Below are 461373 nucleotides of genomic sequence, written 5' to 3'. Positions count from 1 at the left end.
TCAACGACAGCGATCTCAAGCGCCTGGACAAGGCCGGGTTGAGCGAGAACTATGCCGCCGATCGCAACATCGGCAAACAGGGCATCGAGGCCTATTACGAGTCCGAGCTGCACGGCACCACCGGCTATCAGGAGGTGGAGGTGGATAACCACGGGCGGGTGATCCGCTTGCTGAAGGAGCAGCCGCCGCAGGCCGGCAAAAACATCTACCTGACGCTGGATCTGCCGCTGCAGCAGTACATCGAATCGGTGCTGAAGGGGCAACGCGCCGCGGTGGTGGTGGAAGATCCGCGCGACGGCGGCATTCTGGCGATGGTCTCCAGCCCCAGTTACGATCCCAATCCCTTCGTCAAAGGCATCGGCTATCAGGCCTATAAGGCGCTGCTCCGCAACCCGGATTTGCCGCTCATCAACCGCGTCACCCAGGGGCTGTACCCGCCGGCGTCGACGGTGAAGCCCTACATGGCGGTTTCGGCGCTGTTTGCCGGGGTGATCACGCCCACCACCACCTTTTTCGGCGCGCCGACCTGGACGCTGCCCGGCACCGAGCGGCGCTATCGCGACTGGCTGAAGACCGGTCACGGCATGCTCAACGTCACCAAAGCGATAGAAGAGTCCGCCGATACCTTCTTTTATCAGGTGGCGTATGAGATGGGCATCGATCGCATTCACCATTGGCTGAGCCAGTTTGGTTACGGCCAGTCGACCGGCATCGATCTTAACGAAGAGTACCGCGGCGTGCTGCCAAGCCGCGACTGGAAGCTGAGGGTGCACAAAAAAGTCTGGTATCAGGGGGATACGGTATCGGTCGGCATCGGTCAGGGATATTGGGTGGCGACGCCTATTCAGATGGTGAAAGCGCTGACTACGTTGATCAACAACGGTAAGGTGAAAACGCCGCACCTGCTGTATTCGCTGCAGCAGGGCAACCGGGTCACGCGTTATCAGCCGCCGACGCAGGCGCTGCAGATTGGCGATCCCCGTTCGCCTTACTGGGGCATTGTGCGCAACGGCATGTATGGCATGGCCAACCTGCCGAACGGCACCGGATACAAGCTGTTCCATACCGCGCCGTACCAGATTGCCGCTAAATCCGGCACCTCGCAGGTGTTCAGCCTGAAGCAAAACCAGACTTACAACGCCAAAATGATTCCGGTGCGGCTGCGCGATCATATCTTTTATACGCTGTTCGCCCCCTACAAAAACCCCCGGGTGGCGATGGCGCTGATTCTGGAAAACGGCGGCGGCGACGGCGTGGTGGCGGGGCCGACCGCGCGCGCGATCCTCGACCACATTTTCGATCCGGCCAACGCGCCCCAGCCCGGCGACGCGGCGCAAACTAAACCTCAGTTAAACGACAGTGCGGATGTGCAACGGTGATGCGGTTTGTTTTTACTTTCTTACAAACTGCAATCTCCTGACCATTTCCGGCAAGGTAGACTGAAATAACACGATAAACCGAATAAAAACGCAGGGTTAACACAACAGTGGCGCCATCGACCAAAAAGAGCGGTAAAACCTATTCCACAGTTCGCTTCGGCTGGATTTGCGCCGGCATGCTGGTCTGTTTTTTTCTGTTGGCGTTCAGGGTCGGTTACCTGCAACTGCTGGAACACCAGCAGTTGGCGAACCAGGCAGATCAGCGCTCGATTCGCACCCAGGTAGTGCCGACCAACCGCGCCATGATCACCGATCGCAACAATGAGGCGCTGGCGGTCAGCGTGTCGTCGAAAGACATCGTGCTGGATCCGAAGCATATTCTCGATACCCAGACCGATACCGGCAACGAACGCTGGCAGAGCATGGCCAACGTGCTGAAGATCCCGCTGGCGGACGTGCAGCATCTGATCCAGAGCAACGCGCACAAACGCTTTGTCTACCTGGCGCGCAAGGTGGAGGACGACAACGCCGCTTATATCAGCAAGCTGCACCTGACCGGCGTCAGCACCGAGCAGGATTTCAGCCGCTTCTATCCGATGGGCCAGGATGCGGCCGGCCTGATCGGCATCGTCGGCCAGGACAATCAGGGGCTGGAGGGCATCGAGCTGGGCTTCAACCCGTTGCTGCAGGGTAAAAACGGCCTGCGGGTCTACCAGAAGGACGGCAGCGGTGCGGTGATCGGCGTGATTAAAAGCGTGGATCCGGTTCCACCGCCGAATGTGACGCTCAGCATCGACAAATTTATCCAGTACGTGCTCTATGCGCAGATCCGCGACGGCGTGGTGGCTAACCAGGCCGACTCCGGCTGCGCGGTGCTGGTGAAAATCGACACCGGCGAAATCCTCGGCATGGCCAGCTATCCGTCGTTCAACCCGAACAACTATGGCAGCACGCCGGCGAAAGATATCCGCAACGTGTGCAGCAGCGACAGCTTCGAACCGGGTTCGACGGTGAAGCCGGTCGTGGTGATGGTGGGGCTGGAACATAAGCTGATCCGGCCGGATACCGTGTTGGACACCACGCCGTATCGGGTGAACGGTCACCTGATCAAGGACGTCGGCCACTGGTCGAAGCTGACCATCACCGGCGTGCTGCAAAAATCGAGCGACATCGCGGTATCGCACATTGCGCTGGCGCTGCCGGCCACGGTGCTGCCGGCGGTCTACCGCAGCTTTGGCCTGGGGCGGCCGACCGAGCTTGGCATCGGCAATGAGAGCAGCGGCTACCTGCCGCAGCATCGCGAGCGCTGGGCCGATATCGAACGCGCCACGTTCTCCTTCGGCTATGGGCTGCGCGTGACGCCGCTGCAAATGGCGCGCGAGTATGCCGCGATCGGTTCCTTCGGCATTTATCGGCCGCTGTCGATCACTAAGGTGACGCCGCCGGTGATGGGGCAACGCATTTTGCCGGCCGATACGGTCAGGTCCGTGGTGCATATGATGGAAAGCGACGCCTTGCCGGGCGGCAGCGGGGTGAGCGCTGCGGTGCCCGGCTACCGTTTGGCGATCAAAACCGGTACCGCCGAGAAAATGGGCCCCAGCGGCAAATACGACGGCGGCTATATCAACTATACCGCCGGCGTGGCGCCGGCCAGCGATCCGCAGGTGGCGCTGGTGGTGATGGTCAACAACCCGAAAGCCGGCAAGCACTTCGGCGGCTCGGTAGCCGGGCCGGTGTTCGGCAAGATCATGGCCCAGGTGCTGGAGCACATGAATATCTTGCCGGATGCCCAGCCGCTCAATGTGGTGTCGTCGGTTAAAGGGTGAGGATTTAAGCGGGAAGTGAGTGGGTCGGAAAATGTCTGGCCCACGCTTCAATACAACGAGTTTGACCTACGGCAGTATTTATTATGGATATGCCTTGAGGTATTGATTGATATTCGACTTGAATGAATTTCTCTGTTTCTAAAATAATATTTCTTATTTGGCGATTCGCAGAGAAGCTTATTTTCTCACCAAGACAATTCCCTCTTTCGTTCACGCCTTGACATGATTTCAACGAATTCCGAACCCGGCAACACCCGCCTATGGGCGGCTGTAATCGTCGTGTCATCAATGCTCGTTAGACTCGCGGCATCCTGGTATTACCGACTAAAAATCATGAACATAAAACTGACACTTGGCCGCGGGGCAAAACCTGCGCCCGCGCTGCCGCGCGCGTTTGGCTTCGGCAAAAGCATGGGGTTATTAAGCGGCGTAATTTGCGTTATCGCGCTATTTTCTCTGCTGCAATTGTTTTCCACCGTATTTATTTCCAATATTCTGCGCGACGCCAAGATTAACCTGGTGACGGGCGACGCCTTGCATCGCCAGCAGGTGGCGATGGATCGCGCCAGGCTGTCGCTGCTGACGGCCAGCGATACCCTGAACCGTGCGGGCATTTACTATCTGCAGGATAAAGCCACCGGTTCCGACGGCAGCTGGCATAGCCTGCTGGATGAATCGCTGGCGGCGCTGCAGGCTTCAGAGCAGGCCTTCGCCCGGTTTGAGCGCCTGAGCGCGACGGCGCCCGAGGCCGCTGACGCCCTGAAAGGCAGTTATCGCCTGTTCTATGACGGTCTGAAGGAGCAGGCGCAAGGGCTGCAACGCAGCGACAGCATCGATGCGTTTTTCGCCGTGCCGATCCAGGCTTTTCAGGCGGATTTCAACGAGAAGTATCTCGCTTATCAGGCGCTGAACGAACGACGCGGCGATGACGTCAACGTGCGGCAATTGGCGGCGCTGGAGCAGGCCAAAACCTATGCGCTCGGCGCGCTCGCGGCGTTGGCGCTGATCGCCTTGGGCGTGTGGTTCGGCGTTGCTCGTTGGGTGATTGCACCGTTGCAAAGGGCGATCGCCCATCTCAACGTGCTGGCCGCCGGCGATCTTTCGCGGCCGTTGCCGCCTGAACGGGCGGTTAACCGCGAAATGCGTCAGTTGCAAACCAGCATTGGCCACATGCAAAACGGCCTGCAGCGGCTGGTGAGTGAGGTGCGCGATGCGGCGAGCGGGATCCTGAACGGCGTCGGGCGGCTGGCGGACGGCAATCGACAGTTGACGGCGCAGTCGGCGAAGCAGGACGGCGAATTGCAGTTGGCGACCGAGCACGTGCAGCAGTTGGCAGCGCGGGTGGAAGAAAACGGCCAATACGCGCAGCTGGCCAATCAACGCACCGAACAGGCCAGGCAGTGCGCCGGCGCCGGTGAAAAGATGATGCAAACCGTCAACGTCTCGATGCAAGGGATCGTCAACCAATCGGCCGAGATGCGCGGCATTGTGGCGCTGATCGACAGCGTGGCGTTTCAGACCAATATTCTGGCGCTGAATGCGGCGATCGAGGCCGCGCACGCCGGCGTTCACGGCCGGGGTTTCGCCATTGTCGCTAAAGAAGTGGGCCTGCTGGCGCAGAAGAGCAGCCATTCTACGCGCGATATTCATCAGCTGATCAACCGTTCGTTGCAGCAAATCGATCAGGGATCGCAAGCGGTAGAGCTGCTGGCGGGCAACTTGCGTCAAATTATCGATCTGGTGAACACGTTTAGCGCACTGATGGGGGAGATCTCGCTGGCGTCGCTCAATCAGGGGGAGAGCATTCAGGACGTGACGGCGCGCATCGCCGGGCTGAATCAGGTGGCGCGGCAAACCGGCGCCGTGGTGAACGCGGTGACCGAGGCCTCGCAGTTGCTGCAGGGCGAATCGGAACGATTGGAAAAAGCGATGGCGCGTTTCAGGCTGCCGGCACAATAAATAACCCTGGCGCAGGTTAATGAATAATAAAGCCGCGCTTAACGTTATTTATTTAGGTTCGCTCCCTGAGGAGTTTCAGCGGAGTAAATAAAAGCAGGCCGGCGCGTGTGGATTAAAAAAGCGTCGGCCTGCGGAGGTTATTTTTGGCGGGAGAATTAACGGCTGGTCTGGTGGCCGATGATGCCGCCCAGCGCTGCGCCACCGAGGGTGCCCAGCGTGCTGCCGTCGGTCAATACCGCGCCGCCCACGGCGCCGACGCCCGCACCGATCGCCGTGTTGCGATCGCGATTGGACATATGCCCACATGCGGTAACGGAAAGCGTCGCCATTACCACCACCAACACACCCGCGGCACGTTTAATATTCATAATGAGTTCCTGGTAAATTGGCTAATTAATGGATTAAAAATAATCCGATTAACTCGCCGGTAGAAGTTGGGATGAATGTATTCCTCCGAAAGAAAATCGAACAGGTAAAAATTCTTAATTTTGGCGCGGTGAAAAGCGATCGCTCGCCGAATGTGCGGCCGTCGGCAAAACCGTTCGGCTATACTGGGAAGACGCCTCATGAGGGGCGGGCGCACACGCTGGAGGCCGCCATGTCCGAGCTCGTTTCCGCATCCGGCAAACCGGTGAAAATTCCCGGCCCGGACCATCCGATTACGCTGACCCGCCATCCGACGCGGGTCGTGGTGCGCGGCGCCGGCCAAATCCTGGCCGACAGCCGTCATGTACTCATCTTGCAGGAAGCCAACTATCCGCCGGTGTTTTACTTTCCGCGTGAGGATGTGAATATGGCGCTGCTGCATAAAAGCACGCACGTGAGCTACTGCCCTTATAAGGGCGACTGCAGTTATTTCTCCCTCACGCTGAACGGCCCGCAGGGGGACAATGCGGCCTGGAGCTATGAAATGCCTTACAACGCCGTGGTGACGATCAAGGATCATCTGGCATTTTATCCCGACAAAGTCACGGCGATCCGTACCGAAGCCTGAGCCGCCGCCGCCTTCGGGCGGGGGCAGGTTGACATTCCACTTATCCCTACTCATTATGTGTATTACCGGAAATTGATACGCTTTCCTTATGTTTTAATCCGACATAAGCGAAACTCTGAGCAGGTGCCAAGGTGTCTACCTCTACGCGATTTGCCGTTGCCATCCATATTCTGACCAACATCACGCTGTGTCGCGGCCAGACGGTGCGTTCCGAAGATATCGCCCGCAGCGTCAACACCAATCCGACGGTGGTGCGGCGCATTCTCGGGGCGTTGGCGGAGGCGGGGCTGACCTATTCGCAGATGGGGCAAGGCGGCGGGGCGCTGTTGGCGCGGCCGGCGGAAGCGATTTCTTTGCTGGACGTGTATCGCGCGGTGGAGGATCAACCTTATTTCACGCTGCATCGCACCCGGCCTAACGAGGCGTGCTATATCGGCCACGCCATTACCCCGGTGCTGGAGCAAGAGTTTGCGCGCGTCGGCCACGCGCTGGAAGCCAGCCTGGCACAGACCAGCATCGCCGAAATGGCCGGGCAGGTTGAGCTGCGCGCCGGCTATCCCTTCGTCCCTTGTTCACCGCAATATCAAGCAGATACGCAATAAAAAATCACGCCAAACCCCGTTCCGCGCAGAGCATTTTTTGCATTGCGTTAATGTAATTGTGTAAGTTACATTAGCTCGCATCAAGTGTGATGTAGCTCACGTTTTAGACTGCCTCCCCACGATAATCGACCGTTTGGCCGGAAACCTTTTCTTCCGGCGCAGATTCGCTGTGCTTATAAACCAGGAGAGAACGATGTTAGAAATGATTGAAAGCTTGGCCACCGTGGTGGTCCTGGTGCCGGTAATGGTGGCCGTCTTGCTCGGCGCGATTTACGGCCTGGGTGAAGTGTTCAACGTCTTTTCCGCTATCGGCCGCAAAAACGGCTGAGTCTGTATGCTTGGGGGCTATCGGCCCCCGGCTATAACTCCCTTATTTCCCCCTTTCTCTCTATGAACGCGCCGTTGCGTCGATCATCGCCATCACCTGCCGAAACATCGCGCTTTCCGCATCCGCCAGCTCGTTGACCAGCGTAAAGTGATTGCAGTGGCGGTCGGCCAACAGCTGGACGTCGAGACCGCGCGCCAGGCAGGCGTCATAATAGGCCTGCGTCTGGTTTTTGAAGCCTTGCGTTTCGCGGTGGCCGACGTCGAGCAGGATCTGCGGCGCATGCGCTTTCGCCGGCAGCAAAAACAGCGGGCTGAGAGTTTGCGCCTGTTCGGGCGTCAGGTGCAGCCAGTCGTTGATGTAGATATCGCACAGCGGGCGCAGATCGTAGAGGCCGCTCAGCGCCAGCGCGCCTTTGATCGCATCGGGCGGCAGGCGATAGCGTTGCTGCCAGCCGTCGGCGATCAGCATGCCGCACAGGTGGCCGCCGGCCGAACTGCCGCTGACGAAAATGCGCGCCGGATCGATGCCGAACGGCGCCCCGTGATGATAAAGCCAGGCGACGGCGCTGCGCACCTCATGCACGATCTCCGCCAGCGTCGCTTCCGGCGCCAGCGTATATTCCAGCGTGGCGACCGCCGCACCGCGGCGGGCGAACGCGGCGGCCATCGAGCAGGCTTCCTCTTTGCGCTGCGAATGCCAGTAGCCGCCATGGATAAAGATCAGCAGCGGGGCGGGCTGTGCGCTGGCCGGGAACAGATCGAGACGCTCGGCGGCGCTCATGCCGTAGCGCAGATCGTAAATGCCCGGCGTCTGCGCTTTGGCGCGCTGCGCCAGCGCGGCATAGTCCGCCATGCAGGCGTCAAAATCCTCCACCGAAGCGCGGGCGTTGTATTGCGCGGCGCGGGCGCTCAGGTCTTCAAACGTCAGATCGATGTTCATGCGTTTCTCCGGATTGTTATGCGTTATGTCTTCATCATCGTCCCGCAGGGGAAAAGATGTTTGATCTCCGGTGCGCACAATTGCGGCTTCTCCAATGCTGTTATCTGCTGTATATTGCCGTTTTATGCTTTTTTAATGCGGAATAATCCCATGCACAAAGCGGCACGACAGCGCCATTTACTGGATTTGCTCAGCGAACGCGGGCAGGCGGCGGTGGCGGAATTGGCCAGCGCCATCGGTGTTTCGGTCGATACCGTGCGCCGCGACTTGGCCGATCTTGAGCGGCAGGGGTTGGCGCAGAAACATCACGGCGGCGCGATAGCGCTCGAACCGTCCGGCATGCCGCGCCAGGCGCGTGCGGCGCTGTTGCCGCAGGTCAAGCAGCGGCTCGGCCGCGCGGTGGCCGCACAGATCCCCCCCGGCAGCACCCTGATGCTGGATGCGGGCAGTACGCTGTTGGCGGTGGCGCAAGCGTTGCGCGGCCCGGCGACGGTGATCACCGCTTCGCTGGATATCGCGCAGTGCCTGAGCGATAAGCCAGAGATCCAACTGATCCTGCTCGGCGGCCAGTGGGACGCGCGCCAACGGCTGTTCGCCGGCAGCGCGACGCTGGCGTTGCTGGAACGCTACCGCGCGGACATCGCTTTGCTGGGCGCCTGTGCGGTGCATTCTCAGCTGGGGCTGAGCGCCGGCGAAGAGGCCGATGCAGAGGTCAAACGCGCCATGCTGGCCAACAGCGGCGAGCGCTGGCTGGTGGCCGACCATATGAAGCTGGATCGCTGCGAGCCGCATCACGTGGCGGATCTGGCGCAGATCCAACGCCTGTTTACCGATCGCCCGTGGGATAACCTGGACGAGCAATCAATGATTGAACTTTGTGTCGTCGCCGACGACCGCTAGAGGAGAACCCTGATGAACGATAACGCTCAACCGTTGCAGGTGGCGCTGATTGGTTACGGCTTTGTCGGCAAGGCGTTTCATGCGCCGCTGATTAACGCGGTGCCGGGTCTGGCGCTGAGCGTGGTGGCTTCGCGCGATGCCGCCAAAGTCCATGCCGATCTGCCGCACGTGCGCGTGATCGCCGATCCGCTGGAGGCGATCCGCTTGCCGGAAGTGGACCTGGTGGTGATTGCTTCGCCGAACGCCACCCATGCGCCGCTGGCGCTGGCTGCGCTGGAAGCGGGCAAGCACGTGGTGGTGGATAAGCCGTTTACGCTGGATTTGGCGCAGGCGCGCACGCTGATTGCCGCGGCGGAGAAGCACGGCCGTCTGCTGTCGGTATTCCAGAATCGCCGCTGGGACAGCGATTTCCTGGGCGTGAAGCAGGTGATCGAGCAGGGACTGATCGGCAAGGTGACGCACTTTGAGTCGCACATCGATCGTTACCGCCCCGAAGTGCGGGTGCGCTGGCGCGAGCAGAATCTGCCGGGCAGCGGGCTGTGGTTCGATCTGGGGCCGCACATGGTCGATCAGGCGCTGCAGCTGTTCGGTTTGCCGCACAGCGTGCAGGCCAACATCGCCACGCTGCGCGCCAATGCGCAGATCAATGACTGGGCGCATGTGGTGCTGAACTACCCGACGCACCGCGTGATTTTGCATGGCAGCATGCTGGTGGCGGGCGGCGTCGCGCGCTTTACCGTGCACGGCGATAAAGGCAGCGTGGTCAAAGCGCGCGCCGACGGGCAGGAGAGCCAACTGCTGACCGGCGTAACGCCGGGTTCGGCTGAGTGGGGTAAAGACGACGACGCGATGAGCTTGTTTATCGGCACGGAACCGGTGCGCACGCTGCCGACGCCGGATGGCGATCAGCGCCAATATTACGTCCAGGTGCGTGACGCGCTGCGCGGCGCCGGCGCCAATCCGGTCACCGCTTCGCAGGCGCTGGCGGTGATGGCGGTGCTGGAAGCGGCCACGCTGGCGGCGGAAACCGGCGTAACCCAAACGCTGCCGCTCACCGAGGCGGAGATCGCCGCCTGGTAACGCATCGCGCCAGATAAGGCGTCAGATGCATTGATACAGTGCATCGCATGCGTCTTCCGCCATCCCAGCCCCTGACATAGGCTAAGCCTCAGTCTATGTCAGGAGTGCTTATCATGTTATCCCATCCTTCGCCGCAGGGCGTCCGCGGCATACTGGCCGCACTTTCTCTGTGTATGCTGCTGTCATCGCTCGGCATCAGCATCGCCAACGTCGGGCTGCCGGCGCTCGCCACCGCATTCCATGCCTCGTTCCAGGCAGTGCAGTGGGTGCTGCTCTGCTATTTGCTGGCCGTCACCACCTGCATCATCGGCATCGGCCGCTTGGGTGACAGCCTCAATCGCCGCCGCCTGCTGCTGGCGGGCATCGCGCTGTTTACCGCCGCTTCGCTGGCTTGTGCGTTGGCTCCGCAGCTGTGGCTGCTGCTGGCGGCGCGCCTGGCGCAGGGGCTGGGGGGCGCAGTCATGATGTCAATCACCATGGCGCTGGCGGGCGAGGCGCTGGGCACGGAAAAGATCGGCCGCGCGATGGGGCTGCTCGGCACTATGTCGGCCGTGGGCACCGCGCTGGGGCCGTCGTTGGGCGGCGCGCTGATCGCCGGCTTCGGCTGGCGAACGATATTCCTGATCAACCTGCCGCTGGGGCTGCTGGCGCTGTGGCTCGCCTGGCGATACTTGCCGGATGGGGCGCGGGCGGCGACGCGCCCTGAACCGTTCGACCGCGCTGGCACGCTGCTGCTGGGCGGCGCATTGCTTTGCTACTCGCTGGCGATGACTCTGGGACGCGGTGATTTCGGCGCGCTTAACCTGGCGTTGATGTTGGGCGCTCTGTTGGCGGCAGGGTTGTTTATCCGCGTGGAACGCCGCGCCGTGTCGCCGCTGTTGGCGCCGACGATGTTTCGCCATCCGGCCCTGACGGCGGGGCTGGCGGCCAGCGCGTTGGTCATGACGGTGATGACCGCCACGCTGGTGGTCGGGCCGTTTTATCTGTCGCGCGCGCTGGGGTTAAGCGCCGCGCAGGTGGGGCTGGTGATGTCGGCAGGGCCGGCGGTGGCGATCCTGACCGGTATTCCGGCGGGTTATCTGGTGGATCGCTTTGGATCGCAACGCATCGCCCAGCTTGGGCTGGCGGCAGTGGCCGCCGGGGCGGGATTGCTGTCGCTGCTGGGCCGCTGGGGCGTACTCGGCTATGTCGCGCCGATCGCGCTGTTGACCGCCGGTTATGCGCTGTTTCAGGTGGCCAACAACACGGTGCTGATGAAGGATCTGTTTCCCGAACGACGCGGGTTGATCGCCGGCATGGTCAATCTGGCGCGCAATCTGGGGGCGATCACCGGCGCGTCGGCGATGGGGGCGCTGTTTTATCTGGCCTCGCAGCGGGTGGCGGGTGCCGCGGCGGCCGCGGCTTACGGCATGCGCGTCACCTACGGCGCGGCGGCGTTGCTGGCGTTGGCGGCATTGCTTATCGCCTTCGGCGGCCGCCGACTGGCGCTGCGTTATGACGCGCGCTGAACGGCGTAGCGTTCTTGCACGAAACCGTTGTCCGACTGGGTGACGGCGAGCAGACGCAGGCGCTGCTCAGGGGCATCGGCGCCGAACAAGGGAATGCCGCCGCCCAGCAGCAGCGGCACGCGCGTAATCGTCAATTCGTCGATCAATCCGGCCTGCAGGAAACGCTGCACGGTCTGGCCGCCGTCGATATACAGGTGACGGCAGCCGGCCTCGGCCAACCGCGCCACGACGCTGGCCGGTTCGCCGCTCATCCAGCGGACAGGCTCTGCGCTCTGCGGTGCGGATTGCGTCGACAGTACCACCACCGGCAGTTCTCCATAGGGCCATTCGGGAAAGGCGCGGACTTTTTCATAGGTATGGCGGCCCATCACCAGCGCGTCGATGTCGGCGATAAACGCTTCAAAACTCAGGCCATTGAGCAACGACACCGCGTACTCGGGCCGCAGCAGCCAATCGATGTCGCCGTCCGGGCCGGCAATGAATCCGTCTACGCTGGTGGCGATGTAAACCGAGCATTTCATCAGGCGAGATCTCCGCGGTAAACCACATGGACCTTGTTGCCGTCGGGATCGCGCAGGTAAGCACCGAAATAGCCTTTGCCATAGTGCGCGCGCTCGCCGGGTTCGCCTTCACTGCTGCCACCCGCCAGCAGGCCGGCGGCGTAGGCGCGTTTAACCGCCAGCTCGTCGGCGGCGAGAAAGGCCAGCATGCTGCCGTTGCCGGCGCTGGCGGGCTGTCTGTCGAAGGGTTGGTAGGCATAAAACCGCGGCAGCGTTTGGCCCGGCATCACCCAGCAGCGGGCGGCGGGGCCGCCGTCCGGCGTCACTTCCCGCCGTTGTAAACCCAATGGCAACAAAATGGCGTCGTAGAACGCGGCGGCGGCGTCCAGATCGCTGACGCCGACGGTAATATGGCTGAACATGGCGCGTTTCCTTTCCCAAGAGAGAATAATGAACGGATAAAACAGTAGCAGCGATAGCGCAGGATGGACAGACCGCCGTGGAGGATTCGGATTAGGGACGCGCGCAGGGGGGCAAAGCGCGCTTCACGGTTTGTGGGGCGGGCCGCCTCAATTGCTCTCGACGCGAGGATTGGCGTGGGTCGGCTGGCTGGGATAATCCACCTGATGCTTGTGCAGATAATCGCGAATCAGCTGGCGCACCACCTGGGAAGGGGTGACGTCCTGCTGCAGGCACAGCTCTTCCAGGGCTTTCTTCTTGTCCGGGTCAATCAGCACCGTTAGCCGCGCCGTTTTCTTTTCCATCAGGATCCTCCAGAGAATGATGACTGAATGATAATACCATGTGAGCGAAGCGGCCAGCCAGACAGCGCCGCCGCTCGTCTTTAGCGGAAATGCAGCCGCTCTATCTTGCGTGACAGGTAGCCGAGTTCGCAGTTGAACAGCTCGCCGCTGCCGGCGGCCAGCGTGCGCAGCGTGCTGAGCGGCAGCGACACCTGGGCCGGCGTAGCATAAATGATCACGTTGCCGCTGGGGGCGATGCAAAACAGCACGGTGGCGAATATCCGGTGCAGGCTGTGGTACAGCAGGCTGTTTTCGTCGGGCAGATCGTGGTAATTCAGCACCAGCCAGCCCCCGTCATTCAGCCGCGCGGCGCAGTTCTCCAGGAATGTCTGGGTGCCTTGCTGCGGATCCATGGCGAACGCCGAATAAAGATCGGAGAAAATCAGATCGTAACGCGTTTCGGCGGGCGGGCGCACGAAGTCCATGGCGTCGGCGGTGCGCAGGCTGATGGTGTCGGTGGCCGGCAGCGTAAAATAGCGGCGCGCGACGGCGATTACCGCGGCGCGCAGCTCGACGACCTCCAGGCGCATAGCCGGATCGAGCGCGTGCAGCGCACGCAGCAGGCTGCCGCCGCCTAACCCCAGGATCAACGCCGACGTCGGCGGCTGCCAGGCCACCGCCATCAGCATCGCTTTGATGTAGTTGTGGATCGGCTGCGCGGGGTTGCTGAGGCTCATCTTGCTTTGCTCGCAGATGCCGTCAAACCGCAGCGTGCGGTAGTCCTTGTGATCGGAAACGATGATTTCGCCCCAGGCGTCGGCTTCGCGAGCGATCACCTGGCCACGCGGGGAGAAATCGAGGGTTCTGAGTAAGCTGTCAACCAGAGACATGGTATTCGCAGGGCTCCTTTGGCAAGCGGCCTGTTTACTTACGGGCGCACATGAAATCGGCGGTGCAAATGCGCCGGCCATCGATGCTGGCACGGCCGGTGAAGCGGGCGATCGCGCCGCGCCGGCGTACAAAGGCGACCTCCATCAACACCTGGTCGCCGGGACGGGCGGCGCGATAAAACCGCGCCCGCTGAATGGAAGCGAAGTAGTAATGTTCCCCTTCGTTCAGCGCCCCGAGATAGTAATGCGCCAGCAGACCGGTGCTTTGCGCCAGCGCTTCCACCAACAGCACGCCAGGAAAACCGGCGAAGCGCGCATGGCCGCTCCAGAACGTCGGCTCATTGGCGGTGATGTTCTTGATGGCGCTCAGCCGCCCTTCGGCGATGCAGGTGCCGGCGGGCAGCACGCGATCGACCAACAGACAGGGATAGCGATGAGGCAGAATCGCCTGAATATCGTGGAATTGCAGGGGGTGACCATGTAATGGCATGGGGGAGCGTGATCCTGTCTGCGGCGAATCCGGCGCGATGGCCGGCGTTCGGTCCATAATGAGTGTAATGACATTATAATAAAATTATCATCAGATGTGCCAGATGAAAGACATGACGGCGGCGACGGTTGGGAAACAGCGAAGGAGGGGAAGACACCCGATCCTGACGATCGGGCGTGGCGGCGCGTTTAGTGCTTGGAGCGGGTCACCTTGTCCAAATAACCCATCACGAAGGCGGAGAGCACGAAGGTGAGGTGGATGATCACATACCACATCAGCTTGTTGTCTGGCACGTTCTTGGCGTCCATAAACACCCGCAGCAGATGGATGGACGAGATGGCGACGATAGACGCGGCGACTTTGTTTTTCAGCGAGGTGGCGTCCATTTTGCCCAGCCAGCTCAGCTTTTCTTTTCCTTCGGTGATATCCAACTGCGAGACGAAATTTTCGTACCCGGAGAACATCACCATCACCAGCAGCCCGCCGACCAGCGCCATGTCGACCAACGACAGCAGGGTCAGGATCAGATCGGCTTCAGCGACGGAGAAAATGTTGGGCAGGACGTGCAGGATCTCCTGAAAAAATTTGATAGACAGGGCGACCAGGGCCAGTGAAAGGCCGAAATAAACCGGCGCGAGCAGCCAGCGGGAGGCGTACATCGCGTTTTCTAGCAAGCGTTCCATCATAAAATTGTTTTGAATGCGTAGCAAAAAGGGCGCTCAGTATAGCGCAAGAGGCCTGGGTGAAATCAACCGCTTGCGCCAGTAGAGGGCGATATCAGGCCGCTACGCGTGCCGTTTTGCGCCCGCAGCGGATCCACAGCGCCACGGCCCCCGCCGCGGTTGCCAGCGCCACGACGCCCGGCCAGCCCGCGCTTGCCAGAATGCGGCTGCCGAGGGCGGCGCCGGTCGCCATGCCGATGAATACGCCGGTGAACAAGAGGGCGTTCAAGCGGCTGCGGGCCGCCGGATCAAGACCGTAGACGATGGTCTGGTGTGCGATCAGCGTCGCCTGGATGCCCAGATCGAATCCGACGGTGCTCAGCGCAATGAGCGCCAGCTGCGCCGGGAGCGGCAACAGCGGAAGCAGAAACATCAGGGCGAAGGCGGCCAGGACCAGTGCCGCGCCGATGCGGGTCACGGCGTCAGGGCCGTGCCGATCGGCCAGGCTTCCCGCCAACGGCGCCGCCAGCGCACCCGCCGCCCCCGCCAGACCAAACGCGCCGGCCGCCGCGCTGCCGATCTGGTAGCGCTCCGCCAGCATCAACGCCAGCGTTGACCAGAAAGCGCTGAAGCCCAATGACAGAAAGCCTTGCGCCAGCGTTGCACGCCGCAGCTCGGGATACGCGGCCCACAGATGCCCCAGCGAGCGCAGTAGCGCGGGGTAACTCAGCGCGTTATGGGGGCGAAGACGCGGCAACATGCGCCAGATAGCCAGCGTGATCGGCAAAACGCCCAGCGCCGCCAGCGCGTAAACGCTGCGCCAGCCGGCGAACTCGGCGAGCGCGCCGCTGAACACGCGCGACAGCAGAATACCGGCCAATAGCCCGGTCATCACCGCGCCGACGGTTTTGCCGCGGCTGGCCTCCGGCGCCAGCGTGGCGGCGGCGGGGATAATGTCCTGGGCGACGGTGGCGGTCAGGCCTATCGCCAGGCTGCTGAGCAACAACAGCGGGAATGAGGCGGCAAACGCGCAAAGCAGCAGCGTCAGCGTCAGCAGCGCGCCTTTGATCAGAATGATCCGCCGGCGATCGTACCGGTCGCCCAGCGGCGCCAACAGTAAAATGCCCAGCGCATAACCCAACTGGGTCAGCGTCGGCACCATGCCGGCATCGGCGACGCCGGCGTGGAAATCGGCGCCCATCATGCCGAGCATGGGCTGGCTGTAATAGATTGAAGCGACGCTGAGGCCGGCGCCGGCGGCCAGCAGAAACACGACGTTGGCGGACGGGGCGCCGTTGGTGGCGGTGGTGCTCATGGCAAAGATCCCTGCAAAGTGAATGTGCGGCCATTTTTACCGCTTGCTTCATTCCGCTGTAGCCCCCTCGCAGGTAAAACTGTTATACACTTAACGTATGAATAAAATTAATTTACCCAACGGCGACCGCATAACTTTGCTGCATACGCTGGTGCGCATCGTCGAAAGCGGCAGCCTGTCGGCGGCGGCGCAGCAGCTGGGCACCTCACAACCGACGATCAGTCGGCGTCTGCAGGCGTTGGAGCAGCTGCTGGGCGCCAAACTGATCCAGCGGACGACTCACGCCCTCAAACTGACCGACGACGGCGAGCGCTGTTACCGCCAGGCGCGGGGGCTGATCGAGCAATGGCAAAGCCTGGAAGAAGGGCTGGGCGGCGCGCGCGACGAACCGGTCGGGGTGTTGCGCGTGCGGGCGCCGCACGCTTTCGGCCAGGATCAGCTGATCGGTCCGTTGGGCGAGTACTTGCGGCGCTACCCGCAAACTTACGTTGAGTGGACGCTGAACGATCATTCTCCGGACTTTATTCCCGAAGGCGTGGATTGCGCCATTCACGTCGGTGCGGTAACCGATCCGTCGGTCGTGGCGGTATTGCTGGCGGAGGTGCCGCGCAGCACGGTAGCGTCGCCGGCGCTGCTGACGAGCCGAGAACCGGTTCGCTGTCTTGACGATTTGGCGCGGTTGCCGTGGTTGGCGTTGAACAGTTTTTATCGCAATGAAGTGGTGCTGACCCATGTTGAGCGCGGCGAGCAGGGGCGGTTCGATATCGCGCCGAGGTTGAGCACCGACAGCCTGTACGCGGTGCGCAAGGCGGCGCTGGAGGGGCTGGGCGTCGCGATTGTCTCCTCCTGGCTGGTGCGGGACGATGTGGCCGACGGGGCGCTGCAAACCGTGTTGCCGGCCTGGCGTGCCGCGCCGCTGCCTATCTACCTGCTGTATCCCTACGCCAGCTATTACCCGGCTCGCCTGCGCAAGTTCATGGAAATGATGAAAGAAGTGATGCCGCGCATTCTCGGCGCGCGGCCGCCGGCGGCGGGCTGACGCCGTTCAGTGCCGGGCTTTTTTGCCGTCGTTGTGGCCGAGGGAACGCTCGGGAAAGCTGTGATCGCGCAGCCGCTGCTTTAACTGCGCCGCATCGGGGAAGCCGCCGTCAATTTTGCGATCCCAAATCATCACGCCATCGACGCTGATTTGATACACCCCGCCGGTGCCCGGCATCAGGGTGACGGAGGCGAGATCGTCGCCGAAGGTATTGAGCAGCTCTTGCGCCATCCAGCCGGCGCGCAGCAACCAATTGCATTGTGAACAGTAGTGAATCGTAACGGCGGGGGCATTTTTCATCGTTGATCGACCGGTTAGTGGTGACGGCTTGCAATCAGCCTGATGGCTCGCAAGCGATGGTGGCTGTGTATCGCCAAATAGTCAAGCGCCTGCGGAAGCCGCGAGGCGCGGATAACGATGACGGTCGCTATGGCTTGCTTTTGGCAAACCATTCGACCCCGCGCAACATGCCCGCCCAGTAAAATTTGGGTAAAAACCAGGCCTTCAGCCACCATGCCATACGGCTGGGATGCGTGTTGTCGAACAGAGGAAAGGTGGGGAGCAATTTACTGTCGTAACCAAACTCCGCCAGAACAACCTTGCCTTTCTCTACCGTCAATGGGCAGGAGCCATAACCATCATACCGTGCCGCATCAGGAGCGCCGTTAAGCTGCGCCGCGATGTTCTCTGCCACCACCACCACCTGTTTGCGAGCCGCCGCCAGGGTTTTGGCATTTGGCGTGGCGCAACAGTCGCCAACCGCAAAAATCGTCTGCCACTGCTTATGCCGTAGGGTGAATTTATCCACGTCGCACCAACCTGACTCGTCAGACAACCCACTTTGCGAAATGAACGCCGGCGCAGATTGCGGCGGCACTACGTGCAGCATATCGAAGGGCAGTGTCACTTCGCGTTTGCCTTCTTCATCACCGTCCAGAGAAAAGGTCGCTTGCCGACGCTGCCCATCAACGCGAACTAAATTATGCCGGAAGTTGACCTGTGCGCGGTATTTTTTCAAGTAATGGGTCAGCGGAGGAACAAATTGCGGCACGCCGAATACCGCCGCGCCCGCCAGGCAAAAATTGACGTTAATATTATTAAGGACACCTTGTCGCCGCCAGTGATCGCATGAAAGGTATAAGGCTTTTTGCGGCGCGCCGGCGCATTTTATCGGAATTGGTGGTTGAGAAAATATCGCCTCGCCGCCTTGCATTTCACGAACCAGTTTCCAGGTGTATTCCGCAAGATCAAAACGATAATTAGAGGTGACGCCATTCATTCCCAACGTTTCTTCAAGACCCTCTATTTTATCCCAACGTAAAACGAGTCCGCAGGCAACAATAAGGAAGTCGTAGTTTATTTTCTGCCCTTGGCGAGTCTCGACATATTTTTGGCCGGGCTCCACTCTGACCACGCTATCCTGAATCCATGCGGTTCCTGGGGGGATGACGGCGCGCATGGAACGCCGCGTTTTATTGATATCAAAGAGCCCGCCGCCCGCCAGGGTCCATGCCGGTTGATAATAATGACAGTCGCCAGGTTCAATTACCGTTATATCAATGCCTTTAACTCGCTTCCTTATGCTTGCCACGACGCTTATTCCAGATGAACCACCGCCAATAACAACAACTTTTTTCTGGGTGTTTATTTTTTCCGGTTTCATGCAGGCCTCCTTTCATAAGAAAGTAGGGGGTTAATGCCCAGATTAAAAGGGAATTCATAGAACTTATGGTTATATTGAAAATCACATATTCGATTTAGCTATATGTAATAGCTAAATGTAATAAGTTATTTGACAATCAATGCGAACTGATCGTTAATAAATGCCACAAACACCGTTCAGGAATTAACGCATTGGATTTTTTCCATTTTACTTTTTATACCCTGATGTTATTGGTGATAACCGGAGGAATAGTCGGATTTCTCTTGGCCCTGACAGGCGGAGGCGGCTCCATCGTTTGTGTGCCGCTGCTGCTGTATATGGTGCAAATCCCGGATACGCATTTGGTGATAGGCACCAGCGCCATGGCCGTCGCCGTCAGCGCGCTGCTCAACCTTTTTGCGCACGCCGCCAAAGGAAACGTCCGGTGGCGAACCGGCATTGTCGTGTCACTGGTCGCGGTGGTCGGGGCGCTGGCAGGTTCACAGATGGGAAAAATCACGGACGGGCGCTATCTAACCCTGCCTTTCGCTTTGCTGATGCTGATTGTCGCCGGATTAACGCTGAAAAAAAATCACCGGGCCGGCAACGGGTTGGCTTCCCCGGATGCAACCTTTCATCCCGCCATCGTGTGGCCCAGCGTGTTGGCGCTCGGCGCGGTGGCCGGCTTTCTGGGTATCGGCGGCGGATTTTTAGTGGTGCCGGCGCTGCTCTGGTTTTTCCGCTTTTCGCTGCTTGAAGCGGTGGCCACCTCGCTGGTGGTGGTTTCTGCCATGGGTTTATCGACGAGCGCAAGCTATGCCTTGTCCGGCAAGGTGTCGCTCGTCATCACGTGCTGGCTGATCGTCGGCGGTGTTCTGGGGGGCGTCGTGGGGGTTGCGCTCACCGAGCGCCTGAAGAAACGCGAGGACATTATCCGTGTGCTCTACGCCGCCATGCTCTTGGCGCTGGCCCTTTATATGCTTTTTAAAAGCTTATAAGACAGAAGGAAAAAATATGCGCATCCGTACATACCATCATCAGCTCTCCTTTTCGGGGGCGCCCGCAGCGAGTGATTTCGCTACCCTGCATCAACAAGGCTACCGGCTTATTGTCAACAACCGGCCAGATGAAGAACCGGGGGAGCATCTATCCCATCAGCAAGAGAAAACGCTGGCTGAAGGCATGGGCATAGACTACGTCTATCTTCCTTACACGTTCGACACGCTGACCTGGGAGACCGTTTATACCTTCCATTACCTGTTGCGGCGGGGCAAGAAGACCCTGGCGCACTGCCGGAGCGGGGCGCGCTCAGCCTGCCTTGCTCTGCTGCATGCGCTGCGCGAAGGGCGGATCGATGAAGCGCGATTCCGCAGCCAATGCGAAGAATATGGCGCGGATGCCGATAAGGCGCTCAGCTGGTATCGCCGGCATCAGTCCGTTCAGTCTCATGCGCAAGTGCACGCATTTTATGAGCCGGAAAGCGGCAGCCTGCAGTATGTCGTCGCCGATCCCGAGGCGCGTCGCTGCGCCATCATCGACCCGGTACTGGATTTTGACCGCCGATCGGGCACGGTATCGCATCAGCAGGCGCACACCATTTTGAGCTTTATCCGGCAGCAAGGATGGGGCGTGGCCTGGGTGCTGGATACGCACCCGCATGCCGACCATTTTTCTGCCGCAACCTGGCTGGCGCAGAAAACCGGCGCCCTCAGCGGCATAGGCGAAAAAATCACCGCCGTGCAGGGGCTGTGGCAAGACATCTATAATTTGAAGGAACTGCCTCCCGCCGAGACCGTGTGGGATGCGCTGTTTGCGGATGGGGACGTCTTTTTTATCGGCAACCTGCGCGCTGAAGTCTTGCTGTCTCCTGGCCACACCCTGGCTTCCGTCACGTATCACATTGCCGATGCGGCGTTTATTCACGATACGTTTTTCATGCCTGACAGCGGCACCGCAAGGGCCGATTTCCCCGGCGGAAATGCGGAAGCCCTGTGGGATTCGTTGCAGCGGATCTTGAGCCTGCCAGCGGATACCCGCCTGTTTACCGGCCACGATTATCGCCCGGCGGGGCGTGAGGCCCGCTGGGAAAGCACCGTGCGAGAGCAGCGCGAGAACAACCCCTGGGTGGCCAACATGGATAAAGCCCAATTTATCGCGCAAAGAAAGCAGCGAGACGCCACGTTGCCGCATCCGGAATTGATGCTGATGGCGCTGCAGGTCAACATTCGCGGCGGCGTTCTGCCTGATTGCGAAGATGATGGGCGGCACTACCTCAAAATCCCTGTTAACCGCTTCAAGGGGTAAATCAAGCCAGAGAGGCGCGATTGTTCACGGCTGCCAATCTCAAGGCGATCGCGCCGTCTGTTAATGGTTTTTTATGAAATAATCAGACTGATTCATATTTAATTATTTGTTTTTACACAAAACACGCGGCGCTTGCCCTCGCCGAATACAGTCACTACATTAACAACTGTACTTCCCACACTGCTAAGGAAAACACCATGAAAGCTGCCGTAGTGACGAAAAACCATACCGTAGACATTCAGGATAAAGTGCTGCGCCCGCTGAAGCACGGCGAAGCGGCGTTGAAAATGGAGTGTTGCGGGGTGTGCCACACCGATTTGCACGTGAAAAACGGCGATTTCGGCGAGGTGCCGGGCATTACGTTGGGGCATGAGGGCATCGGCGTGGTCTCCGCCGTCGGTGAGGGCGTCACCTCGTTAAAAGTGGGTGACCGCGCCAGCGTCGCCTGGTTTTACCAGGGTTGCGGCCACTGCGAATACTGCGTCAGCGGCAACGAGACCCTGTGCCGCTCGGTGAAAAACGCCGGCTACAGCGTTGACGGCGGCATGGCGGAAGAGTGCATCGTGGTGGCGGACTACGCGGTGAAAGTGCCGGACGGGCTCGATTCTTTCGCCGCCAGCAGCATCACCTGCGCCGGCGTCACCACCTACAAGGCGGTGAAGATTTCCGATATCAAGCCGGGGCAGTGGATCGCCATCTATGGCCTGGGCGGGCTGGGCAACCTGGCGTTGCAGTACGCCAAGAACGTGTTTAACGCCAAAGTGATCGCCATCGACGTCAATGATGGCCAGCTGGAGTTCGCCAAACAGATCGGCGCCGATCTGACTATCAACTCCAAAACGCAAAACGCGGAGGAGATCATTCAGCAGCAAACCGGCGGCGCTCACGCGGCGGTGGTGACGGCGGTGGCGAAAGCCGCCTTCAACTCGGCGGTCAATGCGGTGCGCGCCGGCGGTAAAGTGGTGGCCGTGGGGCTGCCGCCGGAGAGTATGGATCTGAGCATTCCGCGCCTGGTGCTGGACGGCATTCAGGTGGTGGGTTCGCTGGTGGGCACGCGCGAAGATCTGAAAGAGGCGTTCCAGTTCGCCGCCGAAGGCAAAGTGACGCCGAAAGTGACCAAACGGCCATTGGGCGATATCAACGCCATCTTCGAGGAGATGAAGGCGGGCACCATTCGCGGTCGCATGGTGATCGATCTCGGCATGGCGAAGTAGGCCACGCGAAAAAAGAAGGCCACCTGCGGGTGGCCTTCTTGTTATCTCATTACGCCGGCTTCAGAACAGGCCCAGCGGTTTGGCGTCGTAGCTGACCAGCAGGTTTTTCACCTGCTGATAGTGCGACAGCGCCGCCTTGTGGGTCTCGCGCCCGATGCCGGAGTTTTTGTAGCCGCCGAACGCGGCGTGCGCCGGGTACAGGTGGTAGCAGTTGGTCCATACGCGGCCGGCCTTGATCGCGCGTCCCATGCGGTAGGCGCGGTTGATGTCGCGGGTCCACAGCCCGGCGCCCAGCCCGAACTCGGTGTCGTTGGCCAGCGCCAGGGCTTCGGCCTCATCCTTGAAGGTGGTGACGCCAATCACCGGCCCGAAGATCTCCTCGCGGAAGAAACGCATGCTGTTGTCGCCGGTGATCAGCGTCGGCTGCAGGTAGAAACCGTTTTGCACTTCGTCGCCGCGCTGAGCGGGCTCGCCGCCCGCAACGATTTTGCCGCCCTCGTTTTTAGCGATGTCGATGTAGGACAGGATCTTGTCGTACTGCTGTTTTGACGCCTGGGCGCCGATCATGGTCTCGGTGTCGAAGGGATCGCCCTGGCGGATGGTGGCGATACGCGCCAGCACTTTCTCCATGAACTGCGGGTAGATGGACTCCTGGATCAGCGCGCGTGAAGGGCAGGTGCAAACCTCTCCCTGGTTGAAAAAGCCCAGCACCAACCCCTCAACCGCCTTGTCGATAAACGCCGGCTCCGCCTGCATGATGTCTTCAAAATAAATGTTCGGCGATTTGCCGCCCAGCTCGACGGTGCTGGGGATGATGTTCTCCGCCGCACAGGCGAGAATGTGGCGGCCGACCGGCGTGGAGCCGGTGAAGGCGATTTTTTCGATGCGTTTGCTGCGCGCCAGCGCTTCGCCGGCCTCGGCGCCGAACCCTTGCACCACGTTGAGCACCCCCGGCGGCAGCAGATCGCCGATCTCTTCCATCAGCACGCTGATGCCGAGCGGCGTCTGTTCCGCCGGTTTCAGCACCACGCAGTTACCGCCGGCCAGCGCCGGCGCCAGTTTCCAGGCGGCCATCAGCAGCGGGAAGTTCCACGGGATAATCTGGCCGACCACGCCCAGCGGTTCATAGATATGGTAGGCCACGGTATTTTGGTCGATCTCCGCCGCGGTGCCTTCCTGCGCGCGCAGGCAGCCGGCGAAGTAGCGGAAATGGTCGACCGCCAGCGGCAGATCGGCATTCAGGGTTTCGCGGATCGGTTTGCCGTTGTCCCAGGTTTCGGTCAGCGCCAGCATCTCCAGCCGCGACTCGATGCGATCGGCGATGGCCAACAGCACATTGGCGCGTTCCTGCACGCTGGTTTTACCCCAGGCGTCCGCCGCCGCATGCGCCGCGTCAAGCGCCAGCTCGATGTCTTTGGCGTCGGAACGCGGGAATTCGGCGATCGGCTGGCCGGTCACCGGCGAGGTGTTGGTGAAGTAGTTGCCGGATACCGGTTCGACAAATTTGCCGCCAATGTAGTTGCCATAGCGTTGACGGAACGAAACCAGCGAGCCAGGCAAACCGGGGTGAACATATTTCATGTGAAGCACCTCTCTGCAGATGATAACCGGCGCTATTGCGCTGCGCCTGTGAGTGCGGCCTGTCGCCGCAGCACAGAGAAGCACGCCCCGTGCCAGATTAGCGACGGACGTAGCGTTCGTAAAAAAATGGCTATTTATTAAAACGTTAAGCATTGATGAGGGTAGGCCAATCGAGCGGTTCCGCTGCCGCCGATGATTTTTTGTGTTCCGTGTCGCAACGCCTGAGACACATCCGTGATACATATTTGCAACACTTGCAGCCGGGGGAGAAACGCATGTTGCCTGACGATCGCTTGCTCACTGAGAGCGCCAGTTTGCTGACCCACCCGCTGGCGGAATCCTGGCAGCGCAGCCGCAGTTACGGCCTGACGCGCGCCGATCAACATATCCCGTTTATCAAAGCCGGTCTGCTCGAAGAACTACGCAGCCGCAACGACTGGGTGCCGCAACGGGTACAGCCGCTGATCGAACAGTTGGGCGCGCAAATTACGCGTCAACCGGCCATCGTGGTGATCGCCGACGCCGACGGGCTGGTGTTGGAAACCCGTGGCAATCACGATTTTCTGCACAAGGCGTCGCGCTTTGCGCTGGCGCCGGGCAACCAGTGGGGAGAAGCGGAGCGGGGCACTAACGCCATCGGCACTGCGCTGGCGCTGGGCGCTTTCTGCGAAGTGCGCGGCGATCAGCATTTTCTCAACCAAAACGCCGGATTGAACTGCACCGCCGCGCCGATCTACCGGCCGGATGGCCATATTGCCGGCATACTGGATCTCTCTGCCCCGGCCCAGCGCCCGTATCCTGATGCGCAGCGTCTGATCATGCAGGCGGTGCGCCATATCGAACACCGCTGGGTCAGAAGTGCGATCGCCGATCGTCACTGGACGCTGCGCCTGCACGCCGACGCTGGCCGCCTGGGCAGCGCGCAGGAACTGCTGCTGGTGTTTCACGACGAAGTGCTGATCGCCGCCAATCGGCTGGCGATGGTCGAGTTCCAACTCTCGCCGGCCGCATTCGGCTCGCTTGAATTCGCTCAGCTGTTCCCCGATTTGTTGCGGCAACCCTCCGGCGCGCCGCGCCAGACGCTGGCCGGCAATCAACGGCACTATTATTCGCTGCTCGAGGCGCCCCAACGCCGCGTTAGCGCTCTGCGTTCGACGCCGCCGGCGGAACGGCACGACGAGCAGCATCAGAAAGCGTTGCGTATTCTCAACGCCGGCCTTTCTCTGTGCGTGACCGGCGAAACCGGCTGCGGCAAGGAGCACTTCAGCCGCCGCCTGTTTCAGGAAAGTCGCTGGCGCAACGGCAACTTTGTGGCGATCAACTGCGCGGCGCTGCCGGAACCGCTGATCGAGTCCGAACTGTTCGGCTATGCACCGGGGGCGTTTACTGGTGCCAACCCCAAAGGCTATATCGGCAAGATCCGCGAGGCGGACGGCGGCGTGCTGTTCCTCGATGAAATCGGCGACATGCCGGCGGGCCTGCAAACGCGCCTGCTGCGGGTGTTGCAGGAGAAAACGGTCACGCCGCTCGGCAGCCGCAGCGCCTATGCGGTCGATTTCGCGCTGGTTTGCGCGACGCACCACGATCTGCATCGGCAGGTGCAAACGGGGGCGTTTCGCGAAGATTTATTGTATCGCATACAGGAATACAGCCTGCGCATCCCGCCGCTCAGAGAGCGGGCGCAATTGGAGGCGTTCATTCTGCAGCTGTGGCGGGAGCTGGGCGGCGAACGGCGCGACATTCGCCTGTTGCCGGAGGCGCTGGCGATGCTGGCGCGCTATCCGTGGCCCGGCAACGTGCGGCAATTGTTAAGTACGCTCAAGGTGCTGCTGGCGCTGGCGGACGATCGCGCGGTGATCACCCTGGACGATCTGCCGCAGTCGATCGCGGTACTATCGCCGCGCCAGGCATGCGCCGACGCCGGCGGCGAGGATCTGCAGGCGGCGATCGACAGGGCGGGCGGCAATCTCAGTCGGGCGGCGAAGGCGCTCGGCGTTTCGCGCAGCACGCTGTACCGCAAGCTGGGGAGGCAGAAAACGGCGGCGGAATGAGGCGGCATGATTGCTCATCAATAACCGGCCCCTCGATGCGGGGCCGGTTCATGCTCTAGTCCCCCAGCCCCGGCGGGTTAATCTCGGAATGGGCAATCTTCTCGTCGCTCTCCGCCCAGCGATCCAGCACCTGCAGATAGCTGCCGTTGGCGATGGCGCTGTTGAGCGAAGCCTGCACCGCGTCCACCAGGCCGTTGCCTTTTTTCAGCGTGACGGCGATGTTGGCGGTCTTCGGCCAGCCGCCGGGCACGATGCCCACCAGCCGGGTTTTGCCGGTCAGCCGCGCCTGATAGGCGCCGGAAACGTTGGGCCCGAAGGTGGCGTCGGCGCGGCCGGACTGAATGGCCAGCGTGGAGGCGGCCTTGTCGGTGACATACACCGGTTGCAGCGGCGCTAATCCCTTGGCGCGGTTCTCTTTGTCCCAGGCCAGCAGCACCGCTTCCTGATTGGTGCCGGAATCGACGATGATCTTTTTACCGGCGATATCCGGCGCGGTTTTGATCTGGGTGATTTTACTGTCGGATTTGACGTAGAAACCCAGCGTATCCTGCCGATAGGTGGCGAAATCGAATTTGGTCTTGCGTTCGTTGGTCACGGTGATGTTGTAAACCGCGGCGTCATATTTGCCGGAGGCCACCCCCAGCGGCCAGTCTTCCCACGAGGTGGGCACCAGCTTGAGTTTCAACCCCAAACCGTCGGCCACCAGGCGCGCGATGTCCGCCTCGCTGCCAATCACCGTTTTATTGTCGCGGGCGTACAGGCCGAACGGCGGGCCGCTGCCCAGCAGAGAAATGGCGACCGTCAGCGTGCCGGGTTCCACGAACCGGAAGCCGGCGGGGATTTTGGCCACGGCTTCGGCGCTCTTCACCGTGTGGATCGGCGTTTCGTTGGCGACGAGATCCACGCCCGGTGCGGCGGCGGCGGAAAAACTCAGCAGCGCCGCAATCACTATCATCTTTTTGCTATATATCATTATGTTAATTACCTTCATTATTATGGGTGTCACACGGTCGTTGCACTATCTCTAAAGGCTGCAGATCTGTGAACGAACAAAATCAACTAACCAATCTTGGAAAAATCATGAGGCGCCTCTGGCGGCGCTGAATCGATCGAGGATGAACCATGTCGTCGCGTTTCGCTACGTTGGGCCGCATACCGCGCGGCGTGTGGGTATTGGGTGGCGTGAGCCTGCTGATGGACGTTTCTTCGGAAATGATACATAGCCTGTTGCCGCTGTTTATGGCGACGACGCTCGGCGCCAGCGTGATTGTCATCGGTCTGATCGAAGGGCTGGCGGAGGCGACGGCGTTGATCGTCAAGGTGTTCTCCGGCGTGCTCAGCGATTACCTCGGCAAACGCAAAGGGCTGGCGCTGCTGGGCTACGGGTTGGGCGCCATCAGCAAACCGTTTTTCGCCATCGCGTCGTCGTCCGGCATGGTGATGAGCGCGCGCCTGCTGGATCGCGTGGGCAAAGGCATTCGCGGGGCGCCGCGTGATGCCCTGGTGGCCGACGTGACGCCGCCGGAAATTCGCGGCGCGGCTTTCGGGCTGCGCCAGTCGCTGGATACCGTCGGCGCCTTTTTAGGGCCGCTGCTGGCCGTCGGTCTGATGCTGCTGTGGCACAACGATTTTCGCGCCATCTTCTGGGTGGCGGCGATCCCGGCGGCGCTGGCGATTGCGCTGCTGTTTTTCGGCCTGAAAGAGCCGGCCGCCGCGATAACCCACAAGCGCACCAACCCGATCACTCGCGCCAACCTGCGGCTGCTGGGGCGCAACTATTGGTGGGTGGTGAGCATCGGCGCGATCTTCACGCTGGCGCGCTTCAGTGAAGCGTTCCTGGTGTTGAAGGCGCAGCAGGGCGGCACGCCGCTGGCGCTGATCCCGCTGGTGATGGTCGCCATGAATCTGGTCTACGCCTGCTCGGCCTATCCGTTCGGAAAACTGTCCGACCGCATGAGCCATGAAGGATTGCTGAAAGCCGGGTTGCTGGTACTGATCGCCGCCGACCTGGTATTGGCGCTGAGCGATCATTGGGGCGGGGTGCTTTTTGGCGTCGCGCTGTGGGGCGTGCACATGGGCATGACCCAGGGGCTATTGGCGGCGATGGTGGCGCATACCGCGCCGGCGCATCTGCGCGGCACCGCGTTCGGCATGTTCAATCTGATCAGCGGCGTGGCGCTGCTGCTGGCGAGTCTCGGGGCCGGAACCCTGTGGGAGCTGTTCGGTTCCGCCTCCACCTTCTACGCCGGGGCGCTCATCTGCGTGGTGACGCTTATCGGCATGAAGCTGGCGCCGTTCGGCGAACGGCGGCCGTGAAAGCGGCGGCGCTCAACGCCGCCGCGCGGTTTACGCCGGATGGGCGTCATTCTCGTTGCCGCCAATCGCCAGGTAATCCGTGTAGATTTGCGGCGCGCCGGAGAACGACGCCAGTGTTTTCCACTCGTCGTACATGCGTTCGGTGTCCTGATGCTCGGCCACGAACCTGAGCGCTTGCTCGGTTGAGACATCGAGCTCCGGATGGAACGCGTTGAGCGACGCCAGACTTTCAATGATCAGCATCACCGCGTATTGGTCCAGCCGGTTGCCGCTCTGGCCCTTCAGCAGGTGAAACTTCCAGCCCGGGTAGTCTTCCACGCGGTGGATGTTGTCGGTAATGAACCGTTCAAACTGCTCGGGCGAGACGCCCGCTTTAAGCGCCAGGTTATGAATGCCGATGACACGCTGAATGCTTTCCTTCCCCGGTTCGCTGCGGTAATTGGGGCCGGGCGGCAATGAACTGCGGCTATTCTCGGCCACCAGACGGTAACAGGTGTAAAGGGTCGGCAGTTCGGCGAAGGTCGCGAAGGTTTTCCACTCCTCAATCAGCGCGGCGGCCTCCGGACGCTGCCGCCAAAAGGCGTGCGCCTCGTCGGTCAGCTCGCCGTTGCCGTCGATATAGCGCGCGTAGGTGGCGGCGTCTTTAGCCTGATAAACCATCAGGTACTGATTTTCACGCTCGCCGCGCAGGCCGCGCAGCAGCGTCCATCGCCAGCCGGGATAGGCCGGGATGGCGACGCCTTTACGGCGAACGAACGCTTCGAAACGATCCGAGGCGACGCCCCGTTTCAGGTTGATTCCCACGTAGTGCAGGGAGAAAACCGGCGTGGTTGATGCATGCATTAAACGATCCTCGCAAGTTAAGTTAGTGAGATGTGTTCGTCACGGCTTTGGCGCTGATGCTGACCAGCAACAGGCACAGCAACGTGCAGCCGAAAGCCAGGGCCAGGCTGGTGTAATTGGCGATAAAACCGATCAGCGCCGGGCCGGTTAATAAGCCGAGATAGCCGACCAGCGTCACGGCCGGAAACGCCTGGCCGGGCGGCACCTGTTTTTGATTGCCGACGGCGTTGAACAGAATGGGAACGATGTTGGCGATGCCCAGGCCGGCGAGCATCAACCCGCCAAAGGCGGCCGATGCCAGAGGGACGGTGACGGTCAACAGCACGCCTGCCGCGGCGCACAGGCTGCCGAGCAGCAGAGTGCGGTAGCGCCCGATTGCGCCGATCAGCCTGTCGCCATACAGCCGCCCGCAGGCCACGGCGACGGCGTACAGCGTGAACCCGATCCCCGCCTGCGATTTGGCCACGCCGCGCTCGGCATGCAGGAATAATGCCGACCAGTCGAGCATCGCCCCCTCGGTCAGGAACACGAAGAAACAGAGCAGGGCGATAAACAGGATCTTGCCGTGGGCCAGCGCCCACCGCGCGCCGCCCCGTCGCCGCTCGCCGATGCCGCCGTGCGCCAGTAAATCGCCGGCGACGATCAGCAGCAGGATCGCGATGAGGAGGGCGATCAGGCCGATGGCCTGGGTCGGGGCGAGGCCCGCCAGCAGCAACAGACTGACGCCGCCGGCGCCGGCAATGCCGCCAAGGCTGTAGAAGCCATGAAAACCGGACATTTTCGCCTGGCCGCTCTCCCGCTCGACGATTATCGCCTGTGAGTTCATCGCCACATCCATGATGCCGTTGACGGCGCCAAATACCCCCAATGCCGCCCCCATCAACAGCGGAGCATCGAGTAACGCCAACAGCGGCAAGTCGATGCACAGCAAGGCGCCAGCGCCCAGCAACACGGCGCGGCACCCCAGTTTGGCGATCAGATACCCGGCGAAGGGCATGATCGCCATGGAGCCGGCGGCGAGGCAAAACAGCAGCAAACCGAGCGCGCCGTCATCGATGCCCAATCGCGCTTTCACGAAAGGGATCAACGGCGCCCAGGCGGCCATGCCCAACCCGGCGAGGAAGAAGATCGCTCGGGTGGCGATTTGCCGGCGCTGATTCTCTGCGGCCTCGCCGGTTAGCCAAGGCAGCATCATGACGATCGGCTCTGCGCGACGGACAGATAATCGGTATAAATCTGCGGTGAACCGGAAAATGACGCCAGTTGCTTCCACTCTTCATACATTTGCTTGGTGTCGCGATGCGCTTTGGCGAAGGTTGCCGCTTCGGCGGTGGCGATATCGGGCTCCGGATAGAACACGTCCAGCGCCGCCAGGCTGACGATTTCCATCATCACCGCGTACTGATCGAGCCGATTGCCGCGCTCTCCCTTCAGCAAGTGAAACTTCCAGCCCGGATAATCCTCAATGCGATGGTGATTTTCGGCGATAAAGCGTTCGAATTGCGCCGGGGTCACGCCTTCGCGCAGCGCCAGATTGTGGATGCCGATAATGCGCGCCGCGGGCGGTTCGCCCGGCCGTTCCCGGTAGCGCGGGCCGGGCGGCACGTCGCTTTTTCTGTTCTCAGCCAGCAGGCGATAATCGCTGAACAGCGTCGGCAGCAGGCTGTAGGTGCCCAGTTTTCGCCACTCGACGAGGATTTCCTGCGCGGCGGCATGCCGCCGCCAGAATTCGTGCGCGTGCGCCGTTCGCTGCCCGGTGGCGGTGACGTAACGATCGCGCTGCTCGGCGCTGTCAATCTCGTACAGCATCAGGTATTGCCCGACGCGTTCGCCGCGCAGGCCGCGCAGCAACGTCCAGCGCCAGCCGGGATAACAGGGGATATGCACGCCTTGTTCGCGCACGAAGGTTTCAAACTGTTGTGGCGTGACGCCGGCTTCGGTATCGATGCCGATGTAATAAAAGCTGAATACCGGTTTGGGATCGGAGACTGTCGTCGTCATCTTTCACTCCTGATTGGCGAATGCGGCGGAAAATTGGGTATTGATAATGGCTTCGACCAGCGTGACGCCGATGGGCGTGAGCGTCACGCACGGGCCATCGACGGTGACCAGCGCTTTATCCACCAGGGTTTTCAACGTGCGACGGATGACCGGGTTAGCAAACAGGCTGTTGCCGTCAAAGCGCCGTTTAAACACCCGATCGTCCACCGGCAGCAAGGTGGAGAGCGCCATTTTGAAGGCGTTCACTTCACGCTGGATCGGGGAGAAACCGCGGCTTTCCTCGATGGGCAGGCGGTCTTGGTTGAGCGCCTCCTTGTACTTCTTGTAACCGGTGATGTTGATGGCTTCGGATCGCGTCGATTTGGAGCTGCCGCCCAAACCGATCGCCACTTCCGGATACTGCTTGTCGAGATCGGTGATGAGCGCTTTCCACTTTTCCGGCTGTTGATCATTGCGGTGAAAGTACATGGTGGGGTGTTCGGTATAGCCGCCATTCAGGTAGTTCTCGACCAGCTCGCGCATTTGGTACTGTTTGCCCAGGCCAGGGAAGCGCAGGTTGTTGATGCTGATCAGCCCCTTTTTCTGCCACAGGCTTTCGCGCTCGCCCGAGACGCCGGTGCGATTTTTAATAAACTCATCCATGTGCAGCTTGGTGCAGACGACGTGCGACAGATTCAGCTCGAGGGTTTTTTCCATGTCGTATTTCACGTCGTCCACGCTTTGGCCCAGCATGCCGTAAATGAGATCCACGCTGACCCAATCAATGCCGAGCGCGCGCGCATGATGAATGGTCTCCACGCACTCTTCGGCCGAGTGCATGCGCCCGCAGGCGGTGATGATGTCGTCATTGAAGGATTGGGTGCCGAAACTGATTTTGCTGAAGCCGAGCTCTTTCAGCAGCGCCAGATAGGCTTTGTTCAGGGTGCCGGGCTCCCCTTCGAAGCGCAGGGTGGCGTTGGCGAAGTTAAAGTGGCTGAAGTAGAAGGCCATCATGCGGCGCAGTTCCGGCTCCGGCAGCAAGGACGGCGTGCCGCCAAAGACGTTGAATTCACCGATTTCCACTTCGGCCAGGCTGGGCACGCGCGCCAGCCACATTTGCGCCTCCTTGATGTTGAAATCGACCAAATCGCGGAATACCGCCTGAGAGGCGGGCGCCTTGGGATTGAGGATCACCGTGGGGTACTGACAAAAATGGCAGCGATAGCGGCAGGTCGGGATATAGGCCCAGAGGTGGATTTTGCCCGCCTGGCGAATGTCGGCCTCCATATCGGCAAAAAACGCGGCCAGCGGGTAATCGACGAGATCGCCGGGGAACACGTGACAGCCGAACGGATCCTTATGGACGTACTCCAGAAAGGCCCGGTTTTCCGGTTGCGCCAGGAACGCGTTCACCCGCGGCGTGGGATAGTTTTCATCGATATCCAGCAATGAGTGCAAGGCTTCGTCGTTCATCAGAAGACCCCCCCGTTGCCGAAATAGTTGTGGGCTTCGCCGGACTCGCGGTCTTCACAGAAGTAATAAACAAAGCGGGTGAAATCCTCGTCTTTGACCGTATCGAAGCAGGCCGGCAATGCGGGCGGGAAGCCGATATCGTCACCGACGGCGCGCCGCATGGCGGCAAACAGCGCATCGCGAAATTCGAGGTAGAGCCGATAGGCGGGGGTTTTATAGGCATGGATCGGTTTGAAATCGATGAGGCGCATCTCGTGTTTCAGCTCGTGAATGCGGCGGTAGAGGCTGTCGGCCAGCGGGCCGGAGAAGAAATCGCGCACTTCGCTGTTTTCCAACAGCAGATACGGATTGAGCAGCACCGGCAGTAAGATATTCTTTGGCGTGTAGTCCTTGACCGAGTAGTCCCAGGCCAGTTTCGCCTCCGCCGGCGTGGCGTCCGCCAGCGCGGTTTTCTGTCGCTCAACGTCCGGCCGGACGTCCTTCATGATAATGATGCCGTCCTTGCCGTAGGCGATGCCGTTGATCACCTCATCGAGAATGGTGTCCACCCGGCGGCTGTTGATCTCAACGTAAGCATGGCGAGCGTAAACCGGCTTGCCGCCGTAGGCGATGACCTTAATGCCGAAGTCCCAGTCGTCGGACAGGTGTTCGACAAAGCGGCCATGGTTGAGCTGGTAGAAGATTTCGATGCCGCCTACCGCGTCATACAGGCTGCGCTCCACCCCGAACCCTTTGCCGTCGGGGAAGCCGCCGAACAGGGAGAACGAAAATTCGCGCAGACGCAGCGTTTTTTGGATCTCGCGGAACAGGTTGGGGCGGTGCTCAAACTCTGCGGGAGGGTAGTAATAGTTGCAGGTGCCCAGGTCGCCTTGTTGCTCGATCATGGTATTCACCAGCTCGTAAAGCCAAAATGCATCCACGGTGCAATCGGCATCGGCGGAAACGATATAGTGCTTGCGTTTATTTCCCAGCCGGCTGTCGCGGGCTTTAGAACGCAGCGATGCATAGTCCATGCCGCGTTTTCTGGCCGAGGAGACACCCTGCACCGTTTCGGCGATAACATGAATGGCCATAGCCGGATGCCTTTCACTAAACGCGTTTATTTTAGCGACGGAATCATCGGTGGAGTTGTTATCAACGACAATCAGTTCGTAAGTGTCGTGGGTGATTAATTCATTCTTGGTGTGCTGATTGAACAGCGAAAGTAAAACCGCCTCAATACGGTCGCTTTCATTATAAACGGGCAGTACGACAGACACAAAAACAGTATCACGCATAGATCCTCCAAGGGCTAATGAAAGTCCACAGTTAGAAATGGCTTGTCTGAAAATGAAATGTCACGTCATTCGATGATTAGCTGATATTTAAGAACTCCATGACGTTGTTGGATAAAATCCTCTTGCCCAGCGCGTAATTCTTTTCCGCCACGCGCTTCATCTTCTCCTTGTTATTAATGAACCGGTAGACTTCCTGGATGAATTCGTCGTTCGGCGGCCCATCCTGTAACTCGGAGATCGGCATGACGGGCGCTTCAAACCCATGCCGGCCGTAGACCTCGTGATAATATTCGTAGCGAGTGGTGATATAGCAACGGCGGCAACTGATCGCTTCGCCGATAGGATTGCCATAGCTATCATAATCATACGAGGTGAGAAAAGAGACCAGGTCGCAAGAGTGATAGAGGTCCTCTATGCAAAACGCGTCGTTTTCCGAGCGCATATCGACATGGGGAAGCATGCCGACGAATTTGACATAGGGGAGAACATTCAGTTCCTGCGCCAATTTGGCGAGTTGCAGATAACATGACGGATTTTCATATTCATTGCCGGCGATCGCCAAATAGGCGCGTCGCGTGTTGTGGTCGCGGATAAATAAATCGTTAAGCCGGCTGATAAGCACAATATCGCGATCCAATCTTTTCTGAGGGATGATGCGGGTGGTTCTGGCAATGAGAAGATCATTGTCGCGAATATTCATCTGCTTTCTGACATTCGTTCTTTCATGACTGTCTGAGAAGTCATAGGTATTTTTCTTTACCTCGACATGGACATCATGATTGCACCAGGCCTCCAGCTTTTGCTTCAGATCGTGATTGAGCGTGACATAGGTAATGTATTTTGAAGGGATAGGTTTGATGGCGTGAGAATAAGGCGGCGGGCCGTATTTGAGCACCTTTTTTTCGCTGTTCCACATCAGGTCATGATCGCGCCAGATGACGAAACGCGTCAGTCGATAACGTCGGCCATAATCTTCGATCGCCAGATACAGCGCTTTGGTATAGATGATGTTTTCCGGCAGCGTGCCGTTTTCCACCACCACATGGCTGATTGCGAGCGCTTCCCATTGGGCGATGAGGCGATCCGCCAGCTGCCGCGCCGTCAACGCGATGGTATGCAACAAAGCGGTTTTTTCTTGCTCGTCAATGGGCGTTTTCTGGCCGATCAACGCCGCGTGCGCGTACTCGAGAAAGGCGGGGTGGTAATCTGGAATCGACGTGATGTCGTCCAGGCGGACCAGCGTAAAGACATCGCGGTAGATGTCATGCTCATGCTGATAGGGTTTATTAAAGTTTCCCTTATCAATCTTGATGTCGTATCCCAAATCAAGATAAGAGCGAAATCCACAGGCTTGCAGTCGTTTGGCAATCTTCATTGCTTCCACCGTGATCCCCGAGACCGAGACGGCATCGAACGAAATGAACATTGCATTCTTCTCTTGCCTTTCGTGCATCGCAGTACCTCCTGCTATTATTTGTAGTGCATTGATTTAAATTAACTATTTCTTAACAAGTCTCCGGTAACGTTCCCAATTGAGTGGAAAAAGAATCGTTTTGACGCTCTGGAATACACTCAAATCTGACAGAACGGAAGCTTAACCGTTCAAAAATGTAAAGATACGTTTATGCTTTGTGAGGGCTCTCACAAATATTCCGGTGCGGGAGGCGTGAAACAAGCAGAGGAAAAGAGGGGGGATCAAGCCCCCCGAATGTGGGGCATGCGATGCCGATTTAACGATTCGCCGTGCCGCCTTCGGCAGGCTGAAGTATCGCCTGCAGCAGCGTCGGCACCTGCTGGGATCCCACCGCCGGGCTGAACAAAAACCCTTGGCCGATATGGAAACCGGCTTCGCACAGCGTTTGGCGCTGCTGCTCGGTTTCCACGCCTTCGGCGATGATATCGATCGACAGCTTTTGACCGAGAATGCCGATGCTTTCCACGATCGCCAGGATCGCCGGTTCGGTGTTCATGCGTTGAATGAAGTCGCAGTCCAGCTTAATGCAGTCCAGCGGGTAGTCCATGATATGGCTGAACGAGGAGTGGCCAGTGCCGAAGTCGTCCAGTGCGATACGGATACCCATCTCTTTGAGCATGTGCAGCGCGCGCAGTACGTATTTCGAACCGTGCTTGTTGAACGCGTGTTCGGTCACTTCCAGTTCGATCAGGTGGTGGGGAATGTGGAACTTCAGCAGGCGTTGCAGGAAGGTTTCGGCGTAGTTGTCGCGTAAAAACTCGATCGGCGACACGTTCAGCGAAACGGGCCGCACTGCCACGCCGGCTGCGCGCCAGCGGGCGATATCGGCGAAGACTTTCAGCTGCATGGCTTCGCTGATTTTGGTCGCCAGTTCGTAGTCGTTGAAGGCCTCGCTGACCGTCGCCGGCAGCTGTATGCCGTTTTGCGGGCAATGCCAGCGCAGCAGCGCTTCGAAGCCGACGATGCTGCCGTCGGCGAGGCTGACCTTCGGCTGGTAGTTGGGGCGAATGCAATTATCGCGCACGATCTGGCGCGCGTAGTTGAGCTGACTGGCGCGGGCGCGGGCTTTGTCCATCATCTTGCTGTCGAACATGTAGACGCCGCCGCGGCCGCCTTCTTTCAGTTCATACAGCGCGGTATCGGCGCACTTCATCAGCTCTGACGCATCGCGGGCATCTTTGGGATAGATGGCGCCACCGATGCTCATGCCGCAATGCAACGTCTTGCCGCCGTGGGTGATCGGCGTCTCCAGCTGCAGCAGAAACTTGTTGGCGATGCGGAAAATATCCTGCTCGTTTTCGACGTCGCTGATCACGACGGCGAACTCGTCGCCGCCGAGGCGAGAGACGAACGAATGGGTATTCATGCAGGCGCTCAGCCTTTTGCCCAGCACCCGCAGCAGATGATCGCCCGCCGCGTGGCCCAGCGTATCGTTCACCAGTTTGAAATGGTCAAGATCCAGCAGCATCAGCCCGAGCGACTTGTTGCCGTGCAGGGCGCGCTTCATCTCTTGCTTCAGCTTTTTCTTGAAGAGGCGTCGGTTGGGCAGGCCGGTCAGTTCGTCATACTCGCTGGCAAGCAGCAGGCGTTGCTCCATCACGCGCTGCGACGTCACATCCCGTGAGACGCACAAGATCTCGGCCACGGCCCCGTGCTCATCGCTGACGGGAGAGAGGATGTTGTCCCAATGCTGTTTTTTGCCCTGCGGCGTCACGCTCAATCCCGCGAAACGCGCATTCTTACCGGCTTTGACGCTGCGCAACGCTTTGCTGCCGCGGCGGCGAACTTCGGGCGACAACAGCCCCAGCCAGGGCATGCCAAATTCTTTTTGCGCCGGATCGAGGCCGAGCGCCAGGCTGCCGGAGCGGTTCATGTGGCGCAGCGTGCCGTCGCGATTGATCACTTTGATGCAGTCGACGCTGGCGTCCAGCATGTCTTGCTGGATAGAGAGCGCCTGAACGTTTTGCTGGCGTTGCAGCATTTGCGGATGGATGTCGGTAGCGGTGAGGTACCAGCTTGGCTCCAGCGCCTTGCCGTCCTGGCGGGCGTTAAACGCCAGCATAAACCACCGGTAGGCGCCGCTGCGCTCGCGCAGACGGGCTTCGCCGGCGAACGAGGAGAGGGCAACGATGGCCTGGCGCCATTGCGCGGCCAGGCGTTCACGATCGTCAGGGTGCAGGGCCTCGAGCCAGTCTGCGGCGCCGTGCTCACCGGCGATTGCGCCGGTATAGTCGCGCCACTGCTTGTTGAAGTAACCGCCAAGGCGGTTGCCGAAGCAGATCAGACCCGGCAAGTCGTCTACGATTTCGCTGTAGAGGTCGATCGGATTTTTGTTATTGGTCTGCTCGGGCAACAGGCTCATGCGGTATTTCCTCGGAAAATTACCCATATTCTTGCTCTATAGCAGAGCCTCTTTCAATATAGTCTTGCCAATGAAAATGGGAATAGCCAGCGGGCGCGGCTAAAAATCGGCTTGGTAGCATGAAATAGATTACGCAAGAACGCATTAGGAATACTCCTGTTATTTATAAGCCCCTCTTATATTGCATCGAAAAATAAGTGCTCCGACCAGGCGGTTTAATAACCGCAAAAAAGTAATCAAACCTGATGTTTCTTTTTGAGGAAATGTTCAGTCTTTCTGCTGCTCTTTCACTCGTCATACCGCCTCTCTTATGCATCATGACTGACAAAATCCGCATGTCGGGCGGTAAAAAGCGCCATGTTATGCCCGGTTCAGCGGTGGCCGACGCACTTGTCGCCGACGTTTGCGGTGAAAGTTATGATGCAAATCAAGAAATGTTTTGTTTCATCTGTTGACACTTTGCTTACGTATAAGATAGCCTCGCGAATGAAAATCATTAACAAAACTGGATGATTGAGCGGGATGCACTCACAGCCTGATTCTCGCGCTTCGGCCGGATGGCCGAGCCGTGCCGGTATAACGGCGCCGGGTTTATCGCCGGCAAACGTACATTCGCCACCTGTCTGCACTTCTGCGCCCTAAGCGTATGGGGTGGTGACATCTTCATGTCCGCACGCCCGAATTTTTATCACTCAGCCTGTTTTATGCGGCCCGCGTCGGGCAGGCATGCGTTATCTGTCGTTTCACGATCATAGGAGGTTTCAGCGCGGTTAAAACGTCAGTTTTCTTCTGGGTATAAATAAACATGGAGCGTAAAATGATACTTAATAAAAAATTGAAGTTAGCGTATTGCGTGTTTCTGGGTTGTTATGGCTTGTCTCTTCATTCATCTCTTGCCGCTTATCGGGAACCAGGACAATTAGGTTCACCCGACAGTTGGAAAACCGCAGAATTTAATCGCCAATGGGGGCTTGAGGCTATTTCCGCCGAGTTCGCCTATGCCAGAGGCTATACCGGAAAAGGCGTGACGATTGGCGTTATTGATGATGCCATTCTCTCTCATCCGGAATTCGCCGGTAAACTGACGCGGCTGGATAACGGCAGCTATAATTTCTCGTATGATAAACAAGATAATATGTCATTCGGCACGCATGGCACGCATGTCGCCGGTATTGCAGCCGCCAAAAGAGACGGCTCCGGTATGCATGGCGTCGCCTACGACGCGGACATTATCGGCGCCAAGTTGAACGACTTCGGCAACCGCAACGGCCGCGAAGAACTGATCCAGAGCCCAGCCCGGGTTATCAATAACAGCTGGGGGATCCCACCGGCGGTCAGAAAGGATGCCAATGGCAACACCATTTGGCTGCCGAACGGGAGGCCTGACTATGTGGCGTGGGTGAAAACCGACGTCATCAATGAAGTGATGCGCAATAAGTCCAACCTGGAATGGGGCAGCGAGCAACCCGTGCCCACCGGCGGGCACAGCGCCATGGCGACGCTGCTGCGCGCCGCCAAGCATGGCAAACTGATCGTTTTCTCGGCAGGCAATTACAATAACTACAATATTCCTGAGGCGCAAAAGTCACTTCCCTATGCTTTCCCTGAGGTATTAAACAATTATCTGATCGTGACCAATCTGAGTAATAACGATAAGTTAAGCGTTTCCTCAACCAGCTGCGGACATACGGCCAGTTTTTGCGTGTCAGCGCCGGGCAGCAGTATTTACAGCAGCGTAGGGGAGCTGGTTTCCAATACCGGCGGGGCGGTGAACCGCGAAGCCTATAATAAGGGCGAGCTGACGGTTAAACCCGATTACGGAAATATGTCGGGCACCTCAATGGCGGCGCCGCACGTCACCGGATTTGCCGCCGTATTGATGCAGCGCTTCCCTTATATGAGCGCCGCTCAAATATCCGCGGTCATCAAAACCACCGCCACCGATTTAGGCGAGGCCGGCATTGATCATTTATTCGGCTGGGGCCGCGTCAATTTACGCGATGCGATCAACGGGCCGAAGATGTTTATCACCCAAGAGGATATTCCGCAGGAATTCTATGTGCCGGGTTCCTACAGTGAAAAACAGTTCGTGGTGAATATCCCCGGTCTTGGGAATATCGTCGAAGCCGGAACCCCGGTTGAGCGGCGTTGCACGTCGGGCGAATGCGACTTCGATTCGTGGAGCAATGACATCCGCGGCCACGGCGGGTTGACCAAAACGGGCGCCGGTACGCTGGCGCTGTTGGGCAATAATACTTACAGCGGTGACACCTGGGTGAAACAGGGCGTACTGGCGATCAACGGTTCGGTGGCGTCCAATGTCTATATCGAAAATAGCGGCACGCTGGCCGGCGACGGCACGGTGGGGGCGTTCAGAGCGGTTCGGGGCGGCAGCGTGACGCCGGGAAATGGCATCGGTACGCTGCACGTGTTGCATGACGCCGTGTTTGATCGCGGCTCGCAGTATAACGTCGAGGTCGCAGACAATGGCCGCAGCGATAAAATCGAAGCGCGCCGCGCTTTCCTCTACGGCGGCAGTGTGAACGTCAGCCTGGAGCACAGCAAAAACCTGCTGTCGCAAAATGAGGCGCAAAGCCTGCTGGGCAACAAATACACCATCCTGACGACGACGGATGGCGTGACCGGCCGCTTCGAAAACGCCAATCCTTCGTATCCGTTTGTCAATGTGACGCTGGACTATCAGGGCAATGACGTCGGCCTTGGGATCACGCGCACCGCCGCCCGTTTTGACAGCCTGGCCAGCACCGAAAACGAGAAAGCGGTCGCCCGCGCGGTGGAAACGCTCAACGCCACGGAACCGGTCACGGAAACGGCCAAACGCAGCGTCGCGGCGCCTACCGCTGAAGCGCTAACCGCACTGCAGGGCGTTGAAGGCGAGGCGACAGCCGTTACCGAAGCGACGAGCCCCGTGGCCGGCCATCCGGTTTATGAAAGCTTCCTCGGCTTCACTTCGGCCAGAGAATTGCAGCAGGCGACACGTCAACTGTCCGGCCAGATCCACGCGGATATGGCTTCCGCCCAGATCAACGAAAGCCGTAATCTGCGCGATACCGCCACCGAACGCTTGCGCCAGGCTGAAGGCCGCCGCACCGCTTCCGATATCAAAGCGGATGATAATGGCGCCTGGGCGAAACTGCTGGGCAATTGGGGGCATGCTTCCGGCAACGACAACGCCACCGGTTACCAGACATCCACCTATGGCGTGCTGTTGGGTCTGGACAGCGAACTGTTTGACGACGGCCGGCTGGGCGTGATGACCGGGTATACCCGCACGTCGCTGGATGGCGGCTATCAGTCAGATGCTCACAGCGACAACTACCATCTGGGGCTGTACGGCGACAAACGTTTCGGCGCGTTGGCGCTGCGAGCGGGCGGCACCTATACCTGGCATCGCATCGACACGTCGCGCTCGGTAAACTACGGCGCGCAGGCGGATCGCGAAAAGGCCCGCTATAACGCGCGCACCGGTCAGCTGTTTATCGAAAGCGGTTACGATTGGAGCAACGACGTGGTCAATCTTGAGCCGTTCGCCAACCTGGCGTACACCCACTATCGCAACGAGGGGATCAACGAGCAAGGCGGGGCGGCGGCGCTGCGCGGCGATAAGCAAAGTCAGTCCGCCACCGCTTCGACGCTGGGCTTGCGCGCCGATACGCAATGGCAGACCGACAGCGTGGCGATCGCGCTGCGCGGCGAGCTGGGTTGGCAACATCAGTACGGCAAGCTGGAGCGTAAAACACAGCTGATGTTCAAACGCAGCGATGCGGCGTTCGACGTGAACAGCGTCCCCGTTTCCCGTGACGGGGCGGTTCTGAAGGCGGGCGTCGATGTTTGGGTTAACAAAAACGCCGTGTTGTCCCTCGGTTACGGCGGGCAATTGTCGTCCAACCATCAGGACAACAGCGTCAATGCCGGTCTGACCTGGCGCTTCTGATAGCCGTTGATCCGTTTCACGCTACTCAGCCCCCATCGCAACGATGGGGGTTTTTTATGGGGCGCGCGGAAGCGACAGGCCGGGCGGCGGTGTCTTCACAGGATAAAGGCGCGTTAGAACAGGATGTTTCTAATTCTTTTGGTTAGAAAAATTGATGATAATCATCTGAAATGACTAAAAGGATTTAGGCCGAAACATGGAATTTCTCTTCATTTTATTATTTTTTACCTTATACATATCAATTGCCTGTGAGTATCACCGGCGCCGGTGGCGCGCGCTGTATCGCCGTAAGAGAAATAAAAGAAAAGGCATGAAAATGAAACGGATGGTTAATATTCTGCTGTTCAGGCAATAAACCCAAAAAAAGGAGACGTCATGCAACGTCTCCCTCTAAATGCCCATTGAGCGCGGTGCGCCGCTTTATTTAACCGGCGTTCCGGCGATTATTTATCCAGCGCGTAGGCGATGACGTAATCTCCGCGATCCGGCGACTGACGTGCGCCGCCGGCGGAAATGACGACATACTGCTTACCGGTGGTCGGCGAGACGTAACTCATCGGCGTGCCGCCGCTGCCGACCGGCAAGCGCGCTTTCCACAGCTCTTGCCCGGTGGACGAATCAAAGGCGCGCAGATAATAATCCTGCGTACCGGCGATAAACACCAGTCCGCCTTGAGTCGCCAGCGTGCCGCCCAGCGTCGGCATGCCGATCGGCATCTGCGCGCGCATTTTGATGCCGAACGGCCCGGTATCCTGCACCGTTCCTACCGGAACCTGCCACACCACTTTGCGCGTCTGCAAATCGATGGCGGAGAGGGTGCCGAACGGCGGTTTTTGGCAAGGAATGCCCAGCGGCGACATGAAGCGATTCTTATTGACGGCATATGGCGTGCCTTTGAGCGGGACCGCGCCCATGCCGGTATTCACGGCTTCACCGCCGTTGCCGGCCGGCGCGCCTGCGTCGGCTTTCTGCGGGATCATCTGCACCCACAGGCCCAGACGCATATCGTTGGCGAAAATATAACGGTTGTTCGGATCGGTAGAGAGACCGCCCCAGTTCATGCCGCCCAGCGAGCCGGGGAAGCTGAGGGAAACGTCGGTGTCCGGCGCGGTGAACAGGCCGTCATAACGCATCGATTTAAAGCTGATGCGGCACATCAATTGATCGAATGGCGTAGCGCCCCACATGTCGGACTCGCTGAGCTTCTGCGCGCCAATCTGCGGCATGCCGACGGAGAACGGCTGCGTGGCGGAATATTGCTCGCCCGGAATGGTGCGGGTCTTCACCGGCAGTTCCTTCACTTCGGTCAGCGGTTTGCCGGTATGGCGATCCAGCACGAAGATCTGCCCGCTTTTGGTGCCGATAACCAGCGCAGGGCGGGTGGTGCCGTCCTGCATCGGGAAGTCGAGCAGGCTGGGCTGCATCGGCAGATCGAAGTCCCACAGATCGTTATGCACGGTCTGATAGACCCATTTCTCTTTGCCGGTGGTCGCGTCGAGCGCCAGCACCGAGGCGCCGTATCGGTGATCCAGCGCGTTGCGGTTGGCGCCCCACAGATCGACGGAGGAGCTGCCCATCGGCAGGAAGACCGTGTTCATCGCCGGATCGTACGACATCGGCGCCCAGGAGTTCGGGGTGCTGCGCACGAAGTGTTGATCCGGTTTCAGGGCAGCGTTCGGCTGCGGATTGCCCGGGTCAAACGCCCAGCGCATTTCGCCGGTGATCACGTTGAAGCCGCGCAGCACGCCGCCGGGCATATCGGTTTGCACGTTATCGGCAACGCGCCCGCCGACCACCACGGTGGTGCCGGCCAGCGTCGGCGCCGACGTCAGTTGATATTTCGGATCGGCGGCGTCGCCGAGACCGTCCTTCAGGTCTACCACGCCCTGGTTGCCGAAGTGTTGGCAGAATTCGCCGTTGTCGGCGTTAATCGCCATCAGGCGCGCGTCGATGGTGTTCATCAATATGCGCCGTTGGCAGCTGTCGCCGGCCGCCAGCGCGACGGGCGCGGCGGGGGTTGAACCCGGCACGCTCGGCGCGGGCAACGGCTTGTTGATATCGAAGTAGGCCAGGCCGCGACAGCGGTTCCATACCTGCGACTTGGCGTTGACTTCTCGCCGCCAAATTTCTTTGCCGCTGTCGGCGTCGACGGCGATCACATTGTTATGCGGCGTGCACAGGAAAATGCGGTTGCCGATTTGCAGCGGCGTTTGCTGATCTTCCGCGCCGTTGCCATCAGGGCTGATAGGGATGTCACCCGTATGGAAAGTCCAGGCGACTTTCAGCTCCCGCACGTTATCGCGGGTGATCTGATCCAGCGCGACGAAACGGCTGCCGCCCGGCGTATTGCCGTAGTTATCCCAATCTTTCTGCTGTTGCGCTTTATCAACCGGGATCAGCGGCAGCGGCTGGCCGCTGAAGGCAACGGTGGGATGCGGCTGGAACATTTGGACAAAGGCGCCGACCATGCCGACCGCCAGCAAGGCGGAGAGCAGGTAAGCCGGCTTGGCCAACGGCGCTTTGCCTTCGCGCTTGCGCAGCGCCGGCCAGGTGAGGAAGGCCAGCAGCATCAGGCCGGTCGGCACCATCAGACGGGAAATCAACGGCCAAAAATCAAAACCGGCGTCCAACGGCGCCCAAATGACGGTGCCGATGAACACCGCCAGGAACAGCCAAACCGCTGAGGACTTGCGGCGGAAAAACTGAATGGCCGACAGCAGGATGACGAGGCCGGCAATCAGGAAGTAGGCGCTGCCGCCCAGCGAGAGCAGTTTGCCGCCGGCGACGGTGAAGAACAGGCCGGTGGCGGCCAGGATGATGCCCAACAGGCAACACCACAGCGTAAGTTTTATGCCCGAACGTGCATTGGCATCTGACATTGAATAATCTCCAATAACATACTGATTCTTAAAGGTGAAAAGGTCGTTATTGGCGACTATTGTAACATTGATGGAGGTGCGCTTGTTAAGGATATGTAACTGTTTTTATGAGGGAAAAGCCGACGTTATCGGTACAACCTCGGTTTGGCTTAGAGGAATATCCGTTTCTGCCAGTGTACGAGCTGCGCGGCAGGCAGAGAGGCAACCTGCGCCACCCGGTGGCGATTTTCCAAGGCGATTTCCCGGGCGCGTTGCAACGGCTCGGCGCTGAGGCGCTGCACGCTTTGCCGCAGCGCCTGTTGCGCCAGCTCCAGTTCGCCGGCGCCGAGGTGCGCCAGTTCATGGCGCATCTGCAGCAAGAATTCGTCGGTTAACTGCCGCAGCTGCTCAACGGCGAACGTCGGGGATTGCAGCGCAAACAGCAGGCCTTCGGCATCGCCGCTGCGATGAAAGGCGCATTGCACCACGTAACCCACGTTGCGCTCGACGCGCAACTGCTGGAAGTAACGCGGCGCGTAAAGCCGGGCCAGCACGCGCAGCGCCCAACGGCCTTCGGCTTCGTCGTTCGGCAGCGGGTAAAATTGCAGCAAGGCGTGTTCTGCGCCGTTTTCCGTCAGGGTGACGGGGTGGTGATGCAGAGGCGCCGGCCGCTGAGCCTCGTCGGTTATGGGAAAAGGAAAGTCATACAGTAAATGCGACAGCCGCCGCTTCAACTCGCCGTCGCCGCCAACCAGGGTGGCATGCCAGAGTGGGGCCGTTGCCGTTGATACGCTCAACGCCGCCGGCAATTGGGCTAACAGGCGGCGAATGGCGATATCGTTTTGCGCTTTGAGCTGCGCGTGGCGCAGGTTTCTCGCAGCCTCGTTGATGACGGCCGGCGGCAGCGCCGCCAGGGCCCGATTCACGACGTTCAGACCGTGGCAGATCAGCGCTGCGCTGCCCGCCAGCTGTAATAACCACACGCCCTGGTGGCGCTCGAAGCTTAAATGTCCCTCCCGATGCGCTAACTCGGCCGCTCCAGGGCGCAATGCCGCCTGCAAACCACAGGCCTGTTCTTCGCTGAGAGCGCCATGCGGCGATGGGCGCAGCAGCAGCACCGGCTGCGCTTCGTCGGGGTGCAGATGCCGCAGCGGCGCCTGGCCGGCCGGCAGGGGCGGGATCGGCAGCGCCGCCGAGGTGGAGAAAAAGCGGAAAGGATCTATCGTGGGCGTCGGCACGGTGCGGACGAAGGGCGCGAGCGCCAACGGCAGCCCTTGAATTTCACGCGTTTCACCGCCTCCCTCGGGCAGCACGGCCAGACGGCGATGCGGCGCGCTAATCAGCGCCGAAATATGCCGTGGCCAATCGTCGTTCGGCTCCACCGGCGGCAGCCCAAATGCTCTGGCGCGCAACTGATCGAGCGGCGCCAAACGGTGGAAATCGCGGTTTGCCAGTTGCCCGAAATGCGCAAGCTGAGCCGGTGTCAGCGCGATCAGCGCCTGCAACCAGGCCAGCAAGGCGCTTTCGATGTGGGCGGCTTCAGACGCCGCGCCGTGATTGACGGTAAAAATAAAACTCAGCAGTGCGCTGTTTTCAGCGCAGCGGGCGTAATCCAGCCTAACGGCGTCGGCCCACGCGTGAGCGCGCAGCCGTGCCAGCAGCCCGCCAGGGGCTTCGTCCAGCAATAAACGCTCCAGCCGCCGCAGCCAGCCGCGTGAACGGGAGTGCGGCAGGGCAAACACCAACCGCAGCAGCGGCGCGCCGGGCAGAGACAGCGTGTAATCTTGCCCGGCGGCCAGCGGCGGCAATGCCTCGGGCGGCGCGACGCTGCCCGGCGGCAAGGCGCCGCCGTAGCGCTGCGCCAGCGCATGCAACTGCTCGAGCGATTGCGGGCCTTGCAGCCACAGCGTGATGTTCGGCGCGCGGTAATAGTGGTGGTGAAACTGCCGCAGCGCCCGCTGCAACGCGGGAATATCGCTGCCGAAAGCGGCGCGGCTGCCGATATGAAAGCGGTGCAACGCGTCAATGCCGCTGAACATCTGCCGCTGCGCCGCTTCGCAGCGGGTTTCACCGTCGGCGCGCAGCAGGCGATATTCGGCGTCGATGACCTCGATCTCCTGGGCGATTGCCTCAGCCGCCAGCTGTGGGACGGCGAGCATATCGATCAGCCTGGCCAACCCCTCCGCCAGCTGTTCGGCGCCCACCTCAAAGAAAAACGCGGTTTGCGTGGCCTGGGTCGTGGCGTTTAACCGGCCGCCGACCGCCGGCGTCCAGCCCATCAGCCCATCCTGCGCGCTAAAGTTCACGCTGCCGCGAAACAGCATATGCTCCAGCAGATGCGCCAGGCCCGGCCAGGCGGCAGGCGCCTGAAAGCTGCCCGCCTCGATGCGCACCAGCGCGGCGGCGGCCTCGGCGTCAGGGGTGCTTATCGCCCTGACGGCCAAACCGTTATCGAGCTGCCACGAGGCGGCGAGTGTCATCGTCAGCCCTTGAAGATCAATCGGGAGTTGGTCTGATTGCGAAAACGCAGCTGATCGATGCCGATCTGCGAGCGATTCGCCGCTTCACGCGCCGCCAGAATGGTGCCGTGGTGCGGCGACTTGCCGCATACCGGATCGGCGTTGTCTGCGTCGCCGGTCAGCATGAACGCCTGGCAGCGGCAGCCGCCGTAGTCTTTCTCTTTCTCCGAACAGGAACGGCAGGGCTCAGGCATCCAGTCATAGCCGCGATAGCGGTTAAAGCCGAAGGAGTGATACCAGATATGCTGCAGATCGTGCTCCAGCACCGACGGAAAGGCGATCGGTAACTGACGGGCGCTGTGACAGGGTAACGCCATGCCTTCCGGCGTCACGCTCATGAAAATAGCCCCCCAACCGCCCATGCAGCCTTTGGGGCGTTCCTCATAGTAATCCGGCGTGACGAACAGCAGGTTGGCCAGCTTGCCGTCGGCAGCCATGCGTTCGCGATAGCGTTTCACCACGGCTTCCGCATCGGCGATCTGTTCGCGGGTCGGCAGCAGGCCTTCACGGTTCAGGTGCGCCCAGCCGTAGAACTGGCAGGTCGCCAGCTCGACGTCGTCGGCATCCAGCTGGATCGCCAGTTCGATGATGCGGTCGATCTGGCCGATATTATGGCGATGCAAGACGAAGTTGAGCACCATCGGATAGCCGAGCGCCTTGACCGCCTTGGCCATCGCCAGCTTCTGCTGAAACGCCTTGGCGGAGCCCGCCAGTGCGGCGTTCAGCGTTTCATCGCTGGCCTGAAAACTGATCTGAATATGATCCAGCCCGGCGTCGGCGAAGGTCTGCAGCTTTTTCTCGGTCAGGCCGATGCCGGAGGTGATCAGGTTGGTGTAAAACCCGAGATCGCGCGCGGCGGCGATCAGCTCGGGCAGGTCTTTACGCACCAACGGCTCGCCGCCGGAGAAACCGAGCTGTACGCTGCCCATCGCCCGCGCCTGGCGAAACACCGCGATCCATTGCTCGGTCGTCAGCTCTTTTTCCTGCGCGGCAAAGTCGAGCGGGTTGGAGCAATAGGGACACTGCAGCGGGCAGCGATAGGTCAGCTCCGCCAGCAGCCAGAGCGGCGGATTTACCGCCGGCGCACGTGGCTCAGTCACGGAAGGTCACCCATTTTTGTTCGTAGGCGCGCTGGAAAAACGCCAGCACGTCGTCCGCCAGCCCCTCGGCGCCGGGGAAGCGGGCGTTCAGCTGCGCGATGATGCCGTTCAGCGTGGTGTTGCCGTCAACCAGCTGCAGGATGGCGGCGGCGCTGTCGTTCAGTTTGGCCATGCCTTCCGGGTAGAGGATCACGTGGCTGTTTTGCACCTGCTCCCATTGCAGGCGGTAGCCGCGGCGGAAGACGGGGGTGTGTTCAGGATTCAGCGTCATTACACCAGCCTCTGATTGTGCCAGACCCGCGCGGCGGTCACGCTGTGGTAAGGCGGGCGGTTCAGGGTATAGGCCATGCTCATGGCGTCCAGCATGCTCCACAAAATATCCAGCTTGAACTGCAGGATTTCCAGCATGCGCTGCTGTTTTTCAACGGTATCGCAATAGTCCAGCGCCAGCGCCAGCCCGTGCTCCACGTCGCGGTTGGCCTGGCCGAGGCGACTGCGGAAATAGTCGTAGCCGGCGGCGTCGATCCACGGGTAGTGCTGCGGCCAGCTGTCGAGGCGCGACTGGTGGATCTGCGGCGCGAACAATTCGGTCAGCGAGCTGCAGGCCGCTTCCTGCCAACAGGCGCGGCGCGCGAAGTTGACGTAGGCATCCACCGCGAAACGCACGCCGGGCAGCACCAACTGCTCGGACAGCAGGGCGTCGCGCTGCAGCCCAACCGCCTCGCCGAGGCGCAGCCAGGCCTCGATGCCGCCTTCGCTGCCGCCGTAACCGTCGTGATCCAGAATGCGCTGCACCCATTTGCGACGGGTTTCCGGCTGCGGGCAGTTGGCCATGATCGCCGCATCCTTGATCGGAATGCTGGTCTGATAGTAGAAACGGTTGGCCACCCAGCCCTGGATCTGCTCACGGGTCGCTTCGCCGTTGTGCATCGCGATGTGATACGGGTGGTGGATATGATAATAAGCGCCTTTGGCGCGCAGCGCCGCTTCAAATGCCTGCGGAGTCAGGGGGAGTGGTTGCGTCATGGCGATTCCCTACAGTTCGATATTCATGCCGTCCCAGCTCACTTCGATGCCGGCGGCGCTCAGGCTCTGCCGTTCCGCGGAGTCTTCATTGAGGATCGGGTTGGTATTGTTAATGTGGATCAAGATCTTGCGTTTGGCGGGCAAGGTGCTGAGCAGGGCAGCCAGCCCGTGCTCTTCCGCCAGCGCCAGGTGCCCCATGTCTTTGCCGGTATTGCGCCCCACGCCGGCGTTGGCCAGCTCGTTGTCGCGCCAGAGCGTGCCGTCGATCAGCAGGCAATCCGCCCGGCGCAGCCAGGGCATCAAAGCCTCGTCCGGCTCACCCAGGCCCGGCGCGTACAGCAGACCGACCCCGCGCGCGGTATCTTCGATAAACAGCGCCACGTTGTGGCCCGGCAGCGGGCGATCGCGGTACGGCGAATAGGGCGGCGCGTTGCTGAGCAGCGGAATGGCGGTGAAGCGCACGTTTGGGCAGACTGCCGTGTGGAACGGTTCGCCGGGCGTCACCGGGTGATGGATCAACCCGCCGTTCCAGTGGGAAAGCATGGGAAACACCGGGAAACCGGTGCTGAGATCGTCGTGTACTTCGGGGGTGCACCAGACCTGATGCGGGCAGCCCTCACGCAAATTGAGCAAGCCCGCGCTGTGATCGATCTGGCTGTCGGTCAGCACGATCGCGCCGATGCCGGTGCCGCGCAGCACGTCGGGATTGTTCAATTCGGGCGAGGCCAGCAGCTGATGGCAAATGTCCGGGGAAACGTTGCACAGCACCCAGTTTTTACCGTCGTCGCTGACGGCGATGGAAGATTGCGTGCGGCGCGTGGCGTTGATGCTGTGGCTGCGAACGCCCCGGCAGTTGTCGCAGTTGCAATTCCACTGGGGAAAGCCGCCGCCCGCTGCCGAGCCGAGAACTTTTATCTGCATGTCTGAACCAGAAAAAGAAGGAAAGAAATGCCCGCGCGAAAGGCGGGCAGACAGGCGATTAACGGTTGGAAATGTACAGCGTCACTTCCAGCCCCAGACGCAGGTCAACAAACTCAGGTTTGGTCCAGGTAGTCATAGCGGTGCTCCTTTGCATGCATCGTGATAGTTCGAAGCCAATGAGAAAAATTCGCATTCGGCTGGCTCAATGTTGACGAAATGTGACGGAGATCGCAACCGTTAAAGCGTAACCGGGTTATTCACCCCAGGTGGCGGAGAGCACGTTCAGCCAGTTGCGCCAGGTCAGCTTCTCCAGCAGCCGGTCGTCAAACCCCGCCTGCTTGAGCGCTTGCGTCAGGCGCGGCAGGCCTGCGGCGTCCTCCAACGGTTGCGGTACGTTAACCCCGTCAAAATCAGAGCCAAATCCCACGCGATCTTCACCAAGTTTAGCGATCAAATACTCAACGTGTTTAACAATTTCTGTTAAGCCTGTCGTTGCACTGTCACGTTTTCCGTCAGCCCGCAGGAAGGCGGTGCCGAAATTGACGCCGACCATACCGTCGCTCTGGGCGATAGCGTCCAGCTGCGCGTCGGTCAGGTTGCGCGGCTGCGGGCAGAGGGCGTGGGCATTGGAATGGGTGGCGACCAGCGGTGCGGTGCTCAACGCGGCGGTTTGCCAGAAGGTTTTCTCGTTCATGTGCGAGACGTCAATCATGATGCGGCGCTGGTTGCAGGCGCGGATCAGCGCTTCACCGGCCGGCGTCAGGCCGGGGCCGGTATCGGGTGATCCGGGGAACGGCCCGCTGACGCCGGTGCCGAAGGCGTTCGGCAGATTCCAGAACGGCCCGATGCTGCGCACGCCCAGCCGATAGAAGGCCGCCAGCTGCGTCAGCGCCGCGTCGATCATGCCGGCGCCTTCGATATGCAGCACCGCGGCGATTTGCCCGTCGAGGCGGCACTGTTCTATCTCGGTAGCCGTGCGGCAGAGGCGCAACTGCCCCTGAGAGGCGCCCTCCAACTGGTGCAGGATGGCTATCTGCCGTTCGGCTATCGCCAGCGGATCGAACGCGGCCTGCGCGTCCTCCAGCGTTTGATTACGCATCTGGGCGATATAGCTGACCGGAGGAATAAACACCGCGAACAGCCCGCCGCAGAATCCGCCGCGCCGCATGCGTGGAAAGTCGAGGTGGCCCGGCGTGACGTGCGAATAAAAGGCGGTGACCGGATCGTCATCGTGCTGCAGCCACAGGTTGAGCAGCAGGTCGTTATGGCCGTCGAACACCGGCCAAAGGGGGGGAAGCGTCATGGGCGTTTCACTGTGTCAGGCATCATGCCCGCTATGTTGTACGATCGCGCGAGGGGGAACAACCCCCGCGCGATGAGGGATTTAAAGGCGTATCGACAGCTCGACGTCATCCGCGAACGGCGTGGAGAGATAACCCGACGCCGGAGAACGCACGCGCGCCAGATAATCCGGGCTGTAATCGGCGTTGTCGGCGACGATCAGCGCGCCGGGGCGCAGACGATTCTCCAGCAGCGCGAGGATATCGGGGTAAAGCCCCTTGGCGCCGTCCAGCAACAGCAGGTCGATGGTGGCCGGCAGATCGTCGCGCAGCGTTTCCAGGGCATCGCCCACGCGGACCTCCACCAGATCGACGACGCCGCCTTCGGTCAGGTTGCGGCGCGCCTGCGCCGCTTTGCTCGGTTCAAATTCGCAGGTGATCAACCGCCCGCCGCCGTTGTCGCGCAGCGCGGCGGCCAGGTGCAGCGTTGAAATACCGAACGACGTGCCGAATTCGACGATGTTTTGCGCCCGACAACCGCGCGCCAGCATGTACAGCAATGCGCCGGTTTCCGGCGACACCGCCAGGGGGAAATCCTTCAGGCGATGGTAGAGTTCACGATAGTCGGTTTTACTCTGCATCAGTCGATTTTGCTCTTCGTCAGGCACGTCGCGGAACAGGGCGGCGAGCGCCGGTGAACGGCCGGCGGCCTGCTGGAACAGGGTGCTTAGCAGCGGCGCCAACGGCGCGGTGGTCAGGGTACTCATGGCAAAACTCCCGTAGAAAAAGTGAGCGCGAAAGCGCGTGCCGCTATAATATGACGAACTATTCGCATTTCACTATTCGCATTGGCCGCCCGCTATGACTGAACGCCGCAGTAAGCAAATTTCCTCGAGAAAACAACCGCAACAGGCGCGATCCGCCGAATTGGTCTCCGCCATTTTGACCGCCGCTATTCAGGTTTTGGCGCAGGAGGGCGCCGCGCGTTTCACTACCGCCAGAGTGGCTGAACGCGCCGGCGTCAGTATCGGTTCGCTTTATCAGTATTTTCCCAACAAAGCGGCGATCCTGTTCCGTTTGCAAAGCGACGAATGGCGGCAGACCACCGCCATGCTGAGCGGCATTCTGGCCGATCGAGAGACTGCGCCGTTCGAGCGTTTGCGGTTGCTGGTGCAGACATTTATCCGTTCGGAATGTGAAGAGGCGCAGATGCGCGTGGCGCTGAACGATGCGGCGCCGTTGTACCGCGATGCGCCGGAGGCGCAGGCGGCGAAGACCACCGGCAAAGACATCGTGCAGGTGTTTATGGGCGAAGCGTTGCCCGATGCGGCGGAAGGCGTCCGTACGTTGGCAGGCGAGCTGATCGTCGGCACGCTGGGGGCGGCGGGCAAGCAATTCTCCGAAACGCCGCGCAGCGATGCGGAAATTGTGGCTTATGCCGATGCGATGGCGGACATGTTTTGCGCCTATCTGGTCGATTTAAACGGGCGAGCGGAGCCGTAAGGGAATGTTTGGTGACATTGTCACTTGATGGGCGCGGTGCCTACGCCCGTTGACGGCAGACGGCCAACACCAACTGCCGCAGCCAGCGGTGCTCCGCTTCAGCGTCCAGGCGCGGGTGCCACATTTGCGAGACGGTAATGGGCGGCGTTTTCACCGGCAGCTCGAACATGCGCAGCGGGCCGTCGTCCGGATGAGCATGCAGAAAGGAGGCGGGCAACAGCGCCAGCAGGTCTGAGGCTTGCGCCACCGCCAGCGCGGCCGGAAAGCTCGGCACCACGGCGGCAATCTGGCGCGTCAGCCCCAGCTCCGCCAACGCGGCGTCTACCGGCCCGAGAATGCGCCCGCTGCGCGAAGCCACCACGTGGCCGCAGGCGGCGTACTCGGCGGCGCCTATCTTGGGCCGCTGCGCCAGCGGGTGCGTGCTTCTCATCACGCCGACGAAGCGGTCGCGAAACAGCGCCTGCAGGCGGATTTCCGGTCCCATTTCGCCCAGCACGCCAATCTCCAGATCGACCAGGCCTTCACGCAGGGGGCGGTCGCTTTTCTCCGGCTTGGGCGCAAAGCGCAGCCGCGCCCGTGGCGCCTGTTGCGCAGCGGCGGCGATCAGCGCCGGGCCGAAGGCCTCGACGAAGCCGTCGTTGGCGCGCAGCGTAAAGGTCCGGTCGAGCGTGGCGGGATCCAGCGCGTTCGGCGTCGGACGCAGCAGCGCCCGAGCTTCGAATGCCGCGTTTCGCGCCCGTTCGCGCAGCGTTTCGGCATAAGGCGTCAGCACCATATGACGCCCGGCGCGCACCAACAGCGGATCGCCGGTGGCCGTGCGCAGTCGGCTGAGTGTGCGGCTCATCGCCGAGGCGCTTAAACCGAGACGTCGCGCCGCGCCGGCAACGCTGCCCGTCGACAGCAGCGCGTCGAGCGCGGTCAGCAGGTTGAAATCAGGGTCGGTCATGCGTTTATCCTGTGGCGCCGGAAATAAGAGAAGGCGTTTACTGCAGTATATCAGCGTAAGCGCTGTGTCACTTGCTCTCTGATGGGCAATAAAAAAGCCGATAACCAGGGGGTTATCGGCTTTTAATGCGCAGTGGCGGAGGGTTACGCCGGCAGCTGCTGCGCGGTTTTCTCGACCAGCGCCAGCAGCAGCTTGATGTCTTCCAGCGTCACGATCGGGTTCAGCAGCGTCATCTTCAGGCAGGTCACGCCATCGAACTCGGTCACGCCGACGTTGGCGCGGCCCGACTCCAGCAAGGCGTCACCGATGCGCTGGTTGAACAGCGCGACGGCCGCGTCGCCTTTCGCCGCCAGCTGCGCCGGACGGTAGCGGAACAGCACGCTGGCCAGCTGCGGCTGCATCACCAGTTCCAGCGATTCCTGATCGGCGATGTAACGCGCCACCTGTTGCGCCAGCGAGACGCCATGATCGATGATCTCGGCATACTGCTTCTGCCCCAGCGCTTCCAGCCCCATCCACAGCTTCAACGCATCGAAGCGGCGGGTGGTCTGCAGCGATTTGGAGACCAGGTTCGGCACGCCTTGCGCTTCGTCGAATTCGGAGTTCAGGTAGGCAGCCTGATAGCGCATCAGCTCGTAGTGGCGCTCGTCTTTCAGCAGGAAGGCGCCGCAGCTGATGGTCTGGAAGAACTGCTTATGGAAGTCCAGGGTGATGGAGTCCACCAGCTCCAGGCCGTCCAGGTAGTCGCGGTACTGCTCGGAGAGCAGCAGCGCGCCGCCCCAGGCCGCATCCACGTGCACCCAAATTTTCTGCTCCGCCGCCAGCCGCGCGATATCGCGCAGCGGGTCGATCGCGCCGGCATCGGTGGTGCCGGCGGTGGCGACGATCGCCATCACCTGCTCGCCGTTAGCCTTGGCCTGCGCCAGTTTTTCCGCCAGATCGTTCACGTCCATGCGGGCGAAGCGATCGGTTTTCACCAGCGTGACGGACTGGTAGCCGAGGCCCATCAGCGCCATGTTCTTCTGCACCGAGAAGTGGGCGTTTTCAGAACAGAACACTTTCAGCTTGCGCAGATCGCCCACCAGACCGTCCTGCTGCACGGAGTGGCCCTGACGCGCGAAGAATGCATCGCGCGCCAGCATCAGCCCCATCAGGTTGCTCTGGGTGCCGCCGCTGGTGAACACCCCGGCGTCGCCGGGCTGGTAACCGACCTGGGCGCGCAGCCACTCGATCAGCTTCATTTCGATCAGCGTGGCCGACGGGCTCTGATCCCAGGAGTCCATGCTCTGGTTGGTGGCGTTGATCAGCACTTCAGCGGCCTGGCTAATCACCAGGCTCGGGCAGTGCAGGTGCGCCACGCACTGCGGGTGGTGCACCGACAGGCTGTCTTTCAAAAAGTACTCGATGGCGCGCTCGATCGCCGCCTGGTTGCCCAGGCCTTGCGGGGTAAAGTCGAGCTGGATGCGCTCGCGCAGTTCGGCAACGCTTTTGCCCTGATACATCTCAGGCTGTTGCAGCCACTGCACGACGGCTTCACTGCTCTGTGCGATCGCCTGGCGGTAAGCCTCGGCGCTGTGCGCCGAGGAAGCCAGAATCGGGTTTAACTTGGACATCGCGGTCATTCGCTCCAATCAGACTGGCTTGACGCCGGCGGCCAACAGCGCCTGCTCAAATTTATCCAGGAAAATACCCAGCTCATCATTGGTGATCAGCAGGGAAGGCAGCAGACGCAGCACGCAGCCGTTGCGCCCGCCGCGCTCCAGGATCAAGCCGGATTCGAAGCATTTTTTCTGCAGCAGCGCGGACAGCTCGCCATCGGCCGGGTAGCAGCCCATGTGATCCTGCGCTTCGTTCGGCTTGACGATCTCGATGCCGATCATCAGGCCCAGACCGCGGACGTGCCCAATCACCGGATAACGTTTCTGCAGCTCGGCCAGCTTGCCTTTGAGCCATTCGCCCTGAGCGGCCACTTTGTCGGCGACCTTATGCTCCTTCAGGTACTGCAGGGTGGTCAGGCCGGTGGCCATCGCCAGCTGGTTGCCGCGGAAGGTGCCGGTGTGGTGGCCCGGTTCCCAGGCATCGAACTCTTTTTTGATGCCCAGCACCGCGAGCGGCAAGCCGCCGCCGACCGCTTTCGACATCACGATGATGTCCGGCTCGATGCCGGCGTGTTCGAAGGCGAACAGCTTGCCCGTACGGGCGAAACCGGCCTGAACTTCGTCGATGATCAGCAGAATGCCGTGTTCCTGCGTCACTTTGCGAATGCGCTGCAGCCACTCGGCCGGGGCCGGGTTAACCCCGCCTTCGCCCTGAACGGCTTCCAGGATCACTGCCGCCGGTTTACGCACGCCGCTTTCCACGTCGTTAATCAGATTATCGAAGTAGTAGGTCAGCGCCTTGACGCCGGCTTCGCCGCCGATGCCCAGCGGGCAGCGGTATTCATGCGGATAAGGCATGAATTGCACTTCCGGCATCATGCCGTTGATGGCCGCTTTCGGCGACAGGTTGCCGGTGACCGACAGCGCGCCGTGGGTCATGCCGTGGTAGCCGCCGGAGAAGCTGATCACGCCGGAACGGCCGGTGTGTTTTTTCGCCAGCTTCAGCGCGGCTTCCACCGCATCGGCGCCGGACGGGCCGCAGAACTGCAGGCAGTACCCTTTGCCTTCGCCCGGCAACAGAGAGAGCAGGTAGTCGGAGAAACGATCTTTCAACGGGGTCGTGAGATCGAGAGTATGTAACGGCAAGCCGCTGGTAATGACATTTTGGATGCTTTGCAGGACGTCGGGGTGATTATGTCCAAGAGCCAACGTTCCCGCCCCGGCCAGGCAATCAAGATATTGATTATTCTCAACATCAGTGATCCAAACGCCCTGGGCTTTCGCAATTGCCAACGGCAATTTGCGCGGATAACTCCTAACATTCGACTCAAATTCGGCTTGACGCGCCAAATAGGTTTCATTGTTTCCGTTTAATGAGTTTGCAACTAAAGTATCAATACGGACTTTATCCGTCATCATATCTCTCCTACAACCGAAGGTCTCAAGACGCAACGATTGAATTAATGAATTAGAAAAGTAACTGCCTTGTGAAAAGCGCGACCAATATATGGCTTTTTCGCCTGGGACTCAATAGCCGATTTTGTTTTGAATTGTTTAGTTTTTTCTTAGGCTCATCAATATGTTGTTGATTTGTTGACCGTTGGTTTTGCCGGCAAAAAACAACATTTCTTTAACATTGCGTAAAAATCCTTTTCTGCTTTCCTTTGGCTGCTTCTTTAATGCATTTATTATTAAGGTGAATTTCCGATTAATAACATAAATAGAAAATAGCGGCTTATTTTCATCTATTCACCACCTTAAGTCCTATAGCGGTTATATACACAAAATTTGTGATGAATATAAGCAGTCGAGCGTTAAAAGCGCAGTATCCAGGGTGGTGATTTCTTGCAGATTTTACGTAGCGCGATCAAAACAGCGGGATTTTTGTGCGGCGCCGGCGTGTCTGCCGGCGCCGCGGTCATTAACGTTGCCGTAACCAGGCATGATAGCGCCGCAGAGTGCGGCGGGTGCGCCACCGATCGATGAGCAGCGACCACAGCGGTGAGTAACGCACGTTGCGCGTCCGATCGCGGCTCAGAGCGTGCATGCGGCGCTTGATCAGCGACATGCGGGCGAGCAGCGTCAGCGTTTTGTCGCGCCATTTTACCGGTGCGGGCAGCGCATGAGGGGCTTCACCGGTTTGCCAGCGGCGCGGCAGATCGGGAATTTCCGCCATGGCGGTGGCGATGCCGACCACCGCGACGCCGCTGTTCAGCACCCGTTGCGCCACCGACGGGCGGGCGATGCCGCCGGTGGTCATCACCGGCATGCGCGCTACTGCGGCGAGATCGCGGGCGAAGGTCAGAAAATAGGCTTCGCGCGCCAGGGTGCTGTCGTCTGCGGCTTCCCCCTGCATCGCCGGGCTTTCATAACTCCCGCCCGACAACTCCACCAGATCGACCGGCAGTTCGTTGAGCATCAACAACACCTGTCGGGCCTCGTCCGGCGAAAAGCCGCCGCGCTGAAAATCGGCTGAATTGAGCTTCACCGCCACGCAAAAGTCTGGCGAGACACGCTGGCGCACCGCGCGCACCACCTCCAGCAGCAGACGGGCGCGATTCGCCAGTTCGCCCCCCCAACGATCGCTGCGCCGGTTGGCCAACGGCGACAAGAACTGGGAGATCAGGTAGCCGTGCGCCGCGTGGATCTGCACGCCGGTAAACCCGGCCTTTTCGGCGGCGTGCGCGCTGGCGGCGAAGCGGACGATCACCTCGGCAATCTGCGCTTCGCTCATGGCTTCCGGCTGCGCGAACGCCTTGCTGTACTTGCCCATCGCCATCGGAATGGCGGAGGGCGCCCAGGCGTTGCCGCCCATGTTGGCCATCACCTGACGGCCCGGGTGGCTGAGCTGCATCCATACCTGCGCGCCTTCCTGGCGCGAGGCCGCCGCCCAGGTTTTGAACGCCTCGAGCGGCGTATCCTGTTCCAGCACCACGCCGCCGGGGCCGGTCATGGCGCGTCCGTCGATCATCACGTTGCCGGTGATGATGAGGCCGGCGCCGCCGATACCCCAGTGGCGATACAGACGCCATAGCGCGGGGCCGGGCAGTTGGCCTTCATCGGCCAGATTTTCTTCCAACGCGGCTTTGGCCAAACGGTTGGGTAAGCGGCTGCCGTTGGGCAGAATCAGCGGGGTAAACATCGGGTACGTTCCTGTCGCAGGGGGAATGGCGCTATACTAGGTTTAAAGTTAACTTTAAGGTCAATAGGGCATGAAAATCGGAGAGTTGGCGGAGCGCGCCGGCATGGCCGCCTCGGCGATACGTTACTACGAACAGCAGGGTCTGCTGCCCAAAGCGGTGCGCGGCGTTAACGGATATCGGGTGTATAGCGAAAGCGCGCTGGAGCGGCTGCACCTGATCCAAATCGGCCAGAATCTGGGGTTCTCGCTGCAGGCGATCCGCGGGGTATTGGCGCTGCAGGGCAGCGCCTATCAGGATGGTTTGATACAAGGCGTCGACAGCCGGCTGGCGGAAATCGAGCGGATGATGGCGACGCTGAACGAGCAGCGTGAGACGTTGATGGCGACGCGGCGCATTCTGTTGGAATCCGGCGTGGCGGGGTTGTGCCAGGTCAAAAATGAAAAGCTGGCCGGCGGGCTGCCGCCCTGCAAGGCTTAGCGGGGGGCGCCCGGCCTGTGCCGCCGCGACGACGCCGGCCGACAGGCCTTGTTCCAGCTGGCGAGAATGCATAATCGGATTGATACTGAGTGAGTCTATGATGGACAAGGATATTTGCCGCTAACCGACGGATAGGCTGAACGGAATCACGCCGGCCGGCTGCACCGGATCCGTGGGTGTCACAATGGGAGTCAACATGCTCGAGCCATGCTTCCCCGAAAACGAAGCCGAACGCCTGTCGGTATTGGATTCGCTGAACGTGCTGGATTCGAACTCAGTAGAAAAGCTGGATCGCATCACGCGGCTGGCTGCGAAATATTTCGGCGTCACCATTGCGCTGGTGTCACTGATCGACCGCGATCGTCAATGGTTTTTATCACGCTATGGCCTGGATGTCCGGGAAACGCCGCGCAACATCTCGTTCTGCGGCCATGCCATTCTGCAACGCGAAGCGCTGGTGGTGCCCGATACCGCGCAGGATCCGCGCTTTTTCGATAACCCACTGGTGGTCGGTGGCCCGCGCATCGGCTTCTACGTCGGGCAACAGCTGCTGTCCCTCGACGGGTTGCCGCTCGGCACGCTATGCATTATCGACAGTCACCCGCAGCCGTTTCCTCAAGATAAACTGGCCGACCTGCGTGACTTCGCCGCGGTGGTGGAAGAGTATCTGCAGAGCATCGAACGCAACGTCTATACCGAAAACCTGAAATCCGATCTGCAGCGCACGGAGGCGTTATTCGAACAGACTTTCTCTCAGGCGGCGGTGGGCATGGCGCTGGTTTCGCTGCAGGGGTATTGGCTGCGGGTCAATCCGCGCATCTGTGAAATGCTGCAATACTCCGAGCGCGAGCTGATGGATCGCACCTTTCAGGACATTACCTATCCGCTCGATCTCAACACCGATCTGGAAAAACTGCAGCAGTTGCTGAGAAACGAGATCGACACCTACTCGCTGGAGAAACGCTATTTCCGCGCCGATGGCACGATCGTATGGGTGGAACTGACGGTGGCGCTCAATCGGCTGCCGAACGGCAAGCCGGATCATTTCATCTCGGTCATCGTCGACATCAGCGAGCGCAAGGCGGCGGAGGCCGACCTGTATGCCTTGCAGCATGAGCTGGAAGAACGCGTCGAAATTCGTACGCATGAGCTTAACGTGGTGGTCAAACAGCTTAACGAAGAGATAGAAACGCGGGTGCTCGCCGAATCTCAGCTCAGTGCGGAAAAAGAACGCCTGCGCGCCATTACCGACAATATGCCGGCGTTAATCAGCCAAATCGACGCCAATGAACGCTACCTGTTCGCCAATAGCGCCTATAAGACCTGGTTTGGTCTGGAAGAGGCCAGCCTGCAGGGCATGACGGTGCGCGAGTTCATGGGGGAAAGCGTGTATCAGATGGTTCGGCCGATGATCGCGCGGGCTTTGGCGGGCGAAATGGTCAGCTTCGAAAACGAATTGCAGACCCAGCAGGGGCTGCTGATGATCCATACCACGCTGGTGCCGTGCGAGGCTCAGGGCTTTTACATTCTCTCCATGGATATCACCGAGTTGAAGCGGCTGCAGCAACGATTGGAATATGACGCCACGCACGACATGCTGACCGGGTTGACCAACCGACGCGCATTTCTGCGCCGGTTGTCGGGCACGTTGCAAGCCTGCTGTCATCAGCGGCAGATGGCCCTGTTGTTCATCGATCTCGATGGTTTTAAGGGCATGAACGACAGTTACGGCCATGACTTCGGTGATCTGATCCTGAAGACGTTCGCCAAATTGCTCAGCGCTTGCGCCGACGAACGGTACAGCGTCTCGCGCCTGGCCGGCGACGAGTTCACGGTGATCCTGTGGCCGCTGACAGCGCCGCGGCCTGAGGTCAGCGCGTTTTGCGAAAAGGTGTTGGCGGAGCTGGCCGGTATTTCGCAGATCGGTCAGCAGAAGGTCTGCCTGTCCGCCAGCATTGGCGCCGCTATCTCTGCGAGTGGGGACGTGACGCCGGAAATGCTGCTGGCCAGCGCCGACGGCGCGATGTATCAGGCGAAATCCGCCGGCAAAGGCACTTACGCCATCTGTGAGCTATGAGCCAATGTTACGACATCTCAGTAAGAACGAAGACGAGCGCCTGGCGGCCATCGATGCGCTGGCGGGGTTGGGCGCCGGCCATGACGACGCGATCCATCAGGTGCTGACGATCACCCGCAAGCTGTTACAGGCCGAGGGCTGCCTCATTTACCTGCACGGAACGCGCAAGATTTGGATCCGCGAGCACATTGACGTCGGGTTCGAGGAGATCGATTTCGTCAGCCCCTTGTTCAATTTCGTTCGTCTGAGCGGCGAGGCGTTGATTTGTCCGGACACCCATGCGGATGAACGCTTTGCCTCGGATCCCATGGTCAACGGCGCCGCGGCGATCCGCCACTGCGCCGCCATCCCGCTGTGCACCCGCGAAGGCTATACGATCGGCGCGTTCTGCCTCGTGGGTTCGCAGCCAAAGCATCTGACTCGCCGTCAGGTCGAACTGCTGCGCAGCATGGCCACCATCGTCGGCGAGCTGATTGAAGCGCAGAGTGAGATCGGCCTGGTCGATGCCATCACTCGCTTGCCCAATCGACAGCGGCTGATGGGGGAACTCGGCAATTTACCGGACACGGGCAAATACGCGTTATTGCTGTTCGATACGATAGATATCCAATACGCCTACGAGATGGCGCGTTCTTTCGGCCTGTCTACGGTAGAGTTACTGCTGGGGGATATCAGCCATTTCCTGAAAGAGACGTTTCTCAGTGAGCGCATGCTGTACAGCATCGCGCCCGGACGTTTCGCCGTCATTATCGAGGCGCAGCACATGCCGCAGGCGAAGCGCGATCTGTTGCGTTGCGCCGACCGTTTGCATCACGAAGTGAGAGGCGCCGTGCCGCTGCGCCTGGAGCTTAATGCCGGTTATGCGTTGTTTTCCGCGCCGCATGCCGATCCTCCCGAGATTTTGCGCCAGGCGACCAGCGCGCTGCATGATTCGATCGACGAGGGGCGAGCCGTCTCCCTCTATAGCGAGCCGAAGGATGCGGCGCGCAAGCATAATTTCAATATTTTTAATGAGTTGGCGCAGAGCCTGAAGGAAAATAATCGCGGGCTATTTTTGGAATACCAACCGCAGATTGATTTGGCGAGCGGCAGGATCGTCGGCGCGGAAGCATTGCTGCGTTGGCGGCATGAACGTTGGGGGGCGATCCCGACGGGGGAGTTCATTCCGCTGGTGGAAAATACCTCGCTGATCAAACCGTTGACCGAGTTTGTCATCGCGCAGTCGATTGAACAGTTGTTGTTGATGCGTGAAGCGGGGATCGCGTTTCCCATCTCGATCAACGTGACGGCCGGCAATCTGGCCGAGCGGCACTTTGCGGCACGGTTGAATGAAGCCATCACCCGGCGCGGGCTGCAGGCGGGGGACATTGAGATAGAGTGCCTGGAGTCGCAACGCATTCAGGAAAGCAGCGCGGCGTTGGCCTGTCTGCATGCGCTCAAGGCCAACGGGCATCGCATCGCACTGGATGATTTCGGCGCCGGCTACAGCAATTTAAACTATCTGCGCCATATCCCCGCCGACGTCGTCAAACTGGACGCCTCCCTGATAAGACTGCTGAAGAGCGATGCGGAAAGCCGCATCATCGTGCAAAGCATCATCGATATGCTGCATAAACTCAACTATGAAGTCTTGGCGGAAGGGGTGGAAGACCTGGAGTCGCTCCACTACCTGACCGAGTATCGGTGCGATGTCGTACAGGGCTTCTATTTTTCACCGGCGGTGACGTTGGAAAAGCTGTGCGCGCTCGTCAACATTCACGGACAGCAGCGGCGAAATGCCTGAGGCAACGCCGCTCATGGCGCGCCAACCGGAAATCGCCGGCGATTCTCACCCAGGCGCAGGCCATGACTGTCCGTAATGCGCTCAACGTTGCAGTGGTTTTTTGCGCCGTTGGCGAGGCTCTTATATATTTATTAGCATGCCTGAGGCAGGTTAGGCATGAAGCGGAGGCCGTACAGGCCGCTGCAAGCACGACAGTTAATCCGTTCGCCAAGAGGCTGCGAGACGGTGCTTTCGGTAGGGACAGCCGCCAAACGTTTTTACGGCGACCGAAGGCGGAGCAGCTACTCACAGGTCACGAGGACACTTACCATGCATAAGAGAACACTGGCGTCACTGCATTACGAAAACATGCCTTACGATGGGGTGCGCTTTCATATTTTGAAACGGGAGACGCCGGGCCATACGGCGTTGCTGAAGCTGGATGCGGGCAGCCGACAACCGGCGCGTTTTCATCCGGGATGGGTGAAACTGATGGTGCTGAGCGGTGAACTGAAGGTTGACGATCAGACGCTGCAACCTCATGAGATGTTAATCATTCCTGCCAATACCGCCTATACGGTAGAGGCCATAACGGAAGTGATTTGTCTGGCGATTTCCGAGCTGGACGGCGCCGAACTGGCCCGTTGACGTATTGACAAGAAGGGATAGCGGAGAGCCTAGGCGCTCTCCCTATCCCTTCAGCATTGAGCCGCCCCCCAGGCTAAGCTACCTGCTGACTAGGCATAAACCTCCTGATTCAATCCACCGCGCTTTCCCTTTCCATCACTTTCGGCCTCCGTCGCCCCCGCAACGTTGCCGCCATTGTGCAGCGCATGCACAATGTCATCGCCCCGTTACCACGCAGAACGATGAAATGTGGGTGTCATAGTGAGTTTATTCGCATAAGGCCCCTGGTGTGGCTTGCGAGAACGTCACTATATGGAGGATCATGCGGCCTCTCTATCAAATAAAAGACATTCGCGTTATCAAAAGGGACAAACGACCATGGGATTCGAAGTCGACAACGCCGAAACGAAACGCATCAACCTGAGCAGCCACGAGAATTCCTCGTTCGAGGTGACAGGGCTGGTGAAACACTATCCGGCAGGCTTTGTCGTTCCTTTCCACTCGCATAAACGTTGCCATTTGCTCTATTCGCAACAGGGAGTGATGGCGGTCGAGGCGGGCAGCGGGCGTTGGATCGTGCCGCCAACCACCGCGGTCTGGCTGCGGCCGGGGGTGGAGCATCAGCTGGTCATGCAGAGCAATATCTGCGTTTACGGGATTTTTGTCGATGAATTCACCGCCGCGCGGTTGCCGTTGCGCGACGGCGTTTTGCAGGTGTCACCGCTGCTGCGGGAGTTGATCGCCCAACTGGCGACGCTGGCACCCGAGGGCGAGGAAACCAAACGCCACGCGCTGCTCAGAGCGCTGTTCCTCGAGGAACTGAGCCTGCAGCCGCAGCTGGCGCTGCATCTCCCCTGGCCGATGGAAGCGAGAATGGCCGACATTTGCCGGCAGTTGGTCATCACGCCGGCCGACGATCGCGGCATTGAGATCTGGGCGGATTCACTGTCGATCAGCGCGAAAACCTTCCAGCGTCACTTTACTCAACAAACCGGCATCACCTTTGGCCAGTGGAAACAGCGTCTGCGGCTGCTGTCGTCCATTCCGCTGCTGTTGGCCGGCCACTCCATCATACACGCCGCTTCGAAAGCGGTTATGAGAGCCACAGCGCCTATTCGGTGGCGTTTAAAAAACTGTTTGGCGTTTCGCCTTCGCGATTTACGCTATAGCCGAATTGCAGAGCGCGCTTCTCCTATAGATTGAAGCAACCTAATGACGTATAAAGCAAAGCAGTCAACCTCCGAGGCCGCTTCCCGTGATAAAAATTGTCGTGTACCTGATTATCGCCGTGACGATCGCCATTATTGCGGCAAGAGTCATCTTTCGTTTGCCGGATATTTCGCAGCGTCTGCCGCAGGCGGCATTGCCGGCGGATCCTGCCGCGCTATTGCCGGCGCGGGCCGCCGAACAGATGGCGGCGCATCCCGGCCTGAGCGGCGTGGTGCCGCTGGTCAGCGGCCACGATGCGTTCGCCAGCCGCCTGGCGTTGGCGCGGATGGCGGAAAGGTCGATCGATGCCCAGTACTATATCTGGCATAACGACACCTCCGGGCAGATCTTGCTGAAAACCCTGTATGACGCCGCCCAACGCGGCGTGCGTGTGCGGCTGCTGCTGGACGATAACGGCGTTGCCATGGATGAGACGCTGGCGGCGCTGAACGCGCAGAAAAACGTCGAGATCCGTCTGTTCAACCCGTCTACCGTACGTACGCCGAAGCTGGCCGGTTACGCCTTCGACTTTATGCGCATGAACCGGCGTATGCATAACAAGTCCTACATCGTCGATGGCGCCGTGGCGATCATCGGCGGCCGCAACATTGGCGATGAGTATTTCCAGGTCGGCGACGAGAACTATTTCCTCGATCTCGACGTGTTGAGCGTCGGCAGGGTGGTGGCGGAGACCGCCGATGTCTTCGATCACTACTGGAACAGCGCCTCGGTATTCGGCGTTGAGCAAATTATCCGGGGCCAGGGCAACCTCTCGGCATTCCTGTCGCAGGCCGCCGCAACCGAAACCAGCGAGCGCGCCCGTAAATTGGCGGTGCAGCTGGAAACCAGTGCGGTGCGCTTTCGCGATGGCGCCGTGCAGCCGGAATTCACCCAGGTAGAGCTGGTGGCCGACGATCCGGCGAAGGGATTGGGCAAAGCGTCGCGCGATCGCTTGATGGTGACGCAGCTGGGCAAGATCATCGGCGGCGTCAGCCGGCAATTGGATCTGGTCTCCGCCTATTTCGTGCCGGGGCGGGAAGGGGCAACCTTCTTTGAATCGCTCGCCAAGCAGGGAAAATCCATCCGCGTGCTGACCAACGCGATGAACACCACCGACGTGCTGGTGGTCCACGCCGGCTACGCCAAATACCGGCGTGAGCTGCTGCAGGCGGGCGTCGAGCTGTTCGAGCTGAAGCTGCGCGCCGGGCAACCGACGGGGCGCAAGGAACTCAAGCCGCTGGGGCTGTCCGGTGCGGCGCTGCATGCCAAAACCTTCGCCATCGATGACAAACGGGTGTTTATCGGCTCGTTCAATTTCGATCCGCGCTCGGCGCACCTGAACTGCGAAATGGGATTCTTGATCGACAGCCCGTCGCTGGCGGCCGACACCCGCCAACTGTTTGATGGCCCGCTCGAATACGCCGCCTATCGGCCGGTATTGACGCCCGAAGGCAAAATGGTGTGGAAAGAAGCCTTCGAAGACGGCCACACCGAGGTGCACCAGCAAGAACCCGGCGCCGGCTGGGTAAAACGCATCGTTCTTACCGTGGCCGGCTGGCTGCCTATCGAGTGGATGCTGTAACGCCGGCGAAGGCCGTCGCCACCCGGTGTGACAGCCGTTGCAAGGGAACCTCGCCCGCGATGATTGCGATGAGGCGCGCATCCTCAAACAGGGCGAGGGAGGGCACGGATTTGATGCCGAACGCAGGGGCGACTGTCGGCGCCTGCGCGACGTCAATGCGGCCGAAGGCGATCTCGTTGGCGTGACGGTGCAGCTGTTCAACGATCCCCTGCATATTCTGACAAGGGCGGCACCAGGAGGCGGAAAAGTAGAGGATGGCCCGCTGCCCCTCGGGTTTGTCTGCGTCATAGAGGAAACGGGTCACCTCATGGGGCTCTGCCAGGTTCGTGATCGTCATGGCAGGCTCCTGACGATCTCTATCCCCATCCAAATCATCGTGACGATTTGCGTGAAAAAGAAAGCGAAGCGCCAGGTGGCGACTTTCTCCGTCTGCTCGAAACCGATGTGAACCAGGCTCTGCGCAATGCGCGCGCCGAGCAGGGCCAGAGACAAGATATTCAGCGTCGTGCTTTCCACCTGAAATACGGCTGTCGCTACAACGAGGGCGGCATAAACCGGCAAATTTTCAATGCAGTTGCGATGCGCCGCAATGGCGCGCTGGTAGCCATCGCTGCCCTGCGGTTTGTTCGCTTGCCATTCGCTGACCGTGGCGCGGCCGGTTAAAATTCGGGACCAGCGATAAACGCCGACGGTGCCGAATAGAATCAATAATGTCCAGCCGGCAAACGCCAGCAACACCAGGGTTGGCATATTCATAACGCATTCTCACTTGTGTTGGGAAAGAGCCTGCGGCCTCACGGAGAGCCGCTCGGCTTGAATACAAGGTTATATTAGAATTATATAAATTAGCAATATCTAATTTAATGGATGCTAATGTAATGCTGTGCCGGCGCCTGAAAGCCGCTATAATGCGGCTGAATGATGACGGGGCCGTGATTGACCATGAATGCAAAAGCTAAGCAGGATCCCTTTTTGAATGAAGGGGCGATTGAGGCCGCCAGGCTGTTGAAAGCGATAGGCAACGAACACCGTTTGCTGGTGCTTTGCCTGCTATTGAAACACGATGAGATTGCCGTGGGGGAGCTTCAACAGTTGGTGCCGCTCAGCCAATCGGCGCTGTCGCAGCACCTGGCGAAAATGCGCAATGAAGGTCTGGTAACGTACCGACGCGAAGCGCAAACCCTGTTTTACCGCATCGATGACCCAAACGTGGCGAAAGTGATCGCCACGCTCAGAGAGATTTACGCGCCGAAGTGAACAGGGTGTTGATCGCCGGCCGAGATTCGCTTATCGGTTGGTTTCTGCATCACCAGAGAGTTTAAAAGTAAACAATGCCGTTTCATGAATGCGGCCCGGTATCCAGCAGCTGCGTGCAATGGCGCTTTTGGTGTCGCGATAGAACTCTGGAGTGCCCGTCAGCACGATATTTCTGGCTTTACCCTTATCATCAACATCAAACGTTGCGCTCACTTCGCCTTCGCGTTTTTCTGCCTTCGCAGAGGCGGAATAGTGCGGCCGCTCATAAAAAACTTGTCCGTCGCATCCCAGGTTAGGCGGTTGCTTTGCCGTTGGAACATCGCTGCCTGCACGCCAGGCATAAATGCAATCATTCACCGCACTGGCTTTTTCACAGCCATCGGGTTGCATTGGCGCGCAGCCGGCGAGTGCCAGACCAAGCGCGAGAAGGGTGAATCGTGGCATTGCGTTCCCTGCATGATTTATCACTCAGATAACGCATATTTTCCCTCAGCCTGGGGTATTTAGAAAGAGAAATTATGCAACGTCTGTCAATGTAAAGCGGCCGTGTTTTTCATCAGGGTGATAAAGCGGATTTCACTGGACGTCATATTATTTAATTATATTTTTAATATTATTCACGGGCAGCTATTACTGGTGATTTTAATTATATCGGAAGGTATTAAAATCGGAAAAAACGGTCTATTGGATTATTCTTTTCTGTAACCACTTCGACAGAAACCAAAGGATCTTCCGCTATGCGCATGATGAAAGCCGCTGCCTTTATCGAAAAGGGCCGGATAGAACTTGTTGAAAAACCTATTCCTTCTCCTGGCCCCAATGATGCTTTGCTCAAAATAACCACGACGACGATCTGCGGCACGGATATTCATATCCTCAAAGGGGAATATGCGGTACCTCGTCTGCTGACCATTGGCCATGAGCCGGTCGGCATTATAGAAAAATTAGGAAGTGATGTTAAAGGCTTTCAAGAGGGACAGCGGGCATTGGCTGGGGCTATTTGTCCCTCATTCACCTCCTATTCTTGTCAGGACGATTTTCCCGCGCAGGACGGTTCTTATTTGCCCGAATGTCGTTGCCATGGATATAAAGCCACGGCGGGATGGCGCTTCGGCAACGTTATCGACGGCACCCAGGCTGAATATGTATTGGTGCCTGATGCTGAAGCCAATCTGGCGCCCATACCTGATAATCTGACGGATGAACAGGTGCTGATGTGTCCGGATGTGATGTCTACCGGATTCAAAGGGGCGGAAAACGCCAACATTAAAATTGGCGATACGGTGGCCATTTTCGCCCAAGGCCCGATCGGTTTATGCGCCACAGCGGGCGCTCGCCTGCAGGGCGCGAGCCTGATTATTGCCATCAGCAGCTCTCCTGAGAAGCTGATGATGGCGGGAAAGATGGGGGCAAACGTGTTGCTGAATTACAAGGAAACCGATGTGATTGATGAAATATTCAAGATTACGGCAGGGCGCGGTGTTGACGCCAGCATCGAGTGTTTGGGGACGCAAACCACCTTTAATCAGGCGCTGCGTGTCTTAAAACCCGGTGGGACCCTGTCGAGCCTTGGCGTCTATAGTGACGATATTCAATTGCCCGTAGAGGCGTTTGCCTATGGGTTGGGCGATCATACGATTCGGTCGGCTCTGTGCCCCGGCGGCAAGGAGCGAATGCGCAGAATGATGAACGTGATTCAGCATGGCAGTTTGGATCTCACGCCGTTTGTGACGCATCGTTTTCGGCTGGAGAATATTGCCGAGGCTTACCGCCTGTTCTCTGAAAAGCGCGATGGCGTGATTAAGTTGGCGATAACCCCGTAACATTTTGGGGAAATAGGCGTGAGGCTTCTCATTTTAGTGACAATGTCACTATCGAAGTTTGATGAGAGCGCATCGAGATAAAAAGAAAAAACTCTATAAAAGAGAAAGTGTTACCTCCAGAGGCCCCATGGAAAACAGGCGGACGATGAGCCGTTGCCGATGCGTGAAAGTATGCATGGGCGGATACAACATGGCATGGATTACACGCCGCTATTTCAATTTTTGCTCGGTAAAGTAGGCCAACCCTGGAATGAAGTACAAAGTGAAGCGATTAGTCGGTTGGATAAAGAAGCGCCTATTTGAGAAGGAATCCTGGGAATAGTCAGGTTTCACAAGAGTCATTCTGGTGTAGATTGACTGCCGAAGTTTGCCAGATTTCACGTAGCGCGATCAAAAAGGAGGGCATTTTGACGCATTCTGCAAAGTTGTTTAGCCAAATCCAGACGCTTGAGGTTGAACTGCATCAGCCATCGGTGCGCCGCGATCCGCAGCGCGTCGCGGCATTGCTGCATGAAGACTTTGAAGAGATTGCTCGCTCAGGTCTGCGTTATGACAAACGCCAGACCGTTGCGGCGCTGGAAATGGAAACTGAGCATCCGCAGATTGTTGCCGAAGGTTTTACGCTGGCGAAAATCAGTGAAGGCGCCGTGTTGCTGACGTATAAGAGTTTTCAACGCAACGCGCAAGGCAACGCCATTCGTTGCACAGAACGGTCGTCGATTTGGATGCTGACGGAAAAGGCCGGTTGGCAAATGCGGTTTCATCAGGGCACACCGACCGAGGATTAAACTGAGGTGCTGAAACTGAACGAGCTGATGATGGGCTTAAACATAAAAAAGGTTAGCAGCCTGATAAGGCTTGAAGGTGAGGTGAGAAAGGACGGCCAGGCTAACGGCGGTGCGTACCCAATGATGTAATTTAACATAATATACATTATGCGCACCAATGTGGTTATACGTGGATTCTGGCGTCCTGGCTTGATCATGGGTTTTCTCCTGTGGCCAACCATTTCAACGCCCGTTGCTCATACCGTTGAACGAATTCGTTTTTCAGCTGGTCTTAAGCCGTCGAGTTTTCGCTGCAGGCTTCATTGCCATTGCCGCTTATTGCTGAGCGACACCATGATGTTTGCGCAAAAATCTCTGAACACCCAATGCCTGTCGCCTGTTCACTTCCTGCAGTAAATGCATGCATGTGAGGCATGCGCTTGCCGCTTCCCAGGATTTCGGTACCTGGCGTTCCAACGCCGCTTAACCTCCCAGCAAAATTATCAATCGTTGGTTTGGCCGCCAGCCAACTCTGCCGATGTGATGGACAGCCGTTAACACGCCAGCCAATATCTCGCGAAGTTTCAGCTTTATCACGTTCCACCCACTGAGGATCATAGATAAATGCGTTCTGCCATTAATGATGACCGGGCACGCTTATGTCGATGCATCTCTGCGGATATTGAGGCGAAATCCCCCCGCTTTTTTGATCGCGCTACGTGAAATCTGATAAAACATGGCTACTGCGATACTGCAGATTTCACCAAAACGCGCCATAAAAATGAACAACTTCTGCCTGCCAAATGCGTACTGGCGTTCGTCTTCACCGTTTCCGGTGGCCTTCATGGCGTTGGCTATACTGAATGGGAACATTCTTCCACACTCCAGGACATCCCCATGTTTGACCATGTGAAATTTGGCGTCAGCGACTTTGCTCTGAGCAAAGCGTTTTTCCTTAATGCGCTGGCGCCACTGGGCGTAAAGATCGTTGCCGAAGGTGAACCCGATTATGGCGTTGAGCTGTGTCCCGATCGGGGTAACGTGTCATTATGCCTGTTTCAGACCGATGAAAAACCGGCGCATCTGCACCTGGCATTTACCGCAAGCAGCCGTGAACAGGTCGATGCGTTCTATCACGCCGCGTTAAGCGCCGGCGGCAAAGACAATGGCGCGCCCGGTTTACGCCCCAATTATCATGCCCACTACTATGCGGCGTTTGTCATTGGTCCGGATGGCCATAATATCGAGGCGGTTTGCCACAACGCGAACGACTAGTTTTTCCCTTTTAAAACAGAAAATTACACAGAGGTAAAGATTCTAAATTTAACATAATGCATAGTGACGGTGTCACTATTAGTTACCCCGTCACGTCAATCCACTCCGCTCCCGTGATGCCGGCCAGCCGCTGTGGCGCAATTCTCACGCCAGAGTTATCGCTGCCGCCTGCCGGAAGCACTTCATCGAAAGCGCGCAGGCTATGATCGCAGTAGATCCTCACCGCCTCCGGTGCGGCAAAGGGACAAACGCCGCCGGGCGGATAGCCGGTTAATGCTTCAACCTCTTCCGCCGGCAGCATACGCGCCTTCACGCCGAAGAATTGCTTGTACTTCTTGTTGTCGATTCTGGCAGTTCCCGCCATCACCAGCAGCACCACATCGCCGTTAACGCGAAACGAAAGCGTCTTGGCGATCTGCCCGCTCTCCACGCCAAAGGCTTCTGCCGCCAGCGCCACCGTTGCGGTGTTCTTTGCCAGCACCGTCACCGTCGTCTCCGGTGCGTGCTCGGCCAGAAAACGCTGAACGCGTTCTATGCTCATGCCCTGCCTCCTGATATTGCTAAACCATTGATAATGCCGAAGTGATGGTTTCGGTTTTAACATCGCATGCTAAAAATGAGAATCAAAATTGTTCAAATCGCTGGATCTGAACAAAGCTTTAAGGGGCCAATGGCCTTTTTACCCATCATTTTTCATGGAGATGCCTGCATGACCACGCAAACGACAGCAAGGCCCTCAGCGGCCGCAGTGGCCGTCTATGAATGGCTCAACCCAATACCTTACGGATTTTTCACCGCGGCGCTGATTTTCGACATCATTTATGCCTGTACCGCTAATATTCAGTGGGTCAATGGCGCAAGTTGGCTAATTGCCATCGGCCTGATTTTTGCCATCATTCCCCGCCTGATTAACCTGGTACAGGTATGGTTCGGCAGCACTCGGCTGCGGGGATCGTCGGTCAAACTCCATTTCTGGCTGAATTTGCTGGCCATCGTTCTCGCCATTATCAACGCTTTCGTGCATAGCCGGGATGCGTATGCCGTGGTGCCCCAAGGCCTGGTGCTGTCTGCGATCGTGGTCGCGCTGCTCAGCCTGGCGAATATTCTGCTGGCCCTTGGCGCCCGCGCAAAATAAGGAGGTTTTCATGAAGCTCTCATCTCTGGCGCTCACCCTTTCCGCCGTTTTGGCCTTGGCCGGCTGCGATAACAGCGCCGTCATTTCGCCAGAGCAACAAATGGGCCCGGACCCGACGTTGCCGGCGGCGCAAGACTTTCTGATGCCGCCGATGCAGGTGCCTAAGGGCGTTGGCTGGCAACAAGATCAGACGCCGAAAGTGGCGGAAGGCTTGAAAATCGATAAGGTGGCAGACGATTTGCTTCATCCGCGTCAGTTGCTCACGCTGCCCAATGGCGATGTGTTGGTCGTGGAGGCCAACGGGCCGGGCACGGAAGCGGTGAGCACGCCCAAGCAGCTGATCGCCGGCCTGGTGAAAGGCCAATCCGGTAAAGGCGGCAAAGGGGGCAATCGCATCACCCTGCTGCGCCCGACCGCCGGCGGCAACTGGGAAAAGCACGTCTTCCTCGAGGGGCTCGATTCCCCGTTCGGCGTCCAGCTGATTGGCAATACGCTGTACGTGGCCAATACCGGCAATATCATGCAGTACGCCTATCAGCCAGGCGAAACGCGCATCAGCGATCCGGGCAAAGAACTGGCCGACCTGCCGGACACCATCAACCATCACTGGACCAAGGCCCTGCTGGCCAGCCCTGACGGGAAAAAGCTGTATGTCGGCGTCGGTTCCAACAGCAACATCACCGAAAACGGCCTGGCCGTAGAGTACCGGCGCGCCGCCGTGCTGGAAGTGGACACCGCCTCCGGCGCCAGCCGCATCTTCGCCAGCGGCCTGCGCAACCCGACCGGGCTGCAGTGGGAGCCGCAAAGCGGCAAGCTGTGGGCGATTGTCAACGAGCGTGACGAAATCGGCGCCGATCTGGTGCCGGATTACCTGACCTCGGTGCAAGACGGCGGTTTCTACGGCTGGCCTTACAGCTATTTCGGCCAGCACGTCGATCGACGGGTACAGCCGCCGCGGCCGGACCTGGTGGCGAAAGCCATCAAGCCGGATTACGCGCTCAGCTCGCACGTCGCGCCGCTGGGGCTGCTGTTCTACACCGCGAGCGCTCTGCCGGCCGACTATCGCGGCGGCGCTTTTATCAGCGAGCACGGCAGTTGGGATCGCTCGCCGCTGAACGGCTATCGGGTCAGCTATGTGGCGTTTGAGCAAGGCAAACCGGTCGGCAAGCTCAAGGCCGTGGTGACAGGTTTTGTCTCCGATAATGAGAAGGAACTCTATGGCGCCCCTGTGGGGCTGGCGATCGACAAGACCGGCGCTTTGCTGGTTGCGGATGACGTCGGCAACACTGTCTGGCGCGTCAGCGCGAAGTAAGGTTACGGGCGGGTTCCGGTGAACTCGCCCGTGACATTGTCACTCACTCCTCAGCGCCAGCCAGATCGTCATAAAGCGGAATAATCGTGCTCGCCAGTTTTTCCGTCATTAATATTGTCCCCGTCACGTTATTGGCGCAAAAAAATAGCCGTTGGTCAGAATTAAAGCGCTCATTCGATAATATATTCATCAACAGACCGTTGACCAGAAATAAAAGGTTTTAACATTTCGACATAAACCAGTACAATTCCCTCCCCTGTGTTAACCCTTTTTTAGGTTGATTGTGTCGTTAATTCAGCCCCCTGCATCACGTAACCGGGCCGCCGCCTGGTTAGGGATGTTCGCCATTCTGATGTTGTTCATTGCGCCGGTGGTCTCGCGATCCCTGGAGCATGCGCGCGCCGGAAGTGCTGAAACGACCGTCATGGCGGACTGCGGCATGGCGATGCCGAAGCCGATGCATCATGAGATGCATTCGCCGCCGGCCGCGCCGGAAAAGGCCGCATCGCCGATGATGCAGCACGGCGGCGGCCACCACAACATGGCGATGATGATGGACGACAGCGCCTGCGGCTACTGCGTGCTGTTGCTGCACGCGCCGCTGCTGGACGTGAGCCACGCCCCGCTGTTCTGGTCTCAATCTCTGGCCTCGCGCCCGCCGCCGACTCATTATCTCGTTCCCCTGTTTGCCCACGTCGTTCATACCGAATTACAGCCGCGCGCGCCGCCCGTCTCTTTCCTCTGATTTAACAATACCCCATTGCCGTTTCTGTATTGCCGTTGATCGTTTCAACATGGCGGAATTAATACGCCCAATGGTTATGCATTGAGACGACATTATTAGCCCGGTTATTTCCACGTTGAGGGAATTAACCCCCGTATTTTCCGATGGTGATTTTCGCCAGGCATCCCCACGCCTGAATAAATCGCCGGAGAATAATGGAAAAAAGTTAGCTTAAGGAAAGATGATGTTTAAACCCGCTTATAAAAAGAACGCCGTCACCCGCGCCATCACCACCGCCATGCCGCTGTTCCTGCTGGCCGGCCACGCGGCGCAGGCGCATCAGCACCCTACCGACGCACAGGTTAATGATGGCGACGTGATCACCGTCACCGCACCGCTCTACTCTCCGCTGACCATCGTGACGTCACCAAAAACCCCGCGTCAGCCGGTGCCCGCCAGCGACGGTTCGGACTATCTGAAAACCATCCCCGGTTTTTCGCAGATCCGCAACGGCGGCACCAACGGCGATCCGGTATTTCGCGGCATGTTCGGTTCGCGGCTGAAAATTCTCACTGACGGTTCGGAGATGCTCGGCGCCTGCCCATCGAGAATGGATGCGCCCACCTCTTACATCTCGCCGGAAAGCTTCGATCTGCTGACCATCACCAAAGGGCCGCAGACGGTGCTGTGGGGGCCGGGTTCGTCGGCGGGCACGGTGCGTTTCGAACGTGAACGTCCGCGCTTCGACAAACCGGGCATCAAGGGCAACGCCAGCGTGCTGACCGGCTCCAATGGCCGCTGGGACGAGAATATCGACGCCAGTCTCGGCGCCGAACAAGGTTACCTGCGGGTGATGGCCAACAAGTCGCGCGCCAACGATTACCAGGACGGAACGAATACGCGCGTGCCATCGCGCTGGGACAAGTGGAACGGCGATCTGGCGCTCGGCTGGACGCCGGATGCCGACACGCTGCTGGAAGTGACCATGGGGCGCGGCAACGGCGAAGCGCGCTATGCCGGCCGCAGCATGGACGGTTCGCAGTTCAAACGCGAAAGCCTGGGCATGCGGGTGGAGAAATCCAACATCGGCGAGGTGCTGGATAAGTTGGAAGCGCAGGTCTACTACAACTACGCCAACCACGTGATGGACAACGTGACCCTGCGTTCGCCGGGCAGCGGCGGCATGGGCGGCCACGGTGGGCATGGCGGCATGAGCATGGGGGGCCACGGCGGGCACATGATGTCTTCCGGCATGACGATGCAGCTCGATCGCCGCACCGTCGGCGGCCGCGTGATGGGCACCTGGCAGTGGCAGGACGTGAAGCTTGAAAGCGGCCTGGACACGCAGACCAATACCCACCGCAGCATGAGCCGCGGCAGCTGGGAAAAAGACGCCCAGTTCAACAGCTACGGCGCCTTCGGCGAGCTGACATGGTCCACCAGCGAGCAGGATAAGCTGATCGGCGGCGCGCGTCTCGACCGCACCCTGGTGGAGAACTTCCGCAGCGGCAGCGATGTGGAACGTTCAGACACCCTGCCGAGCGGCTTTATGCGCCTGGAGCATACGCTGGCCGAGCTGCCGCTGATGCTGTATGCCGGCGTCGGCTATACCGAGCGCTTCCCGGATTACTGGGAGCTGTTCTCGCCGAAGCTGGGTCCGAACGGCAGCAAGGATCCGTTCTCCAGCGTCAAGAGCGAGAAAACCACGCAGCTCGACATCGGCGCGCAGTACAACGGCAAGCGCTTCAACGGCTGGGTCTCCGCGTATGTGGGCCGCGTCGATGATTTCATCCTGTTCAAATACGATCCGCACAATGCGCGTCTCAGCCAGGCCGATAACGTCAACGCCAACATTATGGGCGGCGAAATGGGCATGGGTTATCAACTGAGCGAGCACTGGAAAACCGACGCCAGCCTGGCCTACTCCTGGGGGAAAAACACCAGCGACGGTCGCCCGCTGCCGCAGATCCCGCCGCTGGAGGCACGCTTGGGGCTGACCTACGAGTACGGCGACTGGAGCGGCACCGGCCTGTGGCGTCTGGTCAGCAGCCAGCACCGCGTGGCGATCAACGAAGGCAACGTAGTAGGCAAAGACTTTGCCGAAAGCGCCGGCTTCGGCGTGCTCTCCGCCAACGCCGCCTACAAGGTGAATAAAAACGTCAAGCTGAGCGCCGGTCTGGATAACATCCTGAACAAGACCTACAGCGAGCACCTCAACCTGGCGGGCAACAGCGCCTTCGGCTATTCGGCCAACAGCGCGGTGAATGAACCGGGCCGCACCCTGTGGGCTAAGGTTAACGTCACCTTCTAAGCCGTTCACCGGGCGATGGGCAACCGTCGCCCGGTTACGCGATATGCGATCCGGTTCTTAGGATATGAGTTTTAAGTTTTTCCCATTCGGTTTAGCGGCGATTACTATCACTCTCAACGTAATCAACGATCCGGAGGGAATATGCAAAAGCTCACTCGTTTTCTGGCCCTGCTCGGCGAGCTGATGATTGAAAAAGCCGAAGACGCCGCGCCGCAGGCTGCTCAGCCTGACGATCGCGACGACGCGCTGCCACCGCGCCTCGAGCGTGGCGTTGCGCTGGCCGACCGCTTCCTGTTCATGTAATTTCCCGCGCTGTTTTTTGTCCCGCACGTTCCGGTATTTCATTACCGGACGCCTGCGTCTATCTTCTTTCGATGGTTCCAGCAGATTCCTTACGCCTGAAACCCCTGTGGAGGAGATAGCAACGCAATGAAGATCAGAACGATAACCCCGCAAGACGCTGAAGCGCTGACGCAGTTATTGAATGAGGTGATCAGAGCCGGCGGCACGACCGCGATAGAAACGCCCCTCACCTCAGCCGAGTTCAGCGAATGGTTCATCAGCGGCGACAATGCGCTGAGTTGCCAGGTCGCGGAGGTGGATGGCGTGTTGGTGGGCTTTCAGTCGCTGAGCGTTGACGATGCCCTGCCGCCCGATACCGCAGATATTGCCACCTTTTCCCGCCTGTCGCCGAAGGTACGTGGCGTTGGCAGCGCGCTGTTTCCCGTCACGTTAGCGGCAGCGAAGTCGCACGGTTTCAAGCACATCAACGCCACCATCCGGGCGGATAACGTGGGCGGCCTCGCCTATTATCAAAAAATGGGCTTTCGCGATTACGATCGTCTGCTGCAGGTGCCGCTCAGCGATGGCACGCCGGTCGACAGAATCAAAAAGCGCTTTTCCGTTTAATCAGCTGCCCCTGAAAGCGCATCTCGCGCCGGGGCAAGACGGTTTCGGCGTTCACATCGAGTGACCGGATGCGCACTCCCTGGCGCATCCGGGGAGTCTCGTTAATTCAGAGCGGCGAGAAATGCCCGATAGCCCTGCGCGCTGCTGTCCAACTCGTGCTGCTGAACCTGCTCTGCCGTCCCGTCCGAAGCGGCTTCCTTGCCGTAAAAGGCAAAGAACGAAGCATAGTCGGCCCGCACGTAATCGGCGGTCACTTCAAACGGCCGGAAGATCTCCTCCAGCGAGTAGCGATAACGCCCTTCACGCGCGTAATCTTCTGCGCGTACGCCCGCCGTGACCGCCAGCGCCAGTTTCTTGTTCTGCATCTTATAGCCACTGCGAGAACCGTAGGCCCAGCCGTAGGTGAGCACGTCGTCCAGCCATTTTTTCAGCAGCGGCGGGCTGCTGAACCAGTAAATCGGGAACTGCAGCACGATGTTGTCATGCGCTTCAATCAACTGCTGTTCTTTGGCGACGTCGATCCGCCAGTCCGGATAGGCCTGATGCAGTTCGTGCACGGTATACAGCGCCGGATAGCGCCGCAGTTCCTCCAGCCAACGTTTGTTGACCACCGAGTTCGCCATATCGGGATGTGTCACTACCACCAACGTTTTCATACTGATCTCTCCAGTCAGGTGTTTCGACGCATCTTAGGGTATGCTGACAGAATGTAAAATACGCACACTCACGACACATACTTACCCTGGAGAAAGTGTAAATGACCGCCGAATCCCACTGCAGCCCTACGGGCATCAGCCTTGAAGACACCGGTTATGGCTACACCCTGTCGGTGATCAACGGTAAATACAAAATGATTATTCTCTACTGGTTGGCGTTGTATAAGCCGGTATTGCGCTTCAACGAACTGCAGCGCTGCATCGGCACCATTTCGTACAAGACGCTCAGTTCGACGTTGAAAGAGCTGGAAAAAGATCGGTTGGTGGTGAGGAAGGAGTATCCGCAGATCCCGCCCAAGGTGGAGTACAGCCTGTCCGAGCGCGGGCGTTCGCTGATCCCGGTGATCGACATGATGTGCGACTGGGGGGAGCGGCACCGGCCGGAACAGCCGGCGCCGTGAGGGGTTAGTTGTCCGCCGCCGCTGAGGTTGCCGGAGCCGGCTCATCGTGCTCGACCAACGCGTCCGCCGGCCGGCACTGGCGCAGCGTGCGCACGCTGAAGGCCACCAGCACGCCGAGCACTGCGGCGAATGCGCCAAACGACAGCACGCTCATCAACGGGGTAAATACCCTGCCCAGTACGCCGAGCCCCAGCGCGCCGATCGAATCGCCGGTCACGTCCTGCGCGGTGCCGAGGCTATTCACCCGCCCCAGCAGATGATCCGGCGTATTGCTCTGGATCAGCATGAACTGCAAGAGCGAGGCGATGGCATTGGCGTAGCCGTAACACACCAGCGCCAGCAGCGCCGGCGCCAGATGGCTGAACAGCCCCAGTGACGCGATGGCGGTAAACGCGACGATAGCGGCGATCAGGATCAGCACCCCAGGGCGAGGGAAACGCCCCACCCAGCCGCTGGTCAGCGCGCCCAGCATCGCACCGAGCGGCACTGCGGAGTACATCAGGCCGATAGAGGACGCGCCGACGTGGTAAGCGTCCTGCGCCAGCGCCGGAAACAGCACCCTGACGGCGCCGACGATGCTCATCAACATCCCCAGCAGCACCACCGAGCCGACCACCTTATTGCGCCAGACAAACTGGAAGCCGCTGGCGAGCGCGCGCAGCGGGTGTTCCGGCTCCTGCTGCTGCGGCAGCAGCGTCGGCAGGCGCACCAGCGGGACCAGGGTGCCCAGCGTCCCTGCCGCCGCGACGGCGAAGGCGAGACCGACGCCGCCGAACACGATGATGATCCCCCCCAGCGCCGGCGCCAGGATCGCGCCGATGCGCACCGTCACCATGCTCAAGGCCCCCGCCGCCGCCAGGTTTTCGCGCCCGACCAGCAGCGGGATCACCGCCATCAGCGCCGTCATGCCGAGCGCGCCGAAGAACCCGTCCCAGGCCGCCAGCAAGTAGAGCGCCCACAGCGACGGGGCCGGCGCGAAGGCGTTTAGACTCAGGGCGACAAAGCCCAGCCCGCAGGTGCCGCGCGCGAACAGGATCAGCTTGCGGCGATCGTAGCGATCGGCGAGCACCCCGCCCAACATCAGGCCGATAAACATGCCTACGCCGTCCAGCGCCACCGCCACGCCCACCTGCAACGTGGAGCCGGTCATCGCCTGGATCTGAATCGGCACCCCCACCGCCAGCATGCCGAGTGAAAACACCGACAGCATGCGGGCGCAGAAAATCGCACGAAAATGCGCATTGCTTCTCAGCAAACTGAAATCAAGAAAAAAAGAAGGTCTGGCCATAGTGTCCTGCATATCATGTTTTAGTACGGGCCGTGGCGCACGCCCCGGCCCGGTTGCGTTATACCAATCCGTATTGCCGCGTCAGCAGCGAATGCAATAGCGGCCCGAGCGTCTCCAGCGAGGCCGGCGACAGAATGTCCGCGTGCTCGCAGCCTTGGTGATGACAGATCAGCCGATCCAGATACGGCGCCCACACGGCGTTGATGTCCATCAATGGCGGCAGCGTCCGGTCGGCGACAAACAGCGTCGCCGTGCCGTGGAAACGCTGACTGCGCGCCTGAGAAAGAAGGCGCACCGCGTCACGATAGTTGGCGACGATGCTGTCGAACATCGCCGCCTTCTCCGCCATCAGCGCCGGATCGCCATGATCTTCCGCCATAAACTCGGCCTGTTCCTGCGCCACCTCCTTCTGTGCCTCTTCCTCGGTGGGGCCGGTCCAATCCTGGCCTTCCGGCGGATAGGTATCCAGCATGCCGAGGAACGCCACCTCTTCACCCTGCTGCTGCAGACGCGCGGCCATCGAATGCGCCAGCGTGCCGCCGAGCGAATAGCCCAGCAGGTAGTAAGGCCCCTGCGGCTGCAGGCGGCGCAGAGTGGCGAGATGACGATCGACCATCTGCTCAATGTCCTCACAGGTGGCGATGACGCCATCCGGTCTTGGCGACTGCAGACCGATGATCGGGTAACTCCCCGGCAGATACCGGCTCAGCCCCGAGTACTGCCAGGCGAAACCGGAAGCCGGATGCAGGCAGAACAGCGCCGGCCCTTGGCCCGCCCGCAGCTGCAGGCACTCGCCGACGCCGCGGCTCTCGGCCGAGCCGGCGGCCTGCGCATCATCGAGCAGGTGCGCCATTTTCTCCAGACTGCGGGCGAACATGATCTGCCCGACGCTCAACGGCCGGGTGACGCGCCGACGCAGCTCCGCCGCCAGGCGCATCGCCAGCAGCGAGTGGCCGCCCAACGCGAAGAAGTCGTCGTCGGCATACACCGTCTCGCGCCCCAGCAGTTCGCTGAACAGCGCCGCCAGCAGGCGCTCGCTGTCGCTGTGCGGCACGCGGCCGCTCTGCGGGCTCAGCTGCGGCCGAGGCAACGCTTTGCGATCCAGCTTGCCGCTAGCGCTGAGCGGGAAGCTGTCGGTCATGACATAGCTGACCGGCATCATGTGCGCCGGCAAACGCGCCTCCAGCGCCTGATGCAGGACGGCGGTATCCAGCGTCACGCCCGGCTGGGCGATCAGCCAGGCGACCAACTGCCGCATATCGGCGCCGCCCAGCCCCGTCGCGCCCTCACCCAGTTCGATGGCGTGCACCGCCGCCTGCGCTACTCCCGGCTGCGCCAGCAGCGCCTGTTCGATTTCGCCCAGTTCGATGCGCTGGCCGCGGATCTTCAGCTGATCGTCGCTGCGCCCCAAATACTCGACGCTGCCGTCTTCCAGCCAGCGGGCGATATCGCCGGTGCGATACATGCGCGCCCCGTTGCCGGCGGGATCGGCGACAAACCGCTGCGCCGTCAATCCCGGCCGATGCAGATAGCCGTCGGCCAGCTGAATGCCGCGCAGGTAGAGATCGCCGGCGCAGCCGACGGGCACCGGCCGCAGCATGGCGTCGAGAATGCTCAGTTGGGTGTTCCAGACCGGTTTGCCGATCGGCACGCCGGCGCCGCTCACCGCCGCCAATGCCTCGCCGGACGCCGGTTGATAGGTGACATCAACCGCCGCCTCCGTCGGGCCATACAGGTTATGCAGCGGCGCGGCGACCAACGCCTGGTAGCGGGATGCCAGTTCACACGACAACGCCTCACCGCTGCAGAACACGCGTTTCAGGCTGGCGGCGGCGCGCTGCGGCGCACGTTCGTTCAGCGCCTCAACCCAGATAGCCAACATGGACGGAACGAAATGCAGCGTGGTTACGCCATAGTCGTCGATCAACGTCGTCAGCGCCTGCGGATCGCGGTGCGCCTCCGGCGGCGCCATCACCAGGCGCGCGCCGACCATCAGCGGCCAGAAGAACTCCCAGACGGAAACGTCGAAGCTGCACGGCGTTTTCTGCAATACCACGTCCTGCGCATCGAGCGAATACTCATGCTGCATCCAGAACAGACGGTTGACGATCGCCCGGTGGTTCACCACCACCCCTTTCGGCCGCCCGGTAGAGCCCGAGGTATACAGGACGTAGGCGGGATAATCGCCGTTCCCCGCCGGTGCGCGCTGCATCGGTTCGCGCCCGCTGTCGTCCAGCGCATCGAACCGCAACGTCGGCGCCAGCGCGGCAAAACGGGCATCCAAGGCGCTCTCGGTGATAATCAGCCGTGGCTTGGCGTCTGCCACCATGTAGGCCAGACGCTCATCCGGGTAACCGGTATCCAGCGGCAGCCAGGCGGCGCCGGTTTGCACAATCGCCGTCAGCGCCAGGCTGAGGCGCACGGAACGCGGCAACGCCACCGCGACGATATCGCCCGGCTGAATGCCCGCCGCCGTCAGCCGTTCGGCCAACAGCGCGGCCTGGCGCTGCATGTCACGGTAGCTGAGGGTGTGCCCGGCATCCTGCAACGCGATGCGTTCCGGCGTGCGCCGAGCTTGATCGGCGATCGCCTGATGCAAGGTGGTGTCCGCTACCGCCTGTGCGGTGCGGTTGACCGCCGCGATCAACGCCTGTTCCTGCGGGGTTTGCAATTGCCAGCGCGGCAACGGCAGATCCGGTTGCGCAATCCATTGTTGCAGCAGCGCCATCAGCCGCGCGGCGAAGCGTTCAGGCTGCGGCACCGAGTCACGGTACTCCATCAGCAGACGCAGACGCTCGCCCGGCAGCACCAGCAACGTCAGCGGATAGTGGGTATAGCCTTTGTTGCGGATGGCGTCGCAGCGCAGGGAACCTGTGCCGCCGAGCAAGGCATCGTTGTCCGGGTAGTTCTCCACCACCAACAGCGTATCGAACAGCGTGCCCGCGCCGGCCAGGTGCTGGATCTCACCCAATCCCAAATCGTCGTGCTCCAGCAGTTCAATCTGCCGGTGTTGCAGAGCGGTCAGCTGTTCCGTCAACGGCCGGCCGTTTTCCAGCCGTACGCGTACCGGCAGCGTGTTGCTGAACAGGCCAACGTGCTCTTCCACGCCGTCGATATGGCCAAACCGCCCGGAAACCGGCGAGCCGAACACCACGTCCTGATGGCCGCAACAGCCGGCCAGCTGCAGCGCCCAGATGCCCTGCATCACGGTATTGAGCGTCAGCCCGCGTTCGCGGCACAGGGTCAGCAAACGCTGTTCCTCCGCCGGCGGCAGCGTCATTTCCAGCTCAAACACGCGGTCGTCCTGAGCCTCGCCAAACAGCAGCGTTGGCCGCACGTCCTGCAGCGTCTCGCGCCAGATGCGGCGCGAGGCGTCGGCATCCCGCGCGGCCAGGCGGCGCACGATATCGGCATAGTTCGAACGCAGCGGCGGCAACGCCGTTATCCCTTCACGCAATGCGAGCATCAGATCGTTGAGCACCACCGGCGTCGACCAGCCATCGACGATCAGGTGGTGGGCATTGAGGAACAGCGTGCAGCGTTCGCTCTCGCCGTGTTTGACCCACAGCGCATGCAGCATCGCGCCCGGCTGGTTAAACAGATCGCGCTGCAGCTCTTTCTGCTCCAGCTCATTCAGCGCCTGCATTTCTTGTTCGGCGGACAGCGGCGGCAGCCTGAGGCTGTCCAGCGGCCAATGGCTTTCCTGCGGTATCAGCTGCAGCGGTTCGCCCTCACGGTTGAACCGGGCGGCCAGCTGCGGATGGCGGCGGATCACCGCATCCAGCGCCTGCTGGAGCCGTGGCGCGTCCAGTTCGCCGCAGAGGCTCAGGCGCGTCAGCGAGTTATAACTGCCGCCCTGCTGCGCCGTCTGGGCATGGAACAGCAAGCCGTGCTGCAAGGGCAACAGCGGTAGCGCATCGGCCAACGGCCCATACTCCCGCTCCCAGGCGCGCAGCGTTTCATCGTCGACGTTCGGTTGGACGATCTCGGCCGCCGTCAACGTTGCCGTTGCGCGTTCGGGATGCCGTTCGGCAAACTCGCACAGCGCACGCACGGCCTGCTCGATACCCCTATGCAACGCCTCGATGTCGCTCGCGCTGAAAATCCCCTCCAGCCAGCTCCAGTTGATCGCCAGACACGCGCCGTCACGCCGCTCTTCGACAAAGATGTTCACTTCCAGCCCGTAACACAGCGCCTGCTGCGTATCCTGCGCTACGGCGAAGGCGTCTCGGAAACGGGTCCGGCTGCGCTGCGGCGTCCAGTGTCCCTCATCCTGGCCGAAGCGCCCGAGGTAGTTGAACAAAATCTCCGGCGCATTGCGCTGCGCCAGCGCGGCCAGTTCGTCACGCTGCGGATGCAAATAGCGCAGTTGACCATAGCCGATGCCGCGATCGGCCACCGCACGTGTCACCCGTTTCACCGCGCGCACGGCCTCGTGGTGTTCGGCGTCATGCAGTTCGATGCACAGCGGGTACTCCGCCGTCAGCCACCCGACGGTGCGCGCCAGATCGAGGCTATCGTCCAGTTCGGCGCGGCCGTGCGACTCCAGCGAAAAACGCAGCGAAGCGGCCTGGAAATGACGCCGGCAGGCCAGCGCCAGCGCGCACAGCATGATCTCTTCGACCTGAGCGCGGTATCCCTGCGGCAAGGCGCCCAGCAGCGCGGCGGTCAGCCGGCTGTCGAGCAGCGTGCGCCGTTCGCTCACCGAAGCGAGACGATCGGTCTGCGGATCCAGCGCGCGTCGCCCCAAGCGCGGCACGCCGTCCGCCAGCATCTGCCGCCAGAACGGCAGCTCGGTTTCCCGGCGTTCGGCGTCGGCCCGTAAACGCGCGGACCACTCATAGAGCGAGGTTTCCTCCGGCGGCAGCGCGATCGGCTGCCCCTGCATGGCGCTGTCGGCCGCTTGCCGCAGTTCGTCGAGCAGGATGCGCCAGGAAACGCCGTCAACCACCAGGTGGTGGATCGCCAGCACCAGCCCGAGGCTCTGCCCGTCACGCTGCAACAAGATGGCCTGCATCATGCTGCCCTCGGCCGGATTGAGGCGCGCCAGCGCGGCATCAAACGCCTGTTCCGCCGCGGTTTCCAGATCGCCGGATACGGGATGACGCTGCATCAATTCACCGGCGGCGGCGGTTTCAACCACCAACTGGCCGTCGCGGATCCGCGCGCCCAGCGCCGGGTGTGCCGTACGCAGCTGTTCCAACGCATAACGCAGCTGTGCCGGTTGCAATTCGGCAGGCACGCGCAGGAAAACGCCGTGCGCGAAGAGACGATGCATGTCGCCCGTCTCGGCAAACCAGTGCAGGATCGGCAGCCCGTCGATCGGCCCTTGCTGCACGCTGCGCGCGGCCTGAGATCCAACGGCCAGCGGCTGCATCGCCTGCGCCATGCGCGCGGGGGTGTGCAGCGCGAAGATCTCACGCGGCCGCAGCAGATACCCGTTGCGCCGCAGGGCGGTGCCCAGCCCCATCGCCGAGATGCTGTCGCCGCCGAGCGCGAAGAAATCGTCGTCGGCACCAACGCGATCCATCCCCAACAGCTGGGCCATGGCGCGGCAAATCAGCCTTTCCTGCTCGGTGGCCGGCTCGCGCAGGCTTTGCGCCAGCGTCTCCTGCGGTTTGGGCAGCGCCTGACGGTCAATCTTGCCGTTAACGTTAAGCGGCAGCTCCGGCATCACCACCAGGATCGCCGGCACCATGTAATCCGGCAGACGCTGCGCCAACTGCCCCAGCAGCTCGCTCTGCAGCGCGGGTGAGGCGCGCCGCGCGTCATCCTGCACCGAGCAGTAACCGATCAGGCGATAGGTGGCGCCGATCGGCTCGGCGATCACCACCGCTCGCCCCACGTCCGGCAAGGCAGCCAGCGCGCTCTCCACTTCACCCAGCTCGACGCGGAAGCCGCGCACTTTGATTTGGTGATCGGTACGGCCAATGAACACCAGCTGGCCGTCCGCGCTCCAACGCATCAGATCGCCGCTGCGGTACATCACCTCACCGTCGACGAACGGATTGGCGACAAAGCGCGCTGCCGTCAGATCCGGGCGGCGCAGGTAACCGCGCGCGATGCCCTTGCCTGAAATGTACAGTTCCCCCGCCGCGCCGATCGGCACCGGCTGCAGGCGACTGTCGAGCAGCCAGACTTCGGTATTGGCCAGGGGGCGCCCGATCACCGGCTGGTCTGCGGCCGTGACCGGCGCGCCGAGGGTATCGACGGTGTATTCGGACGGGCCGTAATAGTTATGGATCTCGACTTCCGGATGCTGCCGCATCAGGTTCCACAGCGTCGGCGTCGCCGCCTCGCCGCCGATCATCACAAACGCCGGCAGTGGGAACTGTCCCTTCAGCAGGCCGCAATCCACCAACTGCGAGAGGAACGACGGCGTGATGTCCAGCAGATCGATCGGGGTCTGTTGGGTCTGTTCGAGCAGCGCCCAGGGGTCGCGGCGCAGCTCTTCATCGAAGATAACCAGTTCGCTGCCCATCATCATGCAGAACAGCGGCTCCCAGGAGGAGTCGAAAGAGAACGAAGCGGTATGCCCGGCGCGCAGACGCCGCCCGCGGCGAGCCTGGAATTTTTCGATCGCCGGGCCGAACAGCGAGGCCTGATGCGACAAGAACAGGTTCAGCAGCCCGCGGTGCGTGGACATCACGCCTTTGGGTTTGCCGGTCGAACCGGAGGTGTAAATCATGTAGGCCAGATGCGCCTCGTTCAGCGGCGCGCGCCGCTCTTCGTCCGATATCGGCGCGGCCTCGGCGGCCGCGCAGCGCGCCCGGCATTGCGCCTCATCGAGGCACATGATCTGCGGCAGATCCGGCATGTTGGCCCGCGTGTCGCTGTGGGTCAGCAGCATCACCGGCCGCGCGTCGTCGCACATCAGCGCCAGACGTTCACGCGGATAATCCAGATCGAGCGGCATATAGGCCGCGCCGCTGGCCAACACGCCAAACAGCGCGACCAGCGTGTCCACCGATCGCGGAATGCCGATGGCGACCACGTCTTCGGCGCCGATGCCGCTTTCGATCAGCACGCGCCCCAGTTGCATCACCCGTTCACTGAGTTGACGGTAGCTGAGGCGCACATCGCCACAGGTCACCGCCAACGCCTCGGGCTGTCGCTCAACCTGACGCTGGAAAGCGTCCATGATCGACACCATGCCCGCCGGCGGCGTCAGCTCAGCGCCGCGCCCCCAGGCCGCGAGTTGGCGCAGCTCCCCTTCGCTGACCAGCGCCAGTTGACCGTTCGGCTGATGCGGCCGCCGCGCCAGTTGCTGCAGCCAATGGCCAATGCGCTCCGCATGGCCTTGCAAGGTGCGCGGCGCGTATTTGGCCGGGTTGGCCACCAACGACAGCGTCAGCACGCCGCTTCGAAAACCGATCTCAAACTCGAGGTCGTCGACCGGCCCCATCGCCAGCGTATGGGTAACGGCCGCTTGACCGTCGAAGGACAAGGCGCTGTGGTAAACCTTGACGTTGACCACCGGGCCGTACAGCTCCTGGTGGCCGCCGACCAGGCCGAGATCGCGTTTGATCTGCTCCGCCTCATAGCGTTGATGGCGTCGCACCTGTTTGATTTGCGCCGCGGTGGCCTGGCAGACGTCCGCCAGCGACATCTCAGGCGTCACGTTCAGCAGCAGCGGCAGCACGTTAACCACCGGGCCGATCGCCGCCAGCGCCTGCGAGCCCATACGGCGCATGAAAGGAAAACCGATGGAGAGCCGGGTTTCGCCGCTCATGCGCGCCAGATACATCGCCAGCGCCGCCGTGACGATATCGGCCGGTTGCAACGACTGCAGCGCCGCATCGCGCAGCGCTTCGTCAAACAGCGACTCCGGCAGCACCAGCGCCTGTTTGAGCGGCCGAGCGCCCGGTTCGACCTCGCGGTTTTCCGTCGCCAATGACAGCGGCGACGGCAGATCGCGCAGATGCTGCCGCCAGAATTCGGCCGCCCGCTGGCGTGCGGGCGACGTTTGCCATTGCTGAAACTCTTCCACCACCTTGCCGAACGGGGTAAACGGCGAGGCCGCCGGCGACAGCCCGTGGCGCAGCGCGCGGTAGATATCGGCGATCCGGCGGGTGATGGCCTCGAAGCTGAAGCCGTCCAGGGTCAGATGATGAAAGCGCTGGTACCAGAACCAGCGATCGGCGCTGATGCGGATCACCGCATGGCGATAGAGCGGGCGCTCGCCGTCCGCGGGCAGATCCTGCGCCAGATCGTCGTGCATCAGCGCCAGCGCCGCCTGCTCGGCGTCTGGCCGCGCGCTGAAGTCAAACCACTCCGGCGCCAGCACCCGCGCGGGATCCGCGTTCAGCGGTAAACGTTGCACCGGCTGGCCGTCCTGCGCCTCAAAGAAGCGCGCCTGAACCGTATCCGCCTCCGCCAGCCCCTGGCGAATCGCGCGCTCCAGCGCCGAACGATCGATATCGCCGTGCAGTTCGGTGTAGTGCGCCACGGCGAAGCTGTTGCGCCGCAGCGCGATTTGGTCGGCAATCCAGATCCCCGGTTGCGCCGCAACCAGCGGATAATCCCGATACTCGACCTGAGTATCCGGCAAAGAAAGCGTTTCTGACATGGTGTCTGTCCTTTTCCTCAAACGGAATGTAGCGATGTGGCTGTGCGGCGATTAACGCGGCGCATCCGCCGCTTTCAACGACGTCGGCCGCATGTCCTGCCAGTGCGCTTCGATATAGTCGATACATTCACCGCGCGACGCCGGCCCCATCAACACGCGCCATCCCGGCGGCGTATCGGCAAACTGCGGCCACAGCGAGTACTGCTGTTGCGCGTTGACCAACACGGAGAAACGGAGACTTTCGTCATCGAACGGGTTTTGTTGTTCCTGAGTCATTTGCCTTACCTGTCTGTCAAAATGTGGAATTACTTCATTGCGGAAAGCAGCCGGCGCACGCCGTCCACCAGACCGCCGCGCCAGCAGAGCGCGTCATGTCCGCCGGAATACACGCGGTAGTCGGCACGATGCCCGGCCGCCGTCAGCGCCTGGTGCATCTGGCGATTGACGAATTCGATGTCCGCCTCCCGATCGCCGGCTTGCTGAATCACGGTGAGCGTCGGCGCGGTCGCGCCGCGCTGCCGAACCTGGCGTATCAACCAGCCTTCCTCCAACTCGTGGCGTTTTTCAAACTGGGTAACGAATTGCACCGTGGGCCACCAGAAGGAGCCGGACTGGCTCAGCACATGGCCGAAGCGCTCGGGCCAGTGCAGGCCGGCGTATAACGCCGCCAGCCCGCCGTAGCTCTGGCCGGCGACCACGGTGCGCGCCCCCTCTTCGCTGAACGGTTCGCGCCGCTGCGCCTGCGGCAGCAGTTCGTCGATCACCGCCTGCCAAAAGGCGGCGTTGCAAGGCAGCTCGTTTTCCCTGTGTTCGCCATCGATCGCATCGATCAGCAGCCAGCACGCGGGCGGCAGATGCCCTTTTGCGGTCTCGTTCTCAATCACCGGCAGCAATGCGTGCCTTTCGATCCAGTTCTGGCCGTCGAGCAGCAGCACCAGCGGGCGGTTGGCGTTGTCCGCCGCCTCGCCGCCGGCATACAGCCACACGCGCCGCCGGGTGCCCAGCCGTTCGCTGTGCCAGTGAAAAAGTTGTAGCCGCGCTTCATCCAACGGCCGATCGGCGGCCTGCCAGGCGCTTTGGTCGTCCGCGTCCGGCCCCTGAGCCAGGGAAACGGCGCGCGGGCGATAAGCCGGCCCCAGCGAGGTGCGATTCAGCGGATCGGCGATCGCCAACGGGAACAGCGATACCCACCAGGCGCGCTGCTGGCGATCGCGCAACGTTTCGTCGTCGCTGAAGACGGGAGGAAGATCCCGCGCCCTAATCGGGATCAGGCTGTAACTGCCGCGCCAGCGGCGATCGACAACGGCCGCGCCGTACCAAACGTCGGTGCCGGGGAGCCTTTTCAGGCTGCTGGGGGACGTGCTGTGATGGTCGGTAATGCCGTTGATATCGGCATAGACCCGGCATATCGGCGAGAGCCGCTCGTCGCCGGCAGGATCGCGCCATAGCCAGGTCATTCTGACGTGCTGTTCATCGTGCGCGTCGACGACAGGCGTGCCATGAGCGGCAACCTTCTGCCACCATGCGGGTTGCCCCGCCGCCGCCTCACGCAGCCAGTGCGCCGCCAATCCCTCATGGCCCTGTTCTGGCCTCTTTTCCGGCAAAAACTCCATAGCGCCCCTTACATAACGTGCGTGACTTTTACAAAACCTGACAATCGTATTGATACTCATTATCATTTTCAATACTATTTGTCGGATTTTTGCCGTCGTGCAAACGCGACGTCTCCGCGTCGACGAGGGAAAGCGTATTCATCGGCATTGCGGGGTTTATCAGGGTGGCATTACACACAAAAGTAGGCATGCAGGAGAGATAATGAATATTAGAAACAAAGGGATAGAAAACGATAGCGCAGAGGCGATGTCCGCCAACCGGCTGTTGCTGGGGGCGACGCTGGCGCTACTGCCCTTCGCGCAAAACGCTTTTGCCGCGGCGGACGAGACGATGGTGGTGACCGCCGACGCGCAGAGCAGCGTGACCGCGCCCGTCAAAGGGATCGTCGCCAAAGAGAGCGCCGCCGGCACCAAAACCGCCGCCCCGCTGAGCAAAACCCCGCAGTCCATCTCGGTGGTGACGCGCGAGCAAATGAACGACCAGGAACCGGCGTCGGTCGCCGACGCCTTGAACTACACCAGCGGGGTGATCACCACCTATCGCGGCAATTCCAACCGCAATGACGAAGTGATCAGCCGCGGCTTCCGTTACGCGCCCAAGCTGCTCGACGGCCTGCACTTTGGCCTCTCGAGCCAAAACGGCGGCGCCGGGCAGATCGATCCCTGGTTGCTGGAGCGCGTGGAAATGGTGCACGGCCCGGCCGGCGTGCTTTACGGCCAGGTCAGCCCCGGCGGCGTGGTGGTGATGACCAGCAAACGCCCTACCGCCCAGAGCATTCACGAAGTTAAATTCAGCACCGGCAACCGTCATCTGGCGGAAACGGCGTTCGACTTCGGCGGCAAACTCAACGACGACAACACCCTGTTCTATCGCCTGAACGGTATCGCCAGAACCGAACATGAGTTTGTCAAAGACAGCAAGCAGCAACGGGTGGCCATCGCCCCGGCCTTCACCTGGCTGCCGAACGAAGACACCAGTTTTACGCTGCTGACCAGCTACCAGAACGATCCGAAAGCCGGATCGCGCAACTTCCTGCCGCGCGCCGGCACGCTGTTCCCGACCAGCGCGGGCTATGTGCCCTATGACTTCAACATCAGCGAACCCAGCTTCAACAAGTCGCGGCGCGAGCAGGCGTCGATCGGCTACAGCCTCGAGCACAACTTCAGCGATGCGCTGTCGTTTACCCAGAACCTGCGTTTCACCCACCGTGATGAGGACTATAAATATCTGGTTTATAACGTAAACTCGAAGGTCAACGACCACACCGTCACCCGCATGGCGCAGCATGAAACGCAGATGACCAACGAGTTTGGCGTGGATAACCAGCTGAAGGGCCTGTTCGACACCGGCGAGGTGAAGCACACGGTGCTGGGCGGATTGGATTACCGCTACAGCCATATCGATTCGAAGATGTATCGCGATCGCGGCAACGATTACCCGATCGACTGGGCCAACCCGGTTCGCCCCAGCATCGATGGCAGCACGCTGGCGCTGGCTTCCAGCGATTTGAAGACGCTGAATCAGGTCGGGGTGTATCTGCAGGACCAGCTGGCGTGGAATAACTGGAACCTGCTGCTGTCCGGCCGTCAGGACTGGTCGCAGGTCAACACCCGCGATCGCACCAGCGGCGGCAAAGAGCAGACCTACAATGATGCCCAGTTCACCGGCCGTGCGGGCCTGCTCTACGCCTTCGACAACGGCATTTCGCCGTACGTCAGCTACAGCACCTCGTTCGATCCTAACCTGTACCCGAGCGCGCCGGGCGCCGACCCGCTCAAGCCGACCACCGGCAAACAAACCGAGGTGGGCGTGAAGTACCAGATCCCGGGCGGCAACACCCTGCTGACCCTCTCCTGGTTCGACATCACCCAGCGCAATGTGGCGTCTTACAACCGTCTCACCTCCGCCTACGAGCAGATCGGTGAGGTGAAATCCAAAGGGATTGAGGCGGAAGTGCACGCTCAGCCGACGCCGGAGATCAAGCTGATCGCCGCCTACACCTACACCGACGTGGTGACCAAAGACTCCAACTCGGCGGACGAAATCGGCCACAGCCCGGCGGGCATTCCGCGCCACGCGGCGTCCGCCTGGGGCAGCTACAGCTTCCTGAGCGGTGCGCTCAACGGCCTGACCGTCGGCAGCGGCGTGCGTTACATCGGCGATGCGCCGGCCGACGCCACCGGCCAGTACGACGTGCCGCACTACACGCTGTACGACGCCATGGTGAAATATGATCTCGGCCAGGCCTCGCCGGCGCTGCGCGGTGCGGCGCTGCAGCTCAACGTGCAGAACCTGACGGACAAGAAATACGTTTCATCCTGCAGCGGCGAGTACGCCTGCTTCTACGGCAGCGGCCGCAGCGTCATCGCTTCGGTGAACTACCGCTGGTAACGAAAAGGGGCGGCCAGCGCCGCCCTTTCTTCCACCTTTCCCGCCGCGTTTACTCTTGCTTCAATTCCCGCAGATGCTTGTACACCGTGGCGCGCCCCATCGACAGCACGTTGGCGATATAGTCCGCCGCGCTTTTGGCCTTGAACGCCCCCTGATGATAGAGATCGCTGACCAGCCGCCGTTTCTGTTCGCGGCTCAGCGCGCCGAGCGCAGCGTTCTCGCGCCGCAGCCAGTCATGCAGGAAGGTATTGATCTTCTCTTGCCAGTCGTCTTTGAACAGCTGTTGCGGCTGCGGCTGCAATCGCGTGACCGACAGGAACATATCCAGCGCGTTGCGGGCGTCCTCGAACATCGCGGTGCTCAGGTTGATGCACAGCAGATAGCTGGGGTTACCCTGCTCGTCGCGCGCGGCGATGCTCACCGAGCGCATCTTTTTGCCGTCCCAGTTCAGCTTTTCGTAGGGGCCGGTCACGTTGGCGCCGCCATCAAACGTGAAATCTTCCAGCCCCGCGTCGTCGCCCGGTTTGCGCTTCGACAGGTTGTTCGCCAGGTAGGCTATCTTGTTGGCGGCCAAATCGTGGATCACCACTTCCGCATTCGGGAAAAACAGGGCCGCGATGCCGTCGGCGACCGACCGCAACAGTTCAAGTTGAGAAGAAGAATTCGCCACGCTGGGGTGTCTCCGTATAGCCCGGTTTGGTTTGTTGTTCAGCCGCTTAGCATACCGCAGTTGCCGCCGCTTGCCGAGCGGATGGCGTTGGTTCCCCTCTCACTACCGGCTGCGCCGCAAGTGACCTTTTATCCCGACGGGGGGGCATGATTGGCCATTGCCGGTCACCGGCGAAATAACGCCCGCCCCTTCAAAGAGAAAACGGAAATAGGTTAACCACGCCGTTCACCTACCGTTTTTTATTTAAAAACCGCCCCCTTGCCAATGACATTAATAACTGCACCACCGTTATTGAATTATTGCTTCAGGCCGTTAGTGAGTTGATTAGCAAACTCCCTTATGCAAGAAAAATCTCATACAAATCATCATGTTTTGCATAAAGCAAAGCGCCAATTCGGATTATTCCTAATTATTTATTTCAGACATCAGGAATAAATTTAACCTGCAGTACTGCAATAAGGATGCAGCTTAATTTGAGTTGTATAAGCAATTTAATTTAAAGGACTTTTATTATGAATTATGAATCCAAGGCGGACTGTTCCGCCAACAGCTACATTATTGAAATTTCAAGTTTTAAACTGCCGGCCTCACTCAGCCCTGAAGCGTTTGCCGTATTGGACAAGCGCGTAGAAGAGGAATTTATCTCGAACCAGAACGGGTTTATTTCGCGTGACTCGGGCATCAGCGTAGACAATGAGCCTCGCTGGGTGAACATTGTAAAATGGGAGACGCTGTTGGATGCGGATGAAAACATCTACCAATTTACGCAAGCTTCCGCGCCGGCGTCCGTCAAAGAATATCTGGCGAGTATCGGCGCTGAACCGGTGGAATTACAACGCTATCAGCATACTGGCGCCTAATACGTATCGGATGACCACGCCACCGCGGCGCGGTCTTCTTTAAACGAAACGCTGATTCGCCAAACCAGAACGGGTGGCCGGCCGCTCGCGGTCACCCGTCCGTTTCAGGTGAACACGCTTTTCAGCCCACTCTCTGCCGCAATACAGTAAAACAACCCCGAATCACGCTTCTCGCTGCCCAGGCAAAACGCGGCGGCAGACGGCGTTTTAACAGGATTTTAACGCTGCCGAGGGGAAACGCCATTGTCAACATAGCAGTTAAATAAAATGAAACTTTTTGATCACATTCAAGCTTCTGAAAAATAGATATAAAGGGTTTTTATGCGTTTTATATGCATAAAGTATGCATGTGCCCGCTAACGCCCGGCCAAAAGTAATTAACTATTCATTTACCGCCCTGCAGGCGGCGAAAAACCGTCCGCTGGCCCGATGAGCGGGGGGCTAACAACCGGCATAATTAGTGGTAAATTTAGCGGCGCAAAGTGTTATGCGCTTGCTAATCCACGGTTAAACGAAATAAATACCTCTAAAATATAAAGGTTGGTTATGGAAAAGCTATCCTACGCTTCAGACAGCAGCACCACCGCTTGGGCTACATATCTGCAACAAATCGATCGCGTCGCCCCTTACCTCGGCGACCTCTCACGCTGGGTTGATACGCTGCGTCACCCTAAACGCGCTTTGATTGTCGATATCCCGCTGCAGATGGACGATGGCACCATCCGTCACTTCGAAGGCTTCCGCGTACAGCACAACCTGTCGCGCGGGCCGGGTAAAGGCGGTATCCGCTTCCACCCTGACGTCGATCTGAACGAAGTGATGGCCCTGTCCGCCTGGATGACCATCAAGTGTGCCGCGGTCAACCTGCCGTACGGCGGCGCCAAGGGCGGCATCCGCGTCGATCCGTTCAAACTGTCTGAAGGTGAACTGGAGCGACTGACCCGCCGCTACACCAGCGAAATCGGCTTCATCATCGGGCCACAGAAAGACATTCCTGCGCCGGACGTCGGCACCAACGCCAAAGTGATGGCCTGGATGATGGATACCTACTCCATGAACCACGGCACCACCATCACCGGCGTGGTAACCGGTAAGCCAATCCACCTCGGCGGCTCCCTGGGCCGTGAGAAAGCGACCGGCCGCGGCGTGTTCGTGACCGGCAGCGAAGTGGCCAAGCGTCTGGGCGTGCAGATCGAAGGCGCCAAAGTGGCGGTGCAAGGCTTCGGTAACGTGGGCAGCGAAGCGGCTCGCCTGTTCGTCGGCGTCGGCGCTCGCGTCGTCACCATCCAGGACCACTCCGCTACCCTGTTCAACGCCAACGGCATCGATCTGGCCGCGCTGACCGAATACCAGGCCAAGCACAAGCAGATCGCCGGTTTCCCAGGCGCCAGCGAGATCGAAAGCGAAGCGTTCTGGTCGGTTGACATGGACATCCTGATCCCTGCGGCGCTGGAAGGCCAGATCACCCGTCAGCGCGCCGAAATCCTCAGCGCCAAGCTGGTGCTGGAAGGGGCTAACGGCCCAACCTTCCCAGAAGCGGACGACATTCTGCGTTCCCGTAACATCACCGTGGTTCCGGACGTTATCTGTAACGCCGGCGGCGTAACGGTCAGTTACTTCGAGTGGGTGCAGGACATGGCGAGCTACTTCTGGAGCGAGTCCGAGATCAACGAGCGTATGGACAAGATCATGACCGACGCGATGGTCCACGTCTGGAACAAGGCCGCAGAGAAAGAGTGCAGCCTGCGCACCGCCGCTTATATCGTGGCTTGCGAGCGCATCCTGACCGCACGTAAAGAGCGTGGCATCTACCCAGGTTGATGCCCGTTTCCCGGCCTGCCCCGGCAGGCCGGATTTTCCTCAGCGCAAACAGCGTTTCAACACCTTACCGGTACTGGTCATCGGCAAGCGTTCGACAAACTCGACGATACGCGGATACTTGAACGCCGCCAGCCTCTCCCGGCTCCAGGCGATCAGCGCCTCTTCCTCGATCGGCTCCTCCGTCTCTTTCAACACCACCACCGCTTTGATCTCTTCACCCAGCGAAGGATGCTCGACACCGATCACCGCCACCAACGACACCGCCGGATGGCGAATCAGCGCCTCTTCAATCTCGCGCGGATAGACGTTGAACCCGCCGCGAATGATCATGTCCTTGGCCCGATCGACGATGAAATAGAAGCCGTCGGCATCGCGGCGCGCCAGATCGCCGGTGCGGAACCAGCCGTTTTCCAGCACTTCCGCCGTCGCCTCGGGACGGTTCAGATAGCCTTTCATGATGTTGTAGCCGCGCACCGCGATCTCTCCCACCTGATCGACACCGTCGATCGGTTGTCCGGTGACGTCGAGCAAGCGAACCTCCACGCCCCAGATCGGTTGGCCGATAGAGCCGGGTTTGGTCACGCGGTGCGGATGGTTAAAGGTGGCGACCGGGCTGGTTTCCGACAGCCCATACCCTTCGAGAATGTTGACGCCGAAGCGGCGCGAGAAATCCTCCAGGATCTGCACCGGCAGGCTGGCCCCGCCGGACACCGCCATACGCAGCGTGCTGCGCAGGCGCTCGATATCCGTATGCTCATCCAGCGCATTCAACAACGCCCAATACATGGTCGGCACGCCGGCAAAAAAGGTAATGCCGTGCCGCTGCATCAGCGCGATGGCCTGCGCGGCGTCGAAGCGTTCGACCAGCACCAGGGTGGCGGCGGCGGAAAATCCGGCATTCATCTGCACCGTCGAACCAAACGTGTGGAACAGCGGCAACGTCACCAGATGGCGATCGGGATCCGTTTCCGAGCCGTCGAACAGCCGCACCGATCCCAGCGCGTTAAGCACCAGGTTGGCGTGGGTCAACTCAGCCCCTTTGGCCCGGCCGGTGGTGCCGCTGGTATATAGCACCACCGCCGTGTCGCTTTCGAGCGTCGCGGCCGAAGCGAACTCGGTGGCCTGTGCGGCTATCGCCGTGCTGAAACGTTCGCCTTCGAGCGGCAGCCGATCGCCGATGATAAACACCTCACGGCATTGCTCCGCCTTCGCCGCCGCCCGCAGCGCCTCTTCCCCCAACGGCAGGCCGCTGCTACCTTCGAAGCAAAACAACGCCACCGCCGCCGAGTCCGCCAGGTAATAGTCGAACTCTGCGCTCTTAAGCAGAATATTGAGCGGCACCACCACCGCGCCGCTTTTGAGAATGCCGTAATAGATAGCCGGAAACTCCGGCCGATTGGGGCAGGCCAGCGCCACTCGCTCACCGGGCTGCACGCCGCGCGCGACCAGTAAATTCGCCACCCGGTTGGCCATTTCATTCAGCGCCCGATAGCTGAGCGGTATATCGTCCTGTATCACCGCCGGCCGTTCCGGCCAGGTGCGCGCACTTTCTTCAAGCAAGGTAGCCAGATTCAGCATCGGGGATCCTCCCTGGGTTGAGCGGCGAGAAAGCGCCGCAGTATCACGAGTATAGATAGGCGCTTTGCGGTTCGCATTCCCAGGGGCGCTGGGCTATACCTTAGGCATTCCCCCTCCTGCAGGAGTTGTGATCATGAGCAAGAAAAAAATCCTGATGCTGGTCGGCGACTACGCCGAAGATTACGAAACCATGGTGCCGTTTCAGGCATTGCAAATGCTTGGCCATTGGGTGGATGCCGTGTGCCCCGACAAAGCCGTCGGCGACTACATCCAGACCGCGATCCACGACTTTGACGGCGCGCAGACCTACAGCGAGAAACCCGGTCATCGTTTTACCCTGAACGCCGACTTTGCCGCCGCCAAAGAAGAACACTATGACGCGCTGTTGATCCCCGGCGGTCGGGCGCCCGAATACCTGCGCCTGAATCCCGACGTGATCGCGCTGGTGCAGGCGTTCGACGCCGCCAAAAAACCGATCGCTGCCGTTTGCCACGGCCCGCAGCTGCTGGCGGCGGCCGGGGTGTTGAAGGGCCGCACCTGCAGCGCCTACCCGGCTTGCGCCCCGGAGGTGCGGCTCGGCGGCGGCCATTATGCGGAGATCGGCATCGATCAGGCGCACGTCGACGGCAACCTGGTCACCGCCCCGGCCTGGCCGGCGCATCCGCAGTGGCTGGCGAAGTTCGCCGAGCTGCTGGAGCAGTAACCTGGCGCTAGCGCAATTGCTCGATAAGAAAATGGATGTCGTACAGCCAGCGTTTGGCGCGCGCCGAGCGCACCAGCATCGATACGCACAGCGGCCGGGTGTGTTCTTTACAGGCGGAGGGGGAAAACCAGCGCCCGGTATTGCTCGGCGGCTGGAAATACAGCTCGTGGTTGTAATTGCTGCTGTCGACGCCGAAGGTATCGAAGTAGCGGCGCATCAGCGTGTTGGAGTCGCTGAACGACAGGTTGAGCGCGGTGTTAATCTCGGTTTCCGGGGTGATGACCGCCCCCTTCTTCTGCCGCCTCGGTGCGTTGAATGCGGCGATAAGCGCGATGACCTGTTGCTGAATGTCTTCTGCCATGACGACCTCGAGCCGATATGAAGAAAAGGTGAATGCAATTATCTGTCTGACTCTGCCCGCCGCGGCGAGTTCGGGCCGCCGCGCGGGTTTTCCGTTTCTTTACACTTTCCATAAGTAAACCGCGCGCCGCCCAATTCGCGGCGCGCGCGGTCGACGGTTAGCGGCTGAGCGCCGCCTTATCGGCGATGACGCCGTCCCCCTGCCGCTCGGCGGCAACCCCGCCGCCCAACACTTTATACAGGGTCGCCTGATTGTCGTACGCGGTCTGCTGTGCGGCGATCAGCGACTGCTGCGCCGTATACAGCGTGCGGTGCGCGTCCAGCAGCGTCAGGTAGCTGTCCACGCCCTGGCGGTAACGCAGTTCGGCCAGGCGATAATATTGCTGCGCCGCCGCCACATAGCCGGTTTGCGCCGCCAACTGTTCCTGCAGCGTGGCTTTGCGCGCCAGCGCGTCGGCGGTTTCCTGAAATGCCGTCTGCACCGCTTTCTCATAGGTGGCGACATACAGGTCTTTCTGCGCCTGGGTGTAGTGGAGCTGAGCCGTGTTATAGCCGCCGCTGAAGATCGGCAGGCTGATGCTCGGGGCGAACGACCAGACGCCGGCGCCGTGGCTGAACAGCGCCGAGAGTTCACCGCTGCCCACGCCGCCGCTGGCGGTCAGGCTGATCGACGGGAAGAACGCCGCACGCGCCGAGCCGATGTTGGCGTTGGCGGATTTCAGATTATGCTCGGCCTGCAGCACATCCGGCCGCGTCAGCAGCACCTGCGAAGACACCCCGGCCGGCAGATTGCGCATGATTTCGCCGAGCGCATCGATACCGTCGGGCAGCAGGTTTTCCGGCACGCTTTGCCCCACCGCCAAATCCAGCGCGTTTTTCGCCTGCGCGGCGAGGGTGGCGTAGCTGGCGGCGTCCGATCGCGCCTGTTGATAAACGGTTTCCGCCGACGCCACGTCGACCAGCGACGAAATGCCGTGCTGTTGATTGTTGCGCGTCACGTCCAGCGAACGTTTGGCGCTTTCCATCGTCTGCTGCGCCACCGCCAGATTGCTGCGCTCGGCCGCCACCGCCACCCAGTCGGTGACGATATCGGCGATCAGCGTCAGACGGGTGCTTTTCGCCGCTTCCGAGTTGGCCAGATAGGTTTCGAACGCCGCCCGCGACAGGCTGGCGTTCTTGCCGAACAGATCCAGCTCGAACGCGCTGACGCCGCCCTGCGCTTCGTAACTCTGGCTGATGGCGGTGGCATTGCCGTTGCCGGTCAGCGAACGCCCGCGGCTGCCGTCGGCGGTGGCGTTGATCGTCGGGAACAGCGCCGAGCGCTGCTCACCGTACAGGGCGCGCGCCGAAGCGATATTGGCGATCGCCTCACGCAGATCGCGGCTGCTGTTCAGCCCCATCGCCACCACCTGCCGCAGCCTGGCGTCCTGCACATAGTCGCGCCAGGCGACGTCCGGGTAGCTCAACGCCTGTTTGCCGGCGGCCTCGCCCTGCGGCAGGTTGGCGGGCACCGGCGCCGCCGGGCGCTGGTAGTGCGGATCCAGCGACAGACACCCGCTCAGCAGCAGCGGTAAAGTTAACATCATGACTCGTTGCAACACGTTATTCTCCTGCCTGCGACGGCGAGTTGGTGGGCCGACGGGTAAACATGCGGCGCACCAACACATAAAACAGCGGTACGAAAAAGATCGCCAAGGCGGTGGCGGTGATCGTGCCGCCGATAATGCCGGTGCCGATGGCGATTCGGCTGTTGGCGCCGGCGCCGCTGGATACCGCCAGCGGCAGCACCCCGGCGGTGAACGCCAGCGAGGTCATCAGGATCGGCCGCAGGCGCATGCGCGCCGCGTGGACCGCCGCGCCAATCAGCGTTTCCCCCCGCTGGTGCATCTCCTCGGCGAACTCGACGATCAAAATGGCGTTCTTCGCCGACAGCCCGATGATGGTGAGCAGCGCCACCTGGAAGTAGATGTCGTTTTCCAGCCCGCGCAGCGTGATCGCCAGCAGTGAGCCCACCACGCCCATCGGCACCACCAACATCACCGCGAACGGAATCGACCAGCTCTCATACAGCGCCGCCAGGCACAGGAACACCACGATGAGCGAAATCGCGTACAGCGACGACGCCTGGCCGCTGGTCAGCCGTTCCTGATAGGACAGCCCGCTCCAGGAGTAGCTGCTGCCGGCGGAGTATTTCGCCGCCAGTTTCTCCATCTCGCTCATTGCCGTACCGGAACTGACACCGGCGGCGCCCTGCCCGGTGATCTCGAACGACGACAGCCCGTTATAGCGCGCCAGGTTCTCCGGCCCGTAGATCCAGTGCGAAGACGCAAAGGCGGAGAACGGCGTCATGCTGCTGGCGCCCGATGCATTGGTGCCGCGCACAAACCAGCGGTCGAGGTCTTCCGGCTTGGCGCGGTACTGCACGTCGCCCTGCATATAGACTTTTTTCACCCGGTTGCGGTCGATAAAGTCGTTGATGTAGGTGCTGCCGAACGCGCTGCTGAGGGTGCTGTTGACGTCCGCGGCGCTCAGGCCGAGTGCCTGCAGTTTGCCGTTGTCGATCGCTACCTGCAGCTGCGGGGTGTCCGGCAAGGTGTTGGCGCGCACCGCCAGCAGCGCCGGGTTGTTGCCGGCGGCGGCGACGATCTGATCGCGCATCGCCTGCAGCTCGGCGCGGGTGGTCGCCCCCTTGGCCTGCAGCTCGAAGGTAAAGCCGTCGGATTGGCCAAAGCCGTCGATCGCCGGCGGGCTCATGGAGAACACCTGGGCGTCGCGCAGCGAGGCAAAGTGCGCCATGGCGCGTTTGGCGATGGCGTCGGCGGTGTTTTCGCTGCCGCCGCGTTGGCTCCAGTCTTTGAGGCTGACGAACGCCATGCCGGCGTTTTGCCCGCTGCCGCTGAAACCGAAGCCGTTGATGGTGAAAATGGTGCTGACGTTGGCCTTTTCCTGGTCGAGAAAATAGGCGGTCACCGCCTCGCTCACCGCCGAGGTGCGCGCGTTGGTGGCGCCGGCCGGCAAGGTGTACTGCACCATCACCGAGCCCTGATCCTCGTTGGGCAGGAAGCCGGTCGGCAAACGCAGATACATTACGGCGGCGGCGATCAACAGCAGGCCGTACAGCAGCAGATAGCGCGTTGGCCGGTGGATCACTGCGCCGACCTTGTCGGCGTACTTCGCCTGCAGCCGGTCATAGCCGCGGTTGAATTTGCCCAGCAAGCCTTTGTCGGTCTGCGCGTCGTGCGCGGGTTTCAGCAACGTGGCGCACAAGGCCGGCGCCAGCGTCAACGCCAGCACCACCGACAACACCATCGAGGAGACGACGGTGATCGAAAACTGGCGGTAGATCACCCCGGTGGAGCCGCCGAAGAACGCCATCGGCAGAAACACCGCCGACAGCACCAGCGCGATGCCGACCAGCGCGCCGGTGATTTCGCGCATCGATTTCTCCGTCGCCTCGCGCGGCGGCAGCTTATCCTCGTGCATCACCCGTTCGACGTTTTCCACCACCACAATGGCGTCATCCACCAATAGCCCGATCGCCAACACCATGCCGAACAGCGTCAGGGTATTGATCGAATAGCCGAACGCCGCCAGCACGCCGAAGGTGCCCAGCAACACCACCGGCACGGTAATGGTCGGGATCAGCGTGGTGCGCAGGTTTTGCAGGAACACGAACATCACTACCACCACTAACGCCACCGCTTCAAACAGCGTTTTCACCACCTCTTCGATCGAGATGTTGATGAAGTCGGTGCTGTCTTTCGGGTAGGCCACCTTGTAGCCCTGCGGCATGGCGCTTTGGTATTCCGCCACCTTGGCCTTTACCAGCTTGGCGGTGCTCAGGGCGTTGGCGCCCGCCGCCAGCTTGACCGCGATCCCCGCCGCCGGGTGGCCGTTGAGGTGCGCGCTGGCGGAGTAGTCTTCGTTGCCCAGCTCAACCCGCGCCACGTCGCCCAGCCGCACCAGCGCCCCGTTGCTGTCGCTTTTCAGGATGATATTGCGGAACTGTTCCGGCGTTTGCAGCCGCGACTGCGCCTTCACCGTGGCGGTCAGCTGCTGGTCGGCGGCGGCCGGCAGATCGCCTATCTTGCCGGCGGACACCTGGGTGTTTTGCGCCTCGATCGCCGTCTGCACGTCGGAAGGCATCAGCGAAAAGCTCGCCAGTTTGGTCGGATCCAGCCAGATGCGCATCGCGTATTCCGAGCCGAACACCTGTACGTCCCCGACGCCCTCGATGCGCGACAGCGGATCCTGCAGGTTGCTGACCAGATAGTCGGAGATATCGGCCATCGTCGCCTTGTCGCTTTCGTCATACAGCCCGACGATCAGCAGAAAGCTGCTCTGGGATTTTTTGACCGTCACGCCCTGCGCGGTAACGGCGCTCGGCAGACGACTTTCCGCCTGCTGCACCTTGTTTTGCACCTGCACCTGAGCGATATCCGGATCGGTGCCCTGCTCAAAGGTAACGTTGATGCTGACCGAGCCGCTGGCGCTGCTGGTCGACGAGAAATACAGCAGGCCGTCCAGGCCGGTGAGCTGCTGCTCAATCACCTGGGTGACGCTGTTTTCCAGCGTTTCCGCGTCCGCGCCCGGGTAGGTGGCGGAGATGGCGATCTGCGGCGGTGAGACGTCCGGGTACTGCGAGACGGGCAATGAATTGATCGACATCAGACCGCACAGCATGATGATGATGGCGATCACCCAGGCGAATACCGGACGCCGGATAAAGAACTGCGCCATATCACTGCTCCCCGCGTTGGGTTTTGTCGACCGAGACGTCTACCGGCTTCACCGCAGCGCCGATCGTCACCTTGCTGGTGCCTTCGACGATCAGGCGATCGCCGTCGTTCAGCCCGCTGTCGATCAGCCAGTTACTGCCCACCACCCGTTCGGCGCTGACGGTGCGTTGCGCCACTTTGTTTTGCTCGTTTACCACCAACGCGGTGGCTTCCCCTTTGGCGTTGCGGGTGATGCCCTGCTGCGGCGCCAGGATGGCTTTGGGATCGACGCCGTTATCCACCGTGGCATGGACGTACATGCCGGGCAACAGCTCATGTTCGGGGTTGGGGAACACCGCGCGCAGCGTGACCGAACCGGTGGCCTCATCCACCGCCACCTCGCTCAACTCCAGCTTGCCGGCGTGGGCATAAGACGTGCCGTCCTCCAGCTTGATGGCGACCGGCGTGACCGCACCGCGCTGCAAAGCGGCCTGCTGACGGCGCAGTTTAAGCAACTGGGCGCTGGACTGGGTCAGATCGACATAGATGGGATCCAACGCGCGGATGGTGGCCAACGCATCAGTCTGGCCGGCGGTGACCAGCGCGCCCGGCGTCACCGACGAAATGCCGATGCGGCCGGCGATCGGCGCCCGCACCTGGGTATAGGCGAGATTGATGCGCGCCGTTTCCAGCGCCGCCTGATACTGCGCCACCGACGCCACGGCCTGCAGATACGCGGCTTTGGCGTCGTCTGCGTCCTGTTTGGAAACGCCGTTCTCTTTCACCAGCGCCGCATAGCGCTGCGATTTGAGCCGGGTGGATTGCACCGTGGCCTGAGCGTTTTTCAGCTGGGCGGCGGCCTGATCGTAGCTGGCCTGATAGCTGGCGGGGTCAATTTGATACAAGACCTGCCCGGCTTTCACCTCGGCCCCTTCGGTAAACAGCCGCTGCTTGATGATGCCGTCGACCTGCGGCCGCACGTCGGAGGTCATGGTGGCGTTAACCCGGCCGGTCAACTCGCTGCTCAGGGTTACAGACTGGCCTCGCAACGTGACGACGCCGACCTCCCGTTCACCGCCTGCGCCCGTCGGCGCGCCGGCGTTTTGCCCATCGCAGGCGGCCAGCGACAGCGAAAGCCCCAGCGCCAAAAGCGTTTTCCTCTGCATTGCAATACGATCCTATTGAGAATGACTATTCTCAATATATCGAATGCCGGAATGCGCTTCTGAAAGGGTTGCGTAAGGATTGCGTAAAATCTTTTCGAAGCGGAAAACGGTGGCGCAATCTCGTTCAGCGTGGTTTCAGCACATTGGCGCAGCGGTTTTTAGCCCATGCAATAAAGCGTTCCACTTCAGCCGGGGGCGGCGCCGCTTCAGTTGTATCAGGCTCTTGCTCCCGATGAGCATCGCTCGCCGGCTGCTTGCAGCGATAAACCAGGCCATACAGGGGATGGCGCCCATCGTCGGTTTGATAATAATTGGCCACGCGGGCGAACGAATAGTAATAATAAGGCGTTGAATGTTCTTCGCCCCGATAAACGTTTTGCGTGCCGCCATCGTAGAACGTCACGTTGGCGGTCTTTTCCATCAACCGATCCAGGTCGTCGATCACCTGCTCAGTGCAGCGGTTTAATTCACGCCGATCTTGTTCATTCAATTTATCGGCATAGTCGTCGGCGCAGCGGGTGATATAACCTTCATACTGGAGATTGTCGGCGAGCTTAAGTTCGAAATAACGGTATGAGCGCTCGGCGATCTTCACCCCCTCACGCTCCTGAATCAGCTTCGCATCCTGAATAAGGTACACCGCCGCCGGATCCTGATTCTCGAGCGTAAGCATGGCCGCAGTGGCCCCTCCAACGGGCGTCAAGAGCGCCCCCATAAGCAGGGACAACCGTGTGATTAAACGAAAGTCCATTGTTTTAGCGTCTTGGTCCATCATAAATTTCGTCATCTTATCTCGTCAGCGGCGGCGTACCGAGCGCCGCGTGGGATTTTTAGGGTTTAACCAGTCTAAACACCGTTTTGGTGTGCCAATAGTAGTCGATCGCTGCCGAAACAGTCGGCATCCAGCCGTCCGGCTCATAGGGAACGAAGCCGGAAAAACCCAGCCTGCGGGCAGAGACCTGGAACCCCGCGGCGGAGAAAATACGCGCATAATCGTCCAGAGAACGATCCTGCACCACGGTATGCGTCTGTTCAGCCACCCTTTCGCGCCATTGCGGCCACAGCGGGTTGTCGGTGTGGCAACCGGTCACCGCATAATAAACGCCGCCCGGCTTCAGCACCCGCAGCATATCGGCGGCATGCTGCGCGATATCTTCAATCAGGTAGATGACTTCATGACTGAAGGCGATATCGCAGTGGTTCTCATAACCCGTCAACCGCGTGTCGGTCTGATAAACGATCGGCAGGTTTCCTTTCAGGCGGTTGGCTTGTTCGACGGATTGGCGGGCGATATCAACGCCAATCCCCTCACTAAATGGCCGAATTTGATGCAACAGGCGCAGAAAACCGCCCTGATTGCAGCCGAAGTCCAGCACCCTGACGCCGGACAGTTCGCGTTCCGGCACCAGGCTCAGCAGATGCCGCCAGATGGGCGCATGGCCTGCAGCCATAGCCTGTTCTGCGTGCGGATCGCGATACCAGGTGGGAATGCTCAAGGGTGAGTCGTTCATTATGGCCTCCTTAGGTGACTCTGATCAGCCAACCACACCCGATGATGACAAACAACCGCACGCGCATTTTTTGAACATTCACGGGTCTGGTTTGCCAGGCGCCGGCAGTTGGCTGGTCACGCAGTGAATGCCGCCGCCGCCGGCGGCGATCGCGTCGATCTCCAGTTGCACCACCTTGCGCTGAGGATAGAGCGCCGACAGCAGCGCAAACGCCGCCTTGTCCGCCTGCGGGTCGCCAAACTCCGGGGCGATCACCGCGCCGTTGATAACGAAATAGTTGATGTAGCCCGCCGCGAAATCGGGATTGTGTCGGCTGAAACGGCTGTCGCGCGGTGCCTGCGGCGGCGAGAGCGTATGCACCTGCAGCGTGCGGCCATCGGCGTCGGTCGCCGTCTTGAGGATCGCCAGATGCGTCTGGGTGACCGCATGATCGTAAGAGGTCGGGTCGGTGTCCAGATTGGCCACCACCACGCCCGGCCGCACGAAACGGGCGTAAAAATCGACGTGGGCATCGGTGATGTCTCGGCCTTTAATGCCCGGCAGCCAGATAATTTTACGCAGGCCGAGCATCGCCTTCAGCTCCTGCTCAACCCGATCCCTGCTCCAGCCCGGGTTGCGGTTCGCATTCACCCAACTGCTCTCGGTCATGATGCCGGTGCCGCGCCCATCCACTTCAATGCCGCCGCCTTCGCCTACCAGTGCGCTGCGGCGCGGTTGAGCGACGCCGTATCGCCTGGCGGCAAACCCTGCCAGACGCGCATCCCTGGCATGCTGCTGCTTATCGCCCCAGCCGTTGAAGTTGAAATCCACCGCGCCCAGTTCGCCGGCATCATTGACGACGAAATTGGCGCCGATGTCGCGCATCCAGATATCATCCAGCTCGGTGACGACATAGCTGACGTTGTGACTACCGCAGATGGCCTCGGCTAATTGCCGTTCACGCTCGCGGCAAAAAACCGTCAACGGCTGAAATTCGGCGATGGCGCGGGCGATACGCCCCTGTGCCGCCCGCACGTCCGCCGTGAAGTCGCCCCAAATCGCGCGCTGCGCGCCGAACGCGATAAACGCCCGCTGTTGCGGTTCCCCTTCATCCGGCAAGCGCCAGGCCGGATTAAGCGCAGCTTTTGCGTGACCGCGTAACGAAATACCCAATGATGCCGTCAAGCCAACGCCGGCCACCGCCGAAAGCTGCTTGATAAAGGTGCGACGCGTTGACATAAACGCCCCCTTTTAATTAATTTAAATTCAATTGGTTAACCGGTTTTTTCGCTCTCCGGGAATTGAATCTCATGCTAGTCTTCCCCTGCCGCTGCGACAAACGATATATTTAGTGGATATCTGATTAGACAGGCTTATTGATAATGTTAAAACACTGGCCCCCGTTAAGCGCATTGCGCGGTTTTGAAGCGGCGGCGCGTCTGGGCAGTTTTCATCAGGCCGCCGAAGAGCTGCACCTTACCCAGTCGGCGATCAGCCAGCAGATCCGCAGCCTCGAGGCGTTTCTGGAACAGCCGCTGTTTTTCCGCACCGGCCGCAGCGTAACGCTGACCGACGCCGGCCACGATCTGTTCAGCACCGCGCAGGTGATGCTGCAACAATTGGCCGTCGGCATTCGTCGTCTGGACCAGTACCGCAAACCCAATCAGTTGATCGTCAACACTACGCCGGCCTTTGCCCGCCACTGGCTGACGCCGCGGCTGGGCGAGTTCAACCAGCGGCATCCGCAGATAGATCTGTGGCTCTTCACCAGCTTCGAGCCGCCGGATATGGCGACGGACAGCATCGACTTGGCGATCCGCGACGATCTCAGCGCGCAGGCGGACTGCACCTTTAAGGTTCTCTGCACCGACCGGCTTTATCCCGCCTGCCACCCCAGCCTATTGGCGCTGGCGGCGGAGCAGCGCGTCACGCTGCACGGCGAACGCGAAATGGACTGGAGTCACTGGACGGTGGCGGGCGGCGCGCACGTCGGCCAGCGCGACAGCGGGCTGAATTTCTCCGATCCCGGCCTGCTGCTGGACGCCGCCTGCCAGGGGCTGGGCATCGCGTTGGTCAGTCAGTTGCTGGCGCAGCAAGCGCGTGACGCCGGGTTGCTGCATCCGTTAACCGAGCAACGCGTGCGCGGCGCCAACTGGGCGTGGCTGCTGCATCGCGACAGCGAACACAATCCGCTCGCCCGGCACTTCTGCCAATGGCTGCAATCGACGCTGCCGGCCGACGCATAACGCGCCACATCACGATTTGCTACTCTGGTCAGGCGGCCCCGCCTGACCGCTGCTACCTTCAATAAAGCGCCGCAACAGCCCGAATAAAACGCGCTAACCCGCTGTTTCAAAAATAATTAGTTGAATTCACCTGATAACTGAACATCGCTAAAAGGATCTTCTATGTCTGCCGGTTTATTGAAAACGATAGCTCTGAGCGTGACCCTGGCCTGCGCCGTTCCCGCCGCCTTTGCCGCCGATCTGACCGCCGGCGCGGCCGCCGCTCCGGATCAGTATGGCGCAAAAGTCGCCGCGCACATTCTGCAGGCCGGCGGCAACGCGGTTGATGCGGCGGTCGCCACCGCCTTTACCCTGGCGGTCACCTACCCTGAAGCCGGCAATATCGGCGGCGGCGGCTTTATGACGCTGTACGTCGACGGCAAACCCTATTTCCTCGACTACCGCGAAGTGGCGCCCAAGGCCGCCGGCAAAACTATGTACCTGAACGAGAAAGGCGAAGTGATCGAAAATCTCAGCCTGGTGGGCAGTCGCGCCGCCGGCGTGCCGGGCACCGTGCTGGGGCTGTGGGAAGCCCATAAACGCTTCGGCAAGCTGCCCTGGGCCGAGCTGCTGACGCCGGCGATCGGCTACGCCCGGCAAGGTTTCACCGTGGCGGATCAGCAGTATCAGTACCGCGAAGACGCCAACAAGCTGTTTGCCGGTAAAACCAACTTCGGCGACTATTTCGGCGCCATGAAGCCCGGCACGGTGTTCAAACAGCCGGAGCTGGCCGCCACCCTTGAGCGCATCGCCAAATCGGGCGCCGACGATTTTTATCACGGCGAAACCGCCCGCCTGCTGGTGGCGCAAATGCAGCGCGACAACGGGCTGATCGGCGCGGCGGATTTGGCCGACTACCGGGTGAAATGGCGTGAACCGATGCGCATCAGCTGGCGCGGCAACACCGTGTATACCGCCCCGCTGCCCAGCTCCGGCGGCATCGCGCTGGCGCAGCTGCTGGGGATCAAAGAAGATCGCGCCGCCGACTTCAAGGGCGTGCCGCTCAACTCGGCGCGCTATATCCACCTGCTGGCGGAAATCGAAAAACGCGTGTTCGCCGATCGCGCCGACTACCTCGGCGACCCGGATTTCACTAACGTGCCGGAAGCGCAGCTGATCGCCCCCGACTACCTGCAAAAACGCGCCGCCGAGATCAACCCGACGGCGATCTCGCCGACCGAGCAGGTGCGGCCGGGGCTGGAAAGCCACCAAACCACCCACTTCTCGATCGTCGATGCGGCCGGCAACGCGGTCAGCAACACCTATACGCTTAACTGGGACTTCGGCAGCGGCGTGGTGGTCAAAGGCGCCGGTTTCCTGCTCAACGACGAGATGGACGACTTCAGCGCCAAACCCGGCGTCGCCAACGCCTTTGGCGTGGTGGGCAGCGACGCCAACGCCATCGAGCCGGGCAAACGCATGCTCTCCTCGATGAGCCCGACCATCATCACCCGCGACGGCGACGTCACCCTGGTGATCGGCACGCCGGGCGGATCGCGCATCTTCACCTCGATCTTTCAGGTGATCAACAATCTCTACGATTACCATCTGCCGCTGGCGCAGGCGGTGGCCGCCCAGCGCGTGCATCACCAACTGTTGCCGAAGGACACCGTTTATTACGACAGCTTCGCGCCGCTGACCGGCAAACCGGCGGACGAGCTGAAAGCCATGGGCTACACCCTCGAAGATCAGGGCTGGAACATGGGGGATATTCAGGCTATCCGCATCGATGGCCGCACGCCGGAAACCGCGTCCGATCCGCGCGGCCGCGGCGTGGGGCTGGTGGTGAAAAAGTAACCCTCCGGCGGCCCGCCTCCGATTAGACGGGCCGCCGCTCTCCCCGCACAGATGGCCGCTGTCTCCTTTTTCACTCATCTATACTGAATCGACAGGCCTGCGTTCAACGACGGCGGCGCCTGCGGTCCGCCTTGGACGATAAGGATAATATTCATAGTAAATCAATCACCTGCATTTATCGTAAGCGGTGTCGGAGGCAATCAATAATGGCGAAAAGACGAGCAGTGCCCGGGGTTCATCCCTACGATGGGCCCGCCGGCGGTTGGGGCGCGCTGAAAGCGACGGCCATCGCCGTGCGCACACAGATGGATACCCTGGAGGCGCCGGTAACGCTGATGCGCACCAATCAGCCCGACGGGTTTGATTGCCCGGGATGCGCATGGCCGGATAAAGAACATCGATCCACCTTCCAGTTTTGCGAAAACGGCGCCAAAGCCGTGACCTGGGAAGCGACCAGCAAACGCGTGACGGCCGAATTCCTGGCGCAAAATACCGTGACCTCACTGCTGCGGAAAACCGACTATGAACTGGAGGACTATGGTCGCCTGACCACGCCCCTGTTCTATGACGCCGGGACCGACACGCTGCGCCCGCTGGCCTGGGATGAGGCGTTTCAACGCATCGCCGCCGTTTTGCAGACGCTGCCGCCGGAGCAGGTGGAGTTTTATACCTCCGGCCGGGCGTCCAATGAGGCGGCCTATCTGTTCCAGCTGTTTGCGCGGGAATTTGGCAGCAATAACTTCCCCGACTGTTCCAATATGTGCCATGAGCCGACCAGCGTTGGCCTGCCCCAGTCGATCGGCATCGGCAAAGGCACCGTGTCCCTGGACGACTTTGACAGCGCGGAGCTGATTATCTCCATCGGGCACAATCCGGGCACCAATCACCCGCGCATGATGGGCACGCTGCATGAACTGGCGCGCAAAAAAGTGCCGATTATCGTGTTCAATCCGCTGCGCGAGCGGGCGCTCGAGCGTTTCACCGATCCGCAAAACGTCATCGAAATGGCGACCTACAGTTCGACCCCTATCGCCTCCACCTACTATCAGGTCAAAGCCGGCGGCGACGCCGCGGCGCTCAAAGGCATCGCCAAAGCGCTGCTGCAGTTGGATGACGAACATGGCAATGCGCTGGACCACGCCTTTATTGCCGAGCACACGGAAGGTTTTGCGGATTTTGCCGCCGATCTGAAGACCACCGGTTGGGATGCGATTGAGGCGGAGAGCGGCCTGGCGCGCCGGGATCTGGAACAGGTCGCCGCCGCTTACGCGAAATCCAACGCCACCATCGTGACCTACGGCATGGGCATTACGCAGCACAATAAAGGCACCGCCAACGTACGCCTGATTGCCGATCTGCTGTTGCTGCGCGGCAACATCGGCAAACCGGGCGCCGGCATCTGCCCGCTGCGAGGGCACTCCAACGTGCAGGGCAACCGCACCGTCGGCATCACCGAAAAACCCTCGGCCGATTTTTTGGCGAAGCTGGAAACGGTGTTTGGCTTCACGCCGCCCAAAGCCCACGGTCACGATGCCGTGAAATGCATGCAGGCGATGATCGACGGCGCCTCAAAGGCGTTGATCTGCCTGGGCGGCAACTTCGCCGTGGCGCTGCCGGACCCCGAGCAGAGTTTCCCGGCGATGAAAGCGCTGGAATTAAGCGTGCATATCGGCACCAAACTCAACCGAAGCCATTTGTTGGTGGCGAAAGAAACCCTCATTCTGCCCTGTCTGGGACGTACCGAACTGGACATGCAGGCCGGCGGGCGACAATCGGTGACGGTGGAGGATTCGATGTCGATGGTTCACGCCTCGTCCGGCAAATTAAAACCGGCGTCGGAGCTGTTGCGTTCGGAACCCGCCATTGTGGCCGGCATGGCCAAAGCGGTGATGCCCGCCAGCAAGGTGCCCTGGGATGAACTGATCGAAGATTACGACGTGATCCGCGATTTGATCGAAAAAACCATCCCCGGCTTCGACGATTACAACGCGCGCATTCGCCAACCCGGCGGTTTCCGCATGCCGCTGCCGCCGACTGAGCGCCAGTGGCCGACGGCGACGGGCAAGGCGATGTTTTCCGTATTCAGCGGGCTGCATGAGGACGAGACAACAGCAGACAAAGACACGCTGCGGCTGATCACGCTGCGCAGCCACGATCAGTACAACACCACCATCTATGCTCTGGACGATCGCTACCGCGGGGTCTTCGGCCGGCGCGACGTGCTGTTCATGAATGACAGCGATCTGCAACGTTTGGGGCTGGAACATGGCGACGTGGTCGATCTGGAAACGGCGCTGCCCGGCAGCACCCAGCGCCTGGAAGGCATCACGGTGATCGCCTACAACATCTCAGCCGGTTCGGTCGGCGCCTACTACCCGGAGGCCAACGTGCTGGTGCCGCTGCATTACATCGATGAGGAGAGCGGCACGCCTTCGTATAAATCGGTGCCGATCCGCGTGAAGTTGAGATCCAAAGAGGTGCGCGCGGTCGATATCGCCTGACGGAAGCGGTTTGAGCCTTTCTCCGCATGGAGAAAGGCTTCTCCCCCTTTAGACCTGCGCCACCAACACATTAACGTTGGCGGGGAAAACCAAGCCTTCTAATGCGTTACCGCTGTCGGAGGTCACCAGATAATCGACCTCGGGCCATTTGGCCACCAGCGTCATCGCATGCCCGCGCAGCTTATTTTCGTCGGCCAGCACGATGCACTTGCGGCTCTGGGCAATCATTTTGCGCGCGATGGCCGCTTCATTGACGTTCTGATCCATCACGCCGGTCTGCAGATTGACCGCGCCGGCGCCGATGATGGCGTAGTCGGCGAAAAACGCCTCGATATTATTCAATGCGATCGCGCCCAGGCACGCCATTTTGGAGTCGATGAACTGCCCGCCGATCAGCACCACGTCAATGGAGTCATTTTCCAGACAGACGTTGGCGATAAGCGGCGAGTTGGTGATGACCGTCAGTTGATCGATCGTCGCCAACTGCCGGGCAAACTCCAGCGTGGTGGAGCCGAAATCCACGAACACCGTATCGCCCGGTTGGAGCAGCGTCGCCGCTTTCTCCGCGATGGCGCGCTTCTCGGCCTCGGCGATTTTGGCCCGCTCGTTGAATTCATGCTCGAATTTAAACTGGCTGCTCACCGCGCCGCCGTGGATCTTCTTGATCAGCCGATAGTCTTCCAGCTTGTTCAGGTCGCGCCGAATGGTTTCCTGCGAAACCTGGAATTTATCCGCCAGCTCATTCACGTAAACCCGGCCGTTGGCCTGGATCAGCGCCAGTATTTCATTGCGCCTTTCCACGGAATTAGAGATATCCATTCACATTACACTCGCTGCCTTTAGTAAGAGTGACTGCCTACGCCGAGACTTGCGGCGTTAACTGACGGAATACTACGGGTTTCAGGGCGTTAGACGCAAGCCGTTGCCGTCGTTCACCCGGCGGATTCGATGCTGATGTGCAGCGCATCACGCTCAGCCTCGGCCGGCAAGACGATATTGCGCAGCAGGATCCGCCGTTCAGGCAGGCAACGATGCGTTTTGCGGTACAGCACTTTCTCCCCCAGCCGCACCACCACCGAACCGGACACCGCCTGTTCCACGCGCATATTGATCGTGACCGTGGCGGGATTGCCGATCAGCGCCACACGGGCGGGCGCAGTCAGACGTATCCGTTCGTCGTGCCGCACCGGCAGGATTTGCCGCGCCGGCGGCAGCGTGCGCTGCAGCGAATGGGCAACGGCCTCGCCGACGCGCAGCCCTTCCTGATAACACTGGTCGCCCATGTCCGCCGGGTGCAACATGTTGCCGACGGCGAAATAGGCGGCGTCGGAACAGCGGCCGAACTGATCGGTCAACGGACAGCCGCTGTCCGGCCGCTGCGCCAGGTGGCTCTGGCGGATCAGCGTATACTCCCCGGTGAAGCGGCCGGTGAAGATCAGGCTGTCGCAGGCGATGCGCCGTTTCTCCCCCTGGTGATTTTCCACTTCTATAGATTCAACCCGATCGCGGCCGGCAATATCGGTCACACGCGAATAGTAGTGGATCGGCACTCCCATCAGACGCGCATAGAGCGCGCTCAGACGCCAGGCGACGGGTCTGCCGCCGCTTTCAATCATGGCGACGGCGCGCACGCCGGCGTTACGCAGCGTCCACAGCGCGGAGAAACTGACCAGCTCGGTGCCGATCACCACCGGCGCCTTGCCCGGCTGCAGCCCGCGCAGATAGACGAACTGCTGCAGCGCACCGGCGGTGAGTACGCCCTGCGGCCGCAGCCCGCTCACCAGACGCGGATGGCGCGGCGTCTCGCGCACGCCGGTCGCCAGGATCACCCGCTGCGCTTTCAAGGTGCTGACGCCGCGGCAGTCCGTGATGGTCAGCTCGCCGTCCGGCTTGATGGCGAGCACCGTCACGCCGGTACGGATCTCCACCTGCCCGGCGCGCGCCAGTATTTTATCGACATAGGTGGATCCCAGCATCGGCCTATAAAACGTTTGCAGCCCAAAGGTGGGGTGCCGACAGTGTCTGGGCACACCGCCCGCCTGCCGTTCCCGTTCCAGGAGCACCACATCCTCGATCCCCGCCTGCCGCAACGCGGTCGCCGCCGCGATCCCCGCCGGCCCGGCACCGACAATCGCCACCTGATACTCAGTTTTCATCAATGCTCCCTACGGCCAGCGTCTGGCCAAAACGATCGCCTACCATTTCCGCCACCCGGCTGCTGCAATAAAACCCGTTGCAGCGCCCCATCATCACGCGCGTGCGGCGCCGCAGCCCGCCGATGCACTCTGGCGGCACGGCGGAATCGAACGCCGCCTCGATCTCCCGCTGGGTCACCAGCTCGCAGTGGCAAACGATGCCGCCGTTGTCCGGGCGCGCGTAATCGCGCAGCGCGTAGTCGGCAAGCATCGGCATTTGCGGCCAATACAAGGTCTCCGGCGTTTTTGGCGTGAAGCACGGCGTAAAGTGGTCGCGATAGAGCTGTTCCACATATTGCGCGATGCCCAGCGCCGCCGTCAGGCCGGTGGAGCGAATGCCCGCCACGCAGATCCACTGCCGATCGGGATAGTGCTGAATGCGGTAGTGTTTCTGTTCAGTCGCCGGGCGTAATCCGGCATAGCTGGCGGTGACGCTGTAATTCGCCAGCGTGGGCAGCAATCGCGTCCCCTGTTCGATCAGCTCGCGCATTTTGGTTTCGTCCACCGTCGCCGTCTCGCGATCCTGCTGTTCTTCGGCGGTCGGCCCGAGCAGCAAATTGCCGAAGATGGTTTTCGACAGCAGCACCCCTTTGGTGATCGTCGTCGGTACCGGCAAGATAATGGCGTTGACCTGCCCGGCGGCGGCCTTGTCGAACACCAGGAACTGCCCTTTGCGCGGGCGAATTTCAAACTCGGGCTGATGGCAGAAACTTTCTACCCGGTCGCCCTGATTGCCGGCGCAGTTGATGACGATTTTGCCGTGAAACTCGCCCCGGTTGCTGGTTAGCCGCCAGCCGGTCGGCAAGCGTTCGGCGCCTGTCACCTCGGTATTGAAGCGATAGTCGCCGCCGTGTTTAACGCCCTGCGTCAGGTAAGCCAGCGGCGTGCTCCAGGGATCGATCACGCTCTCGCCCGGCACCTCTACCGCCGCCAACGCGCCGGGCGCCAGCTGCGGCTCACGGCGATACAGCTCGGCGGCGTCGATCTGCGCCACGTCCAGCACGCCGTTGTCGTGCGCCTGTTGCACAATCGCGGGCAGCGCCGCCAACTGCTGCTCGTCCCAGGCCACGACCAGCGCGCCGGTGGGCAACAGCGGCAGATTCATTCGTTCACGGATGGCGATAAATTCCCGGTACCCGGCCTGCATGCAATGCAGTTCCAGGCTGCCGCTGGGCGCATCGAAGCCGGTATGCAGCAGCGCGCTGTTGGCTTTGCTGGCGCCGGACAGGATATCGCCCCCTTTTTCCAACAGCAGCGTACGGGCGCCCATCAGGCAGAATTTGCGGAATACCGCACACCCGACCACACCGCCGCCAATCACGACAATGTCCCAACCCGTTTGTTCTTCCATCATGCTGATGTCCCGTTTTGATGTAATAACCGCAATAAAACCACACAATAACCGCATTTGAAATGACAAAAACAACATAACTCCCAAAAAAAAGCCGCAAAAGGCGGTGATAAGCAAAAAGTATGAGGTCGATCACGCGGGGTTATTTTATCTTGTGATTTATGTTGCTTTTGTGTGTGAAATTGAAGATAGATTATTAAAACAGTCACACAACCAACACCAGGCACAATAAAAAAACAAAACCTATAAGAGAGCGAAGCAATGATGAATCAACGTTATGCCGCGATTGATCAGGGGACCACCGGCACCCGGGTCGTGGTGTTCGGCGAAGACGGCAGGCACCATTCACCGGCCAGCATGCCGCACAAGCAGATCACCCCCAATCCGGGCTGGGTGGAACACGACGCCCTGGAGATTTTGGCGAATATCCGCCGCTGTCTCAGCCAGTGCGACATGGTGGACGCCATCGGTTTAGGCCATCAGGGCGAAAGCCTGCTGGCCTGGGACGCCGACAGCGGCCTGCCGCTGTACAACGCCATCGTTTGGCAAGATCAGCGCACCGAGCCGGAGATCCAGCGGCTGAAACGCGAAGGCGTTGAGCCGCTGGTGACGGCGAAAACCGGTCTGCCGCTCGATACCTACTTCTCAGCCAGCAAGATGGGCTGGCTGATGAACAACGCCCCGGGCGCCAGGCAATTGGCGCAACGCGGCCGCCTGCGGCTCGGCACCATGGACGCCTTTTTCCTGTTCCACCTGTGCGGCCGGCATCTTACCGACTATAACTCGGCCTCGCGCACCTCGTTGTTCAACATTCATACCCTGCAGTGGGATGAAGAGCTGTGCCGTTTGTTCGGCGTGCCGATCGACAGCCTGCCCGAGGTCAGAGACAACATCGGTCATTTCGGCGACGTCGCGCTCAACGGCAAACCGGTGCCGCTGACAGCCTGCATCGTCGACCAGTTTGCCGGCACATACGGCCACGGCTGCCATCAACCGGGGCAGATGAAGATCACCTTCGGTACCGGCGCCTTTTTACAGGCGATCACCGGGCCGCGCCCGATCGATGCCGGCGAGTCCGGCCTGTTGCCCACGCTGTGCTGGAAGCTGCCCGACAGCGAGCCGGTGTATGGCCTGGACGGCGGCGTTTATAACGCCGCCTCCGCCATTAACTGGGCGAGAAAGATCGGCCTGTTCAACGATTTCGATGAATTCGGCGACTTCCCCTCTCAGCCGGCCATCGCGCGCGGCCTGGCCTTTGTGCCCGCGCTCTCCGGACTGGCTTGCCCGTACTGGGACCGCTCCGCCGCCGGGATGTGGGCCGGGCTGTCGCTGGAGACCGAGCGCAAGGATCTGCTGCAGTCGATCCTCGAAGGCATCGCCATGCGTTCCGCCGAGGTGATCAACGCCATGGATAAACTGAAACCGATCGGCGACAGCATTTCGGTGGACGGCGGCCTGTCCGCCAACCGCTATTTCACGCAGTTTCTCGCCAACCTGATCCAAAAGCGCATCGTCTCTCCCGCCAATAAGGAGATCACCGCCCAAGGCGTTGCGCTGTTGGCGCGTAAAGGACTGGGGGTGGAACATCCGCTCAAGGTGCTCAACCGCTATGAAGTGACGGAACCCGCCGAGGTCGATATGGCGGGCTGGTTTGCCCGCTATCAGGAAATCATCGCGCGCTCGCGCGGCTTACGTTCATCGCAGGAGGAACACCATGGCTGAGTTCGGTAATTTCATCATCTATATCATCATGGCCGGCACTCTGATCGGTGCGCTGGCGTCGATCGTCAAACCGGAAGGCGAGCTGGGACGCGAATTCGTCAACGGCATTCACGCCATCGGCCCGGTGTTTCTCGCCCAGGCTGGCATCATGGCCGCAATCCCGATCATCTCTTACCTGATCATGTACAGCATCGGCCCCTTCTTCTCGGCGCTCGGCTCCGACGCCTCGATCGCGGCGCTGGCGGTGATCGCCGTGGACATGGGCGGCTATCAGCTGGCCGACGCCATTGCCGCCAACCGCGACATGTGGATCGTCGCCATGTTGGTGGGCTACACCTCGGGTGCCAGCATCGTGTACCTGATCCCGGTAGGGCTTATCATGCTGAACCGCGACGACCATAAATATCTGGCGCTGGGTGCCATGGCAGGCCTGATCAGCATTCCGTTCGCCGTGCTGATCGCCCTGGTGACCATCACCTTCAATAACCTGCCGGTCAGGGAGATTATCTCCACCACGTCACCTGCCGCGCACTATCTGCAGCTGGACTTGCTGCAGGCGCTGCGGCTGCTGTCCCCGCTGTTCGCCCTGTGCTTCCTGCTGGCGTTGGGGCTGAAGCTGCGGCCGGCGGCGATGGTGAAAGGATTCCTGATCTTCGGCAAGGCGGCGGATGCCTTTATCAAGCTGGTGTTGGCGCTGTGCATCATCGAGCATTTCACCGGTGTGTTTAAAAAGGTGTTCGGCGGCTGGGTATTCGATCCGTTATTTGCCGACAAAGACGAATTATTCCGCGCTATCGAGATCGCCGGTTATATCGGCATTATGTTGGCGGGCACATTCCCCATTTGTTATTTATTCCAGCGCTATTGCCGCAAGCCGATGCATTTCATCGGTAAAAAGCTCGGTTTATCGGATACTGGCGCGCTGGGCTTTATTATGGTATTGGCCAATATCATCGCCGTTTATCACCTGTTCAAAGGCATGCGCGCCCGCGATAAGGTGCTGTGCGTGGCCTTCGGCATCTGCGCACAGGCCACGTTGGGCGATCACCTGGCGTTTACCGCCAACTTCCAACCTTCGCTGGTGTTGCCGATCATGATGGGCAAATTCCTCGGTGGCATGATCGCCGTGCTGATCGCCATAAAAATTTCGGTGCCGGAGGCTGAATTGCTGGAAAAAGAACAGACGCAAAGGCAATCGACGGCCATCGCCGCCGCCACTCGTTAAATTTACCCCTAAGCCATAAAAATAAACGGGGCGCCGCCTCACGGTGAAGCTGCGCCCTTTTTTCGTCCCTGACAACAATTATTGAGAGAACAAACGCTAATGAGAAAAATATTTTTAGCCTGCCCCTACAGCCACACCGACGCCAACGTCGTGCAGCAACGCTTTATCGCCTGCAACGACGTCGCCGCCGCTATCGTGCGAGCCGGCAACGCCGTTTTTAGTCAGGTCAGCATGTCGCATCCGATCAACCAGTGTTTGCAAGAGCTAGACAAAACCGCCATCGGCAAGCTGTGGGCGCCGATCGACGCCCTGTTCATGGCGGCGATGGATGAGTTGATCGTGCTCGACTTGCCGGGTTGGCAAGAGAGCGGCGGCATCAAACGCGAGATGGACGCTTTCGCGGCGCGCGGCTGCCGCGTCAGCCTGTGGTCCGAGGTCGCAGGCGAGTTCAACTGAGGCGTGCGCCCCGCCGCTTGGCGCGGCGGGGCATCGGCTTATTTGCCGTTGGCCAATTCACCGTACACCACCTGGCCGCGGAAACCGCGCCGCACCTGCTGGAACAGCTCGCGGAACGCCGGGTAATCCTGCGCCTGGCACAGCGCTTCCTTGCCGCGAATGGCGTTCACCTGCAGGCGGTGATTGACGGTCACCTGCTGCCCGTCGCGCCGCCACTCGACGCGATAGTCGCCCGCCGCATTGCGGAATTGCCGATCTTTCGGAATGGCGATGATCGGCACGTTGGCCGGCAGCTGCAGGCGGTAGGTTTCGTCGTAGCGCTGCGCGGTGCAGTAGAACGGCGTTTCGTTGCCCGGCGCCGCCGTGGTGGTATACAGCGTGCGGAACGATTTGCCGCCGGGCGGGTTGGGCAACGTCATGCCGCCCACCACGCCGAAATCGACGTAGTCGTCCGCCTTGAAGCGGAAGCGATAGCCGAACTGCTTTTTGAGATCCAGCGGATCGCTGTTCATCGCCACTTCGCCGTTGCCGTCGATGCCGGAAGCGGACATGATCGTCGCTTCGGCCTGCGCCCGATTCTGTCGGTTGATCTGCGAGAAGTAGCCCCGCAGGTCAATTTCTTCCACTTCGCTCAGCCGGCGCTCGGTCTGTCCGCGCAGATTGCCCGCCTTGTCGAACACGAAATCGACGTCCAGCGCGCTCTTGACCGGCTGCTCATCGCTGCCCGGCGTGCGCGCCAGCCTGGCGTCGCGCGTCAGCAGCACCGGTGCGCCCAAATCGCCCTCCGGCAGTTGCCCGAAACGCGCCCAGGGATTGGTGGAATCGAGGTACAGTTTGAATTCCGGCACGTAGGTGATGGCGTGATTGAAGCGGCCAAGCAGCGGCACTTTAGGCAGGATCGGGCCTTCATCCATGCCGATCAGCACCGGCGAGCTTTCAATGCCTTTGGCGGCGAGCAGCGCCTCCAGGATCACCACGTGATCCTTACAGTCGCCGTAATGGTTATCGAGAATGCTCTGCGCCGAATTCGGCTCCAGCCCACCGTTGCCCAGGTACACCGCCACGTAGCGAATGTTTTGCGCCACCCAGCGATAGAGGGCCTCCGCCTGCTCGCGCCGATCGCTGATACCGGCGGTGATATTGTCCGCCAGCGCCTGAATGCCCGGCGTCACCTTCGCCGCCGCGCCGGCCTTCAGCTGGTAGGCCTTGGCCAACTGCGGCCACTCGCGGTAGGTGCTGGCCATGATGGTCGGGCTGAAGGTCCAGCTGTCCGCCGCCCAGTTTTGCGCCTTCATCGGGGCGCTGCGCGAATAATGCCAGCGCCAGTGCGCCTGGCCGTTGCGGATTTGCGGTTGGTCCCCGCCCTCGACGCCGCGCGTGAAGATATGCATCGGCAGCTGGGTCGGCGCCTGCAGGGTCACTTCGGCGTCGTCGAACTGATCGAAAACGCTGAACGTCTCCCACAGGCCGAAATAGTCAGGGAAATACGGGGTGTTCTGCGTGCGGCGCAGTTCGTACACCACGCGCGAGCCCGGCGCCAGGTTGGAGAACACGATGACGCGCACCTTGCGATCGGCATACAGCGGCGCCGTGGCGCTGGAATAGCTTTCCTGGGTATAAATGCGATCGGGCGCCACATCGTGGCGCTGGCCGTCGGCGGTCAGCGTATAGGCGGCGACCACCCCCAGCGTTTCCATTTTCTCGCTGTAGCTCAGGCGGATCTGGCTGAATTTTTCGACCGCCGCCTTGGTTTTCAGCAGCACTTCGTAGCTTTCCGTCTTCACGTTAGTGGCGTTGGCGTTAACGCGGTAATCCGCGCGATAGCGCACGAAGCTGAAATCGTTGTTGGCCGTGTCGTTCTGGCCCTGATCCGCCGCAGCGGGCGGTGCAGCGGCCAACACGGTGGCCGGGTGCGTCGCCGACAAACCGGCGAGTAACAGTATGGAAGGAATAGCGATTTTCATCTTCGGTCCTTGAAGGGCAATAAACGGCGACGCCGGGCTACGCACCCGTCCCGGCGTCAAAACAGGCGGGCACACTAATATAATTGAGAATCATTTTCAATAAACGGACCTTCAACGCCCGGGCTAGCCCTGCTCGATCAACATGACGGCGGTGGTCTCCGGCTCCAGCGCTTCGAAAATATGCTCGCGATCGGCGGAGTAGCTGATGTAATCCCCGGCGCTCAGCACCTGAGTCTGATCCGCAGGCCCGAGGCGCGCTCGTCCGCTGCTGATAATCACATGCTCGACGGTGCCGGGGGGATGCGGCCGGGAAAGTTTCGCTTCTCCGGGTTGCACCCGCAGCCGGTAAATGTCGCGCTGCGCGCCCGGCGGGCAGGTGGCCAGCAGCGTGGCAGCGTAGTTGCCCTGCTCCGATACCGCCGCGGTCCCCTCATGAGCGCGGATCACTTGCACCTGCCTGCTGGGTTGCGAAATCAGTCGGCTGACCGGCACATCCAGCGCCATCGCCAGCGCCCACAGCGTTTCCAGGCTGGGATTGCCGCTGCCGGCTTCCAGTTGCGACAGCGTGGATTTGGCGATGCCCGCACGCTTCGCCAGCTCGGTCACCGACAGGTTCAACCGCTCCCGCTCGCGGCGGATTGCCGCCGACAAGAGGCCGATCGGCGTAATGTTCTGCATTAGGCTATCGCTCATTGTTCATTATACCATTCATTTGTTCGGCTTGACGAACAGGACCAGCCGTGTTCATCATAATGTTCGATTGTTCATTTTAATGATTAAGCGACTTCACCACAAGCACGGTCAGGCCGCGAGGGAAACGACATGAAAACGAAAACGCGCGGCGCAGTGCAAATGATCCTCGCCATGACGATCTCCGGCACCGTCGGTTGGCCGGTGATCGTGTTAGGGCAGCCGCCCGCCACGGTGGTGTTTTGGCGCTGCGCGTTCGGCGCGCTGGCGATGCTGGCCACCTGCGCCGCGCTTGGGCAACTGAAATCAGGCGCCATCAACCGGCGGCAGCTGGCTTTCGCCGTCCTGGGGGGCCTCGCGCTGGTGCTCAACTGGACGCTATTGTTTGCCGCCTATGCGCATGCCTCGATCGCTGTCGCCACCGTGACCTACCATGTTCAACCGTTTATGTTGGTGGCGCTGGGAGCGCTGCTGTTCGGCGAAAAACTGACGGCTAATCGGCTGGGCTGGCTTCTGCTGGCGTTCGCCGGGATGGTGTTGATCGTCACCGGCCGGCAGAGCGGTGGCGGCGATGGCGACTATCTGCTGGGCGTGGCGCTGGCGCTCGGTGCGGCCCTGATGTACGCCCTGGCGGCAGCGATCGTCAAACAGCTGGCCGCGTTGCCGCCGCAGCTCATCGTGTTGATTCAACTGACCGTTGGCGCGGTGGCGATGGCGCCGTTCGCCGGTCTGGCCCACCTTCCCGCAGAACCGTTCGACTGGCTGCTGCTGGCGACCCTCGGCCTGGTGCATACCGGGGTGATGTCCACGTTGCTCTATGGCGCTATCCAGAAAATCCCCACCGCTCTGGTTGGCGCGCTGTCGTTTATCTACCCGGCAGTGGCGATCGTGGTGGACTGGGCGGCGTTCGGGCACCGTCTCAGCCTGTTGCAGCTGCTGGGCACGCTGGCCATTCTCGGCGCGGCCGCGGGCATGAACTTCGGCTGGCGATGGGCGCCCGCCGCGCACCGGGCCGGTAAAATCGGTTAATCCCGTCCGACGGGCAAGCTATGCACAATAAGGCATTCGCCTTGTGTCCGGCGCGGTGTTATTTATTTAAACCGTGTAGGGTAGAAGGAGTGTTCTATGTGGCATCACCGCCTGCAACGGCGCATCCGTTTCAGTTACTGGAACGAACTGTGCGTCATAAAAAAATAAGGGAAGGCGCAAGCCTTCCCTTTTGTCATTCACCGTTCAGCTCAGAAGCGATCGGTTTTCACCACCTCGTCGAACGGCAGCTTGCCGATGCGCGGGTAAGGTTGCCCCGCCGCCTTGCCGATAGCGACCATCAGCGCGATCTGATAATGCGCCGGCTTATTGATAATCTCTCCCACCGCGTCGAAATCAAAACCGTCCATCGGGCAAGAGTCGTAGCCCTGCGCCTTGGCCGCCAGCATCAACGTCTGGGCGAAGATGCCGCTGCTGCGCATCACTTCGTCGCGCTGCACCTGCGGTTTACCGCGATAATACTGATCGACGGCCGGGATCATGAACTGCTGCACCGGCTCCGCCGCGTCGGCCCAAACGGTTTTTACCTTCGATTCCCAACTCGACAGATCGCCGCACAGCACGACCAGCATCGACGCGTCGGTCACCTGCGCCTGCCCCCACGCCGCCTCGCGAATTTTCTCGCGCTGCGCGCGATCTTCGATCAGCAGCGGGCGCCAGTGCTGCAGGTTAAACGCGCTGGGAGCGCCCTGCAGCGCAATGTTCAACAGCGCTTTTTTCTCTTCGAGCGTCATCACGTGCTGCGTATCGAACTGCTTGGTGGCGCGGCGTTGGCGGATCGCGTCTAACGTATTCATTTTACTGCCTCTGTCCATGTGAAAAGGTCTATTGTCGTCAACGCGGCGCGGCTGTCCAGCCCCAGGCGGCTATTTCTGCGCGGTTTCGGCGCGCAAACGGCTGACCTGCGCCGCCAAGTCCGGCCACGGCGCCTGACCGGCGTAATGCTGCCGCAGGTAGTTGAGCAGGATGGCGATCTGCGCGTCATTCAGGTTATGGCGAAAGCCCGGCATATAGCCCAGCTCGGCGTTCGCCGGCCGCTGTATGCCGTCCAGCACCACGCGAATGGCGTTGTCCGGCGCGTCGGCGAACAGGTTGGTGTTCAGCGCCAGAGACGGCCGCACCCCCGCCATCTGCGCGCCTTTTTCCTGCGCATGGCAAGCCATGCAGGCGCCGGAAAACAGCCGCGCCCCTGCCGAACTCAGAGGCTCCACCTGGCGCTCCGCCTGAGCGTTTAACGTTGTCGCCGTAGCGCCCGCCGCCGTTTCAGGATGATAGCTGCGCAGATAGACGGCGATCGCCTGCAGATCGGCCTGCGGCAAGCGCGACAGCCCTTCTTCGATCACCGGCGCCATCGGGCCGGCGGCGACGCCGTGGTTGGCCGAGTAGCCGGTGCGCATGAAATCGACCAGATCCTGCTGCGTCCACGCGAGCGGCGCGGGCGAGCGGCCGGTCAACGCCGGCGCCGTCCATCCCTCCGCCACGCCGCCGGCCAGGTGCTCGCCGCCGGTTTTCTCGCCGAACAACACGTTGCGCGGCGAGTGGCAGGCGCTGCAGTGCCCCAGCCCTTCGACCAGGTACGCGCCGCGGTTCCAGTCGGCGCTTTGGGTCGCCTGTTCCGGCATCGCGCCCGGCGTCAGGAACAGCAGGTTCCAGGCAAAGATGCCCTGGCGAATGTTGAACGGAAAGTGCAGAGCGGTGGTCGGCGGCCGGTACTTGACCGGCGGCTGCGACATCAGATAGGCATACAGCGCCTGCAGATCGTCGTCGCGGGTGCGGGTAAAGGCGGTATAGGGAAACGCCGGATAGAGATAGCGGCCCTGGCGATCGACGCCGTGGCGCATGGCGCGTTCGAACGCCGCGTAGCTCCAGCTGCCGATGCCGGTTTCCACGTCCGGCGTGATGTTGGTGGTGTAAATGGTGCCGAAGGGGATCTCCATCGCCAACCCGCCGGTGTTGCGCTCGCCGCCCGCACGGGTGTGGCACACGGCGCAGTCGCCGAGATCGGCCAACGTTTTGCCGCGCGCGATCTGCGTCTCGCTGAAACTGTGGGTCGCATCGGCGGCGAGCGGCGCAATCTCCGGCTGCCAACTGGCGACCACGCCGGCGACCGCAACGGCGATCACCGTGACGCCGCCCCACCCGACGATTTTTTTCATCTTACTCATCTTTGCTGTCCTTGTTCGTTACGGGGGGTTAATGGCCGGCCTGAGCGCGCAGCGCGGTGAGCACCCGCGCCGGTGTGAACGGCACCTCGCGCAGGCGCACGCCGAGGGCGTCAAACAGCGCGTTGCCGATCGCCGCCGCACTCGGCACCGAGGCGGACTCTCCTGCGCCCATCGGCGCTTCGTCCGGGCGGTCGATCAGTTGGATATCGATCTGCGGCAATTCGTCAAAGCGCAGGATCGGATAGCCGCCCCAGTCCAATGACGTCACGCCCGACGCGTTGAAGGTCACAAACTCTTTCAGCACCCGGCTGGCGGATTGGATAATGTTGCCGTGCACCTGATGGCGCACCCCGGCCGGATTGATCATCCGGCCGCAATCATGCGCCACGAAGACTTTATTGAGCGTGATCTGCCCGGAAAGGCGATTGACGCTGAGATCGCACACCCAGGCCGCCCAGGCGGCGCCGAAGCCGGGGAATTTGCTGTGGAAATAGCGCGCATAGGCGAAGCCGCGGCCACTCACCACTTCGGCCCCGGCGGCGCGCGAGCGGTGCGCCGGGCCGTCTTGCCAGTTAGCCTGGCGCTTCAGGGCCTCAATCAAGGCCACCGCGCGCGGATCGTTCAGGTAACGCAGGCGAAACGCGATCGGATCCTCGCCGGCGCGCCAGGCCAGCTCGTCGATCCAGGATTCATGGGCGAACACGTTGGGCAGCGCCGAAACGCCGCGCATCCACGACGCCCGCACGATCGGCGCGGCGTCCTGACAGATCACCCGCATGTGCGGATACGCGTATTGCGGAATGGCGGTGCGATCGCCCATCTGTTGCACGTCGGCCCGGTTGGCCACCTTGCCGGTCAACACCAGCGGCAAGGTCACCGCATTGTTGGAGGGATAGCTGGTTTTCAACTCGTAAGCCGCCACCCGATTTTGCGCGTCGAGGCCGCCGCGCACCCGGATCAGTTGGCCGGTGCCCTTAGGCTCCCAGCCGGATTCCTGTTCACGCATCAGCTGCACCCGCACCGGGCGGCCGGTGGCCCGCGCCAACAGTGCCGCGTCCGCCGAGACGTCGTCGGCGCAGTTGCGGCCATAGCAGCCGGAGGCTTCCATGCGGGTGATGTGCACCTGCTCAGACGGCAACTCGAGCAGCCTGGCGATATCTTTGCGCAGATCGTGCGGGTTTTGCGTGCCGGACCACACCTGCGCCCGCCCGTCTTTGACCTCCGCTACCGCGCAGGAGGGGCCGATTGAGGCGTGCTGATGGTAAGGCCAGACATAGTCCGCCTGCACTTCGTTATGCAGCAATGCCAACGCCTCGTCCGTGCCCGCATCATCGCGCAGCACGCGGTCGGTTTTCGGGTTGGCTTCCAGCGCGGCGGGCAGCGCCTCCGGCGACAGGTCCGGCAGGCCGGCCCAGGGTTTCCATTCGGTTTTCAGCCGGCGCATGGCGGCGATCGCCTGCTCTTCGCGCTCGGCCACAATGCCGATGAAATCGTTGATCACCACCAGTTTCACGATGCCCGGCAGGTGCGCGATCGAACTTTCATCCACCGACAACAGGCCGCCGCCCAGCGGCGCGCTGCTGTCGGCGCCTGCGTAAGGCGGGCGCACCACCCGGCCATGCAGCATGCCGGGCAAGCGCAGGTCGTGCACGTAGGTCAGCCCCCCGCTGACCTTGGCCGGAATATCGACCCGGGCGACGGCGCGGCCGACATAGTGGCCCTGCTGTTCACCGTTCAGCGGCACGTTTTTATCCAGCGCCACGTGCAGATTCTGCCCGCTCGCCAGCTGCGCATAGCTCAAGGAACGCCCCGGATGCTTGGTCACAAACACCTGTCCCGCCGCCACCGTCAGCTGGTCGGCCGGCAGTTCGAAGGCTTTGGCCGCCAGTGCCGTCAGCATATGACGCACCTGCGCCGCCGCCTGCCGCAGCGGCACCGACGTGACCTGGATGGTGGCGCTGGCGATGGTCGGCCCCTGATCCGGCGTGCGTTGCGTATCGCCAAGGATCATCGTGACATGCTCAAACGGCACGCAAATTTCGTCGGCGACGATCTGCGCCAGCGCGGTGCGAATGCCGGTGCCGAGATCGACGTGGCCATTGAAGGCCGTCACCCGGCCGTCGGCGGTGAGGCTGATAAAGCTGTCTACCCTGTCCAGCGGCAGATCGGCAGGCGCTACAACCGCCTCGGCGGCGAAGGCGTTAAACGGCGCGGGCAGCAGACTGCTGACCATCACCACACCGCCGGCCTGCAACAACTGTCGGCGGGTCAGTTCGAGGCGGCTCATGCTTGCCTCCGCGCAGCCAGCAGATCGCGGGCGCGCTCGGCGGCGCGCAAGATCTCAAGGTGGGTGCCGCAGCGGCACAGGTTGTAGGCCAGCTCTTTCTTGATTGTCTGTTCATCTGCATCCGGCTCGCGTTCGAACAACGCGACCAGCGTCATGATCATGCCGTTGGCGCAGTAACCGCACTGCGCCGCCTGCTCATCGATAAACCCCTGTTGAACCGGATGCAGCGCCTCCGGCGTGCCCAGGCCTTCCAGCGTGGTGACGGACTTGCTTCCTACGGCGGCCAGCGGCATTGAGCAAGAACGCGCGGCGACGCCGTCGATCAGCACCGTGCAGGCGCCGCACTCCCCCAGGCCGCAGCCATATTTGGGGCCATTCAAGTGCAGATCGTTGCGTAAAACGTACAGCAGCGGCGTGTCGGGCGCGAGATTGCCGAGTGGAACCACCCGGCCATTAACGTTGATTTCCATGGTGAAACTATCCCTTAAATAAACGGATTTAATCCGTAACATCACTGCGGTGAATAATTGTGCAGCGTGCTAATAATTATCATCAAAAGACTTGACGATGTTAAGGGAATGTAGCCGCCATGGCTTTAACGAAAAGTGGGTATTTTCTATAAATTTCCGATAGATAAGCGCGCTTTTATGATTGCCGCCCGTGATTATTGTCGATCGCCAGTCCGGCCACAGCGCCGTCGACCAACAGCCGCACCCCGGCTTCGAACAGCGCATCCGCGTCCTTCTCCTGCAATGTTTCCCAGCCTTGGCACAGCAGCGGATAACGGCGGCGGTCGGCGTCATTGAGCGGATCGTCAGGCTGCATTTGTTGCTCTTCCAGCACCCAGCCCACCACGAAGCGCCCGACGGCGAACAGCAGGTTTACCGCGCGCTCCGGCGTCAACCCCGCCCGGCACAGCAGCGCCACCTTGGCCTCAATGACGGAGAATTGCGGCTCCTGCGGCCGGGTGCCGGCATGCAGACGCGCGCCGTCGCGGTAAGCCAACAGCGCCCGACGGAAGTTGCCGGCATTGGTGACAACCCAATCCTGCCAGGGCATGTCGGCGGGCACCTCTTCACGGTGATCCAGCATGATGGTTTCCGCCATCGCCTTCAGCAGCTCGGCCTTGTTCTTGAAATGCCAATAGAGCGTGGGAGATTGCACGCCCAAATGTTGCGCCAGGCGGCGGGTGCTCAGGGCATCGATGCCGATGTCGTTCAGCAACGCCAGCGCCCCGCGCAGGACGGTTTCTCGCGTTAAACGTGTCGCAGTATTTTTTTCGCTCATCTCTCTATCACTGATAGGGTAACTGTGGAATACTCAATACTCTATCACTGTTAGAGTCACAATTTTGAAAAAACCCATGCTGGTTATTTTGTTGACGGTGTTGCTGGATGCGGTGGGCATCGGTCTGATCATGCCGATTCTGCCGGCGTTGTTGCGTTCGCTGGGCGGTCTTGACGCCGGCAGCCTGCACTACGGCGCCCTGCTGGCGGCCTATGCGTTAATGCAATTTCTGTTCTCGCCGATCCTCGGCGCGCTGAGCGATCGTTTCGGCCGGCGGCCGGTGCTGCTCATCTCGCTCGCCGGCGCGGCGGCCGACTATTTGCTGATGGCGTTCGCGCCGACGCTGGCCTGGCTCTATCTGGGCCGGTTGCTGGCGGGCATCACCGGCGCCAACATGGCGGTCGCCACCGCTTACGTCACCGACATTACGCCGGCCGGTCAACGCGCGCGGCGTTTCGGCCTGGTGGGCGCGGTATTCGGCGTCGGTTTTATCGTCGGCCCGCTGCTCGGCGGTTCGCTGGGCGAGTGGCATCTGCATGCGCCCTTCCTGGCGGCGGCGGCGATGAACGCCGTCAACCTGGCGATGGCGTTTTTCCTGCTGCCGGAATCGCGTAAACCTCGCGCCCGCGCCGCCGAGAAAATCCGCCTCAATCCCTTTTCGTCATTGCGACGGCTGCACGGCAAGCCTGGCCTGCTGCCGCTGGCCGGCATTTACCTGATCATGGCGCTGGTTTCGCAGGCGCCGGCCACATTGTGGATTTTATACGGTCAGGATCGTTTCGGCTGGAGCATGATGGTGGCGGGCCTGTCGCTGGCCGGTTACGGCGCCTGCCATGCGCTGTCGCAGGCCTTCGCCATCGGCCCGCTGGTCGCGCGGCTCGGCGAACGCAAGGCGCTGCTGATCGGCCTGGCCGCCGACGCAATGGGCCTGGCGCTGCTGTCGATCGCCACGCGTGGCTGGGCACCTTTCGCCTTGCTGCCGTTCTTCGCGGCGGGCGGTATGGCGCTGCCCGCGCTGCAGGCGTTAATGGCGCAAAAGGTGGACGACGATCATCAGGGCGAGCTGCAAGGGACGCTGGCCAGCATGGGCAGCCTGATCGGCGTCGCGGGGCCGCTGGTGGCGACGGCGCTGTACGCCGCCACGCGCGATGTCTGGCCGGGCCTGGTCTGGGCGTTGGCCGCCGCCCTCTATCTGTTGGTTCCGCTGTTGCTGGCGCGTTCGCGCGAGCGTGACGCGGCATAACGTCGAGCTCACCCTCTCCCGCTTAAGCTGATTTATGGCTAAGCAAGGCATTATTCAGCATAAGCGGGCGCTTTACACGCCACTGCGCCGCTCATTATCATCGCCCTTATCCCGCCGCAGGAAAATTTAAATGCCGTTTCATGGCGTTACGCCCAGCGCGTCATCGCTACCGTTCACTTCGCCTATCGGAAAATCAGGATGAGAAAACTCACAACGCCGCTGATCGCCGCCCTGCTGCTCGGCCTGTTTAGCCTGCCGGCCGGCGCGCAGGAGAAACCGCAACAAATCACCATCGGTTACCAGAAAGCCAACATTTTTGCGCTGCTGAAATACCGCGGCACGCTGGAGAAAACCCTGGAGCCGCAGGGCGTCAAGGTTCGCTGGATAGAATTCCCCGCCGGCCCGCAGATGTTGGAAGGGTTGAACGTCGGCAGCATCGATCTGGCGGCGACCGGCGACGCCCCGCCGGCCTTCGCGCAAGCCGCCAAGGCCGATCTGGTTTATTTGGCGCATTCGCCGCCCAGCCCGAAAACCGAAGCCATCGTGGTGCCGCAGGATTCGGCGATCCGCTCCGTGGCCGATCTGAAAGGCAAACGCGTGGCGTTGAACAAAGGGTCGGACGTCAATTACCTGCTGGTGAGCGCGCTGGAACAGGCCGGCTTGAGCTACAAGGACATCACGCCGGTCTATCTGCCGCCGAGCGATGCCCGCGCCGCCTTCCAGCGCGGCAGCGTCGACGCCTGGGTGATTTGGGATCCCTACTACGCCGAGGTGGAAACCCATGCCAACGCCCGCCGGCTGAAAGACGCGGAAGGCCTGGTGCCGCACTACACCTTCTATCTCGCCAGCCGCCGCTTTGCCGAAACCTACCCGGACGGCGCCAAGCAGGTGATTCAACAGCTCGGCGCGCTGAGCGACTGGGCCAACGGCCATCCGCAGGAAGCGGCGGCGATCCTCGCTCAGAGCACCGGCCTGGATCAGGCGATTTGGGCCAGAGCCATCGCCCGCATGCCGTTCGGCAGCCAGCGCATGTCGCCGGAGGTGTTCAGACAGCAGCAGCAGTTGGCGGATAAATTCACCGCCATCGGACTGCTGCCGGGTAAGGTGGACGTCAACGCCGCCCGCTGGTCCGAAGATAAGCCCGAGGCGCCGTAGCCTTTGCCGCGCTTTGGCTTTAGAAAGCAGAAACCGGCATTTTGCCGCCGGAGTAAGCTGACCTATGCTAACCCTGTGTGATGAAACGCGTTTTCATGGCATGTCTTCCGGAACGTTTTGCTTTATTTGTTCGTCGTGAACCCTGGGCCGCCCCTGACTGGTGCGGCTTTTCTTTTTTGTTCGGCAGTGCCAGCAGCGGGGAATTTTGCTATGTTAACCCGCAGATACGCTTCCCGTTTTCAGCCGCCGGATCGACTCATGTTTACCCACAAAGCAATCGCCGCGCTCAACGCCCTGGAGCTGATGGTTTATAACTACGTCAGCAAACACAAGAATCAAGTGATGTACATGACCATCCGCGAACTGGCCGAGGCCGCCGGCGTGTCCACCACCACCGTGCTGCGATTTTGCAAAAAAATGGGGTGTGACGGCTATTCGGAATTTCGCATCCGTTTCAAACTGTACCTGGAGCAAACCGATGCGCCGCCGGTCGATTCCGGCATCGGCGAAATTCTCAGTTTTTTTAAAAGCGTCAGCAACGATGAATTTAATCAGCTGCTCGATGAAGCGGTGCGGCATATCGCCGCCGCCGAGCGAATTATTTTCGTCGGCATCAGCACCTCCGGCGCCCTGGGGAAATATGGCGCGCGTTTCTTTTCCAACGTCGGAAAATTCAGCACCCATATCGACGATCCTTATTATCCCGTCAACAGCGATATGTATAAAAGCGCAGTGGCGATCATGCTGTCGGTTTCCGGCGAAACCGAAGAAATCCTGCGGCTGGCCAGCCAGTTCAGCCTGCACCACTGTAAAATCATCAGCATCACCAACAACGAAACCTCTTCGCTGGCGCGGCTGGCTGACTTCAATCTGTCTTATCACGTCCCGCAACACTTGATCGGCGATCATCATAATATTACTACGCAAATCCCCGTGCTTTATATTATTGAAACCATCGGCAAGCGCCTGGGAAGAATGAACGCGATAAAATAAAACAGGCTGTTTTTTTATTGTGACAAATCACGTTTTACGGCGATTTGTTATATCGTGACATTTCTTTCGGTCTTGTTACTCTATTGGCAACGCGAACGTTATTACCCTTCATTAAATAAGATGAGACATTGACGATGAAACAGTTGCCGAAAGATTTTCTGTGGGGAGGCGCGGTCGCCGCGCACCAGGTTGAAGGCGGTTGGGATCAGGGCGGCAAAGGGCCAAGCATCGCCGACGTGCTGTCCGGCGGTTCGCACGGCGTGGATCGCGTGATGACCGACGGCGTGCTCGACGGCTATCGCTATCCCAACCACGAAGCGGTGGACTTCTACGGCCGCTACAAGCAGGACGTGGCGCTGTTCGCCGAGATGGGCTTCAAGTGTTTTCGTACCTCGATCGCCTGGACGCGCATTTTCCCGAACGGCGACGAAGCAACGCCGAACGAAGCCGGCCTGCAGTTTTACGACGACCTGTTCGACGAATTGCTGAAATACGGCATCCAGCCGGTGATCACCCTGTCCCACTTCGAAATGCCTTACCATTTGGTAAAAGCCTACGGCGGCTGGAAAAATCGCCGGGTGGTGGAGTTCTTCGTGCGCTTTAGCGAAGTGGTGATGCGTCGCTACCGCGAAAAAGTGAAGTACTGGATGACCTTCAACGAAATCAACAACCAGAGCAACTACCGCTACCCGCTGTTCGGCTACTGCTGTTCCGGCGTGGACTACACCCAGGAAGACAACCCCGAGCAGACGCTGTACCAGGTGTTGCACCACCAGTTCGTCGCCAGCGCGCAGGTGGTCAAACTCGGCCATCAGATCAACCCGGAATTCAAGATCGGCTGCATGCTGGCCTGCGTGCCGTTCTATCCTTATTCCTGCAAGCCGGACGACGTGATGTACGCCGTGGAAGCGATGCACCAGCGCTATCTGTATACCGACGTGCAAATGCGCGGCTACTACCCCAGCTACCTGCTGCGTGACTGGGAACGCAAAGGGCTGAAGATCGAGATGCAGCCGCAGGACGCGCAGATCCTGCGCGAGGGCTGCACCGATTACATCGGCTTCAGCTATTACATGAGCAATGCGCTGCAGGCCAACGCGGTGGACGGCAGCGACGGCATGTTCGGCTTCCCGGGCAACGTGCCGAACCCGCACGTCAAAGCCTCCGACTGGGGCTGGCAGATCGATCCGGTCGGGCTGCGCTATTCGCTGAACGTGCTGTATGAACGTTACCAGAAGCCGCTGTTTATCGTGGAAAACGGCTTCGGCGCCTTCGACAAGGTGGAAGCGGATGGCCAGATCAACGATGACTATCGCATCGAGTATCTGCGCGCCCATATCGAAGAGATGAAAAAAGCGGTGATTGAAGACGGCGTAGACCTGATCGGCTATACGCCGTGGGGCTGCATCGACTGCGTGTCGTTCACTACCGGCGAGTACAGCAAGCGTTACGGCTTCATCTACGTCGATAAACACGACGACGGCACCGGCACGCTGGAACGGTCGCGCAAGAAAAGCTTCGACTGGTATCGTCGGGTGATCGCCAGCAACGGCGAACAGCTGTAACCGCCGCAGCTCAGGGGCGGTGACGCCCCTTCTCGCCCATGCCGAACGGCATGGGCGTTTTCGCTTATATCGCCGGGAATGGCGCCCCGACATAATTTTCCGCCAGCATCGTCATGGCGCTGCGCGATTTCACCGTGTACTGCAGCTCTGAGAGTTGCAGCCGGTGTTCGAAAGGCGTGTCTTCCCGCCGGGTGTGCAGCATGTGGGTCATCCACCAGGAAAAATGCTCGGCGCGCCAGACCCGCTGCAAGGCGGTGTCGCTGTAATCGTCCAGCCGTTGCCAGTCGCCTCGCCGGTAAAACGTCTCCAGCGCCTGGGACAACAGGCAAACATCGGCCATGGCCAGATTCAACCCTTTGGCGCCGGTCGGCGGCACGATATGCGCCGCGTCGCCCGCCAACAGCAGGCGCCGGTAGCGCATCGGTTCGGTAACGAAGCTGCGCATGCCCACCACGTTTTTCTGAAATATGCGGCCCTTTTTCAGCGTCCAGCCTTCATGGTTTTCCAGCCGCTGCTCCAACTCGCGCCAGATACGATCGTCCGACCATTGATCGACCTGTTCCGCAGGATCGCACTGAAAATACATGCGCTGCACGCCGGGCGAACGGGTGCTGATCAACGCAAAACCGCGCGGATGGCAGGCGTAGATCAGCTCTTCGCTGGACGGCGGCGCTTCGACCAGAATGCCGAACCAGCCGAACGGATAGGTGCGGGTGTAATCCTGCCGCAGCCCGCCGGGCATCGCCGCGCGGCTGATGCCGTGGAATCCGTCGCATCCGATGACAAAGTCGCAGCGCAGCCGGCGCGGCTGGTCGCCATGACGGTAGTGAACCTCGGGCTGCGCGCTGTCCAGCGCCTTCAATTCAACCTGCTCCACCTCGAAAAACAGATGGCCCTGCGCCGCCAGACGCGCGGCGATCAGGTCTTTCAAGACTTCATGCTGGGCATAAACGGTGACGGCGCGCTCGGTCAATCCGGCCAGATCGATGCGGTGCTGCCGGCCGCCGAACGCCAAGCGGATCCCCTGATGCCGCGCCCCTTCCCGCCGCATCCGCTCCCCCAATCCGGTCTGCTCGAGCAGATCGACGGTCCCCTGTTCGAGCACCCCGGCGCGAATGGTCGATTCCACCGCCTCCCGGCTGCGCGTTTCCAACACCACCGATTCCACACCTTGCAGGTGCAGCAGATGGGACAACATCAAACCGGCCGGACCGCGCCGATGATCACAACCTGTGTGCGCATAGCATGACTCCCTCATAGCATTTTGTTGAGCGGCGCCGGCAGCGCCGGGTAGCCGCCGGAAAGGTGTTTGGCGATCAGCGCCAGCGCCGCGATCAGCGCCGGGATGGCCAACAGCGTGAAAATGGTGCTGAACGACAGCTGCATCTGCATCAGCACGCCACCGCTCATCGCCCCCAGAATGCCGCCAAAACGCCCGAGACCGAGCATCCAGGCCACGCCGGTCGCCCGGCTCTGGGTGGGATAGAACCCGGCCGCCAGGGCCGGCATGGATGACTGGGCGCCGTTCATGCAGGTGCCGGCGATGAACACCGTGAGCGCCATCAGCAGCGGAGAGGTATAGACATAGCCGATGATGCCGACGAACAAACCGGTCAGCAAATAGCCGACGGCCACCACCTTGTGCGGGTTCATGCGATCCATCAACCAACCGATAATCAATACGCCGAGTCCCCCGCCGAGCGGAAACAGCGCGGTGATCAGCGACGCCTGCGTAACGGAGGCGCCGGTTTCACGGATCAGCAGCGGCAGCCAACTGGTCAGCAGATAGAAGATCATCAATCCCATGAAGTAAGTCAGACACAGCATCAACGTGCCCAGCAGATAGCGACGCGAAAAGATCATGCCCAGCGGCGACGCTGCCTTTACCAGCCCCTCTTCCTGCAACATGAAGTGCGGCGGCGGCGTCATTCGGATCGGCGCAATGCGTTTCAGCACCTTGGCGATGCGCTCTGCGGCATAGCCACGCGCGACCATGAAGCGCACGGATTCAGGCAAGGCGGCGATCAGGACCAGCGCCAGCAGCAACGGCATGACGCCGCCCAGCACCATCACGCTCTGCCAGCCGAAATGCGGGATCAGCCAGGCGGAAGAAAAACCGCCCAGCGACGAACCGAGAGGGAAACCGCAAAACATCAGATTCACCATCAGGGCTCGGCAGCGCTGAGGGGCATATTCCGACATCAGCGTGGCGGCGTTCGGCATGGCCGCCCCCAGTCCCAGCCCGGTCAAAAAACGCAGCAGCGTCAGCGTCGAAAGCGAGCCGGCGAAGGCGGTCAGCAGGCTGAAGCCGCCGAACAGCAGCAGCGAAATCACCAGCACTTTCTTGCGGCCGATGCGATCCGCCAACGGGCCGGCGGCCAACGCGCCTACCGCCAGACCGACCAGCGCGGCGCTCATTACCGGCCCCAGCGCGGTTTTGTCTATTCCCCACTCCTGCACCAGCGACGTGGCGATGAAGCCGATAATGGCGGTATCGAAACCGTCCAGCGCGACCGCCAAAAAACACAAAGCCAGTATCAACCACTGGTAGCGAGAAAATGGCTGGTTATCGATAAACCCTCGAATTTCTACGTTGTTATCATGCGGCATGGCTTGCTCCTCAGAGAGTGCGGCAAACCTCGCCGCACGGAACAGCCGGCTGCGAGCCGGCGAGAGGGTTAATTTGTGCGATTATCGGAATATAGTTCGTTAATCGACAATCAAATCAAACCACCCCACGGCGAATGCTTCAATATTGTTAAAAAAATAAGCGTGCGATAAACGAACATCAGAAAGCGGTAAATAAAATAATTTTATTTACTATTAATTGGATATGGAGATTTAAGCCGTGACTGCGGCGTGGGGAGTTGTGATTTTGTTAACATTTTAAAAACATCATGAGCGCCCGGTCTGACGTTGCCCTGGGCCGGAGGGAACCGGCGCTTGTCAAACCGCGCTCGCCGCCTAAAAACAGGAAGCGAGCGCAAGCCTCGGCGCTATTGGCTCACGGCGCCGTTTGCGCGGCCGCGAGGTATTTCGCCATTTCCGCCGTCGGCACCATGCCGCCGCCGGTCGCCCATACCAGATGCGTCGCCTGGGCCAGGTGCTCGGCGCTCACGCCCTGCTCGCTGAGCTCCCCCGCATGGGCCGCAACGCGCCACGGCCCGGCCATGCCGGCCAGGGCGGAGGGTTCCAGCTGGATATGCTCGTGCCTGTCCAACAATCCGAGCAACGCGAACATCTCTTCGTCGCTCAGGGTGTAAAACGCGCTCAGCAGGCGCTCCATCGCCCGGCCGACAAAGCCGGAGGCGCGCCCCACCGCCAGTCCGTCCGCCGCCGTGCGGTTGTCGATGCCGAGATCTTGCACCGCAATGCCGTCATGCAACCCGCTGTAGACGCCGAGCAGCATGCAAGGGGAATGGGTCGGTTCGGCGAAAATGCAGTGAACATGATCGCCGAACGCCAGCTTGAGGCCAAAGGCGACTCCGCCCGGCCCGCCGCCGACGCCGCACGGCAGATAAACGAACAGCGGATGCTGCGCGTCCACCACGATGCCCTGTTCGGCAAACTGCCGCTTCAGGCGGCCGCCGGCCACCGCGTAGCCGAGGAACAGGGTTTGCGAGTTTTCATCATCGATAAAGAAGCAACTCGGATCGTCCGCCGCCTGTTTGCGCCCTTGTTCGACCGCCACGCCGTAATCGTCGGCGTACTCCACCACCGTCACGCCATTGTCGCGCAGCTTCTGTTTTTTCCACGCCCGCGCGTCCGCCGACATGTGCACGCTGACGTCAAACCCCAGCCGGGCGCTGATGATGCCGATGGATAATCCCAGATTGCCGGTCGATCCGACGGCGATGCGGTACTGGCTGAAGAATTGACGGAACTCGTCGGAAAACAGCCGGGCGTAGTCGTCGCCGGTGTGCAGCAGCCCCGCCTCCAGCGCCAGTTTCTCCGCGTGCGTCAGCACCTCATAGATGCCGCCGCGCGCCTTGATTGAGCCGGAAATCGGCAGATGGCTGTCCTTTTTCAACAGCAGGCGCCCGCCCAACGTCTGCCCATAGCGCCGATCCAACGCGAGCTGCATGGCCGGGATCGCCACCAGCTCGGATTCGATGATCCCCTTTGTCGGTTGGGTTTCCGGGAAGGCCGCGGCAAGATAAGGCGCGAAACGCGCCAGGCGCTGCTCCGCGTCGGCGACGTCGGCGGCGGTCAACCCGACGTGGGGCAACCCTGCGGCCAGCGTTGTCGCGCGCGGATTGAACCAGGTGATCGGCTCTAGCGCGACCATGCGTTGCAACAGCGGATGCTGGGCGACCCACGATAGGATCTGTGATTTCTGCATAAGTGTCCCTGACTGATGTTGGCGTTGCCGTCACCTTGCCGCGAACGCCGGCGGCTGACAAATGATAAATTCTGAGCTTGAGGTGCACTAGATTGATGCAAGCGCGACGTTAGCCGGCCGTCACGCCAAACAGCAGGCCGACGCCGGAAGAAACCGCCATCGCCAGTGCGCTCCAGATGAGGATGCGCGCCACGCCCGGCAAGATCGGCGCCCCGCCGGTTTTCGCGGCGATGCCGCCGAGAACGCCGAGGGAAATCAGCGCCGACGCCACCAGCGCCGGCCGCGTCCAGGCGACCGGTACCCACATCGCCACCAGCAGCGGCAACAGCGCGCCGAGGGAGAAACTCAGGGCCGACGCCAACGCAGCCTGCAGCGGCCGGGCGCGGGTGGCGGAGGAAATACCCAGTTCGTCGCGCGCGTGCGCCTCCAGCGCATCATGCGCCATCAGCTTTTCCGCCACCTGCCGGGCCAGAGCCGGATCCAGACCGCGATGCACGTAGATTGACGTCAGTTCGCGGAACTCCCCCGGGTAGTCTTCAAGCAGCTCCGCCTGCTCTTCCGCCAGCGCGGCCTTTTCGGTATCCGCCTGCGACGAGACCGACACATACTCGCCGGTGGCCATCGACATCGCGCCGGCCACCCACCCGGCGACGCCGGCGATCATCAGCGCGGAATGCGAGGCGTTGGCCGCCGCGACGCCCAGCAGCAGGCTGGCCGTTGAAACGATGCCGTCGTTGGCGCCGAGCACCGCCGCCCGCAGCCAGCCGATACGTTCAATACTGTGCCGTTCTCGGTGCATCCGTTCTCTCCCTCTGTGACTGTTGCGCTACTCGCGCGCCGCCGCTTCCAGCCCGGCGATGTCGATTTTGCCCATCAGCAGCATCGCTTCCGTTACCCGCCGCACGCGGGCGGCGTCGGGATCGTTCATCAACTCCGTCAGGCGCCGCGGCACAATTTGCCAGCACAGCCCCCAGCGATCGCGCAGCCAGCCGCACTGCTCCGCCTCGCCGCCCTCGCTCAACGCATCCCACAGCCTGTCGACTTCCGCCTGATCGTCACATTCCACCATCACGGAGAAACTGTGATTGAACGGATCCAGCGGCCCGGCTTCGATCGCCGCGTAGCGCTGGTCCCCCAGCGTGAAGGCGGCCAGCTTCACGCTGCCGGCCGGGCCGCTCGGCGTCTCCGCCGGCAGGTCGGAAAACCAGTTCACGGATGATCCGGGGATCAGCGCGACATAGCAATTCAGCGCCGCTTCCATGTCTTTTTCAAACCACAGATGTTGCGTAATTCTGGCCATCTGCGCCTCCTTTACGCATCGAGGATCGGCGCGAAACCGCCGAAGATCATGCGTTTGCCGTCGAACGGCATCTCGCCCAGCGCTTTCATGCGCGGATCGTTCATCATTTTCTCATTGGCGGCGTCGCGCACCGCTTTGGAGGAGTACTCTATCCAGCTGAACACCACCACTTCGTCTTCCTGGGCTTTCACCGCGCCGCGAAAGTCGGTGAGCTTGCCATCGGGCACGTCATCGCCCCAGCACTCCACGATGCGCGTGGCGCCAAACTCTTTGAACAGCGGCGCTGCCGCCGCCGCCAACCGGTGATAAGCCTCCTTATTGGCGGCGGGCACCGCCACCACAAACCCGTCTACGTATTTCATTCTGGCATCCTCTTGTCTGATTAAGGACAGTCGGTTTGGCGCAGGCGGAAATGCCCGCGTCCCTTACCAGTTTAGACCGCAGGCACGCAGCGCGGATCGGAAGTTCAGCGGCCGTGACAGGCCGGCGGAGACGATTCCGGTGTGGCGACCCGGTTGCGGCCGGCGTTTTTCGCTTTGTACACCGCCAGATCCGCCAGCTTCAGCAGATCCGCCAGGCTTTGGCCGGAACCGCCCGGGCAGGTCACCATGCCGATGCTGACGGTGATCTGCAGCGGATGCCCGGCCGGCATGAGGATAGACTCCGTTTCGATGCGTTGCCGCAGGCGTTCGGCCAATTGCCATCCCTGCTGCGGCTGGCCGAGCGTCGAAACGATGGCGAACTCTTCGCCCCCCATGCGGCCGAACAGATCACCGACGCTCAGATCGGCGGCGATCGCGCGGGTAAAGGCCATCAGCGCCTGATCGCCGCCGGCATGGCCGAAACGGTCATTAATCGATTTGAAATAGTCGATATCGAGCATCATCACGCACACCAGCTCGCCCTTTTGGTCTATCAACCGTTCGCCGCGCTGCATAAACGCATTGCGCGTCAGCACGTGCGTCAACGCATCGTGATTCGCCACGTGCTCCAGCGTGCGTAGCAACGCATTACGCGCATAGTTCATGCTGGCCACGGCGATGGGCCCCAGCGCCAGCAGCGCGATGCCCAAACGCATCGATACCGCGTTTTGCAACACCTTCATGTCGAGCGTCGAGCTCAACAGCCCGAAATCGATAGCCAGATGGCACCACAGCACATAGATCAGCACCGCAATCATGGTGCAGAACAGTGAGAAGGACATCGCCAGCCACAACAGCACCGGCATGGGAAAGATCACCGCCCCGGGGCCGCCGATCAGCACGCTGCACACCGCCGCCAGCAACAGCAGCGCCAACACCGTGAGTTTTCGCCCCGCCCGTGGCCATTGGCTGCGCTGGGTGAACATGGCGCCGGCCGCCGCAAGGCGACGTCGCCAATCGCCGGGAAACGCCAGAATAAACGGCATCAGCGTGACGTAATTGGTGAATTCGGACGAGAACCACAGCGCCAGCGAGGTCAGATAGGGTCTGCCGAACAGCCACTGCGAAGTTACGGCGCCCACCGCGCCGGTCGCGGCGGCGGCGGCCAGGCAGATGCCGAACAGGTACATGCTGGACGTGCCGCGTTGCAACATGCGCGCCGGCGGCGACAGCCGCATGAACAACAGATACCCCACCACGACGCCGGTCAGATTGGCGACGTTCAGCAGCAGCGTCTTTTGCAGCGAACTACCGGTCAACAGATCCGCCGCCAGATAGCCCAGCACCGCCATACCCCAGCCGGCTCGCGTAGCCCACTGTGGCCGACGCACCAAAACGGCCAGCAGTACGGCGTTCACCGGCCAGAATATCGCCAGAAAGCTGCCGGGGCGACTCACGATGCCCAGCAGACACAGGGTGAACACCAACAAAAAAATGATGAGCGCGGGCCAGATTTTCCGGGTATCGGACAACGAGGTGGTTTGCATCTTGGATCCAGAGACTTCCGCTAGCGTAAAGTGACAGTATTTTCGCGTCACAACCGTCGGCGATGAGGCGAAGATGAACGGCCGACCCGCCTATTATTGCCAGTTTTCCCTGCCCGGACACCTGTTTATTCATCAAGGGAAAATATATTTGTGTATCAATATATTGACAGAGATCCCCCACCTAGCGAACAAACTGCCGCGACTCTCGCTCCATCTCGATCGTTATTGCCACCCTGCCGACTTTTTACCGGCAAAATCGCCGTATTTTTCCCTAATGACAAAATTAAATCGTGCAATGAAGGGATAGCTGCATTCCCCTCTATTCAAAACCTATAAATGATAATTATAATGATAATCGTTACTATTTATTATTTTTTCATGGAATTATATGCACCAGTCAGTTCTTCGCCACCCCACTAAAAGAAATAAAAATCACGTTCTTCGCACGCTGCCCCTGATTGCCGGTTTGTTCCCCGCGCTGGCGATCGCCGCCGCGCCCGGCGCAAAAACGGAGGAATCCATTACGGTGACCGCCGCGACCCAGCCTTCCGGCAGCTATAGCGCCGACACTGCCTCGACCGCCGGCAAAACCGCCGCGCCGATCGCCGAGGTGCCGCAATCGGTCAGCGTCGTCACCTCTCAGGTCATTGACGACTTCCAGGTCAAAAGCGTCAATGATGCGATGAAGTTCGTCAGCGGCGTCACCCAGGGCAACACGCTCGGCGGCACGGAGGATGGCTTCGTCAAACGCGGGTTCGGGGTTAACTCCGACGGCTCGGTCTTCATCGACGGCGTGCGCAGCAACCAAGGGCTGAGCATGGACGCCACCACCGATCGCGTCGAGGTCCTGAAAGGTTCCGCTTCGCTGCTGTATGGCATCCTCAGCCCCGGCGGCGTCATCAATCTGATCAGCAAAAAACCGCAGTATGACTGGAACACCCGCATCAGCGGCGCCACCAACAGTTTTGGCGGCGGCAGCGGCAGCGTCGATGTGACCGGCCCGCTGGGCGGCGGCTTCGCCTTTCGCCTGATCGCCGAACGCCAGCACGCAGATTACTGGCGCAATTTCGGCAGCGACGAACACACGCTGATTGCCCCCTCGCTCAGTTGGTTCGGCGACCAGGCTTCCTTTAACATCGCCTACAGCGAATACAAGTACGACATTCCTTACGATCGCGGCACCGCATTTATCGACGGCAAACCGGTCGATGTGCCCTATGACCGCCGCTTGGATGACTACGCGAACCATGCCTGGGGCAAGAACAAACGTCTGAACGCCCATTATGAGTACGCGCTCGATCCGATCTGGACGACCCGCTTCAACTACGCCTGGCTGCAACGCCGTTACGACAGCAACGAAGTGCGCGCTACCGCGGTCGACACCACGACCGGCATCGTCTCGCGCCGCGCCGACGCCAACCGCGGTTTCAATCATCAAACCCACTATTACTCCTGGGATCTGACCGGTTCGCCGCAGCTGTTCGGCATGCAGCACGATCTGCTGCTGGGCGTGGACTACGAGAAGAATCAGACCTACAAGGCCTATTCCTACCGCGGCAAGGTCTCGAAGACCTTCAACATGTACGATCCGGTGTATGGCGAAACGCCGATCACCGACAGCACCACCTACAGCGACGCCTCAAGCAACCTGCGCGCCACGCTGTTCAGCCGTTCGCTGTACGCCAAGGACAGCATTCATCTCACCGATCAATGGATCGCGGTGCTGGGCGCGCGCTATCAGTCGTATTACCAGAACAACAGCAACGGTTTCCAGAAACCGAAAAATACGCTCAATGACAAAGACGACCAGTTTTTGCCGCAGGCGGGGTTGGTGTATAAACTGACGCCGAGCCTGTCGCTGTACGGCAATTACAGCCGTTCGTTCACGCCGTCCACCGCCATCGACGACAATGGCAACGTCGCCACGCCGGAAACCGGCACCACCTATGAGGTGGGCGGAAAATGGCAGATCACCCCGGCGTTTGACGCCACGCTGGCGCTCTATCGCATTGATGAAAGCAACATGTCGATCTTTATCAACGGCGTGACCCGCAGCATCCCCAAAGCGCGCTCCACCGGCGTCGAACTGGAGTTGAACGGGGAAGTGGCGCGCAACTGGGATCTCACCGCCAACTACAGCTACGACAAGACCGAAATTGTCGAAGACAACCTCAACCCGGACAACGTCGGCAATCGGCTGGTCAACGCCCCAACCAACATGGGCGGCCTGTACCTCAGCCGCCGCATGACATTGCCGGTGGTGCCCGGCGAGGTGCGCATTGGCGGCGGCGCGCGCTACGTCGGTCGCCGCGCCGGCGATCCGGAGAACAGTTTCACCATGCCGGCCTATACCGTGGCGGATGCCTTTGTCGCCTGGGACAGCAAGCTGCTTGGGAAACATACCCAGCTGAAACTGAATGTGAAAAACCTGTTCAACCGCGAGTACTATGCCTCCAGCGCCGGTAATTTACGCGTGATTGAGGGTGAACCGCGCAGCCTGAGCCTGCAAGCGACGGTCGATTTCTAACCTGTCATGCCTTGGGCGCCGTTTGGCGCCCGTTTTCTTTGCGCCGGCCGCGGCACATCACATCGGCGAGAAAATCCAGCAACGCGCGGTTGAACAGCGCGGGCCGCTGCAGCGGCGCGAAATGGCTGACGCCCGGCAGCATCGTCAAACGGGCGCCGGGAATGCTGCGGCTAAGATAGGCGGCATGTTCGGCGCGGATAAATTCATCGTGTTCGCTGTGAACGATCGTCACCGGCACGCGAATGGCAGCCAATTCCTGTGCGCGGTAGTCCGGCTGGCTGCTCATCATCAGGCTCACGGCGGCGACGAACGCCTCGAAATCGTCCGGCGTTGGCGACAAGGCGGCATAGTCCTGCGCATGGCGCGCAAAACAGCGCTCGACGATCGGGCTGGGCACCAACGGTTTAACGCCGCTGGCGTCCATATTGCAGCCGAAGAAAAAAACGCCGTCCACCTGCCCGGGCGCCTGATGGGCGGCGATGAGCGCGACGCAAGCGCCGTCGCTCCAGCCCGCCAGCGCGGCGTGGGGTATTTGCAGCGCCGCCATCACCGCCAACAGATCATCGGCCATCCGATCGTAACGATACGGCCGGGCGTCGCGCGTGCTGCGCCCGTGCCCGCGGCTATCGATGAGCAACACCCCGTACCCGGCGGCCAGCAATGCCGGCAGCTGATACCCCCAGTTGCCGCTGTGGCCCAGGCCGCCGTGCAACAGGATCACCGCCGGTCCGTCGCCATAGGCGGCATACCAAATACGCGCGCCGTCGTGGTCAATATAACCCTGCCGGGCTCCCGGCGGTAAGGGCGGCGCCCCTAACGCGGCAAAGCGCGTCAAATCGTCGTCGATGTGCATCTTTCCCCCCTCGTTCGCCGGCGCGGTGCGGCGAAACGGCATCCAAGGAGTATAGATCGCACTGGCGGGCGGTAGCGTTCGCTTTCCCGACATATACTTAAAGGAGGAATCGCAATGGAGGACGGAGAGATGAAAAAGATAACGCTGGTGCTTTTGACGTTGTTGCTGAGCGGCTGTATCGGCGGCGGCGGCCCGTCGAATGCGCCGCCGGCGTCGCCGAATGAGCCCTACACCTGCAGCAACTCCGGCGCCAACAGCGACTGTTCGCAGTCCGTGGAGCCGTCGATGTACTAGCCGCGTTCGGCGGGCCGTTGATGAACGACCCGCCGCCTCATGGCAGAACTAGGAAGAGTGTTCCTCTTCGTTAGCCTGATATCGCGTCGCCTGCTGCTTCATGAACACCACCTCCTGCGGGCTGGACAGGCTCACTTCCTGAGCGCGCAACAGCTTGAGGATGTTAAACAGCAGTTCACTCTTGGTGGCGCCGACCATGCGCGGGCTCGGCACATAGCCAGTCACGCTCAGGATAATGCCGTCCGGCCCCAACTGGCTGAAGCGCACGTAAGGTGCCGGCGTCTCCAGAATGGTTTCGTACTCGTTGTAAGCGCTCAGCAGGATATTGCGCACCTGCTCCGGATCGATCGAGGTCGGGAACGTCAGCGCAATGGTCACCACGCCTTGCGCGTTGCCCATGGTGGCGTTACGCACGTTCTGTGAGATCAGCTGCGAGTTCGGTACGATCATGGTGGAGCGGTCGCTGAGCTGAATTTCGGTGGCGCGTACGTTGATGCGCCGCACGTCGCCTTCCACGCCGCCGATGCCGATCATATCCCCGACCTTCACCGGGCGTTCGGTCAGCAGGATCAGGCCGGAAATAAAGTTCTTCACAATCTCCTGCAAACCGAAACCGATACCGACCGACAGGGCGCTGACGATCCACGCCAGGTTGCTCCACTGGATGCCCAGCGCCGCCAGGGTGATCAGAATGACCAGCACATAGCCGATATTGCTGAACAGCGTCACCAGCGAGGCGCGAATGCCGACGTCCGAAATGGTCTTCGGCAGCAGCTCAGAGCCCAGCCAGCGCCGCACCGCGCGCAGGATGTAGATGCCGATCGCCAGGCAGATCACGGCGTTGAGCAGGTTGCCGGGCACGATGTTGAAACGCTGCAACCCTTCGCCGGTCAGGATCGAGACGATTTTCTCCATCAGCGAGCCCGGCGTGGTGCTGCCAAACGAACCGTTGAACAACGCGACGATCATCAACAGCAACAGTGAACATTTGGCCAGCGCGGTGGTGATGATCGCCACCTGCTCCAGATGGCGATCCTTGAAGCTGAGCGTTTTCTTCAGCATCTTGCCGCTGACGGTCTGCGGCGAAAACAGCGCGGCGCACAGGTCAGTGGCGAACAGCACCATGAAGTAGAACGCCATCAGCACCAGCACCACCCAGATGAGCTGGTAGGTCAGGAAGCGGGCGAAAGCGATATAGCCCACGAGCAGTGAAAGCAGGATCACCACCGAACACACCAGGGTGACGATATGCACCAGCCCGCCGACCAGCGTGCGTTTTTCCAGGTGCGCGCCCTGCTGCTCCAGACGGCGACGAATGCGCTGGCCGCGCAGCGGCGCCGCCAGCAGCACCATGCCGATCAGCCCCGCCACCAGGCCGTTGCCGAAGATGGTGGTGGCCAATGAGGCGCTGACGACGTTGTTGATCAGCTCCACGGTGCCGAACGCCAGCGCCAGGCCGGCCAGCAGCGGCGAGAAGTAACGCAGCCCGGCGGCCACTTCATTGTCCAGAGAAGCCAAACGCCAGGACGGGCGATTCAGCGACAGCGCCGCACGCCCCAGCCCGGCGATCAGCGCGCAGAAAATCCCCAGACGGTTAAAGCCTTCGGCGAAGTCTTCCAACATGACCGGCAGCGGCTGCACGCGGATAAAGACGTAATACAGCAGGTTCAGCGCAATCGAGGTGGTGATCACCGTCACCGCCACGGTAATGATGGCCATAAAGCTGCGGCGCAGGCGCCCGTCCGGCAGGAAGCGAATGCTGACCCAGGCGAGGAAACGCTCGGACAAATAACGCCCCCAGGACCAGACGATCACCGCCAGCGCCAGCAACGCCAGCGTGCCGTACCGCCATTCGTCCTGCCAACTGGCGTCCCAGGCCGCTTTCATCTCGGCGTTGAACTGGTCCAGCCGCTGCACGTCATCCGCTGACGGCTGCACGACCGGCGTCCAGAATTTGACGCCCAAAATGCTGCCGGTGTTCAGCGCCAGCTGGGTTTTGAACGCCACCCGACGCAGATCGCTGATCTGCTGGCCCAGGTCGAAGGCGCTGGTCTTGATGGCCTGCGCGCGTTTTACCGCATCGTCCAACTGCTTCTTGCTGCTGTTCAGCGCATTGCGCTGCTGGGCGACGGCCGGGGTTTCCGGCAGCGCGCCGGCCGCCGGGGCCGGCCCCAGCACGTCCAACTGCGCCTGCAGTTTTTCCTGCACCGGCTGCAGATCGGCGGACAATTTATCCATGCTGGCGACCAGATCGTCCGTCGCCAACCGCAGCTTGCTGAGCTGGGTGTCGGTCGTCGCTTTGGAAACCAGCTGCTTCATGCTGTCCAACTGCTTTTGCGCGGCTTTCAACTGCGTAGCGGGATCGGGCGCGCTTTCGGCGGCGGGATCATCCTGGGTAGCGGCGACGGCGGCGAACGGCGTCAGTTGCATACCCAACAGCAATAATAACAACAGCAGGAACGGGCGAGGCTTTAACATAAATTCAGTGCTCAGCATCATTATCTGATAGACAGACGAACAGGCGGCGGATGAACCGTCGCTTAACCATAAACGCTAATTATAATAGCTGCTTAATGTCGGCCGAAATACAGTAATTATTCCCATTGTGTGCCACGCGCCCGCGCTCGCCTTAGCTTGCTGATTATTCGGGCGCTTTTACACTGGCGATACGGCATGAAGCGCTCTATAATCCAGCCACCGATTAACCTGCAACCAATAAAAGGAGACTTACTATGCTGACGTGTGAATTGGTTTTTCACTCACACTTCTTTGGTAATCGTCGCCGCTCAAGCATTACCGGTATCGCGCTGCGATAACCCAGCTTGAGCGAAGCTTACTAAAATCCAGGATCTTCCCTCCGGCTTACCGGGTTATCGTCAGCAATGTTTGACGATAGGCATTGTTATGCCTGTAACTCTTGAGTAAGCAATGAGCACATTACTGTCTGCACAATCTGTCGGTTACGACAACGCGTTCGGCGTCCTGCTGAGCGAGATTTCCTTCAGCCTGAAAAAAGGCGACCGCATCGGTTTGATCGGCGATAACGGCTGCGGCAAAAGCACCCTGCTGCAAATTCTCAGCAGCGACCTGCCTGCGCACACCGGAACGGTGACATTGTCACATCAATGTCTGATGGCGCGCATCGAGCAGCACCTGCCGCCGGAACTGCACGCCAGCACCCTGCTGGATGCGGTTCTGGCGCGGCTGCCTGCGGGCCAACACCTCAGCGAACGCTGGCGCTGCGAAGCGCTACTGGCCGAGCTGGGGTTTGAACCGGCGAGCTGGATGCTGACCGCCGGCACCCTCAGCGGCGGCCAGCATACGCGGCTGTTGTTGGCGCGCGCGCTGATCCGCCAGCCCGATCTGCTGCTGCTCGACGAACCCAGCAACCACCTGGACCTGCCCACGCTGCTGTGGCTGGAACAGTTCTTGCGTAACTGGACCGGCAGCTTCGTGCTGGTGTCGCACGATCGCTATCTGCTCGACCAGGTAACCAACTGCACCTGGATCCTGCGCGACAAAACGCTGCAGTTCTTCCGTTTGCCCTGCTCTGCGGCGCGCACCGCGCTGGCGGAACAGGACGCCGCGGACGAACAGCGGCGCCACGCCGAGCAAAAGGAAATCGACCGGGTGGAAAAAAGCGCCAAGCGCCTGGCGACCTGGGGCAAGGTCTACGACAACGAAGATCTGGCGCGCAAGGCCAAGCAAATGGAGAAGCGCGTCGATCGGTTGAAGGAAGAACAGACCACCCTGACCGCCGGCAGTCCATGGCGGCTGCGGCTGCAGGGAGAAGCGCTGGACGCCGATCGCCTGCTGGCGCTGCCGCACTGGGCGGTGCGCCCGGCGCCGGATGCGCCGGTGCTGTTCAGCCTGGAACATCTGCGCGTGAAAAGCGGCGATCGCATCGCCATCGTCGGGCGCAACGGCTGCGGAAAATCGTCGCTGTTGCGCCTGCTGTGGCGCGAGTATCAGCAACAAACGCAGCGCCCGGCGCTGTTCCATCCGCGCGTGCGTATCGGCTATTACGATCAGAGCCTGCAACAGCTGCGCGATGAAGACACGTTGAGCGAAGCGCTGGCGCAGTTTGCGCCGCTGACCGAGGAACAGCGGAAAATGGCGCTGATCGGCGCCGGGTTCCCTTACCTGCGCCACCATCAGCAGATCCGTTCGCTGAGCGGCGGCGAGCGTTCACGGCTGCTGTTTGTCGGCCTGACGCTGGCCAACCATTCGTTGCTGCTGCTGGACGAGCCCACCAACCACCTGGATATGGCGGGCAAAGAGGAGCTGGCGGAAACGCTGCGTCAGTTCCCCGGCGCCGTCATGCTGGTCACCCACGATCGGATGTTGATCGAACAGAGCTGCAACCGCTTTTGGCTGATAGACCAACAAAAACTGGAGGAGTGGCACGATCTGGCGCCGGTGTACCAGCGTCTGGCGGGCGAAACGCCGGCGCTGCCGACGGCGCACGAGGCCAACGCAGACGCCCCGACGCCAAACCCGCAGTTGGAAGGCGAAGAGGCGTTGCTGACCGCCCTGTTTGCCCTCGAAAGCAAACTGGAGGCCGACCTGGCGCGTAAACCGAAGCATCAAAAACCGGAGCTTCAGGCGCGCTGGCGCCGCGAGATTGCCGACATCACCGCCCGGTTGCATCTGGGCTAACCTTGACAGGCCGCCATCCGGCGGCCTGTCAGGCTATTGACAAAGAGGGGAAAAAGCGTGGTTTTTCCCCTCTTTGTGGTGATCAGTCGAAAATCAATAAATTGATTTTCCTTGTTTTTTATTCGGTGCTCTCTGCCAACCCGGCAAGGGTATAAGGTTTGTCATCAATCTCACAGGCCGCCCGGCGGCCTGTTTTTTCCTCTTTGCAAAACCGTGTGCCGCCGGCGGCTTGAAGCGCGACACGCAGCGCTTTTGTTATCCGCAGCGCTGAGCGACACATTACTTTCATCATTCTCTGGCAGGCTACTGCCATTCCTTTTTTTCGTTATCAGGCACTCCATGACGTCACTCTCTCCACGGGACATCGAGGCGCGCTACCGCTTCGCGCGTGAGATCGCCCGCGCCGCCGCCGATCTCGCCTTCAGCTTTTACCAACGCCGGCAAAGCCTGGCCGTCGAGTTTAAACAGGGCCTGCAGGACGTGGTCAGCGAGGCCGACCGCCGCGTCGAGGCGCTGATCCGCCGCATGATTAACCGGCGCTTTCCCCTGGATGGGTTTCTCGGCGAAGAGAGCGGCAGCACCAACGATAGCGCGGCCTGCCTTTGGGTCGTCGATCCGATCGACGGCACCGCCTGCTTCCTGAACGGGCTGCATACCTGGTGTATCGCGATAAGCGTGGTGATCGACGGTGAGCCGACGATCGGCGTGGTTTACGATCCCAATCACCGCGAGATGTTCCGCGCCTGCCGCGGCCAAGGCGCTTTCCTCAACGGGGAACCGATCGGCGTGCATGCCGGGCACAGCGTCGCGGATGGCGTAATGGGCGTCGGGGTATCACCTCGCGCCTCGGCGGCGGAATTCAGCGGTTTTCTCTGTCGCCTGCTGCAGGCGGGCGGCATGTTTGTGCGCAGCGGCTCCGGCGCGTTGATGACCGCCCAGGTGGCCGCCGGTCGGCTGCTGGGCTATTACGAACCGCACATGAATGCCTGGGACAGCCTGCCTGGGCTGGTGCTGACGCGCGAAGCCGGCGGCGTGGCGAATGACTTTATGCATCACAACGGGCTGCGGCGCGGCAACCCGCTGCTGCTGGCCAACGCGGCGCTCTATCCGCAATTGGCCGAGCTGATTCAAACGCCGGGCTTGATCGGCTCGACGTGCCCTATCGCGCGTGAGATGGCCGGATAAAGCGCGCGCAGCCGCCGCTCGACCCGATCGACCGCATCGTGCGCCGCGGCGATGGTTACCGCCGGCGACACCCGGCAGTGGAAGTTGACGATGATGCCGCCGTCGGTTCTGCGCGCCCGGATGTTGTGCACGTCTTGCACCTTATCCCCCTGCTCCAGCGCCGACTGCAAAATCAGCCGGATATCGGCCAGCTCGGCGGCGGAAACATCCTCGCTGGCCAGCCAGTGCGGCGTCTGCGGCTCCAGATGTGTCTCTATCTCGGTGTCCTCGCCGATCGCCTGACGCAGGATCCCTTCTATCTCCGTGGCGATATCATGCGCCTGCGCCACGCTGGCGTTGGCCGGCACCGCCAGATCCATGCCGATCGCCATGTGCGTCGGCAACTGCTGCAAGGTGACGTTCTGCACCTGCGCGCCGTGATTGGCGGCGATCGCCCGAATGCGCGTCGCCATGTCTTCGTCGCTGCGGGTCTGCGGCACCGCGATGACGGTAAACTCCGCCTTGGCATACTGCTGCCGCAGCCGTTCGACGATTTCTCGCTTCAACGCATCGATGCGCTCCAGCGGCAAGGTGCGGCACACCGCCACCGTGATCTCGACAAACAGTACGGCGCCGGCGTTGCGAATACGCACGCTGTCGCAGGCCAGCACCGCCGGGAAGCTGTCCAGCGTGGCGCGAATCGCCTCGGTGGCCCCGGCGGGCGCAGCATCCATCAGCGAGTCGAAGGAACGTTTACCCAGTTTGATTGCCGCGACAAAGATAAAACCGGCGACGATCAGCGCGGCGATGGCGTCCGCACGGCCAAAGCCCAGCAGCACAAACACCATGCCCAGCAGCACCACGCCGGACGAAAGCATGTCGGAGAAGAAATGCAGCGCATCCGCCTCCAGCGCCGCGCTGTCGGTCGCCTTGGCGACGCGGTTGAGCGCCCGCACGCGGAAAAAATCGACGCAGATGGAAATCAGCAGCACCGCGATCACCGCCGGCGCCGCGACTATCTCATGCGGTTGCCCGAGCAGGCTGCCGCCCGCCTCGTAGACGATCCAACCGGCGGCGCCGAGCAACAGCAACACCTCGAACAGCGCCGCCAGGTTTTCCACCTTGCCGTGGCCGAAGTGGTGATCGTCATCGGCGGGTTTATCGCTGATGCGCACCGCCAGCCAGGTGATGCTGGTGGCGATAAAATCGGTGAAAGAGTGGATCCCTTCGGATATCAGGCCAATACTGCCGGTAAAAATGCCGGCGACGAATTTGCCCGTGGCCAGCAACCCGCTGGCGATCATCGAGTTTCTGGCCACGGCCTGTTTTTCATTTTGCATTATGCTGCTCACATTCGGACGGTGATTTATTTTTTTACTTTAGAGGATAATTGCCAGACAAAGGCGATCAGCAGCATACTGCCAGAGAAAGTCAGCATGAGGCTAGTAAGAAAATTGGATTTTCCGGTGGAATAAAAATAAATCTCATTCACCCCCACCGAAATCATTAAAATGGCGTAGAGCAATCCCAGAATAAGAATCGTCATTATTATCAACTCCCGTATCAGGCCGCGCGTTCAGCGCGCCGCTAAATCCTCCCCATAATAAATAGCGGTTACGGGGAGGATGCATCTAGGCGGATCTTTAGCGTTCATCAATCATCCCATTTGGTGCTCATATAGGCCGCCAACAGGCCCAGTGAGCTGATCATTGCCAGGAATCCCATAAAAATAGTCATGTTTCCCATTGTTTTGTCCTCAGGTTAAATGTTATCGATAAAATCCCCTTGCGTTAAATATCGGGGTTGGTCGGTGTCCATGGTTTTTTAACGTCCTCCTCTTTTTTTCAACATTCCCGCGCTTTCAAGCGCGGGACCCGTTTAAATTCCCAGGACGTGCTGGGCAATTTTGAAATAGATAATCAGGCCGGTGCCGTCGATAAAGGTGGCGATAAACGGCGCCGACACCACCGCCGGATCGATACCGAGCCGTTTCAGTAGCATCGGAATGATCGACGAAACAATGGCGCTCCATACGGTGATCGCCACCAGCGACAGGCTGACCACCAGCGTCACCTCCATGCCGACGCCCATGATCCAGGCGCGCACCCAGGCCGCCAGACCAATGGTGACGGCGATCAGCAGCGAGGTCGTGACCTCTTTGCGGATCACCGCGCCCAGATTGCGCAGGCTGACCTCGCCCAGCGCCATGGCGCGCACCAGCGTCGAGGTGATCTGGGTGCCGCTGTTGCCGCCGGTGCCGATCAGCAGCGGGATGAAGAACGCCAGCGCAATCGCCGCTTCGAGCTGATCTTCAAACGCTTTCAGCACGTTGCCGGTGTAAGCTTCGGCCACGAACAGCATCAGCAGCCACACCGAGCGTTTGCGCCACAGCGCCCACGGGCTGGTCTCCAGATAAGGCTTGTCCAGCGGCAGGCTCGCGCCCTGACGCTGCGCGTCTTCGGTGTTTTCATCTTCGACCAGCCGAGCGATCTCGCGCTCGCCCAGCACGCCGACCAGCGTGTTGTTCGCCACGACCGGCACCACGTCCAAACCGCCTTTGCCCAGCAGATGCGCCACGTCGTTGCGATCGTCGTCGGGTGAAACCTGGAAATAGCTGTAATCCATCATTACGCCGACCGCTTTATCCTGTTCTTCGCACTGCAGCAGTTTTTTCACCGACAGCGTGCCGCGCAAATGATAATCGTCTGCGGTAATAAAGACCCGGGTAGGAATTTCGTCCGTTTTTAGCTGTGAAAGTAAATATTCCCGGGCATGCGTGACCGTCATCGTCGCGGGAACGGTAATAAAATCGGCGTTCATATAACCGGCGACCGAAGTTTCATCGAGAGTTTCAGTCGCGCGCAGCGCCGGAGAAGAAGAGTATTGATGTGACTTGATCATTTTGTCAGTCCCTATTTCTGTTGTGAACTTCAACAGCGAATCGCATAGGGGCGTAACCACAGAGGGAGTGCAGACTGCCTATCTCCGCGTCCAGGTTTTAGCACTATACAACGTATCCGAATTGTTGCTCGGAAGTTACTTTGGGCTGAACCTTAATCCGATAAAGCCTGTCTTAACCTTGGGCATCTCTCGATGTCGTCAGATCAGTAACCTGTGTTTGTATAGGAGCCTCGCCAAACGAGATACTGCATATAAACTACCGGCGCAGTATAGGCGTTGTTTTATCCGGCGGGAAGAAAAGATTGCCCGTCGTTTATGGAGTATTTAGGATATTTTTATTAAACGCGAATCTATAAAAACGGCTGATATAAATCAGCCGTTTTTTATTTATCAGTGCGCGAGAATGTAGACGTTTTTATCGTATAGGGCGCCCTGCCGGGTGAAGTCGATCCCCTTGACGTAGGGTTTGATGAGCGTGGCGTTGGCTTCGTAGTACACCGGCGCGACCGGCGTATCGACGGCCAGCACCGCCTCGGCCTGCTGGAAATACTGCTGCACCTGCTGCGGTGTCGGCGCCGCCGTCGCCTGATGCAGAATGCGATCGTATTCCGGGTTGCGGTATTTGGGGCTGTTCTCACTGCTGTCGGCGCGGAACACATTCAGGAAGGTAGAAGGATCGTCGTAATCCGCCAGCCAGCGGGTAAAGGCTACGCTGTACTGGCCGCGGTTGATATTATCCAGCGTCACTTTGCGCTCCTGGCTTTGCAAGCCGGCCTCCACCCCGAGGTTCTTTTTCCACATGGCGGCGGCGGCGATGACGATCTTCTTGATGGTGGCGTCATTGCTGTACAACACGGTAAAGCGCAGCGGATGCTCGGCGTTGAAACCGGCCTCCGCCAACAACTTTTTCGCCTGGGCGTGGCGTTGTTCCGGCGTCAAACCGGCCGCGGCGCCGGCCTGCAGGCGATAGCCGCCCGCCCCCGTTGGGGTAAAGGTCCAGGCCGGCTGCTGGCCGTATCCCAGCACCTTGCCGGCGATAATCTCTTTGTCCAGCGCCAGGTTCAGCGCCTGGCGCACCCGCACATCGTTAAACGGCGTCTGGCGGTTGTTGAAGGCGAAATAGCTGGTGGAGAGCAGCGGATAGGTCACCAACTGTTGATCCCCGAGCGTTTTTTTCAGCTGCTGATACAGTTCCGGCGGCGTGGTATAGCCCAATTCCACCTCGCCGGCGCGGAAACGCGCCACCTCCGGGAACCCCTGAATCGGCAGGAAGGTCACCTTGTTGAGCACGGTGTTGGCGTTATCCCAATACTGCGGATTGCGTTCCACCACCACTTTTTCGTTCACCACCCACTCGCTGAGACGAAACGCGCCGTTGCCGACAAAATGCGCCGGTTGAGTCCAGTTTTTGCCGTATTGCTCAACCACCTTGCGGTTGACCGGCAGAACCGGAAAATGCACCAGTTGTTTGAGCAGGTAGGCGTTGGGCTCAGACAGCGTCACCTGCAAGGTGTGCGCGTCCAGCGCTTTAACGCCCAGCTCGCTCGGCGGTTTGCTGCCGGCGTTGATCGCCGCCGCATTCAGCACATAGGCCGAGGCCAGATAGCTGCCGTAAGGCGACGCGGTTTTCGGATCGGTGAGGCGCCGCCAGCTGTAAACGAAATCGTCGGCGGTCACCGGATCGCCGTTCGACCATTTGGCCTGCGGCCGCAGATGGAAAGTCCAGACGTTGCCCTGGTGCTCCCATTTCTGCGCCAGCGCCGGGATCACTTCGCCCTCTTTTCCGACGCGCAGCAAACCTTCGAACAAATCGTTGAAGATGTAGAACTCCACATTGCTCTCGGCCAGGTTCGGATCCAGCGTCGCCGGTTCATACCCGTTGGCGCGCACCAATTCCTGTACCGGCGCCAGTTTAGCGCCCGCCGGTACGTCGGCAGCCTGAGCTGCCGTCGCGTTTAAAGCCAGGAGGATTAAACCAGCCAGTTTCTTGCCATTGAATGAATATTTCACGTCGATATCCCTGATGAGTGTTTTATCGCGTTCAATATGCAATGTGGCAGTGGAATAAATTAAATCATTAATCGCTATGAGTCATAACCAAAAGCGGTGTTGAATTTCTTTCATTATCAAAGAAGTACTGGATAAAGGATGGCGATAAGCAACAGAGCGGGTGCAAGGGCCGGCATGGCCGAACCAACATCTTGAAAGCAGGGAGAGAAATAATGCGGGCAATCAGTACAGATTATTCCAGCCGAAGCTTAACGTATCCTTAGGGCAATTCATTTTGTGAGCGATCGTCAAAAATAATTTAATACGAATCGTTTTCACTATCATTATGGATGTTCTTGGCTAAAATCGGGCTGCTTGCGCTTGCCAGGCGATATTCGTTTTCCTCATTCGAACGCTAAAAAGGATAACTGCATGAAGCTGCGTATTTCATCCCTCGGCCCCGTGGCCCTGCTCGCCTCCTCGATGATGCTGGCCTTCGGCGCTCAGGCGGCCCCCGCCGACCAGGGCATCGTTATTTACAACGCCCAGCACGAAAATCTGGTGAAATCCTGGGTCGACGGTTTTACCAAAGACACCGGCATCAAAGTCACGCTGCGCAACGGCGGCGACAGCGAGCTGGGCAATCAGCTGGTGCAGGAAGGCAGCGCCTCGCCTGCCGACGTGTTCCTGACGGAAAACTCCCCAGCGATGGTGTTGGTGGATAACGCCAAGCTGTTCGCCCCGCTCGACGCCGCCACGCTGGCCCAGGTAGAGCCGCAATATCGCCCAAGCCACGGCCGCTGGATCGGCATCGCCGCCCGCTCTACCGTATTCGTCTATAACCCGGCCAAGCTGACCGACGCGCAGTTGCCGAAGTCGCTGCTGGATCTGGCCAAGCCGGAATGGAAAGGCCGCTGGGCCGCTTCGCCATCGGGCGCCGATTTCCAGGCGATCGTCAGCGCGCTGCTGGCGCTGAAAGGCGAGAAAGCAACGCTGGACTGGCTGAAAGCGATGAAAACCAACTTTACCGCCTATAAAGGCAACAGCACGGTGATGAAAGCGGTCAATGCCGGCCAGATCGACAGCGGCGTGATCTATCATTACTACCCGTTCGTCGACGGCGCTAAAACCGGCGAGAACAGCAAAAACATCAAGCTGTACTACTTCAAACATCAGGATCCGGGCGCATTCGTCAGCATCTCCGGCGGCGGCGTGCTGGCTTCCAGCAAGCATCAGCAGCAGGCGCAGGCGTTCATCAAGTGGATCACCGGCAAACAGGGCCAGGAGATCTTGCGCACCAATAATGCCTTCGAATACGCCGTCGGCGTCGGTGCGGCTTCCAACCCGAAACTGGTGCCGCTGAAAGATCTGGACGCGCCGAAGGTAGACGCCGCGCAGTTGAACAGTAAGAAAGTTGTCGAACTGATGACAGAGGCCGGCCTGCTGTAAGGCCCGCCGGCAAACCGAGAGTTTTTGATCGTTATGTCAAACCTGAGTACCCACGCCGCGCAGACCGCGCGGCGTTATTCCACTATCCCTCGTCACCCGCGGCCGGGGCCGATCGTGGTGGCCTGCGCCGTGTTGCTGTCGTTGCTGGCGCTGCTGCCGCTGGGATTCGTTATCGGCGTGGCGTTTGAAACCGGCTGGCAAACGGTCAAAGCTCTGGTTTTCCGCCCGCGCGTGGCGGAACTGCTGTTGAATACCCTGCTGTTGGTGGTGCTGACGCTGCCGATCTGCGCCGTGCTGGGGGTGGCCCTGGCCTGGTTGACCGAACGCACCACGCTGCCGGGCCGCCGTCTCTGGGCGGTATTGGCGACCGCGCCGCTGGCTGTGCCGGCCTTTGTGCAAAGCTATGCCTGGATCAGTCTGGTGCCGTCGATGCACGGCCTGGGCGCCGGCGTTTTCATCTCGGTGCTCGCCTATTTTCCGTTTATCTACCTGCCGGCCGCCGCGGTCTTGCGCCGTCTGGATCCCGGTATCGAAGACGTCGCCACCTCGCTCGGCTCCCGGCCGCCGGCGGTGTTTTTCCGCGTGGTGTTGCCGCAGCTGAAGCTGGCGGTCTGGGGCGGTTCGCTGCTGATCGCGCTGCACCTGCTGGCGGAGTACGGCCTGTACGCCATGATCCGTTTCGATACCTTCACCACCGCCATCTTCGATCAGTTCCAGTCGACCTTCAACGGCCCGGCGGCCAACATGCTGGCCGGCGTATTGGTGCTGTGCTGCCTGGGGCTGCTGTTGCTTGAGGCGATAAGCCGCGGCCGCGCGCGCTATGCCCGCGTCGGTTCCGGCAGCGCCCGCAGCCAAACGCCGCGTCGCCTGTCAGCGCCGCTCGCCGCGCTGGCGCTGCTGCTGCCGATCGCGCTGACCGCGCTGGCGCTGGGCGTGCCTTTCATCACCCTGGTCCGCTGGCTGTGGCTGGGCGGCCTCGACGTATGGCGCAACGCCGATCTGTGGCCCGCGCTGTGGCAAACGCTGTCGCTGTCCGCCTCTGGCGCGCTGCTGATTACGCTGTGCGCCATTCCGATGGCCTGGCTGTCGGTGCGCTATCCGGCCCGCCTGTACCGGGTGCTGGAAGGCTGCAACTACGTGACCAGTTCGCTGCCCGGCATCGTGGTGGCGCTGGCGCTGGTGACCATCACCATTCACAGCTTCCGGCCGATTTACCAAACCGAAATCACCCTGCTGCTGGCGTATCTGCTGATGTTTATGCCGCGAGCGTTGATCAACCTGCGCGCCGGCATCGCGCAGGCGCCGGTGGAATTGGAAAACGTGGCGCGCAGCCTGGGCAAGTCGCCGGCGCAGGCGCTGTGGAGCACCACGCTGCGGCTGGCGGCGCCGGGCGCCGCCGCAGGCGCCGCGCTGGTGTTCCTGGCGATCGCCAATGAATTGACCGCCACGCTGCTGCTGGCGCCGAACGGCACCCGCACGCTGGCCACCGGTTTCTGGGCGCTGACCAGCGAGATAGACTATGTCGCCGCCGCGCCTTATGCGCTGATTATGGTGGCGCTGTCGCTGCCGCTCACCTGGCTTCTTTACTCTCAATCTAAACGTACGGCGGGACTATGAGCACGCTCGAACTGCACGGTATCGGAAAATCTTACAATGCCATCAGGGTGCTGGAACACATCGACCTGCAGGTTGCCGCCGGCAGCCGCACGGCGATCGTCGGCCCTTCCGGCTCCGGCAAAACCACCCTGCTGCGCATCATCGCCGGTTTTGAAATCCCCGACGGCGGACAAATTCTGCTGCAGGGGCAAGCGATGGGCAACGGCGGCGGCTGGGTGCCGGCGCACCTGCGTGGCATCGGCTTCGTCCCGCAGGATGGCGCGCTGTTCCCGCACTTTACCGTCGCCGGCAACATCGGTTTTGGCCTCAAAGGCAGCAAGCGCGAGAAACAGCGTCGCATCGAGGCGCTGATGGAGATGGTGGCGCTGGATCGTCGCCTGGCCGCCCTGTGGCCGCACGAGCTGTCCGGCGGACAGCAACAGCGGGTCGCATTGGCGCGCGCCTTGTCGCAGCAACCGCGGCTGATGTTGCTGGATGAGCCGTTCTCGGCGCTGGATACCGGCCTGCGCGCCGCCACCCGCAAAGCGGTGGCCGAACTGCTGACGGAGGCCAAAGTCGCGTCGATCCTGGTCACCCACGATCAGAGCGAGGCGCTGTCGTTCGCCGATCAGGTGGCGGTCATGCGCAACGGTCGGCTGGCGCAGGTGGGCGCGCCGCAGGATCTTTATCTGCGCCCGGTCGACGAACCGACCGCCAGTTTCCTTGGCGAAACGCTGGTGCTGACCGCCGAGCTGGCGCACGGCTGGGCCGACTGCGCATTGGGGCGCATCGCCGTCGACGATCGCCAACGCAGCGGCTCGGCGCGCATCATGCTGCGTCCGGAGCAGATTCAAATCGGTTTGTCAGATCCGGCGCAGCGCGGCCAGGCGGTGATCACCGGCATCGATTTCGCCGGCTTCGTCTCCACCCTCAATCTGAAAATGGCCGCCGACGGCGCGCAGCTCGAGATCAAAACCGTCAGCCGCGAAGGCCTGCGGCCCGGGGCGCAGGTCAGTCTCAACGTGATGGGGCAAGCGCATATTTTCACCGGCTGAAAGTGTGGGGAGCGACCCTTGACGTTCCCCTCGCCACCGCGCATTATCAATGGCATGAATCGCATCGTGCACGCCCTCACCACCACCGCAACCGCCACGCAATGGCGGGCTGCACGGGTGCGCAACAGCTAACGACGTATCCCCAAGCCCCGCCAGCCATGGCCGGGGTTTTTTATTTCTCCGTGCCCGCCGGCAATTTCATTACGGAGAAGACCTATGCCAACTATCCCCGCACCGCGCAGCGCCCTGCTGGTTATCGACATGCAAGTCGGCCTGTTCGCCTCGCCGGACGATCCGCCGTTCGCCGCCGAAACCCTTCTGGCGAAGACCCATGCGTTGATACGCGCCGCACGCGTGGCGAATGCGCTCGTGGTGTTTATTCGCCACACCGGCCCGGCAGGTTCACCTATCGCCGTAAACAGTCCGCTGTGGCAAGTTCACCCCGATCTCGACACCGATGCGCAAGCCGACTGGTTCATCGATAAAACCCATCCCAGCTGTTTTTACCGGACTGGCCTGGCGGAGCGGCTTAAGCAAGCCGGCATCGGTCGGTTGGTGATTTCGGGAATGAAAACGCAATACTGCGTAGACACCGCGTGTCGGCGCGGCGCGGAGTTGGGATTTGACCTGGTGTTGGCCGCCGATGCCCATAGCTGTTCGGACACGGCGGCGCTCGGCGCCGACGCCATTATCCGTCACCATAACCAGACCCTGTCGGGGCCGTTCGTGACGCTGGCGCTGGCGGAAGAGGTGAAATTCTAAAACACGCGCGATTTGCCTGTCAGGCCGGGCCAACGCCCGGCCTCCTCAGCGGCAAACCTTGTCGCGGCGCGGCTTTTTCGGCGCCAGCAGATACTCCACCACGCTTTCGTCGACGCAGCTGTCGATGCCGTTCAGCGCCAACGTATGTCCGTCGCGTTCGCGGGTGATCAGCGGGCTTTTAAAGGCCGAGGCCATCACCTGGGCATTGCGGTACGGCGTGGTTGGATCGTAGCGCTGGGCGACGAACAGCAGCGGCGGCAGCGCGGCGGACGCCACCGGCATGTGCGGCCGATCTTTGCCGCGGTACGGCCACAGGTCGCACATTTCCAGCGGATACTCGTGCAGCGGCAGATAGTGGGCATATAAAGCGGCGGTATTGATCTCCTGCCGCTGCCTGCGCAACAGCTGCGGATCGGCCGTTGGGTTGGCGACGTCGGCGCAGGTGATGACGTTCAGGGCATCATCGGCATCCGGAGAATAGCTTTCGTCGATCAGATCGGAAACCTGTTGCCCGGCGATGCCGGCATCGAGCTGACGCAGTACGGTGGCCAGTTCATGCCAGCGCTCCGGCCACAACAGCAGCGAACGCGTCACCGTCAGCACATCGTCGGCGGAGATCTCATAGCCCGCCGCAGTGACGAACGGCTGCTCATGCAGCTTGCGCAGCAAAGCGTGATAACGCTGAAGCGCCTGATTGGCGCCGCCGCCAAGCTGGCAGCTGTCGGTTTTTCCGCAATAGGCGGCGAAACGCAGGAAACTTTGCTGGAAGCCTCGCTCCTGATTCATGCGCTGGGTGAAATCGTCCTCCGCCAGATCCACCACCCCGTCCAGCACCAGCGCGCGCGTTTTCTTCGGAAAACGTTCGGCATACAGCGCCGCCACCTTGGTGCCGTAAGAGTACGCCACCGCCGTCAGCCCCGGTTCGCCCAGCGCATGGCGGATCGCGTTCAGATCGTTGACCGCCTCGTCGGTGCCGATGTGTTGCAGCACGTCCGCGCCGGTCTGTTTGATGCAGGCGGCGATCAGGGTGCGCGTCTGGTTCTCCGCGCCGGCCACGTCGTTGTCGTCCGGTTCAGGGAGTTCGTCACCTTCGGCCACCTGGCAGGAAATTTTTGGCGTCGATTGACCGACGCGCGCGGATCGTAACCGATGATGTCGTAGGATTTACGCAGTTTGGCGACGTGGACGTCGTTGCCGAGATAAGGATTGATCCCCGGCAGGCCCGGCCCGCCGCTGATCACCACGACGCTGCCCTTTTTCGGCCCGGTGGCGGGCAGCAGGGTCAGCGCCAGACGCACGGTCGGTTCCCCCGCCTGCGCCGAATGGGCGGGAGGCGTAGCGTAAACCAACGGCACGTCGAGGTAGCCGCAGCGCAGCCCCGCCGGCGGCGCTTCATCGAACCAACGCTGAAAGCCGCTGTTGAGACAAGATTGCCAACGAACGCCGTTCTCGGGCGCCGCGCCGTGAGCCGCAGGTTTGGCCTGGGCGGGCAACGCGGCGGCGGTCGCGGCGAGCAGCGCCAGAATACGCAGTACTGACATGGGGAGTCCTTTCAACTCAACGAATCGGTCAAAGGGTAACGATACTCGGTTAAACCGCTAGCCAATAGAACATAAAAAAACGCGCGGGTGAAGCCGACGCCGTGCGTATGGAAAGACTTTTCTTTGCTCGGATTGATCTTATAACGCACAGAATGCTGCAAAAAACGCCGTTCACCTGCTAGGCTTAGAGTTCGTAAACCCACAAGGAACAGGAGAGCAGCATGTTTGGTAAAGCGGAAGACAAAGCCAATGAAGCCGCAGGCGCGGTAGAAGAAGCGTTCGGTAAAGCCGTCGATTCGCCGGAGCATCAGGTGCGCGGCGCGGCGCGCAAGTACGCCTCCCAGGCCAGCTATGCCGCCCGTGACGCAGCGGACAGCGTAAGAACGCAGGTGGAAGCCAACCCGCTGGCCGGCGTGGCCGTTGCGGCGGCAGTCGGCATCGTTTTCGGCTTCCTGCTGGGACGCAAATAAGCGGCGGATGCGCCGTTCGACAATAGGCCCGTTACGGGCCTTTTTTTTCGCCCTTTTCTGCGCCGGCGCCGTTGTGTGTGCAAACTTTCATCTATCACAACCATCGCTTAAAAAAACCAACGCCTTCAACTACGATTAGTTTGTGACCAGAGCAAGGCTCTGCGATCCGGCGGATAACCCTATGAGGATTATCATCATTATCCATGCTGTTTAAGCCGCTCTCCTTCACGCGGCTAAGAAAGGTTGATTATGGCTCGCACCACCCCTATCGAACGTTACCGCAATATCGGCATCTCCGCGCATATCGATGCCGGCAAGACCACCACCACCGAGCGGATTCTGTTTTACACCGGGGTCAGCCACAAGCTGGGCGAAGTGCATGACGGCGCGGCGACCATGGACTGGATGGCGCAGGAACAAGAGCGCGGCATCACCATCACCTCGGCGGCCACTACCTGCTTCTGGAACGGCATGCAGCATAATTATCCGCAGCACCGCATCAATATCATCGACACCCCCGGGCACGTCGATTTCACCATTGAAGTGGAGCGCTCGATGCGCGTGCTGGACGGCGCCGTCATGGTCTATGACTCGGTGGGCGGCGTCCAGCCGCAGTCGGAAACCGTCTGGCGCCAGGCCAACAAATACAAAGTGCCGCGGCTGGCGTTCGTCAACAAGATGGACCGCATCGGCGCGGACTTTTTCCGCGTGCGCAAAATGATGATCGAGCGCCTCAAAGCCAACCCGGTGCCGATCGTTATTCCTATCGGCGCCGAAGACCGCTTCAGCGGCGTGGTGGACCTGGTGCGGATGAAAGCCATTCTGTGGGACGAAGCCTCGCAGGGCATGAACTTCAGCTTCGAAGAGATCCCGGCCGACCTGCGCGAATCGGCGCAGGAGTGGCGTGAAAACATGATTGAAGCGGCCGCCGAAGCGTCGGAAGAACTGATGGAGAAATACCTCAATCAGGTGCCGCTGAGCGAAGAGGAGATCGTTCACGGGCTGCGGGTGCGCACCGTCGCCGGCGAAATCCAGCCGATGCTGTGCGGATCGGCGTTCCGCAACAAAGGCGTGCAGCGCATGCTGGACGCGGTGATCGAGCTGATGCCCTCGCCGCTCGACGTGCCGCCGATGGAGGGCCACGGCGAACACGATGAAATCATCACTCGCAAAGCCGACGACAACGAAAAATTCTCGGCGCTGGCGTTTAAGCTGATGACCGACCCGTTCGTCGGCCAACTCACCTTCGTGCGCGTCTATTCCGGGGTGCTGGCCAAAGGCAGCAGTGTTTATAACCCAATCAAGGGCAAAAAGGAGCGCATCGGCCGCATCGTGCAGATGCACGCCAACGATCGTAAGGACATCGACGAACTGCACGCCGGCGACATTGCCGCCTGCGTCGGCCTGAAGGACGTCACCACCGGCGATACGCTGTGCGATCCCGGCGCCATCATTACGCTGGAGCGCATGACCTTCCCCGAGCCGGTGATCGCCCAGGCGATCGAGCCGAAGACCAAGGGCGATCAGGAGAAAATGGGCATCGCGCTGCAGCGGCTCTCTTCGGAAGATCCGTCGTTCCGCGTGCGCACCGATGAAGAATCCGGCCAAACCATTATCTACGGCATGGGCGAGCTGCACCTGGAGATTATCGTCGATCGCATGCGCCGCGAGTTCGGGGTGGAGACCACCACCGGCAAACCGCAGGTGTCTTACCGCGAAACCATCCGCAAACGGGTGGCCGACGTGGAAGGCAAGTTCGTGCGCCAATCCGGCGGTAAAGGGCAATACGGCCACGTGGTGCTGACCGTCGAGCCGAACGAACCCGGCAAAGGCTTCGAGTTCTTCGATGAGATCAAGGGCGGCGTCATTCCCGGCGAGTTTATCCCGGCGGTGAAAAAAGGCGTGCTCGAGGCGCTGAATAACGGCGTGCTGGCCGGTTATCAGGTGGTGGACGTCAAGGTGCACCTGACCTTCGGTTCTTACCATGACGTCGACTCGTCGGAACAGGCGTTCCGCATGGCGGCGATCTTCGGCTTCAAGGACGCCTGCCGCCTGGCGGATCCGGTGATCCTCGAGCCGATCATGTCGGTGGAAGTGGAAACGCCGGAGGATTACGCCGGCAACGTGATGGGCGATCTCTCCTCACGCCGCGGTCTGGTGCAGGGCATGGAAGAGATCCCGGGCGGCGGCGGCAAGGAAATTCGCGCCAAGGTGCCGCTGTCCGAGATGTTCGGCTACTCGACCACCCTGCGTTCGATGTCGCAGGGCCGCGCCACCTACACCATGGAATTCAGCCACTACGCCGAAGCGCCGCGCAACGTGGCCGAAGAGATCATTCACCACAGCAAGCGTTAACCCTTACGCCCGCCGCCACGGCGGGCGTCACCTCGGCTTGTCCTCCAGCGCCACCACCACTGGCTGCGGTTTGATGCGCATGGCGTACACCACGCCGGCGATCAGACAGACGATGCCCGCCAGCGTCAGCAGCGGCGGCCAGGCCTGGCGCAACAGAAAGGTATACGCCAGCCCCGCCAGAATTTCGAACACGATGAGCGGCCCCACCAACACCGTCGGCAGCCGCTGGCTGGCTTCGTTCCAGCACAGCGCCCCCAGCCAGGAGCAGAACACGCCGATGATCAGCATCAGAGGGATAAACGCCTCAGGGCGCGGGCCGAACGGCAAGGCGAACGCCGGCTCGCTCAACGCCAACTGACCGCAGACCGCCAGATAGCCCAGCAGCGCCAGCGGCAGCGTCACCAGCCCTTGGGCCGTGGCCCAGGTGGCCGGACGCTGCGTCGGATTCTCCCGCAGCCAGCGTGAATTGCGCAGCGGGAACCAGGTCCAGCACGCCACCGCCAACACGGCCAGCCCAAGACCGCTGAGATAGCGCCAGCCGTCGATCGGCACCGCATTGCCGCGCAGCTCGGCGACGTTCACACACGCCAATCCACAGACGATCAACAGCAGTGCGGGCGCCAGTTTGCTCCAGGCCAGGCGCCCGTCGTGCCGGCCGTAAAACAGATTGGCGCAAATGGCGATCACGACCGGCAAGGTGCCGATGATCATGGTCGACACCGGCGCACCGGTGCGCTGAATGGCGCTGGCCAGGCACAGGTAGTACAGCAGATTGCCGATAGCCGTCAGCTTGAGCGCTTCCCACCAATCCTGGCGCCGCAGCTTATGCAGGCGGCGGCGATCGAACCACGCCAGCGGCAAGGCGATCAGCCCAAAGGCCAGATAGCGCCCGGTGGACTGCAGCGCGGCGGGATAGTCCGGCACCAGCAACGGACCGACGAAAATCAATCCCCACATCAGCCCGGCGGCCAGGGCAAACACAACGCCAATGAACATAACGACTCCGACAAACGGCCGGTGCGGCCAACCCGCCCGACAAGACAGCGGCAGAGTAACGAAAACGCGGGGAGGAATTATTGTAGCAGGTTGCTGTTTTAGCCCAATTTCACCTGTTTCTGGAAACGCACTGGCGTGACGCCGTAACGGTTGGCGAAGGCGCGCGTCAGGTGCGCCTGATCGGTCAGCCCCGCCGCCGCCGCCACCTGTGCGGCGGGCATGCCGCGCTCCAGCATGCGTTTGGCCTGCGACAGCCGGATCGCCATCAGCATCTGCTGCGGCGAGACGTGATATTCGGCCTTAAACTTGCGCAGGAAATGGTACGGGCTGAGCGACACCAGCTCGGCCAGTTGGTTGAGCGTTATGGCCTCGGCGAAGTTATCGTGCAGGTAGCTTTTCACCACCTCGAAACGGTGCGCCGCCTCGGCTTTCTCCCGGCGCCCTGTGCGGATGTGCGGTTGCAGCAACGCCACCGCTTCCAAAAGCAGGCCGTCGAGCGTAAGCGGATCGTCGGTTTGCCACAGCGCGGCGAGAATGGCGGACAGGCGCTGCGCCGCCCGCGGATCGTGGCGCACCGCATCAGTAAACCACTGGCTCCGATCGCCGGACAGCTGCTCCAGCGCCTCGGGCGCCAGATAGAGCATGCGGTAACACCAACCGCCCGGCGTTTCGGCTTCGCCGGTATGCAGCTCGTCAGGATTCATCAGCACCAGCGCGCCCGGCGCCGCCAGGTGCTGCGCCCCGCGATAGCGAAAACGCTCGGCCCCGGTGTCCACGGTGCCGATGGCGAAGGCGTCGTGGGTATGCGGCTCGAAGGCATAGCGTTCGATATGCGCCTGATAGAGTTCGACGCCGGGCAGATGCGACAAATGCCGGAACTGCGCGCAGTCCTTCTCGAACGGAAACTGTTGTGGAACCCCTTGCACCCGACCTCCTCATCCGTGCTGACAATCTGCTCAGCATAGCCAAAACATCGCCGGTTGAGTAGCCGCCCTGGTCCTTTCGTGCCCCTCGCCTGGACGATCGGCGCCATTCGGCGTAGGGTTAAGGTCCCTGTCCCTTTCAGACGGGCCGCATCGCGAAGCTCATCGGCCCCTGACACTCCGCAAACAAGAGGCAACAATGTATCCGGATACTCAACTGTATATCGATGGACAATGGCGCAGCGCGCTGGCCGGAAAAACCCTGCCGGTCTCCAACCCCGCTACCGACGAGATCATCGGTCAAGTGGCGCACGCCGCCGCAGAGGATCTCGATCTGGCGCTGGCCGCCACCGAACGCGGGTTTAACGTTTGGCGCAACACCGCCGCACACCAGCGCGCCAACCTGATGCGCAAAGCCGCTGCGCTGCTGCGCGAACGCGCCGACGCCATCGCCGCCATCATGACGCAGGAACAGGGTAAGCCGGTGGCGCAGGCCAAAATCGAAATTCTCAACGCCGCCGACGTGATCGAGTGGTTCGCCGGCGAAGCCACCCGCACCTACGGGCAGATTATTCCGTCCCGCGCTCGCGACGTGCAGCAGCAAACCCTGAAACTGCCGGTCGGCCCGGTGGCCGCCTTCACGCCGTGGAACTTCCCGATCAACCAGATCGTGCGCAAGCTGTCCGCCGCGCTGGCGGCGGGCTGTTCAATCATCGTCAAAGGCCCGGAAGAAACGCCGGCCTCACCGGCTGAGCTGATCAAAGCCTTCGCCGACGCCGGCATTCCGGCCGGGGTGATCGCGCTGGTGTACGGCACCCCGGCGGAAATCTCGGAATACCTGATCCCGCATCCGACCATTCGCAAGATCTCCTTCACCGGCTCCACCCGCGTGGGCAAACATCTGGCTGCGCTGGCCGGCCAGCATATGAAAAAGGCCACCATGGAGCTGGGCGGCCACGCGCCGGTGCTGATCTTCGACGACGCCGATCTCGACGCGGCGGCCAAAGAGCTGGCGCAATCCAAGTTCCGCAACGCCGGCCAGGTCTGTATCGCCCCGACCCGCTTCCTGATCCAGCAAGGCGTTTATGAGGCCTTCGTGGAGAAATTCACCGCCGCGGTGCGTGAACTCAAGCTCGGCAACGGGCTGGAAGACGGCGTGACGATGGGGCCGATGGTGCTGGGCCGCAGCGTCGACAATATCGAGGCGCTGGTGCAAGACGCTATCGCCCACGGGGCGAAGGCCAGCACCGGCGGCAAACGCGTGGCGGGCAAAGGCAACTTCTTCGAGCCGACGGTGCTGCGTGACGTGCCGCTGAGCGCGCGCGCCATGTCGGAAGAGCCGTTTGGCCCGGTCGCCCTGCTGCGCCCGTTCGCCACCTACGACGAGGCGATCGCCGAAGCCAATCGCCTGCCGTACGGGCTGGCCGCCTACGCTTACAGCCGCAACATCGCCACCGTCAATGCGCTGGGGCGCGACGTGGAGAGCGGCATGCTGAGCATCAACCACATCGGTTTCGGCCTGCCGGAAACGCCGTTTGGCGGCGTGAAGGACTCCGGCCACGGCACCGAAGGCGGCAGCGAAGCGATCGAATCCTATCTGGAAACGCGCTTTGTCACCGTCGCCGGCCGTTAATCGCACGTCGGATGAATAGCCAGAAGCCCCGCAATGCGGGTAATCCTGGTTAGTTAGCGTTTTTCTGAACGTATTTGTGCAGTTTTCGGTCGATAAAGGTGAGATGCGCCATGAAGCTCATACGCTTCGACCGAGCCAGGGGCCGAAGGCGCGGCCCCTGGCAACCCGCGCCTTTGCCCTATCAGACGGTTGGCTTTGCCAACTTCCCTCTCTCCGCCATACCGCATTGAGGCCGGTTGCGACAGGCGTCCCTGCCTGTCTCACCTGAAACCGCCGTCCATGGCGGTTTCTCCTAATGCGCTATGCCTGCGTTCGGCGTCTTCAAGGCGCCCAACACCCTGCTTATCTCACTATTTTCATTGCCTTTCATAACGCAACATCAAACGAATGGGATAAGAATGGTTCATCGCGTCTTAGCGTGAACTTTTTACTCGCGAGCCAGCTCGAACAGGCGCCGCGCCGCCGGGGTCAGCCCCAACATGTGAATGCAGGCATGCACCATGCCCGGCAACCGTTCACAGCGTACCGCCACACCCGCTTCACGCAGCCGCTGCGCATACAGTTCGGCCTCATCGCGCAGCGGATCATATTCGCAGCTCAGGATAGTGGCCGGCGGCAATCCGCGCAGCGTGGCGGCGTGCAGCGGCTCGGCGCTCGGATCGCGTCGCTGGGCCAGGTACTGCTGCCAACAAAACACCATCGTGTCGCGCGTCAAAAAATGCCCCTCGGCGAATTCGCGATGGCTCTTCGTCGCCATTTCGCGGCTGAGCGCCGGGTACAGCAGCAGTTGACGTTCAATGTGCGGGCCGCCGCGATCCCGCGCCAACAGCGCGACCGCCGCCGCCAGATTGCCCCCGGCGCTGTCGCCGCCCACCGCCAGACGGTCAGCGTCAATCCCTAACTGCGGCGCCTGTCGCGCCGCCCAACAGAGCGCCTGATAGACATCTTCCAGCGGCTGTGGAAAAGGAAACTCCGGCGCCAGTCGATAATCGACCGACAGGATCACCCGATCGGTGGCGTTAGCCAGCGCCTGACAGGGCTGGTCATACAGCGACAGCGAACCGAGGCACCAGCCGCCGCCGTGGGCGAACAGCATCGCCGGTTGTGCGTTTGCGCGGTTTTCCCCTGCCGGTAAATAAGTACGCAGCGCAATCCTGTGTCCATCGGCGGCGACCACCGTATAGTCCCTGACGCCGCCGCTCGGTTGCGGTGCGCCCTGCAGCAGACGCAAACCGCTTTCCGTGGCCGTGCGCATTTCCGCCAGCGACGCGGGGGGCGACGCATCGGCCGACGCCGTCAAAAAGGCGGCGATGTGTTCATCAAGCGACATGTTGCTCTCCTGCCAGGAACGGCGTAATCAGGGCAATAAATTCCTCATGACACTCCTCGGTAATGAAATGGCCGCAGCCGGCGACCGTTTCGCCCCGCAGATCGTGCGCATTGCCCCGCAGCGTCGTCAGCGGCGCGTCGCCGGTGGCGTGCTCCGCTCCCACCGTCAACACCGGCATCGTCAACGGCGTGGCGGCGCGCAGCCGGTTCTGCCGCACGGTCTCCGGGATCGCCCGGTAATAGTCGAATCCGGCGCGCAGGCCGCCCGGCGCCGAATAGGCGGCGATATAGACCTCAGCCGCCACCCGATCGCGCCGATAAGACCAGCGGTTGAAGATATAGCCAAGATACTCCCGCTCGCGCCCCTGGGTCAGGGTCTCCGGCAAATCCGCCAATTGGTTGAACATGAAATGCCACAGGAAGATATTCTCCTCCGGCGCGACGAAAATCGGCGGCGGCGGCGCCAGACCGGGGATCACCGCCTCCGTCAGCACCAGACGCTCCACCGCCTGCGGGAAATCGCTCGCCATGGCATAACCGATCCACATGCCGATGTCGTGACCGACCAGTTGGTAACGTTGATGGCCCAGCTGCGCCATCATCGCGTGCAACGCCGCACCGATGCTGCCGGTGTCGTAGCCGCCAGCGGGCTTGTCAGAGTCGCCGATGCCCGGCGGATCGACGGCGATCGCCTGAAAACCGGCCGCCGCCAAGGCGCGCATCACATAACGCCAGGTGTACCAGGTTTGCGGCCAGCCGGGGATCAGCAGCACCGGCCGCCCTTCGCCGGCCACCACGCAGTGAAGGCGCCGGCCGTTGACCTGGGTATAGACGTGTTCCGCCGCGAGATCCTGCAACAGGATCTCGTTTTGACTGTGTTTCATGGGGTTAACTCCCTGTGGGGTCAGGCTCAGCGAATGCCGAGCAATGCATTGATCTGCTGAGGATTGACCGGCGCACCGGCGAAGTCATCAAACACTTTGTCGGTGACACGGATAATGCGATCGCGAATGAAGGCCGCGCCTTCGCGAGCGCCGTCCTGTGGATTTTTCAGGCAGCACTCCCACTCCAGCGTCGCCCAGCCCGGATAGCCATACTGCGTCAAACGGGAGAAAATGCCGTTGAAATCGACCTGGCCGTCGCCCAGCGAGCGGAAACGGCCGGCGCGATCGATCCAGGACTGATAACCGCCGTATATGCCCTGACGACCGGTCGGATTGAACTCGGCGTCCTTAACGTGGAACATGCCGATAACGTCCTTATAGATATCGATAAACTCCAGATAATTAAGCTGCTGCAGCACCATGTGGCTCGGATCGAACAACACCCGGCAACGCGGATGGTTGCCAACGCGCTGCAGAAACATCTCAAACGTCACGCCGTCGTGCAGGTCCTCACTCGGGTGAATTTCATAACACAGATTGATGCCCTGCTCCTCGCAGGCGTCGAGCACCGGCAGCCAGCGTTTGGCGAGCTCGTTGAACGCGGTGTCGATCAATCCTTCAGGGCGCTGCGGGAACGGGAACAGATAGGGCCAGGCCAGCGAACCGGAAAAGGTGCCCAGTTCGCTGAGCCCCAGCCGCGCCGACGCCTTCACCGCCAACAGCATTTGCTGCCGCGCCCACTCGCCGCGGGCCTTGGGATCGCCCTGCAGCGCCAGCGGCGCAAAGCTGTCGCACAGCGCATCGTAAGCCGGGTGCACCGCCATCAGCTGGCCGAAGATATGGCTGGTCAGTTCGCTGACCACCAACCCCTGCTCCGCCAACATGCCGGTCAAATCGTCGCAGTAGGTTTGGCTTTCCGCAGCGGTGGCCACGTCGAATAAACGCCGATCCCAGGCCGGGATCTGCAAGGCGGTAAAACCAGTCCGCGCCGCCCACTCGGCAATGGCGGGCAAGCTGTTGAACGGCGCCGCGTCATCGCTGAATTGCGCGAGATGCAGGCTTGGACCTTTGAGGGTTTTCATCGTAAACTCCTATTTGTTGTCGATTGGCAAACAATAGGAGCAAAGCGCGGCGACCGCAAGCGAAATTTATAAAGGCATTGGTATTCCCGTCGATTTAAGCGATCCTATGTCGCTGAATGGCAGGTAAATTGGAGCAGCGAATGGCAGGCAGACCGCGCGAGTTCGATCGCGAACAGGCGCTATTGAAGGCGCGAAACTTATTCTGGCGGCAAGGTTACGAAGGCACTTCGATGTCGGATCTGGTGGCAGAGTTGGGCATCGCTTCCGCACGCATCTACAAAGCGTTCGGCTCCAAAGAGCAGCTGTTCCGCGAGGCGATTGCCTGTTATGAAACCGCCGAAGGGGGCTTCGCCGATCGCGCCTTCGCGACGGAAAGCGGCATTCGCCCGGCGCTCAAACGCCTGCTGGAAGACGCCGTGCGGCTCTATAGCCGGCCCGATCTGCCGCAAGGCTGCATGGTGGTCTCCGCCGCCGCCAGCGTCAGCGCGGAAAACGACGGGCTCAAAGCCTGGCTGGCAGAGCATCGGCTGCAGCGCACGCAGCAGATCGTCGAACGACTGCGGCAGGCGGTGCAAACCGGCGAATTGCCGGCCGACACCGACGCCGACAGCCTGGGTGACTATTTCGCCGTCTTCCTGCACGGCCTGTCGATTCAGGCGCGTGACGGCGTCACCGAGGCGCGGTTATTGGCGGCGGTAAACGTGGCGCTGACGGCCTTGGGCGACGCTTAATCCTCCGGCAAATCGACAATCATCAGCGTGCCTTCGCTGCCCGGCAACACGCGGTGCGGCACGCCGGCCGCGGCCTGATACAGCTGACCGGCCCGCACCACCACTTCTTCCCCCGCCACCTGCAGCCGCAGGTGGCCGCTGATCACCAGCAACCCTTCGCTGTAATCATGCACTTCATCCGCAATGCTGCGCGCATCCATGCGCAGCACTTTGATATTGGCCGCACCGACGCGGCCCAGCACGGCAGAGCGCCAGGCCTCAGGCAGTTCGGCCGCCTGCTGGTTTAAATCGAACAGCATCGGAATCCCCCAGGTGCATGAAAAAACGCACTCTAGCCTGATTCTGCGCCGCAGGGAAAGACGCTTTGGTTGCAGGTTATGACCGTTGGTTCTGAGGCGAGACGCGCCGGGTGAACGCTTAAGGCAGCAGCGCCGCGGCCTCCCGATCGGCGATAATCAACAGGTCCGGATGCAGCATCAAAATGCTGGCGGGCACCCCGCTCTCCACCGGCCCGCTGACAATGCGCCGCAAAATGTCCGCTTTGTGCGAACCGTTGACGAGCAGCACCAGCTTTTTGGCGGCCATCACGCTTGCAGGCCCCAGGGTGACGTAATGATCGGGCAACCATTCAGTGCGGCCACCCACCTCTTTGAGCAAAATGTCCGCCATATCCGGCCTGGCGGAAACCGGCACCCGACAGGTGCGGTCTTCGAAGGCGGTGGTGCCCGGCAGATTGCCGCAGAAATGCCCGTCCGCTCCGACGCCCATCACGATTGCATCCAGCCCGCCATCTTCGGCGATACGCCGATCGTGCTGCAGGTAGTTGTCCGAATTCAAGACGTGCAGTTGCCGCTCGGGGATCGCCGCCGGGCCAAAGAACATACGGTGCAGATTCTCCATGGTGACGCCATAGCCCGATCGGCCAGCGTAAGGAATTTCATCGAAATTATAGTAATGCGCGTTGGCGAATTCCGCGTGGCCCTTGACGCGCGGAGCCAACAACTCATACATCCGTTTAGGCGTCGAGCCGGCGGTGATAGCCAGATTGACGCGCTGCGGGCGCAGCATGTAACTCAACAACAGGCTGGCGGCCAGCTCACTCATTTCCTGGTAATCATTAGCGACGACAAGTTTCATTCCCTTCTCCTTTTTGCAAAAAAACCTAACCGCCCATCCGGCCATGTTCGATGCCGGAAGAGAAGTTAGGTTTTGCCTGATCGCGTCAGTAACAATCCGTTTCTTGTCAGGTTATGGCGGCCAGGAATGAAATGCAAACCGCGTTGTGTGATGCAAGCCGCAATTGCGGCGATGCCTTTTTCGCGCCCTATACCGGCACGCGGCGGCTAATCTCCACCACCTGATCGCTGGGCAGGTAGTAATAATCCGTGACGTGCATGCCGTTGCGCACCATCAGCGCGAACAGGTTGCGCTGCCAGGATGGCAACCGGTCGTTCGCTTCGCGGCGCACCACGGTCTCGTGCCCGAGATAGTAGGTCGCCTCGTCGAAGTTCAGACCGGATTTCTGCGCCTCGACGTGCTGCAACAGCTGCGGGATGTTAGGCCGCTCCATAAAGCCATAGCTGGCCACGCCGCACCAAAAGCCCGGCGACAGCTCGCGCATTACCAACCGTTCAGCATTCGAGACCCGCGGCTCATTGACGATGGCAATGGTGAGCGCCAGCACGTTGGCGTGCAGCGAACCGTTGCGCTTGACCTGCCATTTCATCACCGGCGGCGTCCCCTGCAGGCTGCGAGTCAGGAATACTGCGGTGCCCGGCACGCGCGGCACGGATTCGCGGCGGATTTTCTCCAGGAAATCCTCTACCGGCACTGTCGTTTCACCGAGGGTGCGCGCGGCCGCCAGCACCCCGCGATGCCAGATCAGCATCACGGTATAGACCGCGGCGGCCAACAGCAGCGGGATATAACCGCCCTGCAGCACTTTAGTCATGTTGGCCGTCAGGAAGCTCAAATCGACCACGAAGAAACCGCCCGCCACCAACAGGCTGGCGATCGGCCCCCAGCGCCACACCTCGCGCATGGCGACGAACAGCAGGCCGGTGGTCATGATCATGGTCAACGAGACGGCGATGCCGTAGGCGGCGGCCAGATTGTCCGACGATTTAAAGAACACGGTCAGGAACAGCGTCACCACCATCAGCAGCCAGTTGATGGCGCCAATGTAGATCTGCCCGTAACTTTCCTCGGTGGTTTGCCTGACCCGCAGCCGCGGCAGCCACCCCAGTTGGATCGCCTGCCGGGTCATGGAAAACGCACCGCTGATGATCGCCTGGCTGGCGATGATCGTCGCCAGCGTGGCCAGGATCACCAGCGGGATCAGCAGCGCCGGCGGGCATAAACGGAAGAAGATGTTCTGCGTGACATCGGCGCCGCTCAGGATCAGCGCGGCCTGACCGGCGTAGTTAAGCAACAGGCTGGGAAAAACGATGCCGAACCAGGCCAGCCAAATCGGCCGTTTGCCGAAATGCCCCATATCGGCATACAGCGCTTCGGCGCCGGTGACGCACAAAAACACGCCGCCCAGCACCAGGAAGCTGGTCAGTCCGTTGGAGAACAGAAAGTGAATGCCGTAGAGCGGGTTCAGCGCCAGCAATACCGCCGGATGCTGGATGATGCCCCACACGCCCAACGCAGCGATCGACAGGAACCACAGCGCCATGATCGGCCCGAACACGCGGCCGATGCGCGCGGTACCCAGCGGCTGAATGGCGAACAGACTGAGCAAAATCACCACCGCCGCCGGCAGAATAAAGGGCTGCGACGCCGGCAGCACGATGTTCAGCCCTTCGAGGGCCGAGAGCACCGAGATGGCCGGCGTGATGGCGCCGTCGCCGTAAATGAGCGCGGCGCCGAACAGGCCGGCGAACAGCACCAGCGGCCGGGATTTTCGCTTGCTGACCAACAGCGACATCAGCGCCATGATGCCGCCCTCGCCGCGGTTGCCGATGCGCATGGCGAACATGGCGTATTTGAGAGAAGTGACGATCACCAGCGTCCAGAATATCAGCGACAGCAGGCCAAGGATCACCGGCGCCGAAGGCGCGTCGCCGGAGAGAAACAGCACGGTTTTCAGGGTGTACAGCGGGCTGGTGCCGATATCGCCGAACACCACGCCCAATGCGCCCAACGCCAGCGGCGCCAGCCCCGTCTTATTCACGGTTTCCGTATCATTGCCGACAGACATCTGCTCGCTCCTTGACGTTGCGCTGAGAGTGGGAATTATTGTCACTTTGTGGCCGTCGCGCCACGTGATCGGCAAGTTAAGCATAGCCGTCATCTTCGCCAGTGACAGCATCGCGCGTTGAAGCTTCAGCAATCATCGCCGGTGAGCAACGGTTTAAAAACGCCCACCCCGGAGGGCCTATTACTTTCCTGTTGGCGTGGCGTGCGTCGTGGGAAAGTGAAATGAACGTCCGGCTCCCCCCTGTTTCCGCCCGGCGTTACGCGAGCCGGCTCTCATCGGCTTCGCGGCGCAGCCACTGCCGCAGATTTTCGCCTTCCTGCGACAGCTCGCTATCCAGTCGAGCGCACAGGTAATAATCGCGGCCGTCGTCGATCGGCAGATCGAACATTTTAATCAACTCACCGCTTTCAAGGTACTGGGCGATTAACGGTTCACGCATCAACGCGCACCCTAACCCCGCCTGCACCGCCGCCAACGTCAACAATCCGTCCTCAAACATCGGGCCGATACTGCGCAGCGGGCGCTTGACGCCGGCCTGCTGAAACCATTGCATCCAGGTATTGCGCTCCTCGTCGTGCAGCAGCGGCAGCGTCGCCAGCTGCTCCGGCGTATCGAGCAAACCATGCAGTTTACTGAATGCCCGGCTGCACACCGGCACCATTTTGCCGGACATCAGCTTCTCGCTGCGATAGCCGGTCCACTGCCCGACCCCGAAGCGGATCGACAGGTCGGCGGCGTCGCTCAGGTAATTGCGGTGGTTGGCGTAGACCACATTGATGTCGATATCCGGATTTTCGCGCAGGAAACCGCGCAGCCGCGGAATGAACCAACCCATGCCGAACAGCGGGATCAGGCTGATGGTCACCTGCCGCGACGCGGATTGCTCGCGCACGTGTTCGGTCGCCTGGCGCAGCACGTTGAACGCCGAGCGAATCGAACGGTAATATTCCCGCCCCTCGCTGCGCAGCACCAGGTTACGCCCCTGCCGTTCGGTCAACGGCATCTGCAAAAATGCCTCCAGCGTTTTGAGTTGATGACTGACCGCCGAAGGCGAAATCATCAGCTCGTTAGCCGCCGCGCTGATGCCACCCAGGCGCGCGATGGCTTCGAACGCCCGCACGGCGCGCAGCGGCGGATCGTTCGGCAGCATCGGCAATGGCTCATCGTACTGTTCTGTTTTTTTCATATATTGACTGTTTTTGGGAAATCGACACTGAAGGAATGGATTCAATATACATAAAAATCAACGCATTAAAATCACTCGTTTTTTGTATAAGAAAGTATTTTTCCGTATTTTACAATTTTTTTAAATTCTCTACTGTGACCCTCCTAACTCATTATCTCCGGACTCTCTCTATGGATACGCTGGTACAGCAAACCGTCAACGGTTTGATGCTCGGCAGCATCTATGCGCTGATCGCGCTCGGTTACACCATGGTGTACGGCATCCTGCGCATCATCAATTTCGCGCACGGCGACGTGCTGATGGTCGGTGCGCTGAGCGCGCTGTCGGCGATAAGCCTGTTGCAACACCACTTTCCCGCGTTACCGCCGTATGCCACGCTGCTGCTGGCGGCCCTGTTCGCCATGGCGGTCTGCGCCATCACCTCGATGGCGATCGAGCGTCTCGCCTACCGCCGGTTGCGCAATGCACCGCGCCTGGCCCCGCTGATCAGCGGTATCGGCGTCTCGCTGCTGCTGCAAACCCTGGCGATGCTGATCTGGTCACGCAATCCCCTGATGTTTCCGCAGCTGCTGCCAATGACCCCCATCACCCTGACCGCAGGCAGCGGCGGGCATGCGCCGGCGGTGATCACCGGCACGGCGATCGTCACGCTGGCGGTGGCCGTCGCGGTCATGGCCGGCTTATGGCTGCTGGTCGAACACAGCCGTTTCGGCCGCGCCATGCGCGCCACGGCGGAAAACCCGCAGGTCGCCGGCCTGATGGGCATCAGTCCTGACCGCATCATCGTTCTGACCTTCGTGCTCGGCGGCGCGCTGGCGGCGGTGGCCGGCATCATGATGGCCAGCAACTACGGCAACGCCGGTTTCTCGATGGGCTTTCTGCCGGGCATCAAGGCGTTTACCGCCGCCGTGCTCGGCGGCATCGGCAACCTGCGCGGCGCGATGCTCGGCGGATTGCTGCTGGGCCTGTTCGAATCGCTGGGCACCGGCTATCTCGGCGAGCTGACCGGCGGCGTGTTCGGCAGCAACTACCAGGACGTGTTCGCGTTTCTGGTGCTGATCGCCGTGCTGGTCTTCCGCCCCTCCGGGCTCTTGGGCGAACGCATCGCCACGCGCGCATAAGGACATCACCATGACCGTTTTGACTCCTCCCGTTCCTCTGGCCACGCCGCGCCGCGCCAGGCTGGGGCTGACGCTGTTCATTCTCGCGCTGCTGCTGGCGCCCTGGGTGGCGGGCGCCGCCGGGGGCAACTACTGGGTGCGGGTCGTCGACTTCGCCCTGCTGTACCTGATGCTGGCGCTCGGGCTGAACATCGTGGTGGGCATGACCGGGTTGCTGGACATGGGCTTTATCGCCTTTTACGCCGTCGGCGCCTATTTGGCCGCGCTGCTGTCGTCACCGCATCTGACACAGCAATTCCCGCTGCTGCTGCAGTGGTTCCCCGACGGGCTGCACCTGTCAATGCTGGGGCTGATCCCGCTGGCGGCGCTGCTGGCGGCGGCGTGCGGCATCCTGCTCGGCGCGCCGACGCTGCGGCTGCGCGGCGATTATCTGGCGATCGTCACGCTCGGTTTCGGCGAGATCGTGCGTATTTTGATGCGCAATCTCGACCGCCCGGTCAACCTCACCAACGGCCCCAAAGGCATTTCCGGCATCGATCCGGTCAGCCTGTTCGGCCTGAAGTTTTCCGGCATGCATGAGTGGTTCGGCGTGCGTTTTTCCGGCCTGTACCTGTATTACTACCTGTTCGCCGCCCTGCTGCTGGCGATCCTGTTTATCAGCCTGCGGCTGCAGAACTCGCGCATCGGCCGCGCGTGGACGGCGATCCGCGAAGACGAGGACGCCGCGCGGGCGATGGGCATCAACACCCGCAACTTCAAGCTGCTGGCCTTCGCCATCGGCGCCGCCTTCGGCGGCGTGGCCGGCGCGCTGTTCGCCGCGTTTCAGGGCTTCGTGTCGCCGGAATCGTTCACCCTGCAGGAATCGATCGCCGTACTGGCGATGGTGGTGCTTGGCGGCATGGGGCACATCCCCGGCGTGATCCTGGGCGCGCTGCTGCTGGCCGCCCTGCCGGAGCTGCTGCGCAGCAGCATGGGGCCGCTGCAGCAGGCGCTGTTCGGCCAGGTGCTGATCGACCCGGAAATCATTCGCCAACTGTTTTACGGCCTGGCGCTGATCCTGGTGATGCTGTATCGCCCGGCGGGCCTGTGGCCGGCCCGCCACGCACGGGGGAACGCCGCATGACGCCGCTGCTCACTTTACACCATATCAGCAAACGCTTCGGCGGCCTGACGGCGGTGGATGACGTCAGCATGAGCATCCGCCAGGGGGAAATCTACGGCCTGATCGGGCCGAACGGCGCCGGTAAGACCACTTGCTTCAACCTGATCACCGGCCTGTATCGCGCCGACGCGGGCGAGTTCCGCCTGGCGGGCCAGCGCTATAAACCCCAGGCGATCGACAAAGTGGCGCAGGCCGGCATTGCCCGCACCTTCCAAAACCTGCGGTTGTTCAATGAAATGAGCGTGCTGGAAAACGTGATGGTCGGCTGCCACGTGCGCACCCGCAACGGCCTGTGGGCGGCGATCGCCCGGCACCGTCGCGCCAGGGAGGAGGAACAGGCGGTGCGCGATAAATCTCATGCGCTGCTGGAGTACGTCGGCATCAGCCAATTCGCCCATTACCGCGCCGGCGATCTCGCCTACGGCCATCAGCGGCGGCTGGAGATCGCCCGCGCGCTGGCGACCGAGCCCCGGTTGCTGGCGCTGGACGAACCGGCGGCCGGCATGAACGCCGGAGAAAAAGTGGCGCTGCGCGAACTGCTGCTGCGCATCCGCGACAGCGGCAAAACGCTGCTGCTGATCGAACACGACGTCAAGCTGGTGATGGGTCTGTGCGATCGGCTGACGGTGCTGGATTACGGCAAAGCGATCGCCGAAGGCGAACCGGCTCAGGTGCGGCGCGAACCGGCGGTCATTCAAGCCTATCTGGGAGGCGGCGCGCATGTCTGAAGCCCTGCTGAGCGTTAAACGACTCAAAGTGTCTTATGGCGGCATTCATGCGGTCAAAGGCATCGATTTCACGGTGAGCGCCGGCGAACAGGTGACGCTGATCGGCGCCAATGGCGCGGGCAAAACCTCGAGCCTGCGGGCGCTGACCGGCCTGCAGCCGTTTGAGGGCGACATCCTGTTCGACGGCCGTTCGATTCGCGGCATGCCGCCGCACCGCTTGCTGCAGCAAGGGCTGGTGATGGTGCCGGAGGGACGCGGCATTTTCACCCGCCTGACGGTGCGAGAAAACCTGCAGCTGGGTGCCTATGCGCGGCGTGACGCATCGGCGGTGCGGCAAGATTTCGAACGCGTGTGCGCCACCTTCCCACGGCTGAGCGAGCGCCTGCATCAACCGGCCGGGCTGCTTTCCGGCGGTGAACAACAGATGGTGGCGATGGGCCGCGCGCTGCTCAGCCGCCCGCGGCTGCTGATATTGGACGAACCGTCGATGGGGCTGGCGCCGATTGTGGTGGAGGCCATTTTCTCGGTCATCAAGCAGTTAGCCCGTGACGGCGTCACGCTGCTGTTGGTCGAGCAGAACGCCCGCCTGGCGCTGGCGTCCACCGATCGCGCCTACGTATTGGACAGCGGCAGCCTGAGCCACAGCGGCCGCTCCGCCGACATGCTGGACGATGAAAAAATCAAACGGATCTATTTGGGTGAATAACCGTTGTTACCTTTAACCGCACCAGGAGTATGACATGCAGCAGAACATTCGCATCAAGCCGTTGGCGCTAGCCGCCATGACAATGATCCTGAGCCTCCCGGCGCTGGCGGACGACACCGTGTTGATCGGTCTTGCCGGGCCGCTGACCGGCCCTTCCGCGCGCATCGGCAAAGATCTCGAAAACGGCGCACGGCTGGCGATCGCCGATGCTAACGCACAGAAACCGACGCTGAACGGCAAACCGGTCACCTTCAAGCTGGTGTCCGAGGACGATCAGTCCGACCCGCGCACCGCCGTGGCCGTGGCGCAGCGTTTGGTCGACGAAGGCGTCGCCGGCGTGGTCGGCCACTGGAACACCGGCACCAGCATCCCGGCGGCGCGCATCTATCACGACGCCGGCATCGCTCAGGTGGCGCCGGTGGCGACCGGTCACGGCTACACGCAGCAAGGTTTTGACACCAGCTTTCGCGTGATGGGCCACGACGACGACGGCGGCAACTACGCCGGGCAATATGCGGTGAAGACGCTGAAAGCCAAGCGCATCGCAGTGATAGACGATCGCACCGCTTTCGGCCAGGGGCTGGCGGACGAGTTTATCAAATCGCTGCAGGCCCAGGGCGTGCAGCCGGTCACCCGTGAGTATGTGGATGACAAGACCGTTGATTTCAGCGCCGTACTGACCACCGTCCGCAGTAAAAACGCCGATCTGATCTTCTTTGGCGGCGTGGATTCGCAGGCGGCGCCGCTGGCGCGCAAACTGAAACAGCTGGGCATGAACGCGCAGCTGATGGGCGCCGGCGGCTTCGTCAGCCAAACCTTCCTGACGCTGGCGCAGCGGGAAGGCGAAGGCGTCGTCGCGCTGGAGCCGGGGCTGCCGCTGGAACAGATGCCGGGCGGCAAGGCGTTTGAACAAGCCTACCGCGATCGTTATCACACCCACATCGAACTGCATGCGCCCTTCGCCTACGACGCCACCCGGGTGCTGATCGCCGCCATTGAGCAAGCCGATTCGGCCAATCCGGCCGATTATCTGCCGAAACTGCGCGCCATACATTACCAGGGCGTCACCGGCGACATCGCCTTCGATGCGCAAGGCAACCTGCAACAGCCGAGCTTCACCCTGTACCGGGTGGTTGACGGCAAATGGCAGCCGCAAACCGTGTTGGGCGGCGCCAAGTCACAATAAATCAAGAGGAGCAAGGCGATGAGCTGTGCAAAAAACGAATTGGGCATTTTGGCCCGCAGAAAGATCGAGGCGGAGATCATCAAGCCGATCTACCAGATTCTGGTGCGTGAAATCGGCAAGGCGCGCGCTCAGGCGGTAATCGGCGAAGCCATCGAGAATGCCGCCATCGAGGCGGGCAAACAGTTCGCCGCCCAGGAACCGAACGGCGCGGATCTGCGCAGCTTCGCCGCCTTGCAGTACCTGTGGGAAAAAGACGATGCGCTGCGCGTCGAGGTGATCAATCAGGACGCGCAGCACTTCGACTATAACGTCACCCGCTGCCGCTACGCCGAGATGTATCACGAGATGGGGCTGGGGGAGATCGGCCACCTGCTCTCCTGCGCTCGCGACAGTCAGTTTATCGTTGGCTATGCCCCTGACGTCGACCTGCAGCGCAGCCAGACCATCATGTCCGGCGCCCCCTGCTGCGATTTCCGCTACACCGCTAAAACGCCGGGAGAAGATCAATGACGTATCGAGTCAACGGCGAGCGCCTGTGGCAAAGCCTGCAGACGATGGCGCAGTTCGGCGCCATCGCCAATAACGGCGTCACCCGGCTGGCGCTGAGTGAAGAAGATCGGCAAGCGCGCGATCAGCTGCGCGCCTGGGCGCTGGAGGCGGGTTGCACCGTACGCGTCGACAAAATGGGCAACATGTTCCTGCGGCGTGAAGGCGCTCGCCCCGAGCTGGCGCCGGTCGTCACCGGCTCGCACGGTGATTCGCAGCCCCGCGGCGGCCGTTTCGACGGCATCTACGGCGTGCTGGCCGGATTAGAGGTTATTCGTACCCTTAACGATCGGCAGATCGTCACCGAACGCCCGATTGAAGTGATCAACTGGACCAACGAAGAAGGCGCGCGCTTCGCGCCGGCGATGATCGCCTCGGGCGTGTTCGCCGGGGTATTCGACCTGGAATACGGCCTGACGCGCCGCGACGAGCACGGCGTCAGCCTCGGCGACGCGCTGGAGCGCATCGGCTACGCCGGCGAGTATCCGGTGGGCGGTACGCCGATCCATGCCGCCTTCGAGTTGCACATCGAACAGGGGCCGATTCTGGAAGCGGAGCATCTCGACATCGGCGTAGTCACCGCCGCACAAGGGCAGCGCTGGTATGAACTGGAGGTCGTCGGCTTCAGCGCCCATGCCGGCACCACGCCGATGGATCGGCGCCGCGACGCCCTGCTCGGCTTTGCGGCGCTGGTCACGGCGGTCAACCGCATCGGTTGGGATTTCGCGCCCGACGCGCGCGCCACGGTGGGCATGGCGCAAATCACCCCCAATTCGCGTAACGTGGTGCCGGGGCGCGTCTTTTTCAGCGTCGAATTCCGCCATCCGCAGGAGGCTATTCTGGCGCAGATGGAGCAGCGCCTACTGGCGGCGGTAAACGAGGTCAACGGCGGCGGCCTGGCCGCCCGGGCCGAGCGCATCTTCCAGTATCCCCCGGTCGCTTTCGATCGGGGCTGCATCGACAGCGTGCGTCACGCCGCGCAGGCATTGGGCTATCGCCATCGCGACATGATTTCCGGCGCCGGCCACGACGCCTGTTACCTTAACCGCGTCGCCCCGACCGCCATGATTTTCATTCCCTGCGTGGACGGCATCAGCCACAACGAGCGGGAAGATATCACCCCCGCCTGGGCCGCCGCCGGCGCCGACGTGTTGCTCAACGCTCTGCTGGCGCACGCCGACGCCTGATCCTCGCCCCGGTTTGGCGCCGGGGCAAAAAATATTCAACAAAACGGTTGAATATTAGCCTGCCTGATCTATATTCAACCATATGGTTGAATTATCTTCCTCACAGCTGGACGCCATTTTTCATGCGCTGGCCGACCCGACCCGCCGCTCGATGTTACGCGCGCTGGCCGGCGGTGAACGCAGCATCGGCGAACTGGCCGCGCCGTTGCAGATGTCGTTCGCCGGCGCCTCCAAGCACGTGAAAGCACTGGAACATGCGGGCCTGGTGCAACGCACCGTGCAAGGAAGAAACCATATCTGCCGGCTCGAACCCGAGCCTATGGCGCAGGCCATGCACTGGCTGCAAACCTATGAACATTTCTGGACTGAACGGCTGGATGCGCTCGAACAGGCGCTGCTGCAGCCCGAACAGCTTCCTCCCAAGGAGTGAACCATGAATGATTACGGCATGATTATCGAACCCGGCACGCTGCGCATCCAGCGGCTGCTGCCCGGCCCCATCGAGCGGGTGTGGGCTTACCTGACCGAATCCGACAAGCGCGCCACCTGGCTGGCGGCCGGCGCCATGAAGTTGGAAAACGGCGCGCCGCTGGAGCTGGAGTTTCGCAACTCCGATCTGGCGGGCGAGCACGAGCAACCGCCGGCCAAGTACAAACAGCACGGCGGCTGTGTCAGCAACCGCGGCCACATCACCTGCCTGTTCCCGCCGCGCCTGCTGAGCTTTACCTGGGCCGAACAGGATCAGGGGCGCCCTTCCGAAGTGACCTTCGAGTTGACGGAACAGGGAAACGCGGTGCTGCTGACGGTCACCCACCGGCGCCTGGCTAACCGCGACGAGATGCTCAGCGTCGCCGGCGGCTGGCATACCCATCTGGATATTCTGCTGGATCGCCTGCACGATCGGGCGCCGCAGCCGTTCTGGAGCACCCATGCCCGGCTGGAAGAAGAGTACCGCGCCCGCCTGTAATTACGACTCGTCCCTGCGCCTGAACGCCAGATAACCGGCGATCAGCGTGAAACTGCCGACCAGCAACACCAGCAGGATAAAACCGTGGTGATTGCTGGCCAGCGGTATCCCTCCGACGTTCATGCCGAAAAAACCGGCGACGATGTTGATAGGCAACGCCAGCACGGTGATCACCGTCAGGGTGTAAAGCGTGCGGTTATTCTGCTCCATCAGTTTGGCGCCCAGCTCTTCCTGCAGCAGCCGAATGCGTTCGGTCAGGCTGGCGAGATCGTTCAACACCACGGTGAACTCTTCGGTAAACTGCCGCAGATCCTGCACCACCTCACGGCTCAGCCAGCTCGGCGGCCGGTTCAACAGGCGAAACAGCGCGGCCGGCTCCGGCGCCAACAGGCGCTGAAAGCGCAATAGCATGCGGCGCATGCGCCCCAGCTCGGCGCGGTTGCGTTTAACGCGGCTCGTCAGCAGACGATCCTCGATGGTATCGACATACTGGTTGGCCTGCCGCACCACCTGCTCCAGCACATCCTCCTGCTCTTCCAGCAGGTGCGCCAGCAGTTCGGTGGACGACGCCAGCTGCAGCGCCGTCAGGCGGCCCAGCAACCGCTCGATCAATCGCACCGGTTTATGACGCACGGTCACCACCAGCCCACGGCGGCAATACAGCCACAGCGTCGCCGTTTCCGGGTTGTTGTCTTCAGGGTGGAAGATCACGTCGTTGAGCACGGCGAACAGATCGTCACCCTGCCGCTCGATGCGGGTAGTGTGGGAACCGTGGCGAATTTCGTGAAAGAAAAAATCGGAAATGGCGAAATGGTTTTTCAGCCACTTCTCCGCCGCCGCGTGGTTGAGATTGAGGTGCAGCCAGATAAAACCGTCGCCGGGCGACAACGTTTGGTAAGCCAGGCAAACCTGCTGCGAGTTCAGGCGCGCCGGCGGCTCGCCGGAGCGAAACGCATGGCCGTAGATCAGCCCGGTCACTTCATCATCAAAATCCAGCTTGTGCATCTTTTCCGCTGCCCTTTGCACCATAACGCCTTATCCTGCCTATTGCCGTTAGCCCAGATCGTCCACGCTGTTATAACAAGCTTTATCGCTCGGCGTTAATGATTTTCAACGCACTTGCTCATTAATATTTTCGTCATAAAAACGTCATTTCATTTTAAAAAATTTTCATCCCTTGCCCGTTCAGCAACCGCACAATGGCTAAATGAATATAGCGGCTGATACCCTCCATCATGCAAGACACATTCATTTAAGGAACACGCTCAATAAGGAGATAGCGACAATGAACAAGTTTATTACGGGAGGATGGAGCCAGTCTCTGGCTGGCCAACCGCATAAAGCGTTCGATGTCATGATGTACGGCATGGTAACCAACCTTGATGGCTTAACCACAGGCACCTCAGCCCAGCCAGGATGGAGCCCGGAAAAACAAAACAAACCCGATACGCTTCCCGGCTTTAACGGAAAGACGCTATGGGTTTACGGCGGCGGCGGATGCTCCCCACAGCAAAAGCCGGCCAATGAGGATGAAGTGTTGAGGATCGTCGCGGCCACGGTCGATCGGGGCTGGGATGGCGTCGATTTTGATGACGAATGCAATATGAACACCGAACGGGTCATCGAAGCCATGAAACGGCTAAAAGAGGCCGGGAAAGAGACCAGCTTTGGTTTTATTGCCGGTTATTCTTACAACCACCCCAATACGGAAAATGGCAACAAGCTCAACGAGAAAGTCAGAAAAATCATTCAATCAGACCAATGCGACCGCTTTATCCATTACTGTTATGCGGCTGCGATGTGGAGCAATGACGATATTCTCGCTAATGTGATCCCGGCATTAAAACAATCGTTGGCGAACGGGGCCGAAAATAAAAAATGCATTCTGGCCCTGACGACCAAAGGATTGACCGACTGGAATTTAAATTACTTTATCGATCAGGTTTTGGACTTTAACCTTGGCGGATTATTTATTTGGAATTACGCTAACCTGACGGATGAGCACGATAAAATTATCCAGCGCCGGCTAGGCAATTAGCGCAGTTCGATTTGTCGCCGCACAACAAGCGGCCGCATTCGCGGTCGCTTTATCAGCTAAAGAAAGGGCTATTCAATAAATCCCAGTTTAAACTGCGCCTTGCCCGCCAGCGACATCAGGCTCGCATCTTCAGGATAGGTCGCCAGCAGCGGGAAAAATACTGCGCCGCCGATAATGCTGCGGCGCTTTGAATCTGCCGGGCGCAGCCCCCAGATATTCTGGTACGTCATCGGCACGACCTGGCCGTCAACGAGCGCATTGCCGATATACAGCATGATATGGCCCGGAATGTAAACCAGCGTGGTGAAGGGTTTGCCATGATCTTTGAGATAGCGCAGCCGTTCACTGGTGTTCGCTTGAGCAAGATCAACCACGCGGGTGACCGCCTGTATCTGCGCGGCGGAATTTCTGGGAAGAAAGAGGCCAAAAGGCATCAACAGACTGCGCAGTTCGGCGGAGCAGTCATTATTGAAGTTATAGTTCCCCCAGCCATAAGGCCTGCCGCTCATTGACCGCATCAGTACGGCAAGATGTTCGGGCGTCATTTTCCACGGCATGGCGGCAAATTCCCCCTTCTTGACAACGACCCGGCGCATCTGTGCGCGGCCATCCTCTCGGCGTACCGGCACGGCGACCACAAAAAGGCCCTGTCGGTGACGGTAAAATGGCAGAATCGTGCCGTGGCGCGCCGTAAAATAAAACTGGCCGCCCGTTTGCACAGAAACCGGCTGTTTAATGAATGCCCCCAGATTTTTCCCCGCCAGCGCCAGCCATTCGGAGACAAACCGCTGATCCGCCGCCGCGATGTCTTCGCTATGCACCCAACCGATCACCGTAGGCGACATGACGTATTTCCAGCGTTTATCGCGGCTTTGCGTAATAACGTATACCGGAGTGCCGGGGCGGATAGACGAATCCTGCAAATTATCAAAGGGATAACCTTGTCCAGCCAGGCGAGGGTCGTCATAAGCCGGATCGTCCGTCGGCAGGATCCTGACCAGCGTCTCCCTGACCGCAATGCCTCGGGCCGAAGAATGATAAACCTGGCTAATGTCCGTAGAAGCGTTATCTCTGACTTGCTGTTTCCAGCGGTCGGTGTGAGTCCTGAAGTTTTCCCCCCAGGAGACACTTCCACGGCCAAGGTATTTATCCATTGCGGCATCACGGTGGCTTTCCGCTTCGCGGTTCAGGACGGCAGCGATGTAATGCGGATTCCAGGGGGACTCATCGTTCGGCCCCATGCCAAAATAGTGAGATTTGAGGGCGGAAAAATGACGTTGCTGCGTGGCGGCATCCATCACGGGCACCCGCCGCTGCGGGCCGGGCGGCAACCATTTATCGACAGACTGCGAATAGTTCCCCAGCGGGAACAGCGATTTGGTGGCATCGATAGGGGCTGTCGCCGTGGCGTCTTGAGGGGGCTGGCTGACCGGCGCGCTGTGGCAGGCCGACAGCAGCAGAAGAGTCATCAGGCACAGCGGTTTTATTCCATTAGTAGGCATACGTTATCAACTCCATGATAGGTTAAAATCCCTGCTTTATCCTGACGCGAAATTATTCGAATTGATACTTAATAACATCTGCGATTGATTTCCCGTTGAAGAAAACAAAGCCGGAGGCAACCCCATGACAGACGCCGACCGGATTTCCCGCCGCCGCACAGAATGCGATCGACCTTCCCGCCCTGCGCCGCCAAATCTGCTATCCTGCGGCTTTGCTTTCTGACAGGAGTCCTCCATGCGCCAACGCATCATTGTCTGCCCGCTGATTGAAAACGATAACGCCTTCCTGCTGTGCAAAATGGCCGCGCACAAGGGCGTATTTCCCGGCCAGTGGGCGCTGTCCGGCGGCGGCGTCGAGCCGGGTGAGCGGATAGAGCAAGCGCTGCGGCGCGAAGTGCGCGAAGAGCTGGGCCCCGCACTGATCCTCGAGCGCATCACGCCCTGGACCTTCCGCGACGACGTGCGCATCAAAACCTACGCCGACGGCAGCCGGGAACAAATCTACATGATTTACCTGATTTTCGACTGCCACGCCGCCAACCGCGACGTGACGATCAACGATGAATTCGACGACTACGCCTGGGTGCCGCGCGAACGCCTGGCGGACTACGATCTGAACGAAGCCACCCGCTTCACGCTGCGGCAAAAGGGATTGCTGTAACAGTTTGAGCGATTATCACCCTATTTTCTTCACATTTGCCGGGCAGACTCTTTTGATATTTTTTAATCACTTAGGGTCACTATTGCCGTCGCTATGCTTTTATTTCTCCCTGTTCTCCGTCTGTCCGTCCGGCGCTTCGGCGCCGCCGCCCTGTTCAGCCTGCTGTTCGTTTTGGCGCCCGCCCATGCCGCCGCGCCGCCATTGGTGTTGAATGCCAAATCGGTGCTGGTCGTCAATCAGCGTACCGGAAAAACGCTCTATCAGAAGCAACCGAACCGCGTGCTGCCGATCGCGTCTCTGTCCAAGCTGATGACCGCCATGGTCGCCCTGGACAGCAAACGCCCCATGGGCAGTCAACTCAAAGTCACCGCCGCCGATCGCGATCTGCTGAAAAAACCCATTCGCGGCTGACCATCGGCTCGGTGCTCAGCCGCCGCGACATGCTGCACATCGCCCTGATGTCTTCGGAGAACCGCGCCGCCGCGGCGCTGAGCCGCAGTTATCCCGGCGGGCGCAAGGCCTTCGTGGCGAAAATGAATCAGAAAGCGCGCGCCATCGGCATGAAACGCGCCCGTTTCTACGATCCGACCGGGCTAACGCCGCGCAACGTAGCCACCGCCAGCGATCTGCTGAAAATGGTCAATCACGCCTATCGCTATCCATTGATTCGCCGCTTCAGCACCGACAAGCAGCAGATCGTGCGTCCTGGCCGCGGCCAGCTGGTCTATCGCAGTTCCAACGGTCTGATCAACAACCCGGCCTGGAAGATCCAGCTGCAGAAAACCGGCTTTACCGACGAGGCCGGTCACTGCCTGGTGATGCGCACCACCATCAAAGGGCAGCCGGTGGTGATGATCTTGCTTGGCGCGCAGCCGCGCTACGGCCACTACCGTGACGCCATTCGTCTGAAGGCCTGGCTGGAGCGGTAAAATCGCGGCGCTTTACCGTTCTGCGCATATTCAAATCCGTTTTGGATCAATGGAATATCCTATCGCCAATCAGTATTAAGCCGCGCGCCGCCCGCATGGTATTTGTCAGGCATATCTGATGATGAAAGGAGCGGGAAAAATGGCTTATGCCTTGAGCATATTAGAAAAAAGTCCGATCGCCGACGGGGAAAGCGCCGCGCAGGCGCTGGCGCGCACGCTGCAGCTGGCGCAACGGGCGGAACGCTGGGGGTATCGGCGTTTCTGGCTGGCCGAGCACCACAACACGCCGCAGCTCGCCTGCCCGTCGCCGGAAGTGCTGATCGGCTACCTGCTCGGCCAGACGACGCGCATTCGCATCGGCTCCGGCGGCGTGATGCTGCAGCACTACAGCGCCTACAAGGTGGCCGAAAACTTCAACCTGCTGGCGGCGCTGGCGCCGGGACGCGTCGATCTCGGGGTGGGCAAAGCGCCCGGCGGGCTACCGCTCGCAACCCAGGCGCTGCAGGCGGCCCACGATCGGCAACGCAAGCCGGACTTTCCTCAGCAGCTGTCGCAGTTGACCGCCTATCTGAACGACGACGCCGAGCCCGGCCTGAGCGCCACACCGCTGCCGCCGCAGGGCGCGCAGCGTTTTCTGCTCGGTGCCAGTAAAGAAAGCGCAACGCTGGCGGCCGAGTCCGGCTGGGCCTTCGTGTTCGCCGCGCATTTGAACGGCAATCCGCAGGATATCCGCGACGCGCTGGAGCACTACGCCGCACACAGCGGCGGCCGCAAGGCGCTGCTGGCGGTGGCGGCGATCGTGGCCCCCAGCGAGGAACAGGCCGCGGCATTGGCGGCCGACATTCGGCAATACCGCGTGCACGTTGCCGGTGAGCAGAGTGTGACCGTCGGCAGCCTGGCGCAGGCGGAGAGTTTCGTGCAGCAGGCCGGCGCCACCGACTACCGCATCGAGCCGCGGGAAAGCCATATTCTGCTCGGCACCGCGCAGCAGGTGCATCAGCAACTGGCGCAGCTGCAGCAACAGTACGGCGTGGAAGAGTTCATCATCGACACGCCGATCGCCGAACCGGCCGCCCGGTTAGCCTCGCTGCAGTTACTGGCGGAGGAGAGTTTGACGCCGGCTTAGTTGATCGCCGCCGCCGCCCGCATGGCTTCGGACAGATCCTGTGCCAGCGGCGCCAACTGCGACGGCGTGACGTTCGCCAGGCTGACGCGGAGCGCCGGACCGCACTTCAGGCGAAAAGGTTCACCGCCCTGCACCAGCCACCCCCGCTGCGCCATCAGCTGCGCGGCGGCGGTTTCCGAACGCACCGGCACCCACAGATGCAGCCCTTCACCTACCGCCAGCGCCGTGTGATTCAACGCATTGAGCCGCTGGACCAGCTCGTCCCGTCTGGCCTGATACGCCTGTTGCGCCCGCTGCAATTGCCCTTCCTGCAAGGCTTGTTCCCACAGTCTGGCGGCGATCTGCTGCAAGATATGGCTGACCCAGCGTTCGCTGATGTACTGATCGGCGCGCATCGCCTGCAGCAAGGTCGGGCTGCCGCAGGCCAACGCGATGCGCAGATCCGGGCTGAGAAACTTGCTGAGCGACAGCACGTACAGGCCGCGATCGCCGTCGAACGGCAGATGCAGCGGCTGTTGCGACAACGGCCCCCAGAAATCGTCGACGATCGCCAGACACTGCGGATGGCCGCGCAGAAAACCTCGCCACTGCTGCGCACGTTGCGCTGAAAGCGAAGCGCCGGTCGGATTATGGGCGCGCGGCGTCAGGATCACCGCGTCGGCCGCGCCACTCTCCGGCAGCCGACAGCCCTGTTCATCCACCGCCAGCGGCAACGGCCGCAGGCGCAGGTGACGCAGCAGCGTCAATAGCGGCGGCCAGCAGGGATCTTCCACCCACACCGCCGCCCCAGGCTGGGCATGACAGCGCAGCGCCTTTTCCATCGCGTCCAACGCGCCGGAAAACACCGCCGGTTCCCCCAGGGCCACGCCCTGGCGCCCGAGCCACTCACGCCCGAGACCGGTCAATACCGGCAGGTCGCCGCTGATGTCATAGCCGTTTTGCTGAGGGAACACCTCCGCCGCGCCAAGCCTCAGCGCCGGCAGCAAAGCGGCATCCAGGTTGCCGCTGGCCAGATCGCACATCCCCGCCGGCACCTGGCGCGGCGCATAGGCCGCACTCACCGCCGCCAGCGGCGGCTCCAGCACCACCGTACCCGCCCGCCCGCGCGTCGCCACCAGGCCGGCATCGCGCAATCTGGCGTATGCGCTGGCCACGGTATTCGGATTGACCTCCAGCTCCGCCGCCAGCTGGCGTACCGGCGGCAACAGTTCGCCCGGCCGCAGCGCGCCGTTTTTGATGCGTGCTGCGATCTGCTCGGCAATCTGGACAGCGCCGCCGCCTTTTGCATACAATGAAGTCATACATAAATCCTTTTGTACTAGTTCAAATAAGATTAGCAGCTTCTGCGGCCAAAAGTAAGGGGTTCCATGGATAAACATTACGTGCTCGACATTCAGTATGCAGGAAAAGCCTTTGCCCGCCTGCAGCTGTTCACCCCGTGGGCAGCCGATCAGCTGGAGCAGGCCTGCGCGCTGTTCCCGGCCGCACAGGGTTATCAGGTGCAGCTCAGCCAGGTCAGCGAACGCCGCATCGTCTACCAGAGCGGCGCGCAAGGCATCACGGTGCTGGGCGAGTCGCTGGCGCTGATCCCCTTCACTCACGCTAGCGAGGTTAAACAATGAAAAAAGCCGTCGCCATTCGGCACGTCAACTTTGAAAACCTGGGCATCCTCGGTTCCCTGCTGTCACTGCGCGGCTATCAGATCGATTATTACGATGCCGGCCGCGATGATATTCGTGCTATCAATAATGAAGAGACCGATCTGTTGGTGGTGCTCGGCGGGCCGATCAGCGCCGCTCAGCACTTTTCCGGCGAGCAGCGGTATGATTTTCTCGACCATGAATTCGCGCTGGTCAAACAGCGCCTGGCGCAGCGGCGGCCGACCCTCGGGGTTTGCCTCGGCGCACAAGTGATCGCCCAGGCGCTAGGCGCTGAGGTTATTTCGCTCGGCGTGAAAGAGATAGGCTTCGCCCCGCTGACCACGCCGCCGGCGGAAGAGGAGTCGGTGCTGGCGCCGCTGGCCGACACGCCGGTACTGCACTGGCACGGGGATATGTTCATGATCCCGGACGGCGCCCGCTGCCTGGCCGGCACGGCGGTATGCCCGCATCAGGCCTTCGACTATCAGGGGTTCGCGCTCGGCCTGCAGTTCCATTTAGAGGCGGATTATCGCGATATCGAACGCTGGCTGATTGGCCATGCCTGCGAGCTGGAACTGGCCGGCATCGCGCCCCAGACCCTGCGCGACCAGGCCGCGCGCCACGGCGCGCAGCTGGAACAGCGCGCGCGGCAGGTGTTCGCGCGCTGGCTGGATAACAACGAACCAAGGAAGTAACTCATGCAACAGGCTTCACCTTTGCGGTCACCGTCTATCGACGTGATCAGCATTCAATCTCAGGTGGTCTACGGCAGCGTCGGCAACGGCATCGCCTACCGCGCTCTGCTGAAAAAGGGACTGGAGGCGCTGCAGGTGCCCAGCGTGCTGTTCGGCTGCCCGCCCTATTACGGCAAACCGCACGGCGGTGTCATCTCCGGCGATTGGTTCGGCGGTTTTCTCGACGACCTGATCGCCCGCGGCGTCATGAAGCGCGCACGGGCGGTGATCGTCGGCTACCTGGGCGACGTGATGCAGTGCCATATTCTGGCCAACTGGCTGCAGCGGGTGCGCTCGCTCAATCCGCAGATAAAAATCTATATCGATCCGGTGATGGGCGATTACGGTGAAGGGATCTACGTGGATGAACGCATCGTCAACTGCTATCGCTCGCCGTTCCTGCGGCTGGCCAACGGCCTGACGCCGAACGGTTTCGAACTGGAGCAGCTGTGCGGCCGGCAACTGAGCAGCCGCGAGCAGACGCAACACGCCGCGCAGGCGCTGTTGAACGACACCACCGAATGGGTGTTGGTCACCAGCGCGCCGGGCGTAGCGCAACACGAAGACGAAGTGGGATTGATGCTGGTCACCCGGCAGGAAACGCAGTGCTTTACTCATCCGAAGGTCAAATCGGCGGTCAAAGGCACCGGCGATTTGTTCACCGCGTTGCTGGTCAGCCATCTGCTGCAGGGCGCTGCGCTCGACGCGGCAGTGGTTGCCGCCGGCGATGAAGTGTGCGGCGTACTGGCCGAAGCGGCGCATTTCGGTTGGGAAGAGATCGGCAGCCTGCGGGCGTTAACCTAAACCCTGACCTGGGGCAGCCTGCTGCCCCACCTCTCCCGTCTTGATTGTTTACCGTGGCAATCATTCCGCTGTGAATTTGATTTATTACTCCGTCAATGATGCGCACAGTAATGATAAATTAATTCACTATATATAAAAGATTAAACAACTAATGATTAGTGCTATTTAAAACCATAACCACACTCAACACATTGATTTATTAAAATTAAAGCCAATAAGGAAATAGAAACCGCAAAAAACATTCTGTTTTTTTGATTTCTTAAACTATTCCTCTTCTTTTACAACGCCGTGATTTTATTGATTATCTGTTATGCAAGAATAAACACTTAATTTATTTTTATGTATGTGTTGCTTTTTTAAGCGCCATTGCTATTGTTGAATGTGAGTAAAACGCGGCGACAAAGCGATTCACCACCTCCTTTTTATACCATCCTGCGTATAAGGATCTGACTATGCCTATTAAAAAGTATGTCATTCTTGATAGCGCGCCCAAAGCTGTCGGCAATTCCGATTTTATTCTATTAGGGTTAAAGAGCGAAGGTTTTGCCAGAGGTTGTCCGATGTTATTTGGCGGCACCGCCGATGCTAAAGATGGCCCGGTCGATGGAAAAAATTTTGCGTTGAATGTAATAAAAAGAGAAACCTGGGAAGAAACCAATCAGAATATTGGCGTGGAACAGGTGGTAAGATATCAGGTTTACCCCAATGACATCAGTGTTTATACCAGTAAAGACTTCACTTTCACCGGAAAAGTGGCCATTGGCGGTGAGTTTGCCTGGATTCGAAAAGTGAGCAAAGGAAAAATCAAAACCTATTTTAAAAACAAACCCGCTGTCACTAAAGACATGTTTGCTCAAGAGCTTTACGCAATGACGCTGGATGTCGATATTGAACCCACCGATGCGGAGTTCGAACAGTATTTATCTTCAGATTGCCTGAGCGCCATTTACGCTTACTGTAAAGAAACCTGCAAATAACGTCTATTAAAACGATGGGCACGCCATGATGATGGCGTGCATCTCTGGCAATGCCATTAATTTATTGGGGCCGATATTATGCTCGCAAAAGATTATACGTCAGATGAGAAACGCATCGTAAAAAACGTTATCGACCGATACGAGAACAGCGGCGTATTTCTTATCGAGCCAGACGATCCGGTTTTAACCGAATTTTATGATATTCAATTAAAACTGGCCGGCGTCACCGCAGCCGCCGCACCGCAATTCAGCCAACTTTGGCAGCAGACGAAACGCGTCAAACGGGTAGCGGGCCGGATGAGCGAGGCCAACACCGGCGGCGCTCAGCCGGTGTACAGCATCGTCAGGCTGGATTCCACCGACGGTAAACGTTATCAAACCGACGCCATCGGTTCTCTGCCGGTTCAGGCGACCAATGTGACGCAAACCCTCGGCCTGTTCGACGGCGGCGCCGATAACGTCGGCAAGGTGGAATACAAAAGCGACTACGTTTACACGGCGGACTGCACCATCGGTGCCAGCGGTGACTATCCGCAAAGCCAGACCGGCGGCAGCTTTCCGGTTACGGTGATCTATACCTTCGCACAAACGGTCGGCCAGCAAACCGTTTACGGCGCCGAAATCGTCACGACGCAAAGCTACCCGAAAGAAATGATCAATGATTCCCCCAGGAATCTGTATAACCAGCGCATGATTAAGATTTGCCTGACGCGTGACGATGGCGACTGTGATTATCGCACCGGCTACGATCAGGACGGCACGGTTAAAGTGCCGATAAAAGGCAATATCACCTATTTTGGCAATATTGATCTCAGCAATGGCAAGCCGGTCAACGCCAGCAATACCATTTATCTTATCCGCACCCGCGCCGGTGGCGATCCGATCACCCCTTACGGCGGCTATAATATTTTTAATTCTGCCGCAACCCGAATCAGCGGGAATAATATCACCTGGGATCTTGACTGGCTGAAATTCAACCGCGTCGATTTTGAATCCGGCGAGATGGTTTATTACGTTTTTAAAATTACGCTTGATGTTGAAGGCCGCAGTATCGCCGCCTTTATTACTAACGCACCCAAAGAAAGCGATCCGGATCGCCGTCTGCTCAATACCGTACAAATCAAACCGATGCAGATTATTTATGGCTGCCTGGCAGAGGATACGTTGATTTTAATGCAGGATGGTACAGAAAAGCCGATCAATGCTCTCACGACGGATGAGTTCGTTATTTGCGGAAATAACCAACCCAAGCGAATTGAGAATATCACCACGGGGCAGGAGCAGCATTACATCGACATTACCGCCCGCGACCAGGCGGCACGTGAATATCGTATAAAAGCCAGCCTGGGGCACCCTTTCGTCACCGCAAACGGTATTTTTCTCGCCCGTGAATTGACCTCAGGCATGTGTCTTAAAACCCAGCACGGTGAGTGCGAGATTACCGCCATCTCTCTCCAGCCCGGTGAGTTAACCGTTTATAACCTGCAACTCGGCGCTGACTCTCCGCTGCAAAAAAACCAATGTGCCCTCAGTACTTTTTATGCTAACGGCGTGTTGGTCGGTGACGCGCTGGTTCAACACCTCTATGAAGACGAATATCACCAACGCCCAAAAAACGTGCTGAAAACGCTACCCGCCGAGTGGCACCAGGATTACCACAATATGATCAATGCAGCGGACGAATAATATCATGTATGAAGGCTATCCCGACTTCCAGCGCATTATTATCTGCGATGATCAACGTTTCGTCGCCGCGTATCGACAAAACGACGCCTATTATTTATATCCGCAGGCGCTCAGCATTCTGGCGGCCGACCCTTTGGCTTTCTCGCTGGATATCGTGCGTAGTTACAGTACCGATAGCCTCTACGGCTGGCTGAATTTCACCACGCAATTGCAGTTCGCCGGTGAACAAAGCCTGCAGGTATTTAAGCAACAGTATCCGGATTGCGCGGTGAAGGCGCTGCCGGTCTTGCCGGGCAGCCTGGGATTCGACGTGCCCATCGATTACCACAGCGATCTGTACGGCCGGCACTACGACACCACCTGGTATTCAGCACAGTGCAGTCAATTCATCATTCTGCTCAATGCGACAAGCACTCAGTTGATCGAGCGCACCCTGCTCGATGAGACGATAGGCTTCAACGCGCGTCTTGACGGTTTCGTCGAAGGCGTATCACCGCGTCTGGCCTACCGGGTGGAATTTGATGCCCGTGCGCTGATCCTGGCCCTGGCCGCCGGCGTGGAGGGCGCCCATGCCGTGGGCGATACCGGGATTGTCTTTCCCTACGACGGGCTGACCCTCTACCTCAGCCGCAACCTCACCCGCTTGCCGCTCGACATCGACCCACCGCCGCCGGCGAACGATCCGGCCGGCGATCTGCTGCTCAGCCAGGCTTTACTCGATCGGCTATACAACCTGTACGGTGCGCCGTCTGTCGGCCCCGCCGCCGGCAATATGGCACAGATCCTTCTGACGCCGCCCCCGCATGCCGGCCGGACCCGGTGCGATCTGGCCAATGTCGCGCTGACTCAGCGGCCGCTTTGCTTCACGCTGGATCCGTTCGCCGCCGCGCAGCAGATCGCCAAAGTTTCGCCCGATACCATTATCCATCGCACCACCGCACCGCCGCTGCCGGCGGGAGAGCGAGAGATCAACGTCTTTTACGCCTATCCGCTGGGGTTGCAATCCGGCGTTTCGATCGATATTCAGCTGACCGTACCGCTCGGCAATATCTACCCGATCGAGCAAACGCAAACGCTGGCGCTGCGGCCCGACCGCTCCTGGTTAACCTTCAAGTTTCACAACAGCGCGCTGGATGCACAGCCGTTTTTCTACCAGATCCGCGTGAATTACCCGCAAGACGGCGTTTACCGCACGCTGCCCGGCGAACAACGTCGCTGCGACGAGGATAACCTGGTACTGGATTACGCCGCGCTGCCTTGCCGCTTCCTGACCCTGTATCTCGACCCAACGTTCGCCCAACAAAGCCGACTTGGCGGCCTCTATCACTCCGCCGACTGGCGCCAAACGTGGACGCTCAGCGCATCGGCGCCCTATTTCAGCGCACCGATCCTGGGCGATCCTACTTTTGCCGAAGCGACCGCCTATTCGCTTTCCGGCGGCGGCGCCGTCCCGTTACCCGCCCCGATCGTGCAAAACGCCACCATCGGCGCCTACAGTTTTCCGCAGTTCGGCGCACAACAGGCGACGATCACCGTTCGGCTGCCGCCGCAGTTGCTCAGCGCCGTATTGAGTTTTCAGCCGCAGGACAGCGAGCGCACCAGCGAGCGCACTTTTACGCATTCGCAGCCGAGCTTCGTCTACAAATGGAACGTCACCTCCATTTTCGCCGCCGGCTTCCGCTACAAGACTCCCACTGGCCCCTGGTCGCCTTATGCCACCGGCGACCAAACGATCGATATCAAGGGTGATACACCATGACCGACGAATTGGATCCACAACGTACGTTGCAAAACTTCTTTCTTCTTGATCGCGCGCTGGCGTTTCACGACCAAACGCGCCCCAGCGGCTGTTACACCTACGGCAGCTATACGCCGCAGGTGGTGCAGGAAACGCCGGCCGGCAAGATCAGCTCGTTGCATTTGTTGACCAGCCCCGGCGGCGGCCTGGCGACTTTCATTGCACCGAAGCTGCCGGTCGACAGGACTGCGATCGAGGACTATATCCGCCGCCATTTCGTTCCCGCTCCGGAAACCATCACCCTGGAGCAGGAGGAGCTCCAGCAATCGCTGTGGCTGCACTTCGCGCAACGGCCGGCTACTGCCGCCTACAGCGTCGAATTTGAACAGTCAAAAATGGCGTTGACCCATGAGGAGTCTGGCCGGCTGGCGGGCGCGATCCAGGGAACAAAAGACCAGGTCTATTTTCTCACCCGCAGCCGATTCAGCGTCGACAGCCGCGTCAATGCCCGTTTGCAGGCCGATTGGGTCGAGTTTGTCACCCTGGCCTTCAACGAGCAGGCGCGGCAACCGGAAGCGATCGCCAGGCTGCTGAACCAACAAATCGACGCCGGCGTCGTCATTGTGCAAGCGCAGTTCGACAATGCGCCTTCAGAGCAGACGCAAGCTCGCGTTCGCCAGGCGTTGGTAAACACCGCCTCACTGCTGATTGCCAACACGCTGCGCAACATCTCGTCGCCAGAACAAATCCCCAACAAGCTGAATTACCAAATCGAATACGACGACACCGTCCCCCAGCGCTATCTGCTGGAGCAGCAACATGACATTGCTGAATTGCTCAATCGGCTGCCGGCCGACGGCATCATCTCCTTTACCGCTACGCCCCTGCCGGAACCCAGCAGGCCGGATAAGCCGATCGAGCCTCAACGCTGCACCGTCAGCCTGGGATTTGATCCGAAAGGCTTCAATATCATGGCGATAGAGCTGCGCTGGGCAGATCAACAGATGCCGATGACGTGGCCCAGCTTCCCGCCAGTGACGCTGGAAACGACAGCGACAGTGAGCGATATCGCACTCAAGGTGACCTTCGCCGATTACACCAGCTTCGAGAACCGGCTGGCGTGGCAGAACGCCATCGCGCTGACGCCGCAGGATGTGGGTTTCTATAGCCTGCTGTTCGACGCCGAGTCTCTGAAGTCCGAATTCAAAACGATCTCCGGCAGCGCCAGCTATCTCCCGGCGGGCCAGGGCAAGAAACAAAGCTTCACCTTCGCCTTTTCCGCCGCGCAGTGGCAGGCCACCTGGTGGATCAACGCCCATGCCGCCGGCCTCAACGGCCGGGTGGACTATCGCTGGCAAGGGAAAACGGCGGCGCTATTCCCCAAAAACTACGACTCCGGCCCCCTGCAGGCCACCACCGGCCCCATCAAACTGCAATACCACAAGTGACATAAACACGAGGACCGCCCTATGTTAACCACCGCTTTGCAGCAATCGATAAAAATCGACGTCACCGAGTATTTGGGCGTCAAGGAATACGCGTATACCTGCTACGGCGACAGCGACAGCAAGGATATCTTCTATGTGGTGCCGGAGATCCCGGTGTTTGCCAAACGGGATACCAATACGCCGAGCTTCATGTTTTACAAATACCGCAGCGAAGATACCCAAGGCGGCTACGCGCAATTCACCGTGCAGCTGCCGCAGCCGAATGCGGAAATGAAAGACCGCATCCGCCTGCAGCTGTATAACGGCCTTGGCAGAAAAGACGGCCCGCTGGATAAAAAATCCAAGCTCATTGTCGACTACATCAAGGCGAAACAGGCCTATGAAGCGGACCCGGAAAACAACACCAAGAAGACCGCGATGGACCAGGCGCAGAAGAATACCGGCCTGAGCGATGAACAGCTCAACCGGTTTGTCGCGCTCTACGACGGCAACAAGGGCGACGATCAATTCCTCAGCGAACTGATGCCGGCGGACGCTGCAAAAATCGAACTGATGCAACCGCGCTACACCTCGGCGCAGGCCATGCTGATCCTCGACGGCAACGATAAGTTCTATCGCCAGATCCCAACGCCGCTGTCCCCCTCCGGCCTCGGCGACAACAATACCGTATTCAGCCTGTCGCTGACCGGGGAAGGCGCCACGCTGTTTGAACAGGTACTGAAAGGCACCGATAAAAACGCCAGCGTCGGCGTGCGCTTCGATCTCTCCCTGGATGCCTCCATGTCGGCGGCCAAAGTGATCGTCACCTACAACAGCGAGCAGGCCAAGTCCGTAGCGCAAACCATCAACTACCACACCTGGTCCGCCGACGAGAAAAAGATCGAGCAGGAGTTTTACGCCAAGGAAGCGATCAAGGTGGACGTGCAGATCGGGTTGACGGCGCAAGAGATGGGCATGGAACCCGGCGCCTATGAAAAATGGAAGGAGAGTCTGCGAAACTGGGGACAACAGCAGGTCGAGCAGATCCTGAGCAGCCAAACCGGCATCGACATGAGTCTCAATTTGCTGAACGACGCCGGCAGCTTTGAAAAATTCGAGTCCAAAATCTCGCAAACTCAGAGTTTCACCCGCGAATATGAAGAGAACGCCGTGGTGTCCTCCACCATTTACCCGCAAACTCAGCTGCCGTCGATACGCTCAATCGTCGGCGAAGCCGATTTGGATCAGTACTTCAAAGAGTACGATCTCCACGACCCGTTCTATCAGTACATCCAGCCGGAGTTCTTCGTCACCGAAGACATGGCCAAGTATGATATCGCCAATATCGTGGTCACCGCGGTATACGACGACGATCTCAAGAGCACGCTGACCTTTACGCCGAAGGATCCGGGGCCGAAGAAAACCGACAAATGGTTTATCAAACCCGAGCTCGGCCGCGCCTACCGTTATCATTACACCGTCAACTTCACCGGCATGCAGGCCAGGCCTTACCTGTCTGGGGACATCCAGGTCAAAGACGATCTGGTGGTCACCATCAACGCGGCGCAAAGCGGCATCGTCTACGCAGATATCTCCACCCTGCTCAACCCGCTGGGCTGGGAGGTCTTCAGCCAGGTCGTAGTCAAGACCCAGTACGAAGACAAAGAGCACAGCGTGCCACTCAAGCAATACACCCAGGTGATCAGCGACAAGAACCCGCCGGTGCCGTTTATTTATCCGATCGGCACCAACGTGGAAAAGCCGCTTTATTATTCGGCCGACTACTATGCGCTGGACGGCGACAGCCTGACCTACCTCCCGCCGGGCGTGGAAAGCAACCCTCAACTGCCCGGCTATGGCGAAACGCGCGGCAATCAGATCCTGATCGCCAACGCCCTGCCGAAGCAGCAGAAATACACCATCATCTTCAAACCGTCGCAAAAAGACGTTTCGCTGATCACCTTCGAGATGACGGTGAACTACCCGAAATGGGACTTCTCGCAAACGCAGCCCATTGCGTTAACCGAGTTCGACACCAAGTCGCTCACGCAGTACCTGACATTCAACCTGATGCAGCAAGAGAAAGGCAACGAGCCGCAGATCAACTACGTCGCCACGGTCTATTACGGCGATAACCAGGAGAAAACCGTCACCAAGCCGATCACGGGCACCAGCACCATCGTGGTCGTGACCTTCTGACGGCCGGTCTCCGCCGGAGCAAGCCTGCCTTGCTCCGGCTCCCTCTTCGATGACGTGGGGTTGCCGCTATGCGCGATCAGGTAATCATGCAAGACATCTGTTTTATTCGAGCGGACCCGGATCGGCCCGTGTATTACTACTGTGCCGCCGCGCCGAGCGTACAGGTCGCCGCAGGCAATCAACCCGATGTCCAACTGCAAATTTTCAGAAACCTCAACCAACCGGACGATCTTTACTACGCCACGCTGTCGTTGCAGACCCAGTTGGCCAGTTCGCCCGAAGCGGCGCAACGCGCCGCCGACGCCAGCCCGGACATACCGCGCGGTGCGATCTTATTGCCGCTGCAGGCGATCGCCTGCAGCGCGACGCTGAATATCCCCGATCTTATCCCAGGGCAGACCAGCAAAACCTCGCTGAGCGACCAGCAATATTGCTACCTGTCCGCCAAACTGGACGACGACGACGATATCCTGCTGTTGGCGAGCCTGATGCGTACGCCGGCCTCGACGCCGATCGCCGTCAGTTACAAAATCGACTACCTGCAGCAGCTGCCGCCAGCCACCTTCGAGCTGGAAGCCAACTGGGACCAGGTTTACCGTTACCTGCAGCGCTCGATAGGCTTTAACCTACTGATCTTTAGCGTCGGTATCGAGCAGACATCCACCCAGTTGATCAGCGAGAAAATCGTCACCGTCAAAGTCAGGGACACCGACCCCGACGGCCATATGGCGCAGGCGGCCGCCGAACTGACGCAGATCCTCACCAGCCAGTTCTTCACGCCGGTTATCGCCAACGAACCACAGCAGACAAGCCCCAAAGCCGGCTTTTATCTGCAACAGGTCTCGGTTGAAAACATCGACCAACGTCGCCTGAGCGGCAAGATCAGCGAAACCACCGTCGTGCAGCGTTCGCTCTATCCGCAGGCCCTGTTCGCCCAGCTGGTCAACGGCACGGACTATCAGGCCGATCGCGCGATCGTCAAACGCGATCTGCAGGATGACTTTTTCGCTTATCGCGAGGTGCGAGTCAGCCTGCTGTCGGATGCCCTTGACGCCAATATCCTGCTGGTGACGGCCCGGTTGCGCTATGGCTCAAACAGCCGACAGCTGAAATTCACCCGCGACGACTTCGGGCCCAAACCGTTTAAGGAACCCAGCCTGATCGACCCGAAAACGGGAAAAATGCTGTGGCCGGTCGAGTATGACTTTACCGTGTACTTCAACCAGTCGATAGGCGGCGTAACTTCGGTCAGCTCCGGTAGCCTGCAAACGGAGATGAGCGAGGTCTTTCTGGACGTCGAGTCGCTCTACGGCCGCTATGATTTCGCGATCGAAGCGGCGCAACAATTTGACTGGCAGCGCTATCAATCCGTGCTGGTCACGCTACGCTATCGCCACCGGCAACAGCCGAACAGCAGCGTGTCGCGCAGCTTCCAAATTGACCAGGCCAACCCGCGGGCCCACTACCCGGTCATGCTGCCGGAGCCGGACGAATACCAATTCGACGTCAACAAAACCTACAGCGCCGCCGTCAACTCACCGCATATTTCCGCCGAGCTGCAAGAACCGACCGGCCAGGACGTCTATCTATTCTCGACCCTGTATCGCCAGCGCGTGCTGACGCTGTCGGCCGACATGGACTGGCGCCGGGTGGAAATGGTCATCGTTTCCGCCAGCTACGCCTGCACGCCGGCGGAAACGCTGCAGCAGGTGTTTCAATTCACCGAATCCGACGCCGCCCCGCGCTGTTTCAGCGCCGATCAACTCGATCCCAAGCAGCTGACCGTCGATCTGGATATCTGGTTTACCTATCAACCCGGCGAAGGCGGCGATCGGCCCGAAAACGTGCAGTGCTCGACCGACGCCAACGCTCTCGATCTCGCCACCCTCAGTTAACTAAGGAAACGCCATGTTATTACTCAGAGCCAAAACCGCCACCATCAACAACATCACCTTCTTCGCCGACGATTCAGACGATAACCAGTTCTGGTATCTGCCCGGCGATATCCACATTGCGCAAAAGTCGGGCGAACCGGTGTTTTCGTTGATCAAATACACCGGCGACGCCAGCGACCCGCAAGGGGGATACATCAACTTCGAGGTCAATACCGCGATCGACGAAGCGGTGTTGAACCGTGCCTTTAACGACTATCTGCGCAAACTGAACGTTGATCCCAAGAACGCCCGCAAGGCCCAGGTACCGTATGATAAAGGCACGGTGAACTTCTTCGTGCTCGACGCGGGCGCCACCAACGGTGAGCTGATCAGCGCGCCTTGCCCAAGCCTGTTCGGCAACAACAGCGCCATTTTCAGCGCCAAGCTGACGCCGTCCCAGGCGGTGATCCTCGAAGCCGCGTTCACCCAGGCCAAGGCGCCGGCCGCCGTCGCCTATAACCTCAGCTTCACCGGCATCACGCCGGCGCTGAAGGTCGAAGTGACCGCACAGTTCGAAAGCATCTACAAAGAGTTCGATCTGAAATTCGGCGCCAACATTCCCATCCCGGTGGAGACGCCGGCCAGCTTCTGGCTGGGCTTCGACAGCGTCATCAAAAAACTGCAGCAGGATCAGAAACTGGTGATCAAGGTCACCGAAAGCATGCCGGGCGACGAAGAGGCCAAAGAGAAAGAGTGGGCGCTGCAGTTCGTCAAGGAAGAGATCCTGAAAAGCTTTTTCAGCGCCACGCTCAAACCTAACGACGACAGCAACCCGCAGGCGAAATCCGCCAGCGACGCCATTCTGGATTCGCTGATCGCCAGCGACAAGAAAGAAGGCGAAGAAGCCGGCAAAGGCGGCCTGTTCCCTAGCGCGTCGCTGGAGATCAAGCTGGTACGGATCGAGGAAACCAAAAGCCTGAACTTCAACTACACCTCGTCGAAAGCCCTCAGCCAGTCCGCCGTGCCGCAAAACTTCATCGGCAGCGATATCCTGCACGCCCAGAAAACCGCGCCCTACTTTATTCAGGTCAACGTCAATGATCCGTTCTTCCAACAGCTGGATTTGACCGTGCTCGGACCGGACAGCTTCGAGGAGTATGGGATCAAGGCCGCCACCTTTAACATCCGTTACAACAACCAGGTTTATACCGGCGCGCCTTTCACCAACGATGACGGGACATGGACCAAACGCATCGCCCGCAGCAGCGATAAGAACGAGCTGTTCCATGTCACCAGCGAATTCGCTTTCAAATCCGTAGCCTCCTCGGGCTGGGAAGGCAGCAGCAACTATCAGTCGCTGTCCGAATCGGCCTCGACGCTGCTGAACATGGATCCCGGCTCAGTGCTGTCGTTCAACGAGATCAGTATCTTCCTCGATCGCAAATTCTCTTGGGAAAACTGCAACCAGGTCATGGTGGAGCTGAGCTATCAGGATGACAAAGGAAGCCGCAAGATCAAGAAATATACCTTTAACCAAGACGCGCACGAGAGCCAAACGTTCAAATACCGCTGTCTGACGGAGAAGCCCTGGGCGGTCAATTACACACTGATCTACTTCCTGGTAGGCGGGGAAACCGTCGAACGCAGCGGCAGCGAAAACCCGCCGGCGATCGTTATCCCCAATCTGGTTTAGGTGTGCGCCATGACCGATCGCAACGCAGTGTTACCCGCGGCATGGAACGCCCTGGTCAGCGCCCTGTGCAAGGAAGCGCCCCATTTGCAAAACACGCTGGCCCCGGACGTCGCCCGCTTCAGCCGGACGAAGGCGACGCCCGGTGGTTTGTCCGCCGCGTTTACCACCAGCCTGCTCGGTTATAACGGCAGCCCGTTGGAGTTCACCGTCTCGTCGGCCAAACCGCAGGGGCTCGCCTGCACGCTGGATCCCTTTTTACCGCGCTACGCGCAGCGGCGCGGCGTCGAGGCGTTTGTCCGACACTGTCAGACGATCACCGCAGCCCCGCTCGCCGATCCCGCCAACAGCCTGGAGGCGGTGCGACGCATGCAATGTGCAAGCGTTCAGCCGTTGCGCTTCGGCGCCTGGCTTGGGCGAAAATACGCCCCGGATGCGATCAAAACCAAAGTCTACGTTGAAACCCCCACTGACATGGCGGCCGCGCCCAATGGATTGCAAGGGCCGCTCGCCGCCGAGGCCCGCCGCGCGGCGGGATTGACGCTGCTGATGGTGGGGTATTACCCGGAGTCTGCCGACTCTCCGCGCGAATATTACTACCAGTGGCACAGTGCGCGGATCACGCGTGACGATATCCTCGCCGTCATGCGGCTGTTCGAGAGAGAAAGCCGTTTTTCCGCCCTGATGCCGCTGCTGGACCGCGCGCTGCAGCAGCAGGACAGACGGGACTTCCCCCCGACCACCTACGGGTTCAGTCTGGGATACGCGCCGGACGGCAATTTGGAGAGTTTTACGCTGTTCGCCATGGCGGCAAGTTTTTTCGGCGACAACCGCCGCGTTTTTGACGGCATCACCGCGTTGCTGGCGCCTGATGGCCAAACCCTGCCGCTGCTTAACCGCGCGGTGAGCGAGCAGGTTCCGTTGCAGTACAACGTCGTCGGTTTTTCCTGCGATCGCCAGGGCAATCACAGCGTCAGCTGCACGTTCAGCCCGCAGAATGCGCATTTCGAAATCCTGCCATGCAAAGCGCGCGAAACGGCACCGCTTGTGCCATTGCCGTTGGCGGAGCTGCTGGCGCAGCAGTGTGCCAGCGGCGCCTTTCCCTCTCATGTCAGAACGCCGGATGGCCGCTGGCACAAGGATGAAAATGCTTTTGTCACCGCCCAGGTGCTCCGCACGCTGGATTATAGCGCCCAGACCTCGCCCCATATCGAGCTGGCGCTCGACTTCTTGCTCGGTTGCGAGAGCCGCCCGCATCACTTCCATTTTTGGCCTGCCGGCAAGCACCCCACCTGGATGGCGGGCCAGCGGATCGACGCTGACATCGACGATACCGCCATTATCACTGAGCTCTTGTATCGATTCCATCGGCGCTCGTTGGCGCAAGCCAAGCAAACGCTGGCGCAGATGCAGGCTTATCAGGTACAGCGCGTCGAACGGCGGCTGAAGACGACGCCCTATCCCTGGGCCGAGTGTTACGCCTTTCACACCTGGATGAAAGACGACGGTGATATCACGCAGTTGGACTGCTGCGTGAATACCAACGCGCTGATTTTAATCCATGCGTTGACCGCCGCTCACGGCAGCCCGCCGCCGGCCTATCCGCGCATTATCCAAATGCTGAATCAGGCGGTGAGCTGGAGCGACGGCGATTACAACCGTCTCAACGCGTTAACGCCCTATTATGCCCACCCGCATGAGTGGCTGAGTACGCTGGAATACGCCAGGCGGCAAGGGGTGCCGCATCTTTCACCGGCGATCGATGCGCTGGCCGCCTGGCGCTTGCCGGCGACCAATGACGAAAGCCCGCTCTATCGCCGTCACGACGGTCATTTTCTTTGGACTTCCGCCTGCCTGAACCAGTTCAGACATCTGGCACGCCTTTCTTCCCTGGAGGATCGCTATGAACATATTTCTCAATGATCTGGTGACGCTGAACAAGGTCATTTTGGACAACGCGCGCGAACAGTTTCCCGACGCCGAAGCCCCCCGTCTGCGCTACCGCGCCGCGCCCGCGCCGGTGGCCGACGAACTGCAGGCCGATGTTTGTACCGAAGTCGTCTCGGGAGAGACGCGCTATCGCATCGCTACCACCAGTGACGGTACGCGCTGGCATATGACGGTGGATTTCGCGCTCAGCCGCGCCGTTCAGCAGGTGCCCTACGTGGTGCTGACCTTCAGCACTTTCGGCAAGGTCGAAGAAATGATCTTCGAACAGGTTTTGCTGGACGCCCCGCCGACCCGCTACCGCGCCCAGCTCGACCTGGACCGCCTGGAACAGCGTGACGCGCTGCTGCGAGCGCTGTCGGATTATGACTCGCAAACCACGCTGGTGGTCGCCATCGTCACCGATAACGGGCTCCTCAACACTATCACCTCGCCGAAAGTCTTCTACTTCGCCGAGAACTACTATCCCTATATCTATCAGGGCATCCTGCCGCCGCCGCCGCGCCTGCAGCTGATCCTCACGCCGCTGGCCTTCGGGCATCTGTGGTACAACTACTATCAGGACTATGTACGAAAAAACTATCTTTACTACCTACCGGATACTTTCCTGCTGGCGACCAACGCCGCCGAGGACGACAAACCGATGCTGTCTATCTCGTTTTCTGCAGCGCCGCACGCGACCTCGCTCAACGATGTCGAAGTGACGTTCGACTATTTCCTGTCGCCCAAGGTCAATCAGGCGCGCATCGGCGACGCCACCACACAGTTCACGCAGATGCAACCGGACGGCAAGCTGGCACCGTTCGCCAACGCGGACACCCTGACGCTGCAGCTGGGGCTACCGGACGGAAAAACGGAGGAAAAAAACGCGCTGATCAATCTGCAGAGCGGCATCGTGGATTCATTCACGCTGCCCGCCAGCCAATTTGGATTGATTTGGGATGCCTTCTTCGATCGGTCGCCGCAAAACCTGCTGCTCAAAGGGTATCTGGCGGTGCAGTTCACCGGCTTCAACCCGGATAATCTGCCCGTAGCGCTGGCGCTGGACGCCAAATACCAGAACAGGCTGCCGGATTTCATCAAGCAATCCGCACCGGCGGACATCAATAAGACCGTGGAATTCCGCAGCGACGCAGGCGCCTACGATCCTGCCGGACCGCGACCAATCAAGCGCATGCTGGTCAGCATCGACAACCAAACCATTGAGCTGGACAAGGAACACCCCGTTCAATCGGTTAACGTGAAGATTTCCGTGCTGGAACTGATCCTGCATCCGGACAAGAAGCTGGTGTATCACTACGATTTGCAGATTATCTACGTCGACGGCGGCAAAAAGTCCTCCTACGACAATACGTCCAGCTTCGAGATTATTTACGTCCCCTGAACGGGGAAAGAATGGCGGCGCGGCCGGGCGGCATCCAGCCCGGTGCGCCGGAACAGAGGATCAGCGTTTTTTCTTTTTGTTGAAATCCAGCTCGAAGGCGAACACGGCGCTCTGAATTTTGCGCTCCATCGCCAATCCGAGCTTAAGAAAGCGGCATGACAGGCGCGAGAAGTGCACCACCTGGTCGTTATCGTCGGTTTCCTGATCGTCGTTGACCACCACCAGCTCCATGTTGACCTTGAAGCTGCCGTAGCTGCCCAGATCCAGCTCCGCTTTCTTGAACTGCAAGCCTGGCTGGAAGAAATCCGGCAGCGGGCCGTCGAAGCGTAAACCGACGCCGCCGGCGGAGAGATCGTGGATCCGCAGCTCGTACGGCGTGCCGTCCGGGTATTCGCCGGTACAAAAGAATTGGCGCCAGTGCGGCGTAGTGATGCGGAATTGACGGCGACGCTGGATATAGACCAGCTCCTGCGGCAGCCGGGTCGAACAGGCCTGTACGCCCTGATGTTCGGTCAGCTCCGCCTGGGGGACGGAAAACTCGATTTTGGCGTCGTTGCTTTCAATCACGATGGTGCAAGCGCCGTCGATGGCGCTCGAGGCTTCCTCACCGCTAAACACGATATTGTCCGGCCCGACGCTCAATAACAGACTTTGAAACCGGTGCTGCTGATTTTCTACGCGCAGCGGCGTGCGTTGTTTGCAAATTTCTCGCAGAATCGCCAGAACTTCAAAACGCTCCCGTTTGATAAACAGTCCGTTATCGCTGTGCTCCACACGTGTCTCCTGACTTTTTTTCTAATGACGTCTTACGTATTCCTTACGGTTATCATCTCTGGGAATATTCCTAAAGTCAAATTTGCCAGCGTTGCCAGGCCTGCGGCAGCAGGCGCGCGAAACGTTTCGCCCATACCTGTTGCCCGCGTTCGTCAGCGACCAAATCCTGGCGAATTTCGATGCCGACGTAAGGCAAACCGCGGCGCTCCGCGTGCACCGGCAACGTGTAATCGGTGGCGTCCGTCATCGCATAAGGTTCGTTAATACCCACCTGCAGATCCCCCTCTTCACGCAGCAGTTCAGCCAACAGCAGCGCAAATTCCGGGTAGCGGTTAAACAGCAGCCCCACCTGCCAGGGGCGCGATTGGCCCTTGAACACCGGCGTGAAGCTGTGCATGGCGATCACCGCCGTCGGCAGTTCGCGCAGTTGGCGTTGCCCCAGATGCTCGTCGATGGCGTGGTGATACGGTAAAAATACCTCGCGCTCACGCGCCAGCGCGTGTTCGGCGTCGATGCCGATATTGCCGGGGATGGGCGTCAGTTCAGACAAATGCGGGATCGAGCTGGCGATGCCGGGCGCCCGGTTGCAGTCGATCACCAACCGTGAGTAACGCTGATGAATCAGCGTGGCGTCCAGTTGGCGGCTCAGATGGCGCGATACGCCCAGCGCGCCGATATCCCAACCGATGTGGCGCTCGATCTCCCCCGGCGGTAAGCCGAGATCCCCGAGGGATTGCGGTATCGCCTTGCCGGCGTGATCGCACAGCAGCAAAAATGGCGCTTTGCCGCGCGGGGTTTCAACGGCGGCGGCGGGCGGTTCATCGGCGGACAATAACGGCGGGATAAACGAATGAGGCATGAAAGGCTCCGGCGGTGGAAAGCAAAACGTTTATCGTAGCGCTATCCCGTCGCCGGCCCCAAGGTCGTGCTTAGATCAAAAAGGCATGAGTCAGACGCCGATCATGCCGTCTCGGCTTCCTGCGGCTGATGCACCGCAATATAACGTTGATAACGCGACGGCTTGAGCCGCGAGGTATCCACCAGCACCAGGCCGTCGATGCAGTTGTTGAAGGCCGGATCGGTGCCAAAGTCGATAAACTGCACCCCGCCCGGTTCGCACAGCTCGGTGTACTGTTTGTACAGCGTCGGGATCGAGCAGCCGATGTTGCTGAGCAGGCTCTTCAGCCGCACCAGATCTTCCTGGTAGTTATCCCCGGCAAACTGCGCCAGCACCTGCGGCAACGACGCCGGATAAGGACGACGCGACTGCGCGAAGGCGTGGTCCGGCGAGAAATAGAGCCGATAGAAGGCGATCAACAGATCCCGCGCCGCCAGCGGCATGCCGCCGGAAATGGATACCGGGCCGAACAGATAGCGATACTGTGGGTATTTCGACAGATAGGCGCCGATGCCCAGCCACAAATAGTCCAGCCCGCGCTTGCCCCAATAGGCCGGCTGAATGAAGCTGCGCCCCAGCTCGATGCCCTGCGCCAGGATCGGTTCCATATCGCGATCATAGTGGAACAGGCTGTTGCTGTAGATGCTCTCCAGGCCCTTACGCGCGATTTGTTCGGCGGTGGGGATAAAACGATAGGCGCCGACGATCTCCAGCTCCTCTTCATCCCACAGCACCAGGTGATAATAATCGTCGTCGTAGCTGTCCAGATCGCGGCGGCGGCCGGATCCTTCCCCCACCGCGCGGAAAGCGATCTCGCGCAGGCGCCCCAGCTCGCGCAGGATCGGCGTGCGCGCTTCATCGTGACGGCGATAGAGATAGATGGTTTTGCCGTCCGGCGTCACCCCCAGTCTTTCGCAGTTCGCCAGCGCCTTTTTCAGCTCCAGACGCTCTTCCGGCAACGCGATCGGCGATTCGCTGGCGAACAGCCCCGGTTTGCCCTGGCCCAGGCGATAAACGTGGCGGCGAAAGCGCTCCGCCAGATCCTTGGCGCTGGTGTGGCCGTCGTGCCAGTTGGCGAACGGCACGCGGCCGCCGATGCGGATCCTGATGCGCCCGCCCCGCTGCTGGAACATTTCACGCACCAGCAGCAGCGTCGACAGCGGACGGTAGACCAGCGACGTAAAGTAGAACAGGTTGCTGTTGCGCGCGCTGATATGAATCGGCACGATCGGCGCGCGCGCCTTGGCGGCCAGACGCAGAAAACCGGTATGCCAGTGGCCGTCGCGGATGCCTTTCGGGCTCATGCGCGACACTTCGCCGGCCGGGAACAGGATCAGCGCGCCCTGATTGTCCAGCTGCTGCTGCATGCCTTCTATCTGTTTGCGGCTGGTTTTATAAGCGACGTTATCCACCGGCACGAACAGGTTGCGCAGCGGTTCGATGTAGGTCAGCAGTTGGCTGGCCACCACTTTCACATCCGGACGCACCGCCGCGACGGCGCGCAACAGCACCAGTCCGTCGAGCGAGCCGATCGGGTGATTGGCCACGAGCACCACCGGCCCCTGGCTGGGGATGTTTTCCAGATCGCCGTCCACCAGCTCGCAGCTGAGGTTAAAGTAGTCCACCACCTGCTCGATCAGATCGAGCCCTTTCAGGTGAGGATAGTCGGCGGCGAACTGTTTGAATTCTTTTTCGAAGAGAAGGGTTCTTAGCAGGCTGCGCTGCCAGGCAGGGGTATTGCGGTGTGGAAATGCATCTTGCAACAGAGAATCCAGGCTGAACATCGCGTTATCTCCTGACGTAGTCGCTGCAAACTTAAGCCAGAGCCATGACTCTGACATGTCAGTCACATGACAATAAAATGAATCCATCGACTATCAGGTATAGCAAAGTAATGGCGATTTGGGAGCGAAAGACGCATTTTCGCCCCCACTTCCCCTCACATCGGCGCCAGCAACGCTTCAATGCGGCGGTTCACCGCCTCACGCAGGCGCTATCGGCTGCAGATCCTCGCCGGGATGGGCCACGAACGGATCGCCGGAGAGAAACGCATGGCCGCTGTCGTTCACCCTCACCCGCTGCAATGCGGCGCTATTACACGCGCCGGCATAAAAAAACAGTGAAAGCCCGGCGGCTGCCGAATTATCGCTGCGGCTTTCGGCCTCGACGGACTGAATAATTAAATGCCGGGAATTGTCGACTGAAAAATAACGAATTTGCCGTTTTCAGTTTGCGTTGACGCTGCTTTCGGTTGGCGCTCAAATGAAAGCAAAAACAAATATAAACAACTGATAGATATAGATATTTTAAAATTAATCGATTGCATTTCAGTGTTTCGTTTGCTGTAATTCGCCACGAACAACTGAAAGCGCTCCGGTCGGTATCGCTGCGGCTTATTAAGCCGCGGTCGGGCACGGCTACAGGTAAATCAGGAGTCTGCGTTAATGATCACTACCGCAAAACGCCGGGAATTAATTATCGACCCGCTGTGCCGCGAAGGCGCGGTGCGCGTGGAACCGCTCAGCCAGCTGCTTTCGGTCTCCAGCGTCACCATCCGCATCAATCGCGACGTCAAACACACCCTCGCCGACGCTAGCAAATTCGGCCGCACAAGTTTTTGCACGATCGCGACATCGGCCAGATCCACCGCCTGGTCACCGACAGCCGCATTCCAGAACACTGTCTGCAGGCGCTGCACCCTTTAGGGATCGACGTGATTATCGCCGACCGTTAACCGAGGATTTTTAAGGAGCTGTCATCATGAACGCGTATTTCTCTTACGAGGCGAATTGGCTGAAGCAGCGCAACGCCTGGCACACCGCCGCAGAAATTTGGCAACAGCCGGATCTGTGGGCGGCGCTGCACCGGCAGCTGCAGGATCAACAGGCGCAATGGCAGCCGTTTCTGGCGCCGCTGCTGGTCAATCCGCGCCTGCAGATCGTGCTGTGCGGCGCCGGCAGCTCGGCGTTCGCCGGCCGCGCCCTGGCCCCCTGGCTGCGCGAACGCACCGGCCGCGACGTGGTGGCCTACGGCACTACCGATATCGTCGCCAACCCGCTGCAGTATCTCGACCCTGAGCGGCCGACGCTGCTGGTCTCCTTCGCCCGCTCGGGCAACAGCCCGGAGAGCGTGGCGACGGTGGAGCTGGCCGACCAACTGCTGCCGGAAAGCTACCACCTGATGCTGGTGTGCAACCCGGACAGCAAGCTGGCGCAGTATGCGCATCGGCGCGACAACATCTGTTCGCTGGTGATGCCGCAAGGTTCTAACGATCAGAGCTTCGCCATGACCTCCAGTTTCAGCTGCATGATGCTGAGCGCCGCGCTGCTGCTCGGCCCCCTGTCGCTCGAGGCCACCCAGGCGCCGCTGCACGCCATGGTGCAGCGCTGCCGCGCACTGCGAGAAACGCTGCAGCCGCAGGTGAAAGCGCTGGCCGCCGGCGGCTTCCGCCGCTACATCACCCTCGGCGGCAGCTGCTTTACCGGCCTCGCCGAAGAGGCCTCGCTCAAGATGCTGGAGCTGACCGCCGGGCGAATCGTGACACGCTACGACTCGCCGCTCGGCCTGCGTCATGGTCCGAAATTCATGGTCGACGGCCAGACGCTGGTGGTGTTGATGTTCTCGCGCGACGACTACGCCCGCCAGTATGACCGCGATCTGTGGAACGAACTGCAGCGCGATGGGCAGGCGATGCAGCTGGTCGGATTGACCGGCGAGCGCCAACCCCTCGCTGATGCCCTGCTGCATATGCACGATGCGGCAGACGATATCTGGCTGCTGTTCCCGTATCTGCTGTTCACCCAAATGCTGGCCTTCGAGAGTTCGCTGGCGCTGGGGCTGACACCAGACAACCCTTGCCCGACCGGCGAGGTTAACCGGGTGGTGAAAGGCGTGACGATTTACCGTTTTCCTTCCCCCGAGCTGTAAGGAGATCCCATGTATCTGATAGCCAACCGAGACATGCTGCTCAAGGCGCAGCGCCAGGGTTACGCCGTTCCGGCGTTTAACGTTCACAATCTGGAAACCGTGCAGGTGGTGGCGGAGACCGCCGCCGAGCTGCGCTCGCCGGTGATCATGGCCGGCACACCCGGCACCTTCAGCTATGCCGGCACCGACTACCTGATCGGTATCTGTCAGGCGGCCGCGCACCGCTACGATCTGCCGCTGGCGCTGCATCTGGATCATCACGAAGAGCTCGATGACATCGAGCACAAGGTGAAAAGCGGCATCCGCTCGGTAATGATCGACGGCTCCCATTTGCCGTTCGAGCAGAATATCGCCAAGGTGGCCGCCGCAGTGGCCCTGTGCCATCGCTACGGCGCCAGCGTGGAAGCGGAGCTGGGCCGCCTGGGCGGGCAAGAGGACGATCTGATCGTCGATACGGCGGACAGCTTCTATACCGACCCGGTGGCGGCACGCGAGTTTGTCGCCGCCACCGGCATCGATTCGCTGGCGGTGGCGATCGGTTCCGCCCACGGCCTGTATCACGGCGAACCGAAGCTGGACTTCGAACGCCTGGCGCTGATCCGCGAACAGGTAGACGTGCCGTTGGTGCTGCATGGCGCCTCCGGCATTCCGGAAGCGATGGTCAAGCGCGCGATTTCGCTCGGCGTTTGCAAGGTCAACGTCGCCACCGAATTGAAAATCGCCTTCGCCGATGCGGTAAAAAGCTACTTTTCACAGCATCCGGATGCCAACGATCCGCGCAAATACATCGTCCCCGGCAAGCTGGCGATGAAAGAAGTGGTGGCGGAAAAGATCCGTATCTGCGGCAGCAGCGGCATGCTGTAAGCCCACGCCCGCCCCCGGTTTCAGTGGCTGCACCACGGGGGCGAAAACATCCCGCCATTTTCCGCTTTCCTGAGAGAACGATCACAGCCTGTTATCCCGCCCGCGTCTGAAACCATTAACCGGTCTTCACTATGATCCAAATCATGGTTTTACTCATCCTACCTCTCTATTATCAAATTCATTGAATGCAGGCAGTAGGATTTTTGCCCATTCGTTTTTATTTCGCCAAGCGAAATAGCTTATTTGATGAAAACAAGCGCGCTTGTTTTTTAATTGGCAGTGTTTTTACTCTGAAAGGAACAGCGTATGAACCATTACTTAGCCGTATTAAGCGCATTGGTCATTCTGCCCTTCGCTCTGCAAGCAAAACAGCTTTCCGGCAGCCAGGTCGCCTCTGGCGTCGTCCGCTTCACCGGCGCCATTACCACGCCTGCATGCACCGTCAAACATCAGGATGAAAAGCTTATCTCCAGCTGCTTCGGTAAAGTGACGGAATATCAGAACGGGTATATATCCTCTTCGTTAAAAGCGATGCCAAAAGAATTAGTTTCTGCCGTCAGCAGTGAGATGGTGAATAACGATCCCCATTTAAAACGCGTGACCATCAGCTATAAGTAACCACAAAGCGTTACTGCCTGCGGAAATAATAAACAAGACACAACTTGTCTTGATGACTTATAAATTTATTTTATAAATTTATCGCACAATAACTCCCCGCCTTACCGTAAGCCGGCTATTCGGGCGACCCTGCGGTCGCCCATCAGCATGTCCGAAATCCGCCATCGCTCCCTTGCGTTTCATGCGATAATCGCCCTACCAAACCGAGGAGTGATCCAGATGCAGACTTTTTTGATTGATCGTACCGCCACGCCGGTGGGAGAACTGGTGCTGATTGCCGATGAACAGGGGCGCCTGCGGGCGATTGACTGGACCGATCATGAAGCGCGCCTGATGAAGCTGCTGAATACCCACTACCGCGCCGATCGGTTCACCCTGCGCGAACAGCGCGATCCCAGCGGGCTGACCGACGCCATGCAGCGCTATTTCGCCGGTGAACTGAGCATTATCGATCGGTTGCCGGTGATGACCGCCGGCACCGAGTTCCAACGCACCGTCTGGCAACAGCTGCGCCAAATCCCCTGCGGCGAGATCCTGACCTACGGCCAGCTCGCGCAACGCATCGGCCGTCCGACCGCCTCGCGCGCAGTCGGCATGGCCAACGGTTCAAATCCGATCAGCATCGTCGTGCCCTGCCACCGAGTGATCGGTTCGCAAGGCGCACTGACCGGCTATGCCGGCGGCGTACAGCGCAAACAATGGCTGCTGCAGCACGAAGGCTACCTGCCTAAAAGCCTGCTGTAGCCGCGCCAGGCGATTATCCGGCGCCATTGTTTGGCGACGCTTAATAAAGCCCATTGCTCAACGCCACGCTCGCAGGCCGCTGGGCCCCATGAATAACTTGTGTGAATAAAACGCGTAAGTCACAAATAATACTCATAACTTCAGTCCCCTACAGAATAATCGGCGGCATGTGTGCGTAAAATTCGCACACAATGCCCCTATTCAGACTAATGCTACCCTTATCAGCTGCGGCAAAAGATGTTAAAATTGACTCATATCAATTATTGAATGAGCGTAATCTATGATCCCGGAAAAACGCGTGATTCGTCGTATCCAGTCTGGTGGTTGTGCGATCCATTGCCAGGACTGCAGCATCAGCCAGCTGTGCATTCCTTTCACCCTTAATGCCCACGAGCTGGATCAGCTCGACAACATTATCGAGAGGAAAAAGCCTATTCAGAAAGGCCAGACCCTGTTCAAGGCCGGCGACGAGCTGAAATCGCTGTACGCGATCCGTTCCGGGACCATCAAGAGCTACACCATCACCGAGCAAGGCGACGAGCAGATCACCGGCTTCCACCTGGCGGGTGACCTGGTGGGCTTTGACGCCATCGGTGGCCTGAAGCACCCAAGCTTCGCCCAGGCGCTGGAAACCTCGATGGTGTGCGAAATTCCGTTCGAGACCCTCGACGATCTGTCCGGCAAAATGCCAAACCTGCGTCAGCAGATCATGCGGTTGATGAGCGGCGAGATCAAAGGCGACCAGGACATGATCCTGCTGTTGTCGAAGAAAAACGCCGAAGAGCGCCTGGCGGCGTTCGTTTACAACCTGTCGCGCCGCTTTGCGGAGCGCGGTTTCTCTCCGCGCGAGTTCCGTTTGACCATGACCCGCGGCGATATCGGCAACTATCTCGGCCTGACGGTGGAAACCATCAGTCGACTGCTGGGTCGCTTCCAGAAAAGCGAAATCCTCAGCGTGAAAGGCAAATATATCACCATCGAAAACGCCGACGCCCTGTCGGTGCTGGCCGGTACGCCGCGTATCAACGTGACCGTCAACGCCTGATTCTCCTGCCGGATCACCATTTCCCCGAAATTGTTGATCCGGCACGCTTCTGTTGTTGTTCTGTTTTTCAATGTTGGGTTACTCTGTAAATTAACAGACTGTTGATTTCAGCTGTAAGGAGGCCCTATGGCGAAGTATCAGAATCTTCTGGTGGCTATTGACCCCAATCAGGACGATCAGCCGGCATTGCGCCGCGCCGTGTACCTGGTAAAACGGAACGGCGGGCGCATCAAGGCCTTCCTGCCCATCTATGACTTCTCTTACGAAATGACGACCCTGCTCTCCCCGGATGAAAGAACGGCGATGCGGCAAGGTGTGATCAGCCAACGCGCCGCCTGGATCAACGAGCAGTGTCGCTTCTATCTCAACGACGGCGTGCCGATCGAAATCAAAGTGGTCTGGCATAACCGCCCCTTCGAAGCCATCATTCAGGAAGTGCTTTCTGGCCAACATGACCTGCTGCTGAAAATGGCGCACCAACACGACCGGTTGGAGTCGGTGATCTTTACCCCCACCGACTGGCACCTGCTGCGCAAATGCCCTTGCCCGGTGTGGATGGTGAAAGACCAGCCCTGGCCGGAAGGCGGCAAGGCGCTGGTGGCGGTCAATCTGGCCAGCGAAGAACCCTATCACGACCCGCTCAATATCAAACTGGTGCAAGAAACCGTCGAACTGGCGCAAAACGTCAACCAGACCGAGGTTCACCTGGTCGGCGCCTATCCCGTTACCCCGATCAACATCGCCATCGAATTGCCCGACTTCGACCCAAGCGTCTACAACGACGCCATTCGCGGCCAGCATCTGATCGCCATGAAGGCGCTACGGCAAAAATTCTGCATTAAGGAAGAGTTCACCCACGTGGAAAAAGGCCTGCCGGAAGAGGTGATCCCCGATCTGGCCGAACATCTGCAGGCCGGCGTGGTGGTGCTGGGCACCCTGGGCCGCACCGGCATTTCAGCCGCCTTTATCGGCAACACGGCGGAACATGTGATCGATCATCTGAAATGCGATCTGCTGGTGATTAAGCCGGAGAACTTCAACTGCCCGATCGAGGCGGATGAAGACGACGAACACGACGACGAAGATTAACTATTAACACTAATCATAAACCGCTCGCTGCGTCGTGAGCGGTTTTTCCTTTCACTTTAACAACGCATCGCAAAACACCTGCATTGCCGCTTCAGAAGTAATGATTCGCCGGTGGCCCAACCCCTGGGTTTCGATCAGCGTCGCGTTTGGCCAGGCATCCACCAGGATGTCGCTTTCAATTTTATGGACATAACTATCGTTTGCATCATGAATAGCAACCAGAGGAACCCTTTGCTCTGCCACGCCGTGATAAGTGCTGTAATGATCCCAACCATCGGCATCAATACGATAGCGACGCGTGATGACCTCTGCCAAATGTTCATGCATGCTCTTTGAGAGCTGCAACTGCATGGACAGTTTTTCAAAAATGCCGTAAAAACTGGACGGTGAACTTATCACTCCCAGTCGATTGACGCTCAGCCCTGCTTTTACCGCATTTATCGCGGAAATACCGCCGAAGCTGTAGCCAATAATGCTATCGATTCCGCCAAAAAGTTCATGAAGGCGGGAGATACATTCCATAAAGTCCAGCATGTCGGCTTCTACACCGTCAGACCTGCCATGTGCTACCGCATCGAATGCCGCAACGCAAAATCCCTTGGCGACCAAGATATCGATCAGCTTGGCAAAATGTGAGGCTCTGGACTCCCAGCCATGAACCAACAACACATCGGGTTTGGCTCCGCCCCAAAGATAATATCGGCAACGAATGCCTGAAGTGAGGGAAAATATCTCTGTCGACTCCGCCGTTTCCAGGAAGCTGTCCTTGGGGTCATGCTTTTTCTTTTTAGGTCTGAAGATTAAACTCTCCATTTTCCCCTTAGTGTAACTTGGCGAAATAACCTCACCGACTTTAATTAAGTTTCTAACCAATTTCAGCGTAAGATCGCCGCGAAACTCAGCTGAATCGGCATCGCGATATGACGCCGAGATCTTCTGTTGGTAGTGCATGGTGTTTAACTCCTTAATAAAGACCGCCGTTAACGTAATGCGTTGTACCGTATGAAATTTTCGCCCTCTTCATCCCATAAGTTGCAGGCAAAATTGGCATGTATATCCGCAAAGCACCAACGAGTCACTTCCACCTCGTTCAGCACCAGAATGTTTTCCATGGCTTTAGGTAAGTTATAAAATGGAACCCTATGATTTATGTGATGAATATGATGATAGCCTATATTTCCGGTCACCCATGACATTAAAGGCCCCATTTTGAAGTAAGAAGTGCTTTTCATTGCCGCATCGATATAATCCCATTGAGAGCGGTTATATAATTTTGCCTGCGGAAAGTTATGCTGCACATAAAAAAGATAACTTCCCACTGCCGTGGCAATGAAAAGCGGGCTTAGATAAAAAGCGACCAGCATCCAGCCTCCCCATTGGAAGACCACAACCAGAATGCTTGTCTGGATCAACAGTGAAACAAAGGAAGCCCAGCAGGTTTTCGCGTCTAACATCCCCTTCACCATGCTCGGCAATACGAAGAATACCGGTAATCCGCACATAATAGCCAGAGGGGAACGGCGAAATCTATATAGCCACCGTTTCCTTGGCGGCAAGGCTTGCCAATGTTTCTTGTCCAGCACCATAAAGTAACCAGACAAATAATTTCCAAACATAGATTCGAAGCCCAAATTCACGATGGAGTTGGTACTGTGATGTTCATCATGGCTACTGACCCACTGCGCCTTTGGGAAGAAAATAAAAAGGCCGAACAAACTAAAAATGACATCAACTATTCGGTTACGCCGCTGAAAAAGCGCTCGATGGCAATAGTCATGATAAAGCACGAAAAAGCGAACGTTCAGTGCCGCCGCCACGCACACGCCAACCACCTTAAGATAAAAAGGAACATCATAGAGAAGCAAAAAATAGCCAAGAACCCATAAAAACACTGTGGATAACAAGCAGTAGTATGAGTACAATATATCTTCTGCAACATATTCATTAACTAATGATATCAATCTTCTTTTCTTGGACATATCCACAGTCAACTCCCCTCTTATTTATGGTCGATAGCCAGGATATATTCAATATGGAATACATTTTAAGTCGCCAGACAGGTACGCTTGTTTGATCTGCAGCCGTTTAACCTTGCCACTGGTCGTTTTTGGAATTTGAGATTGCTCAACGTAGATAATCTTGTCGGGTCGGATGCCATATTGTTGGAAACAGCGCGCGTTTATTTGTTCTTTTAACTCATACAATGACACTTTTCCTTGATGTATCCTTTCAATTTCCTGCACCACAATCATCTGTTCACCATCGCCATCCACTGCAATCACCGCCCCACAGTCCGGACGTAATGCCGGCGACACGGATTGCACAGTATGCTCGATATCCGCTGGGAAATAGTTTCTTCCATTGATGATGACAACCTCCTTCAAACGTCCGCTAACATACAACTCAGCCTTGTCGAAAAAACCCAAATCCCCCGTGCGCATATAAGGCCCGCGCCCGTCTGCGGTGTAGGCTTGGAAATTCTGTTCACTTTCCTGCGGCCGCTGCCAATAACCCTGTGCTACGCTGTGCCCGGCACACCAGATCTCACCGATACGGTTATCAGGCAACACCGTTTTATGGATGGGATCGATAATGAGCACCGTATTTTCCGCTACGGCGCCGACCCCAATGATACGCTGGCTTTCACTGCTGGTTTGTGCACGCGCGACTTCGTACTGTAGCAGCGCATTTTTATCTGCGTCGATACGACTATAGCGCGTTTGTGGGCTACCGCCCGAGACAAACAAGGTGGCTTCCGCGAGCCCATAGCAAGGATAGAAAGCCTGCTTGCTGAAACCATAGTCGCCAAATACCTTTTCAAACTCTGCCAGCGTACCGCTTTGAATCGGTTCCGCCCCATTGAACGCCACCTTCCAGGAAGATAAGTCAATACCATTCATGTGGCGGGCGTTGAACTGCTTGAGGCAAAGTTTGTAGCTGAAATTAGGACCGCCGCTGGAGGTGGCGCCATATGTCGAAATTGCGTGAAGCCAACGCAGTGGCCGCCGCAAAAAAGTCATCGGCGACATAATATTTGCTTCAAACCCGGCAAATAATGGCTGCAAAATACCGCCCACCAGGCCCATATCATGAAAAGGTGGCAGCCAGCTAACCACTACACTTCTGGCATCATGACCGAAACTACGATAAATCGACGCAGAGTTATGCATCAAATTGCGGTTGCTCACCATCACCCCTTTCGGATTCCCCGTCGAGCCTGAGGTATATTGCAGAAAAGCGATCTCTCCACACGTTGTTGCTGTGGATGCGCCTCGTATTAGCGGGATTTCATCCACGAAAATAACGTCAAATTTCCCAAGGGGCATGCCTTCTTGCTCAAACCAGGCCAGCAAGGAGGACTTTAACGATGAATGCGTCAGAATATATTTTGGCTGGCAATCGTTGATAATAACCCGCAGACGCAAACTGTCCGCATGCGACAACATCGGGTAAGCGGGAACAGCAATCACACCACTGTATAAACAAGCGTAAAAGCTGGCGATGTAATCCAGCCCGGAAGGGAACAATAACAATGCGCGATCTGCCGGTGTGGCGGCGGCGACGGTAAAGGATGTGCTGACCGTCTGTATGCGTTGCAGCAACCCGCCATAGGTAAGCACTTCATACTCATCCAAGCCATTATGCAGAAATCGATAAGCGATAGCATCAGGCTGATTCAGTCCGCGCCAATGACAAATGTCGGCAATAGAATAAGCCTGTTGTTCATTAGCCGTCTGCGGCACGTCAAAAGGCTTGTTGTCAGTAAAGTGCATATAAAACCCCAGTCATCGTTTGAAAATAGGTCGCATTATCAAAATACTAGTAACATCCATTGCCTTCCACTGCCTGTTTTATTTCGCCCACGGTTTTAAACGAGAATATCTGGGCATCAGGGATTTTGATTGAATATTGTTCTTCTATATAACCAATCATCTCAAACATTTCTACAGAGTCTAACCCCAACGAATGAATATCTAATGCATGCAATTCACCCTCACTTTTCAACGTTTGCAATACACTCAATGAATCTGCACGAACATTTCCAATGATGTCGTATAGCATTTCATAAAAAGCAGACCGCTCCATTTTACTTCCTCACAGTAAACAGGCTAATTAAATGACATCTTTTAACCACTTTTCTCTGCTGGCTACTCAACATTCTTTCACGCGCCTTGGGTAAACGCGTCCAGTGGAGGCCCGGCTCACAGTGGTGCTCCTGATGGTAACCATTGTTAAACCAAAGAAAATTATACCAAGACGAATAGCAACTTACCGAGTTGCTTAAGGCATTGTCGGGTTCACACTCATGATGCTCGGCATAATTTTCCAGCGACGCCATTGATGTACCCAGATAATGAACCGGAATCACAAAAACTAAAAATGCCCATGAATTAATACACCCCAGCACCGCCATAAAAACCAGCACCGCGAGTACCTCGAATAAAACCAAGCGGCCTGTTCGCTGATAACCATCCTTAAACAGCTGAATCAACGAGAGGCGGAAATAGCTGAGCGCCGTATAACGAAGCATCCCCTCTTGGCCTCCATTTCTACCATAATAAAATAGCGAGGATTTATCCCCTGGCGGCACACCATTGCACCAGTCATCATTATTATAGGTATGATGATTAATATGATGCACTTTATAAAATGACTGCGGCATACCCAACGCGATGCTGTTAGCTATTGAGAATGCATTGTTCAGCAAAGTGGATTTAAAAAACGGATTATGGATAAAATTATGCGCTATACATTGATAATTGGTGCACATCAGCGCAATGTTTACTACTGCAAACAACAGCAAAGAGATAATACTGAGTTGGTTATAATAAATAACTGGCACAATCCAAAAAGCGATATGCAATGCGCACAGCACGACCAGAATGCCATCACGTATACTATGTTTAAACATTTTCTTTTCTCCATGCTTGTCGTTGCTGTGCGATAATCTCTCTCTCATCCTCCGTCGCGTGATGCAACTCCCAATACAACAGTTTTTCTTCCATCATGTTGAACCAATAGGTTGGGTACAGCGCCCGTACAATTTGCACGACGTAGCCTTGATCGATCAGCATGCGGCTATTAGTGGTATCCAGGTGCCAATACGCTTTATTCGGGCTGGCATGATGATCCGAATGCCGGGTGAGGTTGAGCAATACCGCTGAAGAGAATGCGCTACGGCAATCCCAGCTGTGGTCCGTGCGCACCCGTTGGCCAGGAATTCGCACCAAACCATAGTGTTGTATGTAATTGGTGCTTTCATACGTTATTTTTGATACGGCGGCGATTAAGATATAAAGCAGCCCTCCCACCCATCCGGCCATGATAAAGGCGGTGATCGCGATGACGAATGTAAGGGAAATCCATAACAGTAAACGATTGGCGGGGCTGAATACCGATCGCGACGTTTTAATTAACCGAGACTTTTCGAACTGCCACGCTTCACGATATTGTTCTAATGAAGAGCGAATAATAAAACGATAAATACTCTCCCCTCGACGCGCGGTGGCCGCATCGAGCGGTGTTGCCACATTTTTGTGATGGCAGTAAATATGTGAGATAGCGAATTGGCTGTCACCTACGATGGAAAGCGCTAAGTTGCCCATAAAAATATCGAATTTGCTTACAGTCCGGTGGGTCAGCTCATGCCCAACTACCATATTGATACTGAGCACAAACCCTGTGCTGATAGCCGCCGCCAAAATACTGAAGAACGATGCCGAAGCCAAAGGCGAGATACTCATACCAAATTCTTCATCCGCCCACGACAGTATTGCATTTTGCCCACCACTGGCTGAAGCGAGAACGGCAGCGATCGCCACCAGAGAAAGCAGTAGGTATAAATACATCATGGCATCAAGCAGCCATGGCCAACGGAGTATCTCTCTTTTTTCCTGCGCTTCGCTAAATTTATCCAGGGTAAAATAACACAGGATAATAAACGCCAGGTTGGCCAACGGAAACCACCCGCCCAATAGGCTGGCTACGATAAGCAACGGCAGATAGAAAAGCGGCACAATTGAAAATTTTAAATAACGCAAAACATCACCTTTATCCAATCGAATTAGCACCAAAAGACTCTGCTTCCCATTGAGGGGTTTCGACCCAATGTGTTTTCAGGATCGCGAGACAAGCCTGAACCAGAGAGTCGGAACCACACATCAAATAGTGTTCAGCCGCCGCCTGCCGCTGGCACCGCTGCTGCAACCATGCCGGCACCCTACTGGCGATAAATTGGCCGTCTTCGTAAACATCGCGTGATAATGCAATCAGATATTCGAATCCGGAATATGTTGCGCGCATTCTTTCAAGACGTTCAAGATCATAGGCATGAGAGCGGGTACGAACCGCATGAATCAACGTAACGTCCTGAATGGAGCAGCTCAACAGATGCTGTTCCAACACACCCAGCACCATGCCCAACGCCGAACCGCCGGCAATCGCGACGCACTGCTTGCGCAAGGCAACAGAGCCGCCGAATCGCCCCTTGGGCTCGCCCAACTCAACGGGCTGCGCAAGATGTCGCTGGTCAGTTAACCAGGTCGAGCAAATTCCTTGTTCCTGCCGAGCAATATCCAATACGATCTGGCCTTCCGGCTTAGCGGCAATCGAGTAAAAACGGCCTTGCCCGCTCGCGGGTATCGTCACCATCACGCTCTGACCAATTTGCGCCGCCAACGGCGTATTGATCGTCACGCGAAACACATAGTCGTTAAGCTGCTGTATGCTCGCCAGCGCGCCGAGCGCAACGCTTGCGGCGTGATTGTCCTGGGCAAAATCCAATACCAGATCACTCTGCGGAATTGCTTGGCATGCTAAAATATAGCCTTGGGAGAGTTGTTCCTGCGAAAGCACAACGCCGAGATCAATTAGCGACCTGGCCTTCCCTTGTTTGACCTGCACCAGGCACTGGCGACAAGCGCCTACTTGACAGGAGTACGGCACATCCATGCCTTCAGACAAAATGCTGTCTAAAATGGTGCTTTGTCGGTTTAACGTGCAGCTTCTGCCGCCGATCTCACCCACAAAGGGCTGCTTTTTTTTAAACAAAGAGAACATCAGTTCCACCTTTCGCATCATTGATTGATCGATGCCGTTATCCGCCGCACCAGCCAGCGTGGCCCACAGCGAACCGACCACATGGCCAGCGTATTGACGATGCCCGGCACAATCACCGCACGTCTTTTCAGCAACCCGGCGAATCCGACCCTAGCCACGTTATCGGCGCTCATGACGATGCCAAACAGCCCGTTGGCCAAACCGGTTTCCGTTGAACCGGCGCGTTGGTGGAATAAAGTGCGAGTCGTGCCGGGACAAAGCGCGCTGCAGACCACGTTATGCCTGGCCATTTCCACCGCCAGCCCCTCAGTAAAGTGCAGGATGTAAGACTTGGTGGCGTAATAACCGGCGTAATAAGGCCCAGGCTGAAATGCCGCCAGTGACGCGACATTCATTAAATATCCCCGCTTCTTCTGTATGAAATGCCGGGTAATAAAGTGGCTTAGCGTCACCAGAGCGTTGATGTTGATTGCCAACATGTTTCGATGCTCGTCTAGCGAGAAATTGACAAACTCCCCTGCCTGACCAATCCCTGCGTTGTTGATGAACACCTCGATAGACTCGATATAAGGCATTAAGCGCGACATCAAATCGTCCAGTGAATCCATATCGGCAAGATTGCAGGGCAATGTGATGATGTCCGCGCCGGCACCTTGGCTCAACCGCTGAGCCGCGACTGCCAATTTGGCCTCATCATTGGCGACCATAATCGGGATATAGCCCCGCAAGAGGGCCTGCCAGCAAAGCGCATAGCCAATACCCGAAGATGCGCCTGTAATGACGGCGTATTTATTCAGTTTCATATCTTCTCCCCACCGCCATAATCAGGCACAGCGTCGGCAATGCTGCGGATATTGGCTTCTATGCGCCGAACAAGTTTGTGCGGGCAAACGCCACCAGAAATGGCGTGGCTCGAAACAACGTCAAGAGCGATCCCATTTCGGCTGATAAGGTAGCCGACCCCCGCCATGGCAGGCTGATGGCACAACGTACCGAATGACGTGATACCGGGATGCGCCATGCCATTTGAAGCCATAACATCACGTTGATAGATAAACCGGATTGCAGGTATCACCGTTAACAAGCAACCACGCATCAACCACTGATTTATTGCGTTAAAAGCGCCGCCCAGCGAAGAAAAATACGTCATATGCAGTAAGTGTGAGAGCATGCCCATCCCCTCTTTAGCTCGCGTGATTTGGGCATGATGCTGGCGGGTCGCCTCCCTCAGGCAGGCGACTCTCTGGCGTGGAGAGCTATTGCGCCCGAACGCCAACATTGCTGGATTGACCGGATTGATGAAATCCAGGCTGCGGCCCGGTATCGCCGCCAATGAAACCGGTTCATACATACTGGCGTTTCGACCGACGCAGTCGCGAAATGCCGCATAGATCGCCAGTTGGATCACCAAATCCGTGGAAATGCCTTGGGCTCGCAACACCTCCGGCTGGCGTGTGTTGACAAAACCCGCGGCGCAGTCGAATCTCGCTTTCCAGTGCGCCAGGTAGCGGCGGATTTTCGCGCTGTTCGTAGCGTTGCAGCATTGGCTGTCGACGGCGTTGCTGAAATAAGTTAGCAGGGGCAATGGCTTGGGGTCTTCAACAGGCGTTGAGACCAGCGGTCGGCAAGCCAGTTGATCAATCAGGCGATTGGCGGCTGCCGCATCCACAGCGGCGTGCTCGCAAAGCAGCATCAGTTGGCCGGTGCCAAGATCGGCGCAAATCTGGATAGCTTTATCGCAGAACCGATTGTGCAGGTGCGCAAATCGCGCGCCCCTTGCCGTATCGGTTTGTTGTGTCTTATCGAGACACAGAACAAAACGGCTCTGCTGCAGGATATGCAGTGCATCCCGACCTGGCCCCTGCAGGCGTCGAGATATTTTCGACCAGCCGCGCCGATGATAGCTGGCGCATTCAGAGAGGGTGAGGCCAGCGCCTCCTGCCGGTTTCCGCTGCATTACCGCCTTCAGTAAGGCGGACAGCGCGGCGGGATTGCCACAGTAGTCCAGCGGAACCCGAATCACCGAGCCAGCATGCAAGATGGCGAAGTACTCTGCAGGAACTGGGGTCGACAAAGTATCGCAAAAGCGCCCCGGCAGTCGGAAGGTACTGAAAAGCGCCGCAATGTCTGAACTGTGATTTCCCTCCTGATACGCTTTGCATAACCAAGCGGCGAGTGCGTCAGGAACCTCATCACATCTCGAACGATTCGCCAGTGTGATGGGGAAGTTATTAAAGAAAGGCAGGCTCTCTCGACAAGACAAATAGAAATGGGCCACACTATAGGCATATCGCCCCTGGCGCGGGATTATCTTACGCCGCAGACAATCCAGGCCATGGAACAGACTCACCGATGCGATGAATACCGCACTCACCCAATGGCTGCGAATCTTGCCGTAACCGTTGATAATATGGACACAATCAAATAATTGACGATAGAGCCCGCGAAGAGACAACGCGGTTTCCGGTAACACTTTAGACTTGCTGGTCGCCTTCGTATTCTGGTTAGCGTTCATCTCGCCGATCCCTCCAACGCAAGAATTGAATGTAGCCATTGCTTGCCAGCGGTAATAATGGCGCGGGGGATAAATAAGGGGCATTGGTGCGGCGCCACGGATAGTCTTCGCGCATTATCGTCCCCCTTTGTTCCGCGTAAATCGCGCCATACGCTAATGACAGCGCCAGGCCATGGCCGCAGCATCCCAAGACCGCGTCCACAGTTCCCTCATTAATGCTGACTACGGGGAAGTTATCCAACGTAACGCCAATGGTTCCGCTCCAGAACTGCTCAATAGCGAGACCGCCCAATTGAGGCAAATAGCGTTGTAAATCAGCCGATAATCTTTCACAGAAGGCTGCAGGTTCAGGCATGTGCTTAAACTGTCTGGCCATGACGGCGGCGCTTGAATAGAAAGGAACGCCGCCACCAAATAACAACCGGTGATCCGGCGTCAGACGGAAATAATTAAATATTCTCCGGCTGTCTATAATCGCGTGCTGCCTTGCCATTCCCAATGCCGATCGTTGCGCCCCTGACATGGGGGCGGAAAGCAGCAAAGATGTCGACACGGGGATCACCCGCCCAGGCTGCATGCCCAATAGTGGCGCGTAGCCGTTGGTGGCTGCCACGGCGCGCTCAAAGCGGATCTTAATCCCGTGACTTGTGGCGCAATGTCTCTGCAAGGCCTGACAAGGCGCATTCAGGTATATTTTCCCTCCCAAACTGGTCACTTGACTCGCCATGGCAAAGAGCAATTTGGCGGGGTTGATAGTCGCCGTACCGCGATATTCCAATCCAAAGTGATAGGCTGGCGCATTCACAATGTTTCTGATAGCATCGCCCTCCAACATCGCAGTGTTAAATTCTGCCCGATTTAACGCCAGCGCTTCCTGGCGCAACCGTTTTTCGTTGGCGGCGTTGGTAGCCACTTTGAACTGACTACCTATAACCATGTCACAGTCGAAGTTTTCTCTTTCGATCAGACCGATACTGTATTTGACGGCATCCAGCGTCTGCTGAAATAGAGCTTTCGCCTGCAGTCGCCCATATCGTTTCTCTAATAAATAGTATTGGGCGCCGATACCCGGCCCCAGCATGCCCGAGTTACGGCCGCTCGCACCGGCTCCCAGTTCCCTGGCATCAATAACCACCACCTTTTTGCGCGATCCTGCTCTGCGCAGCAAATGATAGGCCATTGACAGCCCGGTAAAACCTGCGCCAATAATCAGGTGGTCGCACTCGATGTTTTCAACCAGCTTGCTGCCCGCAAAAGACGCAGCCCGCCGCTCCCAAACATTATTCAAAACTGATTCAGACATCATATTATAAGGCATTCGATAGCTTCATTAACCGGATAAGATGTGACAGGCGAAAACGCTTATAAACCGCAAAATATTCTGGACTGACGGTCATCGGCTGCCACTTTTGCTTATAAGCGACTTGGCTTCTGGCGGGGTAAATCCTCTGACCATATTTCTCCAGCCATTTAATTATGCGGCTTAATAATTTGCTTCTCGATTCGAATGCATCCTCAGACTCGGTGACGCCATAGAAAGGCGTGAAACCGAAACTCAGATAACGGACACCTTCCGATTTAAATCGCTCAATAGCATTAATATTAATCAATTCCATTGTACCAGGCGGTATGTTCGCCAAACGGCGCGTCAGATCGTGCATCCAGCCGGAGTACTCACCAAAACTTGGCGCATAGCTGATAAAACCGATAATATTCGCATCTTTTATCGCCACAAAGACACGTTCTTTATCCAGACTGCTCGCGTTCAGCTCACCGACCATGAAAGAAAGCAGCTTTTTCTTGCCTTTTTCAGCCAGCCAAACTTTAGTGACTTCATCTAACATGCGCCGAGGCTCTGCCCCCAGTGGAATGTCCACCCCTAACTCATGTACTGTTACTCCAGCTTTCTTCGCTCGGCTTATTTTGTTGCGCAGGCTCATAAACTCCGAGCCATCAACGGTATGTTCCTTCAAGTCCAGAGTATAAGAACACCCCATTTGATTAACCTGAAAACCGCATGTTGAAAATAGTTCAGCCTGCTTCTTCTGTAATTGCACTGCACAAACGTCTCGATGATTTTCCTGCGCAAACTGAATGAAATGTCGCAGCAGAACCAATCGTTCATCCTCCCTACTCACTACGCCGGTCAAAATAAATAAACAACGACCATCATCCTGATACGGAACATAACCAACAATGCTGTCGACGCAAAACGTGGATATTTTGCGGTTCATGGCTAAAAACAGTGAGGGATGGTCACCATACTTTTCGGTGAGCATCAGCTGCCTGGATGGGGCCATCGCTTGAGAAACCAGGCGCCGCGACTGTGCCAGAAGCGTTTCGAACCGCCTGAACAACGTATTCTTTTTTGGTTCAAAAGACATGCACCTAGATTTGAACTCATTGCCAAAAAGGCTGCGATCGCCAAATAGGTGAATAAGTATCCCCATTAGTGCCCACTCCACCCTGACGAAATAGCACCATGCCAGGGCAACCAGCGTCGCAGTAACAAAGTTGTGGGTCGCATTGTATAGAAAATAGTAAATTTCAGGCACATTACCCTTATGCATTCTATACGCAATAGCACCTGGAATATAACCAATTACATCAATATAAGCGAAAAGAAAAATCAGTGGAATTAATCTCAACTCCTGCCAATGATAAAATGTGACGAATAGACTAGCCAAAAGCAAAAAACCATACTCACTACGAACCATAATTCGCGTATTACGTGTTTCGAAACTGTTTACCGCATCCATAGTTAACCCTTCATAACAGAGATGAATTCGTTAAATCTCGTATCCAGACACATCGAAATCAGTACGTTTTTGACTGGTTCCCGTATTCAATAAAATGGCTAAACCCATGTTTTTCAGCAATGCCAGCTACTTTTTTCATTTGGCTATAGCCAATTTCCTTACCCAAACTGTAACTGCTATCAACTTGCTCCATACTGAGCATGATGGTTTCTGACAGGCAAGCCAGACTAACTCCTGGGCGGCAACCGATGATATTGCAATCGCTTAACATGGCTCGACGATCTGGCAAATGAACCAACCCACCTTCATAAACCTGGCGATCATTCTCTTCATTCAAGACATCAAACGGCCGCGCAACATCGAAGATATGGCAAGAAGGAGGGAAAATGTCAGCCAGAATGAATGACTTTCCTTCACTAGTGGCGGAGAAGACGCAATCCAGCGCTGGGGAGATAGAGGTATTTTCCAGGCCAATGAAAATGTTGAAGCTCTCCTGGCCTTGCTGCTTGCCATACTCTATTACCGACTGGATAAGTTCAATCGCCTCCGGGTGACTCGCTGCCTGCAATGCCGTGTCTAATCCTAACGCTTTAGTCCATGCCAACAATTTTCCGGCAGCGGAATTCTCAGAAAGCAGCGACTCGCTATGCAGTATTTCGACCAAAACATTACGCAAGTTGATCAGGTGCTCCTCTGCGGTCGAATTCATACTGCCAACGATATCGACCTGACCAAATTGTTGAGATAGCGTCATGAGCGCAAGGCGTCCTACGGAACCACGGGCGCCAAGTATCATTAAATGTTTGCCGCCAATATCGTCACCAAGCAATTCGATAACTGCATTGCAACTGGCAATCGCCGTAAAACTGTTGCCAGTGGTGAAGTTAAACGGCGCAGAGGCAACGTCAAGCCCTCCTTTAGAGATGACCGATGTATAGGCGCCTAACCCCACCAAACTGGCACCAAATTCTTCGGCGTGCGCTAAGTAGTTGTTCATCAAAATCTGTTTTTCTGCGCGCTTCAATTTCAACATGGTCTGCGGGCTCACAGGGCTATAGATTATCGCGCCGTTCACGGTATTGCCCTGAGGGCTCGCCATAGAAAACTCAAACACTACCTCGGGTGAGTTTTCAATTTCACCAAATGAGAAAAACCAGCCCGCCAGCTCACGCTGCTGGGAGGGAGAAAAATGCCTTTTTATGGCGTTCGGAAAACCTTTGCAGATGTCTTCTGGGCTGGTTGAATGCAGCAAGAAAGCAAAACGGTAGTGCTCCCCGCTGGCAGGTTTGGGGGATAATCTCACCCTTTCTTCTTTCCTTGCCTGCGCTATATTCCGCGCTTGTACAGCAGGCTTATAACCTACCAAATACCCCATGAGAATATCATATCGCTTGTCATTAATTATTTTGCAAACATCTTCGAACGCCCCTAAAAAACGCATCAGCTCAACTTTACTAATGTTTAAAGCAGGCTGGAATCGAATGCTTCCGCCTTGAGTGTTGTTAAGCAGAGGCATGCAAAAAATGCCTTTCTCATTAACCAGATAACCACAGATCAATAAAGACAGCAGATCGCTTTTTTGCGCATAGTTTATAATGTAATTACCTTCTGTTGTGATATCACTAAAATGCAGTGCATACATCATTCCGACGCCGCTATAAGCGAAACTATTCGGGTATTTTTTCGCCAGCAGCTCAAATTGATAAAGCAGTAACGTTTCGCATTCCTTCACATGTTCGAGTAGCAATTTTTCCTGGGCCAATAATGCATCCACAACCCCCAATCCGACGGCACAAGCCAGCCCGCCATTCGCAAACGTGGAACTGTGTTTCTTATCGAATTCGCGGTTATAGACACCACGTTTTATAATCAACGCGCCGATCGGAATCATCCCCCCACCCAACGCTTTTGATAACAGAACAACATCTGCCTCAACCGCATAACGGTGCATAGCAAGCATTTCGCCCGTGCGCCCCATGCCGGTTTGTATCTCGTCAAGAATGAACAGCGTACCGTATTGCTTGCACAAGGCCGCCGCCTCACGCACAAATGCCGCATCGGCAGGTATCATGCCGCCTTCCCCCTGAACAGGCTCCATGATGAAAGCGGCATACTTTTGTAACTCAAGCGCGTTTTTTAACGCTTTGACATCGTTCATCGGCACTTTATCGAAGTGCTCCAGATCAATGATTTTAGGATCGGCGTAACGATCGCTGCCGGTCGCTGATAATGAAGAAAAGGTTTTACCGTGAAACGAATTTGTCAGCGATAGAATATGCCGTCGACCGGTTTTCAAACGGGCGAGTTTAAACGCCGCCTCGACGGATTCGGTTCCTGTGTTGGCAAAGACAACATTGTCATAACCGCGCCCTGCAATCTCAATTAATCGCTCAGCCAACATGGCGGTGCTCTGCGGCACAAATGGCTGAATAAAGTTAGGCGCCTCGGCTTGCAGATAGTCCGTGATAACCGTTACGATCTCATCGGAATTATGTCCCAACGGCAATGCACCATATTGGGAAACACCATCCAGTATTTTCCGGCCTTGGTCGTCGTAATGATAGGCCCCCTTGCTGCGTACAATCTTAAGATTTAGCTGGAATTTTTCCAGTATGGATTGGCGATAAGGCTGACATTTCACGGTAAAAACCCCTTTCACTTATTCAGCTGCTGTTCAAAGCCAAATCGCGTCACCGGGTGAAAAGCCAGCAGATCAACGGTCTTTGCCAGGTAGTGAACAGCGTCATTAGTGAGATAACGCTGAGCGCCAATATTTTCAAAAACGATAGACTTGGCTTCTTTGAGAGAGGTTTGAATGCGATAGCGCAGCGCCAAAACCCTTGGCACCAACCACGCGAGATTCTCAGGATGGACCTTGTCCGCCAAGCCACGCACGCTATAAAAACACTGAGTCAAAATACCGAGTAATGGAATGCCGATCGCAGGTGCCTGCAAAGCTTGCGGCACCAGATGGGTCGTGAGACGATCGCATACCCCAGTGTAAGCTGCGCCAACAAAGAGATTGAAGTTAACCAACCCGGTGTTAAGGTACATTTCGAATGCTTCATCTTCAGCCAATACGGTCCATGTCCTGGCAACCTGAACATGATTGAAAATTATTTCATGGCTATCCGTTCCCACGAGAACATCACCCGGCCAGAAAGCATCGCGGCTAAGGCCTTTCTCAGCGCCTGAAATAATTGCAATGCCCGGGGTGCCCTGCTTTGTGATTACCGATACGGCATAATAATCCGCAATATGGCTCATGGTGCATGGCTTCTTGCTGCCGGAAATGGCCAGCCCACCATCAGCCTGCAAGCTGGCGGTTACGCTGGTGTGGAAAATATCCTGGTTACCGGTGCTTTCGGCAAACGCCGACGCCATCAACTTGCCATTTTCGGCAATATCGCTCAACAACCGCTCCGCAAACGGAAAATCCTGAGGGTACGCGGCGACGGTGGAGACGACATGATAATGCATGCAAAGCATCAAGGCTGCCGAAGGGCAAACGCCGGCAATAAAATGGACAATCTCCAACGCATCGGCCAATGGCATCCCCAGACCGCCAAATCCGGTAGGAATAATCAGTGCGGGAAGTTGGCTTTGAGCAATTAGCGCTTTAATTTGTTGCGGCGGTAAAGACTCCAATTCAAGCAAGTCGCGGCCGTTGGTCTGCGCAATGAACCCCTGTAATATGGCATGATGATTACAAGGCATCGTGTTGTTGAACATATCTTCACCATCGCTATAAATTATTTCGACTAATCTAAAAAAATTCCCCGGTCAGTAACAAAACACTGGCGCGCTAATTTTTACAGACATGTTTATCAATGCATTACGAGGAAACGGCTAATGCCGTCGTGCTGAAACCATTATCGGCATACAATACTTGGGCCGTCATCGCCGACGATAAATCGCTCGCCAAGAACACAGCGATATTGCCGACTTCCTCAATGGTAACGCAACGCTTTAATGGCGCGCTTAATTCAAATTGATGCAATATCGTTTTGAAATTGGCAATACCCGCGGCGGCTAGGGTGCGGATGGGGCCGGCTGAAATGGCATTGACGCGGATATCGAGCTTGCCAAGGCTTGCCGCCATAAAACGGACGTTGGCTTCCAGAGAAGCCTTGGCCAGCCCCATGACGTTGTAATTTGGTATTGAACGCTCCGCCCCAAGATAGCTAAGCGTAATAAGCGAGGAGCCGGGATTAAGGAAAGGCTTGGCCGCCTTTGCCATCGCGGCAAAGCTGTAGGAGCTGACATCGTGAGCAATACGGAAGCCTTCACGCGTGACCGACTCCAAATAATCACCGTCCAGTTGATCTGCAGGCGCAAAAGCGATGGCATGTACAAAACCATCAAAAGTAGGCCATTGGCGTGATAGGTTCTCGAATAGCGCTTCGATTTGCGCATCCGAATTAACATCGCATGGGAAAAGTAATGACGAACCACACCGTTCAGCGACCTTCTCAACGCGCGCCTTCAATTTATCATTCAGATAAGTGAAAGCACATTCCGCACCTTGCGCATATAGAGCTTCAGCAATACCCGTCGCGATAGAACGATCGCTGGCAACACCGGAAATTAAGAACCTTTTGCCTGTCAATAGACTCATTATTAGCAACCCTGAAAAGCCATAAATAACACTATTCGTACAGAAGAACAATACGACACGCTTAATTAACCAACAGTTAACACAGTAGCGCATGAGAAAAAATCAACATATTAGACCAGTTAATTTATTTTGATTGCATTTATTATTATTTTTTCTTTTATTTTTTAACATTAAATAACATGAGTAAAGCATACACGTTTAATATCAAAGTTATTTATAGATGATAAAAAATACATTCAAATTAATTAAACTCCACAGACATAGAAAAAATAAAACCGCTGAATACATCAATATAATGCAATCGGCCTCAGGTTATTACCTGAGGCCGATATGATGGCTTCCCAAAGCCTTTCCTAGCTTTCGTTTTGACTACTTTATTTTTGCAACGCCCGCAAAATCGCTTCCACGCTGTCTTTGGCGTCGCCAAACAGCATTTGGGTGTTCTCCTTGAAGAACAGCGGGTTCTGCACGCCGGCGTAGCCGGTGTTCATCGACCGTTTGAACGCGATCACGTTCTGCGCTTTCCACACTTCCAATACCGGCATGCCGGCGATCGGGCTGCGCGGATCTTCCAGCGCCGCCGGGTTCACCGTATCGTTGGCGCCGATCACCAGCACGGTGTCGGTATCCGGGAAATCGTCGTTGATTTCATCCATCTCCAGCACCACGTCGTACGGCACCTTCGCCTCTGCCAGCAGCACGTTCATGTGGCCCGGCAAGCGCCCCGCGACCGGGTGAATGCCGAAGCGCACCTTCACGCCGCGCGCCCGCAGTTTTTCGGTGATTTCCGCCACCGGATACTGCGCCTGCGCCACCGCCATGCCGTAGCCCGGGGTGATGATCACCGAGGTGGAGTTTTTCAACTGCTCGGCCACCTCTTCCGCCGTGGTTTCACGGTATTCGCCCATCTCTTCGGCATCGCCGGTGGATGAACCGTCGCTGCCGAAACCGCCGGCGATCACGCTGATAAACGAGCGGTTCATCGCCTTGCACATGATGTAAGACAGGATCGCCCCCGAAGAGCCCACCAGCGCGCCGGTGACGATCAGCAGATCGTTGCTCAGCATGAAGCCCGCCGCGGCCGCCGCCCACCCCGAGTAGGAGTTGAGCATCGACACCACCACCGGCATGTCGGCGCCGCCGATCGAGGCGACCAGATGCCAGCCGAACGCCAGCGCGATCGCCGTCATCAGCAGCAGCGTCACCACCTGCCAGCCCACGCTGTCGGTGCGCACGAACGCCACCAGCAACAGGAACGAGATCACCAGCGCCGCCAGGTTCAGCTTGTGACGATTCGGCAGCATCAACGGCTTGGAAGAAATGATGCCGCGCAGCTTGCCGAAGGCGACGATCGACCCGGTGAAGGTCACCGCACCGATAAAGATGCCGAGGAACACTTCGGTCAGATGGATATTCGCCATCACCGGTTCCATCGGCGCACCGTGATCCAGATAACTGTTGAAACCGACCAGCACCGCGGCCAGGCCAACGAAGCTGTGCAGCACCGCCACCAGCTCCGGCATTTCGGTCATCTCGACCTTCTTCGCCAGATAGACGCCGATCGAGCCGCCGATGATCATAGCGATGATGATCCAGCCGACGTTGCCGGAATCCGGCCCCAGAATGGTCGCGATCAGCGCGATCGCCATGCCGGCGACGCCGAACAGGTTGCCCCGCTTCGACGTTTCATGACGCGACAGGCCCGCCAGGCTGAAAATAAACAAAATAGCGGCAACAATGTATGCAGCTGTAACCAATCCTCCAGACATTTGTTACCCCTTAGTTCTTGCGGAACATCTTCAGCATGCGCTGAGTGACGGTGAACCCACCGAAAATATTGATGCTGGCGATCAGCACGGCGATAAAGGAGAGAAAACTCACCCAGCCGCCGTGGCCAATTTGCAGCAGCGCACCGACCACGATAATCCCTGAGATCGCGTTGGTGACCGACATCAACGGGGTATGCAGCGCATGGCTGACGTTCCAGACCACGTAGTACCCGACCACGCAGGCCAGCGCGAACACGGTAAAGTGCGACAGGAACTCTTTCGGGGCTGCGTCCGCCAGCCAGCCGAACAGCAGGATCGCCAGAGCCATCAGGCCGTACTTCAGCCACGGCGAGGTCGGCTTGGCTTCAGGTTTGGCGACCGGTGCGGCGGCGGGCGCCGCTTTCGGCTGGGCGGAAACCTGGATCGGCGGCGCCGGCCAGGTGATTTCACCGCTGCGCACCACGGTAACGCCGCGGATCACCGTATCGTCGAAATCGATATCGATCTCGCCGTTCTTCTCTTTCGACAGCAGCTTCAGCAGGTTGACCAGGTTGGTGCCGTACAGCTGCGAAGATTGTGTCGGCAAGCGGCTCGGCAGATCGGTATAACCGATGATTTTCACGCCGTTGTCGGTCACGGTAATGGTGTCGGCCACGGTCAGTTCGCAGTTGCCGCCGGTTTGCGCCGCCAGATCGACGATCACGCTGCCCGGCTTCATCGACGCCACCATCTCTTTGGTGATCAGCTTCGGCGCCGGTTTACCCGGGATCAGCGCGGTGGTGACGATGATGTCAACCTCCGCCGCCTGTGCGGCGAACAGCGCCATCTCGGCCTTGATAAAGGCTTCGGACATCACTTTGGCGTAACCGTCGCCGCTGCCCGCTTCCTCTTCAAAATCCAGCTCGAGGAATTCCGCGCCCATGCTCTGCACCTGCTCTTTCACTTCCGGGCGGGTGTCGAAGGCGCGCACGATGGCGCCGAGGCTGCCCGCAGCGCCGATCGCCGCCAGGCCGGCCACGCCGGCGCCGATGATCATCACCTTGGCCGGCGGCACTTTGCCGGCGGCGGTGATCTGGCCGGTGAAGAAGCGGCCGAACTCATGCGCCGCCTCGACGATGGCGCGGTAGCCGGCGATGTTGGCCATCGAGCTCAGCGCATCCATCGACTGGGCGCGCGAGATGCGCGGCACCGAGTCCATCGCCAGCGCGGTGACGTTGCGCGCCGCCAGCTTGGCCATCAGCTCGGGGTTTTGCGCCGGCCAGATAAAGCTGACCAGCGTGCTGCCTTCGCGCATCAAGGCGATCTCGTCGTCTTGCGGCGCGTTGACTTTCAGGATCAGATCCGACTGCCACACTTCGTTTTCGTCGACCAGCGCCGCGCCGGCGGCTTCGTAGGCGACGTCGTCAAAACTGGCCAGTTTGCCCGCCCCGCGTTCAATCGCGACGGTAAAACCCAGCTTCAGCAGTTGTTCCACCGTTTTCGGCGTGGCTGCGACCCGGGCTTCATTGGCCAACCGCTCTCTTGGTACACCAATACGCATAATGTTCCCTTCTCACCTGTCTTGGATGATGTTTATTATTTTCCTGCCCATAGAACGGCGCCATCGGCGAGCGAGGCGTCAACTTGCCCGCACTGATTTCAGACGCCAACTATAACCTACTGAAAATAAGGTCGATGATCCATAATTGCTTACGCATTCAGCCCTGTTTTTACATAAAAACGCCGGGCGCGATATGACAAATCGCAATTTACAGTGAAAAAATGCATACAGAACAGCACATTCTGCATGATTAGAGGTTTGCGCCCGGCGTAACGATTTATCGCCATGCGGGGCGGACAAGCATAAAAGTTATCATTTTGTGAATAATTAACACTAATGACACCAAAGCCTTTATTATGGAAACTTATGGCGGCGGCGCCATCCGTGCGACCCGCGTCACCGTCAAGGATTTGTCGCACGGGATAACATAAAATGCTGAGACAGTTTTCAGAATTACATGTAATAATCGACGGCTGAATTACACTTAAACAGTTCAGTACGTTATAAACGTTAATGCGCTAGGCGAAAGGATTTTTTATGAAGCTGAAGACCACGATCATCGCGTCAGCCTTGTTATCACTCACCGCGCTGTCCGCTCATGCGGCGCAAGAGTTAACTCCTGAGAAAGCAGCGGCGCTGAAGCCGTTTGATCGCATCACGATTACCGGCCGCTTCAATGCGATCAATGAAGCCGTCGACGCCGTATCCCGCCGTGCAGACAAACTGGGTGCCGATTCCTTCTATATCCAGGACAGCAACAACAGCAATAACGGCGGCAACTGGCGCGTCACCGCAGACCTTTATCATAAAGATGCGCCAGAAGTGAGCAAAACACCAAAATACCGCGTATTTAACGGCGTGAATGAACTGCCTAAAGAGGAAGCCTACCTGCTGGAGCCTTACGATACCGTGAGCGTCAGCGGTTTCTACCGCAGCCAGCCGGACATTAACGACGCCATCTCCAAAGAAGCGCAGAAAAAAGGCGCCGCCTCGTTCTTCATCGTGCGCCAGGTTGACGCCAACTCCGGCGGCAACCAGTTCGTCACCGCCTACATCTATAAGGCCGATGCGCCGAAACGCCGCGTGCAGAGCCCGGACGCCATCCCAGCCGATTCTGACGCCGGCCGCGCCGCGCTGGCCGCCGGCGGCGCCGCAGCCGCGAAAGTCGAAATTCCTGGCGTCGCGTCTTCCGGTTCACCAAGCCGCGAAGTGGGCCGTTTCTTCGAAACCCAGTCCTCTACCGGCCAACGCTATACCGTCACGCTGCCTAACGGCACCAAGATTCAGGAAGTGAACAACGTCACCGCCGCGCAGATGGTGCCATTCGATTCCGTCACCTTCACCGGCCACTTCAACAGCATGACTGACGTGTCCACCGAAGTGGCGAAACGCGCGGCCGAGAAAGGCGCCAAGTACTACCACGTCACTCGCCAGTGGCAGAACAAGAGCGGCGGCAACCTGACCGTCAGCGCCGATCTGTTCAAATAAAACCCGCTTTTCGGTTTACCATCGGGCAGCCCTTGAGCTGCCCGTTTTTATTGCCGATCTTTTCGCCGCTCGTTGAATAGTTTTTTGTAAATTCCGCATATTCAATCATTGCATCTCTAATCATCCCTCCGTAGAATTTGCGCCAATTTTTAGGGCTATTGTCTATTAGCGCAATGGTTGTTAACACATTGTTGCCGCCAAGCAGTTCCCTTCCAGTTGTTTATTCTGCGTTCAGGATCCGTCATTGGAAAAAAAACTCGGTCTTACCGCGCTAACCGCTTTGGTGCTCAGCTCGATGCTGGGCGCCGGCGTGTTCAGTCTGCCGCAAAACATGGCGCAGGTCGCCAGCCCCGCCGCGCTGCTGCTGGGTTGGGGGATCACCGGCGTCGGCATTCTGTTTTTGGCGTTTGCCATGCTGTTGCTTACGCGTCTGCGCCCGGATCTGGACGGCGGCATCTTCACCTACGCCAAAGAGGGATTCGGCGAGCTGATGGGCTTCTGCTCCGCCTGGGGTTACTGGCTGTGCGCCGTAATCGCCAACGTCTCGTATCTGGTGATCGTGTTCGCGGCATTGAGCATTTTCACCGATCGCGGCGGCAACGTTATTCTCGGTGACGGCAATACCTGGCAGGCGCTGATCGCCGAATCTGCCCTGCTGTGGATCGTGCACGCGCTGGTGCTGCGCGGCGTGCAAACCGCCGCCAGCATCAATCTTGCGGCCACTCTCGCCAAGCTGATGCCGCTGGGGATGTTCGCCGTTCTGGCGGCGATCGCCTTTAAAATGGACGTGTTCACGCTGGACTTCCAGGGGATCGCCCTCGGCAAGCCGGTATGGGAACAGGTCAAGGACACCATGCTGATCACCCTGTGGGTGTTTATCGGCGTGGAAGGCGCCGTGGTGGTTTCCGCGCGCGCGCGCAATAAGAAGGACGTGGGGCGCGCGACCATGTTGGCGGTGCTATCGGCGCTGGCGGTGTATCTGATGGTCACCTTGCTGTCGCTGGGCGTGGTGCCGCGCAGCGAACTGGCCGACATGCGCAACCCGTCGATGGCAGTGCTGATGGTGGAACTGATTGGCCCGTGGGGAGACGTGATCATCGCCGCCGGTCTTATCATTTCCGTGTGCGGCGCCTACCTCAGCTGGACCATCATGGCGGCGGAAGTCCCCCTGCTGGCCGCACAGCACGGCGCATTTCCACGCGTGTTCGGCAAACAGAACCGCCATCACGCCCCATCGTCTTCGCTGTGGCTGACCAACATCGCGGTGCAGCTGGCGTTGGTGCTGATCTGGTTGACCGGCAGCAACTACAACTCGCTGTTGACCATCGCGTCGGAAATGATCCTGGTGCCTTACTTCCTGGTCGGCGCATTTCTGTTCAAGGTGGCTTACCGTCGCCGCGACAAGCGCCTGATCTTCGCCGCCACCGGCGCCTGCGTCTATGGTTTATGGCTGCTGTACGCTTCCGGGCTGATGCACCTGCTGATGTCGGTGCTGCTGTATGCGCCGGGCCTGTTGGTGTTCATGTACGCCCGCCGCGGCCATCAGGATATCAATCTGCTGAATCGCCTGGAAAAAGGCAGCATCTTACTGCTGCTGGTGGCCACGCTGCCCGCCGGCTGGTTTATGCTGCACTAAAGTGTCCCGTCAATGCGGCTGCCCGTCAGCCGCATTTTGCTTCCTCTTTTTCCCCTGCTACCGCGTCCCCCCCCTTTGCACAGTCAGCCATGCGCCACGCTTGCGATCTCAAATGCAATTAATTATCATTATCATTTATTGGTTAATGGTAAGACGCGAGTGCCCCTGGCGAGAGGCGTCAGGCGGCGGATGAAGACAGGTTGAAAATGGAAGGCATTTCATGGCTGAGAAACTGCTGCACGCATTACCTTTGTTTACCGCCTGGGAGGCGCTGATCGCCGAGGGCAACATGGCGTTTAATCAGCGGCACGATCGCCAGGCGATGGCGAGCTATCAACAGGCGCTGGAGGGGGCTCAGGCGATCATCGCCGAGAAGCCCTGGCTGAATGCGGACTATACCGCCAGATTTGAAGCGCTGAATATTTTCGAGTCTGCCCTTGCCGCGCTGATCGTCACGTTCAACAACATTACCCATCTGCGCCTGCGGCAGAAGCCTCTGCGCGGCGTCGAGCTGCATGTTCATCAGGCCCGAGTCGCTATCGAGCAACTCTTGGCCGATACGTCGCTGTGCGAACAGATGCAGCAGATCGCCGAACGGCACCTGCTGCGTTTCAGGATTGAAACCCTGCACCTGCTGCGCGAACACCGGTTGCCGGAAACCAGCGTCTGCGCACCGGCGGCCAACGCTTCCGCTACCTTGCATTAAAAGTGACACACCAATCTGAGGGCCATCTGTAATGAATGAATTGAATGACGAGATGAAGAAGATGCTGGCTAAACAGCTGCCTGTGCAGGCGACCAGCAGCCCGAACGGCGTTCCCGATATCGGCCCCAAGCGCTCTTTGCGCCTCTATGATGACCGTACGCTGATTTACAACGAAAATACCGGAGGCCAAACGCTGAAAAACATCAAGGCCGGCTCGAAAATGGCCGTTGTGGTCATCGATCGCGAGGCGCTGGACGGTTACCGCTTCGTTGGCACGCCCGAACTGTTTCTGGCGGGTAAGCCGTTTGACGATGCGTTGACGTTTGCGGAAAAAAACGGAATGAAGCCGCCGAAGTACGCGGTGTTAATTCATATAGACAGTATTTATACCCTGCGCTCCGGCCCGAATGCCGGGACCCAGCTCTAGACGCCGGTCGTCATGCGGCGTGAGACATCACGTTCATGGTTAGGCCATCGCGACGAGTCAATTGCCTAACCATGAACGGGCGGCCGGGTTGATGCCCGGTCAGCTTTTGGGAGGGATCGCGACGGTCATGCGTTCACCCACCAGAGTAATCGCAATGCCTTCCGCACACTCTTTCTGAATGGCCGCCAGTTGTTGAGCCTCCAGCGCATAAGGCAACTGAATATCAAACACCGCCAGGCCCTGCTGCTGCGCCAGGTCAATCAGGCGCACGATGTTGGTTTCATCGCTGACCTGCGTCGACACCACCTGCAGCGCCAACTCTTTTAACTGCTCTTTGCGCGTTTGCGAGGTGGTCACGCGCGATTTCAACACCATGCCGAAGATCGGCATCACACCATAAATAGCATCAACAAAGCGCCAGTGCTTCCTGCACGATGCGGACAGAAAATCCATATAGTCGAAACAGATTTTCTCACTGCGCGCGATGGATGCAAGGTGATTGCTGTTCATCCCCTCATTCCTCTCATGGCCAGTGTTAACCCGTGGTCTTTCAAGCCGCCGCCGGGGGCAACCTGAAATGCATTGGGGATCTTATATCCAGAAATGGATAATCATGCGAAGCTTTAACGACTTTCCGCCGTATGATGGCATAATTCCCCTATTGTTTGCCAGTCTGTCCAGGAGCTTTAATCAATGGAACACCACAACTCCGCCCCGGTGCTGATTACCGGCGGCGCACGGCGCATAGGGCTGGCGCTCGCCAGAGCGTTTCTCCAGCGCGGCGTTCCGGTCATCATCGCCTACCGCAGCGAATATCCGGCGATGGCCGAGTTGAAAGCCTTGGGCGCCTGCTGCATTCAGGGCGATTTTTCCACCCATGAAGGCATTTATCGTTTCGCCGAACAGGTGCGGCAGGCCGCGCCCAAGCTGCGCGCGGTGATCCACAACGCCAGCGCCTGGCAGGCGGAGTCACCGGAGGTGCCGCCGGAACAGGTCATGGCGGCGATGCTGCAAATTCACGTCTACACGCCCTATTTGCTCAATCAACTGCTCGAGTCCTGCCTGACAGGCCAGGGCCAGGCCGGCGCCGACATTATCCATCTGACCGACTATGTGGTGGAAAAAGGCAGCGACAAGCATATCGCCTACGCCGCCAGCAAAGCCGCGCTGGACAACATGACCCGGTCGTTCGCCCGCAAATTGGCGCCTGAAGTCAAAGTCAACGCCATCGCGCCGGCGCTGATCATCTTCAATCCGGGCGACGACGAAGCTTATCGTCGGCAGGCGCTGGCGAAATCGCTGATGAAGGTCGCGCCGGGCGAGAGCGAAGTGGTCAATCTGGTGAACTACCTGCTGGAGAGCCGCTACGTCACCGGCCGCACCCACGGCGTCGACGGCGGGCGGCCGCTGCGCTGACGCAAAGATCCGCTTGGCGCAACCTCGCGGGCCGCGCTATGCTGAAATCCGCTTTTCTTATTAAAACACGGGCATATGCATAAAATTGTTTTTGTGGAAGACGATCCTGAAGTCGGCAAACTGATCGCCGCCTATCTGGGCAAACACGATATCGAGGTGCTGATCGAACCGCGCGGCGACAGCGCGCAGGCATGCATCGAGCGCGAGCAACCCGACCTGGTGCTGCTGGACATCATGCTGCCCGGCAAAGACGGCATGACGCTGTGCCGCGATCTGCGCCCCACCTTCCCCGGCCCGATCGTGCTGCTGACCTCGCTCGACAGCGACATGAACCATATCCTGTCGCTGGAGATGGGCGCCAACGACTATATCCTGAAAACCACGCCGCCGGCGGTGTTGCTGGCGCGCCTGCGTTTGCATCTGCGTCAACACAGCCAGCAGCCGAAAGAAGAGTCGGCTCAGCCGCTTACCCAGCATAACGCGCTGCATTTCGGGCTGCTGTGCATCGATCCGGTCAACCGTCAGGTTACGCTGAGCGAGGAAACCATCACCCTGTCCACCTCGGATTTCGATCTGCTGTGGGAGCTGGCGACCCACGCCGGGCAGATCATGGATCGCGAGGCGCTGCTGCAAAACCTGCGCGGCGTGAGCTACGACGGCATGGACCGCAGCATCGACGTGGCGATCTCTCGCCTGCGCCGCAAACTGTACGACAACGCGCTGGAGCCTTTCCGTATCAAGACGGTGCGCAACAAGGGCTATCTGTTCGCCCCTAACGCCTGGGCATCGGTGCAACAATGAGAAAACTTTTCGTCCAGTTCTTCCTGTTGCTGTTCGTCTGTTTTCTGGTGATGGCGATGCTGGTCGGTCTGGTGTACAAGGTGACCGCCGAGCGCGCCGGCCGCCAGTCGATGGACGATTTGATGAAAAGCTCGCTGTACCTGATGCGCAGCGAGCTGCGCGAAATCCCGCTGAAGGACTGGAACAAGACTATCGCCACGCTGGATCTCAATCTGTCGTTCAAGCTTCATATCGAACCGCTCGGCAAACAGGAACTGAGCGAGGATCTGAAAAAGCGGCTGCGGCTGGGTGAAATCATCGCCCTCGACGATCAGTACACCTTTATGCAACGCATTCCGCGCAGCCACTATGTGTTGGTGGTCGGCCCCATTCCTTATCTGTTCTATCTGCACCAGATGCGTCTGCTGGATCTGGTGTTGCTGGTGTTTATCGGCATGTCGCTGGCGCTGCCGGTGTTTCTGTGGATGCGGCCGCACTGGCAAGACCTGCTCAAACTGGAAAACGCCGCCCAGCGGCTCGGCGCCGGGCATCTGGATGAACGCACCCACTTCGATCCCACTTCCAGCCTGAGCCGGCTCGGCGTGGCGTTCAACCAGATGGCCGACAACGTCAACACCCTGATCGCCAGCAAGAAACAGCTGATCGACGGCATCGCCCACGAGCTGCGCACGCCGCTGGTGCGCCTGCGCTATCGGCTCGAGATGAGCGATAACCTGTCCGAAGGCGAGCAGCAGGCGCTGAACCGCGATATCGGCCAACTGGAGTCGCTCATCGACGAGCTGCTGACCTATGCCCGCCTGGATCGGCCGCAGGTTGCGCTAAACATTGAACCCATCGATCTGCCAAAGTGGCTGGAGGACAAGGTCGATGATATCCGCCTTATCCATCAGGAACGCGACATCCAGCTCGACATCCCGCACGTCGGCGACTTCGGCGGCGTCGATCTGCGCCTGATGGAGCGCGTACTCGATAACCTGGTCAACAACGCGCTGCGCTATTCCGAACAGCGCCTGCGCGTTGGGCTGTGGTTCGACGGCGACCTCGCCTGTTTGCAGGTCGAAGATGACGGGCCGGGTATCCCGCCGGAAGAGCGCGAGCGGGTGTTCGAGCCTTTCGTTCGCCTCGATCCCAGCCGCGATCGCGCCACCGGCGGCTGCGGGCTGGGGCTGGCCATCGTCCATTCCATCGCCGTCGCCTACCAGGGACAGGTGTTCGTCGAAGGCAGTTCGCTCGGCGGCGCCAGCTTCCGTTTCTGCTGGCCGGTGAAGCCGACATTCAGTTTAAAAGCCGATCTGGCGTAACACCGCCGGACCCTTCTCATTGGAGCCGAATAATAATGACATCTGCACCTTCCAACACGTCTGCTTACGATCACCTGCGCGCGCTTTTTAGCCGGCTGTCGCGTTTCGGCCACCTGTCCGCCATCGCCGGTTGGGACATGCAAACCATGATGCCGCCGGGCGGCAGCAAGGCGCGCTCCGAAGCCCTGGCCGAATTGAGCGTGCTGCAGCACCAGATTTTAACGGCACAAAGCACCGGCGCGCTGTTGGATCGCGCGCAGCAAGAGACGCTGGACGAGATCGACCGCGCCAACCTGCGCGAAATGCGCCGCCAGTATGAAGACGCGGTGCTGCTGCCGGCGTCGCTGGTCGAAGCCAAATCGCTGGCCGGCGCCCGCTGTGAACACGCCTGGCGCGCCCAGCGCCCGGCCAACGACTGGGATGGCTTCGCGGAGAATCTGCGCGACGTGGTCAAACTCAGCCGGGAAGAGGCGCAGATCCGCGCGCAGGCGGCCGGCACCAGCCGTTACGATGCCCTGCTCAACCTGTATGAGCCGGGCATGCGCAGCAGCGATCTCGATCGCATCTTCGGCGATTTGAAAACCTGGCTGCCGGATTTGCTGCAGCGCGTGGTGGCCAAACAGGCCAATGAACCCTGCCTGGCGCCGCAGGGCCCGTTCAATGTGGACACCCAGCGCCAGCTGAGCCTGAGCGTGATGAAGCTGCTCGGTTTCAACTTCGACAACGGCCGCGTCGACGTCAGCGCCCACCCGTTCTGCGGCGGCGTGCCGGAGGATGTGCGCATCACCACGCGTTACAACGAGAAAGAGTTCCTGACCGCGCTGCTCGGGATCGTACACGAGACTGGCCACGCCCGTTACGAACAGAACCTGCCACGCGATCTGCTCGGCCAGCCGGTCGCCCTGGCCCGCTCCACCGCCATCCACGAATCGCAGAGCCTGCTGTTCGAAATGCAGCTGGCGCGCGGCAATGAATTCCTGAAAATCTTGCGTCCGCTGGTTACCGCACAGTTTGGCGAACAGCCGGCGCTGGAAGAAGCCAACTTCATTCGCCTCAACCAGCGGGTGAAACCGGGCCTGATCCGCGTCGACGCCGACGAGGTGAGCTATCCTGCCCACGTCATCCTGCGCTACGAAATTGAAAAAGCGCTGATCGAAGGCGAGATCGAAGTGGAGGACATTCCGGCGCTGTGGAATGAAAAGATGCACGCTTACCTGGGCCTCGATACCATCGGCAACTACCGCAACGGTTGTATGCAGGATATCCACTGGACCGACGGCGCCTTCGGCTACTTCCCGACTTATACCCTCGGCGCGATGTACGCCGCGCAGCTGTTCCACAGCGTGCGTCAGGCCCTGCCTTCGCTGAACGAGGACATCGCCGCCGGCAATCTGCAGCCGTTGTTCCACTGGTTGCAGCATAACATCTGGCACCACGGCAGCCGTTTCCCGACCGACACGCTGATCGCCAATGCAACCGGTGAAGCGCTCAATCCGCGCTACTTCCGCCAGCATTTGGAAAACCGCTACCTGTAATCTCTCCCCGTGCGCGGCCACGGCCGCGCCCTTTTTCCCCTGTTTGACCTAATAATGTTACATAGCGCGCTTTCCTTGCCGGCAATGCCTTGGCTACAGGGTGGCGGGTTGCTACTGTCCAATAGTATGTTGTAACTAAAACCATAAACAGCAACGCCCCTATCTGCCTCTCATCCCAGCGCATGACGGGCGATCATCGTCACCAGTTGTGATCTCAACGCGGCGGGCAGATCATGCCCCATGCCCGGCATAATCTGCAATCTGGCGTTGGCGACGGCCCGAGCGATCGCCACCCCGCCGGCCTTGCGCACCAGCCGATCGCGATCGCCGTGAATCACCAGCGTCGGCGCGGCGATGCGCCGACTGTAACGCCGCAGATCGCCGCTGCCGAGCAGCGCGGAAAGTTGCCGCTGCATGCCCTCCGGATCCACGCCCCGCTTCAGTAGCCGCTTCACCAGGACATCCAGCTCCGCCTCCTCCGGCGGATAAGTCGCGGTGCCAAGCGCGCGCAGAAAGGCCTTCATCCCTTCCTGGCGCTGCTGCAGCGTCATATCGGCGGCAGGCCGGCGCACCAGCAACCACAGCAGCGAAGGCGCCGGCGGCGGTAACAGCGGTTGATTGGTGCTGGAAAACAAGATGCATAACGAGGCGACGCGCTGCGGGTATTCGGCGGCCAACACCTGGGCGATCATCCCCCCCATCGAGGCGCCAAGGACATGAGCCTGAGGAATGCGTAAATGATCGAGCAGATGCGCTGCGTCCGTCGCCATATCCGCCAGGGTATAAGGCACCGGCGTTTGCCAGCCAAGCTGGGCACGCAACATCAACAGCCACAGCGGCGTCTTGCGCTGCGCCCGCGTTTTACCGGAAAGGCCGACGTCGCGGTTGTCGTAGCGGATCACCCGAAATCCCTTGGCGACCAGAGCGCGGCAGAAATCGTCAGGCCACAGCAAAAGCTGCGCGCCGATGCCCATGATTAACAACAGCGGCGGATGCGCCTCATCGCCCCAGTCTTCATAGGCCAGCGGCACCTCACCCTGTTCCGTCACGCCACAACGAACCGTTATCTCGTTCATTTTAAATCCCTTTTATCGAGCCTGACGGTCATTATAGCAGCAATCCCTTCTGCCGCCGCCGCCCTGTACATTAGGTTACAAGCCGAAACCAATCACTCACGGAAAGCCGGACGCCGTTTGCCTACTATCATCTCAACGGCCCCGCAGTGGGGTTGATACCCAAAAGTCATGTTGAGGATTCTGCGATGAAAAAAGTATTAGCTCTGGTTGTTGCCGCTGCAATGGGTCTGTCTTCCGTGGCTTTCGCTGCCGAGGCTGCCACCACTACCGCGCCTGCGGCTACCGCAACCACCGCCACCGCTGCGCCGGCTAAAGCTCAGGTGAAACACCACGGCAAGAAAGCCCCGGTACAGAAAGCTCAGGCGGCCAAAAAGCATCACAAGAAAGCCGGCAAAAAAGCCCCGGCGCAAAAAGCCCAGGCGGCTAAAAAGCACCACAAGAAAGCCAGCCACAAAAAAGCGTAATGTCGTGAGGTTCCCCTCACCGCTTCAGGCTTGACGTGCACGACACCCGGTTCACCGGGTGTTTTTTCATCCGGGGGGTTCTCATTGATGCTGCGCCGCTACCTGTTCGAGATCATTCTGACCGCCCTGATCCTCTGTGGACTGATCGCCGTCTTTTTTTATCTGTAGCCTGTCGCCTCGCCGGCGGGAAATTATTGAAAAATCAGTTATTGCCCATCCACATGGCTGCTAAATCAGTCTATAGTTAGCATTCAGTGTGTTTATGGATGATCCGTATTTGTCAGGCAAGAGATCTATGCGCATATCCGTTTTACTGTTGCTGTGCTCACTCCCGCTCATCGCCTCCCAGGCGGCACGCGCCGACGGCCCGTCCAAGGCCGAGCAAACGCGTCTGTTTTTCGGCAAAGATGAACGAATCAAGGTCACGGATACCGCCGCCCAGCCGTGGCAAGCCATCGGCCAGGTCGAAACCGCCAGCGGCAATCTGTGTACCGCCACGCTGATCTCCCCACACCTGGCGCTGACCGCCGGCCATTGCGTGCTGGCGCCGCCGGGACAATTGGATAAAGCCGTCGCCCTGCGCTTCGTGGCGGGCGATAAATCATGGCAGTATCAAACCGACAATATTGAAACCCTGGTCGACAGCAAACTGGGCAAAAAGCTGAAAGCGGACGGCGACGGCTGGATCGTGCCGCCCGCCGCCGCCGCTTATGACTTTGCGCTGATCCGGCTGAAAGACAAAACGCCGCTGCCGATCGCCCCGCTGCCGCTGTGGCAAGGCGACAGCAAGGCGTTGACTCAGGCCCTGAAACAGGCCAAACGGCTGATCACCCAGGCGGGCTACCCGGAGGACCATCTGGATGACCTCTACAGCCACCAAAACTGCAAGGTGACCGGCTGGGCCCAGCAAGGGGTGCTGTCGCACCAGTGTGATACCCTGCCCGGCGACAGCGGCTCACCGCTGCTGCTGAAAACCGCCGACGGCTGGCAGCTGATCGCCATCCAGAGTTCGGCACCGGCAGCGAAAGATCGTTACCGCGCCGATAACCGCGCTCTGGCGGTGCCTGGCATCCGCGAGGCGCTGGACGCCCTGGCGGCAGGCAAGTAGCTCTCGCAACGGCGCATCAAGCGCCGTTGCTGTTTCTCTGTTCCCTGAATTTCAACTTGCGCTGCGCCGGCCGTTTGCCGGCCGGCGCGCCTGAGCTTAGCCCGAAAGCTGTTCGATGGTTTGCAGAATGCGCTTGTCGGAGATCGGGTAAGGTGTGCCCAGCTGCTGCGCGAACAGGCTGACACGCAGTTCTTCAATCATCCAGCGCACCGCTTTCACCTCTTCCTCCTGCTGTCGCTTCGACGGCAGCTTGTTCAGCCACTGCTGCCACGCCTGCTGCACCTGCTCCACCCGCAGCATCTGCGCGCGATCGCGGTGCGGATCGATAGCCAGTTTCTCCAATCGGCGTTCGATCGCCTGCAGGTAGCGCAGCGTGTCCGGCAGCCGTTTCCATCCGTTGCCGGTGACGAAGCCGCGGTAGACCAGCCCGCCGAGCTGGGTCTTGATGTCCGACAGCGCCAGCGCCAACGACATGTCCACCCGGCCTTTCAGCCGTTTGTTGATGTTGAAGACCGCCGTCAGGATCTGTTCAACCTGCTTGGCCACCTCAACGACCGTGTCGTTCAGCTCGGCGCGGATCTGCTCCTGCAACCGTGCAAAGTCTTCCTCCTGCCAAACCGGGCCGCCGTGTTCGGCGATCAGCTTGTCGATGCCGCACGATATGCAGTCGTCGATCAGCTCCAGCACCTTGCCGTACGGGTTGAAATAGAGCCCCAGCTTGGCTTTGTTCGGCAGTTTTTCATGCAGATATTTGATCGGTGAAGGAATATTCAACAACAGCAGGCGGCGCGTGCCCTGCCACATCGCCTGTTGCTGTTCGCTTTCGCTGTCGAACAGGCGGATCGCCACGCTGTCCTTTTCATCCACCAGCGCCGGATAGGCTTTCATCGAATAGCCACCGCGCTTCTGCTCGTAGAACGCCGGCAATTGGCCAAAGCTCCAGACATGCAGGTTGCTCTGCTCCAGTCCGTCATCGGCCACCGCCGACAGCGTCTCCTGCACCTTCTCTTTCAACTGCAGGCGCAGGGCGGCCAGATCTTTGCCTTCGCGCAGCGTCTGGTTTTTCTCGCCCACCACGCGGAAAGTCATTTTCAGGTGATCGGGCACCTGATCCCACTGCCAGTCATCACGTGACACGGTCACGCCAGTCATACGCCGCAGCTCGCGCTCCAGCGCGTCAAGCAGCGGCAATTCCAGCCCCGTTACGCGGCCAAGGAACGCTTCGGCGTAGTTCGGCGCTGGCACGAAGTTGCGACGCACCGGTTTCGGCAACGATTTGATCAGCGCGATCACCAGTTCACGGCGGATGCCGGGGATCTGCCATTCGAACCCCTGCTCCTCCACCTGATTGAGGATCGGCAGCGGGATGTGCACCGTCACGCCGTCGGCGTCAGTGCCTGGTTCGAACTGATAGCTCAGCCGCAGTTTGAGGTTGCCCTGATGCCAGAAGTTCGGGTAATCCAGCGCGCTGATCTTGTTGGCGCCATCCTTGATCAGCATCTCTTTTTCGAAGTTCAGCAGGTCGGGCTGCTGTTTGGCGGCGGTCTTCCACCAGCTGTCGAAATGACGGCCGGACACCACGTCGTTGGGGAGACGGCGATCGTAGAAGCCGAACAGCGTTTCGTCGTCTACCAGAATATCGCGGCGGCGCGATTTATGCTCCAGCTCTTCCACTTCGGCGCGCAGCTTTTGGTTATCGCGGAAGAAAGCATGGCGCGTCTGCCAGTCGCCCTCCACCAGCGCATGGCGGATAAACAGCTCGCGGCACAGCAGCGGATCGATGGCGCCGTAATTGACCTGGCGCACCGCGACGATCGGCAGACCGAACAACGTGACCTTTTCGCTGGCCATCACCGCCCCCTGCGACTTCGACCAGTGCGGTTCGCTGTAGCTGTGTTTCACCAGGTGCTGAGCCAGCGGCTCGATCCATTCCGGTTCGATGCGCGCGGCGATGCGCCCCCACAGGCGGCTGGTTTCCACCAGTTCGGCCACCATGGTCCACTTCGGCGGCTTCTTGAACAGGCCGGAGCCGGGGAAGATCGAGAAGCGGGCGTTGCGCGCGCCGGTGTATTCCTGCTTGTCCGCATCCTTCTGGCCGATGTGCGACAACAGGCCGGTCAGCAGCGCGGTGTGGACGCTGCGGTAGTCGGAAGGCGTGCTGTTGATCGGCAGCCCCAGCTCTTTCACCACCTGGCGCAGCTGGGTATAGATATCCTGCCACTCGCGCACCCGCAGGTAGTTGAGAAAATCGTTGCGGCACAGCCGGCGGAACTGGCTGGAGGAGTTCGCCTTTTGCTGCTCCTGCAGATAATCCCACAGGTTGACGAACGCCAGGAAGTCCGAGTCTTTGTCGGCGAAGCGGCGGTGTTTTTCATCCGAGGCCTGCTGCTTGTCCATCGGGCGCTCACGCGGATCCTGAATCGACAGCGCGGCGGTGATGATCATCACCTCGCGCACGCTGCCGCTCTTCTGCGCTTCCAGCACCATGCGCGCCAGACGCGGGTCGATCGGCAACTGCGCCAGCTGCCGGCCCTGCGGCGTCAGCTGATAGTGGCCGTTATCGGCGGTGGTGATCGCCCCCAGCTCTTCCAGCAGGCGCACGCCATCTTGAATGTTGCGTTTGTCCGGCGCCTCGACGAACGGAAACGCGGCGATGTCGCCCAGCCCCAGCGAGGTCATCTGCAGAATGACCGACGCCAGGTTGGTGCGCAGAATTTCCGGATCGGTAAACGCCGGCCGCGAGAGAAAATCCTGTTCGGAGTACAGACGGATGCACACCCCCTCCGACACGCGGCCGCAGCGCCCTTTACGCTGATTGGCGGAGGCCTGTGACACCGGCTCGATCGGCAGGCGCTGCACCTTGGTGCGGAAGCTGTAGCGGCTGATGCGCGCGGTGCCCGGATCGATGACGTATTTGATGCCCGGCACCGTCAGCGAGGTTTCCGCCACGTTGGTGGCCAGCACGATGCGGCGGCCGTGGTGCGACTGGAACACCCGGTTCTGCTCGCTGTTCGACAGGCGCGCATACAGCGGCAGCACCTCGGTGTGCGGCAAATTGAGGCGGTTCAAAGCGTCGGCGGTATCGCGGATCTCGCGCTCACCGCTCATGAAGATCAGAATGTCGCCCGGCCCCTCACGCCCAAGCTCGTCCACCGCATCGAAAATCGCCTGCAGCTGGTCGCGATCGGTATCGTCGCCGTCGTCGACCACCGGGCGGTAGCGCACCTCCACCGGGTAGGTGCGGCCGGAAACCTCGATGATCGGCGCATTGTTGAAATGGCGCGAGAAACGCTGCGGATCGATGGTCGCCGAGGTGATGATCACCTTGAGATCCGGGCGCTTCGGCAGCAGTTCGCGCAGGTAACCAAGAATAAAGTCGATATTCAGGCTACGCTCGTGCGCTTCATCGATGATCAGCGTGTCGTACTGCATCAGCAGGCGATCCTGCTGAATCTCCGCCAGCAAAATGCCGTCGGTCATCAACTTGACCAGGGTGTTTTCCCCCACCTGATCGTTGAAGCGCACCTTGTAGCCCACGCTGCCGCCGAGCGGGGTTTCCAGCTCGTCGGCGATGCGGTTGGCGACGGTGCGCGCCGCCAGGCGGCGCGGCTGGGTATGGCCGATCAGCCCTTTCACCCCACGCCCCAGCTCCAGACAGATCTTCGGCAACTGGGTGGTTTTCCCCGAGCCGGTCTCCCCGGCGACGATCACCACCTGGTGGTCGCGGACAGCGTTTAAGATGTCCTGCTTTTTCTGGCTGACCGGCAGGCTTTCCGGATAGGTAATGCGCGGGCAAGACGCGGCGCGCGCCTGCACTTTTTGCCGCGCCGTCGCGATGTCGCTTTCCACTTCGGCGGCGACCGCCAGCTGGGCATCGGGATTTTTGATTTTTCGTGCGCCCTGCAGGCGACGACGCAGGCGTTGTTGATCGCGGAGCATCAGCTCGCCCAGTTGGGCCGGCAGTGCCTCGAGCGGAGATTTCACGTTCGGTGTTCCTTGTTTCATCGTGGCCAAGACCAGGCTTAGCAACGGTTTAATGTTTTTTTAGCGATTTTTTTGCTTTAGCCGCACAGCCTATCACAAACGGCTTTTTCCCCCTACTTTCGCGAGTAACGCCTCGGCAGGTTATTCAATAAAATCGAACGAAGATCTCGAAATATTGCGCTATCACTGTTGGGGGAATGTGAATAGCATGTAGTTCATGCAAGGGACGCTGAGTCCTGATGTCACTGTCACAACGTAAGGAATTATCGATGAGCAACGTATTGGTTCTGAAATCAAGCATCCTGGCGACCTACTCTCAGTCTAACCAACTGGCCGATTTCTTCGTAGAGCAATGGAGCAACGCCCACAGCGGCGACACCATCACCGTGCGCGATCTGGCCGCACAGCCAATCCCGGTGCTGGACGGCGAGCTGGTTGGCGCGCTGCGTCCTTCCGATGCTCCGTTGACTCCGCGTCAACAAGAAGCGCTGGCCCTGTCGGACGAACTGATCGCCGAGCTGCAGGCCAATGACGTTATCGTGATTGCCGCACCGATGTACAACTTCAACATCCCGACCCAGTTGAAAAACTATTTCGATCTGGTCGCCCGCGCCGGCGTGACCTTCCGTTACACCGAAAACGGTCCGGAAGGCCTGGTGAAAAACAAACGTGCCGTGATCCTGACCAGCCGAGGCGGCATTCATAAAGGCACCCCAACCGACCTGGTGGAACCTTACCTGCGTCTGTTCCTGGGCTTCATCGGCATCACCGACGTGGAGTTCGTCTTCGCGGAAGGCATCGCCTACGGTCCGGAAGTGGCAACCAAAGCACAGGAAGACGCCAAAGCGGCCCTGTCTCAGGTGGTTGCCGCGTAAGAGCCTGCGCAGGGGCGCCATGCCCCAGCCGGACAAGAGGCAAGCCTTGTCAAACCTGCACTACCCTCATAATAATCATCTATCCGTATCATTCAGCGCGCCAGACGGCGCGCTTTTTTTTACTTCTTCAGCCACTGGCCGTTGATGCCGCGCACATACTCGCCGCTCTGCGCCCGCGTCACCAGCTTCTGGCCGGCCATGCGCGCCACTTCATCAACGGCGATATGGTTGCCGTCCGCCACTTCCTGATACTTCTCGGCGCGGCCGGCGTTGATACGCTTCACCAGCGCCAAAGTTTCGGCGTCCTGCTGCACCGGCGCGATGTAGCCGCTCAGGGTTTCCCCCACCCGCCCTTGCTGCTTCGCCTCATCCAGCGTCAGCGCCATCGCCAGGCCGCTGAACAGCCAGGCGGCGCCGGCCAGCCACAAATAACGTTTTTTCATGTCGGCTCCTAGAACAGACCGCTTTGGGTTTTCAGCAGGTTTTCGACGTCCTTATCCACCTTGATATGAATTTCATGTTCGATCTTGACGTTCATATTGATGGTGATCGGATCCTTAGGCGTCGCCACCTCGATGCGCGGCACGCAGCCGCTCAGCAGCGAAACGCACAGCACCGCTGCCAGCGTCGACACACTCATGATTTTCATTGTTGCTCCCCAGGTTGTGAGAGGGCCTGCTCCAGCCACTCCTGTAAATTGTCGCCGAAGCGCAAACTGCGCCACAGCTGAAACACGTTTTCCTGATGGCGATAGTTCAGGATCACCTCGCGCTTGGCGCTTTTCTGCGGGTTGATGCCGTCGATGCGCGCGCTCAGCGTCAGCTCGCCCAGGTTGTCGAGATCGACCCGGGCATGCGAACGGTTGATTTCCATGTAGCGCAGCCAGTCGATCGCCGCGCCGGTCGCCAGGTTGTTGCTGCCGATGGCGTCGGCCATGTCTTTGTCCAGGCGCAGCGTCAACGTGCCGGCGTTGGCGATCCAGCCGTTTTGCACCAGCCACTTCGGATGGTTCAGGAACAGCGGCAACTCGCCGTCGACGCGGCCGGACATGGCGAACTGCTTCGGTTTCAGGGCGGTAAACAGCGCGCTGAGATCGACCTTGTCCAGCTTCAGCACTGCGGCGTCATGCTGCGGCAACCGCAGCGCCGACAGGCTGATATGCCCGTTGAGCATGTCCACGCCGACGTTGCTCAACGTCAGCGGCTGCCCTTCGCTATAAGGATAGGTGCCCTGCAAATCGGCGGAAATGTTCTGCATCTCGAACAGGTTGGTGAAAGACTTGATGCGCAGCGATACCGGCTGTTTAGCTCCCAATTGCCAGTGATGCTGCTTGAACCGGTACGACAGGATGAAATCCAGGCCGCTCATCTCCCCGTCCTTCAGCCACATGCCGCCGTTTTTCACCACCCAGTGGCCACCGGCCTCGAACCCTTGTTCGCGGGCGGCGGAAAACGCCGACTGCGCGTAAAACTCGCCGTCGCGCAGCGTGAGATTGAGATCCGGCGCCAGCAGCGGTTGGAAGACCTTCAGCGACTGTTTCGGCCACCAGCCTTCGCCGCGCAGACGTTCGCCGTCCCAACGGCCGCGCAGCGCGATCGGACCGATCTGTTGCGCCTGCAGCTTGCCCTGCATCTGGAAACTGTCCGGCGAACGGCCGTTCACCTGCAGCGCCAGCACCGGCGCCGGCAGATAGCCGCCATCGCTGAAGCTGACCTTATCCGCCGCCAGCTGCAGCTCACCGTTGAACTGCGGGCTTTGTTCATCACGCCGCCAGCGCAGCGGCTGGTTGAGGCTCAAGCGCGGCGCGGCGACCGTCACCAGGCCGTACTTCAACTTATCGAAGCCGGTGGAGAGTTTATCGAGCACCAACTCGCTGTCGCGCCAGCTGCCGCTGCCGGCCACGTCCCAGGCGGCCTGCAGCGGCGGCAAGCGGCCATTGCCCCAGTAGCGCCATTGCCAGTGGCCCTTGTCCGGCCAGAAATCCTGCGCCTGGCCGTCCAGATGCAGCTTGAAGCGGCCCCAGTAACTGTCGCTGGCGCTCAAAATCGCCTGCAGGCGGCCGGTAATACCGGCAGCGGTCACCTTCACGCCCGCCAGCGGCAAACGCGCCTCTTCCAGCGTCATTTCCGGCGTCACCTTGCCCCACAGGCGCAGCAACGAACCCGGCTGCAGAACCAGCGTCGGGTTGAGAATGCTGCCGCCGAGCACGCCCGGGATCGACGCGGTAGCGGAGAAGTCGGCCAGATTGGCCTGGCCGGTCAGTTGGAACCGCAGATCGCTGTCGGTCAGCCCCACCTTGCCCGGCCCAAGCGTCAGCACCGCATTGCCCTTGCCGTTGTGGCCGGCCGTGATCACGTTCAGCCGCGCGCTGATCTCCGTTTCATCCAGTCCCTTGCTCCAGTCGTGCAGCGCGATGCTGAGGCCGCCGTTCAACGGCTGTCCGCTGTAGGGCCAACGCCACTCGCCCTGCTTGATGCTGACCCGCTGCGGGGTCACTTCCCACGGCAGCACCGCCAGCGGCCGATCGTCGCCTTTCTCGCTCACCGTCAACACGCCCTGCTGCTGTTGCCAGCGCATATCCAGCAAAACCGGTTTTTCCAGATAGGCCGTCTGCATTTCACCCTGCAGCGCGCCCTGCGTGGGCAGGCTGGCCAGATCCAGCGGAATGGTTATCTTGCCGGCGAGGCGCAGCGGTTGCGCGCTGTTGGGCGGAATGACGGTCAGGCTGTGCAACGTCAGCTGTTGTTTTTCATCCAGCTGCGCCTCGGCGCTGAGATTCGGCCCCCGATAATGCAGACGTTGCCCGTCAGAGCCTGAGGAAAGCTGCAGCTTCCCGGCATAACGCTGCCAGGGAATGAGCGTGAGGTCATGAATGGTGAGATCCACCGGCGGTAGCTGCCGCTGCAGTTGATCGAGCGCAAGCGGCGCGCTGTTGGCGTCGCCGCCCGGCAGTTTTGACAAACAGGCGCTATCGACGCTGACCTTATCGCTCGACAGCTGCCAGCGGCCTTGCCGATAAGCCAGCCGCGTCGGCCCGACGCTGGCCAGCAGACAATCTTGCGCGGTGAAACGCGCCCCCGCCAACGTCAGGCCGCCCTGGCGCCAATGCAATTTGCCCTGCAACTCCAGTCGGCTTCCCGCCGGCAACCAATGCGATAACACCCCCGGCAGCCAGCGCGGCAAGGTTTGCCACAACGCCAGCACCAGGATTGCGCAGCCCGCCACCGTCCCTATGAATACTTTCAATCGCCTGGTCATTAAATGATTGCTTCGTTCCTGTGTTAGGCATTGGTTAAGTCTATGCCTGAATTGACAATAATGATGGCACGAATTTGACATAGGGTGAAGCTGAGCGCGGTCGCAGAGGCGATTTGCACCCTTTTGGCGCAAGCGCGCGCGGAGTTGTAGATTTTCGTTACATATACATCACATAAATAGGACAGTTTTCAGACTTTTGTTATTGTTGTTACCGTTGATGATTAATAGTCTTGCAAGCATTCTAATAAAAGTTTAGCTGCTAGCTAACTGTGTACTAGAGAAGCCATTCCCCACACCCCCGTGGGGATTTTTTTGTCGCCCGCCTCACCGTCGCCTTCCCTTCACCGCCGCCAGCCCACAGCAGCCTTGCAGCGTGGCTAACCAATTGTCGAATTTACTAAAATCTGTTAAATTGATCACAAAATCACGGTGGAGAAACCACGATGAAATTGGCGATATACAGCACCAAACAGTATGACCGTAAATATCTCGAACTGGTGAATCAGCAGTTTGGCTATGAGCTGGAATTCTTCGACTTTTTACTCAGTAAAAAAACCGCCAAAACGGCCGCCGGTTGCAAGGCGGTGTGTATCTTCGTCAACGACGACGGCAGCCGTGAAGTGCTCGAAGAACTGGCGGCGCTGGGCGTCGAGATCCTCGCCCTGCGCTGCGCCGGTTTTAATAACGTCGATCTGGACGCCGCCAAAGAACTGGGCATCAAGGTGGTGCGCGTGCCGGCCTACTCGCCGGAGGCCGTGGCAGAACACGCGGTAGGCATGATGATGTGCCTGAACCGCCGTATTCACCGCGCTTATCAACGCACCCGTGACGCCAACTTCTCGCTGGAAGGGCTGATCGGTTTTAACATGCACAACCGCACCGCCGGCGTGATCGGCACCGGTAAAATCGGCGTGGCGACGATGCGCATTCTCAAAGGCTTCGGCATGAAGCTGCTGGCTTACGATCCGTTCCCGAGCGAACAGGCGCTGGCGCTGGGCGCGGAGTATGTCGACCTGAAAACGCTGTACGCACAGTCCGACGTGATTACCCTGCACTGCCCGCTGACGCCGGAGAACCACCATCTGCTGAATGCCGACGCCTTCGCGATGATGAAAAACGGCGTAATGGTGATCAACACCAGCCGCGGCGCGCTGATCGACTCCACCGCCGCCATCGACGCGTTGAAGCAGCAAAAAATCGGCGCGCTCGGGATGGACGTCTACGAGAACGAACGCGATCTGTTCTTTGAAGACAAGTCCAACGACGTGATTCAGGATGACGTGTTCCGCCGCCTGTCGGCCTGCCACAACGTGCTGTTCACCGGCCATCAGGCTTTCCTGACCGAAGAGGCGCTGACCAGCATTTCGCAAACCACGCTGCAGAACATCAGCCAGTTGGATCGCGGCGAAGCCTGCCCGAACCAGTTGAACGCGTGAACGGCATTTCGGGGCGCCCCCTGCGGCGCCCTGTTTATTTGAGAGCGCGACGATGAGAACAACGATGGCCGCCCTTGCGGCGCTGGTCTTGGGGGGATGCAGCATGAAACCACCCGCGACCGTTACGCCCGGCGATCTGATGCATCATAATTTCGTGTTGCAGAGCGTCGATGGCGAAGCGGCAAAATCCCCAACGGGCGGCGTCCTGCTCAATCTGGAGTTCGGCGAGAACCTGCATGTGTCCGGCGCGATGTGCAACCGCTTTTTCGGCCAGGGGCAATTACGCGACGGCGTACTGACGGTAAAACCGTTGGCCTCGACGCGCAGGCTGTGCCCTGATGAGCAGCGCAATCGCTGGGATCGGGTGATCGGCACCGTGCTGGAAAACGGCGCCGAAGTGACGCTGAGCGCGCAGCAGCTGACGCTCAACGGCAGCGGCCACACGCTGGTTTATGCCCTGCGCGACTGGGTATATTGATTCTGGACGCCAGGCCTGGCGCCGTGGGCTTACCCGGCGCAGCTGCCCAGGCCCAGCGTGCGTTCCTCACACTGTTTGCCGTTCGGCATCTGGCACATGCGCAACGCTTCACCGTTCAAGTTGTGCGCGATGGTGGTGACGCCGCCGACCGCCGCGCAACCGGCGCTGGTCTGCAACGTATTGATTCTGGCACTGTTGCCCTGCTGTACTGGCTCTTCGTTGTTGCTGCTGCAGGCGGCTAAAAGCAGCACGGCGCTGGCAAGCAGCCATTTTGATGTCGTCATTATCCCACTCCTGAACCCGGAACTGCGCTGTGTAAAATCGCCATTGCCGATAACGCGCGTCACTTGGCGGACACGTTTCGCTATCTTTGATGCAAACTTGTTTAATCTAGCTCGATATATAAATAATGAAAATATATTCCGGCCATTATTTGTGGTTTTTTTGCACCGGCCGGACATTTATTTTGTTTGCAGAATATTTCCGCCCCCATTGCGGGAGGTTAAACGTGACAGCGGCCCCCACCGCCCGCCCCGGCCGCAGAGAGAAAGTGATAACGTCACCGTTGCCGGCGACGGGGTTTCTTCGCATGATATCGGTATTAATTAACCCCGCGTGCTTTCGGCGTGACGGCGCATTTTTTGCTACCGGAGAGGATGATATTTGCGTCTATGCTGACGGCGCTAACTAATTAGCATTCCACTATTTTCAGTGAATGATGGCTGAATTCTTCAACCGGCGCGACTTGCTGTCACGCCGGCTTTTTTTACATCAAAATAACATTCAGTGCACAGAGGCTTTCGACAGTAAATTAATTACCAGCACGCCGGCAATAATTAATCCCATGCCGACAATCGCCGGCCAATCCAATTTTTGCTGATAAACGAATACCGCCGCGACCGACACCAGCACGATCCCCATGCCCGACCAAATCGCATACACAATGCCCAGCGGCATGCTCTTGACCACCATCGACAGCCCCCAAAACGCTACGCCGTAGCCCAGCACCACCAGCAGCGACGGCCACAGACGGGTAAAGCCCTCGGAGGCTTTCAACATGGTGGTGGCGATCACTTCCGCGACTATCGCCATCGTCAAATACATAAATCCGCTCATGGTTTTCTTCTGTCAGTTTACCGATGCGCAATTATGACGCGCCGGAAATAAATTGTCTTTAAACGGCGAAAACAATTTATTGAAGGACCTCAACCGGCGATGCAAATAGCGATGCCGGATACGCTTGCCGATTTATCGCCCGCCACACAAACGCGATAAAGCCGCGTTCAAACCCTCTGTTAGACTTTTTTCCATTACTGCGAAAGTGCGCTTTCGCGGCTTTGTGAGCAATGAAAAGGTAATGTCGATGATAACTACAGATGGTAATAATGCAGTCGCTTCCGTGGCCTATCGCACCAACGAAGTGATTGCCATCTACCCTATCACGCCAAGTTCCACCATGGCGGAGCAGGCGGACGCCTGGTCCGGCGATGGCCGGCAAAACATCTGGGGTGATATCCCGCGAGTGGTGGAAATGCAGTCGGAGGGCGGCGCGATCGCCGCCGTGCACGGCGCCTTGCAGACCGGCGCGCTGTCCACCTCGTTCACCTCATCGCAGGGTCTGCTGCTGATGATCCCGACGCTGTACAAACTGGCCGGCGAGCTGACGCCGTTTGTGCTGCACGTCGCCGCGCGCACCGTGGCCACGCACGCGCTGTCAATCTTCGGCGATCACTCTGACGTGATGGCGGTGCGCCAGACCGGCTGCGCCATGCTGTGCGCCGGCAGCGTGCAGGAAGCGCAGGATTTCGCGCTGATCTCGCAGACCGCCAGCCTCAACGCGCGCCTGCCGTTCATCCACTTTTTCGACGGGTTCCGCACCTCGCACGAGATCAATAAAATCGTACCGCTCAGCGACGATACGTTGCGGCACATGCTGCCGCAGGCGGCGATCGACGCCCACCGCCGCCGGGCGCTGTCGCCGGATCATCCGGTAGTGCGCGGCACTTCCGCCAACCCTGACACCTATTTCCAGTCGCGCGAGGCCACCAACCCTTGGTATGACGCCGCCGACCAGCACGTGATCGACGCCATGGAGGCCTTCGCCGCCCTCACCGGCCGCCACTACCGGCCGTTCGACTATTATGGCCACCCGCAAGCCGAACGCGTGGTGGTGGTGATGGGCTCCGCCGCCGGCACCTGCGAAGAAGTGATCGACACCCTGCTGACCCGCGGCGAAAAAGTCGGCGTGCTGAAAGTGCGGCTGTTCCGGCCGTTCTCCGCCAAACACCTGCTCGGCGCGCTGCCGGACAGCGTGCGCAGCGTCGCGGTGCTCGATCGCACCAAAGAACCGGGCGCGCTGGCCGAGCCGCTGTATCTGGACGTGATGACCGCGCTGGCGGAAGCCTACAGCCGGGGCGAGCGCGCCACGCTGCCGCGAGTGATCGGCGGCCGTTACGGCCTGTCGTCGAAGGAGTTCGGCCCGGACTGCGCGCTGGCGGTGTTTCGCGAGCTGGCCCAGCCGCAGCCGCGCCCGCGCTTCACCGTCGGCATCTTCGATGACGTCACCGGCCTTTCGCTGCCGCTGAGCGACGAAATCCTGCCGCAGCGCGCCTCGCTGGAAGCGCTATTCTACGGTTTGGGCAGCGACGGCTCGGTCTCGGCCACCAAGAACAACATCAAAATCATCGGCAACGCCACGCCGCTGTATGCGCAGGGCTATTTCGTCTACGACTCCAAAAAGGCCGGCGGCCTGACGGTCTCGCATCTGCGCGTCAGCGAGCAGCCGATCAATTCGGCCTATCTGGTCAGCCAGGCGGATTTCGTCGGCTGCCACCAGCTGCAGTTTATCGATAAGTACCAGATGGTTGAGCGCCTCAAACCCGGCGGCACCTTCCTGCTCAATACCCCTTACGGCGCCGACGAAGTCTGGTCGCGCCTGCCGCAGGAGGTACAGGCGCTGTTGCATCAACGCCAGGCGCGTTTCTACATCATCAACGCCGCCAAGCTGGCGCGTGAATGCCGGCTCGGCGCGCGCATCAACACCGTCATGCAGATGGCGTTTTTCCATCTGACGCAGATCCTGCCGAGCGACGTGGCGCTGCAACAGCTGCAGGACGCCATCGCCCGCAGCTACAGCAGCAAAGGCCAGGAGATCGTCGAGCGCAACTGGCAGGCGCTGGGCGCCACCCGCGGCGCGCTGATTGAAATCCCGCTGCAGCCGGTCGACGACAGCAGCCCGATGCGCCCGCCGGTGGTCTCGGACGCCGCGCCTGACTTCGTCAAAACCGTTACCGCCGCGATGCTGGCCGGACTGGGCGATGCGCTGCCGGTTTCCGCCTTCCCGCCGGACGGCACCTGGCCGGTGGGTACCACCCAGTGGGAAAAGCGCAACATCGCCGAAGCGATCCCGGTCTGGCAGCCCGACCTGTGCACCCAGTGCAACCATTGCGTCGCCGCCTGTCCGCACTCCGCCATTCGCGCCAAGGTCGTGCAGCCGGCGGAGATGGAACACGCCCCCGCCTCCCTGCAGTCGCTGGATGTCAAAGCGCGCGATATGCGCGGGCAAAAATACGTGCTGCAAGTGGCGCCGGAGGATTGCACCGGCTGTAACCTGTGCGTCGAGGTCTGCCCGGCGAAAGATCGCCAGAACCCGGAGATCAAGGCCATCAATATGGCTTCACGCCTCGATAATCTGACGGCGGAAAAAGACAACTACGATTTCTTCCTGCAGCTGCCGGAAATCGATACGGCGCAGCTGGAACGCATCGACATTCGCACCTCGCAGCTGATCACGCCGCTGTTCGAGTACTCCGGCGCCTGCTCCGGCTGCGGCGAAACGCCGTACATCAAGCTGTTGACCCAGCTCTATGGCGACCGATTGCTGATCGCCAACGCCACCGGCTGTTCGTCGATCTACGGCGGCAACCTGCCGACCACGCCGTACACCACCAACGCCGAAGGGCGCGGGCCGGCATGGGCCAACTCGCTGTTCGAAGACAACGCCGAATTCGGCCTGGGCTTCCGTTTGACGGTCGATCAACATCGCGCGCGGGTACTGCGCCTGCTGAATTCGCTGGCGCCGCAGCTGCCGGAGCAGTTGGTCAATGCCCTGCAGATGGAAGACGTGGCGCCGGAGCCGCGCCGTAAGCAAATCGCCGAACTGCGCACGCTGCTGGCGAGTATTGAAGGTGAAGATGCGCGCCAGCTGGCGACCGACGCCGACTATCTGGTGGATAAATCCATCTGGCTGATCGGCGGTGACGGCTGGGCCTACGACATCGGCTTCGGCGGTTTGGATCACGTCCTCAGCCTGACGGAGAACGTCAACGTGCTGGTGCTCGACACCCAGTGCTACTCCAACACCGGCGGCCAGCAGTCGAAGGCCACGCCGCTCGGCGCGGTGACCAAATTCGGCGAGCACGGCAAGCGCAAGGCGCGCAAGGATCTGGGCGTCAGCATGATGATGTACGGCCATGTTTACGTCGCGCAGATCTCGCTGGGGGCGCAGCTCAACCAGACGGTGAAAGCGATTCAGGAGGCCGAGGCCTATCCGGGGCCGTCGCTGATCATCGCCTACAGCCCGTGCGAAGAGCACGGCTACGATCTGGCGCTCAGCCACGATCAGATGAAACAGCTGACCGCCACCGGCTTCTGGCCGCTGTACCGCTTCGATCCGCGCCGCAGCGCCGAGGGCAAGGCCGCATTGGCGTTGGATTCGCGGCCGCCGAACAGCAACCTGTCGGAAACGCTGCTGAAAGAACAGCGTTTCCGCCGCCTGAACGCGCAGCAGCCGGAGGTGGCCAGCGCGCTGTATCAGGCCGCCGAGAAAGAGCTGAAGGAGAAATACGATTTCCTCAGCCTGCTGGCCGGCAAGGCGGAAAAGTCCGCCGCTGAGTAACCTCCCTTAGGGCGCGAGCGATTCGCGCCCTGATCTTTTACCGTTGACGTAAGGCGTAGCAATAAAACCTGCTGGCATTCCTGCGCGCAATCCGTACCATACAGGCCTCGCGTCGGGCGCGTGGAAGCTGGATGATGAATAATGATCAAAATCGGCCGGTTGAATGGTAAACTCGCGGTCTACAACGCCATGCCCCTAGTGCCCCCCATTGAGAATGAGCACGATTTAAATGTCAGAAAAGCAATCCGTTAGCCAAAAAGAGCAGTACAACCTGAACAAATTGCAAAAGCGCCTGCGCCGCAACGTGGGCGAAGCGATCGCCGATTTCAATATGATTGAAGAAGGCGACCGCATCATGGTCTGTCTGTCCGGCGGCAAAGACAGCTACACCATGCTGGAGATCCTGCGCAATCTGCAGCAGAGCGCGCCGATCAATTTCTCGCTGGTGGCGGTGAATCTCGACCAGAAACAGCCCGGCTTCCCTGAGCATATTCTGCCTGCTTACCTGGAAGGCTTGGGGGTGGAGTACAAGATCGTCGAAGAAAACACCTACAGCATCGTTAAAGACAAGATCCCGGAAGGCAAAACCACCTGTTCACTGTGCTCGCGCCTGCGCCGCGGCATTCTGTATCGCACCGCCACCGAACTGGGCGCCACCAAGATCGCGCTGGGCCACCACCGCGACGATATTCTGCAGACGCTGTTCCTCAACATGTTCTACGGCGGCAAGATGAAAGGCATGCCGCCCAAACTGATGAGCGACGACGGCAAGCACGTGGTCATTCGCCCGCTGGCCTATTGCCGCGAGAAAGACATCGAGCGTTTCTCGATCGCCAAAGCGTTCCCGATCATTCCATGCAATCTGTGCGGCTCTCAGCCTAATTTGCAGCGCCAGGTGATCGGCGACATGCTGCGCGACTGGGACAAACGTTACCCGGGCCGGCTGGAAACCATGTTCAGCGCCATGCAAAACGTGGTGCCTTCGCACCTGAGCGATATCAATCTATTCGATTTCAAAGGCATTCACCACGGCAGCGCGGTGGTGGACGGCGGCGATTTGGCCTTCGATCGCGAAGACATTCCGATGCAGCCGGTCGGCTGGCAGCCGGAAGATTCGGACGACGCGGCGCCTGCGCCGGCGCGTTTGGACGTGCTGGAAATCAAATAAGTCCCCTCGCCGCTCGCCACCCTGCGAGCGGCGACATTCTCCTCACTCGACGATCTCGATCCTGTTCACAGTTTGCGCAAAATTTGCTGGGCGATGCCGTTTTTACCCTATACTGTTCATTTATACAGTCATATGGAGATCGCGCAATGAATATCACCCCCTGCCTGTCCCACGTCTCGCTGGGCTCGAACGATTTCGTCGCCGCCGCGGCCTTTTACGATCGCACGCTGGCCGCCTTGGGTTGCCGACGGGTGCTGGAGCATCCCGGCGCGATCGGTTATGGCCGTGACTACCCGGAGTTCTGGCTGCAGGTGCCGATCGACGGCCAGCCCGCTTCACCCGGCAACGGCACGCACGTCGGTTTTTTCGCGACCAGCAAGCAACAGGTGGATGAATTCCATCGCCAGGCGCTGCTGGCCGGCGCCGTCGATGAAGGCGCGCCCGGTTCGCGGCCGCACTACGGTGAGGCTTACTACGGCTGCTTTGTCCGTGATTTGGATGGGCATAAGATTGAAGCCAGCTTCTGGGATGAAAGCGCGGCCTGAGGAAGAGAGAAATCGAATAAAAAAATGCCGGTGATTAAACCGGCATTGTACGAATCAAATGTGCTATGCAGTAATTCAAAAATAAGAAAGTAAGACAATTATGGAGCGCAACGCCCATCGCTTGACGTTGCATTCACCTGCGAGAGAGATCATGCCCCATTTCCCCCGGCTAAATGTTGATTTTGCTCAATGTTAACCGGGTTTTCGCCATTTTCGCCTACAGCCAGCGGCTGCGCTTCAGCCACCAGGCGACGCCAAGCACCAACCCGACCAGCATCAGGCAAAATGCCGCGAAACCGAAGGGGTTGCCGCCGCCCGGTATGCCGCCAAGGTTGACGCCAAACAGCCCGGTCAGGAAGGTGGTCGGCAGAAATACCATCGCCAACAGCGACATGGTGTAAGTGCGGCGGTTCATCGCGTCGGCCATCACCGTGGTAATTTCGTCGGACAAGATAGCGGTGCGTGCGATGCTGCCGTCCAGATCGTCCAACCCGCGCCCCAGGCGATCCGCGATGTCCTGCATGCGGCGGCGATCGTCGTCGCTCATCCACGGCAGGCGGTCGCTGGCCAGCCGTGCGAAAACGTCACGCTGCGGCGCCATGTAACGGCGCAGCACGATAAGCTGTTTACGGATCAACGCCAGCTGGCCACGCTCCGGCACCTGCTGTTCCAGCAAGGCGTCCTCCAGATCGATAATCTTGTCGTGCAGATCCTCAATGAATTCGCTGGTGTGATCGGTCAACGCATCGGAAATCTCCACCAGCCAGTTGCCGCTGTTGGTCGGCCCGGCGCCGCTTTGCAAATCGTTCACCACCTGATCGATGGAATACACCTTGCGGTGCCGCGTGGAGATAATCAGTTTATCGGTGATGTACACGCGAATGGTGACCAACTGGTCCGGCCGTGAGTTGGCGTTAAAGTTGATGCTGCGCAGCGTGATCATGGTGCCTTCGCCCTGGCGGCTGACGCGCGGCCGTGAGCTTTCGCCGGAGAGCGCTTCGCGCACCGAGTCCGGCAGCAGCGGCGTGGTGCTCAGCCATTCGGCGCTGGCCGGGTGCGCGTAATCAAGATGCAGCCAGCAAGGCGCGTCGCAGGTGATCTTGTCATCCCGCTCGATCGGCGTGACGCCGCCCTTGCCATCCAGCTGGTAGGCGTAGACCGCGTCGGCGACCTGCAGCTCGCTCCCCTCAATCACATCCATTCATTTATCCCCTCAGTCTTGCTTATGTTGCTGAGTCTAGCGTTATCACCTTGGAGATCAAAGACCAAGCTGTAACGCCAGTTTTCATGTTGTCCCATAAGCGTGGTCTATACTTCTGCTGCCAGGAACGCAAGACAGCCCGAGAGGAAACTCGCATGTTACAAATCAGCACCGCAGATATCTTGAAAATCGTCCTACCGACCGTCATTACGCTGTTTATCGCCGTGGTCAAAACGCCTTTTCGCATTCGGCGGGAAAACCACGATAAGCTGTTAAACCTGCTCGAATCCGTCGAGAAGCCCCAAAGCGCCCCCATACGTCTGTTGCGGTTTCGCGACTATATCGGCAACCGCAGCGCCGGCCTTGTTGCGCTGCAGCTGCTGCTGGCATTGCCGGATAGCGTAGCGGCGCTGGAACGCTATCGTTTCACCGGTGGCCGTCAGCAAATCTTGCGCGCCACGCCCGCAGGCTTCGTTTTGCGGCCAAGCGCCAATAACGCGTTCAAGCGTTTCTTGCTTTCCTGTCGCTATTTCTTGCTGTATTTGGTGTTCGTTACGTTGCTGGTGCTGTTCCCTGCGTTGACTCAATGGGGACTGCAGCAGTTAGGGGTATTGATTACGCCCTATTCACTCCGCTATCTGCCTAATGCGCGCATCACCGACGGCTGGCAGCTGCTGTTCCCCGGTTTATTATTTATTATCATTATGTTCAGCCTGGCATACCTGACCTTCAGGCAGCTGGCACGCGCGGGCAACCTCAGTTCGGAACGCGCCTTTTATCGCTACTATCAACGAGCGCGTGAGGAACAACGATGCCGGGAAGTCCTGAGACAACTGCGCGCTGCGCTGCGCCGAACCTGACGAGAATGCGCCGCCTGCGCTGCATCGCAATGGCCGCCCTGCTGCTGTTCGGCCAATCGGCTCGTGCAGAGCCGGTGTTAGAACGCCTCGCCACACCCTATCACGCGCCGACGGCGGCGGGTTCACTGCCTTATTTTGTCGCGCACGCTCACTCCCCCCAGCCGCGCACCGCGCTGGTGGTGATGCACGGCCACCCGCGCGATGTCGCCAAGACATTGCAAGCGGCGATCGACGCCGCGCAGGGAGCGGGAGACAACAGCTTGCTGGTCGCCCCGCTGTTCCAAGTACCGGAGACGCTCGCCGCCCGCTGCCGTTCCGCCGGGCTACCGGCGCCGCAAGAGGGGGACGCCCTGTGGCGCTGCGGCTCCTGGATCGAAGGCGGTTTGGATAATGGCGGGAAAACCGGCTCGTTCAACGCCATGGATAACCTGCTGGCCGATCTGAAACGGCGCTGGCCGTCGTTGCAGTCGATCACCGTCGCCGGTTTCTCCGCCGGCGCCCAATTCGTGCAGCATTATGTCGGCTTCGCCAACCCGCCGGACGGAGTGCGTCTGCGCTATGTCGTCGCCGATCCGGGCAGCTGGCTCTATTTTGACAACCTGCGTCCCCAGCCCCTTCATCCGGAGCGCTGTGGCAGTGAAAAAACCTGTCGCTTCCGCTGGCAAACGCTGGACGCCGGCCAGTGCCCACAGGCTAACCAGTGGAAATATGGTCCGGAAGCGCTTCCCGCTCACCTGCAGCGCACCGCCGACGCAGCACGCCGGCGCTATGCGGCGGCGGATATCACCTACCTGGCCGCAGACGGTGATACCGGCACCGCGCCGGGGGCCTACTATCGGATACTCGACAAATCCTGCGCCGCCCAGCTGCAGGGCCCCTACCGGTTGCAGCGCGCCCTGGCCTATGCCGACTATGACCGGCGCTATCTGGCGCCGGAGAAGCCGCATCGGTTAACCCTCGTTCCCGGCTGCGGACACAACGTCGCCTGCGTCTTTCCCGCGCCGGCGGCCAGGCAAGCGCTGTTCTCCATTAATGCAGACTAATAATAACGGCATTGAAATAAACCATTGCCGATAAATCAGACAATATCGCCGATAAAGCGCTGGTAATGCCGTTATTATTATGACTTAACATATTGCTATCAATTTTAATTCAAAATGATAATAATAAATCAACACAAAGCTGTTTCAGCGCAAATTTTAGGGGCATATACTTTTCTCACTACGAGGAGGTAGTTATGTTACGCGACCATTTAAAAATAAACGCCAGCGATACGCTGGAAAAAATCAGCAATATCCATTTGCAAAACCAGGGCCAGGAAGAGATCAGTGAGTTTGTGGTGAAAAACGCCGCCGGCCTGCAGATTGGCAAGGTCTCCGTCCACGATCGTTTCAGTACCCGTCGTTCTTATCCCACCAGCTACCGCATTACTCAGACCGATATGAGTGGCCGCGTAGTGGTGGACGCCATGCGGGACTGTCTGTAAGCGTAACCGCTCTCTGAAATAGACAATATTAATGTGATGATGGCAACCCTGTTTATTATTAAACGGGGTTTATCGCGTGGAAAAATTAATTAGCCTCGTGGTTTCGCCGTCGAGAAAATAACGCCCCCGCATTGCGCGGGGGCGATAAATAAGCCCACTCAGTGTTTGATGATATACATCGTTTGGCTATAGGCCACGTCTTCCGGATTGGTGATCGGGTAGCCTTTTACCCACGGTTTGATCAGGCGGCCGTTGGTGTATTGGTATATCGGCGCGATTGGCGCCTGATCGGCAATGATCTGTTCCATCTTGTTGTAATCGGCAGTCACCGCCGCCGGGTTGGTTTCCCGCCCCGCCTGCGCCAGCAGCTTGTCGTAGTCCGCGTTCTTGAACTTGGCGATATTGCCGCTGTGGGTGGAGGTCAGCAGCGACAGGAAGGTCGACGCCTCGTTATAGTCACCCACCCAGGAGGCGCGGATCACATCAAAATTGCCGGTATTGCGGCTGTCGATGTAAGTTTTCCACTCTTGGTTTTGCAACTTGACGTCAATCCCCAGCTTTTTCTTCCACATCGAGGCCACGGCGATGGCGATTTTCTGGTGGCTCTCGGAAGTGTTATACAGCAGCGTCAGCTTCAGCGGGTTGTTCGGGCCGTAACCGGCCGCCTGCAGCAATGCCTTGGCCTGCGCATCCAGCTCCGCCTGCGGCTGCTGTTGCAGCAAACTCGCCTCGGGTTTGAACCCGGCGGTGACGTCCGGCGTGAAGTGATAAGCCGGTTTTTCACCGGTGCCCAACACTTTCTCCGCGATAATCTTGCGATCGATGGCGTAGGACAAGGCCTGACGCACCCGCACGTCGTTGGTCGGCGCACGCTGGGTGTTGAACGCGTAATAATAGGTGCCGAGCTGATCCGGGGTGTACACCTGCCCCGGGATATCTTTCAGCAGCTTCTGATACATGTTTTTCGGGAAGGATTCGGTGATGTCGATGTCACCCGCCAGGTAACGCTTGGTGGCGTTGGATTCCTGGTTGATCGGCACGAAGGTCACTTTGGTCAGCACGGTGCGCGCATGATCCCAGTAATGGTCATTAGGCGTCAGCACCAGCTTCTCGTTCACCACCCGCTCCTGCAGTTTGAACGCGCCGTTGCCCACCAGATTGCCGACCTTGGTCCAGTCATTGCCGTATTTTTCCACCACCGCCTTGTTCACCGGGAACAGGCTGAAGTTGGCCGTCAGGCTGACGAAGTACGGCACCGGCTTGTCCAACTGCACCTTGAGCGTGTAGTCATCCGGCGCCGATACGCCCAAGCGATCGGCCGGCAGTTTGCCGCTGATGATCTGCTCGGCGTTCTGGATCCCCGCCAGTTGCGCGAACCAGGCGAACGGCGACAGATTTTTCGGTTCTACCAGCCGCTGCCAGCTGTAAATGAAGTCTTTTGCCGTGACAGGGTCACCGTTTGACCAACGCGCGTCTTTACGCAGATGGAAAATATAAGTCTGATTGTCGCTGGTCTGCCAGCGGGTGGCGACGCCGGGGATCACTTTGCCGTTGGCGTCCTGATTGACCAGCCCTTCGAACAGATCGCGCGCCAGCTGAGCCTCCGGCAAGCCAACCGCTTTGATCGGATCGAGCGAGGCCGGTTCGTCTTTAATGTGGCGCACGATTTCCTGTTTGTCCGCCAGCGCGGTGCCCGGGGGAACCTGCGCCGCCATGGCGCTGCTCATACAGGCGCCGATCGCCGCCGCGCAGAGCGCCAAACGAAAACCCCGTTGCATTTTTTTTCCCGTCATTATGATTTGTCCCCCGTTAACCATCTGAATTTTTTATCATATAGCACAAGATCCATCCGGCCTAGAGCCCGCGGGCGAGAAGTTGCAAAAAGTGCGATTCAGGCGATAAAAAACCCGTGCGGCGCAGGGCGGCACGGGTGGGATTACGGCAGCGACCGTCAGTCGTACAGGTGGATGCTGTTGATGCGGTAGCTGAACTCTTCACCCTCTTCTTCATCGAACACGGTGAAAAAGCCTTTCTCAGCCAGCGGACGGGCCGAGATATCGGTTTTTTGCAGCTGACGCGCATCCGCGTCGTCGTAGCCGTAGTCGAGATAGAAGACATCTTTCTGGTAATCGATATGCAGGGTGAACGGATAGTTCGATTCGTCCCCGCGCCCGTCGTCATTTTTCACCACGCCGAACCATTCCCCCTGACGGATCTGGTTTTCAGCGTCTACGCCGCACAGCAGCGTGATGGTGTCATTTTCATTTTCGCTATAGCTGGCGATGATTCTGGCTACTGGCATGTTAAATCCTCTTGCGGGTGATTGGCTTAGCTCTGCCGTTAGTATAACAACAGCCTCAGGCCAGGTGCGGTTTAATTGGCGTTTTCACCGCTACCGCATCACAGATCGCGCAAACGCCGCACAATTGCGATGGGAAAGATGTCTCAAAGCGTAATACACTGAATAAAATGACAATGACTCTCGGCCTTTAACTCAGGGACAACACCATGACCGAACATCGACCGCGCAGTGAACGTGGCCAGTTGGCCGTCGCAGGAGAGAACTACGGCAGCTCGCTGCTGGGCGCGCCGCTGCTCTATTTCCCGGCGGCGGTCAGCGGCCCGGAAACCGGGCTGATCATCGCCGGCACCCACGGCGATGAGAGCGCCGCCATCGTAACCCTGTCCTGCGCGCTGCGCAGCATCGCCCCCGAACAGTTGCGCCACCACGTGGTGCTGGCGGTCAACCCCGACGGCTGTCAGCTGGGGCTGCGCGCCAATGCCAACGGCGTCGATCTGAACCGCAACTTCCCGGCCGCCAACTGGCGCTCCGGGGACACCGTCTATCGCTGGAACAGCGCGGCGCCGGTGCGCGACGTCAGGCTCTCCACCGGCGGGCGTCCCGGCTCCGAACCGGAAACCCAGGCGCTGTGTCATCTGATCCATCGCCTGAAGCCGCATTGGGTGGTGTCGTTCCATGAGCCGCTGGCCTGCATCGAAGATCCCGCCAGCTCGCGGCTCGGCGTTTGGCTGTCGCACAAGTTCGAGCTGCCGCTGGTGACCAGCGTCGGCTATGAAACGCCCGGTTCGTTCGGCAGCTGGTGCGCGGATCTGTCGCTGCCGTGCATCACCGCCGAATTCCCGCCGATCTCCGCCGATGCCGCCAGCGAGCGTTACATCGACGCCATGACCGAACTGCTGACCTACCCGAATTAATCCCTACGGGGCGAGATCGACGATCGCCCCGCATTCGAACGCCAGACCCGGTTCGACGTCCCGCGCCAGCCAGGTCGGGCCGTCCAGATCGACGAAGCGCGCCGCCGGCGCCAGCGGTAAGGCGGCGGATATCGCCCGCGACGTGCACAACATGCAGCCGAGCATGATGGCGAATCCCTGTTCGCGCGCGGCCTGCGCCAGCGCCAGCGCCTCGGTCAAGCCGCCGGTTTTGTCCAGTTTGATGTTGACCATCTGATAGCGTTGTGCCAGCCGCGGCAGATCGGCGCGGGTGTGGCAGCTCTCATCGGCGCAGATCGGCAGCGGATGAATAAAGTGTTCCAATGCGGCGTCGTCACCGGCCGGCAGCGGCTGCTCCAGCATCGCTACGCCGAGATCGGCCAACAGCTGGCAGCGTGCCGCCAGCCCTTCCGCCTGCCAGGATTCATTGGCATCGACAATCAGCGTCGCCTGCGGCACCGCGGCGCGGATCGCCACCAGCCGCTCGCTGATATAGTGATCGTCGAGTTTGATCTTCAGCAGCGTGGCGCCCTGCCGCTCCAGCTCACGCGCGGCGAAGGCCATCGCTTCCGGCGTTCCGATGCTGACGGTCTGCGCCATGCGGATCTGCGCCGGCGCCGTCACGCCGCTGCGCTGCCACAGGCTCTGCCCGTGCAGACCACACTCCAAATCCCACAGCGCCGAGTCCAGCGCGTTGCGGGCCGCGCCCGCCGGCATCTGCATCAGTAGCTGTTCGCGGGTGATGCCTTGCGCGATCGCCGGCGCCATCTCAGCCAGCTGCGTCATCACCGATTCCTCGCTCTCGCCATAGCGCGGATACGGCGTGCATTCGCCGACGCCGCGCACGCCCTGCTGTTCGATTTCGACCACCACCACCCGGGCTTCGGTGCGGCTGCCGCGCGCGATCACGAAGGCGGTGTGCAGCGGCCAGGCTTCCGGGTAAAAACGCATGTCTCTCATAACGGCTCCTGAGCGAAAACTGCGCATCCAGGCAGGCTGATGCGCCGGTGATGTTTTATAGAACAGCCTAATATATACAACTATTTAGCAAACTTTGATATCCAATCCGCCCCGCTTGTCATAAACTGGCGTCAGGGTGTGAACCTGATGTTAACAGCCGTCGCCGGCGCGCCGTTTTATCAGGTTCATACCCTTTGTATAAACACCTGTAAAAGGAATCTAGCAATGACTCAGACAGTACATTTTCAAGGCAATCCGGTCAGCGTAGCGGGCAAACTGCCACAGCAGGGCGAACAGGCCAAGGCCTTCTCGCTGGTTGCCAAAGACCTGTCAGACGTAGCGCTGAGCAGCTTCGCGGGTAAACGCAAAGTCCTGAACATCTTCCCAAGCATCGATACCGGCGTCTGCGCGACGTCGGTGCGTAAATTCAACCAGCTGGCCAGCGGCCTGGATAACACCGTGGTGCTGTGCATCTCCGCCGATCTGCCGTTCGCCCAGTCTCGTTTCTGCGGCGCGGAAGGCCTGAGCAACGTGGTCACGCTGTCCACCCTGCGCGGCGCCGAGTTCAAACAGGCGTACGGCGTTGAAATCGCCGAAGGTCCATTGGCGGGCCTGACCGCGCGTGCGGTCGTAGTGCTGGATGGCCAGGACAACGTGCTGTACAGCGAGCTGGTGAACGAAATCACCACCGAGCCGGATTACGACGCGGCGCTGGCAGCGCTGAAATAATAAAGCCGGCGAACGCCGGCTTTGGATACACGGGAAGGCGCCGCAAGGCGCCTTTTTTATTCTTCGCCCTCAGCGCCGCCTTTGCGGCTGCTCAGGCCATACTCGCGCAGCTTGTTGGCGATGGCGGTATGGGAAACGCCCAACCGCTTCGCCAGCTTGCGGGTGCTGGGATAGGTGCGATACAGGCGCGTCAGCACCGAGCGCTCGAAACGCTTGCTGATGTCGTCCAGTGAACCGTCCAGCACCTCGTCGCCCAGCGACATCTCCACCTCGAACTCCGGCAACACGATATCCTGCGGCCGCAGTTCGTAGCCTTCGGTTTGCGTCAGCGCGCGGTAGATGGCGTTTTTCAGCTGGCGCACGTTGCCCGGCCAGCCGTATTTGCTGAGGAAGCTGCCCAGATCGTTCGCCAGCTTGGGCCGCGCCACGCCCTGCTCATCGGCGAAGCGCGCCACGAACAGCTCGGTCAGCGGCATGATGTCCTGCGGGCGTTCGCGCAGCGGCGGAATGGTGATGGTCAGCACGTTGAGGCGATAATAGAGGTCTTCGCGGAATTCGCCGCGCTGCACCAGCTCGGTCAGGTTCTTCTGGGTGGCGCAGATCACGCGCACGTCGACGTGCACCTCATGCTCTTCGCCGACCCGGCGGAACGTGCCGTCATTGAGAAAACGCAACAGTTTGGTCTGCATGCGCGGCGACATTTCGCCAATCTCATCCAGCAGCACCGAACCGCCGTTGGCCTGCTCGAAGAAGCCCTTTTTGCCTTCCAGCGCGTTGGGATAAGCGCCCGGCGCATGGCCGAACAGCTCGCTCTCCACCACGTCATCCGGCAGCGCGGCGCAGTTCAGCGCCAGGAACGGCTGTTTGCCGCGCGGGCTGCGCAGGTGGCAGGCGCGAGCCAGAATATCCTTGCCGGTGCCGGTATCGCCCACGATCAGCAGCGGCGCATCGAGCATCGCCAGTTTGCGCGCCTGCTCCAGCACGTGACGCATCTTGGCGCTCACCGCGACGATGTGATCGAATTCGGTATCGTCGTTCACCGACAGATTTTGCAGTTGGCGGCCCATGCGCGCGGTGGACTTCAACATCACCACCGCGCCGACCGCAGCCGGCTGTTGTTGTTCGTCCTCCAGATAGATAGGCGTAATGTCCATCAGGAAGTCCTGGCTGCGGATCACCACCCGTTCTGAGTGCGGCGCCGTATGCTCACTCTCCAGCCAGCGGCTGAAGTTATAGCCGCCGATCAACGCCCCGGCGGTCTGGTTGCGGATCTTGTCTTCGTTCAGGCTGAACAACGCCAGCGCCGCCGGATTGGCCAGCTCGACCTTGCCCTTCATGTCGATAGAGAACACCGGCTCCGGCATCGACTCCAGCAGCGCACGCAGCGCGCGATGCTCGCGTTCGGAAGGCATAAAGCTGACGGTGCGCACGTCGGTCACGCCGGCGATGCGGCGGATCTCCGCCATCAGCGCGCGGAAAGTATCGAAGTCCAGCTGGGAGAAATTGAGGTAAATGCGGCCGATGGGATCGATCTCGATGCCACGTAAGTCAATGCTGCGCGATACCAAAAGATCGAGTAATTCTCGAGTGAGACCGAGGCGGTCTTCGCAAAATACTTCCAAACGCATCAGTGTTGGCCTTATCTCTGCAGGTGCGGGGATCGTTAGCGATGATGATACTCCCTCGCACCGGGCGGTAGAAGCGATCTGTCAGCAAAAGTTGACAGAACTCTGATTTATTGCCGTGGTTGCTGATTTTAAACGCAAGCGAATAACAGCATCGGCGTCATTTTAGCCCACAAACAGAGAGTTATCACAAACAGATTTAATTTTGCAGATATTTATCACGCAAGCACAGGGGGATCGACTATCGTCAAGTCTCGATTACGTCCGGCGTTGGCGCCGGTGAAATAACGGCGCTGCCAGGAGCGCCGTCGCGGGGTTATTTGGCCTTGCCGTCGCTCTTTTTCAGCGTGTCTTTCAATTGGCCGATCAGCTGGCTGCGGAAATCGCCAAGCTTCGGTTTTTCCCCTTCCAGCCACGGCAGCGGGCGACACAGTTCCATCGCCTTGATGCCCAGCCGCGCGGTCAACAACCCGGCGCCGATGCCCTGCGCCGCGCGCGCCGACAGCCGCGCCGCCAGATCCTGCGACATCCAGTCCATGCCCACTTCGCGCACCAGTTCGGAGGCGCCGGCGAAGGCGATGTTGAGCAGCACCAGCCGGAACAAACGAATGCGGCTGAAGTAGCCCAGTTCGATGCCGTACAGCGCGGCGATGCGGTTAATCAAACGGATGTTGCGCCAGGCGATAAACGCCATATCCACCAGCGCCAACGGGCTGACGGCAATCATCAGCGTCGATTCGGCGGCGGAGCGGCTGATTTCGCGCCGCGCCTGATTGTCGAGCACCGGCTGCACCAGTTTGGCGTACAGCTCCACCACTTCACGGTCATTTTGGGTTTCATGCAGCGAGGCCTGCCAACGCTGCAACGCCGGATGCCCCTGATCCAGCCCGGCCTGGCGCGCCAGTTTCTCGCAGAATTCGCGCCCTTGCCCCAGTCCGTGGCTGTGCAACAGCTCGCGCGCCACGTCGCGCTCTTCCGCACGCTGGCGCAGCCGATACAAACGCCGCCATTCGGTGACCACCGAACCGACGCCGGCGAACACGATCAGGCCGCCGGCCACGCCGCCACCCATGGCGATCCAGTCCTGCTGCACCCAGGCGGTATGCACCCACTGCACGCCCTGCGCCACCACGCTGACGCCGAACAGCGCCAGCCCGGCGGTGACCATTTTGCGCCACAGGCTGCGTTTCGGCTTCAGCGCAGCGTTAATGATGCCCTCGGCGCGCCCTTCTTCCTCCTCCTGCTGCAGCTCCGGCGCCGCCGGAAAGAAGCTCTCCGCCTGCTCGGCGTCGAAAGCGACGCCGGCGCGCAACGCCGGTTCCTGCGGCGGCTGCAACGGCTCGTCAAAATCGATACGCGGTTTGATCGGCTCGCTCATCGCAATTTGTCTCCCAGTAAAAATTCCATCACCGCATCCAGACGGATATGCGGCAACGGGCTGTCCACGCTCATGGCGCGCGGGCGAAACTCATCGAAGTGAAATCCCTGGCTCTGCCAGAACGCCGGCCCCGGCAAACGGGCCGGCACTTCGCCGGGGAACACCGTCAGCGGCGCGCCGTCGCTGAGGCGATTGCCCTTCAGCGCCGGAATACGCTGCCCCTGATGATCGACAATGCCGCTCTCGGTCGCCTGCACCGAGGCCAGGCCGACGCAATCCATGCTGATGCCTTCGAACGCCGCGTTCTGCCACGCCTCTTGCACCAGCTGCTGCAGCAACGACACCAGATTGGCGTGCTGATCGGCGGTGATGTGGTCCGCCTTGGTGGCGGCGAACATCAGTTTGTCGATGGTCGGCGAGAACAAGCGGCGAAACAGCGTGCGTTTGCCGTAATGGAAACTCTGCATCAGTTGGGTCAGCGCCAGGCGCATGTCGTTGAACGCTTGCGGGCCACTGTTGAGCGGCTGCAGGCAGTCAACCAGCACGATTTGCCGATCGAAACGGACGAAATGCTCTTTATAGAAGTTTTTGACGATCGACTGGCAGTAATAATTGAACCGAGCGCGCAGCATGCCGATATTGGTGTGTTTGTCGGCCTGCGCCAGTTTCGACTCGCCCACCGCGGCAACATCGGGCCACGGGAAAAACTGCAGCGCCGGCGCGCCGGCCATGTCGCCCGGCAGCACGAAACGGCCCGGCTGAATGAAGTGCAGACCTTCGCTTTTGCAGCGCAACAGATAATCGGTGTAGGCCTGGGCGATCGCCGCAAGGCGATTTTCGTCGGCCGGGAGCAGCGGATCGCAGGTTTTACACAGGTCAAGCCAGGGCTTGGCCCATTCGGCGCGTTCCCCCTGCAGCAGCCCGGTCATCTGCCGCGACCAGGCCAGGTAATCCTGCTCGAGCATCGGCAGATCCAGCAACCATTCGCCCGGATAATCGACGATCTCCAGGTACAGCGTCGAGGTGTCTTTGAAATGGCGCAGCAACGAGTCGTTGGAGCGGTAACGCAGCGCCAGTCGGATTTCGCTGACGCCGCGCGTCGGCGTCGGCCAGGCCGGCGGCGCGCCGTACAGCTGCGCCAACCCTTCGTCGTAAGTGAAACGTTGGATGCCGAGATCGCGCTGCGGGATGCGCTTGACGCCCAGCAGGCGTTCTTCGCGCACCGGTGAAAACAGCGGCATGCGCGCGCCGCTGTGCACATGCAGCAGTTGATTGACGAAGGCGGTGATAAAGGCGGTTTTGCCGCTGCGGCTCAGGCCGGTCACCGCCAGGCGCAGATGGCGATCCATTCCGCGGTTGACCAGCGAGGTTAACTCATTTTGCAGTCGTTTCATTGCTCTCCTTGACGTAACGCCCGAATGCCTTGTTCAGGCCTTTACGGAACAGCGGTTCCAGCACCAGCGCCAGCACGAAGCGCACCGGTTTGCGGCCGACGGTCTTCAACAGCCAGCCGGCGGCGCCCGCCGGGCCATAGTTCAATAACGCTATGATGATGACTTTAGCCAATGTCTTCAACATTGCCGCCGCTCCTGATTTAAATCCACCCGTTCTGGTGGCGTTCGCGACATCAATTTTATTCATGACAATGCCCTCCGGCACAAGACGATTAAGATAACCTTCAACGGGATGACGGCGGCGAGATACCCGGCCTGCACAGGCCGGATATCGCAAGAAGAGTTACAGCTTGCGGAAGCGGCTCTGAACGCCGAAGGTGTCGGACGTCACGTAACGCTCGACCTGACGCAGCTGCTGTTCGCCGCTGCCCAGCTCATATTCCAGCTGATCGAGCAACTGGCGCGGCGTCTTCTGATGCTCGCCCTCGAAACGGCTGGCCGGCGCTTCGTCCAACACGAACACCAGCGCGATATAGGCCACCAGCGTGAAGAAAAACAGCCCAAAGAACAGCGACAGCACCACCATCACGCGGATCAGGCGCACCGGCACGTCGAAATAGTGGGCCAGACCGGCGCAGACGCCTTTTACCATGCCTTCTTCGGGTACGCGATAAAGCTTTTTACTGCCCAGCGTCATGCTCATCAGGACTGTCTCCAGTTCGGGTGTTCCGCATCGAGGATCTCTTCCAGCGCCTGAATGCGTTCACGCATGCGTTTGGCGTCTTCCGCCAGCTGCGCCAGGCGCTGCATTTCTTGCTGACTCAGCTGGATGCCGGTCTGTTGCCGATTGCTGTAATGCAGCCAAAGCCAAATCGGCGCGACAAACAGCACGAAAATTGTCAGCGGAATGGCAAGTAATAAAGCACTCATTGTTATTCCTTCTTATCGGATCCTGGATAGGCGGCCACCTCCGGCGTGTGGCCGCGGTTCGCCTTACTCGGAGCGGTTCATCTTGGCTTTCAGCGCCGCCAGCTGCTCACTGATGGCGTCGTCGGCTTTCAGCTCGGCAAACTCCTGGTCCAGCGACTTCTTTTTACCGATGCTGATGCTTTCCGCTTCGGCTTCCATATGGTCGATGCGACGTTCGAACTGTTCGAAACGCGCCATCGCCTCATCCAGCTTGCCGCTGTCGAGCTGACGGCGCACCTCGCGCGAAGAAGATGCGGCCTGATGGCGCAGCGCCAGGGCCTGCTGCCGCGCGCGGGTTTCGGTCAGCTTGTTTTCCAGCTCACCGATTTCGCTCTTCATGCGCGCCAGCGTTTCTTCTACGGTCGCCACTTCCTGCGTCAGCGTGGCGATCAGGTCGGCAACCTTTTGTTTTTCGATCAGCGCCGCGCGGGCCAAGTCTTCTTTATCTTTGCGCAGCGCCAGCTCGGCTTTTTCCTGCCAGTCGCTTACCTGGCTTTCACCCTGCTCGATGCGACGCAGCAACTGCTTTTTCTCCGCCAGCGCGCGCGCCGACGTAGAACGGACTTCAACCAGCGTGTCTTCCATCTCTTGGATCATCAACCGCACCAGCTTCTGCGGATCTTCCGCCTTGTCCAGCAGGGTGTTGATGTTGGCGTTCACGATGTCGGCAAAACGAGAAAAAATACCCATAATTCACTTCCTCTTGGTTCTGATGGCGTCTGAAGCGCCGCGTTAAGTCGTACAGCTTGCCCAAAGAGATAATCAAAACCCGTGCCAACTTTTATCTAATTGAAAAACAACAACTCTTTATTTTTGACTCTCTGCGCGCTTGCTGTAGAGTGATTATTTTCACCAAACATTGGCGAATTTCATCATGAACGAACAGCCAGAGAATTTGTTGGGCGAAGCAAACGCCTTTGTCGAAGTATTGGAGCAAGTCTCCCAGGTGGCAAAGCTGAACAAACCGGTGCTGGTGATCGGCGAGCGCGGCACCGGTAAAGAGCTGATCGCCCATCGTCTGCACTACCTCTCCAACCGTTGGCAAGGGCCGTTCATCTCGCTCAACTGTGCGGCGCTGAATGAAAACCTGCTGGATTCCGAGCTGTTCGGCCACGAGGCCGGCGCCTTTACCGGTGCGCAGAAACGTCATCTGGGCCGCTTCGAGCGCGCCGACGGCGGCACGCTGTTCCTCGATGAGCTGGCGACCGCGCCAATGCTGGTGCAGGAGAAATTGCTGCGGGTGATCGAATACGGCCAACTGGAACGCGTGGGCGGCAGCCAGCCGCTGCGGGTAGATGTGCGCCTGGTGTGCGCCACCAACGACGATCTGCCGGCGCTGGCGGCGGCGGGCAAGTTCCGCGCCGATCTGCTGGATCGGCTGGCGTTCGACGTGGTGCAGCTGCCGCCGCTGCGGCAACGCCGGCCCGATATCATGTTGCTGGCCGAGCACTTCGCCATTCAAATGTGCCGTGAGCTGGCGCTGCCGCTGTTTCCCGGCTTTACCGAACGCGCCAGGCAGACGTTGCTCAACTACGGCTGGCCGGGGAACGTGCGCGAACTGAAAAACGTGGTGGAACGTTCGGTCTATCGTCACGGCGACAGCGACAACCCGCTGGATGAGATCGTCATCAACCCGTTTGCGCCACGCGAGGCCACGCCGCTTACGCCTGCCCCTGAAGGCGCCGGCGCGTTGCCGGCGCTGCCGCTCGAGCTGAAAAACTGGCAGTTGGAGCAAGAGAAGGCGCTGATCGAAGCAGCGCTGCAGCAAGGGCGATTCAACCAGCGCAAGGCGGCGCAGCTGCTGGGGCTCACTTACCATCAGCTACGCGGTATGCTGAAAAAGCATGCGCTGCTGCAAAACGGCGAGCAAGACGAGGAATAACAGGCAAAAAAAAGCCAGCACCCGAGCTGGCTTAAAAAACACTGGAAGCAATGTGAGCAATGTCGTGCCTTCCACATCAGAGCCGCAAACTGTGGCCTTCCGTGAACTGCCAGGTGATGATAATAGTTATCAGTATCGTCTGTAAAGCACTTTGTTGAGAATTTTTCTCATTACCATACGAAGATTGCGCAATTACCACTCAGGGAACGGGTCTGCCATCTCCAGCCAATAGTCCACGCCGGCGGCCATTTCGTCGTCGCTCAGCAGGCAGTCGTCCAGCAGACGCACGATCGCCGCCTGTTGCAAGTGCTGGCCGATAAACACCAGCTCCTGGCGCATGTCGCCGAACGGCTCCACCCATTTCTCCTGTATATGCGCCCGCGTTTGCGGATCTTGCGGCCAATTGTCTTGCGGGATCGCGCGCCAAAAGGTGCCCGCCAGGCCGTAATGGGCGATGCCGCCGGCCTGGCTCCACTGCCCGGCCTGCCGCGGCCGTGTCGCCAGCCAGAAGAAGCCTTTCGAACGCAGTAGCTTACCGCCGCCCCAGTCGCCGTTGATCACGCGGTAGAACTTGTCCGGCGCAAACGGCCGCCGCGCCTGATAGACAAAGCTGCTGATGCCGTAGCTTTCCGTCTCCGGCACGTGTTCGCCGCGCAGCTCTTTCAGCCAGCCGGGCGCCTGCTGCGCCTTTTCAAAGCTGAAGCTGCCGGTATTCAGCACCGCCTCCAGCGGCAGTTTGCCCGGCGCGATCGGCACAATGCGGGCGTCGGGATTCAGGCTGGCCAGCAGCGCCATCACTTCGCCCTGCTGCGTTGGCGTCAACAGATCGGTCTTGCTGACCAGGATCACGTCGCAGAATTCAATTTGTTCAATCAACAGGTCCGCCACGCTGCGCAGATCGTCCTCGCCCAGGCTTTGGCCGGCCTCCTGCAGGCTTTGCGCCTGTTGGTATTGCCGGATGAAATTCACCCCGTCGACCACCGTCACCAGGGTATCCAGCCGGGCGAACTGCGACAGGCTTTCGCCCGTTTCATCCTCAAAGGTAAAGGTTTCCGCCACCGGCAGCGGTTCGGAGATGCCGCTCGATTCGATCAACAGATAATCGAAGCGCCCGTCCTGCGCCAGCTCGCGCACCGACACCAGCAGGTCTTCGCGCAGCGTGCAGCAGATGCAGCCGTTGCTCATCTCCACCAGCTTCTCCTGCTGGCGATCGAGGCGCACTTCATTCTCCACCAGCGCAGCGTCGATATTCACCTCGCTCATGTCGTTGACGATCACCGCCACGCGCATGCCCTGCCGGTTGTTCAGGATGTGGTTCAGCACCGTGGTCTTGCCGGCGCCGAGAAAGCCGGAAAGCACGGTCACGGGAAGTTGTTTCATGGGGACCTCATTAAAATTCATTGCGTAATGCCTGGTAACCGCGCACCAGCTCGACGTTGGTGGCGGCCACTTCTTCCGAAAACTGCAGCGCGCCGCGATCGACCTGGCGATAGCGCGACAGGTCGCTGTCCGGCCCCACGCGCTCGGTCGAGGGGATATAGCGGTTTTCCGGCAGCGTTACGCCGTCCACCACCGCGTTGTAGCGCACCACGCAGCCGGACTGAACGTGGCAGTTGAACAGCACGCTGTTGAAGCCGATAAACACCCGATCGTCGATGCGGCACGGGCCGTGCACGATGGCGCGGTGGGCGATCGAGCTGTAACGGCCAATAGTCACCGCCGCCCCGCTCTTGGAATGGATCACCACGCCGTCCTGAATATTGGAGTGCGAGCCGATGACGATCGGCTCCATGTCGCCGACGGCGTTCAACTCATCGGCGCGAATTACCGCATAAGGGCCGACGTAAACGAAATCCTCAACGATCACCCGGCCGCAAATAATAGCGGTGGGATCGATGTAGGCCAGCGGCGAGACCTGCGGCAGATGGCCGCTGGGATTTTTACGCAGCATGGTGTTCTCCCCGCCAGCTCAGCTCCGCCACCGCATTGTGGGCATGCAGGCTCTCCTGATGCTCGACGCGCAGCGAAAAAGCGCGGTAGTCGCACTGGCTGCGCAGCATGCGATACAGACGGCGCGCCGCGTCCTCGCAAAACATCAGATTCTGACCGTTGGCCAATGCGAAGGCCTGTTCGTCGCAGCGTTTCACCAGCGTTTGCACCGGCGTGCCCAGCGCGTGTTCGATGCGATCAATCAGTTTCACCGGCTCAAACGCCCGTTCATTCTCGGGCGTCACGGTGATCCAGGCCCAGCTGCGCTGGCTGTGGGGGGTGGCCGGCATCCCTTGCTCCAGTAGCCACTCGCTCACCTGCCGTTGGCTGACCCGCTCCACCGCCTGTTCAAAATCAAACTGGAACTGTTGCTGCGCCAGCTGACGGCTGAGCGCCGCCGAACTCGGGCAGGTGGAGGAATAAGGCACGCCGACGGTCAGTGCCAGCGTCAGCGTATCCGTCAGAGTGGCCTCAATGCGCAGCGGATAGGCTTTCCAGCCGCGCTGCGGCGACAGCAGCGCCGGGCGTGACAGCAACAGCTCGCCACTGATCGACAAGCTGGCGCGATCGCTGTGTTCCGGCTGCGAAGCCAAAAAGGCCTGCAGCGTAAGGCCGATGCGCTGCGGCGTCAGCTCGCCCTGCGTCAACTCGTCCAGCGCCAGATACAGCCGCGACATGTGAATGCCGCGCTCGCCCGCCGCTTCGGCGCGCAGGTTGATACCGGCGTCGACCTTCGCCATCAATGGCTTGCCGGCCAGCTCCAGCGGCAGCGCGATCCCTTGCATCCCGACCCAATCGAGCCCGACATCACTCATTTCGCCGCGCCATGCCTGAGCATCCGGCAGCGAACGGCGTGGTGGAAGTGCAACTTCGTTCATACATCCCCTTGCGTTATTGTGACTTTGCCGGGGAACGGTAACATGATTTTGTTATATTATAACATAACATAAAAAACTTTTTTCTTGCCGCTGAACGGGCTGATTAATCAAGTCGCAGAAAACTCAGCGATTTTGCTCAATGGATTGGGCTGCTGGTCAGAGTGCGATACACTAACGCTATTGCTGATTAACCCATGAGCCTCTATGCGTGGTTTACCCTTTTGGATACTGTCGTTGTGCCTGACGGGCTCTGCCCTGGCCGCGACAACACCGCCCGCGCCCAGCGCGGCGCCGCTGCCGGACATTCGCCAGAGCGGCTTTGTTTATTGCGTCAGCGGCATACTGAATACCTTCAACCCGCAAATGGCCAGCAGCGGCCTGACGGTGGATACCCTGGCCGCCCAGCTGTACGATCGCCTGCTGGACGTCGACCCCTACACCTATCGCCTGATCCCCGAGCTGGCGCAGAGCTGGGAGGTGCTGGACAACGGCGCCACCTACCGCTTCCATCTGCGCAAGGACGTGCCGTTTCAGACCACCGCCTGGTTCACGCCCACCCGCAAGATGAACGCCGACGACGTGGTATTCAGCTTCGCCCGCGTATTCGATCAGAAACACCCGTATCACGACGTGAACGGCGGCGAATACCCCTATTTCGACAGTCTGCAGTTCGGCGATTCGGTGCAGAGCGTGAGAAAGCTCGACGACTATACGGTGGAGATTCGCCTGCAGTCGCCGGACGCCTCGTTCCTGTGGCACCTGGCGACCCACTACGCGCCGGTGCTGTCCGCCGAGTACGCCGATCTGCTGACGCGTGAGGGCCATCAGGAGCTGATCGACCGCGAGCCGGTCGGCAGCGGCCCGTTCCTGCTCAACGAATACCGCTCGGGGCAATATATTCGCCTGGCGCGCAACGCCGCCTACTGGAAAGGGCTGCCGCGCATGCCGCAGGTGGTGATCGATCTGGGCGCCGGCGGCACCGGCCGCCTCTCCAAGCTGCTGACCGGCGAATGCGACGTGCTGGCTTATCCGGCGGCCAGCCAGCTGTCTATCCTGCGCGACGATCCGCGCCTGCGCCTGACGCTGCGTCCGGGGATGAATATCGCCTATCTGGCGTTCAACACCCGCAAACCGCCGCTCGACAACCTCAATGTGCGCCAGGCGATCTCGCTGGCGATCAACAACCAGCGGTTGATGCAGTCTATCTATTACGGCACGGCGGAAACCGCCGCCTCGATCTTGCCGCGCGCCTCCTGGGCCTATGACAACGACGCGCACGTCACCGAGTACGATCCGGCCAAATCTCGCGAGATGCTGCGGCAGGCCGGCGTCGGCCAGCTGAACCTGAAGCTGTGGGTGCCGACCGCCTCCCAGTCTTACAACCCGAGCCCGCTGAAAACCGCCGAGCTGATCCAGGCCGACCTCGGCCAGGTGGGCATCAACGTCACCATCGTGCCGGTGGAGGGTCGCTTCCAGGAAGCGCGCCTGATGGAGATGAACCACGATCTGACCCTGACCGGCTGGGCCACCGACAGCAACGATCCGGACAGCTTCTTCCGGCCGCTGCTGAGCTGCGCGGCAATCCGTTCGCAAACCAACTATGCTCACTGGTGTGACCCGAGCTTCGACGAAGTGCTGCAGAACGCGCTGCTGTCGCAGCAGCTGTCTCAGCGCATCGACAACTACCGCAAGGCGCAGAAAATCCTCGAGCAGCAATTGCCGGTGCTGCCGCTGGCGTCTTCCCTGCGCCTGCAGGCCTATCGTTACGACATCAAGGGATTGGTGCTGAGCCCGTTCGGCAACGCCTCGTTCGCCGGGGTGTACCGTGAATCCGCGCCGGAGGTGAAAAAGTGATTATCTTTACCCTGCGCCGCATTCTGCTGCTGCTGATCACGCTGTTCTTCCTGACGCTGGTCAGCTTCAGCCTGAGCTATTTCACGCCGCGCGCGCCGCTGAACGGCGCCGCCCTGCTGGACGCCTATCAATTCTACTTCGTCAGCCTGCTGCACTGGGACTTCGGCGTCTCCAGCATCAACGGCCAGGCGATCAGCGAACAGCTGCGCGAAGTGTTCCCGGCCACCATGGAACTGTGCCTGCTGGCCTTCGCCCTGGCGCTGTTTATCGGCATTCCGCTGGGCATCATCGCCGGCGTGCTGCGCGGCAAGTGGCAGGACACCGCCATCAGCACCTTCGCGCTGCTGGGCTTTTCGATGCCGGTGTTCTGGCTGGCGCTGCTGCTGATGCTGTTCTTCTCGCTGCATCTCGGCTGGCTGCCGGTTTCCGGCCGTTTCGATCTGCTGTATCAGGTGAAGCCCATCACCGGTTTCGCGCTGATCGACGCCTGGCTGTCGGACTCGCCGTATCGCGCCGAGATGATCGGCAGCGCCCTGCGTCACATGATCCTGCCGATCGCCGCGCTGGCGGTGGCGCCCACCACCGAAGTGGTGCGGCTGATGCGCATCAGCACCGACGACGTGCTGAGCCAAAACTACATCAAGGCCGCCGCCACCCGCGGCCTGTCGCGCTTCACCATCATTCGTCGCCACGTGTTGCACAACGCGCTGCCGCCGATCGTGCCCAAACTGGGGCTGCAGTTCTCCACCATGCTCACGCTGGCGATGATCACCGAAGTGGTGTTCAGCTGGCCGGGCCTCGGCCGGTGGCTGATCAACGCCATTCGCCAACAGGACTATGCGGCGATCTCCGCCGGCGTGATGGTGGTCGGCACGCTGGTGATCACCATTAACGTTCTGGCCGACATTCTGGGTGCGGCAACCAACCCGCTGAAACATAAGGAATGGTATGCCCTTCGATAACGTATACCGCGAGAAAAAGATGCCGAGCCCGCTGCGCTACACCTGGCGGATTTTCTACGGCGACGCGCTGGCGATGATCGGTTTTTACGGCGTGATCGCCCTGTTGCTGCTGTCGCTGTTCGGCAGCCTGCTGGCGCCCTACGCGCTGGATCAGCAGTTCCTCGGCTATCAACTGCTGCCGCCGTCCTGGTCGCGCTACGGCAACGTGTCGTTCTTCCTCGGCACCGACGATCTCGGGCGCGACATCCTCAGCCGCCTGTTGACCGGCACCGCCGCCACCTTCGGTTCCGCGCTGGCGGTGACGCTGGCCGCGGCGTTCTGCGGCGTGATCCTCGGCGTGTTCGCCGGCGTCACCCACGGGCTACGCTCGGCGGTGCTCAACCACATCCTCGATACCCTGCTGTCGATTCCGTCGCTGTTGCTGGCGATCGTGGTGGTGGCGTTTATCGGCCCCAAGCTTGAACACGCCATGCTGGCGGTGTGGCTCGCCTTGTTGCCGCGCATGGTGCGCACCATCTACAGCGCGGTGCACGACGAACTGGAGAAAGAGTACGTGGTGGCGGCCCGGCTTGACGGCGCTTCCACGCTGCAGATCCTGTGGTACGCGGTCATGCCGAACATCGCGGCGGTGCTGGTGACCGAGTTCACCCGCGCGCTGTCGATGGCCATTTTGGATATCGCCGCGCTCGGCTTCCTCGATCTCGGCGCGCAGTTGCCTTCGCCGGAATGGGGAGCGATGCTCGGCGATTCGCTCGAGCTGGTGTACGTCGCGCCCTGGACGGTGATGCTGCCCGGCGCGGCCATCCTCGTCAGCGTGCTACTGGTTAACCTGTTGGGCGACGGTATGCGCCGCGCAATCAATGCCGGGGTGGAATAATGCCGTTACTCGATATCCGCAATTTGACGATTGAATTTATGACCGCCGAAGGGCCGGTCAAGGCGGTCGATCGCGTCAGCATGACGCTGACCGAGGGCGAAGTGCGCGGGCTGGTGGGCGAATCGGGCTCCGGCAAGAGCCTGATCGCCAAGGCCATCTGCGGCGTAACCAAAGACAACTGGCGCGTTACCGCCGATCGCTTTCGTTTCGACGACATCGATCTGCTGCAGCTGAGCCCGCGCGAGCGGCGCAAGCTGGTGGGCCACAACGTCTCAATGATCTTCCAGGAGCCGCAGTCCTGTCTCGACCCTTCCGAGAGCATCGGCCGTCAGCTTGCGCAGGCCATCCCGGGCTGGACCTATAAGGGCCACTGGTGGCAGCGCTTCAACTGGCGCAAACGCCGCGCCATCGAATTGCTGCACCGCGTCGGCATCAAGGATCATGACGACATCATGGGCAGCTTCCCGTACGAGCTGACGGAAGGCGAGTGCCAGAAAGTGATGATCGCCATCGCGCTGGCCAACCAACCGCGCCTGCTGATCGCCGATGAGCCGACCAACGCCATGGAACCGACCACGCAGGCGCAGATTTTCCGTCTGTTGGCGCGCCTCAACCAGAACAACAACACCACCATTCTGCTGATCAGCCACGACCTGCAGATGATGAGCAAGTGGGCCGATCGAGTGAACGTGCTGTACTGCGGGCAAACGGTGGAGAGCGCCCAGTGCGAAGAGTTGCTGGCGGCGCCGCACCACCCTTACACCCAGGCGCTGATCCGCGCCATGCCGGACTTCGGCCGCTCGCTGCCGCACAAAAGCCGGTTGAATACGCTGCCGGGCGCCATTCCTTCGCTGGAACACCTGCCGATCGGCTGCCGCCTGGGGCCGCGCTGCCCTTACGCACAGAAGAAGTGCATCGAAACGCCGCGCCTGCGGCCGGTCAAAAACCACTTCTTCGCCTGCCACTTCCCGCTGAACATGGAGGAGCAATAACATGGAAACGCTGTTGGAAGTGCGCAACCTGAGCAAAACCTACCGCTACCGCACCGGGCTGTTTCGCCGCCAGCACGTCGAGGCGGTGAAATCGGTCAGCTTTACCCTGCGCGAAGGCCAGACGCTGGCGGTGATCGGCGAGAACGGCTCCGGCAAATCCACGCTGGCGAAGATGCTCTCCGGCATGGTGGAACCCACCGCCGGCGAGCTGCTGATCGACGATCATCCGCTGGCGTTCGGCGATTATCGTTACCGCAGCCAGCGTATTCGCATGATTTTTCAGGATCCGAGCACCTCGCTCAACCCGCGCCAGCGCATCGGCCAGCTGCTGGATGCGCCGCTGCGGCTGAACACCGATCTTGAGCCAGCCGAACGCGAGCAGCGTATCAACCAAACGCTGCGCCAGGTCGGCATGCTGCCGGATCACGCCTACTACTATCCGCACATGCTGGCCTCCGGGCAAAAACAGCGCGTCGCGCTGGCCCGCGCGCTGATCCTGCAACCGAAGGTGATCGTCGCCGATGAGGCGCTGGCCTCGCTGGACATGTCGATGCGCTCGCAAATCATCAACCTGATGCTGGAGCTGCAGGAAAAACACGGCATTTCCTATATTTATGTCACCCAGCACCTCGGCATGATGAAGCATATCAGCGACCAGGTGCTGGTGATGCACGAAGGGGAAATCGTCGAACGCGGCAGCACCGCGGAGGTGTTGGCGGCGCCGCTGCACGAATTGACCAAGCGCCTTATCGCCAGCCACTTCGGCGAGGCGCTGACCGCCGATGCCTGGCGGCGCGACGGCGGCCGCTTCTGAGTCACACTTTCACCTCCAAACCCGCTGCGGCGGGTTTTTTATCACCTTGCACGCCTGCCGCTTAGCAAGAAAGCGCACATGCAAATTACATTCTTGTTATATATCCTTATATTTTATTCCTTTCAGTTATTGATTAGTCCGTAACATTATTTTATCTCGCCAGGGCGATCGGTGAGGATATCCCCTACGTTGCACTTCTCATACGACAGGATATCGCACTGATGAACAGCATTCGCCATCGCCGCCTTACGCAGTTTCTGCTCACGCTGGCAGCCGGTTTTTCTGTTTACGGCCACGCCCTCTGCTGTGATGAGCTGCGCTAAAACCGCCTTTCGCCCCGCCTGCGGGCATGTTGCCTCTTTGTCCAGCCGACGCTGCCGCGCGCAGCGGCGGTTGTTGATCATGATTAAGGATTGACCCTATGGAACGACTCCGTCGACAACATAATGCCCAGTGGTATCACGAAACCCAAAGCAGCGTGCGGGGCGATGCGCCGCTGGAACCCCAGGCGGCCACCCTTCGCGATCGCTTTCTGCTGGGGCTGGGCGCCTTCGCCGATGAAGCCTTAAACAATGCGCTCAGCGCTCACGCCGGGGTGTTCAGCGCCTCGTTGGCCGGTTACCACGCGCTGTTTCCCGACCAGGTGCCGCTGTCACGATACGTGACATTGTCACCCTACGATCGCCTCAGCACCGCGTTGACCGTCGCTCAGGTGACGGGCGTGCAATCGCTTTGTAGCCACTACGCCGCCCGCCTCACCCCGCTGCACAGCCCGGACGCCTCCCGGGAAAGCAATATCCGCCTTGCTCAGATCACCCAATATGCCCGCCAGCTTGCCAGCCAGCCCACGCTGATTTGCCGCAAGGCGCTGCAACAGCTCGCCGACGTCGGGCTGAGCCCGGCGGATATTGTCACCTTTTCGCAGGTGATCGGTTTTGTCAGCTATCAGGCGCGCGTGGTCGCCGGCGTCGCGGCGTTGGCCGGCCGGCCGGCGGTGGTGGTGCCCGGCTTTCCTAACGTCGAAGACGCCGATGGCATCGCTTTCAGCGCCGACGAACTGAATTGGTCTGCCCGCCTGCCGCCGATCGACGCGGAAACCGCCGCCGCCGAACAGCTTGATGTGTTGGATCAAAGTCACCCGCAGGCGCGCGCCGAATCTTATTATTTGCTGTTAGCCCACGACGCCGCCACCCTGCGCGAGCGCAACGGGGTGTTCAACGGCATCAATGCCGAAGGATATGGGTTATCGAGTCGCCTCAAGGCGCTGGCGACGCTGGCGGTCTCGCGCATCAACGGCAGCCGTTACTGCGCGGCCACCGTCGCGCAAGAATTGCAGGATGAAGGATTGGTTCAGGCGCTGTTCGCCGGGCTGCCTCAGGGGCTGGCGTATACCGAAGATTCGGTAAAACTCGCAGTGATGCGCACCGCCGCCGAGCTGACTCGCGCACCTGAGAAGTTCACCCCGCAGAGCGTGCAGCCGCTGTTCAACAGCGGCCTGGATCAGGCGCAGGCGCTGGAGGTGATCCTCACCGTCGCGCTCTACGCCTGGGAAAACCGCCTGCGCCAAACGCTGGGCGATGCGGAATCTTTCAGCGCTATCGACTGAATACCACTACGCGGCTAATACTGGCCGCAATACATTCTTCCTTCAGATATTTTGCCGCCGCAACCACTCGCTGGCGGCATCGAAAAACTTCTGCGCCAACGGCGTGGCGCGCTCCGACATATCGACCACCACCGCCGCATGACGCGGCATGGCGGCGATGGCCACCGGACGCCGCTGCAATGCCGGCATCAGCGGCGATTGCAGTTGGCCGCGCGGGAACAACCCGCAGCCCAACCCGACGAAAATCCCCTCCAGCAGTTGGAAGATAGAGGTAGTTTCCAGCCGCGGGTGCAGCGTCAATCCAGCGTCGCGGAAATGCTGATCGAGATAGCGGCGGAAATAACGCGTCGGCTCGGCCAGACACAGCGGCAAGGCAGCCACCGCCTCCAGCGGCAACGGCGCATCCCCCACCAGCTTAGGGAAATGCTGCGGATGAAACACCAGCTCGACGCCGGTTTCCACCAGCGGCTGCGATTGGAAATGCAGTTCTTTCAAGGTCGACAGCTCGAAAAAGCCGATGCCGATATCTACGGTGTGCGCCGTCAGCGCCTCCAGCAGCTGATCGGCGCTCAGCACCGCCAGCCGATAATCAAGATGGGGATAACGTTCGCTGACCGCCTTGAGCATTTCCGCCACCGAGATGCTGCACTGCGGCACCACGCCGAGGCGCAACGTGCCGTGCAAGCCGTGCTTGAGCGACTCCACCTCCAGTTTCAGCCCTTGGTAGACCGAGACGATCTCGCGCGCCCACGCCAACACCCGTTCTCCCTCGGCGGTAAAGCCGCCGAAATGGTTGCCGCGGTTAATCAGCGAAACGCCCAGTTCTTTTTCCAGATTTTTCAATCGCATGGACAGCGTCGGCTGGCTGACGAAGCTGGCTTCCGCCGCCCGGCCGAAGTGGCGCTCCCGTTCTAAATTACACAGATAAATCAGTTGTTTAATATCCATAGCGCGGCTCAATGATCGGCATTCGCACCAGTATACCACCGGGCGCCGCCGCCCGCCCGGTGAGTCAGAGTTTGAGCTTCACGTAATCCGCCAGGCGCGAGAACACGCCGCCCTGCGGCACCGCCCGCAGCGCCACCAGCGGCAGGGTTTTCACCACCTGGCCATTGTCGCTGATGCGGATCTCGCCGACGATTTGTCCTTTGTTGACAGGCGCTTCCAGCCGCGCAACGTTGAGCACGTACTGCGCCTTCAGCTTGTCCGCCTCGTTTTTCGGCAGGCTGAGCGACTGGTCCTGCGCGCTGCCGACCGGCAAGCGGTGGCTTTCGCCGTACCAGATCGGCTCTTCCCCCAGGCTCTGGCCGGCGCTAAACAGGTGTACCGTGCTAAAGTCGCGCAGCCCCCAGCTCAGCAGCTTGCGCGCCTGTTCCTCGCGGCCTTTTGAACTTTTGCCGCCCATCACCACGGCGATCAGACGGCGATCTCCTTCGGTGGCGGAAGCGATGATGTTGAAGCCGGCCGAGGCGGTGTGTCCGGTTTTCAGGCCGTCGACGTGCAGGGTCTTATCCCACAGCAGGCCGTTGCGGTTCTGCTGCGTGATGCCGTTCCAGGTCAGCGATTTCTCGCTGTACATATGGTATTCCGCCGGCTCGCTCATGATGATGGCGCGCGCAATCACCGCCAGATCGCCGGCGGTGGTGAACTGCCCCGGCGCATCCAGCCCGTGTACCGTTTCGAAATGGGTGTTCTGCAGGCCCAGTTGCGCGCTCTTCTCGTTCATCAGCTTGACGAAGTTGGCCTGGCTGCCCGCCACATAGTCCGCCATCGCCACGCAGGCGTCGTTGCCGGAATCGATGATGATGCCGCGGCTGAGATCGCGCACCGTGACCCTGTCACCAGGCTTCAGGAACATTAACGAGGAGCCTTTGAACACCGGGTTGCCCTGCGCCCAGGCGTCCTTGCCCACCGTAACGACATCATCGAGGCCAATCTTATGCTCATCGAGCGCATGATCGATCACCAAACCGGTCATCAGTTTGGTCAGGCTGGCCGGATTGCGCCGCTCGTCGGCATTGCCGGCAGCCAGCACCTGGCCGGTGGTGTAATCCATCAATACGTAAGAGGCGGCGTCTATCGCCGGTGGGGTCATGGTGGGAAAATGGGACGCCGTTTCCGCCGCCTGCGCCGCTAAAGGCAGTAAGATACCGCCGATCACCACTGATACTGAACGCTTCACGCTGTGTTCCTCAGGCCCGCAGGCTAAATAAAATGCCAATATAATCCGCGAGATAGACTGCATGAATTCACTTTCAGGCGAAACCATTACTCTTTTGCAGCGGGTGTCTTTATGCAACCATTTGTTTAGGTCAGCGTCCGCCTGCGATAGATATGCTCTATGCCGCCATTGCCCCATTCGATTAGACGCCTGCCTGCCGCGCCCCTAAACTTGTGACATAAATACGCAAGACGCATAAAAAAGCGTTTACTTTTTAGCTACAACCACCTGCGAAGTGTCACCATGAAATTCAAACCGTCAATCAAGCCTTATACCGGCCCAGCGGGCGGCTGGGGTTCGCTTGAAGCCACCACCCGCTTTGTCCTCGACAGTAAACAAACCCTAAAAAACATGCGCAACCTGATGCGCGTCAACAAGGCGCGCGGCTTCGACTGCCCCGGTTGCGCCTGGGGCGACGACAACCACAGCACCTTCAGCTTCTGTGAAAACGGCGCCAAGGCAGTCAGTTGGGAAGCGACGCGCAGCGCCGTCGAGCCAGAGTTCTTCGCCGCGCACAGCGTCAGCACCCTGCAGCAGCAGAGCGACTATTTCCTCGAATATCAGGGGCGCCTCACGCATCCGATGCGCTACAACGCCGAAACCGACCACTATGAGCCTATTCATTGGCCGGACGCGCTGGCGCTGATCGCCAGGCACATCAACGCAATGGACAACCCGAACCAAATCGAGCTGTATACCTCGGGCCGCGCCAGCAACGAAGCGTCGTACCTTTATCAACTGTTCGGCCGCATGCTCGGCACCAGCAATTTCCCCGACTGCTCCAACATGTGTCACGAGGCGAGCGGCGTCGGGCTGAAGCAAAGCATCGGCGTCGGCAAAGGCACCATCCGCATCGATGACTTCGAAAAAGCCGACGCCATCTTCGTGTTCGGTCAAAACCCCGGCACCAACCACCCGCGCATGCTGCACAGCCTGAAAAACGCCGCCCGACGCGGCGCGCGCATCGTCAGTTTCAACACCCTGCGCGAGCGCGGGCTGGAAAGATTCGCCGATCCGCAGGATCCGGTGCAGATGCTGACGCCAAAATCCTCGCCGATCAGCTCCTCCTATTACCAACCGAATCTGGGCGGCGATATGGCGGCGGTGCGCGGCATGGTGAAAGCGCTGCTGGAAACCCACCGCCAGCGGCTGGCCGCCGGTGAGCCCCCCCTGTTCGACCTGGCGTTTATCGAACGGCACAGCGTCGGCGTGGAGGCATACCTGGCGCAGGTGGATGCGACCGAGTGGCGGGCCATTACCGCGCAATCGGGCCTGAGCGAAGCGCAATTGCGCCAGGCGGCGGCCACTTACCAGGGCGCCGAGCGGGTGATCTGCACCTGGGCGATGGGCGTGACTCAGCATAAGCACTCGATTGCGACGGTGCGTGAAATCACCAACCTGCAGCTGCTGTTCGGGCAACTGGGCAAACCGGGCGCCGGTCTGTGCCCGGTGCGCGGCCACAGCAACGTCCAGGGCAACCGCACCATGGGGATTGACGAGAAGTCGCCCAAGGCGCTGCTCGACAGCCTGGAACGCCACTTTAACTTCACCGCCAATCGCGCGGTGGGCCACAACACGGTGGAAGCGATCGAAGCGATGTTGCGCGGCGAAGTGAAAGTGCTGATCGCGCTGGGCGGCAATCTGGCCGCCGCGGCGCCGGACACCGAGCGCACCGCCCGCGCCCTGCGCAACTGCGATTTGACGGTACACATCAGCACCAAACTTAACCGCAGCCACCTGGTGACCGGCAAAGACGCGTTGATCCTGCCGACGCTGGGCCGCACCGAATTGGACATGCAGGCCAGCGGCTCGCAGTACATCACTGTCGAAGATTCTTTCAGCATGGTTCACGCTTCGGAAGGCATCGGCAAACCGCTGGCGGATACCCAACGTTCGGAAACGGCGATCGTCTGCGGCATCGCCGACGCGGTGCTGGGCACGCAGCAGCTGGACTGGCTGGAGTTGGCCGACGACTACTCGCTGATCCGCGATCATATCGCCGCCACCATTCCCGGCTTTGAGGATTTCAACCGTCGCTGCGAGCAGCCCGGCGGATTCTACCTGGGCAATGCCGCCGCCGAACTGCGCTTTGCCACGCCGAGCGGCAAGGCGGAATTCAGCGCCGCCGCGCTGCCGGCGACCCTGTTCCCGCAACTGGGCGACGTGCAAGCGCCGTTTACCCTGCAAACGCTGCGCTCGCACGATCAGTACAACACCACCATCTATGGCCTGGATGACCGCTACCGCGGCGTTTACGGCCAGCGCGAAGTGTTGTTCATCCATCCGGAAGATCTGGCGGCGCTAGGCCTGCAGGATGGCGAACGGGTTGAGATAGAGACTCTGTGGAACGATGGCGTGGTGCGTAAAGTGGACGGATTCAAGCTGGTGAGTTACGACATTCCGCGTGGCAACCTGGCGGCCTACTACCCGGAAACCAACCCGCTGGTGCCGCTGGCCAGCTTCGGCGACGGCACCGGCACCCCGACGTCGAAGTCGATCCCGGTGGCGATTCGCCGCAGCGAACAGCATCCCTCGCTGCGCATTGCCTGAAAACGCGCGCCCGGTTCACGCCGGGCGCTTCAATATCGCCAGGATGGTCTGTAATTCGTCGGACAGCTGATGCCGTCGCCAGACGAAGTACAGATCGCTCACGCCCTCCTCGCCCATTTCCACCACCTTCAGCCCCGGAGCGGGCAAAATCTGCGGCAGCAAAGAACCCGGCACGCAGGCGACGCCGCAACCTGCCTGCACGCAGGCCGCCATCGCGGCATAAGACTCCATTTCCAGCGTCATGCGCGGTTTCAGCCCGCGCGAGGCCAGCCAGTGATCCACCTTCAGGCGGAACGAGCATTCTCGGCTGAACGTGTAAAATTCCAGCGCCGCCAGCGTGGCGGCATCGGGCTGCCCGGCATCAGCCGGCATCAGCATCACCAGCCGTTCGTCAAACGCCTTTTGGCTGGCCAGCAACGGATGTTCAATCGGGCCGTCGGTGATCGCCAGATCGAGGGTACTATCGATCAGCATGCGCTCCAGCACCAATGAATCGCGGCTGAGCACGTTGATCTGCAGATGGGGTTGTAAATGGCGCAGCCGGGCGATGCGCGCCGGCAAATGGCTGACCAGCGAGAAATCCAGCGCTCCGAGGTTCAGTAGCCCATGCTGATGTTCTCCGGCGAACAGCTGCTTGCTGCGCTCCGCCTGCGCCACGATGTCGCGCGCCTGTTGGTAGAACAGCCGGCCTTTGGGATTGACATACAGCCGGTTTTTATCGCGGAAAACAGCTCGCCGCCCAACGTCTCTTCCAGCTCGCGCAGCCGCAGCGTGACGTTGGAAGGCACGCAGTGCAGCTCACGGGCGGCGGCGGCGATGGTTTTGTGTTCCACCACGGTGCAGAAAAACTTCAGCTGGCTCAGCTTCATCTATCATTCACTTTTAGTTAGTGTTTTAGTTAAAAACAATCACTTTAGATTAGCATCGATTTCACCTACAGTCTGTCGACACCTTGAGGAGGAGCACTGATGCCACTGAATGATTTACTGACGCTGCCCGGCGTGGCGGCCCAACCGGACGCGGTAACCGACGGTTACGTGTTCAACCACACCATGATCCGCGTGAAAGACCTGACCAAAGCGCTGGATTTCTACACTCGCGTACTGGGTTTTACCCCGGTCTATCTGGAAGAATTCAAAGAGGCCGCCTTCACCATCTGCTACCTGACGCGCAGCCCGCGCGAGCAGATCCCGCAGGATGACGACGAACGCAAACGCTGGGCGCTGAGCCAACCGGGCATTCTCGAGCTGACCCATAACCACGGCACCGAAAATCAGGCGGATTTCCATTACCACAACGGCAACGGCGAGCCGCGCGGCTTTGGCCACCTGTGCGTCACGGTGCCGGACGTGCGCGCCGCCTGCGAGCGTTTTGAGCGCCTGGGCGTCACCTTCCAGAAACGCCTGCATGAAGGCCGCATGAACTACGTCGCGTTCATTCGCGATCCGGACGATTACTGGATTGAAATCCTGCAGCCGACGCCGCTGCAGGACTGATTACCTCCCTCCTTCACCCCGGCCTGCGCGCCGGGGTTTTTCATCGTTCGCCCTTCGATTGACCAATCTTGCGCAAAATCGAGCGGCAACGCGGGGTTCCGTGACGTTAGGCTTGCTCGCAGCGGGTGATTCGCGTAAAACTGTCAGCCGCAAATCTTGCCACTCACAACCCATTCACTGGACGATATGTTTCAAGATAACCCGCTGCTGGCGCAGCTAAAACAGCAACTTCACTCTCAGACCCCGCGCGTTGAAGGCGTAGTGAAAGGGACTGAGAAAGGCTTTGGCTTTCTTGAAGTAGACGGTCAAAAAAGCTACTTCATTCCGCCGCCGTACATGAAGAAAGTCATGCACGGGGATCGCATTATCGCCACCCTGCACACCGAGAAAGAGCGCGAAATCGCCGAGCCGGAAACCCTGGTCGAGCCGTTCCTGTCACGCTTTGTCGGCCGCGTGCAAAAGCGCGACGATCGTCTGTCCATCGTGCCCGATCATCCGTTGCTGAAAGACGCGATTCCGTGCCGCCCGGTGCGTGAACTGACCCACAACTTCCAGGCCGGCGACTGGGCGGTGGCGGAAATGCGCCGCCATCCGCTGAAAGGCGATCGCGGCTTCAACGCCGACCTGACCCAGTTTATCACCGACGGTGAAGACCATTTCGCCCCGTGGTGGGTGACGCTGGCGCGTCACAACCTGGAAAAAGAGGCGCCGGAGATGCAGGCCCTCAGCGAGCCGGACGCTGCGCTGGTGCGTGAAGATCTGACCGCGCTCGAATTCGTCACCATCGACAGCGCCAGCACCGAAGACATGGACGATGCGCTGTACGTGACCGACAACGGTGACGGTTCGCTGCAGTTGACCATCGCCATCGCCGATCCTACTGCCTACGTAGAACAAGGCAGCAAGCTGGACGACATCGCCCGCGTGCGCGCCTTCACCAACTATCTGCCGGGCTTCAACATCCCGATGCTGCCGCGCGATCTGTCGGACAACCTGTGCTCGCTGCGCCCTAACGAGCGCCGTCAGGTGCTGGCTTGCCGCGTGACCATCGCCGCCGACGGCGCGCTGGGCGAAGATATTCAGTTCTTCGCCGCCGAGATCGAGTCCAAAGCCAAACTGGTGTACGACGAAGTCTCCGACTGGCTGGACGGCATTGCCGGCTGGCAACCGCCGAGCGACGCCATCGCGCAACAGATCACCCTGCTGAAACGCGTTTGCGACGCGCGCAACGCCTGGCGCCACCAGCATGCGCTGGTATTCAAAGATCGCCCGGACTACCGCTTCGTGCTGGGTGAAAAAGGCGACGTGCTGGAGATCGTTACCGAGCAGCGCCGCAGCGCCAACCGCATCGTTGAAGAGTGCATGATCGCCGCCAACGTCTGCGCCGCCATCGTGCTGCGCGATCGCCTGGGCTTCGGCGTGTACAACGTGCACACCGGTTTCGATCCTGCGCTGGTTGAGCAAGCGGTCACCGTACTGCAGGCCAACGGCGTCGAAGCCGAAGCCGAGAAGCTGCTGACCCTCGACGGTTTCTGCGAACTGCGCCGCCACCTGGATGCGCAGCCGACCCAGTTCCTCGACAGCCGCATCCGCCGCTTCCAGACCTTCGCCGAGATCAGCACTACGCCGGGGCCACACTTCGGTCTGGGGCTGGAGGCTTACGCCACCTGGACATCGCCGATCCGTAAATACGGCGATATGGTCAATCATCGCCTGCTGAAGGCGATCATCAACCAGCAGCCGGCGGAAAAACCGCAGGATGACGTGACGGTGCAGCTGGCGGAACGCCGCCGCCTGAACCGCATGGCGGAACGCGACGTCGGCGACTGGCTGTACGCCCGTTTCCTGCAGGACAAGGCCGGTACCGATACCCGCTTCAACGCCGAGATTATCGACGTGACACGCGGCGGCCTGCGCGTGCGCCTGCTGGACAACGGCGCGGTTGCCTTCATCCCGGCGCCGTTTATTCACGCGGTGCGAGACGAGATGCAGTGCAGCCAGGAAACCGGCACCGTGCAGATCAAAGGCGAAGTGGTTTACCGCCAGAGCGATACCTTGCAGGTCACCATCGCCGAAGTGCGTATGGAAACCCGCAGCGTGATCGCCCGGCCGGCAGCCTGAACGCCAGCCTGAAATGGTAGCGACGCCAAACGCCGACGGTGAAAACCGCCGGCGTTTTTTTCGTCCGCGCTCGCTAACGCAATGGGTCACCGCCGGTTTCACGCAGCAATGGCAGCACCGCCAACGAAGCCAGCGTCGCCAGCATCAGGTAGACGGCGGGCGCCAGCAGCGAGCCGCTCAACGCGATCGACTGCGAGGCGATATATTGGGCGAAGCCGCCGAAAATCGCCACGCCGAGGCTGTAGACCAACGCAAACCCCAATGCGCGAATGCGCTGCGGAAACAGCTCCGAAATCATCAGCATGGTCGGCACCGAGCCGAGCGTGGTCAATCCGACCAATATCGCGACAATCAGCAGCAGCACCGCCGGATGCGGCGCGGCGCTCAGCCACCAAAACGCCGGCAAGGCCACGATCAAGATAGCGATGCGCGAGCCTCGTATCAGTGGCAAGCGGCCATAGCGATCGCACCAGTGCCCGACCAACAGGCTGCCGCCGAAGGTCACCAGCCCCGCCAGCAGCATCGCGGCATAGCCGTAGGCCTGCGGCATGCCTAAGTATTTCACCGCGTAAGTGCCGAGATAATACATCGAGATGTAAGTGGCGACGGTGGCGCCAATGGTCAGCATCACGCCGAGCACCACCGCCCGCGAGTGCCGTCGCAGCTGCGCCGGCGGTTCATGGGCCCGCGACACCGGCAGCCGGTCGCTTTCCAATCCGAGACGCAGCCAGCAACCGAGCGGCGCCAGCGCCACACCGATAAAGAACGGAATGCGCCATCCCCACTCGGCCATGGCATTCGGCTCGCCGGAGATCGCCGGCAACGCCGTGCTGAGCGCCAGCGCGGTGACGCCGCCGACCACGGTGGCGATGCCCTGTGTCGCCAGCGACCAGCTGGAATAGAAGCCTCGCCGGTTAGCTGGCGCCGACTCCACCAGCAACGACATCGATGCGCCCACCTCGCCGCCCGCCGCCACGCCCTGGATCAAACGCGCCGCCACCAGCGTGACGGTTCCCCAATAACCGGCGCTGGCGTAGGTCGGCGCAAAGCTGATCATCGCCGTGCCGAGGCTCATCAGTGAAATCGTCAGGATCATCGCCGGCTTGCGGCCATGGCGATCGGCATAGGCGCCGATCAGAATGCCGCCCAGCGGCCGCATGAAAAAACTGACGCCAAACGTGGCGAACGCCAACAGCAACGCCAAATTGGGATCGCTCGAGGGGGGAAAAAACAATACGCTGATATAAATAACGAAGAAGTTATAGATACCGAAATCGAAAAACTCCAGCGCATTGCCGAAGGAGGCGGCAAATATCACTTTCTTGCCGCCTACCCTCGCAGGCGCGTTTATTGTTGGTTGCGTCGCCGCCGTATTTTCACTCATTATTATCTTCCCTGTTATTATTCTTCGAATTTATTTTAAATACGCTTCCGCCAACGCTCCCCAATACTGGCTGCCGGCCGCCAGACACCCATCGTTAAAGTCATATCCCGGGTTATGCACCATGCAGCTCCCTTCGCCGTCGCCGTTGCCGATGATCAGGTAGCAGCCTTGCGGATGCGCATCGAGCATAAAGGCGAAGTCTTCGCTGCCCATCAGCGGCCTGGCGCCGTAGTGTGCGCGGGCGGCGCCGAACTGCTGCTGCGCCACGCGATGGGCGAAACGGGTCATCGCTTCGTCGTTGACCAACACCGGCGTGCCGTTAACGTGTTCCACCGTCGCGTGGGCGCCGAAGCTTGCCGCCTGCGCTTCGATCAGCGCCGGAATGCGCGCCAGCAGCGTAGCGCGCGCCTGGCGATCCAGCGAGCGTACGCTGAGCTTCATCTCCGCGCTGTCCGGGATCACGTTGGCCGCCTCGCCGGCCTTGATGCTGCCAACGGTGATCACCGCCGCTTCCAGCGGATCGATATTGCGCGAGACGATGCTCTGCAGCGCGACGGTGATATGCGAGGCCACCAACACCGGATCAACCGCCAGCTGAGGGATGGCGCCGTGGCCGCCGCGCCCCTGCACCCGCACGTTGAACTGATCCATCGAGGCCATAAACGGACCGTGTTGGAAGAAGAACTCACCGAGCGGCATCCCCGGCATGTTGTGCATAGCGAAGATGGCATCGCAGGGGAAGCGTTCGAACAGCCCCTGTTCCACCATGCGCGCGCCGCCGTTCAGCATCTCTTCCGCCGGCTGGAAAATCAGATGCAGCGTGCCGTTGAAACGGCGGGTTTGCGCCAGGTAGCGCGCGGCGCCGAGCAGCATGGTGGTATGGCCGTCATGGCCGCAGGCGTGCATGCGGTTGGCCACGCTGCTGCTCCAGGGTTTGCCGTTGTTTTCCTCGATCGGCAAGGCGTCCATATCGGCGCGCAGGCCAAGGCGTTTAACGCCGTCGCCCACCCGCAGCGTCCCCACTACGCCGGTGCCCGCCAATCCGCGGTGTACCTCATAGCCCCACGAGCTTAGATAATCCGCCACCAGATCGCTGGTGCGAAATTCTTCAAAACCCAACTCGGGATGCTGGTGAATATCATGCCGGATGGCCGTAAGCTGCGGTAAATACCCTTCAATGACTTTATTTATCATAATTAAATTCCTTTCGTAGCTTTATTATTTATTTAATGAATGAATAAAAGTGCGAATTGAAATAAAGGTATAACACGGCATGAGTAATTTTATTTCGGCGCGCCTCGCCAGATAAAATAATAGGCCGCCAGACGCCGTGCTCAGATAAAAAACGGCGATGATTCGCTGTATGCGAAGTGAAAGTGCAGAATGAACTTCTGCCGGAAAGCACATGGGCCGCAGCCTGCGCCAGCGGTGTTTCATCACATTGTTTTTACACTAAAACCCCACCTGCTTCACATTTCTCATCCGACCTGCCGCGGTTCGGCGGCAAAACTTCTACTGTTAAAACGTCATTCCTAATAACAACGTCGATTTTACCTCTGCACGCCAAGGAGTTATTTCATGAGAAACATCAGGTCCGGATTTATCTGGCTGCTGGTGGCGTTGGTCGGCGCCTTCGCCTTCGCCATGCTGGCGCTCAGCCGCGGCGAGCACGTCAACGCCGTCTGGCTGGTGGTCGCCGCCGTCGCCTGCTACAGCATCGCCTACCGCTTCTACAGCCGGTTCATCGCCGACAAGGTCTTTGAACTGGATGCTCGCCGTCTGACCCCGGCCGAACGCCACAACGACGGCCTGGACTACGTGCCCACCAACAAATGGGTGCTGTTCGGCCACCACTTCGCCGCCATCGCCGGCGCCGGGCCGCTGGTGGGGCCGATCCTGGCCGCGCAGATGGGCTTCCTGCCGGGAACCATCTGGATCCTGGTCGGCGTTATGTTGGCCGGCGCGGTGCAGGATTTTCTGGTGCTGTTCATCTCCACGCGCCGCGACGGGCGTTCGCTGGGGGAAATGGCCAAGCAAGAGCTGGGCGCGTTCGCCGGGGTGATCACCATGCTCGGCGCGTTGGGCGTTATGATCATCATCCTGTCGGCGCTGGCGCTGGTGGTGGTAAAAGCGTTGGCCGACAGCCCGTGGGGGCTGTTCACCATCGCCGCCACCATCCCGATCGCCCTGTTCATGGGCATCTACATGCGCTTTATCCGGCCGGGCAAGATCGCTGAAATTTCGGTGATTGGCTTCGTGCTGATGCTGCTGGCGATCGTTTACGGCGGCAACGTGGCGCAAGATCCCTATTGGGGGCCGTTCTTCACGCTGCACGGCACCACCCTGACCTGGGTGCTGGTGATCTACGGCTTCGTCGCCTCGGTGCTGCCGGTGTGGCTGCTGCTGGCGCCGCGCGATTACCTTTCCACCTTTATGAAAATCGGCGTCATCATCGGCCTGGCCATCGGCATCGTCTTCGCCATGCCGGAGATGAAAATGCCGGCGGTCTCGCGCTTTATCGACGGCAGCGGCCCGGTGTTCGCCGGTGCCCTGTTCCCGTTCCTGTTCATCACCATCGCCTGCGGCGCCATTTCCGGCTTCCACGCGCTGGTCTCCAGCGGCACCACGCCGAAGCTGGTGGAGCGCGAAAGCCACATCCGCTTTATCGGTTACGGCGCCATGCTGATGGAGTCTTTCGTCGCCATCATGGCGCTGATCTGCGCCTCGGTGCTGGATCCGGGCGTCTACTTCGCCATGAACTCACCGGCGGCGCTGATCGGCACCACGGTGGAAAATGCTTCGCAGGTCATTAACAGCTGGGGCTTTATCGTCACGCCGGAGACGCTGGCGCTGATCGCCAAAGAGGTGGGCGAGAACGCCATCCTGTCGCGCGCCGGCGGCGCCCCGACCTTCGCCGTGGGCATGGCGCACATCATCAGTGAGGTGTTCAACAGCCGGGCGATGATGGCGTTCTGGTACCACTTCGCCATTCTGTTCGAAGCGCTGTTCATCCTGACCGCCGTCGACGCCGGCACCCGCGCCTGCCGCTTTATGGTGCAGGATCTGGTGGGCGTGGCGGTGCCGCAGCTGGCCAATAACCGCTCCTGGTTCGGCAACCTGGCGGGCACCACGGTGGCGGTGGCCGGTTGGGGTTTCTTCGTGTATCAGGGCGTGGTCGATCCGCTCGGCGGCATCAATACCCTGTGGCCGCTGTTCGGTATCGGCAACCAGATGCTGGCGTCGATGGCGCTGATCCTCGGCACCGTGGTGCTGTTCAAGATGAAAAAGCAGCGCTACGCCTGGGTGACTATTCTGCCGACCGCCTGGCTGTTCGTGACCTCCATGACCGCCGGCTGGCAGAAGATCTTCCACGAAAAACCGAGCATCGGCTTCCTGGCGCAGGCGAAGAAGTTCTCCACCGGCATCGAGCAAGGCACGATCATTGCGCCGGCCAAATCGTTGAAAGACATGGAAACCATCGTGTTCAGCAACCAGATTAACGCCGCGCTGTGCGGGTTCTTTATGCTGGTGGCGGTGACCATGCTGATCGCCGCCTTCTTCGCGATCCGCCGGGCGCTGCGCGCCGAACAGCCGACGGCGCACGAGGTCGGCGCCGCGCTGAGGGAAGAGGCCGGCCGCAGCTAAACGAACCGAGCATCAAGCAAGGGCGCCGCGGCGCCCTTTTTACTGGCTTTAGCCTAACAGCGTGGAGCCGAACGCCCCTTGCCAATCCTGTTCGAATTTCTCGACCGCGGCCTGCACTGCCGGCGCGTTCAGGAACTGCTCCGCGACGTCCACCGGCAGCGTGATGGCCTGGCAGCCCGCCAACAGGCACTCCAGCGCCTGGCGCGGCGTTTTGAAACTGGCGGCCAGCACCTGCGCCGACGGCGCATGCAGGCTCAACAGCTGCTGCAGCTCGTGCACCATTTCGATGCCGTCGCCGCCCTGCGCGTCCACCCGGTTGACGTAAGGCGCCACATATTCCGCCCCGGCCAAGGCCGCCAACAGCCCCTGTGCAGCGCCGTACACCGCGGTGCCCAACGTCGGAATGGACATCGTTTTAAGCTTCTTGATCGCCGCCAGCCCTTCGGCGGTCGCCGGGATTTTCACCACCAGCCCCGGTACCCGCTGGCTGAGCAGCGCCGCCTCCGCCACCATACGTTCCGCATCGGTCGCCATCACCTGTGCAAACAGCTTGCCGGTGCCGCCGAGGGCGTCGCGCAGCGCGGGCAGCACTTCCCAGATCGGCTTGCCTTCCTTCGCCACTATGCTCGGGTTGGTGGTGACGCCGTGCAGCGGCAGAATGCGCGCCAGGCGTTTTACCGCGGTCACATCGGCGGTATCGAGATAAAGCTCCATCACGGACTCCTGTGTCATGTTCTGTAGGCGGATTCAAACTCTGATCATCATAGGGCAAAAACCGCGCTAACTTTTGATCAAAATCAATTCAACTTTCATTCGAAACATCTTTAATGGCGAAAGATACAGCAACGCCAAACGGGTGACTCATGATCTTCAATCTGCAGCGCTACTCGACCCATGACGGCCCGGGCATCCGCAGCGTGGTCTTTTTAAAAGGCTGCCCGCTGAGCTGCCGGTGGTGTCAGAACCCGGAAAGCCGCTCGCGCCACGCAGACCTGCTGTTTGACGAACGCCTGTGCCTGAGCGGCTGCACGCTGTGCGCCGAGCGTTGTCCGCAAGGGCTGCAACGCACCGCCGGGCCGTTGACGCTGCAACGCGAGCTGATTAGCGCAGACGATTATGCCGCCCTGGCCGCCGCCTGCCCGACCGGCGCGCTCAGCCTGTGCGGCAGCCCGATCAACCCCGACGATATCATGGCCGAGGTGATGCGGGATAAGCCTTTCTACCTGCGCAGCGGCGGCGGTTTAACGCTGTCCGGCGGCGAACCCTTTATGCAGCCGGACATCGCGGCGGAGCTGCTGCGGCGCGGCCGCGAGGCCGGCATCCACACCGCCGTCGAATCCTGCCTGCACGTCCCGTGGCGTTATATCGCCCCTTCGCTGCCGTGGCTGGATCTGCTGCTGGCCGATCTCAAACACACCGACGAAGCGCGCTTCAGAGCCTGGACCGGCGGTTCCGCCCGCCGGGTGATGAGCAATTTTCGTCGGCTGGCGGCGCACGGCGTACCAATGACCGTACGCGTGCCGCTGATCCCCGATTTCAACGCCGATCGCCGCTCTGTCCGTGCCATCGTCGACTTCGCCGCCGACGAGATCGGCGTGTCGGAGATCCACTTTCTGCCGTACCACACGCTCGGCATCAACAAGTACCACCTGCTCGGCGAACCCTACCGTGCCGCCCGCACGCCACTGGACGCACCCGACCTGCTGGCCTTCGCCGAAGACTATGCCGGCGCCAAGGGCCTGACCGCCATTTTGCGAGGATAACACCATGACCACGTTGGATTTGACTACCCTGAGCGCCCGTATCCAGGCGCATAAGAATGCGCTGATTCACATCGTCAAACCGCCGGTGTGCACCGAACGCGCGCAGCACTATACCGAGGCCTATCAGCAGCATCAGGACAAGCCGCTGCCGGTGCGCCGCGCCCTGGCGTTGGCCAACCATCTGGCGAAACGCAGCATCTGGATCGCCAACGACGAGCTGATCGTCGGCAACCAGGCCAGCGAGCTGCGCGCCGCGCCGATCTTCCCCGAATACACCGTCGGCTGGATAGAAAACGAAATAGACCAGTTGGCCGACCGGCCGGGCGCCGGTTTTTCGGTCAGCGACGAGAACAAGGCAATTTTGCATCGTCTGTGCCCCTGGTGGCGCGGCCAAACGGTGCAGGATCGCTGCTACGGCATGTTCACCGACGAACAGAAGGCGCTGCTGGCCACCGGCATCATCAAGGCCGAGGGCAACATGACCTCCGGCGACGCCCATCTGGCGGTCAACTTCCCGCTGCTGCTGGAACAAGGCCTCGATGGCCTGCGTGAAAAAGTGCGCGCGCGCCGCAGCCGCCTGCGTCTGACCGAGTGGGAAGATCTGCACAAGGCGCAGTTTCTCAACGCTATCGATATTGTGTTGACGGCGCTGAGCGGGCACATCCTGCGCTTCGCCCGCCTGGCACGCGACATGGCGCAAAACGAAGCCCGCGACTGGCGGCGCGCCGAGCTGCAGACCCTCGCGGACAACTGCGACCGGATCGCCCATCGCCCACCGCAAACCTTCTGGCAGGCGCTGCAGCTGTGCTATTTCATCCAGCTGACGTTGCAGATCGAATCCAACGGCCATTCGGTTTCCTTTGGCCGCCTCGATCAGTATCTCTATCCCTGGTATCGGCGCGACGTGGAGCTGGAGCAAAACCTGACGCGGGAAAACGCCATTGAGCTGCTGCACAGCTGCTGGCTGAAGCTGCTGGAGGTCAACAAGATCCGCTCCGGCTCACACTCCAAGGCCTCCGCCGGCAGCCCGCTGTACCAGAACGTCACCATCGGCGGGCAAAAACTGGTCGATGGCCGGCCGTGCGACGCGGTCAATCCGCTGTCCTACGCCATTCTCGAATCCTGTGGCCGCCTGCGCTCCACACAGCCCAACCTCAGCGTGCGTTACCACGCCGGGATGAGCGCCGATTTCCTCGACGCCTGCGTACAGGTGATCCGCTGCGGTTTCGGCATGCCGGCATTCAATAACGACGAAATTGTCATTCCCGAGTTCATCAAGCTGGGGGTCGAACCGCAGGACGCTTACGACTACGCCGCCATCGGCTGTATCGAGACCGCCGTCGGCGGCAAATGGGGCTATCGCTGCACCGGCATGAGCTTCATCAACTTCGCCCGCGTGCTGCTGGCGGCGCTGGAACAAGGCCGCGACGCCACGTCCGGGCAGATCTTCCTGCCGCAGGAACAGGCGCTGTCCAAAGGAAACTTCGCCGATTTCGAGCAGGTGATGGCCGCCTGGGATCGGCAAATCCGCTACTACACGCGCAAGTCAATTGAGATCGAGTGCGTGGTGGACAGCGTGCTGGAGGAGAACGCCCACGATATCCTCTGCTCCGCGCTGGTGGATGACTGCATTGAACGCGGCAAAAGCATCAAACAAGGCGGCGCCAAATACGATTGGGTTTCCGGGCTGCAGGTCGGCATCGCCAACCTGGGCAACAGCCTCGCGGCGGTGCGCAAACTGGTGTTCGACCAAGGGGCGATCGGCCAGCAGCAGTTGGCGACGGCGCTGGCCGAAGACTTCTCCGGGCTGGATGGCGAACAGCTGCGTCAGCGGCTGCTTAACGCTGCGCCCAAATACGGCAACGATGTGGACGAGGTCGATCGGCTGCTGGTGCGCGCCTACCAAACCTACATCGAAGAACTGAAGCAGTATCGCAACACCCGCTTCGGCCGTGGGCCAATCGGCGGCGGCTATTACGCCGGCACCTCGTCGATTTCGGCCAACGTGCCGTTCGGCGCTGCCACCCTGGCCACGCCGGATGGCCGCAAGGCGCACACGCCGCTGGCGGAAGGCGCCAGCCCGGCGTCCGGCACCGACCACCTGGGGCCGACGGCAGTGTTCAATTCGCTCGCCAAGTTGCCGACCGAGGCGATCCTCGGCGGCGTGCTGCTCAACCAAAAGCTGAACCCGGCGACGCTGGACAACCCGCGCGATCGGGAGAAGCTGATGCTGATGTTGCGCACCTTCTTCGAGAGCTATCGCGGCTGGCATGTGCAGTACAACATCGTGTCGCGCGACACGCTGCTGGCGGCGAAGCAACACCCTGACCAATATCGTGATTTAGTGGTTCGCGTAGCTGGCTATTCCGCCTTCTTTACCGCATTATCCCCTGAGGCGCAGGATGATATTATTGCGCGCACAGAACATACTCTTTAAACCTTTGACTCTTAGTGGCCGCACCTTGGCGGCCGCATCATCAGGCCGATATGAATTTACGACAACAGACCATATTGCAGTTGGTTAACGATCGCCGCCGGATCAGCGTCAATGAGCTGGCGCGCGCTTCGGGCGTCTCGGAAGTCACCATCCGGCAGGATCTCAACCTGCTGGAAAAACGCAGTTATCTGAAGCGGGTGCACGGCTCCGCCGTGGCGTTGGAAAGCGACGACGTCGACGCCCGCATGATGTCCAATTTCACCCTTAAGCAACGATTGGCGCAGTACGCCGCCGCGCAGGTCAACGACGGCGAGACGATTTTTATCGAGAGCGGCAGCGCCAATGCCCTGCTGGCGCGCTACATCGCCGAACGCAAGCGCATTACGCTGATCACCGTCAGCCACTACATCGCCAACCTGCTCAAAGAAACCGACTGCGACGTGATTGTGTTGGGCGGCATGTACCAGAAGAAAAGCGAGACCGTGGTCGGCCCGCTCACGCGGCTGTGCATTCAGCAGGTGCATTTCAACAAAGCGTTTATCGGCATTGACGGCTTTCAGGCCGAAACCGGCTTTACCGGCCGCGACATGATGCGCGCCGATGTGGTCAGCGCGGTGCTGGCCAAGGGCGTGGAGAATATCGTGCTGACGGATTCCAGCAAATTCGGCCAGATCCAGCCTAACCCGCTGGCGCAGCCGGGGCAAATCAGCCGGGTGATCACCGATTCACGTTTGGCGCTGGAGTATCAGCATCAGCTGAAACGTCAGGGCGTACAGGTGGAGCTGGTCAACGAATAACGCGCCGCGCGGGCCACGCCGCCCGCCGTTTCCCTTGCGCAGCGGGATTTTAAGACTATTTACCTGTTTATCCTTCCCGAGAAACCTATACTCAGCTTCGGTAACTTTTGGGCCGTAACCCGCTAATTATTCGGCCGTTAACAAAAAATGCCATTTTTTATATCGATACCGTATGGGAATCAACAGCAGGCCTGATTTATGGTTAACGCCTATACTTATAGGGCACTTCCATATAGCCAATGCTAAGGAGAAGTCATTATGATGATTATCAATAAACGTTTCGCCACCGCCGCTCTGGCTCTGACTCTGGCGTTTTCACTGAGCGCCTGTTCCAACATGTCCAAACGCGATCGCAACACCGCTATCGGCGCGGCGCCGGTGCAGTCGGCGGCGCAGTGCTGACCAACGGCAGCGCTTTGGGCACGCTGGGTGGGGCTGCGGTGGGCGGCATCATCGGTCACCAGGTTGGCAAATAACCTGCCCGATGCTCCTCCGCCGACAGGCGGGCAAAAGCGCCTCGGCGCTTTGACGTATTAACCAATAACGATGATTTCAGGTCTGTTTTACTTTAAGTCTATGGTTCTTTCGCCGTTAACGGGTTAACCCCCGGCAGCAACAACCTCTAGCCATGCCGCAGCATTGCACTGCGGCATGGCGATTCGCCTCAACCGCCCGCCAGTTTGACCTTCATGCCTTTGGCTTCCAGCAGCTGTTTGAGCAGATCGCGTTTATCGCCCTGGATCTCGATGACTCCCTCTTTCACCGAGCCGCCGCAGCCGCATTTCTTTTTCAGTTCGGCCGCCAGTTTGTCGAGCGCGGCATCATCCAGATCGACGCCGGTAATCAGGCACACGCCCTTCCCCTTGCGGCCGCTGGTCTGGCGCTGGATGCGCACAACGCCATCGCCCTTGGCGCGTTGCGGTTTAACCTCTTCCTGCTTGATGCGACCGGTGTCCGTGGAATACACCAGACGGCTGTTATCGTCATTCATCATCGCTTCCTCAGGCCAAAGAGGCGCGGATCGCGCGCAGCGTCGCGGCCGGATCCGCAGATTGGGTGATCGGACGCCCAATCACCATATAGTCCACGCCGGCGGCCTGCGCCTGCACCGGCGTCATAATACGACGCTGATCGCCCGCCGCGCTGCCTTCAGGGCGGATCCCCGGCGTCACCAGTTGGAAAGCCTGCCCGCAGGCGGCCTTCAGGCACTGCGCTTCGTGTGCCGAACACACCACGCCGTCCAGCCCGCAGTCGCGGGTCAGGCGCGCCAGGCGCTCGGCGTGTTCTGCCGGACTCGCCTCGATGCCGATGCCGCGAAGGTCTTCCGCTTCCATGCTGGTCAGCACCGTGACGGCGATCAGCAGCGGCGCATCCGCCCCGTATGACACCAGCGCTTCTTTAGCGGCGGTCATCATGCGCGCGCCGCCGCTGGCATGCACATTGACCATCCAAACGCCCAGCTCGGCCGCTGCGGCTACCGCATGCGCCGTGGTATTGGGAATATCGTGGAATTTCAGGTCAAGAAATACGTCGAAGCCGCGCCCGTGCAGATCGCGCACCAGCTGTGGTCCAAACAGCGTGAACATTTCTTTGCCCACTTTCAGCCGGCAGTCTTGCGGATCGATACGGTCGGCGAACGCCAGCGCAGCGTTCTTATCGGCGTAATCCAACGCCACAACGATTGGAGATGATTTTAAGTCATTGTTATTAGCGTTATTTTCAGACTTCATTTCTTCTACCTTCTGTAAAATGGAGATAATCAGGGACTCACCCGCGAAACTGACCGCCGCATTCTACATGCCAGGGGCCAGAAATCCCAGCCACAGCGCGCACCGGCGCTCTGTCATGTTACCTTGCGTCTTTGTCATGGCGCGTCAACGTAAGCGCGTCAGCAATAAACCACGCAGCGTAAAACGCCGTAAAGATGCGTAAATTATAGATCAAATATTTTGAACAACTTGCTCAGCATTATCAGATTTTCAATCGGCCCAGATGCTTTATTATTCACCACATCGGAAGCGAATGGCTTCCTTCCTAAATAAACAGACTGGAGTCACCCATGAAAACCATCAAATATTTTGCAGCCGCTGCCGCTATCGCACTGACCTCTTTCGCCACTTTGGCCGCTGAGCCTATCAACAGCCAGCAGGCCGATAGCCTGACCGCGACCGGCGTCGTTTCCGCAGGCCACGCAACCACCCTCAGCAGCCTGGAGAAAAAACTGGCCGCTAAAGCAGATGCTCAGGGCGCCAGCAGCTACCGCATTATCTCCGCCGGCGGTAACAACATGTTGAGCGGCACCGCGATCATCTACAAATAAGGTTTCCGGTACAGGGCCCGAGATTTCGGGCCCTGCCTCTATTTCCCGCTTAAAAACCCGCCTTTGCCCCGCTCTTTATTGTTACAAAAATATTAAATTTTTATTACACACTAGACACCCGATCGCCAGTGGCTTAGCTTGAAGGCATCTTCCTGCAGAAAGGCTTTCAAAATGAGCGAGATATCGACACTTACCATTAAAATTCCTCTGGCACTGAAGGAGAAAATCCGCGCCGCCGCCGCTGAAAACGAATTTTCATTGAGCGTGGAAGTGTGCCAGCGCCTGGAAAGCAGCTTCAACGCGCCCGTCGTCAAGGCAGAAAAACCGGCCAAGAAAGCGGACGACCTGCACCACGGCGAGATCGACAATCAAAGCACCGAAGAAGAAATCGAACAGCCTCTGAGCCAGAAAGAGCTGAAGAAGCTGCGTCAGCTATTGAAAACCGGCGCTAAAGGCGGCAAGAAAAAGTAAGCGATGAACATAAAAAAACGGGGCGAACAATCGCCCCGTTTTGTTTTGTCTCGCCGCCACGCTATTGTCCGTCCAGACCGCGGATCGGTTTAACCGATGACCAGGCGCGACACGACGGACAATGCCAATAGAGCGAGTGCGCGGTGAAGCCACATTTGTGGCAGCGGTAACGCGGTTTGGTGCGAATTTGCTCGCCGACCATATCGCGCAACAACAGCAGACTCTCTTTCGCACGGCCGTCTTCAGCGTCCGCCAGGTGATAATCCATCAGCCGATAAAACACCCGCATAGTGGGGTGACGCTGCAGCTGACGGTTGATATAGACCTGCACCACGTCGCGCCCTTCGTGCTGCTCGATGATTTCGGCCAGCATCAGATCGGCGGTTGCGCCGGTGTTCTCTTCCACGCAGCGCTTAAGGAAATCAGCCCAGTTGTGCTGCTGTTCCGGCAGATGCGTGTAGCATTCCTGCAGCATCGGCAGCGTTTCGCTGACCAGCTCTTTATCCTGGCTCAGTACGCGCTGCAGCGACTCCGCCGCTTTGGCGTAATCGTTTTGCGCCATGTAAATGCGCCCGAACATGATGGACACGCGCGCGCACTGTTTATCGGCCGCGTCCGCACGCTTGAGCAGGCTCATCGCCCGATCGAGATCGTCGCTGCCCATCGCCTGCAGCGCCAGTTCACAATAAAAGTGCGCGATCTCGACGCGTTGTTTCTCTTTGCCCAGCTTGACCAACTTTTCCGCCACGTCGATCGCTTTCTGCCAGTCGCTGGTCGCCTGATGGATCACCAGCAATTGCTGCAGCGCCGAGACGCGAAAATCCGCTTCGTCAGTCAACTGGCTGAACATGTCTTCCGCACGGTCGTAAAGCCCGGCGGCCATATAGTCACGGCCCAGCTGCTGCACCGCCAACAGGCGCTGCTCAAAGGTCAGGGAAGCGCTTTCCATCAAGGCCTGATGGATGCGGATAGCGCGGTCGACTTCGCCGCGCGAGCGGAACAGGTTGCCCAACGTCAGGTGGGCCTCAACGGTGTTGCTGTCCTCTTTCAACATGTCGAGGAACAGATCGACCGCCTTATCCTGCTGGTTTGAAAGCAGAAAGTTCACCCCTGCCACGTATTCACGCGACAGGCGGTTGGCTTCTTGCTGTTTATCCTGCTGAGCGCTTCTGCGCCCCATGTACCAACCGTACGCGGCAGCCACGGGCAGCAACAGAAACAGCAGTTCTAACATAGAGGGTTATTCCTTGCTGACAACGGCCTGAGCCGCCGGTTCAGCGGGCTGCTCAAGCTGCAGCTCCAGCCTTTTGATCTTGCGCTCGGCACGGCCCAGCGCAATGCGCGTACGCAGATAGAACAGACCGCAAATGATCCAGCCGAGAATGAAACCGGCGCCAAACAGCGTGGCCAACAGGGTCGATACGCGATAATCGCCCTGCGCAACCAGATAGTTAAAATTGACCACCTGATCGTTATGCGCGCCCAGGGTGACGGAAATCACGAAGATCACCAGAACCAACAAAAAAATCAGCAAATATTTCACATTCTTTCCCGCGATGCCGAGTGAATCGGATGAACGATGCCAAAACGTGGCGTCCCTAACCCTTAAGTTAGCATTTCCCGTTGCGGCAGGGAAACCCTGCGGCACGATAAAACCACATATCTGCTGGCATATTCGGCAGTAAACGGCTTTAACGAACAAATTGATGAGAAAGCTTCTCAAAACGTCGAATTTATAAGGATATGGGGGCGACGGCGCGGATTGCAATGGCGGGAAAATGTAAGCGGTTAATGCGGCGCCGATCTGGCGCCGCGCTTTTTGTGACATGGTCACATAACGTTCATTTCTCCGGCTTGCGCGCCGCGATTTCCTGCTGCTCTTGCGGCGGCGGCGTCAGAGGACCGAACCAGCGCTGCGCCAGCCAGCAGGTGATCACCACCAGCAACCAGCTGATCAACGTGGCCATCGCCAGATCGCGCGGCCAGTGCATGCCCAGCAGCAAGCGGCTGCCCATTACCCCGGCCGCCCACACCATCAGGATCGCGACGGTTTTGTAATGGCGGCGCGGCCACAGCAGCCCTACGCCCAATAGCGCCCAGGTGGCGGCGAACATGGTGTGCCCCGACGGAAAAGCAAAGCCGGTTTCAAACTGCCAGTGCTTGCGCAGCCAGCTCGGCACCAGCGTCTGGTCTTGCAGTTGCTCGCGCACCAGCGCGCTGCGCTCTTTGCGCTGCAGCGAGTAGAAATACTTGCCGTCCACGCCGTGGGTTTGCTCCAACCACACCACGAAAGGACGCGGCTCTTGCACCCGATCCTTGATCAACGACTTCACGCCCTGCCCAATCAACAGCGCGGCGAAAAGCAGCATCGCCAGACCGATGGCCGGCTTCAGCCGAAAGCGCAGGCACCACAAAAACCAACCGCAGAGGATCGCGCTGGTCAGAATGCCCCACGGCGAGGTCACGGTTTCGGTCACCCAGTACAGCGCTTTCAGCAGCCGGTCATTGCCGCCGGGTTGCCAGTGCCAGCCGGATACCCAGACCGCCAGCGGCATCAACAGCAGCAGCAACGCGCCGCCCGCCGTGCGTTTTGCTATCTCATACATTCCCGTTTTCCTCTGCGTGAATCAGGCTGCAGTGTAACAAGAGTGCAATCTTGATAACACGCGAAAAATTAAACAGATAGACAACCTATCGCAATAATAGGTGGCCAGAAAACGCCATCTGCTGGTTTGCTGAGCACCGCCCGGCAAGAAGTTGTGGCAAAATAGCCGATAATTAACGAAATAGAGATCGGCGTAGCACGTTTTAGTCTTGGTCAATGCACTGACCGGACTTAGGATGCGCGACAATGATTGAATCGTAGGTTTTTGTGGAGAGTGACATGCAGCTTAAACGGGTGGCAGAGGCTAAACTGCCGACACCTTGGGGCGATTTCCTGATGGTAGGATTCGAAGAACTGGCGACCGGGCACGATCATCTGGCGCTGGTTTTCGGTGATATTTCCGGTGAAGCGCCGGTGCTCGCACGCGTGCATTCCGAATGTCTGACCGGCGACGCGTTGTTCAGCCTGCGCTGCGACTGCGGTTTTCAGCTGGAAGCCGCGCTGGAGCAGATCGCCGAAGAAGGCCGCGGCATCCTGCTTTATCATCGCCAGGAGGGCCGCAATATCGGCCTGTTGAACAAGATCCGCGCCTATGCCCTGCAGGATAAGGGCGCAGACACCGTGGAAGCCAACCATCAGCTCGGCTTCGCCGCCGACGAACGCGACTTCACCCTGTGCGCCGACATGTTCAAACTGCTGGGCGTCGACGCGGTGCGCTTGCTGACCAACAACCCGAAAAAGGTCGAGATCCTGACCGAAGCCGGTATCAATATCAGCGAGCGCGTGCCGCTGATCGTCGGCCGCAATCCGAAGAACGAACACTATCTGGCCACCAAGGCCGCCAAAATGGGCCATTTGCTCGACCAGAAGTGATCGCCGCCACGGTGAAAACCATCAGGGCGCCTTGCGGCGCCCTTTTTACTGCCCGATTTACAGCATTTTCCTGATTACGTAGTGCAGGATGCCGTCGTTTTCGTAGTAGGTCAGCTCATTGCCGGTATCGATGCGGCAACGGGTATCGATCACCTCCTTGCGCCCGTCGGCATAGGTGATATGTACCGGCACCGTCTGGCCCGGCTGCAGCTGTTGCAGGCCGCCGACGCTGATCTGCTCGTCCCCGGTCAGCCCCAGCGTTTTGCGCGTCACGCCCTGCGGGAACTCCAGCGGCAAAATACCCATGCCGATCAGGTTGGAGCGGTGAATACGCTCGAAGGATTCGGCGATCACCACCCGCACGCCCAGCAGGCGCGGCCCTTTCGCCGCCCAGTCGCGGCTGGAGCCGGAACCGTACTCTTTACCGGCGATCACCGCCAGCGGCACTTTCTCCTGCTGGTACTGCATGGCGGCGTCGTAGATAGACAGTTGCTGCTGCGACGGAATATGGCGGGTATAGCCCCCCTCCACGCCCGGCACCATTTCGTTGCGGATGCGGATGTTGGCGAAGGTGCCGCGCATCATCACTTCATGGTTTCCGCGGCGCGAACCGTAGGAGTTAAAGTCCTGCGGCGCCACGCCGTGCTCGCTCAGGTAACGCCCCGCCGGGCTGTCGCGCTTGATGTTGCCCGCCGGCGAGATGTGGTCGGTGGTCACCGAATCGGCCAGAATCGCCAGAATGCGCGCGTCCTTGATGTCCTGCACCGGATCCGGCTTCACCTTCATGGTGCTGAAAAACGGAGGATGGCGGATATAGGTAGAATCCTCCTGCCATTGATAGGTCGCCGAACCGGTCACCTGGATCGCCTGCCAGTTGGCGTCGCCATCGAACACTTCGCCGTATTCTTTGTGGAACATCTCGGTGCGCACTTCTTCCACCGCCTGAGCAATGTCCTGGCTGCTCGGCCAGATGTCCTTCAGGTAGACCGGTTGACCGTCATTGCCCTCGCCCAGCGGCTCTTTGGTCAGATCGATCTTCATGCTGCCCGCCAGCGCATACGCCACGACCAGCGGCGGTGAGGCCAGCCAGTTGGTTTTCACCAGCGGGTGGATGCGCCCTTCGAAGTTACGGTTGCCCGACAGCACCGCGCCCACGGTCAGATCGCCCTCTTTGATCGCCTGCTCGATAGGATCCGGCAGCGGCCCGGAGTTGCCGATACAGGTGGTACAGCCATATCCCACCAGGTTGAACCCCAGTTCTTCCAGATAAGCGGTGAGCTTGGCGCTGTCGAAGTAGTCGGTCACCACTTTGGAACCCGGCGCCAACGACGTTTTTACCCAAGGCTTGCTGCGCAGCCCTTTCTTGACGGCGTTTTTCGCCAGCAGGCCGGCCGCCATCATCACGCTCGGGTTGGAGGTGTTGGTGCAGGAGGTGATCGCCGCGATCACCACCGCGCCGTCGTGCAGCTCGTGCTGCTGCCCATCCAGCGTAAAGGGTTTGCTGTCTGCCTTGGTCTTGTGGCCGCCGATATCCAACTCGGTAGCGGCCTTGAACGCCTGCGGCACATTCGGCAGCGCGACGCGATCCTGCGGGCGTTTCGGCCCGGCGAGGCTGGCCTCGACCGTCGACATATCCAGCGCCAGCGAGCTGGTGAATACCGGCTCATCCCCCGGGTTGCGCCACATGCCCTGCGCCTTGGCGTAGGCTTCCACCAGCGCGATTTGTTCGGCGCTGCGGCCGCTGAGTTTCATGTAGCCGAGCGTGACGTCATCTACCGGGAAGAAACCGCAGGTGGCGCCGAACTCCGGCGACATATTGGCGATGGTCGCCCGGTCCGCCAACGGCAGATCGGCCAGGCCGTCGCCGTAAAACTCGACGAACTTGCCAACAACGCCGTGCTTACGCAGCATTTGAGTGACGGTCAGCACCAGGTCGGTGGCAGTAATGCCCTCGCGGAGCTTGCCGGTCAGCTTAAAGCCGACTACGTCCGGGATCAGCATCGACACCGGCTGGCCCAGCATCGCCGCTTCCGCTTCGATACCGCCGACGCCCCAGCCGAGAATGCCCAGGCCGTTGATCATGGTGGTGTGAGAATCGGTGCCCACCAGCGTATCCGGATAGGCCACGCGGCGACCGCTTTCATCACTGTGCCACACCGTTTGGCCGAGGTATTCGAGGTTGACCTGGTGGCAGATGCCGGTGCCCGGCGGCACCACGCGGAAACGGTTGAAGGCTTTCTGCCCCCAGCGCAGGAAGGTGTAGCGCTCGTGGTTGCGCTGCATTTCGATACGAACGTTGTCTTCGAAGGCGTTGTCATCGCCGAATTCATCGACGGTAACCGAGTGGTCAATCACCAGATCCACCGGTGACAGCGGGTTCACCTGGTCGACATTGCCGCCCAGCCGCCGCACCGCTTCACGCATCGCCGCCAGATCCACCACCGCCGGAACGCCGGTAAAATCCTGCATCAGCACGCGCGCCGGACGGTAGGCGATCTCACGGTCAGCATGGCCGGTTTGCAACCAGGCGACGATGGCCTTGAGGTCGTCAACCTGCACGGTATCGCCATCCACATGGCGCAGCAGGTTCTCCAACAGCACTTTCATTGATTTCGGCAACCGGTCGATATCACCCAGCTGCTTCGCCGCCAACGGCAGACTGTAGTAGTAATATTCGCTATTCAGCGCAACCAGCTTATCCAGACTTGTTTCACGAAGATCGGACGACATAGCTCCTCCATTTCTTATTGTGATTAAAACAGGGTAATCAGTGAGGTCTTGTTTAAAGATACCACAAAGATAAGTTAACGTTTTGATAACAACACGATTTGATCACAGCGATAGGTGAGAACAATCAAGAAGAAGGAAGTGCGAGCGCAGCCAAGGGGTTAGGCCACGCGTCAACGAAAACGCCGCAACGAGGCGGCGTTTTGGCAGGGAAAATCTCGCGGCTTTAGCGGGGTTTGCGCACCAGGCGGCGACATACTGTGAGCACAACTGCAGCAATGATGGCAGAGACACCCAATTTAATGGCAATGACAGCCGAGTCGAAATTATTCATCCCTATTTCACCATCACCGTTAATTTCTATGTTGTTGGAAACGAAGCTGTCGAAAATTCCGTCTGGCAGGTAGCGCAACAACAAAAGGGTTAGCAACAAGAACAGAACAATCCAGAGACTTTTTTTCATTGTGATACCACGCATTTACTGTAATCAGGCTCGCCTTGAACATCTATACGACCGTACGCCATCAGCCCTCGACCTCCAGGCACTCTCACCTTTCTACGCCTTAGCAGCGCATCCCGAAGGATCTGGAAATCACTCGATAAATCAGCGTAGTTAAGCCTGCATATCTGCATAACGTTGAATTTCCATACTCAATTATCCGAACGTTTTGCAGTCTACTTAGAGGCTAACGGGTTGAAAAGAGGACGGCGGCTTTTCAGGATGATCCTGAGAAACAAGGAAGGTGCGGGTTTCCGGGCTAAAAAAACCCGGTTTAGCAGGCGCCTAACCGGGTTTGATTTGATATCGTCAACGATTACTTAATCGGCAGCTTGATGTCCTTGAACATCGCTTCAATCTCTTCGTTGGAGCGCAGCGCCACTGCGCTGTCGACCACGTCGCGCGTCAGGTGCGGCGCGAAGCGCTGAATGAAGTCGTACATGTAGCTGCGCAGGAAGGTGCTGCGGCGGAAGCCGATTTTAGTGGTGCTGTAGGTGAAGATATCGCGCGCATCCACCGTCACCAGATCCGGATCCTGTACCGGATCCACCGCCATGCTGGCGATCACCCCTACCCCCAATCCCAAACGCACATAGGTTTTAATCACGTCGGCATCAGTGGCGGTAAAGACGATGCGCGGCGTCAGGCCGGCGCGGTTGAAGGCGGTGTCCAGCTCCGAGCGGCCGGTAAAGCCGAAGGTGTAAGTGACGATCGGGTAAGCCGCCAGTTCTTCAATGCTGATGCTGCTTTTGCCCGCCAAAGGATGATCGGGCTTCACCACCACCGCACGGTTCCAGTGGTAGCACGGCAGCATGATAAGATCGTCATACAGGTGCAGCGCTTCGGTGGCGATGGCGAAATCAGCGGTGCCCTTGGAGACCGCTTCGGCGATCTGCGTCGGCGAGCCCTGATGCATGTGCAGCGAGACACGCGGGTAACGCTCAATGAAGCCTTTGATCACGTTGGGCAAGGCGTAGCGAGCCTGGGTATGCGTGGTGGCGACGTACAGCGAGCCTTTATCCGGGTAGGTGTGTTCACCGGCGACGGCCTTGATGGCGTCTACCTTGGACAGCACTTCACGCGCGATGCGAATGATTTCCTGGCCGGCGGGGGTGACCTGGGTCAGGTGCTTGCCGCTGCGGGCGAAAATCTGGATGCCCAGCTCATCTTCGAGCATGCGCACCTGTTTGCTGATGCCGGGTTGAGAGGTATAGAGCCCTTCTGCCGTCGAGGAGACATTCAGGTTGTGGTTAACCACTTCCACAATGTAACGAAGCTGCTGCAATTTCATATCTTATACCATCCTAGGTTAAACACTGCGGCTTACCCGCAGCCAGGTATATCGGTGTCGCCCCGGTATGCTGAAACTCACAAGCCATAAACCCCGTGTTCTACCCTGATGGTGAAGAAAACGCCGTTGTTAATAAGCTTTAATAATAAAAAAACTTTTTATATAACCACTATACCACGATGCAGCTTCAAGTATAGATCCGCGTCACACTATGATAACGATTATTTTGCATGGGTATCAACGTGAAACGGCGGTGTCGGAGGGATAAAAACAGCAAAGGATAGATCCGTTTGCCCCTTTTCACCAATAAAAAAACCAGCCGCCAGGGCTGGTTTTTCATCTTGCGGTCAGGACATCGGCCTTACTTCTTGCCTTCGACCCACTTGCCGTCCACGTAGAACGCGGACCAACCGGTCGCCTTGCCGTCTTTTTCAGAGGAGACGTACTGCTGCTTGGTTTTACGGCTGAAACGCACCAGCGTTTTGTTGCCTTCGGCATCCGCCACCGGCGCATCGGCCAGGTAGCGCAGTTTCTCCGGCAGACGATCCTTGAAGCGAGCCAGTTCTTCCACCAGCGGCGCACGGGTCTCGCGCGATTTAGGGAAGGTGTTGGCCGCCAGGAACACGCCGGCAGCGCCGTCACGCAGCACGAAATAGGCGTCGGACTTCTCGCACGGCAGCTCCGGCAACGGCACCGGATCTTCCTTCGGCGGCGCGACATCGCCGTTACGCAGGATCTTGCGGGTGTTTTTGCAGTTCTCGTTGGTGCAGCCCATGTACTTGCCGAAACGCCCCATTTTCAGGTGCATTTCCGAGCCGCACTTGTCGCACTCCACCACCGGGCCATCATAGCCTTTCAGACGGAACTCGCCCTCTTCGATCTCATAGCCGTCACACGCCGGGTTGTTACCGCAGACGTGCAGCTTGCGCTGGTTGTCGATCAGATAGCTGTCCATCGCCGTACCGCATTTCTGGCAGCGGCGGCGGGCGCGCAGCGCGTTGGTTTCCGCGTCGTCGCCTTCGAGGATGTTGAGCACTTCCGCTTCCGGCACCAGGTTGATGGTGGTTTTGCAACGTTCCTTCGGCGGCAGCGCGTAGCCGGAACAGCCGAGGAACACGCCGGTGCTGGCGGTACGGATGCCCATCTTGCGACCGCAGGTCGGGCAGTCGATGCTGGTCATCACCATCTGGTTAGGCCGCATGCCGCCTTCTTCCGGATCCTTCTCCGCCGTTTCCAACTGCTCGCTGAAGTCGACGAAGAATTCGTCCAGCACCGCTTTCCACTCGGCCTGGTTGTTGGCGACCTCATCGAGGCCGTCTTCCATGCGCGCGGTGAAGTCATAGTTCATCAGCTCGCGGAAGTTTTCTTCCAGGCGATCGGTGACGATCTCACCCATTTTCTCGGCATAGAAACGGCGGCTTTCCACCCGCACATAACCGCGATCCTGAATGGTCGAGATGATGGAGGCGTAAGTGGACGGACGGCCGATGCCGCGTTTCTCCAGCTCTTTCACCAGCGAGGCTTCGCTGTAGCGCGCCGGCGGCTTGGTGAAGTGCTGGCTCGGGATCAGTTTCTGCAGATCCAGCTCGCTGCCGATTTCGACGAACGGCAACGTGCGATCTTCATCGCCTTTGCGCAGAGCCGGCATCACCTTGGTCCAGCCGTCAAAGCGCAGCGTACGGCCCTTGGCGCGCAGCTGATAATCGCCGGCTTTCACCGTCAGCGTGGTGGAATCGTATTGCGCCGGCGTCATCTGGCAGGCGACGAACTGACGCCAGATCAGCTGATACAGTTTCTGCGCGTCCGCTTCCATGTCTTTGAGCTGTTCGGCGAGCACGTTCACGTCCGAAGGACGGATCGCTTCGTGCGCTTCCTGCGAATTCTCTTTGCTGCTGTACTGATTCGGCGCCTTCGGCAGGTATTTATCGCCGAAGTTGTCGCCGATGTAGCCACGCACCATGTTGAGCGCATCCTGGCTCAGGTTGGTGGAGTCGGTACGCATATAGGTGATGTGACCGGCTTCATACAGCCGTTGCGCCATCATCATGGTTTTCTTCACGCCGAAGCTCAGGCGGGTGCTGGCGGCCTGTTGCAGCGTGGAGGTAATGAAAGGCGCGCCCGGCTTGCTGCTGGTCGGTTTGTCTTCGCGATCCAGCACCGTGTAGCGGGCTTTTTCCAGCAACTTGACCGCGGCGTGCGTCTGCTCGCGGTTGACCGGCTTGAACGGTTTGTCGTGCGCATGGGTCACTTCCATCTGCAGCGCGGTGTCACCCTTCGCCAGCAGATCGGCATGCAGCTCCCAGTACTCTTCCGGCACGAACGCCTTGATGTCGCGCTCACGCTCAACCACCAGGCGCACCGCCACCGACTGCACGCGGCCGGCGGACAGGCCGCGGGCGATTTTTTTCCACAGCAGCGGCGAGACCATATAGCCCACCACGCGGTCCATAAACCGGCGCGCCTGCTGCGCGTTGACGCGGTCAATGTTCAGCTCGCCCGGCTGTTTGAACGCCTGTTGGATCGCGTTTTTGGTGATTTCGTTAAACACCACGCGGCTAAAGCGTTTGTCATCCCCACCGATCACTTCCCGCAGGTGCCAGGCGATGGCTTCCCCTTCGCGGTCAAGGTCGGTTGCGAGATAAATGTGGTCGGCGTTTTCCGCCAACGATTTTAACTCGGCGACCACTTTTTCTTTACCCGGCAGGATTTCATAATGCGCTTTCCAGCCGTGGTAAGGGTCGACGCCCATGCGATTTACCAGCGCCGCCTTCTCATCTTTTTTAACTTTTTTCTTGGCTTTGTCTTCGGTTGAGTCAGCGCTCTTTTTGCTGGCTGAGCCACTGGTCGGCAAATCACGGATATGACCGACGCTGGACTTCACCACGTAGTCACTTCCTAAATATTTATTAATAGTTTTGGCTTTTGCCGGGGACTCAACTATTACGAGAGCTTTACCCATATTTACCTTTACCTAATTTATTTCTTCTAAAAAGAAGTCTTTTATCTCGCCGTGCCGCGGCAATTCGTGTCTCTTTTTTTATATTGCGGCAGTCTGGCAAGAGATCAACAGATTTTTTTCTTTTGGTTGCCCAACTGCTCAACCTGAACGCAAGTTGTTGATCCTGCCTGCTATTCACCCATGCCCCAGAAGTATGGCTGCGTGATTTTTATTCATGGCGTAAACAAAACCTTCCACCCGACGCCGCAAAATCCCACACTGTACCTGATAAAAAGCGTCACGCAACCTAATTAGCACGGAAAGGCAGATTTCGCCAACCGGCCGCCGCCCATGGCCATCCAGACGGCAAATAAACCTTAGTCGGTTTGCGGATAAAAGCGAACCGGCGTTAGAATATGCGCAGCGTTTTTTGTTTGGAGTCTAATAAATGTACAAGAATACTGCACCTATCGGCCGCGAGGCCCTGCTGGCGGAAGCAAATAACATCATCCGCCAACACGAAGATTATCTGCACGGCATGATCGCCACCGACGTTGAACAAAAAAGCGGCGTTTTAGTTTTTCGCGGCGAATACTTTTTAGATGCCGATGGATTGCCCACCGCCAAAACCACCGCCGTATTTAATATGTTTAAACATTTGGCTCACCTGCTTTCGGAAAAATACCATTTGGTCGATTGAGAAAACAAAACGGGGGCACCTGGCCCCCGTTGATTCCTGCTCTTCTCGCCTTACAACAACGGCTTTTCCCCGCGCTGCCACCAGCGCAACAGCAAACGATCGACGCTTTCCGCCGCGCTGCCGGTGAAACGATCCATCAAACGTTTACGACGTGCATAGCGCACGGCGATCACTTCGTGGTTATCCAACTCGGCGATCAACAAATCGTCACTGGTGCCGATGGCGTCGATAAGGCCTTTCTCTTTGGCCTGGGTCCCGAACCAGTGCTCACCGGTGGCGACGTTGTCGATGTCCAGCGACGGGCGCTGCTCGTGCACGAAGCGTTTGAACAGCTCGTGTGTTTCGTTCAGATCTTCGCGGAACTTCTCGCGCCCCTGCTCGGTATTCTCACCGAACAGCGTCAGCGTACGTTTAAACTGCCCGGCGGTATGCAGCTCCACGTCGATGTCGTTCTTCTTCAGCAGGCGATGGAAATTCGGGATCTGCGCCACCACGCCGATGGAACCGATGATGGCGAACGGCGCCGCCACGATGCGATCCGCGACGCAGGCCATCATGTAGCCGCCGCTGGCCGCCACTTTATCCACCGCCACCGTCAGGCGGATGCCGCCTTTGCGCAAGCGCTCCAACTGCGAAGCCGCCAGGCCGTAGCCGTGCACCACCCCGCCCGGGCTTTCCAGACGCAGCAGGACTTCATCCTGCGCCGAGGCCACCGCCAGCACCGCGGAGATCTCTTCGCGCAGCGACGTCACCTCGTGCGCATCCATGCTGCCCTTGAAGTCCAACACGTACAGGCACGGCTTGGCCACTTCCACCGCGCCAGATTTGGCGCGCTGCTTCTTCAATTTGTCATCAGATTTGGTCTGCTTCTTGAACTGTTTCAGCCAAACCTTTTGCTCGGCAGTATCCATACGCGCCAGGCGCATATCGCGCTGCATTTCGCGATACTGTTCACCGAGATCGGTCAGCTGCAGCTCCCCTTTCTGGCGGCTCTTGCGTTGCCCCAGACTGACCGCCAGGATGGCCAACGCGGCGATGGCGAGCACCACCGTGGCGACCTTGGCCAGAAACAGGCCATAAACAGATATAAACTCCACAGATTCCGCCTTTATTTACAGGTTGTTAGTATGATTCTTTCCATTTTAGCCAACCGCAGCGCCTGCTGTCGCGGCTAAATGAAAATTCATTGCGTTCTGCACGTCACTATGGGGACGATTCAAGGCCGAACCAAGCCGCCGCCGCGCCGCTTTTGTTACAAAAGAATGCCATTTCAGCCTGCTACGCATTGAAAATGCGTACGGATTAAGGCATATAACACCCATTATTCATCAATATGATGAGACAGATTCGCTGCGCGGCCCGCAGAAGGTCGAGCTCTCGCTCCCGCCCTGGCCGCGCGTTTCACCCTTGCTCCCCACGATACGCGGGAGAACAGCCACCCAGGCGAGGATTTATCGTGCATTACCAACCCAAACAAGATCTACTCGAACAACGCATTATTTTGGTCACCGGCGCCGGAGACGGCATCGGCCGCGAAGCGGCGCTGACCTACGCTCGCTTCGGCGCCCAGTTAGTGCTGCTGGGACGCACCGAGAGCAAACTGCTGGCGGTACAACAAGAGATCGCGGCCCAGGGCGGCGCCCCGACCCTGGTGGTCACGCTCGACTTGCTGCACGCCACGCCGGAGCAATGCCGGCAGATAGCCGACGATCTGGCGCGCCAAATTCCGCGCCTGGACGGCGTGCTGCACAACGCCGGCCTGCTGGGCGACATTGCGCCGATGGCCGACCTGTCGATAACCATGTGGCAAGAGGTGATGCAGGTTAACGTCAACGCCACCTTTATGCTGACTCAGGCGCTGCTGCCGCTGCTGCTGAAATCCCACGCCGGGTCGCTGGTGTTCACCAGTTCCAGCGTCGGGCGCACCGGCCGCGCCGACTGGGGCGCTTATGCGGTGTCGAAGTTCGCCACCGAAGGCATGATGCAGGTATTGGCCGATGAATACAAAAATCGTAATTTGCGGGTAAACTGCATCAATCCGGGCGGAACTCGCACCAAAATGCGCGCATCCGCCTTCCCGCACGAAGACAAAAACAAGCTGAAAACCCCGGCTGACATCATGCCGCTGTACCTGTATCTGATGGGCGAGGACAGCCGGCGAAAAACCGGCATGAGCTTCGACGCCCAGCCGAACCGCAAACCCGGCGCGGCCGAATAATAAGGAGCGTTTCATGGCGGAAGATCGTCATCAACAGCGCCAGCAGCGCCTGAAAGAACAGGTCGATGCACGCATCGCCGCGGCGCAGGACACCCGCGGCCTGCTGCTGGTGTTTACCGGCAACGGCAAAGGCAAAACCACCGCCGCCTTCGGCACCGTCACCCGCGCGGTCGGTCACGGCATGCGCGCCGGGGTGATCCAGTTCATCAAGGGCGAGTGGCCCAATGGCGAAAAGAATCTGCTGCAGCAACATGGCGTTGAATTTCAGGTGATGGCTACCGGCTTCACCTGGGAGACGCAGAACAAGGCAGGCGACACCGCCGCCTGCCAGGCAGTGTGGCAGCACGGCAAACGCATGCTGGCCGACAGCGGCCTGGATCTGGTGCTGCTGGACGAAGTGACCTACATGTTGACCTACGGCTATCTGGAGCTGGAAGAGCTCAAAGAAGCGCTGCGGCAGCGCCCTGCGCACCAAACGGTGATACTGACCGGGCGCGGTTGCCATCGCGAGCTGCTGGAAATGGCGGATACGGTTACGGAGATGCGGCCGGTGAAACACGCGTTCGACGCGGGCATCAAGGCGCAACAGGGGATTGATTGGTAACAAAACGTTCTGGCCCCGAACGGGGCCAGAATGACGGATTAGCTGCGTTTGCTCGGTTTGCCCGATTTACTCGGTTTGCTGCCCGGCGCACTGCGACGGCCGCTGCCGGCCACCTGCGAGTGACGTTTGACCGCGCGACGGATCTGGTTAGCCTTCACGCGGCGGCGCTCACGCTCCACCGGCATCTTGCTGACCGTTTCCGGTTTCAATTCAACCAGCTCGCGCAGGTAGTTGATCGCCGGCAGATCCAGTTCGGCCCAGCCGCCGCGCGGCAGGCCCTTCGGCAGATCGATATCGCCGTAGCGTACGCGGATCAGGCGGCTCACCTGCACGCCCACCGCTTCCCACAGGCGACGCACTTCACGGTTGCGGCCTTCGGTCAGGGTCACGTTGTACCATTGGTTGAGGCCTTCACCGCCCTGGAAGCTGATGGTGCGGAACGCGGCCGGGCCGTCTTCCAGTTGCACGCCTTTGCTCAGCTGCTTCACTTTCGCATCGTCGACCTGGCCAAACACGCGCACCGCGTACTCGCGTTCCACTTCACGGCTTGGGTGCATCAGACGGTTGGCCAGTTCACCATCGGTGGTGAACAGCAGCAGACCGGAAGTGTTGACGTCCAGTCGCCCTACCGCCACCCAGCGCGAACCGCGCAGCTTCGGCAAGCGATCGAACACCGTCGGGCGGCCTTCAGGATCGCTGCGGGTACACAGCTCACCTTCCGGTTTGTAGTAAGCCAGCACGCGGCAGACCACCTCTTCGGACTCTTTGATCGACAGGACATGACCATCCAGACGAATTTTCATCGCCGGGGTCACTTCAACGCGATCGCCCAGCTTGGCGACCTTGCCGTCGACGCTGACGCGCCCGGCTTCAATCATGGTTTCGATTTCACGACGCGAGCCGTGCCCGGCGCGCGCTAATACTTTCTGTAACTTTTCGCTCATTGAGCAACCTCTAATGTCGCCTTCACAGGCGTCGGGGGGATAACCGCCGCGGCCAATCGCCGCAACGGTAATAATACGTTTATCAGGATCGAACCGCGCATTATACAGGCTTTCTAAGGTGTTGAAACCCACTTTATCGGCGGTGACCCCAAGCGGCGTTCACGGCGCCAAGAAGTCCTCCACCGCCCTCAGCACCGCGTCGGGCCGTTCCAGAATGCCGAGGTGAGTGCGGGCCTCTTCTAAACGCGCCACGGAGAAAAACGGCCGCTCGGCGGCAAATTCCTGCTGTTGCCGCAGATAGTCATCGCGGCGATCCAGCGAGTAAATATGCCGGCACGGCGGCGGCGCGCTCATCCCCGCCAGGCGTTGCAGCGGCGAACCGAATTGCCGGTAGGCCTGTTCGATGGCCACGCCGGCGGCGCGCCAGAGCCGGTCATCCTCCTGCGCCATCTCGACCTCCAGATGGCGTTTGACCCGATCGTGGCGGATGCCGCCCTGCCAGAAGTCGAACAAGGCGTCGCGCGCCGCCAACCACTGCTGCGGCCGTTGCATGCGGCTCACCGCCGCAAAGAACGCCGGCTCCGGCTGCGTCATGATCCAATCGAGAAACACCATGCCCTGCACCTGCTGCGGCAACGCCTCGGCCAACGCCACCGCCAACCAACTGGCGTGCGCCACCGACAGGGTGATCACGTTGTCCAAACGCAGCGCCGTCAGCAGTTGGCGCACATCCTCCAGCAAATCGTCCCCCGTCAGCGACATCTCCGCCGCTTTTGACGACAGGCCGTGGCCACGCCAATCGATGCTGATCGTCCGATAACGGTCGGCCGCCAGCGCGATGAACGGCTCAAACACGGTTTTCGGTTCGCACCAGCCGGGCAGCAACACCAACGTGAGCGGCCCTGAGCCGATATCCTGATAATCGAGCGTCATGTTGGCACTGTGAAATGCGGTCATATTACCTCCTGCGCGTCTCTCCCCGACCCGTTCGGGAATTACCGACGGGCTAAGGGTGACAGCGCAGCAGGTCGTGATCTATTGAAGTTCGTGCGGAAAAGACCCGAGCGCACCTTATGAAAAAATGCGCACTTATTGGAATGGGAATTTAATGGCGCACGCAGGGATAGGCGGCGCTCAACGCCAGCATAATCACCGACGGTGCGGAATAATGCAGTTGCTCGGGATGTTCGTTCAAGTACTGCATTACCGCGTCGGCGGCTACGCCGATGCTCATTCCGGCCTCTGGGCAGATATTGCGATTGCCCTGCATGGAATAGGTATCGAATACGCCGGCGACGTATCCCATAAACATGCCGCCATTCAGCGCTTCGGCCACGGTGGCTTCACCGCTTTTATTTTTTACGTAACCGCCGGATTCCGCCAGCAAACCGCTGCCCGAATAAAAACCCGCATTTGCCATTGAGGAAAATAATAAGGCCGCTAAAAAAGAAACCTGTTTAATCATTGCTGCGCATCCTGCCCATTATCAATTCTGAAGTCTTCAAGAATAGCGGCTTTCACGCGAAACAGCGTCGCTTCAGCCGTTTTTCAGACAATGGGCAAGGTGGCAACATTTTACATCAGCGGAAAGGCGCCGCGTCGCCGGCGCCTTCGCGCACCACTTCCGGCGAGGATTCGGTCAGATCGATAACCGTAGTCGGCTGTTGGCCGAGGAAGCCGCCGTGGATCACCAGATCGACCACCTTGCCCAAATGATCGCTGATCTCTTCCGGATCGGACTCGGCGAAATCATTGCCCGGCAGCATCAGCGTGGTGGACATCATCGGTTCGTTCAACGCCTCCAACAGCGCCAGCGCGATCGGGTTCGACGGCACGCGCAGGCCGATGGTTTTGCGCTTTTCATTCATCAGGCGGCGCGGCACTTCTTTGGTCGCTTTCAGAATGAACGTGTAGTTGCCCGGCGTATTGTTTTTGATCAGACGGAACGCCGTATTATCGACGTGAGCATAGGTCGACAACTCGGACAGATCGCGGCACATCAGGGTAAAGTTGTGGTTGCCGTCCAGCTGACGGATGCGGCAAATGCGCTCCATCGCCGCCTTCTCTTCCAGCATGCAGCCCAGCGCATAGCCGGAATCGGTGGGATAGACGATCACCCCCCCTTTGCGCAGCACCTCTACCGCCTGGTTGATCAGGCGCGGCTGCGGGTTGTCCGGGTGAATATAAAAAAGCTGACTCATGACTTGCTCCTAAAATAATGCCCGCGCGCGTTGCCACGCGCGTAAAATCAGACCGCCTGGCCCGGCTGCGGCCAATCGCGCCACACCGGCTCGACGCCGCCCGGCAGCCACAGCTTGCGCCCCAGTTCGATCCACGAGCAAGGTTGATGGAAATCAGAGCCTTGCGAGGCCAACAGGCGGTAGTTTTGCGCGTATTTCGCCAGCTGAGTGCGCTCATGCGGCGCCTGCTGACACTGCGCCACTTCCATGGCGTCGCCGCCGTGTTCGGCGAAATGCGCCAGCAAGCGTTTCAGCCATTTCGCGGTCAAATCGTAACGGCCCGGGTGCGCCATCACCGCCTGGCCGCCCGATTGATGAATCGCATCAATGGCTTGTTCTATTGTACACCACTGCGGCGGTACATAGCCGGTTTTCCCCTTGGCCAGGTATTTCTTGAACACCTGAGCCATATTGTCCGCCACACCGATCTCCACCAGGTAACGGGCGAAATGGCCGCGGGTCACCGCGCCGGCTCCGGCCAGGCGCTGGGCGCCGGCATAGGCGTCGGGAATACGCGCCTTGCCCAGCCGCACGCCGATCTCCTGCGCCCGCCGGTTGCGGCGTTCGGTTTGTTCCGCCAACAGCGCCACCAGCGCCGGATGCGCGACGTCCATACCCAACCCAACAATATGGATTTCATGATTTTCCCACAGCGTCGAGATTTCCACTCCATTGACCAACCGCAACGGCAACACCTGCTCCGCGATGGCGGCGGCGGCCTCGGCCAGCCCGGCGGTCGTGTCGTGATCGGTGATCGCCAACACCCCCACGCGCATCTCTACCGCCCGCTGCACCAGCTGCGTCGGCGTCAGGTAGCCGTCGGAGGCGGTCGTATGGCTGTGGAGATCGTACAGGGTAAAAGCGGTGGATTGAGGGTTACTGTCTGTCAAAACGGCTATCCGGCAATGGCTTGGTTTTCTATCATACCTGCGATCGGCGGCCGGACGGAAATCTATTCTGCCCCGGTTGGGCGCGCGGGCGGGATGATGAACAGAATTCACGCTGACCGCTAAAACATTGTACAAAAAGGGGGTTGACTTTGCCCTCGCGAACCAGTTAACTAGTACACAAGTTCACGGCAGTGGCCGTGTCGGATGAGAGTTAACAAAGAGAGTCTGCAAATGAACACATACATTTCTCTTCACGGTTGGTGGCGTACCTCCCTCTTGCGGGCGGTGTAATCGCGCATAGCTGTCATCTGACAATGCAGATTTCCTGAGCCCGCACCTGATGCGGGCTTTTTTATGGACAGAATTCACTGGAACCACCGATGATGAACATCAAACCACAATTGACATTACTGAAGGCGCAGGCCAGTTACCGGGGCGATCCCACCACCCTTTTCCACCAGCTGTGCGGCGCCCGGCCGGCCACCCTGCTGCTGGAATCGGCGGAAATCAACAGTAAACAGAATCTGCAGAGCCTGCTGGTGATCGACAGCGCGCTGCGCATCACCGCGCTGGGTCACACCGTCAGCGTGCAGGCGCTCACCGCCAATGGCGCGGCGCTGCTGCCGCTGCTGGACGAAGCGCTGCCGCCCGAGGTCAGTATTCAGGCGCGCCCAAACGGCCGCGAGCTGACCTTCCCGGCGATCGACGAGGTGCAGGACGAAGACGCGCGCCTGCGCTCCCTGTCGGTATTCGACGCGCTGCGCACGCTGCTGACCCTGGTCGACTCCCCGGCGGACGAGCGTGAAGCCGTGATGCTGGGCGGCCTGTTCGCCTACGATCTGGTCGCCGGTTTCGAAAACCTGCCGGCGCTGCGCCAGGATCAACGTTGCCCGGACTTCTGCTTCTATCTGGCGGAAACCCTGCTGGTGCTGGATCATCAACGCGGTTCCGCCCGATTGCAGGCCAGCGTCTTCAGCGAGCAAGCGAGTGAAATACAACGCCTGCAGCAGCGTCTGGCGCAATTGCAGACCGAATTGAAACAAACCCCGCAGCCAATCCCGCACCAAAAGCTGGAAAACATGCAGCTGAGCTGCAACCAGAGCGACGAAGAGTACGGCGCGGTGGTCAGCGGGCTGCAGGAAGCGATCCGTCACGGCGAGATTTTCCAGGTGGTGCCGTCGCGCCGCTTCTCCCTGCCGTGCCCGGCGCCGCTGGCGGCCTACCAGACGTTGAAAGACAACAATCCCAGCCCGTACATGTTCTTCATGCAAGATGACGAGTTCACCCTGTTCGGCGCTTCGCCGGAGAGCGCGCTGAAATACGACGCGGGCAATCGCCAGATCGAAATCTACCCGATCGCCGGCACCCGCCCGCGCGGCCGCCGAGCCGATGGTTCACTGGATCTGGATCTCGACAGCCGCATCGAGCTGGAAATGCGCACCGACCACAAAGAGCTGGCCGAGCACCTGATGCTGGTCGATCTGGCGCGCAACGATCTGGCGCGCATCTGCCAGGCCGGCAGCCGCTACGTGGCCGACCTGACCAAAGTGGATCGCTATTCGTTCGTCATGCACCTGGTTTCCCGCGTGGTGGGCACCCTGCGCGCCGATCTCGACGTGCTGCACGCCTACCAGGCCTGCATGAATATGGGCACCCTGAGCGGCGCGCCCAAAGTGCGGGCGATGCAGCTGATCGCCGCCTCCGAAGGCACGCGCCGCGGCAGCTACGGCGGCGCGGTAGGCTACTTTACCGCCACCGGCGATCTGGATACCTGCATCGTCATTCGCTCAGCCTACGTCGAAGACGGCATCGCCACCGTGCAGGCCGGCGCCGGCGTCGTGCTGGACTCCATCCCGCAGGCGGAAGCCGACGAAACCCGTAATAAAGCCCGTGCCGTGCTGCGCGCCATCGCCACTGCGCACCATGCCAAGGAGGTGTTCTGATGGCCGATATCCTGCTGCTCGACAACGTCGACTCCTTTACCTACAACCTGGTCGATCAGCTGCGCGCCAGCGGCCACCAGGTGGTGATTTATCGTAACCAGATCGCCGCCGAGGTGATCATCGAGCGTCTGGCGCAGATGGAACAGCCGGTGCTGATGCTGTCGCCGGGCCCCGGCGCCCCTTCCGAAGCGGGCTGCATGCCGGAACTGCTGCAACGCCTGCGCGGCCGGCTGCCGATCATCGGCATCTGCCTCGGCCACCAGGCGATCGTCGAAGCCTATGGCGGCCAGGTCGGCCAGGCGGGGGAAATCCTGCACGGCAAAGCCTCGGCGATCGTTCACGACGGTGAAGGCATGTTCGCCGGCATGGCCAACCCGTTGCCGGTGGCGCGTTACCACTCGCTGGTCGGCAGCAACATCCCGGCCGATCTGACCGTCAACGCCCGATTCGGCGAGATGGTGATGGCGGTACGCGACGATCGCCGCCGCGTATGCGGCTTCCAGTTCCACCCGGAATCGATTCTGACCACCCATGGCGCGCGCCTGCTTGAGCAGACCCTGGCCTGGGCGCTGGCGAAGTCATAAAAGGAACACGACGATGCAACCTATCCTTGAGAAACTGTACCGCGCTGAATCGATGAGCCAGCAGGAAAGCCAACAGCTGTTCAGCGCCATCGTGCGCGGCGAACTGGAGCCGAGCCAACTGGCGGCGGCGCTGATCAGCATGAAAGTCCGCGGCGAGCGCCCGGAAGAGATCGCCGGCGCCGCCAAAGCGCTGCTGGAAGATGCTCAACCGTTCCCGCGCCCTGACTATCTGTTTGCCGATATCGTCGGCACCGGCGGCGACGGCACCAACAGCATCAATATTTCCACCGCCAGCGCCTTTGTGGCGGCGGCGTGCGGCGCGAGAATCGCCAAACACGGCAACCGCAGCGTCTCCAGCCGCTCCGGCTCTTCGGATCTGCTGGCGGCATTCGGTATCCGTCTGGATCTGCCGGCGGAAGAGGCGCGCAAGGCGTTGGACGATCTTGGCGTGTGCTTCCTGTTTGCGCCGCAGTACCACACCGGCTTCCGTCACGCCATGCCGGTACGCCAGCAGTTGAAGACCCGCACGCTGTTCAACGTGCTCGGCCCGCTGATCAACCCGGCGCGTCCGCCGCTGGCGCTGATCGGCGTTTACAGCCCGGAACTGGTGCTGCCGATCGCCGAAACCCTGCGCGTGCTGGGCTATCAGCGCGCGGCGGTGGTTCACGGCGGCGGCATGGACGAGGTGGCGATCCACGCCCCAACGCACGTGGCGGAATTGAACAACGGCGAAATCTGCAGTTATCAGCTCACGCCGCAGTCCTTCGGATTGGAAACCTATCCGCTGGAGGCCTTGCTGGGCGGCACGCCGGAAGAAAACCGTGACATTTTGGCGCGGCTGTTACAAGGTAAAGGCGAGCCGGCGCACGCTGCGGCGGTCGCGGCCAACGTCGCGTTGCTTCTGAAGTTATTCGGACATGAAGACCTGCGCCAAAATGCGCGGCAGGCACTGGATATGATCAACAGCGGGCAGGCCTATGAGCGTGTCATCGCACTGGCGGCAAGAGGATAAATAATGCAGGAAACCGTGCTACACAAGATTGTCCGCGACAAAGCGCAATGGATCGCGGCGCGACAACAGCAACAGCCCCTGGCCGGCTTTCAGAATGACATCGTACCGAGCGAACGCAGCTTCTACCACGCGCTGCAGGGCACCCGTACGGCTTTCATTCTCGAATGCAAGAAGGCCTCGCCTTCCAAGGGGCTGATTCGCGAGAACTTTGATCCGGTGGAGATCGCCACGGTCTATAAAGATTTCGCCTCGGCGATCTCGGTGCTGACCGACGAGAAATACTTCCAGGGCAGCTTTGATTTCCTGCCGCTGGTGAGCAAAACCGTCAGCCAACCGGTGTTGTGCAAAGACTTTATCATCGACCCGTATCAGATTTACCTGGCGCGCTACTATCAGGCCGACGCTATCCTGCTGATGCTGTCGGTGTTGACCGACGAACAGTACCGCCAGCTGGCGGCGGTGGCCCACAGCCTCAATATGGGCGTGCTGACCGAAGTGATCAGTGAAGAGGAGCTGCAGCGGGCGATCGCGCTGGAAGCCCGCGTGGTCGGCATCAATAACCGCGATCTGCGCGATCTGAGCATCGATCTGGACCGCACCCGGCAGTTGGCGCCGCGCGTGCCGCATGGGGTGACGGTGATCAGCGAGTCGGGCATCAACAATTACGGGCAGATCCGCGAGCTCAGCCACTACGCCAACGGTTTCCTGATCGGCAGCGCGCTGATGTCGGAACCCGATCTGCGCGCCGCCGTGCGCCGTGTGATCCTGGGCGACAATAAAGTGTGCGGCCTGACTCGCCCACAGGACGCCGCCGCCGCGTATCAGGCCGGCGCCATCTACGGCGGATTGATTTTCGTCGGCCGCTCGCCGCGCTATGTGGATATCGTCCGCGCCCGCGAAGTCATTTCCGGCGCGCCGCTGAAGTACGTCGGCGTCTTCTGCGACGCCCAGCTTGATACCGTGGCGCTGACCGTAGAGCGCCTCGGTCTGCAGGCGGTGCAACTGCACGGCGCGGAGGACCAGGCCTATATCAGCGCCCTGCGCGCCCGCTTGCCGGCCGATTGCCGCATCTGGAAAGCGCTGAGCGTGAAAGAACGGGTGCCGGCGCGCGATCTGCAGCATGTCGATCGCTATCTGCTGGACAACGGCGCAGGCGGCACCGGCCAACGCTTCGACTGGTCGGTATTGCAAGGCGAAGATCTGACCAACGTTATGCTGGCGGGCGGTCTGCGCGCCGACAACTGCGTCGAAGCGGCCAAGCTCGGCTGCGCCGGGCTGGACTTCAATTCCGGCGTGGAAAGCGAACCGGGTATCAAAGATCCCGCGCGCCTGGCCTCGGTCTTCCAAACCCTGCGCGCTTACTGAATACGGCTCTACATTAATAACGGATAATGACGGGAACTCTCATGACGCTGCTTAACCCCTACTTCGGCGAATTTGGTGGTCAATACGTACCGCAAATTCTGATGCCGGCCCTGAAACAACTCGAAGAAGCCTTTGTCAGCGCTCAGCGCGATCCGGCGTTTCAGGCGGAATTCATCGATCTGTTGAAGAACTACGCGGGCCGCCCTACGGCGCTGACGCTGTGCAAAAATCTCACCGCCGGCAGCAACACCAAGCTCTATCTGAAGCGGGAAGATCTGCTGCACGGCGGCGCGCACAAGACCAACCAGGTACTGGGCCAGGCCCTGCTGGCCAAGCGCATGGGCAAAACCGAGATCATCGCGGAAACCGGCGCCGGCCAACACGGCGTCGCGTCGGCGCTGGCCTGCGCGCTGCTCGGCCTGAAATGCCGCATCTATATGGGCGCCAAAGACGTTGAGCGTCAGTCGCCGAACGTGTTCCGCATGCGGCTGATGGGCGCGGAAGTGATCCCGGTGCACAGCGGCTCCGCCACCCTGAAAGACGCCTGCAACGAAGCGTTGCGCGACTGGTCCGGCAGCTATGAAACCGCGCACTACATGCTCGGCACCGCCGCCGGCCCGCATCCGTACCCGACTATCGTGCGTGAATTCCAGCGCATGATCGGCGAAGAAACCAAAGCGCAGGTGCTGGAGCGCGAAGGCCGCCTGCCGGATGCGGTCATCGCCTGCGTCGGCGGCGGCTCCAACGCCATCGGTATGTTCGCCGATTTTATCGATGACGTCGACGTTGGGCTGATCGGCGTGGAACCCGCCGGTTTGGGCATCGAGACCGGCCAGCACGGCGCGCCGCTCAAGCATGGCCACGTCGGCATCTATTTCGGCATGAAGGCGCCGATGATGCAGACCGCCGAAGGCCAGATTGAAGAATCCTATTCAATCTCCGCCGGGCTGGACTTCCCGTCCGTCGGGCCGCAACACGCCTACCTGAACAGCACCGGTCGCGCCGAATACGTGTCGATCACCGACGACGAAGCGCTGGAAGCGTTCAAGGCGCTGTCGCGCCATGAAGGCATCATCCCGGCGCTGGAATCCTCACACGCCCTGGCGCACGCGCTGAAAATGATCCGTGAAACGCCGCAAAAAGAGCAAATCCTGGTGGTCAACCTGTCCGGCCGCGGCGACAAAGACATATTTACCGTTCACGACATTTTGAAAGCACGGGGAGAAATCTGATGGAACGTTATCAGCAACTGTTCACGCGTCTGGAAAGCAGCAAGGAAGGCGCCTTCGTCCCGTTCGTGACGCTGGGCGATCCTAATCCGGCGCTGTCGCTGCAGATTATCGACACCCTGATCGAAGCCGGCGCGGACGCGCTGGAGCTGGGTATCCCCTTCTCCGACCCGTTGGCGGATGGCCCAACCATCCAGAGCGCGACGCTGCGTGCCTTCGCCGCCGGCGTTACGCCGACCCAGTGTTTCGAGCTGCTGGCGGCCATTCGTCAGAAGCACCCGACCATTCCCATCGGCCTGCTGATGTACGCCAATTTGGTGTTCCATAAGGGCATCGATGCCTTTTACCAACGCTGTGCGGAAGTGGGCGTGGATTCGGTGCTGGTCGCCGACGTGCCGTTTGAAGAATCGGCGCCGTTCCGCGCCGCGGCCGTGCGCCACGGTATCGCGCCCATCTTCATTTGCCCGCCGAACGCCGACGACGATCTGCTGCGAGAGATCGCTTCACACGGTCGCGGCTACACCTACCTGCTGTCGCGTTCCGGCGTCACCGGCACCGAAAGCCGGGCGCAGTTGCCGCTGCATCACCTGGTGAACAAACTGCGCGAGTATCACGCCGCGCCGCCGCTGCAGGGCTTCGGCATCTCCGAGCCCGAGCAGGTGAAGGCTGCGCTGCAGGCCGGCGCCGCCGGCGCCATCTCCGGATCGGCAATCGTCAAAATCATCGAACGGCACCATGCCAACCCGGCGGAAATGCTGACCAAGCTGGCGGCCTTCGTCAGCGCGATGAAGCACGCGACCCGCGCGTGATCCCCTTCGGCGAGCGCCTTGCCGGCGCTCGCTTTAACAGCTTGTTTCCCCTCAAAGTTTGTTCTATTTATTTACAGCAAAAATTTGAACAAACCCGCGTCTTGTCTCACAATAAACATTGTTCGCTATGCATTTCTTCATTTGATTTGGGGAATGCGCTCGCTGCGGCGAAAAAACCGCATCGAATTTCAACCATAACATTGCATGGAGAGTAATTTATGAAGCTGTTTAAAACCCTTTCGGCCTTGTGCATGGCAGCCGTTGTGGCGGTCGCGGTGAGCGCTTGCGCACCGACGGCGAAATCGGAGGGAACAGGCGGTTATATCGATGACACCGTGATCACCACCAAAGTGAAATCGGCGCTGCTGGCGGATAAAAACATTAAGTCGCGCGAAATCAGCGTGGAAACCTTTAAAGGACGCGTGCAGTTGAGCGGCTTCGTGACGTCAAGCGATGACGCCAACCGTGCGGTGCAGGTCACACGCGGCGTGGCCGGCGTGAAATCTGTTGAAAACGTCATGCAGGTTAAATAATACCGACACAGGGAGGCGCAATGCCTCCCTGTTTGCGGCCTTCATCAGAAGCGGTAACCCGCCCCAAACATAAACACCCACGGATCCAACCGCGTATCGAAGCTGTGGTGCCCACCGCTCGCGTCGTTGAAACGCGTTTTGGTTTCGATGTTCATCCACCACACCGACATGTTCAGCATCCAGTGCTCATCCAGGTTGTAATCCAGACCGGCCTGCGCCGCCACGCCCCAGGAGTCTTTCAGATCGAGGTTGCTCAACCCGGCGCTTTTGCCGTAGTCGTTGAACTTCTCGTCGAAGAAAGTGGTGTAGTTAACGCCGACGCCCAGATAAGGACGCAGTTTGTCCTGCTTGTCGCCGAAGTAGTATTGCGCCATCAGCGTAGGCGGCAGTTGATGAACGGTCGCCAGATCGGTGCCGCCCAGGGTAACCTTGTGGCGGAACGGTGTCGCGGCCAACAACTCAACGCCGATGTTGTCCGTCACCATATAACCGAAGGTCAAACCGAGCTGGGTATTGTTTTTCGCATCCAGCGATCCCAAACCCAATACGTTGTCCGAGCCCGCATTTGGACGCACCGTCGCGGTGCCCGCACGGAACAGGAAATCACCGGCCTGATGCGCACTTGCCAACATAGGCGCCATCATCGTCGCCAATACCACCAGAGTTGTCTTTTTCATTATCCATTCCATTTGTGTGGTTAATCTCTCGAGGGGGAATATACCTACTTTCGGGTATTTGTGATCCCATCGAGATCACATCTTATGTGTAAAATTTTAAAATCCCACCAAAAACAAGGTTACCTAACCGCTTAATAAATCAAGGATTGATCTGCATCAAAAAAACGATTTTGTTGCAAATTATCTACATGTTCAAATTTCAGTTGCGGAAAAAAATACGGCTGAGGTAATTTCATCTTCCGTGTTGGTTTTGGTTGGTGCCGTGAGGAGTCGGCGGGCAATCAAGATGAGCGAAATCCTTAATCCCTGTGTCAGCTGCGGCGCATGCTGCGGTTATTTTCGAGTGTCATTCTATTGGGCCGAAGCCGAAGACGGCGGCGGCGCCGTTCCCCTTTCCCTGACGGAGCCTCTGACCCCGTTCCTGCGCTGCATGCAGGGGACCAACAGCAAGTCTCCGCGCTGCACCGCGCTGGACGGCGAGATTGGCAAAGCCGTGTCGTGCTCGATTTATCTTAATCGGCCCAGCCCGTGCAGAGAGTTCGATCAGTCCGGTGAAAACGGCCTGCGCAACGAAGCCTGCGATCGCGCTCGAGAACGCTACGGCCTGCCCCCCTTGCCGGTGCCCTTGCCGCTGTCGTTGCCTGAGACGACGATCGTTGAAGAAATAGACGTAGTGCAATTCGCGGGGTGCCACAGCGGCGTGGAACAGGGTACAATCACCCACTGATTTATCTCTGTTTTCTCGACGCCAAGGAGTCTGCATGCCTATCACGGCCAACGCTTTGTACCGTGACAGTTTTAACTTTTTACGCAATCAACTGGCCAGCATCCTGATGCTGGCGCTGTTGACGGCGTTTATCTCGGTGCTGCTGAACCAAGCTTTCAGCCCCGATGCCGAACAGTTGGCGACGCTGGCCGCCTCCACCAGCGATTTCGCGTCGTCGACCGGCATGGGCATTCAGGACGTGATCCAGCAGATGACGCCGGAACAGCAGATGGTGTTGCTGAAAGTGTCGGCCGCCGCCACGTTCTCCGCGCTGGTCGGCAACGTGCTGCTGGTCGGTGGGATGCTGACGTTGATCCGTCTGGTGTCTCAGGGGCAACGCACCAGCGCCCTGCGCGCGCTCGGCGCCTCGGCGCCCGATCTGCCGCGCCTGCTGCTGCTGCTGTTTATCTGCACCTTGCTGATCCAGCTCGGCCTGACGCTGTTCGTGGTGCCGGGCGTGATCATGGCTATCGCCTTCGCGTTGGCGCCGGTGATCGCCTCCGTCGACAAGAAAGGCGTCTTCGCTTCACTCAAGCTGAGCAGCAAATTGGCCTTCGCCAATGCGCGCGTGATTGTGCCGGCAATGATGCTGTGGTTGGCGGCCAAGCTGCTGGTGCTGTTTTTAGTGAGCCATCTGTCAGTGCTGACGCCGAACGTGGCCAGCGTCGTGCTGACCGCGTTAAGCAACCTGGTCTCCGCCCTGCTGCTGATCTATCTGTTCCGTTTGTATATGCTGCTGCGCGGCTAACGCCGGCGCAACAAATGCCCAGGGGCACGCTTCGGCGCGCCCCTTTTTGTTTACCCCACCGCCGCGGCTTCCGCCTGTTCCTTACTCTGAATCAGCTTTAGCGCCAGATAGAGATCCGGCACCAAAATCAGCTCCTTGTCCCGTCCCAACCGATTGATGCGGAACCAGCGCGTCAGTTCAGTACGGCGCCCGGCCAGCACCAGTTTGACGTTACGCTGCAACAGATCGCGTTTCAGTTCGTCGATGGCCGCCAGCACGCTGATATCGGCATGGGTAAAGCTGGCCACCGCGTCCACCACCACCCAGCGCGGCTGGAATGGCGTACTGTCGACCAAATTGAGAATGCGGCGTTTGAAGTAGGCCACGTTGAAGTAGGTCAGCGGCGAATTGAAGCGATACATCATGACGCCGGGCACCGCCTTCACCCCATTGTTGTTGCCCATGGAATGGATCATGCCTTCGTCGTTAACGCCCAGCAGCTGTTCCGTCGGCCGAAAGACGGTGTGCAGAAACTGCATCAGCCCCAGCAACACCGCCAGCCCGATGCCGCTGATCACCCCGACCAACAAGACGCTGAGGAAGGTAAATATCGCCAGGCGGAAAGCCTGCGCGTTGCGGCGGCGCAAGATCCAGATGCCGCGAAAATCCAGCAGCGACCAAGCCGCATACATCAGCACCACGCCCAATCCCGCCACCGGAATAAACTGCAGCGGCGCCATCAGGAACAGCAAGACGAAAGCGATCACCGCGGCGGCGATGATCGACACGAGCTGGCTCTTGCCGCCGTTGGCGTCATTCACCGCGGTGCGCGAATCCGCCCCGCTGATGGCGAAGCCTTGCGACAATGCGGAGACGATATTCACCATCCCCAGCGCGCGAAACTCAGCGTCAGCGTTGACCTCATAGCCGTTTTTGGCCGCGAAACTGCGGGCGTCAGCATCATGCTGACAAAGCTCACGACCGCCAGGTTGAGCGCCGGGATCACCATGTCGCGCAGCAGCCCGGGCTGAAAGTCCGGCCACTGGACGATCGGCAACACGCCGCTGAAACCGCCCACCGTCACCACGCCATACTGCTGCAATCCGCCCGCCCAGGTGACGAACGCCGCCAGCACGATGGCGAACAGCGGCGCCGGCCAGTTAGGCCGCCATTTTTTAAATCCGAGCAGCGTCACCAGCGTCAGCAAGGACACCGCCATCGTCAGCCAGTCGCTGTGCAACAGGTTGGCCGGCAGCGCGTAGATGCGCTCGATCAGCTGCGCCGGGCGCACTGTGAACCCCAACACCTTGCCGATCTGATCGACGATGATGGTCAGCGCCACGCCGTTCAGCAGCCCGCTGAGGATCGGCCGCGACAGCAGATCCGCCAGCGCCCCCAGCTTGAACCGGCTGGCCAACAGGCACCAGCCGCCCATCATCGCGGTCATCATGATGGTCAACTGCCAATGGCGTTCCATATTGCCCGCCGCCAGCGGCGTCACCACCGCGGCGATCACCGCACAGGTGGCGGCATCGGGCCCGACGATCAGCTGGCGTGACGAACCGAACAGCGCATAGGCCACCATCGGCAAGATACAGGAATAAAGCCCCACCACCGGGCTAACCCCGGCCAGTTCGGCATAGGCGATGGCCACCGGCAAGGCGACGGCGGCGACGGAAAGACCGGCGCGCATATCCGGTTTGAGCCAACTGCGTTGATAGCCCAATAAATGCGTCAAACCAGGCGTCAGGGCCTGGAGAGATTTCCACTGCATGCTGTTTTCCGCGGTAAATTATCTGGTTATTATGGCACTTACTATGCGATCTGCGGCCAGCGCTGGCAATGCGCCCGTGCTTTCTTGCGTAAGTTTATGCAAATTCCTGCTTTCGCGGCAGAAATCCGCCGGCCAAACGCCGATAATCGGCAGCGCCCGGCGGTACACAGAACTCGCCGAATCCGGTATAGTCGGCCGATGAACAGATGATGGATTGATTTATGAAGCAGTTTCTTGATTTCCTCCCGTTAATTGTCTTTTTCGCTTTTTACAAGCTGTACGACATTTACGTCGCTTCCGGCGCATTGATCGTCGCCACCGCGCTGGCGCTGGTGTTCACCTGGGTGAAATACCGCAAGGTCGAGAAGATGACGCTGATCACCTTCCTGATGGTGCTGGTGTTCGGCACCCTGACGCTGGTGTTCCACAACGATTTATTCATCAAGTGGAAAGTGACGGTGATTTACGCGCTGTTCGCGCTGGCGCTGCTGATCAGCCAGTGGGTGCTCAAAAAGCCGCTGGTTCAGCGCATGCTGGGCAAAGAGCTGACGCTGCCGGACAAAGTGTGGAGCAACCTCAACCTGGCCTGGGCCCTCTTCTTCCTGGCCTGCGGCCTGGCGAACATCTATGTCGCCTTCTGGCTGCCGCAAAGCGTCTGGGTCAATTTCAAAGTCTTTGGCCTGACGGTGCTGACGCTGGTATTCACCCTGCTCAGCGGCATCTATATTTACCGGCACATGCCGGCAGAACAGAAAAAATAGTTACAAATTTGTTAATGCCTGCGGCGCTTGCCGCGGGCAGTATGATGTGATTCCCTCCTTTTAAAAGCAGACTGCTATGACACAACAACGACCTTTACCCAGCGGCGAGCTGGTGCTGCGCACGCTGGCGATGCCGGCCGATACCAATGCCAACGGCGATATTTTCGGCGGCTGGCTGATGTCGCAAATGGACATCGGCGGCGCCATCCAGGCAAAAGAGATCGCCGAGGGGCGCGTAGTGACGGTACGCGTAGACGGCATGACCTTCCTGAAACCGGTGGCGGTAGGCGACGTGGTTTGCTGCTATGCGCACTGCATCCGCACCGGGCGCAGCTCGATCACCATCAATATCGAAGTATGGGTAAAGAAAGTCTCCTCCGCCCCAATCGGCCAACGCTACCGGGCGACCGAAGCGGTGTTCACCTACGTGGCGGTCGATGCGGAAGGCAACTCGCGCGCGCTGCCTGAGGGTAAAATGAATTTCCGCGTCGGCTTCGAAGAGTAAGCCTGCGGCTGCGCCGCAAATGCAAAAAGGGTCGCCGAGGCGACCCTTTTTTTCTTGGCGCAAACCGAAATCAGTTCATTTCGGTGGTGCCGTTCAGCTTGAAACGAATATTGACGATAAGATCCTTCGCTTCTTTGGCTTGATACCGCCATTTGCGCAGCGCCTGTTTCACTTCTCGCTCGAACATATTGCGCGGCTCAGCCGACAAGATGCGCACGTTGGTCACGCGGCCATCGCTGTCGACATCGAACTGCACCCGCACGTTGCCTTCGATCTGCAAGGCTCTGGCGCGCGGCGGATAAATCGGTTCCGCACGGCTGATCGGTTTTGGCCCGACTTCGCGCGAGTTGCCCTGTACCGGCGCGGCGGGCGCTTGTTTCACCGGCGCTTTATCGATCGGTTTGGCCGGCGAGTCGTTATTGAACGGCGAAGGCTCGCGCGGCTCGACCTTCTTCGGCTCCGGTTTCACCGGTTTTTCTACCTTCGGCTTTGGCTTGGGCTTCGGTTTCGGCTTGACCGGCTCCGGTTTTACAATCGCCTTCGGCGGCGGCTCCACAATAGGTTCTGGTTCAGGTTCCGGCTCAGGTTCCACCTGCGGCGGCTCCGGTTCTGCCGGAGCAGGCGGCGGCGGTTCAGCCATCGCGGCGGTGTTGACCATCATGACGCTGATCGGCGCCTCTTCAGGCTTTGGCAGCTCAACCACTTCTTTTACCGAAGCGTAAAGCAGTCCCGCCACCAGGGCGCTGTGCAGGCCTACGGACAAGACGAAAGGCACGGATATACGGCGATTAAGGAACATCTTTTTTAGCGGCATAATGATTCTGTTTCCTCTGGTTCGCCAAGTTTAAATGCAAATAGCAATCATATTCAATAACGAAAGGCAAACTATCGCTTTAATCGTCAGTCTCCGCGGCGAAAACCAGCAAACTCATAAGGATATTAACCTGAACGTTGCTTTTTTACCGCCGAATCAACACGCTTCGTTAACGTTCAGACGGCGCTAAAAAATAAAAAACCCGCCGTAGCGGGTGGATTGCAGTAATTAAGCGTTATTCTTCATCACCATAGTAGAGCACGCCCAGTTTGATCAGCGGCCGCCCTTGCGCTTTGCGGTGCAGGTTGGTGTCGCGCAGCGAATAGACGCAGCCGCAGTATTCCTGCTGATAGAAGCGTTCGCGCTTGCTGATCTCTATCATGCGGGCCGCGCCGCCCTTCTTGCGCCAGTTGTAATCCCAATACACCAGATCGGGATACTTTTCCGCCGCCCGAATGCCGCAGTCGGTAATCTGCTGCATGTTCTTCCAGCGCGAGATGCCGAGCGAGCTGGAGATGGTGTCGTAACCGTGCTCATGCGCATACAGCGCCGTGCGCTCAAAACGCATGTCGAAGCACATGGTGCAGCGAATGCCGCGCTCCGGCTCATGTTCCATGCCCTTGGCGCGTTCGAACCAGTTGTCGGTGTCATAATCGGCATCGATGATCGTCACCCCGTGCTTTTCGGCGAAACGGATGTTCTCTTCCTTACGCAGCAAATACTCTTTTTGCGGGTGAATGTTGGGGTTATAGAAGAAAATAGCGTACTCGATGCCGGACGCCTGGATCGCTTCCATCACCTCGCCGGAACAGGGCGCACAGCAAGAATGCAGCAGCAGTTTGCTTTTGCCCGCAGGCAAATCGAGTTTTTCCCTTACCAGTTCCGTCATGTCCTCACCTCAATGGCATATCTGTTTAAGCGCGCCGCACTATACGAATAAAAAGTAGCGGCTTCAAGGCATAAGCGCCAATCCCCCCCATAAATTCACCGCGCGCCGTTCCCCTGCCGCGCCTTTTGCGCTACCTTGGTAGCACCGTTTTATAGCCATGATTTTACAGGTGAAATATGCTTTATCTGATCTACGCGCAAGACGTTCCCCACTCACTGGAAAACCGTCTGGCGGTGCGCCCGGCACATCTGGCGCGCCTGCAGGCGCTGCGTGATGCCGGCCGTCTGGTGGTCGCCGGCCCCAACCCGGCCATCGACAGTAACGATCCCGGCGCCGCCGGCTTCACCGGTTCAACGGTGATCGCCGAGTTCGCCTCACTGGCGGAAGCCAGGCCTGGGCGCAGCAGGATCCGTACGTCGCCGCCGGCGTCTACGCCGACGTGACGGTGAAGCCGTTCAAACAGGTGTTCTGATCTCCAGCCCTCCGAATACCGGGAACGCCCCGCTATACGGCGTTTCCGGCGCTAGCCACACCTCTGCTTGACCGTCGCGCTCGGGTCGTCTTCCCCACGCGGTCGATATTCATGTTCCGCCCCGGAAATACTCACCGATAACGCTTTCCAGCATCGCCACCGCCGATTGACCGGCGGCAGCGGCAGAGCGCAGCAGCTGCACTTCGTGCGGAGCGACCGACGGCAATTCGTCGAGGATCCGCATCGCCGCCGTCACGCGTGCGCGGTCGAGCAGCGTGACGGCCAATCCTGCCTCGACGGCGGCAGCCACCACGCTGGCCGAAGGGCTGCTCACAACCACTCGCCAATGCCTTCCCGCCCCGCTCAATGCATCGATCATAGCCTCTCGGTAAGGGCAATCGGCGGCATGCAACGCCAATGGTATCGGTTGGGCCACATCCAGCGCCAACCGGCGGCCGCCAACCCAAACCGGCGCAGTCACCGCAAGCGGCATCTGGCGCAGTCCCCCCATCGGCAGCACCGCCAACGCCAGCTGTAGCCGGTTGCGTCCAATCTGTTCAACCAACGCCTGGCTGGCGGCCGTAGACACCTCCAGCATCACCGCAGGAAAACGGGTGGCAAACGCCGGCAGCACATCGCGCATGACATGTGATGCGTATTCATCAGGCACTCCCAGCTTGATGTGCCCACTCAGCGGTGCGCCCTGCAGCTCACGCAGAATATCGTCGTGGGCATTCAACAGCCCGAGCGTCGAGGCCAGCAGTTTGTCGCCTAAGGGCGTCAACACGACGGACTGATTGTCGCGCTCCAGCAAGCGGCCGCCCACGACCTGTTCCAGACGCTGAATATGAACGCTCACCGCGGCTGGGCTGCGATGAACAAAGGCCGCCGCCGCACGAAATTGCCCCAAACGGGCGATGGCGTGAAAAGTGCGCAAAAGATTAATGTCCAGGGTTGGCCGCATGGTTTAACTCCATTAAACAACTGAACGAAAATTATTCGATTTATTAAATTATAGCGGCTCACTACCCTTGGGGAAAAAGGAGAAGATCACCATGCCCCTGTCAGAATTTCGTCCACCTTCCTGCCGCGATAAGGTGGGCGACAAAGCCGCCGTCTGGTTGCCGGCAGCGGAAGTCCTGCTGATCGTCGCCTGGAGCTCGGGCTTTGTCGGCATCCGTTTCGCCGCCGATTACGCGCCAGTGTTGCTGGTGGCGTTCTGGCGCTGTGTCGTGGTCGCTTTACTGCTGATGCCGTTTAGCCTTCGCGCCATCAGGCACTCCTCGCCGCAGTCGGTAGCCGCTCATGCCGGGATCGGGCTGCTTGCCATGACCGGATACCTGACCGGCGTCAGTAAAGGCATCGAGTACGGCGTGCCGACCGGGTTGGCCGCGCTCATCGCCGATTTGCTCCCTCTCGGCACCGCACTCTTGAACATGCTGTTTCTACGCCGGCTGCCCGATGGCCGCGTCTGGCTCGGCCTGGCATTAGGCTCTCTCGGGGTGATATTGGCGACGGGCGGTGCTATTTCCTGGGGAAGTGCGCCATTGTGGAGCTACCTGTTGCCGCTGGCGGGGATGCTGTCACTGGCACTGGCGACGCTGTGGCAGCAACGGCTGCTGCAGGCGCAAGCGGTGAGCCTGCCCGCCAGGTTGGGGATACAAAGCGCGATTTCAGCGCTGGCTTTTGCCCCACTGGCAGGCGCAGAAAGCCCGCTGCTGCCAACCATGACGACAGGGTTGGTTATTGGCGTGCTTTGGACCGCGCTTTTGGCCACCCTGGCCGGTTACGGTTTGTATTGGTTCTGCCTTAGGCATACCTCTGCATTGCGTGTGACGTGCCTGCTGTTCCTCAGCCCCTTCGTCACCTTCTGCTGGGCATGGTTAATGTTCGATGAGCCCCTTTCCTGGCCTATGCTCCTGGGCGCAGCAACGGCGGGGAGCGGCTTGTGGCTGCTTATCCGCCCCCCGATGAGGGGCCGGATTGAACGCGCTGAAATGAATAATGGCAGATAATGTTAACGGAGATGCCGGCTACACGTTGCCGGGCACCGTTACACGACGAGTTTTCCCCGTACCACCACCTTGCCCGGTTTTATCTCGGGATCGGCAATACGGCGGATCGCCAGATTCAACGCTTGCCAGGCGATCTCTTGCAAGTCGTGTGACACGCAGGGGAAATGGAAACCGTAGATCTCGGCATGTGAAACCTCATCAATGCTGAACAGCGACACGTCCTGCATCAACGGCAACCGATGTTCGATACAGGCCTTGATGATGCCCAGCGAGATCTGGTTATTGCAGCCGACGAAAAAATCGGGGGCGGGGTTATTGGCCAGCCAGCGGCTCGTCTCTTGCCAGGCGGCATCCATAAAGAAATCGGCATACCGCACGTCGAGCGAAGCCACCTTCCCTTGCAATGCCGCCTGCAAGCCAGTGACCCTGTCACGCGCAACGTTGGAATTCTCCGGCCCGGAGATCACCACCACCCGCTGCGCCTGCTGTTCCAGAAGCCAACGCCCCGCCTGAAGGCCGCAATCCAGATTATCAATATACACCCCGCTGCAGTGGTGACTCTCCAATTCCCGATCGATCAACACCACCGGTATATTAAGCGTTTCCAGACGTTTGAGGTAGGAAGGCCGGTACAGATGATCGTTGGAAATGACCGAGAGAATGATCGCATCGACGTTGTAGCCAATGAGTTTGTCGATGATCCTGTCTTCGCTTTCCTGAGACTCATAGGAGTCGAACACCAGCGTGTCGTACCCCATCTTTTGCGCTTCAAGCGTCATCAGGCGCGTCAGGCCGCCAAAGAATGGGTTGGCCATGTCCGGGTTGACGATGCCAATGGTTCTGCTGCTTTTCGCCCGCAGATTGCGCGCCGCGGCATTGACCACGTAACCGAGTTCGGCGGCGGTCTCCCGAATTCTCCTCAACGTTTCCGGATGGACCTTGTCCGGCTGTGAAAATGCCCGCGAAGCGGTTATTTTGCTGACGTTCGCCTGTGCGGCGACGCTAGCCAGCGTCGCTTTCCGTCCTCGACCCACGGCCAAATGCAGCTCCTTAGCTTGAAGGTATCATTTTGTATCATTCCCGGCATCATGACAGAACTTTGTTCTTGGCGCTAATGGTTTACGCCGGCAAGACGGTTAATTCGCGGATCGGTAAAAATATCCAACTCGTCACGGCTCTCGGAAGAGAACTCGGACACCACCGCGCCCTGCTTCCCCGCCTGAAACCAGTGACGGGTATTGGGCGCAATGGTGTATTGTTCCCCCGGCCGCAAGAGGATATAGCGATGACAGGTATACCACTGCTCCGCGCCCTCTGGCACCCGGCATACCGGTTGGCCGCCGCGATCGTTGGGCGTCAGATTTTCATCATCGACAAACAAAAACACCTCTCCCCAACGGCAACGGAACGTCTCTTGCTTGCCGGGCGTGCCGGCAAAGGGAGGGTGTAAATGTTCCGGGCAAGTCTGCCCAGGAAACAGCACCAGCTCTTTCGCGCAATACCGAGGTGAGTTGACGTAGGTCAGCAGCTGCAACCCGGACGCGGGATAGTCGGCCAGACCAAACGTCGCAATTTCAATGCGTTGCTGTTCTTCTTCGGTCAAGATAATGTCCGCCTGGCGCAAATACTCCAGCGTAGCGGCTCTGGCGCTTTGTTGTTTGTTCATCATTCCCCCGGTAAAGTAACGGTATCGATATCAACAGGCCGATATTAAAACCGTCATTGCCACGCCGATTTTGTGACCACCATCGCTATATTGAATAACAACCCGCCAGCAAAATTAACTCTCGTCGAGTAATTCCAACATTGATCACAGTTTAACCACCCGCATTGGCTCACTATCGCCGCATTGAAATGATACCGTTACCATAAAAATGATTCACCAGGAGGCAATATGAAAGCATTAGTGCTGGCCAAAGCGGGGGAAATCGCTATCGAGGACGTCCAACTGGCCGAAACGCTGGGGCCCGACGATGTAAAGATAAAAATTCATTCCGTGGGCATCTGCGGCAGCGATGTGCACTATTACCAGCATGGCCGCATTGGCCCGTTTGTGGTCAAAGCCCCGATGGTGCTCGGCCATGAGGCCGCCGGCGTGGTGCTCGCGACAGGTGAAAACGTCACTCACCTCAGCGTCGGCGATCGCGTTTGCATGGAGCCCGGCATTCCCGACCTCAACTCGGCGCAGACGCGCGCCGGGATTTACAACCTGGACCCCGCCGTTCGCTTCTGGGCGACGCCGCCGGTGCACGGCTGTTTGCGCGAAACCGTCATCCACCCCGCCGCATTCACGTTCAAACTGCCGGACAACGTCAGTTTCGCTGAAGGCGCCATGGTTGAACCCCTGGCCATCGGCATGCAAGCGGCCACCAAAGCCGGGATCAAACCCGGCGATATCGCGCTGGTGATCGGCGCTGGGCCGATCGGCGTGGTCACCGCCCTCGCGGCGCTGGCGGGTGGCTGCTCGGACGTCATTATCTGCGACCTGTTTGACGAGAAACTCGCCGTGGCGGCCAGCTATGAAGGGCTGCACGCCGTCAATATCAAAACCGGCGACCTGGCGGGTAAAGTGGCTGCGTTCACCAGCGGCAACGGCGTCGATATCGTGTTTGAATGCAGCGGCGCAAAACCGGCTATCGCTACGCTGGCCGAACATGCGGCGCCAGGGGCGACCGCCGTGCTGGTCGGCATGCCGATCGACGTCGCGCCGATGGATATCGTCGCCGCACAGGCCAAGGAGATCACCTTCAAGACCATTTTCCGCTACGCCAACATGTATCCGCGCACACTGCGGCTGTTGAGCAGCGGCAAATTGCGCGTCCAACCGTTGATAAGCCAAACCTACAAATTCTCCGACAGCGTGGCCGCCTTCGAGCGCGCGGCGGCGGGACATGCCTCGGACATCAAAATCATGCTGGAAATGGAGTGATCCTATGGCGCTCTATGCTGGCATAGACTGCGGTACGCAAGGCACGAAAGTCGTGATTGTCGACAGCACACAGGGCGTGATCCTCGGTGAGGGCAGCGCCCCTCACCGCCTCATCAGCCAAGCCAATGGCCGGCGCGAACAAGAGGCCGACTGGTGGATTGAGGCGTTGGTCACCGCGTTTCATCAAGCCGTGACTAACGCCGGTATTGATGCCGGGGAAATTAACGCTCTCGGGGTCTCGGGCCAACAGCATGGATTTGTGCCGCTGGACGCAGACGGCAACGTGCTGCACAGCGTCAAGCTGTGGTGCGATACCGAAACCGCGGAGGAAAACGAACTGCTGCTGCAGCGGCTCGGCGGCGCCAAGGGTTCGCTGGACAAGCTCGGCCTGCGGCTCGCCACCGGTTATACCGCGTCAAAAATCCTTTGGTTCAAGACGCACCATCCGGCGCTCTGGGCAAAACTGCACACCGTGCTGCTGCCGCATGATTATTTGAACTTCTGGTTGACCGGGGAGCGTGTAGCGGAATATGGCGATGCTTCCGGCACCGGGCTGTTCGATGTGCGCGCCCGTAGCTGGAGTCAAGCCGCCGTCAATCTTATCGATGACAGCGGCCGTTTATGGCATGCCCTGCCGCCGCTCAAAAGCGCGGAATGCTGCATCGGCACGGTGCGCCCCTTCGCGGCGGAAAAGCTCGGCCTTGGCCCGGCCGTTCGGGTCTCGACCGGCGGCGGCGACAACATGATGGCGGCTATCGGTTCCGGCAACATCGAGGCCGGCACCGTTACCCTGAGCCTCGGCACCTCCGGCACGCTATTCGCCTGGTCCGCCGCGCCCGTTGTGGCGGAATCCGACATGATTGCCGGTTTCTGCTCCAGCACCAACGGGTGGCTGCCCTTGATATGCACCATGAATGTCACCTCGGCCACCACGGCCATGCAGACGCTGCTGGACGAAGATCTTGACGGCTTTAACCGCTTATTGGCGCAGGCGGCGCCGGGTGCCGGCGGCGTCGAGATGCTGCCGTTCTTCAACGGCGAACGCGTTCCCCCGCTGCCCCACGCGCGCGCCAGCCTGCATAACCTCGATAGCGACAATTTTACTCGCGCCAATCTCTGCCTGGCGGTGGTTGAAAGCGCCACCTACGGCCTGCGCTATGGCATCGAGCTGTTTCGCCGCCAGGGCATCGAAACGCGCGAGATCCGCCTCACCGGCGGCGGCGCCCGCAGCGCCGCCTGGCGACAAATCGTCGCGGACGTGATGGGGTGCCCGGTGGTCTGCCTGAACGTCAAAGAGACCGCCGCGCTGGGCGGCGCCATTCAGGCGATGTGGGCGACGTCGTTGGCCGATCGCCCGCACCAGGACGCCACCGGGCTCTTGGCAGAACTGTGCCAACGCTTCGTTTCCCTGGATGAAGCCACGCGCACGACGCCAAACGCCGACAGGCAAACGCAATACGAGACGCTTTATCAACGGTACCTGCAGCGTTTGCAGCGGACATACCCGGAGGTTCAATCGTGACGCGAGATCCCCATACGCAAGCCCCTGCCTACCTGCTGGAAGTCAGCGGCGTCAGGAAAGCCTTTGGCCCGGTCGTGGCGCTCAAGAACGCCGAGTTTTGCCTGCGGCGCGGATCCATCCATGCCCTGTGCGGCGGCAACGGCGCGGGGAAATCCACCTTTCTCAGCATTCTGATGGGCTTTATTCAACCCGATGGCGGCGACATTTTTATCAATGGTCAACGCTGTGAATTTCATCATCCCCGGGAAGCCCTCAATGCCGGCATCGCCATCGTGCAGCAGGAGCTGAGCGCGATCCCGGATCTGACGGTGGCCGAAAACATTTGGCTGGGCCGCGAGCCGAGACGCCTGGGTTTCGTCGACTTTGCGACGCTCAACCAACGCACCACCCGTCTGCTCGAGGAACTTGATTTCAAGATCGACGCCCGAGAAAAAATGCGCAACCTGAGCGTCGCCGAGCAGCAACTGGTCGAGATCGCCAAAGCGCTGTCGCACGCCAATGCCGACATCATCATCATGGATGAACCCACCTCGGCGATTGGCGAAGAGGATGCGCAAAAAATCTTTCAGACGCTTCAGCAACTGGCGGCGAAAGGTAAAGGCATTATCTACGTCTCCCATCGTTTGTCCGAGATATTCCAAATCGCGGACAGCTACACCATTTTCCGCGATGGCGCCTATATCCATGAAGGCTATATCGCCGACATTACCCGCGAGCAGTTGATCGAACACATTATCGGCGGCGAGTACGACAGCGAGTTCGCCAAGTTCAATCAACCCGGCGAAGAGGTCTTGCTGGAGGTCAACGGCCTGTGTTGGCGCAGCAAGATAAAGGATATCAGCCTGCAGCTTAAGCACGGCGAGATCCTGGGCATCTACGGCCTGGTGGGATCGGGCCGCAGCGAGTTTCTCGATCTTATCTTCGGCATTCAGCATGCCGACGCCGGCACGATTCGCTTGGGCGACAAGACGCTGAACCGCCATTCTCCGAGAGAGGCCATCGATAGCGGCATTGCCTACGTGACGGAAGATCGCAAGGAAACCGGCCTGGTGCTGTGCCGTTCCGTCAGTGAAAACATCAATATCGCCTCTTTTGCCGGCATCAGCCGAATGGGGTTCGTCAGCGAGAAACGGGAGCAGGCGCGAACCCGCGACATGATCCAGCGCTTTAACGTTAAACCCACGATGGTGAACAGCCCGTGGGCAACCTGAGCGGCGGCAACCAGCAAAAAGTGGTGCTGGGCCGCTGGGCGCTGCTGGATCCGGAGGTTTTGCTGCTCGACGAACCGACGCGCGGTATCGACGCGGCGCCAAGAAAGAGATCTATCGATTTATGTCGGAGTTCGCCTTGCAAAACAAAGGGATCATCATGGTTTCCTCCGAGCTTTCGGAAATTATCGGCATGAGCGATCGCATCCTGGTGTTTCGTGACGGGCAGTTGGCCGGCGAGCTTTCGGCAGCCGATGCGACTCAGGCAGCACTGATGAAACTTGCGGTTTAACAGAGAGAGAAAAACAAATGAGCAGCGCCCACTCCTTATCACCAGGAATGTCATTTTTCACCCGCAATAAGCGCCGTATGCACAAATACGGCATTATCATCGCCTTCATCGCGCTGTGCCTGATCGTGGCGCTGATTGGCGAATATCAGGTCGCCCAGGGGGCCTGGAGCAGCAATTATTTTCTCAGCAATGAAAACACCCTGATCGTACTGCGCCAGGTCTCGATCAACGGCATTCTGGCGATAGGCATGACCTTCGTCATCATCACGGCAGGCGTCGATCTCTCCGTCGGCTCGGTGCTGGCGTTAAGCGGCATCGTCGCCGCCCGCTTCGCCACCAACAACAGCGGATTGGCTATCGGCGATACCGCGACCGCCGTTATGGCGCCGCTGATCGTGGCGCTGGGGATCGGCATCGTCTGCGGCCTGGTGAACGGCACCGTGTTGGCTCGCTACCGGCTGCAGCCGTTTATCGTCACCATGGGCATGCTCTCCGCGGCGCGCGGGTTAACCATGTTGACCACCAACGGCAATCCGGTATCGCAATTGAACAGCGATTTCCGCTGGTTAGGCAATGGCTATGTCGGCGGCGTTCCGGTGCCCGTCATCATCTTCATCGTGCTGTTCGCCCTCGCCTGGCTCGTGCTGAATAAAACCCTCTTCGGGCGCTACATCTACGCCGTCGGCGGCAACCCGAAAAGCGCGCGCACCTCGGGGATTAACGTCACGCGCATCAAAATACTGGTGTATACGCTGTGCGGCGCGCTGGCCGGCATCGCCGGCCTGATCCTCACCGCGCGCACCGGTTCGGCGCAAACCAACGCCGGCGCTGGGTATGAGCTGGACGCCATCGCGGCGGTGGTGATCGGCGGCACCAGCATGGCCGGCGGCGTCGGTACGCTGGTCGGCACCTTCTTCGGCGTGCTGATTATCGGGGTGATGAATAACGGCCTCGATCTGCTCGGCGTGCAATCGTACTACCAACAAATTATCAAAGGCGCATTGATCGTTCTTGCCGTCTTGCTCGACCCATCGCGTAAGCAACAGCGCGATTAATAACATCAGACCCAACTCTACCAGGAGAAAACCATGAATAAGACCAAGATAGCGTTGTTTGCCTCTGCCATGCTGTTCGGCAGCCTGTCGGCGGCTCAGGCCGCCCCGGTTAAAATCGCGGTATTGATGTACGGCAACAAAGCCGAGTTCGTGCAATTGATGGAAAGGTTCGGGAAAGAACACCCGGCGGTGAAAAGCGGCGAAGCGGTGCTGACCTTCTACGATGGGCGTTATGATGCATCGGTGCAAAACGATCAGGCCGCCACCGCTATCCAAACGCGCGCCGATGCCATTATCGTCAACCCGATGGATTTTGAGGCCAATATCGATATCGTCACTAATGCCAACGAAGCCAAAATCCCGGTGGTGGTCACCAACGCGCGCCTGAACACGGACGCGATGACGTCTGAAGTGGTGTCTAATGACGAGTTGGGGGGATACCTGGAAGCCAAAGCCGTACTGGACAAACTCGACTGCAAGAACCAGAAGGTGAACGTGGTGATTATCGAAGGCCCGAAAGGCGGCAGCGGCGAGATCCAGCGCGGCAAGGGCAATGATAAAGCGATTGCCGAGTGCGGCGCCGGCCAGGTGACCGTGCTTGAACGTAAAACGGCCAACTGGTCACGCGCTGAAGCGCAGCCGCTGATGGAAAACTGGCTGCAGAAACACCGGGGCAAAATCAACGGCGTGATTGGCCAGAACGACGAGATGGCGCTGGGCGCCATCGAAGCGATTAAAGGGGCCGGCCTGAACGTGAAAGACTTTGCCATTGCGGGCGTCGACGGCGTTTCCGACGCGATTCATGCGGTGCAGGCCGGTGAAATGGTCTCTATCCTGCAAGATGCCAAAGGCCAGATGCAGGGTTCCATCGACGTCGCGCTGCGCGCCGTGAAAGGGGAAAGTTATCAACCACAGTCGGATATCTGGAAACAGTACGCCAAAGATCTGAAATGGGAGGGCGGCACGCAGAAGCATTATTATATTCCGTGGACCGTCGTCACCGCAGAGAATGCCCAGCAACTGTTGGACGCGCGCAAGTAATGTCCGGCGCCCCCTGCCCTCAGGGGGCCTTTGTTCCGAAGCTTGCCGCAGGCAAAAAAAAGCCAGCACGGAGGGGCTGGCTAAAAAGTTCTTCGAGGGAATATCTTGTGTGATAAACATACGCCTTTCGCCGCACGCTTTACTAGCTATCAGTGCGATAGGCGCTGCCCGTTAAAATCAACGCCTGCATATCGGCGAACATCGTTTCCCATTCCGTCTGGTCGATATCCATCAAACCAAAGTAACGCAGCATAAAGGCGCCTTCGGTGGCGAGAAACGCCAGGCGCGCACGCTTGCCTTCTTCCGTCGTCAAATCCAAACCGGCGATGCGGCTGCGGTACCATTCGCGCGTGCTCGCCAGATGCTCCGGCGTTTGAATCAGCGTCGCCATCAACCCGGCGGCCTTGGCGCTGGCGGTCTGATCCGAACTTTGGGTAGCCAACATATGCGCCCGCACGCCGGTCTGCGGCGAAGGATCGTCGCCGGCGATCTCCGCGAACAGCGTTTCATAGGCGCTGCCCCAGCGATCGAACATCGCGTCAATCAGGGCGTCTTTGCTGCCGAAGCAATACTGCACCCCGCCCTTGGAGATCCCCATCGCTTTGGCGACGGCGTCGATGGTCAAACCGGCGGCGCCCTGGGTGGCGACGATCTCTTCGGCGGTGTCCAAAACCTTGTCGCGATCGATGCTGCGTTGACGTCCCATTAAGAAACCCTTCTTTTCAATACGAACGTATGGATATATATTATCACCAGTATACCACCCGGCATCGCCGGAGGGTTACCGCAATGGCTGCGCCTTCGCGCCGCCCACGTAAACTGGATTATGACTTATGTACGCCAAGAACCGCTGGTTGATCCTGACGATGGTCGCCAGCGCCCTTTTCCTGATTGTTATCGACATGACAGTGCTCTATACCGCTCTGCCACGTTTAACCCAGGCGCTGGACGCCAGCGCCTCGCAAAAACTCTGGATCGTCAACGCCTACCCGCTGGTGGTCGCCGGGCTGCTGCCCGGCGCCGGCATGCTGAGCGATCGCGTCGGCCATAAACGGCTGTTTCTCGCCGGGCTGCCGGTGTTTGCCGTCGCTTCGCTGTGCGCCGCGTTTTCGCCAACCGCCGAATGGCTGATCGCTGCACGGGTGTTCCTCGCCGTTGGCGCGGCAATGATGATGCCCGCCACGCTGTCCATCGTGCGCCACGTCTTTACCGACGAACGCGAACGCGCGCTGGCGATCGGCATCTGGGCTTCAGTGGCCTCGGGCGGCGCGGCCATCGGCCCGGTGGTCGGCGGCCTGCTGCTGGAGTATTTCTGGTGGGGATCGGTGTTCCTGATCAACGTACCGGTGGTGTTGCTGGTCTGGCCGCTGGCGTGGAAACTGATCCCCCGCTGCGGCGGCGATAACCCGCGCCCCGCCGATATCGTCGGCTCGGTGCAGATCATGATCGGTCTGGTCGGCGCTATCTATGCGCTGAAGGAACTGAGTAAGCCGGCGCCTGACGTCAGCGCGTTGCTCGCAGCGGCCCTGATCGGCATCCTGTTCCTGGCGCTGTTCGTGCGTCGCCAGCAGCGCAGCGCCCACCCGATGATCGATTTCTCCCTGTTTCGCAACCGGCTGTTCGCCGGCGGCATCGGCGTGGCGCTGCTGTCGATGGTGGCCCTGATCGGCGTCGAGCTGGTGCTCAGCCAGCGATTGCAACTGGTGCTCGGCCTCAGTCCGCTGCAGGCGGCGCTGTTTATTTTGCCGATCCCGCTGGCCTCGGCGCTGGCGGGGCCGATGGCCGGTTTACTGTTGCCGCGCTATGGCGAACGCAGCATCATCCTCGGCGGTTTCGCCCTGACCGCCTTCGGCATCGCCGCCCTCGCCCTGTTGTATCAAAGCAGCATGGCGCTGCAGCTGGTGAGCCTGGCGTTGGTGGGCTTTGGTCTCGGCGGCGTGATCACCGCCGCGTCCACCGCCATCATGCTGAACGCGCCGGAGGAGAAATCCGGCATGGCGGCCTCTATCGAAGACGTCTCCTACGAGCTGGGCGGCGTACTGGGCGTGACGTTGCTCGGCGGGCTGATGACGGCGGTCTACAGCCATAGTCTGGCGCTGCCGGCGGAGCTGCCGGTCAGCGAGTTGGCCTACGACAGCATCGACGAGGCGTTGCGCCTGGCGGCCGGGATGGCGGCCGATCGCGCGCAGCAGCTGACGCAGTTGGCCCGTTTGGCCTTCGATCGCGCGTTTATCATGGTGCTGATCGCCGCCGCGCTGTTAATGGCGCTGGGCGCCGGCGTGGTAAAACTGGCGCTGCGCAAGTAACCGATAAAAGCGGCTTTTTTCGCCTGCGGATCCTGCGTAAACTGATTCGGCAATTTGCTCGACGGATTTATCGTCATCGGTTTGAGCGATGGCAATGATGCCTGTTATCGTGTTTAACCCTGCGATAAATCCGGTTACTGTAACAGCTATGGAAATTGATTCTGTCTACCCTTGGAACGAATAATCAGGAGAAGATTATTATGGCAACGGCGAAGAAAGCAGCGAAAACCCATATCGGCCTCGACAGTAAACAATCGGCAAAACTCGCCGAAGCGCTAAATGCGCTGTTGGCGAATTATCAGGTGCTGTATATGAATGTGCGCGGCTATCACTGGAATATTACCGGCCCGCAATTCTTTGAGCTGCACGCGAAATTCGAAGAAACTTACAACGATCTGCTGACCAAGGTGGATGAGCTGGCGGAACGCATTCTGACGCTGGGCTCGCAGCCGCGCCACGCTTACAGCGACTATCTGAAAACCGCCGATATCAAGGAACACACCAATGTGACCGATGATAAGGGCACGCTGCGCGGCCTGTTGGAAGGGTATTCAATCTTGCTGCAACAGCAGCGTGAACTGCTGACGGTCGCGGCGGACGCCGGCGACGAAGGCACCGCGTCGCTGATGAGCGATTACATCAAAGAGCAGGAAAAACAGGTCTGGATGCTTAACGCCTACCTCGGCAAATAAACCCAGGCGCCATAACAAAACAGTCCCTCACGGGACTGTTTTCGTTTTACCACTCGCAGGATACCGCAAACAGCAGCGCGCGCCGATGCTGATCGTCCAGGCGACGGCGCACCCGGATAATATGGCGATTGCTGCAAGACTGGCGCTCCAGCCAACGATGCCGACGGCGTTGGCTCTGCCGCAACATTCGCCAACGGCCCACTTCATTTCTACTGCGTCTCATAATTCCGTCACTCGTTCGTCTAATGCCAACCGCGGGCATTATAGCCCTTTCAGCCCGCGATCCAAGTCGCCGTTATCGGCGACATCGCAGGCGCCGCGCCGCTAAAAGCCGCCCTTTCGATTTCGGCAAGTGCCTTAACTTCATCATATTTATGTAACATAAGCGCCGATAAAAGGTTTCGCCTTGACCGATCTGTGCGTACACTCATCATTGGTGGTTTGCGAACGGGATTTTTCGCCTTTATGACAACATTTTATACCGTAATCAGTTGGCTCATGGTGTTCGGCTACTGGCTGCTGATCGCCGGCGTGACGATGCGCATTTTGATGAAACGCCGTGCGGTTCCCTCTGCCATGGCCTGGTTGCTGGTTATCTATATTCTGCCGCTGTTCGGCATCGTCGCCTATTTATCGTTCGGCGAGCTGCATCTGGGCAAGCGCCGGGCCGAGCGCGCCAAGGCCATGTGGCCGTCGACCGCGCGCTGGCTGAAAGAGCTGAAAGAGAGTCGCCGCATCTTCGCCACCGAATACAGTAAAGTCGCCGAACCGCTGTTCCAGCTGTGCAACCGCCGCCAGGGCATCGACGGCGTCAAGGGCAACCAGCTGCAGTTGCTCACCACCACCGACGACACGCTGAAAGCGCTGATCCGCGATATCGAGCTGGCGCGCCACAACATCGAAATGGTGTTCTATATCTGGCAGCCCGGCGGCCTGGTCGATCAGGTGGCCGAATCGCTGATGGCCGCCGCGCGGCGCGGCGTACACTGCCGTCTGATGCTGGACTCCGCCGGCAGCCTGCAATTTTTCCGCAGCCCCTACCCGGCGATGATGCGCAACGCCGGCATCGAAGTGGTCGAAGCGCTGAAGGTCAACCTGCTGCGCGTATTCCTGCGCCGCATGGATCTGCGCCAGCACCGCAAGGTGGTGCTGATCGACAACTACATCGCCTATACCGGCAGCATGAACATGGTCGATCCACGCTATTTCAAACAGGATGCGGGCGTCGGTCAATGGATCGATCTGATGGCGCGCATGGAAGGCCCGGTGGCCACCACCATGGGCATCGTCTATGCCTGCGACTGGGAAATTGAAACCGGCAAGCGCATTTTGCCGCCGCCGCCGGACGTCAACATCATGCCGTTCGAGCAGGAAAGCGGCCACACCATTCAGGTGATCGCCTCCGGCCCCGGCTTCCCCGAGGAAATGATCCACCAGGCGCTGCTGACCGCGGTTTATTCCGCGCGCGAACAGCTGATCATGACCACGCCGTACTTCGTGCCGAGCGACGATCTGCTGCACGCCATCTGCACCGCCGCTTTGCGCGGCGTCGAGGTCAGCATCATCGTGCCGCGCGACAACGATTCGATGATGGTGCGCTGGGCCAGCCGGGCGTTCTTCTCCGAGCTGCTGGAAGCCGGCGTGAAAATCTATCAGTTCGAAGGCGGCCTGCTGCATACCAAGAGCGTGCTGGTCGACGGCCAGCTCAGCCTGGTCGGCACCGTCAATCTGGATATGCGCAGCCTGTGGCTGAATTTCGAAATCACCCTGGTGATCGACGACGACGGCTTCGGCAGCGATCTGGCCTGCGTGCAGGAAGATTACATCGCTCGCTCCAAGCTGCTGAACGCCAAAGAGTGGCTGAAGCGGCCGTTCTGGCACCGCCTGGTCGAGCGCCTGTTCTACTTTTTCAGCCCGTTGCTGTAAAAGCCGCGGCGAGCGTGCTTTAATAGCGCCAAATCATTTGTTATCAGGATTTTTTTATGGATTTGAATAACCGCCTTACCGAAGACGAAACGCTGGAACAGGCCTACGACATCTTCCTCGAATTGGCCGGCGACAATCTGGATCCGGCGGATATTCTGCTGTTCAATCTGCAGTTTGAAGAGCGCGGCGGCGCAGAACTGTACGACCCCTCCGAAGACTGGAGCGAGCACGTGGATTACGACCTGAACCCGGACTTCTTCGCGGAAGTGGTGATCGGTCTGGCGGACAGCGACGGCGAGCCGATCAACGACGTGTTCGCCCGCGTGCTGATCTGCCGCGAGAAAGACCACAAGCTGTGCCACATTCTGTGGAAAGAGTGATTCACCGCTAACGTTTCGGATAAAAAAAGCCCCGCTGAATAAGCGGGGCTTTTTGTTGCCGGCTAGCGGCGCATTACAGCGGATCGACCTTCAGGCACGAAACCGCATGGCGGAAACTGCCCTCCAGCAGCGGGCGCGTCTTGGCGCACTCCGGCCCGGCGATCGGGCAGCGGGTGCGGAACACGCAGCCGGACGGCGGGTTGATCGGCGAAGGCAGCTCCCCTTCCAACAGCTGGATCTGCTTTTCCTTCTCCTTGTCCGGATCCGGATCGGCACCGCCGACATCAGCGCCTTGGTGTAAGGGTGCTGCGGATTGTGGTACACCTCGTCATAGGTGCCCAGCTCCACCGCATGGCCCAGATACATCACCAGCACGCGATCGGAAATGTGCTTCACCACCGCTAAATCGTGGGCGATAAAGATCAATGACAGCCCCATTTCGCGCTGCAGCTGCTGCAGCAGGTTCACCACCTGCGCCTGAATCGACACGTCCAACGCGGAGACCGGCTCGTCGCAGATCACCAGCTTCGGTTCGAGGATCAGCGCGCGCGCGATGCCGATACGCTGGCACTGGCCGCCGGAGAACTCGTGCGGATAACGGTTGATCAGATTAGGCAGCAGGCCGACCTTCAGCATCATCGCCTTGACCTTGTCCTTCACTTCCTGACGCGGCATTTTCGGGTAGTAGGTGCGCAGCGGCTCGGCGATGATTTCGCCGATGGTCATGCGCGGGTTGAGCGAAGCCAGCGGATCCTGGAAGATCATCTGGATATCGCTGCGGGTTTTGCGCCAGTCGGCGTCGCTCATGCCCAGCAGATCTTTACCCAGCCAGGCGACGCGCCCGCTGGTGGCCTTCACCAGGCCGATGATGGCGCGCGCGAAGGTGGATTTGCCGCAGCCGGATTCGCCGACCACGCCCAGGGTTTCCCCCTCGAACAGCCGCAGCGTAACGCCGTCGACCGCCTTCAGGGTTTTCGGCGGCTGCCAGAACCACTGCTTGTCGTCATGAATGTCGAAATGCACTTTCAGATCGGCCACTTCGAGCAGCACTTTCTTGTCGGTTACTGCTGTCATACCAACGCCTCCACCGGTTTAAAGCAGGCGCGCAGGCGCCCTTCCCCAAATTGCTCCAACGGTGGAGCGCTCGCGCACTGTTCCATGGCGTACGGGCAGCGCGGCTGGAACGGGCAGCCTTTCGGCAACCGCAGCAGGTTCGGCGGGTTGCCGGGAATGGTCAGCAACGCCTCGCCTTCGGCGTCGAGACGCGGCACCGCGTTCAACAGACCGATGGAATACGGGTGGCTCGGCTGGTAGAACACCTCGCGCGCGCTGCCGTATTCCATGGTACGCCCGGCGTACATCACCAGCACCTTGTTGCAGATGCCGGCCACCACGCCCAGATCGTGGGTGATCATGATGATGGCGGTGTTGAACTCGCGCTTCAGCTCGTTGAGCAACGTCATGATCTGCGCCTGGACGGTCACGTCCAGCGCGGTGGTCGGTTCATCGGCGATCAGCAGCTTCGGCCGGCACAGCAGCGCCATGGCGATCATCACGCGCTGGCGCATGCCGCCGGAAAACTCGTGCGGGTACATGCGCATGCGCTTGCGCGCTTCCGGCATTTTCACCGCGTCAAGCATGCGTACCGACTCTTCGAAGGCTTCGCTTTTACTCATTTTCTTATGCAGCATCAGCACTTCCATCAGCTGTTCGCCAACGCGCATATAAGGGTTCAGCGAGGTCATCGGGTCTTGGAAGATCATCGAGATTTCCTCGGCCCGCAGCTTGTTGAGCTGATTTTCCGGCAGGTTGAGGATTTCACGGCCGTTGAATTTGGCCGAGCCGCCGATGCGGCCATTGCTGGCCAGCAGCCCCATCAGGGCGAACGCGGTCTGCGATTTGCCGGAGCCGGATTCACCGACGATGCCCAGCGTTTCACCGGCGCGCAGATCGAAGTTCAGATCGTTCACCGCCGTCACGTCGCCGTCCGGGGTGGAAAACGTGACACGCAGGTCTTTCACGTCCAGCAGCGGCGACGCTTTGACGCCGGCGGCGGTTTGCAGTTGAGGATGTTCAATGGTGCTCATGGTTGCACTCCTTAACGATCTTTCGGGTCGAGGGCGTCACGCAGGCCATCGCCGATAAAGTTGAAACAGAACAGAGTGACGACCAGGAAACCCGCCGGGAACAGCAGCAACCACGGTGAAACTTCCATTGAGTTGGCGCCGTCGCTGAGCAATGCGCCCCAGCTGCTCAACGGTTCCTGCGTGCCCAGCCCCAGGAAGCTGAGGAAGGATTCGAACAGGATCATGCTCGGCACCAGCAGCGAGGCATACACCACCACCACGCCGAGCACGTTAGGCACGATATGCCGCAGCACGATATTGCGCGTGGAGACGCCGCACACCAGCGCCGCTTCGATGAACTCCTTGCGCTTCAGGCCAAGGGTTTGCCCGCGCACGATACGCGCCATATCCAGCCACGACACCATGCCGATCGCCACGAAGATCAGCAGGATATTCTGACCAAAGAAGGTCACCAGCAGGATAACGAAGAACATGAACGGGAAGGAGTTGAGGATCTCCAGCAGGCGCATCATCACCGAGTCGACCTTACCGCCCAGATAGCCGGACATCGCGCCGTACAGGGTGCCCACCACTACCGCCACCAGCGCGGCGGCCACGCCGACCATCAGCGAGATGCGCCCGCCGATCGCCACGCGCACCAGCAGATCACGCCCGGAGGAGTCGGTGCCGAAGTAGTGCCCCGATTCCATGCTCGGCGCGGCGGACATCATCGCCCAATCCGTATCGTCGTAGGCAAATTGCGACAGCATCGGCGCCAGCACCACAAACAGCGTGATCAGCGCCAGAATGAACAGGCTGCCGACCGCCGCGCGGTTGTGCATAAAGCGCCGACGCGCGTCTTGCCACAGGCTGCGCCCTTCCACTTCCAGCTTCTCGCTGAAGTGCTCCAGAGCTTCGCTGTTCTTTTTAGTCAACATCATTCGCGTGCTCCAGATTAATAACGGATTTTCGGATCGATGACCGCATACAGCACATCGACGATCGCGTTGAACAGAATGGTCAGAGCGCCCACCAGAATGGTCAGGCTCAGCACCAGGGAGTAGTCGCGGTTCAGCGCGCCGTTAACGAACAGCTGGCCGATCCCCGGCAGACCGTAGATGGTTTCGATCACCATCGAGCCGGTGATGATCCCGACGAACGCCGGGCCCATGTAGGACAGTACCGGCAGCAGCGCCGGCTTCAGCGCGTGGCGGAAAATGATGCGGCGCATCGGCAAACCTTTGGCGCGCGCGGTGCGAATGAAGTTGGAGTGCAACACTTCAATCATCGAGCCGCGCGTGATACGGGCGATGCTGGCGATATAGGCCAGCGACAGCGCCACCATCGGCAAGATGATGAACTTAGGCGCGCCGCCGTTCCAGCCGCCGCCCGGCAGCCATTTCAACGTAATCGCGAAGATCAGCACCAAGAGCGGCGCCACCACGAAACTGGGTATCACCACCCCGGTCATGGCGAACCCCATCACCGTATAGTCCCATTTGGTGTTTTGATTCAACGCCGCGATCACGCCGGCGCTAACGCCCAGCACCACCGCCAACAGAAACGCGGCCAGACCGAGCTTGGCGGACACCGGGAAAGAACTGGCCACCAAATCGTTGACCGAATAGTCCTTGTATTTAAAGGACGGGCCGAAGTCTCCCTGCGCAAGCTGCGCCAGATAATGACCGTACTGTTTCCAGATCGGGTCGTTCAAATGGTATTTGGCTTCGATATTCGCCATGACTTCCGGCGGTAATGCGCGTTCCCCGGTAAATGGACTGCCGGGCGCGAGGCGCATCATGAAAAATGAGATGGTAATAAGGATAAATAGTGTCGGGATCGCTTCCAACAAGCGACGAAGTATAAATTTCAGCATTGCCCTAACCCTGTGCGACAGCCTGATGACGGCTTATTATTCTCAACATGGGCCGGCGGCCTGCGCCGCCGGCTCTTACCGTATCAATGCTTGATGATGTACAGGTTCTTGTCGTACACGTTATCAAGCGGGTCTTTGCCGGTGTAGCCACCGACGTAAGGTTTCACCAAACGGGCGTTCACGTAGTAATACAGCGGAACGATGGCGGAATCTTTATCCAGCTGAACTTCCGCTTTCTGATACAGATCGGCGCGCTCGTCTTTGGTCTTCGCGGTCAACACGTTGGCCATCAGCTTGTCGAACTCGGCGCTCTTGTAGTGCGGGGTGTTACTGCTGCTGTCGGACAGCATCATGTTCAGGAACGAACTCGGTTCGTTGTAGTCGGCGCACCAGCCGGCGCGCGATACGTCATAGGTGCCCTGATGGCGGGTATCCAGGAAGGTTTTCCACTCCTGGTTCACCAGCTTCACGTCCACGCCCAGGTTTTTCTTCCAGATGGAGGCGGCGGCGATCGCCAGCTTCTTGTGCAAGTCGGAGGTGTTGTACAGCAGGGAGAAGGTCAGCGGTTTACCCGGGCCGTAGCCGGCGTCCGCCAGCAGTTTCTTCGCCACTTCGTTGCGTTTTTCCTGCGTCCAGCCGAACCACTCCGGCGGGGTCAGCTTGGCGCCGTCGGTGTATGGCGGCGTAAAGCTGTAGGCCGGCAGATCGCCCTGGTTTTTCACCTTGTTGACGATAATGTCGCGGTCCATGCCCAGCTTCAGCGCTTCACGCACGCGCGCATCGGTGAACGGCGCCTTCTGGTTGTTGATTTCGTAGTAGTAGGTGCACAGATAAGGATCGACGTGCACCTCTTTCGGGATCTCTTTCTTCAACTTCTGGAACAGTTCGATCGGCATGTTGTTGTAGGTCATGTCGATTTCACCGGTGCGGTAGCGGTTAACGTCGGTCACTTCCGACGAAATAGGCAGGAACGTCACTTTATTGATGATGGTTTTGGCGTTATCCCAGTATTCCGGGTTACGTTCCAGTACGATGCGTTCGTTGACAACCCAGTCTTTCAGTTTGTAGGCGCCGTTGCTGACGTAGTTGGCCGGCAGCGTCCACTTCTCGCCAAACTTCTCTACCGCGTCCTTATAGACCGGTTTCATGGCGTAGTGCGGGGTCATTTCAACCAGATAAGGCACCGGCTCGCTCAGGGTCACCTGGAAGGTGTGGTCGTCGATGGCCTTCACGCCCAGCGTCGACTTGTCTTTTTTACCGGCGATGATGTCATCGACGTTTTCCACATGGGCGTACTGCAGGTAGCTGGCGTAAGGCGACGCGGTTTTCGGATCCACCACGCGCTGCCAGCTGTAGACGAAATCTTGCGCCGTCACCGGCTTGCCGTTGGACCATTTGGCGTCTTTACGCAGGTGGAAGGTCCAGACTTTGAAATCCTTGTTATCCCAGCTTTCCGCGACGCCCGGCACGATGGAACCGTCCGGGCTGTTGTTCGCCAGGCCTTCCATCAGATCGCGGGTCACGTTGTTTTCCGGCACGCCCTCGATTTTATGCGGGTCAAGCGACTGCACTTCGGAACCGTTGTTTTTGACGATTTCTTGCTTGTCGGCCAGTTGCACGCCTGCAGGAACGTCGGCCGCGAAGGCGGAGGTGGTTGCTGTGATGCCGAGCGCGGCGATGACGCCGGCGGCAATGAGGGTTTTCTTCGTGATGTTGGTCATACTTATCGACTCCAGTTTTTTATTATCACAGGCTCTTCGTGGAACCTGCGTTGCCCGTAAGCGGACTCTGTTTTCCCGCCGCTGCGGAACGAATGCGGCGGCGGGCCTTCCCCATATTCCCCTGCGGTTCAGCGTGAGGAATACCCCTTTTACTGCTTGATGATGTACAGATTTTTAACGTCGGTATAGTCCAGCGGATCTTTGCCGGTGAACCCGCCTACCGTCGGTTTGATCAAACGCGCGCTGACGCGGTAATACACCGGAATCAATGCGGAGTCTTTGTCCAACTGCGTTTCCGCCTGTTGGTAGAGCGCGGCGCGCGCGGCTTCATCCGGCGCCTTCAGCGTGGCGGCCATGATGGCGTCGAACGCCGGGCTCTTGTAAAACACGGTGTTGATGCTGCTGTTGGACAGCACCAGGTTCAGGAAGGCGCTCGGCTCGTTGTAATCCCCGCACCAGGTGGCGCGCGCCACGTCGTACTGCCCCTGATGGCGGCTTTCCAGCGAGGTCTTCCACTCCTGGTTGCGCAGCGTGACGTCGGCGCCGAGGTTCTTCTTCCACATCGATGCGGCGGCGATCGCCTGCTGTTTGTTTTGATCGGAGGTGTTGTACAGCAGCGAGAACTTCAGCGGCTTGGCGGCGCTGTAACCCGCTTCCGCCAGCAGTTTTTTGGCTTCGGCGTTGCGTTGCTCCTGGCTCCAGCCGGCCCACGCGGGCTGCGTGAAGTTGGCGCCTTCGGTGAAGGTCGGCGTGAAGCTGTAGGCCGGGATCTGCCCCTGGCCCATGATTTTGTTGGCGATAATGTCGCGATCCAGCGTCATCTTCACCGCCGCACGCACCCGCGGATCGGTGAACGGCGCCCGCTGGTTATTGAGTTCGTAATAGAAAGTGCACAGATAAGGGTTAACGTGCAGTTGCTCGGGCACTTCGCGCTTCATTTTGACGTACAGGTACGGCGGAATGGCGCTGTTGGTGATATCGATCTCGCCGCTGCGGAAGCGATTGACGTCGCTGACTTCAGAAGCGATCGGCAGGAAGGTCGCCTGGTTGATCACCGTCTGCTTGTTATTCCAGTAGCTCGGGCTGCGCTCCAGCACAATGCGCTCGTTCACCACCCACTCTTTCAGGCGGTAAGCGCCGTTGCCGACATAGTTAGCGGGCAGCGTCCATTTATCGCCGAATTTCTCCACCACTGCGCGTTTGACCGGTTTGAGCGACGTGTGGCTCAGCATGCTGATGAAATACGGCACCGGTTCGCTCAGGGTCACCTGCAGCGTTTGATCGTCCAGCGCCTTGACGCCGAGAGTCTGCGGGCTCTTTTTGCCGGTCAGGATGTCGTCGATATTCTCGACTTTGGTGTACTGCAGGTAACTGGCGTAGGGAGAAGCGATCTTCGGATCGGCCAGGCGCTGCCAACTGTAGACGAAGTCTTGCGCGGTGACCGGGCTGCCGTCGCTCCATACCGCGCCGGGGCGCAGGTGGAAGGTCCACTGCCGATAATCCTGGTGTTCCCAGCTCGCCGCCGCCGCCGGTACCACATGCCCGTTGGCGTCGGTGCTCACCAGCCCTTCCAGCAGGTTAAGAATGATATTGCTTTCGGGCACGCCCTCGACCTTGTGCGGATCCAATGAAGCCACTTCGCTGCCGTTGTTGATGACAATATTCTGCTGCTGCGCCAATTGGACGCCGGCCGGAACCTCTGCCGCCAAACTGCTATTTACGGCAATGACGCTCAACGCGCCGCTAATCAACAAGGTCAAAGAAGTGCGCTTCAGGGTTTGCTGCATAATCGAGGCTCCTTTTCACCGACAAGCATCGCTTATCGAAGTTTGTGAAGTGTTTATAAGAATTCTAAATAAACGGATACCAGCAAAAATCATTCCCGTTTTTATGGCGCATTTCAGTTAATTGACCACGGGAAAGTTGCTCGGAAATTAGCAGAAGCCAAATTCCATAGCCAATAAATTTTACAAAAATGTTAAGCAATTCTCTTTTATCGCACCAAGCCCGATCCAGCCCTTGTGATGAAGGGCAAAGGAAAACATGAAAACAACCTTGATTTTAAAGGAGAAAACTCAAAATTAGTTTCATTTGAAACTGTCGACGCAATCCCATTGCCGCACAAAGAAACATTCAGTTAACAAACCAGCCATTCAAAGAACAAACACCTGCCTACAGGCGGTTAATCACTAATAACACCTGGATGAAAGTGAGACAAGCCCCACAGAATGATGTGATTAATTTAACAACAGCTTTACCGTTTAACGAGGAGAAAACGCGCGGAAATGGGGAAAGAAAAGTGTCTGAAATAACGCTTAGCCTTTTTTTTAAGCAGCAACATGAGATTTATGCAACATAAGAGTGCAATGGCATAAATTTTATTCATCTTGTGCACTATAATAATGCGAACCAATAAATAATTTAACTTTTAAAATTAATTTTAGCCGCGCTCAAGGTCAGAGGCGCGGCCAAGCGAGAGCGATTACAGCAGGCCGGGGAATATCGCCTTAATGCCGGTAACGATAAATTCGATCCCGAGCGCCATCAGCAACAGGCCCATGATACGGGTGATCACGTTGATGCCGGTCTGCCCAAGCAAACGCACCAACAGCGGCGCGGCGCGGAACAATAACCAGCAGCAAAAAGCGAATAAGGCGATCGCCACCGTAAAGCCGAGCAGGCTTTGCCAATTGTGATAACGGGAACTCCACACGATGGTGGAACTGATCGCCCCCGGCCCCGCCATCAACGGCAGCGCTAACGGCACCACGCCGATGCTTTCGCGGATCGCGCTCTCCGATTTCTCCTGTTTGTTCTGCTTATCTTCACCCAGCTTGCCGCTGATCATCGACATGGCGATGGTCACCACCAAAATACCGCCAGCGATGCGGAACGAATCGATGGAGATGCCGAACATCCGCAATATCCCTTCACCCAGGAACAGCGATGTCCATAGAATGATGGCAACCGACAGGTTGGCGGTCAGGTTGGTTTTATTGCGCCCCGCTTCCGCCTGGTAACTGGTCATACTGATAAACACCGGCAAGATGCCCACCGGGTTGACCAGCGCAAACAGACCGACAAAGAACTTGATAAAGCCGGAAAGATCCAACAGAGATTGGCCCACAGATGGCTCCGCGTTAATTGCTGTAAAGGTGTGCTGACTATGCGCGCTAATGTAATGGAATTGCCGCGGGTAATCCATCCGGCCAGAGCAGCATTTTTGACTACCAGCAAGTTAGGCAACAAAACAAATGCCCTTTGTTAAAGTAATGTATGGCCTTTTGATTTTTTATGTTGAAAAAAGAGTCACCGATCACAGTTATTGAGAATCACTCTCAAAAACACCAAGCTGAAAGGTGTCAGCTTGCACTTTTCATGATTTAGATCACAAATCAACTACCCAACAGTGGGTAAGCTCTTAGTCGTAGTCAGGGAGTAGAACAAAGTAGGCCGCGGCATCGCCGGTTCCGTTCTCCTCACTGCCTGCCCCTCCGGTTGGCGTAGGGTAAAGCTCTTTAAGCAAATCAGCAGCATGCGAAGAAATAACGCGGGAAGACCCCGGTATTCTCATCACCGCTTATCCCCGTTACGACTATACTAGTGGCTCGCACGGCTTATTTACTGAAAGAGTTTAACATTATCAGGAGAGCATTATGGCTGTAACGAATGTCGCTGAACTGAACGAGCTTGTCGCACGTGTCAAAAAAGCCCAGCGCGAATATGCCAACTTCACTCAAGAGCAAGTGGATAAAATCTTCCGCGCTGCCGCCCTCGCCGCTGCTGATGCCCGTATCCCGTTGGCCAAAATGGCCGTGGAAGAATCCGGAATGGGTATCGTCGAAGACAAAGTGATCAAAAACCACTTCGCTTCCGAGTACATCTACAACGCCTATAAAGATGAAAAAACCTGTGGCATCCTGTCTGAAGATGACACTTTCGGTACCATCACCATCGCCGAACCTATCGGCCTGATTTGCGGTATCGTTCCTACCACCAACCCAACTTCTACCGCGATCTTCAAAGCGCTGATCAGCCTGAAAACCCGCAACGGCATCATCTTCTCGCCGCACCCGCGTGCGAAGAATGCCACCAACAAAGCCGCCGACATCGTGCTGCAAGCCGCTATCGCCGCCGCGCGCCGAAAGACATCATCGGTTGGATCGACCAACCTACCGTCGAGCTGTCCAACCAGCTGATGCACCACCCTGACATCAACCTGATCCTGGCCACCGGTGCCCGGGCATGGTGAAAGCCGCCTACAGCTCCGGCAAACCGGCAATCGGCGTAGGCGCCGGTAACACGCCGGTCGTGGTGGACGAGACCGCAGACATCAAACGCGTGGTCGCCTCTATCCTGATGTCCAAAACCTTCGACAGCGGCGTTATCTGCGCTTCCGAACAGTCGGTCATCGTCGTTGATTCTATCTATGATGCGGTACGCGAGCGCTTCGCTTCCCACGGCGGCTATCTGCTGCAGGGCAAAGAACTGAAGGCGGTGCAAGACATCATCCTGAAAAACGGCGGCCTGAACGCGGCCATCGTCGGGCAATCCGCGCCGAAAATCGCCGAGATGGCGGGCATTAAAGTGCCGGCCAACACCAAAGTGCTGATCGGCGAAGTGAAGCTGGTCGACGAGTCCGAACCTTTCGCCCATGAAAAACTGTCGCCAACGCTGGCGATGTACCGCGCCAAAGACTTCGAAGACGCCGTCGCCAAAGCCGAAAAATTGGTCGCCATGGGCGGTATCGGCCACACCTCTTGCCTGTATACCGACCAGGATAACCAAACGGCTCGCATCGCCTACTTCGGCGATAAAATGAAAACGGCTCGCATCCTGATCAACACCCCGGCTTCTCAGGGCGGTATCGGCGACCTGTATAACTTCAAACTCGCGCCTTCGCTGACGCTGGGTTGCGGTTCCTGGGGTGGTAACTCCATCTCTGAAAACGTCGGACCTAAGCACCTGATCAACAAGAAAACTGTAGCGAAGCGAGCAGAAAACATGTTGTGGCATAAACTTCCGAAATCGATCTACTTCCGCCGTGGCTCGCTGCCAATCGCGCTGGAAGAAGTGGCGACCGACGGGGCGAAACGCGCCTTCATCGTGACCGACCGTTTCCTGTTCAACAACGGCTATGCTGACCAGATCACCAAGGTTCTCAAGTCACACGGCATCGAAACCGAAGTGTTCTTCGAAGTGGAAGCCGATCCGACGCTGAGCATCGTGCGTAAAGGCGCCGAGCAGATGAACTCCTTCAAACCGGACGTCATCATCGCGCTGGGCGGCGGTTCGCCGATGGACGCTGCGAAAATCATGTGGGTGCTGTACGAACATCCTGAAACCCACTTCGAGGATCTGGCGCTGCGCTTCATGGACATCCGCAAGCGTATCTACAAGTTCCCGAAAATGGGCGTCAAAGCGAAGATGATCGCTATCACCACGACGTCAGGCACCGGTTCGGAAGTCACGCCATTCGCCGTCGTGACCGACGACGCCACCGGGCAGAAATACCCGCTGGCCGACTATGCGCTGACCCCGGACATGGCGATTGTCGACGCCAACCTGGTGATGAACATGCCGAAATCCCTGTGCGCCTTCGGCGGCCTGGATGCGGTGACCCACGCGCTGGAAGCCTACGTGTCGGTGCTGGCGAACGAATACTCTGACGGCCAGGCGCTGCAAGCGTTGAAACTGTTGAAAGAGTATCTGCCGGCCAGCTATAAAGAAGGCGCGAAGAACCCGGTTGCCCGTGAACGCGTGCACAACGCCGCCACCATCGCCGGTATCGCTTTCGCCAACGCCTTCCTCGGGGTTTGTCACTCCATGGCGCACAAACTGGGTTCGGAGTTCCACATTCCGCACGGCCTGGCTAACGCGATGCTGATTTCCAACGTCATTCGTTACAACGCGAACGACAACCCGACCAAGCAGACGGCCTTCAGCCAGTACGACCGCCCTCAGGCGCGCCGCCGCTACGCTGAAATCGCCGACCACCTCGGCCTGAGCGCACCGGGCGACCGCACCGCGCAGAAGATTGAGAAGTTGCTGGCCTGGCTGGACGAGCTGAAAACCGAGTTGGGCATCCCAGCTTCCATCCGTGAGGCGGGTGTGCAGGAAGCCGACTTCCTGGCGAAAGTCGACAAGCTGTCGGAAGACGCTTTCGACGACCAATGCACCGGCGCCAACCCACGCTATCCGCTGATTGCCGAACTCAAGCAAATCATGCTGGATACCTTCTATGGCCGCGAGTTCAGCGAAACGGTGGAAGAGGAAGCGGCTGCACCGGTCGCAGCCAAAACCGCAGTAAAGAAGCCCAAGAAATAACGGTTCCGTGAACCGATGAAAAAACCCGCCGAATGGCGGGTTTTTTATTGCGCCTGGCGCGCGGTTTTTCTTATCCCGCCGCCAAAACGCCTCAGCGGGCGCTGGCGGCATTTTCGCCCCTACTCCAGGGAGTGAATCGCCTCTTTATAATGCTTGCGACAGACGGAGACATAGCTCTCATTACCGCCAATCACCACCTGCTCGCCGGCGTGCATCGCCTTGCCATTCTCATCCAACCGCAACACCATGTTGGCTTTACGCCCGCAGTGACAGATGGTTTTCAATTCCACCAGTTTATCGGCCCAGGCCAGCAAATATTGGCTGCCGGTAAACAACTCGCCGAGAAAATCGGTACGCAAGCCGTAACACAATACGGGAATGTCCAGTTGGTCCACCACATCGCATAATTGCTCAACCTGCGCTTTGGTCAGGAATTGGCTTTCATCCAGCAGCACACAATGCACCGGCTGCTGTTGATGCTCTTGCTGGATCATGGCGTACAGCATCGAGTCGTTGTTATAGAGCTGCGCCTGCGAGGATAAACCAATGCGCGAACTGACTTTGCCTACGCCAAAGCGGTGATCGATCTCCGCGGTGAACACCAGCGTGCGCATGCCGCGCTCTTGATAGTTATATGAAGACTGTAGCAGCGCGGTGGACTTGCCGGCATTCATCGCAGAGTAATAAAAATAAAGTTGAGCCATGGCCCCGCAACTCCGATGGTATAAGAAATATTCAAAATGTTGATTAGGACGGTAAGTGTACCATAACCCGCCCCCCGGCTCAGCCCAAAGCGAACGAATATTGCGTTCGCCGTAATAATGCGCTTTCAAGCGAAACATATCGTTCTGTCGGCCTGTTCTTTTTACAGCTATTTACAGGATAATGTATGCCTGTCATCACTATTAATTCTTGCTAATGGTTAAGCCCGGTGATTTGCCCATTAATGCCGACTTGCCCATTCCCTCTCGCTGGCGCTGCAGCCGCGGCGGAGCCCCCGTCTATTATACGCGAGCCCAATACCGGGCATTTAATCACCTGCGCCGACGCGCCAAGGTTTACTGACGCAATCTTTACCTATATACCCCTATTGTTTACAATGTCTGGCCTGCCGTGGCGTGATTAAGCCCACAGAACTCATTGTAATATTGATATAAATTACTACGATAACTTATCGATGAAAGCCTTGTGATACGCGCCTTTTAAAGCCTGTCTGCTGAAATTTTGACTTAAGCGTGCCAAGGGTAATAGTTAACAGCCCTTCCTATTATTAGTCGGACTGATCCGATTAACGGTTTTTTTAAAGGTAAATTTGAGTATTCAAGCCAATTTGGCTATTGCAGAAAAGAAAAGAGCACTCTATTATTATCGAGACGCCCCCCACCAATATAATTTGAGACTAGGACAATGAGCGAAGCATTAAAGATTTTGAACAACATCCGCACTCTGCGCGCCCAGGCAAGAGAATGCACACTGGAAACGCTGGAAGAAATGCTCGAGAAACTGGAAGTTGTTGTGAACGAACGTCGCGAAGAAGACAGCCAGGCTCAAGCAGAAATCGAAGAACGCACTCGTAAACTGCAGCAATACCGCGAAATGCTGATTGCTGACGGTATCGATCCAAATGAACTGCTGCAAACCATGGCTGCCAACAAGGCTGCCGGCAAAGCAAAACGTGCAGCACGTCCAGCTAAATACCAATATAAAGACGAAAACGGCGAACTGAAAACCTGGACCGGCCAAGGCCGTACTCCTGCGGTGATTAAGAAAGCAATCGAAGAGCAAGGTAAATCTCTGGATGATTTCCTGCTGTAATAGCGATTCAGTCCGTATCTGAAAGGCTCCCTGCGGGGGGCCTTTTCATTTTTAGAGCGTATAACCCTGCTCCCGTCATTCCTCTCTCCTTTTAGTAAATATCCTAATTCGCTTTTGCGCCGTACATGAGATCGCAGCGAAAAAAAAGGGACCCAAAGGCCCCTTCTATTGCATTTATCCGCGTTCAATTATTGAACCTGATAGAATGCCTTATACCAGTCAACAAAGCGCTTCACGCCCTCTTCAACGCTGGTTTCCGGTTTAAAGCCGATGTCACGATAAAGCTCTTCCGTATCCGCGCTGGTATCCATCACATCGCCCGGTTGCATCGGCAGCATATTCTTACGGGCCGTCACCCCCAATGCCTGCTCCAACGCACTGATATATTCCATCAGTTTAACGGGGGTGTTATTGCCGATATTATAAACGTGATACGGCGCTGAACTGGTTGCCGGCGATCCCTGTTCAACGGTCCATGACGGATCCGCCTGCGGAATAACCGCCTGCAACCGCACTATCGCCTCGGCGATGTCATCGATGTAAGTAAAATCTCGGTGCATTTCACCGTGGTTATATACGTCGATGCTCTCCCCGGCCAATATGGCTTTGGTAAACTTGAACAGCGCCATATCCGGGCGCCCCCAGGGACCATATACCGTAAAGAACCGCAGTCCGGTCGTCGGGAGACCGTATAAATGGGAATAGCTGTGTGACATCAGCTCGTTGGCTTTTTTAGTCGCCGCATACAGTGACACCGGATGATCGACAGAATCTTCGGTGGCGAACGGCAGCTTGCGATTCAGGCCATATACCGAGCTGGAGGAGGCGTAAAGTAAATGCTCAACCTTATTATGACGGCAGCCTTCCAAAACGTTTAAATGACCGATCAGGTTGGCATCTGCATAAGCCAACGGATTGACCAGCGAATAACGTACGCCGGCTTGAGCCCCCAAATGAATGACTCGCTGGAACTGATGCTCGGCAAACAATGCCGCCATGCCTTCACGATCGGCCAAATCCAGCTTGATAAAGCGGAATCCCGGCTTATCCGCCAGTCTATCCAGACGGGCCATTTTCAGGCCCACGTCATAATAATCATTCAGGTTATCAATGCCGACAACCTGATGACCGGCGGTCAACAAACGCTCTGCAACGTGATAGCCAATAAACCCTGCGGCGCCTGTAACCAGGAATTTCATGCTCACTCCTTAAATAACCGGTTTAATCGAGGCGCCGCGGCCAATTGCGTAATAGGTAAAACCGCGATTTTCCAAACGCTCCGGATCGTACAGGTTACGGCCATCGAAGATCACCGGCTGCTTCAACGCGCCCTTGATCACATCGAAGTCCGGCGCGCGGAAGTTCTGCCATTCGGTGCAGATCACCAGCGCATCGGCGCCGTGCAATGCAGCCTCTTTGGTGCCCACCAGCTTCAAATCGTCACGCTGGCCATAGATGCGCTGAACTTCGTTCATCGCCTCCGGATCGTAGGCTTGAACGGTGGCGCCTGCGGCCCACAGCTGTTCCATCAGCACGCGGCTGGAAGCTTCACGCATGTCATCGGTATTCGGCTTGAACGCCAGCCCCCACAGCGCGAAGGTTTTGCCCTTCAGATCGCCGCCGAAGTAGTCGTTGATAAAGCTGTTCAGCTTGTCTTTCTGCTGATAGTTGACCTGCTCTACCGCCTGCAACAGCTTCGGTTGGTAACCGATCTGCTCCGCCGTACGGATCAGCGCCTGGACATCTTTCGGGAAGCAAGAGCCGCCGTAGCCGCAACCCGGGTAGATGAAGTGATAGCCGATGCGTGAGTCGGAACCGATGCCCTGACGCACTTTCTCAATGTCCGCGCCCAGCATTTCCGCCAGATTGGACATTTCGTTCATAAAACTGATCTTGGTCGCCAGCATGCAGTTAGCGGCATATTTGGTCAGCTCCGCGCTGCGGATATCCATCATGATCATGCGATCGTGATTGCGGTTAAACGGTTCGTACAGCTCGCGAATAGGCTCGATCACATCTTTATTGTCGGTACCGATCACGATGCGCTCAGGACGCATGCAGTCTGCCACCGCCGCGCCTTCCTTCAGGAATTCCGGGTTGGATACCACGTCAAACGGCACGTTGCTGCCGCGTTTCGCCAGCGTTTCAGCCATCACCTGACGCACCTTGTCCGCCGTACCGACCGGCACGGTGGATTTGTCGATCACCACTTTGCGATCGGTCATGTGCTCGGCGATAGTGCGCGCCACCGCGGTGACGTACTTCAGATCGGCGGAACCGTCTTCATCCGGCGGCGTGCCGACGGCGATGAACTGGATAGTCCCGTGCGCCACGCCCGCTTTGGCATCGGTGGTGAAATGCAGACGGCCGGCCTCATAGTTTTGCTGCACCAGCGGCGTCAGACCCGGTTCGAAAATCGGGATATTCCCTTTTTTCAGGTTTTCGACTTTTCGCTCATCGACGTCAATACACATAACGTCATGGCCTACTTCAGCCAGTACGGCGGCCTGCACCAGACCCACATAACCAATACCAAAAACTGTTACTTTCATGTGAAAATCCTAGTTTTTCAAATTAAGACGAAAGATCACTCAATTACTTCTTGTCAGCGGCAACAACCTGTTGCAGCCACTGAGAAAATTCTTTGCCCAGGCTGGCATGGCGCATGCCGTATTCCACGAAGGCCTGCATGTAACCCAGTTTGTTACCGCAGTCATGGCTCACGCCTTTCAGGTGATACGCCTCCACCGTTTCCTGCTGCATCAGCATTTCGATACTGTCAGTCAGCTGAATTTCGTCGCCGGCGCCCGGAGGCGTTTTCGCCAACAGCGGCCAGATATCGGCGGAGAGGACATAACGACCGACAATCGCCAGGTTGGAAGGCGCTTTCTCCGGCGACGGCTTCTCGACCACGCTGACCATCGGTGCGCTTTCGCCCGGATGCAATTCGACGCCCTTACAGTCGGCTACGCCGTAGTTGCCAACATCTTTATGCGGCACAGGTTCAACCATGATCTGGCTGATGCCGGTGGTTTCGAAGCGCTGCAGCATGTCGTGCAAGTTGTCTTTTTTCGGATCGGCACTGTATTCGTCAAGGATCACGTCCGGCAACACCACCGCGACCGGCTCATCGCCCACCATCGGGTAGGCGCACATAATCGCGTGCCCCAAGCCTTTGGCATTCCCCTGGCGGACTTGCATCACGGTAACGCCCTTCGGGCAGATTGACTGCACTTCATCGAGCAGTTGACGCTTGACGCGTTTTTCCAGCATCGCTTCCAGTTCGAAACTGGTATCAAAATGGTTTTCGATCGAGTTCTTGGAGGAGTGGGTGACCAGCACAATCTCGTTAATCCCTGCCGCAATGCACTCATTGACGACGTATTGGATCAGCGGTTTATCAACCAGCGGCAACATTTCTTTCGGAATGGCTTTGGTGGCCGGCAACATCCGCGTACCCAAGCCTGCAACCGGGATCACGGCTTTTCTGACTTTGCGATTTACAGCAGGCATTATTTCCTCTCTTAAAGCTGAAGCGCTCATTTTATGAGCTTGGGCTCGATATAAAAAAACCTTCGGAGTATACCAGCTTATGCGCGCCTGGCATTAACCAGAACACAAATAGAAAACATTTAGGACTATTACCCGTTCTGATAATCGGGAGAAAAAATAAACGGTTTAATTACCGATAAGTGAATAGCTTAAGATATCGCCGATCAACGTCCATTATTCGGCGCTGAGCATCAGCCGCAATCGGCCGCCGCTGCCCCATACCTGACATTGCCAGGCCGTACAGCGTTGACTGATCTGGTTCATGTAGGTAGCGCCCAGCGTGCCCAGCGGCACGCCGTTGCTCAGCTGAATTTGATTGTCGCCGGTATTGACGTTGGCATGCAGCCCGGCGGAAACCAGAATCAGGTTTTTATTTTCGGCGTGATAATATCCCAGCAACAGCGGGAATTGGCCCTCTAATTTCCCCTGCCGCAATAATTGATTAACCTGCTTTAACAATGCCGACATTTGCGGCAGGCGATGTTGTTGATTAGCCAGATGGTCTTGCAGCAACCCATTAAATAATGCGCGCAACAGCAGCGCCGCCAATACGCCATTATCACCGGCGCGCGTGACGTCCAGGCAATAGAACGCCAGGTCTTTTTCTGACAATGCCGCGATATCCAGCACCAGCCCGGGATTTTCGCCCGTGGTTAACTGGCGATAGTTGATCCGGCAATGCGCAATGGTTTGCTGCACCGGCGGCTGCAATTGCTTAAGCAGTTTGACGGCTTCGGAAGGATTCTTGCTCAGCGCGTCCCAATCCTGAAACAGCTCAACCTCTTCAATCGCCTGGGAGGTGAACATATTGGGGTATAAACACGCCAGCACCGCCTCACGCAGGCGATTGAGATCGGTCAGCGGCTTCAGCAGCACATCTTGTACGCCCAAACGCAGCACCTTGGCGATGTCCGCCATCTTGTCGGTAGCGGAGATCACCAGCACCGGGATCTGCAGCCCCTGCAGACGCAGGTGTTCAACGAATTCGATGCCGCCCATTTCCGGCATCGCGAGATCGCACAGAATCAGATCCGGCTTGAAGTCATCGACGGCACTCAGCGCCTGTAAACCGTTGGTCGCCTCGCCGGTTTCAGCGCCCAGCGAGGTCAGATAACCGACCAGCACGGAACGAAAAACCTGTTCGTCCTCAACGATCAAGATACGCTTGTGAGTGAGTGGTAATGCCATCAGCCGAGCCTCGTCCCTTTCCATAGTGTAATAGTGGCTCAAAAAGGTCACTTATGCTCGTCTGAAACAGACCAACCGCGCATTGCCAACCAAGAACCGAGAATTATCTATTTTTTATCAACGGCAACAACCGATCCAGTTGTTTTTCAACCGCCAGCAACCCCGCCTCGATCGCTTCATCGGCGCGGTGGAAATCCAGCGTTGAGATCTGCGGGCAAAAAGGCTGGATCAAAACGTCCGGCGGATCGCTCGCCATCCGGTTGCGCTTCAGGCGATTTTCCAGCATTTGAATCGACGTGCTCATAATCTCCATCGCCGTCGGCGCCGTCGTCGGTTTGCGCTTGCGCATTCTGCCGACGCGCTCCCGCAGGCGCCCGCGCCAGGTCTCCGCAGGCGTATCGTCCGGGCTTTCGTCCTCGCCGCGTATCGAAAACAGATCCTGCTGCATCAAATGCGCGTCATGCTGCAGATCGACCGCAATGACAATATCGGCGCCCAGCGCCCGGCAGAGCGACACCGGTACCGGATTGACCACTGCGCCGTCCACCAGCCAATAGCCGTCGGCCCACACTGGCGCCAATAGGCCGGGCATGCTGCAAGAAGCGCGCACCGCCTGATGAATATCGCCTTCGGTCAGCCACAGTTCGCGGCCGGTGCTGAGATTGGTCGTCACGGCGCCGAACTTCAGCGCACATTCGGCAATATCATTGATCTTCAACAGTTGCCCGACGGCAGTGAACACCCGATCGCCGCGCAACAAACCGCCGCGCTGCCAGGAAAAATCCATCAGACGAATGACGTCCCAATAGCTGAACGACCGCACCCACTGCTCCATCACCGGCAAACGGTGACTGGCGAATGCCGCCCCCACCAACGCACCGACAGAGCAGCCGGCAACGATATCGACCTCAATCCCCAGTTTCTTTAACGCATTGATCACGCCGATGTGCGCCCAGCCTTTAGCCGAGCCCGCCCCCAGCGCCAGTCCGATCTTGATTTGCCGCATAGCGCCATCCTCTCGGTAAAAGGTGTTCTCTGCTTTCAGGGTAGATTGTCACTGACGAATATTGTTAGGTAACATATGCGCTAAATTCATTTTCAGCCTCGTTTTCTCAGGAGTTATTTTGCCCGAATCATGCCCATGCGGCAGCGGACTGGCGTATAACGCGTGCTGCGCCCCTTTTATCAGCGGCAGTCAGCCGGCGCCGACGCCCGGCCAACTGATGCGTTCACGCTTCACCGCCTACGTGAATCATAACGTCGACTATCTGATCGCCACCTGGCACCCCGACTGCGGCGCCGAAGCATGGCGCAATGCGATCGTCGACAGTTTCAAAAACACCGAATGGCTGGGCTTGACGATCGTCGAGGAGCAAACCGGCCATGAGCCGGACGAAGGCTTCGTCGAATTCATCGCCCGCTTCACCGATGGTGAAAGCGGTGAGCCCCAGGCGATGCATGAGCGCTCACGCTTCCTTCGTCGCGATCAACGTTGGTATTATATCGACGGCAGCAAACCCCAGCCCGGCCGAAATGCGATATGTCCCTGCGGCTCAGGGAAAAAATATAAGAAGTGCTGCGGGCGCTAGCCGGCCGGCGCTTCACGTTAACGCCTGCGCAGACAGGCCGTTCAGTATCAGACAGGATCCTCAAACCCATGCCACACCAAAATGTACAACGAAAAGTGTTACGCACCATCTGCCCGGACGCCAAAGGGCTGATCGCCAAGATCACCAACATCTGTTACAAGCACGAGCTCAATATCGTCCAGAATAATGAGTTCGTCGATCACCGCACCGGGCGTTTCTTCATGCGTACCGAGCTGGAAGGCATTTTCAACGACAACACGCTGCTGGCCGATCTGGACAGCGCCCTGCCGGAAGGTTCGCTGCGTGAGTTGCACAGCACCGGACGTCGGCGCATCGTGGTGCTGGTCACCAAAGAGGCGCACTGCCTGGGCGATCTGTTGATGAAAAGCGCCTATGGCGGCCTCGACGTTGAGATCGCCGCCGTAATCGGCAACCACGACACGCTGCAAACGCTGGTGGAGCGTTTCGATATTCCTTTCCATCTGGTGAGCCACGAAGGATTGACGCGCGAACAGCACGACCGCGAAATGACGGCCAAGATCGATCAATATCAGCCGGATTACGTGGTGTTGGCCAAATATATGCGCGTGCTGACGCCGGCCTTCGTGCAACATTATCCGAATCAGGTGATCAACATTCACCATTCGTTCCTGCCGGCGTTTATCGGCGCGCGGCCTTATCACCAGGCCTACGAACGCGGAGTTAAAATCATCGGCGCCACGGCTCACTACGTTAACGACAATCTCGACGAAGGCCCGATCATCATGCAGGACGTGATCCACGTCGATCACACCTATTCCGCCGAGGATATGATGCGCGCCGGCCGCGACGTAGAGAAAAACGTGCTCAGCCGAGCCCTGTATCAGGTGTTGGCGCAGCGCGTCTTCGTCTACGGCAATCGCACCGTTATTCTGTAATCGCTCAATAAATCGGTGCATTTCGTTCAGGGATGCACCGCCAAGAATAAAAAAACGGCAAACGATTCATTTTCTGCATTTCAATGCTTTACACATCCGCTTCATTTGATATGATGCGCCCCGCTTACCGAGACAGCGCTCTCGCAAGCAAGGCCAGTTAAATAGCCATGTATATGGTGGGGTTCCCGAGCGGCCAAAGGGAGCAGACTGTAAATCTGCCGTCACTGACTTCGAAGGTTCGAATCCTTCCCCCACCACCATCTTCTCTCTGTTGATGAACTTGAAGCGAAAGCTGAAATATCATTAAACGCCGAGGGGGAGGATGAGAAGCTTCGACAAGGTTCGAGCCGAGCGCAGCGAGACAACGCGCTTTAGCGCGGTAATCCTTAGAAGCGCACAATAGGAATTTAGCCCATTCCTTAAAAAAATCAGCGAATCCATGAATACCATGGTGGGGTTCCCGAGCGGCCAAAGGGAGCAGACTGTAAATCTGCCGTCACTGACTTCGAAGGTTCGAATCCTTCCCCCACCACCATCCCTTGCAGAAACCCCCAAACCGAATTAAAAGCACATCGCATCCATAATGCTCCGTATTGGGGAGGGATGAGAAGCTTCGACCAAGGTTCGAGTCTCACGCAGTGAGACAACGCGCTTCAGCGCGGCCCGCAGGGTGAGTCGCGCAGCGACGAATCATCCTTCCCCCACCACCATCTCTTACAGAAAATCCCAAAACCCACTTAAAGCACATCGCATCCAACACGTTGCATCCAATGTTCTCGTATCAATAAATCAAGTTATCTCCCCTTATTAACCGCTTTCATCCAGACGTTTTATTTCTCTCCTCCGCCCGTAACTTGAACTCCGGCCGACAATTCGCTATACCACTGGCTTCTTTAGTGCAGTAAGGAACAGGTGGATGCGAAACAATATTTGCGTTTTTTGTGGCGCCAGCGAAGGTGTCAATCCCGCTTATGCCGAGCAGGCTCGCCAACTGGGGCAATTGCTGGCCGCACAGGGACGCCGTTTAATCTACGGCGGCGGCAAAAAAGGACTGATGGGGATTGTGGCGGACGCGGTGTTGGCGGCGGGCGGTGAAGCTGTCGGCATTATCCCCGAGCGCCTGGTTGAAGCGGAAACGGCGCATCGCGGCCTGACTGAATTGGAAGTGGTGCCAGACATGCATACGCGCAAAGCCCGTATGGCGGCGCTGGCGGACAGTTTTATCGCCCTGCCCGGCGGCATCGGCACGCTGGAAGAGCTGTTTGAAATCTGGACCTGGGGGCAAATCGGGTATCACAACAAACCGGTCGGCCTGCTGAACGTCAACGGTTTCTACCGCCCACTGAGCCAGTTCCTCGAACACGTCGCCGATCAGGGCTTCATGCGCCACGACTATCTCGGTACGCTGCACATCAGCGAATCGGCGCAAACGCTGCTGCAACAGTTTGACGACTATCAACCCAAAAATTACGACCGCTGGGCGAAATAATGCCGGCTGCGCAGTCAGCGGGCTCGCCGCTGTCTGCGTTACATTTCCCGCCAAACTCTGCTACTATCACAGCACATTTTTCTCGTGAAAACGGCACCGCTCATGAAGTTTGTCTCTTTTAATATCAATGGACTGCGCGCGCGTCCGCATCAGCTGGCGGCAATTATCGAACAGCACCAGCCCGACGTGATCGGTCTGCAGGAAACCAAAGTTCACGATGACATGTTCCCATTGGAAGAAGTCAGCCAGCACGGCTATCACGTGTTCTATCACGGGCAAAAAGGCCATTACGGCGTGGCGCTGCTGACCAAAGCGGAGCCCCTGGCCGTGCGCCGCGGCTTCCCGACCGATGAAGAAGACGCGCAGCGTCGCATCATCATGGCCGATCTGGCTACGCCGCAGGGCACGCTGACGGTGATCAACGGCTACTTCCCGCAAGGTGAAAGCCGCGACCACCCGATCAAATTCCCGGCTAAAACACGCTTTTATCAGGATCTGCAAAACTACCTGGAGCAGCAGCTGTCGGCGGAATCCCCGGTGCTGATCATGGGCGACATGAATATCAGCCCCAGCGATTACGATATCGGCATCGGCGAAGACAACCGCAAACGCTGGCTGCGCACCGGTAAATGCTCCTTCCTGCCGGAAGAGCGCGAATGGATGGATCGCCTGCTGAACTGGGGCCTGGTCGATACCTACCGCCACGCCAACCCGGGGCGCAACGACGAGTTCTCATGGTTCGACTACCGCTCCAAAGGGTTCGACGACAACCGCGGCCTGCGTATCGATCTGCTGCTGGCCAGCACCCCGCTGGCTTCGCGCTGCATCGCCACCGGCATCGATTACCAAACCCGCGGCATGGAGAAACCTTCCGACCATGCGCCGGTCTGGGCGGAATTTACGCTGTAACCCCATCACCCCGGCGTCCGCCGGGGTTTTACTCTGTGAAGCCAATGAAAATTATCGACGTGGTAGCCGCCATTCTGGAAAAAAATGGCCGCATTTTGCTGGCCCAGCGCGGCGCAGACAGCGATCAGGCCGGTCTGTGGGAGTTTCCCGGCGGCAAAGTTGAGCCAGGTGAAAGCCAACCGCAGGCGCTGGCGCGCGAACTGGATGAAGAATTGGGGATTTGCGCCCGTATCGGCAACTATGTGGGCAGCAATCAGTGGCAGCAAGGCGAACGCCTCATCCGGCTACACGCCTGGCGAGTCGCGGAGTTCTCCGGTGAATTGCAGCTGCATTGTCACTCAGCGCTGGTGTGGGTCACGCCGCAACAGGCGCAGGAATATACCCTGGCCCCGGCCGACGTTCCACTGCTGGCGGACTATATCGCCGCGCAAGGCGATGCACGCTGAGCGCGGCGATAGGTTACATGGTCACTTCTTCAATCGCACCCAAATCAAGGGGTTGGTGCCGATGGTGTTAGGCTCACGCACGCACTGCAGCACTTCTCCTTCGACTTTGAGCACCGCGCCTTCGGAATAGTTTTGATTCTGGTAGACGCAACAGCGGTTGCAGGGTTGCGCCGGTGGCGAATTGGCGCCGTTTTTCGCCGTGCCCCAAATCTCCGGCGAAACCGGCAACACCACGTCCACATCGCCCCGGTTGGCGGCCGCCAGGCCGCAGTACGCCAAGGCAGCGGCAGCCAGCACCCCATTGAGTCCGTGCTTCATTCACTCTTCTCCTGCGCCTTACCGGCGCTTTTCCTGCGTTTTTTGCCTCCGCTGGAAGGCGGCGGCGGCAACCCACGAAACGCCATGCTCGCCCGGCTCTGCTTAGCCTGATAAATCAGCTCTTGCAGCGTGCCGACCAACGGCTGCATAAAGTCCTGATAACGGCAGGATTTCTCGCTGATTTGCGTCAGCGTTGCCTCCCAGTTGGCCGTCATATCAGGACGCGCAGCAAGATCCGGCAGCGAGTGAATCAACGCGCGCCCGGTTTCGCTGGAGTGAATATAGCGTCCCTTCTTGTACAGAAACGCCCGTTTGAACAGCAATTCGATGATCCCCGCTCGCGTCGCTTCCGTACCTAAACCATCGGTCGCCCGCAGGATTTTCTTTAGCGCTTTATCTTGTACAAAGCGCGCGATGCCGGTCATGGCCGACAACAGACTGGCGTCGGTAAACGGCCGCGGGGGCTGCGTCTGGCGCTCCACCACATCACCGCGCTCACACAGCAGCTCATCATCTTTAGCCACCACCGGCAGCGATGCGCCTTCGTTTTCTTCGTCGCGCTCCTTGCTGCCCAGCAGCGTACGCCAACCGGCTTCCGCCAGGAAACGCGCCTTGGCGATAAATTTGCCGCCGGCGATATCCAGCTCAATCACGCATTTGCGGAATACCGCATCCGGACAAAACTGCATCAGATACTGGCGCGCCACCAGCCCATACACGTTCCGTTCATCCTGCGTCAGATTAATCTTGCCGGCACGGGCGGTGGGAATGATAGCGTGGTGCGCATCGACTTTTTTATCGTCCCAGCAACGGTTGCGGCGATCGCTGTCGATCACCGGCTGCGGGTACAGTTCAGGCTGGTGCACGCTGATGGCGTTCAGCACCGCGTGACGGCCGGCGAAATGTTCTTCCGGCAGGTAGCGGCAGTCGGAACGCGGATAGGTGATCAATTTATGGGTTTCGTACAACCGCTGGCAAACGTCCAGCACCTGTTGGGCGCTGAGGTTATAACGCCGGGCCGCTTCGATTTGCAGCGTGGAGAGCGAAAACGGCAGCGGCGCGGTATCTGATTCCCGTTTATCGTTATAGGACGTGACCAGCGCCGGCTGGCCCTCGATGCGCTTGACCACGTGCTCCGCCAACGGCCGGTGCAGCAAGCGCCCCTCTTCGTCCTGATAAGGCTCGCACGACTCGCTGGGCTGCCACAGCGCCACGAAACGCTCTTCTTTCGGCGTAACGATGTGCGCCTTGACCTCAAAGAAGTCTTTCGGCACGAAGTTTTCGATCTCTTCATCGCGCCGCACCACCAACCCCAGCACCGGCGTCTGCACCCTGCCCACCGACAACACGCCGTCATAACCGGCGTTGCGGCCCAGCAGCGTATAAGCGCGGGTCATATTGATACCGTACAGCCAGTCGGCGCGTGAGCGCGCAAGAGCGGACACGCACAGCGGGATGAAGTCACGGTTGTCGCGCAGGCGTTCAACCGCGCGCTCCACCGCCTGCGGGTTGAGATCGTTGATCAGACAGCGGCGCACGTTCTGGCGTTTTTCCGGCGTCAGATCCAGGTAGTCCAGCACCTCATCCACCAGCAGCTGCCCTTCACGATCCGGGTCGCCGGCGTGAACTACTTCATCGGCTTCAAGCAGCAACTTTTTAATGGCGTTGAGCTGTTTACTGACCGAAGGCCGCGGCTGCAACCGCCATTTTTCGGGAATGATCGGCAGATCCGCCAATGACCAGCGCGCATAGCGGCTGTCATAAGCGTCAGGCTGAGCCTGCTCCAACAGGTGGCCTACGCACCAGGTCACCACATCGTTGTTGCCGCAGGCGATATACCCGTCGCCGCGGCGATGCGGCTTGGGCAATACGTCGGCAATGGCGCGCGCCAAACTCGGTTTCTCGGCTATGAACAGTCGCATTATTCACCGTTTTTCTGGCTGAACGTCATCAAGAATTCTCTTACTTCTGCATAGTTCCCACGGAAGACAATCCGCTGGGCTTTCTTTTCCAACTGATAGCAATACATCGGATCGTAGTACTGCTGCAACAGGGGCGCCAACCACTCGCGGTGCGCCTCGCCCTGGCCGCTGAGCCGCTGTGTCCGCAGCGCCGCTTCCAGTCGTTGCGTCAGCTGCTGGAAGCGTTCCAGCCCCAGGCGGCGGCGTATGGCAAACAGGCCGTGGTGCAGATAGTCGTCGTACTGTCGCCAGCCCTCTTCCATGCCATAGGCCTGTTCGAACTGTTCGCGCATGCCGTCGATATATTCCGCCTGCAAACGCGCCAGGCGAATGTCAAACGGATCGTCGATCACCGCCACCGGCGCCTGCTGCATCCCATTGAACAACGGCAGCGGCAAATTGTTGCTGCCGATGATCCGCCCTTCGTCTTCCAGCACCCAACGGCGGCTGCCACCATGCTGTTTTTTCAGCAATAACACAGCCAGACGATTCTCAAAATCGATCTGCGAGCTCTGGCCCGCCAGCGTTCGACCAAAAGATGAACCGCGATGGCGCGCCGCACCTTCCAGATCGACGCCGTCGGCCAGTTCGTTGACCAGCAACGTCTTGCCGCTGCCGGTATTGCCGCCCACCAGGGCCATCGGCAATGCTGCGCTTTGCGCCAGCACGCCGAGCAAATAATTGCGCAGCGCCTTGTAACCGCCAATGATCCGCGGGTACTCGACGCCGGCCTCATGCAGCCATTGCTGCACCAGCTGCGAGCGTAGACCGCCGCGGAAGCAATAGAGATAGCCTTCGGGCCGCTGCGCACAGGCCGCCAGCCAGGCGGTGGTGCGCTGTTCGCGCAGTTTGCCGTTCACCAGACTGTGGCCGAGCGCTATCGCCGCTTGCTGCCCATGCTGTTTATAGCAGGTGCCCACCGCCTGCCGCTCGCTGTCGATCATCAGCGGCAGGTTCAGCGCATGAGCGAAGGCGCCCTGCTGAAACTCGATCGGCGCGCGCACGTCAATCAGCGGCACGTCCTGCAGGAAAATGCGTTGGTAATCGTCGCTGTCCGGCCTTCCTTGCATGTTGGACACTACACGACCTCGATCAGCGGCTTATCGGCCGATGCCACATGCAGCTCGCCAATGGCGTTGAGCGTAATGCCATGCTGTTCGGCAATCGCCAGCACCTGCGCTTCCGCCTCCGGCAATACCGCCAACAGCAAACCGCCGGAAGTCTGAGGATCGCACAGCAACTGGCGCTGCAGATCGCTCATCTCGCCCACCAGATGGCCATAGCTGTCGAAGTTGCGCCCGGTACCGCCCGGCACGCAGCCCTCGGCGATATACGCCTCGACGTCCGGCAGCTTCGGCACCCGATCGAACCAGACCGTCGCCTGCAGGCCGGAGCCCTGACATACCTCGCTCAGGTGGCCCAGCAGGCCAAAGCCGGTGATGTCGGTCATCGCCGTGACGCCCGCCACCTCGGCAAAGTCGGCGCCCGGCTTGTTCAGGCGGCACATCACGTCCGTCGCCAGCCCTTGATGCTCAGGGCGCAGCTTGCTTTGCTTCTCGGCGGTCGTCAGCACGCCGATGCCCAGCGGCTTGGTCAGATAGAGTTTAGCCCCGGCCCGCGCGGCGCTGTTCTTCTTCACCCGCTCGGTATTGACCACGCCGGTGACCGCCAGGCCGAAGATAGGTTCAGGCGCATCGATGGAGTGGCCGCCGGCCAGCGCGATCCCCGCCTGCTGGCAGGCGAAACGCCCGCCGTCGATCACCTGCTGCGCCACCTCCGGCGGCAGTTTGGCGATCGGCCAGCCGAGAATGGCGATCGCCATGATCGGTTTGCCGCCCATGGCGTACACGTCGCTGATGGCGTTGGCGGCGGCGATGCGGCCGAAATCGAACGGATCGTCGACGATCGGCATGAAGAAGTCGGTGGTGCTGATAATGCCGACGCCGTTGCCGATGTCATATACCGCCGCGTCGTCGCGGGTTTCATTGCCGACCAGCAGACGCGGATCGACAAATTTCTCCCGCTCGCTGTGCAGGATGGTTTCGAGAACTTTCGGTGAGATTTTGCAGCCGCAGCCAGCGCCATGGCTGTACTGGGTTAAACGGATCGCTGGCGATGTCATAGTCCACTCCCTTCGATAACGGCACTCAAGATAACATAGGGTAGCGCTTGCCGAGGGGATTGATAAGAGCGGGCCGCCGATAAGCGAACGGCCTGCTCAGAAACCATGCAATTTTGCGGGGTTTGGCGCATTTTCGCCGCGCCCCGTCGGATAATACTTAGAAATAGCTGACGAAAGGCGTGCTGTCCGGCGGCGTCACTTTGGTGGCGGCCTTCAGCTGCGGCGTGCCCAGATAGAGGAAACCGACGATCTCGTCCTGCTCGCGGCAACCGAAGGCTTCACGCACCAGCGCATGCTCGGTCCAGGCGCCGGTGCGCCAGATGCCGTTAAAGCCCTGCGCCAGCGCCGCCATCTGCATCGCCTGCACGGCGCAACCGGCGGAAACCACCTGCTCCCAGCGCGGCACCTTGGTCTCTTCAGTGCAATGCGCGATGACGGTGATGATCAGCGGCGCGCGGAACGGCGCCTTGGTGGCTTTTTCGATCGCCGCCTCATCCAGCTGACCCTGCTTCGCCGCCGCCTGCAGCAGCTGACTGAAGCGCTCCAGGCCCTGATTCTCGATCATCACGAAACGCCACGGCTGCAGCGCGCCGTGATCGGGCGCACGCAGGCCCGCGTTGATGATGTTTTGGCGCACTTCCCCCGCCGGCGCCGGTTCCGCCAGGCGCGAAGCCGAGCGACGATTCAATAAAAGATCCAGAGCATCCATCGTAAACTCCTGATAACAATTTTCATTCCGGCCACGTTAACATAGCTAAACGGCGAGTTACAGCCTCGGCGATAGCGTCTGTGTGCCACGATTTAAAGCTGACATTTACCCGGCCGCTCATTAGGATAGCGGAACATTCTCGACTCTTGTTGGAGAGCACATGCGCACATTGTGGCAAATTATTGCCGGCATTTTCCGGTGGACATGGCGTCTGCTGAATTTTATCAGGGAACTGATCCTTAACCTGTTCCTGGTCCTGCTGATCCTGGTTGGGGTCGGCATCTATCTGTCCTTCCAAAGTTCCTCCACCTCGACGGCCCCGGCGCGCGGCGCGCTGTTGGTCGATTTAAGCGGCGTGGTGGTCGATCAGCCTTCGGTAAACAACCGGGTGCGGCAATGGGGCCGTGAACTGTTGGGCGCCTCCAGCAGCCGCCTGCAGGAGAACTCGCTGTTCGACGTGGTGGACAGCATCCGCAAGGCCAAAGACGACAAAAACATTACCGGCATGGTGTTGCAGCTGAATGACTTCGCCGGCGCCGATCAGCCCTCGCTGCGCTATATCGGCAAAGCGCTGCGCGAGTTCCGCGACAGCGGCAAACCGATCTTCGCCATCGGCGACAGTTACAATCAAACGCAATACTACCTGGCCAGCTACGCCAACAAGGTCTACCTGTCGCCTCAGGGCGCGGTCGATCTGCACGGTTTCGCCACCAACAACCTGTATTACAAGTCGTTGCTGGACATGCTCAAGGTCACCACCAATATCTTCCGCGTCGGCACCTATAAATCGGCGGTCGAACCGCTGATCCGCGACGACATGTCCCCGGCGGCGCGCGAAGCGGACAGCCGCTGGATTGGCGGTCTGTGGCAGAACTATCTGGAAACCGTGGCGGCCAACCGGCAGCTGACGCCGCAGCAGCTGTTCCCCGGCGCCGCCGGCGTGCTGAGCGGCCTGCAGGCGGCAGGCGGCGACACCGCCCGCTATGCGCTGGACAATAAGCTGGTGGACGAGCTGGCGTCGCGCACCGCGATCGAAAATCAGCTGGTCAAAACCTTCGGCTGGGACAAACAGGCGAACGATTTTAACGCCATCAGCATCTACGACTACCAGCCGAAGCCGGACGCCAACCAGGGTGGCAAGATCGCCGTGGTGTTCGCCAACGGCGCCATCATGGACGGCCCGCAGACGCCGGGCAACGTCGGGGGCGACACCACCGCCGCCGAGCTGCGTCAGGCCCGTCTGGATCCGGCCGTCAAGGCCGTGGTGTTCCGCGTCAACAGCCCTGGCGGCAGCGTCAGCGCGTCCGAAGTGATCCGCTCCGAGCTGGCCGCCGTGCGCGCCGCCGGCAAACCGGTGGTGGTGTCGATGGGCGGCATGGCCGCGTCGGGCGGTTACTGGGTCTCGACGCCGGCCGACTACATCATCGCCAGCCCGAGCACGCTGACCGGCTCCATCGGTATTTTCGGCATCATCAATACCTACGAGAAAACCCTGGATACGCTGGGCGTGCACACCGACGGCGTGGCGACATCGCCACTGGCCGATATCGCGGTCACCAAGGCGTTGCCGCAGGAGTTCTCGCAGATGATGCAGCTGAATATCGAAAACGGGTATAAGAACTTCCTCGATCTGGTCGCCAAATCACGCAAGATGACCCCGCAGCAGGTTGACCAAATCGCGCAGGGCCACGTGTGGCTCGGCAGCGACGCCAAGGCCAACGGCCTGGTCGATCAGTTGGGCGATTTCGACGATGCGGTGAAGAAAGCCGCTGAGCTGGCGAAACTGCAACAGTGGCAGCTCGACTGGTTCGTCGACACCCCGAGCCTGAGCGATATGGTGCTCAGCCAGTTCGGCGTTTCCATTCACGCCATGCTGCCGGCGGCGATTCAGGCCATGCTGCCTGCCCCGCTGGCCTCGGTCGCCAATGCGGTGAAAGAGCAGCCGGGTTTGTTCAATAACTTGAACGATCCGCAGAACCGTTACGCGATCTGTCTGACCTGCGGAGAAGTCCGCTAACAAATAATTCTGCAGCCCGGCCTCCGCCGGGCTTTTTTTCTGCCGCCATGTCCCTATAATTCAGCCCATCTTATCTTTGTTAAAATCATAACCATGCAAAAGAAATCCATTTACGTCGCCTACACCGGCGGCACCATCGGCATGCAGCGTTCCGAGCACGGCTATATTCCGGTTTCCGGCCACCTGCAGCGTCAGCTGGCGCTGATGCCGGAATTCCATCGGCCGGAGATGCCGGATTTCACCATTCATGAATACGCGCCGCTCATCGATTCCTCGGACATGACGCCGGAAGACTGGCAGCACATCGCCGACGACATCAAACAGAACTACGATCGCTACGACGGCTTCGTGATCCTGCACGGCACCGATACCATGGCGTTCACCGCCTCGGCGCTCTCCTTCATGCTGGAGAACCTGGCCAAACCGGTGATCGTCACCGGCTCGCAGATTCCGCTGGCGGAGCTGCGCTCCGATGGCCAAACCAATCTGCTGAATGCACTGTACCTGGCGGCCAACCATCCGGTGAACGAAGTCAGCCTGTTCTTCAACAACAAGCTGTTCCGCGGCAACCGCACCACCAAAGCGCACGCCGACGGCTTCGATGCCTTCGCCTCCCCGAATCTGCCGCCGCTGCTGGAAGCCGGCATCCACATTCGTCGCCAGCACGGCATCGACAGCCCGGTTTGCAACGGCGCGTTGCAGGTACATGACATCACGCCACAACCGATCGGCGTCGTCACCATCTATCCGGGCATTTCCGGCGCGGTGGTGCGCAACTTCCTGCTGCAGCCGGTCAAGGCGCTGATCTTACGCTCCTACGGCGTCGGTAACGCGCCTCAGAAGGCCGAGCTGATCGACGAGTTGCGCGCGGCTTCCGAACGCGGCATCGTAGTGGTCAACCTGACGCAGTGCATCTCCGGGCGCGTCAATATGGAAGGCTACGCCACCGGCAACGCGCTGGCGCACGCCGGGGTGATCAGCGGTTTTGACATGACGGTGGAAGCCGCTCTGACCAAGCTGCACTATCTGTTGAGCCAGCCGCTGACGCCGGAACAAATCCGCGCCCTGATGCAGCAAGATCTGCGCGGCGAGCTGAGCATCAACGGTTAACCTACCGATCTTTGGAGCGGCGATGAAAACGGCCCTGTTGTTGATCGATCTGCAAAATGATTTCTGCCCCGGCGGCGCGCTGGCGGTCACGGAGGGCGACGCCGTCATCCCGGTCGCCAATCAGGCGATCGCCGCCTGCCTGGCGCGCGGCGAACCGGTGGTGGCCAGCCAGGACTGGCATCCCGCCAATCACCGCAGCTTTGCGGTGAACTCCGATGCGCAAGTCGGCACCCTCGGTGAACTGGAAGGTTTGCCGCAGGTGTGGTGGCCGGTGCACTGCGTGCAAGGGAGCCTCGGCGCCGATTTTCATCCTCAACTGCAGCGGCAACACATCAATGCCGTCTTTCGCAAAGGACAGGATACGGACATCGACAGCTATAGCGCGTTCTTCGATAACGGCCACCGGGCGCAGACCGAACTGCACGGCTGGCTGCAATCGCAGGGCATTCAGCGGCTGGCGATCATGGGCCTGGCAACCGACTATTGCGTGAAGTTCAGCGTGCTGGATGCGCTGGCTGCCGGCTATCCGACGCAGGTGATCGTCGACGGCTGCCGCGGCGTGAATCTGCAGCCGGACGACAGTGAGCGGGCGCTGCAGGAGATGGCGCGCGCCGGCGCGCAGCTAGTTACCCTGTCACAATTTCTCACCAATTAAATCCTGCCGGGCGCTATCGGCGCCCTCTCTGGGCGGCGGCGAAAATATCGACGCCGCTCACAATGCTGTTCTTCTTCTCCTCCAGCCGCTTGTGACCGGCAGGCGCTTTTGCTGTTATGGCAGCGACGCTTTTGGCGTCAAACGGTTATACGCATCCGGGGCCCGCTGAGCCCGGCTTTATTGTGACCGCTACTGGCGGTACGGTCGGCCTTGCCGATCCCAAGGAGACAAACATGAAAATAACCCGAAAACTGCTGCCTTTGCTGGCAGCGGTGCAGTTGGCTATCGCCGGTATCGGCGCGGCTCAGGCGGCCTATCTCTCCGTCGGCTACTTCAACGGCGGCGGCGACGTCACCACCGGCCTCGGTGGTGACATCGACAAGCTGGACGTGACGCAAATCACCCACCTCAACTATTCGTTTGGCCTGATCTACAACGACGAGAAAGACGAAACCAATGCGGCGCTGAAAGACCCCGCTCGCCGCCACCAGATCTACCTGTCGCCGAAAGTCACGGCCGATCTGCAACGTCTGCCGGTGCTGCGCAAACAGAACCCCGAGCTGAAAGTGCTGTTGTCGGTCGGAGGCTGGGGCGCACGCGGTTTCTCCGGCGCCGCCGCCACCGCGGAAAACCGGGCGATTTTCATTCGCTCCGCGTTGCAGGTGATCGAGCAGTACCGGCTGGATGGGATCGATCTGGACTGGGAATACCCGGTAAACGGCGCCTGGGGTTTGGTGGAAAGCCAACCGGCAGACCGCGACAACTTCACCCTGCTGCTGAAAGAGCTTCACCAGGCGCTGGGTAAAGGCAAACTGTTGACCATCGCCGTTGGCGCCAACGTCAAAAGCCCACGTGAATGGGTCGATGTGAAAAATATTGCGCCCTACCTCAATTACATCAATCTGATGACCTACGACATGGCTTACGGCACGCAGTACTTCAATGCCAACCTGTACGATTCAACGCGTTGGCCAACCGTAGCCGCCGCCGATCGCTACAGCGCCGATAACGTAGTAAAGCATTATCTGGCCGCCGGTCTGAAACCGGCGCAGATGAACCTGGGCATCGGTTTCTACGGCCGGGTGCCGAAACGGGCGACCGAGGCGGGCATCGACTGGGACAAGCCGGACGCCGCCAAGCATCCGGTGACGCAGCCTTACTTCAGCGCGCGAGAAATCGCCCTGTTCCGCACGCTGGGATTGGATCTCAGCAAAGACACTTATTTTAAATACCGCGATATCGTCAACAAATTGCTCAACGATCCGCAGCAGCGTTTCCGCGAGCACTGGGATGACGACGCCAAAGTGCCATACCTGACGCTGCAATCCGCCGAGGGCAAGCCGCTGTTCGCCATCTCGTACGAGAACCCGCGTTCGGTGGCCATCAAGGCCGATTACATCAAAAGCCAGGGATTGGGCGGTGCGATGTTCTGGGAATACGGCGCAGACGACAATAACCGGCTGGCGCAGCAGCTGGCGGAATCGCTGGGCATAAAGGGCGAGAAACGTTGAATCGACGGGGCGATGGCGACATCGCCCCGCTTTAGGGGTGGAGCCTTACTGCGGCTTGAGTTTCACCAGCGGCTCGGCAACGAACTGCTGCTTCAGCTCTTGTTTGCTCTTCATCACGATCTGCCCGTCGGTGCCGATGCTCATATGCTGCGGATCGACGTTGTTCATCGACTGCCACAGCATCACCGCCTGCAGGCTGTTTTCCTTTTGCTCCGGCGTCAGCGCCACGCCGTCCGGCCATTTGCCCAGTTCAACCGCCTGCACCAGGCGTTGGTATATCTCGGGCGTCATCGCCGCAATCAGATCTTTCACGTCCATCAGGGCCCTTCTCGCTTACGGAAGAATAATTAGCTGAATCGATTTTGTTGGTTAAATTACCGCTTAACCGGCCGTTTGATCGCCATTTTCGCCATCGGTGAAACTCAGCGAGGCGGAATTGACGCAGTAACGGTCACCGGTCGGCTGCGGGCCATCGGGGAATACATGCCCCAGGTGCGCGTCGCAGTGGCCACAGCGGATTTCAACACGATGCATATTATGTGAATTATCATCAAGATAACGGATTGCATCGGCGGAAACCGGCTCGTAAAAGCTGGGCCAGCCGCAGCCGGAATCGTATTTGGTTTCGGAATAGAACAGCGGCTGGTTACAGCACAGACAATGGTACACGCCCTCACGCTTGTTATGCAGCAATTTGCCGCTAAACGGCGCTTCGGTGCCACGCTGTTGCGTGACATAACGTTGGATTTCATTCAGTTCCGTGACCGGATGAGCGGGGGTTGTCTCTTTAGCCATTTGTGCTTATCTCTGAATGTGGATAATGTCAACGAAAACAATGATTAATAATAACAAAAAATTAACACCGCTGCAGGGGTTTTTGGCCTAAACTGTAGCCCATAAAGGCCACGTCACGATGATATGTGATAGCGATCACACATCTTGCGTATGCTGACTTTATACTTGGCGGCTTGTCCCCATATAACGGATGAGGCCGAGCGCAAATGGACTGTGCAATAAGCGTGCAAAACCACCCTTCCGGTTTGACTTGCCGCAAGTATTGACACGATTCCGCTTGACGCTGGGTAAGGTTTTTGTAATTTTACAACCAACCTTTTATTCACTAACAAATAGCTGGTGGAATATATGACTATCAAAGTAGGTATCAACGGTTTTGGCCGTATCGGTCGCATTGTTTTCCGTGCTGCTCAAGAGCGTTCTGACATCGAGATCGTTGCAATCAACGACCTGTTGGACGCAGAGTACATGGCTTACATGCTGAAGTATGACTCTACTCACGGCCGTTTCAACGGTACGGTAGAAGTTAAAGACGGCCACCTGGTTGTTAACGGCAAAACCATCCGTGTTACCGCAGAGAAAGACCCGGCTAACCTGAAGTGGAACGAAGTGGGCGTTGATGTGGTTGCTGAAGCGACCGGTATCTTCCTGACCGACGAAACCGCGCGTAAACACATCACCGCCGGCGCTAAAAAAGTGGTTCTGACTGGCCCATCCAAAGATGCGACCCCAATGTTCGTTCGCGGCGCCAACTTTGACAAATATGCCGGCCAGGACATCGTTTCCAACGCCTCTTGCACCACCAACTGCCTGGCGCCGCTGGCTAAAGTCATCAACGACAACTTCGGTATCGTTGAAGGCCTGATGACCACCGTTCACGCGACCACCGCTACTCAGAAAACCGTTGATGGCCCGTCTCACAAAGACTGGCGCGGCGGCCGCGGCGCATCCCAGAACATCATCCCTTCTTCTACCGGCGCAGCGAAAGCGGTTGGCGTGGTTCTGCCAGAGCTGAAAGGCAAACTGACCGGCATGGCGTTCCGCGTACCGACCCCTAACGTGTCCGTTGTTGACCTGACCGTGCGTCTGGAAAAAGCGGCTACCTACGAAGAAATCAAGAAAGCCATCAAAGACGCCGCTGAAGGCTCTATGAAAGGCGTTCTGGGCTATGTTGAAGACGACGTGGTTTCCACCGACTTCAACGGCGAAGTGCTGACTTCCGTGTTCGATGCCAAAGCCGGTATCGCACTGAACGACAACTTCGTGAAACTGGTTTCCTGGTACGACAACGAAACCGGCTACTCCAACAAGGTTCTGGATCTGATCGCTCACATCTCCAAGTAATGGCATGATGTTAAGCTGATAATGAGGGCGACATTTTTTTGTCGCCCTTTTTTTACCCGTCATCTTTCGAGTCACAGCGTTGTTCGCTGCACACACTCACCTCAGTCACTGTCTAAGCATGCGCCTGAGGGCCTGGTTGTGACCCGAAAGCTAATAGGGTCCATTTCTATTTCCGGCAAACAATAGGTTATGAAATGAACGAGAAAATTTTCACCCTGCCCGTTTCCGAACAGATTTCTCCTTATATCAGCCAGCGCCAACTCGATGAGCTGGGCGTGGTGGTCGTGTCGCACCCGAAAGTGCGCGCGGCGGTCGCGCTGCAGGGCGCGCATTTGCTGGCCTGGCAGCCTAGCGGTGAGCAGCCGGTGATTTGGCTCAGCAACAACACGCCTTTCGCCAAAGGCAAGGCCATCCGCGGCGGCGTGCCGATCTGCTGGCCGTGGTTCGGCCCGGTGGCGCAACCCTCCCACGGGTTCGCCCGCAACCAGCCCTGGAGCCTGACGGCGCACGATGAAGATGACAACGGCGTCATCCTGACCTTTACGCTGAAAGACAATGAGCAGACCCGCAAGCTGTGGCCGCACGCCTTCACGCTGATTGCTCGCTTCAAGCTGGGTGAAGAGTGCGAGATCGAACTGGAATCGCACGGCGATTATCAAGCCACGGCGGCGCTGCACAGCTACTTCCAGGTTGGCGATATCGATCGGGTCAGCGTGGCGGGCCTGGGCGAACCTTATATTGATAAGGTGGCGGGCGGCGTCGAAGCGCGTCAGACGGGCGAAGTGACCTTCGTCGGCCAAACTGACCGCGTCTATACCCGTCCGGAGGCCTTCAGCCTGATCCGCGATCCGGCGCTCGCACGCACCATCGAGGTTCATCACCATCATATGAGCGACGTTATCGCCTGGAACCCCGGCGTAGAGCTGTCCTGCAGCATGGGAGACATGCCGAACGACGGTTACAAGACCATGGTCTGCGTTGAGACCGGGCGCGTCAGCAAACCACTGGTCGCCGCCGGCGAACAACCCGCCCGTTTGGGTGTGACCTTCCGCAGCCGTAAAAAGGCCTGAAACCCCGTGCGCGTCAGCGCACTACGGATGTGCAAAAGGGGCGCTCGCGCCCCTTTTTGATGCACGCCATGCACGCTTATCGTGCAATGCGCGATTAGAAGGTGTAGCTCACACCCGTCATCAGCAAACCGGTGTAAGATTTATCCACCATCGGGCTGTCTTTCACTTCATCCGACAACTTCACATAGCGGCCGAGGAAGAAGGCGTTCCAGCTCTTGTTGATCTGGTAATTGGCGCTCAGCTCGAGATACGGCGCCCAGCTATCGCTCGGGGTGTAGCTGTCCAGACCGCTGCGGCGCGATTCATTGGCGCTGACGCCATAGTAATATTTGTTCTGGTTTTTGCTGTTCCACATCACGCCTACGCCCGGAACCAGCGTCAACGCGTCCAGATCAAACTTGTACAGATAAGCCACATCGCCCACCAGCCCGTTGCTGTAGTTCAGCGTGTCGCCGGTGAAGGTGGTGCGAATGGTGCCCCACTCTGCGTTGTGTGAATAGGCCAGGCCGGCCATCAGCGTGCCGCGACGCTTGTCGAGACGCTTCATGCGATCGTCGTCGCTGTCGCCCGGACGGTAGCCCCATGGCGTGTAATACCCCATGATGCTCAGCTGATTTTCTTGATCTTTCCACAGGTAGTAACCGGCGGTCAGAGTACGGAAGTAGAAGTCGTCACCTTCATAGTCGATGACGGGCACCGGATAAACGCGATCCTGATAACCGCGATACGGGTCCGGGCTAACCAGCGCGGCAGCACCCAGTGACCAGGTTCCCGCCTGGGCACTTTGCGCACAAACCATTGCGGAAGCGATAATTGCTAGCGTTTTGAGTTTTGAAATCTTCACTGGTTCTTTTTCCATAAATTACAGGGTTAATAGCCGCAATAGTTTATGTGAAAATTTAGTTACGCGCCTAATCTTTACAATAGAAAACGACCAAGATCGAATAACTTATAGCGGAATTATGAATTAATCATGGCGGAACGATGACGATTCATGCCGCAGGCCGCGCCAGACAAGGCATTTGGTTATCCCGGCAATAACTGAGTCATTGATATGACTTAAAAAAAGCTTTTTCTACGGCAGGAAATTTTCCGGCAAGCAAACTAAGCTTAAATCAGAAGGTGAATTTATCCTGGGCCCAGTGGCATACAGCGCAACTCGCGATAATAAGCGCACCAAGTTGGCATACGGGTTGCTGTACTCAGGCGTATTCTCATCTTTCGGGAGCCAGAACACTATCACACGCTCTCTTTAACCTGTGCTAATAACGAAAGGACGGGCATCATGAACATATTTGACCACTATCGCCAGCGCTACGAAGCTGCCAAGGACGAAGAGTTCACACTGCAGGAATTTCTTACCATTTGCCGGCAAGATCGCAGTGCCTATGCCAACGCAGCCGAACGTCTGCTGATGGCTATCGGTGAACCTGTGATGGTCGACACTGCGCTGGAATCACGCCTGTCGCGCCTGTTCTCCAACCGCGTGATCGCACGCTATCCGGCCTTCGAAGAGTTCTACGGCATGGAAGAGGCCATCGAACAGATCGTCTCTTACCTGAAACACGCTGCTCAGGGCCTGGAAGAGAAGAAACAGATCCTTTACCTGCTGGGCCCGGTGGGCGGCGGCAAGTCCTCGCTGGCGGAACGTCTGAAAGCGCTGATGCAGCGCGTGCCCATCTACACCCTCAGCGCCAACGGCGAACGCAGCCCGGTCAACGATCATCCGCTGTGCCTGTTCAATCCGCAGGAAGATGCCACGATCCTGGAAAAAGAGTTCAATATCCCAAGTCGCTATCTCGGCACCATCATGTCGCCGTGGGCGGCGAAGCGCCTGCATGAGTTCGGTGGCGATATCACCAAGTTTAAAGTCGTGAAAGTGCGCCCTTCCATTCTGGAACAGATCGCCATCGCCAAAACCGAGCCGGGCGATGAGAACAACCAGGACATCTCGGCGCTGGTCGGTAAAGTGGACATCCGTAAACTGGAGAACCACGCGCAGAACGACCCGGACGCCTACGGCTATTCCGGCGCCCTGTGCCGCGCCAACCAGGGGATTATGGAATTCGTCGAGATGTTCAAAGCGCCGATCAAGGTGCTGCATCCGCTGCTGACCGCAACCCAGGAAGGCAACTACAACGGCACCGAAGGCATCTCCGCCCTGCCGTTCAGCGGCATTATTCTGGCGCACTCCAACGAGTCCGAGTGGGTGACCTTCCGTAACAACAAGAACAACGAAGCGTTCCTCGACCGCGTGTATATCGTCAAGGTACCTTACTGCCTGCGCGTGTCGGAAGAGATCAAAATTTACGACAAGCTTCTGGATCACAGTGAGCTGACCCATGCGCCCTGCGCGCCTGGCACGCTGGAAACGCTGGCGCGCTTTAGCGTGCTGTCGCGGCTGAAAGAGCCCGAAAACTCGAGCATCTACTCGAAAATGCGCGTGTATGACGGCGAAAGCCTCAAAGATACCGACCCGAAAGCCAAGTCCTATCAGGAATACCGCGACTACGCCGGGGTTGACGAAGGCATGAACGGCCTCTCCACCCGTTTCGCCTTTAAAATCCTCTCGCGGGTATTCAACTTCGATCACGCCGAGGTGGCAGCCAACCCGGTGCACCTGTTCTATGTGCTGGAACAGCAGATCGAGCGCGAACAGTTCCCGCAGGATTTGGCGGAGAAATACCTGGAGCACCTGAAAGGCTATCTGATCCCGAAATACGCCGAGTTTATCGGCAAAGAGATCCAGACCGCCTATCTGGAATCCTACTCGGAATACGGACAAAACATTTTTGATCGCTACGTCACCTATGCCGACTTCTGGATCCAGGATCAGGAGTATCGCGATCCCGACACCGGCCAGCTGTTCGACCGCGAGTCCCTGAACGCCGAACTGGAGAAAATTGAAAAACCGGCCGGCATCAGCAACCCGAAAGATTTCCGCAACGAAATCGTGAACTTCGTGCTGCGCGCCCGCGCCAACAACAACGGCCGCAATCCGAACTGGACCAGCTACGAGAAGCTGCGCACCGTGATCGAGAAAAAGATGTTCTCCAATACCGAAGAACTGTTGCCGGTGATTTCGTTCAACGCCAAAACATCGACGGACGAGCAGAAAAAACACGACGACTTCGTCGATCGCATGATGGAGAAAGGCTATACCCGCAAGCAGGTGCGCCTGCTGTGTGAATGGTATCTGCGGGTCAGAAAATCCTCATAACGCCTCAGGTAAGCGGCATTATCAGGGCCATGTCCACAGTCATGGACGTTGCAGCGCAGCCCACGGAGGGGCTGACACATTGCGCTGCCGCGGCCGGGACATGAAGAGTTGGCAACGTCGTTTGGGGGAAGTATGGCCTATTTCATTGACCGGCGGCTGAACGGCAAAAACAAGAGCACGGTGAACCGCCAGCGCTTCTTGCGCCGTTACAAGTCGCAAATCAAACAGTCGATTGCCGAAGCCATCAACAAGCGTTCGGTCACCGACGTAGACAGCGGGGAGTCAGTCTCTATCCCCACTGACGATATCAACGAACCGATGTTTCATCAGGGGCGCGGCGGCACGCGCCATCGCGTTCACCCAGGCAATGACCACTTCGTGCAGAACGATCGCGTCGAACGGCCTCAGGGCGGCGCAGGCGGTGGCGGCGGCCAGGGCAACGCCAGCCAGGACGGTGAAGGCCAGGATGAATTCGTCTTCCAGATATCCAAAGACGAGTACCTCGATCTTTTGTTCGAGGATCTCGCCCTGCCCAACCTGAAAAAGAATCAGTACAAGCAACTGACCGAGTTCAAAACCCACCGCGCCGGCTACACCGCCAATGGCGTGCCGGCCAACATCAGCGTCGTGCGTTCGCTGCAAAACTCGCTGGCGCGGCGTACCGCCATGACCGCCGGTAAAAGGCGCGCGTTGCACGAACTGGAAGACGCGCTGACCCAGTTGGAAAACACCGAGCCGGTGCAACTGCTGGAAGAAGAGCGGCTGCGCAAAGAGATTGCCGAACTGCGCAAGAAAATCGAAAGCGTGCCGTTTATCGACACCTTCGATCTGCGTTACAAAAACTACGAGCGCCGGCCGGAGCCCTCCAGCCAGGCAGTGATGTTCTGCCTGATGGACGTATCCGGTTCGATGGATCAGGCCACCAAAGACATGGCCAAACGTTTTTACATTCTGCTTTATCTGTTCCTGAGCCGAACCTACAAAAACGTCGAGGTGGTCTATATTCGCCATCACACCCAGGCGAAAGAAGTGGACGAGCAGGAGTTCTTCTATTCGCAGGAAACCGGCGGCACCATCGTCTCCAGCGCATTGAAACTGATGAACGAGGTGGTCGAAGAGCGTTACGACCCGGCGCAATGGAATATCTACGCCGCGCAGGCGTCGGACGGGGACAACTGGGCCGACGATTCACCGCTGTGTCACGAGCTGTTGGCGAAGAAGATCCTGCCAATGGTGCGGTACTACAGCTACATCGAAATCACTCGCCGCGCTCACCAAACGCTGTGGCGCGAATACGAAGATCTGCAAGCGAAATTCGACAACTTCGCCATGCAGCATATCCGCGAACCGGACGATATCTATCCGGTATTCCGCGAACTGTTCCGCAAACAGACCGCATAATCATAAAAACGGCCGGAGAATACCTGCCCGGCCGTTTTTATTCTCAACGAATTCAAATGCTATTTCTGCGGGATGCATCCGCATCCGGCGTCAATCATAGAACCAACTCACCTGAATACAACACGGGGCCGGTCGGTTGCTTGCTCGGTGAGCCGCCTAATGGCTCCAGGCTAATGGCAATCGTTGTTCCTTTAACTAAATCTGCATCTGCCAAATAAAACTGGCTCACGCCTTTCACGTTCACGAGTCCAATTGAAACGGGCTTATGTCCAACGGGGATCAGCCACAGCTCAAGACTTTTTCCATCCGGAATAGCGGCCAAGCCTAAGGGGGTTATACGAACAATTTTTCTTTGACCGTCTGAACTTACGACCCACGTCCCTTGATGCGCTCCGTTCAGGACCACTAACGGTTTCAGCTCTGGCGCACGCCAATAAAACCACGAGCTCAGGCTCAATGCGCCCAATCCCGCAGCAAGCCCCCATGCAATATAGTTTCGCACGCGCCGTCGAGGCGAAGCGTATTGAGGCAGATTTAATTCAATTTTTTTCCAAACGCTTTCAGGGGGCGGTATTGGCATTATATCGATATCCAACCCCGACAACATATTTTGCCACTTTCCAACCTGGGTCGCCAAAATGCTGTCCGTTTTCAGACGGCGCTCAAAATGCAGCCGGGCATTCCCTCTGAGCGTGCCAAGAGCATATTCTGCAGCCAACATGTCATCACTTTCGCGTCTGTTCATAGGCCCAGGCAATCCTTTAGATGTGCTAGCGCCCTGCGGACCCAGCTTTTTACCGTACCAAGCGGTTGCTGCAACCAATCAGCGATATCCGCGTGCGACATCCCTTGATAATATGCCAAAGCAATACTTTGCCGTTGTTCAGACGTCAGATGCTTCAAACAGTCATTTAACTTTTTAGCCAGCTCCCCCTCATCACCCTGGCTTTCATTTTCCGACTGAGGGATTTGATCGCTATATTCTTCTTCCAGTCCGATATGGCGTCCGTGCCGGCTACGCAATCCATCTATACATCGGTTCCTTATAATGTGAGTAAGCCATGTCATAGGCGAACTCAAGGTCGGATCATAATCTCCGGCACGCTGCCACACGGCAAGAAAGCCGTCGACCAGAACCTCTTCCGCCCACTGGCGATTACGTAACATGCGCAGCGCAATGGCGAATAAACTTGCGGATGTCGATCTGTACAAGCGTTCAAATGCTCGGCGATCGCCATTAGCGATCGCCTTTAAGCACATTACCTGGTTTTCTTTCAACGAGTGATCCATACCATCCCTAAAGCTGTTAAGCTTTGCCCATTCCGAGTATAGGCCTTACTTGGGCATTAGCACGGTATCAATAACGTCGATTACACCGTTTTGCTGCCGCACATCATAGGTGCTGATGTTGGCGACGTCGCCTTTAGCATCTTTGATCTGAATATTATGCGGGCCATTATTCATAAACCATAGCGACTGACCGTTGACGGTTTTGAGTTCCGCCCGTCCGCCGCCCTGCTCAATTTTTCTTTCCAGCGCCCGCATGTCGTAGTTCCCAGCCACAACGTGGTAGGTTAATACACTGCTTAACAGCGCTTTATTTTCGGGTTTTAACAGATTTTCAACGGTGCCGGCCGGTAATTTGGCGAATGCGGCATTCGTCGGCGCAAAAACAGTATAAGGACCTTTGCCTTGTAAAGTATCAACCAAGCCGGCAGCCTTAACGGCCGCGACCAACGTTGTGTGATCTTTTGAGTTCAGCGCATTTTGCACAATGTTTTTTGAGGGGTACATCGCCGCGCCGCCAACCATTACGGATGACGTGTCCCCACTCGCCGCATAAGTGGCGACGCCGAAAAGTAATGAGCCGGTAACCAGAGTAACGATAAGTGTTTTCATGATGAAGTCCTCTCCGTAAGCTGAGCGTAAGTGTTGCTCATTCCTGATATACGTATGAGGTTCTCCAAGTGGATGCACGGGTCGAAAAAAATAATGTAGAGAGAACGAACGCTGTGACAGACAAATAAGCACGCCGTGATGGCCGCCCGTTTCCGCGCTTTCTTATGAGGTTATTCCTAAACCTTCACATCCTCCCTCATGCGTCTTGATGGGAATATTCCCATTCAGTTATCGTTAACACACGCATCGGGTTCTACCCTAAGCGAAATTTGACTCATTTTATTTTCTATGGCTTCTCAGCCCGCTTCGGCGGGCAATTTACCTGTCAGCAGGTTAGACACCATGATCGATTACACCCTCTATGGCCTCAACAAGAATGATGTTGATGAATACCATAAGCAAATCTGCTGCCTGCTCGGCAAAAGCGTGCTGCTGGTGCTCATCGCCAACAAACCGATCACCAAACAGAATCTGCTGGCCAGTCTTATTCAGGAAGTTGAACAACAGCACGACGAGTATTTTCAAAAATTGCATCGCGCGGCAATAGAAATGATCGGCGTTAACGGGCGCTAGATCGATATGCGCAAGGCGGAAATCTACGCCATTATTGCCGCCGTCGTGGTGTTGATTATGCTGTTAATAATGAACTCCGGCAGCGATATCAGCGCTTATCCCTAATGTGAAGCGCAGCACTCCTTTGCCGCAAGGTGCCTCTTTTTTGGCCCGAAGCGCGTTTCTGCCCGGGTTTTATTTTGAACCGGCCGCTTCGTCAATCAATCCCGCCACGTCATCGGCATGGGAAACCAGCGAGGCATGACTGGCCTTCAGCACCATTACTTTCTTAGCCTGCAGCCGCTGCGCCATACGCCGTTGGTTCTCCGGCGCTATCATGCGGTCGTCGCTGGAGAGTTGATACCACGACGGTTTATGTTTCCAGGCGGGCTCACCGAGGGGGTTGCCGAAGGTATCGGCCAATGGCGCCTTCTGCGTCGCCGCCATCACCAGAGCCTCGTCGGCGGTAAGATCCTGGCAAAAGCTTTCGTGAAACTTGTCGTTCTTGATCCACAGATAACCGTCGCTGTCCGGAATCAGATTCGCGACTGCCGCAGGAGGATGCGCTTGCGTAATGCCACCGGGGCTTTCACCGGCATCCGGGGCAAACGCGGCAATGTAGACCAGGCCGACCACGTTAGGCTGGTTGCCCATTTCCGTGATCACCGCGCCACCGTAAGAGTGCCCCACCAACAATACCGGTCCCGCTTGCTGCGCGACCATCTTGCGCGCCCGTTCCGCATCCTCAGCCAGTGAGGTCAGCGGCATTTCCACCGCATGAATCGCCGAATAGCCCCTGCGCGACAACTCGATAATCACCTTACTCCAGTGCGCGGCGCCGCCCCAGAATCCGTGCACCAGCACGATGGTTGGTTTTGTGCTCATTGTCGACCTCTTCATCTCATTTGGAGGCGCTGTAGACAGATCAACAGCCGCCCTACAGGGACGCGCCTTGCAGCCGGCGACGTCGCGCGATCTCCATTTATATAGTTAGCACTGCGGCATTCGGCAATAGCTACGACGGGTTAAGGCGCTCGGTTTTCAGGCGTCGTCATGACTTGCCGAGGCAGCGTACGCCGTGGCGGCAGTGCAAAAAACGGGATTAAAACTAGGATTTTTACCCATACCGATCTAAAATCCCACGCAAAAACAAAGACAAGTAAATTTGATTCACCGGGAAAAGGAATGAAGTTGTGAAGGAAATGATCTCCATCGTATTGATGACATGCCTGCTGGCGCTGCTGTTTTCGTGGCTGTTCGTCTACGGTCTTAACATTCATTAAACCTACAGCAACACCACCCCCCCTTCCTGGCTGACCGGCAGCGCATCCGGACGATGCGCTAAAAACCCCTCTCCCCGCATGTTTCTATCCCATCATTCGCCCGCCGACAGCTAAAAAGACCCCAAAGCTCGCCGGCGCAACGCGATCTCGCCTTCGTCTGCCCGCCCACTAAAACATCAATAATATTTATGAGTTACAACCTCGTCGCGTTTCCGGACGTCTGAATGACTATTTTCCTTCTTCACACCGTTCCCGCCTGAAATCAGGCTGACAATCTCAAAATGTTACCGGTAACTATGTTGTTGATTTCTTTTCGTAATAAGCATAAAGCCGTTAATAACCTTACATTCTTTATAGAAATAAATTATGCATTCTTATGGATAAAGGCATGAATTAACGGCCTTCGGTCATTGATTATCGCCCGCCAAGCTCCTAAAATTCGCGCGTAAAAATACAACTGGGATCGAGTTTCATGTCGTCGCTGTGGGTTGCAACGCAATACTGTTATTTTATTGGTCTGTTAGTTTCAATGATTTTCACCTACCTGGTAAGCAGGGACACCGTCAAAATTCGTTGCATCAGCGCGCTGACCATCGGGTTAACCTGGCCGTTGAGTCTGCCGGTCGTCTTGCTGTTTTCGCTGTTCTAACGCCCTAACCGGCTGTGCCGCCACGGATGCTTTTAAACAGCCGTGCTAATGTAATGGGTCGGCCAACGACGCTGCCCCCTCACCGGCGAAACAAGTGACGATACGGCGCATTGTTAAATGAAAGGCCATTTCCCCGCGTAATGTTTTACTTGGGGGGTAGACTATTCGCCGCGCCGCGATCGCCAACGGCGGTACAGCCGCCCCACGCCCCATACCATCAGCCATAGTAAAATATTCCCCCCCAACCAAAGCATCAGCAGGTAGAGGAAAGTCTGATAACCGGGTATGCCCCGATCGGCGAAGAACGGATTAAAGTGCAAAAATTTGACGATCGCGAAGGGATTAAGATTGAAACGGGTGAAGACGCAGGCGGTCAGCACAGGCGGCAACAGGATGTAAAACGCCAGGGTGAATATTAGCAGCAGCCTGGTGCCATGCGTGTTTTTATAATCTTTCATATCAGCGTATTGCTTGCTTCATCTCAGTGCGAGAATCGCCTGGCGATCGCTCGCCAATCGACCCTGCGGGCCAAAAATAGTTCCGCGCAAACGCGGGAATAAAGCCGGTTCAGCGTTTAATTCTCATTTAGCGCTCGGGTGATATATACCCTGTGGATTATAAATTACGATGCCGACGCGCCGCCTTCAACTGCAGCGTTTGCGTGGCGTCATCAGGAGGCCCTAATGAAACCGGACGCACTCTCCCTGCCGCCGAGCGCAAAAAAACTCAAAGTGATCTACGGCTGGTATATTTACGTGATCTATATCCTGCTGGTTTTCAACATTTACATGGCGGTCTACAACGTCTGCGTTCGGCATCCGATCGAAGCCCCGCTGCTATCGCTGTTTCACAGCCTGTTTCTCGCGCTGATGTTGCAACAGGTGCTCAAGAAAAACGTCGTTTTCGCCTGGATCTTGTTGGGCTATTTTATTCTGATGCGCCTGTATTACGCCAATGTGCTGCACATTGAGTTCACGCTGGTGAGCCGTGGCCTGGTGCTGCTGATTCTGACGCTGCTGCTGACCGGCACCGTGGCCGTCGGGCAGCTGGCCACGCCGCCACAGCGGCATGACTGGCTGGCTCGCCTAGGCTGGCGGCAATGGACGACGCTCGCGGCGCTGGCGGCAATCCTGACCCCGCTGATCACCACCGATTACCTCGGCTAAACGCGGTGCTATCTGGGGATATGGGGCTCTGAAATGTCTACGATGCGGCATATTTTGGTGTAGTTGCCTGCCTTCTCACAGATCTTGTCCGTGACGAACACGCTAAGGTAGCCCAGCAGCAGCAAGTAGCCAACCATGCACAAAATAAAGATAAGCGTTCTCACCGATAGCGACCAACCTGACAAGAGTATCTCCAGCATCATAACCTGAACGAGGCGCTTTAAAAGGATTTCATGTGCGCACTGGCCGCATCGACGCACGTTCTGTAGTAACATTAAGCCACCACGCCAACCACCGGAAACGCCGATGCACCATCTGATGTTAGACCTTGAAACCCTGGATATAAAACCCAGCGCCGTGATTTTGGTGGTCGCGGCGGTGTTTTTCGATCCCCGCACCGGCGAACTCGGCGCCGAATTCGAGGCCGCCGTCAGCAGCCAGAAAGATCAGCCGGGGCGAACCATAAGCCTGGACACGGTTGCCTGGTGGGCGAAACAATCCGATGAAGCGCGCAAGCTGGCCTTCGGCGGCACCGAGAGCCTCAAGCGCGTGCTGAGCAGTCTCAGCCGTTTTATCCATATGAACAGCACCGATACGGTAAAGGTCTGGGGCAACGGTAAAGAGTTCGACTGCGCGATCCTCGAACACGCCTTTCAGCAGTTGGAGATGCCCTGTCCGTGGAAATTCTGGGATACCCAGGATGTGCGCACGGTGATCACGCTGGCGGAACTGCACGGCTTTAACCCGAAAAAGACCCGTCCGTTCGAAGGCATGCCGCATCGCGCGTTGGATGACGCTCGCCATCAGGCTCGTTATGTGGCCGATACCGTCTCGGCGCTTTATCTCCGCCCGGGAGCGCAGCGCTGACCCGCTTTGCCCCTTTTCATTTGCCGCCAGAATCTCTACTCTAGCCCTCTTTGTCACTCGGACGTGCCTTTCCTGCTATGCAAAAGTTCCTGTTTCTGCTTCTCAGCCTGGTGCTGCTCGGCCCATTGGGCATCGATCTCTATCTGCCCACCATTCCCGCCATCGCCGTAGGTCTGGGCAGCAGTGAAGCGCTGATCCAATCCACCATTTCGCTGTTTATTCTGGTGCTCGGCCTCGGTCAAATCATCGCCGGTCCGTTGGTGGATAACTATGGCCGCAAACCGGTGGCGCTGGCCGGCATTATTCTCTACACGATCGGCGCGGCAATGGCGGCGCTGGCCACCAGCCCGACGATCTTCATCGCGTCGCGCCTGTTGCAAGGGGTAGCGGTCTGTTGCACCGCCGTCGTCGCCTTCAGCGGCGTGCGCGATCGGCTGAATGGCGACGACGCCGCCCGCGCCTTCGGCTTTCTCAACGGCACGCTGAACATCATCCCGGCATTGGCGCCGCTGCTCGGCGGCCTGCTCGCCGAAGCCTTCGGCTGGCGCGCGCCCTTTTGGTTCCTGGCCGGTTACGCGCTGCTGGTGTTGGTGCTCATCGCGCTGCGCCTGCCGGAAACTCGCCCCGCCGACACCGTGCCCGTCAAAGGGCTGCCGGTGCGCCAATACGCGCGCATCCTCAGCGAACGGCGTTTCCTCTCTTTTGCGGTGGTGAACTCCGGGGCGATGGGCATGGCGCTGACCTACGTTTCTCTGGCGCCTAACGTGCTGATGGGCACCGCGGGCCTGACTCCGCTGCAATTCTCGTTGGTGTTCGGCGCCAACGGCTTCTGGATCATGTTGGTCAGCTTCTTCGCTAACCGCATCATCCACAAAGTCGGCCGCCCGGTTTGTCTGGCGACCGGCGGCATTTTGATGGGGTTGGGCTGCCTGGGCCTGCTGCTGGGCGTCATGTGGCTTCCCGCGGCGGCGCAAGCGCACTGGCTGGCGTATATGCTGCCGGTCGCCAGCGCCTGCGCCGGGTTGGCGTTCGTGATGGGCCCGGCCACCAGCTATGCGCTGGAACCGTACTCCAATGAGGCCGGCGTCGCGTCCGCGCTGGTCGGTTTCGTACAGATGGCCGGGGGCGCCGCGCTGGGGCTGCTGGCGATGGCGCTGCCGCTGCAACCGAAGCTGTCGCTGGCCTTGGTCATGCTGGCGGGCTGCCTGCTGGCGCTGCACGCGCGGCGGCTCAGCAAGCAGATTAAAGGACAGATCAGAAAAGTCGCCTGAGCCGCAGCTCAGGCTTCGGTAACAACCGGCACGCGTGCCGCCAACGCCGACAACAGTTCATAGCCTAACGTCCCTGCCGCCGTGGCCACCTCGTCCACCGGCAGGCGTTTTCCCCACAGCTCCACCTCGGCGCCCAGTTCAACGTGGGGACAGGGCGTCAAATCCACCGCCAGCATATCCATCGATACCGTTCCCAGGGTGCGCGTCAACACGCCATCGACCCATACCGGCGTTCCGGTCGGCGCATGACGCGGATAGCCGTCGGCATAACCGCAGGCCACCACGCCGATACGCTGCGCGCCGGCGGCGCTGTAACGGCCACCGTAGCCCACGCGATCGCCAGACTTCAGCTGCTGAATGCCGATGATCTCGCTGCTCAGCGTCATCGCCGGCTGCAACCCCGTCGATGCGATATCGTTCCAGCACCCGCTCGGCGAAGCGCCATAGAGAATGATCCCAGGGCGAACCCAGCTGCCGTGGGTCGCAGGATGCCACAGCGTAGCGGCCGAGTTGGCCAGGCAACGCGGCAGCGGTACATCGGCCGCCGCCGCCTCGATGGTGGCCATCTGTTGAGTTACGCCTTCCGGCCCGTCGGCGGTGGCGAAGTGACTCATCAGCGTAAGCTCGGCAATATTGGCGACAGCCTGCGCCCTGCGCCACACCTCATGCAGGCGCTCGGGCGCAAACCCCAGCCGATTCATGCCGCTGTTCACTTTCAGATAGACATCAAGCGGCGCACTCAGCTTTGCGTCGGCGATCGCCGCCAGTTGCCAGTCGCTGTGCACCGCCGTCGTCAGGCGATAACGATCGAGCAAGGCCAGATCCTGCCGCTGGAAGAAGCCTTCCAACAACAAGATAGGCCCCTGCCAACCGGACTCGCGCAGCAACACCGCTTCGGCCAGATCCAGCATGGCGAAGCCGTCGGTTTGCGCCATGCTGCGCCAAACGTGTTTGATGCCGTGGCCATAGGCGTTGGCCTTGACCACCGCCCAGACTTTGGCGCCGGGGGCGAAACGGCGCACCACCTGCAGGTTGTTTTCAATTGCGCCGAGATGCATCGTGGCGGTTATCGGACGGGGCATCGCTTCTCCTTGGGGCAGCGTACAGCGGCCACGCGCGCCTGCGCGTGGCCGAAAAAGTCTATGACAGCGTCGACGATTAACGTGCGGGATGCACGTCGTTCAGCGGAACCGCGTGTTGCTGGCGAAATCCGGCGCTGTAACGCGCCACCGCCAGGTCATCGGAAGGGATTGCCGGCGTAATGCCGGACATCAGATCGGACAACAACTGCCCGGAACCGCAGGCCATGGTCCAACCCAGCGTGCCATGCCCGGTGTTGAGGTACAGGTTTTTCAACGAGGTGCGGCCGACGATCGGCGTGCCGTCCGGCGTCATCGGGCGCAAGCCGGTCCAGAACGTCGCGTCTTCCACTCTGCCGCCGTTCGGATACAGATCGCGCACCACCATCTCCAGCGTTTCTCGCCGCTTTTGCTCCAACTGAGTATTGAAACCGACGATCTCCGCCATGCCGCCGACGCGAATGCGCTGGTCGAAGCGCGTGATGGCGATTTTATACGTCTCATCCAGTACCGTAGAGAATGGCGCCGCCGCCTCATCGACGATAGGGATCGTCAGCGAATAGCCCTTGAGCGGGTAAACCGGAATAGACACCAGGCCGCGCAGCAGCGCCGTGGAGTACGAACCGAACGCCACCACGTAGCTATCGGCTTTGAACACTTCCTCGCCGCACTGTACGCCGGCGATCTTGTCCCCCTCCACCAACAGACGGTCGACGCTGCGGTTGAACAGGAAGGTCACGCCCGCCTGCTCAGCCATCTTCGCCAACTGTTGCGTAAACAGTTGGCAATCGCCGGTTTCGTCGTTCGGCAACTGCAGGCCGCCGGTCAGCTTGTGCGCCACCTGCGCCAGCGCCGGCTCAACGCTGCCGAGTTGGCCGGCTTCCAGCAATCGGTAAGGCACCCCGGCATCTTCCAATACCGCAATATCTTTCGCGGCGTTTTCGAACTGTTGTTGGGTGCGGAACAGCTGCAGCGTGCCGCCCTGACGGCCTTCGTACTGGATGCCGGTTTCCTGCCGCAGCGCCTTGATGCAGTCGCGGCTGTATTCCGCCAGGCGCACCATGCGGCCTTTGTTGGTCATGTAGTGTTCGGTGTTGCAGTTTTTCAGCATCTGCCACATCCAGTTCAGCTGGAAGCTGCTGCCGTCGAGACGGATCGCCAGCGGCGCATGGCGTTGGAACATCCACTTAATGGCCTTCAGCGGCACGCCCGGCGCCGCCCAGGGAGCGGCATAGCCCGGTGAAATCTGCCCGGCGTTCGCCGCGCTGGTTTCCAGTGCCGGGCCGGGCTGACGATCGATCACCGTCACCTCATGCCCAGCCTTCGCCAAATACCAGGCACTGGCTACGCCTACCACTCCACTACCTAAAATTACCACTCGCATCGCTGACTCCAGCCCAAGGCTTCACAAAGCACAATCTTCTGCTAACAGGAAATTAACTCAGTGAAAAAATCCGTCCAACAACTTCGTCATCAAACGTGACAATATTCACAATTAATTTATCGTCGATGGCCCGCGCATTTGCAATAGCCGCCAGAAAATAGCGATAAGATACGGTTTAAGGGGGTTTATGGCGCGAGGTCACCCCTGATTCGCTAGCATTGCTATCATTGATGTCATGGAAAATTGGCGTGATAAGCAACATGGATTTAACAGAATATAAAAATATCAGCTAACCTATAAATAGAATAAAAAACCACAAAAACAAAAAATACCAAAACAACTGGCAAATAACGGCACCACCCGCTGCAGCAGAAAAATCGCGTAAATTTTCAGCCCTTAATAGCCTTATTTTTACTGTTGGAATAAAGCGGCGTTCACTGTGGCGCCATCTTGTTTTCGCTGCAGCACGATATGAACGTTCAAGCCCCCAGCCGCGCCCAGAGTTCATACTGTCGCTATTCAGGAGAACCTCGCATGTTCATCGCTCTCTATCAGTTCTCAGTCAAAACCGGACACGAACACGCTTTTCGCCAGGCCTGGCTTGAATTGACGCAGGGCATCTATCAGCAACGCGGCAGCCTGGGCTCGCGCCTGCATCGGGAGGTGAACGGCAAATATATCGGCTATGGGCAGTGGCCAAGCCGCTCGGCATGGGAAAACGCCGGTGATATTCAGCTGGATGAACGGTACCGAGCGGCTCGGGATCGCATGCGCGCCACTTTATTGGCGGATGAAACGCTATTTGAAATGGAGGTCACGGACGATTACCTGCAAATCAGGTCGTTCGACTGACCACAAGCCCACGCGTGCGGGCTTGTGGTGGCAGAAGAGAGAAGCATCAATGATGCAGCATCTCGTCCACGACTTCTTTGGTCTGCAGCTGGAACGGGTAGTAGGTCGGCCAGTTATCCATCTCTTTCAGCAACGCCTCCTGCGACGTGTTGCCCATAAAGATATGGAAATGCGCCGATTTGCGCGGCCCGATAATGTGATCGCTGAACTGTACGAATTTCGGCGCCTGGCTGTCGGCATCCTGGCACTCGAACAGATAACGCACGCCTTTCTTACCGGAGACATACGTCAGGATCTTATGCCCGGCGTACTTGTACTGACAGGCGCTGGATTGGTCGCCACGGTGAAATTCCATGACACCGTTCTCAATGCCAATGGTATCCACATCGGTGGCGTAACCTTTGCGGTAATACGCCTTCATCTCTGCGAAGGTTTTGCTCTTATCCTGCGCCGCTTTCTTCTTGAACACCGGGTCAAGATCCCCATTGATCAGATACGGATACACGGATTGCCATACGCCCTCCCAATCCGCCAGGTCGCGATCTTTGACGTCCTTATCGTCGAACACGCCTCCCTCCGCCTTTTTTTCCACTTCCGTCAGCGGCTTGCCATGTGAATGATGCCCGTGAGCCAACGTTTGCCCACTGATGAACAGCGCCGCCAGCGCCACTGCCAATTTGCCCAAATGCCTCGTCAAAACGCGCTCCTTGTCCGTTGTTGAGAAAAATGAAAAGTTACAATATAACATAACAATTTTCAATCCCTGTCGCACAGCAGGCAATGTGTTGCACGCCCCTGCCGCAGGGCTATACTCGGAGAAGATGCGCGGTGTTGCACCGCCTTCTGCCGGGACGGGCGCCGGATCGACCGCCGTTCGCCCCTTCGCGTACCGGCATTTTTATTTCACTGATTTGCAATGGTTAATTATGACTTGAACTATGCTTGTTACAGGGTCTGCCGTTTGAGCAAGGCCCGTGAATAATGAGGGTGCGCTGATGACTACTTCAACACATGACAAGGTTAAGGATGATAAACGTCTGAGCGATGGACCGGACTGGACGTTCGAACTGCTGCAGGTGTATTTGGAGCAGATCGACCGCGTCGCCAAGCATTACCGGCTCGACACCTACCCCCATCAGATCGAGGTGATCACCTCAGAACAGATGATGGACGCCTATTCGAGCGTCGGCATGCCGATCAACTATACCCATTGGTCCTTCGGCAAAAAATTCATCGAAACCGAGCAGCGCTACAAACAGGGCCAGCAAGGGCTGGCGTATGAAATCGTCATCAACTCCAATCCCTGCATCGCCTACCTGATGGAGGAGAACACCATCACCATGCAGGCGCTGGTGATGGCGCACGCCTGCTATGGCCACAACTCGTTCTTCAAGAATAACTACCTGTTCCGCAGTTGGACCGACGCCAGCTCCATCGTCGATTACCTGCTGTTTGCTCGCCACTACATCAGCCAGTGCGAAGAACGCTACGGCGTCGAAGAAGTGGAACGGCTGCTGGACTCCTGCCATGCGCTGATGAACTACGGGGTCGACAGGTACAAACGCCCGCAAAAAATCTCTTTGGTGGAAGAAAAAGCGCGCCAGAAAAGCCGCGAAGAGTATCTGCAAAGCCAGGTGAATACGCTGTGGAAGACCCTGCCACGCGTCGAGCGCGAAGAGTCGCCTGAGCAGGCGCGCCGATATCCGAGCGAACCGCAGGAAAATATCCTCTATTTTATCGAGAAGAATGCGCCGCTGCTGGAACCGTGGCAGCGTGAGGTGCTGCGCATCGTGCGCAAAGTCAGCCAATATTTCTACCCGCAAAAACAGACCCAGGTAATGAACGAGGGGTGGGCGACCTTCTGGCACTACACCATCCTTAACCATCTTTACGACGAAGGTCGGGTGACCGAGCGGTTCATGCTGGAGTTTTTGCACAGCCACACCAACGTGGTTTATCAGCCGCCGTACAACAGCCCATACTATAACGGCATCAACCCCTACGCGCTGGGCTTCGCCATGTTCCAGGACATCAAGCGCATCTGCCAATCGCCTACCGAGGAAGATCGCTACTGGTTCCCGGACATCGCCGGTAAAGACTGGTTGGACACGTTGCACTTCGCCATGCGCGACTTTAAGGATGAGAGCTTTATCAGCCAGTTCCTGTCGCCCAAAGTGATGCGCGACTTCCGCTTGTTTACCGTGCTGGACGACGATCGCAACAACTACCTGGAAATTGCCGCGATCCATAACGAAGCGGGCTACCGGGCAATCCGCCAGGAGCTGTCGGCTCAATACAATCTGAGCAACCACGAGCCGAACATTCAGATCTGGAACGTAGACCTGCGCGGCGACCGTTCGCTGACGCTGCGCTACATCCCGCAGGAGCGCGCGCCGCTCGATAAGAGCCGCCGCGACGTGTTGAAGCACCTGCATCGCCTGTGGGGCTTCGACGTGATCCTCGAGCAGCAAAACGAAGACGGCAGCGTGGAATTGCTCGACCGCTGCCCGCCGCGGCCTACGCCGCTGTAACCGCCATAACGACAAAGGGCGCCAACACGGCGCCCTTATTATGTCATTCGCACGGCATCAGCGGCGCGCTTCGGTCAGATCGCTCGGCATGGTGCCCTGCATGCTCTGCCAAATCGCCCCGCTGTCTTTACCGTAGTTGCGCACGGTGTCCATCACCTGGTCGTACAGCTTCTCATGGCAAAGCGTAGACAGCTTGCTGTAGAAGGTCAGCGCCAGCTTGCGCGCTTCCGGGTTGGAGAAGTAGTAACGGCCCACGCGGGTGTACAGCCCTTTCAGGCCGTTGAAAATCAGGCCATAGATCGGGTTGCCGGAAGCGAACGCCAGACCACGGAAGATCTCATAGTCCAGGACATTGAAGGCATCCGCCTGATCTTCCACCTCGGCGGCTTTCGCCAGCACCTCCTGCGCCTGCTCAGGATGATTGCGCACCGCAGCGCGAATAAAGATCGACGCGATATTGGTACGCACGGACAGCAGGTTATCGATCAGCTGCGGGACGCTTTTGTGATCGAGACGAGCCACGGTCTCAAGGATATTGAGGCCGGACGTTTCCCAGAAATTGTTCACTTTGGTCGGTTTACCATGCTGAATGGTCAACCAGCCATCGCGGGCCAGACGTTGCAACACTTCACGTAACGTGGTGCGCGTGACGCCAATCAACTCCGAAAGCTCACGCTCCGCGGGCAAAATAGAGCCAGGGGGGAAGCGATTATTCCAAATACTCTCAATAATGTACTCTTCCGCGAAACCGGCAGGACTCTGCGCCTTTATGACCATGTGTTTGACGTTCCGTTGCGACGATAAAATCAGTAAAAGTAATCAGCTCATCATACCAGATCACACAGACATGACATAGCGTGAGCGAAAAACAATAAACGAAAGTGTGCATAAAGTGGCAAAAAACGCGCAAAAACACCGGCCCTGAGAAATTTGCCGCCGTAAAACAAGCTCCGGTTGCGCCCGCCCCCGCCGCGTTGTTAGGGTACGTGCTACGACTGATTTAAGGATGCATAAAGGACAATGGAAACAACCCTGCGCAGCGCCCTGCTCAAAAACTTCCTGGGGCAATCTCCCGACTGGTACAAACTGACCATTCTCATTTTCCTGGCGATCAACCCGCTGGTGTTCTTTTTCGCCAGCCCGTTTCTCGCGGGTTGGCTGTTGGTGATCGAGTTCATCTTTACCCTGGCGATGGCGTTGAAATGTTACCCGCTGCTGCCGGGCGGCCTGCTGGCGCTGGAAGCCGTGGCCATCGGCATGACCAGCCCGGCGCAGGTTTCGCAGGAAATCGAACATAATCTGGAAGTGCTGCTGCTGCTGGTCTTTATGGTGGCCGGCATCTACTTTATGAAGCAACTGCTGCTGTTCGTGTTCACCAAGCTGCTACTCAATATCCGCTCGAAAACGCTGCTGTCGCTGGCGTTCTGCCTGGCGGCAGCCTTCCTTTCCGCCTTCCTCGATGCGCTGACGGTCGTGGCGGTAGTGATCAGCGTCGCCACGGGGTTCTATTCCATCTATCACAATGTGACGTCGAACCGCTCCGACGGCGACATCGGCGATGACAGCGATTTCACCGGCGAAGAGCGCAAGCAGACGCTGGAGCAATTCCGCGCCTTTCTGCGCAGCCTGCTGATGCACGCCGGCGTCGGCACCGCGCTCGGCGGAGTCATGACCATGGTGGGCGAGCCACAGAACCTGATCATCGCCAAAAGCGCGGGCTGGGGCTTTATCGACTTCTTCCTGCGGATGGCGCCGGTCACTTTGCCTGTGCTGGCATGCGGCCTGCTGGTCTGCTGGCTGGTAGAGCGTTTTCGCCTGTTTGGCTACGGCACGCCACTGCCGGAAGCGGTGCGTGAGGTGCTGAAAGAGTATGATCGCAAGGCCACCGCAGGCCGCAGCAAGCAAGAAAGGCTCAAGCTGGTGATGCAGACGCTGATCGGCGTTTGGCTGGTGCTGGCGCTGGCCTTCCACCTGGCGGAAGTCGGGCTGATCGGCCTGTCGGTCATCATTCTCGCCACATCGCTGTGCGGCGTGAACGACGAACACGCCATCGGCAAAGCGTTCCAGGAGGCGCTGCCGTTCACCGCCCTGCTGACGGTATTTTTCACCGTGGTGGCCGTGATCATTGAGCAACACCTGTTCAGCCCGGTGATCCAGTTTGTACTGCGCGCCGAGCCCGCTTCTCAGCTTTCGCTGTTCTACCTGTTCAACGGTCTGCTGTCGTCGGTTTCCGACAACGTATTCGTCGGCACGGTTTACATCAACGAAGCGCGCACCGCGCTGGAAACCGGCGCCATTGCGCTGAAACAGTTCGAACTGCTGGCGGTCGCCATCAATACCGGCACCAACCTGCCTTCGGTCGCGACCCCCAACGGCCAGGCGGCGTTCCTGTTCCTTTTGACGTCGGCCTTGGCGCCGCTGGTGCGTCTGTCGTATGGCCGCATGGTGTGGATGGCCCTGCCTTATACGATCGTATTGACCGTGGTCGGCCTGCTGTGCGTACAGTTCACGCTGGAGCCGGCGACCGAACTGTTGACACAGTGGCACTGGCTGACGCTGCCGCCTGTCGACGCCATCGGCCACTGATGCGGCGCCGGCAGGCTAAACCGACTATTTTTACGCTGAAACCGGCCCAGGTGGCTGGCAGCGAGGGGGAATTGGTTTACACTGCCGGTTCAATTGCTTACTGCATGGAAGAATCTAGATATGTTGCAATTCTTTAACCGCTGTTCACAAGGACGCGGCGCCTGGCTGCTGATGGCCCTGACAGCGTTGGTGTTGGAACTGGTCGCGCTCTATTTCCAGCACGTTATGCTGCTGCAGCCCTGCGTCATGTGCATTTACGAGCGTTGCGCGCTGTTCGGCATCCTCGGCGCCTCACTGGTGGGCGCCATCGCGCCGAAAACGCCGCTGCGCTATGTGGCGATCCTGCTGTGGATCTACAGCGCCTGGGAAGGCGTACAGCTGGCGTGGAAACACACCATGATCCAACTGCACCCCTCGCCGTTCAATACCTGCGATTTCTTCGTCAGCTTCCCGTCCTGGCTGCCGCTGGATAAATGGCTGCCTGCGGTGTTCCACGCTTCCGGTGACTGTTCCGTGCGTCAATGGCAGTTCCTGACGCTGGAAATGCCACAGTGGCTGGTGGGCATCTTCGGTGCCTATCTGCTGGTGGCGCTGATTGTGCTGATCGCGCAATTTGTTCGCCCACGCCGCCGCGATTTGTTCGGCCGCTGATAGGCCAACAAACAAAAAACGGCGCCTCAGGGCGCCGTTTTTTTAGGGTATTACTGTTGAATTCAGAGATAACCCCATTTCAGGTATGTGTAAGGAAGTAAACGAGCACGATCAGTGCCCCAGCTACGGCAAACAGACGGACCATTTTCATTGTTATGCTCTCGAACTTGCGGGAGAGCGGCCAAATTACCCAACTTATCGTTTAAAAAGAAGCATCCTGGCTCGATTAAGCGCGTAATTTACATAACATTAAACTTCTGCGTTGCCAGCGGGCCAATACATGCTGTGCAGGCACTTTCCTCACGGCCTGCGGGCATCAATAAATTACCGTTATTTATGAACGACTGCGTCTTTGTCACATTCAGAGCACAATATTTTGGTGAAGTTTGCCCATAAAATCCTTATAGTATCGGCAAAGTGAGTACTACCGATTTCCCTGGTGTTGTTGTGTGTCTTGCCCCTCATCTTTGCAGGGGCTTTTTTCCTTCTCCCCCAACCGTCAGTCCCCGCTGCCTTTAAATAAATCATTCAAATTTAACTCTGCGCGGTATCACTCATCGGCCAACGTTCGCGCACTAATGATTAAAATCGTCCGTGATTCTTTCCTTATGCTGAATGCAGTAGGCCAATGATATCAAGGACACGATTTATGCCGGATAGCACCTTTCCCCCCACGTCTCAGCGCCCGTTCCTGCGGCGCATGCTGCTCAAAGCAGGGAAAAAATTCCTGCGCTGGAACGGCGAATTTCAAACTCGCCATTCGCTCATCTCCACTACGCCGCGGATCGGTAATCATGAATTTAGTTGGGTGGCGGCGCTGGAAGCCCGTTGGCCTGCCATTCGCCAGGAGTTGGATCGGTTACTGGAGCACCCGGAGGACATCCCCGCGTTCCACCAAATATCACCGGATCAGAAACGCATCTCCAAAGGGGATAATTGGAAAACCTTCGGGCTATTTGTCTACGGGCAGCGCGTTGATGAGAACTGCGCCATTTGTCCGCACACCGCACAGGCGGTCAGCGAGATCCCCGGCATGCGCACCGCCATGTTTTCGATCCTTAAGCCGCACTATCACATCGTCCCCCACAAAGGCCCGACTCGCGCCGTGGTGCGCGCGCATTTGGGATTGATCGTGCCAAAGGATCGGGAAAAGCTCTGGATCCGCGTCGACGATCAGATCCTGCACTGGGATGAAGGCAAGGTCATTTTGTTTGATGACTCTTATGAACACGAGGTGCGCAATGATACCGACGAACTGCGTGCGGTGCTGTTTCTCGATATCGACCGGCCGATGGACAAAGTGGGGACGGCGGTAAATAAACTGCTGTTCAGCCTGATTAAAGCCAGCCCTTACGTGAAGCAGCCGCTGAAAAATCTGGTCAACTGGCGCCGCCGCGACAAAAAAGAGTGAAGTGACGGCTTATGCCATAACCTCACGCCTGCCGGTTAGCGCAATTGCAGAGGGCGGCGTGTCCTGACACGCCGCCCTCTTGCATGAAAACGCGCCTTGCTGCGCAAGGGGGCCGGCGTTATCTGGCCCAGTCCGGCTTGTTGAGGATATGGTCCTGCCAGTCCACCACTTCGCTCTCGCGCACCGCGATATGCCGCACCGTGATGCGCTCACCGTGCATCGCCGCCTTGGAGCCGCTCAGCAACGGGTGCCAGGGGAACAGCGGCTTGCCTTCGCCGATCAGGCGATAGGCGCAGGTCGGCGGCAACCAATCGAAGGTGGTGAGGTTTTCGCGCGTCAATTTGATGCAGTCCTCTTCCAGCTCGAAGCGCCGCTCGTAGTTACGGCATTGGCAGGATTTGATGTTGAGCTGGTTGCAGGCTACGTTGGTAAAATAAATCTCGTCGGTATCTTCGTCGATCAGCTTATTCAAACAGCATTGCCCGCACCCGTCGCACAGCGATTCCCACTCTTGTTCTGACATTTCCGCCAGCGTTTTCTGTTGCCAAAAAGCGAGTTGTGACATGTTAGCGTCCGGTTTCGGTAAATGGATAACTCACCTGCGCACAGGTTCGAGGGGGGACTATATAGACATTTTAGCCGCGAGATGCAAGTTTTGCCGCCGACGATGCCGGCGGCGAACAGCGATCAGATCACCCGGGTGCTGAGCGCTTTACCGTTCAGACTGATTTTCAGCATGTCGCCGGAAGCCATCGGGCCTACGCCCTGCGGCGTGCCGGTCAGGATGATGTCGCCGGCGCGCAGCGTGAAGAAACGGCTCATGTAGCTGATTAGCGGCAGGATCGGCGTGATCATGTCACGCGTATTGCCCTGCTGGCGCAGTTGATCGTTGACCGTCAACGACAGCTCGGCGTTTTGCGGATCGCCGAATTCCGCCACCGGGATAAACCCCGACATCGGACAAGACCCGTCGAAGGCCTTGGCCTTCTCCCAGGGCTGACCGGCCTTTTTAAAACCGGCTTGCAGATCGCGCAGCGTCAGATCAAGCGCCACGCCGTAACCGGCAATCGCACGCGCCACGCGATCTTCGTTGGCCTGCTTCAACGGCGTGCCGATCAGTACCGCCAGCTCTACCTCATGATGCACCGCACCGAACTCTTTAGGGATGGCCACCGGCTGGCGGATATCGCATAACGCCGTTTCCGGTTTGATGAACACCACCGGCTCGACGGACACCGCGCTGCCCATTTCCTTGATGTGATCGGCGTAGTTGCTGCCGACGCAGACCACCTTGTTCACTGGGAAATCGAGCAGCGAACCTTGCCAGTCTCTGTGTTGATACATACCGCTTCTCCCAAACTGTAGAGGCTTGGCGCGCCAAGCCGATTATTGGTGTGCCGGATCAATGCCCGATCGCGTCTGCCATCATACCCACGGCGATAGCGAAATAGTAAGAGCGATTCCAGTGCATCAGGGTGCGGAAATTATCATAGACCAGGAAGGTCCGCCCCTGCAGATCATCCGGCGCGATGATCCAGCCGCGCTGCACGGCGTGCGGCAACGCGCGGCCATCCGCACGGCGCACGCCGCGTTTCTGCCAGTCGTTGACGCTGCGCGCCTGCGCGTCTTTCAGGCCCAGTTCGGCTCGATTGAAGCCGGCGGGCAGTTTGACCTCGCGCCCCCAACCGATGCCGGGCTGCCAGCCCTCTTTGGACAGGTAGCTGGCCGTGGACGCGAAAACGTCGTCAATGTTATTCCAGATATCGATGCGTCCGTCACCGTCGCCGTCCGCCGCATAGCGCAGGAAGGAGCTTGGCATAAACTGACATTGCCCCATCGCGCCGGCCCAGGACCCTTTCAGTGGCGTATCGCCAACGTGCCCCTGTTCGACTATCTGCAACGCCGCCAGCAGCTCCCGGCTGAAAAAGGCCTCGCGGCGCCCTTCGAACGCCAGCGTCGCCAGCGCGGACACCACGTCCTCCCGCCCCTGGATCTTGCCATAGGCGCTCTCCATGCCCCACAGCGCGATGATATAGCGCCCCGGCACCCGATAGCGTTCGCTGGCCCGCAGCCATTGCGCATGGCGCTGCCGGTACAGTTCGCGCCCCTGCCGCACCTTGGCGGGCGACATCACCCGCCGCAGGTAATCGTCCAACGTGATCTTCTGCTCCGGCTGATTGCGGTCGGCCTTGATCACCCGATCGACGAAATGGATTTGCGCAAAGGCGCGGTCAAGGGTGGCCTGACTGATGCCCTGTTCCCGCGCCCGGCGCTTCAGTTGCTCGACATACGCCGGGAACTGCGCCGGATCGCGCCCGCTGGTGGCCAGCGTCGTCTCCTGCGCCGCCTGCGGTGCGCCCGGCATCATCGCACCGCCCAGCGCCAGCCAAACGGCCAACGCGGTACTTCTCGCCGAACGTGTCATCATGCCTCCCCTGACCGTAGCGGCGGTCTCAGGCCTTGTCGCCCGCCAAATGCTGATTGAGCAGGTTTTCCACCGGCGGCGGGAACTGCAGGTAATAACCTTCGTCTTTCAGCGCCTGTTTCACCTTTTCGATATCCGCCGAGGCCAATTTCTTGCGTTCATCGAGTGAAAGCATCATGGCGAATTGCGGTACGCCGAAACTTTTCATCAGCGCTTCCGGCACACGAGAGAAATCGTCTTTTTTTTCGACATAAAGATAAGTTTGATCGCGTTTCGGGCTTCTATAGATCACACAAAGCATTTTTTTAACTCTATTTAATTGAGGGAGCGTCTTGCCTGGATATAACTCTGACTATAACATGCTTATAGTACATCGGAATATCGCACCCCGAGTGGTATTCCGGGGATTTAAAGTTGCTGAGACTGAGTCAGGATAGATGTCACAATCGCCAATTGAGCTAAAAGGCAGCAGTTTTACCCTATCGGTTGTTCATTTGCATAATTCGCAGCCCGAGGTAATACGCCAGGCGTTACAGGAAAAAGTTGAGCAAGCGCCCGCTTTTCTGAAAAACGCCCCTGTTGTTATCAACGTCGCAACGCTGGATGGCGATGCGAACTGGAAAGAACTTCAACAGGCTGTCGCGGCGGCAGGTCTGCGCGTTGTGGGTATCAGCGGTTGCAGAGATGAGCGTCAGAAGCGCGCGATAGCCCGTGCCGGGCTGCCGTTGCTGAGCGAAGGCAGAGGCCAGAAAATGGCGGCGCCGGAGCCTGCACCTGCGCCCGTGGTGGCGGATAACGCCCCCGCCAAAACGCGTATCATCAGCACCCCTGTCCGTTCCGGCCAACAGATTTACGCCCGCAACTGCGATCTTATCGTGACCAGCAGCGTCAGCGCCGGCGCCGAACTGATTGCCGACGGCAACATTCATGTCTACGGCATGATGCGCGGTCGCGCGCTGGCAGGCGCGTCAGGCGACACGCAATGTCAGATTTTTTGCACCCACCTGGCGGCTGAGCTAGTCTCTATCGCAGGGCAGTACTGGTTGAGCGACCAAATCCCGTCCGATTACGTCGGGCAGGCCGTACGACTCAGCCTGTTGGATAACGCTTTAACCATACAACCTTTAAATTAAGCCCTTTTGACAAGGAATCCATTTCATGGCACGCATTATTGTTGTTACATCGGGTAAAGGGGGCGTTGGCAAGACCACTTCGAGCGCGGCCATCGCTACCGGCCTGGCCCAGAAAGGCAAGAAAACCGTCGTGATCGATTTCGATATCGGCCTGCGTAATCTTGACCTGATCATGGGCTGCGAACGTCGGGTAGTTTATGATTTCGTGAACGTGATTCAGGGCGACGCCACGCTGAATCAGGCGTTGATCAAAGACAAACGCACTGAAAACCTCTATATCCTGCCGGCTTCGCAGACACGCGACAAAGACGCGTTAACCCGTGAAGGCGTTGAGAAAGTCCTCAACGATCTCGGCGAGATGGATTTTGACTTCGTGGTCTGCGACTCACCGGCCGGTATCGAAACCGGTGCGCTGATGGCGCTGTATTTCGCCGACGAAGCGATCATCACCACCAACCCGGAAGTCTCTTCGGTACGCGACTCCGACCGTATCCTGGGCATCCTTTCCTCCAAATCGCGCCGCGCCGAGAAAGGCGAATCGCCTATCAAGGAACACCTGCTGCTGACCCGTTACAACCCGGGCCGCGTCAGCCGTGGCGACATGCTGAGCATGGAAGACGTGCTGGAAATCCTGCGCATTCCACTGGTGGGTGTGATCCCGGAAGACCAGTCCGTACTGCGTGCTTCCAACCAGGGTGAGCCTGTCATTCTGGATGCCGAGTCAGACGCCGGTAAGGCGTATGACGATACCGTTTGCCGCTTGTTGGGGGAAGAACGCCCATTCCGCTTCATTGAAGAAGAGAAGAAGGGTTTCCTGAAACGCCTTTTTGGGGGATAAACCATGGCCTTATTAGACTTCTTTCTGTCCCGCAAAAAACAGACAGCCAATATAGCCAAGGAACGGCTGCAGATTATCGTCGCAGAGCGTCGTCGCGGGGACAGTGAGCCCCCGTATCTGCCTGATTTGAAACGCGATATTCTGGCGGTTATTTGCAAATACATTCAGATCGATCCTGAAATGCTGCATGTGCAGTTCGAGCAGAAAGGGGACGATATTTCGGTACTTGAACTTAACGTGACATTACCGGAATCGGAAGAAGCAGCTAAATGATTGCGACGCATTAATTACCCCCTGTATATTTTATGCAGGGGGTAACTGTATGTGCATCCAGTTATTAAGCATTATCGGCAGCAAAAAATCGATTTTTCCCTTTGGGACAATTCCCAATTAACTTTGCCGCCACCTCGTTTAAAGTAAATTCTGGCCAGATTTACCTTCAACGCATTATTTCCTGCCTATATTCACCCGAGCAGAGTTTCCCTACCCTGCCCTGGTGATAACCAGCGATTAATAATCTTTCAGGATGTCCTGCAACGGCGCCATTAATAAATCGCCGCGCCAGCCGCTGATTAATTCAGGGCGACTCTCGCCGTCCTTCAGTTTCCAATGCCAGTTCAACAATTGGTTAATTTGGCGACGGGATGCCAGCAGCTCGCTGCTCAACCCGCTTTGCTCGCTGACGGTGGCGATAGCGGCCTTGATGTCCTTAAACACCTTCTTGTAGCCCGGCTGATCGATAAGGTTAGCCAACGGCGCCGGCAAATCGGACTCCTCCAGCGCTTCGGCTTCGGCCACCAGCGCCAACAGCGTTTTGCCGTGATAACGGATCTCCGGCCCGCTCAGGCCCAGCGAATCTAGTTCTCCCAGCGAAGACGGCATAAAGCGCGCCACCTGCCACAGGTTCTCCTCGCGAACCACGAAGTTCACCGCCAGATCGCGCTCGCGCGCCTGGCGCAACCGCCATTCCGCCAACTTCTGCAGACACCCAAGCTGACGCGGGCGCAACTGCCAGGCATTGCTGATTTCGCGATAGGCCACTTCCGGCGCCAGCGCCTCGCTACGGCGTTGGCACAGCAGCAAGCACTCGTTATTGGCCGCAGCGGTCCAGCCGGCCTCTTCGGTCTCCTGCACCAGCTGTTTGGCCATCGGCAGCAGGTAGAACACGTCGGCGGCCGCATACACGCACTGTCTTTCAGTCAGCGGGCGCGCCAGCCAATCGGTGCGCGACTCGCTCTTGTCCAGTTCAACCTTCATGTACTCCGCCACCAGCGTCGCAAAGCCGCAGGAGAGCGGCCGGCCGGTAAAGGCCGCCAGGATCTGAGTGTCGATCATCGGCGTCGGCAGCGTTTTAAAGGCGTTGAGAAACACTTCAAGATCTTCACTGCCGGCATGCAGGAACTTCACCACGGCGGTGTCGGCCAGCAGCTCGACAAACGGTTGCCAGTGCTTGATCGGCAGAGGATCGATAAGGGAGAGTTGTTCACCGTCGTAAAGCTGGATCAGGCCCAGCTGCGGATAGTAGGTACGCGTTCTGACAAACTCGGTGTCCAGCGCAACCTGGGCATGCTTTCTCGCCTGCTCGCAGACCTGCTGCAATCCGGCATCGGTAGTGATCAACTGATAATTCAAAACATCATTCTCTTGTAGGATTCAAACACAACAACGCCGGCATTCACCGGCGTTGTTGATAGGCTGACGCGAGAGCAAAACCTAGGCGGCATCGGCCGGCTTAGGCGCTTTTTGCTCATCGCGCAATTCTCGCCGCAAAATCTTGCCGACGTTCGACTTCGGCAGTTCATCGCGGAACTCAACAATTTTAGGCACTTTATACCCGGTCAGGTGGCGTCGGCAATGGGTCAACAGCTCTTCCTTGGTCAGCGAGGCGTCTTTCTTCACCACGCAGATCTTCACCGTTTCGCCGGAGGCCTCGCTGGGCACGCCGATTGCCGCACATTCCAGCACTTTCGGGTGCTGGCTGACCACATCTTCAATCTCGTTCGGATACACGTTGAAACCCGAGACCAGGATCATGTCTTTCTTGCGGTCGACGATGCGTACAAATCCCTGATCGTCCACGGTCACCACATCACCGGTCGCCAGCCAGCCGTCTTTCAGCACTTCGTCGGTGGCATCCGGGCGCTGCCAATAGCCTAACATAACTTGCGGCCCTTTGACCCACAGTTCGCCCGGCTCGCCCGGCGGCACATCATGGCCGTTGTCGTCCACCAACCGAATGTCCGTCGACGGCACCGGCAGACCGATGCTGCCGCTGTAGTGTTTAAGATCGTAAGGGTTGCCGGCCACCAGCGGCGCGCACTCCGTCAGGCCGTAACCTTCCAGCAGGTGTTTGCCGGTGGTTTTCTCCCACTTCTCGGCCACCGATTTTTGCACCGACATGCCGCCGCCGACCGAGAAACGCAGCGTAGAGAAATCGAGCTTGTGGAAGTCTTCGTTGTTCAGCAACGCATTGAACAGCGTATTTACCCCGCTCATGGCGGTGAACGGGTATTTGCCCAATTCTTTCACCAGGCCCGGAATGTCACGCGGGTTGGTGATCAGCAAATTGCGCCCGCCCAGATCGATAAACAGCAGGCAGTTCACCGTCAGCGCGAAAATGTGATACAGCGGCAGTGCCGTCACCACCAGCTCCTGCCCTTCACGGAACAGCGGCGAATAGGCGGCCTTGGCCTGCTCAAGGTTGGCCTGCATGTTGCGGTGCGTCAGCATCGCCCCCTTCGCCACCCCGGTGGTGCCGCCGGTGTATTGCAGGAAAGCCAGATCGGCATTAATGATGTCCGGTTTTACATATTGTAAACGGCGGCCGCGCTGCAGCGCGCTGCGGAAGGAAATGGCGTCCGGCAGATTGTATTTCGGCACCAGACGCTTAACGTATTTGACCACGAAGTTGACCAACGTGCCCTTGGCGGCCGACAGCTGATCGCCCATGCGCGTCAGGATCACGTGTTTGACCTGGGTGTTGAACACCACTTTTTCCAGCGTATGGGCAAAGTTGGAGACGATGACGATGGCACTGGCGCCGCTGTCGTTCAACTGGTGCTCCAGCTCGCGCGGGGTATACAGCGGGTTGACGTTGACCACCACCATGCCGGCACGCAGAATGCCGAACAGGGCAATGGGGTATTGCAACAGGTTAGGCATCATCAGCGCGACGCGGTCGCCCTTCTTCAGGCCCAGCTCATTTTGCAGGTAAGCCGCGAAAGCCCGGCTGCGTTCTTCCAGTTTGCGGAAGGTCATCACCTCGCCCATATTGATAAAGGCGGGCTGATCGGCATAGCGCTGCACGGCATGCTCAAACATTTCGATCAACGACGAATAGCGATCGGCATCAATCTCTGCGGGCACATCTGCCGGATACCGTTTTAACCAGACCTTATCCAAGGTATTACTCCTGAAATCATTACTAATTATCATCGCAGCCCTCAAACTCGCAGCCTAACCATAACAATATTTTAACTCAGCAGACCAGTTCGGGTTTTAAACATTACTCAGGTTGCGATGTACGTCACTAATTGTCGGATATTCCTTATCCCAAAAAACAAAAGGGCGGCCTGAGCCGCCCTGTCAAATTTGTTCACATCAAGCGTATGTTACTCGGTTACGATGGTTTGCACCTGTGCCGGGCCGGGGTTGTACCAGCCATAGCCGGCGCCCCAGCCAGGTCCCCACGGGCCACCGCGCCAGCCCCAAGGGCCCATCGGCGCAGGCGGCATCACCACCTGTTGCACCAGATGCCAGCGCTTGAAACCGGTCACGTTCATCGTTACGAAGCGATATGGCGTCATGCCGATCCGTCCCTCTTTCAGGCCGGTGATAGGGCCGACGACGGTCACCAGTTGGCCTTTGAAATCGACCGGTTCGAGGAAGCCGTTCACCGTGGCCAGCAAGCGGCCGTTCGACGGTTCACCCAGTATCGGCCGCGCACCGCTGTCAAGCGGCACCGCCGCGATCTCCAGCAGCGTGCGCCCTTGTTCGTTGGCGACGTTCACCACGGTGCCGCCGAAGCGGGCTTCCGCGCCGGTAAACAGGTTCGGTGCATTTTGTACCGAGGAAAGCTGAGTCACCGGCGAAGGGCTGGAGCCTTTGATCGCATCCGGTACGGTGACGCACCCGGTCAGAACCAGCGCGCCGCAGGCGACGGCCAGCAGCGACAGCTTTTTACTTGCAGTGCGGATTAACATGGTCGCAATCTCCTGAAATGCCTGTAACTTTGACCGCGTTTCAGCGTTCAAGTTGCAGGCCTTCATCGCCCGGCATCAACATCAGCACAATAACGCCGCGATTACTCGCGGCCCGGCAGTTTTTTCCAGGTCACTTCATTGCGCAGGTAGGTCGGCTCGGCGTTTTCCACCGCCACCGCCAGCCCCTGTTGCCAGGCGTGCAGCGCCAGCGGCAGCATGTCTTCCGCCTGCGGCAACAGCATCTGGCCGTCGCGCACGCTCAGCGTGGAACCGTTGACCAGATCGGGGTAGGTTTGCCAGCCGGTTCCAACGTGGGCCCATTCGCCCTGCAGGCGCTGTGCACGCTCGAGCGCCTGCGACAGCACCGCCTCGCCTTCGCTTTCCAACCAGCGGCCGTCGGCCTGACGTTCGAACTGCCCCCAGTAGACCTCGCCCATACGCGCATCGATCGCCGCCAGCACACGCTCCGCGCCGCTGACGCGCCAGGCGCCCTGCGCCATGGTTTGCAGCGTAGAAACGCCGATCATCGGCAGATCGGCGCCCAGCGCCAGGCCCTGAGCGATGCCGATGCCGATGCGCACCCCGGTAAAACTGCCGGGGCCGCGGCCGAAGGCCAGCGCATCGAGCTGGTTGAGCGCCAGGCCGGATTCCGCCAGCACCTGCTGCACCATAGGTAAAATACGTTGCGTATGCTCGCGTGGGCACAGCTCAAACAGGGCGTGGATTTCGCCTTGATTCCAGACGGCGACGGAACAGGCTTCCGTCGCGGTATCGATCGCTAAAATTCGCGTGGACATGCCAACCTCTGGCGGGAATAAAACTGGGTTTTTCATACAGGGCGCGCATTGTAGCACAGCCCCGTAAGCCCTTCATCTTTCACGTGGCCGACGTATCAGCGGCCTGCAAGAAGGCGATCGCCTGCTTCAGATCGCGGGTACGCGGCGTAGGCGGCAGGCTATTGAGGAACACCTCGCCATAAGGGCGCATCACCAGACGGTTATCGCAGATCACCAGCACGCCGCGATCGTCGGTATCGCGGATCAAACGGCCCACCCCCTGTTTCAGGGTGATGACCGCATCCGGCAACTGCACGTCATTGAACGGATCGCCGCCGCGCAGGCGACAATCTTCAATGCGCGCCTTCAGCAGCGGATCGTCCGGTGAGGTAAACGGCAGCTTATCGATGATCACGCACGACAGCGCATCGCCACGCACGTCCACCCCTTCCCAGAAGCTGCTGGTCGCCACCAACAGCGCGTTACCGGCGGCGACGAACTGTGCCAACAGCTGCCCTTTGCTGGTTTCCCCTTGCAATAAGACCGGCAGCGTCATCGTGGCACGGAACTCTTCCGCCAGCTCGCGCATCATCTGGTGCGACGTGCACAAGAAGAAGCAGCGGCCGTTGTTGGCTTCGATTAATGGGCGCAGCATGCGCGCCAGCTGGCGCGCCCCGCCGGGCTGATTCGGCGAAGGCAAAAAGCGCGGCACGCACAGCAACGCCTGTTTGGCATAGTCGAACGGGCTCGGCAACAGCAGCGTTTTGGCCTTGGTCAGCCCCAGCCGTTCGGTGAAGTGACCCAACTGATCGTTGACCGACAGCGTCGCCGAGGTAAAGATCCAGCTGCCCGGCTTCTCGTCCAGCATTTCGCGGAAACGATCGGCCACCGTCAGCGGCGTCAGCGCCAACACGAAGTGGCGCGAATTGCACTCATACCAATAGCTGTAGCCCGGTTCCGTCACCGCCTTGAGGCGTTTGAGACGCGCGCGGTACAGCGTGGCGCGCTCAAAGGCGGCGTCCAGCAGCGCCGAACGCCCCAGCGACAGTTTCATGACGTCATAACACAGCTCCAGCGCGTCATCGAGCAGCAACAACGCGCGCTGCACGTTCGGTTCGCCGAGCACATCCCGCAGGTTGCCGCGAAAACCCGGCTCCCCCAGATTCAGACGGAAATCTTGCGTGCTCAGGCTGAGACGGTCGGCGCTTTTTTGCAGTTGGGCGGCATCGCGCACCTCGGTGCGGTAGGCGATGGTGATGTCCTTCGCCAGATCCAGCAGTTGGCGGCTGGTGAGCTGCTGGCCGAAATACTGGCTGGCGATGTCGGGAATTTGGTGCGCCTCATCGAAAATCATCACCTCGGCTTCCGGGATCAGCTCGGCGAAGCCGCCCTCTTTCACCACCATATCCGCCAGGAACAGGTGATGGTTCACCACCACCACATCCGCATCCATCGCGCGGCGGCGCGCTTTGACCACGAAGCAATCCTGATACAGCGGGCAGTCGCTGCCGAGACAGTTGTCATTGGTGCTGGTCACCAATGGCCAGACGAAGCTGTCTTCCGCCACTTCGCTGCAGGTGCTGATATCACCCTCTTTGGTCTGCGACGACCACTTGCGCAGTTGCACCAGATCGATCAACGTCTGCCCCGCCAGCTCCCCGCCGGCCATCGACTGTTGCTCAAGACGCTCCAGACACAGGTAGTTGGAGCGCCCCTTCAGCAGCGCCAGCTTGCCTTTGTACTTCAGCGCTTTGGCGACTGTGGGCAGATCGCGCGCATACAGCTGATCCTGCAGCGCTTTCGAACCGGTGGAGATGATCACTTTGCGATCGGCACGCAGCGCCGGCGCCAGATAAGCGAAGGTTTTGCCGGTGCCGGTGCCGGCTTCCACCACCAGCTCCTGCTTGAAATTGATCGCTTCGGTAACGGCTTGCGCCATCTGCCGCTGCGGCTCACGCGGTTTGAATCCCTTGATAGCCTGCGCCAATGCGCCGTCTGTTGCAAAATCGTCTGTCACGCTGTCTCTCTGCCGGTGTCATTCAGCGGTGATTATGCCAAGCCTGCCGCCCGGCTACCACCCACTTTATCGCCGCGCTTTTTCATCACCGGCTGTGCTACCCTTAGCGGGACTATGATATGGAGATAAGCAAATGAATATCGAAAGAATTGATCCCGATCAGCGCTGGTCCGAAGCCGTGGTGCACAACGAGACCGTTTACTACACCAGCGTGCCGGAAAATCTGGACGATGACGCGACCGCGCAGACCGCCAACGCCCTTGCCGCCATCGACGTGCTGCTGGAACGCGTAGGGTCGGACAAAAGCCGTATTCTGGATGCCACCATCTTCCTGGCCAATACCGCCGACTTCGCCGCGATGAACGCCGCCTGGGACGCCTGGGTTGTCGCCGGCAGCGCGCCGGTGCGCTGCACCGTGCAGGCTCAGTTGATGAATCCGAAGTACAAGGTGGAAATCAAAATCATCGCCGCGCTGTAAGCCACGCGCAGACGAAAAAAAACCGCAGACGGCAACGCCTGCGGTTTTTTATTGCCCGCTATCAGGACAGTTTGAGGATCACCATCCCCGTCAACAGCAGCGCCAGGCCAATCCAGCCTTTGGCGTTCAACCGCTGGCCGAACATGATCCAGCCTGCGGCGATGGTGGCGGCGATGCCGAAACCGCCCCACAACGCGTAAGCGATTGACAGATCGATGCCCTTAACCGCCTGCGCCAGGGCGCTGAACGCACCGAGTACCGACAGCAGCGACAGCAATCCCAGCCAAATTTTACGGAAACCGTCCGACATCTTCAGGAAGATGTTGGCGATGATTTCCAGCACGATGGCCAATCCCAGGAACCCAATGTGGTACAACTCAAACTGTTGCATGGTTGTCACCTCGCGGGCTGACCTGTTTTCGCTCTTTGCGGGTACCGGATTTCACCAGCATGATACCGGCGATCAGCGTAGCCAGACCCAGTACCTTCAGCGCCGAAATGGGCTCGTCGAACCACAGCACGCTGAACAGGGTAATGAACAGAATGCCGATACCTTCCCACAGCGCATAAGCCACGCCCAACGCCACGCGTTTTACCGCTACTGACAGCAACACATAAGACGCGGTGATCATCACGTACATCACGATATGCCCGATCATGCCGCCATTGACGCTGGCGTATTTCATCGACAAGGTGCCGATGATTTCGGTCATGATGGCCAAACCTAAAAAGATCCAATAAATCATAATTTTTCTCCCAAACGGCGAATAACGCGCGCCAAGGCATATTTATCCCGATTTATCTCGTCGAACGGCCGCAGTACGGCGCGCAAGACGCAGAGATCCCTGGGGATAAACTGACCCAAACGCAAAAAGAATGTTTGCCCGGCTGAACGGTAGAGCGAAGGCGTAAGCCCGCTACCAGCACCGGTTAAGGGAGAAAGACGCTATAGCTCGCTGCACCAGTGATGCTCACTGGCAAGGATCGCAGACAGGAAGAGTTGGCACGTAGAGGTTCTGAGGGTAGTTCCGTTAATAGTCATCATAATAGTTCTCTATTATCAGCCGCACACCGTGCGATTTGCCCAATATCCTCATAAAAGTAAAATTTTCAACTGAGATATTTTTACCACAGCCCAAATAAGAAAGCAAACTGCCGTTTTCATAAAAAAGCAGAAAAAAACGGGTTAAAAATAAGAAAGTTAATCGCGATAAAAATTAAAAAAGGCCCAACGGAGCGTTGAGCCTTGCGATATCCGCGGGTGAGCAAATAAGCGCCAACCCCAGGCCTGGCGCGGGTTACAACGCGGCGCCGTTGACGGCGCTGCGCGCCAGTTCAGTGATGCGCGCGTAGTCGCCGCTGTCGAGCGCATCGGCCGGCACCAACCAGGAGCCGCCGATGCACAGCACGCTTTTTAGCGCCAGATAATCGCGGTAATTGTTCGGCGTAATGCCGCCGGTCGGGCAAAAGCGCACCTGCGGGAACGGGCCACCGATCGCCTGCAGCGCCTTCACGCCGCCGTTGGCTTCCGCCGGGAAGAATTTGAATTCGCGCAGGCCGTAATCCATGCCCTGCATCAGTTCAGATACGGTGCTGATGCCCGGGATCAACGGGATTGACCCCGCCGTCGCCGCCTGCAGCAAAGCGTCGGTCAGCCCCGGGCTGATGGCGAACTGCGCCCCGGCCTCGGTCACCTCCCGCAGCTGCTGTGGATTGATCACCGTACCGGCGCCGATGATCGCCTCCGGTACCTCTTTGGCGATAGCGCGGATAGCCTCCAGCGCACAGGCGGTGCGCAGCGTCACCTCCAGTACCCGCACGCCGCCGGCAACCAATGCTTTCGCCAGCGGCACCGCCTGTTCCAGCGTGTTGATCACGATAACAGGCACCACCGGCCCCGCCGTCAGGATCTGTTCAGCGCTGGTTTTCCAGTTTTTCATTATTCTTTCTCCATTACTCGCGGTTAACAATGGCACGCCCCTGCCACAGGGCTCCGCGCAAACGCGCGAACGTCCGGCCGTACCGTAAGTGATGTGGCCCACGCGCAGATCGCAGGCAAAAAAAGCCGGCAGACGGGCTGCCGGCATTGCGCATTACTCGAACTCGTTCCAGGAACGGCCGTCGCGGGTGATCATCGCCACCGAGGCCACCGGCCCCCAGGTGCCCGCCTGATAAGGCTTAGGCGCTTCATTGTCGGCTTTCCACGCGTCCATGATGGAGTCGACCCACTTCCAGGCCTCTTCCACTTCGTCGCGGCGAACGAACAGCGCCTGAATGCCGCGCATGGTCTCCAGCAGCAGGCGCTCGTAGGCGTCCGCCACGTGCTCCTGGTTGAAGGTTTCCGAGAAACTCAGATCCAGCTTGGTAGTCTGCAGGCGGTGCTTGTGATCCAGCCCCGGCACCTTGTTCAACACCTGAATTTCGATGCCTTCGTCCGGTTGCAAACGAATGGTCAGCTTGTTTTGCGGCAGCTGCTGATAAGAGTCGCTGAACAGGTTAAGCGGCGGATTCTTGAAGTACACCACCACTTCCGAGCATTTGGTCGGCAGACGTTTACCGGTACGCAGATAGAACGGCACCCCGGCCCACTGCCAGTTGTCGATGTCCACGCGGATGGAAACGAAGGTCTCGGTGCTGCTGCTCTTGTTCGCCCCTTCTTCTTCCAGATACCCCGGCACTTTCTTGCCCTGAACGAAACCGGCGGTGTACTGACCGCGCACGGTGGTTTCCCGTACATTGGTCTGATCGATGCGGCGCAGCGAACGCAGCACCTTCACCTTCTCGTCGCGGATGCGGTCGGTGGTCAGATCCGCCGGCGGCGACATGGCGATCATGGTCAGGATCTGCAGCAAGTGGTTCTGGATCATGTCGCGCATCTGGCCGGCCTGATCGAAGTAGCCCCAGCGCCCTTCGATGCCCACCTCTTCCGCCACGGTGATCTGCACCGAATCGATGGTGCGGTTGTCCCAGTTGGACGCGAACAGCGAGTTGGCGAAACGCAGCGCCAACAGGTTCAACACCGTCTCTTTGCCGAGGTAGTGGTCGATGCGGTAGACCTGGGACTCGTTGAAGAACTCCGCCACCTGATCGTTGATCACGCGGGAGGACGCCAGATCGGTGCCCAACGGTTTCTCCATCACCACGCGCGCCGGCTCATGGTTCAGCTTGGCTTCGCCCAACCCTTTGCAGATGGCGCCGAAGGTGCTTGGCGGCATGGCGAAGTAGTTGATGGTGGTGCGGTGCTTCTGGTCCAGCATTTTACCCAGTTTGGTAAAGTTCTTGCTGTCGTTGACGTCCAAATTGCAGAAGTCCAGGCGCGCGCTCAGCGTGGCCCAGAGTTCGTCATCCAGTTTTTCCTTCATGAAGGTGCCAAGCGCTTCCTTGACCACTTCGGTATAGGCTTTTTTATCCCACTCCGCGCGGCCGACGCCGATAATCCGCGTATCCGGGTGGATGTGTCCGGCTTTCTCTAACTGGTACAGGGAAGGCAGCAGCTTACGGCGCGCCAAATCACCTTTCGCGCCGAAAATAACCAGGTCACACGCCTGGGCTGTAGAGGTTACCGCCATGTTCATCTCCTCGTTGCAGGATATTTGTAATTTTCTTACATTACTAATGTACTCTGTTTGACTACGGCCAGCAAACCCGGCGCAGAAGCAGAAAAAAGACGTTAAGATCTCAGTGGTAGCGCCACTGCGCGCCGGCGCCCTCACAGGCGGGAAAAACTGTAATTTTTCGTCTTTTTTGACGCTCTGTTACCATTATGAAAGTTAGACACAGGTCATATTCTGGTGAAAAAAGCCTGCATACGCCCTGTCGAGACTGCCAACGGTTACCAGCACGTAGTATATTTTCACTAAACCGGCATTGATTTCTCCTTTGTTTGCAATCGACATACCCTATCGATTTCAGGTTACAGCCGCTCGTTTGGCGTCTGCTTGCACGGCGAACACGGGCGAAATTCGGCGCTGTTGCTTGAAAGCCACAGGGATAAAACCATGAGTGACTCTCGTTATATGAATACGCTGGACAAAATCCAGAGCCATCTGGAGCTCCTGAGCAAATCTGAAAGGAAAGTCGCCGAGGTGATCCTGGCCTCCCCGCAGACCGCCATTCACTCCAGCATCGCCACGCTGGCGCGCATGGCCGACGTCAGCGAACCCACCGTCAACCGTTTTTGCCGTCGCCTTGATACCAAAGGCTTTCCCGACTTCAAACTGCATCTCGCCCAAAGCCTGGCTAACGGCACGCCCTACGTAAACCGCAACGTCGAGGAAGATGACAGCGTCGATTCCTACACCAGCAAGATCTTCGAATCGGTGATGGCCAGCCTGGATACAGTAAAGGCAAATTTGGATATTGCCGCAATCAATCGTGCGGTTGACCTGCTCACCCAGGCAAAAAAGATCTCTTTCTTCGGTCTGGGCGCCTCCGCCGCCGTGGCCCACGACGCGATGAACAAATTTTTCCGCTTCAATATTCCGGTGGTCTACTTCGATGACATCGTCATGCAACGCATGAGCTGCATGAACTCCGGCGAGGGCGACGTGGTGGTGTTGATCTCTCACACCGGCCGCACCAAGAACCTGGTGGAGATGGCCCACCTGGCGCGAGAAAACGACGCCACGGTACTGGCTATCACCTCGCGCGACACCCCGCTCGCCCAGGCGGCGACCCTCGCGTTGCTGCTCGACGTGCCTGAAGACACCGACGTTTACATGCCGATGGTGTCGCGGATCGCGCAATTAACGCTCATTGACGTGCTCGCCACCGGATTTACCTTGCGCAGAGGGGCTAAATTCAGAGATAACTTGAAGCGGGTCAAAGAAGCGCTCAAAGAATCGCGCTTTGATAAAGGCGTAGTCATTCCCAACAGTTTTGACTCGTAACCCGACGAAGAAAAAAGTCGCCGTTCAACAGACATTTGAATGGCGACATCAGAGGCTGTACCCTGTTAATACGCTCATGCGGGTAACCCGGGTGAAATATCAGTGTTGTAAAATTACATTTCACGCCTGGTTTCGTTATCCGACGTTATCGCAACACCAATATTTGCTTCACCAGTCAACGGAGTAATACATGTCCAGACGGCTCAGAAGAACCAAAATCGTTACCACCCTGGGTCCGGCTACAGACCGCGACAATAATCTGGAAAAGATCATTGCCGCCGGCGCCAACGTAGTTCGGCTTAACTTCTCCCACGGCAGCCCGGAAGATCACCAGGCTCGCGCAGACAAAGTTCGCGAAATCGCTGCCAAACTGGGACGTCACGTCGCTATCCTCGGCGATCTGCAAGGGCCGAAAATCCGCGTTTCCACCTTCAAGGAAGGCAAAATCTTCCTCAACGTGGGCGATAAATTCCTGCTGGACGCCAACCTGTCAAAAGGTGAAGGCGATAAAGAAAAAGTCGGTATCGACTATAAAGGCCTGCCTGCCGACGTCGTGCCGGGCGACGTCTTGCTGCTCGACGACGGCCGCGTTCAGCTGAAAGTGCTCGAAGTTCAGGGCATGAAAGTGTTTACCGAAGTCACCGTTGGCGGCCCGTTGTCCAACAACAAGGGCATCAATAAACTCGGCGGCGGCCTGTCGGCCGAAGCGCTGACCGAAAAAGACAAGGCGGACATCGTCACCGCCGCCAAGATCGGTGTCGACTACCTGGCGGTCTCCTTCCCGCGCACCGGTGAAGACCTGAACTATGCTCGCCGCCTGGCGCGCGACGCAGGCTGCAACGCCAAGATCGTGTCCAAGGTTGAGCGCGCCGAAGCGGTCTGCAGCGACGAAGCGATGGACGACATCATTCTGGCCTCCGACGTGGTGATGGTCGCCCGTGGCGATCTGGGCGTCGAAATCGGCGATCCGGAACTGGTCGGGATCCAGAAGAAACTGATCCGCCGTGCCCGTACTCTGAACCGCGCGGTGATCACCGCGACTCAGATGATGGAGTCGATGATCACCAACCCGATGCCGACCCGCGCCGAAGTCATGGACGTGGCCAACGCCGTGCTGGACGGCACCGACGCCGTCATGCTGTCGGCGGAAACCGCTGCCGGCCAATACCCGGCGGAAACCGTGGCGGCGATGGCGCGCGTTTGTCTGGGCGCCGAGAAGATCCCGAGCATCAACGTTTCCAAACACCGTCTGGACGTGCAGTTCGACAATATCGAAGAGGCGATCGCCATGTCTTCGATGTATGCGGCCAACCACCTGAAAGGCGTCACCGCGCTGATCGCCATGACCGAGTCCGGCCGCACCGCGCTGATGATGTCACGCATCAGCTCCGGCCTGCCGATCTTCGCCATGTCGCGGCATGAGCACACGCTTAACCTGACCGCGCTGTATCGCGGCGTGACGCCGGTGTATTTCGACAGCCACAAAGACGGCGTCATCGCCGCCAACGAAGCCGTCAATCGCCTGCGCGACAAAGGCTTCCTGGTCTCCGGCGATCTGGTGATCGTCACCCAGGGCGACGTGATGGAAACCGTCGGCACCACCAATACCAGCCGTATCCTGCGCGTCGAGTAATTCACGCCGCAGACGAAATGCCGGCCGGCTCACCTAGGCCGGCATTTTTTTTGCTCTGACACTGCCATTACGACGGAGAACGCCATGCTCCACCAGCACAATCCCGCCTCGACCTATGATGAGCTCGAGCTCGATGGACGCGGCCTGACGCAGCTCGACGAATCGCTGTTTGCCGGCCACGCGCTGCGCAAGGTCAGCCTGTACAACAATCAGCTGACGGCCTTCCCTACTCCCCTATTCCGGCACCAGAATCTGCGGGTGCTGAACATCTCTTGCAATCAGCTCGACCGTCTGCCGCCGGAGATTGGTCAGTTGCAACAGCTCGAGATGTTCGATTTTGGTCACAACCGCGCGAGCGAACTGCCTGAAACGTTGGGGCGACTGCACCGGCTGAAATACCTCTACCTGAGCGATAACGGCTTTAGCGACCTGCCGCGCGCGCTGGCGCAACTGCAGCAGTTGGTTTACCTCAACGCGACCGATAACCAGCTGACCGTCTTGCCGCAGGCAATACCGAGGCTGGCGGCGTTGCAGGAGCTGCGTTTATACAACAATCGCATCCGCAGCCTGCCCGGCGAAATCGGGCAACTGCGCGCGCTGCGCGAGTTGCATATCATGAAAAATGCCCTGACCACGCTGCCGGCGGAAATGGCTCTGCTCGGCGAGCTTGAAATACTCGATGCGGCCAACAATGCCATCACCGAACTGCCGGCAGCCTTCTGCCGCCTGCCGCGATTGAGCGAGCTGAACCTGCGTTTTAATCAACTGACGCGCCTGCCGGAAAATATCGGTGAGCTCACGGCGCTGAGAAGTCTGGATCTGCGCGCCAACCGCCTGAGCGATCTGCCGGAAAGCCTCGGTGAACTGAGCCGGCTGCGCAAGCTGGATCTGCGCTGGAATGATTTCACCCACACGCCCAACGTCATTGAGATCCTGCGGGCGCGCGGCTGTATGGTGCACATCTGAAGTGACGCCGGCCAGGGTGTGGCCCGACCGGCGTTAGCGGTAGATAGGATTAACGATACAGATCGTCGCGCGAGTAGGGTTCAATCTCCCCTTCCTTGCGCGTCTTCAACAGTTTGAGGATCCAGGTGTACTGCTCAGGGTTCGGGCCCACCAGATTCTCCACCTCTTCGTTCATGCGGCGGGCAATGCGCGGATCGTCCGCTTCGGCCAGATCGTCCATCGGCTCGCGAATATAAATATCCAGCATGCTGGTTTTGCCGTCGTACACCGGGAACAACGGCACGATCGCCGCACGACACACTTTCATCAACCGCCCGACCGCCGGCAACGTCGCCTTATAGGTGGCGAAGAAGTCGACAAACTCACTGTGCTCAGCGCCGTGATCCTGATCGGGCAGATAGTAACCCCAATATCCCTGGCGAACCGAACTGATAAACGGTTTGATGCCGTCATTACGCGCGTGCATGCGGCCGCCGAATTTACGACGCACGGCATTCCACAGGTAGTCGATCAGCTGATTGCGCTGATTGTGGAACATCGCCGCCATCGGTTGACCGCGCGCGGCCATCAACATCGCCGGCACATCCACCGCCCAGCCATGTGGCACCAGGAAAATCACGTTGCGCCCTTCCGCGCGGATCTTGTCCAACACCTCTTCACCGTGCCAACGCACGCGCTTGAGCACTTTTTCCGGTTTGGTGCAGGCCAGTTCCGCCATCAGCACCATCGACTGCGGCGCACAGGCGAACATCTGGTCGATAATGTGCTCACGCTCGCTTTCCGGCAGTTCCGGCAAGCAATACAGCAGGTTGATGCGGGCACGACGACGCGCCCCTTTCGCCAGCTTGCCGGCCAGTGTGCCGATCGCCCCCAGCACCGGATCGCGCAGGCGCGCAGGCACCAGCGAAACGCCGGCCATCAGGCCGGTTCCCAGCCACACGCCCCAGTAGCGCGGGTATAAAAAGGCTTTTTGAAACTGCGGGATGAACTCTACGTTCGATTTCTTCTCGTTTTGCATGCACATGCTCTTCGCTTAGCAATTCGGCTAATCATAATTGCCATCACCAATTTTGCAATTAACAACCGCGAACCGCCCAGATAAAACAGCATCGGCCCGCAATCAGGCCGATGAAATTAACGGCGCCGGAGCGCCGGAATAAGGGGGACGTTAATCCAGTTGCAGCTGAGGAACCACTTCCTTCACCTGCGCCAGATAATCGCTGCGGTCTTTGCCGCTCAGGCCTTCGGAACGCGGCAGCTTGGCCGTCAGCGGGTTCACCGCCTGTTGACCGGTCCACAGTTCAAAGTGCAGATGTGGCCCGGTGGAACGGCCGGTGTTGCCGGAGAGCGCTATGCGATCGCCACGCTTCACCTTCTGGCCCGGTTTCACCAGCAGCTTTTTCAGGTGCATGTAGCGCGTGGTGTATTGGCGGCCGTGGCGGATCGCCACATAGTTGCCCGCTGCGCCGCTGCGCTTGGCGATCACTACCTCGCCGTCGCCGACCGCCAGCACCGGCGTGCCGACCGGCATGGCAAAATCGACGCCTTTGTGCGGCGCCACGCGGCCGGTCACCGGGTTCACCCGGCGCGGGTTGAAGTTGGAGGAGATGCGGAACTGTTTCATGGTCGGGAAACGCATGAAGCCGCGCGCCAGGCCAGAGCCCTGGCGATCGTAGAACTTGCCGTCCTCGGCGCGGATCGCATAGTAATCTTTGCCGCCCGTGCGCAGACGCACGCCCAACAGTTGGCTTTGCGATTTCTTGCCGTCGAAATGTTCGCGCGACATCAGCACGGAGAACTGGTCGCCCTTGCGCAGTTTGCGGAAATCGAGCTGCCATTGCAGCGCCTTGATCACCGCATTGATTTCGTTACGGCTCAACCCGGCGTCGCCGGCGCTGCTGACGAAGCTGCCGTTAACGCGGCCGCTGATCACGTTGTTGCGCCATTCGCCCTGCTGCGCCTCTTTCGACTCTTTGAAGCTGTTGCCGACGCGATCGTAGGTGCGGGTTTCGCGACGAGAAACTTCCCAGGTCAACTGCTGCAGATCGCCCGCTTCGTTCACGGTCCACGACAGCTGTTGGCCGATCTTCAGGTTGCGCAGATCGCGGTTTTGCGAAGCCAGCAGCGTGACATCCGACATATCGATGCCGTACTGCGTCAGAATGCTGCCGAGGGTATCGCCGGTGGAAACCACATATTCATGCACGCCATCATCGCCGGCATCCTTCTGGTCCAGCTCATCCTGCGGGATTTCGTCATCGGGGGTGGGTTGGTCGGCATCTATCGGTTCACTGGCTTCGGGGAGCAATGACCGCAACTGGCTGGATTCTAACTCGACGCTCTTGGCGATGGGATTGTGTTCTGGGTGGTAAACAAAAGGCCGCCAAACAGCGACGGCCAATGTGACGACTGTCAGCGACCCCAGCATGACGCGGTGGGGCCGTGGCAGGTTGTTATACGCCAGAGCGATAGTTCGGACTATCTGCTGCACTCGATATTATCCTCATAAGCTTACTTCAGGCAGCTCACGTACTGGCTTGACAACTGTGTCAGGAATTTCCCGTAGCTGTCCTTCCCCAGCGCGATGCCGATGCCCAGCGGGTCCAGCGTTCCGGAACGCACAGTGGTACCCTTGGCGACGGCATTGATTACGGCCGGCCTGAATTGTGGCTCAGCAAAAACGCATACCGCTTTCTGCTCAACCAACTGTGTTCGAATTTGGTGTAGGCGCTGTGCTCCAGGCTGAATTTCGGGATTGACGGTAAAATGGCCCAGCGGACTCAAACCGTAGTGTTTCTCAAAGTAGCCGTAAGCATCATGAAAAACAAAATAACCCTTACCTTGCACAGGCGTAAGCATGTTACCAACATTTTTGTCAGTTTGCGTCAGCAGATTCTCGAACTGGCGCAGGTTTGCGTCTAATTTGTCCTTATTTTGCGGCATAAGTTCCAACAATCTGTCGTGAATCGCGATCGCGGTCACTTTTGCCACCTCCGGCGACAGCCAAACGTGCATATTGTACTCGCCGTGATGATGCCCATGATCGTCATCAGCATGGTTATGCGCCTCGCCTGCATGATCATGATCGTCGTCATCTTCGCCTTTCATCAGCAGCGGCTTCACCGCGGGCAGTTCGCTGATGGCGAGTTTGCGGGTTGCCGAGATAGGCACCAGCGCCTTGGTCAGGAACGCTTCCATGTCCGGTCCGACCCACAGCACCAGGTCGGCAGAACGCAAACGCTGAATATCGGAAGGCCGCAGCGCGAAGTCGTGCGGCGAAGCGCCATCCGGCAGCAGCACCTCGGTCGGCGTCACGCCGTCGGCGATAGCCGAAGCGATAAAGCCCAGCGGACGAATCGTCGTCACCACCGCCGCGGAAGCGCTGCTCAGCGGGCCGGCCATCACGAGTGCGCTGGCCAGCAGCGTGCGCTGCAGCCATTTATTTTTCTGTGCCATCATCAGTAATCCCATCGTTTTCATCAACAAGGCGTGATATTATAACATTCGCTTCGTTCTGCAACCTGTAATCTCGAGATGTCTACACTGATAACGCTAAAAAATATCTCCGTCGCCTTCGGCAGCCGCAAGGTGCTGTCGAATATTTCCCTCAGCCTGCAGCCCGGCCGTATTCTCACCCTGCTGGGCCCGAACGGCGCGGGTAAATCCACGCTGGTGCGCGTAGTGCTGGGATTGGTAAAACCGACCGCCGGCACGCTGGAGCGTGAGCCCGATCTGCGCATCGGCTACGTGCCGCAAAAGCTGCACCTCGACGCTACCCTGCCATTAACCGTCAGCCGCTTTATGCGCCTGAAACCGGGCGTAAAGAAAGCCGACATTCTGCCGGCGCTCAAACGCGTGCACGCCGCCCACCTGCTCAACCAGCCCATGCAAAAGCTCTCCGGCGGCGAAAACCAGCGCGTGCTGCTGGCGCGAGCGCTGCTGAATAAACCGCAGCTGCTGGTGCTGGACGAACCCACGCAAGGGGTGGACGTCAATGGCCAACTGGCGCTGTACGATCTGATCGACCAGCTGCGCAAGGAGCTGGGGTGCGCCGTGCTGATGGTCTCGCACGATCTGCATCTGGTGATGGCGAAAACCGACGAGGTGTTGTGCCTCAATCAGCACATCTGCTGCTCCGGCGCGCCGGAGGTGGTCTCGATGCATCCCGAATTCATCGCGATGTTCGGCAACCGCGGCGCAGAGCAACTGGCGGTGTATCGCCACCACCACAACCACCGCCATGATCTGCAGGGAAGAATTGTCTTGAAGAAAACCGGGAGCCGCGAAGCATGATTGAACTGTTACTTCCCGGCTGGCTGGCCGGCGTGTTGCTGGCTAGCGCCGCCGGGCCGCTGGGTTCCTTTGTGGTCTGGCGCCGGATGTCCTACTTCGGCGATACCCTGGCGCACGCCTCGCTGCTCGGCGTCGCCTTTGGTCTGCTGCTCGACATTAACCCCTTCTATGCGGTGATCGCCATTACGCTGCTGCTGGCCCTGGCCCTGGTGTGGCTGGAGCGCCGCCCGCAGCTCTCGGTGGATACCCTGCTCGGCATTCTGGCGCATAGCGCCCTGTCGCTGGGGCTGGTGGTGGTAGCGTTGATGTCTAACGTGCGGGTCGATCTGATGGCCTATCTGTTCGGCGATCTGCTGTCGGTCACGCTGAGCGACATCGTGATGATCGCCGGCGGCGTCGCCGTGGTGCTGTTGGTGCTGTGGTGGCAATGGCGCGATCTGCTGTCGATGACCATCAGCCCTGAGCTGGCGCACGTCGACGGCGTCAATCTGGCGCGGGCGCGCACCGTGCTGATGCTGGTCACCGCCTTGACCATCGGTCTGGCGATGAAATTCGTCGGCGCACTGATCATCACCTCGCTGCTGATCATTCCGGCGGCCACCGCTCGCCGCTTCGCGCGCACGCCGGAGCAGATGGCGGGCATCGCGGTGCTGCTCGGGATGGTGGCGGTTACCGGTGGCCTGACCTTCTCGGCGTTTTACGATACGCCTGCCGGCCCTTCGGTGGTGCTCTGCGCCGCCGTGCTGTTCACGCTGAGTCTGTTTAAAAAACAGCAGGCTTGATTAAAACCGGGATATGACAAGGGCCGCATCTGCGGCCCTTTCTTATTGGCGGATTAAAAACTTACGCTTCGCGTTCGAGGCCGAAATGCCGGTAGGCGTGCTGCGTCGCCAGACGGCCGCGCGGCGTGCGCTGGATAAAGCCCTGCTGGATCAGGAACGGTTCGATCACGTCTTCGATGGTCTCGCGCTCCTCGCCGATCGCCGCCGCCAGGTTATCCAACCCGACCGGGCCACCGGTAAACTTGTCGATAATCGCCAACAGCAGTTTGCGATCCATATAGTCGAAGCCTTCGGCATCGACGTTAAGCATATCGAGCGCCTGCGCCGCCACCGCGCCGCTGATCACGCCGTTGGCGCGCACTTCGGCGAAGTCGCGCACCCGGCGCAACAGACGGTTGGCGATACGCGGCGTGCCGCGCGCGCGGCGGGCTACCTCATGGGCGCCCTCGTCGGACAGCTCCAGCCCCAGGCAGCCGGCGCTGCGCGAGACGATGTGCTGCAGATCCGCCACCTGATAAAACTCCAGCCGCTGGACAATGCCGAAGCGATCGCGCAGCGGTGAGGTCAGCGAACCGGCGCGGGTGGTTGCACCCACCAAGGTAAACGGCGGCAGATCGAGCTTAATCGAACGCGCCGCCGGCCCTTCGCCGATCATGATATCCAGCTGATAGTCTTCCATCGCCGGATACAGCACCTCTTCCACCACCGGTGACAGGCGGTGAATCTCATCGATGAACAACACGTCATGCGGTTCAAGGTTGGTCAGCATCGCCGCCAGATCGCCCGCCTTCTCCAGCACCGGGCCGGAGGTGGTACGCAAATTCACGCCCATTTCGTTGGCCACGATGTTGGCCAGGGTGGTTTTCCCCAGCCCCGGCGGACCGAAGATCAGCAGGTGGTCGAGCGCGTCGCCGCGCTGCTTGGCCGCCTGGATGAAAATCTCCATCTGCTCGCGCACGTGCGGCTGGCCCACATATTCGGTCAGCAGCTTGGGACGAATGGCGCGATCGAGGACTTCTTCCTCGTTGAGCGGTTCGGCGGAGATCAGGCGATCGGCTTCAATCATTATCTACCTCTTAGCGGCCTTACAAAGCAGCGCGCAACGCGTCGCGGATCAGGGTCTCGCAGTCGGCACCCGGTTTGGCAATTTTGCTGACCATGCGGCTGGCTTCCTGCGGCTTATAGCCCAGCGCCACCAATGCCGAGACCGCTTCGGCCTCCGCATCCGCCTCAGGCGCTTTCTCAGCGGCGGACGGCAAGCTGATCTCGCTGCTGTTGAACAGATCGCCGTTGAGCCCTTTGAAGCGGTCTTTCATCTCTACCACCAGGCGTTCGGCGGTTTTCTTGCCCACGCCCGGCAGCTTGACCAGCGCGGTGATCTCTTCACGCTCCACCGCGCTGACGAACTGCTGCGCGGACATGCCGGACAGGATCGCGAGCGCCAGTTTCGGCCCGACGCCGTTGACCTTGATCAGCTCGCGGAACAGCGCGCGCTCTTGCTTATCGTTGAAACCATACAGCAGCTGCGCGTCTTCGCGCACCACGAAGTGGGTAAACACGATGGCCTCTTGCCCCAGTTCCGGCAGCTCGTAAAAGCAGGTCATCGGCATGTGCACTTCATAGCCCACGCCGTTCGCCTCCAATAACACTAGCGGCGGCTGCTTTTCCAGAATATTTCCTCTGAGACGACCTATCATTTACCCTCCTGCAGAATGACCGGGCATGGCGCCCTGCCATGCCGTTGCTGGTAAAGCTTATAACATAAAAAAGGCTGGATGAATATCCAGCCTGAGCAATCATCGCTTCGCGTCAGCGCAAACGCCCGCGCGCCAGGTTAAGCCGCCCTTCGCTCATCCGCAGCACGTTCTGGCTGAGGTGGCAGTGGGTGATGGCGATAGCCAGGGCGTCGGCGGCGTCCGCCTGCGGGTTGGCCGAGAGTTTGAGCAGCGAGCGCACCATGTGCTGCACCTGCGCCTTTTCGGCTGCGCCGGTGCCGACCACGGTTTGTTTGACCTGCCGCGCCGCATACTCGAACACTTCCAGATTCTGATTCACCGCCGCGACGATCGCGACGCCGCGCGCCTGGCCGAGCTTGAGCGCCGAATCCGGGTTCTTGGCCATAAACACCTGTTCGATGGCGAAGAAGTCGGGCTGAAACTGGGTGATGATCTCGCTGACGCCGGCGTAAATCAGCTTCAGCCGCGTCGGCATGTCGTCCACCACCGTGCGGATGCAGCCGCTGGCGATATAGCTCAACTGGCGCCCCTGCTGGCGGATAAGGCCATAGCCGGTGACGCGTGAGCCGGGATCGATACCGAGTATGATCGCCATATCTACATCCACCTTGCATGCACGGCGCCGCCTGATGGCGGCGCCCGTTTTACCGGATTACAGCGTCGCCGCCACTTCGTCGGAGATCTCACCGTTATGGTAAACTTCCTGCACGTCGTCGCAGTCTTCCAGCATATCGATCAGGCGCAGCAGCTTAGGCGCCGTTTCCGCGTCCATGTCGGCCTTGGTCGATGGGATCATCGACACTTCCGCCGCTTCGGCTTCGAAGCCTGCCGCGGTCAGCGCGTCTTTCACCGCGCCCAGGCTTTCCCAGGCGGTGAACACGTCGATGGCGCCATCGTCATAGGTCACGATGTCTTCCGCACCGGCTTCCAGCGCCGCTTCCATCACGCTGTCTTCATCCAGGCCCGGTGCGTAAGTGATTACGCCCTTCTTGGTGAACAGGTAGGCAACGGAACCGTCGGTACCCAGGTTGCCGCCGCATTTGGTGAAGGCGTGACGCACTTCCGCCACGGTGCGGTTACGGTTGTCACTCAGGCATTCAATCATGACGGCGGTGCCGCCAGGGCCGTAGCCTTCGTAGATGATGGTTTCCATGTTGGTATCATCATCGCCGCCCACGCCACGCGCGATCGCCCGGTTCATGGTGTCGCGCGTCATGTTGTTCGACAGCGCCTTGTCCATCGCCGCGCGCAGACGCGGGTTGGAATCCGGATCGCCGCCGCCCAGCTTCGCGGCAGTGACCAGCTCACGAATAATCTTGGTGAAAATTTTACCGCGCTTGGCGTCCTGCGCCGCTTTACGGTGCTTTGTGTTGGCCCACTTACTATGACCTGCCATAAAAAATCTCCGAAAAAAACTACTGGACTGAATTGATCACGAACTCTTCAATCGCCTGCTGATTGCTCCACGACTTGGTCAACTTCACGGCCTCGGCCGCCTCAAGCCATTGGTAAGCGTGATGCTCGGTAATCACCGGATCGCGCTCCTCGGGCAACGCCAGACAGAACCAGTGCTCTTTATTGCGCGTGGTTCCCGGCGCATAGCGATGTCGCAAATGGACAAAGAGTTCAAACTCCACGCAGCGTTGGCAATCGAACAACGGCAGGTGCTCTGCTTCGATATCGATGCCGACTTCTTCCATGACTTCACGCCGCGCGGCATGCGGTGGCGACTCATCCTGCTCCAGACTGCCGGTGACCGACTGCCAGAACTCGGTATCGTCGCGCCGCTGTAACATCAGCACCCGACCACTGGATTTCGCGTAAATCACTACCAGGATAGATTCAGGGCGCTTATAACTCATCACTCGCTCTCTTGTTCCGCACCGGCTTTCTTTACCACGCTGATCGCCAGCTCCTGCAGCGACGCCGGGTTGGCGAAGCTCGGGGCGTCGGTCATCAGACAGGCCGCCGCGGTGGTTTTCGGGAAGGCGATCACGTCGCGGATATTGTCGGTGCCGGTCAGCAGCATCACCAGACGGTCCAGGCCGAAGGCCAGGCCGGCGTGCGGCGGCGTGCCGTACTTCAGCGCGTCCAGCAGGAAGCCGAACTTCTCGCGCTGTTCGTGTTCGTCGATGCCCAGAATGCTGAATACCGTTTGCTGCATTTCGCTGCGGTGAATACGCACCGAACCGCCGCCCACTTCGTAACCGTTGATGACCATGTCATAAGCGTTGGCGATAGCGTTGACCGGCGCTGCGGCCAGCTCTTCCGGGCTCATGTCGCGCGGCGAGGTGAACGGGTGGTGCATCGCCGCCAGGCCGCCCTCTTCGTCTTCTTCGAACATCGGGAAGTCGACCACCCACAGCGGCGCCCAGCTGTCGAGTTGGGTCAGCCCCAGATCGCGCCCCAGCTTCAGGCGCAGTGCGCCCATCGCATCGGTGACAATCTTGAAGCTGTCTGCGCCGAAGAACAGGATGTCGCCGGTCTGCGCGTCGGTACGCGCCAGGACAGCTTCCAGCACTTCCGCGCTGAGGAATTTGGCGATCGGGCTCTGCACGCCTTCCATGCCGGCGGCGCGGTCGTTGACCTTCAGCCAGGCCAGGCCTTTCGCGCCGTAGATGTTGACGAAAGCGCCGTACTCATCGATCTGCTTGCGGGTCAGCTGTGCGCCGCCCGGTACGCGGATCGCCGCCACGCGGCCTTTGGCGTCGTTGGCCGGGCCGGAGAATACTTTGAACTCGACGTCCTTGACCAGGTCGGCCACGTCCACCAGCTCCAGCGGGTTACGCAGGTCCGGCTTATCGGAACCAAAGCGACGCATCGCTTCGGCGAAGGTCATGACCGGGAAATCGCCCAGATCCACACCCTTCACGTCCAGCCACAGTTCACGCGCCAGTTTCTCCATCACTTCACGCACCTGGTCGGCGGTCATGAAGGAGGTTTCGACGTCGATCTGGGTAAATTCAGGCTGACGGTCCGCACGCAGGTCTTCGTCACGGAAGCATTTGACGATCTGATAGTAACGATCGAAGCCGGACATCATCAGCAGCTGTTTAAACAGCTGCGGAGACTGCGGCAACGCGTAGAATTTGCCCTTGTGCACGCGGCTCGGCACCAGGTAATCGCGGGCGCCTTCCGGCGTCGCTTTGGTCAGCATCGGCGTTTCGATGTCGAGGAAGCCGTGGCTGTCCATGAAGCGGCGCACGAAGCTGGTGATTTTGGCGCGGGTCTTCAGACGCTCGGCCATTTCCGGGCGGCGCAGATCCAGGTAGCGGTATTTCAGGCGCGCTTCTTCGCTGTTGACCTGGTTGGAGTCCAGCGGCAGCGGCTCGGAGCGGTTGATGATCTCGAGCGCGTGGGCAAACACTTCCACTTCGCCGGTGGCCATATCTTTATTGATCTGGCTGTCCGGACGCGCACGCACGGTGCCGACGATCTGGATGCAGAACTCATTGCGCAGGTCGTAGGCCTTGTCGAACGCCACTTTCTCGTCCGGATCGAAGAACACCTGCACGATGCCTTCGCGGTCGCGCATATCAATAAAGATCAGGCCGCCGAGATCGCGACGACGATTGACCCAACCACACAGAGTGACTTCCTGGCCCACGTGGGACAGATTCAACTGCCCGCAATATTCAGTACGCATACGCTATCCTTTTACACAGCCGATGCCGCGCCGGGCTAGTGCGCCCCTGTCGCGCGGCTGTTATCTGATAAATTCTACTTGTTACCCGGTTTAAAATCCGTCGCATACCAGCCGGTGCCCTTAAGCTGGAAACCGGAAGATGAAATCAACTTGGTCAACGCGGGCTGCCCACACGCCGGGCAGTCTGCCAGCGGCGCATCGGAAAATTTTTGCAATTTCTCTAACCGATGGTTGCAAGCACCACATGCATATTCATAAATCGGCATAGGTCGTTGGATTAAAGAGTGTTGAAAAAAGGGAGTCATTATAAAGGAAATTCATCCGCCCGATAAGTGCGAACACAGCATTGTTACTGCACTAAATGGCGCGTTTTTGTTCGAATCAACACATCGGTTAACAAATTTCCCATTAACCTGCGACAGTTTTTTCACGTAGCCTGATTCTCCCCCGGTTTTGCGCCGAACGCAGCTCGCCCGACGCGCCGAACAGTTTTTATCCACTTCGCAACGAGATGAAATCCATGCTGAAACTTGACGCCCAAACCACCGCTCTGGTGCTGATCGATTTGCAAAACGGCATTCTGCCCTACGCCGGCGGCCCGCACGGCGCCGACCAGGTGGTGGCGAACGCCGCCCTGCTGGCCGCGCGTTTTCGCATGCTGGGCGCGCCGGTGCTGTTGGTGCGCGTCGGTTGGTCAGACTCCTTCGCCGAGGCGCTGAAACAACCGGTGGATAAACCGGCTCCCGCGCCCGCCGGCGGTTTGCCGGCCACCTGGTGGGAGTTCCCCGCGCCGCTGGCGGTCTGCGACAGCGATATTCTGATCACCAAGCGCCAATGGGGCGCCTTCTACGGCACCGATCTGGACTTGCAGCTGCGCCGTCGCGGCATCAAATCCGTAGTCTTGGGCGGCATATCCACCAATATCGGCGTGGAATCCACCGCCCGCGCCGCCTGGGAACACGGCTATGAGCTGGTGATCGCCGAAGACGTCTGCAGCGCGCAGAACGCGGAAATGCACCGTTTCGCGTTCGAACACATCTTCCCGCGTTTGGCGCGGGTGCGCGACACCGGCGAAATTCTTGCCGCGCTCGACCGGTAACGTTAAGTTGTAGCCTGATAAGCCAAGCACAAGTAAAGGAAGACAAGCCGTGATCTACATCGGACTGCCACAGTGGCAACATGCAGCCTGGAACCGTATCGGGCTGCGCGACTTGGCGGATTACAGCCGCTACTTCAACTGTGTGGAGGGCAACACCACCTTCTATGCGCTGCCGAAGCTGGAAATCGTGCAGCGCTGGCGCGACATGACCGGCGACGATTTTCGCTTTTGCTTCAAATTCCCGTCGGACATCAGCCATAAGGCCGCCCTGCGCAACTGCGCCGCCGAGCTGCAGGCGTTTTACCACTGCCTGAGCCCGGTGCATCAACGCATCGGGCAATTGTGGCTGCAGTTGCCAGCCGCCTTCGGCCCCGATGAGCTGCCGCGCATGTGGCAGTTCTTCGAAAGCCTGCCGCAGGAGTTCACTTACGGCGTCGAAGTGCGTCATCCGGCATTTTTCGCCAAAGGCGAGGAAGAGCGCGCGTTGAATCAGGGGCTGCATCAGCGCGGCATCAATCGGGTGATCCTCGACAGCCGCCCGGTGCATCACGCCGCCCCTAATACCGCCGCCGTGCGCGATGCCCAGCAGAAAAAACCGAAGCTGCCGGTGCACGCGTTAGTCACCGCCGACCAACCGCTGGTGCGTTTTATCGGCGGCGACCAATTGGCCGACAACCTGCGCTGGTTCGAAGCCTGGCAGCAAAAACTGCCGCTGTGGCAGCAACAGCATCAACCGTATCTGTTTATTCATACGCCGGACAACGGCGATTCGCCCCAGCAAGCACAAAAAATTTGGCAGCAGCTGCGCCGGGCGATCCCCGATTTGCCTGCGCCGCCGGGCTGGCCAGAGCAAAATGCACTGTTTTGACCTATTAATCTGACCAATAACATCAAATATTTCCCCGCGACAGTGAATACAATGACGGCTATGATGCTGGCTGCCAGTTTTGGTTAGGGAACGGAGTTAAAAATGGTAAGCGCGCTTTATGTGGTGCTCGGCGCATTGTTGTTGATCAAACTCTCTTATGACGTTGTCAGATTAAGGATGCAGTACCGCGTAGCCTACGGCGACGGCGGTTTTTACGAATTGCAGACCGCCATCCGCGTGCATGGCAACGCCGTTGAATACATTCCTATCGCTGCTGTATTGCTGGTGATTATGGAAATGAACGGCGCGGAAATCTGGATGATCCACCTTTGCGGCCTGATGCTGATGGCCGGGCGACTGGTGCATTACTACGGTTTGCGCAACCGCGAGGTTCGCTGGCGTCGTTCGGGCATGGCCGCGACCTACATCTCTTTGTTGTTGATGGTTCTGGCAAATATCTTCTATCTGCCCTGGGATCTGATTTTCAGCCTGCATTGATCCCGTTTTATCATCAGGCGGCCGCGCCGCCTGCTTCCGCTCCGCTTTTTTACGCTTTTCTGTTAGACTACGCAGCTTCGAATTCTGAACTGATTTGCCGCTATGCCAAACCGCGATACTCTTTTCTCAGCCCCCATCGCCAAACTGGGCGACTGGACCTTCGACGAACGCGTCGCCGAAGTGTTTCCCGACATGATCCAACGCTCCGTTCCCGGCTATTCCAACATCATCTCGATGATCGGCATGCTGGCCGAACGTTTTGTGCAACCCGACAGCCGGGTGTATGACCTGGGCTGCTCGCTGGGCGCGGCGACGCTGTCGATGCGGCGGAATATCAGGGTGCCCGGCTGCACTATCGTCGCCGTCGACAATTCGCCGGCGATGGTGGAACGTTGCCGCCGCCATATCGACGCCTTCCGCGCCGACACGCCGGTCGACGTCATCGAAGCCGATATTCGCGACATCGATATCGAAGACGCCTCGATGGTGGTGCTGAACTTTACGCTGCAGTTCCTCGAACCTGCCGATCGCCTGCGCCTGCTGGAAAAAATTTATCGTGGCCTGCGCCCGGGCGGCGCACTGGTGCTGTCGGAAAAGTTCAGCTTTGAAGACGCCGAAGTCGGCGAGCTGCTGTTCAACATGCACCACGATTTCAAGCGCGCCAACGGGTACAGCGAGCTGGAGATCAGCCAAAAACGCAGCATGCTGGAAAACGTGATGCTCACCGACTCGGTGGAAGCGCACAAGGCGCGTCTGCAACAGGCTGGATTCGAGCATGCCGAAGTGTGGTTCCAGTGCTTCAACTTCGGTTCATTGATCGCTCTGAAAGCGGGGGATGCGCAATGATCGAGTTTGGTGACTTCTATCAGCGCATTGCCAAGAGCCCCCTCAGCCACTGGCTGGATACGTTGCCCGCTCAGCTGAGCGCCTGGCAGCGCGAATCGCTGCACGGCAAATTCAAGCAGTGGTTCAACTCGGTGGAGCATTTGCCGACGCTGACTCCCACCCGTCTCGATCTGCTGCACGGCGTGCGCGCCGAGATGGAGCCGGGGCTGTCGCCGGGCCAGCTTGAAGGCATCGAGAAAATGCTGCGCACCCTGATGCCGTGGCGCAAAGGGCCCTTCTCGCTGTATGGCATCGATATCGATACCGAATGGCATTCCGACTGGAAATGGGATCGCGTACTGCCGCACATTTCTCCGCTGGCCGGCCGCACCATTCTCGACGTCGGCTGTGGCAGCGGCTATCACCTGTGGCGCATGATTGGCGCCGGCGCACACTTCGCCGTGGGTATCGATCCGATGCAGCTGTTCCTGTGCCAGTTTGAAGCCGTGCGCAAACTGTTGGGCGGCGATCAGCGCGCCCATCTGCTGCCGCTCGGCATCGAGCAGTTGCCGGATCTGGCGGCGTTCGACACCGTGTTCTCGATGGGGGTGCTGTATCATCGCCGCTCGCCGCTCGATCATCTCCATCAGTTGAAAAATCAGCTGGTAGCTGAAGGTGAGCTGGTGCTGGAAACGCTGGTGGTGGAAGGCGACCGTCACCAGGTGCTGGTGCCGGGCGACCGTTATGCGCAGATGCGCAACGTGTATTTCATCCCTTCCGCCGAAGCGCTGAAATGCTGGCTGGAGAAGTGCGGCTTTGTCGACGTGAAGATCGCCGATATGTGCGTCACCAGCCTCGAAGAGCAGCGACGCACTGACTGGATGACCAGCGAATCGTTGGCCGAATTCCTCGATCCGAACGATCGCAGCAAAACGGTCGAAGGCTATCCGGCGCCGCTGCGCGCCGTGCTGATCGCCAAAAAGCCCTAGCGCACGCTAATCGGGCCGGCCTACGCCGGCCCGCCTTCACCCGTTACTGACATCGACAATCCGCAGTTCATAAACCATCGTCGCGTTTGGCGGGATCTGCGGCGCATAGCCAGTTTCACCGTACGCCAACGCCGGCGGCACCACCATCGTCAGCGAGCCGTGATTTTTCAGATGGCCGATAGCCTCGCGGAACAACGGCGGATAGGCGGAGAGCGGCTGGGACATCACCTTCCCACTGCGATCCATATCCTGAATCACGCGACCGTCGGTTAAACTTTCTTTCACCACGATATCCACCCGCGCGTTTTCCGTAATGGCCTCATCACCCGCATAATCGATGCGATACCAGAAACCGGAAGGCGACTTCTGCGTGCCCTTCTTCTTTTGGAACTCGGCGACGAACGCCTCACCTTTGCTGGCCTGCGTCTTCGCCGCCTGGTTTCTGGCGTCGTTCACCGCTTTTTCCGACTCCGCCAGTGCGCTGGTCAACTGCGCATCGCTCAACTGGTAATGGCCGTTGAAGGTATCGATCACGCCCGCCAGCAGCACGGTTTTGTCGGGCGTGATACCCCAATTTTTACGCTCCGCCAGCATCGTTTGAATATCGCGCCCCAAAGCGACACCGGCGGCATAGCTCTGTTGCTCCGGCTTTTTCTTCAGCGCTTGCCTATCCGGCAGCCATTTGGCCCGCGATCTCAGCCCGTCCAGTTCCTCACGCAAGGCTTGCTGCGCCTGATGCGCGGCCGCCAGCTCCGTCGCCGTTTTATCCGCCTGTTGCGCCGCTTTATCCCGTTGCTGCGCAGCCTGCGCGCTTTCCGCCGTTACCACCGCCAAACGTTGTTCCAACGCTTTAGCTTGCTCGGTTTGCGTCTTGTTTTTTTCCTGCAGCTGCGCCAGCTGCTGCTGAAGTTCACCCGTCGCCTTGGCGGCCTCGGCCTTTTGCTGATCCAGCGCCATCTTCAGGTTTTTCTCTTGCTGCCCACCGTGCTGGCGTTGGCTTTCCTGCTCTTTTTGCAACTGCGTCAGCTGCTGTTGCAGTACGCCGAGCGCCTTGGCGGCTTCGGCCCTCTGCTGTTCCAGTTCAGCGGCGGCCGCTTTTCGGTCCTGTTCATAACGCTGGCGCGCTTTATCGTTGGCAGCTTGCGCCGCCGCCAGTTTCTCCTGCCAAACCTGTTGCTGCGCGTTATCAGACTGTTTTGGCAACGCCGCCAACCGTTGCTCCAGCGATGCGATGCGTCGATCCCGCTCCTCGGTTTGCTGCTTTTGCCGCGCTAACGCCGCTTGCGCCTCGGCGATTTGCGCCTGAGCCTTACGCTCCTGCGGCGTCAGGTTCAGCGCCTGCCGCACGCCGCTGGCAAAGTCGCTCAACGCGCTCAGATCGGGCGCCGGAGCCGGTTTATCGGCAGCCGCCAGGGAAGACGCGACGCGCAATGCGGTCAGCTCCTGCTGCAGTGATTGAATGGAAGCCTGCTGTTGCTCCAGTCGGGCATCTTTCTCGCGCAGCGCCTTTTGCCACTGCGCCAGCTGCTGCTTCTGCGCCGTCGCCTCACGCGTTTGAAGCTGGCGGGATGCCGACTTCTGGGGGGCCTGGGGTTGCGTGACGGCGGCATCAGCCTCCGCTGCCGGTGCATCCTGCCGCTGGTAGCGCTCGGCAAACTGCAATAACGCCGGCACATCGTCATCCGCAGCGGCCACCGCCGGCGCAAACGCCAACGGTATCATCAGGCTCAGTAACGCCTTTCTCGCACGCGGGGTCATTGGGTGCGCTCTCCACGCTCAGCCAGACCGGTCATCATGGCAGAACTGATGTCTGCGCACAGACGGCTGGTGCGATAACGATACAGGGCGTCAACGGTTTCCTGCGTCCCCGTGTTGACCCGCTGACGCACCCCGGCATACTGCGCGGCGCCGCCCATCAAAGCATCGAATTCGCGTTTGAATTTTTGGTATTTTTCGTTATCCATGCCGCGCATGGCATCCAGCTCGCGCTGGCACTGCTGCATGCGTTCGGCCTCACGTTGCCGTTTGTCTTGCTCCGCAATTTCTTCTGCGCTGGGGGGCTTACTTAAGGTTGAAACAGGCCGCTTGGTGGTCTGGCAGCCGGTCAGGGCCAAGGTCAGCAAAAGCGCAGCGGTCAAACAGTGTGCCGTACGGGTCATTATCGTTATCTCCTTGTAAAGTCCGCCGTCGACGTGCTCTGTGGCTGCGCCGACGGCTCTCCTCATTGGTGCTGTGATGTTCCGGCCATAAAAACCGGCGGTGAATAGGTATAGAAATGCAGACGCGGTGATGAACGGCAGAGCGCAAATCATTCACCACGCCAATACATACCAAAAAATCATTTAATATTATGATATTTAAAGGATTTTAACTCACAAACTTATCAGCAGGGCATGACGAGCGCAAGAGAAGAGATGGCGCCTGACCGAGCGAGCAACAGTGCAGGAATGGGCGCAGTGTCTTAACAAGGCATAAAAAAAGCCCCGGCAAAACGCCGGGGCCTGGTACTTGCGTGATCACCGAAGGCCAGTGACACGCAAAGGGGTCTTACGGCCCGGAAACCGGTTATCAAACGCGGTTAGCTGCGTGTTTATGCGCTTTGCGCCAAGGGGTCAACCAAGGCCAGCGCGTTTTTCATCGCCTCCACCATTTCGCCATCCACGCAATAATGGCTAAATTCGTCAAACTCGTTATCGGAACACATGGTGACCCCCGCCTTGCGATAACGCATGGTCGATGGCACCAGATGGCCGGAAGAGCTGTGCAATTCATGCAGGCCGATATCGACAAACTTGTGCAAATTGCTCAGACGCACGCCGGCGCCCGCCATGATCACCGGACCCTGGCTGGCCTGACGCAAATCACGCAACAGCGGCAGGCCCAGTTCGGCGCTCTGCTGTTGACCGGAAGTCAGAATGCGCGCCACGCCCAGGTCGGTTAGTTGCTCCAGCGCCACCATCGGGTTTTGACACATGTCGAATGCGCGATGGAACGTGACAGCCATCCCCTCGCACAACGTCATTACCTCGCGCATCCGCGGCAGATCGATATGCCCTTCTTCGTCCAGCATGCCGACGACCACGCCGGGGAATCCCAACTCGCGGATCTGGCGGATATCCTGCTTGATCACCTCGAAATCCACCGCGCCATAACAGAAATCGCCACCGCGAGGGCGTACGATCGGATGAACCGGAATCGAAACCCGTTCCCGCGCCAAACGCAGCGTGCCATAACTCGGCGTCAATCCGCCCTCGCTCTGGCTGGCGCATAACTCGATACGATCGGCGCCCGCCCGTTCGGCCGTTAGCGCGCAGTCGACGCTAAAGCAACAAACTTCCAGTTTTATCATTGTCACCCCCAGATAACGGC

406 protein-coding genes, 2 tRNA genes, 1 other RNA gene, 11 pseudogenes, 1 riboswitch and 1 other annotated feature (1 of these 422 only partly in view) are annotated in these 461373 nt (G+C 59.3%); of the genes and pseudogenes, 200 read left to right on the top strand and 220 right to left on the bottom strand.

Features of this window, described 5'->3' with window-relative positions; all coding sequences use genetic code 11:
* From mrdA to ITX55_RS02380, 3 genes are all read left to right on the top strand, one after another.
* Positions 1–1379 carry the 3' portion of a penicillin-binding protein 2 gene (gene mrdA / locus ITX55_RS02390; protein ID WP_033650441.1) on the top strand. It extends 547 nt beyond the left edge of the window, so the window shows 1379 of its 1926 coding nt (coding positions 548–1926); its start codon lies beyond the left edge, outside the window; it ends in the stop codon at positions 1377–1379.
* 107 nt (positions 1380–1486) lie between these two features.
* Entirely contained in the window at positions 1487–3205 is a 1719-nt protein-coding gene (locus ITX55_RS02385) for a penicillin-binding transpeptidase domain-containing protein (protein WP_033643023.1), read from the top strand.
* 333 nt (positions 3206–3538) lie between these two features.
* A complete protein-coding gene (locus ITX55_RS02380) occupies positions 3539–5164 on the top strand; it encodes a methyl-accepting chemotaxis protein (protein WP_370632582.1) in 1626 nt (541 codons plus the stop codon).
* Positions 5165–5319: 155 nt separating this feature from the next.
* Here the strand turns inward: ITX55_RS02380 and osmB (ITX55_RS02375) are convergent, their stop codons facing one another.
* A complete protein-coding gene (osmB, locus tag ITX55_RS02375; RefSeq protein ID WP_004940700.1) occupies positions 5320–5532 on the bottom strand; it encodes an osmotically-inducible lipoprotein OsmB in 213 nt (70 codons plus the stop codon).
* A 230-nt stretch (positions 5533–5762) separates the two neighbouring features.
* Here osmB (ITX55_RS02375) and ITX55_RS02370 point away from each other — a divergent pair, with 230 nt between their 5' ends.
* The 3 genes from ITX55_RS02370 to ITX55_RS02360 all read left to right on the top strand — a co-directional run bounded on the left by ITX55_RS02370 (position 5763) and on the right by ITX55_RS02360 (position 7088).
* Complete coding sequence (locus ITX55_RS02370; RefSeq protein WP_164057757.1) at positions 5763–6158, top strand: DUF427 domain-containing protein; 396 nt, start codon at positions 5763–5765, stop codon at positions 6156–6158.
* Positions 6159–6289: 131 nt separating this feature from the next.
* On the top strand, positions 6290–6760 hold the full coding sequence (locus ITX55_RS02365; RefSeq protein WP_033650438.1) for an Rrf2 family transcriptional regulator: 471 nt from the start codon (positions 6290–6292) through the stop codon (positions 6758–6760).
* Between the two features lie 193 nt (positions 6761–6953).
* Positions 6954–7088, top strand: coding sequence for an AcrZ family multidrug efflux pump-associated protein (locus tag ITX55_RS02360; RefSeq protein ID WP_033643027.1), 135 nt, complete (start codon positions 6954–6956; stop codon positions 7086–7088).
* Positions 7089–7148: 60 nt separating this feature from the next.
* Here ITX55_RS02360 and ITX55_RS02355 read toward each other — a convergent pair whose 3' ends face one another.
* Positions 7149–8027, bottom strand: a complete 879-nt coding sequence (locus ITX55_RS02355; protein WP_223084781.1) for an alpha/beta hydrolase — start codon at positions 8025–8027, stop codon at positions 7149–7151.
* A gap of 150 nt (positions 8028–8177) precedes the next feature.
* Between ITX55_RS02355 and ITX55_RS02350 the strand changes: the two genes are divergently transcribed.
* The 3 genes from ITX55_RS02350 to ITX55_RS02340 all read left to right on the top strand — a co-directional run bounded on the left by ITX55_RS02350 (position 8178) and on the right by ITX55_RS02340 (position 11515).
* Complete coding sequence (locus tag ITX55_RS02350) at positions 8178–8927, top strand: DeoR/GlpR family DNA-binding transcription regulator (protein ID WP_033650433.1); 750 nt, start codon at positions 8178–8180, stop codon at positions 8925–8927.
* A 12-nt stretch (positions 8928–8939) separates the two neighbouring features.
* Positions 8940–10007 carry an oxidoreductase gene (locus ITX55_RS02345; protein ID WP_089197033.1) on the top strand — a complete coding sequence of 356 codons (1068 nt, stop codon included), beginning with the start codon at positions 8940–8942 and terminating at the stop codon, positions 10005–10007.
* A 113-nt stretch (positions 10008–10120) separates the two neighbouring features.
* Positions 10121–11515, top strand: a complete 1395-nt coding sequence (locus tag ITX55_RS02340) for an MFS transporter (RefSeq protein ID WP_089194731.1) — start codon at positions 10121–10123, stop codon at positions 11513–11515.
* Here ITX55_RS02340 and ITX55_RS02335 read toward each other — a convergent pair.
* From ITX55_RS02335 to ITX55_RS02305, 7 genes are all read right to left on the bottom strand, one after another.
* On the bottom strand, positions 11500–12036 hold the full coding sequence (locus ITX55_RS02335; RefSeq protein ID WP_170853049.1) for a dihydrofolate reductase family protein: 537 nt from the start codon (positions 12034–12036) through the stop codon (positions 11500–11502). The genes ITX55_RS02340 and ITX55_RS02335 overlap by 16 nt on opposite strands.
* A complete protein-coding gene (locus tag ITX55_RS02330; protein WP_015377846.1) occupies positions 12036–12437 on the bottom strand; it encodes a VOC family protein in 402 nt (133 codons plus the stop codon). The genes ITX55_RS02335 and ITX55_RS02330 overlap by 1 nt, the downstream gene beginning before the upstream one ends.
* Before the next feature lie 147 nt (positions 12438–12584).
* On the bottom strand, positions 12585–12779 hold the full coding sequence (locus ITX55_RS02325) for a ribbon-helix-helix protein, CopG family (protein ID WP_004928567.1): 195 nt from the start codon (positions 12777–12779) through the stop codon (positions 12585–12587).
* Positions 12780–12859: 80 nt separating this feature from the next.
* Entirely contained in the window at positions 12860–13648 is a 789-nt protein-coding gene (locus ITX55_RS02320) for a spermidine synthase (RefSeq protein WP_033643034.1), read from the bottom strand.
* A gap of 34 nt (positions 13649–13682) precedes the next feature.
* The gene (fabZ, locus tag ITX55_RS02315) at positions 13683–14138 is read right to left on the bottom strand and encodes a 3-hydroxyacyl-ACP dehydratase FabZ (RefSeq protein WP_033643035.1); all 456 of its coding nucleotides are present in this window, start codon (positions 14136–14138) and stop codon (positions 13683–13685) included.
* A 188-nt stretch (positions 14139–14326) separates the two neighbouring features.
* Positions 14327–14821 (bottom strand): TIGR00645 family protein, encoded by a 495-nt coding sequence (locus ITX55_RS02310; RefSeq protein ID WP_025302805.1) that lies wholly within the window; start codon positions 14819–14821, stop codon positions 14327–14329.
* 94 nt (positions 14822–14915) lie between these two features.
* Positions 14916–16115 (bottom strand): MFS transporter, encoded by a 1200-nt coding sequence (locus tag ITX55_RS02305; protein WP_108680707.1) that lies wholly within the window; start codon positions 16113–16115, stop codon positions 14916–14918.
* Positions 16116–16212: 97 nt separating this feature from the next.
* Here ITX55_RS02305 and ITX55_RS02300 point away from each other — a divergent pair, with 97 nt between their 5' ends.
* Positions 16213–17154: a LysR family transcriptional regulator gene (locus ITX55_RS02300; protein ID WP_108680709.1), complete on the top strand. Its 942-nt coding sequence runs from the start codon at positions 16213–16215 to the stop codon at positions 17152–17154.
* Positions 17155–17160: 6 nt separating this feature from the next.
* On the opposite strand, the gene ITX55_RS02295 is transcribed toward ITX55_RS02300, so the two are convergent.
* Positions 17161–17454, bottom strand: coding sequence for a SelT/SelW/SelH family protein (locus tag ITX55_RS02295; protein WP_033643038.1), 294 nt, complete (start codon positions 17452–17454; stop codon positions 17161–17163).
* 127 nt (positions 17455–17581) lie between these two features.
* Positions 17582–18817, bottom strand: a complete 1236-nt coding sequence (locus ITX55_RS02290) for an FAD/NAD(P)-binding oxidoreductase (protein ID WP_108680711.1) — start codon at positions 18815–18817, stop codon at positions 17582–17584.
* Between the two features lie 191 nt (positions 18818–19008).
* Here ITX55_RS02290 and ITX55_RS02285 point away from each other — a divergent pair, with 191 nt between their 5' ends.
* The 3 genes from ITX55_RS02285 (at position 19009) to adhP (ending at position 22314) form a co-directional block, all read left to right on the top strand.
* Positions 19009–19794, top strand: coding sequence for a sulfite exporter TauE/SafE family protein (locus ITX55_RS02285; RefSeq protein ID WP_223084779.1), 786 nt, complete (start codon positions 19009–19011; stop codon positions 19792–19794).
* 16 nt (positions 19795–19810) lie between these two features.
* Positions 19811–21100 carry a bifunctional sulfur transferase/dioxygenase Blh gene (gene blh, locus ITX55_RS02280; RefSeq protein ID WP_033643041.1) on the top strand — a complete coding sequence of 430 codons (1290 nt, stop codon included), beginning with the start codon at positions 19811–19813 and terminating at the stop codon, positions 21098–21100.
* Between the two features lie 197 nt (positions 21101–21297).
* The gene (gene adhP, locus ITX55_RS02275; RefSeq protein WP_033643042.1) at positions 21298–22314 is read left to right on the top strand and encodes an alcohol dehydrogenase AdhP; all 1017 of its coding nucleotides are present in this window, start codon (positions 21298–21300) and stop codon (positions 22312–22314) included.
* Positions 22315–22374: 60 nt separating this feature from the next.
* Here adhP and ITX55_RS02270 read toward each other — a convergent pair whose 3' ends face one another.
* The gene (locus ITX55_RS02270; RefSeq protein ID WP_033643043.1) at positions 22375–23895 is read right to left on the bottom strand and encodes an aldehyde dehydrogenase family protein; all 1521 of its coding nucleotides are present in this window, start codon (positions 23893–23895) and stop codon (positions 22375–22377) included.
* Positions 23896–24170: 275 nt separating this feature from the next.
* Between ITX55_RS02270 and ITX55_RS02265 the strand changes: the two genes are divergently transcribed.
* A complete protein-coding gene (locus tag ITX55_RS02265) occupies positions 24171–25946 on the top strand; it encodes a sigma-54-dependent Fis family transcriptional regulator (protein ID WP_223084777.1) in 1776 nt (591 codons plus the stop codon).
* 55 nt (positions 25947–26001) lie between these two features.
* Here ITX55_RS02265 and ITX55_RS02260 read toward each other — a convergent pair whose 3' ends face one another.
* Positions 26002–26919 (bottom strand): ABC transporter substrate-binding protein, encoded by a 918-nt coding sequence (locus ITX55_RS02260; RefSeq protein ID WP_021504584.1) that lies wholly within the window; start codon positions 26917–26919, stop codon positions 26002–26004.
* Positions 26920–27068: 149 nt separating this feature from the next.
* On the opposite strand from ITX55_RS02260, the gene ITX55_RS02255 reads away from it, so the two are divergent.
* Positions 27069–28262 carry an MFS transporter gene (locus tag ITX55_RS02255; RefSeq protein WP_042784480.1) on the top strand — a complete coding sequence of 398 codons (1194 nt, stop codon included), beginning with the start codon at positions 27069–27071 and terminating at the stop codon, positions 28260–28262.
* A gap of 30 nt (positions 28263–28292) precedes the next feature.
* Here the strand turns inward: ITX55_RS02255 and ITX55_RS02250 are convergent, their stop codons facing one another.
* The 7 genes from ITX55_RS02250 to ITX55_RS02220 all read right to left on the bottom strand — a co-directional run bounded on the left by ITX55_RS02250 (position 28293) and on the right by ITX55_RS02220 (position 37671).
* Positions 28293–29105 (bottom strand): hypothetical protein, encoded by an 813-nt coding sequence (locus ITX55_RS02250; RefSeq protein ID WP_015377858.1) that lies wholly within the window; start codon positions 29103–29105, stop codon positions 28293–28295.
* Between the two features lie 22 nt (positions 29106–29127).
* Entirely contained in the window at positions 29128–30300 is a 1173-nt protein-coding gene (locus tag ITX55_RS02245; RefSeq protein WP_223084775.1) for an MFS transporter, read from the bottom strand.
* Positions 30297–31106, bottom strand: a complete 810-nt coding sequence (locus ITX55_RS02240; RefSeq protein ID WP_042784484.1) for a hypothetical protein — start codon at positions 31104–31106, stop codon at positions 30297–30299. Before ITX55_RS02240 ends, ITX55_RS02245 begins: the two co-directional genes overlap by 4 nt.
* A gap of 3 nt (positions 31107–31109) precedes the next feature.
* Positions 31110–32558, bottom strand: coding sequence for a radical SAM protein (locus ITX55_RS02235; RefSeq protein WP_193549463.1), 1449 nt, complete (start codon positions 32556–32558; stop codon positions 31110–31112).
* Positions 32558–33835, bottom strand: coding sequence for a glycosyltransferase family 2 protein (locus ITX55_RS02230; protein ID WP_033650419.1), 1278 nt, complete (start codon positions 33833–33835; stop codon positions 32558–32560). Before ITX55_RS02230 ends, ITX55_RS02235 begins: the two co-directional genes overlap by 1 nt.
* 76 nt (positions 33836–33911) lie before the next feature.
* The gene (locus ITX55_RS02225; protein ID WP_223084772.1) at positions 33912–35288 is read right to left on the bottom strand and encodes a glycosyl transferase family 2; all 1377 of its coding nucleotides are present in this window, start codon (positions 35286–35288) and stop codon (positions 33912–33914) included.
* A 277-nt stretch (positions 35289–35565) separates the two neighbouring features.
* A complete protein-coding gene (locus ITX55_RS02220; RefSeq protein WP_033650416.1) occupies positions 35566–37671 on the bottom strand; it encodes a bifunctional diguanylate cyclase/phosphodiesterase in 2106 nt (701 codons plus the stop codon).
* A 1024-nt stretch (positions 37672–38695) separates the two neighbouring features.
* Here ITX55_RS02220 and ITX55_RS02215 point away from each other — a divergent pair.
* Positions 38696–41626 (top strand): autotransporter domain-containing protein, encoded by a 2931-nt coding sequence (locus tag ITX55_RS02215; RefSeq protein ID WP_233788444.1) that lies wholly within the window; start codon positions 38696–38698, stop codon positions 41624–41626.
* Positions 41627–42069: 443 nt separating this feature from the next.
* On the opposite strand, the gene ITX55_RS02210 is transcribed toward ITX55_RS02215, so the two are convergent.
* The 9 genes from ITX55_RS02210 to ITX55_RS02170 form a co-directional block, all read right to left on the bottom strand.
* The gene (locus tag ITX55_RS02210; protein WP_223084770.1) at positions 42070–44505 is read right to left on the bottom strand and encodes a glucose/quinate/shikimate family membrane-bound PQQ-dependent dehydrogenase; all 2436 of its coding nucleotides are present in this window, start codon (positions 44503–44505) and stop codon (positions 42070–42072) included.
* 149 nt (positions 44506–44654) lie between these two features.
* On the bottom strand, positions 44655–46964 hold the full coding sequence (gene pqqF, locus ITX55_RS02205; RefSeq protein ID WP_223084766.1) for a pyrroloquinoline quinone biosynthesis protein PqqF: 2310 nt from the start codon (positions 46962–46964) through the stop codon (positions 44655–44657).
* Between the two features lie 2 nt (positions 46965–46966).
* A complete protein-coding gene (gene pqqE / locus ITX55_RS02200; protein WP_033643058.1) occupies positions 46967–48103 on the bottom strand; it encodes a pyrroloquinoline quinone biosynthesis protein PqqE in 1137 nt (378 codons plus the stop codon).
* On the bottom strand, positions 48096–48374 hold the full coding sequence (pqqD, locus tag ITX55_RS02195) for a pyrroloquinoline quinone biosynthesis peptide chaperone PqqD (RefSeq protein WP_033643059.1): 279 nt from the start codon (positions 48372–48374) through the stop codon (positions 48096–48098). Before pqqD ends, pqqE begins: the two co-directional genes overlap by 8 nt.
* Positions 48374–49129 (bottom strand): pyrroloquinoline-quinone synthase PqqC, encoded by a 756-nt coding sequence (gene pqqC, locus ITX55_RS02190; RefSeq protein WP_089194742.1) that lies wholly within the window; start codon positions 49127–49129, stop codon positions 48374–48376. Before pqqC ends, pqqD begins: the two co-directional genes overlap by 1 nt.
* 9 nt (positions 49130–49138) lie before the next feature.
* On the bottom strand, positions 49139–50050 hold the full coding sequence (gene pqqB, locus ITX55_RS02185; RefSeq protein ID WP_033643061.1) for a pyrroloquinoline quinone biosynthesis protein PqqB: 912 nt from the start codon (positions 50048–50050) through the stop codon (positions 49139–49141).
* A gap of 58 nt (positions 50051–50108) precedes the next feature.
* The gene (pqqA, locus tag ITX55_RS02180; RefSeq protein ID WP_004937827.1) at positions 50109–50186 is read right to left on the bottom strand and encodes a pyrroloquinoline quinone precursor peptide PqqA; all 78 of its coding nucleotides are present in this window, start codon (positions 50184–50186) and stop codon (positions 50109–50111) included.
* A gap of 117 nt (positions 50187–50303) precedes the next feature.
* A complete protein-coding gene (locus ITX55_RS02175; protein WP_147838655.1) occupies positions 50304–51353 on the bottom strand; it encodes a dipeptidase in 1050 nt (349 codons plus the stop codon).
* 81 nt (positions 51354–51434) lie between these two features.
* Entirely contained in the window at positions 51435–52097 is a 663-nt protein-coding gene (locus ITX55_RS02170; RefSeq protein WP_089191751.1) for an O-methyltransferase, read from the bottom strand.
* Positions 52098–52191: 94 nt separating this feature from the next.
* Here ITX55_RS02170 and ITX55_RS02165 point away from each other — a divergent pair, with 94 nt between their 5' ends.
* A complete protein-coding gene (locus tag ITX55_RS02165; RefSeq protein ID WP_223084761.1) occupies positions 52192–52833 on the top strand; it encodes a TetR family transcriptional regulator in 642 nt (213 codons plus the stop codon).
* 40 nt (positions 52834–52873) lie between these two features.
* Here the strand turns inward: ITX55_RS02165 and ITX55_RS02160 are convergent, their stop codons facing one another.
* The 4 genes from ITX55_RS02160 to ITX55_RS02145 form a co-directional block, all read right to left on the bottom strand.
* Positions 52874–53779: a LysR family transcriptional regulator gene (locus ITX55_RS02160; RefSeq protein WP_223084757.1), complete on the bottom strand. Its 906-nt coding sequence runs from the start codon at positions 53777–53779 to the stop codon at positions 52874–52876.
* Between the two features lie 143 nt (positions 53780–53922).
* Positions 53923–55392 carry an aspartate aminotransferase family protein gene (locus ITX55_RS02155; protein ID WP_042785705.1) on the bottom strand — a complete coding sequence of 490 codons (1470 nt, stop codon included), beginning with the start codon at positions 55390–55392 and terminating at the stop codon, positions 53923–53925.
* An 18-nt stretch (positions 55393–55410) separates the two neighbouring features.
* Positions 55411–56793 carry a diaminobutyrate--2-oxoglutarate transaminase gene (locus ITX55_RS02150; protein WP_071845182.1) on the bottom strand — a complete coding sequence of 461 codons (1383 nt, stop codon included), beginning with the start codon at positions 56791–56793 and terminating at the stop codon, positions 55411–55413.
* A gap of 505 nt (positions 56794–57298) precedes the next feature.
* Positions 57299–58519, bottom strand: coding sequence for an NADH:flavin oxidoreductase/NADH oxidase family protein (locus tag ITX55_RS02145; protein ID WP_223084755.1), 1221 nt, complete (start codon positions 58517–58519; stop codon positions 57299–57301).
* A gap of 70 nt (positions 58520–58589) precedes the next feature.
* On the opposite strand from ITX55_RS02145, the gene ITX55_RS02140 reads away from it, so the two are divergent.
* The 6 genes from ITX55_RS02140 (at position 58590) to ITX55_RS02115 (ending at position 66254) form a co-directional block, all read left to right on the top strand.
* The gene (locus tag ITX55_RS02140; protein ID WP_089194745.1) at positions 58590–58997 is read left to right on the top strand and encodes a MerR family transcriptional regulator; all 408 of its coding nucleotides are present in this window, start codon (positions 58590–58592) and stop codon (positions 58995–58997) included.
* 196 nt (positions 58998–59193) lie between these two features.
* Positions 59194–61074 carry a PAS domain S-box protein gene (locus tag ITX55_RS02135; protein ID WP_223084751.1) on the top strand — a complete coding sequence of 627 codons (1881 nt, stop codon included), beginning with the start codon at positions 59194–59196 and terminating at the stop codon, positions 61072–61074.
* A 4-nt stretch (positions 61075–61078) separates the two neighbouring features.
* A complete protein-coding gene (locus ITX55_RS02130; protein ID WP_223084749.1) occupies positions 61079–62857 on the top strand; it encodes a sensor domain-containing phosphodiesterase in 1779 nt (592 codons plus the stop codon).
* Positions 62858–63166: 309 nt separating this feature from the next.
* Positions 63167–63484 (top strand): cupin domain-containing protein, encoded by a 318-nt coding sequence (locus tag ITX55_RS02125; RefSeq protein ID WP_033643078.1) that lies wholly within the window; start codon positions 63167–63169, stop codon positions 63482–63484.
* Between the two features lie 357 nt (positions 63485–63841).
* The gene (locus ITX55_RS02120; protein ID WP_255612164.1) at positions 63842–64666 is read left to right on the top strand and encodes a helix-turn-helix domain-containing protein; all 825 of its coding nucleotides are present in this window, start codon (positions 63842–63844) and stop codon (positions 64664–64666) included.
* A gap of 52 nt (positions 64667–64718) precedes the next feature.
* Positions 64719–66254 carry a phospholipase D family protein gene (locus ITX55_RS02115; RefSeq protein ID WP_197755946.1) on the top strand — a complete coding sequence of 512 codons (1536 nt, stop codon included), beginning with the start codon at positions 64719–64721 and terminating at the stop codon, positions 66252–66254.
* Here the strand turns inward: ITX55_RS02115 and ITX55_RS02110 are convergent.
* Together ITX55_RS02110 and ITX55_RS02105 are read right to left on the bottom strand one after the other, a co-directional pair.
* Positions 66235–66591 (bottom strand): thioredoxin family protein, encoded by a 357-nt coding sequence (locus tag ITX55_RS02110; protein WP_089191757.1) that lies wholly within the window; start codon positions 66589–66591, stop codon positions 66235–66237. The two genes, ITX55_RS02115 and ITX55_RS02110, sit on opposite strands and share 20 nt — an antisense overlap.
* The gene (locus ITX55_RS02105) at positions 66588–67004 is read right to left on the bottom strand and encodes an MAPEG family protein (RefSeq protein ID WP_232094296.1); all 417 of its coding nucleotides are present in this window, start codon (positions 67002–67004) and stop codon (positions 66588–66590) included. The genes ITX55_RS02110 and ITX55_RS02105 overlap by 4 nt, the downstream gene beginning before the upstream one ends.
* Positions 67005–67196: 192 nt before the next feature.
* Between ITX55_RS02105 and ITX55_RS02100 the strand changes: the two genes are divergently transcribed.
* Entirely contained in the window at positions 67197–67511 is a 315-nt protein-coding gene (locus tag ITX55_RS02100) for a helix-turn-helix transcriptional regulator (protein ID WP_033643082.1), read from the top strand.
* Positions 67512–67541: 30 nt separating this feature from the next.
* Here the strand turns inward: ITX55_RS02100 and ITX55_RS02095 are convergent, their stop codons facing one another.
* Complete coding sequence (locus ITX55_RS02095) at positions 67542–67955, bottom strand: energy transducer TonB (RefSeq protein WP_108680738.1); 414 nt, start codon at positions 67953–67955, stop codon at positions 67542–67544.
* A 293-nt stretch (positions 67956–68248) separates the two neighbouring features.
* Here ITX55_RS02095 and ITX55_RS02090 point away from each other — a divergent pair, with 293 nt between their 5' ends.
* The 3 genes from ITX55_RS02090 (at position 68249) to ITX55_RS23965 (ending at position 70251) form a co-directional block, all read left to right on the top strand.
* Complete coding sequence (locus tag ITX55_RS02090) at positions 68249–69334, top strand: NAD(P)-dependent alcohol dehydrogenase (protein ID WP_197755945.1); 1086 nt, start codon at positions 68249–68251, stop codon at positions 69332–69334.
* Between the two features lie 407 nt (positions 69335–69741).
* Entirely contained in the window at positions 69742–70122 is a 381-nt protein-coding gene (locus ITX55_RS02085) for a DUF4440 domain-containing protein (RefSeq protein ID WP_033643099.1), read from the top strand.
* A 6-nt stretch (positions 70123–70128) separates the two neighbouring features.
* Positions 70129–70251 (top strand): hypothetical protein, encoded by a 123-nt coding sequence (locus tag ITX55_RS23965; protein WP_255612163.1) that lies wholly within the window; start codon positions 70129–70131, stop codon positions 70249–70251.
* A 507-nt stretch (positions 70252–70758) separates the two neighbouring features.
* Here ITX55_RS23965 and ITX55_RS02080 read toward each other — a convergent pair.
* The gene (locus ITX55_RS02080) at positions 70759–70974 is read right to left on the bottom strand and encodes a hypothetical protein (protein ID WP_072627643.1); all 216 of its coding nucleotides are present in this window, start codon (positions 70972–70974) and stop codon (positions 70759–70761) included.
* A gap of 24 nt (positions 70975–70998) precedes the next feature.
* Here ITX55_RS02080 and ITX55_RS02075 point away from each other — a divergent pair, with 24 nt between their 5' ends.
* Entirely contained in the window at positions 70999–71376 is a 378-nt protein-coding gene (locus tag ITX55_RS02075) for a VOC family protein (protein WP_042784515.1), read from the top strand.
* An 82-nt stretch (positions 71377–71458) separates the two neighbouring features.
* Here the strand turns inward: ITX55_RS02075 and ITX55_RS02070 are convergent, their stop codons facing one another.
* Positions 71459–71917 (bottom strand): YbaK/EbsC family protein, encoded by a 459-nt coding sequence (locus ITX55_RS02070; RefSeq protein WP_042784516.1) that lies wholly within the window; start codon positions 71915–71917, stop codon positions 71459–71461.
* Between the two features lie 168 nt (positions 71918–72085).
* On the opposite strand from ITX55_RS02070, the gene ITX55_RS02065 reads away from it, so the two are divergent.
* The 6 genes from ITX55_RS02065 to ITX55_RS02040 all read left to right on the top strand — a co-directional run bounded on the left by ITX55_RS02065 (position 72086) and on the right by ITX55_RS02040 (position 77767).
* Entirely contained in the window at positions 72086–72511 is a 426-nt protein-coding gene (locus tag ITX55_RS02065; RefSeq protein WP_108682306.1) for a DUF2231 domain-containing protein, read from the top strand.
* A gap of 10 nt (positions 72512–72521) precedes the next feature.
* On the top strand, positions 72522–73823 hold the full coding sequence (locus ITX55_RS02060; RefSeq protein ID WP_108680742.1) for a sorbosone dehydrogenase family protein: 1302 nt from the start codon (positions 72522–72524) through the stop codon (positions 73821–73823).
* Between the two features lie 337 nt (positions 73824–74160).
* Complete coding sequence (locus ITX55_RS02055; RefSeq protein ID WP_072627642.1) at positions 74161–74568, top strand: DUF2946 domain-containing protein; 408 nt, start codon at positions 74161–74163, stop codon at positions 74566–74568.
* Positions 74569–74791: 223 nt separating this feature from the next.
* Complete coding sequence (locus ITX55_RS02050; RefSeq protein WP_108680744.1) at positions 74792–76858, top strand: TonB-dependent copper receptor; 2067 nt, start codon at positions 74792–74794, stop codon at positions 76856–76858.
* 141 nt (positions 76859–76999) lie between these two features.
* Entirely contained in the window at positions 77000–77161 is a 162-nt protein-coding gene (locus tag ITX55_RS02045) for a hypothetical protein (RefSeq protein WP_182074138.1), read from the top strand.
* A gap of 126 nt (positions 77162–77287) precedes the next feature.
* The gene (locus ITX55_RS02040) at positions 77288–77767 is read left to right on the top strand and encodes a GNAT family N-acetyltransferase (RefSeq protein ID WP_089191766.1); all 480 of its coding nucleotides are present in this window, start codon (positions 77288–77290) and stop codon (positions 77765–77767) included.
* A 101-nt stretch (positions 77768–77868) separates the two neighbouring features.
* On the opposite strand, the gene ITX55_RS02035 is transcribed toward ITX55_RS02040, so the two are convergent.
* On the bottom strand, positions 77869–78423 hold the full coding sequence (locus ITX55_RS02035) for an NAD(P)H-dependent oxidoreductase (RefSeq protein ID WP_108680746.1): 555 nt from the start codon (positions 78421–78423) through the stop codon (positions 77869–77871).
* Positions 78424–78524: 101 nt separating this feature from the next.
* On the opposite strand from ITX55_RS02035, the gene ITX55_RS02030 reads away from it, so the two are divergent.
* On the top strand, positions 78525–78884 hold the full coding sequence (locus ITX55_RS02030) for a helix-turn-helix domain-containing protein (protein WP_033643111.1): 360 nt from the start codon (positions 78525–78527) through the stop codon (positions 78882–78884).
* Positions 78885–78888: 4 nt separating this feature from the next.
* Here ITX55_RS02030 and entS read toward each other — a convergent pair whose 3' ends face one another.
* Genes entS through fes form a run of 4 tightly spaced genes read right to left on the bottom strand, consistent with a single transcriptional unit; the run spans position 78889 to position 90354 of the window.
* Complete coding sequence (gene entS, locus ITX55_RS02025; protein WP_033643112.1) at positions 78889–80172, bottom strand: enterobactin transporter EntS; 1284 nt, start codon at positions 80170–80172, stop codon at positions 78889–78891.
* A 58-nt stretch (positions 80173–80230) separates the two neighbouring features.
* Positions 80231–88741, bottom strand: a complete 8511-nt coding sequence (locus tag ITX55_RS02020; protein WP_108680748.1) for a non-ribosomal peptide synthetase — start codon at positions 88739–88741, stop codon at positions 80231–80233.
* 51 nt (positions 88742–88792) lie between these two features.
* Positions 88793–89017, bottom strand: a complete 225-nt coding sequence (locus ITX55_RS02015; RefSeq protein ID WP_223084747.1) for an MbtH family protein — start codon at positions 89015–89017, stop codon at positions 88793–88795.
* A gap of 29 nt (positions 89018–89046) precedes the next feature.
* Complete coding sequence (fes, locus tag ITX55_RS02010; protein WP_255612162.1) at positions 89047–90354, bottom strand: enterochelin esterase; 1308 nt, start codon at positions 90352–90354, stop codon at positions 89047–89049.
* Between the two features lie 202 nt (positions 90355–90556).
* On the opposite strand from fes, the gene ITX55_RS02005 reads away from it, so the two are divergent.
* Entirely contained in the window at positions 90557–92746 is a 2190-nt protein-coding gene (locus ITX55_RS02005) for a TonB-dependent siderophore receptor (protein WP_042784526.1), read from the top strand.
* A 49-nt stretch (positions 92747–92795) separates the two neighbouring features.
* On the opposite strand, the gene ITX55_RS02000 is transcribed toward ITX55_RS02005, so the two are convergent.
* Entirely contained in the window at positions 92796–93416 is a 621-nt protein-coding gene (locus ITX55_RS02000; protein ID WP_042784528.1) for a transcriptional regulator, read from the bottom strand.
* A 512-nt stretch (positions 93417–93928) separates the two neighbouring features.
* On the opposite strand from ITX55_RS02000, the gene ITX55_RS01995 reads away from it, so the two are divergent.
* Complete coding sequence (locus ITX55_RS01995; protein WP_033643118.1) at positions 93929–94276, top strand: antibiotic biosynthesis monooxygenase; 348 nt, start codon at positions 93929–93931, stop codon at positions 94274–94276.
* Between the two features lie 546 nt (positions 94277–94822).
* Positions 94823–96097 carry a Glu/Leu/Phe/Val dehydrogenase gene (locus ITX55_RS01990; protein ID WP_033643119.1) on the top strand — a complete coding sequence of 425 codons (1275 nt, stop codon included), beginning with the start codon at positions 94823–94825 and terminating at the stop codon, positions 96095–96097.
* Positions 96098–96136: 39 nt separating this feature from the next.
* Here ITX55_RS01990 and ITX55_RS01985 read toward each other — a convergent pair whose 3' ends face one another.
* Positions 96137–97675 (bottom strand): long-chain fatty acid--CoA ligase, encoded by a 1539-nt coding sequence (locus ITX55_RS01985; RefSeq protein WP_046898328.1) that lies wholly within the window; start codon positions 97673–97675, stop codon positions 96137–96139.
* Between the two features lie 133 nt (positions 97676–97808).
* Here ITX55_RS01985 and ITX55_RS01980 point away from each other — a divergent pair, with 133 nt between their 5' ends.
* A complete protein-coding gene (locus tag ITX55_RS01980; protein WP_033643121.1) occupies positions 97809–98378 on the top strand; it encodes a DJ-1/PfpI family protein in 570 nt (189 codons plus the stop codon).
* 7 nt (positions 98379–98385) lie between these two features.
* On the opposite strand, the gene ITX55_RS01975 is transcribed toward ITX55_RS01980, so the two are convergent.
* The 7 genes from ITX55_RS01975 to ITX55_RS01945 form a co-directional block, all read right to left on the bottom strand.
* A complete protein-coding gene (locus ITX55_RS01975) occupies positions 98386–98739 on the bottom strand; it encodes a DUF1493 family protein (protein WP_033650369.1) in 354 nt (117 codons plus the stop codon).
* Positions 98740–98896: 157 nt separating this feature from the next.
* On the bottom strand, positions 98897–100339 hold the full coding sequence (locus ITX55_RS01970; protein ID WP_159085277.1) for an efflux transporter outer membrane subunit: 1443 nt from the start codon (positions 100337–100339) through the stop codon (positions 98897–98899).
* A gap of 1 nt (position 100340) precedes the next feature.
* Entirely contained in the window at positions 100341–103478 is a 3138-nt protein-coding gene (locus ITX55_RS01965; RefSeq protein WP_108680754.1) for an efflux RND transporter permease subunit, read from the bottom strand.
* Between the two features lies 1 nt (position 103479).
* Positions 103480–104622 carry an efflux RND transporter periplasmic adaptor subunit gene (locus ITX55_RS01960; RefSeq protein WP_108680756.1) on the bottom strand — a complete coding sequence of 381 codons (1143 nt, stop codon included), beginning with the start codon at positions 104620–104622 and terminating at the stop codon, positions 103480–103482.
* A gap of 124 nt (positions 104623–104746) precedes the next feature.
* A complete protein-coding gene (locus ITX55_RS01955; RefSeq protein ID WP_159085278.1) occupies positions 104747–105409 on the bottom strand; it encodes a hypothetical protein in 663 nt (220 codons plus the stop codon).
* A 43-nt stretch (positions 105410–105452) separates the two neighbouring features.
* Complete coding sequence (locus ITX55_RS01950; RefSeq protein ID WP_108680760.1) at positions 105453–106133, bottom strand: bifunctional 2-polyprenyl-6-hydroxyphenol methylase/3-demethylubiquinol 3-O-methyltransferase UbiG; 681 nt, start codon at positions 106131–106133, stop codon at positions 105453–105455.
* A gap of 78 nt (positions 106134–106211) precedes the next feature.
* Positions 106212–107351: an agmatine/peptidylarginine deiminase gene (locus ITX55_RS01945; protein ID WP_108680762.1), complete on the bottom strand. Its 1140-nt coding sequence runs from the start codon at positions 107349–107351 to the stop codon at positions 106212–106214.
* 143 nt (positions 107352–107494) lie between these two features.
* Between ITX55_RS01945 and ITX55_RS01940 the strand changes: the two genes are divergently transcribed.
* From ITX55_RS01940 to ITX55_RS01930, 3 genes are all read left to right on the top strand, one after another.
* Positions 107495–108358, top strand: a complete 864-nt coding sequence (locus ITX55_RS01940; protein ID WP_033650363.1) for a LysR substrate-binding domain-containing protein — start codon at positions 107495–107497, stop codon at positions 108356–108358.
* A gap of 162 nt (positions 108359–108520) precedes the next feature.
* Entirely contained in the window at positions 108521–110194 is a 1674-nt protein-coding gene (gene ggt / locus ITX55_RS01935; protein ID WP_197755941.1) for a gamma-glutamyltransferase, read from the top strand.
* Positions 110195–110397: 203 nt separating this feature from the next.
* The gene (locus ITX55_RS01930; protein WP_103681816.1) at positions 110398–112695 is read left to right on the top strand and encodes an FdhF/YdeP family oxidoreductase; all 2298 of its coding nucleotides are present in this window, start codon (positions 110398–110400) and stop codon (positions 112693–112695) included.
* Between the two features lie 48 nt (positions 112696–112743).
* Here the strand turns inward: ITX55_RS01930 and ITX55_RS01925 are convergent, their stop codons facing one another.
* The 3 genes from ITX55_RS01925 to ITX55_RS01915 all read right to left on the bottom strand — a co-directional run bounded on the left by ITX55_RS01925 (position 112744) and on the right by ITX55_RS01915 (position 116244).
* Positions 112744–113514 carry a DeoR/GlpR family DNA-binding transcription regulator gene (locus ITX55_RS01925; protein ID WP_033643131.1) on the bottom strand — a complete coding sequence of 257 codons (771 nt, stop codon included), beginning with the start codon at positions 113512–113514 and terminating at the stop codon, positions 112744–112746.
* Between the two features lie 113 nt (positions 113515–113627).
* Positions 113628–114851 carry an FAD-dependent oxidoreductase gene (locus ITX55_RS01920; protein WP_182074715.1) on the bottom strand — a complete coding sequence of 408 codons (1224 nt, stop codon included), beginning with the start codon at positions 114849–114851 and terminating at the stop codon, positions 113628–113630.
* Positions 114841–116244 (bottom strand): NAD(P)/FAD-dependent oxidoreductase, encoded by a 1404-nt coding sequence (locus tag ITX55_RS01915; protein WP_108680768.1) that lies wholly within the window; start codon positions 116242–116244, stop codon positions 114841–114843. The genes ITX55_RS01920 and ITX55_RS01915 overlap by 11 nt, the downstream gene beginning before the upstream one ends.
* Before the next feature lie 258 nt (positions 116245–116502).
* On the opposite strand from ITX55_RS01915, the gene ITX55_RS01910 reads away from it, so the two are divergent.
* The 3 genes from ITX55_RS01910 to ITX55_RS01900 all read left to right on the top strand — a co-directional run bounded on the left by ITX55_RS01910 (position 116503) and on the right by ITX55_RS01900 (position 119644).
* Positions 116503–117963 carry a glycerol kinase gene (locus tag ITX55_RS01910; RefSeq protein ID WP_042784544.1) on the top strand — a complete coding sequence of 487 codons (1461 nt, stop codon included), beginning with the start codon at positions 116503–116505 and terminating at the stop codon, positions 117961–117963.
* Complete coding sequence (gene eutH / locus ITX55_RS01905) at positions 117956–119188, top strand: ethanolamine utilization protein EutH (RefSeq protein ID WP_223084744.1); 1233 nt, start codon at positions 117956–117958, stop codon at positions 119186–119188. Before ITX55_RS01910 ends, eutH begins: the two co-directional genes overlap by 8 nt.
* Before the next feature lie 99 nt (positions 119189–119287).
* Positions 119288–119644 (top strand): DUF1937 family protein, encoded by a 357-nt coding sequence (locus ITX55_RS01900; protein ID WP_147880490.1) that lies wholly within the window; start codon positions 119288–119290, stop codon positions 119642–119644.
* A gap of 38 nt (positions 119645–119682) precedes the next feature.
* Here the strand turns inward: ITX55_RS01900 and ITX55_RS01895 are convergent, their stop codons facing one another.
* On the bottom strand, positions 119683–121608 hold the full coding sequence (locus tag ITX55_RS01895) for a DUF3857 domain-containing protein (protein WP_223084741.1): 1926 nt from the start codon (positions 121606–121608) through the stop codon (positions 119683–119685).
* A gap of 123 nt (positions 121609–121731) precedes the next feature.
* The gene (locus ITX55_RS01890; protein WP_223084740.1) at positions 121732–122301 is read right to left on the bottom strand and encodes a helix-turn-helix domain-containing protein; all 570 of its coding nucleotides are present in this window, start codon (positions 122299–122301) and stop codon (positions 121732–121734) included.
* Positions 122302–122430: 129 nt separating this feature from the next.
* Between ITX55_RS01890 and ITX55_RS01885 the strand changes: the two genes are divergently transcribed.
* Positions 122431–123327: a DMT family transporter gene (locus ITX55_RS01885; RefSeq protein WP_223084738.1), complete on the top strand. Its 897-nt coding sequence runs from the start codon at positions 122431–122433 to the stop codon at positions 123325–123327.
* Positions 123328–123536: 209 nt separating this feature from the next.
* On the opposite strand, the gene ITX55_RS01880 is transcribed toward ITX55_RS01885, so the two are convergent.
* The 5 genes from ITX55_RS01880 to tetR form a co-directional block, all read right to left on the bottom strand.
* The gene (locus ITX55_RS01880; protein ID WP_033643140.1) at positions 123537–124142 is read right to left on the bottom strand and encodes a nitroreductase family protein; all 606 of its coding nucleotides are present in this window, start codon (positions 124140–124142) and stop codon (positions 123537–123539) included.
* A 69-nt stretch (positions 124143–124211) separates the two neighbouring features.
* Entirely contained in the window at positions 124212–125510 is a 1299-nt protein-coding gene (locus ITX55_RS01875; protein ID WP_223084737.1) for a cytochrome c, read from the bottom strand.
* Between the two features lie 28 nt (positions 125511–125538).
* Positions 125539–127797: a molybdopterin cofactor-binding domain-containing protein gene (locus tag ITX55_RS01870; protein ID WP_223084735.1), complete on the bottom strand. Its 2259-nt coding sequence runs from the start codon at positions 127795–127797 to the stop codon at positions 125539–125541.
* Positions 127794–128267: a (2Fe-2S)-binding protein gene (locus tag ITX55_RS01865; protein ID WP_033643143.1), complete on the bottom strand. Its 474-nt coding sequence runs from the start codon at positions 128265–128267 to the stop codon at positions 127794–127796. The genes ITX55_RS01870 and ITX55_RS01865 overlap by 4 nt, the downstream gene beginning before the upstream one ends.
* Positions 128268–128442: 175 nt before the next feature.
* Complete coding sequence (gene tetR / locus ITX55_RS01860) at positions 128443–129084, bottom strand: tetracycline resistance transcriptional repressor TetR (protein ID WP_197755936.1); 642 nt, start codon at positions 129082–129084, stop codon at positions 128443–128445.
* A gap of 64 nt (positions 129085–129148) precedes the next feature.
* Between tetR and tet(41) the strand changes: the two genes are divergently transcribed.
* The 4 genes from tet(41) (at position 129149) to ITX55_RS01840 (ending at position 134040) form a co-directional block, all read left to right on the top strand.
* Positions 129149–130327 (top strand): tetracycline efflux MFS transporter Tet(41), encoded by a 1179-nt coding sequence (tet(41), locus tag ITX55_RS01855; protein ID WP_071883552.1) that lies wholly within the window; start codon positions 129149–129151, stop codon positions 130325–130327.
* A 198-nt stretch (positions 130328–130525) separates the two neighbouring features.
* A complete protein-coding gene (locus tag ITX55_RS01850; RefSeq protein ID WP_164057832.1) occupies positions 130526–131482 on the top strand; it encodes a sulfonate ABC transporter substrate-binding protein in 957 nt (318 codons plus the stop codon).
* 258 nt (positions 131483–131740) lie between these two features.
* A complete protein-coding gene (locus tag ITX55_RS01845; RefSeq protein WP_033643147.1) occupies positions 131741–132475 on the top strand; it encodes a MurR/RpiR family transcriptional regulator in 735 nt (244 codons plus the stop codon).
* A gap of 128 nt (positions 132476–132603) precedes the next feature.
* Positions 132604–134040, top strand: a complete 1437-nt coding sequence (locus ITX55_RS01840) for a 6-phospho-beta-glucosidase (protein WP_304622128.1) — start codon at positions 132604–132606, stop codon at positions 134038–134040.
* Positions 134041–134104: 64 nt separating this feature from the next.
* Here ITX55_RS01840 and ITX55_RS01835 read toward each other — a convergent pair.
* From ITX55_RS01835 to ITX55_RS01805, 7 genes and pseudogenes are all read right to left on the bottom strand, one after another.
* Positions 134105–135282 (bottom strand): annotated as a pseudogene (locus ITX55_RS01835) (4-hydroxybenzoate 3-monooxygenase).
* A 12-nt stretch (positions 135283–135294) separates the two neighbouring features.
* Positions 135295–136650 (bottom strand): MFS transporter, encoded by a 1356-nt coding sequence (locus ITX55_RS01830; protein ID WP_108680780.1) that lies wholly within the window; start codon positions 136648–136650, stop codon positions 135295–135297.
* A gap of 394 nt (positions 136651–137044) precedes the next feature.
* Positions 137045–138382 carry a D-serine ammonia-lyase gene (locus ITX55_RS01825; RefSeq protein ID WP_117188248.1) on the bottom strand — a complete coding sequence of 446 codons (1338 nt, stop codon included), beginning with the start codon at positions 138380–138382 and terminating at the stop codon, positions 137045–137047.
* Positions 138383–138491: 109 nt separating this feature from the next.
* Entirely contained in the window at positions 138492–139181 is a 690-nt protein-coding gene (locus ITX55_RS01820; RefSeq protein WP_042784570.1) for a VIT family protein, read from the bottom strand.
* Between the two features lie 27 nt (positions 139182–139208).
* The gene (locus ITX55_RS01815) at positions 139209–139682 is read right to left on the bottom strand and encodes a VOC family protein (RefSeq protein WP_033650344.1); all 474 of its coding nucleotides are present in this window, start codon (positions 139680–139682) and stop codon (positions 139209–139211) included.
* An 11-nt stretch (positions 139683–139693) separates the two neighbouring features.
* Positions 139694–140044 (bottom strand): DUF1428 domain-containing protein, encoded by a 351-nt coding sequence (locus ITX55_RS01810; RefSeq protein WP_108680784.1) that lies wholly within the window; start codon positions 140042–140044, stop codon positions 139694–139696.
* Positions 140045–140148: 104 nt separating this feature from the next.
* Positions 140149–141591 (bottom strand): diguanylate cyclase, encoded by a 1443-nt coding sequence (locus ITX55_RS01805; RefSeq protein ID WP_033650342.1) that lies wholly within the window; start codon positions 141589–141591, stop codon positions 140149–140151.
* A 388-nt stretch (positions 141592–141979) separates the two neighbouring features.
* Here ITX55_RS01805 and ITX55_RS01800 point away from each other — a divergent pair, with 388 nt between their 5' ends.
* The gene (locus ITX55_RS01800) at positions 141980–144118 is read left to right on the top strand and encodes a TonB-dependent siderophore receptor (RefSeq protein ID WP_370632580.1); all 2139 of its coding nucleotides are present in this window, start codon (positions 141980–141982) and stop codon (positions 144116–144118) included.
* Positions 144119–144122: 4 nt separating this feature from the next.
* Here ITX55_RS01800 and ITX55_RS01795 read toward each other — a convergent pair whose 3' ends face one another.
* Entirely contained in the window at positions 144123–144971 is an 849-nt protein-coding gene (locus ITX55_RS01795; RefSeq protein WP_108682309.1) for an alpha/beta fold hydrolase, read from the bottom strand.
* Positions 144972–145100: 129 nt separating this feature from the next.
* Here ITX55_RS01795 and ITX55_RS01790 point away from each other — a divergent pair, with 129 nt between their 5' ends.
* The gene (locus tag ITX55_RS01790; RefSeq protein ID WP_176445936.1) at positions 145101–145265 is read left to right on the top strand and encodes a hypothetical protein; all 165 of its coding nucleotides are present in this window, start codon (positions 145101–145103) and stop codon (positions 145263–145265) included.
* A gap of 48 nt (positions 145266–145313) precedes the next feature.
* Here the strand turns inward: ITX55_RS01790 and ITX55_RS01785 are convergent, their stop codons facing one another.
* A complete protein-coding gene (locus tag ITX55_RS01785; protein ID WP_169539598.1) occupies positions 145314–147743 on the bottom strand; it encodes a DUF3772 domain-containing protein in 2430 nt (809 codons plus the stop codon).
* A 450-nt stretch (positions 147744–148193) separates the two neighbouring features.
* Here ITX55_RS01785 and ITX55_RS01780 point away from each other — a divergent pair, with 450 nt between their 5' ends.
* Both ITX55_RS01780 and ITX55_RS01775 read left to right on the top strand, forming a co-directional pair.
* On the top strand, positions 148194–149924 hold the full coding sequence (locus ITX55_RS01780; protein ID WP_108680787.1) for an ABC-F family ATP-binding cassette domain-containing protein: 1731 nt from the start codon (positions 148194–148196) through the stop codon (positions 149922–149924).
* Between the two features lie 339 nt (positions 149925–150263).
* Positions 150264–151109 carry an inositol monophosphatase gene (locus tag ITX55_RS01775; RefSeq protein ID WP_108680789.1) on the top strand — a complete coding sequence of 282 codons (846 nt, stop codon included), beginning with the start codon at positions 150264–150266 and terminating at the stop codon, positions 151107–151109.
* Here ITX55_RS01775 and ITX55_RS01770 read toward each other — a convergent pair.
* From ITX55_RS01770 to ITX55_RS01750, 5 genes are all read right to left on the bottom strand, one after another.
* A complete protein-coding gene (locus tag ITX55_RS01770; protein ID WP_089191798.1) occupies positions 151052–152428 on the bottom strand; it encodes a cation diffusion facilitator family transporter in 1377 nt (458 codons plus the stop codon). The genes ITX55_RS01775 and ITX55_RS01770 overlap by 58 nt on opposite strands.
* Before the next feature lie 26 nt (positions 152429–152454).
* Positions 152455–152634: a hypothetical protein gene (locus tag ITX55_RS01765; RefSeq protein WP_004938106.1), complete on the bottom strand. Its 180-nt coding sequence runs from the start codon at positions 152632–152634 to the stop codon at positions 152455–152457.
* Positions 152635–152741: 107 nt separating this feature from the next.
* Positions 152742–152825: a protein MgtS gene (gene mgtS / locus ITX55_RS01760; protein WP_369803928.1), complete on the bottom strand. Its 84-nt coding sequence runs from the start codon at positions 152823–152825 to the stop codon at positions 152742–152744.
* Positions 152826–152966: 141 nt separating this feature from the next.
* The gene (locus ITX55_RS01755; RefSeq protein ID WP_033643160.1) at positions 152967–153989 is read right to left on the bottom strand and encodes a magnesium transporter; all 1023 of its coding nucleotides are present in this window, start codon (positions 153987–153989) and stop codon (positions 152967–152969) included.
* Positions 153990–154064: 75 nt separating this feature from the next.
* Positions 154065–154238, bottom strand: a riboswitch (M-box (ykoK) riboswitch).
* Between the two features lie 141 nt (positions 154239–154379).
* The gene (locus tag ITX55_RS01750) at positions 154380–155999 is read right to left on the bottom strand and encodes an ABC transporter substrate-binding protein (protein WP_108682311.1); all 1620 of its coding nucleotides are present in this window, start codon (positions 155997–155999) and stop codon (positions 154380–154382) included.
* A 411-nt stretch (positions 156000–156410) separates the two neighbouring features.
* On the opposite strand from ITX55_RS01750, the gene ITX55_RS01745 reads away from it, so the two are divergent.
* From ITX55_RS01745 to ITX55_RS01730, 4 genes are all read left to right on the top strand, one after another.
* The gene (locus tag ITX55_RS01745) at positions 156411–157427 is read left to right on the top strand and encodes an iron ABC transporter substrate-binding protein (protein WP_033650336.1); all 1017 of its coding nucleotides are present in this window, start codon (positions 156411–156413) and stop codon (positions 157425–157427) included.
* A gap of 33 nt (positions 157428–157460) precedes the next feature.
* The gene (locus tag ITX55_RS01740; protein ID WP_033643166.1) at positions 157461–159044 is read left to right on the top strand and encodes an iron ABC transporter permease; all 1584 of its coding nucleotides are present in this window, start codon (positions 157461–157463) and stop codon (positions 159042–159044) included.
* The gene (locus ITX55_RS01735) at positions 159041–160078 is read left to right on the top strand and encodes an ABC transporter ATP-binding protein (protein WP_089191799.1); all 1038 of its coding nucleotides are present in this window, start codon (positions 159041–159043) and stop codon (positions 160076–160078) included. Before ITX55_RS01740 ends, ITX55_RS01735 begins: the two co-directional genes overlap by 4 nt.
* 216 nt (positions 160079–160294) lie before the next feature.
* Positions 160295–160840, top strand: coding sequence for a cysteine hydrolase family protein (locus ITX55_RS01730; RefSeq protein WP_033650334.1), 546 nt, complete (start codon positions 160295–160297; stop codon positions 160838–160840).
* Between the two features lie 45 nt (positions 160841–160885).
* Here the strand turns inward: ITX55_RS01730 and ITX55_RS01725 are convergent, their stop codons facing one another.
* Both ITX55_RS01725 and ITX55_RS23960 read right to left on the bottom strand, forming a co-directional pair.
* Positions 160886–161938 (bottom strand): alpha/beta hydrolase, encoded by a 1053-nt coding sequence (locus ITX55_RS01725; RefSeq protein ID WP_370632579.1) that lies wholly within the window; start codon positions 161936–161938, stop codon positions 160886–160888.
* A complete protein-coding gene (locus ITX55_RS23960; protein ID WP_255612145.1) occupies positions 161863–162381 on the bottom strand; it encodes a hypothetical protein in 519 nt (172 codons plus the stop codon). The genes ITX55_RS01725 and ITX55_RS23960 overlap by 76 nt, the downstream gene beginning before the upstream one ends.
* Before the next feature lie 221 nt (positions 162382–162602).
* On the opposite strand from ITX55_RS23960, the gene ITX55_RS01720 reads away from it, so the two are divergent.
* Positions 162603–162851, top strand: coding sequence for a DUF883 family protein (locus ITX55_RS01720; RefSeq protein ID WP_004938127.1), 249 nt, complete (start codon positions 162603–162605; stop codon positions 162849–162851).
* A gap of 249 nt (positions 162852–163100) precedes the next feature.
* A complete protein-coding gene (gene fusA / locus ITX55_RS01715; RefSeq protein WP_033650331.1) occupies positions 163101–165206 on the top strand; it encodes an elongation factor G in 2106 nt (701 codons plus the stop codon).
* A 27-nt stretch (positions 165207–165233) separates the two neighbouring features.
* Here the strand turns inward: fusA and ITX55_RS01710 are convergent, their stop codons facing one another.
* Entirely contained in the window at positions 165234–166202 is a 969-nt protein-coding gene (locus ITX55_RS01710) for a DMT family transporter (protein WP_108680791.1), read from the bottom strand.
* Between the two features lie 98 nt (positions 166203–166300).
* On the bottom strand, positions 166301–167128 hold the full coding sequence (locus ITX55_RS01705) for an AraC family transcriptional regulator (protein ID WP_046898287.1): 828 nt from the start codon (positions 167126–167128) through the stop codon (positions 166301–166303).
* 196 nt (positions 167129–167324) lie between these two features.
* Between ITX55_RS01705 and ITX55_RS01700 the strand changes: the two genes are divergently transcribed.
* Complete coding sequence (locus ITX55_RS01700) at positions 167325–168758, top strand: NAD-dependent succinate-semialdehyde dehydrogenase (RefSeq protein ID WP_089197092.1); 1434 nt, start codon at positions 167325–167327, stop codon at positions 168756–168758.
* Between the two features lie 427 nt (positions 168759–169185).
* Here the strand turns inward: ITX55_RS01700 and ITX55_RS01695 are convergent, their stop codons facing one another.
* The 3 genes from ITX55_RS01695 to ITX55_RS01685 are packed head-to-tail and all read right to left on the bottom strand — an operon-like array spanning position 169186 to position 172053.
* Positions 169186–170088, bottom strand: coding sequence for an alpha/beta hydrolase (locus ITX55_RS01695; RefSeq protein ID WP_108680793.1), 903 nt, complete (start codon positions 170086–170088; stop codon positions 169186–169188).
* A complete protein-coding gene (locus tag ITX55_RS01690; protein WP_108680795.1) occupies positions 170078–170971 on the bottom strand; it encodes an alpha/beta fold hydrolase in 894 nt (297 codons plus the stop codon). Before ITX55_RS01690 ends, ITX55_RS01695 begins: the two co-directional genes overlap by 11 nt.
* Positions 170972–170997: 26 nt before the next feature.
* Positions 170998–172053 (bottom strand): sugar phosphate isomerase/epimerase, encoded by a 1056-nt coding sequence (locus ITX55_RS01685; RefSeq protein WP_197755932.1) that lies wholly within the window; start codon positions 172051–172053, stop codon positions 170998–171000.
* A 140-nt stretch (positions 172054–172193) separates the two neighbouring features.
* Here ITX55_RS01685 and ITX55_RS01680 point away from each other — a divergent pair, with 140 nt between their 5' ends.
* Positions 172194–172784 carry a TetR/AcrR family transcriptional regulator gene (locus ITX55_RS01680; RefSeq protein ID WP_033650324.1) on the top strand — a complete coding sequence of 197 codons (591 nt, stop codon included), beginning with the start codon at positions 172194–172196 and terminating at the stop codon, positions 172782–172784.
* Here the strand turns inward: ITX55_RS01680 and ITX55_RS01675 are convergent.
* The 4 genes from ITX55_RS01675 to ITX55_RS01660 form a co-directional block, all read right to left on the bottom strand.
* The gene (locus tag ITX55_RS01675) at positions 172781–173083 is read right to left on the bottom strand and encodes a cupin domain-containing protein (RefSeq protein ID WP_172756102.1); all 303 of its coding nucleotides are present in this window, start codon (positions 173081–173083) and stop codon (positions 172781–172783) included. The two genes, ITX55_RS01680 and ITX55_RS01675, sit on opposite strands and share 4 nt — an antisense overlap.
* 118 nt (positions 173084–173201) lie before the next feature.
* Entirely contained in the window at positions 173202–173921 is a 720-nt protein-coding gene (locus tag ITX55_RS01670; RefSeq protein WP_021503752.1) for a glucosamine-6-phosphate deaminase, read from the bottom strand.
* Between the two features lie 187 nt (positions 173922–174108).
* Positions 174109–175989, bottom strand: coding sequence for a potassium transporter Kup (locus tag ITX55_RS01665; RefSeq protein WP_108680799.1), 1881 nt, complete (start codon positions 175987–175989; stop codon positions 174109–174111).
* A 256-nt stretch (positions 175990–176245) separates the two neighbouring features.
* The gene (locus tag ITX55_RS01660; RefSeq protein WP_033643182.1) at positions 176246–177175 is read right to left on the bottom strand and encodes a LysR substrate-binding domain-containing protein; all 930 of its coding nucleotides are present in this window, start codon (positions 177173–177175) and stop codon (positions 176246–176248) included.
* 170 nt (positions 177176–177345) lie between these two features.
* On the opposite strand from ITX55_RS01660, the gene ITX55_RS01655 reads away from it, so the two are divergent.
* The 9 genes from ITX55_RS01655 to ITX55_RS01615 all read left to right on the top strand — a co-directional run bounded on the left by ITX55_RS01655 (position 177346) and on the right by ITX55_RS01615 (position 184778).
* Entirely contained in the window at positions 177346–178296 is a 951-nt protein-coding gene (locus ITX55_RS01655) for a branched-chain amino acid ABC transporter permease (protein WP_108680801.1), read from the top strand.
* A gap of 10 nt (positions 178297–178306) precedes the next feature.
* Positions 178307–179419, top strand: coding sequence for an ABC transporter ATP-binding protein (locus ITX55_RS01650; RefSeq protein ID WP_047575093.1), 1113 nt, complete (start codon positions 178307–178309; stop codon positions 179417–179419).
* Positions 179416–180186: an ABC transporter ATP-binding protein gene (locus ITX55_RS01645; protein ID WP_047575623.1), complete on the top strand. Its 771-nt coding sequence runs from the start codon at positions 179416–179418 to the stop codon at positions 180184–180186. Before ITX55_RS01650 ends, ITX55_RS01645 begins: the two co-directional genes overlap by 4 nt.
* Positions 180179–180892 carry an ABC transporter ATP-binding protein gene (locus tag ITX55_RS01640; protein ID WP_033643186.1) on the top strand — a complete coding sequence of 238 codons (714 nt, stop codon included), beginning with the start codon at positions 180179–180181 and terminating at the stop codon, positions 180890–180892. Before ITX55_RS01645 ends, ITX55_RS01640 begins: the two co-directional genes overlap by 8 nt.
* 76 nt (positions 180893–180968) lie before the next feature.
* On the top strand, positions 180969–182078 hold the full coding sequence (locus ITX55_RS01635) for a branched-chain amino acid ABC transporter substrate-binding protein (RefSeq protein ID WP_346405209.1): 1110 nt from the start codon (positions 180969–180971) through the stop codon (positions 182076–182078).
* Positions 182079–182096: 18 nt separating this feature from the next.
* Positions 182097–182588: an L-2-amino-thiazoline-4-carboxylic acid hydrolase gene (locus ITX55_RS01630; RefSeq protein ID WP_033643188.1), complete on the top strand. Its 492-nt coding sequence runs from the start codon at positions 182097–182099 to the stop codon at positions 182586–182588.
* Entirely contained in the window at positions 182585–183811 is a 1227-nt protein-coding gene (locus tag ITX55_RS01625) for a Zn-dependent hydrolase (protein WP_108680803.1), read from the top strand. The genes ITX55_RS01630 and ITX55_RS01625 overlap by 4 nt, the downstream gene beginning before the upstream one ends.
* Before the next feature lie 82 nt (positions 183812–183893).
* Positions 183894–184241 carry a helix-turn-helix transcriptional regulator gene (locus ITX55_RS01620; protein ID WP_004938187.1) on the top strand — a complete coding sequence of 116 codons (348 nt, stop codon included), beginning with the start codon at positions 183894–183896 and terminating at the stop codon, positions 184239–184241.
* 3 nt (positions 184242–184244) lie between these two features.
* Positions 184245–184778, top strand: coding sequence for an SRPBCC family protein (locus ITX55_RS01615; protein WP_016927616.1), 534 nt, complete (start codon positions 184245–184247; stop codon positions 184776–184778).
* Here ITX55_RS01615 and ITX55_RS01610 read toward each other — a convergent pair whose 3' ends face one another.
* Complete coding sequence (locus tag ITX55_RS01610) at positions 184779–185807, bottom strand: transporter (protein WP_033643191.1); 1029 nt, start codon at positions 185805–185807, stop codon at positions 184779–184781. It abuts the gene before it with no gap.
* A 256-nt stretch (positions 185808–186063) separates the two neighbouring features.
* Here ITX55_RS01610 and ITX55_RS01605 point away from each other — a divergent pair, with 256 nt between their 5' ends.
* Entirely contained in the window at positions 186064–186816 is a 753-nt protein-coding gene (locus ITX55_RS01605; protein ID WP_033643192.1) for a hypothetical protein, read from the top strand.
* 68 nt (positions 186817–186884) lie between these two features.
* Here ITX55_RS01605 and ITX55_RS01600 read toward each other — a convergent pair whose 3' ends face one another.
* Positions 186885–188285, bottom strand: coding sequence for an SH3 domain-containing protein (locus ITX55_RS01600; RefSeq protein WP_370632577.1), 1401 nt, complete (start codon positions 188283–188285; stop codon positions 186885–186887).
* A 268-nt stretch (positions 188286–188553) separates the two neighbouring features.
* Between ITX55_RS01600 and nudI the strand changes: the two genes are divergently transcribed.
* The 3 genes and pseudogenes from nudI (at position 188554) to ITX55_RS01585 (ending at position 191034) form a co-directional block, all read left to right on the top strand.
* Positions 188554–188979 carry a nucleoside triphosphatase NudI gene (gene nudI, locus ITX55_RS01595; RefSeq protein ID WP_047575083.1) on the top strand — a complete coding sequence of 142 codons (426 nt, stop codon included), beginning with the start codon at positions 188554–188556 and terminating at the stop codon, positions 188977–188979.
* Between the two features lie 93 nt (positions 188980–189072).
* Positions 189073–189908: pseudogene (gene pbpG / locus ITX55_RS01590) on the top strand (D-alanyl-D-alanine endopeptidase).
* A 139-nt stretch (positions 189909–190047) separates the two neighbouring features.
* Positions 190048–191034, top strand: a complete 987-nt coding sequence (locus ITX55_RS01585) for an MsnO8 family LLM class oxidoreductase (RefSeq protein ID WP_033650312.1) — start codon at positions 190048–190050, stop codon at positions 191032–191034.
* On the opposite strand, the gene ITX55_RS01580 is transcribed toward ITX55_RS01585, so the two are convergent.
* Positions 191031–192335: an aminotransferase class I/II-fold pyridoxal phosphate-dependent enzyme gene (locus ITX55_RS01580; protein WP_089191813.1), complete on the bottom strand. Its 1305-nt coding sequence runs from the start codon at positions 192333–192335 to the stop codon at positions 191031–191033. The genes ITX55_RS01585 and ITX55_RS01580 overlap by 4 nt on opposite strands.
* Before the next feature lie 66 nt (positions 192336–192401).
* On the opposite strand from ITX55_RS01580, the gene ITX55_RS01575 reads away from it, so the two are divergent.
* The 12 genes from ITX55_RS01575 (at position 192402) to ITX55_RS01520 (ending at position 209134) form a co-directional block, all read left to right on the top strand.
* A complete protein-coding gene (locus ITX55_RS01575; RefSeq protein WP_033643198.1) occupies positions 192402–192656 on the top strand; it encodes a hypothetical protein in 255 nt (84 codons plus the stop codon).
* On the top strand, positions 192653–193369 hold the full coding sequence (locus ITX55_RS01570) for a glutamine amidotransferase (protein WP_033643199.1): 717 nt from the start codon (positions 192653–192655) through the stop codon (positions 193367–193369). Before ITX55_RS01575 ends, ITX55_RS01570 begins: the two co-directional genes overlap by 4 nt.
* Before the next feature lie 3 nt (positions 193370–193372).
* Positions 193373–194212 carry a pyridoxal kinase gene (gene pdxY / locus ITX55_RS01565; protein WP_046898262.1) on the top strand — a complete coding sequence of 280 codons (840 nt, stop codon included), beginning with the start codon at positions 193373–193375 and terminating at the stop codon, positions 194210–194212.
* 452 nt (positions 194213–194664) lie between these two features.
* Positions 194665–195189, top strand: coding sequence for a hypothetical protein (locus ITX55_RS01560; protein ID WP_108680807.1), 525 nt, complete (start codon positions 194665–194667; stop codon positions 195187–195189).
* 78 nt (positions 195190–195267) lie between these two features.
* A complete protein-coding gene (locus ITX55_RS01555; protein WP_223084730.1) occupies positions 195268–196875 on the top strand; it encodes a hypothetical protein in 1608 nt (535 codons plus the stop codon).
* A gap of 4 nt (positions 196876–196879) precedes the next feature.
* Positions 196880–198634 (top strand): hypothetical protein, encoded by a 1755-nt coding sequence (locus ITX55_RS01550; RefSeq protein ID WP_108682313.1) that lies wholly within the window; start codon positions 196880–196882, stop codon positions 198632–198634.
* Positions 198631–200061, top strand: coding sequence for a hypothetical protein (locus tag ITX55_RS01545; RefSeq protein WP_108680811.1), 1431 nt, complete (start codon positions 198631–198633; stop codon positions 200059–200061). Before ITX55_RS01550 ends, ITX55_RS01545 begins: the two co-directional genes overlap by 4 nt.
* A 21-nt stretch (positions 200062–200082) precedes the next feature.
* Positions 200083–202239, top strand: a complete 2157-nt coding sequence (locus ITX55_RS01540) for a hypothetical protein (protein WP_033650305.1) — start codon at positions 200083–200085, stop codon at positions 202237–202239.
* 128 nt (positions 202240–202367) lie between these two features.
* A complete protein-coding gene (locus tag ITX55_RS01535) occupies positions 202368–204134 on the top strand; it encodes a hypothetical protein (RefSeq protein WP_223524928.1) in 1767 nt (588 codons plus the stop codon).
* A 13-nt stretch (positions 204135–204147) separates the two neighbouring features.
* Positions 204148–205806 (top strand): hypothetical protein, encoded by a 1659-nt coding sequence (locus ITX55_RS01530; RefSeq protein WP_223084727.1) that lies wholly within the window; start codon positions 204148–204150, stop codon positions 205804–205806.
* Positions 205807–205815: 9 nt separating this feature from the next.
* On the top strand, positions 205816–207726 hold the full coding sequence (locus ITX55_RS01525; RefSeq protein ID WP_223084724.1) for a hypothetical protein: 1911 nt from the start codon (positions 205816–205818) through the stop codon (positions 207724–207726).
* Entirely contained in the window at positions 207707–209134 is a 1428-nt protein-coding gene (locus tag ITX55_RS01520; RefSeq protein WP_033650301.1) for a hypothetical protein, read from the top strand. Before ITX55_RS01525 ends, ITX55_RS01520 begins: the two co-directional genes overlap by 20 nt.
* A 60-nt stretch (positions 209135–209194) precedes the next feature.
* On the opposite strand, the gene ITX55_RS01515 is transcribed toward ITX55_RS01520, so the two are convergent.
* The 3 genes from ITX55_RS01515 to ITX55_RS01505 form a co-directional block, all read right to left on the bottom strand.
* Positions 209195–209908 carry a flagellar brake protein gene (locus ITX55_RS01515; protein WP_033643201.1) on the bottom strand — a complete coding sequence of 238 codons (714 nt, stop codon included), beginning with the start codon at positions 209906–209908 and terminating at the stop codon, positions 209195–209197.
* Positions 209909–209984: 76 nt separating this feature from the next.
* Positions 209985–210767: an N-formylglutamate amidohydrolase gene (locus tag ITX55_RS01510; RefSeq protein ID WP_197755926.1), complete on the bottom strand. Its 783-nt coding sequence runs from the start codon at positions 210765–210767 to the stop codon at positions 209985–209987.
* Positions 210768–210868: 101 nt separating this feature from the next.
* Complete coding sequence (locus ITX55_RS01505) at positions 210869–212590, bottom strand: lysophospholipid acyltransferase family protein (RefSeq protein WP_033643203.1); 1722 nt, start codon at positions 212588–212590, stop codon at positions 210869–210871.
* Positions 212591–213250: 660 nt separating this feature from the next.
* Between ITX55_RS01505 and ITX55_RS23955 the strand changes: the two are divergent.
* The 8 genes and pseudogenes from ITX55_RS23955 to uspE form a co-directional block, all read left to right on the top strand.
* A pseudogene (locus tag ITX55_RS23955) lies at positions 213251–213328 on the top strand (DeoR family transcriptional regulator); the annotation flags it as partial.
* A 60-nt stretch (positions 213329–213388) separates the two neighbouring features.
* A pseudogene (locus ITX55_RS24175) lies at positions 213389–213540 on the top strand (DeoR family transcriptional regulator); the annotation flags it as partial.
* Between the two features lie 26 nt (positions 213541–213566).
* Positions 213567–214733, top strand: a complete 1167-nt coding sequence (locus ITX55_RS01495; RefSeq protein ID WP_197755925.1) for an SIS domain-containing protein — start codon at positions 213567–213569, stop codon at positions 214731–214733.
* A 9-nt stretch (positions 214734–214742) separates the two neighbouring features.
* On the top strand, positions 214743–215597 hold the full coding sequence (locus ITX55_RS01490; protein WP_033650298.1) for a tagatose bisphosphate family class II aldolase: 855 nt from the start codon (positions 214743–214745) through the stop codon (positions 215595–215597).
* Positions 215598–215903: 306 nt separating this feature from the next.
* Positions 215904–216215: a hypothetical protein gene (locus ITX55_RS01485; protein ID WP_197755924.1), complete on the top strand. Its 312-nt coding sequence runs from the start codon at positions 215904–215906 to the stop codon at positions 216213–216215.
* Between the two features lie 219 nt (positions 216216–216434).
* Positions 216435–216959, top strand: coding sequence for a methylated-DNA--[protein]-cysteine S-methyltransferase (gene ogt, locus ITX55_RS01480; RefSeq protein ID WP_004938274.1), 525 nt, complete (start codon positions 216435–216437; stop codon positions 216957–216959).
* A 280-nt stretch (positions 216960–217239) separates the two neighbouring features.
* The gene (locus ITX55_RS01475) at positions 217240–218004 is read left to right on the top strand and encodes an FNR family transcription factor (RefSeq protein WP_004938278.1); all 765 of its coding nucleotides are present in this window, start codon (positions 217240–217242) and stop codon (positions 218002–218004) included.
* Positions 218005–218130: 126 nt separating this feature from the next.
* Positions 218131–219093, top strand: coding sequence for a universal stress protein UspE (gene uspE / locus ITX55_RS01470; RefSeq protein ID WP_004938281.1), 963 nt, complete (start codon positions 218131–218133; stop codon positions 219091–219093).
* Between the two features lie 51 nt (positions 219094–219144).
* Here uspE and ITX55_RS01465 read toward each other — a convergent pair whose 3' ends face one another.
* From ITX55_RS01465 to pntA, 16 genes are all read right to left on the bottom strand, one after another.
* Positions 219145–220044 carry an alpha/beta fold hydrolase gene (locus ITX55_RS01465; protein WP_033650296.1) on the bottom strand — a complete coding sequence of 300 codons (900 nt, stop codon included), beginning with the start codon at positions 220042–220044 and terminating at the stop codon, positions 219145–219147.
* Between the two features lie 29 nt (positions 220045–220073).
* Positions 220074–221072: a fatty acid desaturase gene (locus ITX55_RS01460; RefSeq protein WP_223524983.1), complete on the bottom strand. Its 999-nt coding sequence runs from the start codon at positions 221070–221072 to the stop codon at positions 220074–220076.
* Between the two features lie 48 nt (positions 221073–221120).
* Positions 221121–222866, bottom strand: a complete 1746-nt coding sequence (locus tag ITX55_RS01455; RefSeq protein WP_223084721.1) for a fatty acyl-AMP ligase — start codon at positions 222864–222866, stop codon at positions 221121–221123.
* A 46-nt stretch (positions 222867–222912) separates the two neighbouring features.
* Positions 222913–223179, bottom strand: a complete 267-nt coding sequence (locus ITX55_RS01450; RefSeq protein ID WP_197755920.1) for an acyl carrier protein — start codon at positions 223177–223179, stop codon at positions 222913–222915.
* Position 223180: 1 nt separating this feature from the next.
* Complete coding sequence (locus ITX55_RS01445; RefSeq protein WP_197755919.1) at positions 223181–224005, bottom strand: fatty acid desaturase; 825 nt, start codon at positions 224003–224005, stop codon at positions 223181–223183.
* On the bottom strand, positions 223998–225152 hold the full coding sequence (locus ITX55_RS01440; RefSeq protein ID WP_206357496.1) for a fatty acid desaturase: 1155 nt from the start codon (positions 225150–225152) through the stop codon (positions 223998–224000). Before ITX55_RS01440 ends, ITX55_RS01445 begins: the two co-directional genes overlap by 8 nt.
* On the bottom strand, positions 225145–226152 hold the full coding sequence (locus ITX55_RS01435; RefSeq protein WP_223524922.1) for a 2Fe-2S iron-sulfur cluster binding domain-containing protein: 1008 nt from the start codon (positions 226150–226152) through the stop codon (positions 225145–225147). The genes ITX55_RS01440 and ITX55_RS01435 overlap by 8 nt, the downstream gene beginning before the upstream one ends.
* A gap of 17 nt (positions 226153–226169) precedes the next feature.
* Positions 226170–226955, bottom strand: a complete 786-nt coding sequence (locus ITX55_RS01430) for an SDR family oxidoreductase (RefSeq protein WP_197755916.1) — start codon at positions 226953–226955, stop codon at positions 226170–226172.
* The gene (locus ITX55_RS01425) at positions 226952–228667 is read right to left on the bottom strand and encodes a choline/carnitine O-acyltransferase (RefSeq protein ID WP_197755915.1); all 1716 of its coding nucleotides are present in this window, start codon (positions 228665–228667) and stop codon (positions 226952–226954) included. The genes ITX55_RS01430 and ITX55_RS01425 overlap by 4 nt, the downstream gene beginning before the upstream one ends.
* The gene (locus ITX55_RS01420) at positions 228657–229985 is read right to left on the bottom strand and encodes an FAD-binding oxidoreductase (protein WP_197755914.1); all 1329 of its coding nucleotides are present in this window, start codon (positions 229983–229985) and stop codon (positions 228657–228659) included. Before ITX55_RS01420 ends, ITX55_RS01425 begins: the two co-directional genes overlap by 11 nt.
* On the bottom strand, positions 229975–231426 hold the full coding sequence (locus ITX55_RS01415; RefSeq protein ID WP_197755913.1) for a bifunctional lysylphosphatidylglycerol flippase/synthetase MprF: 1452 nt from the start codon (positions 231424–231426) through the stop codon (positions 229975–229977). The genes ITX55_RS01420 and ITX55_RS01415 overlap by 11 nt, the downstream gene beginning before the upstream one ends.
* Positions 231427–231484: 58 nt before the next feature.
* The gene (locus tag ITX55_RS01410) at positions 231485–234085 is read right to left on the bottom strand and encodes an aminotransferase class III-fold pyridoxal phosphate-dependent enzyme (RefSeq protein ID WP_223084717.1); all 2601 of its coding nucleotides are present in this window, start codon (positions 234083–234085) and stop codon (positions 231485–231487) included.
* Positions 234082–235158, bottom strand: a complete 1077-nt coding sequence (locus ITX55_RS01405; RefSeq protein ID WP_197755911.1) for an acyl-CoA dehydrogenase family protein — start codon at positions 235156–235158, stop codon at positions 234082–234084. The genes ITX55_RS01410 and ITX55_RS01405 overlap by 4 nt, the downstream gene beginning before the upstream one ends.
* A 103-nt stretch (positions 235159–235261) precedes the next feature.
* Positions 235262–236044: an enoyl-ACP reductase gene (locus ITX55_RS01400; protein WP_197755910.1), complete on the bottom strand. Its 783-nt coding sequence runs from the start codon at positions 236042–236044 to the stop codon at positions 235262–235264.
* 374 nt (positions 236045–236418) lie between these two features.
* Positions 236419–237813: a Re/Si-specific NAD(P)(+) transhydrogenase subunit beta gene (gene pntB, locus ITX55_RS01395; RefSeq protein ID WP_197755909.1), complete on the bottom strand. Its 1395-nt coding sequence runs from the start codon at positions 237811–237813 to the stop codon at positions 236419–236421.
* Between the two features lie 10 nt (positions 237814–237823).
* Complete coding sequence (gene pntA / locus ITX55_RS01390; protein WP_042784620.1) at positions 237824–239353, bottom strand: Re/Si-specific NAD(P)(+) transhydrogenase subunit alpha; 1530 nt, start codon at positions 239351–239353, stop codon at positions 237824–237826.
* A gap of 537 nt (positions 239354–239890) precedes the next feature.
* Here pntA and ydgH point away from each other — a divergent pair.
* Positions 239891–240841: a DUF1471 family protein YdgH gene (gene ydgH, locus ITX55_RS01385; RefSeq protein WP_025302966.1), complete on the top strand. Its 951-nt coding sequence runs from the start codon at positions 239891–239893 to the stop codon at positions 240839–240841.
* On the opposite strand, the gene ITX55_RS01380 is transcribed toward ydgH, so the two are convergent.
* On the bottom strand, positions 240834–241028 hold the full coding sequence (locus ITX55_RS01380; RefSeq protein ID WP_147837989.1) for a hypothetical protein: 195 nt from the start codon (positions 241026–241028) through the stop codon (positions 240834–240836). The two genes, ydgH and ITX55_RS01380, sit on opposite strands and share 8 nt — an antisense overlap.
* A gap of 57 nt (positions 241029–241085) precedes the next feature.
* Between ITX55_RS01380 and ITX55_RS01375 the strand changes: the two genes are divergently transcribed.
* The 3 genes from ITX55_RS01375 (at position 241086) to ITX55_RS01365 (ending at position 243610) form a co-directional block, all read left to right on the top strand.
* Positions 241086–242477, top strand: a complete 1392-nt coding sequence (locus ITX55_RS01375; protein WP_223084715.1) for an amino acid permease — start codon at positions 241086–241088, stop codon at positions 242475–242477.
* Between the two features lie 220 nt (positions 242478–242697).
* The gene (locus ITX55_RS01370; RefSeq protein ID WP_206357494.1) at positions 242698–243183 is read left to right on the top strand and encodes a hypothetical protein; all 486 of its coding nucleotides are present in this window, start codon (positions 242698–242700) and stop codon (positions 243181–243183) included.
* A 31-nt stretch (positions 243184–243214) separates the two neighbouring features.
* The gene (locus ITX55_RS01365; protein WP_033643210.1) at positions 243215–243610 is read left to right on the top strand and encodes a pyridoxamine 5'-phosphate oxidase family protein; all 396 of its coding nucleotides are present in this window, start codon (positions 243215–243217) and stop codon (positions 243608–243610) included.
* Positions 243611–243709: 99 nt separating this feature from the next.
* On the opposite strand, the gene ITX55_RS01360 is transcribed toward ITX55_RS01365, so the two are convergent.
* A complete protein-coding gene (locus ITX55_RS01360; RefSeq protein ID WP_033643211.1) occupies positions 243710–244120 on the bottom strand; it encodes a hypothetical protein in 411 nt (136 codons plus the stop codon).
* 183 nt (positions 244121–244303) lie between these two features.
* Here ITX55_RS01360 and folM point away from each other — a divergent pair, with 183 nt between their 5' ends.
* The 4 genes from folM (at position 244304) to ITX55_RS01340 (ending at position 248663) form a co-directional block, all read left to right on the top strand.
* Positions 244304–245026: a dihydromonapterin reductase gene (gene folM, locus ITX55_RS01355; protein ID WP_060660666.1), complete on the top strand. Its 723-nt coding sequence runs from the start codon at positions 244304–244306 to the stop codon at positions 245024–245026.
* A 75-nt stretch (positions 245027–245101) separates the two neighbouring features.
* Complete coding sequence (rstA, locus tag ITX55_RS01350; RefSeq protein ID WP_197755907.1) at positions 245102–245827, top strand: two-component system response regulator RstA; 726 nt, start codon at positions 245102–245104, stop codon at positions 245825–245827.
* Entirely contained in the window at positions 245824–247128 is a 1305-nt protein-coding gene (gene rstB, locus ITX55_RS01345) for a two-component system sensor histidine kinase RstB (RefSeq protein ID WP_033643213.1), read from the top strand. Before rstA ends, rstB begins: the two co-directional genes overlap by 4 nt.
* Positions 247129–247163: 35 nt before the next feature.
* Positions 247164–248663, top strand: a complete 1500-nt coding sequence (locus tag ITX55_RS01340) for a carboxypeptidase M32 (protein ID WP_197755906.1) — start codon at positions 247164–247166, stop codon at positions 248661–248663.
* Between the two features lie 170 nt (positions 248664–248833).
* On the opposite strand, the gene ITX55_RS01335 is transcribed toward ITX55_RS01340, so the two are convergent.
* The gene (locus ITX55_RS01335) at positions 248834–249739 is read right to left on the bottom strand and encodes an alpha/beta fold hydrolase (RefSeq protein ID WP_197755905.1); all 906 of its coding nucleotides are present in this window, start codon (positions 249737–249739) and stop codon (positions 248834–248836) included.
* A gap of 185 nt (positions 249740–249924) precedes the next feature.
* Here ITX55_RS01335 and asr point away from each other — a divergent pair, with 185 nt between their 5' ends.
* Positions 249925–250203 (top strand): acid resistance repetitive basic protein Asr, encoded by a 279-nt coding sequence (gene asr, locus ITX55_RS01330; protein WP_033643216.1) that lies wholly within the window; start codon positions 249925–249927, stop codon positions 250201–250203.
* Positions 250204–250498: 295 nt separating this feature from the next.
* On the top strand, positions 250499–251311 hold the full coding sequence (locus ITX55_RS01325; protein WP_046687125.1) for a serine protease: 813 nt from the start codon (positions 250499–250501) through the stop codon (positions 251309–251311).
* Between the two features lie 96 nt (positions 251312–251407).
* On the opposite strand, the gene hrpA is transcribed toward ITX55_RS01325, so the two are convergent.
* Positions 251408–255295 (bottom strand): ATP-dependent RNA helicase HrpA, encoded by a 3888-nt coding sequence (hrpA, locus tag ITX55_RS01320; RefSeq protein ID WP_223084711.1) that lies wholly within the window; start codon positions 255293–255295, stop codon positions 251408–251410.
* Positions 255296–255564: 269 nt separating this feature from the next.
* On the opposite strand from hrpA, the gene azoR reads away from it, so the two are divergent.
* Positions 255565–256170, top strand: a complete 606-nt coding sequence (azoR, locus tag ITX55_RS01315) for an FMN-dependent NADH-azoreductase (RefSeq protein WP_015377994.1) — start codon at positions 255565–255567, stop codon at positions 256168–256170.
* A 119-nt stretch (positions 256171–256289) separates the two neighbouring features.
* On the opposite strand, the gene ITX55_RS01310 is transcribed toward azoR, so the two are convergent.
* From ITX55_RS01310 to ITX55_RS01300, 3 genes are read right to left on the bottom strand one after another with little or no spacing between them, the layout of a single operon-like run.
* Positions 256290–256613, bottom strand: coding sequence for a YdbL family protein (locus ITX55_RS01310; protein WP_033643218.1), 324 nt, complete (start codon positions 256611–256613; stop codon positions 256290–256292).
* 8 nt (positions 256614–256621) lie between these two features.
* On the bottom strand, positions 256622–256819 hold the full coding sequence (locus ITX55_RS01305; protein WP_025302979.1) for a YnbE family lipoprotein: 198 nt from the start codon (positions 256817–256819) through the stop codon (positions 256622–256624).
* Entirely contained in the window at positions 256816–259428 is a 2613-nt protein-coding gene (locus ITX55_RS01300) for a YdbH family protein (protein ID WP_033643219.1), read from the bottom strand. The genes ITX55_RS01305 and ITX55_RS01300 overlap by 4 nt, the downstream gene beginning before the upstream one ends.
* A 443-nt stretch (positions 259429–259871) precedes the next feature.
* Here ITX55_RS01300 and ITX55_RS01295 point away from each other — a divergent pair, with 443 nt between their 5' ends.
* On the top strand, positions 259872–260864 hold the full coding sequence (locus ITX55_RS01295) for a 2-hydroxyacid dehydrogenase (RefSeq protein WP_033643220.1): 993 nt from the start codon (positions 259872–259874) through the stop codon (positions 260862–260864).
* Positions 260865–260916: 52 nt separating this feature from the next.
* The gene (gene hslJ / locus ITX55_RS01290; protein ID WP_033643221.1) at positions 260917–261342 is read left to right on the top strand and encodes a heat shock protein HslJ; all 426 of its coding nucleotides are present in this window, start codon (positions 260917–260919) and stop codon (positions 261340–261342) included.
* Positions 261343–261371: 29 nt separating this feature from the next.
* Here hslJ and ITX55_RS01285 read toward each other — a convergent pair whose 3' ends face one another.
* Entirely contained in the window at positions 261372–261626 is a 255-nt protein-coding gene (locus ITX55_RS01285; protein WP_015377999.1) for a DUF333 domain-containing protein, read from the bottom strand.
* 499 nt (positions 261627–262125) lie between these two features.
* Positions 262126–262458 carry a multidrug efflux SMR transporter SsmE gene (gene ssmE, locus ITX55_RS01280; protein WP_033632935.1) on the bottom strand — a complete coding sequence of 111 codons (333 nt, stop codon included), beginning with the start codon at positions 262456–262458 and terminating at the stop codon, positions 262126–262128.
* A gap of 247 nt (positions 262459–262705) precedes the next feature.
* Here ssmE and nifJ point away from each other — a divergent pair, with 247 nt between their 5' ends.
* The 3 genes from nifJ (at position 262706) to ITX55_RS01265 (ending at position 267952) form a co-directional block, all read left to right on the top strand.
* Positions 262706–266239 (top strand): pyruvate:ferredoxin (flavodoxin) oxidoreductase, encoded by a 3534-nt coding sequence (gene nifJ, locus ITX55_RS01275; RefSeq protein ID WP_033644286.1) that lies wholly within the window; start codon positions 262706–262708, stop codon positions 266237–266239.
* A gap of 229 nt (positions 266240–266468) precedes the next feature.
* The gene (gene ttcA, locus ITX55_RS01270; protein WP_033643222.1) at positions 266469–267407 is read left to right on the top strand and encodes a tRNA 2-thiocytidine(32) synthetase TtcA; all 939 of its coding nucleotides are present in this window, start codon (positions 266469–266471) and stop codon (positions 267405–267407) included.
* A gap of 146 nt (positions 267408–267553) precedes the next feature.
* Positions 267554–267952 (top strand): VOC family protein, encoded by a 399-nt coding sequence (locus ITX55_RS01265; RefSeq protein ID WP_033643223.1) that lies wholly within the window; start codon positions 267554–267556, stop codon positions 267950–267952.
* A gap of 217 nt (positions 267953–268169) precedes the next feature.
* Here the strand turns inward: ITX55_RS01265 and zntB are convergent, their stop codons facing one another.
* Entirely contained in the window at positions 268170–269153 is a 984-nt protein-coding gene (zntB, locus tag ITX55_RS01260; protein ID WP_033643224.1) for a zinc transporter ZntB, read from the bottom strand.
* A 50-nt stretch (positions 269154–269203) separates the two neighbouring features.
* Here zntB and ITX55_RS01255 point away from each other — a divergent pair, with 50 nt between their 5' ends.
* From ITX55_RS01255 to ITX55_RS01245, 3 genes are all read left to right on the top strand, one after another.
* Entirely contained in the window at positions 269204–270013 is an 810-nt protein-coding gene (locus ITX55_RS01255) for a hypothetical protein (RefSeq protein ID WP_223524914.1), read from the top strand.
* Positions 269965–271056 (top strand): hypothetical protein, encoded by a 1092-nt coding sequence (locus ITX55_RS01250; RefSeq protein WP_108680838.1) that lies wholly within the window; start codon positions 269965–269967, stop codon positions 271054–271056. The genes ITX55_RS01255 and ITX55_RS01250 overlap by 49 nt, the downstream gene beginning before the upstream one ends.
* A gap of 194 nt (positions 271057–271250) precedes the next feature.
* Entirely contained in the window at positions 271251–271499 is a 249-nt protein-coding gene (locus ITX55_RS01245) for a hypothetical protein (protein ID WP_004930507.1), read from the top strand.
* 158 nt (positions 271500–271657) lie between these two features.
* Here ITX55_RS01245 and ITX55_RS01240 read toward each other — a convergent pair whose 3' ends face one another.
* Together ITX55_RS01240 and ITX55_RS01235 are read right to left on the bottom strand one after the other, a co-directional pair.
* On the bottom strand, positions 271658–273292 hold the full coding sequence (locus ITX55_RS01240; protein WP_033643227.1) for an ABC transporter substrate-binding protein: 1635 nt from the start codon (positions 273290–273292) through the stop codon (positions 271658–271660).
* A gap of 158 nt (positions 273293–273450) precedes the next feature.
* Entirely contained in the window at positions 273451–273801 is a 351-nt protein-coding gene (locus ITX55_RS01235) for a hypothetical protein (RefSeq protein WP_025302994.1), read from the bottom strand.
* A gap of 206 nt (positions 273802–274007) precedes the next feature.
* On the opposite strand from ITX55_RS01235, the gene mpaA reads away from it, so the two are divergent.
* Positions 274008–274715 (top strand): murein tripeptide amidase MpaA, encoded by a 708-nt coding sequence (mpaA, locus tag ITX55_RS01230; protein WP_033643228.1) that lies wholly within the window; start codon positions 274008–274010, stop codon positions 274713–274715.
* Between the two features lie 3 nt (positions 274716–274718).
* Here mpaA and ycjG read toward each other — a convergent pair whose 3' ends face one another.
* Positions 274719–275693, bottom strand: coding sequence for an L-Ala-D/L-Glu epimerase (gene ycjG, locus ITX55_RS01225; protein ID WP_108680844.1), 975 nt, complete (start codon positions 275691–275693; stop codon positions 274719–274721).
* A gap of 225 nt (positions 275694–275918) precedes the next feature.
* Between ycjG and tpx the strand changes: the two genes are divergently transcribed.
* Positions 275919–276422, top strand: a complete 504-nt coding sequence (tpx, locus tag ITX55_RS01220) for a thiol peroxidase (protein WP_004930536.1) — start codon at positions 275919–275921, stop codon at positions 276420–276422.
* 56 nt (positions 276423–276478) lie between these two features.
* Here the strand turns inward: tpx and tyrR are convergent, their stop codons facing one another.
* From tyrR to pspA, 7 genes are all read right to left on the bottom strand, one after another.
* Positions 276479–278050 (bottom strand): transcriptional regulator TyrR, encoded by a 1572-nt coding sequence (gene tyrR, locus ITX55_RS01215; protein ID WP_033643230.1) that lies wholly within the window; start codon positions 278048–278050, stop codon positions 276479–276481.
* A gap of 313 nt (positions 278051–278363) precedes the next feature.
* Positions 278364–279425 (bottom strand): YcjF family protein, encoded by a 1062-nt coding sequence (locus ITX55_RS01210; protein ID WP_004930545.1) that lies wholly within the window; start codon positions 279423–279425, stop codon positions 278364–278366.
* Positions 279422–280819, bottom strand: a complete 1398-nt coding sequence (locus ITX55_RS01205) for a YcjX family protein (protein WP_033643232.1) — start codon at positions 280817–280819, stop codon at positions 279422–279424. The genes ITX55_RS01210 and ITX55_RS01205 overlap by 4 nt, the downstream gene beginning before the upstream one ends.
* Positions 280800–281066, bottom strand: a complete 267-nt coding sequence (pspD, locus tag ITX55_RS01200) for a phage shock protein PspD (RefSeq protein ID WP_071991647.1) — start codon at positions 281064–281066, stop codon at positions 280800–280802. The genes ITX55_RS01205 and pspD overlap by 20 nt, the downstream gene beginning before the upstream one ends.
* A gap of 96 nt (positions 281067–281162) precedes the next feature.
* Positions 281163–281522, bottom strand: a complete 360-nt coding sequence (gene pspC, locus ITX55_RS01195) for an envelope stress response membrane protein PspC (RefSeq protein WP_033643233.1) — start codon at positions 281520–281522, stop codon at positions 281163–281165.
* Positions 281522–281749, bottom strand: coding sequence for an envelope stress response membrane protein PspB (gene pspB / locus ITX55_RS01190; protein WP_004930553.1), 228 nt, complete (start codon positions 281747–281749; stop codon positions 281522–281524). Before pspB ends, pspC begins: the two co-directional genes overlap by 1 nt.
* Positions 281750–281812: 63 nt before the next feature.
* On the bottom strand, positions 281813–282478 hold the full coding sequence (pspA, locus tag ITX55_RS01185; protein WP_004930555.1) for a phage shock protein PspA: 666 nt from the start codon (positions 282476–282478) through the stop codon (positions 281813–281815).
* Between the two features lie 184 nt (positions 282479–282662).
* On the opposite strand from pspA, the gene pspF reads away from it, so the two are divergent.
* Positions 282663–283670 carry a phage shock protein operon transcriptional activator gene (gene pspF, locus ITX55_RS01180; protein ID WP_033643234.1) on the top strand — a complete coding sequence of 336 codons (1008 nt, stop codon included), beginning with the start codon at positions 282663–282665 and terminating at the stop codon, positions 283668–283670.
* A 192-nt stretch (positions 283671–283862) separates the two neighbouring features.
* Here pspF and zigA read toward each other — a convergent pair whose 3' ends face one another.
* From zigA to folE2, 3 genes are read right to left on the bottom strand one after another with little or no spacing between them, the layout of a single operon-like run.
* Entirely contained in the window at positions 283863–285050 is a 1188-nt protein-coding gene (gene zigA / locus ITX55_RS01175) for a zinc metallochaperone GTPase ZigA (protein ID WP_047026024.1), read from the bottom strand.
* Positions 285051–285060: 10 nt separating this feature from the next.
* The gene (locus ITX55_RS01170) at positions 285061–285621 is read right to left on the bottom strand and encodes a carbonate dehydratase (protein WP_033643236.1); all 561 of its coding nucleotides are present in this window, start codon (positions 285619–285621) and stop codon (positions 285061–285063) included.
* Entirely contained in the window at positions 285611–286537 is a 927-nt protein-coding gene (folE2, locus tag ITX55_RS01165; RefSeq protein WP_033643237.1) for a GTP cyclohydrolase FolE2, read from the bottom strand. Before folE2 ends, ITX55_RS01170 begins: the two co-directional genes overlap by 11 nt.
* 204 nt (positions 286538–286741) lie before the next feature.
* Here folE2 and sapA point away from each other — a divergent pair, with 204 nt between their 5' ends.
* From sapA to sapF, 5 genes are read left to right on the top strand one after another with little or no spacing between them, the layout of a single operon-like run.
* Positions 286742–288391: an ABC transporter substrate-binding protein SapA gene (gene sapA / locus ITX55_RS01160; RefSeq protein WP_033643238.1), complete on the top strand. Its 1650-nt coding sequence runs from the start codon at positions 286742–286744 to the stop codon at positions 288389–288391.
* Positions 288388–289353 carry a putrescine export ABC transporter permease SapB gene (gene sapB, locus ITX55_RS01155; RefSeq protein WP_004930575.1) on the top strand — a complete coding sequence of 322 codons (966 nt, stop codon included), beginning with the start codon at positions 288388–288390 and terminating at the stop codon, positions 289351–289353. The genes sapA and sapB overlap by 4 nt, the downstream gene beginning before the upstream one ends.
* The gene (gene sapC, locus ITX55_RS01150) at positions 289340–290230 is read left to right on the top strand and encodes a putrescine export ABC transporter permease SapC (RefSeq protein WP_004930580.1); all 891 of its coding nucleotides are present in this window, start codon (positions 289340–289342) and stop codon (positions 290228–290230) included. Before sapB ends, sapC begins: the two co-directional genes overlap by 14 nt.
* Positions 290230–291222, top strand: coding sequence for a putrescine export ABC transporter ATP-binding protein SapD (gene sapD, locus ITX55_RS01145; RefSeq protein WP_016927551.1), 993 nt, complete (start codon positions 290230–290232; stop codon positions 291220–291222). The genes sapC and sapD overlap by 1 nt, the downstream gene beginning before the upstream one ends.
* Position 291223: 1 nt before the next feature.
* Positions 291224–292036: a putrescine export ABC transporter ATP-binding protein SapF gene (sapF, locus tag ITX55_RS01140; RefSeq protein ID WP_016927550.1), complete on the top strand. Its 813-nt coding sequence runs from the start codon at positions 291224–291226 to the stop codon at positions 292034–292036.
* 146 nt (positions 292037–292182) lie between these two features.
* Here sapF and ITX55_RS01135 read toward each other — a convergent pair whose 3' ends face one another.
* Positions 292183–292440, bottom strand: coding sequence for a hypothetical protein (locus tag ITX55_RS01135; protein WP_046898217.1), 258 nt, complete (start codon positions 292438–292440; stop codon positions 292183–292185).
* Positions 292441–292457: 17 nt separating this feature from the next.
* On the opposite strand from ITX55_RS01135, the gene ITX55_RS01130 reads away from it, so the two are divergent.
* The gene (locus ITX55_RS01130) at positions 292458–293642 is read left to right on the top strand and encodes a peroxidase-related enzyme (protein ID WP_223084708.1); all 1185 of its coding nucleotides are present in this window, start codon (positions 292458–292460) and stop codon (positions 293640–293642) included.
* A 42-nt stretch (positions 293643–293684) separates the two neighbouring features.
* Here ITX55_RS01130 and ITX55_RS01125 read toward each other — a convergent pair whose 3' ends face one another.
* Entirely contained in the window at positions 293685–294590 is a 906-nt protein-coding gene (locus ITX55_RS01125) for a LysR family transcriptional regulator (RefSeq protein ID WP_033650272.1), read from the bottom strand.
* 64 nt (positions 294591–294654) lie between these two features.
* Positions 294655–295824 (bottom strand): serine-type D-Ala-D-Ala carboxypeptidase DacD, encoded by a 1170-nt coding sequence (gene dacD / locus ITX55_RS01120; protein WP_047026317.1) that lies wholly within the window; start codon positions 295822–295824, stop codon positions 294655–294657.
* A 282-nt stretch (positions 295825–296106) separates the two neighbouring features.
* Here dacD and ITX55_RS01115 point away from each other — a divergent pair, with 282 nt between their 5' ends.
* The gene (locus ITX55_RS01115) at positions 296107–298413 is read left to right on the top strand and encodes an FdhF/YdeP family oxidoreductase (RefSeq protein WP_060660654.1); all 2307 of its coding nucleotides are present in this window, start codon (positions 296107–296109) and stop codon (positions 298411–298413) included.
* Between the two features lie 15 nt (positions 298414–298428).
* Here ITX55_RS01115 and ITX55_RS23950 read toward each other — a convergent pair whose 3' ends face one another.
* Together ITX55_RS23950 and ITX55_RS23945 are read right to left on the bottom strand one after the other, a co-directional pair.
* Entirely contained in the window at positions 298429–299070 is a 642-nt protein-coding gene (locus ITX55_RS23950) for a substrate-binding domain-containing protein (protein ID WP_370632574.1), read from the bottom strand.
* A complete protein-coding gene (locus ITX55_RS23945; RefSeq protein WP_255612125.1) occupies positions 299010–299282 on the bottom strand; it encodes a LysR family transcriptional regulator in 273 nt (90 codons plus the stop codon). The genes ITX55_RS23950 and ITX55_RS23945 overlap by 61 nt, the downstream gene beginning before the upstream one ends.
* Positions 299283–299381: 99 nt before the next feature.
* Between ITX55_RS23945 and gloA the strand changes: the two genes are divergently transcribed.
* Positions 299382–299909 carry a lactoylglutathione lyase gene (gene gloA / locus ITX55_RS01105; protein ID WP_019452681.1) on the top strand — a complete coding sequence of 176 codons (528 nt, stop codon included), beginning with the start codon at positions 299382–299384 and terminating at the stop codon, positions 299907–299909.
* A 186-nt stretch (positions 299910–300095) separates the two neighbouring features.
* Entirely contained in the window at positions 300096–302030 is a 1935-nt protein-coding gene (locus ITX55_RS01100; RefSeq protein ID WP_033650269.1) for an exoribonuclease II, read from the top strand.
* A gap of 73 nt (positions 302031–302103) precedes the next feature.
* Here ITX55_RS01100 and ITX55_RS01095 read toward each other — a convergent pair whose 3' ends face one another.
* Entirely contained in the window at positions 302104–303414 is a 1311-nt protein-coding gene (locus ITX55_RS01095) for an MFS transporter (protein ID WP_197756066.1), read from the bottom strand.
* A 30-nt stretch (positions 303415–303444) separates the two neighbouring features.
* Entirely contained in the window at positions 303445–304608 is a 1164-nt protein-coding gene (locus ITX55_RS01090) for a M20 aminoacylase family protein (RefSeq protein WP_074054093.1), read from the bottom strand.
* A gap of 384 nt (positions 304609–304992) precedes the next feature.
* Between ITX55_RS01090 and ITX55_RS01085 the strand changes: the two genes are divergently transcribed.
* Entirely contained in the window at positions 304993–307059 is a 2067-nt protein-coding gene (locus tag ITX55_RS01085; protein ID WP_223084704.1) for a carbon starvation CstA family protein, read from the top strand.
* A 48-nt stretch (positions 307060–307107) separates the two neighbouring features.
* Here the strand turns inward: ITX55_RS01085 and fsa are convergent, their stop codons facing one another.
* On the bottom strand, positions 307108–307773 hold the full coding sequence (gene fsa, locus ITX55_RS01080; RefSeq protein WP_033643250.1) for a fructose-6-phosphate aldolase: 666 nt from the start codon (positions 307771–307773) through the stop codon (positions 307108–307110).
* A 149-nt stretch (positions 307774–307922) separates the two neighbouring features.
* On the opposite strand from fsa, the gene ITX55_RS01075 reads away from it, so the two are divergent.
* The 4 genes and pseudogenes from ITX55_RS01075 to osmB (ITX55_RS01060) all read left to right on the top strand — a co-directional run bounded on the left by ITX55_RS01075 (position 307923) and on the right by osmB (ITX55_RS01060) (position 312532).
* The gene (locus ITX55_RS01075; RefSeq protein WP_223084702.1) at positions 307923–308822 is read left to right on the top strand and encodes a glycyl-radical enzyme activating protein; all 900 of its coding nucleotides are present in this window, start codon (positions 307923–307925) and stop codon (positions 308820–308822) included.
* A gap of 4 nt (positions 308823–308826) precedes the next feature.
* Positions 308827–311259 carry a formate C-acetyltransferase/glycerol dehydratase family glycyl radical enzyme gene (locus ITX55_RS01070; RefSeq protein WP_223084698.1) on the top strand — a complete coding sequence of 811 codons (2433 nt, stop codon included), beginning with the start codon at positions 308827–308829 and terminating at the stop codon, positions 311257–311259.
* 50 nt (positions 311260–311309) lie between these two features.
* A complete protein-coding gene (locus tag ITX55_RS01065) occupies positions 311310–312056 on the top strand; it encodes a DNA-binding transcriptional regulator YciT (RefSeq protein WP_004930631.1) in 747 nt (248 codons plus the stop codon).
* A 258-nt stretch (positions 312057–312314) separates the two neighbouring features.
* Positions 312315–312532 (top strand): annotated as a pseudogene (osmB, locus tag ITX55_RS01060) (osmotically-inducible lipoprotein OsmB).
* 188 nt (positions 312533–312720) lie between these two features.
* Here osmB (ITX55_RS01060) and yciH read toward each other — a convergent pair.
* Together yciH and pyrF are read right to left on the bottom strand one after the other, a co-directional pair.
* A complete protein-coding gene (gene yciH / locus ITX55_RS01055) occupies positions 312721–313047 on the bottom strand; it encodes a stress response translation initiation inhibitor YciH (RefSeq protein WP_004930637.1) in 327 nt (108 codons plus the stop codon).
* A 10-nt stretch (positions 313048–313057) separates the two neighbouring features.
* Positions 313058–313786 carry an orotidine-5'-phosphate decarboxylase gene (gene pyrF, locus ITX55_RS01050; protein ID WP_042784665.1) on the bottom strand — a complete coding sequence of 243 codons (729 nt, stop codon included), beginning with the start codon at positions 313784–313786 and terminating at the stop codon, positions 313058–313060.
* A 329-nt stretch (positions 313787–314115) separates the two neighbouring features.
* On the opposite strand from pyrF, the gene ITX55_RS01045 reads away from it, so the two are divergent.
* Both ITX55_RS01045 and ITX55_RS01040 read left to right on the top strand, forming a co-directional pair.
* Positions 314116–314376 carry a YdgH/BhsA/McbA-like domain containing protein gene (locus tag ITX55_RS01045; protein ID WP_033643254.1) on the top strand — a complete coding sequence of 87 codons (261 nt, stop codon included), beginning with the start codon at positions 314116–314118 and terminating at the stop codon, positions 314374–314376.
* A 171-nt stretch (positions 314377–314547) separates the two neighbouring features.
* Positions 314548–314847, top strand: coding sequence for a hypothetical protein (locus ITX55_RS01040; RefSeq protein ID WP_033643255.1), 300 nt, complete (start codon positions 314548–314550; stop codon positions 314845–314847).
* 61 nt (positions 314848–314908) lie between these two features.
* Here ITX55_RS01040 and lapB read toward each other — a convergent pair whose 3' ends face one another.
* The 3 genes from lapB to pgpB all read right to left on the bottom strand — a co-directional run bounded on the left by lapB (position 314909) and on the right by pgpB (position 317453).
* Complete coding sequence (gene lapB / locus ITX55_RS01035) at positions 314909–316081, bottom strand: lipopolysaccharide assembly protein LapB (RefSeq protein WP_015378034.1); 1173 nt, start codon at positions 316079–316081, stop codon at positions 314909–314911.
* Between the two features lie 6 nt (positions 316082–316087).
* Positions 316088–316390 (bottom strand): LapA family protein, encoded by a 303-nt coding sequence (locus tag ITX55_RS01030; protein ID WP_033643257.1) that lies wholly within the window; start codon positions 316388–316390, stop codon positions 316088–316090.
* Positions 316391–316688: 298 nt separating this feature from the next.
* Entirely contained in the window at positions 316689–317453 is a 765-nt protein-coding gene (gene pgpB, locus ITX55_RS01025) for a phosphatidylglycerophosphatase B (protein ID WP_047026012.1), read from the bottom strand.
* A gap of 278 nt (positions 317454–317731) precedes the next feature.
* Here pgpB and ribA point away from each other — a divergent pair, with 278 nt between their 5' ends.
* On the top strand, positions 317732–318325 hold the full coding sequence (ribA, locus tag ITX55_RS01020; RefSeq protein ID WP_019452695.1) for a GTP cyclohydrolase II: 594 nt from the start codon (positions 317732–317734) through the stop codon (positions 318323–318325).
* Between the two features lie 57 nt (positions 318326–318382).
* Here ribA and acnA read toward each other — a convergent pair whose 3' ends face one another.
* The 4 genes from acnA to topA all read right to left on the bottom strand — a co-directional run bounded on the left by acnA (position 318383) and on the right by topA (position 325801).
* Positions 318383–321055 (bottom strand): aconitate hydratase AcnA, encoded by a 2673-nt coding sequence (acnA, locus tag ITX55_RS01015; protein ID WP_197850172.1) that lies wholly within the window; start codon positions 321053–321055, stop codon positions 318383–318385.
* A gap of 223 nt (positions 321056–321278) precedes the next feature.
* Positions 321279–321515 carry a hypothetical protein gene (locus ITX55_RS01010; RefSeq protein WP_049866682.1) on the bottom strand — a complete coding sequence of 79 codons (237 nt, stop codon included), beginning with the start codon at positions 321513–321515 and terminating at the stop codon, positions 321279–321281.
* A 352-nt stretch (positions 321516–321867) separates the two neighbouring features.
* A complete protein-coding gene (cysB, locus tag ITX55_RS01005) occupies positions 321868–322842 on the bottom strand; it encodes an HTH-type transcriptional regulator CysB (protein ID WP_004930690.1) in 975 nt (324 codons plus the stop codon).
* 361 nt (positions 322843–323203) lie between these two features.
* Positions 323204–325801 (bottom strand): type I DNA topoisomerase, encoded by a 2598-nt coding sequence (gene topA, locus ITX55_RS01000; protein ID WP_042784671.1) that lies wholly within the window; start codon positions 325799–325801, stop codon positions 323204–323206.
* Between the two features lie 427 nt (positions 325802–326228).
* Between topA and ITX55_RS00995 the strand changes: the two genes are divergently transcribed.
* A complete protein-coding gene (locus ITX55_RS00995; RefSeq protein WP_033643262.1) occupies positions 326229–326480 on the top strand; it encodes a YciN family protein in 252 nt (83 codons plus the stop codon).
* 50 nt (positions 326481–326530) lie between these two features.
* On the opposite strand, the gene sohB is transcribed toward ITX55_RS00995, so the two are convergent.
* Complete coding sequence (sohB, locus tag ITX55_RS00990) at positions 326531–327577, bottom strand: protease SohB (protein WP_072627554.1); 1047 nt, start codon at positions 327575–327577, stop codon at positions 326531–326533.
* Positions 327578–327936: 359 nt separating this feature from the next.
* Between sohB and ITX55_RS00985 the strand changes: the two genes are divergently transcribed.
* On the top strand, positions 327937–328698 hold the full coding sequence (locus ITX55_RS00985; protein ID WP_147838010.1) for a YciK family oxidoreductase: 762 nt from the start codon (positions 327937–327939) through the stop codon (positions 328696–328698).
* 13 nt (positions 328699–328711) lie between these two features.
* Entirely contained in the window at positions 328712–329302 is a 591-nt protein-coding gene (cobO, locus tag ITX55_RS00980) for a cob(I)yrinic acid a,c-diamide adenosyltransferase (RefSeq protein ID WP_033643265.1), read from the top strand.
* A gap of 38 nt (positions 329303–329340) precedes the next feature.
* Here cobO and rluB read toward each other — a convergent pair whose 3' ends face one another.
* From rluB to ITX55_RS00955, 5 genes are all read right to left on the bottom strand, one after another.
* Complete coding sequence (gene rluB / locus ITX55_RS00975; protein ID WP_033643266.1) at positions 329341–330246, bottom strand: 23S rRNA pseudouridine(2605) synthase RluB; 906 nt, start codon at positions 330244–330246, stop codon at positions 329341–329343.
* Positions 330247–330405: 159 nt separating this feature from the next.
* Positions 330406–331203: an alpha/beta fold hydrolase gene (locus ITX55_RS00970; protein WP_223084694.1), complete on the bottom strand. Its 798-nt coding sequence runs from the start codon at positions 331201–331203 to the stop codon at positions 330406–330408.
* A 148-nt stretch (positions 331204–331351) separates the two neighbouring features.
* Complete coding sequence (locus ITX55_RS00965) at positions 331352–331711, bottom strand: Rap1a/Tai family immunity protein (RefSeq protein ID WP_016927523.1); 360 nt, start codon at positions 331709–331711, stop codon at positions 331352–331354.
* Between the two features lie 115 nt (positions 331712–331826).
* Positions 331827–332447 (bottom strand): L-threonylcarbamoyladenylate synthase, encoded by a 621-nt coding sequence (locus tag ITX55_RS00960; RefSeq protein ID WP_033643268.1) that lies wholly within the window; start codon positions 332445–332447, stop codon positions 331827–331829.
* Positions 332448–332494: 47 nt separating this feature from the next.
* Complete coding sequence (locus ITX55_RS00955; RefSeq protein ID WP_223084692.1) at positions 332495–333376, bottom strand: PHP domain-containing protein; 882 nt, start codon at positions 333374–333376, stop codon at positions 332495–332497.
* Between the two features lie 252 nt (positions 333377–333628).
* Positions 333629–333732, top strand: a sequence feature (Trp leader region).
* Positions 333733–333756: 24 nt separating this feature from the next.
* On the opposite strand from ITX55_RS00955, the gene ITX55_RS00950 reads away from it, so the two are divergent.
* From ITX55_RS00950 to ITX55_RS00920, 6 genes and pseudogenes are all read left to right on the top strand, one after another.
* Positions 333757–335319, top strand: coding sequence for an anthranilate synthase component 1 (locus ITX55_RS00950; protein WP_042784677.1), 1563 nt, complete (start codon positions 333757–333759; stop codon positions 335317–335319).
* Positions 335319–336915, top strand: a pseudogene (trpD, locus tag ITX55_RS23940) (bifunctional anthranilate synthase glutamate amidotransferase component TrpG/anthranilate phosphoribosyltransferase TrpD). The gene ITX55_RS00950 and the pseudogene trpD overlap by 1 nt, the downstream one beginning before the upstream one ends.
* 3 nt (positions 336916–336918) lie before the next feature.
* Positions 336919–338280, top strand: coding sequence for a bifunctional indole-3-glycerol-phosphate synthase TrpC/phosphoribosylanthranilate isomerase TrpF (trpCF, locus tag ITX55_RS00935; protein ID WP_089191876.1), 1362 nt, complete (start codon positions 336919–336921; stop codon positions 338278–338280).
* Between the two features lie 26 nt (positions 338281–338306).
* On the top strand, positions 338307–339512 hold the full coding sequence (gene trpB, locus ITX55_RS00930) for a tryptophan synthase subunit beta (protein WP_187181470.1): 1206 nt from the start codon (positions 338307–338309) through the stop codon (positions 339510–339512).
* Positions 339512–340318, top strand: coding sequence for a tryptophan synthase subunit alpha (trpA, locus tag ITX55_RS00925; RefSeq protein ID WP_047574957.1), 807 nt, complete (start codon positions 339512–339514; stop codon positions 340316–340318). The genes trpB and trpA overlap by 1 nt, the downstream gene beginning before the upstream one ends.
* Positions 340319–340536: 218 nt before the next feature.
* Complete coding sequence (locus tag ITX55_RS00920; RefSeq protein ID WP_046898934.1) at positions 340537–340851, top strand: BON domain-containing protein; 315 nt, start codon at positions 340537–340539, stop codon at positions 340849–340851.
* A gap of 44 nt (positions 340852–340895) precedes the next feature.
* On the opposite strand, the gene ompW is transcribed toward ITX55_RS00920, so the two are convergent.
* The gene (gene ompW, locus ITX55_RS00915; RefSeq protein WP_099785823.1) at positions 340896–341528 is read right to left on the bottom strand and encodes an outer membrane protein OmpW; all 633 of its coding nucleotides are present in this window, start codon (positions 341526–341528) and stop codon (positions 340896–340898) included.
* A 286-nt stretch (positions 341529–341814) separates the two neighbouring features.
* Between ompW and ITX55_RS00910 the strand changes: the two genes are divergently transcribed.
* Entirely contained in the window at positions 341815–342255 is a 441-nt protein-coding gene (locus tag ITX55_RS00910) for a YkgJ family cysteine cluster protein (protein WP_108680878.1), read from the top strand.
* Between the two features lie 34 nt (positions 342256–342289).
* Entirely contained in the window at positions 342290–343042 is a 753-nt protein-coding gene (locus ITX55_RS00905) for a YciC family protein (protein ID WP_033643278.1), read from the top strand.
* Between the two features lie 50 nt (positions 343043–343092).
* Here ITX55_RS00905 and ITX55_RS00900 read toward each other — a convergent pair.
* A pseudogene (locus ITX55_RS00900) lies at positions 343093–344795 on the bottom strand (SulP family inorganic anion transporter).
* Positions 344796–345016: 221 nt separating this feature from the next.
* On the opposite strand from ITX55_RS00900, the gene ITX55_RS00895 reads away from it, so the two are divergent.
* Together ITX55_RS00895 and yciA are read left to right on the top strand one after the other, a co-directional pair.
* A complete protein-coding gene (locus ITX55_RS00895; protein WP_033643280.1) occupies positions 345017–345556 on the top strand; it encodes a septation protein A in 540 nt (179 codons plus the stop codon).
* Between the two features lie 76 nt (positions 345557–345632).
* Positions 345633–346061, top strand: coding sequence for an acyl-CoA thioester hydrolase YciA (yciA, locus tag ITX55_RS00890; RefSeq protein WP_004932085.1), 429 nt, complete (start codon positions 345633–345635; stop codon positions 346059–346061).
* A 70-nt stretch (positions 346062–346131) separates the two neighbouring features.
* On the opposite strand, the gene tonB is transcribed toward yciA, so the two are convergent.
* Together tonB and ITX55_RS00880 are read right to left on the bottom strand one after the other, a co-directional pair.
* The gene (gene tonB / locus ITX55_RS00885; protein WP_033643281.1) at positions 346132–346875 is read right to left on the bottom strand and encodes a TonB system transport protein TonB; all 744 of its coding nucleotides are present in this window, start codon (positions 346873–346875) and stop codon (positions 346132–346134) included.
* 235 nt (positions 346876–347110) lie between these two features.
* On the bottom strand, positions 347111–347764 hold the full coding sequence (locus ITX55_RS00880) for an epoxyqueuosine reductase QueH (RefSeq protein WP_072627542.1): 654 nt from the start codon (positions 347762–347764) through the stop codon (positions 347111–347113).
* A gap of 176 nt (positions 347765–347940) precedes the next feature.
* On the opposite strand from ITX55_RS00880, the pseudogene ITX55_RS00875 reads away from it, so the two are divergent.
* Positions 347941–348236 (top strand): annotated as a pseudogene (locus ITX55_RS00875) (YciI family protein).
* Between the two features lie 109 nt (positions 348237–348345).
* Here ITX55_RS00875 and ITX55_RS00870 read toward each other — a convergent pair.
* Entirely contained in the window at positions 348346–349200 is an 855-nt protein-coding gene (locus tag ITX55_RS00870) for a LysR family transcriptional regulator (protein ID WP_197752020.1), read from the bottom strand.
* A gap of 91 nt (positions 349201–349291) precedes the next feature.
* Here ITX55_RS00870 and ITX55_RS00865 point away from each other — a divergent pair, with 91 nt between their 5' ends.
* The gene (locus ITX55_RS00865; protein WP_197752021.1) at positions 349292–350251 is read left to right on the top strand and encodes a DMT family transporter; all 960 of its coding nucleotides are present in this window, start codon (positions 349292–349294) and stop codon (positions 350249–350251) included.
* A 38-nt stretch (positions 350252–350289) separates the two neighbouring features.
* On the opposite strand, the gene ITX55_RS00860 is transcribed toward ITX55_RS00865, so the two are convergent.
* Entirely contained in the window at positions 350290–351291 is a 1002-nt protein-coding gene (locus tag ITX55_RS00860) for a LacI family DNA-binding transcriptional regulator (protein WP_069100711.1), read from the bottom strand.
* Between the two features lie 71 nt (positions 351292–351362).
* Positions 351363–351917, bottom strand: coding sequence for a D-lyxose/D-mannose family sugar isomerase (locus ITX55_RS00855; RefSeq protein WP_033643287.1), 555 nt, complete (start codon positions 351915–351917; stop codon positions 351363–351365).
* 228 nt (positions 351918–352145) lie between these two features.
* On the opposite strand from ITX55_RS00855, the gene ITX55_RS00850 reads away from it, so the two are divergent.
* From ITX55_RS00850 to ITX55_RS00830, 5 genes and pseudogenes are all read left to right on the top strand, one after another.
* On the top strand, positions 352146–353180 hold the full coding sequence (locus tag ITX55_RS00850; protein WP_197752022.1) for an NAD(P)-dependent alcohol dehydrogenase: 1035 nt from the start codon (positions 352146–352148) through the stop codon (positions 353178–353180).
* A 4-nt stretch (positions 353181–353184) separates the two neighbouring features.
* Complete coding sequence (xylB, locus tag ITX55_RS00845; protein WP_197752023.1) at positions 353185–354702, top strand: xylulokinase; 1518 nt, start codon at positions 353185–353187, stop codon at positions 354700–354702.
* A pseudogene (locus tag ITX55_RS00840) lies at positions 354696–356202 on the top strand (sugar ABC transporter ATP-binding protein). The gene xylB and the pseudogene ITX55_RS00840 overlap by 7 nt, the downstream one beginning before the upstream one ends.
* Positions 356203–356219: 17 nt before the next feature.
* Complete coding sequence (locus ITX55_RS00835) at positions 356220–357257, top strand: ABC transporter permease (RefSeq protein ID WP_197752024.1); 1038 nt, start codon at positions 356220–356222, stop codon at positions 357255–357257.
* A gap of 33 nt (positions 357258–357290) precedes the next feature.
* On the top strand, positions 357291–358298 hold the full coding sequence (locus ITX55_RS00830; protein WP_033643292.1) for a substrate-binding domain-containing protein: 1008 nt from the start codon (positions 357291–357293) through the stop codon (positions 358296–358298).
* Between the two features lie 142 nt (positions 358299–358440).
* Here ITX55_RS00830 and ITX55_RS00825 read toward each other — a convergent pair whose 3' ends face one another.
* Positions 358441–359004 (bottom strand): TetR/AcrR family transcriptional regulator, encoded by a 564-nt coding sequence (locus ITX55_RS00825; RefSeq protein WP_108680888.1) that lies wholly within the window; start codon positions 359002–359004, stop codon positions 358441–358443.
* 127 nt (positions 359005–359131) lie between these two features.
* Here ITX55_RS00825 and smfY point away from each other — a divergent pair, with 127 nt between their 5' ends.
* Both smfY and ITX55_RS00815 read left to right on the top strand, forming a co-directional pair.
* Positions 359132–360604: a multidrug efflux MFS transporter SmfY gene (gene smfY / locus ITX55_RS00820; protein WP_072627535.1), complete on the top strand. Its 1473-nt coding sequence runs from the start codon at positions 359132–359134 to the stop codon at positions 360602–360604.
* 200 nt (positions 360605–360804) lie between these two features.
* Positions 360805–361296, top strand: a complete 492-nt coding sequence (locus ITX55_RS00815; protein WP_019452735.1) for a Dps family protein — start codon at positions 360805–360807, stop codon at positions 361294–361296.
* 46 nt (positions 361297–361342) lie between these two features.
* On the opposite strand, the gene ITX55_RS00810 is transcribed toward ITX55_RS00815, so the two are convergent.
* Positions 361343–361519 carry a YciY family protein gene (locus ITX55_RS00810; RefSeq protein ID WP_025159792.1) on the bottom strand — a complete coding sequence of 59 codons (177 nt, stop codon included), beginning with the start codon at positions 361517–361519 and terminating at the stop codon, positions 361343–361345.
* Positions 361520–361761: 242 nt separating this feature from the next.
* On the opposite strand from ITX55_RS00810, the gene cls reads away from it, so the two are divergent.
* Both cls and ITX55_RS00800 read left to right on the top strand, forming a co-directional pair.
* Positions 361762–363222 carry a cardiolipin synthase gene (gene cls / locus ITX55_RS00805; RefSeq protein WP_033643295.1) on the top strand — a complete coding sequence of 487 codons (1461 nt, stop codon included), beginning with the start codon at positions 361762–361764 and terminating at the stop codon, positions 363220–363222.
* Between the two features lie 56 nt (positions 363223–363278).
* Complete coding sequence (locus ITX55_RS00800; RefSeq protein WP_004932139.1) at positions 363279–363602, top strand: HI1450 family dsDNA-mimic protein; 324 nt, start codon at positions 363279–363281, stop codon at positions 363600–363602.
* A gap of 73 nt (positions 363603–363675) precedes the next feature.
* Here ITX55_RS00800 and oppF read toward each other — a convergent pair.
* From oppF to ITX55_RS00765, 7 genes and pseudogenes are all read right to left on the bottom strand, one after another.
* Positions 363676–364676: pseudogene (gene oppF / locus ITX55_RS00795) on the bottom strand (murein tripeptide/oligopeptide ABC transporter ATP binding protein OppF).
* On the bottom strand, positions 364673–365689 hold the full coding sequence (locus ITX55_RS00790; protein ID WP_047574933.1) for an ABC transporter ATP-binding protein: 1017 nt from the start codon (positions 365687–365689) through the stop codon (positions 364673–364675). Before ITX55_RS00790 ends, oppF begins: the two are co-directional and overlap by 4 nt.
* 11 nt (positions 365690–365700) lie before the next feature.
* Complete coding sequence (gene oppC / locus ITX55_RS00785) at positions 365701–366609, bottom strand: oligopeptide ABC transporter permease OppC (RefSeq protein WP_033643297.1); 909 nt, start codon at positions 366607–366609, stop codon at positions 365701–365703.
* Between the two features lie 14 nt (positions 366610–366623).
* Positions 366624–367544, bottom strand: coding sequence for an oligopeptide ABC transporter permease OppB (gene oppB, locus ITX55_RS00780; RefSeq protein WP_004932150.1), 921 nt, complete (start codon positions 367542–367544; stop codon positions 366624–366626).
* Between the two features lie 83 nt (positions 367545–367627).
* The gene (oppA, locus tag ITX55_RS00775; protein ID WP_033643298.1) at positions 367628–369265 is read right to left on the bottom strand and encodes an oligopeptide ABC transporter substrate-binding protein OppA; all 1638 of its coding nucleotides are present in this window, start codon (positions 369263–369265) and stop codon (positions 367628–367630) included.
* 149 nt (positions 369266–369414) lie between these two features.
* A complete protein-coding gene (locus ITX55_RS00770; protein ID WP_197755892.1) occupies positions 369415–371052 on the bottom strand; it encodes an ABC transporter substrate-binding protein in 1638 nt (545 codons plus the stop codon).
* 695 nt (positions 371053–371747) lie between these two features.
* Complete coding sequence (locus ITX55_RS00765) at positions 371748–372392, bottom strand: YchE family NAAT transporter (RefSeq protein WP_015378089.1); 645 nt, start codon at positions 372390–372392, stop codon at positions 371748–371750.
* Between the two features lie 529 nt (positions 372393–372921).
* On the opposite strand from ITX55_RS00765, the pseudogene adhE reads away from it, so the two are divergent.
* Positions 372922–375592: pseudogene (gene adhE, locus ITX55_RS00760) on the top strand (bifunctional acetaldehyde-CoA/alcohol dehydrogenase).
* A 119-nt stretch (positions 375593–375711) separates the two neighbouring features.
* On the opposite strand, the gene ITX55_RS00755 reads toward adhE, so the two are convergent.
* On the bottom strand, positions 375712–376296 hold the full coding sequence (locus ITX55_RS00755) for a thymidine kinase (RefSeq protein ID WP_033650224.1): 585 nt from the start codon (positions 376294–376296) through the stop codon (positions 375712–375714).
* A gap of 703 nt (positions 376297–376999) precedes the next feature.
* Here ITX55_RS00755 and hns point away from each other — a divergent pair.
* A complete protein-coding gene (gene hns, locus ITX55_RS00750; protein WP_004932170.1) occupies positions 377000–377407 on the top strand; it encodes a histone-like nucleoid-structuring protein H-NS in 408 nt (135 codons plus the stop codon).
* Between the two features lie 188 nt (positions 377408–377595).
* On the opposite strand, the gene ITX55_RS00745 is transcribed toward hns, so the two are convergent.
* The 5 genes from ITX55_RS00745 to rssA form a co-directional block, all read right to left on the bottom strand.
* Positions 377596–378606, bottom strand: coding sequence for an NAD-dependent epimerase (locus ITX55_RS00745; RefSeq protein WP_182264331.1), 1011 nt, complete (start codon positions 378604–378606; stop codon positions 377596–377598).
* Between the two features lie 9 nt (positions 378607–378615).
* Entirely contained in the window at positions 378616–379959 is a 1344-nt protein-coding gene (locus ITX55_RS00740) for a UDP-glucose/GDP-mannose dehydrogenase family protein (RefSeq protein WP_042784706.1), read from the bottom strand.
* Between the two features lie 43 nt (positions 379960–380002).
* Entirely contained in the window at positions 380003–380920 is a 918-nt protein-coding gene (gene galU / locus ITX55_RS00735; RefSeq protein ID WP_033650221.1) for a UTP--glucose-1-phosphate uridylyltransferase GalU, read from the bottom strand.
* A 213-nt stretch (positions 380921–381133) separates the two neighbouring features.
* On the bottom strand, positions 381134–382147 hold the full coding sequence (rssB, locus tag ITX55_RS00730; protein WP_042784707.1) for a two-component system response regulator RssB: 1014 nt from the start codon (positions 382145–382147) through the stop codon (positions 381134–381136).
* A gap of 103 nt (positions 382148–382250) precedes the next feature.
* Entirely contained in the window at positions 382251–383153 is a 903-nt protein-coding gene (gene rssA, locus ITX55_RS00725) for a patatin-like phospholipase RssA (protein ID WP_042784708.1), read from the bottom strand.
* 118 nt (positions 383154–383271) lie between these two features.
* Here rssA and ITX55_RS00720 point away from each other — a divergent pair, with 118 nt between their 5' ends.
* The 8 genes from ITX55_RS00720 (at position 383272) to ITX55_RS00685 (ending at position 387497) form a co-directional block, all read left to right on the top strand.
* Positions 383272–383736 carry a YchJ family protein gene (locus ITX55_RS00720; RefSeq protein ID WP_033643306.1) on the top strand — a complete coding sequence of 155 codons (465 nt, stop codon included), beginning with the start codon at positions 383272–383274 and terminating at the stop codon, positions 383734–383736.
* A gap of 68 nt (positions 383737–383804) precedes the next feature.
* Positions 383805–384653 (top strand): formyltetrahydrofolate deformylase, encoded by an 849-nt coding sequence (gene purU / locus ITX55_RS00715; RefSeq protein ID WP_004932187.1) that lies wholly within the window; start codon positions 383805–383807, stop codon positions 384651–384653.
* A 175-nt stretch (positions 384654–384828) separates the two neighbouring features.
* Positions 384829–384913: transfer RNA gene (locus tag ITX55_RS00710), tRNA-Tyr, on the top strand.
* Between the two features lie 190 nt (positions 384914–385103).
* A tRNA-Tyr gene (locus ITX55_RS00705) sits at positions 385104–385188 on the top strand.
* Positions 385189–385235: 47 nt separating this feature from the next.
* Positions 385236–385363, top strand: a non-coding RNA gene (locus ITX55_RS00700) — RtT sRNA.
* 206 nt (positions 385364–385569) lie between these two features.
* Positions 385570–386142 (top strand): TIGR00730 family Rossman fold protein, encoded by a 573-nt coding sequence (locus ITX55_RS00695; protein WP_004932190.1) that lies wholly within the window; start codon positions 385570–385572, stop codon positions 386140–386142.
* Between the two features lie 102 nt (positions 386143–386244).
* Entirely contained in the window at positions 386245–387051 is an 807-nt protein-coding gene (xthA, locus tag ITX55_RS00690; protein WP_004932192.1) for an exodeoxyribonuclease III, read from the top strand.
* A gap of 44 nt (positions 387052–387095) precedes the next feature.
* Positions 387096–387497: a pyrimidine (deoxy)nucleoside triphosphate diphosphatase gene (locus ITX55_RS00685; RefSeq protein WP_033650971.1), complete on the top strand. Its 402-nt coding sequence runs from the start codon at positions 387096–387098 to the stop codon at positions 387495–387497.
* A gap of 21 nt (positions 387498–387518) precedes the next feature.
* Here ITX55_RS00685 and ITX55_RS00680 read toward each other — a convergent pair whose 3' ends face one another.
* From ITX55_RS00680 to ITX55_RS00660, 5 genes are all read right to left on the bottom strand, one after another.
* Positions 387519–387815 (bottom strand): YnjH family protein, encoded by a 297-nt coding sequence (locus ITX55_RS00680; RefSeq protein ID WP_033643308.1) that lies wholly within the window; start codon positions 387813–387815, stop codon positions 387519–387521.
* Positions 387812–389737 (bottom strand): DNA topoisomerase III, encoded by a 1926-nt coding sequence (locus ITX55_RS00675; RefSeq protein ID WP_197755890.1) that lies wholly within the window; start codon positions 389735–389737, stop codon positions 387812–387814. The genes ITX55_RS00680 and ITX55_RS00675 overlap by 4 nt, the downstream gene beginning before the upstream one ends.
* Positions 389737–390846: a tRNA 2-selenouridine(34) synthase MnmH gene (gene mnmH / locus ITX55_RS00670; protein WP_197755889.1), complete on the bottom strand. Its 1110-nt coding sequence runs from the start codon at positions 390844–390846 to the stop codon at positions 389737–389739. The genes ITX55_RS00675 and mnmH overlap by 1 nt, the downstream gene beginning before the upstream one ends.
* An 8-nt stretch (positions 390847–390854) precedes the next feature.
* On the bottom strand, positions 390855–391898 hold the full coding sequence (gene selD / locus ITX55_RS00665) for a selenide, water dikinase SelD (RefSeq protein WP_042784711.1): 1044 nt from the start codon (positions 391896–391898) through the stop codon (positions 390855–390857).
* A 157-nt stretch (positions 391899–392055) separates the two neighbouring features.
* Positions 392056–392607: an NAD(P)H nitroreductase gene (locus ITX55_RS00660; RefSeq protein ID WP_197755888.1), complete on the bottom strand. Its 552-nt coding sequence runs from the start codon at positions 392605–392607 to the stop codon at positions 392056–392058.
* A 160-nt stretch (positions 392608–392767) separates the two neighbouring features.
* Here ITX55_RS00660 and sppA point away from each other — a divergent pair, with 160 nt between their 5' ends.
* The 4 genes from sppA (at position 392768) to ITX55_RS00640 (ending at position 397900) form a co-directional block, all read left to right on the top strand.
* A complete protein-coding gene (sppA, locus tag ITX55_RS00655; protein ID WP_033643311.1) occupies positions 392768–394624 on the top strand; it encodes a signal peptide peptidase SppA in 1857 nt (618 codons plus the stop codon).
* A gap of 93 nt (positions 394625–394717) precedes the next feature.
* A complete protein-coding gene (gene ansA / locus ITX55_RS00650) occupies positions 394718–395734 on the top strand; it encodes an asparaginase (RefSeq protein ID WP_033643312.1) in 1017 nt (338 codons plus the stop codon).
* A gap of 22 nt (positions 395735–395756) precedes the next feature.
* Positions 395757–396389, top strand: a complete 633-nt coding sequence (gene pncA / locus ITX55_RS00645) for a bifunctional nicotinamidase/pyrazinamidase (RefSeq protein ID WP_147838022.1) — start codon at positions 395757–395759, stop codon at positions 396387–396389.
* Between the two features lie 233 nt (positions 396390–396622).
* Positions 396623–397900: a glycoside hydrolase family 18 protein gene (locus ITX55_RS00640; RefSeq protein WP_197755887.1), complete on the top strand. Its 1278-nt coding sequence runs from the start codon at positions 396623–396625 to the stop codon at positions 397898–397900.
* Between the two features lie 45 nt (positions 397901–397945).
* Here ITX55_RS00640 and ITX55_RS00635 read toward each other — a convergent pair whose 3' ends face one another.
* Positions 397946–398218: a YeaC family protein gene (locus tag ITX55_RS00635; RefSeq protein WP_004932218.1), complete on the bottom strand. Its 273-nt coding sequence runs from the start codon at positions 398216–398218 to the stop codon at positions 397946–397948.
* Between the two features lie 63 nt (positions 398219–398281).
* Entirely contained in the window at positions 398282–398695 is a 414-nt protein-coding gene (gene msrB / locus ITX55_RS00630; protein WP_033643315.1) for a peptide-methionine (R)-S-oxide reductase MsrB, read from the bottom strand.
* Positions 398696–399043: 348 nt separating this feature from the next.
* On the opposite strand from msrB, the gene gapA reads away from it, so the two are divergent.
* Positions 399044–400039 carry a glyceraldehyde-3-phosphate dehydrogenase gene (gene gapA, locus ITX55_RS00625; RefSeq protein ID WP_004932222.1) on the top strand — a complete coding sequence of 332 codons (996 nt, stop codon included), beginning with the start codon at positions 399044–399046 and terminating at the stop codon, positions 400037–400039.
* A 194-nt stretch (positions 400040–400233) separates the two neighbouring features.
* Positions 400234–401109 carry a D-hexose-6-phosphate mutarotase gene (locus tag ITX55_RS00620; protein ID WP_033643316.1) on the top strand — a complete coding sequence of 292 codons (876 nt, stop codon included), beginning with the start codon at positions 400234–400236 and terminating at the stop codon, positions 401107–401109.
* Positions 401110–401203: 94 nt separating this feature from the next.
* Here the strand turns inward: ITX55_RS00620 and ITX55_RS00615 are convergent, their stop codons facing one another.
* On the bottom strand, positions 401204–401968 hold the full coding sequence (locus tag ITX55_RS00615; protein WP_033643317.1) for a MipA/OmpV family protein: 765 nt from the start codon (positions 401966–401968) through the stop codon (positions 401204–401206).
* A 426-nt stretch (positions 401969–402394) separates the two neighbouring features.
* Here ITX55_RS00615 and yeaG point away from each other — a divergent pair, with 426 nt between their 5' ends.
* On the top strand, positions 402395–404329 hold the full coding sequence (gene yeaG / locus ITX55_RS00610; protein WP_016927472.1) for a protein kinase YeaG: 1935 nt from the start codon (positions 402395–402397) through the stop codon (positions 404327–404329).
* Between the two features lie 132 nt (positions 404330–404461).
* Complete coding sequence (locus ITX55_RS00605) at positions 404462–405730, top strand: YeaH/YhbH family protein (protein WP_089191892.1); 1269 nt, start codon at positions 404462–404464, stop codon at positions 405728–405730.
* 94 nt (positions 405731–405824) lie between these two features.
* Here ITX55_RS00605 and ITX55_RS00600 read toward each other — a convergent pair whose 3' ends face one another.
* From ITX55_RS00600 to ITX55_RS00590, 3 genes are read right to left on the bottom strand one after another with little or no spacing between them, the layout of a single operon-like run.
* Entirely contained in the window at positions 405825–406475 is a 651-nt protein-coding gene (locus ITX55_RS00600) for an anti-sigma factor domain-containing protein (protein WP_042784716.1), read from the bottom strand.
* Positions 406472–407020, bottom strand: coding sequence for an RNA polymerase sigma factor (locus ITX55_RS00595; RefSeq protein ID WP_033650962.1), 549 nt, complete (start codon positions 407018–407020; stop codon positions 406472–406474). The genes ITX55_RS00600 and ITX55_RS00595 overlap by 4 nt, the downstream gene beginning before the upstream one ends.
* A 45-nt stretch (positions 407021–407065) precedes the next feature.
* Positions 407066–407629, bottom strand: coding sequence for a fasciclin domain-containing protein (locus tag ITX55_RS00590; protein ID WP_033650960.1), 564 nt, complete (start codon positions 407627–407629; stop codon positions 407066–407068).
* A 342-nt stretch (positions 407630–407971) separates the two neighbouring features.
* Between ITX55_RS00590 and ITX55_RS00585 the strand changes: the two genes are divergently transcribed.
* Positions 407972–408202, top strand: coding sequence for a hypothetical protein (locus tag ITX55_RS00585; RefSeq protein ID WP_033643319.1), 231 nt, complete (start codon positions 407972–407974; stop codon positions 408200–408202).
* A 174-nt stretch (positions 408203–408376) separates the two neighbouring features.
* Here the strand turns inward: ITX55_RS00585 and ITX55_RS00580 are convergent, their stop codons facing one another.
* On the bottom strand, positions 408377–409066 hold the full coding sequence (locus ITX55_RS00580) for an alpha/beta hydrolase (RefSeq protein ID WP_033643320.1): 690 nt from the start codon (positions 409064–409066) through the stop codon (positions 408377–408379).
* 870 nt (positions 409067–409936) lie between these two features.
* Here ITX55_RS00580 and ITX55_RS00575 point away from each other — a divergent pair.
* Complete coding sequence (locus tag ITX55_RS00575) at positions 409937–410113, top strand: GhoT/OrtT family toxin (RefSeq protein ID WP_033634815.1); 177 nt, start codon at positions 409937–409939, stop codon at positions 410111–410113.
* A gap of 161 nt (positions 410114–410274) precedes the next feature.
* Here the strand turns inward: ITX55_RS00575 and ITX55_RS00570 are convergent, their stop codons facing one another.
* Positions 410275–410571, bottom strand: a complete 297-nt coding sequence (locus tag ITX55_RS00570) for a hypothetical protein (protein ID WP_099785861.1) — start codon at positions 410569–410571, stop codon at positions 410275–410277.
* Positions 410572–410796: 225 nt separating this feature from the next.
* Between ITX55_RS00570 and ITX55_RS00565 the strand changes: the two genes are divergently transcribed.
* From ITX55_RS00565 to ITX55_RS00555, 3 genes are all read left to right on the top strand, one after another.
* Positions 410797–411279 (top strand): hypothetical protein, encoded by a 483-nt coding sequence (locus ITX55_RS00565; protein ID WP_033643322.1) that lies wholly within the window; start codon positions 410797–410799, stop codon positions 411277–411279.
* 306 nt (positions 411280–411585) lie between these two features.
* Positions 411586–412146: a 3'-5' exonuclease gene (locus tag ITX55_RS00560; RefSeq protein WP_187048118.1), complete on the top strand. Its 561-nt coding sequence runs from the start codon at positions 411586–411588 to the stop codon at positions 412144–412146.
* 77 nt (positions 412147–412223) lie between these two features.
* Positions 412224–413417 (top strand): Bcr/CflA family efflux MFS transporter, encoded by a 1194-nt coding sequence (locus ITX55_RS00555; RefSeq protein WP_033650957.1) that lies wholly within the window; start codon positions 412224–412226, stop codon positions 413415–413417.
* Positions 413418–413425: 8 nt separating this feature from the next.
* Here ITX55_RS00555 and dadX read toward each other — a convergent pair whose 3' ends face one another.
* Together dadX and ITX55_RS00545 are read right to left on the bottom strand one after the other, a co-directional pair.
* A complete protein-coding gene (dadX, locus tag ITX55_RS00550) occupies positions 413426–414499 on the bottom strand; it encodes a catabolic alanine racemase DadX (RefSeq protein ID WP_099785867.1) in 1074 nt (357 codons plus the stop codon).
* A gap of 76 nt (positions 414500–414575) precedes the next feature.
* Positions 414576–415880: a D-amino acid dehydrogenase gene (locus ITX55_RS00545; RefSeq protein WP_033643328.1), complete on the bottom strand. Its 1305-nt coding sequence runs from the start codon at positions 415878–415880 to the stop codon at positions 414576–414578.
* Positions 415881–416414: 534 nt separating this feature from the next.
* Between ITX55_RS00545 and ITX55_RS00540 the strand changes: the two genes are divergently transcribed.
* Positions 416415–416732 (top strand): antibiotic biosynthesis monooxygenase, encoded by a 318-nt coding sequence (locus ITX55_RS00540; protein ID WP_164057236.1) that lies wholly within the window; start codon positions 416415–416417, stop codon positions 416730–416732.
* 46 nt (positions 416733–416778) lie between these two features.
* On the opposite strand, the gene zinT is transcribed toward ITX55_RS00540, so the two are convergent.
* Positions 416779–417429, bottom strand: coding sequence for a metal-binding protein ZinT (zinT, locus tag ITX55_RS00535; RefSeq protein WP_197755886.1), 651 nt, complete (start codon positions 417427–417429; stop codon positions 416779–416781).
* 298 nt (positions 417430–417727) lie between these two features.
* On the opposite strand from zinT, the gene ITX55_RS00530 reads away from it, so the two are divergent.
* Complete coding sequence (locus ITX55_RS00530) at positions 417728–419263, top strand: SpoVR family protein (RefSeq protein WP_033643331.1); 1536 nt, start codon at positions 417728–417730, stop codon at positions 419261–419263.
* Between the two features lie 57 nt (positions 419264–419320).
* Here ITX55_RS00530 and fadR read toward each other — a convergent pair whose 3' ends face one another.
* On the bottom strand, positions 419321–420040 hold the full coding sequence (fadR, locus tag ITX55_RS00525) for a fatty acid metabolism transcriptional regulator FadR (protein ID WP_033643333.1): 720 nt from the start codon (positions 420038–420040) through the stop codon (positions 419321–419323).
* Between the two features lie 243 nt (positions 420041–420283).
* Here fadR and nhaB point away from each other — a divergent pair, with 243 nt between their 5' ends.
* The 3 genes from nhaB (at position 420284) to ITX55_RS00510 (ending at position 423911) form a co-directional block, all read left to right on the top strand.
* The gene (gene nhaB / locus ITX55_RS00520; protein WP_197755885.1) at positions 420284–421849 is read left to right on the top strand and encodes a sodium/proton antiporter NhaB; all 1566 of its coding nucleotides are present in this window, start codon (positions 420284–420286) and stop codon (positions 421847–421849) included.
* A gap of 120 nt (positions 421850–421969) precedes the next feature.
* The gene (gene dsbB / locus ITX55_RS00515; protein ID WP_033643335.1) at positions 421970–422500 is read left to right on the top strand and encodes a disulfide bond formation protein DsbB; all 531 of its coding nucleotides are present in this window, start codon (positions 421970–421972) and stop codon (positions 422498–422500) included.
* Positions 422501–423149: 649 nt separating this feature from the next.
* Positions 423150–423911: an aspartyl/asparaginyl beta-hydroxylase domain-containing protein gene (locus ITX55_RS00510; RefSeq protein WP_197755884.1), complete on the top strand. Its 762-nt coding sequence runs from the start codon at positions 423150–423152 to the stop codon at positions 423909–423911.
* A 118-nt stretch (positions 423912–424029) separates the two neighbouring features.
* Here the strand turns inward: ITX55_RS00510 and ITX55_RS00505 are convergent, their stop codons facing one another.
* The 4 genes from ITX55_RS00505 to ITX55_RS00490 all read right to left on the bottom strand — a co-directional run bounded on the left by ITX55_RS00505 (position 424030) and on the right by ITX55_RS00490 (position 426637).
* On the bottom strand, positions 424030–424476 hold the full coding sequence (locus ITX55_RS00505; protein WP_025159803.1) for a YcgN family cysteine cluster protein: 447 nt from the start codon (positions 424474–424476) through the stop codon (positions 424030–424032).
* A gap of 122 nt (positions 424477–424598) precedes the next feature.
* On the bottom strand, positions 424599–425255 hold the full coding sequence (locus tag ITX55_RS00500) for a fumarylacetoacetate hydrolase family protein (protein ID WP_033643338.1): 657 nt from the start codon (positions 425253–425255) through the stop codon (positions 424599–424601).
* A 58-nt stretch (positions 425256–425313) separates the two neighbouring features.
* Positions 425314–426336: a lytic transglycosylase domain-containing protein gene (locus ITX55_RS00495; protein ID WP_089192611.1), complete on the bottom strand. Its 1023-nt coding sequence runs from the start codon at positions 426334–426336 to the stop codon at positions 425314–425316.
* A gap of 28 nt (positions 426337–426364) precedes the next feature.
* Positions 426365–426637, bottom strand: a complete 273-nt coding sequence (locus ITX55_RS00490; protein WP_033643340.1) for a YcgL domain-containing protein — start codon at positions 426635–426637, stop codon at positions 426365–426367.
* 136 nt (positions 426638–426773) lie between these two features.
* On the opposite strand from ITX55_RS00490, the gene minC reads away from it, so the two are divergent.
* Genes minC through minE form a run of 3 tightly spaced genes read left to right on the top strand, consistent with a single transcriptional unit; the run spans position 426774 to position 428580 of the window.
* On the top strand, positions 426774–427469 hold the full coding sequence (gene minC / locus ITX55_RS00485) for a septum site-determining protein MinC (RefSeq protein ID WP_033650952.1): 696 nt from the start codon (positions 426774–426776) through the stop codon (positions 427467–427469).
* A gap of 25 nt (positions 427470–427494) precedes the next feature.
* Positions 427495–428307: a septum site-determining protein MinD gene (minD, locus tag ITX55_RS00480; RefSeq protein WP_004932300.1), complete on the top strand. Its 813-nt coding sequence runs from the start codon at positions 427495–427497 to the stop codon at positions 428305–428307.
* A gap of 3 nt (positions 428308–428310) precedes the next feature.
* Positions 428311–428580 carry a cell division topological specificity factor MinE gene (gene minE / locus ITX55_RS00475; protein WP_004932303.1) on the top strand — a complete coding sequence of 90 codons (270 nt, stop codon included), beginning with the start codon at positions 428311–428313 and terminating at the stop codon, positions 428578–428580.
* 237 nt (positions 428581–428817) lie between these two features.
* Here the strand turns inward: minE and rnd are convergent, their stop codons facing one another.
* From rnd to ITX55_RS00450, 5 genes are all read right to left on the bottom strand, one after another.
* Entirely contained in the window at positions 428818–429939 is a 1122-nt protein-coding gene (gene rnd / locus ITX55_RS00470) for a ribonuclease D (protein WP_033650951.1), read from the bottom strand.
* A gap of 81 nt (positions 429940–430020) precedes the next feature.
* Positions 430021–431709: a long-chain-fatty-acid--CoA ligase FadD gene (gene fadD / locus ITX55_RS00465; RefSeq protein WP_033643344.1), complete on the bottom strand. Its 1689-nt coding sequence runs from the start codon at positions 431707–431709 to the stop codon at positions 430021–430023.
* Between the two features lie 209 nt (positions 431710–431918).
* Positions 431919–432509 carry a Slp family lipoprotein gene (locus tag ITX55_RS00460; protein ID WP_021503867.1) on the bottom strand — a complete coding sequence of 197 codons (591 nt, stop codon included), beginning with the start codon at positions 432507–432509 and terminating at the stop codon, positions 431919–431921.
* Between the two features lie 101 nt (positions 432510–432610).
* Entirely contained in the window at positions 432611–433306 is a 696-nt protein-coding gene (tsaB, locus tag ITX55_RS00455; protein WP_197755883.1) for a tRNA (adenosine(37)-N6)-threonylcarbamoyltransferase complex dimerization subunit type 1 TsaB, read from the bottom strand.
* A 79-nt stretch (positions 433307–433385) separates the two neighbouring features.
* Positions 433386–435302, bottom strand: a complete 1917-nt coding sequence (locus ITX55_RS00450) for an ATP-dependent DNA helicase (RefSeq protein ID WP_004932318.1) — start codon at positions 435300–435302, stop codon at positions 433386–433388.
* A gap of 133 nt (positions 435303–435435) precedes the next feature.
* On the opposite strand from ITX55_RS00450, the gene ITX55_RS00445 reads away from it, so the two are divergent.
* Positions 435436–435780: a RidA family protein gene (locus ITX55_RS00445; RefSeq protein WP_004932322.1), complete on the top strand. Its 345-nt coding sequence runs from the start codon at positions 435436–435438 to the stop codon at positions 435778–435780.
* A 61-nt stretch (positions 435781–435841) separates the two neighbouring features.
* On the opposite strand, the gene mdtI is transcribed toward ITX55_RS00445, so the two are convergent.
* From mdtI to zwf, 4 genes are all read right to left on the bottom strand, one after another.
* Positions 435842–436171 carry a multidrug/spermidine efflux SMR transporter subunit MdtI gene (gene mdtI, locus ITX55_RS00440; protein ID WP_016927446.1) on the bottom strand — a complete coding sequence of 110 codons (330 nt, stop codon included), beginning with the start codon at positions 436169–436171 and terminating at the stop codon, positions 435842–435844.
* A complete protein-coding gene (mdtJ, locus tag ITX55_RS00435; RefSeq protein WP_004932327.1) occupies positions 436158–436526 on the bottom strand; it encodes a multidrug/spermidine efflux SMR transporter subunit MdtJ in 369 nt (122 codons plus the stop codon). The genes mdtI and mdtJ overlap by 14 nt, the downstream gene beginning before the upstream one ends.
* A gap of 552 nt (positions 436527–437078) precedes the next feature.
* Positions 437079–437720 carry a bifunctional 4-hydroxy-2-oxoglutarate aldolase/2-dehydro-3-deoxy-phosphogluconate aldolase gene (locus ITX55_RS00430; RefSeq protein WP_108680908.1) on the bottom strand — a complete coding sequence of 214 codons (642 nt, stop codon included), beginning with the start codon at positions 437718–437720 and terminating at the stop codon, positions 437079–437081.
* 153 nt (positions 437721–437873) lie between these two features.
* Positions 437874–439349 carry a glucose-6-phosphate dehydrogenase gene (zwf, locus tag ITX55_RS00425; protein WP_033643346.1) on the bottom strand — a complete coding sequence of 492 codons (1476 nt, stop codon included), beginning with the start codon at positions 439347–439349 and terminating at the stop codon, positions 437874–437876.
* Positions 439350–439796: 447 nt separating this feature from the next.
* Here zwf and ITX55_RS00420 point away from each other — a divergent pair, with 447 nt between their 5' ends.
* The 3 genes from ITX55_RS00420 to ITX55_RS00410 all read left to right on the top strand — a co-directional run bounded on the left by ITX55_RS00420 (position 439797) and on the right by ITX55_RS00410 (position 443268).
* Positions 439797–440669 (top strand): MurR/RpiR family transcriptional regulator, encoded by an 873-nt coding sequence (locus ITX55_RS00420; RefSeq protein WP_033643347.1) that lies wholly within the window; start codon positions 439797–439799, stop codon positions 440667–440669.
* 190 nt (positions 440670–440859) lie between these two features.
* Entirely contained in the window at positions 440860–442302 is a 1443-nt protein-coding gene (pyk, locus tag ITX55_RS00415; RefSeq protein WP_019452801.1) for a pyruvate kinase, read from the top strand.
* An 84-nt stretch (positions 442303–442386) separates the two neighbouring features.
* The gene (locus tag ITX55_RS00410; protein WP_046687243.1) at positions 442387–443268 is read left to right on the top strand and encodes a leucine-rich repeat domain-containing protein; all 882 of its coding nucleotides are present in this window, start codon (positions 442387–442389) and stop codon (positions 443266–443268) included.
* Between the two features lie 49 nt (positions 443269–443317).
* Here the strand turns inward: ITX55_RS00410 and lpxM are convergent, their stop codons facing one another.
* From lpxM to znuA, 3 genes are all read right to left on the bottom strand, one after another.
* Positions 443318–444286 carry a lauroyl-Kdo(2)-lipid IV(A) myristoyltransferase gene (lpxM, locus tag ITX55_RS00405; protein WP_042785718.1) on the bottom strand — a complete coding sequence of 323 codons (969 nt, stop codon included), beginning with the start codon at positions 444284–444286 and terminating at the stop codon, positions 443318–443320.
* Between the two features lie 150 nt (positions 444287–444436).
* Positions 444437–445759 carry a murein DD-endopeptidase MepM gene (gene mepM, locus ITX55_RS00400; RefSeq protein ID WP_033643350.1) on the bottom strand — a complete coding sequence of 441 codons (1323 nt, stop codon included), beginning with the start codon at positions 445757–445759 and terminating at the stop codon, positions 444437–444439.
* A 20-nt stretch (positions 445760–445779) separates the two neighbouring features.
* On the bottom strand, positions 445780–446724 hold the full coding sequence (gene znuA / locus ITX55_RS00395) for a zinc ABC transporter substrate-binding protein ZnuA (RefSeq protein WP_033644289.1): 945 nt from the start codon (positions 446722–446724) through the stop codon (positions 445780–445782).
* Positions 446725–446802: 78 nt separating this feature from the next.
* Here znuA and znuC point away from each other — a divergent pair, with 78 nt between their 5' ends.
* Positions 446803–447561 carry a zinc ABC transporter ATP-binding protein ZnuC gene (gene znuC, locus ITX55_RS00390; RefSeq protein ID WP_089191899.1) on the top strand — a complete coding sequence of 253 codons (759 nt, stop codon included), beginning with the start codon at positions 446803–446805 and terminating at the stop codon, positions 447559–447561.
* Positions 447558–448343 (top strand): zinc ABC transporter permease subunit ZnuB, encoded by a 786-nt coding sequence (znuB, locus tag ITX55_RS00385; RefSeq protein ID WP_060660627.1) that lies wholly within the window; start codon positions 447558–447560, stop codon positions 448341–448343. Before znuC ends, znuB begins: the two co-directional genes overlap by 4 nt.
* A 61-nt stretch (positions 448344–448404) precedes the next feature.
* Here the strand turns inward: znuB and ruvB are convergent, their stop codons facing one another.
* The 7 genes from ruvB to ITX55_RS00350 form a co-directional block, all read right to left on the bottom strand.
* Positions 448405–449409 carry a Holliday junction branch migration DNA helicase RuvB gene (ruvB, locus tag ITX55_RS00380; RefSeq protein WP_033643352.1) on the bottom strand — a complete coding sequence of 335 codons (1005 nt, stop codon included), beginning with the start codon at positions 449407–449409 and terminating at the stop codon, positions 448405–448407.
* A 19-nt stretch (positions 449410–449428) separates the two neighbouring features.
* Positions 449429–450040, bottom strand: coding sequence for a Holliday junction branch migration protein RuvA (gene ruvA, locus ITX55_RS00375; protein ID WP_033643353.1), 612 nt, complete (start codon positions 450038–450040; stop codon positions 449429–449431).
* 112 nt (positions 450041–450152) lie between these two features.
* Positions 450153–450674 (bottom strand): crossover junction endodeoxyribonuclease RuvC, encoded by a 522-nt coding sequence (ruvC, locus tag ITX55_RS00370; protein ID WP_004932367.1) that lies wholly within the window; start codon positions 450672–450674, stop codon positions 450153–450155.
* A gap of 57 nt (positions 450675–450731) precedes the next feature.
* Positions 450732–451475 carry a YebC/PmpR family DNA-binding transcriptional regulator gene (locus ITX55_RS00365; protein WP_004932370.1) on the bottom strand — a complete coding sequence of 248 codons (744 nt, stop codon included), beginning with the start codon at positions 451473–451475 and terminating at the stop codon, positions 450732–450734.
* A 19-nt stretch (positions 451476–451494) separates the two neighbouring features.
* The gene (gene nudB / locus ITX55_RS00360; RefSeq protein WP_004932373.1) at positions 451495–451941 is read right to left on the bottom strand and encodes a dihydroneopterin triphosphate diphosphatase; all 447 of its coding nucleotides are present in this window, start codon (positions 451939–451941) and stop codon (positions 451495–451497) included.
* Positions 451941–453725: an aspartate--tRNA ligase gene (aspS, locus tag ITX55_RS00355; protein ID WP_033643354.1), complete on the bottom strand. Its 1785-nt coding sequence runs from the start codon at positions 453723–453725 to the stop codon at positions 451941–451943. Before aspS ends, nudB begins: the two co-directional genes overlap by 1 nt.
* A gap of 74 nt (positions 453726–453799) precedes the next feature.
* Positions 453800–453991, bottom strand: a complete 192-nt coding sequence (locus ITX55_RS00350) for an FmdB family zinc ribbon protein (RefSeq protein ID WP_033632845.1) — start codon at positions 453989–453991, stop codon at positions 453800–453802.
* 254 nt (positions 453992–454245) lie between these two features.
* Between ITX55_RS00350 and ITX55_RS00345 the strand changes: the two genes are divergently transcribed.
* The 5 genes from ITX55_RS00345 (at position 454246) to cmoB (ending at position 458004) form a co-directional block, all read left to right on the top strand.
* On the top strand, positions 454246–454824 hold the full coding sequence (locus tag ITX55_RS00345) for a hydrolase (protein WP_033643355.1): 579 nt from the start codon (positions 454246–454248) through the stop codon (positions 454822–454824).
* A 52-nt stretch (positions 454825–454876) separates the two neighbouring features.
* Positions 454877–455692: a DUF72 domain-containing protein gene (locus ITX55_RS00340; protein ID WP_197756065.1), complete on the top strand. Its 816-nt coding sequence runs from the start codon at positions 454877–454879 to the stop codon at positions 455690–455692.
* A gap of 102 nt (positions 455693–455794) precedes the next feature.
* A complete protein-coding gene (locus ITX55_RS00335) occupies positions 455795–456190 on the top strand; it encodes an MAPEG family protein (RefSeq protein ID WP_004932387.1) in 396 nt (131 codons plus the stop codon).
* Positions 456191–456292: 102 nt separating this feature from the next.
* Positions 456293–457036, top strand: coding sequence for a carboxy-S-adenosyl-L-methionine synthase CmoA (cmoA, locus tag ITX55_RS00330; RefSeq protein ID WP_033650946.1), 744 nt, complete (start codon positions 456293–456295; stop codon positions 457034–457036).
* Positions 457033–458004 (top strand): tRNA 5-methoxyuridine(34)/uridine 5-oxyacetic acid(34) synthase CmoB, encoded by a 972-nt coding sequence (cmoB, locus tag ITX55_RS00325; RefSeq protein ID WP_108680912.1) that lies wholly within the window; start codon positions 457033–457035, stop codon positions 458002–458004. The genes cmoA and cmoB overlap by 4 nt, the downstream gene beginning before the upstream one ends.
* Before the next feature lie 36 nt (positions 458005–458040).
* Here cmoB and ITX55_RS00320 read toward each other — a convergent pair whose 3' ends face one another.
* From ITX55_RS00320 to cutC, 3 genes are all read right to left on the bottom strand, one after another.
* The gene (locus ITX55_RS00320; protein ID WP_108680913.1) at positions 458041–459762 is read right to left on the bottom strand and encodes an FKBP-type peptidyl-prolyl cis-trans isomerase N-terminal domain-containing protein; all 1722 of its coding nucleotides are present in this window, start codon (positions 459760–459762) and stop codon (positions 458041–458043) included.
* Entirely contained in the window at positions 459759–460163 is a 405-nt protein-coding gene (locus tag ITX55_RS00315) for a hypothetical protein (protein WP_033643360.1), read from the bottom strand. Before ITX55_RS00315 ends, ITX55_RS00320 begins: the two co-directional genes overlap by 4 nt.
* Positions 460164–460594: 431 nt before the next feature.
* A complete protein-coding gene (gene cutC, locus ITX55_RS00310) occupies positions 460595–461353 on the bottom strand; it encodes a copper homeostasis protein CutC (protein ID WP_033643362.1) in 759 nt (252 codons plus the stop codon).
* Between the last annotated feature and the right edge of the window lie 20 nt (positions 461354–461373).

The organism is Serratia sp. EWG9, from assembly GCF_019913725.1.
Classification (GTDB): domain Bacteria; phylum Pseudomonadota; class Gammaproteobacteria; order Enterobacterales; family Enterobacteriaceae; genus Serratia; species Serratia ureilytica.
This window is presented reverse-complemented; position numbering and strand designations above follow the sequence as displayed.

Excerpts from the sequence above, each read along its gene's own strand:
- ITX55_RS02380 (WP_370632582.1), top strand. The coding sequence starts at position 3,539 with ATGAACATAAAACTGACACTTGGCCGCGGGGCAAAACCTGCGCCCGCG.
- osmB (WP_004940700.1), bottom strand. The coding sequence starts at position 5,532 with ATGAATATTAAACGTGCCGCGGGTGTGTTGGTGGTGGTAATGGCGACG.
- ITX55_RS02370 (WP_164057757.1), top strand. The coding sequence starts at position 5,763 with ATGTCCGAGCTCGTTTCCGCATCCGGCAAACCGGTGAAAATTCCCGGC.
- ITX55_RS02360 (WP_033643027.1), top strand. The coding sequence starts at position 6,954 with ATGTTAGAAATGATTGAAAGCTTGGCCACCGTGGTGGTCCTGGTGCCG.
- ITX55_RS02355 (WP_223084781.1), bottom strand. The coding sequence starts at position 8,027 with ATGAACATCGATCTGACGTTTGAAGACCTGAGCGCCCGCGCCGCGCAA.
- ITX55_RS02350 (WP_033650433.1), top strand. The coding sequence starts at position 8,178 with ATGCACAAAGCGGCACGACAGCGCCATTTACTGGATTTGCTCAGCGAA.
- ITX55_RS02345 (WP_089197033.1), top strand. The coding sequence starts at position 8,940 with ATGAACGATAACGCTCAACCGTTGCAGGTGGCGCTGATTGGTTACGGC.
- ITX55_RS02340 (WP_089194731.1), top strand. The coding sequence starts at position 10,121 with ATGTTATCCCATCCTTCGCCGCAGGGCGTCCGCGGCATACTGGCCGCA.
- ITX55_RS02335 (WP_170853049.1), bottom strand. The coding sequence starts at position 12,036 with ATGAAATGCTCGGTTTACATCGCCACCAGCGTAGACGGATTCATTGCC.
- ITX55_RS02330 (WP_015377846.1), bottom strand. The coding sequence starts at position 12,437 with ATGTTCAGCCATATTACCGTCGGCGTCAGCGATCTGGACGCCGCCGCC.
- ITX55_RS02325 (WP_004928567.1), bottom strand. The coding sequence starts at position 12,779 with ATGGAAAAGAAAACGGCGCGGCTAACGGTGCTGATTGACCCGGACAAG.
- ITX55_RS02320 (WP_033643034.1), bottom strand. The coding sequence starts at position 13,648 with ATGTCTCTGGTTGACAGCTTACTCAGAACCCTCGATTTCTCCCCGCGT.
- fabZ (WP_033643035.1), bottom strand. The coding sequence starts at position 14,138 with ATGCCATTACATGGTCACCCCCTGCAATTCCACGATATTCAGGCGATT.
- ITX55_RS02310 (WP_025302805.1), bottom strand. The coding sequence starts at position 14,821 with ATGGAACGCTTGCTAGAAAACGCGATGTACGCCTCCCGCTGGCTGCTC.
- ITX55_RS02305 (WP_108680707.1), bottom strand. The coding sequence starts at position 16,115 with ATGAGCACCACCGCCACCAACGGCGCCCCGTCCGCCAACGTCGTGTTT.
- ITX55_RS02300 (WP_108680709.1), top strand. The coding sequence starts at position 16,213 with ATGAATAAAATTAATTTACCCAACGGCGACCGCATAACTTTGCTGCAT.
- ITX55_RS02295 (WP_033643038.1), bottom strand. The coding sequence starts at position 17,454 with ATGAAAAATGCCCCCGCCGTTACGATTCACTACTGTTCACAATGCAAT.
- ITX55_RS02290 (WP_108680711.1), bottom strand. The coding sequence starts at position 18,817 with ATGAAACCGGAAAAAATAAACACCCAGAAAAAAGTTGTTGTTATTGGC.
- blh (WP_033643041.1), top strand. The coding sequence starts at position 19,811 with ATGCGCATCCGTACATACCATCATCAGCTCTCCTTTTCGGGGGCGCCC.
- adhP (WP_033643042.1), top strand. The coding sequence starts at position 21,298 with ATGAAAGCTGCCGTAGTGACGAAAAACCATACCGTAGACATTCAGGAT.
- ITX55_RS02270 (WP_033643043.1), bottom strand. The coding sequence starts at position 23,895 with ATGAAATATGTTCACCCCGGTTTGCCTGGCTCGCTGGTTTCGTTCCGT.
- ITX55_RS02265 (WP_223084777.1), top strand. The coding sequence starts at position 24,171 with ATGTTGCCTGACGATCGCTTGCTCACTGAGAGCGCCAGTTTGCTGACC.
- ITX55_RS02260 (WP_021504584.1), bottom strand. The coding sequence starts at position 26,919 with ATGATATATAGCAAAAAGATGATAGTGATTGCGGCGCTGCTGAGTTTT.
- ITX55_RS02255 (WP_042784480.1), top strand. The coding sequence starts at position 27,069 with ATGTCGTCGCGTTTCGCTACGTTGGGCCGCATACCGCGCGGCGTGTGG.
- ITX55_RS02250 (WP_015377858.1), bottom strand. The coding sequence starts at position 29,105 with ATGCATGCATCAACCACGCCGGTTTTCTCCCTGCACTACGTGGGAATC.
- ITX55_RS02245 (WP_223084775.1), bottom strand. The coding sequence starts at position 30,300 with ATGATGCTGCCTTGGCTAACCGGCGAGGCCGCAGAGAATCAGCGCCGG.
- ITX55_RS02240 (WP_042784484.1), bottom strand. The coding sequence starts at position 31,106 with ATGACGACGACAGTCTCCGATCCCAAACCGGTATTCAGCTTTTATTAC.
- ITX55_RS02235 (WP_193549463.1), bottom strand. The coding sequence starts at position 32,558 with ATGAACGACGAAGCCTTGCACTCATTGCTGGATATCGATGAAAACTAT.
- ITX55_RS02230 (WP_033650419.1), bottom strand. The coding sequence starts at position 33,835 with ATGCGTGATACTGTTTTTGTGTCTGTCGTACTGCCCGTTTATAATGAA.
- ITX55_RS02225 (WP_223084772.1), bottom strand. The coding sequence starts at position 35,288 with ATGCACGAAAGGCAAGAGAAGAATGCAATGTTCATTTCGTTCGATGCC.
- ITX55_RS02220 (WP_033650416.1), bottom strand. The coding sequence starts at position 37,671 with ATGAGCCTGTTGCCCGAGCAGACCAATAACAAAAATCCGATCGACCTC.
- ITX55_RS02210 (WP_223084770.1), bottom strand. The coding sequence starts at position 44,505 with ATGTCAGATGCCAATGCACGTTCGGGCATAAAACTTACGCTGTGGTGT.
- pqqF (WP_223084766.1), bottom strand. The coding sequence starts at position 46,964 with ATGACACTCGCCGCCTCGTGGCAGCTCGATAACGGTTTGGCCGTCAGG.
- pqqD (WP_033643059.1), bottom strand. The coding sequence starts at position 48,374 with ATGACGCTGAATCCTGAACACACCCCCGTCTTCCGCCGCGGCTACCGC.
- pqqC (WP_089194742.1), bottom strand. The coding sequence starts at position 49,129 with ATGACGCAACCACTCCCCCTGACTCCGCAGGCATTTGAAGCGGCGCTG.
- pqqB (WP_033643061.1), bottom strand. The coding sequence starts at position 50,050 with ATGCAGATAAAAGTTCTCGGCTCGGCAGCGGGCGGCGGCTTTCCCCAG.
- pqqA (WP_004937827.1), bottom strand. The coding sequence starts at position 50,186 with ATGACTACCTGGACCAAACCTGAGTTTGTTGACCTGCGTCTGGGGCTG.
- ITX55_RS02175 (WP_147838655.1), bottom strand. The coding sequence starts at position 51,353 with ATGACGCTTCCCCCCCTTTGGCCGGTGTTCGACGGCCATAACGACCTG.
- ITX55_RS02170 (WP_089191751.1), bottom strand. The coding sequence starts at position 52,097 with ATGAGTACCCTGACCACCGCGCCGTTGGCGCCGCTGCTAAGCACCCTG.
- ITX55_RS02165 (WP_223084761.1), top strand. The coding sequence starts at position 52,192 with ATGACTGAACGCCGCAGTAAGCAAATTTCCTCGAGAAAACAACCGCAA.
- ITX55_RS02160 (WP_223084757.1), bottom strand. The coding sequence starts at position 53,779 with ATGACCGACCCTGATTTCAACCTGCTGACCGCGCTCGACGCGCTGCTG.
- ITX55_RS02155 (WP_042785705.1), bottom strand. The coding sequence starts at position 55,392 with ATGTCCAAGTTAAACCCGATTCTGGCTTCCTCGGCGCACAGCGCCGAG.
- ITX55_RS02150 (WP_071845182.1), bottom strand. The coding sequence starts at position 56,793 with ATGACGGATAAAGTCCGTATTGATACTTTAGTTGCAAACTCATTAAAC.
- ITX55_RS02145 (WP_223084755.1), bottom strand. The coding sequence starts at position 58,519 with ATGTTTACCCCGCTGATTCTGCCCAACGGCAGCCGCTTACCCAACCGT.
- ITX55_RS02140 (WP_089194745.1), top strand. The coding sequence starts at position 58,590 with ATGAAAATCGGAGAGTTGGCGGAGCGCGCCGGCATGGCCGCCTCGGCG.
- ITX55_RS02135 (WP_223084751.1), top strand. The coding sequence starts at position 59,194 with ATGCTCGAGCCATGCTTCCCCGAAAACGAAGCCGAACGCCTGTCGGTA.
- ITX55_RS02130 (WP_223084749.1), top strand. The coding sequence starts at position 61,079 with ATGTTACGACATCTCAGTAAGAACGAAGACGAGCGCCTGGCGGCCATC.
- ITX55_RS02125 (WP_033643078.1), top strand. The coding sequence starts at position 63,167 with ATGCATAAGAGAACACTGGCGTCACTGCATTACGAAAACATGCCTTAC.
- ITX55_RS02120 (WP_255612164.1), top strand. The coding sequence starts at position 63,842 with ATGGGATTCGAAGTCGACAACGCCGAAACGAAACGCATCAACCTGAGC.
- ITX55_RS02110 (WP_089191757.1), bottom strand. The coding sequence starts at position 66,591 with ATGACGATCACGAACCTGGCAGAGCCCCATGAGGTGACCCGTTTCCTC.
- ITX55_RS02105 (WP_232094296.1), bottom strand. The coding sequence starts at position 67,004 with ATGCCAACCCTGGTGTTGCTGGCGTTTGCCGGCTGGACATTATTGATT.
- ITX55_RS02100 (WP_033643082.1), top strand. The coding sequence starts at position 67,197 with ATGAATGCAAAAGCTAAGCAGGATCCCTTTTTGAATGAAGGGGCGATT.
- ITX55_RS02095 (WP_108680738.1), bottom strand. The coding sequence starts at position 67,955 with ATGCCACGATTCACCCTTCTCGCGCTTGGTCTGGCACTCGCCGGCTGC.
- ITX55_RS02090 (WP_197755945.1), top strand. The coding sequence starts at position 68,249 with ATGCGCATGATGAAAGCCGCTGCCTTTATCGAAAAGGGCCGGATAGAA.
- ITX55_RS02080 (WP_072627643.1), bottom strand. The coding sequence starts at position 70,974 with ATGTTCCCATTCAGTATAGCCAACGCCATGAAGGCCACCGGAAACGGT.
- ITX55_RS02075 (WP_042784515.1), top strand. The coding sequence starts at position 70,999 with ATGTTTGACCATGTGAAATTTGGCGTCAGCGACTTTGCTCTGAGCAAA.
- ITX55_RS02070 (WP_042784516.1), bottom strand. The coding sequence starts at position 71,917 with ATGAGCATAGAACGCGTTCAGCGTTTTCTGGCCGAGCACGCACCGGAG.
- ITX55_RS02065 (WP_108682306.1), top strand. The coding sequence starts at position 72,086 with ATGACCACGCAAACGACAGCAAGGCCCTCAGCGGCCGCAGTGGCCGTC.
- ITX55_RS02060 (WP_108680742.1), top strand. The coding sequence starts at position 72,522 with ATGAAGCTCTCATCTCTGGCGCTCACCCTTTCCGCCGTTTTGGCCTTG.
- ITX55_RS02055 (WP_072627642.1), top strand. The coding sequence starts at position 74,161 with ATGTTCGCCATTCTGATGTTGTTCATTGCGCCGGTGGTCTCGCGATCC.
- ITX55_RS02050 (WP_108680744.1), top strand. The coding sequence starts at position 74,792 with ATGTTTAAACCCGCTTATAAAAAGAACGCCGTCACCCGCGCCATCACC.
- ITX55_RS02045 (WP_182074138.1), top strand. The coding sequence starts at position 77,000 with ATGCAAAAGCTCACTCGTTTTCTGGCCCTGCTCGGCGAGCTGATGATT.
- ITX55_RS02040 (WP_089191766.1), top strand. The coding sequence starts at position 77,288 with ATGAAGATCAGAACGATAACCCCGCAAGACGCTGAAGCGCTGACGCAG.
- ITX55_RS02035 (WP_108680746.1), bottom strand. The coding sequence starts at position 78,423 with ATGAAAACGTTGGTGGTAGTGACACATCCCGATATGGCGAACTCGGTG.
- ITX55_RS02030 (WP_033643111.1), top strand. The coding sequence starts at position 78,525 with ATGACCGCCGAATCCCACTGCAGCCCTACGGGCATCAGCCTTGAAGAC.
- entS (WP_033643112.1), bottom strand. The coding sequence starts at position 80,172 with ATGGCCAGACCTTCTTTTTTTCTTGATTTCAGTTTGCTGAGAAGCAAT.
- ITX55_RS02020 (WP_108680748.1), bottom strand. The coding sequence starts at position 88,741 with ATGTCAGAAACGCTTTCTTTGCCGGATACTCAGGTCGAGTATCGGGAT.
- ITX55_RS02015 (WP_223084747.1), bottom strand. The coding sequence starts at position 89,017 with ATGACTCAGGAACAACAAAACCCGTTCGATGACGAAAGTCTCCGTTTC.
- fes (WP_255612162.1), bottom strand. The coding sequence starts at position 90,354 with ATGGAGTTTTTGCCGGAAAAGAGGCCAGAACAGGGCCATGAGGGATTG.
- ITX55_RS02005 (WP_042784526.1), top strand. The coding sequence starts at position 90,557 with ATGAATATTAGAAACAAAGGGATAGAAAACGATAGCGCAGAGGCGATG.
- ITX55_RS01995 (WP_033643118.1), top strand. The coding sequence starts at position 93,929 with ATGAATTATGAATCCAAGGCGGACTGTTCCGCCAACAGCTACATTATT.
- ITX55_RS01990 (WP_033643119.1), top strand. The coding sequence starts at position 94,823 with ATGGAAAAGCTATCCTACGCTTCAGACAGCAGCACCACCGCTTGGGCT.
- ITX55_RS01985 (WP_046898328.1), bottom strand. The coding sequence starts at position 97,675 with ATGCTGAATCTGGCTACCTTGCTTGAAGAAAGTGCGCGCACCTGGCCG.
- ITX55_RS01980 (WP_033643121.1), top strand. The coding sequence starts at position 97,809 with ATGAGCAAGAAAAAAATCCTGATGCTGGTCGGCGACTACGCCGAAGAT.
- ITX55_RS01975 (WP_033650369.1), bottom strand. The coding sequence starts at position 98,739 with ATGGCAGAAGACATTCAGCAACAGGTCATCGCGCTTATCGCCGCATTC.
- ITX55_RS01965 (WP_108680754.1), bottom strand. The coding sequence starts at position 103,478 with ATGGCGCAGTTCTTTATCCGGCGTCCGGTATTCGCCTGGGTGATCGCC.
- ITX55_RS01960 (WP_108680756.1), bottom strand. The coding sequence starts at position 104,622 with ATGCAGAGGAAAACGCTTTTGGCGCTGGGGCTTTCGCTGTCGCTGGCC.
- ITX55_RS01955 (WP_159085278.1), bottom strand. The coding sequence starts at position 105,409 with ATGACGAAATTTATGATGGACCAAGACGCTAAAACAATGGACTTTCGT.
- ITX55_RS01950 (WP_108680760.1), bottom strand. The coding sequence starts at position 106,133 with ATGAACGACTCACCCTTGAGCATTCCCACCTGGTATCGCGATCCGCAC.
- ITX55_RS01945 (WP_108680762.1), bottom strand. The coding sequence starts at position 107,351 with ATGTCAACGCGTCGCACCTTTATCAAGCAGCTTTCGGCGGTGGCCGGC.
- ITX55_RS01940 (WP_033650363.1), top strand. The coding sequence starts at position 107,495 with ATGTTAAAACACTGGCCCCCGTTAAGCGCATTGCGCGGTTTTGAAGCG.
- ggt (WP_197755941.1), top strand. The coding sequence starts at position 108,521 with ATGTCTGCCGGTTTATTGAAAACGATAGCTCTGAGCGTGACCCTGGCC.
- ITX55_RS01925 (WP_033643131.1), bottom strand. The coding sequence starts at position 113,514 with ATGGATATCTCTAATTCCGTGGAAAGGCGCAATGAAATACTGGCGCTG.
- ITX55_RS01920 (WP_182074715.1), bottom strand. The coding sequence starts at position 114,851 with ATGAAAACTGAGTATCAGGTGGCGATTGTCGGTGCCGGGCCGGCGGGG.
- ITX55_RS01915 (WP_108680768.1), bottom strand. The coding sequence starts at position 116,244 with ATGATGGAAGAACAAACGGGTTGGGACATTGTCGTGATTGGCGGCGGT.
- ITX55_RS01910 (WP_042784544.1), top strand. The coding sequence starts at position 116,503 with ATGATGAATCAACGTTATGCCGCGATTGATCAGGGGACCACCGGCACC.
- eutH (WP_223084744.1), top strand. The coding sequence starts at position 117,956 with ATGGCTGAGTTCGGTAATTTCATCATCTATATCATCATGGCCGGCACT.
- ITX55_RS01900 (WP_147880490.1), top strand. The coding sequence starts at position 119,288 with ATGAGAAAAATATTTTTAGCCTGCCCCTACAGCCACACCGACGCCAAC.
- ITX55_RS01895 (WP_223084741.1), bottom strand. The coding sequence starts at position 121,608 with ATGAAAATCGCTATTCCTTCCATACTGTTACTCGCCGGTTTGTCGGCG.
- ITX55_RS01890 (WP_223084740.1), bottom strand. The coding sequence starts at position 122,301 with ATGAGCGATAGCCTAATGCAGAACATTACGCCGATCGGCCTCTTGTCG.
- ITX55_RS01885 (WP_223084738.1), top strand. The coding sequence starts at position 122,431 with ATGAAAACGAAAACGCGCGGCGCAGTGCAAATGATCCTCGCCATGACG.
- ITX55_RS01880 (WP_033643140.1), bottom strand. The coding sequence starts at position 124,142 with ATGAATACGTTAGACGCGATCCGCCAACGCCGCGCCACCAAGCAGTTC.
- ITX55_RS01875 (WP_223084737.1), bottom strand. The coding sequence starts at position 125,510 with ATGAGTAAGATGAAAAAAATCGTCGGGTGGGGCGGCGTCACGGTGATC.
- ITX55_RS01870 (WP_223084735.1), bottom strand. The coding sequence starts at position 127,797 with ATGAGCCGCCTCGAACTGACCCGCCGACAGTTGTTGCAGGCCGGCGGT.
- ITX55_RS01865 (WP_033643143.1), bottom strand. The coding sequence starts at position 128,267 with ATGGAAATCAACGTTAATGGCCGGGTGGTTCCACTCGGCAATCTCGCG.
- tetR (WP_197755936.1), bottom strand. The coding sequence starts at position 129,084 with ATGAGCGAAAAAAATACTGCGACACGTTTAACGCGAGAAACCGTCCTG.
- ITX55_RS01850 (WP_164057832.1), top strand. The coding sequence starts at position 130,526 with ATGAGAAAACTCACAACGCCGCTGATCGCCGCCCTGCTGCTCGGCCTG.
- ITX55_RS01845 (WP_033643147.1), top strand. The coding sequence starts at position 131,741 with ATGTTTACCCACAAAGCAATCGCCGCGCTCAACGCCCTGGAGCTGATG.
- ITX55_RS01830 (WP_108680780.1), bottom strand. The coding sequence starts at position 136,650 with ATGCCGCATGATAACAACGTAGAAATTCGAGGGTTTATCGATAACCAG.
- ITX55_RS01825 (WP_117188248.1), bottom strand. The coding sequence starts at position 138,382 with ATGCAGAAATCACAGATCCTATCGTGGGTCGCCCAGCATCCGCTGTTG.
- ITX55_RS01820 (WP_042784570.1), bottom strand. The coding sequence starts at position 139,181 with ATGCACCGAGAACGGCACAGTATTGAACGTATCGGCTGGCTGCGGGCG.
- ITX55_RS01815 (WP_033650344.1), bottom strand. The coding sequence starts at position 139,682 with ATGGCCAGAATTACGCAACATCTGTGGTTTGAAAAAGACATGGAAGCG.
- ITX55_RS01810 (WP_108680784.1), bottom strand. The coding sequence starts at position 140,044 with ATGAAATACGTAGACGGGTTTGTGGTGGCGGTGCCCGCCGCCAATAAG.
- ITX55_RS01805 (WP_033650342.1), bottom strand. The coding sequence starts at position 141,591 with ATGCAAACCACCTCGTTGTCCGATACCCGGAAAATCTGGCCCGCGCTC.
- ITX55_RS01800 (WP_370632580.1), top strand. The coding sequence starts at position 141,980 with ATGCACCAGTCAGTTCTTCGCCACCCCACTAAAAGAAATAAAAATCAC.
- ITX55_RS01795 (WP_108682309.1), bottom strand. The coding sequence starts at position 144,971 with ATGCACATCGACGACGATTTGACGCGCTTTGCCGCGTTAGGGGCGCCG.
- ITX55_RS01790 (WP_176445936.1), top strand. The coding sequence starts at position 145,101 with ATGAAAAAGATAACGCTGGTGCTTTTGACGTTGTTGCTGAGCGGCTGT.
- ITX55_RS01785 (WP_169539598.1), bottom strand. The coding sequence starts at position 147,743 with ATGTTAAAGCCTCGCCCGTTCCTGCTGTTGTTATTATTGCTGTTGGGT.
- ITX55_RS01780 (WP_108680787.1), top strand. The coding sequence starts at position 148,194 with ATGAGCACATTACTGTCTGCACAATCTGTCGGTTACGACAACGCGTTC.
- ITX55_RS01775 (WP_108680789.1), top strand. The coding sequence starts at position 150,264 with ATGACGTCACTCTCTCCACGGGACATCGAGGCGCGCTACCGCTTCGCG.
- ITX55_RS01770 (WP_089191798.1), bottom strand. The coding sequence starts at position 152,428 with ATGCAAAATGAAAAACAGGCCGTGGCCAGAAACTCGATGATCGCCAGC.
- ITX55_RS01765 (WP_004938106.1), bottom strand. The coding sequence starts at position 152,634 with ATGACGATTCTTATTCTGGGATTGCTCTACGCCATTTTAATGATTTCG.
- mgtS (WP_369803928.1), bottom strand. The coding sequence starts at position 152,825 with ATGACTATTTTTATGGGATTCCTGGCAATGATCAGCTCACTGGGCCTG.
- ITX55_RS01755 (WP_033643160.1), bottom strand. The coding sequence starts at position 153,989 with ATGATCAAGTCACATCAATACTCTTCTTCTCCGGCGCTGCGCGCGACT.
- ITX55_RS01745 (WP_033650336.1), top strand. The coding sequence starts at position 156,411 with ATGAAGCTGCGTATTTCATCCCTCGGCCCCGTGGCCCTGCTCGCCTCC.
- ITX55_RS01740 (WP_033643166.1), top strand. The coding sequence starts at position 157,461 with ATGTCAAACCTGAGTACCCACGCCGCGCAGACCGCGCGGCGTTATTCC.
- ITX55_RS01735 (WP_089191799.1), top strand. The coding sequence starts at position 159,041 with ATGAGCACGCTCGAACTGCACGGTATCGGAAAATCTTACAATGCCATC.
- ITX55_RS01730 (WP_033650334.1), top strand. The coding sequence starts at position 160,295 with ATGCCAACTATCCCCGCACCGCGCAGCGCCCTGCTGGTTATCGACATG.
- ITX55_RS23960 (WP_255612145.1), bottom strand. The coding sequence starts at position 162,381 with ATGTCAGTACTGCGTATTCTGGCGCTGCTCGCCGCGACCGCCGCCGCG.
- ITX55_RS01720 (WP_004938127.1), top strand. The coding sequence starts at position 162,603 with ATGTTTGGTAAAGCGGAAGACAAAGCCAATGAAGCCGCAGGCGCGGTA.
- fusA (WP_033650331.1), top strand. The coding sequence starts at position 163,101 with ATGGCTCGCACCACCCCTATCGAACGTTACCGCAATATCGGCATCTCC.
- ITX55_RS01710 (WP_108680791.1), bottom strand. The coding sequence starts at position 166,202 with ATGTTCATTGGCGTTGTGTTTGCCCTGGCCGCCGGGCTGATGTGGGGA.
- ITX55_RS01700 (WP_089197092.1), top strand. The coding sequence starts at position 167,325 with ATGTATCCGGATACTCAACTGTATATCGATGGACAATGGCGCAGCGCG.
- ITX55_RS01695 (WP_108680793.1), bottom strand. The coding sequence starts at position 170,088 with ATGTCGCTTGATGAACACATCGCCGCCTTTTTGACGGCGTCGGCCGAT.
- ITX55_RS01690 (WP_108680795.1), bottom strand. The coding sequence starts at position 170,971 with ATGAAACACAGTCAAAACGAGATCCTGTTGCAGGATCTCGCGGCGGAA.
- ITX55_RS01685 (WP_197755932.1), bottom strand. The coding sequence starts at position 172,053 with ATGAAAACCCTCAAAGGTCCAAGCCTGCATCTCGCGCAATTCAGCGAT.
- ITX55_RS01680 (WP_033650324.1), top strand. The coding sequence starts at position 172,194 with ATGGCAGGCAGACCGCGCGAGTTCGATCGCGAACAGGCGCTATTGAAG.
- ITX55_RS01675 (WP_172756102.1), bottom strand. The coding sequence starts at position 173,083 with ATGCTGTTCGATTTAAACCAGCAGGCGGCCGAACTGCCTGAGGCCTGG.
- ITX55_RS01670 (WP_021503752.1), bottom strand. The coding sequence starts at position 173,921 with ATGAAACTTGTCGTCGCTAATGATTACCAGGAAATGAGTGAGCTGGCC.
- ITX55_RS01665 (WP_108680799.1), bottom strand. The coding sequence starts at position 175,989 with ATGTCTGTCGGCAATGATACGGAAACCGTGAATAAGACGGGGCTGGCG.
- ITX55_RS01660 (WP_033643182.1), bottom strand. The coding sequence starts at position 177,175 with ATGAAAAAAACAGAACAGTACGATGAGCCATTGCCGATGCTGCCGAAC.
- ITX55_RS01655 (WP_108680801.1), top strand. The coding sequence starts at position 177,346 with ATGGATACGCTGGTACAGCAAACCGTCAACGGTTTGATGCTCGGCAGC.
- ITX55_RS01650 (WP_047575093.1), top strand. The coding sequence starts at position 178,307 with ATGACCGTTTTGACTCCTCCCGTTCCTCTGGCCACGCCGCGCCGCGCC.
- ITX55_RS01645 (WP_047575623.1), top strand. The coding sequence starts at position 179,416 with ATGACGCCGCTGCTCACTTTACACCATATCAGCAAACGCTTCGGCGGC.
- ITX55_RS01640 (WP_033643186.1), top strand. The coding sequence starts at position 180,179 with ATGTCTGAAGCCCTGCTGAGCGTTAAACGACTCAAAGTGTCTTATGGC.
- ITX55_RS01635 (WP_346405209.1), top strand. The coding sequence starts at position 180,969 with ATGACAATGATCCTGAGCCTCCCGGCGCTGGCGGACGACACCGTGTTG.
- ITX55_RS01630 (WP_033643188.1), top strand. The coding sequence starts at position 182,097 with ATGAGCTGTGCAAAAAACGAATTGGGCATTTTGGCCCGCAGAAAGATC.
- ITX55_RS01625 (WP_108680803.1), top strand. The coding sequence starts at position 182,585 with ATGACGTATCGAGTCAACGGCGAGCGCCTGTGGCAAAGCCTGCAGACG.
- ITX55_RS01620 (WP_004938187.1), top strand. The coding sequence starts at position 183,894 with ATGGTTGAATTATCTTCCTCACAGCTGGACGCCATTTTTCATGCGCTG.
- ITX55_RS01615 (WP_016927616.1), top strand. The coding sequence starts at position 184,245 with ATGAATGATTACGGCATGATTATCGAACCCGGCACGCTGCGCATCCAG.
- ITX55_RS01610 (WP_033643191.1), bottom strand. The coding sequence starts at position 185,807 with ATGGTGCAAAGGGCAGCGGAAAAGATGCACAAGCTGGATTTTGATGAT.
- ITX55_RS01605 (WP_033643192.1), top strand. The coding sequence starts at position 186,064 with ATGAACAAGTTTATTACGGGAGGATGGAGCCAGTCTCTGGCTGGCCAA.
- ITX55_RS01600 (WP_370632577.1), bottom strand. The coding sequence starts at position 188,285 with ATGACTCTTCTGCTGCTGTCGGCCTGCCACAGCGCGCCGGTCAGCCAG.
- nudI (WP_047575083.1), top strand. The coding sequence starts at position 188,554 with ATGCGCCAACGCATCATTGTCTGCCCGCTGATTGAAAACGATAACGCC.
- ITX55_RS01585 (WP_033650312.1), top strand. The coding sequence starts at position 190,048 with ATGGCTTATGCCTTGAGCATATTAGAAAAAAGTCCGATCGCCGACGGG.
- ITX55_RS01580 (WP_089191813.1), bottom strand. The coding sequence starts at position 192,335 with ATGACTTCATTGTATGCAAAAGGCGGCGGCGCTGTCCAGATTGCCGAG.
- ITX55_RS01575 (WP_033643198.1), top strand. The coding sequence starts at position 192,402 with ATGGATAAACATTACGTGCTCGACATTCAGTATGCAGGAAAAGCCTTT.
- ITX55_RS01570 (WP_033643199.1), top strand. The coding sequence starts at position 192,653 with ATGAAAAAAGCCGTCGCCATTCGGCACGTCAACTTTGAAAACCTGGGC.
- pdxY (WP_046898262.1), top strand. The coding sequence starts at position 193,373 with ATGCAACAGGCTTCACCTTTGCGGTCACCGTCTATCGACGTGATCAGC.
- ITX55_RS01560 (WP_108680807.1), top strand. The coding sequence starts at position 194,665 with ATGCCTATTAAAAAGTATGTCATTCTTGATAGCGCGCCCAAAGCTGTC.
- ITX55_RS01555 (WP_223084730.1), top strand. The coding sequence starts at position 195,268 with ATGCTCGCAAAAGATTATACGTCAGATGAGAAACGCATCGTAAAAAAC.
- ITX55_RS01550 (WP_108682313.1), top strand. The coding sequence starts at position 196,880 with ATGTATGAAGGCTATCCCGACTTCCAGCGCATTATTATCTGCGATGAT.
- ITX55_RS01545 (WP_108680811.1), top strand. The coding sequence starts at position 198,631 with ATGACCGACGAATTGGATCCACAACGTACGTTGCAAAACTTCTTTCTT.
- ITX55_RS01540 (WP_033650305.1), top strand. The coding sequence starts at position 200,083 with ATGTTAACCACCGCTTTGCAGCAATCGATAAAAATCGACGTCACCGAG.
- ITX55_RS01530 (WP_223084727.1), top strand. The coding sequence starts at position 204,148 with ATGTTATTACTCAGAGCCAAAACCGCCACCATCAACAACATCACCTTC.
- ITX55_RS01525 (WP_223084724.1), top strand. The coding sequence starts at position 205,816 with ATGACCGATCGCAACGCAGTGTTACCCGCGGCATGGAACGCCCTGGTC.
- ITX55_RS01520 (WP_033650301.1), top strand. The coding sequence starts at position 207,707 with ATGAACATATTTCTCAATGATCTGGTGACGCTGAACAAGGTCATTTTG.
- ITX55_RS01510 (WP_197755926.1), bottom strand. The coding sequence starts at position 210,767 with ATGCCTCATTCGTTTATCCCGCCGTTATTGTCCGCCGATGAACCGCCC.
- ITX55_RS01505 (WP_033643203.1), bottom strand. The coding sequence starts at position 212,590 with ATGTTCAGCCTGGATTCTCTGTTGCAAGATGCATTTCCACACCGCAAT.
- ITX55_RS01495 (WP_197755925.1), top strand. The coding sequence starts at position 213,567 with ATGAACGCGTATTTCTCTTACGAGGCGAATTGGCTGAAGCAGCGCAAC.
- ITX55_RS01490 (WP_033650298.1), top strand. The coding sequence starts at position 214,743 with ATGTATCTGATAGCCAACCGAGACATGCTGCTCAAGGCGCAGCGCCAG.
- ITX55_RS01485 (WP_197755924.1), top strand. The coding sequence starts at position 215,904 with ATGAACCATTACTTAGCCGTATTAAGCGCATTGGTCATTCTGCCCTTC.
- ogt (WP_004938274.1), top strand. The coding sequence starts at position 216,435 with ATGCAGACTTTTTTGATTGATCGTACCGCCACGCCGGTGGGAGAACTG.
- ITX55_RS01475 (WP_004938278.1), top strand. The coding sequence starts at position 217,240 with ATGATCCCGGAAAAACGCGTGATTCGTCGTATCCAGTCTGGTGGTTGT.
- uspE (WP_004938281.1), top strand. The coding sequence starts at position 218,131 with ATGGCGAAGTATCAGAATCTTCTGGTGGCTATTGACCCCAATCAGGAC.
- ITX55_RS01465 (WP_033650296.1), bottom strand. The coding sequence starts at position 220,044 with ATGCACTACCAACAGAAGATCTCGGCGTCATATCGCGATGCCGATTCA.
- ITX55_RS01460 (WP_223524983.1), bottom strand. The coding sequence starts at position 221,072 with ATGTCCAAGAAAAGAAGATTGATATCATTAGTTAATGAATATGTTGCA.
- ITX55_RS01455 (WP_223084721.1), bottom strand. The coding sequence starts at position 222,866 with ATGCACTTTACTGACAACAAGCCTTTTGACGTGCCGCAGACGGCTAAT.
- ITX55_RS01450 (WP_197755920.1), bottom strand. The coding sequence starts at position 223,179 with ATGGAGCGGTCTGCTTTTTATGAAATGCTATACGACATCATTGGAAAT.
- ITX55_RS01445 (WP_197755919.1), bottom strand. The coding sequence starts at position 224,005 with ATGTTTAAACATAGTATACGTGATGGCATTCTGGTCGTGCTGTGCGCA.
- ITX55_RS01435 (WP_223524922.1), bottom strand. The coding sequence starts at position 226,152 with ATGTTCTCTTTGTTTAAAAAAAAGCAGCCCTTTGTGGGTGAGATCGGC.
- ITX55_RS01430 (WP_197755916.1), bottom strand. The coding sequence starts at position 226,955 with ATGAAACTGAATAAATACGCCGTCATTACAGGCGCATCTTCGGGTATT.
- ITX55_RS01425 (WP_197755915.1), bottom strand. The coding sequence starts at position 228,667 with ATGAACGCTAACCAGAATACGAAGGCGACCAGCAAGTCTAAAGTGTTA.
- ITX55_RS01420 (WP_197755914.1), bottom strand. The coding sequence starts at position 229,985 with ATGCCTTATAATATGATGTCTGAATCAGTTTTGAATAATGTTTGGGAG.
- ITX55_RS01415 (WP_197755913.1), bottom strand. The coding sequence starts at position 231,426 with ATGGATGCGGTAAACAGTTTCGAAACACGTAATACGCGAATTATGGTT.
- ITX55_RS01405 (WP_197755911.1), bottom strand. The coding sequence starts at position 235,158 with ATGTTCAACAACACGATGCCTTGTAATCATCATGCCATATTACAGGGG.
- ITX55_RS01400 (WP_197755910.1), bottom strand. The coding sequence starts at position 236,044 with ATGAGTCTATTGACAGGCAAAAGGTTCTTAATTTCCGGTGTTGCCAGC.
- pntB (WP_197755909.1), bottom strand. The coding sequence starts at position 237,813 with ATGTCTGGAGGATTGGTTACAGCTGCATACATTGTTGCCGCTATTTTG.
- pntA (WP_042784620.1), bottom strand. The coding sequence starts at position 239,353 with ATGCGTATTGGTGTACCAAGAGAGCGGTTGGCCAATGAAGCCCGGGTC.
- ydgH (WP_025302966.1), top strand. The coding sequence starts at position 239,891 with ATGAAGCTGAAGACCACGATCATCGCGTCAGCCTTGTTATCACTCACC.
- ITX55_RS01370 (WP_206357494.1), top strand. The coding sequence starts at position 242,698 with ATGGCTGAGAAACTGCTGCACGCATTACCTTTGTTTACCGCCTGGGAG.
- ITX55_RS01365 (WP_033643210.1), top strand. The coding sequence starts at position 243,215 with ATGAATGAATTGAATGACGAGATGAAGAAGATGCTGGCTAAACAGCTG.
- ITX55_RS01360 (WP_033643211.1), bottom strand. The coding sequence starts at position 244,120 with ATGAACAGCAATCACCTTGCATCCATCGCGCGCAGTGAGAAAATCTGT.
- folM (WP_060660666.1), top strand. The coding sequence starts at position 244,304 with ATGGAACACCACAACTCCGCCCCGGTGCTGATTACCGGCGGCGCACGG.
- rstA (WP_197755907.1), top strand. The coding sequence starts at position 245,102 with ATGCATAAAATTGTTTTTGTGGAAGACGATCCTGAAGTCGGCAAACTG.
- rstB (WP_033643213.1), top strand. The coding sequence starts at position 245,824 with ATGAGAAAACTTTTCGTCCAGTTCTTCCTGTTGCTGTTCGTCTGTTTT.
- ITX55_RS01340 (WP_197755906.1), top strand. The coding sequence starts at position 247,164 with ATGACATCTGCACCTTCCAACACGTCTGCTTACGATCACCTGCGCGCG.
- ITX55_RS01335 (WP_197755905.1), bottom strand. The coding sequence starts at position 249,739 with ATGAACGAGATAACGGTTCGTTGTGGCGTGACGGAACAGGGTGAGGTG.
- asr (WP_033643216.1), top strand. The coding sequence starts at position 249,925 with ATGAAAAAAGTATTAGCTCTGGTTGTTGCCGCTGCAATGGGTCTGTCT.
- ITX55_RS01325 (WP_046687125.1), top strand. The coding sequence starts at position 250,499 with ATGCGCATATCCGTTTTACTGTTGCTGTGCTCACTCCCGCTCATCGCC.
- azoR (WP_015377994.1), top strand. The coding sequence starts at position 255,565 with ATGAGCAACGTATTGGTTCTGAAATCAAGCATCCTGGCGACCTACTCT.
- ITX55_RS01310 (WP_033643218.1), bottom strand. The coding sequence starts at position 256,613 with ATGAAAAAACGTTATTTGTGGCTGGCCGGCGCCGCCTGGCTGTTCAGC.
- ITX55_RS01305 (WP_025302979.1), bottom strand. The coding sequence starts at position 256,819 with ATGAAAATCATGAGTGTGTCGACGCTGGCAGCGGTGCTGTGCGTTTCG.
- ITX55_RS01300 (WP_033643219.1), bottom strand. The coding sequence starts at position 259,428 with ATGACCAGGCGATTGAAAGTATTCATAGGGACGGTGGCGGGCTGCGCA.
- ITX55_RS01295 (WP_033643220.1), top strand. The coding sequence starts at position 259,872 with ATGAAATTGGCGATATACAGCACCAAACAGTATGACCGTAAATATCTC.
- hslJ (WP_033643221.1), top strand. The coding sequence starts at position 260,917 with ATGAGAACAACGATGGCCGCCCTTGCGGCGCTGGTCTTGGGGGGATGC.
- ITX55_RS01285 (WP_015377999.1), bottom strand. The coding sequence starts at position 261,626 with ATGACGACATCAAAATGGCTGCTTGCCAGCGCCGTGCTGCTTTTAGCC.
- ssmE (WP_033632935.1), bottom strand. The coding sequence starts at position 262,458 with ATGAGCGGATTTATGTATTTGACGATGGCGATAGTCGCGGAAGTGATC.
- nifJ (WP_033644286.1), top strand. The coding sequence starts at position 262,706 with ATGATAACTACAGATGGTAATAATGCAGTCGCTTCCGTGGCCTATCGC.
- ttcA (WP_033643222.1), top strand. The coding sequence starts at position 266,469 with ATGTCAGAAAAGCAATCCGTTAGCCAAAAAGAGCAGTACAACCTGAAC.
- ITX55_RS01265 (WP_033643223.1), top strand. The coding sequence starts at position 267,554 with ATGAATATCACCCCCTGCCTGTCCCACGTCTCGCTGGGCTCGAACGAT.
- zntB (WP_033643224.1), bottom strand. The coding sequence starts at position 269,153 with ATGGATGTGATTGAGGGGAGCGAGCTGCAGGTCGCCGACGCGGTCTAC.
- ITX55_RS01250 (WP_108680838.1), top strand. The coding sequence starts at position 269,965 with ATGCCGGGAAGTCCTGAGACAACTGCGCGCTGCGCTGCGCCGAACCTG.
- ITX55_RS01245 (WP_004930507.1), top strand. The coding sequence starts at position 271,251 with ATGTTACGCGACCATTTAAAAATAAACGCCAGCGATACGCTGGAAAAA.
- ITX55_RS01240 (WP_033643227.1), bottom strand. The coding sequence starts at position 273,292 with ATGACGGGAAAAAAAATGCAACGGGGTTTTCGTTTGGCGCTCTGCGCG.
- ITX55_RS01235 (WP_025302994.1), bottom strand. The coding sequence starts at position 273,801 with ATGCCAGTAGCCAGAATCATCGCCAGCTATAGCGAAAATGAAAATGAC.
- mpaA (WP_033643228.1), top strand. The coding sequence starts at position 274,008 with ATGACCGAACATCGACCGCGCAGTGAACGTGGCCAGTTGGCCGTCGCA.
- ycjG (WP_108680844.1), bottom strand. The coding sequence starts at position 275,693 with ATGAGAGACATGCGTTTTTACCCGGAAGCCTGGCCGCTGCACACCGCC.
- tpx (WP_004930536.1), top strand. The coding sequence starts at position 275,919 with ATGACTCAGACAGTACATTTTCAAGGCAATCCGGTCAGCGTAGCGGGC.
- tyrR (WP_033643230.1), bottom strand. The coding sequence starts at position 278,050 with ATGCGTTTGGAAGTATTTTGCGAAGACCGCCTCGGTCTCACTCGAGAA.
- ITX55_RS01210 (WP_004930545.1), bottom strand. The coding sequence starts at position 279,425 with ATGAGCGAGCCGATCAAACCGCGTATCGATTTTGACGAGCCGTTGCAG.
- ITX55_RS01205 (WP_033643232.1), bottom strand. The coding sequence starts at position 280,819 with ATGAAACGACTGCAAAATGAGTTAACCTCGCTGGTCAACCGCGGAATG.
- pspD (WP_071991647.1), bottom strand. The coding sequence starts at position 281,066 with ATGAATAAAATTGATGTCGCGAACGCCACCAGAACGGGTGGATTTAAA.
- pspC (WP_033643233.1), bottom strand. The coding sequence starts at position 281,522 with ATGAGCATGACGCTGGGCAGTAAAAAGCTTTATCGCGTACCCGAAGAA.
- pspB (WP_004930553.1), bottom strand. The coding sequence starts at position 281,749 with ATGAGTGCTTTATTACTTGCCATTCCGCTGACAATTTTCGTGCTGTTT.
- pspA (WP_004930555.1), bottom strand. The coding sequence starts at position 282,478 with ATGGGTATTTTTTCTCGTTTTGCCGACATCGTGAACGCCAACATCAAC.
- pspF (WP_033643234.1), top strand. The coding sequence starts at position 282,663 with ATGAACGAACAGCCAGAGAATTTGTTGGGCGAAGCAAACGCCTTTGTC.
- zigA (WP_047026024.1), bottom strand. The coding sequence starts at position 285,050 with ATGAAACAACTTCCCGTGACCGTGCTTTCCGGCTTTCTCGGCGCCGGC.
- ITX55_RS01170 (WP_033643236.1), bottom strand. The coding sequence starts at position 285,621 with ATGCTGCGTAAAAATCCCAGCGGCCATCTGCCGCAGGTCTCGCCGCTG.
- folE2 (WP_033643237.1), bottom strand. The coding sequence starts at position 286,537 with ATGAACGAAGTTGCACTTCCACCACGCCGTTCGCTGCCGGATGCTCAG.
- sapA (WP_033643238.1), top strand. The coding sequence starts at position 286,742 with ATGCGTGGTTTACCCTTTTGGATACTGTCGTTGTGCCTGACGGGCTCT.
- sapC (WP_004930580.1), top strand. The coding sequence starts at position 289,340 with ATGCCCTTCGATAACGTATACCGCGAGAAAAAGATGCCGAGCCCGCTG.
- sapD (WP_016927551.1), top strand. The coding sequence starts at position 290,230 with ATGCCGTTACTCGATATCCGCAATTTGACGATTGAATTTATGACCGCC.
- sapF (WP_016927550.1), top strand. The coding sequence starts at position 291,224 with ATGGAAACGCTGTTGGAAGTGCGCAACCTGAGCAAAACCTACCGCTAC.
- ITX55_RS01135 (WP_046898217.1), bottom strand. The coding sequence starts at position 292,440 with ATGATCAACAACCGCCGCTGCGCGCGGCAGCGTCGGCTGGACAAAGAG.
- ITX55_RS01130 (WP_223084708.1), top strand. The coding sequence starts at position 292,458 with ATGGAACGACTCCGTCGACAACATAATGCCCAGTGGTATCACGAAACC.
- ITX55_RS01125 (WP_033650272.1), bottom strand. The coding sequence starts at position 294,590 with ATGGATATTAAACAACTGATTTATCTGTGTAATTTAGAACGGGAGCGC.
- ITX55_RS01115 (WP_060660654.1), top strand. The coding sequence starts at position 296,107 with ATGAAATTCAAACCGTCAATCAAGCCTTATACCGGCCCAGCGGGCGGC.
- ITX55_RS23945 (WP_255612125.1), bottom strand. The coding sequence starts at position 299,282 with ATGAAGCTGAGCCAGCTGAAGTTTTTCTGCACCGTGGTGGAACACAAA.
- gloA (WP_019452681.1), top strand. The coding sequence starts at position 299,382 with ATGCCACTGAATGATTTACTGACGCTGCCCGGCGTGGCGGCCCAACCG.
- ITX55_RS01100 (WP_033650269.1), top strand. The coding sequence starts at position 300,096 with ATGTTTCAAGATAACCCGCTGCTGGCGCAGCTAAAACAGCAACTTCAC.
- ITX55_RS01095 (WP_197756066.1), bottom strand. The coding sequence starts at position 303,414 with ATGAGTGAAAATACGGCGGCGACGCAACCAACAATAAACGCGCCTGCG.
- ITX55_RS01090 (WP_074054093.1), bottom strand. The coding sequence starts at position 304,608 with ATGATAAATAAAGTCATTGAAGGGTATTTACCGCAGCTTACGGCCATC.
- ITX55_RS01085 (WP_223084704.1), top strand. The coding sequence starts at position 304,993 with ATGAGAAACATCAGGTCCGGATTTATCTGGCTGCTGGTGGCGTTGGTC.
- fsa (WP_033643250.1), bottom strand. The coding sequence starts at position 307,773 with ATGGAGCTTTATCTCGATACCGCCGATGTGACCGCGGTAAAACGCCTG.
- ITX55_RS01075 (WP_223084702.1), top strand. The coding sequence starts at position 307,923 with ATGATCTTCAATCTGCAGCGCTACTCGACCCATGACGGCCCGGGCATC.
- ITX55_RS01070 (WP_223084698.1), top strand. The coding sequence starts at position 308,827 with ATGACCACGTTGGATTTGACTACCCTGAGCGCCCGTATCCAGGCGCAT.
- ITX55_RS01065 (WP_004930631.1), top strand. The coding sequence starts at position 311,310 with ATGAATTTACGACAACAGACCATATTGCAGTTGGTTAACGATCGCCGC.
- yciH (WP_004930637.1), bottom strand. The coding sequence starts at position 313,047 with ATGAATGACGATAACAGCCGTCTGGTGTATTCCACGGACACCGGTCGC.
- pyrF (WP_042784665.1), bottom strand. The coding sequence starts at position 313,786 with ATGAAGTCTGAAAATAACGCTAATAACAATGACTTAAAATCATCTCCA.
- ITX55_RS01045 (WP_033643254.1), top strand. The coding sequence starts at position 314,116 with ATGAAAACCATCAAATATTTTGCAGCCGCTGCCGCTATCGCACTGACC.
- ITX55_RS01040 (WP_033643255.1), top strand. The coding sequence starts at position 314,548 with ATGAGCGAGATATCGACACTTACCATTAAAATTCCTCTGGCACTGAAG.
- lapB (WP_015378034.1), bottom strand. The coding sequence starts at position 316,081 with ATGTTAGAACTGCTGTTTCTGTTGCTGCCCGTGGCTGCCGCGTACGGT.
- pgpB (WP_047026012.1), bottom strand. The coding sequence starts at position 317,453 with ATGTATGAGATAGCAAAACGCACGGCGGGCGGCGCGTTGCTGCTGCTG.
- ribA (WP_019452695.1), top strand. The coding sequence starts at position 317,732 with ATGCAGCTTAAACGGGTGGCAGAGGCTAAACTGCCGACACCTTGGGGC.
- acnA (WP_197850172.1), bottom strand. The coding sequence starts at position 321,055 with ATGTCGTCCGATCTTCGTGAAACAAGTCTGGATAAGCTGGTTGCGCTG.
- ITX55_RS01010 (WP_049866682.1), bottom strand. The coding sequence starts at position 321,515 with ATGAAAAAAAGTCTCTGGATTGTTCTGTTCTTGTTGCTAACCCTTTTG.
- cysB (WP_004930690.1), bottom strand. The coding sequence starts at position 322,842 with ATGAAATTGCAGCAGCTTCGTTACATTGTGGAAGTGGTTAACCACAAC.
- topA (WP_042784671.1), bottom strand. The coding sequence starts at position 325,801 with ATGGGTAAAGCTCTCGTAATAGTTGAGTCCCCGGCAAAAGCCAAAACT.
- ITX55_RS00995 (WP_033643262.1), top strand. The coding sequence starts at position 326,229 with ATGTACAAGAATACTGCACCTATCGGCCGCGAGGCCCTGCTGGCGGAA.
- cobO (WP_033643265.1), top strand. The coding sequence starts at position 328,712 with ATGGCGGAAGATCGTCATCAACAGCGCCAGCAGCGCCTGAAAGAACAG.
- rluB (WP_033643266.1), bottom strand. The coding sequence starts at position 330,246 with ATGAGCGAAAAGTTACAGAAAGTATTAGCGCGCGCCGGGCACGGCTCG.
- ITX55_RS00970 (WP_223084694.1), bottom strand. The coding sequence starts at position 331,203 with ATGACCGCATTTCACAGTGCCAACATGACGCTCGATTATCAGGATATC.
- ITX55_RS00965 (WP_016927523.1), bottom strand. The coding sequence starts at position 331,711 with ATGATTAAACAGGTTTCTTTTTTAGCGGCCTTATTATTTTCCTCAATG.
- ITX55_RS00960 (WP_033643268.1), bottom strand. The coding sequence starts at position 332,447 with ATGAGTCAGCTTTTTTATATTCACCCGGACAACCCGCAGCCGCGCCTG.
- ITX55_RS00950 (WP_042784677.1), top strand. The coding sequence starts at position 333,757 with ATGATGAACATCAAACCACAATTGACATTACTGAAGGCGCAGGCCAGT.
- trpCF (WP_089191876.1), top strand. The coding sequence starts at position 336,919 with ATGCAGGAAACCGTGCTACACAAGATTGTCCGCGACAAAGCGCAATGG.
- trpB (WP_187181470.1), top strand. The coding sequence starts at position 338,307 with ATGACGGGAACTCTCATGACGCTGCTTAACCCCTACTTCGGCGAATTT.
- trpA (WP_047574957.1), top strand. The coding sequence starts at position 339,512 with ATGGAACGTTATCAGCAACTGTTCACGCGTCTGGAAAGCAGCAAGGAA.
- ITX55_RS00920 (WP_046898934.1), top strand. The coding sequence starts at position 340,537 with ATGAAGCTGTTTAAAACCCTTTCGGCCTTGTGCATGGCAGCCGTTGTG.
- ompW (WP_099785823.1), bottom strand. The coding sequence starts at position 341,528 with ATGAAAAAGACAACTCTGGTGGTATTGGCGACGATGATGGCGCCTATG.
- ITX55_RS00910 (WP_108680878.1), top strand. The coding sequence starts at position 341,815 with ATGAGCGAAATCCTTAATCCCTGTGTCAGCTGCGGCGCATGCTGCGGT.
- ITX55_RS00905 (WP_033643278.1), top strand. The coding sequence starts at position 342,290 with ATGCCTATCACGGCCAACGCTTTGTACCGTGACAGTTTTAACTTTTTA.
- ITX55_RS00895 (WP_033643280.1), top strand. The coding sequence starts at position 345,017 with ATGAAGCAGTTTCTTGATTTCCTCCCGTTAATTGTCTTTTTCGCTTTT.
- yciA (WP_004932085.1), top strand. The coding sequence starts at position 345,633 with ATGACACAACAACGACCTTTACCCAGCGGCGAGCTGGTGCTGCGCACG.
- tonB (WP_033643281.1), bottom strand. The coding sequence starts at position 346,875 with ATGCCGCTAAAAAAGATGTTCCTTAATCGCCGTATATCCGTGCCTTTC.
- ITX55_RS00880 (WP_072627542.1), bottom strand. The coding sequence starts at position 347,764 with ATGACGGAACTGGTAAGGGAAAAACTCGATTTGCCTGCGGGCAAAAGC.
- ITX55_RS00870 (WP_197752020.1), bottom strand. The coding sequence starts at position 349,200 with ATGCGGCCAACCCTGGACATTAATCTTTTGCGCACTTTTCACGCCATC.
- ITX55_RS00865 (WP_197752021.1), top strand. The coding sequence starts at position 349,292 with ATGCCCCTGTCAGAATTTCGTCCACCTTCCTGCCGCGATAAGGTGGGC.
- ITX55_RS00855 (WP_033643287.1), bottom strand. The coding sequence starts at position 351,917 with ATGAACAAACAACAAAGCGCCAGAGCCGCTACGCTGGAGTATTTGCGC.
- ITX55_RS00850 (WP_197752022.1), top strand. The coding sequence starts at position 352,146 with ATGAAAGCATTAGTGCTGGCCAAAGCGGGGGAAATCGCTATCGAGGAC.
- xylB (WP_197752023.1), top strand. The coding sequence starts at position 353,185 with ATGGCGCTCTATGCTGGCATAGACTGCGGTACGCAAGGCACGAAAGTC.
- ITX55_RS00835 (WP_197752024.1), top strand. The coding sequence starts at position 356,220 with ATGAGCAGCGCCCACTCCTTATCACCAGGAATGTCATTTTTCACCCGC.
- ITX55_RS00830 (WP_033643292.1), top strand. The coding sequence starts at position 357,291 with ATGAATAAGACCAAGATAGCGTTGTTTGCCTCTGCCATGCTGTTCGGC.
- ITX55_RS00825 (WP_108680888.1), bottom strand. The coding sequence starts at position 359,004 with ATGGGACGTCAACGCAGCATCGATCGCGACAAGGTTTTGGACACCGCC.
- smfY (WP_072627535.1), top strand. The coding sequence starts at position 359,132 with ATGTACGCCAAGAACCGCTGGTTGATCCTGACGATGGTCGCCAGCGCC.
- ITX55_RS00815 (WP_019452735.1), top strand. The coding sequence starts at position 360,805 with ATGGCAACGGCGAAGAAAGCAGCGAAAACCCATATCGGCCTCGACAGT.
- ITX55_RS00810 (WP_025159792.1), bottom strand. The coding sequence starts at position 361,519 with ATGAGACGCAGTAGAAATGAAGTGGGCCGTTGGCGAATGTTGCGGCAG.
- cls (WP_033643295.1), top strand. The coding sequence starts at position 361,762 with ATGACAACATTTTATACCGTAATCAGTTGGCTCATGGTGTTCGGCTAC.
- ITX55_RS00800 (WP_004932139.1), top strand. The coding sequence starts at position 363,279 with ATGGATTTGAATAACCGCCTTACCGAAGACGAAACGCTGGAACAGGCC.
- ITX55_RS00790 (WP_047574933.1), bottom strand. The coding sequence starts at position 365,689 with ATGAGCACCATTGAACATCCTCAACTGCAAACCGCCGCCGGCGTCAAA.
- oppC (WP_033643297.1), bottom strand. The coding sequence starts at position 366,609 with ATGATGTTGACTAAAAAGAACAGCGAAGCTCTGGAGCACTTCAGCGAG.
- oppB (WP_004932150.1), bottom strand. The coding sequence starts at position 367,544 with ATGCTGAAATTTATACTTCGTCGCTTGTTGGAAGCGATCCCGACACTA.
- oppA (WP_033643298.1), bottom strand. The coding sequence starts at position 369,265 with ATGACCAACATCACGAAGAAAACCCTCATTGCCGCCGGCGTCATCGCC.
- ITX55_RS00770 (WP_197755892.1), bottom strand. The coding sequence starts at position 371,052 with ATGCAGCAAACCCTGAAGCGCACTTCTTTGACCTTGTTGATTAGCGGC.
- ITX55_RS00755 (WP_033650224.1), bottom strand. The coding sequence starts at position 376,296 with ATGGCTCAACTTTATTTTTATTACTCTGCGATGAATGCCGGCAAGTCC.
- hns (WP_004932170.1), top strand. The coding sequence starts at position 377,000 with ATGAGCGAAGCATTAAAGATTTTGAACAACATCCGCACTCTGCGCGCC.
- ITX55_RS00745 (WP_182264331.1), bottom strand. The coding sequence starts at position 378,606 with ATGAAATTCCTGGTTACAGGCGCCGCAGGGTTTATTGGCTATCACGTT.
- ITX55_RS00740 (WP_042784706.1), bottom strand. The coding sequence starts at position 379,959 with ATGAAAGTAACAGTTTTTGGTATTGGTTATGTGGGTCTGGTGCAGGCC.
- galU (WP_033650221.1), bottom strand. The coding sequence starts at position 380,920 with ATGCCTGCTGTAAATCGCAAAGTCAGAAAAGCCGTGATCCCGGTTGCA.
- rssB (WP_042784707.1), bottom strand. The coding sequence starts at position 382,147 with ATGGCATTACCACTCACTCACAAGCGTATCTTGATCGTTGAGGACGAA.
- rssA (WP_042784708.1), bottom strand. The coding sequence starts at position 383,153 with ATGCGGCAAATCAAGATCGGACTGGCGCTGGGGGCGGGCTCGGCTAAA.
- purU (WP_004932187.1), top strand. The coding sequence starts at position 383,805 with ATGCCACACCAAAATGTACAACGAAAAGTGTTACGCACCATCTGCCCG.
- ITX55_RS00695 (WP_004932190.1), top strand. The coding sequence starts at position 385,570 with ATGCGAAACAATATTTGCGTTTTTTGTGGCGCCAGCGAAGGTGTCAAT.
- xthA (WP_004932192.1), top strand. The coding sequence starts at position 386,245 with ATGAAGTTTGTCTCTTTTAATATCAATGGACTGCGCGCGCGTCCGCAT.
- ITX55_RS00685 (WP_033650971.1), top strand. The coding sequence starts at position 387,096 with ATGAAAATTATCGACGTGGTAGCCGCCATTCTGGAAAAAAATGGCCGC.
- ITX55_RS00680 (WP_033643308.1), bottom strand. The coding sequence starts at position 387,815 with ATGAAGCACGGACTCAATGGGGTGCTGGCTGCCGCTGCCTTGGCGTAC.
- ITX55_RS00675 (WP_197755890.1), bottom strand. The coding sequence starts at position 389,737 with ATGCGACTGTTCATAGCCGAGAAACCGAGTTTGGCGCGCGCCATTGCC.
- mnmH (WP_197755889.1), bottom strand. The coding sequence starts at position 390,846 with ATGCAAGGAAGGCCGGACAGCGACGATTACCAACGCATTTTCCTGCAG.
- selD (WP_042784711.1), bottom strand. The coding sequence starts at position 391,898 with ATGACATCGCCAGCGATCCGTTTAACCCAGTACAGCCATGGCGCTGGC.
- ITX55_RS00660 (WP_197755888.1), bottom strand. The coding sequence starts at position 392,607 with ATGGATGCTCTGGATCTTTTATTGAATCGTCGCTCGGCTTCGCGCCTG.
- sppA (WP_033643311.1), top strand. The coding sequence starts at position 392,768 with ATGCGCACATTGTGGCAAATTATTGCCGGCATTTTCCGGTGGACATGG.
- ansA (WP_033643312.1), top strand. The coding sequence starts at position 394,718 with ATGCAAAAGAAATCCATTTACGTCGCCTACACCGGCGGCACCATCGGC.
- pncA (WP_147838022.1), top strand. The coding sequence starts at position 395,757 with ATGAAAACGGCCCTGTTGTTGATCGATCTGCAAAATGATTTCTGCCCC.
- ITX55_RS00640 (WP_197755887.1), top strand. The coding sequence starts at position 396,623 with ATGAAAATAACCCGAAAACTGCTGCCTTTGCTGGCAGCGGTGCAGTTG.
- ITX55_RS00635 (WP_004932218.1), bottom strand. The coding sequence starts at position 398,218 with ATGGACGTGAAAGATCTGATTGCGGCGATGACGCCCGAGATATACCAA.
- msrB (WP_033643315.1), bottom strand. The coding sequence starts at position 398,695 with ATGGCTAAAGAGACAACCCCCGCTCATCCGGTCACGGAACTGAATGAA.
- gapA (WP_004932222.1), top strand. The coding sequence starts at position 399,044 with ATGACTATCAAAGTAGGTATCAACGGTTTTGGCCGTATCGGTCGCATT.
- ITX55_RS00620 (WP_033643316.1), top strand. The coding sequence starts at position 400,234 with ATGAACGAGAAAATTTTCACCCTGCCCGTTTCCGAACAGATTTCTCCT.
- ITX55_RS00615 (WP_033643317.1), bottom strand. The coding sequence starts at position 401,968 with ATGGAAAAAGAACCAGTGAAGATTTCAAAACTCAAAACGCTAGCAATT.
- yeaG (WP_016927472.1), top strand. The coding sequence starts at position 402,395 with ATGAACATATTTGACCACTATCGCCAGCGCTACGAAGCTGCCAAGGAC.
- ITX55_RS00605 (WP_089191892.1), top strand. The coding sequence starts at position 404,462 with ATGGCCTATTTCATTGACCGGCGGCTGAACGGCAAAAACAAGAGCACG.
- ITX55_RS00600 (WP_042784716.1), bottom strand. The coding sequence starts at position 406,475 with ATGAACAGACGCGAAAGTGATGACATGTTGGCTGCAGAATATGCTCTT.
- ITX55_RS00595 (WP_033650962.1), bottom strand. The coding sequence starts at position 407,020 with ATGGATCACTCGTTGAAAGAAAACCAGGTAATGTGCTTAAAGGCGATC.
- ITX55_RS00590 (WP_033650960.1), bottom strand. The coding sequence starts at position 407,629 with ATGAAAACACTTATCGTTACTCTGGTTACCGGCTCATTACTTTTCGGC.
- ITX55_RS00585 (WP_033643319.1), top strand. The coding sequence starts at position 407,972 with ATGATCGATTACACCCTCTATGGCCTCAACAAGAATGATGTTGATGAA.
- ITX55_RS00580 (WP_033643320.1), bottom strand. The coding sequence starts at position 409,066 with ATGAGCACAAAACCAACCATCGTGCTGGTGCACGGATTCTGGGGCGGC.
- ITX55_RS00575 (WP_033634815.1), top strand. The coding sequence starts at position 409,937 with ATGTCGTCGCTGTGGGTTGCAACGCAATACTGTTATTTTATTGGTCTG.
- ITX55_RS00570 (WP_099785861.1), bottom strand. The coding sequence starts at position 410,571 with ATGAAAGATTATAAAAACACGCATGGCACCAGGCTGCTGCTAATATTC.
- ITX55_RS00565 (WP_033643322.1), top strand. The coding sequence starts at position 410,797 with ATGAAACCGGACGCACTCTCCCTGCCGCCGAGCGCAAAAAAACTCAAA.
- ITX55_RS00560 (WP_187048118.1), top strand. The coding sequence starts at position 411,586 with ATGCACCATCTGATGTTAGACCTTGAAACCCTGGATATAAAACCCAGC.
- ITX55_RS00555 (WP_033650957.1), top strand. The coding sequence starts at position 412,224 with ATGCAAAAGTTCCTGTTTCTGCTTCTCAGCCTGGTGCTGCTCGGCCCA.
- dadX (WP_099785867.1), bottom strand. The coding sequence starts at position 414,499 with ATGCCCCGTCCGATAACCGCCACGATGCATCTCGGCGCAATTGAAAAC.
- ITX55_RS00545 (WP_033643328.1), bottom strand. The coding sequence starts at position 415,880 with ATGCGAGTGGTAATTTTAGGTAGTGGAGTGGTAGGCGTAGCCAGTGCC.
- ITX55_RS00540 (WP_164057236.1), top strand. The coding sequence starts at position 416,415 with ATGTTCATCGCTCTCTATCAGTTCTCAGTCAAAACCGGACACGAACAC.
- ITX55_RS00530 (WP_033643331.1), top strand. The coding sequence starts at position 417,728 with ATGACTACTTCAACACATGACAAGGTTAAGGATGATAAACGTCTGAGC.
- fadR (WP_033643333.1), bottom strand. The coding sequence starts at position 420,040 with ATGGTCATAAAGGCGCAGAGTCCTGCCGGTTTCGCGGAAGAGTACATT.
- nhaB (WP_197755885.1), top strand. The coding sequence starts at position 420,284 with ATGGAAACAACCCTGCGCAGCGCCCTGCTCAAAAACTTCCTGGGGCAA.
- dsbB (WP_033643335.1), top strand. The coding sequence starts at position 421,970 with ATGTTGCAATTCTTTAACCGCTGTTCACAAGGACGCGGCGCCTGGCTG.
- ITX55_RS00510 (WP_197755884.1), top strand. The coding sequence starts at position 423,150 with ATGCCGGATAGCACCTTTCCCCCCACGTCTCAGCGCCCGTTCCTGCGG.
- ITX55_RS00505 (WP_025159803.1), bottom strand. The coding sequence starts at position 424,476 with ATGTCACAACTCGCTTTTTGGCAACAGAAAACGCTGGCGGAAATGTCA.
- ITX55_RS00500 (WP_033643338.1), bottom strand. The coding sequence starts at position 425,255 with ATGTATCAACACAGAGACTGGCAAGGTTCGCTGCTCGATTTCCCAGTG.
- ITX55_RS00495 (WP_089192611.1), bottom strand. The coding sequence starts at position 426,336 with ATGACACGTTCGGCGAGAAGTACCGCGTTGGCCGTTTGGCTGGCGCTG.
- ITX55_RS00490 (WP_033643340.1), bottom strand. The coding sequence starts at position 426,637 with ATGCTTTGTGTGATCTATAGAAGCCCGAAACGCGATCAAACTTATCTT.
- minC (WP_033650952.1), top strand. The coding sequence starts at position 426,774 with ATGTCACAATCGCCAATTGAGCTAAAAGGCAGCAGTTTTACCCTATCG.
- minD (WP_004932300.1), top strand. The coding sequence starts at position 427,495 with ATGGCACGCATTATTGTTGTTACATCGGGTAAAGGGGGCGTTGGCAAG.
- minE (WP_004932303.1), top strand. The coding sequence starts at position 428,311 with ATGGCCTTATTAGACTTCTTTCTGTCCCGCAAAAAACAGACAGCCAAT.
- ITX55_RS00460 (WP_021503867.1), bottom strand. The coding sequence starts at position 432,509 with ATGTTAATCCGCACTGCAAGTAAAAAGCTGTCGCTGCTGGCCGTCGCC.
- tsaB (WP_197755883.1), bottom strand. The coding sequence starts at position 433,306 with ATGTCCACGCGAATTTTAGCGATCGATACCGCGACGGAAGCCTGTTCC.
- ITX55_RS00445 (WP_004932322.1), top strand. The coding sequence starts at position 435,436 with ATGAATATCGAAAGAATTGATCCCGATCAGCGCTGGTCCGAAGCCGTG.
- mdtI (WP_016927446.1), bottom strand. The coding sequence starts at position 436,171 with ATGCAACAGTTTGAGTTGTACCACATTGGGTTCCTGGGATTGGCCATC.
- mdtJ (WP_004932327.1), bottom strand. The coding sequence starts at position 436,526 with ATGATTTATTGGATCTTTTTAGGTTTGGCCATCATGACCGAAATCATC.
- ITX55_RS00430 (WP_108680908.1), bottom strand. The coding sequence starts at position 437,720 with ATGAAAAACTGGAAAACCAGCGCTGAACAGATCCTGACGGCGGGGCCG.
- zwf (WP_033643346.1), bottom strand. The coding sequence starts at position 439,349 with ATGGCGGTAACCTCTACAGCCCAGGCGTGTGACCTGGTTATTTTCGGC.
- ITX55_RS00420 (WP_033643347.1), top strand. The coding sequence starts at position 439,797 with ATGAATACGCTGGACAAAATCCAGAGCCATCTGGAGCTCCTGAGCAAA.
- pyk (WP_019452801.1), top strand. The coding sequence starts at position 440,860 with ATGTCCAGACGGCTCAGAAGAACCAAAATCGTTACCACCCTGGGTCCG.
- ITX55_RS00410 (WP_046687243.1), top strand. The coding sequence starts at position 442,387 with ATGCTCCACCAGCACAATCCCGCCTCGACCTATGATGAGCTCGAGCTC.
- lpxM (WP_042785718.1), bottom strand. The coding sequence starts at position 444,286 with ATGCAAAACGAGAAGAAATCGAACGTAGAGTTCATCCCGCAGTTTCAA.
- znuA (WP_033644289.1), bottom strand. The coding sequence starts at position 446,724 with ATGGCACAGAAAAATAAATGGCTGCAGCGCACGCTGCTGGCCAGCGCA.
- znuC (WP_089191899.1), top strand. The coding sequence starts at position 446,803 with ATGTCTACACTGATAACGCTAAAAAATATCTCCGTCGCCTTCGGCAGC.
- znuB (WP_060660627.1), top strand. The coding sequence starts at position 447,558 with ATGATTGAACTGTTACTTCCCGGCTGGCTGGCCGGCGTGTTGCTGGCT.
- ruvB (WP_033643352.1), bottom strand. The coding sequence starts at position 449,409 with ATGATTGAAGCCGATCGCCTGATCTCCGCCGAACCGCTCAACGAGGAA.
- ruvA (WP_033643353.1), bottom strand. The coding sequence starts at position 450,040 with ATGATAGGTCGTCTCAGAGGAAATATTCTGGAAAAGCAGCCGCCGCTA.
- ruvC (WP_004932367.1), bottom strand. The coding sequence starts at position 450,674 with ATGGCGATCATACTCGGTATCGATCCCGGCTCACGCGTCACCGGCTAT.
- ITX55_RS00365 (WP_004932370.1), bottom strand. The coding sequence starts at position 451,475 with ATGGCAGGTCATAGTAAGTGGGCCAACACAAAGCACCGTAAAGCGGCG.
- nudB (WP_004932373.1), bottom strand. The coding sequence starts at position 451,941 with ATGAGTTATAAGCGCCCTGAATCTATCCTGGTAGTGATTTACGCGAAA.
- aspS (WP_033643354.1), bottom strand. The coding sequence starts at position 453,725 with ATGCGTACTGAATATTGCGGGCAGTTGAATCTGTCCCACGTGGGCCAG.
- ITX55_RS00350 (WP_033632845.1), bottom strand. The coding sequence starts at position 453,991 with ATGCCGATTTATGAATATGCATGTGGTGCTTGCAACCATCGGTTAGAG.
- ITX55_RS00345 (WP_033643355.1), top strand. The coding sequence starts at position 454,246 with ATGCTGAAACTTGACGCCCAAACCACCGCTCTGGTGCTGATCGATTTG.
- ITX55_RS00335 (WP_004932387.1), top strand. The coding sequence starts at position 455,795 with ATGGTAAGCGCGCTTTATGTGGTGCTCGGCGCATTGTTGTTGATCAAA.
- cmoA (WP_033650946.1), top strand. The coding sequence starts at position 456,293 with ATGCCAAACCGCGATACTCTTTTCTCAGCCCCCATCGCCAAACTGGGC.
- cmoB (WP_108680912.1), top strand. The coding sequence starts at position 457,033 with ATGATCGAGTTTGGTGACTTCTATCAGCGCATTGCCAAGAGCCCCCTC.
- ITX55_RS00320 (WP_108680913.1), bottom strand. The coding sequence starts at position 459,762 with ATGACCCCGCGTGCGAGAAAGGCGTTACTGAGCCTGATGATACCGTTG.
- ITX55_RS00315 (WP_033643360.1), bottom strand. The coding sequence starts at position 460,163 with ATGACCCGTACGGCACACTGTTTGACCGCTGCGCTTTTGCTGACCTTG.
- cutC (WP_033643362.1), bottom strand. The coding sequence starts at position 461,353 with ATGATAAAACTGGAAGTTTGTTGCTTTAGCGTCGACTGCGCGCTAACG.